The sequence below is a fragment of the Vreelandella sp. 162(4c) genome (assembly GCF_058152265.1).
Genome location: NZ_CM176981.1, coordinates 4,065,269 through 4,518,489 on the forward strand (window position 1 = coordinate 4,065,269; position 453,221 = coordinate 4,518,489).

Below are 453,221 nucleotides of genomic sequence, written 5' to 3' on the forward strand. Positions count from 1 at the left end.
GTCAAAGCCCGACGTGGGGAAGGGGTGCTGTTTCCGATGATTGATACCATGTCGCTGGAAGCGCGGATGCACCGCCAAACCCTATGGGCGCGGTTCCGCCGCTGGCTGGGTCGCCCACCGGTTTCCATCCGTATGCATGCGAGTCGTGAGCGCTATGGCTTGCCCCCTTATCAAGGACATCATGCCCTGGTGGATGCATTGGCCACCGCAGAGCTATTGCAGGCGCAAATAGCCACCCATTATCGACCTGAAACGCCATTGAAAGATATTTGGTGTTGATGCTTAGCTGTCGACATACCAACAAAAACGGGCAACCCATTGAACTGACCCCATAAACTTGGACAGTGAAAAACTAAGCAGCCAAGGCCTGATTTCGGTACTGCACCGGACTCAGGTCTTTTAATTTGGTCTTAATCCGCTCGTGATTGTAGTAATGGATATAGTGCCGAATGCCCGCCTGTAATTGCTCAATGGTGTCAAAGCGGTTCAGGTAAAAATATTCTGACTTCAGCGTACCAAAGAAGCTCTCCATTGCGGCATTATCCAGGCAATTGCCTTTACGTGACATGCTCTGAATCACGCCATGCTCGCTGAGCTTACGCCGGTAAGCTGACATCTGATATTGCCAGCCTTGATCAGAATGCAGTAAAGGCGCGTCTTGGTCGGCCAACTTAGCCAAGGCTTTCTTGAGCATCCCCCCTACCAGCGAGTACTGCGGCTGTTTCTGCATTGAGTAGGACACGATTTCCCCGTTGTAGAGATCCATCACAGGCGACAAGTACAGCTTTTCGCCTCGGATATTAAACTCCGTGACGTCGGTTACCCACTTTTGGTTGGGTCGTTCAGCATGAAACTGGCGGGCAAGAAGATTGGGAACACTGGCCTGTTGTCCACGATAGGAGCGGTATTTCTTCGGGCGTACCAGCGACTTCAAGCCTAGATGCTGCATTAGGCGCTGGACTGTCTTATGGTTGACCTGCTCGCCCGACTGACGCAACGCTGCTGTGATTCGGCGATAACCGTAGCGGCCTTTGTGATGCTCGTAGAGGACGTGAATGCGTCGCTTCAGACCAGCATGCCGATCTTCCAACTGCTGAGCCCTTGCCTGATAATAGAACGTACTACGCGACAATTCTGCTACTTTTAGCAGCACCGCCAAAGGGTGGCCTTGCTTCAGCTCAAGGACTATCTGCGCTTTTTCTGCGCGGCTTGTTCTTTTGCCTGACGCAAGGCCCTCAACTTTTTTAGGTAGGCCACCTCAGCACGCAAGTACTCATTCTCTTGGAGCAGCTGCTCCAGCGAGCTCTTATCCGTCAGTGGAAGTGGGGGCTTTGGGGGCTCTGTTGTAGGCATCTTCGTCGGACGTCCTCGGGCTTTAGGCTCCAACGCTTGGAAGCCTCCTTCATGATACTGGCTTTCCCACTGCCGTACGACGCTCGTACCACCTCGAATATCGAACAGAGTCGTCGCTTGTAAGGCTGATAGCTCCTCTTGCCTCATCTGTTGCAACACCGCTAATTTGAACTCAGCGCTGTAGTGGGTGAACTTTTTCTGCAAGCCACTTAGACCATGCTGTTCAAAGTGTTTAACCCAACGCCTGACGGTTGTAGGGCCAAGACCGTACTGTCTGGCCAGACTCTTGTAACCCTGCTGTCCTTCTGCGTAGCGTTGCACTACTAGTAACTTGAACGCTTCATTATGTTTCGTCATGAAAAACACCCCAATCGTTGGATGAGCGTCCAACTTTTGGGGTGCAGTTCACCATTGGGTTGCCCGTTTACTAGCTAAATTTGAACAGTACCAGCAAGCTTTAAACTTATGATTGGTTTAAAACCATGGTCGGTTCAAAGCATCGCTAGACGGCTTTAGGTTCGCTCATCAACCCCTTGATAATGGCATAGCAGGCCACTAGCAGAATGATGGTGAACGGGAAACCGGTAGAAACAGCCATGGTTTGCAGCGCTGTCAGGCCACCGCCTAGCAGTAGCGCAATGGCAATCGCGCCTTCGATGATCGCCCAGAAAACGCGCTGTGGCGTCGGTGCATCGACCTTACCGCCAGCGGTGATGGAGTCAATCACCAACGAGCCAGAGTCAGACGACGTCACGAAGAACACGATGACTAGCACAATGGCCACGAATGAGGTGATTTGTGATAACGGCAGCTGCTCGAGCATTATGAATAGCTGCAGATCAACGCCTGCATCGCGAACGGCCTCAATGCCTTGGCTGACGTACTGATCAATGGCTGTGCCACCAAACGTGGTCATCCATAGTACTGATACAGTGGACGGCACCAGCATCACCGAGACCAGAAATTCACGCACTGTACGACCGCGGGATACCCGCGCAATAAACATACCGACATACGGAGACCAGGAGATCCACCAGGCCCAGTAGAAGGCTGTCCAGCCCTGGCTGAAGTTGGCATCTTCACGACCAAAAGGATTCGATAACGCAGGTAGATGAACCGCATAGTTCCAAAGGTTTTCAAAGAAGCCCGTGGCAATCATCAGGGTAGGGCCAACAGCAATCACAAAGAAAAGTAGCATTGCCGCAAGAATAATATTGATTTTGGAGAGCAGCTGTACGCCCTTATCAACGCCTGCCACGATTGAGCCGATGGCGATCATCGTAATACCGATGATCAACAGGATCATGGTGATATCACTTTCCGGCGCACCAAACAGGTAAGTGAGGCCTGCTGCTGCTTGGGTTGCCCCTAAACCAAGGGACGTAGCCAAACCAAATAAAGTGGCAAACACTGCCAAAATATCAATCACGTGGCCTGGCCAGCCCCATACGCGCTCACCCAAAATGGGGTAGAACACAGAACGCATGGATAGCGGCAGGCCCTTATTGAACGAAAACAGTGCCAGTGAAAGCGCCACTACAGCGTAAATTGCCCAGGGGTGCAGGCCCCAGTGGAAGATGGTTGCGGCCATAGCTAACGCTTCAGCACCGGCAGCATTGCCTTCCGCACCCGCAAGCGGCGCCCAGCTGCCACCGTCAAATGAAGTGCCAAAGTGCGTCAGCGGTTCGTTAACGCCGAAAAACATCAAGCCAATGCCCATGCCTGCGGCAAATAGCATTGAAAACCAACCCATATAGGTAAAATCAGGCTTGGCATCGGCGCCACCAATGCGGATTTTACCTAAAGGAGAGAAGATCAGACCAATGCACAAAATGACGAATATATTCGCCGCTAGAATAAAGAACCAAGACAGATTTCCGGTCAAGAAATCGAAAATGTTTTGATAAATCGGTGCGACGGTCTCTTGCAGTGCCAGAGTTAACACCACAAATAGCAGCACGATAACGGCCGATATACTGAACACCTTACCGTGCAGGTCAAGATTGAGACCCATAGTATTCGTGGTGATGTTGTCTTGGCCGATAACGTAATCGGTATCGATCAGGTTAGCCGGGCCATCTGGGGCGGGTATACCCTCAGAGACCGGCTCATCAGGCTCATTTTTCGGTGTTTTGTCCATAAGTTTACTCCCTTAATTATTTTAAAAACGAAAGGCGGTTTTATTGAGCCAGACGAATTAAGAAGACAGAGGCGTTTGTGTGGGTTGCTACTTTGCCACCATGCGAAGGCATGACAATATCCAAATGCCGCGGCAGATGAGTTGCCATCATTACTAAGTCAGCCCCTACTTCGTCAATAGCTTTCTCAAGCAGTGTGTCGATATTCGCCATAGGGTCTGTTGAGCTATATACCTTGCTGCTTACCGGTTGGCCATGAACCTTATGTCGTTCTTGCGCAAAAGCCTCGAGCTTTTGCGCATACTCCTGGGGAGTGCGGGCGACGCTTGTGGGTGTATTGGCCGTGACGCTGACATAGGTGATATGGGCGTCATATTGTTTGGCAAGGTCGGCTACAACGCTTAATGCGGGTTCAAGTGCTTCAAGGTGGGCAAGGTCTACCGGCACCATAATGTTATTAAACATGCCAAGCTCCCGAAATGACCTGTCACACTATCAAACTGCTTATAGTAGTGTGCTCATAACAATAGGTTGTACAAACTTAAGCAGTTGGGCTGGGGCTTACGAAAGCCCCAGCCCAACCATTGCTAACAAATACAACTTACCTAATCAAAATGGCATTAGCTATCGAGCCATTCTGCTACTACATCTTGGTTATCTTCAACCCACTGCTTCGCGTTCTCATAGGGGTCACTGCCATCTTCCTGGTTCATCAGCATGACTTCGCCCATCTGCTCAGGCGTCCACTCGAAAGCGTCGAGAATGGCATAGGCTTCTGGCATGTCGTCTTCCAGGCCTTGGCGAACTGCGGTGTGAATCTGCTCTGCACCGCCATAGACGTTTTCAGGGTCTTCTAGATATTTGAGATCAAAGCGGGCAAACATCCAGTGGGGCGTCCAGCCAGTAACAACGACATCTTCCTCGTTATTAATTGCACTCGACAGTGCCGCCGTCATGGTGGCACCGCTGCCACTACGCAGATTCAGCTCAAGGTCATAGGTATCCACAACCTCTTCGGTGAGGCTCATTAAACCTGCACCGGGGTCAATACCGATGATCTCGCCGTTAAAGCTGTCGGCGTTATCGTTAAGGTCTGCAATCGAATCGACGTCAGTATACTCTGGAACCACAAGGCCCAGTTTGGTGCCGTCCAGGTTGGGGCCAAGGTCTTCAATACTATCGCCCAGGCGTTCCATGTAATCGGCGTGAGTGGTTGGCAACCAAGCAGCGACGATGGCATCCGCATCGCCAGTGGAGAGCGCCTGGAACATAGCCGCCGCTGAGAGTGAGGTTAGCTCGACGTCATAGCCCGCTTGCTCAAGTACTGCAGCGACCACGTTAGTTGAAGCGACTTCGGAAGACCACTCTACGTAGGCCAGGTTAACCATGCCTTTCTCTTCTTCAGCCTGCGCCGCGCTGCTGACGGTCACACCAGCACCTGCTAACAGTGCCAGCGAAGCAAGACGGATACGGAGGTTCAATGTGCGATGTTTCATTCACTTTCTCCCTTGTGTATTAAAATATAAATGTACTGGTTATTAACGTGCATGATGTTTAACGAGCACGGTTGCTGCAAAACACAGCATGGTAAGCAAAGAGCGACTTAGCAAGCTAATGGCTCAACGCAGCCGCTTCTGCTGTTTTACTCTATCGCGCGTTTTCGCTATTGCCGGGTTTTTCTAAGCGATTGCGTCAGGCGGTCAAGCAGCATGGCCAGGATGACCACCGCGATGCCTGCTTCAAAGCCGTCGCCAGGGCGCAAGCGTTGAATTGCACGCCATACTTCGCTGCCCAAACCATCTGCACCAATCATGGCGGCGATGACTACCATGGAGAGAGCGAGCATTATCGTTTGGTTGATACCTGCCATTACTGTGGGCAGTGACAGCGGTAGCTGTACTTTGAATAACTTCTGGCCACGGGTGGCACCGTAGGCATCGGCGGCCTCAATCAGCTCCACCGGTACTTGACGAATACCCAGAGTGGTAAAACGAATAGCCGGGGGCATCGAGAAGATCACCGTGGCAAAAATCGCCGACACCGACCCAATACCGAAAAATGGAATGGCTGGGATCAAATAGACGAACGCTGGCATGGTCTGCATAAAGTCGAGAATTGGCATAATGACCCGGTAAAGCCGGTTAGACAGCGCCGCGGCAATACCCACAGGTAACGCGATGACAACTGCCACCATGGTAGCGAACACTACCAGCGTGAGCGTTTCAATCATCGGGTTCCAGAGCCCCAGGTTCCAGATCAGTGCCAAGCCCGCAGCAGCGCCTATGGCTAGGCGAGTGCCCGCCAGCTTCCAGCAGAGCAGGGCGATCAAGCCAAGCAGCGCCCACTCGGGTAACCACATCAAGCCGTCATTTAAAACATCGATACCGGTTTGAGTGAAACGAGAGATGCCGCGGGTAACCAAAGAGTATTCGCTGGTCAACCAAGTCAGGCCGCCTTCAATCCAATCACCTAGCGGGATGCGTGGGATATCCATTATTGCTCTCCTGCTCGTGCCAGTTCGTCGAGTACTGCGCCTTTAACCACCACGCCTAGCAGTTGCTCTTGCTTATCAATAACGGCGATAGGGAAACTCTTTTCACTAAACATGGCAAACAGGTTATGCAGTGGCTCATCCATGGGGACTTTGCGGAAATCCTGGGTTAAGTAGGGAATAATCGAATCGGCACCCTCTTCAATGGCCCGGCTGGCGGCATCGGCCTCGAGTAGCCCGATAAGGCGGCGGTTGCGATCAACCACATAAATAGAGTCGATAGCATGGTCGCGCATGCGGTGTAGCGCCGTGCGTGGGCCATCGCTTTCCCGAGCTGTGGAGCGCAGTGGCCGCATGGCGCTCTCGGCGGTCAAGATACGTGCCCGGTCAACGCCTTCGATAAAGCGACGCACGTAGTCATCCGCAGGCTTGGTCAGAATCTCTTCCGGTGTGCCGATCTGCACCACTTCGCCATCTTTCAGCAACACGATACGGTCGCCAATGTTGAGCGCCTCATCCAGATCGTGGGTGATGAAGACCGTGGTTTTTTGCATTTTGGATTGCAGCTGCAAAAGCTCTTGCTGCATGTCTTTGCGAATTAGCGGGTCAAGTGCTGAGAAAGCTTCATCCATTAACAGTACGGTGGCATCGTTTGCCAGAGCACGGGCGAGGCCAACGCGCTGCTGCATACCGCCGGAAAGTTGATTCGGGTAGGCGTCTTCCCAGCCCTCCAGGCCCACTTGCTTAAGCGCATCATGGGCAATTTTATGGCGCTCTGTTTTCTCTACGCCACGAATTTCCAAACCGAACTCGGCATTTTGCTGCACAGTGCGGTGGGGAAATAGCGCGAAATTTTGAAATACCATAGAGAAGTGGCGGCGGCGGCACTCCAGCAACGCTTTCTCTTTTAGTGTCGGGATGTTTTCGCCGTCGATAATGATCTCACCTTCGGTGGTCTCAATTAGACGGTTAAGACAACGGATCAAGGTCGATTTGCCTGACCCCGAGAGTCCCATGATGACCAGCAGTTCGCCTTCATAGACATCAAACGAAATATTGGATAGCCCCAGCGTCTGGCCGGATTTCTCCAGAATTTCGGGACGCTTCATTCCTTGATCACGTAGCTCAATGGCTTTTTGTGGATGCTTACCAAAGACTTTGCTTAATCCGCGCACTTTAATTTTGACGGGTCGTGTCTCGTCCATCGGCGATGCCTTTTTGTTGAGCTGAATGGGCGTGTGTCGTTATTGCGCCATTCATAAAGAAATAAGAGCTTGAGTCGGATAATTTATTAAAAATTATTATACATAGGTGGGGCCTGTGTGTCACAACGGCTCGCTCAACGGGGAAATTAACGCTACATGTGTCATTTTTTACCCACTCACGCGGGCTGTCTATAAGTACATAATGGTATTGCTAATTTTTTTGTAAGTTGTTGATTTTTAATTATTTATATTATTTTTTATATGTTTGGCACGTAAAGTGAATGTAATTTAAGTAGAGTGTTATGAATAACTTGTATACGTGTACGGAAAGCTGACTGTCGATTTTCCAGTGAAATGTTTAGAAACAAGCAGCGTAAGTAATGGAGGTGGGTATTATGGATAAGCAATACGACCACATTGAGAGCAAACAAATTTCCAATCGCCCACGCTGGTTAACGCTGTGCATGATGGCGACAGCGGCAAGTGTAATTGTGTTAGCTGGTTGCGGCGATAACGAAGAAGCGCCACCTGCTGAAGAGCCTTCACCATTAGAGCAAGATGCCACCACTCAGCCGGAACCGGGTATGAGTGAAGAGCCAGCGATGGAGCAGGATCCGGGCTTAAGTGAAGAGCCTGCAGCAGAAAACAGCATGACGCAATCTGAAGAAACGATGTCAGAAGATCCTATGTCAGAAGAGTCCATGCCAGAAGACACCATGGACGAGCCCGCAGAGGGCACTATGAACTCTGACGACGAGCCTGGCTTTGGTGAAGGAACCGAACCTATGCCTGGCGCTGAGGAAGAGGATGAAAATTCGACCAGTAACTAGTCTTTAGCAAGTGTACCGTTCCCTACGATGGTAAATCGCCTCAGCTGTTTGTTCCCTGCGGCTGCTCCACACGATTTGCCATCCTTTCCGCCCCCGCGCCCGCGGGGGTTTTTTTGTTTGCTTTCTAGCTAGCGGCATCCCGCTTTATCGGTATCCTGGTAGTTACTCTTCACTATCTTCCAGGCGACGATAGAGCGTCCGACGAGCAATGCCCAGCACTTCTGCGGTGCGTCGCTTGTTGCCACCCGTTGCTTCTAATACCTTGTTAATATAGCGCTTTTCAACTTCTTCTAGGCTAGGCCAGCGGATTGGCGTTGCCGAGGGCACCTGGCTCCCTGCCAGCACTTCGCCACTGACGGTAGGCACCAGTGGGGTACCGCTTTCCACCGTTGATTGTTCGCGCAGCCGTTCGGGCAGATCTTTATGGCTGAGCGAGCCATCTTCGCTCAGGGTGACTGCTCGCATGATGGCGTTTTCCAGTTCGCGAACGTTACCGGGATAGGCATAGTTGAGCAGGTTGTTGAGCGCTTCCGGCTCGATTTGCTCGATCTGTTTGCCCTGGGCCTCGGAGTGCTTGTCGATAAGGGCAAAAACAAGGTGCTCGATATCGGTACCGCGCTCGCGCAGCGGGGGGATACGCAGCGAGAACGTTTCCAAACGGTAGAACAAGTCGCTGCGGAAATTCTCCTGCTCGATCTCCTTCTCCAGGTTGCGGTGAGTCGCAGCGATGATGCGGACATCTACTGGCTCTTCGCGCTCGCCGCCCACCGGGCGCACGGTTCTCTCCTGCAAGGCCCGCAGTAGTTTAGCCTGCAGATTGATGGGCATTTCACCAATCTCATCTAAAAACAGGCTGCCGCCCTGAGCGCTTTGAAAGAGCCCTTTGCGCGCCTCATTAGCCCCGGTAAAGGCGCCTTTTACATGACCAAAGAACTCACTCTCCATCAAATCTGCGGGAATGCTCGCACAGTTAACCGGCACAAAGGGCTGGTCATTGCGAGGGCTTTCCTGGTGAATGGCGCGGGCGAGTAACTCTTTGCCGGTACCGCTTTCCCCTAAGATCAAAATGGGGGCATCGCTTTTGGCAAGGCGGGAGGCGTCATGAAACAGTGTCTGCATGACCTGGCTTTTACCCACAATGCCGTGGAAATGGCTGATATCTGTGTCGTGGAAAACCGCCAGGCGTTGGCGTTCCAGCACACGAAATACGGCATCGCGGATGGCATCAAGGTCTAACGGCTTGGTTAAAAAGTCGTCAGCCCCTAGCTTAAGTGCCTCAACCGCCTGATCGATGGTACCGAAAGCGGTAATCACAATAATGCCCAGCTCACTGCCTGCTTGGCGGAGCTGCTGGAGTAGCTGAATGCCGGTCATACCCGGCAGTCGCACGTCGGTAATTACCAGTGAGACGGTGGTGTGGCTTAGTAAGGCGATCGCCTCTTCAGCGCTAGGTACGCCGAGCGTCGTGTAGCCTGCATCCTGCAGTTCTTCTTCTAATAACTCACGTATAGCGGCGTCATCTTCAACCACCAACAAAGGTAAAAGGGGATCCTGTTGGGTCACAAACGTTGTCCTCACGCGGATGCGGTTTCACTAATAGGTAGTGTGATTTCAAATCCAGCGCCGCCAAGGGCGCTGTCAAACACGCCGATCGTACCGCCGTGGTCGTTAATAATGCGATGTACCATAGAGAGTCCCAAACCGCTGCCTTGACCGACCGGTTTGGTGGTGAAAAATGGGTCGAACACTTTGTGATGATGGGCACTGGGTATCCCTGGGCCATCATCTTCCACCCACAGTATTAATTCGTGCTCTTGCTGCTGGGCGCGCACTCGAATTCTGTTCACTTCGGGGGCTTGCGCTGCATTGCGCAGCAAATTGGTCAGCACCTGCACAATTTGTTGGCCGTTGGCGAGTAAGTTGGGTGTCGGCGACGGTAATTCAATGTCTAAACGAATATTGCGTGGCTCCAGCTCGTCTTCAACCAAATCGCTGGCATTCATAATAAGCTGATCAAGCGCCAGTTCGCCTTTCTCTACGTTATGTTGGCGGCCTAATTCCATCAACTGGCGCACAATTTCAACGATGCGCTCGACTTCGCCACGAATACGCCCTAGTCGTGCGCGTTCGTCATCGCCAATCACATCGCGGCGAGCCAAACGCTGGGCCTGGCCATTGATCACCGTTAACGGCGCACCTATCTCATGGGCAACGCCGGCTGCCAATACGCCCAGTTCAGCCAGCTTTTTCGATTTGCGCAGGCGCTTTTCAAGCTCAATTTCGCGCCGTTGGCGATTTTCGATCTCTTGGTCTTTTTCGGCCATCGCATCCAGCATGCCATTCAAACCGGAGGCAAGGTGGCGATATTCGATAGGGCCGTCTTCGGTGGCGCGTTGGCTGCGGTCACCTTTTTCTACCAACTGCATTACGTGCAGCAGCCGGTTAAGCGGGCGCTCGATATGGCGGCGAAACCCCCACCAAATACTAAACACGATTCCGGCGGCGCCAATCACAAACACCAACACGGCCACAATACTGATAAAACCCGTGTAGTTCTCAATACCGGTATTTAGCCGATTAACCTGCAGTACCCCATATACAGTGCCATCTTGTGAGCGCAAGGGTGTCAATGCAGAGTAGTAATTCCACCCATCGTGTTGGCGATAGTTGCTATATAAGTCATCGCGCTCAATGATTTGTTGAATCTCTTCACGGCTGAAAATATCTTTGCCTAGGCCCAGCCCGTAAATATCGCGACCCTGGGTATCGAATACATAGGCACCGTAAATTCGATGGAAGGAGAACGCCGACTGTAACGCTTCTTCAAGCGGCGTATTGCTATCTGGCGTAACCGCGTAGCTGAGCGACGAGCTCAGCGTCCGGGTAATAATCTCAACTTCCGTTTGTAGCTTTGAGCGTACGTTATCTTCGAGCGACTTGATTGCCACTAAGCTAAAAACCACCAGGATGACAAACAGCGGCACAATCACAGTCAAAATAATCAAATTGCGTAGTCGCATGGGGCATCCATGGTGGTTTTAATACGTTTTAATATCAGCCAGTGAATGAAGCGCTACTGGTTCGTTGGCGCTAGGCGGTACAAGCCGCCCTGGGGGGCGTCAGTGAGTAAGTAAATGGCATCATCAGGGCCTTGGCGAACATCGCGAATGCGACCCACTTCGCCTTGTAAAATAAGCTCTTCCTCGGCGACACGGCCCTCTTCCAAGCGCAGGCGCAACAGCTTCTCGCTACCTAGCCCACCGGCTAATAAATTGCCTTGCCACTCACCAAAGGCGTCACTAGTCACTTCGGCAAGCCCGGCGGGGGCGAAGCGGCCTTCAAATACATACACTGGGTCAACCATGCCGGGGAGCGAATCTTTGCCAATCGGCTCGTTGGTTGCATAGTCATTGCCCTGGCTGACCTTTGGCCAGCCATAATTATTGCCCGCTTCGATATGATTCAGCTCGTCGCCGGTGCGGGGGCCATGCTCTGACGCCCAGGCTTCGCCGTTACTGAGCACGGCCATGCCTTGAATATTGCGATTACCCATGGAGTAAATTTCATCCAGGGTGGTGTCATCACCAACGAAAGGGTTGTCATCGGGAACGCCACCAGTAGCGGTAAGGCGCAGGGTAGAGCCCGCGTGGTCATCGCTTGCCTGGGCTCGGGGCGGTTCACTGCCGCGATCCCCAATACTCATTAGCAGGGTACCGTCGGGCAGCCACGCCAACCGCGAGCCGTAATGGCGGCCCGGCCCAGAGGCGCGATCTTGTTCAAACAAGTGTTCGACCTCTCCTAGCTGGCCATTGTGCCATTTTATTCGCGATAATGCTGAACGGCTGTTATTGCCCTCGGGCTTGCTCCAGGTGAAATAGATCCAATCGTTATCACCCTCGCTATTTCCGCCTTCAAAATCAGGATGTAACGCTATGTCTAGCAAACCGCCCTGGCCCTGAGTACTCACTTCGGGCATGCCTTCCAACGTACTGGCTTCACCGCTTTCGGGGTCGACAAGTTTCAGTTGCCCGCTGCGTTCGCTCACCAAGTAGCGGCCATCGGGTAAAAACGTCACCGCCCAAGGATGCTCAAAACCATCGGCGATACGCTCAATGGAAAGGTTTAAATGGTCGGTTTCCAGCGATTCCTGGACGATTTCCGCATTTGCCGTGTTAATAGCGCCCGCCAGCACTAGCCCACTGATCCTTGCCCAAGCCCCAGGGGGCAGTGGGCGTTGGGTATGGTTGTTCATGTGAAGCATAGCGTGCCCTCTGGTGACGTTAATCATTGGCATCCTTGCCAGTAGTCTAGCAGTGACCTTTTAGTCACGTGTGGGTTCCACTATTACATGAGCAGGGCGAGCAGCACGGGTAGGTAAAACAGCGCTAACAACGTTGAGCAGAAGACCAAACTGGCGACATAAACGGGTTCGCGCTGGGCACGCTGAGCAAAGAGATAATTGAATACCGCCACCGGCATACACATTTGCAGCACTAAAATGCTCTGTGCCAGTGGCGGAAGGCCCACCCAGCCAGCGATCAACCAGGCGACCATGGCAGCGAGGGGCACGCGCACCAGACTAAATCCGAGCCCTGAACGCAGGTTCTTCACCTGAATGCTGGCTAGCGATACGCCCAGAGTAATGAGCATGAGCGGTACCGTGAACCCCGACATTAAGTCCACCGTATTCGCCAACCAGGGCGGCAGGGAAGTGTCCGTCAGCAGCAGCGCCATGGAAATCGCAATAGCGTAAACCGTGGGCGTTTTGGCAAGCGTTTTGAGCGGGTTGCCCTGGCTATTAAGCACCGCGCCTAAGGTGAACTGAAACAGCGAGACAGTCACCATCACCGTGATGCCGTAGGCAAACCCGGCACTGCCAAAGGCGTAAAGCACTACCGGTAAGCCCATATTGCCGGTGTTGGGGTACATCATGGGGGCAAGCAGCACTCGCCAGCTGCGGCGCAACAGTTTTGCCACCACAAAAGTAGTGGCCCCCATGGTGATAATCACCAGCGCGGCGGCCAGCATCGTCTGGCCAAAGGTGGTGGCATCGATATCGGCACCCGCCAGGGATGCTAATACCAGTGAGGGTGTGCCAATGTTAAACACTAGCCGGGTAATGAAGTCGACCGGGTAGGGATGGCCTAGGCGTACCCACAGGTAGCCGAGCCCTGCACCAGCCAGCACGGGCGCCATGACGGCAAAAAGTTCGGCAAGCATTGGCTGTCCTTGGCAATCGTTAGCCGCCCATTGTCGTTAATAAGCGGGCTAACTGGCAAGGCAAACACTCGAATTAACTTAGACGGCGGCGGCTGACGTGCGCCACGGGGCGGGCACCTGACTGCGTAAAAACTCTAACAGCGCGTGGGTACGGCGTGATTGATGGCCGTAGGCGTAGAGCAACGTGATGGGGAGAGGCACCGGCTCCCAGCCTGGCAGGCAGTTAATCAGTTCGCCTGGATGATGCTGTTCGCGTTTTGCAGTTAACCAGTGTGAGAGCAACCCGATCCCCTGGCTGCGCGCGATGGCATCAATATGCAGGGCAGTAAGGTCTACTCGCAGCCGGGAACGGGGCGGGTTAAAAGCGTACTGGCCATGCTCTTGATGAGTGAGCAGCAGCCCATCAGAGGCAGAACCCAACAGATCTATCCAGGCGTGCTGGTTCAGTTCGTCGGGGTGTTGAGGCGTGCCAGCCGCCGCTAAATAGTGTGGGCTGGCATAAAGCCCGCGGGTTAAATGCCCCAAGCGCTCCTGGTTTAGCCCGCACTCGTGCGTTGGCCCAAGCCAGACATGCACGCTATTGCTGTGCATTTTAGTGGGCGGTGTTTCCCTGGTGTGTAGCGTTAACTCTACCTTGGGGTGGCGGTTTAAGAAGGCATCAATCGTGCCGGGTAACCAGCTGCGTGCCAGGGCACCGTGTACCTCAAGGGTTATTTCGCCGCTAATCTCCTCACGCAGCTCTGCCAGCGCCTCCTGGCTATGAGCCGCCATTGCCAAAAGCTCGGTGCAGTAGTTGTGAAACAGCAGCCCTGCTTCGGTAGGAATTAAGCGGTTGGCCTGGCGGCGCAGCAGAGGCTGGTTAAGCCGGGTTTCGAGCTGGCTGATACGGCGGCTAAGGGTCGATTTGGCTAATCCGAGCTTTTGAGCGCTGCGAGTCAAACTGCCCGTGGTCATCACATCGGCAAAGGCGGTAAGTTCGTCAAAGTCATACATGGTCAGGCCCACGGAAAAGGGTAAATGTTAATTGTGCCATTTTTCGGTGCGAATGAAAATAATAGGCATTTGTGTTCCGGTATGCTGAACGTACCGTCTCACCCCAGTGTGCAAAGAGTGTGTAAAAATATGAATGCTAATAATTCGCATTTAACAGAGCGAATGCTGACCCACATTCCTCACACACATTGAACACACTATGAAGGACGAAGTTATGTCTCCCTGTTTGCGCCGAACGCTGCTGGCCAGCGCCATCTCTTCCCTTGCCAGTAGCGCATTATGGGCACAAGAAGCGCCCCGTTTAGACGATATGGTGGTCACTGCGTCGGGGTTTGAACAGCAGATTGCCAATGCGCCTGCCTCTATCAGCGTGGTTTCCCGGGAAGAGTTAGAGCGGGGCCACTATCAAAGTGTCACCGATGCGCTGCGTGACGTGCCCGGTGTGATTATTACTGGCGGGGGCGCTGGGGATAATGGTCAAGATATCTCCATTCGTGGTATGCCTTCCCAGTACACGCTTATTTTGGTGGATGGACGCCCGCAGAATTCCCGCGAGTCCCGTCCCAATGGTAGCGCCGGGTTTGAGCAAGACTGGCTGCCGCCGCTACAGGCCATTGAGCGCATTGAAGTAGTGCGTGGGCCAATGTCGACACTCTACGGCTCCGATGCCATCGGCGGGGTCATTAACGTGATTACCCGCAAGGTGGCGCAGGAGTGGCACGGTAATGTTCAACTCGACACCATACTTCAGGAAGACAGTGACTCCGGCGATAGCCGCCAAGCTAATTTTTATCTGAGTGGCCCGCTGGTAGGGGAGCGTTTAGGGCTTCAGCTCTATGGCCGCGCTTCTCAGCGCGATGAAGACAATATCCTTAACGGCTACGAAGATAAAAGCCTGCAAAGCCTCACCGCACGATTCAGCCTTGCCGCGTCAAAAAACCATGACTTCACGTTTGAGGCCGGTATTACGGAGCAGGAACGCAAATCGCTGATGGGTAACTCGGCGCCATCAGAGGGCTGTCGCGGTGGTTGTGAGGATAGCTTCAACGACTATATCCATCAGCACGTTGCGTTAACCCATAGTGGCCGCTTCGATTGGGGTACCAGTGAAACCTACCTTCAGCGTGAGCGCAGCGAAAATAAATCGCGGGATATTGAAATCACCAACACCACCGCCAAAACCAGCGCGGTCATTCCGCTAGGCATGCATATGGTGACGGTAGGCGCTAACTACGAGGAAGAGTCGCTTGACGATAGTACGACGAATCAATTGCCTGGTTCTGATCGCAGTGAGATTGATAATAGCCAATGGGCACTCTTTGTTGAAGATGAGTGGATGCTTACCGATTCCTGGGCATTAACCGGCGGTTTACGGGTTGATGATGACGACAACTACGGTAGTCATTTAAGTCCGCGTCTTTATAGTGTGTGGAATATGACGCCTGATTGGACGTTGAAAGGCGGCGTTTCGACCGGTTATCGAGCACCTAACCTGCGCGAGATTACGCCCGACTGGGGGCAGGTCAGCCGTGGTGGCAATATTTACGGTAATCCTGACCTTGAGCCAGAGACCTCGCTCAATAAAGAGCTGGCCCTGCTTTATGCCAACGACTCTGGCTTGAATGGCAGCGTCACGGTATTCCATAACGACTTCAAAGATAAAATTACTCGCATTGCTTGCCCCATCGATATCTGTACGGATGGCGCTAACGATTATGGTAGCGACCCGACTTACCGCGTCAACGTGGATGAGGCCATTACCCAAGGCGCCGAGGTGAGTATCGCGGCGCCGCTGAACGATGCGCTAGCGCTAACGGCCAGTTACACCTTTACTGATAGCGAGCAAAAAAGCGGTGAGTATGCCGGCGAGCCGCTAACTCAACTGCCACGCCACCAAGTATCGGCCACACTGAATTGGCAAGCCTCGGCCAAGCTCAGCCAGTGGACAAAAGTGACCTACCGCGGCGAAGAGAGCCAACCGACTACCGGCCCTTCTCAGAGCTCTATTGTGGCCCCTTCCTACACCTTTGTAGATGCAGGCGTTGGCTACCAGCTAAATGAATCGACTCAACTGAACGCGGGTATCTACAACCTGTTCGACGAAGCGATTGACTACGATGAGTACGGCTATGTGGAAGATGGCCGCCGGGTTTGGTTAGGTCTCAACGTCGCCTTTTAAACGCTAGGTTCCCGTTATAAACGCAGTACAGCAGCGGCTATCCAGCGATAGCCGCTTTTTTGGTTGTTAGAAAAGGAGAGGTTAGTAAACAAAAAAAGCCCCAGCGCATGGCCGGGGCAGAAATCAGCATTGAAACAGTAGCGAGCTGAGGTCGATTAGAATTCGTAGCGGGCGGATAGCCACAGACGGCGGCCCTCTTCGCTGTTGGCGTACACATTGCCAAAGCTGGTGCCATCGCCGTAGGCGCGGTAGTCGACAAAATCTTTATCAAACAGGTTATAGATGGTCGCGCTCAGATTAAGCTGATTGGTGACCGCATAGTTACCGCCTAAGTGAAACAGTGAATAGGCTTTAAAGTCGCCCAAATCATCAAACGAGGGCGCGCCGCGCACGCTTTCGCGGTTACGGTAGCGTTCGCTGCGGTACTCAGCTGAGAGCCAGGTGTCCAGCTTTGCCGTTGCCTGCCAGCGCAGCGTGGCGTTGATGGCGTGTTCGGGGGTATCCGTCAGCGGCTCACCCTCGTTATTACCACTCTTCTGTTCGCTATCGGTATAGGTGTAGTTAGCGTTAACGCGCCAATCGGGAGCGAACTGGTAGCTGGTAGAGAGCTCAACCCCTTGGGTGATTGCCTCGTCGACATTGACCTGTTGGCTGTACATGCCGTCAGGGATCAGCGGGTCGTTTTCCACCAGGATATCGCTGCCGCTGGCAATCTTATCGTCAAACTGGTTGTGGAAAAGTGTGGCGCTGGCGGTAAAGCCTTGCTGGTTATCGTAATGGGCGCCGATCTCGCTGCTGGTGCTGGTTTCAGGCTCAAGATCCGGGTTACCAATGGTCAGCACGGTACCTTGGCCGGTGACGCCGTTGATCCCATCGTGCAAGTCATTAAGCGTGGGCGTTTTATAGCCGCGGCTCACGCCACCTTTTAATGTCCAGTTGGACGTCGTGTTCCACACCAAGTAGCCGCGCGGGCTGAACTGGCTGCCAAAGGCGTCGTGGTGATCGTAACGGCCGCCTAGGGTCAGGGCCAAGTCGTCCCGCAGCATCCATTCATCTTCAGCAAACAGCGACCAGGTGGTTTGGGCAAAGGTCTCACCGGCCAAGCCGTCGTCAAGCTCTGCATCCCACCACTGCAGACCCAGCGTGGTCATGTGGTTGCCCAGCGGCATGATGAATTTGCTGTCGAGCACAGTATTGGTGGTTTCCAGCTCCCGTGGTGCACCGCCGACAATGCTGGGAAAGCCTTCATAAGCGACGCCCACATCACCAGGAATCGTGCGTCCTTTGGTTTCGGTGGTATTGCGCATCAGGCTGGATTCCAGCGTACCCGAGGCAAAACGTCCGGTGTGGCCAATGGCGATTTGCTCGCGCTCAAAACGGAGTTCATCCGAATAGCCGGTGGCGCTGCCAGGGTCGGGCGCGCAGCTGCGGGTGCGTCCATCCAGGGTACCTAGCTGGCACTCATCGTTGTTATAGCGCTGACGATTGACTTCACCATCCAGCCACAGGTCGTGGCTATCAGAGGGCGTCCAGGTTAGCTTGCCGCCGATGTTGTAGGTATCGCCTTCCACCGGGCTGGGGCCGCGCTGGCTAACCTCGATAGGATTGCCGTCACCGTCGGTGTAGGTGAGTTCAGAAGCATCGCGCTCATAAACCCGGCCACGCAGTTGAAGGCCAAGGGTATCTTCCACCAAAGGGCCGCTGGTATACAGGTTGATCTCGCGGCGATCACCGAAGTCGCGATTCTCGTTAAAGGTATTCTCAACCCCGATAGAGCCAGTCCACTCGCGGCCAACCCGGCGGGTAATAATGTTGATTACCCCACCCATGGCATCAGAGCCATACAGTGTCGACATGGGGCCGCGGATAACTTCAATGCGTTCAATGCTGGAAACCGGCGGAAAGAAGCTGGTGGAAGTTTCGCCAAACCCATTGGGCGTCACGCTGCCAGCGGTATTCTGGCGGCGGCCGTCAATCAGAATCAGTGTGTAGTCGCTGGGCATACCACGGATACTAATATTGCTACCACCGGTTTTGCCCACTGAGCCGCCGACATCCACTCCCTCAACGTTGCGCAGGGCATCGGCAATACTGGTAACTCGTTGACGCGAGAGCTCTTCGCGGGAGATCACTGAAATGCTGGCGGGGGCATCGACCATCGCCTGTTCAAACCCGCTGGCCGAGACAACGATATTGTCCAGCTGTTGATCTTCTTGAGCGGTGGCTGTGCCTGAAGTAACAGCAAGCGTGACGGCGCTAGCCAGAACAGAGCGAGTAAAGCGTGGCATGTCATTCCCTCTTGGTTACGATAATTATTAGCTAATGATATTAATTATCAAATAAAGGCGGGAGTCTAAAAAGAAAAGTTCCCAAACGCGAGGGGATGATTGAGGAACATTACGTTGCGTGAACTGAAACAGCGGGGTGGTGGAGAGGTTGCAAGAAATGGAACACGCCATTCGATGGAATAGTAGTGCAAGCGCTTTTGAGAATCGTTATTATCCTTGTCAAAGTAGCGTATCGAGAGAAACTTATGCTGGTTCAAACGACACCAAGGGTAGCCACCCTCATTAAACGCGGGCGTTTAGGCATGATGGGCATATTGCTAAGTGCCTTAGTGGTAGGCACTGCACAAGCGCGCACGCTGGAAACCGCCTTTGGCGACGTAGACGTTGAGGGAACCCCAAAGCGGGTTGTAACACTTTACGAAGGCGCTTTGGACGCTGCCGTAGCGGCAGGTGTCAACCCGCTAGGCGCTGTGACGACGCGTGGTGGTGACAATGTGGCAAGCTACATTGAAGCGCATCTTGGTGAAAACACGCCGGCGATTATGGGCGTGGTGCGCGAGATCAATATCGAGGCAGTGCTGGCGCAGCAGCCGGATCTGATTTTGGCGCCCGCCCAGCTCTCTGATGAGCAGTATCAACTGCTGTCACGTATTGCGCCCACGGTGGTGCCACCGCCCCAGCCACTGGCGCCGGATAACTGGAAAGCTGAAGCCCGCCTTTACGGCGAAGCGCTCAATCGCCAAGCTGCCATCGCAGAAGCGATTGAGGCCGTTGAGCAACGCGCCGTCGAGGTCGCCGAGGCAGTGGAAGAGGCAAGTGTGGGGGGAAGCGCCTTCTTGGTACGCTGGATGCCCGGTGGCCCCATGGTGATGTCGGAAAACCTTTTTTCTGCAGGTTTGTTAGCCCAAGCGGGGCTGGATGTTCAGGACGCTGGCCTGGTCGGCGAGCGCGGTGTGCATAGCGATGTGCTCAGCCTGGAAAACCTTTCCCAAGTGGACGGCGACTGGCTGTTCCTGGCAACGCTCAACGAAGATGGTCAAGCGGCGGTGGACGCGGCCAAGCAGAGCAGCGCCTTTACGCGCCTAAACGTGGTGCAGCAAGACCACGTAGTGCCGGTGGATGGTCAGCTATGGACAAGCGCCAATGGCCCGCTGGCCGCTCAGGCGATTCTTGATGATATAGAGGCAGCGCTGTTGCCGTGACGGTTCCACGTTTTGCAACGCCTAACGTTAGGCGTGCTACGCCCCGAACGCTAATGCTGCTACTACTCACCGCCCTTGTGGCGGTGAGTCTCGTTAGTCTATTAATCGGTGCGGGTAGCGTTGGCCCGGGTAGGGCCCTGGCACTACTGAGCGGCGCTCAGGACAGTGAAGCACGCTTCATCGTCTGGGAACTGCGCGCACCGCGCACCTTGATTGGTATTGTGGTGGGCATGGCACTAGGCGTCGCGGGAGCCCTGTTGCAAGCGGTGGCACGCAACCCGCTGGCTGAACCGGGGCTTTTAGGGGTTAGCGCGGGGGCGGCATTTGCCGTGGCGCTGGCCTTAGTGCTGGGTGCCAGTGCCGCCACGTTACGCATTTCAGTCGCGCAGTTAGGTGCGCTGGTGGGCTGCGTGTGCGTATTGAGCGTGGCGCGCTTTCGCGGTGTGGGTAACGACCCTATCCGGCTCGTGCTTGCCGGAGCGGCATTTTCGGGTCTGCTGGCGTCGTTGACCTCATTGATACTGCTTTACGACCAGCGTGCCGCTGATGAAATTCGTTTCTGGGTGATTGGCAGCTTGGCAGGCCGCCGCTTGGACGACCTGCTGGCCGTTCTGCCCAGTATGCTGGCGGCATCCGTGATAGTTGCGCTGATCGCTCGGCCATTAGCCGCCCTGGCGCTAGGCGAACGAGTGGCCTCTGGTTTGGGCCACCACCCCAACCTCATTCGTTGGTTGGTCATCGCCTGCGTGGCGCTGTTGGTGGGTGCTGCCACCGCCATCGCCGGGCCCATTGCCTTTGTTGGGTTGGTGGTGCCGTTTGTCGCACGGGCTTTGGCCGGGCCTGATATTCGTCGCACGCTATGGCTTTGTCTGCCCATCGGGCCGCTGATCGTCCTTGCAGCCGATATCATCTCTCGGGTGGTGGTCGCTCCATCGGAACTACCGTTGGGCGTACTCACTGCGCTGTGCGGCGCCCCCGTACTGATAGCGGTTGTTCGTGCGCGCCGCCTACCAATGCTGTGAATTCGCTAATGAAAACCACGCAGATAAAAAGCTCGTCTATGCCTTTCTCCCCGGAACACCAGTTCCGCGCGGACGGCAATAACAACGTACCGCCACCGCAAGGTTATTGGCGATTCGCCTGGCGAAGCGGGCACGGTCAGAACAGCCTTTTGTTTGAGCAGCGAGCGGTGGCCGTTAACCTGGGACTGTTTGGCGCGTTACTGCTTGCCAGCGTTATTTACCTAAGCCTGGGCAGCGTTAAGGTCGCCCCTATGGCGGTGCTGCAGGCTCTGTTTGGCAATGCAGATATGATGGCGAGCTTTGTAGTGCAGGAGCTGCGCTTGCCGCGTTTAGCCGCTGCCGCTAGTACCGGGGCGGCCTTCGCGTTAGCAGGCATACTGATGCAAACCCTGGCCCGCAATCGCTTGGCGACGCCGGGTATTATCGGCATTGATAATGGCGCGACAGCGTTTGCAGTGGCCTCCATCGTAGGCCTTGGCGTTTCCATCGCGCCGCCTGCCATGGCGTTAGCAGGGGCAACCACCGCAGCGGTACTCACCTTCGGGCTCGCCGCGGGCAACGGCACCCAGGGGTATCGCTTTATCGTGGCGGGGATTGGCGTGGGCGCGGTGTTTGGCGCGATAACGCAATTGATGCTGGCGCGAGTCGCCATTGATACCGCCAATGCTGCTTATCCATGGACGGTGGGTTCGCTCAATGCCCGCCCCAGCGGCGCACTGCAATTACTGATGCTCGGGTTGGTGTTAGGGTTGGCCACTGCCATGGCGTTAGCCCGTTCGCTAACGCTACTGCGTTTCAAGGATGCCACCGCCAGCGGGTTAGGAGTGAACGTCAAACGTCGCCGGTTGGAAGTGCTGCTGCTATCTGTCGCCTTGACGGGGTTGGCGGTCGCTGTTGCCGGGCCGGTGGGCATGGTGGGGTTGATTGGCCCGGAGATTGCCCGGTCGCTGTCCAGTTCACGCAGCGTGCCTGTTTTGGCGGCCACCCTGGCGGGGGCGCTGGTAATGGTACTCGCCGACCTGGCCGGGCGTACGCTGCTGGCGCCTATCGAGATTCCGGTGGGTATCGTTACCGCCGTGGTCGGCGGGCCCTGGTTACTTTGGATATTAATGCGTCCGCAACGGAGCTTCACATGAGCCAATCTCCAACACCCACCATGCCGTCTCTTGCCACGCAGTCGCTCGGCATGAGTTATGGCACCCGGCAGGTGATCGATGGCTTGGATATCACCCTGCCCAGCGGCCAAGTTACCGCCATTGTGGGCCCTAACGGCTGCGGAAAATCAACGTTATTGGCCGGGCTTGCTCGGTTGCACAAACCCGATAGCGGTGCCGTATTGCTGGATGGCGCCGATATTCAGCACCTGCCCACCCGCCAACTCGCTACGCAACTGGCGCTACTGCCCCAGGAGGCCGTCGCACCGGAGGGGCTAACCGTGACCGAACTGATTCGTTTTGGTCGCCAGCCCCACCAAGGCTGGCTGCGCCAGTGGTCAGCAGAAGACCAGCGCGTGGTGCAGCATGCGCTAGCGGCGGCAGGGCTGGAACAACTCGCTGACAGGCCAATTGATGCGCTTTCCGGCGGCCAACGCCAACGCGCCTGGATCGCCATGACCATCGCCCAGCAAACCCCGCTGCTGCTGCTGGATGAACCCACCTCCGCGCTGGATCTTGGCCACCAGATTGAAGTGTTCGAGCTGGTGAAACATCTTGCCCACCACGGCCGTACCGTGGTGATGGTGCTGCACGATCTCGCCAGCGCCTGCCGCTACGCTGACCATCTCATCGCCATGCGTGAAGGTCAGATTATCGCGGCAGGGGCTCCGGCTACGGTGGTTACGCCTGACCTAGTGCGAACGCTCTATCAAGTGGAGTGCACGTTACTCACCGACCCTGATACCGGCAGCCCGTTGCTGGCCAATGTTCGCCGCTCCACGGCGCCTGCTTACTAGGCAGTCTCCAGCCTTTCGCCGCTTGCTAAAGTTGCATTAAGTTGATGCCCTGCTAGAGATAGCGGGGCGATTTCATTACTCTATCGTCTCTAAACCTATTTCAGCTATAACAACCTCAGTAAGGAACACTCGTGTCCTCTCCTGCACACAGTTTTCAAGCGTTGCTGCGGCTACTGCGCTACGCCAAAGGCTATCGTCGGCGCATCATTGCCGCCACCGCCTGTTCGATTATTAATAAGCTGTTTGATATTGCTCCAGAGATTCTGATTGGTGTCGCCATCGATGTGGTGGTCAATCAGGAGCAGAGTTTTGTGGCCAGCCTCGGGTTCGAGACGCCTCAACAGCAGATCACCATGCTGGCGGTACTGACGTTTGTTATTTGGGCGGGGGAATCGCTGTTTGAGTACTTGTTCCAAATTCTCTGGCGTAACTTAGCCCAACGCTTACAAGCGGATATGCGCCAAGATACCTACGAGCACGCTCAGCGGCTGGATATGGCGTTTTTCGAGTCGAAAAGCTCTGGCCAGTTGGTGGCCACCATGAACGATGACGTCAACCAGCTTGAGCGTTTTCTGGACGGCGGGGCTAATTCGATTATTCAGGTGGTGGTCACCGTGGTAGCCGTGGGCGCAGTCTTCTTTGTGCTTTCGCCATTGATTGCGCTGCTGGCGTTTACGCCTATCCCGCTGATCATTTGGGGCGCGTTCTTCTTCCAGCGTAAAGCCGGGCCGCTGTATAGCGATGTGCGTGAAAAGGTCGGGGATCTAGCCAGCCGCTTATCCAATAACCTCAGCGGCATTGCGACAATTAAAAGCTTTACCAGCGAAGACCGCGAAGCCGATCGCCTGCGTGATGCCAGCGAAGCCTATGTAGACGCCAACAGACGGGCGATCAAGGTTAGCTCCGCGTTTATTCCGGTCATCCGCATGGCGATTTTGGCCGGTTTTCTTGCCACCTTTACCGTGGGCGGCATGATGGCACTCAACGGCTCGCTAAACGTTGGGGCATACGGCGTGCTGGTGTTTTTGACCCAGCGCCTGCTCTGGCCGCTCACCGGTCTGGCTCAAGTGATTGATCTGTTCGAGCGTGCCATGGCCAGCACGCGACGTATTCTCGACCTGCTCGAAGTGCCGATTACCGTAAAAGATGACAGTACCACGCCGCTCACCCAGCCGGTGCGCGGCGAGGTGACGGTAGATAATGTGAGCTTTCACTACGCCACCAGCGGCGTCGGGGTGGATGGCATTCACCTGCAGGTGCCCGCAGGTAATACCTTGGCGCTGGTGGGAGCGACTGGGTCGGGGAAATCCACCCTGATCAAACTGCTGCTGCGCTTTTACGACCCCGAAAACGGTCGCGTGCTCATTGATGGGCAGCCCATCACCGAAGTGAGTATGAACTCACTTCGCCAATCGATTGGCCTGGTCAGTCAGGATGTTTACCTGTTTGAAGGCAGCATTCGTGACAATATCGCCTACGGTAAGCCGGACGCTGACGAAGCCGCAATTACCGATGCCGCCAAAACCGCCGAAGCGTGGAGCTTTATTGAAACGCTGCCCCAAGGCTTAGACACACCGGTAGGCGAACGGGGCGTGCGGCTTTCCGGCGGCCAGCGCCAACGGCTTTCACTAGCCAGGGCGCTGCTTAAAGACCCGCCTATTTTGGTGCTGGATGAAGCCACCAGCGCAGTGGACAACGAAACCGAAGCGGCCATTCAGCGCTCGCTCAAGCGTATTGCCCATGGCCGCACGGTGATTATGATTGCCCACCGGCTCTCTACCATTGTGCATGCCGATGAGATCGTAGTGATTGAGAAAGGCCAGGTGGCCGAGCGGGGCACCCATTCCAGCCTACTGGCAGCTAACGGCCACTACGCCGCCCAGTGGCGGGTACAAACCGGCGAAGCCCAGGCGGGGGATGTGGAAGCAGTTAGTAGCCTTTAACAACTACCGATTAACTATTACCTATTAACCAGGAGCGCATTGAGGGTGACGGGCACATGCTCGTCAATCTCCTGATAGCCTAGTAATGACATCACGGTGCGCACCGTGGTGTTGGCCATCAGCGCTCGGCCATCCATCGCCATGGGCTCCGCGTGGGTAACGCGTATCTCATTCAGGCCTTCGCGGGTAAACCGCAGTGGCACGGATTCCTGCTGGTTAACCATGTCTGATTGAACGCTAAAGGTCAGCGTCTCAACCAGGGATTCGCCAATATCCAAACCGTCTAACCGCTCTGGTGGCATTTGCGCCTCTAGCGTCACCAGGGTGGTGTTCGCCAGCAAACCTATCCACGGCGGCAACTCACCAAAGCGTTCCAGCACATCCGTTTGGCTGAGTTTTAATGGCAAGCGCAGGGTGCCATCGCTGGAGATATCACCCTGCAGATCGCGCACCTGATGGTGATGAGTTTGCGGTGCTTCGCCGTTCAACTGAGTAATCGATGCCTGCACCCGCGACTGGCCAGGGTCAAGTTGCCAGTCAGCGTGTACGGGCAGCGCCAACAGTAAGGGGAATAGAGCAATCAATGCTTTCACAGAGCGTCTCCGCATAAAGAACTACTCACCAGACTGCCCAATCCCCATAAAGTGCCGTAATGACATCAAGATAGCGCAAAGGGGCTAGCCTCACCCGGCCACATTCGCTATGATATGCACGCTTTTCGGGCCTATAGCTCAGTTGGTTAGAGCAGGGGACTCATAATCCCTTGGTCGTAGGTTCAAGTCCTACTGGGCCCACCATTAAATCAAAGACTTACCCGCCGTAATACCCTCCCTCGTTGTACCTTTTTCCGCCAGTGTCTACAAAGAGTCTACACCCTAGAATTTTGGCCCGTATGTGACGGCTTCCGTCAGGTGGTCAGGAGCTACATGTGCATAACGCATGGTCATTTGTATGGATTGATGACCGAGTATCCTTTGCAGTGTTAATAAGTTGCCGCCGTTCATTATGAAGTGGCTTGCAAAGGTGTGTCGTAGCACGTGAGTTCTCTGTCCTTTTGGCAAGGTAATGCCTGCGTTCTTGATAGCATTCGTAAATGCTTTATAGGCATCACTTGGGAATAACCGTCCGATCTGTGGCCCGTGAGCCTTGATGCGTTGGTAAAGCTCATCTGAAAGCGGTACCGAACGGCTACGGCCATTCTTGGTGTCAACGTATGTGACGCGGCCATCCCTGACCAATTCAGCGCGGAGATATTGGGCTTCACTCCAACGGGCTCCCGTTGCCAAGCATAAGGTTGCTATCAGCGTGACGTGTTTACTACGCGACTGGCCAAGCTGTTCAAATAGCATTTTGATTTGTTCGTGAGTGAGGTAGCTAAGTTCACGTTCGGGCAATCGTATAGCTTTGATAGCGGCAAAGGGGTTATCGCCTTTCCATTCGCCCAGCTGTATAAGGACGTTGAATACGGCCCTTAGATAGGCAACGTCATGGTTAACGGTATTCGGTGAGAGTCCTTGTTCTAGGCGAGATTGGCGGAATTTTGCAACAGTGACAGGACGGATCGTGAAGGCATAGGGGTTACCCATCAGGCCTACGAGCTGATGCAGCTTACCGAGGCGTTTTTGTCCGTCTTTGAGTGTGGCACCGTGCATGTCGTACCAGAGCTGCACTAGCTCCAGTAAGCGTCTGCGGTCTTTTTTCTTCGGTGCGTAGTCTTCACCCTGGGCAGCTTTCGTGAGCAATTGGGCTTCAAACCGCTTTGCTTCTCCCTGGGTGGGAAGCGTTTTCCTAATGCGCTTGCCATAGCGACCATCTGGCCATATATCGACCTTCCATCCACCTTTGACCTTTTTGATACTCATGCCGCTTTCCCTACCAATCGTCGTTCTATCAGCTTCTGCTCTACGATCTGCCTGAATTGTGCGGAGTCGACGCCTCGACGGCGGTAGTATTCGGCGAGATCTTCCCACATGCCGGAGCGCTGGAGATAACGAACGGCTTCATGGGTGCGGAAGCCCTGACGGGCGTAGATGCTGATCAGGTTGCCAAACGCCAGGGTGACGTTCTTCTCATTGCCTAAGCCAGGTGTTTTTCGAGCGCGTTTGTACATGAACGCAGGCTCATGGCAGTAGAAGCGGGCGTCTTCCTGCATAAGTTGCCAAGTAGGGTCGATAAGGTCGCGGCTGTGGTTGAGGCGGTATGACTGCATGGCAGTACGCCAGAGGCCGGAGAGGTGCGGTACTACGTCAATGAAGCGGTTGAAGCCGTGGGAGGCGTCCAGCACTTCGCCGGTATCGACGTTGCAGGGTATGCCCATCGCGAACTCACGAAGCACCGATTGATGGAAACGCAGCTCGATACGCCAGACGGTTTTTTCAGGATCGTAGGCGGCGCTGAGATCATCATTTACGGCGTGTTTCCAGATGCCTTCCCAGAAGTGCATTTTGTCGCGGTGTTTGGCTTCCAGCGTCTTGTTGTAAATCGAGCATTGGAGCGCTCCAGCGGTACCAAACATATAGGTTTCACCACGGCCATAGGTGGTGGCAATGGTGTTGTGGGCAAACTCCAGCTCTTCAATGCCATCGATGCGCATTATCTTTTTAGAACGGGTCACAAAGCGCTGCATGAAGTCTTTGGGAGGCTCCCAGCCTTGTACGTCTAGCGCGAGGTGGATGGCACAGCCGACCGGTTCCACGTAGGCGAGCATATGCGCTGCGATGTTGTACATGAAGTCTTGGCACTCTTGGGGGCTGCGCTCCTGGATGAAGTGGGGGGAGAGTTCTATTTTTAGGTGGGTACCGATGTTCTCTACCTTGGTATGCCGTGCCTGGAAGAACACTATGATGCCTAGCTCGTTATTTTGGAGACGATAGCGGAAGCCTGAACCGGCTGCGCCGGCCCCTACCGACCATGTGACGTCGAACAGTTCCATGGTGGCACCGTGGCCTTCGTTGTAGACCCTTATAATTTGATCAAACTGGTATAAGCAGGGTTTGCCTTGATAGAGCTGACGAACGGTGTCCACGCCAGCATTCAGCAGTTTGATATCCCCTAGCTCTTTTTGGCCCTTCTGGGAAATGAACAAGGAGCCCCGTGCATCCTGTTCACCCTTGATCAATGAGTCTTGTGAATAGCGTTCCCAACGTTTCATTTTTCAAATGTTCCTTACTGTCAGGTAATGGCAGGTTTTCGACTGTTTCACCGTTATTCTGCGAGACGTGTTACAGGGAGGGTCTCGACCTGCTGCCGCCAGCCCGTCACCCCGTGCTGCGCAGGTAGTAACGGGCTGGCGGCAGCAGGTGCTTGGGTATTCACGCGCTTGGCGTCATAACGGGGTAATACCGTCGCTTGGAGCAAGACATGCAGGTTGGTGCGCTGGTTGGAGGTGGATTCGTTTTGGAATAAGCGACCGGCAACGGGGATGCTGGAGAGGCCAGGAACGCCGGAGACCTGGGTACGGTCATCCTGGGACGATAGGCCGCCTAACAGAAGGGTTTGGCCGGAGCGGATCTGTACGGTGGTGTTGATTTGGCGCTGGTTGGTGATGATGTCGGAGGCGATCAGTGAACCCGTGAGCGAGTCGGCGGAGGTGGTGATATCCATGATGACTAAGCCGGACGCGGTGACCACCGGCAGCACGTTTAAACGGATGCCCACATCACGGCGTTCGATAGTCTGGAAGGGGCTGTTAACGTCTGCTGATTCGCCGGTGACGCGACCGGTGACAAAGGGCACATTCTGGCCAATGGAGATCGTGCCCCGTTTGCCGGAGAGGGTGAGAATTTGCGGTGTGGATAACACGTTGGAGCTTGAGTCGCGCTGTAAGGCGTTGATGGCAAACGCGAGTACATCCCCGTCGAAGATCCCGAAGGTGCCGCCGGAGGAGGCTAACGAGGTGCCGAGGTTGGCGGTGTTGAAGCCACCGGCGACACCGCTACCGGTTGACCTGCCCAGCGAGACGCCTAGATCGAAGGTATCCCCGTCGGTGGTTTCAAAGATCACCGCCTGGATAAGGAGTTGAGGGTGGGCGACGTCCACTTGGGGGAGTAGCTCCTGCAGCTGTGAAAGCTGCTTTTCTGGGCCCTTGGCCAAAATGGCATTGGAGGCATGGAGTACCTGCACACGGGACAGGGTAGTGCCGTCTTGGGCGTTCTGGGTCAGAAAGGTGGTGACCAGCGGGGCGATATCGTCCGCACGCACGTTGTTAAACGAGAACAGGTGTGTGGCCTGCGGTACAGGCGGCGGGGTGAGCGTGGGCGCGTTGGCGATCGCGGCGGCGGGATCGAGTGGTTCGGCTGGTTGAGCAAAAACGCCTGGTGTTTTTGGAGTGGTTGATTGGCTGGCCGGGGCAACAGTCGGCGGGTTGCCAGGCAGGATGGTGTAGCCGTGGGAACTCAACACGCCTTGAAAGAACTCATCCAACTGGTGATCAGGCACATCGGGGGCGTACACCGTGAGCGTGCCGGTGGCCGTGGGGTGAATCGCCAACGGGGTACCGGTTTGCTCAACGTACCAGCGCACGAAGTCGCGGATATCGGTGTCTTGCATCTGGATCGGGGTGGCGTGGGCGCTGGTGGCGATGACGGTAGCCAGGGCGAACGACGCGGCGGTTTTAACAGCGAATTTCAGCATGGGTGACTCCATTTTCTACGCGAACTAGACAGGCGCTCACAGGGACGATGCCAAAGCCTTGGCGGGCGAGATCGTCGGTAGTGAGGGACTGGCGGTCGCTATCAATGAGGCGGTAAGTGGTGCGGTCGCCAAACTGGCTAAAGCTGGCGATGCGGGTGGTGCTAAAGTCGGGCAGTTCTTGCGGTGCCGCGGGGGGCGTGTCGTCTTGTGATCGAGCATTCACGCGGTCGGCGACGAGTACCGACAGGGTGATAAAGCAGCCCAGCACAAAGGAGGCCAGAGAGAGCAACGGGCGGTTAAAGCGTTTCCAGTAGATACGGGTCATTTTCATGTAGAACCTCGCGTCATGAGGCACACGAAGCCTGCCGTGGGTGAACCAGGGCGGCAGCACGGAGTAAGTGCCATGGGGGTAGTGGTCAGAGAAGGCTTGCTTGGTGTCGTAAGCGGGGTAGAGGGCGCGGCCGGTGTACGTCCAGCGTTCAACCACCATGGAGGTGGGGGAATCACCGTATTTGACGATGCCTAGATGCACTTTTGGCAAGGGCATCTTGGAACCGACAAAGAGGGAGTAAATCGCGCCGACAAAGGGCACGGAGACACGATCCAGGCGACGGCAGTAAACGACGTGTTCAGCGAGGGCGACGCGGGCCTGCTTGTCCATGATCGACAAGTCTTGGATCAGGAAAATAATGTCCCAGCCCAGTTTTCTAGCGTGCAAAAACCAGTTGATCACGTCCTGACGGCTTTTATCGTTCCAGGAGCGGGCGTTAAACCAGGTGCCGCATTCATCCAGCACCAACAGGCCATTTTTGCTTTCGTCGTAATCGTCGGTACCGGTGCCGATGGACTCCAGGTCGGCAAGGACGGGTTTATCAGGGATGCGGTAGCAGCGGGTCTGTTTGGCTTTTTCGCCAATCAGCTTATCCAGGTTCAGATCCAGATTGGTGGCGACCTTGCACCCCTGGTTTAGCTTGTCCTTGATCTTCCCTACGGCGACGAGGGTTTTACCGGCGCCTAGCTTGCCGGTGACGACGTAAACGGCCATTACACATCGCTCCCCATGTGTAAGACGCGATCTTTAATGTGGAAGGTATAAACAATGAACTTGGCCAACAGAATGGTCGTGACACAGGCATAAAAGTTATCGGGCATGACACGGGTGATACCATCGGCCAGCATGGGGGGCATGGACACAATGAGGGAATTACCCAGCAATTTAATGCCGTTGATCATGGCGGTTAAAATGCCAAAAAAGATGCCGAGCTTTATAGTGAAAATGCCTAGCTTGGCAACTTTAAGCCACAAGTAAGCACGGACAAATAAGCCGCCGAAGTGGGTCAATAACTCGGTAAGCAAGATCCCGAAGCGACTTAAGAGAAGGCGAAGTAATGCGGCCATGGTGAGAACTCCTATTGACTCTTACGAGCATCCATCGGGATGGAAATAAGCTGATAGGCGGTAAAGAAGAACAGCACCCATGAAAGCGCTGCCTTCAACAAATTGAAGCCTTCACAATCAATAGTGAATGAGCGTTCACCCGCGCCGAAGGTGAGCGGGGTACAACCGCCGGTAGGTAGGCTGGGAAGAAAGGAGGTAACGAAGTCGCGTAGGGGTTCAAGCGCCCCATCAATAATGCCACCGCCCTCAAAAATGCCTTCAAATTCGTCGTAAATGGCGGTGTTTGATTGATCGGCCCCTTGCTCAAGGGATTCCATTACATCATCGGCAACGCCTTCACCGTCGATCATGCCAGCGGTTTCAGAATCACCTGGCATGCCGTTTGGGTTAAGTGCCCCGTCGATCTTGTTATCAAAGCGATCCGCGAGACTGTCAACCAAGCCTTCAAAGAAGCCTTCTTGGTCACCTTCACCATCACCTTCCCCCTCGTCAGCACCAAGGCTGTTAATCGCATCGACAATGGACGTGCCGAGGGCATCCAGGGAGCCGCTTAAAGAACCGGTCTGGTCATCAATGGCCGTGGTGAGGTCGTTGGTCTGATCGTCAAGTGAGCTTGTCAGGCTATGGGTTTGATTGTTTAACGTGCTGTTGAGCGCATTGGTCTGGGTAGTGGTAGCGTTATTTAAGCTGTTGGTCTGGTCACTAATTGCGCCGGTTACATCGTTGGAGAGCGCATTGATCGCGTTACGGTTGGAACGGCCAGCGGTTCCGATAGCCTCAATGATGCCGGATTCATCAAACTCGAAATCTGGCACGGTTGACCCGCCATCGGAGCCACCGCCACCGTTATCGCCGCCTGGGTCAGTGGGGTCGGTAGGATCGCCACCACCATTGTCACCGCCGGAGCCACCACCACTAGACGGCTTGGAGTAAGTGGTTCCATTGGAATCGACATAGGAGAAATAGTCGGGAGCAGAGTCCCAATCGACTAAATAAGAGGTATCGCCAATGGTGACGCAGCTAGACGGATCAGAGCAGTTGCCAGGGAGAGGCTCTAGATAGTCAGGGGTATTAAAATCGATGACAGAAAAGGTACCATCAGAAGATGAATCCAAGCCTCCAGTAATATGTTCACCATACATACCGTATTCATTAGTTGATGAAGACTCAATATCAATAATGCAACTTAGACTTTCACCAGATCCAGTACAGCCAGAAACACCGCCAGGGCTTGAAACAGTACAAGCACCGTTATGCGATTTTACAGAACCACCTGCTTGTAAATAATTATAAGTATCATGATTGCTGGTGGTGAAAGTATCACCATTTTCAGATTGGCACTCTTCATCAGTCATTTTAGGTATAGATCTTGGGTTTTGACTAATGTAATCAAACGCCTCCTGGGTAACACAAACTTTAGGATTATTAGATGGGCAAGTAACTGGAGTAGCTTGAACAGAATAAATGTGTCTAGAACCACCACCAGAGTTCTTAAAAGCTTCAACAGAGCATGCAAAACTATCAGATATATATTTTAAGGATGGAGAACGACCAGAAAAAACAGAAGTGCAAGCAGCAGAAGGGGAGTTGTGAAAAGTATTGTTCATGCTTCTAAAAGACATGTAATTGGCAATAGCATTAATAGAAAACACCATTAAAAAAGGCGTTAATAAGACGGGTAAAACGGCTTTTTTAATCATGTTCCCCTCGCTATATAAAAAGGGGCGTTTCCGCCCCTTGGTTGATCCCTGTTAAAGCGGTATTAAGTGGCCTTGTTGGCAAATTTCTTAAACAGGCCAATAGCGAGCAGTGAACCGACCACCCCTACCACGACCGGCCATGCGTAACCCGCCATGTCAGAGGCTTGTGATTGAAGTTCATTGAACGCCGCTTCTGCGCCGGTGGGTGCCGTTTGTGCGTGAGCAACTGCCGAGCCCATGAGTAGAGCAGCACCGCCAGCGACTTTGCCGCGTGTAGTGGTAGCGGCGTGTTTTACGTGGTGTACGATGTTGTTAAGGGTCATGAGACAGACTCCATAAAACGTTTGTAGATCAAGATTGAATGTCCAAACACCCAACCGAGGGCGTAGGACGCGAAAAGGGAGCCAACCACAAACGTGATGCTGATATCGTTCATCGTTGGCCCCCATTTATCGCGCCGATCCCGAACGCAAGTACGAGACCGACGCAATAAACCAGGAGCCACAGACCGCTAATTTCTGTTGTGTCCATGGCTCAGAATCCTATTTTTTGTCGCTGGCGGTAGCTTGCTGCTGGCTACCGGTGGCGTTGGGTTTGCGGGCGGCGATGACGTGAAGCACGGTTTTGCCACCGGCAGCCGCGGAGGAGGTGCGGAGTTCGATTTCCAGCTCCATGGCACAGGGCATGTGCGGGGCAGCGGCGTGGAGCTGGTCGAAAATGTCATAGGGCGCTGTCATGACGCTGACCTGATTGCCGATAGCGTTTTCGTTCTCAGCAGAGGCTGCTTGCATGATGGAAATTTTGGCGCCCTGGACGCCGTTATCCATTTTGTAGCGAGAGGCACCGATAACGTGGGCTTGAATAGTGTTGATCATGGTGGTGGTTCCTTTTCGTTAGCGTTAGGTTCTGGCGGCTTGGGTTAGGCAGTAGTCCGCGAGAATGGATAGCTCAGTGGTTTCAGGTGTAACGCCGTTTTGTACCAGCGCCAGGTATTCCGCCTGGGCGTAGTAGGTGGCGGCGCGTGCATAGTCCCGGCCGTGGAGGCACCGCTGGCCCCGCTCCCTCAGAGCTCGGGAATCGAGGCAGGGGGATCCCCCTTCCCGCCCTCCGTTTGCCCTTCGGTCTTTCTGCACGGCAGCCAACATCGGCCAGCCGGTCAACCCCTGTTTAAACCCCACAAACAGGGGTTGACAGTCTGTCCGCTGCTGGCTAAGGACGCCGTGCGACCGAAGGGCGACGGATGACGGGCAGGGGGACATAGATCAAGCCTCGTTGGCACTGGGAGCGGGGGAGGCGGCACGGGAAAGGGCTTCCAGCGGTGCTTTGTCGCCGCTCTCCAGTTGGGCAAGGCCGTACTCAATCAGCCGTTCTGATAAGGCCGAGGAGGTCAGGCCGTTGGTGCCCGCCTGGATCAAGTGGCGGCTGTGGGTTTCCGGATCGAGAAAGACGCGGATCGGCTGTTTTTTACTCATGTGGATAACTCCAAAAGGGCTAAAGGCCGTTGTGGATAACGGTAGGCGCGTTAGCCGTGGGGGTGTGGATAGATGCGCCGGTACAACAATCACCGATGAGCAAGGGGAGGCGTCGGTAGATGTAGAGGCGCGGTCGATGGCCTGGGCGAGGCCGTAGTGCTTGGCGAGGTAGTCGAGAGCGTGCTGGTAGTGCTTGAAAACGATGCTGTAACGAAGGCAATCGTCAATGGCGACCATACGTGTGATGGTGGCGTCGTCCAGGTCGAGGGCGAGCATGTGCGTCGCTGGGACGTTGATGAAGCTGAAACCGCCATCTTCAAAATCTTTGGCAATGTGCTGGTGAAGCAACACCATGCCAGGAGCGCGCTGGTCGTCCATCAAGAGCTCTTGAACGTTGATAGTGAAGGTATCGGTGTCTAGGAGTGCGTTAGGGGCATCTAAGGCCACAACGGGAGCTTGGGCGGCTATAGCGATCATGACCATTCCTCCGCGTTGAGACATTGGGCGTTGAGGAGGGCCACGTTAATCATGCGGTAACGACCAACCTTGATGGTGGGGAGGTAGCCGCGGCGGATGTGGCCTTGAAGGACACCTTCATCTAGGCCAGAGAGCTGCGAGAAGCGTTCGATGGTCATCGTTGGCACTGTGGCCGGAACCTGGGGCGCGTTACTCGTTTCCATGTGTCATTACCTGCACTGTAATGGGCTGTGATAGTCTTTGAATTAGAGTTCGACTTTTTGAAAATTTGGTGTATCTCATATGGAACACCATGTCTCAAATGGAATATAGCCCATATGGACAATACGTCAACCCCCATTGGGGAAAAAATTCGTGAAGTACGCGAAGTCCAGGGATTAGGAAGACAAGCGTTTTGCGATATGACAGGGGTTCCAAAGCAAACGCTGATAAATGTAGAAAACGGAAGGAATGAGCCTTCATTCAAAGTAATGAAGAAAATTGTTGATGCGTTTCCTCAGTACACGATGTGGTTAATGCATGAGCAGGTGATCGAAGAAGCAGGTCAAATCAGCCCACAAATAGAAAAAGCTCGTGCTGACCTCAAGAAAACGGGAACGGATACCAACTAGCAAAAAGGGTTGTTGATAAATGGTTCCAGGGGGGAAGGCATTGTGGATAAAGGGGCTGGGATCATGTCAAATGAAGCAAGAGAAGCTTTTCAAGAAATAATTAAGTTTGCATTGATTATGAGCATCTTTTCTGTTGTTTTTATTGTAATTCAAGCAAAAATAAGAAAATTGTTAAAAGGGAAGCGTAAATGAATATGAAAGATCTTTTTCCAGAATATTTTAAAGATAAAAAAGAAGTCGAGAAAATATGGAAAGATTGCATATTTGTTTTTGATGCCAACGTTATTATTGATTTATATAGGTACTCAGACCCTACAAAAGAAAGCTTGTTGAAATCTTTGAGGTATTTCAAAGACAGAGTGTGGATACCCCGCCAAGCAAGTGAGGAATACTTAAGGAATAGAGCTTCTGTAATAGCAAGTGAAGAAACCTACTATACTGAAACTAGTAATCAGATTAATGAATTTTTGTCGAATTTAAAAAGTGTATTTGAAAAAAGAAGACAGCATCCATTTATAAATGAAAAGTCCTCAAAAGATTTTTTTAATGCTGCCGATAAAATGAAAGAGGAGTTAAGTGCTAATGGTAAAAAATATTTGTCTAGAGTCAGTGATGATGAGATTAGAAAAGAGATAGTAGATATATTTGATGGGAGGGTTGGAGAAGGTTTAAGTGATGAAGAACTTGAAAGGGTTTTTAAGGATGGAGCCACAAGGTATAAAAATAAAATTCCTCCAGGATATGAAGACATTAAAAAATTCAAAGGAGATATAGAGCAAGATGATGTCACTGTTGAAGATAAAAAGCGTGTTTATGGTGATTTGATAATATGGAATGAAATTATTCAAAAAAGCATATCCGATAATAAAAATATTGTGCTAGTTACGGGAGATGATAAAGAAGACTGGTGGAATAAAAGTAAAGGTAAAAATTTAGGGCCAAGAGTAGAGTTGATAAAAGAGTTTGAAAGTGTAACCGGTCATAAGTTTTATATGTATACGGGGCCTAATTTTCTAAGTATTTCTTCTAAAGAAATAGGCGGTTCTAGCGACAAGGCAGCAGTGGAGGAAATGAACGAAGTTAACAAGATGCTCTCTAAAAATAGTAATAATTACAAAGTAAAAGTGAGTGCAAAAGGCAAAAACAGTAAGATTGAGAATTCTAGGCTTTTTTTCAGAGATGGAAGGCTAATAAATAAGGATGAGCTAAATGAAAATAAAAGCTTGTCAATTTTAAAAGAAAAGCTACACGGTTTACAAAATAAGCTAATGTGGACTCAGCATAGAGTCAGTGAAAGTCATAAAGAAATTGAAGAGTTGAAGCATAAATATAATATATATGGCTTTGAAGGAACAGATAGTCAGATGCTTGAAAATCTACAAGACTTTATAAAATTTGCAAAAAATGATGAAGTTGATATACATAACGAAATCCTTAAAACAATGATGGAGATATCTAGACTTGAAAATGAAGATTAAAATATTCCGAATTTATTGAATGAAATATGTTAATGCCCACAATGTGTCAACACTGATGAAGAGTAGAGGCAAGTAGAGGCAGAGGAAGATTTAGTAACTGGTTGAAAAAACGACCAAAGGCGATTATTGGCACGCTATTCACACGGCTCATAATCCCTTGGTCGTAGGTTCAAGTCCTACTGGGCCCACCAATAAAATCAATTGGTTACAGAGATTAGAGCTTCTTTTTGTCAGTGCTTGGTTGCCATTTGGTTGCCGATGCGCGGCAATCTGGCCACCACACTGTCAAATCTTGTTGGATCAGCGTGAGCATACCGGTTGGTCACTGTCACCGATGAATGCCCTAGCAAATCCCTGATACTCGTTAGTGATTCCCCCTTACTGGCTAGTAATGAAGCGTAGCAGTGGCGCATATCGTGAAAACGGATGTCTGGACGCCCAATGGCTTTTCGAGCTCTTTCAAATGCTCCCCTGACTCTATCGCCCGTTGTAGCAAATGGTAAGTTTTCAAGCAGCGGTATTGCTTCTTCTGACAGCGGAATGACCCTGGGTTTACCGTTTTTCGTCTGGTGTGGTTTGAGCACGATTCGGCCGTTGTAGACATTTCTAGGCTCCAGTGCCATCAGCTCACCGCGCCTCATCCCTGTTAGCATGGCTAACAAAATCACCTTCCGTTCGATCTGATACCGCTCGGGTACTGCGTCAAGTAGTTCAGCAAGCTCCAATTCGGAGAGATAAACATGGCGTTCATTTTTAGGCGAGGGCTTGCTTAATTTTCCGTCGAGCGGCAAGTCGATCCAATCCCATTCTCGATAGGATAGCGAGAGAACGCGCTTAACGACTTGAATGCGGTTGTTAATGGTTGACTGCGCCAACCCCTTCTCTTTAAGAGCCTTCTGCATTTTCCGGGCTGCGTTGAGAAGTTCCTGGCCAATGATGATGCCTGGGGCATGTTCATCCATCCATCTTGCCACCAGTAGTATGTGCTGCTTCTGGGAGGCGACGTCGTATTCGCTGACCATCTGCTCCAGTCCCTCTGAGAAGGTGTATTTGGGCTTACGGCCCATAACACCATTGAACTCATCTTCTTGGCGCTGGGCTTCTGCCTTTAGTGCGTACTGCCTTGCTTCTTCTTCTGTGCGAAAAGTTCTTTGAGTGCGCTGGCCGTTGACCCTTGCGCGGACAATCCACGTTTCACGGTCCTTTCTTTTTGAAGCGGTGTATCCCATTTTCGATCCCCTTTTAACTGAGGATCGCGCCTGCATCCTCTAGCGTACTCCTCAACGGCCTCATGCTCAAAGCGAACGGCTTTGCCAAACTGGATGAACCCGATATTGTGTTTTTTGCTGTAGACCCAGCTGAGGCTCATGCCTAGTTTTTCTGCAACGTCTTCTGGTTTTAGCAATTTGTTTGACATGGGAAACCTCTGTTGCCTCATGGAGCTGGTCATGAGGCTATAATACTAAAACGCATTAGATAGTCAATTCGTTTTCGCATTAAAGAAGGCGAGCCTAGCTTGTGGAGGACCTGAAGTATGCGTGAGGGAAGTTACAACTTGATCCTAGCTTCGATAGCTACCGCCAATATGTGGCAGTTATTGTCTAATGAAATCAGTGGGTAGGCTGGGTTAAGTGGTTTCAAGTAGCGCCGACCACTCTCTTCTATCAACATGCGGAGCGTTGGCGTCGGGCTGTCAGGGAGTTCGACAAGGACCAGCTTTCCAGGCACCGCCTGTAGACCTGTGTCTAATAGCACAAGCGTCCCCTCAGGTAGGCTAGGAGAGACCCCGATAGGCGCAGCCATGGCATCACCACACATCTTGAGCCAGAAAGCCACTCCGTTCTTTAAATATTCACTTGATTCAAATCGATTTTCTTCACTGGTTGCAAGCGCTTCCAGCCGACTAGCTTTCATAGCGTCGGACCAAGTGAGGATTGGGTACAACCAAAGACGCGGGGGAGGGGTCGCTCTATCGTTCCGTGCAGATACGGCTGAAGCAGATGCTGCTGCTGCTCCTATCACAATCCCTGGTATTCCACTGTTCGGCAACCCGACGGGACCTTGGCTTCCGTCGCCATGGGCAAGAAAGCTAGCAGTAGTCCCTAGCGAGGCTGCTAACTTCTCTAAATTATTGATTCTTGGAGAATTGCTCACACCCTTGAGTATGCGATGTATGGTTGGCTGTGGCACCTTGGAGCGCCGAGCCAACTCATTTTCACCAATTCCCTGCTCTTCCATGAGCTGGCGTAGCCTCTCTCCGATCGTTGTTGCTGTACTCATACAGAGCTGCCTATCTGTGTGGTGACTTTCTCAATACGCAAATGTATTGATTTTTCGCTCCTTCGTCCATGCCAATAGTCAGATTTACGGTCAAGCCCCTAGAGCTGATAACAGAAGGTCTGCTTCCGCTGGATGACTACAGAGCAGAAAGCCAAGGAATAAGGCAACCTGTAATCTACGAAAATTTTATTTCTCCCCGCCAGTTATTAGTCCCATATTCTTCCTGCGCAAGTGCGTGACATGATTTGATGTTGTTAACCTTACAGCATACGTTCGATCGCCTGGCCTCTATGACAACCAATAGAACCCTCGGTATTTTCTTGATGTTAGTAAGTAGCCAAGCTGGTAAGTAGTGGTGAGTTAGTGGCCGAAGCAGCCAGAAATAAAGGTGTTCAAGGAAACGGCGCTCAATAACCACTTTGTGCATAGCAATTGAGAGCTTTCGATGAGATTCAAGGGAAAGCACACCAGTTTAGGGAAGAACTGCTGAATGGAGGGTCTCTTGGTGCCAGCGGGTGTTGGTTTTCTATGGTTGCGACGCTTCGCCCATACGGTGGTGGTGTGATAAGGAAAACGATATTTCGCTTCTTACATGCTGAGATTGCTTTTGGGCGGCTCAGAATAGAGGCAAGACGTTGAGAGATTTGCGGCGGTTATGTTTTATAATTTATATAGTAAGCTTATGATTAACAAAAATAAAAATAAATTTTGTTTTTTAATGATGTCGTGTTTTTGAGTTTTTCAGTCTGAAGGTATAGAGTAACTATCGTCATTGTCCTGCTACTGGAGGCGTTACATGACCACTCAAACGCTTGAGTCACGCATTCGTGACAAAATTCGCAAAAGTCGGCGAATGGTATTTCTACGTGATGATTTCGCTGCACTGGGTGGTTATGACCAAGTTGGGCGTGTGCTTCGGCAATTAGAAGCGCAGGGAAGATTAGTACGTATTGGCAAGGGGCTATACGCTAAAGCGCGCCCAAACCGTATCACGGGTAAACCAATGATTGCGGCGCCCGGTGGCTTTGATCAAGCCGCCAAAGAGGCATTGAATCGCCTAGGGGTGCAGTGGGAGCCAGCCAGTGCAGAAAAGGCTTATCAGGCGGGCCGCACACAAATTCCGGCGCGAGTGATGGTCAAAGTGAAAGGCCCGTTTCATCGCCAGATTGCCTACGGCAAATATCGCTTGGGTATTGAGCGTGCTTCTGCATGAACATCGATCCGGGGTTGTTTCCCGATGTGGCGGATGCGCTGGGCATTGATAGCCCTGCTATCGTGGAAAAAGATGTTTATGCCGTCCAGTTATTGAGTCTGCTTTCAGCGCTGCATTCGGAAACGTTTGAGCTGGTATTCGCAGGGGGTACCAGCCTAGCAAAAGCCCACCACAAGCTTTTCCGTATGTCCGAGGATATCGATATCAAGCTTGTTCCACGCGATGGGATAGCAACGGGCATGTCTCGAACGGCGCTTAAGGCAGCACGAAAGGCGGCGCTGACCGAAATAGAAACAATCATCAGCCGTTCTCAGATTCTAGAGATTGATCCCGATGGTGGTACCGTCAAGCGTAACGAGTACCGGTATGCGGAGTTTACCGTTCGCTATCCCCGAACCCAAGGCGGCATTTCTGCGCTTCGACCTGACTTGAAGCTAGATGTCACAGCATCAGAACTTTATGAGCCCGCCGTGGTTTGCTCTGTCAGCTCCTTGTATGCCGAGGCTCTTAATTTACCCCCAGAGGTAGCTTCCTTTCCGGTGGTTAGCCTGCCTGCCACGATCAGCGAGAAGCTGGTGGCATTACTGCGTCGCACAGCTCACGTGAATCGTGATCCTTCCCGAAAAGACGACGAAACGTTGGTGAGGCACGTCTACGATCTTCACATGGCGACATCCGGTGGATATGACATGGCCGCATTACGCACGCTAGTACAGGCAGTAATACAGACGGACGTAGCTCAGTTTGGCAACCAACATGCGCAATTCGTCACTAGCCCAGCGGATGAACTGCTATATGGCCTGGGTTGCTTACAGACCCATCCTATCCATCAGGATCGATACGAGCGCTTTATCGGCCCGCTGGTTTATCACGATAAGCCCGCGACCTGGAATGAAGCTTTACAGACAGTAAACGAATTAGCTCAACAGCTGCTGCCGGTCGGTAGTGCTGAGCGCTAAAGCCTGCTTTTACAATACTGCGCGTAGTGTGCTTATCACATAACACCCTGAATCACTGTCTAAGCCGCTTTTTGCGGCTTTCTATGCCGTGACCTAGCTACCTACCTACCTACTAACTTTATGGAATAAAGCCGTAGGCGGAGGCCATCCATTTTGCGTTAAACTACTAATCTTTTAGGCATTTTAGCGGCTATGAAAATTTCTTCTGCCCCCGTCAGCTATCAGACCCACGTTCGTCCTGCGCAAGTGCGTGACATGATGCGCTGCTGTGATGCTAGTACGGCGTTGTCGATGGGCATTAGGCTCAGATCGGCGTGAAGGTCGGGCGAAAGCCGCATGAAACGTCCTTTGTGTTAGGGGGGTAATGAAATCGCCCAGTCAGGGCGCTATTGCCTGCTTACGTGCCACGCAAGCGCGTTACGGTGTCTTGGTCTCGTCGATGTTCTCCGCCCAGCTTTTCACTGTCTCTTCACCGTATTCTTCTTTCCATGCCTGTAGCTCGGGCTTTCTGAGGCTCCTGGCTTCCACGACTGTCCCGGTGTGCGGGTTGGTGTAGCGCTTCAACGGCAGTGACGTGCCCTTTCCCTTACCCGAGGATGCCTTGCCGGGGCTTTGTTTGGCTACCTTGCCGAAGATTCGTAGCAGTTCGTCGGTGGTCTTGCCGTGCATCTCGAGGACATCCTCGATGTCTTTCTTGAACGCCACTGCCTTCTGGTAGGCCTCATCCTTTTCGAGCTGTTCCAGCTGTTCCTGGATGCGTTGCTGTTGACGCTTGAGCTGTTCGTGTTGGGTGATCGGGTCGGTCATTGGGTGGCCTGACGATAGGGGAAACAATGCGCGACAGGATAAAACATCCTTGTAACCAGTGCCAGCGATCCCGTGGAGCCTCCGTCAGTTGCGATCTGTGTCTAGGGAGCCTTCTCCGTCAGGATGACATCTCGCGTGTCCTTTTCGCTAACAGTCCGCTTGCTGGCTTCTTTTTGGTGGTGCGCTTCTTGCCCGGACGTTGCGACATCACCAGAGTTCGTGTGTGCGGGGGCATGTCGTAGTGCAGGTAAGTATCGTAATGGCTTAGATAACGAATCAAATGTTTCAGGCGTTGATGGTCTTCCTCGGTCTCCAGGGACCACATACCGTTGATCCTGGGTGCCTCGGGATGAAGCAGTTCGCCTTCCGTCCAGGTTGTCCCATGGTAGTGCGTGGTATCCTGCCAACGTTGAGCAAATGCCTGCGGCAAGGAAGCTCCTTCCTGAACGTATCGGGCGTCATAAAGAAAGATCATGTCATGCACCAGTCCCTTCCCCGGAAAGTAATGGAGCTTTCCCACGTAGCCCACCAAATAATTAAACAGTGGATTACCCCGGCGATTCTTGAGGAACGTCTGGCGATCTTTCAAGGTTTGGGCCAGATCAGCGTAGCGAGGGTTTCGATAACCCAGCTGTATCGGTACCCAGAGCAAGTACGGCGCTTGGCGAAAGGCCAAGCGCATCCACGTTCGCAGCGATGAAGCGCGTGACTTGGCCAGGGTCTCCGACTCCTTGACGCGACGCTTGAAGGCCGGGGAAGTGAGTTCCTGGGTCAACGATTCGAGCGATGCTTGAAACTGTTGGCTGATCTGACGTGCCAGGTGCTCGGGTAGGGCCAGGTTGCGTCGTTCGTAAGGTTCCTGGCAGCACCAGGCAAGATGCTTGAGAAACGCCCGAGCAGGCAAGCTGAGATGATGTCGACCATCATTCAGCTGCATCAGGATTTCCAGGTGAAGGCGATATTGGTGGAACCGGCTGCGTTCCTTCACTCGCCAACGTCGGTGATGTTTCAGCTGTGCCGGTGTAAGTGGCATTGCCACAAAGTCATCTTCCAACAATCGGTTCTGCAAAGGCCGCTGCGGGATCGCCAGGATGGCCTTGTCGATGTCAGGCAACTGCTTTACGGGATCATGGGAGGAAAATATCCATTCTTTCTTCCCCGTGTCTTCACGTCGATTAAACCTGCAGGCAATCGCCATCGAACGGTTGGGCGTGGAAGCGCATTCGGCAGAGGCAGTGTCGTCGGGGGGCAAGGTCATGGAAGTGGCTCGGCAGCATCGTTATGGGGAAATCATCGGGAGCCAAAGAGTTTATCAAATTCGCAAAAAGTTTTTATCAGAATTGCTAAAAAGTTATTGTCACTTTTGTATCAGAGATAAATTCCCAAAAATTAATAATCAATCACTTAGCGCCGTTAATAGCGCGAATCCCCCGGCCATTCTGGCTGTTCGCGGGCCCAGCGATCCAGCAGGGCCTGGCCCACGCCCGAGGGTAGGCGACGGCCCTGTTCCCACTCTTGCCAGGTGCGCTTGCTGACCCCCAACTCCTTGGCCAGTGCCGCCTGGCTGAGTTTGCGCGCACGGCGAATGGCGATCACGTCACGCACCAGTCGCCGGGTCGGCTCCTTGCGTTCCAGCATGGCCAGGCGATGCTCGCTGAGCGGGTCGTGGAAGGGATGCACAGCAGGCATCGCAGTGTGGGGCTGAGACCTTAGCGATGATGCCCAAGGGTGTGGCGGGGATACCGGGAACGTTGTCGCGTTCGTCATGGTAGGTCTCCTGCAAGGTAGAAGGGAGAGGGATCAAAGTCATCACGTCAGCTAGACAGGGTCCGCCCGTGACGGACCCTTCACGCATAGTATTAGGCACGGCTGTAATCAAAGACGTGCATACCCTGGCCGATCGTCTTGCTGTGAGCCTTGCACAGGTAGCTGGCCATGAACATGGTCTCATCCATGCTGACCCAATCATGGCGATGCAGGATGCGCGACCAGGGAACCTCCGTCACCGGGTTCTCGCTGACGTGCACCAGCTGTTTAAACCAGGAATCGTCAGGATCAAACCCCATGGCCTTCAACCATGCTCGCATCATTCGGTGATAGAGGTTATCCAGCGTGTACATACCGTACTCGTCCGGGGCAAAGTACCCGAGGTTGTCGAAGGCCGCCTTGTTGACGAACATCATCACGTGGTAGTGCGGCTTGTCGCTGGTGTCCTGCTCCCGTGCCCAGAGGTAGCGCACCGGGGTCTGGTGCTTGGTGTTGGCCTTGCGAATCTCGTAGCGAAAGTAACGGAAGAAGGCCGCCAGGACGTCATTATTGTCGTGCATCGATGACCGCTGCATCGCATCAGGGAAACGAAGATCAATACGAAAAACAAAGACCTCTCGCTGAAGGTTGCAGATGGTGTTCAAGGTCAGAAAGGCACGCTCCAGGTAATTTTCAATCAATGGTCCATTCTTACGCTGGCTGACGTCGAACCCTTGGTAGATATTGTCGTAATACAGGCGGAGCTTATCGTTTAGGGGATGACGCAGTGGATGGTGGTCAAACATGGGTACACCTCGCGGATAGGTTGAGAGAACGATCCGCAGCGGTGGTCTTGTGGCGTAGGGGAAGTAAGCATGGCGATGTTAAGAATCGCCTTTTACGACACCACAGGCAGGGCAGCAGACGTCTTCAACACGTCTGCTTACCCGTAATCAGTGATGATCTTTCAAGCATGAGGAGGACTTCACCGTGGGCTGTGTGGGCCCACGTCTTGGCGGATACTGAATGCCTTGAATGGGCTATCACAAGTGAGCCCATAAGCGCTCATAAAGACCCTATTGAATGCCTATAATACTAAACCCTCGAATGAGACATACCGACAGGCAAGGCTCCGTCTATGCTTTGCTTCCCAATCCCCAGTGAAACCCTATCAATGTCACAAAAGACACGTTATCAGGAAATTCCGTTGAGTTGACCGACACAAGACACCGTGACGGGATGGCGTCACGGGTCGCTGCATCCTATTCGGGAAGGCAGTAAACAATTACATCGCCCCAGCCGTTTTCCTCGATAGTGGCCGTCGCAGGCCGTAAAACCCCACCTTTTGCCGTGGCTGACGTATGACCGGTGAATACGGGCCTTGATGGCCGTGTTGTCCTAGTGGGGCATTCGATTCAAAAAAATCTCAGCCACATACTACCTCCATGAAGCTATCAGGGATGGCTTAGCCAGCATCAACTTTACTGCTAATGGAGGAAGATCTTCATGACACCCCACTGTCCAAAGTGCGGTTCCCCAAATGTTATATCTCGCAATATAGGAAGAAAGGTCGGCGGTGCCACTGGGGTCGCCGCCGGTGCTGCGTCTGGGGCTGTCGGAGCCCTTAGTGGTGCCAAGGCGGGGGCGCTGGTAGGCGCAATGATAGGCCCAGCAGGCATTACCATTGGCAGCCTGTCCGGTGCCGTATTTGGCGGGTTGTTAGGCGGCACAACCTTTGGTGTTGCCGGTGCCAAACTGGGCCATGAGCTTGATCAGAAAATGCTCGATAACTACGTCTGCGGTGCCTGTGATTGCACCTTTCGTCCCCACGCTGAATAACCGCCTATCAGCGGCCCTCTCTACCGCTTAATACGACGACTACCTCTACACGCATTCGCTTGCCCGCCTTATTCAGGGCGGGCCGTTATGCCGTGCGCGCTCATTAATGTTGAAAAATCTGAAGGAGTTTGTAATGGCTCATCTCGTCGAACAAATGGCTTATGTTGGCAATACCCCTTGGCATGGCCTGGGGCAGCAACTTTCTCGTCACCAACCGCTGGAAGTCTGGCAGCAACAGGCCGGTATGAACTGGCATATTGAAGAAGCCCCGGTTCGCTTTATTGCCGAGGGTGCAAGCCACCTGGGCAGCATTCACTCATTCCCCGAACAAAAGGTGCTCTACCGCTCCGATACGAAGGTACCGCTATCAGTGGTGTCCCAGCGCTATAAGGTGGTTCAGCCTGAAGAAATTTTGGAATTCTACCGGGACCTCACCGAATACGCCGGATATGAGCTGGAGACCGCTGGGGTACTCAAAGGTGGTCGTAAGTTCTGGGCTTTGGCACGCAGTGGCTTGAGTACCTCGCTTAAAGGGCAGGATGAAGTAAACGACTATTTACTACTGGCGACCTCGTGTGACGGCACCTTGGCGACCATGGCCACGCCTACCACGGTAAGGGTGGTGTGTAATAACACGCTGCAAATTGCGGTGGATGGCACCTCACAAGCCGTGAAAGTACCCCATCGCTCGGAGTTTGATCCCCGAGCAGTGAAGAGCCAACTGGGTATCTCCGTCTCGCAGTGGAACGACTTTATGTACCGCATGAAGGCCTTGGCAGAACGCAAGATCGATCACCGTGAAGCGCAGCAGTATTTTCAGTCGGTTATTTGCGGGGCCGAGAAACCAATAGATGATCCCTCTAAGCTGCCCAACTACCGGGCCCTGAACAAGGTGCAGAAGCTCTACCACGGCGAAGGCCGGGGTTCTCACTTGGTTACCGCCAAAGACACCGCCTGGGGCCTGCTTAATGCCGTGACTGAGTACGTGGACCACGACAAACGGGCACGCAGCAACGACACCCGTATGGATTCGGCGTGGTTTGGTCAGGGCGCCCAACTCAAGCAGGAGGCATTGGATGCCGCGTTAGCGCTAGTGTCTTAACCAACCCACCTGTTGGGCTTCGTTTTACCCCTTTCTGTGATCTTCCCAGTCCAATGATATCCACCATCGCCCCGGCATAGACGCCCAGCCCCTCAAAGGCTGGGCGTTTTGCTGTGGGGCTTATGCCACGAGGTACTGCCATGACGTTTATTTCCCATGCCATTGAAGTTGCTTTGACACGCCTGACTGAGGAGCTAATAGCCAACCATGCTCATCGCGCTGACACCGTGGTCTGCGCTCAAGGCACGTTTTATCGAGCAGAGGTACGGCTAGTGCCAATTAAAGCCAATGAGCTAGCCCAGCATTTAGCGGAGTAATACCGCGATCACTTCATAACGATGCCTGGCGATACGGCATCACCATCATTCCTTGTTTCAATGGAGGTGCCCCATGGCACGATCCTCTAATGTGGTAAATTCTTCTTCCCGTCCGATAACGGCTCAAACCACTACCAAAGCCGCCGCCGTCACCGCTGTACCAGCATCCCCCGTTGAGTCGTCCTCTACCGCAGAAAGCACCGCGATCATCCAGGTAATTGAACGCGCGGCCCTCAATCCCGATGTCGATATCGACAAAATGGAGCGTCTCTTACAAATGCAGGAACGGGTGATGGATCGTCAGGCCATGATGGCCTATAGCGCTGCCATGGCGGCCATGCAGACCGAACTGCCTAGCATTGAAGAGCGCGGGCAAACCAACAACGGTTGCTACGCCACGTTGGAAGATATCGTCGATACCGTGCGACCGATCATGCAGAAGCACGGCTTTGCGGTGAGCTTTCGTATTCAGACACAGGAGCGCGGTATTCAGGTAACTGGGGTGTTGATGCACAAGGATGGCCACCGCGAAGAAACCAGCATGCTATTACCTGCGGATATGAGTGGTAACAAAAATGCCGTGCAGGCGTTTGGTTCCTCTACCAGCTACGGCAAGCGCTATGTACTTTCTGCACTACTCAACATCACCACACGCGGCCAGGATGATAACGGTAACGCCAGTACCAAGGCGGGCATCAAGACGATAACCCCGTTCCAGGCAGGCCAAATCCAACGCTTGATCAGCCAATGCCCCGCAACGACCCAGGAGTGGTTTAGCGGCAAGTACGGCTCAGCTGTGCAAGTACCGTATAGCGACTTCGACAAGCTCAGGGCGTCCCTCACCAAGCGAGCCGTTAAGTGAACGGCGTACCAACCCTACCTGAGTAAAGGAGGCATCCATGCAGATACTCACTATGCCGCAAGGCTCCCCTGAGTGGCTGGCGGCGCGCTTAGGGCGCGTCACCATGTCGGAGCTAAAGTCATTGCTGGTTAAAGGTAAAGGCCCTGGAGGACTGGGTGCCGGGGCCATTACCTACATGCACCAGTTGATCGGCGAGCGGATAACCGGCGAGCTGGCCGAGCCGTTTCAGGGTAACACGCATACCCGTCGTGGCCATGAGCTGGAAGGCGTGGCACGTGCGCTTTACTGCGATGCCACCGGCGAACCTCAGCCTCAGGAAGTGGGTATTATCCTCAATCACGAGGTGGGTTACTCCCCCGACAGCCTGGTAGGCGCTAACGGCCTGCTAGAAATCAAAACCAAGCTACCCAAGTTCCAAATAGAAGTGCTGTTGAATGGAGAGATACCTGATGAGCACCTACCTCAATGTCAGGGCGGTCTATGGGTCAGCGAGCGGGAATGGATCGATTTCGTGAGCTATTGGCCCGGTATGCCGATGTTTATCAAGCGCGCGTATCGTGACGACATCATGATCCGCACCATTGCTGAACGGGTCGAAGCATTCCATGAGGAGATGGAGCGACGCATCAGCCAAGTGATGGCTGCGTGACGGAGCCCATACCTCAAAATTCAACACGATATCTAATGACATAGATGCTGGGGCCGACATCCCTGGCATTTTTTTTTATTTTTTTGGGGCAATTATGGCACTCTCCAAGTTTAAAACCGTGTATACCCTCCGGCAGGCCGTAAACTATCAACGGCGCATCTTGAAGGGCTGCGACGGCGAGTTAGGTATAATGATGAAGAAACCCTCGAAGATAAAACTGTAGAACGCACGCCTACGAGGCTGCTGACCAAGGCTTCGCGCTTGAACTAGTAGCTCTCTGGGCAGCATTGCTGTTGCAGCGTCTATACTTATGTCGAGCTGATGTATATCTATACCCGTTAATTTGAGGGCTGGTTTGCTTGAGCTGAGTAAAGGTGTGGCGTTGTGCCTGCGTTAACATGCACCAGTACTCGTGGTTGTTCCATTGCATGAAGCTATGCACTCACTGCCGGGCCTCTGCGATGGTGGTTAAACTATCCGCGGGGTAGGAGGGCAGTTACTTGCAGGCGCAAGATAGCGACTGTGCTTGCAGATGGTAATTATTGAAAGTGCAATAGTTTTTTATGTTAAAATCATTAAGCTCGTGTTACTATGTTTAGTGATTAAGTTGTTGATAATAGGGAAAAAAGAGAGAGCAGACTGTGTCTAATGCAAGGCAAATACTGGCAATGCTGCAAAGTCGTGCGGACGGCGACGATGAGCAGTTCTACTCTATTGCCTTGCAAATCGCGGCATCTGAGGCGCGTCAAGGGCATAAAACGACAGCGCGTGAGCTGCGCGCCGCTGTCGACGCAGCTCGGACTGGATCAGGGGCCAGTGTTCCTATCCAGTTTGCCAAACCACGTGGCGAACTCGAAAGCATTATCGAGCATCGGGAGCCTCGCTACGTTCTCAAAGACGTTATGCTCGACACCCGTCTAAGCGGACGACTTGATGACTTTGTGCGTCAGCAGGTTCGTCGCGATTGGCTGCGTGAGCATGGGAAGGTTCCAAGCCGTCGTATGCTTTTCCTTGGTCCGCCAGGTTCAGGTAAGACCATGACTGCCGAAGCTCTCGCCGGGCAGCTCCGCCTTCCGCTATTTGTTATTCGACTTGAGACGCTGATTACCCGTTACATGGGTGAAACTGCCTCCAAGCTAAGACTTGTATTTGATGAGACTGCAAAAAAGCGCGGGGTTTACCTTTTTGACGAGTTTGATGCTGTAGGCGGAAAGAGAAATGCGACGAACGATGTTGCAGAGATGCGACGTGTCCTGAATTCTTTCCTGCAATATATGGAAGAAGAGAACGCAACGGATAGCATGGTCGTCGGCGCGACGAATCATCCAGAACTTCTTGATCGTGCACTTCTGCGGCGTTTCGATCTGGTCCTCAGCTTTGATTTGCCGACAGATGAAGATATAAAACGGATCGTAATGATGGGCCTCCGACCGTTTAAGACTGGAAGGATTGCCTGGAAAAAAGTAATCATGGCCGCCGCAGGCTTGAGTCAAGCTGAGATTGTAAAGGCGGCTGAAGATGCTGTTAAAGCCGCTATTCTTGATGAGCGAAACACCATTACAACCGACCATATTCTACAACGTTTGGAAGAACGGCAGGAGATGCATGACATCTTTTCCAACAAAAAAAATAACTAATAACAGGGACTTATGCCGTCATATTTCGACAAGCCTCATTTCGATATTTCCAACTCCGCCGTTCGTGGGCTCTACACTTCGCCTCCACAAAATATCGGCGACGGCAGAGCGCCGCGTCCCAGAGCAGAGCATGGGAGCATGCTCCGTCGACAGCTTCAGGAAACGTTTCGGGAAAGCGCGCTGGAACGTGAACAAGCCGCTCTTCCCGAGGGCCTTACGCCAAGCGCGGGTCAGTACTATGAGGTCGAACTCAAAAAAGGCGCGAAAGTTCAGAAGCTAGAACGGAAGCGCGAGAACATCGTTGTCGGTGCAACCAAGATTGACGATGAAAACCACAGCGTCTCTGTTGTTGTCTTCATTCCAGATGACTCCATACCGGTTCTTGATACTATCTTTGATGATTATGCGACCGGTGAGCTGACCAGTAGTGGGAAGCCAAAACAAAAAGATTTTGTCGAGCCCATTGAGACGATACGTCGTGCCCGGCTTTTTTCATTCTGGACAGACAATCCGGCGTGCCTTCCAGAACACGCTCAGGAGAGCATTTGGTGGGAGATATGGTGCAATCCAGATAAGGTCTTTGATGTTGCTGCCGTATTCCGGCGTATGGAATGCCGTCCAGCCGATGAAGATCGTTGGCTGCATTTTCCAGAGGCGAGCGTTTTACCCGTTCTGGCAAGGCGCGCAGATGTCGAACTTGCTTTGATCGTCGCCGATGGCATAGGGGAACTACGTCGCGGCTCTGATACGCCAAATTTTTATTTGGAAGATGAGCGTGAGAATCAGCACGACTGGGCGGAAGAGCTGGCTGAACGAACGGTCTGGCCCGGCACCGATGTACCTAGTGTTTGCTTGCTCGACACCGGTGTAAACAGGGCACATGTTCTTATTGAACCAGCGCTTGACGAAACGGATTTGATGAGTGTCAAACCCGAATGGCCCGCGACGGACAATATACTTGGTAGTCACGGTACGCCGATGGCTGGTCTTGCCTTGCACGGCGACCTTTTTCCACGTCTTCAGGGCAGAAGCGTGCATACGCTTACTCATCGTTTGGAATCTGTTCGCATATTGCCAGCTGATGGTTTTGATCCCAACGACCCAGTACGTTACGGATCGATCACAATGGATGCTGTCGCACTTGCTGAGGTTCAGAACCCGGAAAGACGACGAGTCTTTTGTATGGCTGTTACAAATGAAGACCGTAGCGGGGATCGTGCTAGTAGCTGGAGCGCATGTGTTGACCGTGCTGCCGGAGGGCATCTTCTTAGTGATGAGGAAAATAGGCTGCGGCGTCTGATTTGCATTTCAGGCGGCAATGTTCGCAACGCCATGCAGGCTTCTCGTCTTGGTGTCCTTGAGGACTACCCAATCGAAGATCCAGCCCAGGCTTGGAATGCCCTGACTGTCGGTGGCTATACCGATAAAAATGACATCGACCCCGCTGATCCGTATTTTGCAAATCATCGAGCCGTTGCGAGCGTCGGTGATGTTAGCCCGTTTTCACGAAACTCGACATCGTGGCATCCGGGTAAATCCCCGATAAAACCTGAGGTCGTTTTTGAGGCGGGTAATCGTGCTGTTTCTGGAAACGGGCAGGATCTAGTGGATTGTCCGTCCCTTGAGCTACTGACGACTGGCGCAGACACTGATCGTCTGCCAATCATGAACTTTGCGGCTACGAGCGCAGCGACCGCGCAAGCCGCACGAATGGCAGCGCGCTTGAAGGCGGATCATCATGCGTTTTGGCCGGAAACCATCCGGGGGTTGATCGTTCATAGTGCTGACTGGACCGAGCCAATGAAGCAGCGGCTCGCCGCTGAAAACAGCCTGCGCGCACGTAAGCAGCTGATACGAACCTTCGGCTATGGAGTGCCTTCCTATGAGCGTGCCACAGCCTCGGCATCCAGTGATCTTGCGCTCGTCGCCCAAAGAGCGATCCAGCCTTACAAGCGAAAGCGGAAAGGCAACGTAGTCTTCAACGAATGCCATTATTACTCGTTGCCTTGGCCGCGCGCCGTCCTTGAAGAATACGCGGAGCAGGAGTTTAAACTCAAAATCACCCTTTCATATTTTGTGGAGCCAAATCCTGGCAAATCGGCAGCCATTGATCCGGCGCGTTATCAATCCTTTGGTCTTCGATTTGATTTGAAGCGTGCACGGGAATCCGAACCCGCATTTCGTAAAGCAATTAATGCCCAGGAGCGTGAGAACCCAAATCAAGGTGGGCCCCGTCGGGAACCAGATAGGGGGTGGATGCTTGGGCCGGATAGCATTTCGGCAGGATCGATTCATAGTGATGTATGGTGCGGGACGGGGGCGCAGCTTGCAGCCCGCAACATGCTTTGTGTGAAGCCTGTCTCTGGTTGGTGGAAAGAGCGACGCGATCCGCATGTATGTGAACAGGATGCTCGCTACTCGCTTATCATCAGTTTGACTGCGCCAGATACCGAGATCGATCTGTATACGCCGATTAGTAATATCATCGAACCAGATATCGAGATTGAGACATAAAGGTCCGATGCTTACTGCATGGCAAAATTGGATTGTCGTGAACTAAGCCCTCTCCATCGCGGGGGCAGGCCGCTACCGGGGTTGCTAATCTGGTCCTCTTCAAAAAGGAGTCGTAAATCCGTGAATGCTGTCGAGATCGAAGAAGCTATCTCCTCCTTAGCTGAACAGCCGTTTGATGCAGAGGAGTTCCCGTTTGCTTTCCTAGAAGCGTTCGGCAACAAACCCACCACGATCAAGCGGCTCCGCAGCGGCGTGACGAACAAGTCTGATATCGGCGGCGTCCTGCAGACCAACCACATCCATATCAAGATCTGTGACGAGGGTCATGTCTCCGACACGATCCGCGAGCTGCGCGAGAGCCTGGCTACTAAGAACGCACGCAACCGAGTCAAATTCATCCTGGCGACGGATGGCGTCACGCTGGAAGCCGAAGACCTTGTGTCAGACGTCGCGCCGATCGTCTGCCCACTTAAAGACTTTCCCGAGCATTTTGGATTTTTCTTGCCGCTTGCGGGCATTAGCACCGTTAAGCAAATACGCGAGAGTGCCTTTGACATTAAGGCTACTGGTCGCCTGAACCGGCTTTATGTCGAGCTTTTAAAAGACAATCCAGACTGGGCAGCCGCCAAGCGCCGCCACGATATGAATCATTTCATGGCGCGGTTGATCTTTTGCTTCTTTGCCGAAGACACTGATATCTTCAATAGTACGGGACTTTTCACCACAACGATCGAGCAAATGAGTGAGCGGGACTCGTCCAACACTCACGAGGTCATTGGTGAGCTATTCCGCGCCATGAACACTTCGGTCGAAGAAAGGGACAAGGCGAAACTGCCTCGTTGGGCAGATGCATTTCAGTACGTCAATGGCGGTTTGTTTGCCGGTAACACGGACGTGCCGTATTTCAGCAAGATTGCACGCTCCTACCTTCTTCACATCGGTAATCTCGACTGGAAGAAGATCAACCCCGATATCTTTGGCTCGATGATTCAAGCAGTCGCCGATGACGAGGAACGCGGCGCTTTGGGGATGCATTATACATCCGTTCCGAACATCCTGAAGGTGCTGAACCCGCTCTTCCTCGATAATCTGCGCGAGAAACTTGAAGAGGCTGGCGATAACGTGCGTAAGCTACTGAACCTACGCAACCGGATGGCAAGGATCCGGGTTTTCGACCCCGCTTGCGGCTCCGGCAACTTTCTCGTGATTGCCTACAAGGAAATGCGGGCGATTGAGGCTGAGATAAACAAGAGGCGCGGCGAACCTGACCGGCGATCTGACATTCCGCTGACAAATTTTCGCGGTATTGAACTCAGGGGCTTTTCTGCGGAAGTGGCGAGGCTAGCGCTGGTTATTGCCGAGTATCAGTGTGACGTGCTCTATCGCGGGCAACGTGAAGCGCTGCAAGACTTCCTACCACTTGACGCCATGAACTGGATTACCTGCGGTAACGCTCTGCGGCTTGACTGGCTGAGCATCTGCCCGCCCACAGGTACAGGCGTTAAGATACATAGCGACGATCTGTTCAACACGCCGCTCGACCAAGCGGAGATCGAGTTCGAGAACGAAGGCGGGGAAACCTACATCTGCGGAAATCCCCAATTTAAAGGTGCCCGAAAGCAAACAAAAGCCCAAAAGGAGGACCTTGCTCTAATATTTGAAAATCACAAGGAATATAAAGACTGCGACTACGTTACTGGATGGTTTATAAAAGCTGCCGAGTTTCTTGAATACTGTGATGCGCGGTTTGCCTTTGTCTCGACAAGCTCAATCAGCCAAGGTGAGCAGGTTGCACATGTATGGTCGCGGATTTATGGAAAGGGTCTTAGGATTAGTTTCGCGCATCAAGGGTTTAGGTGGAAAAACAATGCAGCAAACAATGCAGTTGTGCATTGCGTCATAGTTGGCGTTCAGAAAGAAAAACCCAATTATTGCTCTTTGTACGAAGGGCAGACGGTGCGGCATGTACCAAGCATTTCTCCCTACCTGATTGCAGGTGATGAAACCTATGTAAAAGCCAGAGATAAGACATTGTTTTCAGACTTGAACTCAATGGTTTCCGGCAGCATGCCTCGCGATGGTGGAAATCTAATAATGAGCCTTGAAGAGGCACGATCACTTGTATCATCTCACGCAACGACAAAGGCAATAATTAAAACCCTAGTTGGTTCTCAAGAACTAGTAAACCATAGAAATCGAAAATGCCTGTGGATTGAGGACAGTCAACTTGATGAGATGAGCGCCATTCCCAAAATCAAGAGTCGTGTTGATGAGGTCCGTTCATTTAGAAATAGTTCTTCTGCGAAAACTACACAAGGATATGCGTCCATCCCGCACAAGTTTGCGCAACGGGCGCATTTGAACTCCCTTTGCTTGGCGGTGGCAAAGACATCTTCCGAAACACGCGAGTATTTGCCTGCTGACATATTTGATCAGACAACAGTCGTAACCGATGCCGCTTTTGCAGTATTTTCTCCCGACCTCTGGGAATTAAGCTTAGTCATCTCGAAACTACATCTAGTTTGGATTGCCACAGTTTGTGGGAAGCTTGAAACACGATACCGATATTCTAGTACTTTAGGGTGGAATACCTTCCCCGTTCCCAAGCTGACAGAAAAGAACAAGGTAGACCTGACACGCTGTGCTGAAGATATCCTTCTGGCCCGTGAAGCACATTTTCCTGCCACCATCGCCGAGCTCTACGACCCCGAGAAGATGCCGGATGACTTGCGCGCTGCGCATGACCGCAACGATGAGGTGCTAGAGCGAATCTATATAGGCCGTCGTTTCCGCAACGACACCGAACGCCTCGAAAAGCTCTTTGAGCTCTACACGAAGATGACCAAAACGAAGGGGGCGGCATGAGTAAGTTCAACCGTCTGACCACCGTTGCTGCAACCGAGACCATTGCGAAATTCAACTCGCACGACGATATGAGCGTCCTCGAAATTCAGTGGGATATCGACCAGTACGGCATAGAGACATCGAGCAAAGCAGCACGGGTTCGTAGCTGGGCGAAGATTGCTACCGAGCTTGACCCTGAAGTCCTGACGGAGGCCGGTACAGTAAGCTTGAGCCGTGCCTTATTAGAAATGGCAATCCAAGCTCCGCCTCATGTGCAGGAAGGTGCAATCTGGAGGAAGCTCTTAGCGGGCCTTCGTTTTGACGGATTTGAGATCGTCGAGGAAGAGGTATACGAACCGAGCGGGCGCCAATCGATTTTCGGTGGTTCCGCGAAGACAAAGATCAACAATCTCCGGCGCATGCTGCCTAGCGAGATTCCAAGTCTGGACTTCACAGAGGCCGAGACGGAACTGGAAGTATTACTGGATCGAAATAACCTTACAGTGGCTCATGGACATCTGAAACAAGCAATTTCAGCATACCAGCGGGGAGAGTGGTCATCAGCCAATGGTGAGCTTCGAAATTTCTTTGAGAGTTACCTCAATGAAATCGCTACTTTTCTTGGCTACGCTGGGAGTGGCGATAGCAAGGCAAAGCGCGACTTCCTTGGCGGGCTTGCTCCACCGTTCCTGCTCCCAGACTACAACGAGTGGCATAGCAACAATCAGAAGCCTCAATACGTTCAAGGTCTGATGAGCAGGATGCACCCTCACGGTGGTCATCCAGGATTGTCTGAAGAAGAGGATGCCACCTTCCGACTTCAGGTGACTTTGATCACAGCACGGCTATTCCTCCGCAGATTTGACAAACGAAAGAGAGTTTAGAGTGACCAATAATGTTCCATCAGTCTCTGTCACCTATGCCCGCAACGGCACCTCGACCAAATCTAACGAGCTTGGCATGCGCCCGATGCAGGAACGCGCCTTTGAGCGGCGTGGTGAGCAGTATCTCCTAATTAAGTCGCCGCCTGCCTCTGGCAAGAGCCGCGCGCTCATGTTCATCGCGCTAGACAAGCTGCACAATCAGGGGCTGCGACAGGCGATCATCACCGTGCCGGAAAAATCCATCGGGTCGAGCTTTGCAGACGAACCGCTGAGCGCGTTCGGGTTCTGGGCGGACTGGCATGTTGTGCCGAAGTGGAATCTTTGCAACGCGCCGGGGGCCGACGGCAGCAAGGCCGACTCTGTGGGCGCGTTCCTGAAAAGCGATGACAGCGTGCTCGTCTGTCCACATGCGACCTTTCGGAACGCCGTTCAAAAATTTGGCGTCGAAGCTTTCGATGACCGCCTTATCGCCGTGGATGAGTTCCATCATGTTTCGGCCAACCCCGACAACAAGCTAGGTGCGCAGCTCACCGAGCTGATGGCGCGAGACAAGGTGCATGTGGTCGCCATGACCGGATCATATTTCCGTGGTGACACCGAGCCCGTACTCATGCCCCATGACGAGGCGAAATTTGATACCGTTACCTACACCTACTATGAACAGCTCAACGGATATAAGTACTTGAAGACGTTGAATATTGGGTATTACTTTTATTCTGGCGCATATGCCGACGATATCCTGAAGGTGCTGGACCCTGCCGAAAAGACAATCATCCACATCCCCTCCGTCAATTCACGCGAGAGCACGAAGGATAAGATCAAGGAAACAGAAGATGTCATGCTTGGACTTGGTGGGGGCAGAAAAGATAGTTGGCTAGGGACGGACCCGGCGACCGGCTTTCAACTTGTTGAAACACCCGAAGGTCGCGTGCTCAGGATCGCCGATTTGGTCGATGACGACCCGACCAAGCGGGAGAAGGTTTCGGCAGCGCTCAAAGACCCCTCGCAAAAAAACAATCGCGACCATGTAGACATCATCATTGCTCTCGGGATGGCCAAGGAGGGCTTTGATTGGATTTGGTGCGAACACGCGCTCACGGTTGGCTACCGATCGAGCCTTACCGAAATCGTCCAGATTATCGGTCGTGCCACCCGTGATGCCGAGGGTAAGACCAGCGCTCGCTTCACTAACCTAATCGCCGAGCCTGATGCCGCGGAAAAAGCCGTCACCGAGGCCGTGAACGACACTCTGAAGGCGATAGCCGCCAGCCTGCTCATGGAGCAAGTCCTCGCGCCACGCTTCAACTTCACCCCGAAGAAACCGGAAAGCGGGCCAGCCTCCGGCTTTGACTATGGCGAGGGCGGATACAAGGAAGGCGAGTGCAATGTCGGGTTCAATGAAGAGTCTGGCCAGTTCCAGATCGAGATCAAAGGGCTTGTCGAGCCGAAGAGCAAGGAGGCTGCGCGCATCTGCCAGGAAGACTTGAACGAGGTGATCGCGGCTTTCGCACAGGACAAAACCACCGTTGAGCGCGGGCTGTTTGATGAGGAGCTCGTTCCCGAAGAGCTGACCCAGGTGCGCATGGGTAAGATCATCAAGGACAAGTATCCCAAGCTTGACGAAGGGGATCAGGAAGCCGTGCGTCAGCACGCGATCGCGGCGCTGAACCTTACTCAGAAGGCCAAGGAAGCGGCGGTCGAAGATGATGATGCCATGAAAAACGGTAACACTGCCTTGATCGATGGGGTCCGGAAATTTGCGATGGACGTACGCGACCTAGATATCGACCTGATTGACCGGATCAATCCGTTCAGCGAAGCCTATGCCATCCTCGCCAAAACGATGAGTGAGGAAAGCCTGAAGCAGGTTCAGGCCGTCATCTCGGCGAAGAAAGTAAAGCTTACGCCTGAAGGAGCGCGTGACTTGGCAAAGCGCGCGTTGAAATTCAAGCAGGAGCGTGGACGGCTACCTTCGATCACATCGCCTGATGCATGGGAAAAGAAAATGGCTGAAGGTGTGGCCTTCCTTGCCCGCATGAAAGCGGAGGCTGCCAATGGCTAAGGAATTTACAGACGATGACGATGCGCTTCTCGCTGAACTTGGCGTTGAGGTCGAGGGGAAGAAAGCGCAGAGCCACACCGCCCGTGAAGAGCGCATTATTGCGGGATTTGAAGAAATTCAGCGATTTTTCGAAGAACATGACCGAGCGCCGCAGCACGGCGAAGACCGTGATATCTTCGAGCGTCTATATGCCGTTCGCCTTGACCGCATCCGCGAGCAGCCGGATTGTTGGGGCCTGGTCGAGCCGATCGATCATCAGGGACTTCTGGCCGGATCAATGCCATTGTCGTCTTCGGCGTCTGACGAGTTGGATGACGATGCGCTACTTGCAGAGCTTGGCATTGAAACCGTAGCCTCGCCGATCACTGAGCTCAAACATGTTCGGACGAGTGCCGAGAAAAAAGCTGCCGAAGAGATTGCTAATCGCAATAAATGCGAGGATTTTGAAGAGTTCAAGCAGATCTTCGAGCAAGTGCAGAACGATTTGGATAACGGCCTACGTAAAACTCGTCCGTTCGAGATGAAGGCTGATATACAGCAGGGGCGACTCTTCATCGTCGGTGGGCAGAAAGCCTATGTCGCAGAGATGGGGGAAACGACCATCACCGCACAGGGGCGGACGGATGCACGACTTCGTGTGATCTTCGATAATGGTACGGAGAGCAACATGCTCATGCGTTCGCTTCAACGCGCCCTGAATAAGGACGAAGCGGGCAGGCGCATTACTGAACCCGACCCTGGCCCTTTATTTGCACAGGATACGATCGACGGCGACGAGGCGAGTGGCACGATTTATGTCCTGCGCAGCAAATCCGATCACCCGGTTGTCGCAAAAAACCGCGATCTTATACACAAGATCGGCGTCACCAATATGAGCGTTGCGAAGCGTATCGCTGGTGCCCGCCTCCAGCCGACCTTCATGATGGCTGATGTTGAGGTCGTAGCAACTTATGAGTTATTCAATATCAACCGCACCAAGCTCGAAAATTTAATCCACCGAATTTTTGAACCCGCACGGCTCGACATCGAGATAATGGACCGCTTCGGCAATCCCGTTGTGCCGCGTGAGTGGTTCCTCGTTCCACTATTCGTAGTGGACGAGGCTGTGGAGAGGATCAAAGACGGTACAATTTCCGGCTTCACGTATGATCCCAATGCTGCGGCGCTGAAGCCTCATGCAAGCCATTGAGAAAAGAACAGATAGTAGGGTAGTTCTGATCAGATTGATGTGGCTGCGGGATGAGAGTGCGGTGGATCGGCATTGGTGACGAAGGTGAATAGTAGATTCTAATGTGCGGCAAGTTCATTGAAAAAATCAGGATTATCCTGAATTGTCGCCAGTACCTTAGCCGCCAACCCCGTAGGGTTACGGCGCTTCGTTTCCCAGCTTTTGATTGTGTCCACACTGGTTCCCATCACATCAGCAAACTCCGCCTGCGAGACATGTAACTTATCGCGGATGGCTTTCACATCAGCCACTTCATGGCGTGTTATGCGGCTGGCTTGGGCTTTACCTTGTTTGATCTCAACGGCTTCCTGCAGCGATGTTTGCAGTTCGTCAAAAATGCTCATTCGGAAACCTCCCCTTTTAATTGGTGGGTCAGTGTTTTTAATGTGGTCTTTTCAGCGGGCGTTAAGCTGTCCTTCACGCTCTTGGGGTAGGCCAGTATTAGGTAGATTTTTTCTATCGTCGCTAAGAAATAAATAACCCGAGCGCCGCCACTTTTACCTTGGTTGCCCAATGCCATGCGGATTTTACGCAGACCCCCTGTTCCCTGAATGAGATCACCTTTATCAGGTTGAGCAATCAGAGTGCGTTGAAGTTCCTTTAATTCATCGTCAGTTGCGATGGCCTGGATCTGGCGTGTGAACGTTGTGGTTTCGATAAACTCAATTGCATAGCTCACGTTGGGCTGTCCTTTCGCCAAAGCGTTGCTTGGTGTACATAGTACATAATTTCTGTTGTCTGTCTATCTAGCTAGGGCACGCTGTGGTCACCGCTTGGTTGCCATATGGCTGCTGACAGGGTGAAAACTGTGTGATTAATGTAATCCATGGAAAACGGTAATACGTTGATAAAGCTTGGTTTACGCATTGCAGGCGCGATCCCAAAGTTTGTTTGGTTGCACTCATAATCCCTTGGTCGTAGGTTCAAGTCCTACTGGGCCCACCATTTATTAATGACTTACACGCCAAAATTCCCTCCCTCGCTGTACTGTGATCCCTCAAAGTGTCAACCGAATATCTTCGGGCCGAACGTGACCGTTTCTTTTAAGTGGCCAGGTGCCAGGTGTGCATATCTCATTGTCATTTGAATGCTTTGATGACCTAAAATTTTCTGCAATGTTAATAAGTTACCGCCATTTATCACAAAGTGACTCGCGAACGTGTGTCGTAAAACGCGCGTGCGTTGCCCTTTGGGAAGAAATTGTAGAGTTATATAAAATATTGTATATTTGAGGTATGATAAATCCCACAACACCTAAGCCTATCGAATTCTTGGGTAGTTCACTTGATGATTTGCGCATGTTTCCAGAATCGGCTCGGAGCGAAGCAGGTCACCAGCTAGACCAAGTCCAAAATGGTCGTGAGCCGGACGACTGGAAGCCCATGACGACTGGAAGCCCATGACGACTGGAAGCCCATGACGACTGTGGGGCAGGGCGTCAAGGAAATACGGGTCAGAGATGTTGCCGGTGCATTTCGGGTCATGTACGTCGCTAAATTTGCTGATGTAGTTTATGTGTTGCACTGTTTTCAAAAGAAGACACAGAAGACCAGTAAGGGCGATATAGATTTGGCTGAAAAACGTTACAGGGGATTGGCGCAGGAGTATAAACGATGAGCAATGAGCGTTTTGCAAGTGTATGGGATGCCATTGAAGACACGCCAGCGGAAGCTGAAAATATGAAGCTACGCTCAACGTTGATGATGGCTCTTAAAGACCACATCGACCGTGCTGGCTTGAATCAATCGCAAGCAGCCACACTGTTTGGTGTCACGCAACCACGGGTTTCCGACTTGATGCGTGGTAAGATCTCTTTGTTCGGCCTGGATGCTCTGGTGAACATGGCTGCTGCAGCTGGCTTGCATGTGGAAATGCGGGTCACCGTGGCAGCATAGAGGATAATTTGTAAATAAGCTGGATTGGCATACGCTGCTGTAAGTCTACGCTGAGGTGCTATTGAAATTCGTCACCGCTTTTCAATAGCATTGCGCTTGAAACTTGAGATAGTCGCCCCCTGCCTCCTTTTCACTCTTGATCAGTGATCCTTTTAAGTAACGTGTCCAACATTATTTTCAAATGGTCATCATCATCAGGTAATGGCTGGTTTCGACGCTTTAACCGATTTTCTTTGATATGTGCTCGGCGTAAATCTTGTGTAACGATCAACCTTGATGGTGGGGAGGTAGCCGCGGCGGATATGTCCTTGAAGGACACCTTCATCTAGGCCGGAGAGCTGCGAGAAGCGTTCGATGGTCATTGTTTGGCACGGTTGCCGGAACCTGGGGCGCGTTACTCGTTTCCATGTGTCATTACCTGCACTGTAATGGGCTGTGATAGTCTCTGAATTACGGGTTTATGGTTTTCCGAAGAGGTGTAATCATGAATGATCACAGTAATCATTGGTGAGTGTAGTCATCAATGATGATGCGTCAATGGTAATTGGCGAAAAAATTCGTGCCTTAAGAGAGGCCGAAGGTATGGGACGCCAGGAATTCAGTGACTTAACGGGGATTCCAAAGAACACACTCATACGCCTAGAACAGGGAAAAAATGCCCCTTCTGGGAAAGTTCTCATGCAAGTAACAAAAGCTTTCTACAAATACACACTTTGGCTGATGACAGATCAGACGGATGAAGTGTGTGGGCAAGTGAGCCCAGAAATAGAAAAGGCGCGAGGCACGTTGAAGAAAACGGGAACGGATACCAACTAGCAAAAAAGGTTGTTGATAAATGGTTCCAGGGGGGAAGGCATTGTGGGTAAAATTGTTTAATTATTAAGTTATGATGGAGAATAATAAAAAAAGCTGAAAGTGGATTGGTGGCTAAATGATTTTATTTGAATTATCAATCAAACAGAGTTATTGATAAGTAGGGTATGGGATGAGTAGAAAAGAAAATTTAATTTTATTTTTGAAAAATAATGAGAGTGGTAAGAGTGATAAAAGAAATAAGGGAAGTTTTAGTGATATTGTCAGTGCAAGTGCGCAGGTTGCAACTTTGTTGGTTATTGTTTTTGGTTATTTTTATACAGTAAAGCCTGTTTTTCAACATCAATTATTAGCAGAAAAAAATGCACAAGTTGAGTTAGATAAAGTTAGGCTGGAAGAAGAGTTGGCCAGGATTGAAGAAGATTTAGTTGATAGAAGATTAGAGTTAGATGAAATAGTCTTGCGTAATGAAGGGTTGGAGGAAAATATAGCATCATACGAAAATGAAATTAATAACCTTTTAGATATAAGGGGTGAGTTGGAAGAAGAAGCCAGAGAAGCATATTTGGGTTTGCAAGAAGAGCGAGGGAAAAGTGATGCTTTATTAAAAGAAATTGAAATATCAGAGCGTAGAGAAAGTGAGGCTGCAGAGAGAGTGGTAGCTATACAAGAACAAGTAAAAACTGAACTAGATGCTCTTGAAAATGCTCGATGGGAATTGATTTTAACAGATATGCAGCAGCTAGGTAGAGTGGACTTTATAGGGTCATCTTGGTTTTTCGGAAATGATAGCGAACTTACAATCACTGAATACTTAAATAGTGCATCAGAAAGCTGGCCTAACATGTATCTTTCAGTGTTAAGCGCTATAGATAGATTTGAAGAAATAAATACAAGTGAGAATAAATATCCACCAGACTATTTAGAAGAACTAAGAGATTTGGCTACGGCTAATGTTGATATGTTGAGATGTGAAAGGCCAGATTTTAATAAAATCGAATCAGATTACTACATGGCGCTGGAGGATTCTGAAAATCAAGCATTGGCCGAAGTTAATGAAAGGATGGATTCGATAAGAAATGAATATGCTGAAGATGGTAAGGTGTCAGTTTTTTCGGATGATTATATGGATAGGAATTATAGAATAGCTCTAATAGTACAACAGAATCGTTTAGAAGCAGATTTTAAGATAATGGTTAGTGATATGCGAATAGAGTGCTTTAGAAAAGTTTATGAATTTTATGGAAAAGTGGCTGACATTAAAGGGTTGGATATGGATATTTAATGAATTTGATATCAGGCCATACCTTTAATATGGTTAGTGATTTTATTTTAAGTAATAGGAGGGTGAGAAATGATAGTGACTACAAAGTGGCAACGCTGGTGGCAATTTCAGGCGCATTAAGACAGTTGAGAGCTAGGCAAATGGTTGAAAAAACGACCAAAGGCGATTATTGGCACGCTATTCACACGGCGCATAATCCCTTGGTCGTAGGTTCAAGTCCTACTGGGCCCACCATTTCTATATTTACCTATTTCAAAAGCAGGGAGTAATTAGTCCCTGGAGCTGCTGTATATCTGATTCTAGTTACGCCCTGCGCACGTCTAAAACTTTCAAGTCCCCCAATATTACCCAACCCACCAGCGCCAACCCGCAGCACAAAGCATGCCCATTGTAATCGATACCAACGGATTCCTCATCACTACCGCCACCGTACCCGCCGCAATGGCTGCGAGCCGAACGCCACCATCCCCATGCACGATGATAGGCGTAATAACGGCAATCAGGACTGAGCTAGACATGGCATCGACGAATCGCCGCACGCGTGGGCCCAGCGGCACACGTGACATGATTAGCAGTCCCAGCACTCTGGAGCCATAAGCAATCACCACCATTAGCATGATGGCTATCAACGACTGCCATACGGGGGATGAGCTCATAAGGCGCTTTCCCTGAACCAGCGTCCAGGCAATAGCACGGCTACCACGCCACCGGTGAAGGCACCCACCATCACATGTAGGTAAGGCGGCAACCACCAGTACGCCATTAATGCACTCGCCGCTGCTGCCAACCAGGGTTAGGGCCATTGCTGCTCGTGGGTTTCCACCGACAACGATCATCAGCAGAAAGCACAGCATGATCACATCAAGGCCGAAGCGTTCAGGTTCGGTAATGCCTCCACCAAAGGCTAGCCCTATCGCAGTGCCACCGACCCAGGCGCCCCATAGCGCGATTCCGCCACCTAGAAGAATGCCCAGGTTTCGCTCGCCGCGCTGATACTCTCCCAGCGCCATTGCCCAGTTGGAGTCGGTTAGCAGAATCACCATAGCGAATTGCTGGCGTTGAGGTAACGCCTTGAGCCAGGGATAGAGCGCCGCACTCATTAGCATATGCCGGGTATGAATCGCGAGTGTGACCGCTGCCAGAGCAAGCAGTGGCAGAGGCGAATGCCACATCTCTAGGGCAGCAAATTGCGATGGAGCCGCGAAGACAAACAGGCTCATTAGCATCGCTTCCCAGCCGGCCAACCCTTGGTGCACGGCGGCTACGCCAAACGCCAATCCAAACGCGATCGTAAAAACCGCTAAAGGCAGCATCATGCGAATCCCTCGCCAGGTACCCGCAATATCCAGCCGAGTGGGATTTTCTTTTATTTTCATTGCTTAACCTTTCTATGCGAAGCCGGCCGTATCAAAAACAAACAGACCTGCTTGTTTTTTTATTATTTGAAGTCTAGATTGAATTATGTACACGCGCCACATCGGGTGACGTGTCAACAATACAAAGCGATACAACAGAAAAAAACAGCCGATTAAATCGGCCCGGGAAACTATATGAACTTCACTCGTAATACGCTGACACTCGCCGTTGGAGCGCTGGTCTTGCCTGTCGTTGCTTCTTCGGCGCATGCCGCAACATCCTTTATTGCCAATTCGTTTTATGACCAACAACACCCCCACTCCCGTTACGGTTACATCGAGTGGGCAGAAATGGTCAAGGAACTCTCGAACGGCGAACTGCAACCCGAGGTTTATACCGGCACCGTACTGCTGGCACCACGGGCTAACCTGCAGGGTATCCAGGATAACGTGGTTCAGGTTGCTCACCATGCGGCTATCTACACGCCTTCTGAAATGCCGGTCGCGAATGCCGTGCAGGAGTTGGGGTTTAACTATGATGACCCACTGATAGGCATACTGGCGGTGACAGACTTCAGCCTTAATAATCCCACTCAACTAGCCGAGTGGGAAGAGCTGGATATTGTCTACCTGGGCGCCTATAACACGCCTTCCTATGTGCTGTTCTGCCGCGAACCAGTCCGCAATCTTGAAGAGCTACGCGGTAAGCGTATTCGTACGGCTGGCTCGACTGTTTCTGCCTGGGTCGAGCAAGCCGGGGGAACGCCCGTCAATGTGCCTTCCAGTGAGATGTATAGCGGCCTCGATCGTGGCTCGTTGGACTGCGCCTCTAATGCGGCTAACGACTTGATTGACCGGTCATTGTGGGAGGTTGCCGAGCACACCACGTTGCTGCCTACCGGCATGTATTGGTCTGGCCCTCAGTGGGGCTTCAATTCGGGCTTCTGGGCTAGCCTCAACGATGAGGAACGTGATGTCTTCAAAGAAGCGACTGCCAAGGCAATGACCCGCATGATTGTCCAGTATCTGGGCGCTTCTGAAGCCGCACTGGAAGAAGCCGCCTCCCACGGCAACAATATCTACGAGCCCGAAGATGATCTGATGGCTTCCGTGGAGGCTTTCCGCGATGAGGCCTTGGCCAATGTCTACGATAAGGCTCGTGATGAGTACGGCGTTGAAGACCCAGAGGCGCTGATTGATGATTTTATCGCGACCTACGAAAAGTGGGATGCCTTAATCAGCGAGGTTGATCGCGAGGACGAAGAGGCACTGGCCGAACTGGCCATGGAAGAGATCTACAATAAGCTTCCTGCTGACTACGGAATCTATTAACGCTGCAACATTGAGGCCGCCGCATTGAGGCGGCCTAGGCCAAATAAGGGTTCGCTATGACGAAGCGACAGAATCAAGAAGAACGCTCACGCCAAACCCAGGCTCGGGTTACGCAAGCGACTATCGAGTGCATTCTCCAGAAGGGCATTCGTGCCACCTCAACTGTGGATGTTGCACGTCTGGCGGGCGTTTCCCGTGGCGCTTTAGTTCACCACTATCCTTCTAAGACATTATTGATGCAGGCGGCGCTTGAGGACTTGCTTAGTCGCGAAGTGGAAAGCGTAAGGGAGATGGCCGTAAAGGTTAAAGCGGGTGAGCTTAACTTTGACAGCCTGCTTAAAGCGCTGCATGAGCACTTCAAGGGTGACCTTTATATGGTGACTCTCGAATACCTCACTAATGCGCGAACCGACCCCGATATCATGAAAGTGCTGATACCGCTGGCAGCAAAGTTCAATGACTCTTTGGAGCAGATTTGGGAGCAGTTAGTCGCCAGTTCCAAGCACACTTCACATCAGAATCGCGTCGCCCTGAACGCCACCTTGTGCATGATGCGAGGTATAGGGGCGCAAAGCATTTGGCGTGATGACCCTGAACTCTACCGCGATATGCTGCTGTTCTGGAAAGAGACGCTTCTGGAGCTGGGTTTTTCTGCCTCAGATGCGAAGAGGAGTGCGCCTGTATGATCGCCAGACACGTGGAGTCGTTGAGCCAGTGGATCGCCAAAAGTGCCATGGTGCTGGCGGCACTGTTTCTGGTGCTTATGGCGCTGCATGTCTCACTTGATGTTGGGCTGCGCTACTTATTCGGAAAGTCGTTTACCGGCACCTTGGAGTTTGTGTCTTTTTACTACATGGTCGCCGTCGTCTTTCTGCCGCTTGCCTATGTGGAGCTCCAGCGGGAACACATCAGTGTGGATGTGCTGGTGGGAAGGCTCCCGCCGGTAGCCCAACTGACGCTTTACCTATTTGCCAGCACCCTTGGGCTCCTCTATTTCGGCATGCTCTGCTACCAGAACTATCTAGATGCCGTACGCGCTACGGTTCGAATGGAAACGGCCATGGCTAATTTTACCTTCTATTTATGGCCCAGCCGCTGGGCGTTACCGGTTGGCTTTGCAGCTATGTGCCTGGCCATCCTCGCCAACATGATTAAGGCGCTGCAACAACGCCAAGCCCTGTAGGAGTTTCCTAATGAGTAATATAGAGATAGGCGTGGCAGGCATTGCCATCGCCTTGGCCCTGATCGCCCTGCGCGTGCCAATCGGCGTTGCGCTGGGGTTGGTGTCGATCATTGGCATTGGTGAAATGACCAGCATGCGTGTGGCCTGGGGAATGATTTCTGCCACTCCGTTTGACTTTGCCGGTACCTGGGAACTGACTGCGGCACCTATGTTCCTGTTTATGGGCTATTTGTGTACCAGCACCAATATGACCCAAGGTCTGTTTCATGCCATGCGCCTTTATCTGGCGCGCCTGCCTGGCGGTCTGGCTGTTTCCAGTGTTATGGCCTCTGCCTTCTTTGCCGCCGCCTCGGGTTCAAGCGTAGCAACATCGGCGGCCATGTCGCGGATTGCCGTGCCCGAAATGCTTAAGCATAACTACGACAAGGGGTTAGCCACCGGTACCGTCGCAGCATCTGGAACACTCGGCTCGCTGATTCCCCCAAGCGTGTTGCTGGTGCTCTATGGCGTTTATGCCCAGGTGTCGGTGGGCCAGCTGTTTATGGCGGGATTCATCCCCGGTGTGCTTTCAGCGCTGCTTTACATCGCCATGATTATGGTGCGAACCAAGCTTAATCCCAGCCTGGCGGGCAACACAGATGTACGCTCTAGCTGGGACGAAAAATGGGATGCCTTTAAGCATATCTGGCCGTTGCCGCTGCTGATCGGCTCAGTTCTTGGTGGGATTTTTCTGGGTATTTTCTCACCTACCGAAGCGGGGGCGGTGGGTACCTCCATTGCCGCTCTGATTGCTTTGGCACGGCGCACACTAACTTTTTCAGCCATTCGGGAAGCGCTGATTCGCACAGCAGTGAGCACGGCAAGCATCTTTATTATTCTCATCGGGTCGCTGTTTTTCACCCGCTTTCTAGCCATGAGTGGCGTGCCCGCTGCTTTCTCCGAAATAATCCTCGGCGTCAGCACCGAGACCTGGTGGATCATTCTCGCGGTGGCAGTGATCTATCTTGTGCTGGGGATGTTTATCGACTCCATTGGCTTACTGCTCCTCACTCTGCCGTTAATTCTGCCCTTAGTGGAAGGCGCAGACCTCAACTTGATCTGGTTCGGGATCATTGTCGTAAAGCTGCTTGAAGTGGGGTTGGTCACTCCGCCTATCGGGCTCAATGTGTATGTCATCAAAGGTGCCTTGGGCAATAGCGTCACCCTGTCTGAAGTGTTCAAGGGCGTCGCCTGGTTCATCGTCATGGATATTGTTGCCCTGTTATTGATCGTGCTGATTCCAGCGCTTTCGCTCTACCTTCCGCAAAAGATGTTTTAACGCCACTCTCACAAGAACTCTCACAAGAACACTCACAAGGAATACTCATGACAACGACACGCTTTATTAATGCTAACGTCATCGACACGCGCAACGGAAAAGTACTCGCCAACCAGCAGGTGCGTATTCAGGATGGCCGTATCGTCGATGTGAGCGATTCGCCGCTAGAGGGCAGTGATGATCACGTCATTGATATTCAGGGCCACTTCCTGATGCCCGGTTTAGTTGATTCACATGTGCACGTCACGGCAATTACACCCAATTTTGCTCTGCTTGAGACGCTTTCGCCTTTCTATGTGGGTGCCAAATCAAGCGAGCTGCTGGAAGCTATGTTGATGCGCGGATTCACGACCGTGCGCGATGCTGGCGGTGCAGATTACGGTCTAGCCAAGGCTGTCGATGAAGGTGCCCTGGTCGGCCCGCGCATCATGTACGCCGGGAATGCACTCTCCCAGACCGGCGGCCATGCTGATATGCGCGGCCCAGGCCAACAAACCTTTGAAGGCTGCTTCTGCTGCGCGGGTCTAGGTCGTGTTTGCGATGGTGTAAGCGAAGTACGCCGGGCCGCACGGGACGAGATCAGAAAGGGTGCCACCCAGATCAAGATTATGGCGTCTGGCGGCGTTTCTTCACCTACCGACCGTATCGACAGCACGCAATTTTCGCTTGAGGAAATTGATGCCATTGTGGAAGAAGCCATCGCCGCCAATATTCATACCATGGCACATGCCTATACGGCGCGCGCTATCAACCGGCTTATCCCCAGAGGCGTCAAGACCATTGAGCACGGCAACCTTATGGACGAGGAGAGCTGTCGGCTATTCCTTGAGTACGACGCTTACCTAACGCCGACTCTCTGCACTTACGATGCCTTAGCGAAGGAGGGCGTTGAAGCGGGCATGGCCGAGCACCTACAACGCAAGGTTTATGATGTGCTGGATGCTGGCGGTAAGGCACTGGAAATGGCTCAACAATACGGTGTCAAGATGCTATACGGCTCTGATCTTCTTGGCCGGATGCAACGCCATCAACTCAACGAATTTCATTTACGCAAAGATGTAGTGCCCACCGACGAGCTGATTCGTGCAGCCACTAGCCACGCCGCCGACGCTTATGGTCACACCGGCGATTTTGGCGAGATTATCCCAGGCGCAAGGGGAGACGTAATCGTGCTTAAAGACAATCCTTTGGACGATATTAATGTTCTTACTCAGCCCGATGAGCAGCTCATGCTAATTATGAAAGGGGGAGTAGCTTACAAAAATGTTCTGTAGTCAGGCTTAATGCTGCTTAATAAAACGCTGCGTAATGAAGAGGCCAGCCAATGGCCTCTTTTCCTAGCCCGTTGGCGTTACAGAGGAAGGGGGCTTATTAAATGCTTGATCAAGCGTTACGCTTCCTTTCTTTATACCATCGGCAACATTTTGGCGTATAACGCGCAATCATCGCTATAGCACTCGCAGGAGGCCTCGATTAGGCCTAGTCGATCAAGCACCGTGATGGTTCCACGCTGGTAACGGATTAGGCCACGCGCCTGTAGGGCTATCGCCGCCAGGGTAATGCCTGCACGTCTAACCCCGAGCATCATGGCCAGAAACTCATGAGTCAGATTCAACTGATCGGTACCCGCGCGATCCTGAGTTATCAGCAGCCAGCGGGCGAGGCGCTCTTCAATCCGGTGGAAGTGATTACACGCCGCGGATGTCGCCAGTTGCTTCATCACGACATAGATATATCGCTTTAGTCGCTGATGTAATACTGGGCTACCGGGTAGTAGCTGCTGAAAGCTTTCAGCAGTCATGCGTAGAGCCGAACCAGCCCCTTGAACCAGCGCGAGTAGCGGCGCCTCATCAATGCCTAGTGCTAATGAGCTACCCAGCATTCCTTCCCGGCCCGCCATCGCGACTTCCAGCCGTTTGTCAGTATCGATGACGACAATCAGTGAGATGAAGCTATCGATGGGAAAATAGACGTGGGTAAATGTCTCTGTGGGCTGTAGCAGTACTTCACCAAAGCTAAGCTCCACGGTGTCGCAGGCAGCCATAAAGGCATTTCGCTCGACTTCCGGCAGCTCAACAAGGAGTTGATTGGCAGCGGGAACGTTCAAAATAGACGTCATGTGCCTCTCCGGTTATAAGAACCTGGCAAACGGCACAATGAAGGTGTAAATCATTTTGATGTCGGCTGCAGATAGGCCATCATCAGCGTTATTGACGGACTATGCGCATATTAACATTGGGTAAATCACTCGTCGGCACGCTAGCGTACATAACGTCGGAATGGTGTTTACGGGTAGATTGATAGTAGGGATTGAATTATTACATTACGTCATGGTGGTTGAGTAGGCGGTCGTACTCGCGCTTAACCACCGCGTAACACTCGCAGACCCGCTTTTCTAGCCCAGGCCTGTCAATGATGGTGATATGCCCGCGGTTGTAGGAAATCAGCCCTGCTCGCTGGAGTTTCCCTGCGGACTCGGTCACGCCTTCGCGCCGCACGCCCAGCATATTGGCAATTAACTCTTGGGTCATAATCAATTTATCGCCCGGTAGCCGGTCGAGGCTGAGTAGCAGCCAGCGGCATAGCTGCTGATCGACGCTGTGATGGCGGTTGCATACCGCTGTCTGTGCCATCTGCGTCAGCAAGGCTTGGGTATAGCGCAGAAGTAGTCGCTGCATAGGGCCCGCGCGATAGAATTCGTTTTTGAGTAATTGCCCCTTAAGGCGGTAAGCCTTCCCTGCACTCTGCACAATCGCTCGGCTGGGGGTGGTCTCTCCGCCCATGAACAACGAAACGCCTACCACTCCTTCATAACCCACTACGGCAATTTCCGTCGAGGCACCATCTTCCATTACGCACAGCAGTGAGACGATAGAATCCAATGGGAAATAGACATGGCTCATTTGCCGGCCGGATTCGCTGAGTGACTGACCCAAGGACAATGTAACCTGCTCAAGATGAGGCAACAGATGCGCAAGGTCTTCTTCGGGTAATAAGCCAAGCAGAGCGTTCTGCTGGAGTTCTAGCATCGCACCTCTCCCCCTGTTGTTGGCTGTCGCGCGGCTTTTGATCAAAATTGTCTGAGTAAGATGTTCTTTTCTAATGCTTTTTACTGTTATCACAAATTTTTATACAGATATCGTTTTAGTATAGGCTATCGGCAGGCCAACTCAGTACGCTAACGTACATAAGCCTCTTGGAACAGGCTTAGAAACGATGTGTTGTATAAGAGAGAATCGTTGGAGAGGGATAGTTATTGCAGGAGTTTTTCACCCCCATGTTCGCCAGCGCACAGCCAACAGATAGCTAACTGTTTAATGTAGATATAAGTGTGGCAACGGAAATGCCTAAACAGGACGTTGCACTTTGCGCTGCAGGGAACGCAGCGCCTCTCTTCTCAAATCTCAACTGCTAAAGCATCTAAGCAGTTGAGATGCATTGGGTACAGTCTGTTGGTATCGCCTTCAGTCAGCGTGGAAAATCCCCGCATTAGGCCATTGAAAGCAACTATTCAAAAGCGCTATCATGAATGCTAATAACAACGATTATCATGATGCTTATTTCTCTGCTTCCTCTTTGCTCCTAATTCCAACTGAGACTCTATCATGCCTCGTCTGCCGTTTGCCCGTCGTCCTTTGGCGCGCTCAATTTCCGCACTGATCCCCGTCACTGCGGCGCTTTTTTGCGCATCTGCCTATGCTCAGGAAGAAACCACTTCCAACGATACCGTGGTGGTTACGGCCACGGCGCTTAAAGTCGATACCCCGCTAGTAGAGACGCCACGTCCGGTCTCAAGCGTTGACCGTGAAGAACTGGAAGCCCGTAACGTCCAACAGCTAGATGAAACGTTCCGCTATCGTGCGGGCGTGTTGTCGGGCCATTACGGTAGCGATAACAATACCGATTGGCTCAAGGTGCGCGGTTTTGATCAATCGACTTACCAAGATGGTCTGCGAATCTACCGCGAAGGGTTTTATCAGTGGCTACCCGAGCCTTATGGTTTGGAGCGTATCGAGGTATTTAAAGGGCCTTCATCGATTCTATACGGTGAGGCACCTCCTGGGGGCTTGATCAATGCGGTCAGTAAGCGTCCGACTGAGACGCCTCAAGGGGAGGTTAATTTACAGCTTGGCAACCGCAACCATCGCCAAGTCGGCATTGATACCAGCGGGCCGCTGGGAGAATCAGAGGATGTGCGCTATCGCTTGGTGGGATTATACAAAGAGCGCGACGGCGATTTAAACGCCACGGATAACGAGCGCTACTATTTTGCGCCGAGCCTGGCGGTTGATCTTAGTGAAGATACTACCGTTACCTTTTTAGCCAGCGTGCAAAAAGATGATGGCGTTCCCGTTAATGGCTTTAAGCTGCCCTATGGCACTGTGGAAAACACCCCCTTTGGCCGCATAGACCCACAGACCAACTTGAGCGAACCTGGATACGATCAGGATAAACGCACTCAGTGGGGGCTTGGTTATGAGCTTCGCCACGCTATTAACGATACTTGGTCGTTTGAGCAAGACCTGCGCTACAGCGAACTGGACTTAGAGCTGCGCAGCACCTACGCACTCTCCATGGTTGATGATCGACGCGCATCCCGTGGATTGGTTTATCGCGATGGTTCCATTGATAGCTGGACGATTGATAACCGCATGGTGGGTACTTGGTACGGTGATCGCACCGAGAATACGCTGCTGCTGGGTGTTGATTACCAAAACTTGAGCCTGCGTGGCCAGGAAGGGGATAACTATGCGTTCGGCGAGCCGATTGATATCTTTAACCCAACCTACGGTAACTTTACGCCGATTGCAGAAGAAGATCTGCTAACTCGGGAAATCGATAAAGAGCAGACCGGTCTGTATGCCCAAAACCAGCTGCGTATCGATGACCGCTGGGTGCTGCTGGGCGGCGTACGCTACGACCAAGCGGAAACTGATAACCGTAATCAAACCGCAGGAACCACTCAGCGCTCAGATGACGACCAAGTGTCTTGGTCAGGTGGCGCAATGTATCTGGGTGAAAACGGTGTTAATCCTTACGTTAGCTACACCGAGTCATTTGACCCAGTGGGTAGAGTCGATGATTCAGGCGACCTGTATGATCCCCGCGAAGGTCGTCAGTGGGAAATAGGCGCTAAATTGGCGCCGTTCGACTGGGATGGCTATGTAACGGCGGCAGTTTTTGATCTGGAAGAGACCAATACTCTAGTGACCTCTCCAGCAGGCTTCCAGGTACAAGAGGGCAAGCGTACCTCTCAAGGCTTTGAGCTGGAAGGGGTGGGTTATATTACCGATGCGTTAAAAGTCACCGCGGCCTACACCTACACCGATGCTCGTCTGGAAGGCGATGAGCGTGCGCCGTTAATCCCGCGCCACCAAGCATCAACTTGGTTGGATTACGCCTTCACCGGCGGCGCGTTAAACGGCGTGACCCTAGGTGGCGGTGTGCGTTATGTGGGCAGCACTGTTGATACCAGCGTCGCCGACAACACAGTAGTGGATAGCTACACTCTGGTCGATGCCATGGTGGGCTATGAGTTTGCTGACGGTTGGCAGGCCCAGGTCAACGTCAACAACCTCACCGATAAAGAGTACGTGGCCAGCTGTGAATACTGGTGCTATTACGGTGAATCCCGCAGTGTGATTGGCAGCGTGAAATATAGTTGGTAAGGCCCAGTGCAAACCACAACGCCCGGTCATATAGGTCGGGCGTTTGCGTATCTGGGGTATGCTTTAGGGTCTGAGGATCTTTTCAGCGTATGCCATGATTGCATTGAGGATAGGTGAATGGCGACTATTACAGTGCGTAATGTAGATGATGAACTCAAAGCGCAGCTCCGCATTTAAGCGGCTAGCCATGGTCACTCTATGGAGGAAGAGGTGCGGCTTATTCTTTCTCGATCCGCAGCGTTATTGCACAACTGTCTCCGTTTTCGCAATGGATTGGCTGCGTTTCCGTGGCACACAAATCGGGCTGCCGCTTTCGGGGTCGTGGATCACATGGGCATCCAGGTCGAACACGCGCTTAAGGTTGGTGGCGGTAAAGACCTTGCTGGGTGCGCCGCTGGTAACGATACGGCCATCGCACATCATTACTAAATGATCAGCGTAGGCGGCGGCCAGGTTTAGATCGTGGAGCACCAGTAGCAGGGTGCGGCCTTTCTCATGGGCCAGGCGCGAAAGCAGTTCCAGCAAATCCACCTGTACCTTCAGATCCAGAAAAGTAGTGGGCTCATCAAGCAGAATCAGATCGGTTTGTTGAGCCAGCACCATGGCAATCCAACAGCGCTGGCGCTGGCCGCCGGAGAGCGCATCGACATTGCGCTCGGCAAACTCCGTCACGTGGGTATAAGCCATGGCCTCACGAATAGCAGCGGCGTCTTGCTGAGCATTTTTCTGCCATAACCCCTGATGCGGAAAACGTCCCATCCCCACCAACTGCTTTACGCTCAGCCCCTCGGGGGCTACCGGGCCTTGGGGCAGAATTCCCAGGCGCTTGGCGACCTCTCGAGTCTTGCTGCGATGGATATCCTTGCCGTCCAAATACACATGCCCGCCACTAGGCGTAAGCGTGCGCGCGAGGGTTTTTAGCAGCGTCGACTTGCCACTTCCATTCGGCCCTAAAAGCACCGTGAGCTTGCCTTCCTCAATCGCAATATCGACACCATCCAGTACACGTCGAGTGTCATAGCCCGCGTGCAGGGCTTCGCCCGTCAAGCGAGGTAGCTGATGAGAAGGCTGGGTCATGAATGTGCTCATTGGGGTTGTTTAAGCAGGCAGAACCGTAAGCCAAAATATTCTCATTTTCAATACTTGCCATTGCTCAGCAAGTAATTGCTCACTGTCTCTAAGCGTCAGCCGCAGAAGAAATGTGGGGTAAGAGAGGTGAGGAGTCGTGTCGTTATCCTGAACAGTTCGTTCTGCTTGAGTAGACCTCTGTGATTTATATGCATAAAATAATCATTATTATTTAGATGTAGATTACGTTTTCAGAGTAGGGTTCACTCAAAAGCAGGGGGATAAAAACTAGATGTACACTAAGAAACGCCAGGTATTTTGGCCTACGTTGACGCTTGCCGGTTTGGTAGCTGCCAGCCATGCTTATGGGCAGGAGTCTGCTTCCACAGGATCGCAAAGCGGCGCCAATGATGCCGACTCGACCATGGTGGTGACGGCCACCCGCAGCCATAGCGAAGCGGGCCAAACACCGCAGCGGGTTACGATCATTACCCGTGAACAGATCGAACAGCAGCTAGCGATTACTGATGACCCGGGCCAGGTGCTCAGTAATCTTATTCCCTCTTACTCCCCCAGCCGCCAAAAGCTCTCCAACGCGGGCGAGACATTCCGCGGCCGCGATGCCCTGTTCCTGATTGACGGAGTGCCGCAGTCCAATCCCCTGCGCGACAGCTCGCGGGATAGCTATACCATTGACCTTTCCATGGTAGAGCGTATTGAAGTGATCCATGGCGCCAGCGCCGAGCACGGATTAGGTGCTACGGGTGGCTTGATCAACCTGGTGACCCGGCGTGCCGAAGGCGGAGGCATTAGCCAGCACGCAGGGATTAGCCTGACCACGGACGATGATTTTCAATCCGGTGGGCTAGGCCACAAGCTGGACTACCGCATTAGCGGTCAGCAAGGCGACTGGGATTTCGTTGCCGCGGCGACGCGTCAGGAGCGCGGGGTTTTTTACGATGGCAACGATGAGGTGGTCGGTATCGCCTACCCAGGCGAGCTGCAAAACTCGGAAAGCTACGACCTTTTCGGCAAGCTGGGCTACTGGATCGACGACAATCAGAATATTGAGTTCTCGCTGAACCACTTCGATTTGGAAGAGGGCAACGACTACGTACCGGTAACAGGAGACCGCTCTGCAGGTGTTCCCACCACGGCACGCAAAGGCCGTCGTGACGGCGAGCCTGGATTTAACGAAGTGACCTCCGCTCGGCTTTCCTACTCCCACGCGGATTGGTTTGGCAACGAGCTGGATGCTCAGGTCTATCACCAGCGCTTTCGTGCACGCTTTGCCACTACGCCATTTTTCCCTTATCTGGATAGTGCAGGGGATACCCAGTATGACCAGACACGCAATGAATCTGACAAAACGGGCGCCAAATTCACCTTGAACCGTGACGGCATGCTGGACGACCGTTTGGGTGTGACGGTTGGTTTGGACGTGCTGGAAGACGAAACAAGCCAGATGCTGGTGCATACCGGGCGTACCTACGTGCCGGAAAGCCGTTATCGTAATTTGGCTCCTTTTCTGCAGGGCCAGTTTAAGCTCGCGGATCCGCTCACGCTGCACGCCGGGGTGCGTCACGAGTATGCCGAACTTGATGTGGATACCTTCCAAACAATTGATCGCAGCAATGTCACTCAAGACAACGTTACCGTTGATGGCGGCAATCCCAGTTTCGATGAAACGCTGTATAACGTCGGCGTAACCTATCAAGCCACTGATTGGGCTCAGCTGTATGCCAACTATTCGGAAGGTTTCGGCATGCCCGACGTGGGCCGAGTGCTGCGCGGTATTGGCACGGCGGGCCAGGATGTGGATACCCTGCTGCAACTTCAGCCTATTGTTACCGATAACCGGGAAATCGGCGCGCGTTTTGACTGGGATGGCTACGGGCTAGAGATTAGCTACTATGAGTCCAATTCGGATTACGGCCAGCGGCTTACCGAGCAGAATGGCACCTGGGTAGGCAGCCGTGAGAAGACCGAAATCCAGGGCGTTGAGATTACCGGCGACATGCAGGTGGCGGACAAGCACGATCTATCGCTCTCCTATGCCCACACTGAGGGCAAGTCGGATCAGGATGGCGATGGCAGTGTGGATACCAAACTCACCGGTATCAATATCGCCCCGGATACGCTCAAACTGGGCTGGAGCGCTACCTGGAACGACCGCGTTTCCACGCGCTTGCAGGGTAGTTACTACTTCGATCGAAGCGTCGATAATCCTGAACTTGATTTTGACGGCTACGGCTTAGTGGATGCTTCTCTAGCTTATCGCCTGCCCACCGGCAGGGTGTCAGTAGGTATCGAAAACCTCACCGATGAGGATTACCTCACTTACTACTCTCAAGCCGCACGCATCAGCGATGAGTACTACTTCACTGGGCGGGGCCGCACTTTCACTCTGGGGTACCAGCTGGATTTCTAGTCAGCCGCTTTCTATTTTCTATGTTTTGTGCTCGATACTGTTTGGCGGCGCCTTTGGGGCGCCGCTTTTTTTTCGTCAATTCGCTCTAAAAGCGAGCTCGCGATCTATGCAGTAAATAAACGAAGAAGGGCGCGCCTATCCCGGCAACAAAGATGCCCGCAGGTAAATCTTTGGGCAAAAACGCTACCCGGCCCAGCAGGTCGGCGTAAAGCACTATCAAGGCGCCGACCAACGCTGATGTAGGCACCAGGCGTGCCATGTTCCGCCCCACCAGCCTAGCGGCCAGGTGGGGGGCAATTAATCCCACAAAGCTTAAGCCACCGGCAAAAGCCACAGCGGCACCTGCCAGCGCCACGCTGCAGGCCAGCAATACCAATCTGCTGCGCACAATCGCCACCCCAAGCCCTTCGGCAACGCTATCACCCAGGGCCATGGCATCCGCATGGCGGGCGAAGAGTAGGCTGATAGGCACCGCGACGACTAACCACGGCAATAGGCTCCACACATCGTCCCATTGCGCCGCGTAAAGGCTGCCGGTTAGCCATACATAGGCGGTCATGGCGGCAGAGTCATCGCTGATCACGATTAACAGGGTGGTGCCAGCGCCCATGGCCGCGGCCAGGCCAATGCCGACCAGTACCATGCGCGATGGGCTAACACCGTTTTTCCAGGCCAAGCTCACCACCAGCAGTGCAGAAACCAGTGCTCCCAGCATGGCTGCAACGGGCAGCCAGTGAATGCTAAGGGTCGAACTCAATAGGGATAGGAACACCACCGCCGCCAACGCCGCACCACTGGTAATGCCGATGACATCCGGGGAGGCCAGCGGGTTACGCACAATGCTTTGCAGAATCGCCCCCGCTATTGCCAGGGCGGCGCCAACCAGTATCGCTAGCGTAATGCGGGGCAGCCGAAGCTCCCAAATAATAAAGGCGATATCGCTACTCTGTGGGGCCGCCAGCGCGTTTAGCACCTGCAGAGGCGGTGTCGGAAAACTGCCTAAATAGAGCGATAGCCCGGCGCTGGCTAGCAATAAAAGGCTTAGTATCAGCAGGCGACGCAGTAAGCGATTACTGTCGCTTTTTGCTGCGCTATTGAGGGTTAACGTAGCGTCTGTTCTCATTGGCCAGCCATCTTGCGTCGTGCCAGATAGATAAAGAAGGGCGTGCCGATCAGCGCGGTCATCACACCGACCGGGATCTCCTGGGGTGGCATTAAAAAGCGCGAGCCAAGATCGGCCAGCAGCAGCAAACAGGCACCCAATAGCGCGCAGGCCGGCAGCAGCCAGCGATGGTCGATGCCAAATACTCCCCGCGCCATGTGGGGCACAATCAGGCCGACAAACCCGATCATGCCCGCCAGCGCTACGGCGCTGCCCGCCAACACAATCACAATCAGCCCGAGCAGCAGCTTGATGGTGGTGGCCTGCATGCCCAGCCCGGTGACCATGTCATCGCCCAGTAACAGTGCATTGGCGTGACGTACCAGCAGTGCGCTGAGCAGCAATGCTCCGCCGAAGAGCGGCAGTAAGGGCGCTACCAAAGAGAGGTCGCGCCCCGACACTGAGCCCGCCAGCCAGTAAAGCACGCTTTCAAAACTTTGCTGATCAATCACCAACAGCCCTTGGCTGAACGACACAAACATTGCCGTCACTGCTACACCTGCCAGCACGACCCGCAGAGGGGAGAGCTCACCGTGGCGGCCGCGGCTAAGCACCACCACCAGTATGGCCGCAACGAGTGCCCCTAATAGCGCGGCCCATACGTAGTGAGCGGGCGTGTGCAGCGGCAATAGCGAAACTGCCACCACCACAAAAAACATCGCTCCGGCGTTAATGCCCAGAATGCCCGGCGACGCCAGCGGGTTGCGCGTCATGGTCTGCATCAGCGCCCCGGCAATGGCTAAGCTGGCGCCCACTAGAGCGGCAATTACCGCACGGGGTAAGCGCTCAGTTAAAAGAATGATGTGGGCGATGTTGGTAGGATCGTAATGGACGAGCGAGCCATACAGAGAGGAAAGGGAGATCTCCGTTGTGCCTAACATCACGCTGGCGAAAAAGGCGCCTAGTGCCACCAGCACGCCGAGTAGCAGGCCAATACTTTTTGCGGCAGTACTGTTTAGCATGAAGCAGGCTCCCCACGGCCACTGGCGTGAGGCAGGCAAGCCTGATGCGGCGCCGCTTCGGGTTGCAACAGCCCGTAGTGACTATACAGATCATCCAGCATGGCGTTGGCCGCCAGTATGCCGCCACCCATCATCCAACTCACCGGCTCAACTTCAAATACGCGCCCGCTTTGTACCGCTGACAGCTGTTGCCAGAGTGGGTGGGAGGCCCAGTGTTGGTAATTATCTGCAATAGCGGGGTCATCGGGCTCAAGCAGAATAAAGAGGGCATCGGCATCCAGCACCGGAATGTTTTCAGTACTGGAAAGCTTCATTCCCCAACTCTGGCTTTGCAGTGTATCCGGCTGATTAAAGCCCAGCTCATCAAGAATCGAGCCTGCAAAGCCGCTGGTATAGATGCGCACGTGGTCGCTTTTAAACCGCACCACGGCCACTTTTTGCGGCCACTCGCTGCTCAACTTGGCGGCGATCTGCTGGCGAAAGTCGGCGACACGATCATCCCATTGCTCAAGCAGCTCATTTGCCTGCGCTTCGCGGCCAGTAGCATTGGCCACCATGTTCAGCGTGGTCTTGAAGTTAAACACTGTCGGGGCAGATACAGTGGGGGCGATGGCCTCCAATAGCGGCGCTATTCGCGCATGGCGAAAGTCGCTGGCAATGACCAAGTCAGGATTAAGCCAGGCAATCTTTTCCAGATTGGGTTGGGTTTCCAGCCCCACATGCTCGACGCTATCAAGCGCATCGCGCAGATAGCGGTACATGGGCTTTTCCAGCCAGGAATCGACTACGCCAATAGGCGTCAGTCCAAGGGCTACGGCGCTGTCGGTAGCCCCCTGGTAAAGCGTCACAATGCGTGGCGGTTCCGGGGGGCTGCTCGGTGTGTCAGCGGCTGCTATAAAGGGCATTAGCGCCGCCTGCGTTAACAGCAACACACTCATAAAAACCTTCTTGCGATGGGTGTGTGCTTTTAACATTAATGTCACTTTACGATTGGCTCGGACTTAAGAGCCGGGATGATGGCATGACGTAAAAGCTAATGCAAAGCATTACCAAATGAAGGCCGCGACCTCAACTATCCCAAATACCGCGACGCCGGCCGCGACCGGCCAGCCAAGTGAGCGTACCCGCGACCAGACCAGCAGCGTGACAGAAAGCCCGATGGCGGTGGCGATCCAGGAAACAGCGCTTGGGTTAACCGGTACAATGGATACCCCCAGCACGGCGGCAATCATCAGTGGGCCAAGAATACCCAGCCACTGGGGCATGTTATTAAGGCCACTTTCGCTGTTGAGGCGGCGCTGCATCCATAAAAAAGGCACTACCCGCATCAGCAACGTGCCAATGGCAGAAACCGCGACCGCTATCCAAAGTGCAGTGCTCATGATTCACGCCTCCTGTTGGTGGCGAATCTTTGCGTATAGAACTGCGTGGAGTAGAAGCACAGCGCGCCGCAGGCGGCGGCTAAGGGAATCGCCACGTTGCTCCAGCCGACCAGGGTCAAACACAGCGCCGCTAAAATGGTGCAGCCCATGGCGACTGCCCAACGCTTGTCGGTAAAGCGCGGCGCCACCATGGTCAAAAACAGCGCGGGCAGCGCGAAGGGCATAATCTCACCCAGCAGCGGCCAGCGGGCGGTGAAGGCCTCACCGGCGGTAGCGCCCACCGCGGTGCCAATTATCCAGGCGCCCCAGGCCAGCAGTGATGCGCCCAAAAACCAGCTAAAACGCTTTACCTCAGGCAGTTGGGGCAGCCGGGTTAGGGCCAGTGCAAACACCTGGTCGGTGAGGCCGTGCATTAACCAGGGCCAGTGGCGGCTGCGCGGCAGTAACGCCGCCAGGTTAGGGCCGTACACCACATGGCGCACGTTAATCAGCAGCGTCATCGCTACCACCAGCCACAGCGGGGCGCCGGTGGCGATCATACCGACAAATAGAAATTGCGAAGCACCGGCGTAAATCAGCGCTGAAATAGCCGTGGCCTCCAGCGTGCTAAAGCCGGCCTGGGTGGCGACTAAGCCAAATGACAGCGCCACGGGAATGTAGCCGCCCAATAGTGGGATGGCTTCTCGCACGCCCTGCAGCGCGCTACGAACAGGAGAGTGGCTGGCAGCTTGGCTCATGATGTTTGGCCTTCCAAACCATAGGTGATGGTCATCATCAACGTGGCCTCCGCTTCGTGGGTACGGTAAAGGTGCGGTTGATCGGCGGCGAAGGTGATGGCCTCTCCCGGTGTCAGTACCGTGGTTGCCCCTTCGGGCCCCGCTTCCAGCCAGCCGCTGATCAGCGTGAGTGATTCACGGGTGCCGGGTGTATGGGCTTCAGCATGACGCAATGTATGCGGTGCGCAGCGCATCCAGTAGGCGTCCACCTGAGGGGAATCCTTGCCTTGATCGATTAAACGCACCTGTACGCCATCTTCACCCAGCGGCACGCTGATTGGCGCTACCAGAGTGCCGAAAGGCACATTGAGCTGCACCGCCAGCCGCCAAATGGTATCTAGGGTCGGATTGCCGTTGCCTTGTTCAAGGCGACACAGGTTGGATTTGGCAATCCCCGCCTCATTGGCTAACTGCGACAGTGACCAGCCCCGCTCCAGGCGAAGTGCTTGAAGGTGCTGGCCCAACGTGTTGAGTGAGAGCTTATCCATAAGGCTGTCCGCTGTTCTTTATATAGAACGTTCTATATAAGGAACGTTCGTCTGTCAATGGCCTCGCTCGGCAACAATAGCCTTATTCGGAAGTGGCACCCTCTAGCGGCGGCGCGCTGGGAGTATGCCTAATGGGGCACTATGCCCCGGGCAGTGCTAGTTGTTCGCTTCCTTGGAGCGGCAGGCCGCTGCAGTAAACAGCACATCGGTAGAGGAGTTGAGCGCAGTTTCGGTGGAGTCCTGTACCACGCTGATCACAAAGCCAATCGCCACCGCCTGCATGGCCACTTCCGTGGGAATACCGAACAGGTTGGCGGCCATGGGAATCAGCATCAGTGAGCCGCCCGCCACGCCTGAAACGCCGCAGGCCGCCAGTGCTGAAACCACGCAAAGTAGCAATGCCGTGGGGAAGTCGACGCTAATGCCCAACGTATGAGTGGTCGCCAGAGTGATGACGGTAATGGTGATGGCTGCGCCACACATATTGATCGTTGCACCCAACGGAATGGAAATGGAGTAGGTGTCAGGGTCGAGCTTCAGGCGGCGGCAAAGTTCCAGGTTGACGGGGATATTCGCGGCCGAACTGCGGGTGAAAAAGGCGGTAATTGCACTGCCGCGCAGGCACGTAAACACCAGGGGATAAGGGTTTTGCCGGGTGGTGAAGTAAACCAGCAGCGGGTTGCTAACCAGCGCGACAAACAGCATGCAGCCCACAATGACACCCAGCAGTTGGGCATAGTTGAGCAGCGACTCAACGCCGGATTCTGCCAGCGTGCCTGCCACCAAACCAAAGATACCCAGCGGCGCTAAACGAATCACCAGTGTCACAATGCGGGTGATCGCAGCGGATAAATCGCTCAATGCTTGGCGGGTGGTGTCGCTAGCTTGGCGCAGGGTCAAACCAAGGCCGATAGCCCAGGCCAAAATAGCGATAAAGTTAGCCTCCATTAGTGCACTAACCGGGTTGGCTACCGCATTCAACAGCAGGTCGCGTAGAACGCTAAAAATATCCCCAGGCGGGTTGCCGTCAACTTGCCCCAAATCTAACGTAAGCTCCGTGGGAAACAGGAAGCTGGCTGCCACTGCAATGAGCGCGGCGATCAGCGTGCCCACCACATAGAGCACCAGCACGGGGCGAATATGGGTGGGTTGACCTTTTTGATGAGCAGAGATCGCAGCGGCTACCAGTACAAACACCAAAATGGGCGCCACTGCCTGCAATGCGGCGATAAAGAGCTGGCCAAGTAGGGCCACGTCGCTTGCAATGCCCGGTGAAAACAGGGCGAGCACTACCCCGGCAACGATACCGATTAAAATCTGCGGGATAAGGCCCAGCCGAATAAGTGGCCGGAAAACGGTGCGGGCGGTGGCGATCATTGCGCAACTCTCAGGTAGTAAAAGGTGGGTGGCGTATCGGCGTTTAGCCGCTAACGCGCCTGAAAGGGGCGGTATTCTATCAGCTACGACCTGCCTCCGTTACTTTTCAGCGACTGTGTTTGGCTTGATAAATACCTCTAACTGATGCTGTTTGCCATCCAGCGGAATGCGTACTTCACCTTGTTGACGGGTCAGTATTCGGCCATCAAGCTGCGCGCTGGGTGCCTCATCGGTGGTGGTAACCTTAACCGCGTAGTGGGTGGAGGCAATGGTTAGCGTTGCGCTAAAACCTGGCCAGTCGTGGGGAAGGCAGGGGGCAATCACCAGCCAGCCACCTTCTCGGCGAATGCCCATAATGCCCTCCACTCCGGCGCGGTACATCCAGCCCGCTGAGCCTGTGTACCATGTCCAGCCGCCGCGTCCGGTATGAGGCGCAACCGAATAGACATCCGCGGCCACCACATAGGGTTCTACGTGATAACGAGTGACCTCTTCGGTGGTGCGGGCATGATTGATCGGGTTGAGTAGCGCAAAAAGCCCATGCGCTTTGCTGCCCTCGCCGAGCTTGGCAAAAGCGAGAATCGCCCACATTGCGGCATGGCTATATTGCCCCCCATTTTCGCGCATACCCGGTGGGTAGCCGCCAATATAGCCAGGGTCACGCTGGGGGTGATCGAAGGGGGGCCAGAACAGTAGCGCAAGTTGCTCATCGTGCCTGATCAGCTCACGTTCCAGTGACGCCATGGCGAGGGCTGCGCGGTGGGGGGCTGCTGCCCCCGAGAGTACCGCCCACGTCTGGGCAATCGAATCAATTTGGCAGGCGTCGCTCTCTTTGCTACCCAGCCAACTGCCGTCATCGAAAGTTGCCCGTCGATACCACTGCCCGTCCCAGGCGTTGCTTTCAAGCGCAATACGCAACGCAGTGATATGGGCACGCCAACGCTCGGCGCGTGGAGTGTCCACTGTGGCTGAGTCCGTTGTGGTTAAGTCCGAGGTCGCTGAAGGCGCTTGCTTTTCGCGCTGCTGGGCAAAGGGTAGAAACAGCTCCAGGGTATGCACCAGCAGCCAGCCAAGCCACACGCTTTCGCCTTCGCCCGCTTCGCCAACGCGGTTCATGCCATCGTTCCAATCGCCGCCACCGATCAGCGGCAAGCCGTGCTCGCCGGAAAGCGATATGCTCTGATCCAAGCCTCTGGCGCAGTGCTCAAACAGCGAGGCGGTTTCCCCTGCGATCATCGGCTGAAAAAAACAGTCGTGCTCTTCAGGCGCTAATTCGGCACCTTCCAGAAAACTCACCGGCTCGTCGAGCACGGCGGCGTCGTGGGAGGTGGCGATATAGCGGGCGCAGGCATAGGCCAGCCATACCCGGTCATCGGAAATACGCGTACGTACCCCTTGGCCGGAATGGGGCAGCCACCAGTGCTGGACATCGCCTTCGACAAACTGGCGTGAGGCGGCGCGGAGCAGGTGTTGACGAGTGGTTTCGGGGCTGGTGAAGGTTAACGCCATGCCATCCTGTAACTGGTCGCGGAAACCATAGGCGCCGCTGGCTTGGTAAAACCCTGAGCGCGCGGTGATTCGGCAGGCAATGGTTTGGTACATTAGCCAGCCGTTAAGCATGATGTCCATGGCGCGGTCAGGGGTGGCCACTTGTACCGCGTTAAGCTGCGTTTGCCAGTGCGCAGTGACCAGTGCGAGCTCCGCGTCAATGTCCGCCTGGCGATACCGCGCGATCAGCGATTTGGCTTCAGCGGTTGAGCTGCTTTGCCCCATCAGTACAACGATATCGACGCTTTCACCTGCCCCTAGCGTTACGCTGCGGTTAAGCGCGGCACAGGGATCCAACCCCGCACCGTGGGTGCCGGAAAGCGGAGCCTGGCTGCGCAGCCCCGCGGGCGCCCCCAGGCTACCGCCGTGGCCGATAAATTCACAGCGGTCAGCCGTCCAGGAAGTTGGTTGGGTGCCGATATCCAGAAACGCTACCCGGCCAGGGAAATTTATATTCCAGGGATTCTCCACCAGCAGCGCGCCGCTATCGGCGTCTGGGTGCGAGATCAGAAAAGGCGCCGAGCCGCTACGTGAAGTCCCTAGCACCCACTCGGCATAAGCCGTCACCGAGAGCTTGCGTGGTCGCTCGGAGTGATTGCTAAGGCGTAGCCGTGAAATCCTTAGCGGGGCTTCTAGGGGCACGAAGTGCAGAAGCTCCAGGGCGATCCCATCCGCTTGGTGCTCGAACTGGCTATAGCCGAAGCCGTGTCGTGCCATGTAGCGGCCATGATCCCGCAAAGGTCGGGCAGTCGCGGTGAAGAGCGCCATCGTCTCTTCATCGCGAACATAGATCACATCGCCACTTGGATCCATCACGGGGTCGTTTGACCAGGCTGTGAGCTGGTTTTCGCGGCTGTTATCCGCCCATACATAGCCTGCGCCTTCTGCTGATACCTGAAAGCCGAAGCCTGCGTTGGCGATCACGTTGATCCACGGCGCGGGCGTGGAGCTCCCTGCCTCAAGTACCGTCACGTACTCACGACCATCCTGAGCAAAGCCGCCCAGGCCATTAAAAAACTCAAGCGTTGGGAGTGGCGTTTCGCTGGCATTGAGCGGGGTGTGCCTGGGTAGGGGACGTTTGACCAACGCTTGGGGCGGTGTTGTGGCAAGGCGTGTGGGCAGCGTCAAGGCTAATTGATTCGCTATGCTGCCGCGATGGGCCATTAATGCAACGCAGGCGATCGACTGAAGCTGCATACGTACTTCCAGACTTATTAGGTCGGCACGCAATGCAATCACGGCGCCCTGAGCGAAATCTTTTTTAAGACGAGGTTGTGTTTGGCTGCTAAGCACCGCTGTTTCAATGGCCTGCTGCAGATCCTGAATATAGGAGGAGGAGCGCTCATTGATAATCACCACATCCACGCCCAGCCGCTTCATGCGCCAATATTCGTGGGCACGGAGCAGTTGGCGTACCTGGCCAATGTCATCAATGCTATCAATGCGCATTAAAATTATCGGCAGGTCACCGGAAATGCCGTGTTGCCAGAGTCGCGACTGCGGCCCGGCACCACGCTCAATGGCTTCGGCAGGCGCTCTAAAGCGGGTATCAGGGTAAAGAATTGGCGCGGCAAGACGCTGAAAGTCGGCGGCTTCTTCAGGCTGAATGCCCAAATGGCGAAGCTGAACCTGTGCCTGAGTCCAGGCGAGGGTTTTGGCGCGCTCAAAGGCGCTGCGGTCGTGGTGTTTATCAATTAGATCCATCAGCGCCTCACGGGAGGAGGCGACCACAGTCCAGTAAGCGATTCGGGCCGCTTTGCCGGGGACCACGCGCAGGCAGTAGCGCAGTGCAAAAATAGGATCCAGTACGCTACCAACACTGATTGAAAGGTGCTGGCCCTCTGCCAGCGCTGAGGCATGCAGCGTACTTCGGCCGCGGCCTAAAAACCGGGCCCGGTCAGTCTCGAACTCCAGCTCGCCCACGGTGTCGCCCTCTACCACCGCAAAGTGAGCCGCCCACACCTGCTCTTCATCGGGTGAGCGCCGCCGCCTTGTGGCGATCAAGGCGTTGAAGGCTTCAAGGTACTCGGTCACCACAAACATTTTGGCGAAAGCGGGGTGCGCATTGTCGGTACTGGGAGCGGTCAAGACTAATTCTAGATAGGAGGTGATCGTGATGTCCCGGGCGTGACGACCGCTGTTGGTGAGCGAAAGGTGGCGAACTTCGCTGTCGTCCTCGCCTGAAACCAGCACCTCCATGTGGCTGGTGATGTCGTCATGACGATGGCTGTAGCGAGCATAATCCTCGGCAAATATCGCATGGCTATGTTCATCGTTAGCGCCGGCCGGGTGCGCCGCCGTTTGCCCTGTGGCTGTCCACACGCCGGGGTGCTTGGCATCGCGCAGAAAAATAAAGCTGCCTAAGTGGTCGCGGGTGGCATCCGGCTGCCAGCGGCTAATGGCTACGTTGCGCCATCTGCTGTAACCACCGCCGGTGGCCGTTAGCATCACCGAGTAGCAGCCATTGGAAAGTAAATGGGTAACGGGTGCGCCACTGGCTGTTGTTGAAGCACGGCGAATAGTTTGTGCTTCGTTAATCATTTGACTCGCGTTTGACTTCACCTCTTCAGCGCGGGGGTGGGCAATCGCCACGTTACGCGGAACCCGCTCTTGAAGCAGCAGTTCGCTGGCTTGAATCATCGGTTCGCGGTGAAAGCGAGCGCGCATCTGGCCGTGATGCAGGGTGTTAGCAATAGCCGCGATGGTCATGCCCTGATGGTGGGCCATAAAGCTGCGCACAATCACCACTTTCTCACCTGCGGGTAGCCGCGAGCGAGTGAAATCGAGTGCTTCATAGAAGCCATAGCGGCCTACTGCACCCATCTCCGCCAAGCGTTTGAAATTACGACAGGCGCCGTTGGGGTCAACCATGGCGGCTAATCCGGTGGCGTAGGGTGCGATCACCAGATCAGCAGAGAGCCCTCGCTTGAGCCCCAGCCCCGGCACCCCAAAATTAGAGTATTGATAGGTGAACTCCCGATCACGGGCATTATAAGCGGATTCGGAAATACCCCAAGGGGCGGAGAGCTGGGCAGCGTAGGTCTCTTGACGCTTTACCACTAGCCGGTTGGTTTGCTCCAGCAGGCTGCCCCCAGGGGCGCGCATCACCAGCGAGGGCATCAGGTATTCAAACATCGATCCCGACCAGGAGATCAATGCCGAGCCAAAGGTGACCGGGGTGGCAGCACGGCCGAGTTTGAACCAGTGGCGGGTGGGAATATCGCCTTTGGCAATTGCAAACAGGCTAGCCAGGCGCGCCTCAGAGGCCAGCAGGTCGTAGCAGCTGGTATCCAGGCAGTTGTCATCCAGCGAATAACCAATCGATAGCAGTTGACGCTCGCTATCGAGTAGAAAGGCGAAATCCATGCCCAGTGCCAGGCGTCGCGCCGAGTCCGCAAGCTGCTGCAGGCGTAGGGCGAGTGCACCCTCTTCAAGGTTTGGCTGGGATTCCCTGTCATGGCGGTGTTGCGCCACTGAGGCGTGCAGTGCTTGCAACCAAAACAGCAGGTCTTCACTGTATGGGTCGTTATGCTCGCTGAGAGGAGTGCGCGAAAGCGTTAACGTACTATCCGTCAATGCGGCGATAGTTGCCAAGCATCCCGTCGACATCACTTTGCCTTTCAACTGAGCGTCTATGGCCTCCAACTGCACGCTAAGCTGAGCCGTGAACTCTTTCGACAAAGTGGATGCTTGTTTAAGTGTCTGACGGGCCAGGTTTAGGGTGTCGGCAATGCCTTCGCGTGGGTCAGCTAGATAGCCTGCCGTCTGCCAGGTTTCGCAGGCATTGGCGATAGCGATAAGGTGCCCTGCAAGGTTGCCGCTATCCACCGTTGACACATACCGGGGGTTAAGCGGGCGCAGGTCGTGGGTGGCGTACCAGTTATAGAAGTGCCCCCGGTAGCGGGGTAGTCCCAGCATCACGCCCAGGGTGGCTTCGAGTCGCTCAAGCGTCTCATGGGTACCTGTCCAGCCGAAATCCCGTGCCGCCAGGGTGGAGAGTAGATAGAGCCCCATATTGGTCGGCGAGGTGCGCTGGGCGAGGGCGGGCTGAGGATCCTCCTGAAAGTTATCCGGCGGTAAGCGGTTATCGGTGGCGGTCACGAAGGTTTCGAAAAAGCGCCAGGTTCGCCGAGCAATAACCCGTAGCTCAAGGGCTTCTTCTTCTGAGATGGTGGGTTGGACAACGGCGCTTGTGCTGCTGCTTAACCAAGAAGCCACTGCTGGTGCCGCCAACCAAAGCAGTGCCATGGGAAGTGTGATTGGCCATGTGTGGCTGGCTGTCCAGAGTGCACTGATAACCACCGCTAGCCCCAGTGCGGTGCCTGGGGCCATGCGCTGATAGAATCCCAGTACGGTCAGCGGCGGGCTTTTCATCGACTGGGCGGCAGATGTCCACTCCAGTAGACGCCGGTGGGTGACCAGTACGCGGGCGAGCGTTCTGGCGATGGCATCCAGCATGCGCCATGCTTGGTCAGGTAAAAACAGGATCAGTAGCAGCATTTGTGCGCTACCCAGCTTTAGCTCGTCAAACCAAAGGTGGTAGTGGTGGCGTAGTCTAGACCACGCCCGGAAGGGAACGAATGAGGCCGTTAGGGAGAGCAACACCGGTGCCCCGACAACGGCCAGTAGTAGCAGTGTACTGGTAATAGCCATGCTCAGCGGCAACTGCCAGCTAACCGCAAGGCTTGCCAACACTAATAGTGGCGTTACCGAGCGGCGCAGGTTGCCGAGCATTTTCATCCGCCCAGTGAGCGGCAGCGCCGAGGCGATTAGCCAAGGGAGCAGTTGCCAATCACCGCGTGTCCAGCGGTGCTGGCGCTTGGCGGCTACATCATAGCGGGCCGGGAAGTCTTCAATCACTTCGATATCGGAGGCGAGTCCCGCACGGGCAAATACACCTTCGAACAAATCGTGGCTGAGCAGGCTATTGTCGGGCACCCGGCCAGCCAGCGAGGCTTCAAAGGCATCGATCGCGTAAATACCTTTACCGGCGAACGAGCCTTCACCGACCAGATCCTGATAGAGATCTGAAATAGCGGCGGCGTAAGGGTCGATGCCCCCAGGCGCGGAGAATAGCCGCTGGTAGATAGAACCTTCGCCCCCTGTGGGCAGCGACGGCGTCACTCGAGGCTGCAATATTGCATACCCCTCCACGACCCGGCGTAGCTGTTGATCCATTCGTGGCTGGTTTAACGGATGCGCCATTTTACCGATCAACCGGCTGGCTGCGCCCCGTGGCAGGCGAGTGTCGGCATCTAGAGTGATGACGTAGCGCACGTCACTGGGCAGTGGCGGCGGCTCGATAAAGGTGGTGTCCGTGGCGCCACGTAGTAGGCGGTTTAGCTCGTGTAGCTTGCCCCGCTTACGCTCCCACCCCATCCAGGTATTCTCGCTGGCGTTAAATACCCGCCGCCGATGAAGCAGAAAGAAGCGTTTATCGCTATCCAGGGCGAGAGGACAATAACGCTTATTTAACTGCTCCACCGCTGCTTGGGCAGCCGTTAACAGCGCGGCCTCATGGGGGAGTTCCGCTTGGGGGGCATCCACGCCGTCAAGCAGCAGCGCATAGCCAAGCGCCCCCTCACCGCTGGACAAGTGGTGCACTTCAAGACGCTCAATCTGTTCGCGCAGATCTTCTTCGCTGGTCAGCAGCGTAGGCACCGCCACAAGGGTTCTTAACTGTGGCGGAATGCCTTTGGCAAGGTCGAGCCCAGGCAGCGGTTGAGCGTCGATAGAGTAGATAATCAGGCGGTTCACGATCAGCGTCGCGACTTCCATAATGGGCAGGAAACCGAACGCCCCTAGCAGCATAAGCCAGGGTAACGGTACATCACCCATCGCCAGCGGCAACGAAAGCAGCAGCCCGCCGGCCAGCGTCATCAGGCTCACCGTCACTACGGCCATCAGTACGATATAGCTGCGAATGCCGTGGTGAATGAGTGTCCGGCGCAGCCATTGGCGTGAGGAGGGGGTAAATCGTATCTGCCGCTCAAGGGTTATCCGCCCTGAGCCCACCAAGAAGTAGCCAGGGTCTCCCCGGCGTGCAGCTTCGGCCGGGTCGCTGGTGGCGTCCCCTGCCTGCTGGGAGAGTGAGAGCGCCGCTTCGACTACCTCAAACTCGCTGAAACGAGAGCCACGGGCGAGTTGTTCTATGGCGCTGCGATACTGATTGCGGGTGGGGAAATCGAGCTGGCTGAAGTGGCTTTGCTGGCGTAACCGGCTATCCACTAAACTAACGTTCTCAAACAGCTCCGCCCAGTCGATGCTGGAAACGAAGCGCATGCTGGTGATGATATTGCGCACGGTTACGTTGGCGGCGCCTTGGCGCTGCTGAGCGTGCTGAACCATGTCGTCAATGCTTTCACCCTGCTGGCTAAGTTGCTCGTTTAGCCAACCTACCAGCGGGCTGCAGCGGGGGTCTAAGCCGCGTAGCCGCTTAGCGAGCTGAGCGGTGAAGGGCTCTGCTAATGGCCCTTTATGAATATTGAGCGTGCTGGTTTCCAAGTGAAAGGTATGACGTTCCTGGGAGGTTTGCCGATCCGTGGGCGTTAGCCATTTAGCGGCCAATGCATCGGCTTCGTCCCTTGCGGTTTGTTCGCTGATAATTTGGTCGGCAAGGCGTCGCAGGTTCTCGATCAGCACAATGCGTAGCGTGATCGCCACTGCCCAGAGCTCGCCAATGGTCAATGACTGAACGCGCTGATAAGCGGTGATAAAGTTCTGCAAATTATCCAGGTCGACATGGCTGTCGGTATGCGCCACAAAGGCCCAGGCGATACCGAATACACGCGGGTAGCCCGCAAAAGGCCCGTTGGCTAACTTCGGTAGCTGGCGGTAATACCCAGGGGGGAGGTCGCTGCGTATCTCACGAATTTGCGCTTCAATTAGGTGGTAATTATCGAGCAGCCAAGCGGCGGCAGGCACAATTTCTCTCCCACCTGCCAGCGCTGTGGCACTGGCGCGGTAAACGTCCAGCAAAGCGCGCGCGTTATCGTTGAGCCGTCTTGCTAACGACACTACCTTGGGTGGCGTGCTGGTCACTGCTTGGTTAAGCGCCAAGCTGCTAGCGTGCTGTTCAAGTCGCTCTGCGCTGAAGAGCTCTTCCCTGACGGGGCTAGTCGAGTTCCACGGCGCTGCAAACGTAGGGTGCGGACGCACAAAACGGAGAAGTTGTTTCACAGATTCCATCCTGGTGAGAATGCACCTCGGTGCACCAACGATGCTTCCTTACCAGAACAATGGTCGTGATGTGAGATTTCGTCCGTGCGCTAGCGCACATTGCGCTTATGTCACTGTTAGTATTTGCGCATAGTTAAACTAAAGTTGTTAGACTTTGGTTGTAATTAATGGCAAATCACTGGACTAATTGCCTATTGCAGTTAATAAAGGGCGCCAAAGGAGGTTCCGTGTCGCCCATCGTGCGGCATATATATCGGAATGTTGATCCTCGATTTGTTCTTTTCACTCTGACCGTAAGTGGCGCAAATTGTATGCATAAAACTGCCCTGATGACGGTATGGGATCAGCTATGGCACTCCCACTACCAAGCCAAAAAACTATTGATGTGCGCGCTACCTACGGGCGGGGCCGCCAACGCCGCGGCTTCGAATACCAAGCGTAATCCTTCCCCTCAACCTAAGCCGCCTGCCTACACCACGCCGCAGAAGATTGGCCTGTTGCTTGGTCCGCTGCTGTTCGCTTTTGTGGTGATGTTCTTTCACCCTGAAGACTTAAGCTTTGAAGGGCGTATGGTGCTCGCTACCACTCTGTGGGTGGCCGTATGGTGGATCACCGAAGCTATTCCGATTCCCGCGACCTCGTTGCTACCCATTGTGCTTTTACCGATTACCGGCGCTTTGGATGGCAATACCGTTACGGCCGCCTACGGTAATCCGATCATTTTCCTGTTTCTGGGCGGTTTTATGATCGCGCTGGCAATGGAGCGATGGGATCTTCACAAGCGTATCGCGCTGTCGATTATTGCCGTGTTGGGCACCAGTATTAATAGCATCGTGTTTGGTTTTATGGCCGCGACGGGCTTTTTGTCCATGTGGGTCTCCAACACCGCATCGGTCATGATGATGCTGCCGATAGGTACCGCTATCGTGTATCAGGTGAGTCAAGAGCTGGCGAAAAGTGACGGCGACCACAGTGTCGAAATCGATAAGTTCAGCAAAGCGCTGATTTTTGGTATCGGTTATGGCGGTACCATTGGGGGGCTGGGCACGCTCATTGGAACCCCACCGAATATCATACTCGCCGCAATTGTAAATCAGCTGTTTGGCATCGAGATCTCCTTTGCCGGTTGGCTCATGTTTGCATTTCCCATTGTGTGTGTACTGCTTTTTATCACCTGGCTGCTACTTACGCGGGTGTTTTTCCGCATTGACTTTAGTCACCTACCAGGTGGCCGAGAGCTGATTAACAAAGAAAAAGCGGCGCTGGGTAACACCAGCTTCGAAGAGAAAGCGGTGCTAGTGGTGTTTTTGTTCGCTGCCTTTATGTGGATCACCCGCTCGTTCTTGTGGCAGGGGCAGATCATCAATATCCCCGGCATCAATGACACCATGATCGCGATTGTCGCTGCGCTGCTGCTGTTTTTGATTCCCTCAAAAAACAAAGGTGGCTGCCTGCTGGGTTGGGACGTGGCGAAAGACGTACCCTGGGGCATTCTGCTGTTGTTCGGGGGCGGTTTGGCAATTGCCGCAGGCTTCGGCTCTTCCGGCCTGGCGGAGTGGATCGGTGGGCAAATGAGCGTGCTGGAAGGCGCCAACTTCTTGCTGGTCATCCTGCTGGCGACCGGCATGGTGCTGTTCTTGACCGAAATCACCTCGAATACCGCCACGGCCACCATGATTCTGCCGGTGTTGGCGTCGCTGGCGCTGGCGCTGGATATCCACCCCTTCGTGCTGATGGTGCCTGCCGCCATGGCTGCCAACTGTGCCTTTATGCTACCTGTTGGTACGCCGCCCAACGCCATCATCTTCGCCACTGGCAAACTGAAAATTATCGAGATGGTGCGCACCGGCTTCTGGATCAACATCATCGCCATGCTGCTGATTGTGGCGGCGGTTTACTTCCTACTGCCGGTCATGTGGGGAGTTGATCTCACCAGCTATCCAGACGCCTTCCGTCGCTAGCGCTGGTTGAGCCTAGAACCTTTAGAGAAACGATTAGCCCCGCCATTGAGCGGGGCTTTTTGTCGGTCGTTTATGTAGGTGAGGAGTTTTGTGGGTAGATTGAGTATCGGGTTGTTATCATGCCGCTACACTATTTTTTGCTGAGCCTGTTATGCGTCTACTTCACACCGCCGATTGGCACCTGGGGCGGCTGTTCCACAACCTGTCGTTACTGGATGATCAGCGCTATGTGCTCGACCAGCTTATCGAGATTGTCGACCGGGAAAACGTCGATGCGGTGCTGATTGCGGGCGATATCTACGACCGTTCGGTGCCGCCTGCGGCGGCGGTAACGCTGCTGGATGAGGTGCTCCACGCGCTCTGCGAGGAGCGCAAGCTGCCGGTGATCATGATTTCAGGTAACCACGATGGTGCTGAGCGGCTTCGTTTCGGCGCGCGCCACCTGCGTCAGGCCGGTCTGCATATTCTTTCCGACTTAGCTGATTTTGACACACCTGTAACGCTGACGATTAAGGGCGCTGAGATGGATGTGTTCGGCATTCCCTACGCCGACCCCGAACATGTTCGCAGCCAGTTTAACGTGGAGGTGCGCGATTTTGACGGCTCCCACCGCTATTTGGTTGAGCGCATCGAAGAGCAGCGTCACCCGACACGCCCGTGCATATTGATGAGCCACTGCTTTGTGGATGGCGGCAGCGCCTCTGATTCTGAACGCCCGCTGACCCTGGGCGGTGCCGAAAGCGTCGCCTGGGAGCCTATGCAAGGCTTTGACTATGTGGCGCTTGGCCACCTTCACGGCCCCCAGTACCGCGGCGGCGAGCATATTCGTTACAGCGGCTCGCTGCTCAAATATAGCTTTTCCGAAGCCAGCCAGCGTAAAGGCGTGACGCTGGTGGATTTTGATGCGAGCGGCGTCACCAAGATCGAGCAGATACCGCTCATTCCCAGTCGTGAAGTTCGCGTATTAGAGGGCGAGATCGATGCGTTGATTGCCCAGGGGCGAACGGACGCCAATGCCGACGACTACCTGCTGGTGCGGTTAACTGATCGCCACGCCATTCTCGACCCCATGGGCAAGTTGCGCGAGGTGTATCCCAACGTGCTGCATCTCGAGAAGCCCGGTATGCTGGATGCTCGGGGCAATCAGCAGCTTGACCGAGAGCGGCTGAAGTTCAGCGCACTGGATATGTTCAGTGACTTTTTCGCCCAAACCAGCGGTGAGCCCATGACTGACCAACAAACCGAGGCGATAAGCGAACTGATAGGCAAGCTTAGCCGTGACGAAGAGGCTCAGGGATGACACCGCTAACCCTCACCATGCAGGCGTTCGGGCCTTTTGCGGGCAGTGAGACTATCGACTTCACCGCCCTGGGCAGAAGCCCGCTGTTTCTGATTAATGGCCCTACCGGCGCCGGTAAAAGCTCGATTCTCGATGCCATCTGTTTTGCGCTTTACGGCCAAACCACGGGCAATGAACGCGACCCGGCGCAGATGCGCTGCGACCAGGCTGATGCTACGCTGCTAACGGAAGTGATGCTGGATTTTCGCCTGCGCGGCGTGGATTACCGGGTTCGCCGGGTGCCCCAGCAGGAGCGCCCCAAGGCCCGTGGCGAAGGCACGACTACCCATAATGCTGAAGCCCAGCTGTGGCGATTAAAGGCAGATGGTGATGTAGAGACTTGCCTGGTGGCGCGCAAAGTTAACGATGCCACCGCGGAGCTGCAAACCCTGATCGGCCTGGATGCCAACCAGTTTCGTCAGGTGATGGTGCTACCCCAGGGCAAGTTCCGCGAACTGCTGCTGGCAGGCTCCAAAGAGCGCGAAGTGATTTTTTCCCAGCTGTTTCAAACCCAGATTTTTCAGCGCATCGAAGAACGCCTGCGAACCCAGGCCAATCAAATCGAGCGGGCAGTGAGTGATCATCGCCAGCATATCAGTGGCATCCTCGCCGGGGGGGAGCTTGAGAGCGAAGCCGCGTTAGCGCAAGAGCTTGAAGCGCTGACACCCCAGGTAGACCAAGCGCGGCAACGCTTTGAAACCGCGCAGCAGCAGCGCCGTAGCGCCGAAAAACAGCGCGATGAGGCGCTGGCGCTGCAGCGTCAATTTGAGGCCAGGGATACACTCGCGGCGGATAAAACCCGCCATCTTGAGCAGCGCGCTCACATAGAAAGTACTCAGGAGCGTTTAGCGCAAAGCACCCACGCCCAGGCGCTGCGCCCCCATAGAGCAGCCCTAGACCAAGCACAGCAGGCGCTAACCACCGCCCAGGCCGATCAGCGACAGGCGGAAACCGCGTTAGCCACTCAACGTAGTAACGCCGATCAGGCGCAGCAGTCGTTAGAAGTGGCACGCCAGCGTCAGGCAGAGCTCCCCGCGCTCCGGGAGCGCCACCGTCAATTGGGCGAATTTATTCATAAAAGCCAACAGTTAAGCGAGTTGCAGGCGTGTTTTCAAACGGCGCAGGCCGCCTGGCAACAAGCTGATAGTGCGCTCAAGCGTGATGAGGCGCAGCTAGATAACATTCGCCAGCAGGGCGAAGCGATTAGCGTTAATCTGGAACGCTTACAGACAGAGTTTCAGCAGCTGGCCAGCGCCCCCGCTGAGCTAAGCCGCCATAACGACCTGCTGACCCTGCGTCAAGAGCTGGATGAACTCGCCCGGCAAGCGCGTGAGTTAACCAGCCAACAGCAGCAGGCAACGGAGACACTCAACCGTCTGCAAAGCGAAGCAGAGCGCGCGCAACGCCACGCCACTGAGCAGGAGATGCGCTGGCACCAGGGGCAGGCCGCGCTGTTAGCGCTTACTCTTGAACAGGATGCGCCTTGCCCGGTGTGTGGCAGCCTGGAGCATCCAGCCCCAGCGGTTGATAGTGCCAACGTGGTCAGTCAGGCGCAGGTTGAAGAAGCCAGGATGGCGCAAGAGCAGGCCCGCCAAGCACGTCAGGGTGCCGAACGTCATCACCATCAGCTCACTCAGCAGATTAACTACAATACAGAACAGGCCCAGCGGCTTGCTCAACAGTTGGGCGAGTGGGCTAGTCAACCGCTGACTGAGCTGCAAAATGCCTGCGAAGGCTTGCGCCGCCAAGTGCAGCGCCGGGAAAGCGTTGAACGTGAGATTAGCCAGCAGAACACCGCTCGCGAAGCGCTGCGCCGCGAGTGGGGCGCGCTGGATAAGCAGCTTAAAACCCAGCGTCCCGAGGTGGAGAAGGCGAAAGAGGAGGCGTTGCGCCTGGAGAGTCAGCGCGATCAGCTGAGCCAATCGCTGCCTGAAGATGCCCGCGACCCTGAGGCAATGCGCCGAACTCTTGCAGATCTGGAAAACCAAATCGCACAACTTGAAAAAGCCTGGGAGAGCGCCCAGCAGATGCTCTCGACCAGCCAAACCCAGCTGGCCCGGGCGGAAGAGCAGCTACGCGGCGCGAACGAGCGAATCGAACGTAGTGAGCAGACGCTAAAGCAGGTGCAAACAGAGTGGCAAACTGCCCTGCAGGCTAGCCCCTTTGGTGATGAGGCGGCGTTTCAGGCTGCGCAGTTGGATGATGCTCAGTGGCAAGAGTTGACTCGGCAAGTAGAGGCGTACCAACGCCGTCTGGCCGAGCTTGAAGGCGCGCTGGAGAACTACCAAGCCCAGCTTGCGGAAAAAACGCCGCCAAATATGGCCGCGCTGAACAGCCTAGCCGATGTGGCCCAGGTCGAAGAGAACGCCCAGCTAGAGGCGTGGCGGGGACTCGATGGAAGGCTGTCCACACTTCGAGGCATTCGTCAAAAGCTTGCGACTGCCCACACGGCGCAGGCAGAGCTCGAAGCCCAGTATCAGCTGTGGGGCACGCTCAGTGAGGTTGCTAACGGCCGTACGGGGCACCGTATTAGCCTGCAGCGTTTTGTGCTGGGAGTGTTGCTGGATGACGTATTGATTCAAGCTTCGGAGCGGTTGGTACGCATGAGCCGCGGGCGTTATCAGTTGGTGCGCCGGGAAGATCCCTCCAAAGGTAACAGAGCCTCTGGGCTGGAGCTTGATGTGGCCGACACCTACACCGGCAAGAATCGTTCGGTAGCGACACTCTCAGGCGGGGAGTCGTTTATGGCTGCGCTCTCGCTGGCACTGGGGCTCTCAGACGTAGTGCAGGCTTACGCTGGCGGCATTCAACTGGATACGCTATTTATCGATGAGGGCTTTGGTAGCCTGGATCAGGATGCGCTGGATCAAGCCATTGCCATGCTCAGCGAACTGCAAATGGGCGGGCGCATGATCGGCGTGATCTCCCATGTCAGCGAACTCAAAGAGCAAATGCCAGTCCGTATAGACGTGCGTGCCAGCCGGCAGGGGAGCTCAGTGGAAGTAAAGGGTGCACTTCTTTAACGCTTAACGCCGCATGGCCGATTGCAGGCAGTTTTCCTCCAAGGCCTGGTTCATGCTGGGTTCATATAGAATGTTTTATAAAGTGACTCAATCGTCAAACGAGCTCTGAAGATACTATCTACTTAGGAGTACAAGGATGAACGCAAGCAAAATTTTACAGCAGCTGATGCAGCAAGCTGGCGGAAGTCAGAAGGGCGGCAGTGGCAGTGGTGTTGATGTTAAAGGCATGCTGAGCGGGCTCTCTAAGCAGCTAGGCAGTGGCAGCAGCGGTCAAGGTGGCGGCTCCTCCAGTGGCTTCGATGTTAAGAGCCTGCTCGGTGGCGGCGCCATGGGCATGTTGGTCGGCTCCAAACGCGGCCGCAGCATGGGCGGTAAAGCGCTGAAATACGGCGCCATTGCTGGGGTGGGCGTGCTGGCGTGGAAAGCGTGGCAGAGCTCCCAGGCGGCAAAAAATGGCAATGCCCAGCAAAATACGGCCCAGAATGCGTCAGAGGGCGAGCGGGTAGAAGCGCTTAGCGGTGAGTACCAGGAGCGCCGCAGCCTGGAGTTACTGCAGGCGATGATTATGGCTGCCCGGGCCGATGGCCATATTGATCAGCAGGAGCAGGCACTGATTACCGAGCAGATTGATGCCCTGGGTGCCGACCAGGAGATGCATAACTGGGTGGAGCAGCAGCTAAAAGCACCGCTGGATGCCCAAGCGCTGGCCCGCGAAGCGGACTCCCCTCAAGCGGCCCGGGAAATGTACCTGATCAGCGTGGCCGTGACCGATGATCAAAACCCCATGGAGCGCGCCTGGCTCGACCAGTTGGGTAATGCCCTCAACTTACCCAAAGAGATGACTGACGAACTTGAGCGTCAAGCGCAGCAGGCGGGTTAATGCTGGATACGGTTAATTTTTGGCTAGCTACCGGCTTTGGGCTGGGGCTAGCGCCGATGGCGCCGGGTACCTTTGGCTCGCTGCTGGGCATCCCTCTGGCGTGGTGGTTGTTAAGCCGTCCGCTAGGTCAGCAAGGTGCTATCATGGCAACGCTGCTGCTACTTGCGATACCGGTTTGCCACGTCGCTGCCTGGCACTACGCCGGTTTGGATCATGGCAGTATCGTTGCCGATGAATATGTAGCGTTTCCGCTGGCGGTAATCGGGTTAGCCGGCGCGCGCCACCCAGCGGTGATAGCGCTGGCATTCGTTGTCTACCGCTTTTTCGATGCGCTGAAGCCGCCGCCGATTCATCTGGCAGAGTATGTTCATGGCGGTTTTGGCATTGTTTTGGATGATGTTATTGCGGCGTTGGTGACCTGGGTGGTGATTGCTATTGTGCTGAAACTTTGGCAGCGTCGAACCTCTGACCAACAGTTGAATTCGTAATAAACACGCAACGAAAAAAGCGCCGCTAGCCTTAATAAAAAGCTAGCGGCGCTCTATCTTATCGCTCAGGATTTTGAGCGCTTACAGCCTTACTCTTGAACGACAATAACCGACTTGGCATTGACGAACTCGTGCATGCCGAAGCCGCCGTGCTCGCGACCGTAACCGGAGTTTTTAACGCCGCCGAAAGGCATTTCCGGGGTTGCAACGCCAAAGCCGTTGATAAACACCATGCCGGTATCAAAGTACTTGCTGGCTAGCTCGGTGGCGCGTTTCACATCTTTAGAGATGATACCGCCGCCCAGGCCGTAACGGCTGTCGTTGGCAATGCGCATGGCATCTTCGTCATCTTTGGCACGAATCAGCGCAGCGACGGGGCCAAACAGCTCGTCGTCGTAAGCGGGCTGGCCGGGAGTCACGTTATCCAGCACGGTGACCGGGTAAAACGCGCCTTTACCGGATGGCTTTTCGCCACCGCAAAGAATCTTCGCACCTTTGCGCACGCTCTCTTCCACTTGGTCGTGGAGACCATCGCGCAGATCCACGCGAGCCATGGGCCCCAGGTCGCTGTCTTCTTGGGTCGGGTCACCCGCTTTAAGCGACTGCATACGTTCTACATAGCGCTTTTTAAACGTTTCATAGTTCTTTTCAGTGACCACAAAACGCTTGGCCGCGACGCAGGTTTGACCGCCGTTGTAGACGCGCCCCTGTACGCAGGTGTCGATGGCGACATCCATGTCGGCGTCATCGAGCACTAGGTAGGCATCGTTAGAGCCCAGCTCAAGCACGGTCTTTTTAAGGTGCTCGGCCGCTTTGCCAGCGACTTTGCGACCTGCGCCATCGCTACCCGTTAGGGTTACGCCACGTACCGCAGAATGAGCAATCACCTCATCAGAAACATCGTGAGAGATCACCAGTGTACGGAAGACGTTTTCCGGGAGGCCCGCTTCGCGGTAGATTTTTTCTAGCAGCAGGCCGCTGCCAGTCACGTTTTCAGCGTGTTTTAGCAGCACGCCGTTACCCGCCATAATATTGGCGATGGAGTAGCGTACTACCTGATATGCAGGGAAGTTCCAGGGCTGAATGCCGTAGATCACACCCATCGGTGAGTAGGTCACGAAACCGCGTTTACCATTGCCAGGCTGACGCTCTTCGTCGGCTAGCTTTTTGGGGCCATGTTCAGCGGTGTAATCACAGATGCCGGTGCAAAGATCGACTTCCTGGCGGGCCTGAGAAGGCAGTTTACCCATCTCATTGACCATCAGGTCGGCAAGCTCTTCTTTATGCTTTTGCAGCGCTTGGCCAATGGCTTTGACCGTTTTAGCGCGGCTTTCCAGCGATTCTAGGCGCCAATCGAGAAACGCCTCGTAGCAGGCGTCCACTATCTGCTTGGCTTCCGCGCTGCTCATTAGCGTATAGGATTCGAGGGTTTCACCATTGGTGGGATTGATCGTCTTGATGCTGTTGCTCATAAGATCTCCTATCTATTGATCAACGTGGGGTCACAGCGTCCAGCTCCAGGACGCCTAATAGACCAACCGGTCTATTTCTTGCGTAAGGTCACTGTAGTACAAAATGAACGACCATGCATAACATTGGCGTTCCCTTTCCGGCAGTGATTAAAGTAAACAGTTCAACCAATTAGTCTAATCAATGTTTAAGTCGTAACACCTGCTACTCAAACGAAGGCCCTCCGGCTTCTTCGCCCCACACTTCTTCCAGGCGTCCGTCGCGACCACAGCTGTAGCGGTAGAACTTATAACGCACAGGGTTCTTTTGATAATAGTTCTGGTGGTACTCCTCAGCAGGCCAGAACGTGGTGGCTGGTACTATTTGGGTGGCGATCTCCCGGTCGAAGCGCGCTTCCATTTCGGCTTTGGACGCTTCGGCCAGTTCACGCTGGGTTTCGTCATGATAGAAGATCGCCGAGCGGTATTGATCGCCTACATCGCAGAACTGACGGTCGACCGCAAAGGGGTCGATGTTGCGCCAGAAGATTTCTAATAGCTGCTCGTAGCTGATCTGTTCGGAGTCGTATTCGATTTGCACGACTTCAGCATGGCCAGTACCGCCCTGGGAGATTTCTTCGTAGGTGGGGTTCTCTAGCTCGCCGCCGATATAGCCGGAAATGGTGGAAGTGACGCCGGGTTGGTTATCGTACGGCGGTTCCATACACCAGAAGCAGCCACCGGCAAAAGTCGCTTCTGCACTGCTCTGAGCTTGAAGCGAAGGGCTGGCTAGGCCAGCGGCCGCCAATACGCCAAGCGTAAATGGACGAAGAGGGGACAGACGGATCATTGCAAGCACTCCAGTAGCAGGGCGAGTTACTGTTCATTATGAAGTTGATTAGTCGCTTGGTGTTCCCTTTCCTTACAGCCCCTTTGTCACAACCCTTTTTTTATGACTTAGCCTAGACGATGGGGCCATACCTCATCCAGCGTACTTAGCGCAGCGTTAACGGTCGATTCGTTGGTGCTTTCATGACGCCAGATAAAGCTTAACGCGCAGGGCAGGCGAATATTCTCTGCCACTGCCAAGCCGCTCTCCTGGCGTTCGGTCATCGCCAGGGCGTCCCGGGCTAGGCTTAAGCCAACGCCTGCGCGCACCAGGTCAAGCATGCAGGCCTCCTGATCCACCTGGGCCACCCGATTGGGAACTGCGCCGCTCGGTGCCAACGCCTGTTTTAACAGCCGGTGGTGGGCGGAATCCTGTGGCGTAACAATCCAGGGCAGCGTGGCTAAGTGCTCCCAACGAGTATCAATGAGTCGATTTTCCCAGCCTGCTGGGGCAATTACGTGATAATCAAAATGGGTTAGCTCACGCCAAGCAAGCGTCTCATGGCCTTTTCCAGGGCCTTGAGCGGGCGGCGCCAGGTAAAACCCAACATCTAAGTCGCCTTGTTCAATACGATTAAGCACGCTGCCGCTCATACCATGGTGAAGTTCGGTTTCTAACTGCGGCGTACGAGCCATCAAGCGGCTCAAAAAGGCGCCTAGACGGAGAAATTCGGGGTCGACAATGGTGCCAATTGAGAGCTTGCCGCGCAGCGTGCTGTGTAATGTCCCGGCGGTTTGCTCAAACGACAGGGCGCTGGCCAGGGCCTTTTCAGCGGCAGGTAGCAGTGCATGGCCGTCGGGCGTCAGAGCAAGGCCTTGAGGACGGCGACTAAACAGCGTGAGGCCTAAATTCGACTGCAGTTGCTTCAACTTTAGGCTAATGGCCGGCTGAGTCAGGTGCAGCTGTTCTGCGGCGCGTGACACGCTGCCTGTTCGTGCAACGGCCACGAAGGCGCGCAGGGTGGCGTACTCTTGCATGATTAGCCTCAAATACTCGTTGTGATATTAGAAAAGCTTATAACTGGCTTTTAAATAACTCAATTGACCCGTTCGTTAGGCCCAGTAGGCTAGGCTGAAAGTAAGCTTTTTGCACACGCTTTAAACATGCGTTCTTAACTAGGTACTCCCATGACAACAACAGCGATTCAGCACTTTATTAATGGTCAGGTCACCGCTGGTGAGTCTGCTCAATCCCAGGACGTTTTTAACCCCGCCACTGGCCGTGTTACCGGTCGTGTGTCGCTCGCTTCCCCGGCGGACGTCAATGCGGCGGTAGAGGCCGCACAAGCCGCTTTCCCTGCCTGGGCCGATACCCCGCCGATCCGCCGCGCCCGGGTGATGTTCAAGTTTTTAGAGCTGTTAAACGCTCATAAAGATGAGCTAGCCGAAGCAATTACCAAAGAGCATGGCAAGGTGTTCACCGACGCCCAGGGTGAAGTGGCCCGTGGTATCGATATTGTTGAATTTGCCTGTGGTATCCCGCAGTTGTTAAAGGGTGACTACACCGAGCAGGTGAGTACCGGGATCGATAACTGGACGATGCGCCAGCCGTTAGGTGTCGTCGCTGGTATAACGCCATTTAATTTCCCGGCCATGGTGCCGATGTGGATGTTCCCCCTGGCGATTGCCGCTGGTAATACGTTTATTTTGAAACCCAGCCCTCTTGATCCCAGTGCTTCGCTGCTAATGGCCGACCTGTTGAAGCAGGCGGGCCTGCCCGACGGCGTGTTTAACGTTGTGCAGGGTGATAAAGACTCTGTGGAAGCGCTGATCGACCATCCGCATGTTAAGGCGCTGTCGTTTGTAGGCTCAACGCCAATTGCCAACCTGATCTACGAGCGCGGCGCGCTCAACGGCAAGCGCATTCAAGCCTTGGGCGGGGCCAAAAACCATATGGTAGTGATGCCGGATGCACATTTGGATAAAGCCGTCGACGCACTGATTGGCGCCGCCTATGGCTCCGCCGGCGAGCGCTGCATGGCGATTAGCGTGGCGGTGTTGGTAGGTGATGTGGCGGATAAAGTCGTGCCAGCATTGGCTGAGCGGGCTAAAGCGCTGAAAGTAAAAGATGGTATGCAGCTGGATGCGGAAATGGGCCCCATTGTGACTCGTCAAGCCCACCAGCGGATTACTGGGTATATCGAAAAAGGCGTGGCTGAAGGTGCTGAACTGGTGGTTGATGGACGCAACTTTAATGCTTCATCGGCAGGCGAGGACTGCGCCGACGGGTTCTGGATGGGCGGCACGCTTTTTGACAATGTCACTCCCGAGATGACGATCTATAAAGAAGAAATTTTTGGCCCGGTGCTGGTTTGCGTGCGGGTGCCGGATATCGCCACTGCAATCCAGTTGATTAACGACCATGAGTTTGGCAACGGCGTTAGCTGCTTTACCGAAAGCGGTACGGTGGCGCGGGAGTTTGGCCGCCGTATTCAGGTCGGCATGGTGGGTATCAATGTGCCCATTCCGGTACCTATGGCATGGCACGGCTTTGGTGGCTGGAAGCGCTCGCTGTTTGGTGACACCCACGCCTATGGGGAAGAAGGCGTGCGTTTCTACACCAAGCAGAAATCGATTATGCAGCGTTGGTCGGATTCGATTGATGCCGGGGCTGAATTTGTAATGCCCACGGCGAAGTAGCGACTAAACGTTACCGGAGCCAACCAATGTCAGAATCTACCCATAACAATATCGACCATATCAGTTACTTCGACTATATCGTGATCGGCGCAGGCACCGCGGGGTGCCTGATGGCTAATCGTTTGAGTGCCAATCCCAATAATAAGGTACTGCTGATAGAGGCGGGCGGTCGCGATAACTACCACTGGATTCATATTCCGGTGGGCTACCTCTACTGCATTAATAATCCACGTACCGACTGGCTGTTTCGCACCGAGCCCGATAAAGGCCTCAATGGCCGTTCGCTGATCTACCCACGGGGGAAAACCCTGGGCGGCTGCTCTAGCATCAACGGCATGATCTATATGCGCGGCCAAGCGCGTGACTACGACCACTGGGCGGAAGTCACCGGCGACGATGCCTGGCGCTGGGAGAACTGCCTACCCGACTTTATCAAACATGAAGACCACTACCGTCTGGACGAGGGCGGAGATGCAGACGCCCAGCACCGGGATTTTCACGGCCACGGTGGGGAGTGGAGGATCGAAAAGCAGCGCCTCAAGTGGCAGGTGCTGGATGATTTCGCCGAAGCTGCCGTGCAGGCGGGCATCCCGCGTACCGACGATTTTAACCGTGGCTCTAACGAAGGCGTGGCCTACTTTGAGGTCAATCAGCGCTCGGGCTGGCGCTGGAATACCGCCAAAGCGTTTTTGCGCCCCGCGCTTAAGCGCAAAAACCTCACACTATGGCACTCCACTCAAGTCAATCGGCTGCTGTTCGAAAAAAGTGCCAACATGCTGCGATGCACAGGGGTGGAGGTGGAGCGTGAGGGCAGCCCGCTTCGCGTCATGGCGAACAGGGAAGTAGTGCTCTGCGCAGGCGCGATTGGTACGCCGCATCTGCTGCAGCTTTCCGGTGTGGGGCCCGCAGAGTCGTTGCGTAAGCATGGCGTTGAGGTAGTGCATGAGCTGCCGGGCGTCGGCGAGAACTTGCAGGATCACCTGCAGATTCGTTCGATATATCGGATTACTAATGGCAAAACCCTCAATGCCATAGCCAGCACGCTGTGGGGTAAAGCGGGAATTGGCCTTGAGTACCTGTTTAAGCGCTCTGGGCCGATGAGCATGGCACCTTCGCAGCTGGGGGCTTTTACCCGCAGCACGAAGGATCAGCCGCACCCCAATATTGAGTACCACGTGCAGCCGCTAAGCCTGGAAGCCTTTGGTCAGCCGCTGCATCCCTACCCAGCGATTACCGCCAGCGTATGCAATTTGAACCCTACCAGCCGGGGCACCGTGCGACTTAAAAGCAGCGACCCGCGCCAGGCACCGGCGATTTCTCCCAATTACTTGAGCACCCCTGAAGATCGCAAAGTGGCGGCGGATTCTCTGCGGGTGACGAGGCGTATCGCCGAGCAGCCTGCGTTTGCCAAATACGCGCCGGAAGAGGTGAAGCCCGGCCTTGAGTACCAAAGCGACGATGAACTAGCCCGGCTGGCTGGTGATATCGGCACGACTATTTTCCACCCGGTGGGCACCGCACGTATGGGCCAGGAAGATGATGCGATGGCAGTGGTCGATGCACGGCTGAGAGTGCGCGGTATTAGCGGGCTAAGAGTGGCTGACGCCAGCGTTATGCCGACCATCACCAGTGGCAACACCAATTCTCCGACGCTGATGATTGCCGAGAAGGCCGCCGGTTGGATACTGGCTGAGAGGCGTGAGGTTTACTAGCGACAAAATCTACTAAGCAGCGTTTTATGGGGGTGTTGACGCAGGAGGGTGGTTGAGCGCAGAATAGTTACAGTTGGTTAGCAAGTCGAACGTTGTCAGCAGTATAGAAGCGCCTCTAGCGTTAAATCTGGTGAAAGTCTCTTGTTATACCCACTGCAATTCGGGTATTTCCCGGTTTAATTAGCAACATCGAGGATTTCGATCATGGCAACTGGTACCGTTAAGTGGTTCAACGACACTAAAGGTTTCGGCTTCATTTCTCCTGACGACAATGGCGACGATCTGTTCGCGCATTTCTCAGAAATTCAGGCAGAAGGCTTCAAATCCCTGCAAGACGGCCAGAAGGTTTCCTTCGACGTCACCCAGGGTAAAAAAGGCCTTCAGGCTTCTAACATCAAAGTAGTTTAAGTTAATTCTTAAGCAATGAGATGTTAGCAATCACCGCCTAGCGTTGATTGACCAGAAAACCCCGCCAAGTGCGGGGTTTTTGCTTTCTAGGTTTGGTAATTTAAACTTGCCTCACACCTAATATTCCATTTTGATCTTTAAATGTTTCTAAAAATAACTTTTTAGAATATGCGATTGGCTTCACAATACCGCCATGCTTATTTGTTAAGGATGTCGTGGTTATGTCGCTGGATGCTTGGATAGCGGTCGGGGTGGTGCTCACCATCTTCCCGTTGATGGCCTTTTCACGCCTGGGGCCGGATATTATTTTGCTGGGCGCGGTGATTTTGCTAATGACGCTGGGGGTGATTGACCCACAGCAGGCGCTGGGGGGCTTCTCCAATAGCGGCCTGTTTACCGTGGCGTTTATGTATGTGCTGGTGGCCAGCATTCGCGAAACCGGCGGCATCGACCTGATCATTCGCTATGTGCTCAAACGGCCAAAAAGCGAGCGAGGCGCGTTGGTTCGCCTGCTGCTCCCCGTGGCCACGCTTAGCGGTTTTGTCAATAATACCCCCGTCGTTGCTACCTATATTCCCGCGGTCATGAGCTGGAGCCGTCGGCTGCGCTTGTCTCCCCAGCGGCTGCTGATGCCGCTCAGTTTCGCCTCTATCCTCGGCGGCACCATCACGCTCTTTGGTACCAGCACGAACTTGGTGGTGCACGGGCTATTGCTGGAGCGTTACCCAGAACTCGGTATGGGCCTGTTGGATTTGGCCTGGGTCGGTGTTCCCGTCGCCGTCGTAGGGCTTGGCTATCTTATTTTGCTCGGGCCGCGGTTGTTGCCTGCCAGGGAAGGGCTGGCCAATGCGTTTGCCAACCCACGCGAATTCACTATCGAAATGGAAGTCGACCCGTCAGGCGTGTTGGTGGATCGCACTGTCGAAGAGGCGGGACTACGCCACCTGCAGGAGTTGTTTCTGGTTGAGATTGAGCGCGCAGGCAACGTGGTTAGCGTTGTTGGTCCTGGCGAGCAGCTAAAAGGTGGCGATCGGCTGGTGTTTGCAGGTACCTCTGATGCGGCGGTGGAGTTGCAGCAAATTCGTGGCTTAATCCCTTCCCGGGATGGTACTTCCAGTTTGGAGAAAGAGTTTAAAGAGCGTCGCTTGGTCGAGGCGGTGGTCTCAAATCAGTGCCAGTTTATTGGCCAGCGTATTCGCGATGGTCACTTTAGAACCCTTTATGGGGCAGCAGTGCTGGCGATCTGCCGTGGCGGTGAACGGGTTAAGGGTAATCTTGGCCAAGTGCGGCTGCAGCCTGCCGATGTGCTGCTGCTGGAGGCGCGGCCGCCTTTTATTGAGCGGCACCGCCAGTCGCGGGATTTTTTGCTGATTAGTGAGTTGAATGGCGCGGCGCGGCCGATCCATGAGAAAGCGCCGCTAGCGTGGGGAGTGCTGTTAGGCGCCGTGCTGCTCGCCGCCTTCGGGGTGCTGAGTATGCTCAACGCTGCCATGTTGGGGGCGGCATTGGCGCTACTCACGGGCTGCTGTTCGGTGGGCGCCGCCAAGCGTGGCTTGGATACCCAGGTGTTGCTCACCATTGCCGCGTCGTTTGGGGTGGGGGCCGCGCTGCAAAGCTCTGGTGCTGCCGAGGTAATGGCCGGCGGAGTGCTCACCTTAGTGGCCGGGAACCCTTTGCTACTGTTAGTAGGCACTTACTGCGTGGTGGCGCTACTCACCGAGCTGGTGACCAACAATGCAGCGGCAGTGATTATTTTTCCGGTGGTGATGAGCGCAGCCGAAAGCTTGGGCGCGAGCCCGATGCCCTATGTGGTGGCGGTAATGTTTGCCGCCTCAGCGAGCTTTCTAACCCCCATCGGCTACCAAACCAACCTGATGGTATATGGCCCGGGTGGTTACCGGGTGAGTGATTTTCTACGGTTGGGCGGTGGATTAAATATACTGACGGGTGCCATAGCGCTCGTTTTGATTCCCCTCGTGTGGCCCTTTTGAGCGTGGCGTGACCTTTTTAAGCATGCCATGGCTCGCTGTTAACGCGGGTTTGCGCTAGGGTGGCCCTTTTTGAATAAGGAATACGATGTCATGACTGCTCCTGGCGAACTGATTATTGAGCCGAAAGATGGTCAACCCGCCGATGCCTGTGTGTTTATTATTCACGGCTTAGGCGCGGATGGGCACGATTTTGAACCCTTGGTGCCCGCGTTAGCGCTGCCTAAAGATTCCCACGTACGCTTTATCATGCCCCATGCGCCACGGCTGCCGGTGACGATTAATGGCGGTATGGTGATGCCCGCTTGGTACGATATTTTGGCCATGGATTTGGGGCGTCGGGTCGATGAGATCCAGCTCAAGAAATCTGCTGAGCGAATCCAAACACTGATTCAAGAGCAGATCGACCAGGGTATCGATAGCCAACGTATTATTGTGGCGGGCTTTTCGCAGGGTGGTGCTGTTGCCTACCACGCCGCGCTGACTTTCCCAGCGCCGCTAGGGGGCTTATTGGCCATGTCGACCTACTTCGCGACCGCGGACAATATCGACCTGGCGGAAGCCAATCGTCAAATCCCTATAGAAGTGCAGCACGGTAACTTTGACCCCATTGTGCCTGAAAGCCTGGGTCGTAGCGGAGCCGACCGCTTGAAAGAGATGGGTTACGCGGTCAACTACCGTCAATACCCCATGGCCCATGCGCTCTGCCCCCAGCAAGTGAATGATATCGGCAAGTGGCTGAGTTCTCGCCTACACTAAGCGCCTATTCGTGACCGATGCAAGGATGTAGCGAAAACGAATGACAGCCTCCTTAGATGCAATAGAATCTTTTGACGCAATAGAAGTGCTGCTGGCGCTGTTCCTCACGGCATCAGCGCTAGTATGCCTGTTTGACCGCCACCTGGTGCGCGCCTGCTACTTTTTTGTGGCTTTTACGGCCGCAATGACTGCGGCCTGGTGGCAGCTCGGTGCCCCCTGGCTGGCGGCTGTCGAGCTGGTGCTAGGGGTAGGGTTAACCGGGCCCTGCTTTTTTTATGCCCTGGGCCATGTCTTACCCGGCGCTTCCTCACCTTTAGAGCGCGATAAATTCAGCGAGCCTTGGTCGCGGGTGGCGATGCGGGTGTTGTTGGCACTGGCTTGGTTTGTCATGGTCGGCGCCGCGATTCGCTATGTCGTCGCCGATATGGCGTATGCACCGTCAGAGCATCCGCTGCTTGTTGCTGGAGTAGTGATTGCCGCTACCGCCTTAGGGGCGTTTGCGCTACACCGTCATCTGCTGCGTCGGCTGCTGGCGTTTAATCTGCTCGGCTCGGCGGTATTTATACTACTGGCTGGCGTGGCAGGCACCTCGGCGACTGCTCAGGCACTAATTAGTTTAGGGCTGCTAGTCGCTTGGCTGGGTTCAATGCTGGGTGCGCTGTTGATTCGGCAGCTTTTGCATATCGAAGGGGTCGAGGCTTTGGGGCGTGACGGTCGAACTGAAGAGGGCGCCACATGATTTGGCGCTTTGGCCTTTTCGATAGCACCTTTGAACCCCTTCTCCCTACCCACTGGGCGCTGTTAGTTGCGCTTGGCTTACCCCTGCTGCTGGGCATGCTGGCGGCACTATTCCCCCCTAAGCGGGCATGGCCCGTGGTGCTGGCGAGTGTTCCGGTGTTGGCTTCTGGGCTAATGCTGCTATCTGCTTACGATCAAGCGGGACTACTGCGCTGGCATTGGGACATAGCAGGCGTTCAGCTGTCGCTGCGCTTAAACGGGCTGAGCGCGCTGTTGCTATTAATGACTCAGATGATTGGCGTTGCGGCAGCGATCTATACGCCAGGGTATCTGCGCTTAAGCGAAACCGGGCCGTTGGCACGCTGGCTGTGGCCGCTGATGGGCGTAGTGCTGAGTGCGCTTTCGTTAATTTGGTTGGCCACTGACCTGTTGACCCTCTATGCCGGGCTGGAGCTGTTGGGCCTTGCGGCGGTCGGCATGCTGATGCTATCGGGCAAGGTAGCCGCGTTGGTGGCGGGAATGCGCTATTTGCTCTTGGCCCTGATGGGCTCGTTAACCTATTTACTCGGGGTCGCGCTGATTTTGGGCCACTGGGGGCGGTTGGATTTGCAGGGCTTGGCTGAGGTCGTCGAGCCTGGGCCGGTGGCGTGGTTTGCCGCCGCATTGATAGGCGCCGGGCTGGCCTTGAAAGCCGCGCTGTTTCCACTGCATGCCTGGCTGACTCCTGTCCACGAGAATGCCTGGACACCGGTGAGCGCGCTGCATGCGGCGCTGGTGATCAAGGCGTCGCTGTTTATATTGCTGCAGCTGTGGAGCATTCTGCTCCCCGATACTTTCTACGCCCCGCGTGTTATCGCTTGGTTAGGCCTGCTGGCGATTGTATGGGGCGGGTTACTGGCGTGGCGTACCGATTCACTTAAAACCCTGGTCGCTTCTTCTACCGTAGGTCAGCTGGGTTACCTGATGGTGGCTTTTCCGCTACTACTGGGGCCGGATATTGCCCCGCTAACCCGCGCTTTGGCTTGGGAAGGGTTCTGGCTGCAGCTAATGGGCCATGCCTTTGCTAAAGCCGCCATGTTCATGGCTGCAGGTAACCTGATATTGGCCACCGGGGAGAGCACGCTCAAAGGCCTGGCCGGTACCAGCCGCCGCTTGCCGCTTTCGCTATTAGTGTTTGGTATTGCCTCCATTACTTTGATGGGGCTGCCGCCCAGCTCGGGGTTTACCGCCAAGTGGATGCTGCTACAGGCGATGGTGATATCCCAGCAGTGGTGGGCGGTGGCCGCGCTTTTAACCGGTACGCTACTCACTGCTGCCTATATATTTCGCATGTTTCGCTACTGCTTTGATGAGACGGCCCCACGGCATCGTTATCAACCCTTGGCGCCGGGCATGGATCTGATCGCACTAACGCTTGCTCTGATTGCGTTCGCTCTAGGGTTATTGGCGCATTTTCCGCTGGAATTGATGCATGGAGGTAGCCCATGAACGCCGCCTGGTTACCGCTAACGGCTCTGGCCACTTCGCTATTGGTGGTGGTGATTATCTTTGCGCTGCCGGAAGACGCCCGGCGGCTGCGCACGACGATTAACCTAGCGGCGGCAGTGGTTAAGATTATTCTGGTTACTCTTATGGTCAGGCGGGTCGCCGCGGGGCATGAGGATATTTTTAGCTTTCAAGTGATCGGTGGCGTTGATTTCGTACTGCGCAGCGATGCGTTGGGGGTGATGTTCGCCGGACTATCGTCACTGCTTTGGCTATGCACCACAATCTACGCCATTGGCTACTTGGAAGGTTCAGCTAATCGGAAGCGCTTTTTTGGCTTTTTTAGCCTCTGCGTTGCGAGCACGATCGGCATTGCGCTGGCTGATAACCTGTTTACCTTCCTGATTTTCTACGAAATGTTGACGCTCTCCACCTACCCTTTGGTGGTTCATAACGGTACCCAGCAAGCACTCGATGCCGGGCGCGTCTATTTGCGCTACACCTTAAGCGCCGGTGTGGTACTGCTGCTTGGCACCGTGTTGCTATATAGCCTGACCGGGGATCAGTCATTCTCCTCAGAAGAGGGGTTGGGCGACTATTTAAACGATCATCGCGGTCTGCTAACGCTAATATTTGCCCTGCTAGTGGGTGGGTTGGCGGTAAAAACGGCCATGGTACCGCTGCATGGGTGGCTGCCCAGGGCAATGGTTGCCCCCGCGCCGGTGAGTGCGCTGCTACACGCGGTAGCGGTGGTGAAGGCGGGGGCTTTCGGGATTCTGCGGGTAGTTTACGACCTGTTTGGCATTGAGCTGAGCGTGGAGCTCGGCGTTATTACCGCGCTAGCGGTAGCTGCCTCATTTACGATTATTTATGGTTCATTAAGGGCCATTGCCCAAGAGGAGCTCAAGCCCCGCCTAGCGTTCTCCACCGTCAGTCAGGTCTCCTATGTCATTCTCGGTATAGGCCTGTTTGGCCCTTTCGGCACCGTCGGTGCTTTAGCGCACTTGCTGCATCAGGGCTTAATGAAGGTCACGCTATTCTTCTGTGCGGGCAACTATGCCGAAGAGCTGGGGATCCATCGTATTGATGAAATGGACGGTGCTGGTAAGCGTATGCCGTTGACCAGCATCGCGTTTACTATCGGCGCGTTTGGCATGATTGGCCTTCCGCCCGTTGCGGGGTTTATTACCAAGTGGTACCTCGGCGTTGGCGCGATTCAGGCCGAGATGTACTGGGTCGTCGCCGTGCTAGTGGCGAGCAGTACCCTCAATGCCATGTACTTTTTGCCCATTGTGCACCGCTTATGGTTCCGTTCAGGGCCTGCCCATGGCAAAGGCAGTTGGCCCAAAGAGCAGCGTCTAGGCCGTTTTGAAACCCATAGTTGGCTGCTGTTACCGATGGTGTTTACCGCCTTGGTGAGTTTGGGGGCCGGGCTGTTTGCCGGGCTTCCCTTTAGCCCCTTGGATTGGGCGGCTCGGGTAGCCAACGGGGAGTATCTGCCATGATGACCATGTTGCTTGCCCTGGCGCTACTTTGGCCGCTGGTCGTCATCGGCTGGACGCTATGGAGCGCCTACCGCGCTCCGGCTGCTTATCATAGCTATTTTTCAGCACTATGGCTAAGCGCCGCTTGGCCAGCGCTGCTGCTAGCCTATGGCGGTGAAGCGCAGTGGACGGTGGATGCCTGGATGCTGGGCGGCGAATGGGCGCTTAACTCGCTAAGCCGCCCCTGGCTTGCGTTTACCGCGCTGCTCTGGGGGTTGGCAGCCATCCACGCGAGGGGCTATTTTGCGACGGAACAGGCGAAGGCCCAGGAGGGGGATCAGGATACTCAGCGACGCCTGTTGCGCTTAGCGCTGCTTTGGCCGCTGACACTGCTGGGCAACGTACTACTGATTATTGCCCAGGATATCGCCAGTTTTTATCTAGGCTTTGCGCTGATGACCTTCGCCGCCTACGCACTGGTAGTGCATAGCGGTACCGCAGAGGCGCGGCTGGGGGCCAAGGCCTATTTGATGTTAGCCGTGGTGGGTGAAGGGCTTATTATAGGCGGCTTTCTATGGGCAGCCGGTGAAGCTGACACATTAACGTTGCAAGGCCTGCGTGAAGGCATTTTAGTCGCAGAGCAAGGCGCATGGATGGCCGCCTTGTTGTGCTTGGGCTTTGGCGTGAAAGCAGGGGCTATTGGCTTACACGTATGGCTACCGTTAGCTCACCCGGTGGCACCGGCCCCTGCCAGCGCGGTGCTTAGCGGAGCGATGATTAAAGCAGGGCTGCTGGGCTGGATTAGTGTGCTGCCGTTAGGTGATGAGCAGATTTCAGCTTCCTTAGCCCAGTTTGGCAACATCATGTTAATGGCAGGGCTGGCGGCAGCGTTTGGCGCCGCGCTGTATGGCGTTTTTCAGCGTCATCCTAAAGCTGTTTTAGCCTACTCCAGTATCAGCCAGATGGGCATGATGACTGCTTTGGTGGCCATGGGATTAGTCGCGCCAGAGGTGTGGCCGTTGCTGTGGCCAGGCTTGGTGCTGTTTGCTGCCCACCACGCGCTGGCCAAAGGCTCACTGTTTATGGGCACCAGTATCAGTGAGCATCTACCCCGGTGGCCGCTGCCGTTGGTCTGGGGTTTGCTGGCACTGCCGGGTATCTCGCTGGCGGGTGCCATTGGGGCGGGCATGATCAGCAAGTGGGGGGTGAAGAGTCCACTCTACGAAATGCATCATGAATCGTTAATCAAACTACTCAGTTGGGCGGCTGTTGGCACCGCGGCTCTGGTAAGCGTTGCTTTATGGCGTCAGTGGCAGCAGCGCCATAAAGGAGGCAGTAACCGAGAGCAGTGGGGCGCCTGGTTAGTTGCCATAGCGGCAGCGCTGTTAACGCCATTTTGGCTTCCCCTCCCTGCGGGGAGTATCGAGATGCCGCCGCTTAAAGAGTGGTTGGGGATTATGTGGCCATTCCCGGTGGGGGTACTGTTCGCCGCGGTGGGCTGGCTATTAACGCGTCCGCTTAAGGGTAAATCCCTCCCCGCGGGAGATCTATGGTGGCTCTATGCGGGGATGGTCGGCGCTGCATTGGTGCCAATACGGCGGCTTGGGCACTACTGCGCCAAGCTTAAAGCGGCGAGTGTGGCAAGCGCACAAAAAACTGAAGAGATATTAATGGGCCATTTAACTCGCCTGTTGTCGACGGAGTCCTGGTTGCGTCACCATGTCAGTGGGCTGATGATGTTGCTTGCCGTGCTGCTTGCGGCGCTAATGATGTGGGAAGGTCAGCGATGAGACGACTGTGTGGACTGTACTTGTCAGGAGCCTGCTATGGGTAAGCTCCCGCGCGGTCGCCGGGCGCAGGTACCCGGTGATATTCCCCAGCGGGGTTGGCACGATATTACTTGGCGGGTAGTGCGCGCCGCTCGTCGTAACCGCCTGACCATGCTGGCCGCCGGTGTGGCTTTTTACGCCTTGCTGGCGCTGTTTCCCACTATCGCCGCGGTCATTTCCCTCTGGGGGTTACTGTTTGACCCTTATGAAGCCGGTCAGCAGTTGTATGAAATAAGCCGGTTCATGCCGCCGGATGCTGCCAAACTGATTGATCAGCAGGCTCAAAAGGTCGTGGAGAGTGCGGAATCGGGTAATTTTCTGGGCGCATTAGCCGGGCTGCTGATTGCGATGTTTATCGCTTCCAAAGGGGTGGCGGTGTTGGTTATTGGCCTTAACGTGGTGTACGGCGAAACTGAAAAACGCAGCCTGTTACACCGTAGTACGGTATTGGTCGCGCTGACTTTTGGTTTGATTTTTATGACGCTGATCTCGCTAGCGTTTATTGCCATCGTACCGGTGCTGGTCAACTCCTTGGCGATTAATCCTCCGTTGGATCAAATCCTGCAATGGCTACGCTGGCCTGCACTGTTAGTGGTGATGAGCATGCTGATTGCGCTGCTCTACCGCTACGCCCCTTATCGGCGCTCGGCCCAGTGGAGTTGGTTAAGTTATGGGACGCTGCTGGCAACGGGGATGTGGCTGTTAGGTTCCGGTGGGCTTTCGCTCTACGTGCGCTATTTCTCTACCTTTAGCGAGCTTTATGGCTCACTGGGGGCAGTGGTGGCGCTAATGCTATGGTTTTGGCTCTCTGCCTTTGTGGTGCTGTTTGGTGCGGAAGTCAACTGTGAGATGGAGCGGCAAACCTTCACTGACACCACCATTGGCGAGGCGCGCCCGTTAGGTGAACGCGAGGCGTTTGCCGCGGATACCATTGGTGCCCCCCGGCCGTGGAAGGACATTGAGGAGAGTAACGATACCTGAGGGTGTGGAGAAGCACCTCCCACCAGCGGTGGGAGGCAGTTGGTTTTAAAAAAAGCAGGTTTAAAGAAGAAAGCTTAAAGCAGTTCTTCCGCCGCCAGGGCCAGGCGCGAGCGTTCAACACTTTTCAGCGTAATATGCCCGGCATGGGGCCAATCACGGAAGCGCTCCACCACTGCGGCCATGCCGCAGGTGTTGGCGGTAAGGTAGGGGGTGTCAATCTGCCCGACGTTGCCCAGGCAGACGATTTTGGTATTGCGCCCCGCCCGTGTTACTAGCGATTTAAGCTGTTTGGGGGTGAAGTTTTGCGCCTCATCAATGATTAAAAAGGTGTCGTTTAGGGTACGACCGCGCATAAAGCTCGGCGAGCGGATTTGTACCCGTGAACCAATCAACTGCCGCGTGGCGCCGTTATCCCAACTGGTTTCTCCCTCCTCGTTGCGCAGCAGGTTATCCATATTGTCGTGGAAGGCACCCATCCACGGTGACATCTTCTCCTCCTCGGTGCCGGGTAGAAAACCAATGTCTTCCCCCATGGGGATTGGCGCGCGGGTAAACACAATACGCTCAAACAGCTTGGCATCCAGGGTTTGCTGAAAGGCGGCGGCCAGGGTCATAAAAGTTTTACCCGTACCGGCATTACCCGCAATGGTAACCAGATCAATATCGGGATCCATGAGTAGATTTAATGTGAAGTTTTGCCGACTGTCGTGGGCGTGAACGCCCCAAACGCCCGCGTGGTGGCGATAGTTCGTCAGCAATTGCAGGCGCGCCGAAGAGGGCCCCAGTTCACGAACGATTGCTTCGAACTCCGCCCCGTTTTCGCTATCCGAGACCAGCATGCCCACGTGCCAGTGGCGGGGCATAGTGCCGGTGAGTTGGTAGAAAGTGTGGTGATCGAGTCGTTCCACTGTGACATCAACATTCAACGCTTCCCACAGTGAAGCGCCATGCTGGCCAGCGGAGGCGTAGACCTGGGCGCCCTCAATCATGGCGTCGCTGTCGGAGAAGGCGCGATCGTTGAGGTAATCCTCAACGGGCACTTTCAGCGCGGCGGCTTTAACGCGGAGGTTGATATCTTTGGTAATCAGGATGACCGAGGCGTCGGGGCGTTCTTCGCGAAGGCGGCAGGTCTCTGCCAGTATGCGGTTATCGGGGCTATCGTCGAGGGCGTCAAAGAGCTTTAAATCGTTGTAGCATAAAAAGTGCAGGCGTCCTGTGTCGCCGCTGATACGGGGAATCGGAATACCGCGTTGGATCTCATCAAAGGTGACTTGGCTGGTAAGGTCGGAGAGCGTACGGCTGATTTGGCGAGCCGTGCGGGCAATTTCACGTACACCATTTTTGTGCTTATCAAGTTCCTCCAGGACGGTCATGGGGATAACGACATCGTGCTCATCGAAGTGGTAGAGCGCGGTGGGGTCATGAATGAGGACATTGGTGTCCAACACATACAGCCGAGTGGCTTTCTTATCGAGTCGTACCATCGTTGGAATCACTCCTTGGTTGACGGCAACATCGACACTGGCAGGTGCGTATTACGCCCAGATGACACTCGCCAGTGTTCCTCACGTGGCGTGTCCTGGCGGCTCCTTATTTAGCTCTTTGTAATAGCGTGGAAGGCTTTGGTGTTTTTTTCCATAAAAAGATTTCAACGATATGTCAGCAAGTCCTGAGTGTTAGTCTGGTATTCGCCCGGGGCTCAGTTCTGGGAAGCTAAGAAGTGCGCCACTTTGTTTAACAAGGCGGTGGCCACCACGCCGCGGTTATCGCTCTCCACATAGCGGTAATAGTGGCTGTCTAGCACTAGATCGTGATTTAGCATGCAGAGCGTGCCTGCCTCTAGGGCGCCTTTAACCAGCGGGTAAGGCAGCAGCGCCCAGCCGGTCGCGTTGATGACGGCATCGCGGATCACCTCAAACATGGTTAAACCCAGATAATTACCTGAAAACAGCGCTTCGCTGATCAGCTTGTCATCCTGTACGTGGGTCAAACACACTTGGGTGTATTGGGCTAAGTCGTCGCGGTTAACGCTAGGGAGGCGACTCAAAGGATGATGGGGCGCTGCCACTAAACGCATGCTGACGGGAGCAAGGTTGGCCGCGTTGGTATCAATGCCTTCAGCGGTATACAGACCGAAGGCAATATCCACCGTTTGGCGCTGCACAAACTGGGTGTGTTCCTGGGGTGGCACTAGGTACACTGAAATCGCGGTTAGCGGAAACTGCTGTTTTAAATCATGCATTACCTGACGCCAAAACACCTCGGGCAGGGCGTCATCACGGGCGATGCCGAGTTGGCTTTCAACGCCCTGCAAATGCTGGTGGCAGTGTTTTTTGATTCGGCTTGCGCTGGTCAGCAGGCGGTAGCAGTCAGGAAGCACGCTATCGCCCACGGCGGTGAGCGTTAGGCTATTGCCCGAACGCTCAAATAGCGCCACGCCCAGGCTATCCTCAAGCGCATTGACGGCGGCACTCAGTGTGCTCCGTTTAAGGCCGGTATGTCTTGCTGCTGCGGCAAAGGAGCCATGCTCGGTGACATCAATAAAGGCCTGTACCTGTTCTGCACGCATAGTCGCCTCGTTTAACGCTTTGAGCGCCAGTTAACTTGGCGCTGAGCGATTCGTGATTGTCATAACTCTTCTCTATTATGGCGCATAATTCGCTTAAAGTGATGGAGTTATCCGCGTGACCCCCTTTGTTGCCGAGCGCCGTGCGCTAAGATTTTCAGCCATTTCAGCCAGCCTATTTGCGTTTACCGGGCTTACGCTAGGGCTAACCAGCGGTTCTATAACGATTCTTTTTGACAGCGGCTACTCGCTGCTGAGCCTTGTGCTGGCATCGTTGTCTCTGTTTGCACTTCAGCAGGCGCGTAAACCTGCGGATGAACACTACCCCTTTGGGCGGCTGACGGTAGAGCCGCTTGCAGTGCTGCTCAAAGGCGTAGTGATCGCGATGGTGTGTATCGTGTCATTGGTCTCCGCGCTATGGAGCCTGCTCGATGGTGGGCGGTTGGTCACGCTGGATTTGGCGCTGATGTTTGGCGTGGTCAACGTCACGGGTTGTTTATTAACTTGGTGGTGGCTGGCGCGCTACGCCGGTGTAGCGCGCTCTTCGCTGTTGACCGCCGAGCTACGTCAGTGGCAGATGGATACCTGGCTAAGTGCCGCTGTCATGTTGGGGTTTGGGCTTACCTGGCTGTTAACCCAGTCGCCATGGGCCAGCTACGCGCGCTTTGCCGACCCGGTGATGGTGCTGATCATTGCAGGCTACTTCTTGCCCATGCCGGTTCGCATGGTGAAGGGAGCACTGCGTGAGCTGATGTTTGGCGGTTCATGCAGCAGCGTGCGACGTGATGTGGTGGAGGATATAGCTGACTTTGATGTCACTGCCGACGATGTGCGTCTGGCCCAGGTGGGCAGCTTTTTAATGGTCGATATCCAGCTCGACAAGCAGCAGTTCGACGACGCTCAAGAGATAGTGGAGAGTGTAGAGAAGCGCTGTAAACGGCTAAACCTGCGCCCTATTACCAGTCTTACCTTAGTCGCTGGCTGAGAAGGGTGAAAAAAGATTGACGTTCTGTTACAGGCAGTGCTATTTAGCGCTACCGACAATAGGTGTCGGCTTAATAGTGCTACGTTGAGGGTTGTAAAAACATGCCACTGCGCCGCTGTTTACCCGTACTGCTACTGACCACACTGGTCGCTGGCTGTGCAAGCTCTACCATTGCGCCAAGTTATACTACCGACAATCCTGACGTTATGCGGATTGGCGGTGAGCGCCCGGCTAACCGCGATGCGAGCGTTGAAAGCGCTGGATCGTTCTGCCTGGAAACCGCCGAACGCTGGAATGAGCATGGCCGTACGCCGGATGGCCAAACGCTATGGGCAAAAGACACCCTGCGTAAAGTGGTGCCTTGCAAGCAGTAGTCGTTAGCAAAACCAAAACCGCCAGCTTCGATAAGCTGGCGGTTTTATATCAAAGAGGATAGTTAATCCTGTTTCTTTTCCGGTTTGCCTTTGCGCTGTGTACTCGCGAAATCTTCTAGCTCCTCCTCGCTCATGGAGTCATACATCTCTTTAGACGAACCATAAAGTTCACTGGGCTTGGTTTCTCCGCGCTTAGCGGATAGTGCCGCGCCCGCCGCTTTCTGTTGCGCCTTGGAGGTTGCTGGCATTGTTGAACTCCTTTCATTTAGCTTCCGTTTACCTACTGCACTATTGAGCATTGCATCTTTAAGCATAGTAGCTGGCGCTCAGCTTTCCATTTATAGCGTGCTAACATTCATGCTCAGCCACCGGTTGACTTCCATTTGCCTGTCGCGCTATTAACCTATCGGGCGAAGTGTGCCATTCAGTAAAGTCATCGTATCAACGCTATTAATGAAGAGAACGCCATGACACCGGCTATCAATAGTGCAAAACACGCAGGCATTGCCTTTCAAATCCATGAGTACGATCACGACGCCACCGCGCACTCCTATGGATTGGAGGCGGCGGAAAAACTGGGCGTCGCGGTGGAGCAGGTTTTTAAAACCTTAGTGGTAAAGCTGGATGGCAAACAGCTGGCGGTAGGCATTGTGCCGGTGAATGGCCAACTAGGGTTAAAGCAGATTGCTAAAGCCGCCGGCGCAAAGAAAGCGACCATGGCGGAACCGTCGGAAGTAGAGCGCACAACCGGTTATGTGCTGGGCGGTGTTAGCCCGCTGGGTCAGAAAAAGCGCTTGGCCACTTTTATTGATCACTCTGCCGAAAGCTTTGCCAGTATCTATGTAAGCGCCGGGCGTCGTGGACTTGAAATCGAGCTGGCCCCGGGGGATTTAGCCACGCTGAGTCAGGCTACCTTTGTGCCCCTGGCAACCTGATGTCACTGTGATGGCGGCGCAGCCCCGGGCACTTTCTGGTATGGTGCGGTAATATTTGCGCGTGTCGTTTGTCTTTTAGGCTGCGTGCGCTGTTTTCCGATGGCCATCTACCTGTGGCCCAAGCAAGGTAATATCGTGTCTGACTCCTCTTTCTCCTCGTTAGCGTTGCCAAAAGCTCTGCTGAGCAACCTTGCGTCCCTTGGCTACCACGAAATGTCGCCGGTGCAGGCAGAGAGCCTGCCGCCGATGCTGGCCGGGCGCGATGTGCTGGCGCAGGCGAAAACCGGTTCAGGCAAAACGGCGGCGTTTGGTTTGGCACTGCTGGCTAAATTGAGAGTCGAGAGCTTTGCGGTGCAAGGCCTAGTGCTGTGTCCTACCCGGGAGCTCGCTGACCAGGTGGCTGAAGAGCTGCGCCGTTTAGCCCGCGGCATGGCCAATGTAAAAATACTGACCCTCTGCGGCGGTGCACCCTTTGGCCCGCAGCTCGGCTCTTTGGAGCACGGGGCACACATTGTCGTAGGCACACCAGGGCGTATTGACGAGCACTTGCGCAAAGGCTCGCTCACTCTGGAATCTCTCGCCATGCTGGTGTTAGATGAAGCGGATCGCATGCTGGATATGGGCTTCCAGGCAACCATTGATGACATCATTGCCGAGACCCCAACTGACCGCCAAACGCTGCTGTTCAGCGCAACCTTCCCAGACGAGCAGTCATCGGGCGGTCTAACCGAGATGACCCGCGGCGTCATGCGTGAACCGGTGATGGTGAAAATCGCCGAGGTGCACGACGCCACGACGATTCAACAGCACTTTTACAGTGTCGCCAATGAAGAGGCGCGATTTGACGCCCTGCGCCAACTGCTGCTGGTCTATCGGCCCGCGACCAGCGTGGTATTCTGCAACACTAAACGCGAAACCCAGGTAGTGGCTGAGCAACTGACCGATGCTGGTTTTAGCGCAGTGGCGCTCAATGGCGATTTAGAGCAGAAGGATCGTGATCGCATTCTGATTCTGTTCTCTAACCAGAGCGCGTCTATTCTGGTGGCCACGGACGTTGCCGCCCGCGGCCTTGATATTGCCCAGCTGGACGCGGTGTTTAACTACCAAATTGCCCGCGAGCTTGATGTTCACGTGCACCGGGTAGGTCGCACCGGGCGTGCCGGGGCCAGTGGCATTGCCTGTACGCTGGTAACCCCTAAAGAGAGTTACCGGCTGGAGCGACTGGAAGGGTTGCTGGAGCAGGCGATTAAAACTGAGCCCTTGCCTAAACCGAAGCACTCGGTGCCGTTCGAGCCGCTAATGGCGACATTGCAGTTAGCCGGTGGCAAAAAAGACAAGCTGCGCCCCGGCGATATTCTTGGCGCACTGACCAGTGAAGGCGGCTTGCGCGGCGATCAAGTGGGTAAAATTAAAGTGCTCGCCCGCAGCGCCTATGTGGCCGTTGAGCGCGATGTGATTCAGCAGGCTCAGGCCAAACTCGAGCGTGATAAATTAAAAGGGCGGGCTTTCCGTGTTCGCCGTATCCGTTATTGAACGCGTACCAAAGAGGAGCCGACGCAGCTAACCATGAAAATCCCTAAGCGATTACAACCCCTGGTCGATGATGGAATGATCGACGAGGTGTTGGTGCAGTTAATGAGTGGCAAGGAAGCGCAGGTCTACGTGGTGCGCTGCGGTGAAGAAGTGCGCTGTGCCAAGGTATTTAAGGAGGCCAAACAGCGTAGCTTTAAACAGGCCGTTCAATATCAAGAGGGGCGTAAAGAGCGCAATAGTCGCCGTTCACGGGCGATGGCCAAAAAAACCCGTTACGGCCAGAAAGAGCAGGAGCAGGCGTGGCTGAATGCCGAAGTCGACGCGCTCTACCGTCTTGCCTCGGCGGGTGTGCGGGTACCTGAGCCTCATGGCTTTGTGGACGGCGTACTGTTGATGGAGATGATCAGCGATGCCGAAGGTAACGTCGCGCCTCGCTTGGACGAAGTCACGCTTACCCCAGAGCAGGCCGAGACCTACTACGCCAAGGTTATTCAAGACGTGGTTAAGATGCTGTGCGCGGGCCTGATTCACGGCGATTTGTCGGAATTTAACGTGCTGGTCGATGCCTCTGGCCCGGTGATTATCGATCTGCCCCAGGCCGTTGACGCTGCCGGTAATAACAGCGCGGCCGCGATGCTGTATCGCGATGTGGATAACATGCGCAACTACTTCGGCCAGTTCGCTCCCGCGCTTTTGAGCACCGAATATGGCAGAGAGATGTGGGCGCTGTATGAAACCGGTGAACTACATCCGGATAGCAAGCTCACCGGCCACTTCGATGCCGACACCCATATCGCTAACGTCGATGAGTTGATGGAAGTTATTGACGATGCCAAAGAGGAAGAGGCGGAACGCCAAGCGCGTATGCGCGATGATGACGACGACGGCGAGATTCCGCAGCCTTATTGAACAGCCTCAATAAATCAGGCTCCTCTCGTTTGATAGCAAAGTGAGGAGCCTGGTTCGAGCTTTTGCCTGCTTTTAAGATTTAACCCAGCAGTTCATTTGCTTGCTTGACCACATTGTCGACGGTAAAACCGAAGTGTTTGAACAGATCACCTGCCGGGGCGGATTCGCCGTAAGTGGTCATGCCGATCACACGGCCGTCCAGACCTACGTACTTGTACCAGTAGTCGGCGTGAGCCGCTTCGATAGCGATACGCTTGGTCACCGCTTTGGGCAGTACGCTTTCACGGTACTCGGCATCCTGACCGTTGAAGCGATAGGCCGATGGCATGGAGACCACACGCACCGCTTTGCCCTGCTGCTCGAGTTCAGCGGCGGCATCCATCGCCAGGCCGACTTCTGAACCGGTGGCAATCAGAATCAGCTCGGGTGTTTCTGGCGTGCCTTCGCTGTCTTTCAACACCGGGTCTTTAAGAACATAAGCCCCGTTTTGAATCGCTGCCAACTGCGCTTTAGTGCGCTGCTGGTGGGGCAGGTTCTGGCGTGACAGCACCAGCGCCGTGGGGCCAGAGTGACGCTTGATGGCCGCATCCCAGGCGGTGGCGGTTTCCACCGCATCACAGGGGCGCCAGGTGTTTAGATTCGGCGTGGTGCGCAGGCTGGTGAGCTGCTCAATGGGCTGGTGAGTCGGGCCATCTTCACCCAGGCCGATGGAGTCATGGGTAAACACGTAAATCACCTGCTGGCCCATCAGCGACGCCATGCGGATCGAGTTACGCATGTACTCCATAAAGATCAGGAAGGTCGCACCGTAAGGCACCAGGCCGCCGTGGAGAGCGATGCCGTTCATGACCGCCCCCATGCCGAACTCACGCACACCGTAGTGCAGGTAGTTGCCGCTGGCGTCTTCCGGGGTGATCGCTTTGGCGCCTTTCCAGAAGGTCAGGTTAGACGGCGCCAGGTCGGCACTGCCACCCAGCAGTTCCGGCATTTGTGGGCCAATCACATTGAGTGCTTCGAACGAGGCTTTGCGTGACGCAATGGTCTCGCCATGCTCTTGGGCCTGCTCGATCAAGGCTTCGGTGGGCAGTTCCGCGGGTAACTGGCGCTTCATCCGGCGGGTGAACTCCCGCGCTTCCGTGGGGAAGGCTTCCGCATAGCGGGCAAACCGCGCGTCCCACGCCTGCTGAGCCGCTTTGCCCGCTTCACGGGCATCCCAGGCGGAGTAGATCGGCTCGGGAATATGGAAGGGCGCATGGGGCCAGTCGAGCTGAGTGCGTGCCAGGGCCACTTCGTCGTCGCCTAAGGGGGCGCCGTGGGCGTCTTCCTTGCCCTGCTTGTTGGGGGCACCAAAGCCAATGATGGTCTTGCAGATAATCAGGCTCGGCTTATCGTCGTGGCTCTTGGCCAGCTCAATAGCGGCTTTCACTTCTTCAGGCTTGTGACCATCTACATTGGGCACCACGTGCCAGCCGTAAGCTTCAAAACGCTTGGCGGTATCGTCGGTAAACCAGCCTTCCACTTCACCATCGATAGAGATGCCGTTATCGTCGTATACAGTGATCAGCTTACCCAGCTGCTGAGTACCGGCCAGGGAGGCCGCTTCGTGGGAGATCCCTTCCATTAAGCAGCCGTCACCTACAAAGCACCATGTGTGGTGGTCAACGATGGTGTGGCCGGGGCGGTTAAACTGCGCCGCCAGAGTTTTTTCCGCGATGGCAAAGCCCACGGCATTGGCAAAACCCTGACCCAGTGGGCCAGTGGTGGTTTCAATGCCGGGCGCGTAGCCGAATTCCGGGTGGCCCGCGGTGGGCGAATGCAGCTGGCGGAAATTCTGCAGCTGTTCCAGGCTTAGCTCGTAGCCGCTGAGGTGGAGCAGCGAGTAAAGCAGCATGGAGCCGTGGCCATTGGAGAGCACAAAGCGGTCACGATCGGCCCACTTGGGGTCTTCGGGATTGTGCTTGAGGTAGTCATTCCATAGCACCTCGGCGATATCAGCCATACCCATGGGGGCGCCCGGGTGGCCGGATTTGGCCTTCTGAACGGCATCCATGGACAGGGCGCGAATGGCATTGGCCAGCTCAAAACGGTTATTCATAGCAGTGATACCTTAGTTGTTATATTGAGTAGCGTGTCGTTAGGCGCGAGCAGTCAAGCGTTGAGCAATCAGCGACTCTAATGTTTGTTGGTCGCTGGCGAAGCGTCGGATCCCGTCAGCCAGCATCTCGTTGGCCATTGCATCTTGGTTATGCTGCCAACGAAAGCCAGCTTCTGATAGCTGTGTGAATGCTTTACGAGTGACGGTTTTCTGCTGGATTTTTGAGGCCACCTCTCCTTCCATGCTATCAAGCTGTTCTAGCAGTGCGGGAGAGATGGTCAGGCGATGGCAGCCCGCCAACGCTAATACTTGATCGGTGGTACGAAAACTTGCCCCCATGACGACAGTGTCATAATGACCAGTGGCAGCTCTCTCGCAAATCCCCTTTACAAATAGCACGCCAGGGTCTTCTTCTGGTGTGAACTGTTCACCTGTTGTCTTTTGATACCAATCGCTAACGCGGCCAATGAAGGGCGATATCAGGTACACCCCAGCATCAAAGCAGGCCTGTGCCTGAGCATCGCTGAACAAGAGTGTTAAGTTGCAGTTGATGCCTTCACGCTCTAATTGCTGAGCCGCACGGATCCCTTCCCAGGTAGACGCGAGCTTGATCAGCACACGGCTGCGGTTAATGCCCATTTTTTCATAGCGCTCAATCAGTTCGTAGGCCTTGTGAATACTGGCTTGGGTATTAAAAGAGAGGTGTGCGGACACTTCTGTCGATATTCGTCCAGGTACCACATTGGCAATTTGCCCGCCAATCGCAACCGAAAGTTGGTCAACTATTCGGCTCAGGTCGCTCTCATCACTACATGATTCAGCAAGCACCTTGTCGATCAACTCTTGATAACGAGGCAGTTCGAAGGCCTTGAGAATCAATGAGGGGTTAGTGGTAGCGTCCTGCGGTTGATAGCGCTTTATGGCATCCAAGTCGCCCGTGTCGGCCACGACCAGTGAGTGTTCGCGTAATCCATCCAGAAGCGACATTGCCTACTCTCCTTAAAAATGAACATTCTGTGTTCAAATGATTGTCCATTTAGACCGATTTAGTCAAATCAGCGTGCCACTGAAATCGATTTTAAGGTCATTGAACAAAAGTATAGTGCTTGGTAGATAATGCTTTATATCCATATAATTCTTTTATTATCAATATATTATTGATTTTTTCTTGGTTTTTATCCTGAATCCTCCAAAAAAATACAACTAGATCTTATGATCGGTGTGTTTACAAATGCTCGGTTAGTGATAGATTGAATAGCGTCAGTAGACGGCTGGCAACTGCGTGGTGGTTTTCATCGTTGTTAGTCGTCCGCGTTTCTATTTCCTAGAAAGGGAGAGCATGAATGTCTAGTGCGACGTCTTCTCTCAGAGTCGCCATTGGCGGTGATGAGGCCGCTTACGACTTGAAAGAGATTCTCATTGGTTATATCCGAGAGTTAGGCTACGAGGTTGAAGATTTTGGCACTTTTAATGCCCAGCCGGTGCTGTACCCCGATGTTGCCTTTGAGGTGGCTACGGCGATTAAGGAGGGGCGCTTCGATCGTGCAGTACTGGTATGCGGCACGGGAATCGGAGTGGCTATTTCTGCCAATAAGGTGCCCGGTATCCGCGCTGCGCAGGCGCACGATACTTACTCAGCAGCAAAGGCGCGCACCAGTAATAATGCACAGATTGTCACGCTGGGATCCAGAGTGATTGGGCCAGAGTTGGCTAAATCAATAGTGGCAACCTTTTTGGGCAGCAACTTTTCGGGTGGAAATTCCGAATTAAAAATAGCAAAGATTGACGAATATGAGTCTCGATTGAATACTCCGTAACCGTGGTATCGCTCATATTCGTCGACGCTGATTAATAACAACAGCATGCAAGCTGTGCTCACGCAGTTTGGCCTCACTCCAGAGGATATAATAATGACACGCCTATTTAATGATCCAAATGATTTCCCTGAAGAAGCTCGTTTAGGTTTAGTAGCTGCTCATCGCGATAAGCTGATGGCTGTGCCGGGAGGTGTCGTACGCAGTACGCGCAGCCAGCCAGATAGTGTTGCGGTCGTGGTTGGTGGTGGTAGCGGCCATTACCCCACCTTTGCGGGGTTGGTAGGGCAAGGGTTGGCCCATGGGGCGGTCATGGGAAATCTGTTTTGCTCGCCTTCTGCACAGCAAGTTTATTCCGTCGCCAAAGCCGCCAACAACGGCGGTGGTGTGCTGCTCTCTTTTGGGAATTATGCGGGGGACGTGCTGCATTTTGGTGAGGCGCGCGAGCGTTTGATTGCGGACGGTATTCCCTGTGAAATCGTGCTGGTCACTGATGATGTCGCCAGTGCACCCTTGGCGGAGATTGATAAGCGCCGGGGCATCGCAGGTGATCTAACCGTTTTCAAGGCCGCCGCCGCTGCAGCAGAAAAGGGATTATCACTGGAAGAAGTAGTTCAAGTGGCGAAAGAGGCAAATCGCTGCACGCGCTCTTTTGGAGTGGCGTTTGAGGGATGCACGTTACCGGGTGCAGCCGATTCGCTCTTTCATGTGCCCGAAGGCAGGATGGCCATAGGGCTGGGGATTCACGGCGAGCCGGGTATTAGTGAGACGGATATTCCTTCCGCAGATGGCTTGGCAGAAATCCTCGTTGCCCGATTATTGGAAGAAGTTCCTGACGGTATCAGACTCCAAGGAGCTCGGGTGGCACCGATACTCAATGGCCTGGGTACTATTAAGTATGAAGAGCTGTTCGTTATTTATCGCAAGGTTGACGAGTTGCTGCAGGAAGCTGGATTAAGCATTGTGGAGCCCGATGTGGGCGAGCTGGTGACCAGTCTTGATATGGCCGGGGTTTCGCTGACTTTGTTCTGGCTTGATAAAGACATGGAGCCGCTGTGGACCGCCGCTGCGGATGCGCCGGGCTATCGAAAAGGCAGCGTGACGCCAGCGCAGGCGCTGGATCCTGCCGAGGTAGAGGTGGTTACGCAAGATGAGATTCCCGAGGCTAGCGATGCCTCGCGAAAATTAGCGTGCGGCGTCGTTGAATCGCTCGAAGTGCTCGCAAATACGGTCAATGAAAACTGCGAGATGCTGGGCCAGATTGATGCTGTGGCTGGGGATGGTGATCACGGTATTGGTATGCAGCGGGGCAGCAGGGCTGCGCTTGAAGCGGCCAAAGAGGCTCTTGATGGCGGCGCGGGCGCGGAGACAGTGCTGCAGTGGGCTGGGCAGCGCTGGTCAGACGAAGCGGGCGGTACCTCTGGTGCTATCTGGCGGGTTATCTTAAAAGCGATGGGGGAGTCGCTTGGTAATGAGAAGCCGTTATCAGGACAGCGTCTTGCTGCTGGCGTGGTCAATGCCCGTCAGCAAGTCATGGCATTTGGTAAAGCTGAATTGGGCGATAAAACGCTTGTCGACGTGCTGGTGCCTTTTGCCGATGCCCTGTCGTGGGAGGCTGAGAAAGGCCAGGGAGCTTTGGCTTGCTGGGAATCCGCTGCACGCATAGCGAGTGAGGCTGCTGAGGCTACCAGGCAATTAATTCCCCGTGTTGGCCGCGCACGCCCATTGGCTGAAAAAAGCGTGGGTACGCCTGATGCCGGCTCTGTTTCATTGGCGCTGATTATTCAGGCGCTGATTCCTGTGTTGAAAAAGTGTCAAGCAAGCTGACATGATACATGCCCTTCAATAACCCCTGGATGCCGAGGATGAATGGTCAAGACGCTGCAGATATAGACTTAATGACAGAGATTTCAACGCTCTACTATGTGCAGGGGGAAACGCAGGAAGCGATCGCAAATAGGCTCGGGCATTCGCGTGTGCGAATAGGGCGGCTGCTCAAGCGTGCCCAGGCAGAAGGAATTGTCGATGTCCGAGTGCGCCTGCATCCCGCCGTTAGTGTTGAGATTGAGCAGGAGCTCAAACGGCGCTTTGGCCTGAAGCGAGCGTTGATTGCTCTGGATAATGCCGACCCGGATGTGCAGCGCTCGTCAGTCGCTAGTCTAGTGGCAGACCATCTGTCGCGTAGTTTGACCGATGGCCAGATCGTAGCCGTTGGCATGGGTCGTAACGTGGCCGCCGTGGCGGATAACGTTTTCCTGGCGGAGTCGTTGAAGGTTTCATTTGTGTGCGCAATTGGTGGCTCGCTGCGCGCAGGCGAGCATATGAATCCCGATCATATTTGTCGACGTTTGGCGAGTAGGTTTGGCGGTGATAGTGAGACGCTTTATGCCCCTGCGCTGGTACAGAGCGGTGAACTTAGGGATGCATTGTATGAAAACTCTACCGTGCGCCAGACGCTAGACCGGGCTCGACGCGCGGATACCGCTTTGATTGGCGTGGGTGACGTAAGTGAAGACAGTAATATGGTGCGTATGGGGTGGTTTTCGGCCCAGGAAATTGCAGAAGCACGGCTCTCTGGAACCGTGGGCGATATGATGGGCTATGACTTTATCGATATCCATGGGAAGCCTTCCGCAACGCAGATGCAGGGGCGTGTGGTGGGACTTAATATACAGGATCTCACGCGTATTCCAGACGTTATTGCTATCGCCAGTGAAAATACTAAAGCGGTTGGGATACTGGGGGCGCTGCGTACCGGGGTTATCGATACCTTGGCGACTAGTGTCACTAACGCGCACACCATTCTGCGTCTCGATGAAGCGACTACCGGGTAAGTGCGCGCTTGATTTGTATTCAAAACCTAAGGTTTCTCGGCATCTTACGCTTAGGTCGGCCCAACTTTCTCTGTTGCATTTATTGGCTTTTCTTGGGCATGTGGGCACTCTTTGGCATGCTTGGTTTCCCCCTTGTCCCTCGCTCCGATGTCAGTGATATTTGGCGGGCGCTTGTACATTTGTACGATGTTGGAACATATAGCATGGCTTTAAGTGATGCTTTCGCATGGCCGTAATAATAAATAGTTTCCATTTTTAAAATTTAAATATAAAAAACAAACAATTATGTTATTGGTCTAAAGTATAAGATTAGAAAATTCCATTATGGATTGACTCAGCTATGCTTAAAGCAGTTAATTCATATGTACACAACAAGATCTTTTGTAAAGCGTGCGCCGCTAGCCAAGCAATACAAGATATATTAGGAGTGAGTAATGCATAACACCGATAACAACAATCACACCGAACTGCCTCTGACCATGCAAGCCGTCGTAGCCTACGCGCCTGGTGATTATCGTCTTGAAGAGGTGGGCGTGCCGAAGGTGGGAGAGGGTGAAGTCCTGATAAAGGTTGAAGCGTGCGGAATCTGCGCAGGCGATCTCAAAGCCTATGAAGGCGCCCCCAGTTTTTGGGGAGACGAAACCCAGCCCGCTTATATCAAAGCACCGATGATTCCAGGCCATGAGTTTATTGGTCATGTGATGGCTTTAGGAGAGGGTGTTAAAAACCTTGAGGTCGGTGATCGCGTTATTTCCGAGCAAATCGTGCCTTGCTGGGAGTGCCGTTTCTGTAACCGTGGGCAGTACTGGATGTGCGAAAAGCACGATGTGTATGGATTTCAGCACAACGTAAATGGCGGTATGGCTGAATATATGGTCTTTCCTAAAGAAGCCATTAATCACAAGTTGCCAGATGAGATTCCAATGGAGAAAGCGGTTCTTATTGAACCCTATGCTTGTTCGTTACATGCCGTTAAGCGTGCGCAGATTGAACTGGGAGATGTGGTTGTCCTCTCCGGGGCAGGCACCTTAGGGCTAGGAATGATCGGTGCGATCAAAAAGTCCGGGCCTTCCAAGCTGGTCGTACTGGATCTCAATAACAAGCGCTTAGAACTTGCTAAACAGTTTGGTGCTGACATTGTCCTGAATCCCGCTGAAGTCGATGTTATTGACTACGTTAAAGGCATAACGGAAGGCTATGGTTGCGATATCTATATTGAGGCGAGCGGTGCGGTACAGTCGGTAGAGCAAGGTCTTTACATGATCCGTAAATTGGGTCGCTTTGTCGAATTTAGTGTATTCAAAGAGCCAGTGACTGTTGACTGGAGCATTATTAGCGATCGTAAAGAGCTGGATGTACTGGGTGCGCATCTAGGCCCTTATTGTTACCCACCTGTCATTGAAGGCATTGGTAATGGTGATTTCCCAACGGACCATGTGGTGACCCATAAGCTGCCGTTAGCCGAATTTCATCAAGGGCTAGATCTAATGCGCAATGACCCTAACGCGTTAAAGGTTGTGCTTATACCTGGCGGGAAGTAGGTAGTGGAAGTTTCTTATTTATAACTTATTTATAACTTATTTATAACTACAATGATAACCGGAGTGATTATGTCGGCGACATTAAATTCGGTGCCCGGTGATAAGCGTATCAGGGCCTATGTGGCAGCTGCTTTTGCTTTAGCGCTGGTTGCACTCATGGCGCTTGATACTAAAGTCATTAGTCTTACTGAACTTGAGAGCGCGGTGGGGTTTTCACCACAGCAATTTGCTCAGGAAACATTTCCAGAGATCCAAGCGTATGTCGAGAATAACGCTGTAAATGCATCGGTATTGGCGCCAGAGGTTCTCCAGGATGCCGGAGCGGCAGGTGAGAAATACGGCGTCGCTGCCGGCATTGGCCATATTGTGCCGGTCTCTTTATCCGGAGTTGCTGTAGAAAGCCGGGGGGGCGTTTACACCCTAGAGGTTGCCGATGTGCCTTCAGATATCGTCATTCGTGTGCAAACAGGCCCAGCCATTAATGGCACTACGCTGAGAGATACAACCGGCAATATTCAATTTGGCGACTTTACCAATCAGATTGAGTACCAAGATGTCGGCGCAGCGCTCAATGATGAAATGAAGCGTCAAGTGCTTGCGGATATTTCCGGACAAGAGTTAACCGGAAAAACGTTAGAGGTAGTTGGCTCTTTTACCATGATAAATCCCAAAAACTGGCTAATTACGCCGGTGAGTATAGCGATCATTGAGTGAGGGGCGGCTATGAGTATCGATACATCAACAGTGGAAGTGGCTCCGGTGATTCTTTCTGCACGCAATATCGAAAAGCGTTTCGGTGCCGTGCAAGCCCTCAAAGAAGTGAACTTCGATATATATCGAGGACAGGTGACAACGCTCTTTGGCGAAAATGGAGCGGGTAAATCTACGCTGATGAAAATTTTGTCTGGTGTCATTGCTCAGACGGCTGGGGAGATTGTATTGGAAGGAGAGAGCGTCAGCTTTTCTTCACCGTCGGATGCTGAAGCGCTGGGGATTACCATTATTCATCAGGAGTTGAGCTTGGCCCCTAACCTGAATGTGCGTGACAACATTTTTATGGGGCGTGAGCTGACTAAAGGAAGAGGCAGCGTCGACTATAAAGAAGAGGCACGTCAGGCTGAATTGTTAATGGAGGAGCTGGATGAACCGATCCACCCTCTTACCCTGGTCGAAGATCTACGGGTGGGGCAGCAACAAATCGTTGAAATCGCGAGAGCGCTGTCCAAGAACTCTCGCATTTTGATTATGGATGAACCGACTTCCGCATTGAGTGCCACGGAAGTCGAGACGTTATTCAAAGTCGTCCAGGATCTCAAAAACAAGGGTGTGTCGATTGTTTATATTTCTCACCATTTGGAGGAGGCGCTGCAGATTACCGATCATGCCGTTGTTCTCCGTGATGGGGTCATGACTGCTTATGCCCCACGTAGTGATATCGACCTGCAGTGGATCGTCAGGCATATGGTAGGAGAGAGTTTCGACCTTGGCTCACCGCCCACAGGGTATGAGCAGGGCTCCACCGCGCTCTCTATTCAGAACCTTTACATAAGCGACGATAAAGTGGCAGGTCGCTATGTTGTTGAGGATCTTTCTCTTGATGTGCGCGCAGGCGAGATTGTCTGCATTTATGGGCTAATGGGCGCTGGAAGAACTGAGTTATTGGAGTGTGTGGCAGGGCGAACCCGGCAGTCCAAGGGAGATATCTTGCTCAACTCAACTGACGTATCCCATTACAACATTGCACAGCGAATCGAGAGAGGGTTGGTGTTAGTGCCTGAGGATCGCCAGCGTGATGGGTTAGTACCCACCCTGTCAGTCGGTAGAAATCTGTCGCTAGCCAGTATTCATGCGTTTACTCGCAAGGGGCTTACTTCTTCCAGCTTGGAGGCAGAAATGATTAATTCAGCTATCGATAAGGTGCACATTAAAACAGACGGCGGGGAGGCTTCCATTGGTTCATTGTCTGGCGGTAACCAGCAAAAAGTGGTGATCGGTAAGATGTTGGCTACCCATCCAGACGTCATCATACTTGATGAGCCAAGCCGTGGTATCGACGTGGGCGCCAAGGCCGAAGTGTTCAAGTTATTGAGCCAAGGGGCTCGGCGGGGGTTGGCGGTTGTCTTTACAACATCTGAAGTAAGCGAGTGCTTGAGTATTCCACACAGAGTGCTGGTGATGAGCAAAGGACGGATCTCCGCTGAATTCAAACCGGGTGTAACGAAAGATGAAATTATGGCTGCTTCGGGCGAATCAGTTGCTGCATGATTATTCAATCGGATAGGTAATGACTATGTCTCATCACAACAATAACGCGTTACAAGATGAAAAAGGCAGTATCGATATCGTCAAGATTTTGCTGGAAGGTAGGGCTTTTTTTGCATTAATCGTGATCATTATTGTCTTTTCCATGCTCTCGCCTGTTTATTTTTCAACGGGTAATTTTTTAACCATGTCTTCGCATGTGGCTGTTTTTGGCTTGCTAGGCATCGGCATGCTGTTTGTCATTCTGACTGGCGGTATCGATTTATCGGTTGGCTCTACGTTGGCACTTTGCGGAGTGTTCGCGGGTATGTTGTTAGAAGGGGTGGAGATTGAAGCGTTTAATTTGGCTTTCTATCCTTCAGTGTGGGTCGTCGTGGTACTTACTTGCTTACTGGGCGGCCTCGTGGGGGCTATCAATGGCGTATTAGTTGCCTACTTCAAAGTGCCTGCTTTCGTGGCCACACTGGGCATGTTGTATGTCGCGCGCGGAGCCGCACTGCTGCTAACCGATGGATTAACGTTCAATAGTTTAAGTGGTGACCCTACATTAGGTAATACTGGGTTTGAATGGCTTGGGTTTAATAAACTATTCGGTATTCCTGTAGGTGTTTTGATTCTCTTTTGTGCTGCGGTTATTTGCATGTTGGCGCTCAGTCGTACGCCGTTTGGCCGGTGGATTTACTCTACCGGTGGCAATGCGCGTGCTGCAGAGCTATCAGGGGTGCCCGTCAATCGCGTTAAGCTCTCCGTCTACATTATTTCCGGCGTGTGCGCAGCCCTGGCTGGGATTGTGCTTGCCTCACAGTTGACCTCTGCTGGGCCTACGGCAGGTACTACCTATGAGCTGACAGCGATTGCTGCTGTCGTTATCGGCGGCGCCTCACTGATGGGGGGACGTGGCACGGTTCGAAATACTTTATTGGGCGCATTTGTAATTGGCTTTCTCGCCGACGGTCTGGTCATCATCGGTGTGTCTGCTTATTGGCAAATGGTCTTCACGGGTAGCGTGATTGTCTTCGCTGTCATGTTAAATAATGTCCAATACAGTGCTAAACACAAGTCCTCGCAACAAGCCGAGAAAACGACAGAAAGTAAGCGTGAAGGTTCTAGAGCAAGTGCTACTTAACGTAGCATTGCTTAGAAGTGTGGCCTGCTCAGGTCTACCGATTCAAAGACCAACAATCATAACTATGAGGTAATAATCATGCTTCCAAAAAGTAAAAAAGTGCTTTTTACAGCTCTCGCCAGTGTCTCGATGCTCTTTAGTAGCTCTATAGTTGCTCAGGACAAGGGACTGATCTCAATTATTGTCAATGATATGTCAAACCCCTATTGGCAAACGGAAGGAACAATTGCTGAGCGTACAGCAGAAGAATTGGGCTATGATGCAAATGTAAGTTCCCATGTGGGTGACACCAACACTGAAAGCAATCAGGTCGATACGGCAATTACCAATGGGGCTAAAGCAATCATTCTCGACCCTGCTAATGCGGACGGTTCCATTGGCGCTGTGCGAAGAGCAATCGAGGCGGGAATTCCGGTATTTATTATTAACGCTGAGATTAACCAGCAGGGATTGGCCAAAGCGCAACTGGTTTCCAATAATGCGCAAGGAGCCGCGTTAGGAGCGCAACAGTGGGCAATGCAACTAGATGGCGAGGGATCCTATATAGAGTTAAAGGGACCCCCTTCTGATAATAATGCTGCGACAAGATCCAATGGCTATGAGACGGTGCTTAGCCAATACCCCGATCTTAGCCTTGCTGCGTCTGACATCGCTAACTGGGATCGGACGGAAGGGCGCAATAAAATGCAGAGTATGCTCCGTTCTCATCCTGATATTCGAGGCGTCATTAGTGGTAACGACGAAATGGCTTTAGGCGCCATTGTGGCTCTAAAGCAGGAGGGGCGGCTAGACGATGTAATAGTAGGTGGTTTTGACGGTTCACCAGATGCTGTTGATGCGGTTCGCTCGGGTGAACTGGCCTATACCGTTCTACAGCCGGTGGCCGTATTTGCAGAACATGCAGTAAAAATTGCTGATCATTACATTAATACCGGAGAAACAGGGTTGGATAGTGAAAAACAGCTTTATGACTGTTTCCTTATTACTCAAGATAATGTCGATAGCTATACCTCTCCCTTTGTGTTGGAATAATAGGTTTTAGAAGAGTAAGCGTTAGAAGAGTAGGTGTTAGAGGAACTTGCCTAGAGGCCAGTCAGCTTTAAAGCTGGCTGGCTTTTTGAATAAGAGGGGGTGTCAATGATCTTTAATTTTGGTTCCATCAATATCGATTATACTTACCGTGTACCCTATTTTGTCCGCCCTGGCGAAACCTTGGAAAGCGGTGATTATAATATTGGGTTAGGTGGAAAAGGCGTCAATCAGTCACTGGCAATAGCGCGTGCCAAAGGAAGGGTGAGTCACTGGGGGCGAGTTTCATCGATAGATGCCTGGGTGACCAGTGAGCTTGAGTCTGCGGGTGTTGGTGTGAAAGATGTCGAATTGACCTCAGAGCCAAGTGGGCATGCCATTATTCAAATTGACGCACTGGGTGAAAACGCTATTCTTTTGTTCTCTGGCGCCAATTATGGTTTTACGCAGGAGAAAATGACGGCTCTTATTGCGCAAACCGCTCCTGGCGACACAATACTTATTCAGAACGAATGTAACGGGCTTGATCAGCTTATTCCATTAGCAGTGAGCCACGGCTGCAAGGTGATATTTAACCCAGCACCAATGACCTCGAAGGTATCATCACTCCCTCTAGACCAATGTGAACTGCTTTTTTTTAACCGTACAGAGGCCGCCGCTTTATTAGAGATGCCGGTAGAGTCGAGCGCCGCAGATTTGCTAAGGCGTTGTAAAGAATCGCTTGGCGATGTCGAGGTGGTTCTTACCCTAGGTAGCGAGGGGGCTTGGTATCAGCGCAGCAGTGAGACTCTTTTTCAATCGGCTTTAAAGGTAAAGGCCATCGACACAACGGCCGCAGGCGATACCTTTGTGGGTTACTTCCTTGCCGCTAGGCAAGCTGGCCTAAAGCCTTCACAGTGTTTGCAAAGGGCAACAGCGGCGGCTGCCCTGGCGGTTCAAAAACGCGGCGCTGCCAGTAGTATTCCAATGGCGGAAGAGGTTGATAGATTGATGTGTCAACAAGAAGCGCTATAGAGTGCGGCAGTGGTTTGTTTTCAGCATTATCTTGGTCACTTTATCTTAACGTCTTCAGAAGGCCGGTGGCAGTGACGCCCCGGCCACTAAGGACCATATCCGAATCAGGATCCTCCGAAATCAGCGGATTGCTCACGCCATAGTGCCGCCTCGTGGCGTAGGGTGCTGGCGAGCAGTGCGATGTCGTTGGGGCCGGCCACGAAGCGGTAGCCACTATTGGTAAGAGTGGTAACATCGCGACCGGGCCCGGTGATGGTGCCCATCCAGCGCCCGCTACTGGCGATGCGGCGCTCAAGATCCTCAATCAGACGGCGTACCTCGGGTGCCTCGAGACGTTCGAGCAAGTCCATAGAGCCCGCCAGGTCGTTGGGGCCGATGAACAGCATGTCTATGCCATCGACCTCGGCGATCGCCTCGACGTTATCTGCCCCTTCAGTATGCTCGATCTGGGTGATCAACAGCAGGTCATCGTTGGCTTGACTGGCGTAATCACTGAAAGCGCCGTAGCCTGAGGCGCGTACGATAGGAGCCGCATAGCCACGCTGTCCATGAGGAGGGTAGCGGCAGGCATCGACGATAGCTTGAGCCTGTGCAGCGCTATTGACCATCGGCACCATGATTGAGCGTACCCCCATATCCAGGATTTTCTTCAGGTAGGTGGGGTCGTTGGCGGGAATGCGTAAAACCGCTTCACCACCTGCTGCTTCGATGGCGCGAACTAGATGCGCGGTATGCTCGAGGCTGGAGACACCGTGCTCGTTGTCGATCAGAATGGTTTTCCAACCTGCCCAAACGGCAATTTCGGCTAGTTCGGGGCTGGCGCTTTCCAACCACAGGGCGCTAATGGCTCGACCCTGCTTAAGGGCAAGTTTGGTACGGTTGCGATGGTTCATGGATAGGTTTCCGTTTCCGAAGAGGGGCTAGGGTGGCGACGACGCTGAACACTCTCATAGATACCGCGAGTCAGCAGCAACGCCCAGAGCAGCAGGGTGAGTGTGCCTAGCGCCGCCGCCCAGGGGCGATCGAAGAAGGCCAGCAAGTCGCCTTGGGCCTTCATCATCGATGTCATGAAGTTTTCCTCGACGATTGTGCCGAGAACGATACCCAGTATGGCGGGCGCCAGAGGAAAGCCATTGGCCTCCATGGCGTAACCCAGGACACCCAGCGCCAATACTGTCCAGATGGCAATGACCGAGTTGGTAATGGCGTAAGCTCCCACCAACGAGAACAGTAGTACACAGGGCATGAGGACCCGACGCGGGATACGTACCACCTGACTGGAAGCCATGATCACCAACAGGCCAGCAGGGATCATCGCGAGATTGCTTAGTGCGAAGGCGCCGTAAAGGGTATGTACCAGTTCTGGTGACTCGGTAAATATCTGCGGCCCAGGTGACATCCCGTTGAGTAGCAGGATGCCGATGGCAATAGCCGTGACGCTATCGCCGGGGATACCGAACACCAATGCTGGCGTCCAGGCGCCACCGATAGCGGCATTGTTGGCGGAGCCTCCATCGGTTACGCCCTCAATGTACCCCGTACCGTAGCGTTCGGGATGGCGCGAGAAGCGCCGTGAAATCGCATAACAGATCCAAGCGGCGATATCTGCCCCGGCGCCGGGCAGCGCGCCGATCAGGGTGCCAAGTACGCTGGAGCGGGCGATGTTGCGCTTGAAGCGGCGCAGTACGAGCGCTGCCTCATGCAGCGCTTTGGAAAATGACTCTTGTACTGCATTGGCAGGTTGGTCGCGATGTCCTATCTGTGCACTGCGCAGAATCTCGCTGAGCGCAAACAGGCCGATGATGGCGGGAATAAAGCTAATGCCATCGAACAGTTCGTAATTGCCGAAGGTGAAGCGTGGATGGCCGACGGCGACATCGATGCCGATAGTGGCGATAAATAGGCCGAGGAAGAGGCTGGAAAAGCTCTTGGCGACGCTACCGTTACTAGTTAGTACCGCGCAACTCAGTCCTAGGCAGGCCAGCCAGAAGGTTTCGAAGCTGGAAAACTGCACTGCGACACGGGCCAACTGAGGGGCAATGAGCGCTAGAAGGGCGACACCCACCAGGCCTCCAATGCAGGCGGCGAACAATGACACCATCAGCGTCGAGCGGGAGCGTCCTGCGCGTGACAGGCGGTAAGCGTCCTCGACGTAGGCCGCGGAGGCGGGCGTGCCGGGGATACGCATCAAGGTGCCGGGTACGTCGCCAGCGAAAATCGCTGTGGTAGTTGTGGCGACAATGGCGCTGATGGCGATCAACGGATCCATGAAGTAGGTAAAGGGCACCAGAAGGGCCACCGCCATGGTAGCGGTTAGGCCCGGCATGGCGCCGATGAAAGTGCCATAGAGCGTACAGGCGGCGATGACCGCTAGAGACGCTGGACTGAATAGGGCAGTAAGGGTCGAGGCGCTCATAGCGTCACCATGCCATTGGTGTCAGCAGGCCCCAGGGGAGCGGGACGCGCAGCAGTGAATAGAACAGCAGATGCACGCTGATCACCAGGGGTAGCGCTAGCAGCACTGCGCCCCCAGCACGCATCCCGAAGATCAGGGCTGTGGCGGAGACTGCCATTAAGGAAGCAATATGAAAGCCCAGGGGGGCGAGCAATAGGCCATAGCCGAGTATCACGATCAGCAGGGCCAGGGGGCGTGCCGCCATCCGCCAGCCTGTTTGCCGAGGCGGCATCGTCGAAGTGCTCGGCGCCTTCCGCCGCCCCCGCGACCCAAAGCCGATTAGCGCTCCGCAAACTATCAGGCCAATCGCCGCGATAGAGGGAAACAGGCCGGGGCCGTACTCCAGCCCGCCCAGGGACGGGAAGGTTGAGGCGCGCCAGAGCACCAGTGCGCCGAAGAGAACCAGTAGGCTCCCCGACAATCGATCATTGCACATGAACACCTCCTGCTTATCAATCGGCCTCGCTTATTTGGCGAGGCCGATCGCTTCGACCACTTCGCCCAATTGACGATCAGCCTCAGCGAGGAGTTGAGCGGTCTCGTGACGATTTTCGAACACTACCTGAGTGCCACTGCTGCGCTTGAACTCGGCCCAGGCTTCACTGTTGATAGCTGTCTCGATTGCTTGCTCGTAGGTGCAGGCGATCTCGTCCGGTAGACCGTCAGGGCCGCTGACCGTCACAAAGGCACTTAGTGTCCATCCACTCTCCAGTGTGTCAGCTGTCAAAGGGACTTCAGGCATCTGTTCCATCGGAGTATCGCTCATGTAGCCCAGCGCCTTTAGTTCCCCCTGTTCGATCAGGTTGCGGGCCTCAGCGAGTGAAGGTGTCGCAACATCAATGCCCCCTGCCATCAGTTCCTTGAGTGCAGGCCCAGCACCTTGGCTGGGGATCCAGCGAATGGCGTCGGGAGCCAGTCCTTCGGCCTTGAGCATACCGGCTAGGGCGAGATGCCAGATGCCGCCCTGGGCAGTTCCCGATGCGGTCAATTCTCCGGGGGTCTGGCGTGCCTCGTCGAGTAGATCCTCAAGCGTTTCGTAGGGCGAATTATTTTGTACCACTACCCCAGGCGAGCTGCGGTTAATCAATGCGATGGGCGTGATGTCCTGGTAAGTCAGCGGCGTTAGGCCGAGCCAGTGCATGGTGTCGATCTCGACAGTGGCGGCACCAATGGTATAGCCGTCAGGTCTGCCACGCGCGAGCGAGGTGTGGCCTACAACGCCGTTTCCACCGGTACGGTTGATGACGTTGAAGGGCACACCCATTTGTTCCTCAAGCAGGCTGGCCAACCGACGTGCATTGGCGTCGGTGCCGCCACCAGTACCCCAGGGAACGATGAAGGTAACGGCTCGTTCGGGCTGCCAGTGACAGGTTTCAGTGTTATCGGCTGAGGCGGAAGTGGCTGCCAACGAGGCCCATAGGGCCAGTGAGATAGTCATTATTGTTGTCGAGTTTGTGCGTGTCATGCTGTGTGCTCCTGGCAGTGGCGAGGGATATTGACGGCGTTTTTTGATAGTTGTTGGGATGCCTTCATTGTCATTTTTTACCTAGTTCAATCGATTGAATAAATACAACTTTGGTCGTTATAGAATTGGAATTCCGTGTTTACGAGGCTTGCGATATCACTAAAAAAGCCGCTATGAGAGTATGTTGCTCATAATTCCAAAAGGAGGCTGGCGTACTAGATCGCGTTCCGTCGCCTATAAATCATGGGAGTTGAGTTTTTTATATGGCAAGTCGTCCGACACTTAAAACTATCGCCGATCAGGTAGGCGTCACCGTTTCCGCAGTATCATTAGCCCTGCGTAATGATCTGCGAATTTCCCAAGCGACGCGGGAGCGTATCCAACAGGCTGCGAAGGAGCTGGGTTACGTCTATAACCGGCATGCGGCGGGGTTGCGGAGAGGCGATAGCGGCACTGTAGCGGTATGCCTTAATGATCTGAGCAACCCCTTTTTCACCGAATTCCTTGGGCATATGGAAGCGCGCTTCCGCGAGGCGGATCGCATGATGCTGTTCTGCCATGCCCATGAAACACCATCGATCCAGGCGCGCTTCATTCGTCAGATGGCCGAGCATGGTGCCGCGGGTCTGATTTTAGTGCCTGTCGCCGGTACCACCCGAGAAGATCTTGATGGGCCGCAGGTAAGGCATCTACAGGATTTTCCGCTGGTGCTGATTTCCCGGGATGTCGCTGATACAAGTTTCGATCGAGTCATCAACGACGATGTGCTAGGCATCCGTCTTTTATTTGAACACTTATATGAAGCAGGGCATAGGCGCTTTGCTTGGTTGGGTGGTGGCGGTGATACGTCCACTGCCCGTGATCGAGAATGCTCCTTCCGGCAGCAGATGGATGCTGCCGGTTTGCCTGTCACCAGTGATTCGGTTCACCACGGGCCAACGACACTGGAATTCGGTGACGCCATGCTAAAGCGGCTGCTTGCGATGCCGGAACCACCGACCGCAATTATGTGTTTTTCGGACATTATCGCCTTTGGTGTGCTGGCGGCGTGCTACCGGCATGGGGTGCGCCCAGGTGTGGATATTTCTGTCACCGGTTTCGATGATATGGCTGCGGCCGCCTACTCGGCACCAGCATTGACCAGTGTGCGGGTGCGCACTGACCTAATTGGCCAGTGTGCCAGTGAGTTGCTGCTTTCTCGTATGGCGGGGGAGCAATTTCCGCCGGTTCGGAAGGTGGTGCCGCCCGAGCTGGTGGTGCGGGCGAGTACCGGGCCGGTAGCATGAGTTTCGCACTCACCTGACCTCTGCTATGGCGAAGATAGCGGTGATGGTAACTGAACGTCCTGAAATGGACGCCTATCGATCCGATCCTGCGCTACCCATCCTACCTACACCTACACCTACACCTACACCTACACCTACACCTACACCTACACCTACACCTACACCTACACCTACACCTACACCTACACCTACACCTACACCTACACCTACACCTACACCTACACCTACACCTACACCTACACCTACACCTACACCTACACCCATGATGCCCGCGTTATCAGCGTTAGGGCGTCACTTTGGCCGTACAAGAATGTAGGTGTCACTGGCAGCAGGGCATCACTGTTTGGTCTACCCGGTATGGAATTCTTTTAGCAGCAGCATTCGATACGTCAGTGCTTGTGCTGTCGTGAGGATCTATCCAGCTATTTTTAAAATGTTTCAAAATGGTTGACCATTTTGAGTGTTGAGGTGTTTTTATTTTTCCTCTGGTACTCAAAGTCAGTGATTGTGGTTTATTTCACTGGGCAGCGATGGTTTTTTTAAACAATTTCATATTGCTGTTTTTAAACACTATTATTTATCAATGAGCATTGGTTTTGAGCGATTTTACTGATGTTTAATGCGCGATTCCGTTATTGTTTAGACTAAAGTTTCGTTTCAAGCCATCGCAATTATCTCTATCTTGAAATGGTCAACCATTTGGAGGTGACTGGAATGAGTCAAACAGCTACCGTGTCGAGGGCTGGTGTTATTGAGGTGCTTCGGCAGCGAGCTTACAAAATTCGCCGCCACGCTCTGCGGATGGGTGAGGTGCAAGGGCAGGGGTACGTTGGTCAAGCGCTCGGGATTGCCGATGTTTTGGCGGTGTCTTACTTCCATGCCCTGAAGCTGGATCCCAAGAACCCTGACTGGGAAGGACGAGATCGTTTCTTGCTCTCTATCGGGCATTACGCCATCGCCTTGTACGCCGCTTTGATCGAGGCTGGTGTTATCAGCGAGGAAGAGATCGAAGACTACGGCAGCGATGACAGTATTCTGCCCATGTCAGGTATGGCCGACTACACGCCGGGCATGGAAATCACCGGTGGCTCGCTAGGTCACGGTCTGGGTATCGGCGTAGGAATGGCGCTGGGCCTCAAGCGCAAAGAGAGCACTTCACGGATTTTTAACCTGCTTTCAGATGGTGAGCTAAATGAAGGCTCGACCTGGGAAGCTGTCGCATCCGCAGCCCACTGGAAGTTGGATAACCTGATTGCCATTGTCGATGTCAACGATCAGCAGGCCGACGACAGGTCCTCCACCGTACTCAACTACGAGCCGATCGCTGATAAGTGGGTTGCGTTTGGGTGGGAAACCTACCGTGTTGATGGCAATGATCTTGAAGCGCTAGTCGAAGCCTTCGACAGTGCGCTAGCAAGTGACTCAAATAAGCCCCGGGTGATTATCTGCGACACCCTGATGGGGCGCGGTGTGCCTTTCCTCGAAGAACGTGACAAGAACCACTTTATTCGTGTTGATGAGAATGAGTGGAGTGTGGCGCTCAAACAGCTCGATGAAGTTTACGGTGTCCAGTAAGGAGGAAATGAAATGAGCGCCAAGAAGAAGCTAAAGACCTCGGCAATGATTGCGTCCATCGCGGGCGAAGACCAGCCAACGACTGCTGCGCCCTTCGGCCATGCGTTGGTAGAGGCTGCTGGGAAAAATCCCAAGATTGTTGGTATGACGGCAGATCTGGGCAAATATACCGACCTGCACATCTTCGCCCAGGCCTACCCGGATCGCTACTACCAGATGGGCATGGCTGAGCAGCTACTCATGATGGCCGGTGCGGGTATGGCACGCGAAGGCTTTATCCCTTTCGTGACGACCTATAGCGTTTTCGCCTCACGCCGTGCTTACGACTTTATTTGCCTAGCGATTGCCGAAGAGAAACTCAACGTCAAAATTGTTAGCGCACTTCCTGGGCTTACCACGGGCTATGGCCCGAGCCACCAGGCTACCGAAGATATCGCTATCTTCCGCGGCATGCCGAACCTGACCATCATCGACCCTTGTGATGCGGTTGATATCGAGCAGTCAGTTCAAGCGATGGTCGATTTTGATGGCCCCGTCTACTTACGCCTACTGCGTGGCAAGGTGCCCCGTGTTTTAGATCGCTTTGAAGGTTACCAATTCGAGATCGGCAAGGCTAAAAGGCTGCTAGATGGAGAAGATGCCTTAATCATCTCTTCTGGGCTGATGACGATGCGTGCGATTGAGGCTGCCGATGAGCTGAGAGAGAAAGGCACCAACGTGGCGGTTTTACACTGCGCCACAATCAAGCCGCTAGATACCGATACCATTCTGGCGGAGGTTCGTCGCTATCCTGAACGTCCCGTCTTCGTGGCCGAAAACCACTCAATCATTGGTGGTCTGGGCGAAAGCATTGCATCGCTGCTGATGAAAGAGGGTGTATCCGTCAAATTTAATCAGATCGGCCTTCCCGATGAATTTCTGGATGCCGGTGCTTTACCCACTCTGCATGATCGTTACGGTATTTCCACCAAGGAGGTGATCAAAACGCTAAAGCAGCACGTTGCCTGAATATACTAACTAAATCAAAAAACTAAGACTCCAGCTACGTTTGATAACCGCTATTTCTAACAACAAATATTTTAATAGAGAGAAACGTCATGAAAAAAACAGTCCTTGCTTCTGTCATTGCCAGCGCTTTTTTCATTAGTGGTAATGCTGCCGCTCAGCAAACCCTGCAACTTGCCCATAACGCGGCGGAAGGTAACCCCAAGTGGGATGCTTCAGAACTCTTCGCAGAGCTCGTCGAAGAAGGAACCAATGGGGAATTAATCGTCGATGTTGGTGGTAATGCGCAGTACGGCGACGATATGGAAGCCATCACTCAGATGAGAATGGGTACCTTAGCGTTTAGTACCAATAGCCAGGGCTCGACATCCAGCGTTGTACCGCAGTTCTCCGTTCTGGGACTACCGTTTCTGTTCAACTCTCTTCCCAGCGCTTGGGAGGTTATGGACGGCGAAGTCGGCGATGAACTGAAAAGGCTTTCTGAAGAGAAGGGGCTTGTACTACTGGCGCTGTGGGATAACGGCATTCGTCATGTCAGCAATAATGTTCGCCCTATTGAGACCCCTGATGACTTGGAAGGCCTTAAGATTCGAACCCCTCCCGATGAGATGACGGTTGATATCTTTGAGGCGCTTGGCGCAAACCCCACCCCAATGAATTTCTCTGAACTCTATATTGCTCTTGAACAAGGGGTCGTTGATGGTCAGGAAAATCCATTAATGAATATTTACTCATCCAAGCTTCACGAGGTGCAGGACTATATTTCCTTAACCGGCCACAAGTATGAGTCAACCCCGCTACTTATGAGCAAGATGGTCTGGGATACGCTTTCACCCGAATACCAAGAAGTGATTCAGCAAGCGGCCGTCGAGGCGGGTGAGTTCAATCGTCAAGCGTCACTTGAGGCCGACGATGCGCTGAGAAGTAAGATGGAAGAGGCGGGTGTCGCTTTTAACGAAGTAAATCCTGAACCTTTCATCGAAGCCACTTCATCCGTTTATGACCAGTGGGCAGAAGAGTACCCAGAATTGGTCGAGATGGTCGTCAATGCGGCTCAGCGTGAAGCGCAATAACGGAAGGGGCTTTTCATGACGCTCTCAATAGAGAGCCGCGACAGTGAAGTGGGCGGGACCACTTCACTGTTAGCGAGCTCAAAGCGTGTGATTTATCACACCTTCAAATGGGTATCCATCGTCGCTGTTGTGGCTATCTTCGTGTCGCTATTACTGGGTGTGGTGGTTCGCTATGTGTTTTCTACCAACTTGGGCTGGGTAGCGGAAGTGCCCAACTTGGTTTTTCCCTGGTTAACCATGTGCGCCATCGTCGCTGCTGCAGCAAGAAACGAGCACATTGGTGTCGAGTTGGTCGTCGAAAAGTTGCCAAGGCTACCCAAGAAGCTAGTGGTATTGGCCATCAACCTAATAGCAATGATCGCTTTTAGCTTCATGGCCGTTAACGGGTTGGATGTCGTTGAAATTGCAGGCTCCCAGCGATTGCCGATAACCCGGATTGGTATGTCCTGGGCTTATTGGTCAGTCGTCGTTGGTTTTATGGGGTTAGCTGTTATTTCGTTCATCAACATCGCAATGGTGCTCACCGGGGGAGATCAATCCTCTGAACCTCAAGTTTCTCACGGGGAGGAAGGGATATGACGGCCCAGATGCTCATTGGCTTTGTCTTGTTGCTGTTAATGGCGATGCCTGTTGGTTACTCGTTGGTTATAAGTGGTTGGGCGGCGCTATCCGTTTTTGGCCCTATGCCATCCAGTATGGCGGTTATGAAGATATTTCAACCGACGCAAAGTTTCCCTCTGCTGGCGATCCCCTTTTTTATACTCTCTGGTGGGCTAATGATGTCCGGCAAACTAGGACAGAAGTTAGTGGGTTTAGCCTCCATGTTGGTGGGTAAATATCACGGAGGGCTCGGCCAGGTCACCGTGGTGGGCTCCACTGTATTTGGAGGGGTCTCGGGGTCTTCTGTAGCAGAAGCGTCCGCACTTGGTTCCATGCTTATCCCTTGGCAAAAGAGAGAGGGGTATCCTGGCGCTTTCGGTGCTGCTGTTACCTCAGCCTCTTCTGTGATTGCTGGCCTGATGCCGCCTTCTATCCCACTCATCCTGTTTGCTACTGTCTCGAACACCTCCATCGCATCACTGTTCATTGCCGCAGTGATTCCCGCACTGATGCTCGCGGGTGGCATGATGCTGGCTTGCAATATCATTGGCAGACGACGCGGGTTCCCACGTCTTACGCTCAAGTACACTGGCGCTGAAATAAGAAACACGCTGTTCACCGCTTTGCCAGCGTTGTTGATGCCGGTATTTATCGTTGTGCTACTGCGTGCGGGGATTGCCACACCCACTGAGGTAAGTGTCATTGCCGTTGCCTATGCGCTGGTGGTCAGTACGGTTATTTATCGGGATCTGACGGCTGAACGCGTCATGAGTGCGCTGGTAAACACAGTGATTACCACGGGCATTGTGATGCTCATTATCGCAGCAGCCAACATTATTGCTTATATTCTGACGTCAGGCGGTGTCCCGCAGGCCGTCGCTCAATGGGCTGTCGAGTATCTAAAACACCCTATCTTGATCATTTTGGCGATCAACTTGCTGATGCTATTTATCGGCATGTTTCTCGATTTGCCCGCTGCCATCTTGCTGTTAGGGCCAACGCTGGTCTCCATCGCCAACGCGATTGGGCTAGATCTGGTGCAGCTTGGCATCATCATGTGCGTGAACCTCAGCATTGGTCTGTTCACGCCCCCCATCGGTACCACTCTGTTTGTCTCTTCTGCTATTGCCCGTGAACGTATTGGCGCCGTGGTAAAGGAGCTGGGGCCTTTCTATTTGGTGGCTATTGTCGTGTTGCTGCTGGTGTCCTACGTGCCAGCTCTGATTATTTACTGAGGTGGTTATGCAAACTATCGCATTTGCAGGGCTTGGCGCCATGGGGTGGCCTATGGCAACCCGGTTGAAAAAAGATGGTTTCCAGGTGCTGGGTATGGATGCCGTTGAGTCAACGGAAACGGCTTTCAACGACCAGGTGATGTCTCCCGAGCAAAAACAGCGCGGACTGACCCGCTGCGAAGCACTTTTTATCATGGTGGTAAATGCAGATCAGGTGCGTTCTGTACTGTTGGGTACCAACAGTATTGAGTCGCTTAGGCAAGGTGCTTGTGTTGTCCAAATGTCGACCATTTCCCCGGACGATGCGGCGGCTATCTCACAAGAAGTCGCGGCGATTAGGCCTGACCTTCACTTCATCGATGCCCCGGTGTCAGGCGGAGTGGTAGGCGCCGAGGCGGGTGAACTCACGATTATGGCAGCGGGCACCCAAGACGCTTTGTCGAAATGCCGTCAAGCGTTTGAAGTGTTGAGCAAAGTTGTGTTTGAAGCCGGGGAGCAGCCAGGACAGGGCTCGGCGATGAAAGCAGTCAATCAACTGCTGTGCGGTGTGCACATTGCCGCTGCTGCAGAAGCGCTGGCACTGGCAGAGAAGAGCGGTATTGATGCCTCAACAATGCTAACGCTGTTACAGGGCTCATCAGCTTCCAGTTGGATGCTGAAGGATCGTGGCCCTCGGATGATCGCTGAGCCCAGTGATATTACCAGTGTGATCGATATTTTCTGCAAAGACATGGGCATTGTCTGCGACTCAGCCAAGACCTCCAAGGCATTTACGCCACTGGCAGAAACCGCGCGTCAGCTATTTGTTTCCAGTGCTGAGCGAGGAGAGGGCAAGTTAGATGACAGCCAGCTGATTCGCACTTACCGACTGCTGAATGGAACGGCCTAAGGGGACACAATGCCCAGTTTTATATCTGTCAGTACCGCGGCTTACGACGGCTATGATTTCGATGTGATTCTGCCATCGCTAGCGCGGTGTGGCATAAGGAATGTGGAGTTTGCCTTTATTGATGGCTATGTAGAGGTCTTCACCGACAGCGATTTTACTGCTGCTTTCGCAGCTGAGCTAAAAAGTGAAATGCAGCGCCATGGCCAGCAGTGCCGCTATTTTTCCGGCCATATTGATTTGGGCATTGAGAACGCAGCCGCCAGGCTTGAAGCGCGCTGTCGTTTTGCTGCGTCTTTAGGGGCATCCTTTGTAATTACCAACGCTGCTACGCGCGAGCGCGCAGGAACCTTCTTTGCACAGGCCGATACCCTGGCTGCGATTGCTGAAAATTATGGTCTGCGCATTCTGCTTGAGAATCCCGGTAATGGTGTTCCCAATTTACTCGACCACGCCAGTGACGCACCCCTCTTGCTTGAGCGGCTGGACTCCCAGGCCTTCGGTATTAATTACGATATCGGCAACCTGTTAGCCCACCGCCCAGCCCGAGAACCGCTTGAAGATGCACGTGCGGCAATGAATATTGCCGATCATTTTCATCTTAAACCCTGTGCGCGCCGTGAGGGCGGCATCGATTTCGTCCCATTGGGAGCAGGAGATGTGAATGACACTGCTCTGGCGTTGGAGCTTCTTCGCCAGAATAAGCCGTTTTCACTCGAGCTTCCATTCCGCCTACATCGCGATGCCAATGCTCAACCTTGGCGTGATGAGCAACCACTGCCACTCGACGTAATCGAGTCGCGCATTTCCTGCTCTCTTATGGAGCTGTCATCACTCCACAAACAACTTACTACAACCCAATAAAAGGAAAACGCTATGTTACTTAAAGACAAGGTATGTATCGTCACCGGCGCCGCAGGTGAAAAAGGCATTGGCTTGAGAACTGCCAAGCTCTTCTATGAGCACGGAGCCTCAGTCGTCATTTCCGATATCAATGAGCAAGCCTGCGAGCAAGTGCGCAGCGAATTTGACCCTGAGCGCTCACAAATAGTGGTTGGAAACGTGGTGAACCGTGATGATTGCTTCAATTTGGCGAAGGCTGTCATGGATAAATTCGGCCGCATTGATGCGCTCATCAATAACGCTGGTATTACTCAGCCGGTAAAGTTCGAAGAGATTTTGCCAGAAGACTATGATCGCATCCTGGATGTTAACCTCCGTGGCATGCTCTATATGTCGCAGGCTGTCGTACCACATATGAAAGCGGCAAAATCAGGCTCAATTATTAACACCTCTTCGGTTTCCGCGCAGAGGGGGGGCGGTATTTTTGGGGGCCCGCACTACAGTGCCGCCAAGGCTGGCATGTTGGGGCTGGGCAAGGCCATGGCACGAGAGCTTGGTGCTTTTGGCATTCGCATTAACTCCGTTACCCCGGGGTTAATTGCTACAGACATCACCGCTGGCAAGCTTGACGATCAGATGAAAGCCAAGATTTTAGAAGGTATTCCGCTGGCACGAATGGGCACCCCCGAGGATGTAGCCAAGGCCTTCCTGTTTTTGGCGAGTGACCTGTCCAGCTACATTACAGGGGCCACTCTGGATGTTAACGGCGGTATGCACATTCATTGATTATGCTAAGCTGCCCCTATACTTACGAAACGGTATAGGGGTGGCGTTTGGATGATGTTATGAGTCAGATCGATCCGAATCTTTTGGATAGACTTAAGGAGTTTGTGTCGGTCTCCGAACTGTCTAAGGATGGCCGGTTAAAGCTTCCTGCAGAAAGAGCGCTGTGTGAACATTTTGATATGCATCGTTCGTCGGTTAGGAACGTCCTTTCGTTATTGCAAAGTCTTGGCTTCATCGAACGCAAGCAGGGTAGTGGCACCTTTCTTAAAATGCCCGAACCTGTCTTTATCCAGCTCTATTTTGAGCTGGCGCTTAAGCTCAACTACATCTCAGTAGACCATCTTGAAACGGCTAGAGAGATGTTTGAAAAAGAGATCGTACAGGCGGCAGCAGTCAACCATCAGCCTCATGAGCTGAGAAGGCTTGAGTTGCTTTGCGAAAAAATCGTGACGTCATCCGATGTTCTTGAAGGGATTCAGGCGGATTATGAATTCCATGAACTGTTGGCCATTATGGCCAAAAATCCTGCCATATTGATTATTTTCCAAGGGTTATCATCGGTATTGAAAAAGGTGCTTCACCAGCGCAGGATTTTGGCCCGGCAGTCTAAAGAGGCACAAAAGAAAACTAACGAGACGCATATTGCTATTGTCGCAGCAGTTAAAACCCGCGACCGGGAGCTCGCGCGTCAAGCTATGCATGATCACTTTGAAACATGGAACCAGCAGACGATGCGCAGCTTTCCCAAAGCTGAGGATTCAAGTCTTTTTGCCGAGTAAGTGCTACTACTTTGCAGCAAAGAGCCTAAACGGCTAGTTAAGCGTCAACCGTCTATGAATTGACTCAGGTAGCGAGCTAACATTCAGATTGCCCGCTACCTAAGCATCTCCACAATTTTAGCAGTGACTTATTTTAGCCCTTGAATCCGTCGATGGTTTTCCAAAGTCATTACCAACGCTTCAGCCGCTTCCTTGCCTTTGGCACGGAAATGGTCATAGAAAAAATCATGATGTGTGCTGTGTTCATGGAAATGATGCGGCGTCAGCACGACAGAAAGTATGGGAATTTCTGTGTCCAGTTGCACCTGCATCATGCCTTCAACCACTGCCTGAGCAACGAAGTCGTGGCGATAGATGCCTCCATCAATAACAAAGCCCGCACCCACAATGGCGCTGTAACGACCTGTTTTGGCTAGCAACTTAGCTTGAAGAGGCACTTCATAAGCCCCCGCAACTTGGAATATTTCTATTTGATCAGCGGAAAAGCCATGCTCACTGGCAAGTTGAGCAATAAATGCTTCTCTGGCTTGGGCAACAATATCGTGATGCCAAGACGCTTCGATAAAGGCAACGCGAGGGAATGAAGAAAGTTGGGTCTGATTCATGGTCATCCTAAGGGGATTGGTTACCAGAACCAGGGCATGAGGCATCCAATAGCACAGCACCCGCATGCGTTGGAACGCTACGGGTAATATCACTAGGAAACCTTCTCTTTTATCCGGACTATTACCGTCGGCTTCGGGATCTCACCGAATCTGCTGTCCTCAACCGTTAGGTGACACCTCTGGTTGAGCGCTCGTGGGCTTATCCGCATCAATAAAGATATGGCATCACCACCGGTGGGGACTTACACCCCGCCCTGAGAAAGTTCGCCATTACTGGCGGAAGACATTATACGCTGGCTGGCCGACAGATACAGATAGCATGACCAAAAAATTAAGATGATGGATGACGTCTTGAAAGGTGAGCTTAGCAACCAAAAGCATACCTCTTCGCCATCATTGAAGCCCAAACCACTGGTTAAGTGCTAGACTACTGGATGTCATTAGCAGGTTAATTATTGCGTCAATAGGGACAGATTTTAAGATTTAGGGAGTCGATGTGAAGGGCGTCGTGTTGAATGCAGGGAGCGCAAAAGCGCTGGCAATATCACTAACCGTTGGCGCCGTTGGCGGTACGCTGTTTCAACTGTCCGGTTTGCCCCTTGCATGGATGCTTGGCCCTCTTATTGCCAACCTAGTGGTCTCTTCACAAGGCGTGAAGGTCGAAGTGCCTGAGCCACTGCGTAACGTATTTCTAGCCGTCATGGGGTTGGTGTTGGGTAGCCAGGTGACGCCGCAGCTGGCTCATCGCGTACTGGATTGGCCGGTTTCTGCTGCTCTCTTGCTGCTGGGAGTAGCCGCCTCCACTGCCGTAGCCGCTGCCTGGTACCGGCGCTGTGGTTTCGACCCCGTCAGTGCCTGGTTTGGTGCCTCGCCCGGCGCGATGACGGCGATGATTCTGTTGGGCGAAAAGTGCGGTGGCGACCCCCAGCGTATTGCAGTCGCGCAGTCGCTGCGCATCATTTTAGTGATTCTTTTTTTGCCGCCGCTATTTTGGGCCTATGAGGGCGGAGGCGAGGGCATCGGCCCTGTTCATAGCAGTTTTGAACACGGCTGGATGCTTCTGATGATCCCGCTGCTGTTGCCGCTAGGACGCTGGCTGCGAATTCCCAGCCCTGCACTGCTGGCACCACTGCTAGCCGCTGCTCTATTATCCGGTGTTGATATTGCCAGTTTCGCTCTCCCAGAGTGGGGGATGAACCTGATGCTGTGGGTGCTGGGCAGTGCCATTGGTTCGCGCTTTAAGGGCATGACGCGAAAGCTTTTTGGCCGCTATTTATGGCAGTCTGGTGTGGCGACGCTGTTAGCGTTGCTGGTACTTGCACTATTTGCCGAGCTGATTCATCAACTGCTAGGGGTAGGGCGCGATGTGGCGCTGCTGGCGCTGGCGCCGGGGGGCATTGGCGAAATGGCTATTTTGGCCGTCGCGCTCAATATCGACCCGGTGTTTGTTGCCTTTCATCACCTGCTGCGCATGGTCACGCTGATGATCATTGCGCCTTTTTGGGCGCGTTGGCTGCTGCGCCACGCTCCTTCTTAAATCTTAAACAATCAAACTGTTACATAAATAAGTTAACGTCTGTCACATCAACCTCAGACACACCAACGCCAGTCACGTAAGGAAGCCTCATGCTATCGCGTGTTTTACAGCCGCTATTTCGTTACTTCGAAACGCGGGTAAACCCTTATCCGGAAGGCGAGGTTAAAACGCCGCCTAAGGGCTTAATGCCGTTTATTGTGCACTTTTCCCGTCCGATGCTGCCGCTGTTGCTGCTAATGACGCTGTTCACGGCGCTGGTCTCGGCGGCTGAAGTGGTTTTCTTTAGCTACATGGGGCAACTGGTCGATTGGCTGGGCAACGTTGAACGTGCAGGCTTTTGGGCTGAAAACGGCCTGTGGCTTGCTGGCCTGGGGCTATTGCTGCTGATCGGTTTGCCGCTGTTGGTGCTGATGCAGTCATTGGTCACCCATCAGAGTATTTTCGGTAACTACCCGATGATCGGCCGCTGGCTATCCCACCGCCATATGCTTAGCCAGAGCCTGGCATTTTATCAGGACGAATTTGCCGGGCGGGTGTCGCAAAAGGTGATGCAAACGGCGCTGGCGATCCGCGAGACCGTCACCAAGGTGATGGATCTATTGGTCTACGCCATCGTCTATTTCACTGGTGCGGCCTACCTGCTGGGCCGGGCGGATCTTTTGCTGCTGATCCCACTGGGACTGTGGCTGGTGGGCTACCTGTCGATCATGCGCTACTTCGTACCGCGCCTGCGCGATGTCTCCATGGCGCAGGCAGACGCCCGTGCCCAAATGACCGGGCGCGTGGTGGACAGCTACAGCAATATCCAAACCATCAAGCTGTTTGCCGACACCGAGCGCGAGCAGCGCTATGCCAAAGATGCTATGGAAGGCTTTATGGTCACCGTTCACCGCCAGATGCGGCTGGTGACGATCATGAGCGTGGGTTTGACGCTGCTCAACACGGCGCTGTTGGTGGGTACTGCGGCCATGGCGATCAGCGCCTGGTACACGGAGGCGATTTCCCTGGGCGTTTTGGCGATTGCCATCGCGCTGGTTATGCGTATCCGCTTTATGTCTGACTGGATATTGTGGGAAGTCGCCGGGTTGTTTGAAAATATCGGCACGGTTCAAGATGGCATGAACACCATCGCTCAGAAGCCCACGATCAACGATGCGCCCAATGCTAAAGCGCTTCAGGTTCCCCATGGCGAAATTGTGTTTGATGCGCTGCGCTTTCAATACGCCCAGGCGAAAGGGGAGAGTAAAAACGTCTTTGATGGACTCAGCCTGACCATCAAGCCCGGCGAGAAAATCGGCCTGATCGGCCGTTCCGGGGCGGGCAAATCCACTCTGGCCAATCTGCTGCTGCGTTTTTATGACTTGCAAGGTGGGCAGATTTTGATTGATGGGCAAAACATTGCCGAGGTGACTCAAACCTCTTTGCGCCACCAGATTGGCATGGTCACCCAGGACACCTCACTGTTGCACCGCTCACTGCGTGACAACATCCGTTACGGCAGCCCCCACGCCAGTGACGAAGACGTTTGGAACGCGGTGTGCCGCGCCCATGCAGATACCTTTATCAATGATCTGGTCGACCCGAAAGGGCGTCGCGGCCTGGATGCCCATGTGGGCGAGCGCGGAGTGAAGCTTTCCGGTGGGCAGCGCCAGCGGATCGCGATCGCCCGGGTGCTGCTCAAAAATGCCCCGATTCTGGTTCTGGACGAGGCCACCTCGGCGCTGGACTCGGAAGTGGAGGCCGCCATTCAAGAGCAGCTGGATACGCTGATGGAAGGCAAAACGGTGATTGCCATCGCGCATCGGCTGTCGACCATTGCCATGCTCGATCGGTTAATTGTGGTGGATGAAGGGCGCATGGTGGAAAGTGGCACGCACCAGGAGCTGCTTGCACGCAACGGCATTTATGCCAGCCTTTGGCAGCGCCAGTCAGGTGGCTTCCTGGGCCTTGATATCGACGGCAACGGCCCCAACCAACAGTAGATACATAAATCAATGTACATATTCGAACTGTACATACTGAGGTAACGATGAAAGCGATCAAGCTGAATCAGCCCGGCGGTTTGGACAAGCTGGACGTTGTCGACATGGAAGCGCCTGGGGAGCCGGGCCCTGGTGAAATCCGAGTACGTCTACACGCCAGCTCTCTGAATTTTCACGACTACGCCGTGGTCGCTGGGATGATTCCCACCGACGATGGGCGTATTCCCATGTCAGACGGCGCAGGTGTTGTCGAAGCCGTGGGCGATGGTGTCAGTGAGTTCGCGGTGGGCGACCACGTGGTATCGACCTTCTTTCCCCACTGGTTGGAAGGCCCGGCGCGTGTCGGTGATTTTCGCACCACGCCAGGTGACGGCGTGGATGGCTACGCTCGTGAGCAGGTTGTACGCCCGGCTGAGTGGTTTACCCATCAGCCCAAGGGCTATAGCCATGCGGAATCCGCTACCTTAACCACCGCTGGCTTGACCGCTTGGCGGGCGCTGGTCGTCGATGGTGGCATTAAAGCGGGGGATAGCGTGCTGGTGATGGGCACGGGCGGGGTATCCATTTTTGCCCTGCAGTTTGCCCGATTAATGGGCGCGCGGGTAATTGCTACCTCATCATCTAACGAAAAGCTGGCGCGGCTGCGTGAGATGGGCGCCGAGCACACCATCAACTATAAAGAGACGCCTGATTGGGGTAAGCGCGTGAAAGAGCTGACCAACGGCGAAGGCGTTGATCATATCGTCGAAGTGGGCGGGCCAGGTACGCTGCCGCAATCCTTTGATGCGATCAAAATCGGTGGGCATATCGCTTTGATTGGTATCCTCACTGGGCGTGAGGGTGAAATACCGACGGCTAAATTAATGGCCAAGCAGGCGAGTTTGAAAGGCTTGATTGTGGGCAGTCGTCGCCACCAGATCGAGATGATTCGTGCGCTGGAAACATTCGATATGCACCCGATCATTGACCGCGAATTCCCGCTTGCCGAGATCGCCGACGCTTTCCGCCACCAGGAATCTGGCCAGCACTTCGGCAAGATCTGCCTGACGTTTTAAAACAGTTGGCTTACTTTCGAGGAAGTGAGTCATAGATAAATAGTTTGCACGCCTTGCGCACTTGCCGGGCGTGCAAGTGCAGACTAATCTGGCAAGCGGCTGTAGACCACGCCTTTTACTTCAAGCTCCAATATCTCATCGTAGGGCACCATCACGCCTTCAACGTCACCCGGTGTGCGATGGCTGTTCTTAATCTCGGTTTCAGGTATCACCTTTACGCCCATTAGCCCAACGTGCTGGATTCTGGCGCTAAAGCGATTGCCCTCATGCTCAATCAGTAGCCGCTCACCGGCAATACACTTCTCGAGCTTGGCGTGGAGTTCTGTTTCGCTAACGTGGACAACACTCATTGCTTTCTCCTTTAGCTTTTGCCATTGCTCTCGCAATAAAATAATAATCCGTTATGTGCGCTAACGACTGTCTATAAAGACTTTATTTTAGACCATAAGTTCGTCTATGAGGTTAGAAGCTGCGCGCACCGTGCTAAAGTGAACGCTTATTGCTAACCATAGGGACAAGGTCATGGGGGAGCATTCATCATCAGCCGACACGCCGCTGTGGGCGGTCGTCGAGCTCGATCAGTTTCGTACCCCTGAGCAGACCCAGGCAAGCCAATGGCGACGTTCGTTGCGTTCGGCTTCGACGTGGCTGGTAGGCAAAAACAGCGCTGAGCAGCAGGTAAAAGAAGAGCATGAACTGCGTGCGTTGCCCGAGGTTAAGCTAGCGCATTTAGTGCCGCCCATCGATTGGGCGCCCGCCGCAAGGGCTTTGGCGCAGCAGCTAAAAGGCCAGCAAGCGCCGGTTACGTTTTTTATTACCCCGCCGCACAGCGGCCATGTTTCTGTGGTGAGTCAGTGGGCGGAACAGCACCACTTTGCCTGTTTGCCGCCACCCACGCTCAGCGAGCTTGCCGAAGGCGACACTCAGTGGGTAGAGCGTTGTGCCAATCAACGCGAGTGGGCTGTTCCCGCATTAGAACGCTACTTTTTACGCCACACTCAGGGTATTCAGGGCGTACGTGAATTTCTTGAGCGCGCCTTAAGTGGCCGCTTGGGGCAGGGTGTGATTGGCTGTGACAGCTGGGCGTATGCCTACCTACAAGAAGTGGTCGGTATCGAGGGCGCGCCGGTATTTACCCTTCAAGCCATGGAGGGCGAACAGCTGTCGCAGTACTTTGCGAAGATTGCGACCCATGAGGGGCAGTCTCCGTTGGTCTACAGCACGCGAACCGGTAAGCCAGTATTGACTGAATCAGCAACCCAGCATGGCGACAAAGCCCCTAACAAAGAGCTACAGCGCTTAGCTGCTCACTGTCGTGGTCATATAGGTCTTGCTTGGCACTACTGGCGCGAGCGGCTGCGTGAGCCAACAGCAGACGATGAAGAGGCGCTGTGGCTGGTCGATGCCCTCGCCGAGGCAGAACTCTCCACAGATACCGGGGATATCGCCACGCTGGTGCTGCATGCGTTATTGGTTCATGGCGGTCTGGATGACCACTCCCTCGGGCAGGTGTTGCCGTTTTCACACCACGAGGCACTCAATGCCCGGTTAGCTTTGCAGCGCAAAGGGATTGTTTCAAGCAGCGAAGGGCGTTGGCAGATCACACCGTTAAGCTACGCAAGCGTTCGCCAGCTATTGGAATCGCGCAATTATCTGGTTGATCCCCTTTAAGTCGCCGCGCTAACAGCGACAGGCCTGCGGAGGGCACCCATGGACGAACAACAAAAGTACGCACGATTGTTTAACGATATTGATAGCCAAGCGATGATTACCCTTGGGGTGGTGCTGCTATCGACCATTGTGCTGATTATTGTCAGCCAGCGGGGGCTTAACTGGCTGGCCACTCGGTTACACGGGCAAGTGCGTTTCCGCATTTTTGCCTTGGTGCCTCTAACGCGCCTACTGATTTTGATTACTGCACTGGCCATCATCGTACCGATTATTATCGAGCCATCGCTACGTAATATGGTCACGTTGCTGGGAGCACTTGGCTTAGCCATTGGTTTTGCCATGAAGGATTACGTAAGCAGCTTGATTGCGGGTGTTGTTTCGGCGATTGAACTGCCTTATCGCCCAGGGGACTGGGTTAATATTGAAGGCACTTACGGCGAGGTTAAGCACGTCGGTTTGCGCACGGTAGATATTCAGACGCCCGACGATGATTTAGTCGCCGTGCCGCACTTAAAGTTGTGGGATCACGCCGTTTACAACGCTAATAATGGCGGTACCAGCCTGCAGTGCGTGGCGAGTTTTTACCTTCACCCCGAGCACGAAGCAGGCTGGGTACGTAAAGCGCTGCGCGATGTGGCGTTAACCAGCGCCTATCTGAAGTTCGATAAGCCAATTATTGTGGTGGCCGAAGAGAAACCCTGGGGCACCCACTACCGCATACGCGCTTACCCGGTGGATCCGCGCCAGCAGTTTTTGTTTATTACCGATCTAACTGTGCGCGGTAAAACAGTGCTGAGTGCCGCAGGCGTGCAGTCAGCGATGTTGCCACCGGATGCTGCCCTGGATGCACGCAACGCGGCAGAATCTTCTTACTAACAGGCCTTAGGCGTCTGTAGACTCGGGCAGCTCACCGCTGTGATAGACGTTTTGCACATCGTCCAGTTCGTTGAGCATGCCTAGGAATTTTTCGAACATCGCTACATCATCGCCTTCCACCGGGGTGGTGGTTTGCGGCAGGAACTGAATCTCGTCTGCCTCAAAGTCAATCTCACCGAAGGCATCTAATAATGCCTGTTTGGCTTTGGCGTAGTCGGTATGTGGGGCAAAAACGGTGATCCGCTCACCCTCTTGCTCAATATCGGTGACATCCACATCGGCTTCCATCAGCGCTTCAAGCACGGCTTCTTCATCGTTTCCGGCGAAGGAGAAGATAGCGCAGTGGTCAAACATATGGCTGACGCTACCGGGAGTGCCGATTTTACTCTTGGTTTTGGTGAAGCAGCCGCGCACATCGCCAAAGGTGCGGTTGGGGTTGTCGGTAAGGCAGTCGACAATCACCATCACATTGCCAGGGCCGAAGCCTTCATAGCGTGCAGGCGAGAAATCCTCGCCACCGGCACCGCTGGCTTTGTCGAGCGCTTTATCAATAACGTGAGAGGGCACCTGATCTTTTTTGGCCCGCTCCATTAAGCCGCGCAGCGCCAGATTGCCATTAGGGTCGGTGCCGCCCGCTTTAGCGCAAACGTAAATCTCGCGTCCATATTTGCTGTAGACCTTGGTCTTTGCATCGGCCGTTTTGGCCATGGATTCCTTACGGTTCTGAAAAGCCCTACCCATGTTGCCGTCCTATGTTTTCTAGACCTATGTTCTCTATATGCCCCGCGCAATGAGCGGCGGGGCGGATGTTTTCAAAAGAGCGAATAAATCGCATAGAGCAAAAGATTAAATTTTACCCAACAGCGTACCATGCTAACAGCGTTATTTAAGACGCTTACCGAAGTGTTGCTTGGCTTGGCGTATACTGGCCATCATTGCTCATATTTTGATTTTGACCCCTCAAGGAGGAAAAGACATGCCGTTAACACTCTGGCTATCGCTCGCCGCGATTTGTGCCATGGGCGCTATGTCGCCGGGGCCGAGCTTGGCACTGGTGCTGCGCCATACGTTAGGCGGCGGGCGTTTTACTGGAGTGACCGCGGCAGTTTTCCATGCCTTTGGTGTAGGCTTTTATGCGCTCCTTACCGTTTGGGGGCTAGGCGCGATAATCGCCGGTTTTCCGCTGCTGTTCCAGCTGATTACCTGGTTCGGCGCGGCTTATTTGGCGTGGCTAGGGGTTAAAGCGCTGCGTGCCGGGAAAGCCGGTGCCTTAGAGCCTAATGCGATTGTCACTAGCCGAGGGCAGGCGGCCAAAGAGGGCGTGCTGGTGGCATTAGGCAACCCGAAGCTGATTCTGTTTTTTGTTGCACTACTGAGCCAGTTTGTGACCCCGGAGATGAGTGGGGTAGCTAAAGCTATCATTGTGTTAACGGCGATGATTATTGATGGCGGCTGGTACGTGCTGGTGGCGGTGGTGCTTTCCCACTCGCAGATTCTGCCCTGGCTACAGCGGCGTGCCCATTGGATTAACCGCATCACGGGCGTACTGTTAATCGCGCTGGCGCTACGAGTGGTCGCCGGACCGCTGGTGTAAAAAGCATAGCCGTGGCATGGTGATACCCATGCCGTTTGGGGTTTTGTGGGGCTGATTGATGCAAATATACGACCAAGACTGCTATACCCACCAAGGGCTGCCGTTCAATTTACGTGCGCTACGCGGCCAAGTGCTGCTGGTGGTTAACGTTGCCAGCCAGTGTGGCTTTACCCCGCAGCTAAGCGAACTCGAAACCCTTTTTCAGCGCTACCGGGATCGTGGCTTCACTGTGCTCGGTTTCCCGTGTAATCAGTTTGGCCGCCAGTCGCCGGAAAGTGCTCAAGCGTTTTGCCAGTTTGGCGAGCAGCAGTTTGGAGTCAGTTTTCCGCTACTGGAAAAGGTCAATGTCAATGGGAGTGATGCCCATCCACTGTTTGTGCTGCTCAAGCGCGAGGCGCCTGGAGTCCTAGGCACACAGCTGATCAAATGGAATTTTACCAAGTTCCTGGTGGGCCGTGATGGCAAGGTGATAGCCCGATTTGGGCCGCGCTATCACGGGCGCCCGCTACGCCTGGCATTAGAAGAAGCCTTGGATCAAACATACCCATAGCCCCACAGGGCACTATCCCTCTATACCTGCTCGCCCCGCGCGACTGCTACACGATTCATGAGTGCGTTCCAGCGGTGACGCACCATCATGGTCGTTAAGCCTGAAAACAGCGCCCAGCTTTTGCGGCGCCAGCCCTTCAAGCGCATATTGTGATTGACCAACTGCTTCATCAGCTTATAGTCGTCAAATTGTCGCCACTCGCTGGCGATTGAAAGCTGATGGCGAGACATCACCGGTGCCATTTCCAGGCGAAACATCCATTCGAGCTCGTTAAGCGTCATATCATAACGCTCTATGACTTCGACCATACGCGCGTAATCGCGTTCGCTGGGTTCACGATCCAGCCACAGCGGGGCTAGCGCTAGCCATAGATCGCCGCGTTCATCTACTAGCTGCTGTGCATTCATGATCGCCTCGTGGGAAGTCGTTGCTGATATAAGTACTTTGGCAGCTATCGTGACGCGAATGCGCCCCGAGCTCAAGGGCGGGCAGGAGCTCAAGGATGGAGAGTCGCTCATGGGAGGACGATAGCTCAGGAGCGGACAGAGCGCACGGAGGCAGCTAGAATAGCCTCTATGAGTCATGACACTGCTATGCCACAAACTATGCCAAAAGCTATGGCAAAACGGTGTCGCTAGTTATGATGTTGCCAGTTACGATATTAAAAGCTAAATCAATCCGATAAAGAGGTTCTCTGTGATTATTAAACCCAAAGTACGCGGCTTTATTTGTACCACTACTCATCCCATCGGCTGCGAGCAGAACGTTCGCGAACAGATTGAAGCGACCCGTGCTCGCGGTTTGGATAAGCAGGCTGGCCCAAAAAAAGTACTCGTCATTGGGGCTTCAAGTGGCTATGGGTTGGCAGCCCGTATTACCGCAGCTTTTGGCTACGGCGCCGATACCCTGGGCGTTTTCTTTGAAAAGCCTGCCACCGATAAGAAACCCGGCACCGCAGGCTGGTACAACAGTGCCGCCTTCGATAAGTTTGCCAAGCAGGAAGGGCTGTACAGCAAATCGATTAACGGCGATGCGTTCTCCCATGAAGCGCGGGAAAAAGCCATTGAACTGATCAAGCAGGACATGGGCGAGATCGATCTGGTGGTGTACTCGCTGGCATCACCCGTTCGCAAGCTGCCTGATAGCGGCGAACTTAAGCGCTCGAGCCTAAAGCCAATTGGCGAAACCTACCGCGCCACTGCTATCGATACCAATAAAGACGCGATTATCGAAGCAGAAGTAGAGCCAGCCACCCAGCAGGAAATCGACGACACCATTACGGTAATGGGGGGCGAAGATTGGGAACTGTGGATGGAAGCGCTTGACCAAGCTGGTGTGCTGGCAAAAGGTGCGCGTAGCGTGGCGTTTAGCTATATCGGTACTGAAATCACTTGGCCGATCTACTGGCACGGTGCGCTGGGTAAAGCCAAGGAAGACCTTGACCGCGCTGCAGCGGCTATCGACGCCAAGCTGAAAGAGAGCGGTGGCGGTGCCAATGTGGCGGTACTCAAGTCGGTGGTCACCCAGGCGAGCGCGGCCATTCCGGTAATGCCGCTTTATATCGCCATGGTCTACCGCATCATGAAAGAGCAGGGTCTGCACGAAGGCACGATCGATCAATTGAACCGTCTATTCGGCGAGCAGCTCTACTCAGCCCAAGGCAAGCGCGGTGAAATGGTCACTGATGAGGTAGGGCGCCTGCGTTTGGATGACTGGGAACTGCGCGATGACGTTCAGCAAGCGTGTCAGGATCTTTGGCCTGAAGTGACGACTGAAAACTTATTCGAGATTACCGACTATGCTGGTTATAAGCACGAGTTCTTGAAGCTGTTTGGCTTTGAGCGTGACGATGTCGATTACGATGCCGACGTCAATCCAGAGGTTACGTTTGATGTCGTGAATCTGTAAGCCATTCACAGAGGCGGTAGCGCCGCCCAATTCGACCGGAACGCTGGAGGTGTTTATGGACACTAGGGAAAGCAAAACCCCGGAAGAAGAGAAGCAGCATATTATCAATGAGCGGATACCTGAGGATTATGAAACCTCAAAACCTCATCTACAGCCTGAAGCCAAGAAGCGGCCAGGCGGGCTGTATAAGCTACTCCCGATAGTGGTGATCATTGTCGGCGTGATTGTGGTTAGTATCGTCGTGTTAGGCATTATTAACCGCGGTAATTAGTACTTAACCATTCTCTCTTTTTTGCCGGGCCTTGCGCCCGGCAATTTGCATTCATGCGTCACGTTTTTGTTGCAGTGGTCATAACGCTGCCATCCTCTACGCAATTGGGTAAGATGATCGTTTATCTATGTCGATGGCGGTCTTTCATGCATCTTTTCATGCAACTCAATCAGTTATCATGCAGCCCAACCCGTTAGCCTCACAGGCAGCGCTACCGCGTCGGCGGGTGGCCTTTTTGCTGCTGCCAGGTTTTTCGTTATTGACCCACGCCAGCGCACTGGAACCGCTACAAATGGCTAACCAGCTGAGTGGGCAGATGCTTTACCACACCGTCACATTAAGTCTCAATGACGAGCCCGTGCGCAGTGGTGCTCAGCTTTCGCTCATTGCTCAGCACGCACTAAGTACCGCATTAGGCCCGCTTGACCTGCTGTTGATATGCGCACCAACACCGCTGCCCTATACGCTTCCTGCAAAGTTGAATGAGTGGCTCCGTGGGCACCAGGGGCGTGGTGTGGCACTGGGTGGGTTGGCAGGGGGCACTGAAGTGTTGGCACGCTGTGGGTTGCTTGAAGGCTATCGTGCGACGCTGCCCTGGCAGCGTTTTGAGGCCTTTGCTCAAGCCTATCCGCAAGTGACGCTTTCTCAACAGCTGTTTGAAATTGATCGCGACAGGCTGACCTGCGCGGGGGGAACCGCGGCCATGGATTTGATGCTCACGCTGATTGGCCAGCATCACGGTGCGCGCTTGGCGGAGCAGGTGTCTGAGCAGTTTGTCTGCGACCGCATCCGCTTGGCAGATGAGCGCCAGCACGTGCCGCTGCGTAGCCGCCTGGGGCATGCGCCGCAAAGTCTGGTGGAGGCTGTCACGCTTATGGAAGCCAATATTGAGGAGCCGCTCTCGACCCTGGAACTGGCCGAACATCTGGGTATCTCTCGGCGTCAGTTGGAGCGGCTATTTAAGAAGTATCTGCAGGCGGTCCCTAGTCGCTACTACCTGGATTTACGCTTACAAGAGGCGCGCAAACAGCTTCGCGATAGTGACCGGCCGGTAGGCGATATTGCGTTTGCCACGGGATTTTCCTCAGGCGCGCACTTTTCTACCGCCTACCGTCACCATTTCGGCATGACGCCGAGAGAAGAGCGCCTGGGTTAGAAAGATTCAGGTTAATGTATCCACAATGCCACCTTCCACACGCAGTGCCGCCCCGCTGGTTGCACTGGCTTGGGGAGAAGCGGCGTAGACGCTCATACTCGCGACTTCTTCGGGTGTTGCTAAGCGCTGGATAATTGAAGAGGGGCGGTTCTCTTTAACAAAGCGTTCTTCCATCTCTTGCTGAGAGATGCCCTCTTTTTCCGCCATTTCCCCCATCATCTTGATCACGCCTTCTGAACGGGTCGGCCCAGGTAGAATGGCATTCACGGTGACCTGGGTGCCGCTGAGCACTTTGGCCAGCCCGCGAGAGACGGAGAGCAGCGCCGATTTGGTCATGCCGTAATGCACCATCTCACTAGGGATGTTGATCCCCGACTCGCTGGAGATAAACTGTATGCGGCCCCAGTCGCGCTCGCGCATGCCCTGGGCGTAGTGACGGGAAAGCCTCACCGCGCTCATGATATTAATATCGAAAAATTGCTGCCACGTAGCGTCATCTACATCGAAAAAGTCCTGCGGGGCGAAAATGCCTACGTTATTGATCAGGATATCTGCGCTGGGCTGCTGTTTAATAAGCGTTTGGCAACCTTCAGCGGTACCGAGATCAGCCGCCACGCCTTCTACCTTGGCATTGGGAGTGTCTTTTTTAAGTGCGCTAATGGCGCCATCAACACGTGCTTGGGTACGCCCTGTTATGACCACGTCAGCGCCTGCCTTGGCGAGCCCTTGAGCAATTGCAAAACCGATGCCCGCTGTAGAACCCGTGATAATGGCGCGTTTGCCGCTTAGATCAATCTGCATACGCTGGTCTCCTCTCATCCTGAGTGTCGGTGCTCATCACTATGCAACGCAGCTCAGCGCATAACCGCATAGCTTGCTAATAAGTATGGGGCTCTTTTAGAGTTCTTCAAGGCGGTTCAGTGATACGCCGAGACGCCGCTATTCATAATTTGCCGTCCCATTGCTGAAAGCGCTTGGACTCTTTACCACCTTATACTGTTGTTACTACTTTCCTCCACTGGAGCTAGCGACCCATGAGCCATACCCCAAGCCGTCAAGATTACGACCACTACATGACGCCCAACTACTCACCACAGCAGGTCATTCCCGTGCGTGGTGAAGGTAGCCGCTTGTGGGATCAACAGGGCCGTGAATATATCGACTTTGCCGGGGGCATCGCGGTTAACTCCCTTGGTCATTGCCATCCAGTGCTGGTCAATGCGCTCAAAGAGCAGGGCGAGAAGCTGTGGCACCTTTCCAACGTATATACCAACGAGCCAGCGCTGAACTTGGCCAAGACGCTGGTCGAGCGCACCTTCGCCGATAAGGTGTTCTTATGCTCCTCCGGCGGTGAAGCCAACGAAGCTGCGCTTAAGCTGGCACGCCGCTGGGCGGTGGATAATCACGGTGAGCAGAAAGATAAAATCATCTCGTTTTACCAATCTTTTCATGGTCGCACCTTCTTTACCGTCAGCGTGGGTGGCCAGCCCAAATACTCCCAGGGCTTTGGGCCGGTACCGGGCGGAATTCTGCACGCTAATTACAATGACCTGGATAGTGTTCGCAAGCTGGTTGGCGACGACACCTGCGCAATTATGGTTGAGCCCATGCAGGGCGAGGGCGGTATCGTGCCCGGCACGCAAGAATTCCTCCAAGGGCTGCGGGATCTGTGCGACGAGCACAATGCGCTACTGATTTTTGACGAAGTGCAAACCGGCGTTGGTCGTAGCGGAGAACTCTACGCTTATAAGAACTACGGCATTACGCCGGATATTCTTACCAGTGCCAAATCCTTGGGCGGCGGTTTCCCCATTGGCGCCATGCTGGCTATCGACTCGGTGGCTAAATCGCTGGTTGTTGGCACCCACGGTTCTACTTACGGCGGCAATGCGCTGGCATCTGCCGTTGCCTTGGCGGCGGTGGAGCTTATCGATACACCAGAGGTGCTCGAAGGCGTTAAGCATCGCCACGATCTGTTCCGCGAGCATTTAGAAACCATCAACCGCAAGCATGGCGTGTTTAAAGAGATTCGCGGTATGGGCTTATTAATAGGTGCCCAGATGTCGGATGCCTATGAAGGGCGTGCCAAAGACATACTGCCGCTGGCGATTGAAGAGGGCTTGATGGCGCTGGTCGCCGGGCCGAACGTACTGCGTATGGCGCCTTCTCTGGTCATTCCTGAAGCGGATATCGCCGAGGGCATGGCCCGCTTAGAGCGCGCGATTGAGCGATTAGTTGCGGCAGCATGAGTGAACAACAAGCTGCGTCAATCGTGTTAACTGAAGGGGAGGCATCGAGGATGCTGGTAGTTCGACCCGTTAAAGCGTCTGATCTCACGGCGCTTGAGCAATTAGCCGAGCATGCAGTACCTAAGCTTACTAACTTGCCTGCTAACCGTGAGCGGCTTCAGGAGCGCATTGCGCGCTCTCAAGACGCCTTTAATGGTGACGTCGAGTTTCCAGAAAACGAGCACTATACGTTTGTTCTCGCCGATGACACACGTGAGGAAGTGCTCGGTACCGCCACCATTCGTGCCCAGGCGGGTGCCAATGAGGCCTACTACACCTACCGCCAGGAAACGCTGATTCACGCCTCCCAGCAGTTGAACGTACGTCGTGAAGTGCAGACGCTAGCGCTCTCCCATGAAGTTTCTGACGCTACCCTGCTGTGCGCCTTTTCGCTTAACCCGCGTTATAAAGGCACCAGCGCGGAGAGCCTGCTACGCCGGGCGCGGTTGATGTTTATCGCCCAATACCCAGAGCGCTTTTCGCGTATTCTGGCGGTGGCGTTCCCCGGCTACCTGGATACGCGCAGTGAATCGCCGTTCTGGGAAAGCGTGGGGCGGCACTTTTTCGCCCGCAGTTTCCAGGATATTAACCACATTGCCGGGGTGCGCTCGAAAAGTTTTATCGCCGAAGTAATGCCCCAGTTCCCGCTCTATTTGCCGCTGCTAACGCCCCAGGCGCGGGCGGCGATAGGTCGTGAGCACCCTGCTCACGAAGAGGCGTTGGAGGAGATGCTGGCGGAGGGCTTCGCGCGTTCGCGCCATGTGGATATTTTCGACGCCGGGCCGATTGTCAAAGCCGAGCGCGAGCGGTTGGAAACCTTCCGCAGTGCTGCCTGGCACCCGGTGCGCATTCGCCCTGAACACGCTTTGCCGGATGCTGAACCCGCGCTGGTTGCCAATCAAAAGCTGGGCGAGTTTCGCTGCATCGTCGCCCGCTACGCGCTGTCACCCACGGGCCAGTTGATGCTCTCAGCGGAGCATGCTGAGCGGCTGGGTGTCACGGAAGGGCGAGCGGTGCTTGCTGCGCCGCTGACGCTACCCACCGTGGTAGACGCGCTTGATGAAGGAGAAATGTAATGCGCATTCGACCCATTGCCCGTGATGATCTGGATGGGCTTCAGGCGCTTGCGCAGCAGGCGGGCGTTGGCTTTACCTCGCTGCCGGATAATCGCGAGTTTCTAGCCGGTAAGATTGAAGCGGCTGCCAGTGCCTTTGAAGAGCGCACTCCGGTGGATGATCGGCTTTATTTCTTTGTGCTAGAGGATGAAGTAAGCGGCGAGTTGGCGGGCTGCTGCGCCATTGAGGGGCAGGTGGGGCGCGAGGTGCCGTTCTATAACTATCGGCTGGGAACCCTTGCGCACTCATCCATTCAGCTGGATCTTCACCGCACTATCGACACGCTGTTTTTAAGCTCCGACCACACCGGCGATGCCGAAGTATGCTCGCTGTTTCTGCGTCCTGAGTATCGCGGCGAAGCCAACAAACATTTGCGCAATGGCGCGCTGCTCTCCAAAGCGCGCTGGCTGTTTATTGCCCAGTTTCGTGATCGCTTTCCCGATAAAGTGCTGGCGGAGATGCGTGGGGTGTTTGATGAGCACAATACCAGCCCCTTTTGGGAGAGCCTGGGCAAGCACTTCTTTCCCATGGATTTCAGCGAAGCTGACCGCTTAACCGGCCTGGGGCAGAAGAGCTTTATTGGCGAGCTGATGCCCAAGTTCCCCATTTACACCACCTTTATGGCCGAAGAGGCGCGGGCTTGTATTGGTCAGGTGCATCGCCACACCCGCCCGGCGCTGGAGATGCTTAAGAAAGAGGGGCTGCGCTGGGAAGGCTATATCGATATTTTTGACGGTGGCCCGACGGTGGAGGCGTACATTGATGACGTGCGTGCCATTCGCAACTCACGGCTCTGCCAAGTGGAAGTTTCTGCCGCTGCCAGCGAAGAGAGTGTCAGCCGCTGGCTGGCCGCCACCACCCAGATGCTGCACTTTACCGCCAGTTGGGTAGGCCGCGCGCCTGCTGATGACAACACCATCGTGCTTAGCGAACAAGAAGCGAAGCGCTTAGGCGTTGCCACCGGCGATACCCTACGGCTACTCGAGACCTAGGCGACGTTTACAGGAGAGTTTTATGCACGCCCAACAGCAGCAACTGATCAATGGCGCCTGGGTCGCAGGCGACGCCGAGCCGTTGAGCAAGCACGATCCCGTTTCCGGACAGCCGTTATGGCAAGCAGCGACGGCCAGTACTAAGCAGGTCGCAGCCGCTGTAGAGGCCGCCCGCGGTGCCTTCCCCGGCTGGGCGCGCACACCTTTTGCCGAGCGCCAGGCGCTTGTCGAGCGATTTGCCGAGGTGCTAAAAACACGTGGTGAAGACCTGGCCGTGGCGATTGCTTCAGAGACCGGTAAGCCGATCTGGGAGGCGCGTACCGAAGCGGGTGCCATGGTGGGTAAGGTGGCGCTGTCGGTTAAGGCGTATAACGAGCGCACCGGGGAGCGGGCAAAAGTGGTGGGCAGTGCAAATGCGGTGCTGCGCCATCGTCCTCATGGTGTGATGGCGGTGTTTGGCCCTTACAACTTCCCTGGCCACCTGCCCAACGGCCATATGGTGCCTGCGCTATTGGCGGGTAACTGTGTGGTCTTCAAGCCCAGCGACCAAACCCCGCTTACCGCGGATTTGACCCTGCAGTGCTGGCTAGAGGCCGGGCTTCCGGCAGGCGTCATTAACCTGGTGCAGGGCGGTGTGCCGGTAGGCCAGGCACTGGCAGGTAACCCGGATATTGATGGCCTGCTGTTTACCGGTAGCGCCAAAGTGGGCGGTATGCTGCACCAGCAGTTTGCCGGACAACTGGATAAAATTCTGGCGCTGGAACTAGGCGGCAATAACCCCCTGGTAGTGAAGGATGTCGACGACGAGCGTGCCGCGGTATTGACCATTCTGCAGTCGGCGTACCTCTCCGGCGGCCAGCGCTGCACCTGCGCGCGGCGTTTGATGGTGCCGGAGGGTGCTGTCGGTGATCGATTGATCGATGCGCTTTCTGAGGCGATCGCCAAGTTACACGTGGCGGGCCAGTTCGAAGAAAATCCTGCGCCGTTCTATGGCGGTTTGGTCAGCGTAGCGGCGGCGGACGGCCTGCTCAAGGCCCAAGAGGAGCTGGAGGCCATGGGCGGTACGGTGATCAATCGTATGAAGCGCCAGAAAGAGAGCACCAGCCTGTTAAGTCCCGCGCTAATTGATGTGACCGGTCTTGACGTGCCGGACGAGGAGCACTTCGGCCCGCTGCTGAAAATCCACCGCTATCGCGATTGGGATGAAGCGCTACAGCTTGCCAATAACACCCGCTACGGGCTCTCCGCCGGTTTAATTGGCGGCGATCGAGCCGATTGGGATGACTTCCTGCTGCGTATTCGTGCTGGAATCGTCAACTGGAACCGCCAAACCACCGGTGCATCCGGCGATGCACCTTTTGGTGGTGTGGGTGACAGCGGCAACCACCGTCCCAGCGCGTTTTACGCGGCGGATTACTGCGCCTACCCAGTCGCCTCCATGGAAGCTGACAGCCTGGAGATGCCCGAGACCCTGCCGCCGGGAGTGAGCCTGTGAGTGCCGCCGATCTCAGCAGCGTTAGGGAAGTCAATTTTGACGGCCTAGTCGGCCCAACCCATAACTACTCTGGGTTGGCCGTGGGCAATGTCGCGTCCATGAGTCACGGCGGCTTAGTCTCCAATCCCAAGGAGGGCGCGCTGCAGGGGCTGCTTAAGATGAAGTCGCTGATGGACGCGGGCTATGCCCAGGGCGTTCTGCCACCCCAACAGCGCCCCGATATTGGCGCACTGCGCGATTTAGGTTTTAGCGGTAGTAATGGTGAGGTGCTGGCTCGTGCTTCTAAAGAAGCGCCGCAACTGCTTCGGGCGGTGTGCTCGGCGTCCAGTATGTGGACGGCTAACGCGGGCACTATTACTCCCAGCATTGATGCACCCGATAGTCGGGTACACTTCACACCAGCGAACCTACAGTCCAGCTTTCACCGCTACCTGGAGCCGCAAACCACGGGACGTGTGCTGCAAGCGATCTTCCGCGACGAACAGCACTTCTGCCACCACCCGGTGCTGCCCGCTACGCCAGCCTTTTCGGATGAAGGTGCAGCCAATCACACCCGTTTGTGTGGTGAGTACGGCGAACCCGGCGTTCATCTGTTTGTATATGGCCGCCAGGCGTTTGGTGACGTGCGTAGCGGCGAGCGCGAACCCAAGCGTTACCCTGCCCGACAGACCTTGGAGGCCAGCCAAGCGGTGGCGCGCCAACACGGGCTAACGGACGCACAAACGGTGTTTGCCCAGCAACACCCGGACGCCATCGACGCGGGCGTATTCCACAACGACGTCATTGCAGTGGGCAATGGCCCCGTGCTGCTCTACCACGAAATGGCCTTTCTGGATGAAGAAGGCACGCTCGATGAGCTGCGCACCAAAATGGCCAGCCCGCTGATTCCCGTGCGCGTGCCCTTGGAAGCGGTAAGCATGGAGGATGCGGTAGCCTCGTATCTATTTAATTCGCAGCTGCTCTCCAACCCGGATGGCACCATGACGCTGGTAGTGCCCGGCGAATGCCAGGAGCGCGAGGCGGTATGGCGCACCATTCAGGATTATCTGCTGGCGGGCAATAATCCGATCAGTGAAGTGGTCGTTAAAGACGTCAAACAAAGCATGCGCAACGGTGGTGGCCCCGCTTGCCTGCGCCTGCGCGTGGTGCTAACGGAGGCCGAACGTGCAGCGCTCTCTGGCCGCGTGCTGCTCACCAATGCACTGTACACTGACCTGACCGCGTGGGTGGAGCGCCACTATCGCGTTCGCCTCGCCCCGGACGATTTGGCCGATCCACAGCTGGCGGAAGAGTCGCTTGTTGCACTGGATGAACTGACGCAGTTACTGCAGATTGGTTCGGTCTACCCGTTTCAGTTGGGGTAGGGGATTGATTAAACAGAGTAAAGAGAGAATCAAAAGAGCCATCAGACTTGGTGGCTTACCTCTATTGGTTTTATAAGGCGGAGGCTGTGACAACTGATGAAGGCGTCCTTCGGTAGGTACACGTCCTCATTAAGTCTGCAATAAGCAGTAAAAAGCGTTAGCTAGCAACACAAGTGCCCGCCCGTAGTTTAAGAATATCTAGTGCATCCTCTAGACGGCCGATACCACTGATGCCTCCGCTTTCAGCGAAATTGCACGCGGCGTCCATTTTTGGCCCCATAGAACCAGCCGGCAGGTCCAGCTTGCGAGCTTCATCCAGCGTTAATTTATGGATAGGTGCAGCGGTGTCCTTACCGAAGTCACGGTAGATGGCGTCCACGTCAGTGAGAAGGAGCAAGGCATCTGCGCCCAGCTGGCTGGCCAGAAGTGCGCTGGCGGCGTCTTTATCGATCACGGCTTCGATGCCGATCATGCTGCCGTTCTCTCGGCGAAGAATGGGGATGCCACCGCCTCCGGCGCAGATCACCACAACGCCCTGTTCCAGCAGCAGCTGGAGCACCCTCATGTCGGGTATCTCCAAGGGCTTGGGCGAAGGCACTACCCGCCGCCACTTGTCACCATCCTGAGCGATGTGCCAACCGGCGGCTTCGGCTTTGGTCTCGGCTTCTTCCCTTTCGTAAACTGGCCCGACAAACTTGGTGGGATTGCTGAAGGCGGGGTCATTCTTGTCGACCAGAACCTGGGTAAGTAGGGTGGCCACAGGTCTGTTATGGTCCAGGGCGTTTTCCAGTTCCTGCTCGATGATGTAGCCGATCATACCTTCTGTTTCAGCGCCCAGTACATCCAGCGGATAAGCTTCGTCCGGCTTATAGGCAGCGCCCTGAAGCGCCAGTAAGCCTACCTGGGGGCCATTGCCGTGAGTGACTACCAGCTGGTGGCCGGCGCGGATGATTTCGGCCAATGATTCGGCGGCAATTTTCACGTTGGCGCGCTGGGCCTCGGCGGTCAGGGGCTCCCCTCGCCGCAACAGGGCATTGCCTCCCAGAGCTGCTACTACAAGCATGTCATGCTCCTCGAATCAGTTTCCAAGAGTGGCGACGAGCACCGCCTTAATGGTGTGCATTCGGTTCTCCGCCTGATCAAATACGATAGAGGCGGGACTTTCAAAGACATCGTCGGTGACTTCCATGGCATCGATGCCGAACTCGGCCTGTATTTCCTTGCCTATGGTGGTCTCGGTGTTATGGAAGGCCGGCAGACAATGCATGAACCTTACGCGGGGGTTGCCGGTTTTCTCCATCAGGGCAGCATTGACCTGGTAGGGCTGCAACAGTTTGATTCGCTCTGCCCACTTTTCCTTCGGCTCACCCATGGACACCCACACATCGGTGTAGACAAAATCCACGCCTGCCACCGCAGCATCGATGTCTTCCGTGATCATGATTCGTGCGCCGGTCTCACTGGCAATGGTCTGTGCTTCATTCTGAATAGCCTCGCTGGGCCAACAGGCCTTGGGCGCACACAAGCGCACATCCATTCCCATCATGGCGCCGCCGATCAGCAGGCTGTCGCCCATGTTATTCGCAGCGTCCCCGATAAATACAAAGGCAACATCCCGCAGCGGCTTTTCCACATTTTCCTGCATGGTCAGGAAGTCTGCGAGGATCTGTGTAGGGTGGAATTCATTGGTCAGCCCATTGTAAACCGGCACGCCGGCATATTGTGCCAGCTCCTCAACCACCGTCTGGCCGAACCCCCGGTATTCGATGGCATCGTAAACGCGGCCGAGCACACGGGCGGTATCCTTGACGGATTCCTTGTGGCCGATATGGGTGCCCGTCGGGCCCAGATAGGTTACTCGGGCGCACTGATCAAACGCTGCAACCTCAAAGCCTACCCGGGTTCGGGTGGAGTTCTTTTCAAAGATTAGCGCTATGTCCTTGCCCTGCAACTGCGGTACTTCGGTGCCAGCGTACTTGGCTGTTTTCAGGTCGGTGGAAAGCTTGAGCAAAAAACTGATCTCTCGGGGCGTAAAGTCCCTCAGGGTCAGGAAGTGCCGGTTCTTGAGATTGAAAGCCATGGTTCTGCTCCTTCCTTGTCAGACTGTATCTCGTATTGTCGGGCAGCTCATGCAACGCCCGCCGCCCCGGCCCCGGCCCAACTCCGCTCCGGGTATGGCCAGTACCTCTATGCCGGCTGCCTCCAGCGCAGCATTGGTATCGTCGTTGCGGTCATAACCGATGACGACCCCCGGACTCAGTGCTAGCACGTTATTGCCATCGTTCCATTGTTCTCGCTCCCGTTCGGCAGGGGTATCGCCACCCGTGGCGACCACTTCCAGGGACGGGTAACCAAGTACATCGGCAACAACATCAAACAGCGGGCGGCTGTCCTGGAAGAACGACAGGTGCTTGCTGCCTTCCCCCGGACGCAGGTCGTAGCAAACCATTTCATCTGCGACTTCCTTGAAAGTGGTCACTACATTGCCGCCACAGAAGGTAAACACGGTATCCAGGTGCATGGCAGAACGGGTCTTGGGAATCTGGCAGGCAATTATCCGTTCTGCAGTGCCGTTAGCAAAAAGCGTCTTGGCCAGCTGGCCAATGGCTTGCGGGGAGGATCGTTCCCCCATCCCCACCAGCACGACACCATTACCCACCGGCATGATGTCCCCTCCTTCCAGGGTCGCCAGCGCATGATCTTCAAGCGGGTCGCCCCAATGCACGTTCACCTTGCCGGCAAACTTCGGATGGAAACGGTAGATCGCGCTCATTAGCAGCGTCTCTGGTTTGCGCGCAGCCCAGTACATAGGGTTCAGGGTGACACCGTCATAAATCCAGGCGCTGTTATCCCGGGTGAACAGTAAGTTGGGCAGTGGCGGCAGCACAAAGCCGTGAGGCCCCAGATGGTTACCGAACAGCCCTGAAGGGTCGAAAGGCAGGTCTCCTACTTCCAAACCACCAATGAGAAATTTCGCCAGCGTATTACCCGGCAGTTCGTTCATCCATGCGCGAAGGTCGGATACCATGCCTACCCCGATATGATTCCAGGTAATACGGTGGTCTAGAACCCAGGTACGTGCTTCGGGAATATCAAGCGTTGTCGCCAGCAGGTCGTTAACGTCCAGAACCTCCACACCCCGTTCACGCATTACCTCGGCGAATACGTCATGGTCTTTCTGTGCCTGCTTGACCCAGAAGACATCGTCGAACAATAACGCATCGCAGTTGGAGGGAGTCAGTCTTCTATGGGCTAGCCCAGGGCGGCAGACGATAACTTGCCGTAAAGTCCCAGTTTCCGAGTGAACGCCCAAAGTGTGTTCTGACATGTCGCATACTCCTTTGCCCTGGTTATAGAAATGCACCAATGCTAATAACTGCACTGATAAAAACAGTCAAAATAAGAAGGAGAGGCCAGATAAATACTAGCCAACGGTCATAAGAGATACGGCCTATCGCTAGGCCACCGACCACTACGGCAAAGGTCGGGTTTATCAGATTAACCAGGCCGTTGGCTGATTGGTAAGCAGTTACCACCAAGTCACGTCCCACGTCAGCAAAGTCGCCCAAGGGCGCTAAAATAGGCATGGATAGTACGGCAAGTCCGGATGAGGAGGGTACGAAGAAACTCATTCCTACCTCGATCCAGAACATCAAATTGATAAAGGTTAGTTCAGGCAATCCACCTAATGTACTTTCGGCGCTATGCAAGATGGTATCGGCAATCATGCCTTGTTCCATGATCACCACGATGCCGCGTGCCAGACCAACGACCAGGGCTACGCCGAGCAGATCGCGGGCGCCGTCGACAAAACTACTGGTCAGCTTTTTCTCGCCCAGCCGAGCGATGATGCCGATCACAATGGCGGAACCAAAGAAAAGTGCGCCCATCCTAGCCATCCACCAGCCTTGGGACGAGACGCCCCAAATCATCGCAATGAAGGTCAGAGCAAAAATAACAAGGGTAATTTTCTGAGTGCCTGAAAGATCAAAATTTTCCAGCTCGTCGTGTCCCTGTAGAAAGAGTTTGCGGTGTGCATTCTGTTGTCTGGCCACAACGGAGCGAGCAGGATCCAACTTAATGCGTTTGGCGTAGCGCATCACGTAGACTGAACAAATCACCAGCCCGCCAATCAGCAGCACCAGCCGAAGTACAATTCCATCTGTAAAAGGAATATCCGCTGCGTTAGAGGCAATGACAGTAGCGAAGGGGTTGATGGTGGAGCCCAGCACACCAATACCAGCGCCGATCAGAATCACGGCGACTCCTGTGATCGCATCATAGCCAGCAGCGATGATGATGGGGATTAGAATGGCATAGAAGGCCAGAGTCTCTTCTGCCATGCCGTAGGTGGTGCCTCCAAGGGCAAACAGCGTCATCAGGATGGGGATCATCCAGATCTCTCGGCCTTCCAGCCGATGCATCACGTTACGTATCCCCGTGTCGATTGCGCCGGTAGCATTGATAACGCCTAAGAAGCCACCCAAAAACAGCACAAATAAGGCAACGTCGATGGCATTGGCGGCATAGCTGTCGGGATCATAGAAACCCGCCGTGGGGGCCAGCATGATGTCCACAAAACCTTGAGGGTTTGAATCAACCGTTACATAGGTGCCAGGTACTGCAATTTCGCGTCCGACCTCTTCGTTCATCGTACGTTCGTATTGCCCGGCAGGAATGATCCAGGTCAGCGCCGCTACAAGAATAATTAGCAGGAAGAGAATTGAGTAGGCTGTAGGGAACCGTGTCGCTAGATCCTCTTCAGGCTTTGATGGAGTGAGCTTTTCATCTGACATGCGTTGTCTCCGACCTATGGTTAAGGAGCAATCAACTATATTCAGTGTAGTCCCATTACAATGGCTTGAATTGATTTAGATCAATCACGCAAAAGTGCATGCAGATGCAGCTAATAAATGGCGAAAAATTTAATTGGTCGAGCCGTGCTTGCTGCTGTAACTGGTAATGCAGATTTTGAGCTTTGGTATGTTCTGAAGACGAGCTGGTAAGTTTTTCGTAGCTTTAACTATTATTATCTTTTACGTTTTTACTTCCTGGCTAGGCGATTCACGGGATTGAACGATACGACAATCGCGCTTTCACGCAGCGGGAAAGTGCTGTACGCGACTGACCGAGCGCTAAGGGGTCTTCGTCATCGATGCCCCCGCTTGCTGGACAGTCAGAATGGTAGGTTGGATCTCGGCCAAGACGGCATCAGGATGACCTCAGTGAGTTTCACTGAATTCATCGAAAAAGTGATTCCCGGCGTGCGCTGTGAGCCAGTGATGGAGCAGAAGCTGATCGGCTAATTCTCATTCTGCCCAATGCCTCTCCAGCGGCGCCTGCCAAGAGGTTGATCCAGCCGCAACGGAGCATCGGTTTCGAAGATATCATCGGCGAAAGTCACATCATGCTGGAAACTTGTGTGACCGCACGAAAGATGGCGCAGAGTGGTGCCCCCCATCCTGATCGAGGGCGAGACGCGGGTAGGCAAGGAGCTGTTCGCGCGTGCTATCCACAACGAATTGCCACGCTCGGGTTCGTTCGTCCCGATTAACTGTGGCGCGATGTCCCGTGAATTGATGGCCAGTGAGCTGTTCGGTTATGAAAAGGGGGCTTTTACCGGTGCGGATCGCTCGTCTGCCGGCAAGATCGAGGTGGCAGATTGTGGCACTCTATGCCTTGACGAAATCGGCGAATTGCCGCCCGGTATGCAGCCGTATCTGTTACGGGTACTGGACGACGGTATCGTCTACCGTATCGGCAGCCATCAGGAAAAGCGGGTAGCCATCGGTCTGGTATCGATGACCAACCGCAACCTGGCCAATGAAGTGGAAAAGGGCACCTTTCGTCAGGATCTGTTTTATCGCATTGCTACGCTGCGCTTGAGGGTTCCGCCTCTGCGCGAGCGGGGAGACGACGTGCTGTTGATCGCCGAGCAGCTGTGCAGAACGCTCGACAGTGAAACGGGGAACACCCCCCGTTTCACTGTCGAGCGAGGCCCAGGACTGCTTGAGTCATTACCATTGGCCCGGAAACGTGCGCGAGCTGCGCAATGTTCTGGAAATGTCGATGCTAATGGCTTCGGGGAAATGCATTGAATGGCACGACTTACCCGAGGAGGTTCGTATGAACCAAGAGGCCCCTTCAGCGACGAATAGGCTAGAATATACGTCGACTTCTGATCTCAGGACAACGGAAGAGCTTCTCATCAAAGAAACAATAGCGCGCCAAGGAGGTAACTTGACCCAAGCGGCAAAGCAACTCGGCATTGCCCGATCCACGCTCTACAGCCGGTTGGCTAAAGAGGCGAAACGGTAGCGGTAGTAGCCCTGATTTGACGAAGCCACATTACCAGATTCGTTTGATAATAGACGCTCTTTATCTTCCCGGTGTGAACTCGTTCTAACCGCCAGCTTGCTTTGTTTTATGCGCCCAGAAGAGAGCAATGCAACAATATATGTTGACTTTTAGTGAATGAAGAAGGCATTGCAATGGTGCGTCATTGGCGGCAAACGCGATAAGTCCAAAGCATTAAACGCTACCGCTGCGATCTCTTGGATGTTCGACAATCACAATACCATCGAGATTATGCCGATATGCCCTTAATCGACATCCGCACTGCACTCGTAACCGATTTGACAGACATTCAGTCCTGCGCTCGTTTGGCCTATTCAAAGTACATCAGTCGCATTGGTCGTGAACCTGCGCCCATGCATGCAGACTACGCAAGCCTAGTCGGCTACGGCTACATAGATGTTGCTATCCTTGATTCACATTTTGTGGGCTATGTTGTGTTCTACCCCGAAGGCGATCATTTTCACCTCGAAAACGTTGCCATACTACCCGAGTATGGTGGCCTCGGCATTGGGAAGCGATTGATCGATCACGTGGAATGTTCAGCCGAGGAAAAGGGATACGAAGCCGTGGAACTTTATACGAATGAAGCCATGATAGAAAATCTCGCCATGTACCCCAAACTAGGATACGTCAGGGGCGAGTGTCGGCATGAAGCGGGGTTTAATCGAGTGTATTTCCGAAAGCAGCTAAAGTTAAATGGCTGACAAGAAGAGCTTTCCTAGTTGGGTCGATTCAGTTAAAACGTCACTCTTGAGTTCATCACCGTATTGGAGATTGGAGATTGGTGATTTGAGAAAAGTATTAATGAGCGCCTGTCTCTTGGGTAAACAGGTTCGCTATGATGGTGGCGCCCTTTCCGTGGATGATCAGATCGTTGAGCAGTGGCGTTCTGAAGGCCGAATCGTTTCTGTTTGCCCCGAAGTTGAGGCGGGGATGAGTATTCCCAGGCCGCCCGCGGAGATTTTCCAAGGCAGTGGTAAGGGTGTTTTAAACGGTGAGGTCGATGTTATCGAAAACGATGGAGGCAAGGTGACCAATGAATTTTTAGCAGGTGCCTCTATCGCTTTGAACCTGTGCCGTAAATTCGCTATCGATATCGCAGTGCTTGCTGAGTTCAGTCCTTCATGCGGAAGCACCGCTATTTATGACGGCAGTTTCTCTGGTAAAAAAGTACCGGGTATGGGAGTAACAGCCGCACTGCTTCGGGAACATGGTGTGCACGTGTTTAGTCAGTATGAAATAGCCCAAGCTAACACTGCACTTCTTGCTACAAGTTCGTGAAAGCAGCATTAGGATATCGAGATATGACGCCTATTATTCGGTCTACTAACGACAAGGCGTTCGCGGAAAAATTAATTCGCCAAAATATGTCTGCTTACTACGAACAGTTGGATATGCGCTGGAATACAGCCCTGTTTGATAAACAATGGGATGAGTTAGACAGTTACGAATTAGTTATTAACGCTAGCCCAGTAGGGTTGTTATGCATAAATCACGATGAAGCCGCTTACTATATTCGAGAGCTACAAATTGATCAGAAGTGGCAGCGCCAAGGCTTAGGTACAGCGGCAATCCGCCACACGAAGGAAATCGCCCAACAGTCGGGCATCCGCTTACTTCGGCTGCGTGTGTTTTGTATCAACCCAGCAATAGCGCTATACGAGCGTATGGGGTTTCGCGTGCGTAAAACAGAGGGTGGGACTCACTATATGGAGCGGAGCATACTCTAACCCGTTAAATTAATGGGGCTTTACTGTTAAGTACTACAAGAGATTGCGCCGGTGCTGCTGCTGGAACCTACCGACGCTCGCTTTACTTTTTTAGGTTGGATGACGGGGTAGTTTGCCGATTTTTGTATTAATAACCTACCGTAAAGGCTTTCTGAATATGCTGGGGCGTCTCTGCTTCATCAAGCATCGCTACCGCGAAATCCTCCATTGAAATGCGAGATTCTCCGTTATTGTCCACGACGAGGGTATCGGTGCCAAGACGATATCGTCCCGTACGCTCTCCAGGCATGAGCATGGCGGCAGGGGAGAAGTAAGTCCACGCTGTGCTGGTTTCACCCAAGCAGAGTTCATACTGAGCTTGGCATGCCTTGGCAATTTCTAGCGCAGAGGCAGGAAGGAAATCGGGGGCTGTTAAGACCGTATCACCGGCGCGCCCGGGGATTAGCAATCGTGCGGCTCCGCCTACCAAGAGCACTCGCTGACCCGGAAGGGCACTCGCCATTAGAGAACGGGTTAGCGCCACCAGCGTCGCTTCTTTTCCATCGGGTGGGCGAACGGCGCTGATCAGCACGTCTTGTCCTTGAATAACATGAGCTAGCTGGTGTGAGTCCGCTATATCCGCGACACAGCGGCTGGCTTCAGCGGGCAGTTTGTTAAGCTGACTCTCTGTTCTCACCACGCCGGTTACGTTATGACCACGTGCTAATGCTTCATTCATAATGCGTTTGCCAACGTCGCCAGCGGCACCAAATATTGCAATTTTCATGATATATCTCTCTTGGGTTCATTAGTTAAGTTGTTTGGCTTTGCCAATGTTGAGCAGGGTAATTCCGGCTCCAATTAATAGGGTGCCAAGCAGTAAGCCTTCGGGAGCGGTTTCTCCTTGTAGCAATATGGCGACCGGAACGCCCACCACGGCGCCGACGGAACCCAATAGGCTCAGAAACACCGGGCCGCCGCTTTTCTGTAGCAGGAAGAGCAGTAAGAACTGGCCTGCGAAGACCATCGCCTGGAGTGCCATCAGCAAGAACGGCAGGGGACGTTCTGTCGGAACGTTCAGTGAGAAGCCAGGCAGAAACCCCACGCTGAGGAGAATGATGGCCGCTGCGATAAGCATCCCCGGCGCCAACGCATCGCTGGATACGCCTTCTGGCCAGCGTAAGGTTCGGTAGATGTTGCCGATAGCCAGCAGAACGGGACCAATTAAAGCGAGGAGAATCCAGAGGTAATTGGCATCCGGCGCCGAAAGCTTATGGAAGGCCAGGGTGACGGCCCCCGCGAGGGCTGATATAACCCCCGCCGCACGCAACACCTGAAACCGCTCCATTTTTAACGCTAATGCGCCGATGTAGGTGAGTAGCGGTGGCAGAGTGATGATTAATGCCACGAACCCCGCACCCACATGGGGGATAGCTGAGAAAAAAAGCAGGTTGGCACCCGCTACGCCCAGCAGACCTGAAATAGCGTAATACTCAACGGTGCGAACGTTAACCGGCGGCAGATTGCCGCGGAAGGCCGCGAGAACCAATAGAATAAGCGCCGCTCCTGAAATTGACCAAAACAGAAAAGCGAGCGCCGGTAGCTGAATGTCACCGGCAAGTTTTGCCAAATTAGTCGATAGACCCAGCAAGGCGCCGCCGGATAACAGATACACCAGTGGGGCAAGCCAAGCTCTTTTGCGTGAGTGTGTGCGGGTAGTGCTTAATGATGTCATTCGCGTAGTTCTCATTGGTACCGTTTCGAAGTGTCTTGATATCAAGATATGTGTGATTAATCTTGACGTCAAGATAATTAAGCGCAAAATACGCTCATGGATCATGTAGACAACATTCTCAAACAGTGGCGGCAGGAGCGGCCTGACCTCGATGTAGCGCCGATGGCTACCATCGGGCGGGTCAAACGGCTTAACCACGCTTTAATACGCGTAATGGAGAAGACCTGGGCGAAATACGGTCTGACTGACGCGAGCTTTGACGTTCTGGCAACTCTTCGCCGTGAGGGAGCGCCCTACGCGCTATCGCCGGGGGATTTGATGGCATCCACCATGGTGACTTCAGGCACCATGACTCACCGCATCAATCAACTGGAAAAGGCGGGTTTGATCAAGCGGGTCAAAAACCCCGACGATGGTCGTGGTTTTCTCATCTCTCTTTCCCAGCGTGGATTCGAGTTAATCGATGAAGCCGTTGCTGCTCATGTGGAAACCCAGGCGCAGCTGGTGAGCGGCCTAACTGAAGAGCAACGAGCGCAACTCGATGAGCTGCTTAAGCAGTTCTTGGCGGGATTTGAGAGGTTAGAATGAGTGAGCAAATGTATCTCGAGAAATCACTCAACGCGGATGTGTACCCGCCACTAAAACGAGCGCTTGAGCTGGTGGGAAACTCTTTGCTTAAGAAGGTGGCTGTTGATGCAGGCTGCGGGGCTGGGCGCGACGCCCTGTTCTTGTTGGAGCACGGCTATACGGTGCATGCCTATGATCAAAGCGATACGGCGATATCTCGCGTACGTGAGGTTGGTGGTCAGTACCTTGATAAAACACTATTTCCAAAAGTGTCCAGCTTTGATCAGTTTGTGTACCCTAAAACGGCGCTCGTCAATGCCTGCTCAAGCCTGTTTTTTTGTGACCCAGCGCTATTTGCTTGCGCTTGGCAAAGTCTTACCAATTCACTGCTAAAGGGTGGTGTATTTTGTGGCCATTTTATGGGCCCTAATGACACCTGGGCCAAAATGGGGCGAGGGGATTTATCGATACACTCCTATGCTGATATCCAGGCGCTTTTTAATGATCGGTTTAAGGTAATAGATATTGCTGAGCATAATAAAGAAGGCAAAACACTGCTCGGAAAGTCCAAGCATTGGCATGTTTACTCTATTGTTGCTCAGAAGATTGTTTGACCCTTCAATACAGAGTTCAAATTACTACCTCTGAGCAACATGGTAGGCAATTAAATAATTTCTACGGCTGTGCCAGCCACCACGATTCCTCCTTGCTTGGGTACTTCAATCTGCAGCAAGCTTAATCGCCCCATTGCTTCACCCTGTCTTATCAGAAATTTCCCAGGCACATCGATCAACTTAGCATCTCGCAAATATCCACCTAGCGCTGCCGCCGCAGCTCCAGTGGCAGGATCCTCTACGACGCCGCCCACTGGGAAAGGGTTGCGTGAATGGAACAGGCCGTTGTGTTCTCGAAATACAAGCTGCAGCGTCGTCAGCTTCTCTCGAAGCATTAATGATTTCAGTTTTTCAAAATCGTAATCAAGTTGACTCAATCGAAACAGGGAGTTGACCGCTAGAATGAGGTGCCAGACTCCGCCATAAGCTAGGACTGGAGGAATGGTGAGATCCAGCGCATCAGATGGCCACTGGAGTAGAGCGAGTACTTCATCGACAAGTTGGTCAGCGACAGGTTTGTGAGAAGGTTCAACCGAGGTGAGTGCTGCCTGAATCTGACCATCAACCGCTTGAACATTCACAGGTACGCGGCCTACTAATGTATCCAACTGATAAGTGCCAATACCACTTAAGCGCCCCAGCATGACGGCACTTGCAACTGTGGCATGACCACAAAAGCTGACCTCTGCTAACGGGCTATAGTAACGAATGGTTCTAATTTCTCCGCTAGCTGGGGCGATAAAAGCAGTTTCTGAGTAACCCACTTCTGCGGCGATACTCTGCATCGTCTTAGTATCTGGCAGTTCATCGCCAATCCAGACGCCAGCAGGGTTGCCTTTAGATGGGTCTGTTGAAAACGCCGCTAGGCGATATAAATGCTCACTCATGATGTTCTGCTCCTAAAAGGATCATTTAAAAGAAAGCATCATTGTGGCCTTAAAAATAATAATGGAAACTGCTTTATCATCACCCATAGGGTTACTAGGTTTTAGCCATGAGCAGAATCACTTTTCCACCCTTAAACACCCTTCGCGCCTTTGAAGCAGCGGCACGATTAGGGAGCTTCGCTTCAGCTGCTCAGGAACTAAGTCTGACTCCAGCAGCCGTCAGCCATCGTTAGAGGGCAGGCTCGAAATTTCGTTGTTTATACGCCTACCACGTGGCGTAATCCTGACGGAGTCTGGTCGTCGCTACTACGGTCGGTTATCTAATATCTTTACCCAAATCGAACAAGCAACTAAAGAGCTTAGGCAACAGGGGGTAGACGGCCCTCTGACGCTATCTGCCCCTCACTCATTTATCCACTATTGGCTGATCCCACGGCTAGGTAATTTAAAAGCTCTTTACCCTGGCCTGCAGCTAAAGCTACGTGGTGAAAGTGAATTATTGAGCTTTCGCGATAACCAAGCTGATATCGGAATCCGTTTTGGCACAGGTCATTACCCAAACCTCCATACTGAGCAACTGATGGGGGATGTCGTGACAATACTCGCCCCGGCAACGCTGATAAACCGCCTCAGTGATACTCGTCCAGAAAGCTTGTTGCACTCGCAACTTTTATTGGAAGACAGTAGTGTTCACCCAACAGAGCCTTGGAATACATGGCAACCTTGGTTCCGTGAAGCAGGGGTTGAGCTGGATTCATCACTACAGAAATTACAGTTCTCTGATAGCAGTCTGACCTTAACGGCCTGCGCTAACGGTCTTGGACTTTGTATAGGTCGATACTCTATTGCTAGTCGACTTCTTCTGGAGAGAAAAATTCATGCAATTATGCCTTGGCGTAGCCACGAGTTTGCCTACTATCTAGTATCACATCCGGCTGAAGTTGAAAATCCACGTGCTATGGCATTTAAACGGTGGTTAATTGAAGAAATTAAAAATTTTCAAATACCTTTAATGCCTGGATCAACCGCAATCACCGTTCCGAGTTAGTGAAATAACAATGGTGAGAGATATTTCCCCTTTGCTGAGCTAGATCATTTGGCTACGAATCCTCTGTCATCGCCTCCATAAACGCGCGGACTCTGGCCACATGGCGCAGGTCTGGGTGAGCGAGCACCAGAGTTGGATGGTGAGCGCTTCAATGGGAAGCTTAGCCTGAATAGTGCTTCATCGGCATCACCGAGATAGCAGGCAGAACTGTGGTACCCGTCCCGTGGCGTACCGCTGACTGCATGCCCAGCATGCTGTCTAGCTTGTGAGCAGTGTTTTTATTCATCATCCACTTTTCAAACGTTGCGTCGCCCAGATGAACATCCGGGCCTATCCAGTTTTCTGTTTGCAGTGACGCTAGCTCCAGCGGTAGGGGGACAATCGCTAGATCGTCCCACCTTATTTGCTGTTCATTCATGCAAACTGAGTTGTCATTTTTCGCGAATGTTTGAGCGTATTTGAACAGGTTAGTCTGTCGTTGAACCAATCAATAGGGGAAGCGCAGAATGAATGTGTTGATCGTCTTGGCTCATCCTGAACGCAAGTCGTTTAATGGCGGCCTAGTGGATGAGGCGGTAGAACAGCTGGTGGGCGAGGGGCATACAGTGGAAGTGGATGATCTCTATGCTGAGCAGTTTGATCCGGTGGAGCGCCCTGAGCAATATCCGCATAGCACCGTGGCGTCGGACTACTTCTATCCCCTCAATGAGCAGCGGGCTCACTACGAGAAAAACACATTACCGCAGGATATCCAGCGGGAGTTGGCGCGGTTGGAGTGGGCTGACTTGGTGATCTTCCAGTTTCCCTTATGGTGGCACGCCCAGCCTGCCATTTTGAAAGGCTGGTTTGATCGGGTGTTGGTGTATGGCGGGCGCTATACAAGCCGCATGCGTTACGACAGAGGCTACTATCGCGGTAGGAAGGCGATGCTATCAGTCACCACGGGCTCACCGGAGAAAGCATTTCAGCCTTTTGGCCGAGCTGGCAATATGGTGCACTGGCTGTGGCCCATACACGCATCGTTGTACTACGTTGGCTTTGACGTGCTGGCGCCTCAGGTGAGCTACGGCATTCAGGGCGGCGGTATTCGTTACCAAGAGGAAGCTGACATCATTGGTCACCTAGAGGTCTGCAAAGCGGCTTGGGTAGATCGTCTGAGAAACTTGGACAGCGAACTGCCCATCCCCTTTACCGGATGGGATGACTGGGACGAAGATGGCGTTTTACGCCAAACAAACCCGCTGAGATGGCGGCTAGGCTGAGCTCGTGTAGACTCTTACTGTCTATAAAACAGATCAGCAAAAGGCCCAATCAGCGCCATGACCACCTCGAACCACCGTTTTTCCGATGCTGAGCGCCGTGGGCTCTACCGCGCCATACACGAGCGGCGCGATGTGCGCTCGCAATTTCTGCCCGACAGAATACCTCCTGATGTACTGGCCCGCCTTTTGGAGGCCGCGCATCATGCGCCTTCAGTGGGATTTATGCAGCCCTGGGATTTCATCGTGATTGAAAGTCGCAGCGTTAGAGAAGCAGTGCTGGCGATGTTCGAGCAGGAGAATCAGAAGGCCGCCGAACGCTTTGAAGGCGAGCGTCAAGCGCATTATCGCAGCCTTAAGCTGCAAGGTATTATGGAGAGCCCGCTTAATCTCTGTATTACCTGTGACCGAAGCCGGGGCGGGCCTCACGTGCTGGGGCGCAATAGTATGGTGGATACCGATCTTTTCAGCACTTGTCTCGCTGTACAGAATCTCTGGTTGGCTGCGCGGGTAGAAGGTATTGGCGTTGGTTGGGTGAGCATTCTCGACCAAGAGCAGCTGAGCAAGGCGCTGAATCTGCCTGACCACGTTTACCCCTTGGCGTATCTCTGCCTTGGCTATGTTAGCGAGTTTTTAGACCAACCAGAGCTTGAAGCCAAAGGCTGGCGCTCTCGCTTGCCATTAAGTGAACTAGTACATGGCGATCAGTGGGGGCAGCCGCTTGCCAGTGGTTTGTGAGGAAGTTTTTATAAGGGGGGCCAGCTCGCTGTGCCCAAGTCATCTACTCTTTGCTTGCGGCGCTGGTTCTTGTCTTCGTACATGCGCTGGTCTGCCAGAGCAAATACCTGTATGGCAGGCACTTCGCTGGAGCTGGCGAATCCCAAGCTCAAATGAAGCGTCAGTTCTTCACGTTCACCGCTAGCGGTGTCGATAATGCAACGCTGTTCAGGCAAATTGTCTCTGATCAAGTTGGCCATACGCTTGGCTGCCGTCAAGTCGGCAGAAGGAAATAGAATGACGAATTCATCGCCACCGCAGCGTGCAAGTATGTCGCTGTCCCTGCAGTGAAGTTGCAGGTACTTGGCAACGCTGGAAATCAGTTGATCGCCCGCAACATGACCATAATGGTCGTTCACTTCCTTAAGCTTGTCGACGTCCATCATCAATACAGCAAAATCCAGGCTCGGCGTCTGCGCCTTGCCTTGAATGCTCATTTGCAGCGCGGCTTCCAAGAAACCTCGGTTATAAAGGCCGGTGAGTCCGTCACGCTCAGCCGTTTTCTTCAATTCCAAATGTAGCAATTTATTTTCGGTAGCGGCCGCAAGTTGGTCGGCAAAGAGGGAAAGTATTTGCTCCAAGCCGTCTTCTCGGCTGGGAGCTTTCATGATCAGCCAGCCTTCGTACAAGCTTAGACGGCCTTCCATGGACATGACATATAGGTTCTCGCCTTCGTCTGTTTGTGGCCGTGTGTCCGGCTGTACTCTTTGCCTATGAACGCTGGCCAATAGATGCTTTAGACGCTGTTCATCCTTTGGGCTTAGTCCCGCAACAGCCGCGTAGCGTGTCACTTCACAACGTTGTCGTTCTTGTACAAAAACAGCAAAACCGTAGTCGGGGAAATGGGAGTGTAGGTGGTTTAATGAGTCATCTAGCAGGGTATGGATATTGGTCGCACGATTTGCCACCGTCCCGAGATCAAGCAGCGTGTGAAAGACTCGGTTCTGAAACTGAATCTCGCCAATGCTGCGGCCGATCTGACGATTCTGACTGTACGTTATGCGGCCTATGGTTAGAAAATAGATGACTGCCCCCGTCCATTGGTAGATGTCTAAATTGTTGCTCACATAGGGGCGAAACTTGAATCCCGTTAAGGCGCTTCCAATCAAGGCTGCGGTTGTGAAAAGTACGGCTGAAATAAGCATCTTCCGTACTCCGCCGACCACTAAATTGTTCATCAAACAGGCAAGCCCAATGGTGATGGTGGCTAAAACGTAAAAATCCAGCACGCTGCACCAAAAACCAAATAGCAGGCTGTCATAGAGGAGATTTCTGAACTCGGCACGCTTGGAGTTCTGGGCGCTTACAGCAAGCGCATAGGCAACACCGGGCCATAGCAGCAGCAAAATCCCGGGCAGAATAAGTGTCCAGCCGCTACCTTCTACCACGGCAATCCATACGGTGAGTCCGAAGGTATGGCAAAAGGCAAAAATTCGCGGGGCAATTGTCGCCAATGCAAGACGGTGTGTGCGCCTTGATGAATGTTGCATTTGTGAGTCTGTATTAAAAGTTATTTGATTAACAGACTAGCACTTAAGAGGCTAAGAAGCCTTATCCTTAAAATCAGGCGAATAGCGCCTTCATTATCTCCCAGGTTTTAGACTGTTTCAGGGCGTATCTGTTGAATATGGTGAAGCGCTCTCACAACTTGCTAGTAAATGGTTGGCGTGTTCGCGAAGCGCCTCTTTGAGGCCGTCTGGTTTGAGGATGGTAAATTGAAATGGGAGCTGTGCCAGCCAATAGGCAAACCACTCGAAACTATCCGTGCGGGTATGGAGCAGTAGTCCACCTTCAACCTGTTCGAACTGACCTGTACAGAAAAATTGGTTCTCAAAGTCAGCGGACGCGGCATGATCAATGTGTAGCACCAGTGATACTTCATGAGTGGGGCCCCAGGACATGAGGCTTTCGCTCAAAAAATCGGCTGCATCAAAGCGGGTGGGGCGTATGAAGGTACCTGAGAGTAGGTGCACGCCGCTGATACGATCTAATCGAAATGAGCGCATGGCTCCCCGTAGATGGCAAAAACCGATGGCATACCACCTACCTTGTTGGAAAACTAGCCCGTAGGGGTCGATCTGACGCTCAATCGGATCATGCTGCGGGGAGTGGTAGGTAAGCCCCACGGTTCGCATGACCTCTGTGGCTTTAGTCAGCGTCTCAAGGGCGCGGTCATCACGGCTGGGTTCGCGCCGGGGTAAGATCACCTGAGTGGTCTCACTGATGCCTCGAACACGGCTTTTTAAATTAGCTGGCATCACTCGCTCGAGCTTCGCTTGTACGCTGGCAATGGCGGGCGCTGCGTTTGTTAGTCCCAGCTGGCTAGCGGCCAATAAGCCTAACGAAACGGCGAATGTCTCTTCGTCGGTAAACATCATGGGTGGCAGCTTGAAGCCAGCCACCAATCGGTAGCCACCGTAGCGCCCTTGCTCGGTCACTATCGGCACGCCTATATCTTCCAGCGCCGTAATGTATCGCCGTATAGTGCGCCGATCCACGCCCAGGCGTTCGGCCAATTCAGCGCCGCCCATTTGGCCATTAGCTTGCAGCAACTCAAGCACCGCAAGTACGCGTGTTGTGGGGCCTGCCATTACTGCCTCCCTATTGAAGCCATCGTTAAAGTCTTGCAGAAAAATGCATTGTTGCTTTTATTTAGGGCGGATTCTCACCTATTAACAAACTAATCTGATCTGGCAGTACCTTGTGTCACCGGAAAATTGACTGAAAAAGGAGCCTAATATGTCAGAGCTAACGTTTTACACCCACCCTATGTCCCGCGGGCGCGTTGTGCGCTGGATGTTGGAAGAAGTAGGCATAGACTACTCGGTAAAGGCGATGGAGTTCGATTCAGAGATGAAATCTGAGGACTACTTGGCCATAAACCCCATGGGCAAGGTGCCTGCCATCAAACATGGCAACACTGTTGTGACGGAAGTGGCGGCTATCTGCGCGTACCTGGCGGATCAGGTTCCGGATAAAAAGCTTTCACCACCCCCGCAATCTCCCGAACGTGGAGTTTATTATCGCTGGCTTTTTTTTTATGGCGGGTCCGTTTGAAATGGCTACTAGTGCAAAGGCCTACAATTGGAAAATCGACAGCAGCAACGTACAGGCCGTTGGTTGTGGCCAAGTGGAAGACAGTATCAATACGCTTGAAAAAGTACTCAGTGAAAACGCTTATATTTGCGGCGATCAGTTTACTGCCGCAGATATATTGGTTAGCAGTTATCTCTGGTGGGAAACAATGCAGGAGAATATCCCACCAAAAGAGGTGTTTAAGCATTACATAGAGCGTATGGAAAGCAGGCCAGCAGCCAAGCGGGCCAATGAGTTGGACGATGAACTGGCTAAGAAAATGAAGCCTTTGTCCGTCTGATGGCTTAATTGCATTGCCGCTTTTGTATTAAGTTGGCAATTGCTTTCAAGGTAGATGAACCCTATCTGGTTGCAGTTTTTGCTACAGATAATAGCAGTAAAGCCTCTGGCCAACGGCGTGTGCGGAAGGTATCGGCGCTGGCCAGCCTACCCATATATCGCTACTGTATTCGCCTATGCTAAATAATAAGATAGGGCGCCATTCATGCAAAGCGATATCACCCTCCAGCGGCTCAGCGCTGACGATCCAAATGTTGTGTTAGTTTCGGGGTGGACATTTGAAGCCTGGGGTCATTTACACCCAGGTCTCACCCAAGAACAGGCTATTCAACATTTAAAGGCCGAATGTGGTCAGGGTGGTGTGCCCTCCATCTTTGTGGCTATGCAAGGCGAAACCCCTGTGGGAACCGCCAGCCTAATTGCCGATGATATGAGCATTCGTCGTGAATTTACCCCCTGGCTTGCCTCAGTATTTGTCGTACCCGAATGGCGGGGGCAGGGTATTGCCTCTGCGTTGGTACGCCGGATAGAAGTAGAAGCCGCTGAGAGCGGCATCGAGCGCTTCTATCTCTATACTCCCGACCAGCAGGCGCTCTATCGTCGGCTGGGTTGGCAAGATGAAGAAAGCCTTGAGTATCGGGGCGAAAACGTAACAGTGATGTCACGGCAGCTGGGGCTTTAAGGGGCGCTTATGATCAGTGGCCGCGCATTACGCTATTTCGATACTGTGGCCCGGTGTCGTTCGCTGCGCCAAGCTGCCGCCCAACTGCATATTGCCCCCACAGCGATTAGCCGCCAGATCGATTTACTGGAACACCAGCTTGGCGCACCACTCATCGAGCGTGGCCCCAACGGCATTAGCCTGACGGCGGCGGGGGAGTTGTTGGCTGCCCAGGCGCAGCGTACCCTCCGTGACCTAGAGCGGGTGCAGGAACATATTGCCGATTTGAAGGGCTTGCGAACTGGGCGGGTCAGTTTGCAGGTGGCGGAAGGCGTTGTGGCTGGCTTGCTAGCGCCTACGTTAGCCAAGATGGGGCAGCGCTATCCCCATTTGAGTTTTGATATCGGGATCGTCAGTGCTAGCCAAATGGTGGAGGCGCTACGCCGAGGTGATGCCGATATTGGCTTGTCCTTCTTTATGCCCCGCCATGATGACATTGTGCCCTTTGCTAGCGCCGAGTTGCACCACCATGCAGTGATGGCTCCAGGCCATCCATTGGCCGCGGCTTCTGAGGTGAGTCTTCACTCCCTGGCAGCGCACCGGCTGATCCTGCCTGATGAATCTTATGGCGTGCGCCAAGCGCTGGAGCGCGCCGCTCATCAGGTCGGGATAGTTCTGGCCCCCACCTTTAGAACCGCTTCACTGGAAACTCAAAAAGCACTCGCCCTTAACGGTGCAGGTGTTCTGGTATTGCCACCGATGGCGGTAGCTCGGGAGTGCCAATTGGGTCAACTAGTTAGCATTCCCTTGGCTTCTTCAGAGCTTGAAGCAGCGCGGGTAGATCTCTGCGTTTATCGCCATCGCCAGCGTAGCTTTGCCACCGAGGCGTGCCTTTCGCTGCTGGCAAGTGCCCTACAAACACTACAATCTCCTTCATCTTGAAAGATATTGAAAGAAGATCCTGAAAGAATAGAGTGCACACAAAAAGTGGACACGCTGCGGTCAAGATTGAAATACCAGAAGACACGGTGTGGGTTCATGCTGAGATTGTTGATAACGAAAGCCTGATAACGTCAGTCTGATAACAACAGCAAAAGGTAATGTGATGCCTGAACTACACCAACTCACCGCCATCCAATTAATTGATGGCTACCGAGCTTATAGGTTCTCGCCAACTGAAGTAGCCAGCGCCTTGGTTGAGCATATCGACGCCTGGGAGCCGCACATCAATGCGCTGTATGCCTATCAACCTGATGCGTTCATTAAAGCAGCCGAAGCCTCCACCCAGCGCTGGGCTAGGGGGCAACCTAGCGGCGCGCTGGATGGCGTGCCAATCACCCTTAAAGAGCTGATTGCAACGAAAGGGATGCCAGTGCCGGGGGGAACCGGGCTTGGTGAGCAGCCCGTTGCCAGCGAAGACGCTCCCCCCGCTGCTCGTTTAGCGGAAGATAACGCTCTGCTGCTGGCGAAAACTACCTGCCCCGACTTTGGCATGCTCTCATCCGGGCTCTCGTCGTTTCATGGTTTGACCCGCAATCCATGGGATTTAGCTTGTAATACCGGCGGTTCAAGCGCGGGCGCGGGCGCTGCCGCCGCTGCTGGGCTTGGGCCACTGCATGTGGGCACCGATATTGGTGGCTCGATACGCCTTCCTGCGGCGTGGTGTGGTGTCGTCGGCTTTAAGCCCACTTTGGGCCGGGTACCGATAGACCCTTATTATGTAGGCCGCTGTGCCGGGCCAATGACCCGAAGCGTAGCGGATGCCGCGCTGATGATGACGGCGCTTGCCCGCACAGATCGACGCGATGCGATGCGTCTGCCGCCGGAAACGATTGACTGGATGGATCTGGAGCTTGACGTTAAAGGTTTGCGAGTGGGTGTGATGATGAAGGCGGGCTGCGGGTTACCTTTGGATGATGAGATTCGCCACCACGTGGAACAGGCCGCAAAGCAGTTGGAAGCCGCTGGGGCAACGCTGGTGCCGATGGCGCCAGTGCTGACCCGCGAAATGTTAGAGGGACTGGATCACTTCTGGCAGGCCCGTCAGTGGGGCGAGCTGTTAAAGCTCTCGGCTAACGAGCGTGAGCAAGTGTTGCCTGCCATTTTAGCCTGGGCCGACGGTGGTGCACACTTAAGTGGCGTAGAAGCAGTGCATGGTTTTCAGCAAACCATGGCGATGCGACGCGCCACCGAAGCCGTATTTGATGAGGTCGATGCGGTGATTTCACCCACCACACCCAATATCGCCTTCCCAGCCGAGTGGCCATCGCCTACCAATGATCCGCGCCAGCCCTTTGAGCACATTGCTTACACCGTGCCGTGGAATATGGGCGAGCAGCCTGCGATCTCGCTTAATGCTGGGTTTAGCCGTTCCGCTAGTTCCGTCAATATGCCGATAGGCGTGCAGTTGGTTGGCCCGCGCTTTGGAGATCACTTTGTGCTGAAACTGGCGCGACAGCTAGAAATGCGTTTGGCGTTGCCCATGCGCTGGCCGATGTTGCCAGTGATTAACGCTGCAGTTAAATAAGAGGAACACTCATGGAACGTTTATTGGTACTGCCTACCTCCCGGGCGGGCTGGGGTCTGTTAATTGCGTTTGTGGTGCTGGTGCTGGCGGGAACGTGGCCGGTGATTGGTTGGGTAAACAGAGCCACCTTAGTGATGGGGTTGCCTCTGTTAGTGGTGTGGAGCTACCTGGTGATTTTTGCCTGTGTAGTGGTGATGCTGATCGGCAATCGCATTGTGGAGCGAGACGACCATGAATAGCCCTTGGCCACTGTTGATAACCTTGACCTATGTCGCCATTGCCATGGTGATTGGCCTACGCGCCAGAGCAGGGCGCTCCATGAATAGCTTGGAGGAGTGGGGCGTAGCGGGCCGCAGCATGGGGCCGGTGACGCTCTACCTACTGATAGCCGCCGGTAGTGTGAGTGCTTACACCTTTATGGGAGCGCCCGGATGGGCTTATTCCAAAGGGGTGGCGGTGTTTTATGTAGCGATTTACCTCTCGTACCTGGCCCTGGTCGCTTGGTATTTCGGCCCTAAAGTGTGGCAGTTTGGTGAGCAGTTTGGTCACGTGACCCAGGCAAGTGCCATATCTGACCGCTACCAGAGCCCCGCGCTAGGCGCACTGGCGGCGCTTGTTATGGCGATCGGCTCTATTGCTTATGCGGTGCTGCAGACCATAGGTTCGGCTTATATTCTGTTTGTGATGAGCGGCGGTTTGATTCCGATTTGGTTGGGGGTCGTGCTGGTACTGGCCTGTATTGCCGTTTACCTCTATGCCAGTGGTCAGCGGGCGATTGGTCGCACCAATGCCTTTCAAGGCGTGTTGATGCTGATTGTGGCTTGGGCCGTTGGCCTCTGGGCCGTTCATAGCGCCACCGGCGGGTTGAGCTTTGTGGGCGTGTTCGAGCGTATCCAAGCCGAGCATAGCGAGTTTCTCACTCTGCCCGGCGCAGGCGGCGATATGAGCTTTAGCTTCTGGACGACCTCGATCATCGTTTCGATGTTTTCGTTTATGCCGCCGGTGTGGACGCAGTGGATGAGCGCCTCCTCGGCACGTACTATTCGTCGCAGCGCAACGTGGCTACCCACGTATTACGTGGTTATTCTGCCTATGGTTGTTGTAGGCTTCATCGGCATTTTTTCGCTGCCTGAGCTGGCTCGGGCCGATACCGTGGTACTTGAGTACGCCATGCAGCACTTGCCGGTGGTATTAGTAGGATTGCTTGGCGCAGGAACCCTGGCAGCCTCAATGTCTTCCAGCGAGCCGTTTATTCATTCGGTATCGCTGTCACTCAGCAAAGATGTGCTTCAGCCGGTGTTAAAACTCTCGGATGGCGTTACTGGAAAACTTGCGCGGCTGCTGATCCTGCCCATTATGTTCTTCGTGGTCGCGCCGCTCGCAATTGCCGAGCCCGGCAGTTTGGTAATGATTCTGTTAGTGGGGCTCGGGTTTGCCTCCCAGGTGCTGCCTGCCTTTATCGGCATGTTCTTCTGGCCGCGGGCTTCTCGCTTGGGTGTAATGGCGGGTATCGTAGCGGGCTTTCTGATTACCGTGGCGTTTACGACTCTTTGGCCACACCCAATGGGTATTCACGCGGGCTTCTGGGGGCTGATGCTCAACCTGCCGGTATTTGTCGCCGTCTCTTTGATTACGCCTGCTACCCACGCTGAGGTGGTGGAGCGCTTCTTTCGTATTGCCGCTCCACGAGGTTTTACCCAACGGGGACGTCGAGCTGCGGTGTGAGTGCTGACTTAATCTATTCATGGTTATCGACTACCTTTGTACTAAAGTGTTTTTTGCATCAACAAAGGTAATTCGATGAGTCATGCATTGACTGGACATAACCGCCCTCAGCAGGTGATTGAGGCCACCCACCAGGCGAATAACGCCTTACCAACGGCCATCCGCCAAGCCAAGTACGCCAAAATGGCTGCGTCGCCCTACCGCTTTTATCGCGGCAGTAATCATTTGTACTGGAATGATGTATGGCACGATTGGCGTTTTGCCCTGTTTGGTGGCTGGCCGGAGACCCAAACCTGGTTGCAGGGCGACGCCCACGTCTATAACTTTGGCGCTTATGGTCACCACGATGACCAAGTGCGCTACGGCATGGATGACTTCGATGATGCGCTGATTGGCGACTACCAATATGACCTGTGGCGGCTGGCTATCAGCGTCGTATTAGATGCTCGTGAAAATGCTGAGCTGGATCCAAAAGCGATTGATAAAGCGCTTAAAAAGTTAATAGAGGGCTATTACCAAACGCTGGTCGATCACGTTGATAGTCAGCCCGTGCAGGCCGTGACCCTTGATAGTGCAAAGGGCCTGCTTAAGCCCTTTATGAGTAAAGTCGCCGATAAGCAGAGCCGTGCGCGGATGCTCGAAAAGTGGACGACCCTAGATGGGCAGAAAGGCCGCCAGTTCGCCGAACGGCCTGGCAAGCTCGCTAACCTGCCTGCGGATGTGGCCAGCCAACTACGCCGCTTAATTGAGCAGGAGTATCAGCAAACGCTACAACACGCTATTAAAGAGAGTGATCCCCACCATTTTCGCGTCAAAGATACGGCACGGCGTTTGGATGCAGGCACCGGTTCGTTGGGTGTCGAACGCTATTACGTCTTGATTGAAGGCGGTGTCGAGCACGAGCACGATGACATCATCCTGGATGTTAAAGAGCAGGTACCTCCAGAAGCATTTCGATTAATGGATAAAAAACAGCAGCAGGCGTGGCGTAAGCTGTTTCCTAACGAAGCCATCCGTCATGCAGCTGCCTTCCACGCCATTGCTGAGCACCCAGATGCCTATCTCGGCTGGCTAACCATGAACGGAAAGGTGTTTTCGGTGCGTGAGCGCTCGCCGTTCAAGAAAGACTTTCCGACCCATAAGCTTTCTGGCGGTAAGTCATATCGAAAACTGGCAAAGCAGTGGGGAGAAATTCTCGCCCGTGAACACCTGCGCGGTGCCCAGGCGCTTAACCAGGGTGACTCAACACGCTTTGCCAAGGCCGTTTGCCAACGATTAAAAGGGCGTGAAGACCTGTTTATTGAGGTGGTTACAACACTGGCGGTGGCTTACGCCGACTGCACAGAGCAGGATTACGCTGTGTTTATTGATCACTTCCTGGCGTCGGGGGCTGCTTAATTAACCAATACCATGAGTGGTTATTGCGGCTGTTGCCTACCGAGCATAAATCCCTGCTCTTCAAGTGTCTCTTCCCATACTACACAGCGGTTACGGCCGCTGTGCTTGGCTTGATAAAGCGCTTCATCGGCAAGGCGCAGCAATTTCTTAGGGTCTTGAGTGTGATCAGGATATGTCGCGACACCGCAGGAAAGCGTGATTTTCCGCAGCGAAGAGCCTTGATGAATAAATGCCTGATGAGCAATGGATGTTAACAGCGCCTTTGCGCGCGTCTCGGCAGCGATTCGGGAGGTAGCAGGTAGCAAGGCAACAAATTCTTCGCCCCCAAAGCGACAGATCACATCCAAATCTCTTAAGTGGTGCCGCAATAACAGGGCGATTTCGACCAGCACGGCATCTCCTGCGTCATGACCAAAATCATCGTTAATCTGTTTGAAGTGATCCACATCCAGCATTAGCACGGAGAGTTGACTGTCATGCTGCTTAGCTCGCTGGCAATGGTGCTCGAATGCCGTGTCGAAATGGCGACGGTTGTGCAAGCCTGTTAATGGGTCTTTGCGTGAGAGCCCTTCCAGTTCTTGAACTAACCGGTCGAGGTCGGCGGTTCGCGCCGCCACCTGCTGCTCTAGAGTCTCATTGGCCATGGCAAGTTGTTGCTGTGTATGCCGATAGTGCCACAGAAAAATAGCCGCGTTCGCTAAAGAAAAAGCCAGTGTGCCGTAGCTCAAGGGCACACTGCGCCAGCCCACAAAGCCGTGGGCGACCACCATATCGGCGAGTAGCAGCGGGGCAAAAAAAGTAAAACTCACTACCAGAAGCCGTTGTTCAAGGGTGAGCTTTTGAAAGCGCATGAGCGCAAGTGCCAGCATTATGGGGAGCGTTAAGGCCAGCATGACATCAAAGATGGGGAAGGTTAATGAAAGGCTCAGCACTCCCAATTGAACCAAACCAATCGCCAGCACCAGATACACCAAGTGAATAACCCAAAGGAGAGTTATCCAGCGCTTAGCGGTGCCCTCCAACCAATAGCTGAGTAACAACCCCAGTGCCACCGGCAGGGTGTAGTAACTGGCTGCTCGGAGTGTGTCCCAGGTCAATGGCTCATCGGCAATGAGTTGACGGGCTGGGGTCTCCGCAAGCAGCATTAGCCCTGAAGCATAAGCAAACAACGCAATAGACCCAAAACCACGGCGTTCGGGACCTATTAACGCGAAAATGGTGGCCAGGATAGCGAGCACCAATACCAAAGCACTCACACCGAGATCCTGAGCAGATTCATGGATAATTTGCTTTAAAACCTCAATGCGTTCCATTACCTGGACTTGGCCCCATAAGCCAATACTGGTGTAGTAAGAGTAAAAGCGAAAGGTAAGCGTCTGACCGGCGGCATTTTCTGGTAGGTCTATCATGTGCCATGGCCAGCCCGCAAAATCGCCTTTTCCCTGTTCGTCAAATTCACCATATTGATAGATCAGTTCATCGTCTAGATAAACTTGCCCAATCAAATTGATACTGGTGATAAAAAGTACTGGATCGTTCCAATCACCGGCGGGCACTGTCGTACGTAACCAGAGGTGTTCGTGCCCGTTGCGACCAGGTGGGTTCGAAGGGGAGTCAATCGACTGCCACTCTGTCGAGTCGCTTTGCAGCCATTGAGGATGGCTATCGGCATCGTAAGGAGAGTCGCCCCAGCGATACTCCCAATTATGGAGCGGTTTGGGAGAGGTATCAGCTAGTAGGTAGCCTGAATATGCCAACAGTAACGCAAGCGTTAAGAGCAGTAGAGTGCTTCGGCGAATGGCGAACCCACTAGGCGGCATGGTGAACGTCCTAATCTCTTGGTCGCGATCTTGCTATTAATAAGTGCTACATAGGGGCCATCATTAACGACGCTACGTGCACAATAAAAGTGAGGCTGAGCATTAAGCGTAGAGTTTAACGAATATGAGCCTTAATTAGGTGATGTTTTCTTCAACGCTTGCTAGCGGTTAGCTTCCTGCACTTAACCCAAAAGCCTGGCCACTCGGGCCAGGCTTTGCAAAGCATATAAATACTCAAGTACGCTTTTAGTTACCGCTAGCGGCTCCGCCTACCAGCCCACTGCGAAAATCACTGTCACCGTGATTACGGCTTTTAAGGTGGTTTGCGACAGTATCTTCTGGTGAGCCGGCCATTTCGCGGAACATGCCCATTGAGCCAAGCAGTGCAGAGGACTCGTAGGGTACGAATACTCGCTCACCATTTTTCGCCATATTGGGTAGTACCTTGATATAGCTCTGGCCCAGCAGGTAGCCCACTACGGTGCGCTTATTCTCTTCACTATCGCCAATGGCACTAAGCACCAGTTTAATCGACTCCTGCTCACCTTGGGCACGTAGAATGGCCGACTCTTTGTCACCTTGAGCGTTGAGGATCGAGGATTCACGTTGGCCCTGGGCCATGGCAATCGCCGCTGATTTTTCCCCCTCGGCCTCGGTGACGGTGGCACGGCGCTTACGCTCGGCGGCCATTTGCAGGCGCATAGCGGTTTCCACCTCTTCCGGCATGGCAATATCCTGTACTTCGACACGGGAGATTTTGACCCCCCACTTGGAAGCAGGCTCTTCCATCGCGGCCTGAATCTCATTATTCACTTCCGCACGGGATTCAAACAGTTTATCCAGTTCCATTTTACCAACCACTGAACGTAGCGTGGTTTTCGCCAGTACTTCGACGGCCTGGCTCATATTCTCTACCTCATAGACGGCCCGCTTGGGGTCGATGATTTGGTAGTAGAGCGCGCCATTGATACGAACGGTAACGTTATCAGTGGTGACGACCGGCTGACCGGGGAAATCCATCACCGTTTCGCGGCGGTCAATGCGGGTTTCGTCGGTGGTGATAGCGTTATAGTCCTCACCCATTTTGCGATAGCGCAGCATGGTGATCGCTCGGGGTTGTTCGATAAATGGAATGATGATGTTAATGCCGCTTTCTAAAACGCGGTGAAAAGAACCTAGGCGCTCAACCACCATTACTTCCGATTGGCGAATAATAATTAGGCCTTTAGAGATGATCAGTACTGCGATCACGACAATAATGAGGCTTATTAATAAGCCGGGGCTTATAGGTAGATCCATGGTTAAGGCTCCTTGCGTTGGGAATTGTCATCTTGAAAGGCTGTGTCTTCAGGCTGATGTAATGCGACTAGCGCAGTGGTGCCTTCAAATCGTTTAAATATGACCAGCGTACCGCTGGGTAGCTCGGTTTCACCGCTTTCAAGTACGCGCAGGCGGTAGAAATCGCCGTTGACTTTAATGCCCGTGGCATCATCAAAATCCCGGCGTAGAGTAGTGTAGCGATTACCTTTTTCCACACCTGTGCCTGTTGTGCCATAAGCAACGCCGCGGGGGGAGAAGCGCGGGCGAATGACCATAATGCATATTGGCAGCAGTACCCCGGTAAAAATAGCCATGCCAAGCAGTTGCCAAGGAAGCGTTAATCCTAGCGCTGTAACGGCCGCTGTTAGCGCAGCGGCAATACCCAGCGCTAGCAGCACCATCGCGCCAGAAGTCAGCTCTGCCAAACTTAATAGTAAGGCGAGTACCAACCAGCTATAAGCCGGGCTCCAGTCCATAGCAGTGTTACTCCGTCGTGAATGCAAGTGTTAATGACAATTCGGTCAGCGTAACCTAATTATGTGAACTTATCTTGCTTAGGTCGCAAGCGTGTTTTTGGGTGCGAGCATATCCTCTGAAGGGTGCTATCCTGCCTGCCTTTAAAGATAGCGAGCATAAAAAAGGAGAAGGGCGTGTTGTCGGGCGTGGTCTATTGGCTGGATATGGCGGGTGTCATCGTGTTCGCGCTTTCGGGCGTGATTTTGGCGTGCCGGTCGCGCATGGATCCTATAGGTATGCTGGTGCTGGCAGCGGTGACCGGCATTGGTGGAGGCACGCTGCGTGATTTAGTGCTCGGTGTAAGGCCGGTGTTCTGGGTGACGGATCCAACCTACCTGTGGGTGATTTTAGCCACCGTAGGTGTGTCGTTGATGGGCTTCCACTATATCCACCGCCTGTCGCGGGGCTTTTTACCGATCGCTGATGCGTTTGGCTTGGCACTGTTTACTGTGATTGGGACTCATAAAGCACTGTTGCTGGGCACGTCTGGAACGGTAGCTGTCTTGATGGGCATGATGACCGGCGTAGCAGGCGGCATGATACGTGATGTATTGGCCCAGCGAGTGCCCATGGTGCTTCGCGAAGAAATTTATGCGACGGCAGCGATGGCTGGGGGAATCGTTTACGTGGCGCTGCATGCCCTGGAGGCGCCGCTAACCATGGCGATTGGCGCCTCACTAAGCGTCACCCTCGGGCTGCGTTTGGCGGCGATCCATTGGCACTTGGCGTTGCCGGTGTTTGCCTGGGTCACGGTGCCGCCGAAAACCCATGATGAGGCGGCAGCACCGCTCTCGACACCGCAAAAGGCTAAAGAGCGGGTGAGGATGATTCGCCGTGAGCGCAAAAAACGCTAATCATTAGAGACTAAGGATTAAGGGAGCGGTTCGTCTCCCGCCAGCGGTCAAACCAGCGGCGGGGTTGAATAACATGCAAGGTTGGTTCGCTGTCCTCAAGTTCAACCCCTAATCCAATCACGCCAAGGTGGGCATAGAGCGCGCCGTTTGCGCTGCGGTCTGCCAGAGCGACATCGGAAAGCAGCAGCAGCGGGCCACCAGCGAGCGTCAAGTCGCTAAGGCTGATCTGCTTGCCGCTGATCTCTAGCTGCGCCGTGCCCTCGATATCGTGCACATTTAGCAGTCGCCCTAACCAGTCGCTATCCCTTGCGCGTGCGAGAAATAGCCGGGCGAGTAAACCGGTATCGCGCATCTCAAGGCGGAGCTGGCTGACGAGACGAATAGGGTCTTCCCACGCCAATTGCGCATCCAACATGGAAAGCGTTACCCACCAACCGGCATCGGCAGAGCCATTTTCACTTTGTCGGCTAACGTTCTCCAAGCGTAAGAATGAGTCATCTGCGTTAAAACGACGCGTTTCCAGGTCGCCGTCGGTTAGGTGTAAGTCGAGATGAACGTCGCCGCGAAGCTGCTGATCCAACAGCACTAACTCTGCGCCGAAGGCGCGCAGAGTTAGTTCGCCCTGTGCATTTAATCCTTCCAACAGCCACTCGCTTTCCAGGCTGGCTTGCCCATCCAGCAACCTAACACCCGCGCCTTCGGGCAGGTAGCGGTTGTAACGGGTGAAGTCGGGCACCTCGGTAATCGGCAGCGCGATGCGCGTGGTGAAGTGCTCGGGCTGTGGAGATTCAAGCACATCGCTAAAGCGCTCGGTTTGCGTGGTGAGAGCAAAGTGGCGTCCTTCCAGGTGCGGGCTATCATCGCCTTGGCGACTCAAGGCAAAGCGGGGGATGCCAAGCGAGAGCTGGGCCCGCTCGGTGCTATCCAACTGGGCGGTGAGCTCGCCCCGTCCGGTGGCGAGATAATCTAAAAACGTGACTTCTAACTGGTCGGCGTTGACCCGCAGCCGAGTGGGTGCCAGCAAGCGGTTATCGCGAAAGGCGCCCTGAGAAAAGAGTTGTCCTTCACCCGCGATGGCTAAACCGTGGGCGTCAGGCAAAAACGCATTTAAAAAGCCTAGCCGTTGCACGCTTCCCTCGAGTGAAAATTGCCCGCTTGGTACGTCACCTCTGCGTTGAAAGCGACCATCATTTAGCACCAATATGCTCTCTAAGCGTTCGCTCGGTTGGTCGATATCGGCCACTTGCCAGCTCAACCGGGTGCCGCTGATGTTCAGCGTTGAGCCATCCATTGCTGCCTGCTGAATAGGCAGGAAAAGCTGCATATCACTGGTTAACGTGCCGACTTGTTCGCCATGTTGCCAGCGTGTGGTAAGCCCGTTTCCGGCTAAATGTACCTCTCCGCTGAGCTGTTTTGACGCCATGGTGAGCTGGCCGTGGCTGGCGGCTTTCCCGCTAAGCAACTGCAGTGGCGCGGGGTCAGGTAAAATGGCGCCTAAGTAGGTTTGTAAAACGCTGATATTAGGCAGTTGCGCGGATTGCCAGCTCAATGTCGCGGATGCTTCTTCGCGGGCCTTTTCTGGATCAGCTGGGCTCGATGCCGAGACGTTGATAGCGGCATCGTCAAGCAGCAGACGCTCCTGGTGGTGCAGCGTGGCGTTGGCAAAGTAAAGCGTTGCTTCGATAATTTCTTGTGGCGTTAGCTGGGCATCTAATGAGCCGCCACCTCGGGCAATGAAGCCACGCGTATCTGCCATCAACTCAGTTGCTTGAATACTTAGTTGGGCATCAAAAAGGCGCAATTGGCGAATGCTGGCAGAGGCCTCAATTTGCCCATGGCCAGAAAGACTGATGCCTTCCAGTTCAGAGTTCTCACGTTCAGAATCCTGTCCTTCAGAACTCTCTCCTTCAGAACCCCGTTCTCCTATACCGGGCGAAAGATATCGATCCAGCATATCCAGGCGGGTGATATCGCCTTGCAAGGCGAGTGTCGCTGAGGTGGGAAGGTCGAGTTGATCCAGTCGCTGATTAGGAATTTGGGTCGCAAGGCGTAGCTCGGTATGCTCTGCGTAAGGGTGCGTGTCGGCTAGCTCAACATCGGCCAGCTGCGTTGAAAAATGCAGTTGATCGTTCTCAACCGACAAGCGCACTTGGCCCTCGCCCGTAGCCGTGTGACGAGGCGGAGGGGTATCCGCCAGTATCCAGCGCGGCGAGTCAGTCGGCGCATGTAAACGTTGCTCATCAATCGCTAAGCGTAGCAGGGGCGCGTTCAGTATAAGCTTGCTGCCGGGGCTGTAATTCTCCTGCGGTGAGCTCCAGTGCTCCAGTTAGCGCCCCGCGCCCTTCAATGGTTAGCCAGGGCAGGGTGCCTAGGTAGGGCATAAAGACATTCCAGGCATCCGCCTGGGCATCCAACTGAAGCTGCGCTGAGAGCGCTGCTAGTAGGTTGGGGTTCAGCTCGCCGCTGGTAGCGTCGACAGGAGTTATCGAATTGAGCGTTGCATCAGCGTTAAGGTTAATATCACGCACTAAGGTCTCTTGATCACTCAAGCGAACTAAACGACCATTGGTAATGGCGAGGGAAACGTTAGGAATCGCTAGGGTGTCGCGACTTAGCGTGGTCTCCGTTACCTGCAGCTGGCCGTCAGCTTCAAGCGCGATGTCACCAACGGTCAGGCGGCGAATACCCTCGGCATCGAGTGTGTCGATATGCAGTTCGCCGCGTAATAGAGCCATTAGCGAGAGCGAAAGGGTGGCGCGTTCGGCTTCAATTGAGATGGGCAGTGCTTCATCTTCACGAGCGAGATAGAGTCCCTCTACTTCCCAGCGGCCTGGGTGGCGGCTAACGCCTTGCTCCCAGCGGATGTCGATGCCCTCGAATTGTGAAATGCGCTCGGGCAGCCACTGGCTGTTAAGCAGCCAATAGCTGCCCGCCACCCAGGTAAAGAGGATAAACAGTAGGCCAACCAACGCCCTTCGCAGCAGGCGAGGTAGGCGATTTTTACGAGTGTTCGCGTCTGACATAGTGGCTTCCCTAGCAGATAACTCCTGTTGGGGCGTGTTTTATGGCATTATGCGCGGCGTTGGGCAGTGACGGGTTTTCGATTTCAACGCTAGGCAGGCAACAAACGCCATGTTCAAGGATTTTTACGCGCAGCGCGGAGAGTATGTAGTGATCTCCGCAGAGCAGGCCAGTCGCTTCGCCAAAGGCGTGGCGGGTGACTACAACCCCATTCATAACCCGGATGCACGCCGTTTTTGTGTGCCCGGTGATCTACTGTTTGTACTGATACTCACAAAGTTTGGGTTGTCGCGGCAAATGGAATTTCGCTTCACCAACATGGTGGGCGCTGATACGCCGCTTAAGTTTAGCGAAGCAGACAACGGTGCACTTCACGTCTGTGATGAGAGCGGCAAATGTTACTTACAGGTGGTGCGTAGTGGTGACATTACCCACGATCCTGCGGTGGTGGAAGCCTTTGCGCGTTGCTATGTCGCGTTTTCAGGCAAAAACTTTCCGCACTATCTCAAACCGCTGATGGAAGAGCACGGGGTCATGTTTAACCCCAAACGTCCACTGGTGATCTACGATAGCATGGGGTTTTCACTCGAGCGCTTGGATGGTTTTGCACCGGGCTTGACGCTGAACCACTCTTCGCTGGAGGTGCACGGTAAACGCGCCGATGCACTGCTGGAGTTCTCTATTGAGTCCGCCGGGGAGGCCGTAGGGGTGGGTTCCAAAAAGCTCGTAGTGAGCGGCCTTTGTGACTATGACGCCGATGAAATGGCCGCTATTGTAGAAGAGTTCTATCGTCTCAAGGCCGCTTACGAGACGGCCTCGACTTGAACACTGGTACTTAGCCTCTTGCGAGGCTAAGTATGGATAAGACGCTTATTGGTCAGGCTTGTCCTGCACCGTCAAGCCAACCGTGGTAATACGGCCACCGAGTGTCGCCAGTACCGCCAGCATGATGCCATCGAGCTGAAGTGAGTCGCCTATCTCCGGTTGGCTGGAGAGTGTATTGCGCAGCAGTGCGTCGAGAGTCGTCTGGCCATCCTCTCCTTCGATCAACACGCCATACGAGTGGCGTAAATCGTCTATCCTTGTACTGCCCTTGAGCTTTAGCTCCTGATCGGGCAGCTCTTCACTGACCACGCCCACCGCATCTGAAAAGACACAGTCGATAAACGGCCTCGTCTCGGGACGCAGCACCACGAACAGGTGATCGCCAGCCATTAGCTCTGTCGAGCCTCGCGGGGGAATTACGTCCTTACCCCGGGTAATCATCGCGACGACCGTCGTATCGGGTAGTGCCATTTGTGAAAGCCGCCGACCCGCTGCGCGTGGATGGTCGCTCAGGGTGTACTCCACAATATCGGCATCTACCTCTTCCAGCGCGGTAATCTCAAGGCTGGCCGCCGGTACCGCTGGCGGTTTTTCAGTCAATCCCAGCTTGCGGGCCACCACTGGCAGAGTGGTGCCCTGGATGGTTGCCGAGATCAGCACCACGAAAAACACCACATTGAAGATTAATTCTGCACCCTCCAGCCCAAACATCAGCGGAAAAATAGCCAGGATAATAGGGACGGAACCACGTAGGCCTACCCAGGCCACTAAACTGGCTTCACGGGCATTGAAGCCGAACAGTTTCATGACCGGCAACACGGCGATTGGCCGGGCAACCAAAATCAGTACCGCAGCAATCACCAGCCCTTCCAGCCATACATCCAGCAGAGACACCGGGTTTATCAGCAGCCCCAATACCACGAACATCACGATCTGGCTTAGCCAGGCGAGCCCATCATGAAACAGGAATGTGCTGCGCTGAAAGGCGATACGGTGGTTGCCAATGAACACCCCGGTCAGGAAAATGGCCAGGAATCCGCTCCCCCCTGCGTTGGCTGAGATACCAAAGGAAAGGAAGCCACACGCGGCCACCATTACCGGGTAAAGGCCCGAGGCCACCAGATGGATGCGGTTAATGATCTTGACTGATGCCCATCCTACGCCAAGCCCTACCAGGCCCCCTACGCCCATCTGCATGACGAAAAGCTCAAGCAGCCCCATGCCTGGTTTCATGCCATTGACCAGCACTTCCAGCAACCCGACGGTAAGGAAAATAGCCATCGGGTCGTTTGAGGCGCTTTCGATCTCTAGCGTGGATTTCAGTTTTTTATTGATATGTATGCCGGCGTTTCTTAACAGCGAAAATACCGCTGCGGCATCTGTGGAGCCCACGATAGCCCCTAGCAGCAGGCCTTCCAGCAGCGGTAAGTCGAGAATGTAGGCGGCTGCCACGCCGGTGATTAGAGCCGTGATCAACACCCCGAAAGTGGCGAGCAGGGAGGCGGGTTTCCAGACTTTTCGAATCGATGAGGTAGGCGTTTGAAGCCCGCCGTCAAAGAGGATCATTGCCAGCGCCAGCGTGCCTAGGGCATGTGCCCCCGCTGGGTTGTCGAAGGCGATCCCTCCAATACCACTCTCACCGGCCAGCATGCCAATGACCAAGAACAGAACCAGGACAGGTAAGCCAAGGCGGGCAGATAATTTGCTCGATACAATGCCCACCAATATCAAAATCGCAGCAAGTAAAATGAGCTTGTCAACGGGAAACATAAACGGAGAACCCTTCTAAAAAGGTACTGATAGTTTGAATGGCAGCGTGTCTCTAAAGCGGTGCCACTAATGAATAACTGAACAACTACGTAGTTAGCTCTTTGCGAGGATAGGCGGTGCCCGACCGGGGGGAAGAAGGAGGGCACAGCCGCTGGTGTCGTTTGAAACGACACGGCCAAGAATTGCCTGGTGGGAGATAGCTGAATGCAGCGAGGCGAAAAAGCTAACGGGAGGGGGATCGTCGGCTGACCATTCGATGGCCTTCAAAAGCTCTTTATCTACCTGCCGCTTGGTGGCATCGTTTCTTATTCGTAGCTTGGTGGGGAGTGGCGCGAAAGCGTAGTGACTCGAAAGACTTTTCAGGCTTTCATCGGTCTGTTGCAGCTCGGTGAAATGTGGCTTGTAAAACTGTTCGACGGCACCCGATAGCAAGACCAGAAAACAGCCCAGAAGCAGGATCTGGGATGCCCAGAGAGGCGCATGCCCGACGTTTTTTCCATCCCCACCCCCTTGCTGCATCGAGTCTTCCTTGAACAAGCCAACTATGTAGCTGTTATACCTTAGGTGGAGTTGGTTTGCATCAGCCCACCAGTGGCATGACATCCACTTCGACTTCCAGGCGGTGTTCGCCGCCCCCGTTCATGACGCCTTTTAGCGGGGCTACGTCGGCGTAATCTCGCCCCCAGGCCAGTACAGGGTGCTGTTCACTGGCCACGGTGCCATTGGTGGGGTCTAGGGCCAGCCACCCCCATTCGGGAATCCAGGTCGCCAACCATGCATGGGAAGCATCTGCGCCGATCAGGCGTGGCTGCCCGGGCGGGGGCTGGGTTTCCAAATAGCCACTGACATAGCGCGCAGCAAGACCTACCGAACGCAATGCACCAATCGCGAGATGAGCAAAATCCTGGCAGACACCCCGCCGGTTGGCGAGTACTTCGCTTAGCGGCGTTGCAAGTGTGGTAAAGCTGGGGTCGTACTCGAAGGTTTGATGAATCAGTTCATTGAGCGCGAGAGTCGCCTCGACTATTGGCCTGCCTGGGGTAAAGCAGCTGTGGGCAAAGGTGGCCAGCTCATCATTACGGCGAATAAACGGTGAGTCGAGGCGGTAAAGTTGAATGTCAAAACTGTTGTTCTGGCTAAGCTGCTGAGCGACTTGTTCCCACGTCGTTGAGGTGGTGGGTAGCGCTGCTAAGGGGTGTGTACTCAACTGCGTTACCACCGTGACATCCAAGGTTTGATGAACTTCCTCCATGGCGAAATAGAGCACTCGATTGCCGAATACATCGCGGCGCTCCATCTGTACCTGCGGCGTGGGGCTGATCTGCAGTTCCGAGGCACCACAGTGCTGATGCGGCGTTTTACGTGGTAGCACCCGAGCTTCACTATGGCACAGCGTCACGGGGGCGCTGTAGTGGTAGCGGGTGGTATGGCGCAGCGTGTAGTTCATGCATCAGGCTCCATGCTGACTAACTGGCGTGGCCGCTCCACGTGGCTGAAATGACTCTGACTGATGGCTTCAGAAAGCGCGCTTAAGGGGTCAATTAAAGCATCCAGCAGTTGCTCTAAGGCATCCTGTGCCTCCGGTGTATCGGCTAGATGACTTAAGCGATCAATGTCGGCCAGGTGCAGTGCCGCATTGGCCTGAATTAATAGCCGCCGTTCGGCGTTACGGTAGGGCGATGAGCTGCCCGGCAGGCGATCCATCTGTCGTTCAATGCGCTTGAGCATATAGCCCACCGAGCGAGGATTGGTTTCATCGAACAGCAGTAGATCGAGAATCGCCGCAGGGTGAAGCTCACTGCGGTAGCGGCGGCGATAGGCGGTAAAGTTATCGGTGGTGGCGAGCACGACTTCCCACAACGCCAGCCCCGGAGAGTGCGGCGCATTGAGGGTGAGCTTGAGCAGCGAGAGCAGTCCCAGCACGCGATCCAGGAAGCGGCCGATATCCATAAACCGCCAGCCGTAGTGATGGGGCATGGTTTCGTTACACAGCCCGAAGAAGGCGGCTAGCTGAGCAGACAGCCCTTCGCAAGCGCGCCGCGCCGCGCTTGCCCCCAAGCTGGGGTTGAAGGTAGCCATGCGCTGACGCAGTTGATGCACCACCCGCCAGGAGTCATCGCCTAAGTGGTCACGCACGCTGCGTGCGTTGCGCATTAGTTGGGCAAACAGTGGCTGTAAGGCCTGGGGATCCACGTCATCAAACTGCGCCAGTAACGCGGCGCGCTTTAGATCAAAACCAATCAAAGGTGCCTGTAGTCGCTGTTGGTCCTCTTCGTTTAGCGTGGTGATATCCAGTGCCAGCAGAAGTTCATCGAGCAGCTGATCGGCGATCTCATCCTGGTCGTACTCCATTAGCCTCATTAGCGCTTCACGCAGAAGTCGCGCGCGGGTGTCTAAGCGCTCGCCGTAGCGGCCTAACCAAAACAGGCTTTCGGCTACTCGGCTGGGTAGGTCGGTGCCGTCACGGGTGGCCACCACCGGGCCGCGGGCCTGGCGGAGCTGGCTGACATGGGGCTGAGGAGAGGCTGCCGTAACCCAGACATCTTTAACGATGGTGCTGCTTAGTGATGGCAAGCCAGGTTCGCCAACCCAAGCTAAACCACCGGGCATTACTTGGTACTCGCCAGCCGCACTATTTTTAGCAGCAGTGCTGCTTTTGGCAGTGGCATTGGGGGTGCGTGTTACAAAGCAGCGTAGGTTGAGCGTGGTGGGCTCCAGGCGCTGTAGGTGGCTATCAAAAACCGGCGCGGTGGCTGGCTGCGTCGTGGCATTGACGTTGGGCAGCAGCAGGGTCTCACCCAGAAGATGCTCGCACAGCATCGGTAAGTAGTCCGCTAACACCGGGGCTTCCAAAATGCCTACCCCCAAGGCGTTAGATAGCGCCACGCCGCCTGAGCGCATGGCCTGGAGTAGCCCGGGTACGCCCAGCTGCGAATCGCCGCGCAGTTCCAGCGGGTCGCAGTAAGCGTCGTCGCAGTGGCGCAGTATCACATCGACTGGCTGTAGACCGCCCAGGGTGCGCAGCCATACTTGGGTATCGCGTACGACTAAATCCTGGCCTTCTACCAGTGCAATATTGAGGTAATTGGCTAAATAGGCGTGCTCAAAATAGCGTGGGCTCCCCGGCCCCGGCGTTAATAAGATAAGCGTGGGGTTATCGCGATGCTGATAGGCCATGGCGATCAGCGTGCGGTGGTGTAGGTCAAGAAACCCCGCTAGCCGCTTTAAGGGCGCATTGCGATACATATCCGGCAGGGCGCGGGCCATCAGTATACGGTTTTCGAGCGCAAGCCCAGTACCGGATGGCGCCTGTAGGCGGTCTGCCAACACCCGCCACTGGCCCTGAGTATCCTGAATCACATCCACACCGTGGAAAATAATCGGCGCGCGGTCATTGGGCAGCGACTGGTGGCAGGGCAGTAATAAATGCGCTGAGGCAAGCAGCTCTTGGGTGGGGAGTAGTCCAGCCTCAAAGAGCGTTTTGGGCCCATAGATATCGTCGTAGAGGGCGCTCAGCAGACGACTGCGCTGGATTAGCCCCGCTTCTAATGCTTGCCACTGTGGTTCATCAATCACCCAGGGTAGCGGGTCGAGCCGCCACGAACGCCCCTGGGTTTCATCATGCATATTGAAAATTACGCCGTTTTCAGCCAGTAGGCGCTGAATCTCGTCATGCTGCTGGTGACGACCCGTCGGGCCCAGGCCCTCCAATGAGCCGAGTAAGCTCTGCCAGCCAGGGCGTAACTGCCCCTGGCCATCGAGCATGGCGTCGAACGTGCCGGGCTGTCCCTTGCCTAGCTGGTGTAAGTAATCCTCAACGAGCCCGTTAGCCACGGGCGCGAGAAGTGAGGGAGAGACAGGGGCCGTCATTATCCTTGTAATCCTAAGCAGTAGGAGGCGGATTATCCTGCACTAGTCGCTAAGAGAAAAGCATTAGCTAGGCGTCCAGCGCAGGTCGAGGGTCTGCGGCAGTTCCAGGCTGGGGGTTTCCAGCTTGGGAACCTGATGGCCATGACTATGGCCGCTGTCACTAAAACGCCCCAGTCTTCGCGCTTCGGCTTCAAACGCATTGACCGGGAAGGTATCGAAATTACGCCCTGTGGGGTGCACTACGTAGTAAGTACAGCCCGCGACTGAGCGCTGGTTCCAGGTGTCGATCACATCAAACACCAGCGGCGCGTGAATGGGGATCTGCGGATGCAGCGCCGAGGGCGGCTGCCAAGCGCGGTAACGCACCCCGGCCACCGCTTCGCCGTTTCTGCCGGTAGCTGAAAGGGGCACCCGGCGGCCGTTGCAGGTCACCACATAGCGGTCACCGCTCATGCCACTCACCTTGACTTCCAGGCGCTCCACTGAGGAATCCACGTAGCGGGCAGTGCCGCCAGCTGAGGCCTCTTCGCCCAATACATGCCAGGGTTCGATGGCTTGGCGCAGCTCAATATCCAGCATGGGGGTGTGCAAGCGTCCGTGCAGCGGGAAGCGAAACTCCAGGAAGGGGGCGAACCACTCTAGATCAAAATCGAAGCCGTGGTGGCGCAAGTCACCCAGCACGTCGTCAAGGTCGCTCCAGAGGTAGTGGGGAAGCATCCAGCGATCCTGCAAGGCGCTGCCCCAGCGCACCGGTTTGGCTCGGTAGGGCGTTTTCCAGCAGCGGGCTACCAGTGCGCGGATCAGCAGCATCTGCATCAGCCCCATGCGGGCATGGGGTGGCATCTCAAAGCCGCGTAGTTCCAGTAAGCCGAGGCGACCGCTGTCGCTATCCGGCGAGTAGAGTTTGTCGATACAGAATTCGGCGCGGTGAGTATTGCCGGTTAAGTCGGTGAGCAGGTGGCGCAATAAGCGATCGACCAGCCAGGGCTGCACCACTTCGCCTTCGGGCATTTGCTGTAGGGCGATCTCCAGCTCATAGAGGGCTTCATGGCGAGCTTCATCCACCCGCGGCGCCTGGCTGGTGGGGCCAATAAACAGACCCGCAAACAGGTAAGAGAGACTCGGGTGGTGCTGCCAGTAGGTGACTAAACTGGCGAGCAGGTCCGGACGACGCAAAAACGGTGAATCGTCAGGCGTCAACCCGCCCAGGGTGACATGGTTGCCACCGCCGGTACCGGTGTGGCGGCCATCGAGCATAAATTTTTCAGTGCCCAGGCGGGTTTCCCGTGCTTCAGCGTAAAGCCGTTCGGTTTGTGCCACCAGGGTTTGCCAACTGGCCGCAGGCATAATATTCACTTCGATCACGCCTGGGTCGGGGGTGATCATAAAATTTTCCAGACGCGGATCCCGAGGGGGCGAGTAGCCCTCTATCATGACCGGGCAAGCGAGTTCCTTGGCGCACTCCTCAACGGTGCTAAGTAGGTCAAGGTAGTGCTCTAAGCCGGTCAGCGGGGGCAGGAAAATATTTAGGCGACCATCCCGTGGCTCCACACATAGGCTGGTGTGAATAACATTACTTTCCCTATCGCTGTTTGCCTGGGGCTGCTGTTGAACGGATTCGCCCTCGGGGTGTGATGGGCTCGGGTGGCTTGAGCGCCCCAAGCGTTCGGCATCACTGATATGCAGCTGTTCGGCGTTGCGGCGGGCAACTTCACCGTGAATATCACCCAGCTCAGGCCGAGGAGCGAACAGCGATTCAGGCTGCGGCTGCTCCTCTGGGGCAGTCCAGGGCAGCGCTGAAAGCGGTAAACGTAGGCCCATGGGCGAATCGCCGGGTACCAGAAATAAGTGGTCGCGCTTGAGTGGCCAGCGGCCACTCTCCCAGCGGTAAGCTTGACTGATCGAGTGGCGCAGCGGCAGGGCGTAGCCAACGACTTCGTCTAACCCCTGCTCCAATAAACGAGCTAAACGGTGGCGTTCGGCGTCATCTTTGAGATTGGCTTCGCGTGGGTCGACATTGACCGGCAGCGATTGCTCTTTCCAGAGGTAGTAGTAGGCATCTTCATACGCCGGAATCCAGTAGCGCTCAGCCACGCCCAGGCGTTCGCTAAGTGCTTTGGTAAAGCGTTGGGCAGTGGTGTCATCCACGGCTACCTTGGGGGCGCCTTCCATACAAGCTAGCCATTTTGGATCTCGCCATAGCGGCACGCCATCTTTCCGCCAATAGCAGGCCAGCGCCCAGCGCGGTAACGGTTCACCGGGGTACCATTTGCCCTGCTGTTGCTGAATAGCGCTGCCGGGCGCATAGGCGGCTTGCAGCCGGGTTAGCAGTGCCTCGGCGCGTTCGCGCTTATGCTCACCTAACGCTTCGGTATTCCACTGAGGGCTCTCCATATCATCGACGGATACAAACGTTGGTTCGCCCCCCATAGTAAGGCGTACGTCCTGCTGCAAGAGTTCAGCGTCCACTTGGTCGCCCAACGCGCAGATACGCCGCCACTGTTCATCGCTATAGGGCTTGGTGACCCTTGGGTCTTCATGGATGCGCTCGACCTCCATGGTCACATCAAAGGTGACTTCGCACTTATCCGAGAACCCGGTGATGGCCGCAGCGCTACCCGTCGTCGGAGTGGCGGCGAGCGGAATGTGTCCTTCGCCAGCGAACAGGCCTGAGGTGGGGTCAAGGCCTACCCAGCCAGCGCCTGGCAGGAAGACTTCGGTCCAGGCGTGCAGGTCGGTGAAGTCCACCTCGCTGCCGCTAGGGCCGTCCAGCGCTTTAACATCTGACTTGAGCTGAATGAGATAGCCGGACACAAAACGAGCGGCGAGGCCCAGATGGCGGAAAATTTGCACCAGCAGCCAGGCACTGTCGCGGCAGGAGCCGCTGGCGAGTGTCAGCGTCTCTTCGCAGCTCTGGACACCGGGCTCCAGGCGCACTAGGTAACCGATGTCATTCTGCAGGCGTTGATTAAGCGCGACCAGAAAATCGACGGTGGTAGTCGGTTCACGGGGAACGGCTTTGAGCCACTCCATCAGCCGTGGCCCTGATTCGGTTATTTCAAGATAGGGGCTTAGTTCTTGGCGCAGCGCTTCTGGGTAAGCAAAGGGAATCGTTTGCGCAATGTCGTCCAAGAAGAAATCGAACGGGTTAATCACCGTCATCGGGACGATTAGCTCGACGACAATGGTTAACTCTTGGCGCGGTTCAGGGAACACCACGCGAGCATTGAAGTTGCCGAACGGATCCTGTTGCCAGTTTAAAAAGTGGTCATCGCCGGAGAGTTTGAGCGAGTACGCTTCGATATGAGTACGGCAGTGGGGCGCTGGGCGCAGTCGAATAACATGGGGCGAAAGACGCACCGGGCGGTCAAAGTGGTAAGTCGTACGATGATACAAGGCAACGCGAATGGTCATGAGCCACCCTCAAAAGAACCGTTATTAACCGGCTGGTCGGTTGGGTTAAGGAATAACCGAACGTTTCGCAAGTATCGTTCCACTTTTACTTTTTTGCAGCCGCTATCTTAACTAAGACGTTTAACTAAAGTGGAAAGCGCTTTGTGCACCAATTTGACGCCACTTTTATGCACCAATGCGGCGCATAAAAGCGCTTTAATTTTCTCGTGCTCTCTGTCAAGCGGCGTTTAAGTAAGTGAACGTTGAAATATCGCAAAAGATGGTACGCATTTTGCTCTCATTTGTTTGATTGTTTTGCACGCGGCAGGCCTACACTGAGCATTGAGGAAGTTGCCGCTTCCACCCCCGCGCCAGGAGAGCGCCCATGAGCCAAGTGAATTGGAATAACTATGCGTGTCGTGATTACTACGATGAGCTGATGGCCGCTCCCGGTCAGCCACGCGAGTCAGCGGGTGAATTGTGCAACATGTTGGCAAGGTTTAGCGCCGAGGAGTTAGCGGAGCGAAAAACCGCGGCGGAGATCGCTATTCGTACCATGGGGATTACCTTCACCGTCTACTCTGAAGGCGCGATGATTGACCGTGCCTGGCCCTTTGATATTGTGCCGCGAATCATTCCCGCCAGTGAGTGGCGTAAAACCGAGGCAGGCCTTAAGCAGCGCGTGCAGGCGCTGAATCTATTTATCGATGACCTTTACCATGATCAAAAAGTCATTAAGGACAAAGTATTGCCCGCCGAGGTGCTGGCACAATCGGTTAATTTCCGCCCCCAGTGTGTTGGCATTAACCCCCCTCACGGCGTATGGGCTCATGTATGTGGCTCTGACCTGGTGCGCGATGGCGACGGGACGCTCTACGTGCTGGAGGATAACTTACGCATTCCTTCCGGTGTCTCCTACATGCTGGAAAACCGCAATGTCACCAAGCGGGTACTGCCGGAGCTGTTCGCCTCAGGCAAGATTTTGCCCGTTGATGACTATGTGGCTCAGCTTTACGACATGCTGGCGGCGATGTCGCCAAGGCCAGGTGATGACCCCCAGGTAGTGGTACTGACCCCCGGGATCTACAACTCTGCCTATTTTGAGCACGCCTATCTTGCCCAGCAAATGGGCGTCGAGCTGGTGCAGGGAAGTGATCTACTCGTTGATGACGATGATGTGGTGTACATGCGCACCGTGGAAGGGCTACGCCGGGTCGATGTTATTTACCGCCGTGTAGACGATGAGTTTCTCGACCCGGAAGCATTTAACCCGGAATCCATGCTGGGGGTGGCGGGCCTAATGCGCGCCTGGCGGGCGGGGAAAGTAGCACTTGCCAATGCGCCGGGGGCTGGCGTGGCGGACGATAAGGTCGTTTACGCCTTTGTTCCCGCGTTGATTCGCTACTACCTCGATCAAGAGCCGCTGATCCCCAACGTGCCCAGCTACCTGTGTATGTTCGAGGACGATCGCCGCTATGTACTCGACCACCTGGATGAATTGGTAGTGAAACCGGCCAATGAGTCGGGGGGCTACGGTATGCTCATTGGCCCACGCTCAACCAAAGAGACCCGCGAAGAGTTTGCCCGTTTGATTAAGGCGAACCCGCGCAACTATATGGCTCAGCCTACCCTGGCACTGTCGACCACGCCTACGCTAGCGAATGGATTACCGCAGCCGCGCCATGTGGATTTACGCCCTTTCATACTCTCTGGACCTGAAATCCACGTTACCACCGGTGGCCTCACCCGCGTGGCATTGATAGAGGGGTCGCTGGTGGTGAACTCCTCTCAAGGTGGTGGCAGTAAAGACACCTGGATTGTAGAAACCGACGACAAGGCGGCAGCGGCCGCGGTGAAAGGAGCCTAACGCCATGCTGTCACGCGTTGCAGAGAACCTCTACTGGATGGCGCGCTATATTGAACGTGCGGAAGACACTGCCCGTTTGCTGAGTGTCAATAGCCACCTTATGCTCGATTTGCCGGGGCGCCTGCCGTTAGGTTGGGCACCGCTTATCGAAATGACCGGCAGTCTGGAAGCCTTTACCGCACGCCATAAAGACTTTGATGAACGCAATGTGGTGCACTTTTTATGCGCTGATACTGACAATGATATTTCGATTATCTCTGCGCTTGCCAGTGCCCGTGAGAACCTCAGAACCACTCGGGATGTGGTGCCTCGGGAGATTTGGGAAGAGGTTAACCAGCTCTATCTGAGCGTGGCCGATCATGCCGAAAACGGCGTTAGTCCACGCCGTCGCGATAGCTTTCTCAAAAGCGTCATCCGTAGCTGCCAGGCGTTGACAGGCCTGATTGAAGGCACGTTAAGCCATGGCCCTGCGCGTACCTTTATTGAGCTGGGGCGTCAGTTAGAGCGGGCCGATATGACTACCCGTATTGTGGATGTGCGCTCTGCCAGCCTGCTGCCGCAAAACCCTGAAGAGCTGCTGCCGTTTGAAAACCTGCAGTGGATGAGCGTACTCAAATCGCTCACCGCCTACCAAATGTACCGTCAGCAGGTACGCTTACGCGTTCGGGGCCCGGATGTGCTGCGCTTTTTGCTGCAAGATCCTAATCTGCCACGCTCCATTGCCTGCAGCTTGGAGACGCTGGGCCATGAGCTGACGCTACTGCCAAGACAGGATCGACCGGCAGCGACCGTTTCACTGGTGCGCGCCGATGTGGTGGATGCCGATATTCAAGCGCTGGCCCACTCACCCAGCAAGCTGCACCTGTTTATCGACGAACTTCAGATCGGCTTTGCCGCTATCCACGATACGCTTAGCGCAACCTACTTTGTGAATGACGACAGCGTGCCCCGCGTTACCCAAAACCAGAGTCAGAGCCAGAGTCAAAGCCACGCAGGGGATAACGATAACGACTAACCAGTGGGGGAGTCGCGCTCTAGCGGGCTGGCGGCCTGCACGATTCGATGCAGGTACGTCAGCTTCTCGCGCACCGCTGGGGCAAGCACTCCTGGGGCCAAATCGAGCAGGCCCATATCCCGGTTGAGCTCATTCACTGCCATCCCTACCTGATGAAAGGCAATCAGCATGCTCTCCAGACTGCCGTCGTACTCAACGGGGGTAATGCCCATGTGCAGTGCGGTATCCAGCACGGCGACCATATCCAAGTAGTAGGCAAATGTTTCAGCAAAATCTTCCCAGGGGTGCATGGTGGCGTAAGCAGAGATGAAGCGATTAGGCCAGTCGCTGGGCGCCCCCTGCTGGTAGTAGCGCTCTAACGCTTCGGCATAGGTTGGCCGGTGGTGATTGCCAAATACCGCACGGCAATTCTCTTCATCGCGATCCTTAACCAATACATCCCAATAGTAGTGGCCGATTTCATGGCGGAAATGACCAATTAATGTGCGATGGGATTCGTTCATGTCGACCCGCAAGCGCTCGCGTTCAACGTCGTCGGCTTCTTTGATGTTGATGGTGATATGCCCTGCTGCATGGCCGGTATACACCTTCTCTGGCTTGGCGGTGGAACGCCATAAGCCCTGGTCGGGGAGGGCATCAGCCATAAATGAGAAGCTTAACGGCACAGCAATGTCGTCGTCTTTGGTACCGTGGGGAAGTTTAAGTAGATCCAGAGTATGAAAAAGGCGCCGTTTAGCAGCCTCTAGTGCCGCCCAACGCTCACGGTGGCCTGCAATATTGAGGTCGGGTATTACTTCGTTGTAACGACAGCAGTCGCAGAGCGTGTCCGCTTGGCCGTGTTCCATCACCACCAGCCGATTACATACGTTTTCAACAGCGTAGTTGTGGCACTTCATTAGCGCTGTATCGCAACCCGGGTGGGTACAGCGATAGCCGCCGTTATCCAAGGGCTCAATGGCCACGATATTGCTACAAGCAGGGCACCAGCCTACTTCTGACTGACAGGCAAGGCAGTGGGTGTTTTCGTAGAACAGCGGATTGCCACAGCGGCAGTGAAAGGTCTGCATAGATAATTCCCTGTGTTTAAACACGAGCTTTCGCCGTGGGCGATCCGCAAGCCTGCGGCACACTGATTAGCCGAAGCATAGCCAGCGCGGTGCCACAATGAAAAGGCTAATTGACGTTCTGGCGTAGATTTTGTTTACTCATGAGATACTTGGTTGACGTTAACGTCAACTTGCTGCTATACCCTGTGTACTTGTCTTACCGCGATGCGTTTTAAAAACAGCTTTTTTTAATACTCGCAACCATAACAACCACAACCATAAATAGGAGCAACGCTATGTCCGTTCGCGAAATTCCCATGTATATCGATGGCCAGCCCGTCCAGTCACAGAGCCAGGAGTGGCGCGACGTGGTCAACCCTGCGACGCAAGAAGTAGTGGCTCGAGTGCCGTTCTGTACCGCTGACGAAGTAGAACGCGCTATCAGTAGTGCCAAAGAAGCGTTCAAGGAGTGGCGTAAAGTGCCGCTGGGGAAGCGCATGCGCATTATGCTCAAGCTGCAAGCGCTGATTCGCGACAATACCGCTGAACTCGCGGCACTGATTACTGAAGAGCACGGTAAAACCCTGCCCGATGCGGAAGGCGAAGTGGGTCGTGGTCTGGAAGTGGTAGAGCACGCTTGTTCGATTACTTCGTTGCAGTTGGGTGAATTAGCTGAAAACGCTGCCAACGAGGTAGACGTTTACACCATGCACCAACCGCTGGGGGTGGGGGCTGGGATTACCGCCTTTAACTTCCCGATTATGTTGCCCTGCTTTATGTTCCCGCTGGCGATTGCCACCGGAAATACCTTTGTGCTTAAGCCCTCCGAACAGGATCCCAGCTCCACCATGCGCTTAGTGGAGCTAGCCCATGAAGCGGGTATCCCAGCGGGCGTGCTCAACGTAGTGCACGGTGGCCCGGACGTGGCCAATCAAATTGCCGATCATCAGGATATCAAAGCGCTCTCGTTCATCGGCTCTACCCATGTGGGGTCGCTGCTGTATAACCGTGCAGCAGCGGCGGGCAAGCGCATGCAGGCGATGATGGGCGCCAAGAATCACTGTGTGGTTATGCCTGATGCTAACCGTAGTCAAGCGATCAACAACCTGCTGGGCTCAGCTTTTGGCGCTGCGGGCCAACGCTGCATGGCGAACTCGGTAGTGGTGCTTGTCGGCGAGGCACGCGAGTGGCTAAGCGATATAGTAGATGCGGCGCGAGCAATGAAAGTAGGCCCAGGCACTCAGCTTGATGCGGACTTGGGCCCGCTGGTGTCACCTGCTGCCCGTGATCGTGTACTACGTTTAATCGATGCAGGGGAGAAAGAGGGCGCCAAACTGATGGTTGATGGTCGCAAGGTTCAGGTAGAGGGTTACCCCAACGGTAACTTCGTGGGGCCGACCTTGTTTGCCGATGTAACCGCCGATATGACCATTTATCGCGAAGAGATTTTTGGCCCCGTGCTGTGTGTGGTCAGTGTTGAAACCCTGGATGAGGCGATTGCCTTTATCAATGCCAATCCCAACGGCAACGGTACCTCCATCTTTACTAACTCAGGCTGGGTAGCGCGCCGGTTTGAAACCGATATCGATGTTGGACAAATTGGTATTAACGTGCCAATCCCCGTACCGGTCGCTTACTTTAGTTTCACCGGGTCAAGGGCTTCAAAGCTGGGCGATTTAGGGCCCAATGGTAAGCAGGCGATTGCATTCTGGACACAAACAAAAACCGTAACGGCACGTTGGTTTGAACCCGAGAATGTTTCCAGCGGTATTAATAGCACGATTTCGCTGGGTTAAAAAAGTGGCGCTAACTGGCTCCGCTTAAGCGGGGCCAGTTGCTAACGAGGTCGGTTAACCGCTTGGCAGATCAAGCCAGGTGGCTGGCTTAAAAGTTGTCAAACAGCGGAAGGCTCTCTTCAAGCAGCTGTTCAATGGGGCCGAGCTGGCTTTCATGCAATACTAACAGCGACTCCTTACCCATAAAGTGTTCAGCGGGGGGGACGAGCAGAGCAAACTCACCCTCTTCAAGGTGAAACTCATGTATTTCGCGCATTCCCAGCGGAGTTACACACTGCGTGCAGCGGTAGGTGTCATCTTCGCCATAAATCAGCCGATGGTACATTTTAAACAGCGTATATAGTGCCAAACCACCCTCAAAGGCTGGCCAGCGCGCAGGGGTCTCGCGAATATCGTTGGTAAGGTCTTGCCCTTCGGCTTCGGCGTCTGCAATTGCATTGGCAAGCGGGGCGGCAAGAATGGCGCTGTTGTCGGCAGGTAACGGCGTGTTGTGCTTAGAAGCGTGTTCAAAATCTTGTACAGCGCGCTTAAAGTCAGGAACGCCATCAAGAGTATAGTCGACATGCTGGAGGTCTTCGGGCTCACAGCCGCCATTTTCCCAGCCATGAATGACGCGAAGTGTCATTTGACCCCGTGTCATTGGGCGGGCAAGCAGCATATGCAGCATTATACGAATGTGCAGCTGACGCTCATCGGTATCATTTTCAAATGCTCGGTAAGGGTCAGTAAACAGCTCGTTTAGACGACCGGGGGTATGTTCCTTGGCTTCGTTATGGCTCATGACAGTGTCCCTTTGAACGAACTGTTTATTAAGAGTAGCGCATGTTTTTTTGTCACAGAACGAATCTTCAGTATGGCGAGTAGGGCGGCTGAATAAAAGCCTCTTAATTCAGCTTTTTGTTACACAACCGCTAAGCCGTTTTTATGAGATGGCTAAACTTAACAAGAAAGAGGTGAGCATGTCTTCATCATTAAGTCGTTTTAACGTGCCTGAAACATTGGATGACCTGCCTGACGATATTCGCAATACCATTTTGACCGTTCAGGGTAAAGCGGGTTTTGTGCCCAATGTCTTTCTGATGTTGGCCCATCGCCCTGCTGAATTTCGTGCTTTTTTTGCCTATCACGATGCGTTGATGGAGCGCGAATCAGATACCCTCACCAAAGCCGAAAAAGAGATGATTGTAGTGGCTACCAGCGCACGTAATCGCTGCCTATATTGTGTGGTTGCTCACGGGGCACTGGTGCGCATTTACAGTAAAGACCCGCTACTCGCTGACCAAGTGGCGATCAACCATCGGGTGGCGCCGATTAGCGAGCGCCACCGGGTGATGCTCGATTTCGCCATGCACTGTGCCATCGATGTGGGTGAAATGACTGATGAATGGCTTGCCCGCCTGCTGGAAGTAGGCTTTAGCCAAGAGGATTGCTGGGATATAGGCGCGATCGCGGCGTTTTTTGGCTTGTCGAATCGGTTGGTTACCCTGGCAGGTACGCCACCCAATGAGGAGTTCTACCTGATGGGGCGAGTGCCTCGCTAAGAGGCGACCAGCGCACCTTAACTTTACTAAGCTATGATTTTGATTGAGAATAGTTCTTGAGACAGCGCTTCGAAAAGTACCCAAAAACGTACTTAGAAAAAGCGCTTAGCAAAACACCTACATTCACTGTCGCCAGGGGAGCCCTGCATAAAAGGGCTGAGATGCGGCTACGCAGACCCTGGAACCTGATCCGGTTCGTACCGGCGGAGGAAGTGCGACATGCTTTACCTAACGTTAGCCGTGCTTGGTGCGGCGCTGTGCTGCTTTGCTTACTTAGGCCTCCGGGCTCGCTGGGTGAATGGCCCACTTGATGACTATGTCACCGCCCGTAACTCGCAAACGGCATCTACCCTGGGGCTCTCCTTCCTTGCCTCCGGCATGGGCGCATGGATTCTCTTTGCTCCTCCTGAAATCGGCGCCTTTGTTGGCCCGCTGGCCCTGGCAGGCTATGCATTAGGCTCTGCGCTGCCGTTTATCGTCTTGGGGCTGTATGGGCCGAAGATTCGCCGGGCGCTGCCCGAGGGGCGCAGCATCGCCGAGTTTGCCGAAGCGTGCTATGGCCCTGGTGTAAGGCGCTGGGTAACGCTGGTATCAATCGCCTATATGGCGTGCTTTTTAGCTGCCGAGCTAACCGCTATTGGCGCCATTACCGCGCTGCTTTCCGATGTGCCCCCCGCACTGGTGATTATTGGCGTGGCGCTTACCACGCTCATCTATACTGCGGCAGGTGGTCTACGGGCCAGCCTTGCCACTGACCGTTGGCAGGCGTGGTTGTTACTGGTACTGCTGTGTGTGGTCGGTGGCATGGCCCTATGGCGGCTTCCCACTATTCCCAACGAGGCTGCGCTTCCTGCCATTCCCATCACCAGTGCGCTCAGCGTAGCGTTAACGCTAGTGATCGCGGTTACCGCGGCCAATCTCTTCCATCAAGGCTATTGGCAGCGCGTGTGGGCCGCTCAAGACGATCAAAGCCTGGGGCGCGGGGCATGGTTAGGTGGCGCAATGACGGTAGTCGTCATCATGGTGATTGGTGGTCTAGGTGTATTGGCCGCGATGAGTGGTGTGCCATTAGGCGAGCCGCCGATGCCATTTTTTGCCCTGTTAAGTGATGCTCCTGTTTGGCTGACGCTACCCGCCTTGGTATTAGCGGTGACCTTGGTGGCCTCCAGCGTTGATACGCTGCAAAATGGTATTGCCTCGTTGGTGGTCGCGCGCAGCGAGCAGCAGGGCGTATCACTGGTGGCTGCCCGCTGGGTGACAGTGGTAGTAATGGTACCGGTGGTATTAATTGCCTTGCAGGGGTTGTCAGTACTGCGTCTGTTTTTGATTGCCGACCTGCTGTGTGCTGCCATTGTGGTACCTGTGCTGTTGGGCCTGTGGCAACGAATGACGCCACTGGCCGCCATTGTAGGTGGCATCGCGGGGCTGCTGGGTGCCATTCTCCCAGGGTGGTTAAGCCAAGGAAGCTTGGTCGCCGGGATGGTGGCCGCCAGTTTTCCGGGCAGTGTCCCTACCTTGGGGCCATTCGTCGGGGCGTTAATCGCCTCAACGCTGGTGAGTGTGTTGTTAGCCTACTTAACGCTAGCTATTCGCAAGGACATCCATGATTCGAACTCTTCTGACTACCCCTGAAGGTGAGACCCACGAGGGGGATGAAAGCCTGTTGGCTGTCTGGCAGACGACGCCTGGCAGCCATATCTGGATCGATATGCAGGGCGAGTCCCAACAAAGCGAGCGGGCGATTTTAGAGGCGTTTGAGTTTCACCCCATGGCGATTCAAGATGCCCACAAAGAGCGCCATCCGCCAAAAATTGAAGAGTTTGATAATCACACCTTGATTATTTATCGTGGCATCTCCTCCTTTGATGCCGAACTAAACTATCTGCCTCAACAGGTCTGTTTCTTTGTGGGGGAGCGATTTCTGGTCACCCTCCATCCCGGCCAAGCGCTCTCCATAGAACGGCTATTCAACGAGCACGGTAAAGCCCTGCTGGCCCATTCGCCGGAACATGTCGCGCTGCGGGTGATGTATATTTCTGCGGGCTTTTATATCGATAGCCTGCTTGAGTTCGAAACGGCGTTAAGCGATCTGGAAGACGAACTGCTGGAAAATGGTAATGATGTGCTAATGCGCAAGATCATCACTTACCGTTCCCGGCTGGTTAAAATGCGCCGCATCTTTAGCTACCACCAGGGGATTACCCAAGAACTCACCGCTTATGACTATGAGCATTTACCGCGGGAAGAGAGCGAAACCCTGCACGCCATCAACGATGTAGCGGATCGCTTCGAACGCCTCTACACATTGACCCAAATGTACTACGACATTTGCGGTGACCTAATCGATGGCTATATCTCTATTTCCTCCCACCAGCTAAATATCACCATGCGGGTGCTCACGGTGATTACCGCGATTTTTGTGCCGCTCACGTTTATTGCCGGGATTTACGGTATGAACTTCGAAAATATGCCCGAGCTGCGTTATCAGTATGGCTACTTTTTTGTCTGGGGAGCCATGTTGGGTATTGCGGGTGTCATGATTTGGCTATTTAAGCGCAAGCATTGGTTTTAAGGACAGGTTTTAAGGACGGGGTTTAGTCTCCCCATAGAACGACTCCAGGAAACAAAAAGTTGACCCATGCATAGGTGGTCGGTGGCTGAGTGTGGCATCCTCTCCAGCGACCAAGACTATAAGGCATAAAGCCGTCGACTAGCGTTTTCACTGGGAGTTGTTCCATGACGATTATGATTATCGGGCTGCTGATTTTTTTAGGCAGCCACTCTGTACGTATCTTTGCTGAAAACTGGCGTCAGCAGCAGATTGCGAAACATGGCGAAACCACTTGGAAAGTCGCCTATTCGGCGGTATCCATCGTTGGCTTGGCCATTGCTATATACGGTTTTGGCCAGATGCGCCTTGATCCCATCTATATCTGGTACCCGCCAATGGGAATGCGCCATGCGGTGGCGCTGCTGATGGTGCCGGCCTTTATTATGCTGGTGGCGGCATACATTCCGCATAACGCGATTAAGGCCAAACTTGGCCATCCGATGATGCTGGCGGTGAAAGTCTGGGCTTTTGCTCACCTGCTGGCCAACGGTCGCTTGGGTGATATTATCTTTTTTGCTGCCTTTCTTATCTGGGCTATCCTGGCGTTCAAAACCGCCAAAAAGCGTGGTCGTCTTACGCCACCAGCGCCCGTTAGCACTAATAAAATGGCCACCATTGCTACCATACTCGTCGGCTTGGTAGCGTATGTGGTGTTTGCCTTTTACTTGCACACAGTGCTGATTGGCGTTCCTGTTTTTAGCTAATCTGTTTTTAGCAGTTTGACGTTAGCCCAACCTAGGAGTCACTCCATGGCCGAGACGACACACACGGTGCCCACCACAATGGCTGCTATGCTCTTGGTTGGACATGGCGGTATAGAAAAGCTGGAATACCATCAGGGTGTCGCCACGCCGCAGCCCAAGGCGGGCGAAGTGCTGGTGCAGGTGACCGCCACGGCGAAGAACAACACGGATCGCAAGGCGCGTGAAGGGCTGTACCCTACCAAGGACAAAGGCGATGTTACCTCCTTTGCCATGGGTGGTACGCCAACCTTAACTTTCCCGCGTATTCAAGGCGCTGACGTCGCAGGCCGCATAGTGGCGGTGGGAGAGGGCGTTGACGCCGGGCGCATTGGTCAGCGAGGTTTGCTGGATTTTAATATTTACGCCGATGAACGCCGTGATATTAATCTAACCCCGGATTACTACGGCCATGGAGCCGACGGCGGCTTTGCTGAGTATATCGCCGTGCCTGCTGATCAGTTTTATCACGTGCCCAACTCTGAGCTTCACGACGCTGAACTGGCCTCAATGGGTATGTGCTCTTATCAAACGGCTTACCATATGATGACTGCCGCCAAGGTGAGTGCTGGCGAGCGTGTGCTGGTCAGTGGCGCTAGTGGTGGTGTGGGCACCGCGCTCATTCAGCTCTGCCGTATTGTGGGAGCGGTTCCGTATGCCGTTAGCCAGTTAGATAAAGCCGAGGCGCTCAAAGCACTAGGCGCAGAAGCGGTCATTGATCGTGGCGACCTGCCGACGTTTGTTGACCGAGTGCTGGAAACCACAGGCGGTAAGCCAATCGATGCGGTGATGGACTTGGTCGGCGGTGAGATGACCAACCTGTTTATCGACACCATGATTGTCGATATGCAGGGGCGTAAGAGCTACCCCCGTCTCTCTATTGCCGGTGCCAGCGGTGGGAACCTTAGCGAAATGATGTGGACCCGCGTGTATCTTTATCAAGTACAGATATTTGGCGTTTCCCATGGCACCCGAGAAGAGGCCGAACAGCTGGTGGCGTGGATTCGCAGCGGGGAATTAAAACCGGTACTTCACGCCGCTTTTAAGCTTTCTGACCTGCATGCCGCCGAGCGCTATTTTGTTAACCGGGGCAGCAATTATCTGGGCAAAATTGTGCTTGTTCCCGATGCTCAGTGGGCATCTCACGGTGCGCCGTTCGCCCTTGAGAATCCTTCTTCTTCCGTTCAGGAGCGCCGCTAGTGCATAACCTTCATACCATCCAGCTAATGGACACTCATGCCGGTGGTGACGTTAGCCGTATCGTCACAGGGGGTATTGATGTTCTGCCTGGCGCCACCGTTCGCGAGCAGATGGAGTACCTGCGTGATGACGCCGACGGTTTGCGCCGCCTGCTGCTCGAAGAGCCCTACGGCATTCCGGAAATGTCGGTCGACTTGTTGGTGCCGGCCACTCACCCTGAGGCGGTGGCGGGTTACATCATTATGGAAGTGATGGGGTACCCTATTTACTCCGGCTCCAACACGCTGTGTACCGCTACAGCGGTGCTGGAGAGCGGCATTGTGCCCAAGCAGGAAGGCATACAGCGCTTTAAGCTGGAAGCGCCGGCGGGGCTAGTGCAAATCGAAGCGAAGGTGCATAACGGTGTGGTGGAGTCGGTTACTTGTGGTGGCCTGCCCAGCTATATCGATACCTATCGCGATACGATTCAAGTGCCGGGGATTGGCGAAGTCACCTATTCGATCGCCTATAGCGGTGGCTTTTACGCCTTGGTCGATGCAACCGAGCTGGGCTTTAAGTTGGTGCGTGATGAGGAACGCGCACTCTCAGAGTGTGCCTACAAAATTGTTGAGGCAATAAAGGCGCAGCGGGGCTTTTCTCACTACACTCTGGGCGATGTGGGGCCTCTGCCATTTTTGCACTTTATGGGGCCTGAAGAGCAGATAGGGGAGGGGTATACACGTTCACGGTCAACGACCTACGTTCATCCAGGCGTTATTTGCCGCAGCACAACGGGCACCGGCACCTCGGCACGTCTAGCGCTAATGAACTACGAAGGGCGTTTGAATGTAGGTGATAAGCTAGAGACGGTGTCACTGCGTGAGACGGGGTTTATCGGCACCTTCATTGGCACCCATCAGGAAGGGGCTTACCAGGTAGTGGAAAATACCATTACTGGCCGCAGCTATGTATTGGCCCACTCGGATATTGTGATTAACTGTGATGACCCGATGGTCGCGTGTGGCGAGCTACACCATATCTTGCGCGACCGTCACTCGCCGGAAGCCCTGCCTTTAGAAACATAGCCCCTAGAAACATAGCCCCTAGAAACATAGCCTTCGGCTATTAAGCGTTCCCATACCGGGGTCTTTTCGGCCTCGGTCATGCTGCCCCAAACCGCAATTTCATCCAGCGTGCGACCACACCCTTCGCACACCGATGTTGTTGGTTCAATCTGACAGATTTGTATGCAGGGCGAAAGGGGGCGCTGAGCAGGAGGTGCGGTGTCTTTAGTCATTAAGAGGCCGACACCTTACCGCGCAGCGATTTAATTTTGCCCTTACGGGTTTTGTGATCGACGCGGCGGCGCTGTGAACCTTTGGTGGGCTTAGTGGCGCGGCGTGCTTTTTGCTGCTTGGTGGCACTCTGTATCAGCTCTTTTAAGCGTGCCAACGCATCCTCTTTATTCAGCTCAAGCTTACGATGGCTCTGGGCTTTAATAATCACCACGCCCTCTTTACTGATGCGCTGATCGGACAGCGCCATTAAGCGCTCTTTGTACAGCGGTGGCAGTGTTGAGCTAAGAATATCGAAGCGCAGGTGTACCGCTGAAGCGACTTTATTGACGTTCTGTCCGCCCGCGCCTTGGGCGCGAATCTGGCTAATATCAATCTCCCAATCAGCCAGGGTAACGTTGCTAGAAATGGTGAGCATTAATGGCCCCTGTGTTACTCGTGAACCCATAAGGCTAGCACAATTGGCACAGAGGCGATGGTCGTTAGGTGCTTAGCCCACGTTTTAGCGCGCCCGGTTAGCCAGCTAGGTTGTTAACGGGCTGACCATTAATGTAGGCCAGCAGGTTACTGAACGCATCGCCAAAGTAGAGCTCGTAGCTATCCTTTTCCACATAGCCAAGGTGTGGTGTGGCGACCAGATTGGGCAGTCCCAGCAGTGAGTTTTCGAATACAGGTTCTGCATCGAATACGTCTACCGCAGCTTGACCGGGTCGCCCGGCTTTTAATGCTTGTTCCAGCGCCCCAGGCACCACTAGCTGAGAACGGCTGGTATTCACCAACAGAGATGTGGGCTTCATCTGGTCTAGGGTTTCAGCGTTGACGATACCGCGAGTATCGTCGTTTAAACGAAGGTGTAGGCTGAGCACATCCGCACGCTGGAACAAATCAGCCTGATTTTTGGCTACCTCTAGTCCAGCATCTGAAGCGCGCTGGCGGGTGCCTTCTCTTCCCCACACCAAAACGTTCATTTCAAATGCCTGGCCATAGCGCGCTACTAAGCTGCCGATTTTGCCATAGCCAAAAATGCCTAGGGTGCGGCCTTTAAGGCCCGTGCCTAAGGTACGCTGCCAACGGCCCGCTTTCAGGTTCTCGACCTCTGCGGGTATATGGCGCATCGCGGCAAGCACCAAGCCCCAGGTTAATTCTGCCGCCGCATAAGGCGAGCCGGTTCCCGTCATGACAGTGATGCCATGGCGGCGGCAAGCCTCCATATCCACGTGCGCTGCACCGCCACCCGTTTGGCTAATGACTTTCAGGTTGGGCAAGCGTTCAAGCAGGGCGGCCGTGATCGGCGTGCGTTCACGGATGAGTATCAACACCTCGGCATCCTGAAAGCGCGCGCTCAATGCGTCCAGGTCGGTAAGCGTATCGTGATAAACCGTTACCTCTTGGCCTTCTAGCTGCTTGAAAGCGTCTAAACTGCGCACACAGTCCTGATAATCATCGGCAATGACAATCTTCATCGAATCGGTTCCTTGCTGAGCAGCATATGTTTGTAAAACGCGTCTATGCTGGCAATGCTGTTGTAAAGTGATAGCTGTTATAGGTTGATAATACGCCTAAACCCATTACTCAGGAGTCAAAAATGAGCGATTACCTATTAGATGAATCCCCCTTAAGTCCCGGTGTGATTTATCGTTTGTTATCCGGCACTGTTTGCCCCCGGCCTATTGCCTGGGTGTCTACCCAGAATAAGCAAGGAAATGCCAATTTGGCGCCATTTTCCTTTTTTAACGTGGCCAGCGTGAATCCACCGGTGCTGGTGTTTTCTCCACTGCTGAATGGTAGCGGCGAACTTAAAGACACCGTGCGCAATTTAAAAGAAGTACCTGAATGTGTCGTACATGTGGGCAGTGAAGGATTGATAGAAGCGCTCAATACCACTAGCGCCAGCTTGCCGCCAGGCGAGGATGAGTTTGCGCTGGCCGACCTTGAAAAAGCTGAGATGCCTGGGGTCAACGTGCCACGCATTGCCAACGCTCCCGTGGCCTTTGGTTGCAAACTATTCGATATGATTCGCTTTGGTGACCAGCCTCTAGCAGGTACTTTGGTGCTGGCTCAGGTTGTCTCCATCCATATTGACGATTCGCTGTGGGACGGTCGCCATGTCGATATGGATCGACTCAAACCTGTTGGCCGACTTGCAGGCAGTGATTACATCCGTATCAGTGACCGTTTCGCCATCGAAAGACCTGCTTAAAAGCAGAGTTTTGCGCTAATTGCGGGCGTGACATCAATTGTTACAATCTAAGTAATATTTGTTACTTAGCAACCGACGATAATTAATCTTTAGTCGTATATCCTCCCGCCGATAGAGATAAGAACTGGTTGGTGATTTCGAACGCGTGCGGTGTTAAGCATTGCACGTATTCGATATCGCCATTTATGTAGTGGGAAAGTGATCTAGCCAGCAAGGAGCAGATCAATGCAACGATTGGGAATCGGGTTGTTAATAAAAGTCTTGTCAAAAAAGGCCTTATTAAGAAAATACTTATTGAATATAGTATTAGCAGTGGGGATGTTTGTTCCACTTGTTGCACAGGCAGAACTGAGTTTCGGTATTGTTGCTCCTTCCAGCGGTGGGGCCGCACCGCTAGGATTGGGTATGCAAAAAGGTATCGAGACCTACTTTGCCGAAGTCAACGAGGCAGGCGGGGTTAATGGTGAAACCCTGGCGTTAATTGCCCGGGATGATCAGTACAAACCGCTGCAGGCCGCCAGTAATACCCGACAGTTGATTCAAGAGGATGAAGTGCTAGCGGCGATCGGAAATGTCGGCACTCCGACGGCCACCGTTACTATTCCCATCTTTAACGAATATGAAACGCTGCTGTATGGCGCTTTTACTGGCGCGGGTGTGCTGCGCAAGACGCCACCTGACCGCTACGTGATTAACTACCGGGCAAGCTATGTACAAGAAACCGCCGCCATGGTGGACGGGCTGTTGGAGGCAGGTGTTTTGCCCGAGGAGATCGCCTTCTTTACCCAGAACGATAGCTTTGGCGATGCAGGATACAACGGCGCCACCCAGGCATTAACTGCCCATGGCGTCGACAATATCGGGGCACTGGCTCATGGCCGCTTTACTCGCGGTACACGTAATATTCACCAGGGTTTAGCGACCATTCTGGAAGCGCCAGTAACACCACGCGCCATTATCATCGTCGGTACTTACGGCCCCGCAGCTGACTTCATCCGTGAAGCGAAAAAGGACCTACCTGATACGCTATTTCTGAACGTTTCTTTTGTGGGCAGCCAAGCACTTATGGATGAACTTGGCGATCTGGCGGAAGGCGTCATTATTACCCAAGTCGTGCCCCCGCTAAATGCTGACCTGCCCGCCGTTGAGGCCTACCGCAAAGCGCTGGAAACCCATGCCCGAGGTAGCGAGCCTGACTTTATTTCCCTGGAAGGTTATTTGGCGGCAAAACTCTTTGTTGAGGGCGTAAGAGCGGCCGGTGCTAACCCTGACCGTGAGGCGATTGTGGATGGCCTGCTTGGCTTGGGCACGATTGATATTGGTTTGGAAGAGCCGTTGAGCTTGGGGCCAAATGACCATCAAGCCAGTGATGCGGTATGGCCAACCATTATTAAAAACGGCCGTTTCGAGTCGGTGGAATGGGCAAGCCTGTTGCCCTAAAGCTTACGTTACCTGTCTGTCCCCTGACACAAGTGAAAACAGATAATGAAAAAAACCTTAAGTATTCGAGCGATGTTGATCAGCCTGTTCTTAGCCGCAGTGCTAGGCGCTGTGGTGCTGGCGGCAACCGGTTGGACGACCAACCAACGGCTAATCGACTCACAGCGTTATATTACCAATGAAGTATTGCCGCTTCAGGATGCCAGCATGGGCATGGTGCTTACCATGGGGGCATTTGGTCAACGCCATGCGGATTTGCTTGCCGCAGAAAGCGTGACTGATCTAGATGAGACCACCTCTCAAGCGGCACTGGATGAGCGTTTTAATGATGCACGGCAAGGCCTCCATGGGGTTGATCAAGCGCAAGGGTTGAGTGAGCTGGATAGCCACTATCAAGCATTGCTGGAAGGAGATACGGCGCTGGAAGCCGTTCGCCGCGAAGAGCTGAGCCTACAAACCCAGATGGCTGAGCGCATCAGTGCAATGCAAGCGCTTATTTCTCAAGTAATACTAAGTGCCGAAGATATTGCCGGGCGGACGGCGCTAGCACAGGTTCGCAGTGACCGTGAACAGCGCGAGTTAGTGGAAGCCTGGCGCGAAGATGGCATGACCACGTTACCGACCCAATTGCTCGACAATATGTTTACCGCGCAAGCGGACATCGGACGCCTGAGCGGCAATGCGCGCATGGCATTAGCGCAGCTGTCAGATCTTGGCCGCCAGATGATGCAAACGACTAGCGTCGATGCGCTGGTCAATTTGCGTCACAATGAAATTGCCCAGCAGGTGGGTCTAGCTCGCCAATCACTGGCGGCGATCGCCGACGCGCCTAGCACCGAAGTAGACCAGCGCGCGCAAATCAGTGATCTAGACGATGTCATCGTAGAGCTGGATGGGTTGATGGTATCCGATGACAACGCTGTCTATGAGCTGCGTTTACAGCAGTTAGAGTTAAACGCCCAGGTGCAAGCGGCGCTCACTAATGTTGCCCAAGCCATGGCGCAGATGCGCACGGCGCTGAGCGACGTGGAGGCATTTACCGTGGCTCAGGCGGACAGCGCCGCGACCCAGGCCGAAGCATTAGCCAACGCCGGGCGTTCACTGCTGATTATGGTTACTCTGGCGGTCATCGCGCTGCTTGCCATCTTTGGCTGGCGTACCATGGTGCGTGTATTGGGCCCGCTAGTGGCGATGCGCCAGCAAATGGAGAGCATCAGCGGAACCGCAGGAGAAAACGCCGACCTTTCCAAGCGTCTTGAGCTTAAGCGCAATGATGAAGTGGGCCAAACAGCCCAAGCGTTTAACAATATGATGAATACTTTTGAAGGCATGGTGGCACAAATCCGCGAAAGTGCCGAAGCCATCGCGGCCAGCAGCCGACAAATTGCCGCCGGTAATGAAAACCTCTCCCAGCGTACTGACCAGCAGGCAGCATCGTTGGCGGAAACGGCTTCAAGCCTTGAGCAGATCACGGCCACGGTGAAACAGACCGCTGATTACGCTGACCAAGCCAAAGACGCTAGCGGTAATGTTGACCAGCGCGCCCGTGCCGCTGGTGAGGTATCAACGCGCACCACGGCGGCAATGGGTGATATCCGCGAGGCGAGCGAAAAGATTACCTCGATCATCAAAGCCATTGACGATATCGCTTTTCAAACCAACTTGCTGGCGCTCAATGCTTCTGTTGAGGCAGCGCGAGCGGGTGAGCAGGGCCGTGGGTTTGCCGTAGTGGCCCAAGAAGTGCGCAAATTAGCGGGACGTAGCGCCGATGAAGCAGCCCAAATTCGTCATTTGGTAGACGACAGTGTCGCCAAGGTAAGCGAGGGTGAGCAACTGGTAAACGCCTCAAGCAAACACCTGCAGGAAATCATTGATAGCCTGGGAGAGGTGACGCGCTATGTTACCGAGATTGCTGGGGCGACCCATGAGCAATCTGCTGGTATTGATCAGATCAATCAGGCAATTTCGCAGCTGGATCAGGTGACACACCAGAACGCCCGATTGGTGCAAGAAGCGACGACTGCCAGCCATACGCTGGATGATCGTGCCGGTGATATGCATTCACTGGTAGGGCGCTTTCGGGTCGGCGACGCGGCAGGGCAACGGCATCTAGCGCTTCCGCAGCAGGAGAAAGTGACTCAGTAGTAAGCAATTACTACCTATTGTCGGAAAGCGCTTGCTAGTCTCATCTAACACGCCCTGCGTGTGCTCAAACACTCGATCAATAACCATAAGATAACCAAGAGGAGCACTGAGATGAGCAGCAAGCGCATTTTAATGATCACCGGCGATTTCACTGAAGATTATGAAACCATGGTGCCATTTCAGGCACTTATGGCAGTCGGCCATCGTGTCGATGCAGTTTGCCCTGGGAAAGCCTCGGGCGATACTGTGGCGACAGCGATTCATGACTTCGAAGGCGATCAAACCTATTCCGAAAAGCCCGGCCACCGTTTTGCCCTGAATGCCGATTTTGCCAGTATTAACCCCGCCGATTACGATGCCCTGGTAGTGCCTGGTGGACGTGCGCCTGAATATCTTCGTTTGAACAAAGAGGTGCTAACCATGGTTCAGCACTTTTTTGAGACCAACAAACCCGTGGCGGCGATTTGCCACGGCGCTCAGTTATTAGCCGCTGCAAAAGTACTGGAAGGGAAGCAGTGCTCCGCTTACCCGGCCTGCCAGCCGGAAGTAGAGCTTGCGGGTGGCCACTTTGCCAACCTGGAAGTGACCGATGCGGTAACCGATGGCAACCTGGTCACCGCCCCCGCATGGCCTGCCCACCCAGCTTGGCTGGCGCAGTTTATGGCGCTACTGAATAAGTGAGCTTGGCCCACTAACCTAACGAAATTTGCGCCCAGCACCCGCTGGGCGCTCTTGTTTGCTGTGCCAATAATTGCCGCTATGCTCTAATCAGAGGATTCCTGATAATACGTGTGGTTACGAACACTCCGAGAGACAGCGCCTATGTGTAAACTGTTTATTCAAGCCGACCCAGAGCTGTGGCGCAGCGCGACACACTCGCTACGTATCGATGGCATGGTTACCAGCGTGCGAATGGAAAATTACTTCTGGCACATTCTCGAAGAGATTGCCCAGCGTGATGGAATGAACACGGCCCAAATGATTACCCGGCTTTATCATGAATCTATCGACGCCGGGCACGACTTGGGTAACTTTACCTCGTTTTTACGCGTTTGCGCTCTGCGTTATCAAGCGCTTCAATTGACGGGTGATATTCCTACCCAGCATCAAGTGCCTATCGCCACCCTGGATGCTGAGCAAATTTTAGCGCGTGAGGGCGGCAAAACGCGCGACCCATTGCATTAATAAGAGAGAGTAGGGCGATTATGAAACGGTCACTCAAGTCGCGCTTCCAGCGCCGTTAAAAATTTTTCAATACGCGCTGCGTTGGTGCCCACGTCGCTGGCACCCAGACGTGATGCCGAGCGCATATCCACCTGTACTCCGTTCTCAAGCTCGGTTAGGCGAATGACCACATCATCCTCAAAGCCAAACCAGCGCGTGGTCGCGGTGGCTTCTATGTGATTGTCAGTAATTCGTGCGATCCGCCAGCCAGCCTCTTCGGCCTCAGCTTGTGCGGCAGCGAGTACCATTTGTGGGGCCTCGTCCAAGACCAGCGGCTTGATATAAGGGTAGGCTGCTTGCTGCTGCTGAGCGGTGGCATCGCCCGGGTAGTCAACCGCGTTAGGCGCCGCTTCTCGTGCGTCAGCTAACGCTTCAAAGACAGGAGGGTTCTGCGTATCGGTGGTGATGTCGTGAATTGCGGGCACTTGTTGAGCGCGTTGCCAATGCTGCCAGGGTACGTAAAGCAGTGCAGCAGTGGCGACGATAACCAGCGTGGCTATTAAGGCGGGCCTAGAGCGATGAACCAGCAGGCTAAACAGTAGCGTGACAATACTGACCGCGACTGCTCCTCCAGCGGCATAAACGCCGTTACGGAGTAAGTTGAACGCCTCGTCTAGGCTGATAAATTCGCCCCGATAAGCAGGCCCGGAGCCCGCCATCATTAGGGTCGCCACCGCTAGCAGCAAAATGGCTAAGCCAGCTAGCACGCCTGGCCAACGGCCTCCACTAGGGCGTACCGTTGTTAGTCGCGTTACCATGTTCTCTCCTTATCACAGCGTATTTCGCTATTCTTAGCACAACTATTTCTTAGCACAAACACTGGGTCAATGGGCAATGTGAACGTGTTAAAACCTGACGATAGGATGTATATGACCGATAACGTTGCCGCGCTTCGCCAGTTACTGCTCAGCGCACCGCGTGACGCCCTGCCAATGACATATCAGCAGGTGGCTAGCGCGCTAGCGCTAACACCGCCGCGGACTATCGCTCAAGTCACTCAGGCGTTAGAGCAGTTAATGCGCGAAGACGCCGCACAGCAGAAGCCTTTCATCGCAGCACTGGTGGTCAGCCGGCGAGGCGGCGGTTTACCTGCGGCTGGCTTTTTTGAACTAGCGGTCACCTTAGGCCGCTTTCCTGCGGATACCGCACAGCACGAGGCCGCTTACCGTGTTGAGTTTCAGGGTGCCCTTGACGAGCGTGAGAACGCAGATAAAAACGTTCAGCCTTAAGTTTCGCCACGCTGGCTAGGTGTTTTTCGCAGTGGGTCAAGCAACGGGCCAAGTCCATTATGATCAATTTCGTGCATCAGATGCAGCAGTTGGCCAATTTCCCCGGAGGGAAACCCCTCCCGAGCGAACCAGTTTAAATAAGGGCCGGGAAGGTCAGCGATAAGCCGACCCTCGTACTTGCCAAAGGGCATGGTACGCGTCACTAGCTTTTCCAGATCCTCTGGTTTCATGCAGTTACTCCTTTGATATTGAACGAAACATGTTAGGCGCCATTATCAGGCCGCTGAGCGATTTCGCCAATCAATTGGGCCAGCGCCCGGGCGGGTTCGCTCAAATGGCCGCTACTGGGATGTATCAGCCCTATGTCGCGGTGAAAGGTGTGTTCGCCTAAATCAATCGCACGCACTTTCGCTGGCCAGGGTTGCTGTGCAATCGCTTGGGGCACCAGAGCAACGCCTACCCCTTTGGCGACCAGTTTAACGATGGCCTCCAGTTCATCCACTTCGCATACTTCACGTACATTGCAGTGATTGTCGCGTAGAAAGCGTTCGACCTGCCGTCCTCCAAAGGAAGCACGGTCGTAGCGGACAAATGGCTGGCGGGCGATCAGCTCCTGCCAGTGATCGCCCTCAATATGGCGCGGCACGATTAAACGAAATGGCTCGTGGGCAAGGGGCGTCCAGCGTAAATCGCTGTGCAGTGAAAAGGGCGGGCGAATAATCACCGCCATATCCAGCTCCCCAGCGTCGACTTGATTCACCAGCTCCATGGAGAGCCCTGGCACCACGCGGGTGCGGCATTCGCTATAGGTGTGATGAAAGCGCGCCAGCGCATCGGGCAGTAGCGAGCGCTGTATGGACGCGATGGCCCCAATGTTGACCCGTTGAGTGGTGGCTTGGCCTGCAGTCGTCGCACCCAGTGTGCTGTAGAGGGTGAGCAGTGCATGAGCTTGCTTTAACGTTTCCTGCCCACGCTGCGTCAATATGGCGGTACGCCCTTTACGCTCAAACAGTGGGATACCCAACTCTGCCTCAAGGCGTTTCATTTGTGCGCTTACCGCCGCTTGAGTCAGGCCAATTTTGTTGCCCGCTGCGGCAAAGGTGCCTTCCTGTGCTACCGCAATCAGCGTTTTTAGCTCGCGGATCATTGATCAATCCTTTTTGTGAATCAGCTAAATAGTTATTGATTTTATTTTCCCATGAGCGGCCCTAGGATTAATACAGCGGGGCTGCATAAAGTGCCTGCTAACCCTCATAAAACCCAATAATGTGGAGAATGACCATGAGCCTTTCACCCTTTCATCTGGCGATACCTGTTTACGATGTAGCGCTGGCGCGGGCGTTTTACAACGATGTATTTGGCCTGGAAGAGGGGCGTTCCAGCGAGCAATGGGTCGACTTTAATTTCTTTGGCCACCAACTGGTCATTCATGAGCAGCCCAAAACACCGGGGCAAGAGAGCGCCCACACTAATCCGGTAGATGGGCACAACGTACCGGTGCCGCACTTTGGCGTCATATTAGCGTGGGACGAGTGGGAAGCCTTGGCCGAGCGCTTGAAAGCGCGCGATACACAGTTTGTGATTGAGCCCTACATTCGCTTCAAAGGCGAGGTAGGTGAGCAGGCCACCATGTTTCTGCTCGACCCCTGCGGCAACGCGCTTGAGTTCAAGGCGTTTAAAGATATGAGCCAGGTTTTTGCCAAATAAATTTTGCAAAATAGACTGTGCCAAATAAGCCCTGCATTAAATTTCGTTTTAAGCTCGTAACGCTTGCTCCTGACGGCGATGTTGAAGCGGGGGCTCACCAAAGTAGCGTTTATAGTCGCGGCTAAACTGAGGCACGCTGCGGTAACCCACCGCCGCAGCGGCCTGATTGACGTTGTGATTGTCCTGTAACAGCAACTGCTGCGCTTTGATTAAGCGCAACCGTTTTAAGTATTGGGCCGGCGACGAGCGGGTAATTTGCTTGAAGTGCTGGTGAAAGGTCGACGGGCTCATATGGGCCTGTGCTGCCAACTGCTCCACGCTAAAGTCGTCGGCAAAATGGGTGTGGAGCTTAGACAGCACCTGCACGATACGTGAGTAATTACCGTGCCCTAATACCAACGCCCGTAAAGCGGGCCCCTGTTCTCCCTTCAGCGCTTCAAACACCACATCGCGAATACGAGCGTTGCCCATTGTGTTGCGCTCAATGTCAGCATGTAGCGCGTTGGCCAAGCGCAATACGGCCTCCTGCATGCCCTCTGTCATGGCCACCGAGGCCATCGGCAGCGGAGCCAATGCGTTATGACCGGCATCGCCCATGGCCGTCACCATCTCGCTTAATAGCGCCGGATCCAGGCGTACCGATATACCCAGTAACGGGGCTTCCGGTGAGCCGTGGGTTTCGCACTCAAAGGGCAGTGGTAGCGTTTGCACTAAGTAGTGGCCGGGGTCGTAGTGGATTTCGCGATCACCCAGATAACCCATTTTGCGCCCCTGGGCAATGATGGTCAGGCTCGGCTCATAGAGCAGTGGCGTACGTACCTGATGGCGGCTTAAACAGAGTAACGACACGCCGGGTAGCTGCGTGTTATTGATTCCGTCGCCTTTAACCAGTGGCGCGATAACGGCAGCTAGCGCATTGCCAGCCTGAGCGGTGGAGGTCATGAGGGTTTCTCTCGGGTTTCTGGTGGTTTTTGTATAATCATAACGATTTATGCCCATTTTTTGTTATTTTATTACGTGGTATCGGAGTATTTGGCAAAAATGACGTAGCTTCGTTCATCGCTATCACCACTGAATAGGCCAATACTATTGGCATGCCTCGCACGCGAGGGAAATGTCTGCTGATTTATACGGCAGTCTTTTGCTGATAAGGAGTTTCACCGATGAGCCAAGCATTATCCTACGCCGCATTTGCCAACGATAAGCCCTTAGCACCGTTTACTTTTGATCGTCGTCAGCCGCGCCCCGATGACGTAGCCATCGAAATTCTCTATTGCGGCGTCTGCCACAGCGACCTGCACTTTGCTCGCAATGACTGGGGCATGAGTCAGTACCCCGTCGTGCCCGGCCATGAGATTGTCGGTCGCGTGACCTCTGTGGGCGATAAAGTGTCGCGTTTTAAAGCCGGTGACCTGGTGGGTGTGGGCTGCATGGTGGATTCATGCCGTACCTGTGCCGCCTGTAAAGACGGCGTAGAGCAGTACTGCCTGGAAGGCTTCACCATGACTTACGGCAGCGAAGACCGCCAGGATGGCACCATGACCCAGGGTGGCTACTCCGACTCCATCGTGGTGAGCGAGCACTTTGTGCTACAGATGCCCGATGGTATTGATCTGGCCTCAGCGGCGCCGATTCTCTGCGCCGGTGTAACGACTTATTCGCCGCTCAAGCATCACGGTGTGGGCAAAGGCCATAAAGTCGGTGTCATTGGTATGGGGGGCTTAGGCCATATGGGCGTTAAATTGGCCAAAGCGTTGGGCGCTGAAGTCACGGTGTTCACCCGTTCCGATGCCAAGGTTGAAGAAGCCAAGCGTAACGGTGCTGATCACGTGGTGGTCTCCAGCGACCAGGCGCAGATGGATGCCGTGGCTGAAACCTTTGATTTCATGCTCGACACCGTACCTGTCCAACACGATCTAAACCCCTACCTAACGTCGCTGAAATATGACGGTACTCACATCATTGTCGGCTTGCTAGAGCCCATTGAGCCTGCCATTGAAGCGTTCAATTTGGTCTTTAAGCGTCGCGTGGTGGCCGGTTCGCTAATTGGTGGCATTGCAGAGACCGAAGAGTTGCTCAAGCTGTGCGCCGATCAGGGTATTACCTGTGATATTGAGATGCTCGATATCAATAATATTAACGAAGGCTTTGAGCGCATGGAAAAAGGTGATGTGCGCTATCGTTTTGTGATTGATATGGCAACGCTGAAAAACAGTGCAGCCTAAATGACGGATTGACGAGCTGCCTATCTAGCCACTCAGGTAGGCAGCTAGCTTGAGTAAAACAAAACGGCCCGAGTCCTGCAGAGGACTCGGGCCGTTTTGCTAGCTAGCCGCTTTAGCGGCTATGGCGTTTCAACTTCGTGGTTGGCGTGTGGCTCTTGCTGCCATTACGCCTGGCAAGAGCATCAAGCCTGCTAACAACCAAGCTGGCCAGCTACCCAAACGGGTGAAAGGCGTTAGACCCTCCATGGCGTAAAACTCACCGGTGAGCATAGTTGTCTCAAACTGCGGAGCGCGTTCAACAATGCGCCCATTGGGATCAATAATAGCGGTAATGCCGTTGCTAGTGGCGCGAACCACATAGCGTCCATTCTCTAGCGCGCGTAGTCGTGCCATCTGCAGGTGCTGGTGGGGGCCAATTGAGGCACCAAACCAAGTGTCGTTAGATACCGTCATGATCACACCGCTGTCTTGGGCGCGGCGGGCGACCAACTGTGGGTAGATGATCTCGTAGCAAATAGCGTTACCAATATGAATCCCGGCGGCCTGCATCGGTGTTTGTTCATGCTCACCTTTGGTAAAGGTCGACATGGGCAGGTCAAAAAAATCAATTGCCCCGCGGAGTACACTCTCCAGCGGCAGGTACTCACCAAAAGGCACCAGGTGTTCTTTCTGGTAGCTGCCCTCTACGTCGCCTACGCCAATCACGCTATTGAAGTAGCGCCCCTGTTCGTCGCGCTGAACGATGCCGGTGAGTAGGGCGACGTCGGGCGGCAGGTTCGCTTGCACCCGCTCCAGCACCGGGCGAGCCTGGGTCTCCATCATTGGCAGGGCGGTTTCTGGCCAGATGATCAGGTCAACCTCATCAGCGACTTCGCGGGTGAGGTTGCTATAGGTATTCGCCGCCGTGCGCTGCCCTTCGGGCGTCCACTTCAGCAACTGCGGCAGGTTGCCCTGTAGCAGTGCCACGCGCGTGGGGTCGTCCACAGGCGTGGTCCACTGATGGGGGAGTGCCAAGGGAATTAGCCAAATAGCCGCCAGTGGCGCAAGTGTCCACCACTGACGGCGCAGCAGTAGTTCAGCGCCAAGCGCACCGCTAAGTGCGACTAGCAGCGAGAGCAGGTAGACGCCGCCAACGGGTGCCCAGGCAGCCAGCGGCGAGTCGACGTAGCCAGAGCCCAGCAACAGCCAGGGAAAGCCGGTAAACAGGTAGGTGCGTAGTACCTCGCCCAGTACCCAGGCGCCAGCAAAGCTGATAAACGCAAGCCGGGCGGAGGTGAAGCGCCGGTACAGCCAGAAAGTGCCGGCAAAAAACAGCGCCAGAATCGTCACAAACAGCGCGGTTAGGAAAACGGCTAACGGTACGCCGGTATAGCCATAGTCGTGGATAGAGACGTACACCCAGGAGGTGCCGCTGGCGAACAGCGCCACACCGTATAACCAGCCCTTCAGGGCCGCCTGGGCGGGGGTTAAAGTGTGCAGGCCCACATAGAGTAAGCCAATGGCCACCGGGCCAAGCCACCAAAGCTCAAAAGGAGAAGCCGTTAGGGTGGTGAAACCGCCCGCCACCAGGGCGGCAAGCAGCTGTAACAAAAACGCGGGGGGTAAACCCATAGCGATAACCTATCTACGGTAAAGTGCGAGGGAGTGGAGAGAAAACAGCGCGACAACAAGCGCCTAGGCTGGCTTGTTCTCCTGGTCATCATCCTCTTCGTCATCGCGGCGGGTGTCGCGATAGGCTTCGAGTAGACGGATGCGTCGGGTGTCGGCATTGAGAATCACAAACCGCCAGCCGCCCAGAATGGTGTGTTCACCGCGCCGCGGTAGATGGCCAAACTGCTGCATCACCAAACCGCCAACGGTATCGAACTCATCGTCAGAGAACTCGGTGTCAAAGCGTTCGTTGAAATCTTCGATGGGGGTCAGTGCGCGAATGGCGTAGCGGCCATTCTCTATTTCGCGGATATCGTCCTCTTCATCGGTATCGTGCTCATCTTCGATGTCGCCAACGATCTGCTCAAGAATATCTTCGATGGTGATAATGCCCGCGGTGCCGCCGTATTCATCCACCACCACTGCCATGTGGTTGTGGGTATCCCGAAACTCTTTGAGTAGGCTGTTTAGCCGTTTTGATTCAGGGATAAACATCGCGGGGCGCAAAATGTCATCTAACTTGAACGCATCACGCTGGGCCTGTGTCTGGGAGAGCAGGGGAAGTAAATCTTTTACCAGCAGAATGCCTTTTACATCGTCCAGATTTTCGCCAATCACCGGGTAGCGGGAGTGGCCGGTTTCCTGAATCAGTGGTAGGTAGCCGTCGCTGGTTTGATCCAGAGCGATGGCTGAGACCTGGGAGCGAGGTATTAGCACTTCACGAACCTGCTGATCGCTGATATCAAGCGCCCCTTCGATGATCATAATGGCGTCTTGATCCAGCTTTAATTTCCCTGCGGTATGGCGTAAAAACGTCATCAGCTCATCGCGTGAGCTGGGTTCGTCATTGTCTCCGGAAAGGGCGCCAAAGAGTTTCTCGAGCCAGGATTTTTGATTGGGGTTGCTCGATCGGTCTTCGCTCATGCGTCAATTCTCTCGTTTGCGGGCAGACAGTTGCTATCTCGTTGACGAAATCGTTGTATAAACCATGTCGTCAGGTAGCTGTTTTATCACTGAAACGGGGGATAGTACCAGATTAGTTGTTACGTGATTTAACGCACTCACCGTTAAATAATAAAGAGGTAAGGGGATAAGCGTTTTCCCTATTGAGCGGGAGGGCTGTCAGCATACGGATCAGGAATGCTTAGCTCGGCTAACAGCTCGCGCTCAAACTGCTCCATTTCCTCGGCCTCGTGATCATCAATATGATCGTAGCCCATTAAATGCAGGATGCCATGCACGACCATATGAGCGTAGTGGTGCTCGATCAGCTTGTTTTGCTCGTTGGCTTCTTTGGCCACCACGGCATGGCAAATCACCAGGTCGCCGAGTAACGGTAAATCCACGCCCGGCGGGCTCTCAAAAGGGAATGACAGCACGTTGGTGGTTTTGTCTTTGCCGCGGTAATCACGGTTGAGCGTTTGGCTTTCAAGCTCATCCACAAAGCGAATAGTCACTTCAAGACGCTGATCGTCAGGGTGGTGGGCAAACACACAGCCCACCCATTGGGTGAGCTGTGCCAGACTGGGTAGCAGTGGTTCGTCAATCGCCGCCTGACGATCAACGATGACTTCAATGGCCTCGCTCATCGCGAACTATCCCATGCGTCTTCGCGTGCCTGCATACGTGCGTCACGCTCTTGCTGGCGTGCCTCGCGGCGGGCACGCTCTTCCACTTCCTGCTGGGATTCGAACATATCGTAGGCTTCGATAATGCGCTGTACCAGCGGGTGGCGTACCACATCCTTGGCGGCAAAGTGGGTGACGCCGATGCCTTGAGTGTCTTTCAACACGTCGAGCACCTGAATCAGCCCTGAACGCTGGCCTTTGGGTAGATCGACCTGGGTCACGTCGCCGGTAATCACTGCGGTGGAGCCAAAGCCAATCCGGGTCAGGAACATTTTCATCTGCTCCGGGGTGGTGTTCTGGCTCTCATCCAGAATGATGTAGGAGTTATTGAGTGTACGGCCACGCATATAGGCCAGCGGGGCAATCTCAATCACCTGACGCTCAATCAGTTTTGCCACCTGCTCGAAGCCAATCATTTCATACAGGGCATCGTAAAGGGGCCGCAGGTAGGGATCGATTTTCTGGGCCAGGTCTCCGGGCAAGAAGCCAAGTTTTTCACCCGCTTCCACCGCCGGGCGCACGAGCAGGATGCGGCGTACTTCCTGTTGGTTGAGTGCCTCAACCGCGGCGGCAACAGCGAGGTAGGTTTTACCGGTACCCGCAGGGCCAATGCCGAAATTGATATCATGTTCACGGATACTTGATACGTAGCGCTGCTGGTTGAGCCCGCGCGGTTTGATCATGGTGCGTGGGGTGCGCATGATCACTTCATCGCTGCTGCCGACGCCGTCAGCTTCCTCTTCCAGCGCTTCAAGCCCAGACTCTTGCAGGAACAGGTGCACAGTGTCGGCCTCAAGCTCGCTCGCCGCTGTTTCGCGATAGAGGTGTTCCAACACGTTCGCCGCTGCTTTAATGCGGTTGGCTGGGCCCGCCAGTTGGAACACATTGCCCCGGTTGCGCAGCGTCACATCTAGGCGGCTTTCAATCAGCTTCAAATGCTCGTCCTGCTGGCCGCAAAGGCTAGCAAGGCGCTGCGGATCATTGGGTTCAAGGCTTAAGGTGATGATGCGATTGGCCTGAGGTGTTGGCTGGCTCAAGAGTGGGGAACCCCTCGTTAGTGTGTGTATCGTTCAGCTTACTGCCCCACCAGAAGCGGGGCAATGATCTATGCTAACTGAAAGGTACTTTATACAGTACGGTGCCGAGAGCAGGTTTCCGCGAGGGCGCTGTGAACCCTTCCTTGGGCGCTACTTTTGCCATCTGACCGCCATGGATGGCGGAAATGCCGGAATTGTTGGGAACCCTTTCCGGCCCTGGCAAAAGACCCTCGCTACAACCTGTTCTCGCACTCGTTATCGGGCATTTATAAATGCGTTAAACAATCAATAGCGCTCAGGTGAGGCAAGCTCACCGCGTAGCGAATTGGGAAATGCCTCGGTGATCTCTACATCGACAAAGTAGCCGATTAGTTCGGTGGGGTTGGCAGCGCGGAAGTTAACCACTCGGTTATTCTCGGTACGCCCTGAGAGCTGGCCGGGGTCGCGGGGCGAAAAGCCGTTAACCAGTACACGCTGTGTGCTGCCGACCATGCGGCGGCTAATTTGCGCGGTTTGCTGAATGATCCGCTCCTGCAGAATCGCCAGACGCTGCTTTTTGACACTCTCCGGTGTTTCATCCGGCAGGCCAGAAGCAGGTGTGCCGGGGCGTGCGGAGTAAACGAAGCTGAACGAATGATCGAAGCCGATTTGATGAATTAAATTCATCGTCGCTTCAAAATCTTCTTCTGTTTCGCCGGGGAAGCCGATGATGAAGTCAGAAGAGAAGCTGATGTCCGGGCGGTTGGCGCGGATGCGCTCCATCTTTTCAATGTATTCGGCCGCCGTATGCCCGCGCTTCATGGCAGTAAGAATACGGTCTGAACCCGACTGTACCGGCAGGTGAAGGTGGCTCACCAGCTCAGGGATATCGGCAAAGGCGTCAACTAGGCTGTCGGTAAACTCCACCGGGTGTGAGGTGGTAAAGCGGATGCGGTCAATGCCCTCAACCGCCGCAACGCAGGCAATCAGTTCGGCCAGGTCGATTTCATCGCCAAGCTGGTTTTCACCGCGGTAGGCATTGACGTTCTGGCCCAACAGGTTGATCTCGCGCACGCCCTGGTCGGAAAGGTGAATGACTTCATCCATTACCGCCTCAAAGGGGCGCGAGACTTCTTCACCGCGGGTGTAGGGCACCACGCAGAAGGTGCAGTACTTTGAGCAACCTTCCATGATCGACACAAACGCCGTTGCGCCATCAGAAGAGGGCTTGGGCAGGTGGTCGAATTTTTCGATCTCTGGAAAGGTGACATCTACCGCCGCAATCTGATTATTGCCACGGGCATCCAGCATTGAGGGTACGCGGTGCAGGGTTTGCGGCCCGAACACCATGTCCACGTGAGGCGCGCGCTTGCGAATGGCTTCGCCTTCCTGGCTTGCCACGCAGCCGCCCACGCCAATCACCAGGTTGGGATTGGCGTCTTTAAGTTTTTTCCAGCGTCCCAGCTGATGAAAAACTTTTTCCTGCGCTTTTTCGCGAATCGAGCAGGTGTTTAACAGAATGACATCGGCTTCACGCTCATTATCAGTGAGTTCGAGCTGGTGAGATTCGCCGAGTAGATCCGCCATGCGGGAGGAGTCGTACTCGTTCATTTGGCAGCCGTGCGTTTTGATGAAGAGCTTCTTCGCCATCGGTACCTGTCATCTATGAGTCGTCGGGGGACGAGGATGAATGGAGTGTCGTCGTGCGGTCGGCAGTGATAGTGCCCGAACCGCTATCGTTAGTTGGCGCATTATACGGATACAAGAAACCAGCGGCTAGCGTTCATCCATAATCGATACTTGACCCTCACGATTCTATGGGTATACTACGCACCGTGTTTGAGCAGTTCCTCGATAGCTCAGTTGGTAGAGCAAATGACTGTTAATCATTGGGTCGCAGGTTCGAGTCCTGCTCGAGGAGCCAATCAATTGCTGGAAGTTATTAGCAATTTTGGTTTCGCTTTAAACACGATAGCGTTTGAAAAGACAGCGCTTATGAAAAAATAGCTTAAGATGTTCCTCGATAGCTCAGTTGGTAGAGCAAATGACTGTTAATCATTGGGTCGCAGGTTCGAGTCCTGCTCGAGGAGCCAAGTTGTTCCGCTGTCAATATCTGTATTAACTGCCTTTTTTACGGTATACCGTCTTAGTCGGTAAGCTGTTTCAGGTAGTGCGCTGTTCCTCGATAGCTCAGTTGGTAGAGCAAATGACTGTTAATCATTGGGTCGCAGGTTCGAGTCCTGCTCGAGGAGCCATTTAATCCCCCCTGTTAGTCTAAGTCTCACTGTTTCTTTAATACCCGCTGCTTAATGGCATCTGGGTGTTTTTCTGTGCCTGAATGCCGCGCATTCGCGCGGTGCTTACTGCTAACGGTTCTTGTGGCGTAAACTACACATAGTCAATCAGTCTGGGAAGTTTATGGTGGGCAAAGTGAATACACCGCAAGCCTTGCAGGTGTTTAAATGTTTAAGCGATGAGACGCGCTTGATGTTGGTACTGCTGGTGGCTCAAGAGCAGGAGCTTTGCGTGTGTGAAATGACCTATGCGCTGCAGGAGTCGCAACCTAAAGTGTCGCGTCATTTGGCTCAGTTGCGTCAGTGTGGGTTGCTGAGTGATCAGCGCGAAGGGCAGTGGGTTTATTATCGGCTTGCTCCTCAATTACCTGCCTGGGCGCTGGATATTATTCGTGCGGGTAGCCAGGGCAGTGCTGTCCGGTTAGCGGCGCTGACTCGGCGCTTAACTAAAATGGGTGACCGGCCAGCGCGTCTGGCGGCGCTATGTTGAAACCAGGGTTAAGGCCAGAGTGTTAAAACCAAAACGCCGCCCCTTGCGAAGGGGCGGCGTTTTTTTAACTAGCTTATTTTAACTCGGCGTACTTAGCGCTTTGCGGCTAACCGCTGAGTGTCTTGCAGGCGGGCGTAGTCGAGCAGGATTTCAGCCGATTCGAGCACATAGGCGCGATCAACAGCCAGTGCGTCATCTTCGTCGCTTTCCCCTTCACTGTCTTGGGTTGCCTCTGCCTCCTCAATTCCTTCTGTGACGCTTTCGGTGGCATCCGTACGAGCATCCATCCACTCATCCAGCTCTTCCAGGCCCAGTGCACGACGGCGTTGGTTTTCCAGCGAAAGCTGTTCGGCTTCCTGGGCTTCCATTTCACGCTGACGCTGCTCACGATTTAAGCTCACGCTGGTGTGCTGCTCGCGTAACTGGCGGGCCAGCGTGGACTGGCGCTCTAAATAGCGGAAGTTGGCGTTGTCCTCAGCGCGTGCGTCGTGCTGGGCTATCAGCTTGTCCAGCATGGTTTCAGGTTCGCCATAGCGGCGATACTGGACATTCTGAACGGTGTCCCAGGCCAAGGCATTATCCAGGCTGCTTTCACCAATACGCTCGGGATCAATCAAACTGGGGAAGTCGATATCCGGCTCAACGCCGCGATTCTGGGTGCTGTCGCCGGAAATGCGGTAGAACTTGGCGCGAGTCAGTTTGATCTGACCATGGCTCAGCTCGTTGAGCGTCTGCACGGTGCCTTTGCCAAACGTCGGCGTGCCCAGTACTAAGCCGCGACCATAATCCTGAATCGCACCGGCAAAGATTTCCGAGGCAGAGGCGGAGAGGCGATTCACCAGCACCCCTAGCGGGCCGTCATAAAGTGTCCCTGCTTCGCTGTCGCCATACAGTTGAATGCGCCCCTGGGCATCGCGCACTTGTACGGTGGGGCCGCGGTCGATAAACAGGCCAATAAGCGAGTTGGCTTCCTGGAGCGCACCGCCGCCGTTGTTGCGTAGGTCAAGCACGATACCTTCCACGCCTTCTTCTTTAAGGCGTTCGACTTCTTTGGCAACATCACGAGTAGTGCTGCGATACTCCTCTTCACCCGCTTGCCAGGCGTCAAAATCGACGTAGAACGTCGGGATGTTAATCACCCCTAAGCGGTGAGGTTCTCCATCACGCTCGACTTCAATCACTTCGCCATGGGCGGCTTGGTCTTCAAGGCTAACGGTGTCACGGGTAATCTCAACGGTTTGCGAGCGGGTCATATCCACCGCTTGGGCAGGCACCACGTCCAAACGAACAACGGAGCCTTTGGGGCCGCGAATCAGATCCACCACGTTGTCCAGGCGCATGCCGACCACATTGACCATCTCACCCTCTTCCTGGCCTACGGCGATGATGCGATCCGCTGGCTCAAGTACGCCGGCGCGCTCCGCTGGGCCGCCGGGCACAAGGCTGGAAACTTTGACATATTCACCATCGGACTGAAGTAGGGCGCCAATGCCCTCAAGGGAGAGGCTCATCTGAATATCGAAGGATTCGCCCTGGCGAGGGGAGAGGTAGCCAGTATGTGGGTCGATACTGCTAGTAACGGCTGCCATCAGTACGCCAAATACATCTTCAGACTCGGTTTGCTCCAGCCGCGTTAGTTGGCCTTCATAGCGCTGGCGCAGGTTGTCTTCAATCTGTTCGCTATCCTGATCGGTCAGGGCGAGCGTTAAGGCGTCGTTTTTAAGCCGCTTGCGCCATAGCTCGTCAAGCTCGCTTTGCCGGGATGCCCAGGGCGCCTCTTCACGATCAATTTCTAAACGCTCGTTGCTTTCAAAATCGAAATCAAGGCCTTCGTCCAGCTTTGCCAACAAAGACTCAAGGCGCGACCGTTGTCGATCACTAAAGGTGTTATAGAGATCAAACGCATCATCCAACTCACCATTGAAAAGAGCGTCTGCCATGCCCGTCTCTAAGTGACGATAGGGCTCGATATCACTGCGCAGCAGGTAGGCGCGCTGGCCGTCCAGAATATCCAAATAGCGTTGGAAAGCATCCTGCGACCACGCTTCATCAAATGTAATATCAGCATAATGGCCGTAGCGGAGCGAGTCCGCAATTTCCACTGCCGCCTGGCGTTGTTCGTCGGTCGGCTCAAGTTGCGCCAAGGCGGCTGGGCTGGTAACAACCAGCATGACAGCCAGGGCGACCGAACGCGAAAGCGTTGCAAACAAGCTCATCAGTCAAGCTCTCCCGGATTTGTGTACACTCATTCTTCCCTAGACTCGTATATGACCCATGAGTTGCGTAGGTCGAAGGGGTATTGTAGCAGGTCGCCTGCGCGATGAGACTCAATCATTACTGTTATGAGGATTTCCATGTCCGAGACTTTCAACGCTGATCGTTTAACGCGGTTATGCGATTTTCTGCGCCAATCACCGACCCCGTGGCACGCTGCAGGCAATATGGCTGAGCGATTGGAGCAAGCTGGTTTTCAGCGGCTGGAAGAGAAGGCCAATTGGCAGCTAACCCCGGGCAAGCGCTACTATGTCACCCGTAATGATTCGGCGATTATTGCTTTTCAGTTGCCTGAGTCTGAAGTGACGGCGCTGCGTATGATCGGTGCCCACACCGATAGCCCGGGGTTGCATCTAAAGCCTAACGCTACGCAGTGCTCTGCAGGCTGGCTACAGTTGGGAGTGCAGGTGTATGGCGGTGTTTTGTTGGCGCCGTGGTTTGACCGTGACCTGGGGTTGGCAGGGCGTGTGCATGTGCGCCATGCCGATGGTCGCTTGGAAAGCGTATTGCTTAATGTCGATCAGGCAATTGCCATGGTGCCGAGCCTGGCGATTCACCTGGATCGTGATGTCAACGCAGGACGGCCGATTAACCCGCAGACGCAAATGGCGCCAGTATTGATGCAGAGCGATACGGCTACGCTAGGCGAGCTAGTGGCGCAGTGGTTAGAAGAGCAGCACGGCCTGCGTGCAGTGGAAGTAGTGGACTTTGAATTAGGCTTTTACGATGTTCAGCCACCGTCCCTGGTCGGTGTTAAGCAAGAACTGGTGGCCAGCGCCCGGTTGGATAACTTGCTCTCCTGCTTCATCGGTTTAGAGGCACTCTTGGCTTGCGATGGCAGTCAAGGCGCTTTGTTGGTGGCCAACGATCACGAGGAAGTCGGCAGTGCCAGTGCCTGTGGTGCCCAAGGCCCATTCTTGGCGGATGTGCTAAAGCGCATTAATGGCCAGGTGGGCAAGGGAGACGACGAGTCGCTGATTCAACTGATTCAGTCGTCGCTGATGATTTCTTGCGATAATGCCCACGCACTGCATCCTAACTTTCGCGACAAGCACGATGAGCGCCATGGTCCAGCGATTAATGGTGGCCCGGTCATCAAGGTGAACTCCAGCCAGCGTTACGCCACCAATAGTGTCACTGGTGCGCTGTTTCGCGATGTCTGTCGTGAGGCTGACGTACCCGTTCAGTCGTTTGTTACCCGGGCGGATATGGGCTGTGGCAGTACGATTGGCCCGATTACCGCCACCGAGCTGGGTGTGCCCACTATTGATGTGGGGGTGCCTCAATGGGCGATGCATTCGATTCGGGAAACCGCGGGTACTAAAGATGTCGAGTATCTAACCCGCGCCCTAACGCTATTTCTAAACCGTCCTGCGTTAAGCTAGTCCAAGTAAATAGCTGAATTTTACTTAGCAATAAAAGCTTGGCTACACAAATTGGCAACACAAAAAAGCCCGCTAAATAAAATTAGCGGGCTTTTAATATGCCTGGTGGCTACGCCCTGATTTGAACAGGGGACCCCATCATTATGAGTGATGTGCTCTAACCAGCTGAGCTACGTAGCCTTTCAGCGGGGGCGAATGATACTGATAACCCCGCCTTCAGTCAATGTTTTATTGCTGGTCGTATGGGTGTTGCCGCTTACACATTAAAGCGGAAGTGCACCACATCGCCATCTTTGACAATGTACTCTTTTCCTTCCAGGCGCCATTTCCCGGCGTCTTTGGCTGCCTGCTCACCGCCTAGCGATACGAAGTCCTCATAGGCAACCACTTCAGCACGGATAAAGCCTTTTTGGAAGTCGGTGTGAATCACGCCAGCGGCTTCGGGGGCTGTTGCGCCTTCTTTCACGGTCCAGGCGCGCACTTCTTTAACGCCGGCAGTGAAGTAGGTTTGCAGACCCAGCAGTGAGTAGCCCGCGCGAATGACACGATCAAGGCCTGGTTCATCCATGCCCATCTCGCTTAAGAACATCGAGCGCTCTTCATCATCCAGCTCGGCAATTTCGGCTTCCAGTTGATTGCAAACAGGCACCACAAGCGCGCCTTCTTCAGCGGCGATTTCGTTAACAATATCCAGGTAAGGATTGTTCTCAAAACCATCTTCATTGACGTTAGCGATGTACATAGTTGGCTTCAGAGTCAAAAAGCCGAAGCTCTTCACCTGGCGCTGCTCTTCCTCGCTTAAGCCAAAGCTGCGTAGCGGTAAGCCTTCCGCAACGTGGGGCTGAATACGATCAAGAATCGCCTTAGTGGCAATGGCCTCTTTATCACCGCCTTTCACCGAACGAACCAGACGCTGGCTGGCTTTTTCGACAGTATCCAGGTCGGCCAGCGCCAGCTCTAAATTGATCGTTTCGATATCGGCGCGCGGGTCGACCTGGTTGGCTACGTGGATAACGTTGTCGTTGTCGAAGCAGCGCACCACATGGGCAATTGCCTGGGTTTCACGAATGTTAGCCAGAAACTTGTTGCCTAAGCCCTCACCTTTGGAGGCCCCGGCGACCAAGCCAGCAATGTCGACGAACTCCATGGTGGTCGGCAGTGTTTTTTGTGGCTTGACGATCTCGGCAAGCTTATCGAGGCGCGGATCCGGCATCGGCACGATACCCACGTTCGGCTCAATGGTACAGAAGGGGAAGTTTTCTGCATCGATGCCTGACTTGGTCAGTGCATTGAATAGTGTGGACTTGCCGACATTAGGCAGGCCGACGATGCCGCAATTGAAACCCATAAAATGTTCCTGAGAATAAGGTGGTAGGGCGTAAAAGTAATCGCCATTCTACGAGATGCGCTAGCCGTCAGCTACCGGCGTAACTGAACAGCTTTTGGCGGCGTCTATGCTGGCTTGAGGCTGTGCAGCTGGTTCATGGCTTTGGCCCAGTCTCCCGCGAGCGCTAGCGGCAGGGTGGTGACACACTCGTCCATGGCGCGAACAATGGCCTCGTGTTCGGCCTTGCCGGGACGCCCCAGTACATAATTAGTGACTTGGCGTGCCTCGCCGGGGTGGCCAATGCCAATTCGTACCCGGTGAAACTGCTTCTGGCCGCCTAGTGCGCTAATAATATCGCGCAGGCCATTGTGGCCTCCATGCCCGCCACCGGTTTTGTAGCGTGCTTGGCCGGGGGGGAGGTCGAGCTCGTCGTGGGCGACCAGTAGGTTTTCAGGGGTAAGTTTGAAAAACTGGCACAAGGCTGCCACCGCGGCGCCACTGCGATTCATAAAGGTGGCAGGGTTGAGTAGGTGCAGTTCATGGTCGCCTAGGCGTACCTTGGCGTAGTGGCCGAAAAATTTCTTTTCCGGTCGTAGCTCTGCATGGGCGCTCTGCGCAATAGCCTCTACCAGCCAGAAACCGGCGTTATGGCGCGTGGCTTCATATTCCGCTCCGGGGTTGCCTAATCCAATAATGGCTGTTACCTGGCTCATCTTCCCACCTCGCACAAAATATTCAGAAGACCAAAACTATCCAGAAGACTAAAACAATCCAGAAAACATGGTTGACGCCGCGCCAGCGACGGCCCTAAAAAAAATCAAGCGCCGAGGCGCTTGATTCTAACATCGTGTCAGCATCACAAGGGCCATGCAGGCATGGCCCCCATAAGATGCTTAACGGGATACTTACTCGGCGCTGCTGTCTTCTTCGCCTTCGCTTTCACCATCTTCATCTTCTGCATCAGCACGCACTTTTACTTTCGTGATGCTGAGTACTGCATTGTCGTGCTCTTCACCGTGGGACAGGTCAACTGAGGTGACGCCGGCCGGTAGGGTAAGGTCAGACAAGTGCAGTGTCGTGCCAAGCTCAACGGCAGCGATGTCGACTTCGATAAAGTCAGGCAGGTCTTTCGGCAAGCAGCTGATCGCCACTTCGTTGGCCAGTACGTGCAGTTCGCCGCCTTGGTCTTTGATACCGACACACTTCTCTTCGCCCGTCACGTGCAGTGGCACGTTGATGGTGATTTCGTGAGTCGCATCAACGCGCAGGAAGTCGGCGTGGGTCAGCAACGGCTTGAAAGGGTGACGCTGCAGGTCACGAACAACGACTTGCTCTTCTTTACCTTCGATCATCAGTTTGATGACGGAAGAGAAGAAAGACTCATCTTCAATCGCTTTGTAGAAAGCGGTTTTTTCAACAGCGATGGACTGCGCGCCTTTTTCGCCACCGTATACAACGGCCGGCACTTGCTGGTTCGCACGACGCAGGCGGCGGCTCGCACCTTTCCCCAGGTCGTTACGAACGCTGGCTTTCAGGATAAAATCAGACATGGAATTGCCTCTTAGTTTAAGTAAGGAAGACGCCGCCGACCGCGACCAGACGACGACGTTTCCGTGGCCCCAAAAGGGGGCTGTATCGTCAGCGGATTAGTGGAACATCGCGCTGACAGATTCTTCGTTGCTGACCCGGCGAATCGCTTCAGCGATCAGTCCAGCAACGCTCAACTGGCGAATTTTTCCGCTACGACGGGCAACGTCAGATAGCGGGATGGTGTCGGTCACCACCACTTCATCCAGTACGGAGTTGGTAATATTATCGACCGCAGGGCCGGACAGGATCGGGTGTGTCGCATAGGCCACCACGCGCTTGGCGCCGTGATCTTTTAACGCTTCACCGGCTTTGCACAGCGTGCCTGCGGTGTCGATCATGTCGTCGACTACGACACAGGTGCGGCCCTCAATCTCGCCGATGATATGCATCACCTGGGCCTGGTTGGCCTGGGGGCGACGCTTATCGATAATGGCGAGATCGGCATTCAGCTGTTTGGCGATGGCACGGGCGCGAACAACGCCGCCCACGTCAGGGGAAACAACGACGAGGTCGCTGTAATTCTGACGCTCGATATCATCCAGCAGAATGGGCGAGCCGTAGACGTTGTCGACCGGAACATCAAAGAAGCCCTGGATCTGATCAGCATGTAGATCCATGGTCATCACGCGGTCAACGCCTGCTTTAACCATCATGTCCGCCACTACTTTGGCGGAAATCGGTACCCGTGCGGAGCGCACGCGGCGATCCTGGCGAGCATAACCAAAGTAGGGAAGTACCGCCGTGATGCGAGTTGCCGAGGCGCGACGCAGTGCGTCGACCATCAGGATCAACTCCATCAGATTGTCGTTTGTCGGTGCACAGGTGGATTGTAGAATGAAGACATCCTTACCGCGCACGTTCTCATTGATCTCGACTGCGATTTCGCCGTCGCTGAATTGACCCACCGTAGCGTTACCCATACGGCTGTCTAAGCTCTCGGCAATTTTTTGAGCGAGTGCGGGATTGGCGTTCCCGGCGAAAACCATCAATTTTGACACGCGCAGCCACCTTTGCAGTGTTGGGGATCAGGGGTAAAAACGCAGGCCATTGTTGGGTTGGCTGGGGTACCAGGATTCGAACCTGGGAATGCCGCTACCAAAAAGCGGTGCCTTACCACTTGGCGATACCCCAGCAATAACCTAACGCGCTGACCGGGCGCTTTTAACTGCCCAGAGCGGGACTGTAAATAGCCCAGAGCGGGATTATAAACAGCCCAGAGCATCATGTAGGGGAGAGGTGTTGAGTCCGCGTGCTACCCATGCCGGCCAATGTTGTCCCGCTAATTGCGCGATTGCTTGTGCCGATTGCTGTGTATCGAAAGCAGCAAACAGACAAGCCCCCGTGCCGGTCAACCGACTAGGTGCGTGCTGTGCAAGCCAGTTCAGGGCTTCCGCAATTGGCGGATAGCGTTCCTTTACCACGGCCTCACAGTCATTGCGCCACTCCGGCGCTCCCCCCTGCAGTGCGCGCGCCATAGTAATGGGGCGGCTGTCACGTGTCAATTGCGGGTCTTGGAAGACGCCTGACGTAGACACACTAATACCCGGGTGAATAATCACAAACCAAGGGGTATCAAGCGTCACCGGGGTAAGCCGTTCGCCAACGCCTTCGCCCCAGGCGCTATGGCCATGGACGAATACCGGCACATCGGCCCCCAGCTGAAGCCCCAGACGAGCTAGTTCGACTAACGGTAGATTGAGTTGCCAGAGGTGGTTGAGCCCCACTAATGCGGTGGCTGCGTTGGAACTGCCACCCCCTAAACCGCCTCCCATCGGCAACTGCTTATCGATCGTAAGCGTAGCGCCTAGTGCCGTGCCGCTATGCTGTTGCAATAACCGTGCGGCGCGTACGATCAAATTGTCATCGTGGCTAACGCCGCTAACTTCACTGGTTAACTGAATTTTCCTGTCATCGCGGGGGGCCAGCGTAAGGTGGTCGCACAGGTCGATAAACTGAAATAGCGTTTGCAGTGCGTGGTAGCCGTCTTCACGACGGCCCACTATATGCAGCATGCGGTTAAGCTTGGCCGGCGCGGGAAGCGTTAATGGCGCGTTCATTGAAACGGTTACCTTTACTCTTCGCTAGCTTGCCACTGGTTGACGACCAGCGTAATACGCACATCATCGTAGTGCATGACCATGCGCCGTGGCAGCCATAAATCGTCGACTTTCTCCCAGTCGCGGTAGTCGATTTCCCAGCCGTCTTGGGCAAGATGGCTAGGAAAGCCCAGTTCGTCGGTTTCTAGCTGATAACTGCCGGTATTGTCATTATCAGGATCACCGGGCAGGCCGCGCACCCAGTTGGGCATAGCGGTGACGGGGAGTGACCAGCCCAACTGCTCTTCCATAAGCGCTTCTGGGGTTTCTGCCTCAAAGCGGCCGTCGCTATTGGAGAGGGAGAAACGTCCCTCGCGCCCCTCAAGCACGTTGCGTCCGCCGCCAAAGGGCCCGCTGATCAGCATACGGAAATAGTAGGGGGTTTGATTCCAGTCCAGGTTGGCGCTGACGTTCTCTTCTGGGGTGCGCAATCCTGCCTTGCCGACCAGCGTCCAGGTATCGAATGCTTCTACATCGGCCTGCTGGCGTTCCCACTGACCTGCCTGGCGGCCACTTTCATCCATGGGAGCCTGGGAGGCACAGCCGGCGAGCAAGAGAAGCGCGAAGCCGGCAAGCCAGAGGCGCGAAGTGTGACGTGTCAATGGCCAGCGGGGCGAGGGGGACGTCAGTGTCAACATAAACAGGCTCCATGTCAGGTGGTTATAGCGCAAGGGTAACATGATGGGGGCGCTTAAAATGGGGTTCGCAGGGTTAGGGTGCCTCTGGCGGCGTTAGTTCAGGACTTATTTAAGGACTGAGCTCAGGGCTTAGCTCAGGATAACGCTCGAGTAGCCCGTCGATCAGTGGGTGTTGGTTCGTCCGCTGCATGATTTGCTGGATCAACTGGCGCGCTTCTTCATCACGCCCCAGTGCATTTAGCACTTCGGCCAGGTGCGCAGCGACCTCCTGGTCAGGTAGCTGCATATAGGCGCTTTCAAGCCAGGGCAGCGCTTCTTCAGGTTCGCCAAGGCGGAAGTAGACCCAGCCCATGCTATCGAGCACGGCAGGGTTGTCCGGATCAGCCTCGTAGGCACGCTCAATCAGCTCAAACGCCTCTTGCAAGCGCCCTGGCAAGTTAAGGTCGGCCAGTGTGTAGCCCAGCGCATTGAGCGCTTCGGCATTGTCTGGGTCGGTGCGCAGTATCTGACGCAAATCCTGCTCCATGCCCGCGATGTCGCCTGCTTCCCAACGCCGCATGGCACGCATATAAAGCAGCGATGCGTCATCAGGTGTACGGCTAATTTCGCGGTCTAATAGCGCATCAGCGTCCGCAGGTTGATTTATTTCGTCCAGCAACTGGACTTCGAGCATCACCAATTCAGTAAAGTAATTATCAAAGCGCATCCGTTCAATGCGTAGGAAGGCGCGAGCATCCAGCAGACGATCTTCCTCAATCAGCATTTGCGCGGCCGCCGCGCGAGCGGGCAAAAATTCACTGCCCTCGCTGACTTGGCGATAATAGAGCAGCGCATTATCGATATCGCCTTGCTCTTGGGTGATGGCGCCAAGTAGGTAATAGGCTAAATCTGGCACGTTAGGTTGGCCAATCAGCGGCTGCAGCAAGCGTTGCGCGGGTTCGGGGTGCCCCTCTTCCAGATAAAGCTGGGCTAGCGATAAGCGCAGATCTTCATTGCCTGCATGGCTCTCTAGCAGAGCGTTGGTTTGCACTTCAGCCGCGCTAATATTGTTAAGGCGGATTTCTGCTTGAGCCAGTAGCAGGATAAACCGTACATCGTCAGGGGCGAGTTCAAGGCCCTGTTGGGCAGCGCGCTGAGCGGCCGGGTAATCCTCAACCTCCAGTGCCAAGCGAGCTTTCACCAACCATAACGCAGCAGATTCGGGGTCGAGCAACTCGACTTGATCAAGCCGCCGCTGGGCAAGCGTTGTATCACCCAGGGCAGCCTCAATCAGTGCCGTGCCCAACAGTACATCGCTGTGATGGGGCAGTTGGTCAGCGTTTGGGCGGGCTAAATGCTCACGCAGCTGCTGGGCGATCAACGTTAATGGTGCCTCTTCAGCCACCGCGATCTCTGCAAAGGCGGTGATATCGCCATGGCCGCCAGCTTCAGCAATCGCAATGCGCTGTTCAAGGCTGTCGAGCCAATCACCACGCTGCAGTGAAAAGGCCGCCAGCAGACGATTGGGTGCTTCTGCCTGGGGGGCAAGCTCTCGCCAGCGAAGTGCCGAGGCTTCGACTAATGAAGCTTCATCGCCAAAGCGGGCCGCGAAGGTGGCGCGTTCAGCAAGCGCTGGCTCGCGATAGCGCTTAGCCGCTTCCAGGTAGCCCTGGCTCGCGTAGCGATAGTCACCACGCTGGCCAGCAAGCTCCGCGCCCAGCAGCGTACTGAGCCCTGCGGCATCCAGCCCGCGGGTTATTGGCGGCGCATTGCGCATTGGGTCATCGGCCCAGGTGCCGAGGTGGCTATCCTGAGGGCTGGGCGTAGATTGGCAGGCGCTCAGCAGCAGAGCAGCAGAAGCGGCCAAAGGTAATCGCATCGAATGCCGGAACATAGCGCTCACTAGTGAGAAGCCCGAACAGGTAGAGCCCTTTAAACCAGAGCCCGATAAAGAAAAGCGAGGTCGCATGCGTCTCTCGATTAAGTGGCCAGATGCCCAGCATAGCGGCTTGCCTGCCTGCGGCAAAGTGGTGTGGGCCAGATGATAGCCTGCTGTGATAGAATGTTCCTCCTTGAAAAAGTGGTCAGCAAACTTTATGCCTACTTATTAAAGACCATTGTAGGCAGCTTACAGATATTTGTAGGCAGCGCCGAACCACGCTAAAGACTTGTTTTAGCAAGCCCTAATTGACGGTGCAGCCGCTTATCATCACGACGGCTGCCAAAAAGTCCGACACACTAGCGAAGACGCATAACGCATGACGCTTCTTGCCCTGGGAATAAATCATCGTACCGCCAGCGTGGCCGTGCGTGAGCAGGTGGCTTTTACGCCAACGCAGCTTGAAACCGCATTGGCTGAATTGCGTAACCTGCCACAAATCAGTGAAGCGGCGGTGCTCTCTACCTGCAACCGCACGGAGCTTTACTGTGTCACGGATGCGGCTGGCGAGCAGGCAGTACTCAATTGGCTCGGACGCTTTCATAACTTACGCGTCGATGAGCTGATGCGCTGTGCCTACCACTATCTAGACAACGATGCAGCGCGCCATTTAATGCGCGTAGCGGTTGGCCTGGATTCCATGGTGCTGGGCGAGCCGCAGATTCTGGGGCAGTTGAAGGATGCCTATCAGCAGGCGCGCCAATCCAAGGGCTTGGGTGGCGAGCTTGAACGCCTGTTCCAGCATACCTTCGCGGTGGCCAAACAGGTGCGCACCGAAACCGGCATCGGTAAAAACCCCGTTTCAGTGGCTTACGCTGCCGTCAGCATGGCCAGCCGCATTTTCGATGACTTTAGCCGTTCTCGGGCGTTGCTAATAGGCGCCGGTGAAACTATTGAATTAGTTGCGCGCCATCTAAATGAGGCGGGGGTCCGAGAGCTTACGGTTGCTAACCGCACCCGGGAACGCGCTGAGTTGGTCGCCGGCCCTCTGGGAGGAACGGCGATCACCCTGCAAGAGATTCCTGACGCTCTCGAGAACGCCGATATTGTGATCTCTTCCACCGCGTCCCCGCTGCCTATACTTGGTAAAGGCATGGTTGAGCGCGCGCTCAAAAAACGTCGCCATCGGCCGGTATTTATGGTCGATATCGCGGTGCCTCGGGATATTGAGCCCGAAGTGGGCGAATTAGCGGATGTGTTTCTTTACACCGTGGATGACCTGGAAGAGGTTATCCAGGAAAATCGCCGCCATCGCCAGGTTGCCGCTGACCAAGCCGAGTCGCTGATCGAACACGGGGTGGGTAGTTGGCAGCATGAGCGGCGTATTCGTAATGGTGGTGAACTGATCCGCGACTACCGCCAGCATGGTGAAGCGCTGCGCGACCTTTCCCGCGACCAAGCGTTGGAGCGGCTGGCACGAGGTGAAGATCCGGCTAAAGTCATTGAGCGCTTGGCGCATCAATTGACCAACCGTTTGCTCCACCAGCCCACCCAGGCCATACGCGATGCAGCGTCTGAAGAGCACCACGATTTACTCAACGCTGCTCCGCGCCTGCTGTTGCCCACTAAGCCTGCCTTTGAGACTACACCAGCGCCCCCGGTTAACCGCCAGAAGGATGATACGCCCGCATGAAAGAGACTCTGCGCCAACGCTTAGACAGCTTTACCGAACGCTTTGAAGAGCTGGCGATGCTGCTGTCGGATCCCGACGTGATCAATAACCAGCAACGCTTTCGCGATTATTCGCGTGAGTATGCTGAGTTAGAGGAGCTGGTGGCGGCCTGGCAGCGCTATCGTGATATTGAAACCAATATGCACGAAGCCGAGCAGCTTAGCCGCGATAGCGACGCGGACATGCGCGAGTTGGCGGAGATGGAGCTAAGCGAAGGGCGGGAGCGGTTAGCCGAGCTGGATATCGAGCTGAAGCGCCTGCTGGTGCCTAAAGACCCTGATGATGGCCGTGGGGTGTTTCTGGAAGTGCGTGCTGGTACCGGCGGCGACGAAGCGGCAATTTTTGCCGGTGACCTGTTTCGCATGTACTCCCGCTACGCTGAAAAACGTGGTTGGCGGGTCGAGGTGGTGAGCGCCAGTCATGGTGAGCAGGGCGGCTACAAAGAGATCATTTCCCGCGTCAAAGGCGATGGTGTTTACGCCCAGCTGAAATTTGAATCCGGCGCTCACCGGGTACAGCGCGTCCCTGCGACCGAGTCCCAGGGCCGCATTCACACCTCTGCTTGCACCGTCGCAGTGATGCCTGAAGTCGATGACGTGGGCGATATCGATATCAATCCTTCGGATCTGCGCGTGGATACCTACCGCTCCAGCGGCGCCGGTGGTCAGCACGTTAACACCACGGACTCTGCGATCCGCATTACTCACCTGCCTACCGGCGTGGTGGTGGAGTGTCAGGAAGAGCGCAGTCAGCATAAAAACCGTGCCAAAGCGATGTCGCTGCTGGCCGCGAAGTTGAAGCGTAACGCCGTCGATAGCCAGCGTCAGACGCAAGCGGATGCACGCCGTTCGCTAGTGGGTTCGGGGGATCGCAGTGAGCGTATCCGCACCTATAATTTCCCCCAGGGGCGGATTACCGACCATCGCATTAATTTGACGCTTTATAAACTCAATGAAGTGGTCAGCGGCGAGCAGTTGGATGACGTGATTAGCCCGCTGATTCACGAGTATCAAGCGGAACAGCTCTCAGCCCTTCAGGATGTCTAATGACCCTTGATGCGCTGTTGAAACAGGCTGCCCAACGTTTGCAGGCGGCGGGTTCCAGCTCGCCGCGTATCGACGCTGAAGTGCTGTTATGCCACGTGCTCGGGCGTGATCGCACTTGGCTCTACACCTGGGGCGATAAAATATGCTCCTTATGGGAGCAGGCCCGTTTCGATGCGCTCATCGCTGCACGTTCCCAGGGCACTCCGGTTGCCTACCTTACCGGGGAACGCGAATTTTGGGGGCTGCGCTTAGCCACCTCACCTGATACGTTGATACCCAGGCCTGATACTGAAACCCTGGTTGAGCTTGCCCTAAAGCGGGCGACGCTCCCCTCAGGCCGGCTGCTCGATCTTGGCACGGGAACGGGTGCCATTGCCCTGGCATTTGCCAGCGAACAACCTCACTGGCAGGTAGTGGGGGTGGATCTGCGCTTTGAGGCGGTCGCGTTGGCAAACCGTAACGCGCGCTCGTTAGGCATATCCAATGCTAGGTTTTTACAGAGTGATTGGTTTGCTGCTTTGGAAACGTGTGCGGATGCAGATAAGCAGTTCAATATTATCGTCAGTAATCCCCCGTATATTGCCGCCGATGATCCTCATCTAGCCGAAGGCGATGTGCGTTTTGAGCCACGCTCAGCGCTGGTTGCTAACGCCTGCGGCATGGCGGATTTGCTGCATTTGGTAAACTCCGCGCAGCGCTATCTAGCGGCTTCTGGTTGGTTGCTGCTAGAGCACGGCTATAAACAGGCCGAAATGGTGCGCGAGGCGCTTGAGCGCGCTGGCTATAAAAACGTTGAAAGTGCTCGTGACCTGGGGGGGCATGAACGGGTTACCCTGGGGCACCTTTAATAACTGCCTGATTCATCAGTATTGGATCCTGCCATGAAACCAAAAAATAGAACGCTGGACCGTATCGACCTTAAAATCCTGCGCTGCTTGCAGGAAAATGCGCGTATTTCTTACGTCGATTTAGCTTCGGAAGTGGGTTTATCCACAACCCCTTGCCTTGAACGCGTTAAGCGTTTGGAGAAAGCGGGTATTATTCGTGGTTACCAAGCCATTCTTGACCCGCGGGCTTTGAAGGCCAATTTATTAGTTTTTGTCGAGATCAGCTTAGAAACGCAATCGCCAGCGGTCTTTGATGAGTTTCGCCGTGCCGTCGAGAAGCTACCGCAGATTCAGGAGTGCCACCTTGTCTCGGGTCAGTTCGACTACATCTTGAAGTGCCGCATTCCCGAAATGGCCGCTTACCGCCAGCTATTGGGCGATGTGGTGTTAACGCTACCGGGCGTGAAAGAGTCGAAAAGCTACGTGGTGATGGAAGAGGTCAAAGAGAGCTTCAATTTACACATTCCTGCCTTTGAGGAATTTGAGGATAAGTAAGCCGATGATGGATGACCAGGCGCTGCTGCGCTATAGCCGTCAGATCATGCTGCCCGAGGTGGATTTCGAGGGCCAAGAGCGCCTGCAATCTGCCCATGCAGTGATTATTGGGGCCGGCGGTTTGGGCTCTCCGGCAGCGCTCTATTTAGCTGCTGCTGGGGTCGGGCGCATCACCATTGCCGATGCCGATCATGTAGAGCTTTCCAATCTTCAACGGCAAATTGCCCATCAGCAGTCCAGTATTGGTTTAAATAAAGCGCACTCTGCCCAGGCCAGCATGTGCGCACTCAATCCCCACTGCCAAGTGGTTGCGTTAGACCAACATGTTGAAGGCGAATCGCTTGAGCGGTTAGTCGCTTCGGCGGATGTGGTGCTCGACTGTACCGACCGTTTCTCAAGCCGCTATGCGGTGAATGCGGCGTCCCAAAAAGCAGGTGTGCCGCTGGTATCGGGTGCGGCAATTCGCTTTTCAGGTCAGTTGGCAGTCTTTGACCCACGCAATGCCGAGTGTCCCTGCTACGCCTGCCTCTATCCGCCCGACGAAAGTGGCGATGAAGCGCTAAGCTGCTCAGAAAGTGGCGTCATGGCGCCACTGGTGGGCTTGATCGGCTGCTTTCAGGCGGTTGAAGCCTTTAAGCTGCTTAGTGGCGCAGGTTCTGCCCACCAAGGCCTCTCTACCTTTGATGGTTTAAGCGGCCAATGGCGGCACTTCCTAGTGCCTCGCGATCCCGCTTGCCCAGTGTGCGCTCAGCGCCTCTGATGTGCTGAAAGCGACTTAATCGTTAGCTTTTGCTTCTGTTGTGTCATGCTCTGCGGCGTTCGCACTCGTGGTTGAATGCTTTTCAACGGTTGCTTTTGGCGAGGTTTTAGTCATGCTGCCGATAGCGTCGCTAAAGGCACTTTTCAGCACATCGTTGTCGGGGTTCATATCGATACTGCCGTGGAAAACGCTGCCATCTTCAAGTACCAGGCAGGGGGCAACAATAGTGCCTGAAACCTGGGCTCCCTTATGAATGGTTGCGCGGTGGTGTGCCACCAGGTTTCCGGTTACCTCGCCTGATATATGCAGTGTGTGAGCAAATACATCGCCGTTGATATAGCCATTGGCACCTAGCGTCACGGTGTGTTGTTTACAGGTGATAATGCCGCTTACGCGTCCCTCTACCGTCAAATCCTCATCGCTATTAATGTCTCCCTCCACTTGCGTATGACCCCCAATAACGGAGAGGCTTGGTCGTGCACTGCTGGTTGGCGTGCCTAGTGTTGCTGATGAGCGTGTATCAGGTGGCGTTAGCGCCGCAGCCTTATTCTCAGGTGGGGCATTCTTGGCTTTGTTAAACATAGGGTGGCTCCTAGTGAATGACGCCAGAGCGCCTTTGGGGTGCGTGGTATTGAGCATTGAATACCTTAATCGGCTTGTTACTGTCTCAAAGCCTGGAGTTAAGCCAAGTGAGTGGGCTTATTCACGCCGCCGCAATATAAAAGAGCGAGTATAACGTTAGCTGGGGCAACCACATCTAAAGCGGCAGGAAGCGGTATGGGCATTCAAGTATGGTTTATTGTGCTGGGCGTTGGCGTAATGACGCTGATCGTATGGGATGGCAAGCGCCGTAAGCTAAAACAGCGCGCTTTAAGCGCCGCAGGGAGACCACACAAAGCGCCTGCAGTGGATTCCGCTTCCATCTCAGAACACCCCTTTGAAGCAATGTCGCCACCTGAAGAAGCCTCCGCTGTGACGTCTCCCGCCATCCAGTGCATGCCAGGTGGCAGCCGAATTGGGTCAGCCACTCATATTTTAGGCAAAGTGATCGCCGATGAGCCTGTGCTCATTAAGGGCCGTTTGGAGGGGACTCTTATTGCGCCTAATCATCCTGTCTCTGTGACTGCCTCTGGCCACGTCGCATCGTATCTTGAAGGCAACAGTGTCGATATTGACGGAAAAATGGTCGGTACGCTTAAAGCCAACACTAAAGCCACACTGCTGTCTCGGGCGCGTATTCAGGGGATAGTCGAGGCGCCTAGCCTAGAGTGCATGGCGGGAGCTTGGCTCCAGGTGGATGTGGCTAAGAAGGTCAACCTACACAAAATTGCCATGGTGTCTTAACCGCTAGCTGCTACATCTGTCACGCTATTTATTATACCAACGTCTAGATTCGCTCTGCAGTGCTTCAGTTGGTTTTAACCTGGCCGATACCTAATTAAATGACTTATAAACGAAAAAGGGATCAACGGGATGAAGCACCTCTCTATTAAATGGAGCCTGACTGCTGCGTTAGCCTTGCTGGTGCTTATGATTGGGTTGATCAGTGGTCTTGGTTTTTTTGCTAATCACAATAGCTCTCAGGCGCTTGAAGAACTGACGGCTACCAACGTGCGGCTGACGAATTTAGCCAACCGCACGCAAGTCAATGCACTCAGAGCACAAACGTTTTTAGACCGCTCGGCAAGTTTTAGCACTCAGGGTAATCCAGAAAAGGGGCAGGAGAGCCTTGCCATGGCTGCAGAGGCGGTAGCTGAGGCAGAGGCACGTTTTAATGAGTTTCGTGCTGTGCCAATCAATCCTGAAGGCACACTTGCACCCCACCGTGATGCGATTATCAGCGCTTACAATGCCTTTGTGACAGAGGGCATTTCGCCACTGCTCGAGGCCGCCCCTTTCCAAATCCAGCGCAGGCAAGAGGAACTGGGAGTATTAAGCGCCGAGCTGGATCTGGCCATGAGCGGTTTTATTGCTTATACCGAAGAGCGTGGCGCTAGCGTTCTTCAGCAGGTCAATCGCTTGGCGACGACTATTGGCGTCATTGCGATTACCCTTTTAGTGATTTCACTGGTGGCCGTGGTGGTCATTCGGTGGGCAATGATGCGTAGCGTTGTAAGGCCCCTTCGGCGTGCCAGTGAGCATTTTGCACGGATTGCTGATGGTGATCTGACAGGTCAAATTGAAGATCGGGGCCGTAATGAAATTGGTCAGTTGTTCGGTGGCCTGGCGGCCATGCAGGAGAAGTTAAAACAGCTGGTGATAGCATTGAGAGGCAGTAGCGAACAGGTCTTCAGCGGGGCGGGTGATATCTCTGCGGGAAGCCAGGATCTCTCTTCACGAACCGAGCAGCAGGCCTCCGCGCTTCAGCAAACCGCTTCCAGCATGGAGGAGATGTCGACGACGGTAAGTAAAAATGCTGAAACGGCCGAAGAAGCGGATCAGCTCTCGGTGGCGGCGTCACAGTCGGCGGAGACAGGTGGTGAAGAGGTGGAGCGCACGGTGCAACTCATGCGTGAGATTGCAGCCAGTGCGAGCCAGGTAAACGATATTATCGGTGTGATTGACTCTATTGCCTTCCAAACCAATATTTTAGCGCTCAATGCATCGGTTGAAGCCGCACGTGCAGGCGAACAAGGTCGTGGCTTTGCCGTGGTGGCCAGTGAAGTTCGCTCACTAGCGACGCGAAGTGCTGACTCGGCCAAAGAGATTCGTAGCCTGATCGAGCAGACCACCACGAAGATTAACGGCGGCGCTGAACAAGCGGAGCGCAGTGGACAGACGATTTATCAAACAGTGGATGCGATTCGTCAAGTCACCACTCTGATGGGCGAAATTTCGACCGCGACGCGGGAGCAGAATAGTGGCATTGAGCAGATTAACGCTGCTCTTACTGAAATGGATTCGGTCACTCAGCAAAACGCAGCGCTGGTGCAACAAACCAGCTCGGCTGCTAGCGCTCTAGAGGGGCAGGCCCGTGAGCTGGCCGACTTGATGGCTACCTTCCGCATTGATGAGAGTGCTACCAGCGCTGTTGCGCTGACGCATAAGGACACTACTCAGCAGCAACAAGTTGACGGTCGTATTGAGCCAGCGCCACGCCAGCAGGCGACGCAAAGTAAAAAAGAGGCCGTCGATGAATGGGATGAGTTCTAGGTCTGAATTAACTACAAGCTGCCGGTGACAAGCGCACTTATCATCGGCAGCTTTTTTACATCTCAGCACACCTCAGAGGCAGCTATCGCTTACGCGCGGGCGGAAACGCGCAGACGCACATAATCTGCCGTCCAGTTTCCTTGCTCATCGCGTAGGCTGTGGCCCAGCAGCGTCAAGGTATTCTCAAGCACGGCATCGCGCACATCCTCGTCGAGCCCATGTAAGAACGGGCTAGCAAACGTCTCAAGCCATCCAATCATGCCGGTGGGCAGCGGAGTCGGGCGTGGAATCAGCTCAATGCTTTCTACTTTGAAACCGACGGTTTCCAGCAGATGGCCATATTCATGGGTGGTCGGGAAATACCACGGATGACGGCCGCGGGCGCTAATGCCCCGAAACTGGAGAGCGGCAATCAGCGCGGTGCAAATAGCGGCGACATTGCCATGACCACCGAACTCAGCCACAAACCGGCCTCCCGGCTTCAAGGCACGCTTAACGCCTGCGAGTACCGACTGAGGGTCAAGCATCCAGTGCAGCGCCGCATTGCTAAATACCGCATCAAACTCATGGTCGAAGGGCAATTGGTGGCCATCAACAACGCGAGCGGTAATGCCCCGTTGGCGGGCGGCATTTACCATCTCTTCTGAAGCGTCAACACCGAGAACGTCAGCGCCCAGTTGTACAAGGCGCTCTGTCAAAGAGCCGTCGCCGCAGCCAAGATCCAAAATACGTTCGCCGGGTTGAGGCGCTAACAGCTTGACCACTTCGCTGCCTAGCTTAGGTACAAAATTAGCATTCTGGGCGTAGTCGCTGGCATTCCACTCTTGCCCGGGTGCATTTTGAGGGGTATGGGTCATATCGGCTTCCTGGCGTCGTTATTATTCCGTCAAAATTCAGTTATCAACGTATAGCCATATCAGTATAGCTTGCTGGTGCCTAACTTATTAGATAGCCAATGAAAATCATAATAAATGACTCGCCAGCACTATCTATTTGATAACTTAGATATCGGCCTTGATAAGCAACTTTTAATAGTGGTCTAGTAAAAAAAGCTAGAATGACACCATTTAGCCGCTGGAAGAGGTTGTTAATGAGCCCATCTATGCCTTGCTATAGGGTTAATTCTCCCGTTGGAGTGATTGCCGATACCCACGGTTTGCTGCGTGATGAGGCACTTTGTCTGCTGCAGGGGTGCGAGCTCATTCTTCACTTGGGGGATGTAGGTAGCAAAGAGGCAGATAAAACGATTTTGCAGCGTTTGGAGACACTGGCGCCGGTGCATTGCGTTAAGGGCAATATCGATACGGCGGCGTGGGCGACGAGTTTACCGATACATCAGGACATCATTGTGAACGAGAAGCACCTGCGCCTTGTGCACCGCTTAGAGGATTACGACCCGAGGTTGGCTTGCGATGCACTTCTGCATGGCCACTCCCATAAGCCCCGCAATGAATACCAGGAGGGAATGCTGCTTTTCAACCCAGGTGCGGCGGGAAAGCGGCGATTCAAACTGCCGATTACCCTAGGCAAATTATGGATAGATCAATATGGCGTACGGGGCGCGATCATGCATTTGCTATAGCCATGTTTAACGCCATCCGCAATCCTGTCATGTTGTACAAATCTGTTACCCTGTTAGTTAGCTGTTTTAAATAAGCGTTATCAAGATAAGCGAGGTTCCATGAACGACGTTATTAAGCTGCTGAAATCCCACCGTTCGATCCGTAAATTTAGCGACCGGCCGATCCCGAAAGAATTGCTGCTGGAGCTTATCCAAGCCGGGCAGGGGGCAGCGACCTCCAGCCACGTTCAGGCGTATACGGTTATCCATGTAAAAGACCAGGCGAACCGTGAGCAGATAGCAGAACTGGCCGGTGGGCAAGGTTATATTGCCACCTGTGCAGACTTTCTAGTTTTCTGTGCCGATATGAAGCGTCCCACGGAGGCTTCAGAGCGCACCGGTGCAAACGTTGTGCGGGGCATGACCGAGCAACTGTTGGTAGCAACAGTGGATACGGCGTTGATGGCGCAAAATGTGGCAGTGGCGGCTGAGTCCGAAGGGTTGGGGATCTGTTATATTGGTGGTATCCGCAATAATCCCCAGGAGGTTAGCGACCTGCTACGCCTCCCCAAGCACGTGTACCCAGTGTTTGGTATGTGCCTCGGCTATCCGGATCAAGAGCCTGAAGTGAAGCCGCGCTTACCCGTGGAGGCGGTTCTGAAAGAAGACTACTACACTGAAGACGGCGAACAGGTAGAGTCCTTCGATACGACCATGCAGGCTTACTACCGGGCTCGCAGTAGCAGTAATAAAGACACCGACTGGTCTCGCAATCTCAAGCCTTTGTTCGATAACAAGCTGCGCCCCCATATGCGCGATTTTTTAATCAAGCAGGGTTTTGAAATGAAATAGTTTTGAAATGAAATAAAGTGCGCTGCACACTATTTTTAATAGGATTTTTGGAAAAGAGAACGCTCAGTCAATCGGTTGAGGTTCTATTTTCCTCGCTTTCAGGAGCTTTACCGTATGCGCGTATTTTCAAATCCCGTCGGTTCCGGCTCTCTATGGTTCGATAATCTCGCAACCGCAGATGGTACCCCCGTTGCCTACGACCCTCAGGCCCGGGCCTTTGTGCCAATGCCTCCTTTCTGTATTAACCGCGACATTATCGGTTGCAACTGGATTGCACCTGAAGAGGGAGCTTTTTGTCGTGCTTGTGCCATGACAGCGCTGGCTCCAGATCCTAGCCTTCCTAATGCGATTCCTAATTGGGCCAAGACTGAAGCAGCCAAACGCTGGGTGCTTGATAACCTCGGGCGTTGGCACTGGTTCCGCCCGGAAGATCCAGGCGCGCCGCCGGTTTTCCATTTGCTCGCCGAAGGCCGTACGCCTGTGCCGATGGGGCACATTGAAGGGGTGGTGACCATTAGTGTAGCCGAAGTAGACCCCGTACTAGTCACGACCCGTCGTGAAGCGCTTGAAGAACCCTACCGAACGATGATTGGCCATATGCGCCACGAAATATCGCATATGCTGTGGTGGCGGTTAAGCCTGCGGGAAGACTTTCTTGATGCTTTTCGTGAGATGTTTGGAGACGAACGTCAGGATTACACCGCAGCACTTCAGCGCCACTATACCGATGGCCCGCCGCCCGATTGGAAAGAGCGCTATTTAACCACTTATGCCTCTGCGCACCCTCATGAAGATTGGGCCGAGACTGCTGCTCACCTGCTGCATTTAACCGATATTGCCGATAGCTTTGCGGCATCAGATCTCTCTTCACCAGAGCTGCCTAGCCATCAATGGGAGCCGTATGCAGAGCCTGATGCAGAGCGCTTGATCTACGTGGCAGCTTCACTCACCGTGGGCGTTAATCATGTTAATCGCTCAATGGGCTTGCCGGATCTTTATCCCTTTGTCCTCTCAGAGACTGCCCGACATAAGCTCGCTTTCGTGCATGATTGGCTACGCCGAGGGGCGCAGGGGTTATGACCTGTATTGGCTACGTCGGCAATAGTGAAGAATTTTCGTCATAACCTATACTGCAGTTTAAGGATTTTTCCGTATACCAATAACAATAAAACCGATGGCGATTAGGTTATCGGCTAACCCGCATGGAGACTGCATATGACTCTTGATCGTGCTTACTACCTGCTAGCTGCTTTCTACAGTTTAATAGTGATTATTGGGGTAATTGCTATATTGGCTGGAGGAGGAACGCTGCTTGCCCCCATTCATTTGTTGTTAGGGGCATTGTCGGTGATTGGGCTTTGGGGGTATATCCTCAAGCGCGGGTTTATGAACCCGCGTATGTGGAGGCCTCTGGCCGGTGTGCTGGCGGTGGGTATCGTGATTCAAATGTTCATCATGCTGACAACGGCGCTTTCGAGCGTTTTATTAACCTGGATGCTGACCAGCAGTATTTTTTCGGTCATGCTGGTGATTATGCTCTACCGTTATGGTGACCGAGATCAACCTCTCTGGGCATCTGATGAAGAGCGCACTGCCGCTCGACAGCTAGACGTTTTATTAAGCGATAGCTCTCCATTAACGGCCATTAAGCGTGATGGAAGCCGCGAAAATAGCGTAAAAGTGACTAAATCTAATGGCGGCTATAGAGCAAGCGTGACTCGGCGTTCGCAAGAGGGCCAAGAGCGCTTCGAGGAGCGTTTCCAATATCCTGAAACGCTCGTGTTTTTCTTAGAGAAATTCACCAGCGTAACGGTTGATGATTTTAGATGTTCTGCTTCGTTGGATGATCGAGAAAGCGCCGCGGCCACGGTATAGATAAAATATTCAAGTTATTAGTGAGGTACTAACATCTTGAGCTAGCATTTCTTCTAGCTGGAGGGCCAGCGTTTGCTGTATGTGCAAGTAGAGGGGGAGCAATGATTTCTTTAATCCACTCTCTGCTTGTTGCTTATTGATGTAGTAAGCACTTCTTCTTCCATGGAAGTTGATTGTTTCGCCGACTTTGGTGAAGTGAAAGCCTGTCAGAGCAAGAAGTCGGGGCAAGCTAGGTTCCATCATTGCAAAAACTTGAATTTTACCTAGCTGCCTCCCTAAAGCATAGCCGGTGACAAATAGGCCTGTGGCTAGTAGTGGGAAGAGCTGCCTCTCTTCAGTAGAAAAAAAAAGTAGCATTGTGATTGGTAGTCGAGCTTTCTAAAGAAGTAGAGCTATCTTTAAGTTTTATTCTGAAAAGGCGATTCACAGCCAGTCGTGAAATTTCATAGTAACTGCCTTGGGCAAGTTTGTCGGGATGCAGCTCTGCGTGTGTAAGGCTTTGGCTGCCATAAGATTGTAATGGGAGCTGGTTAAGTGGATGAGGTCTGGAGGCCTGAGGCATAACCACCCGCACGCAGCCTGCCACTAGTCCTGTTCTGCGGTGTTCTATCAAACAATGAATAGAGTTTTGGTCATGGATATCAAATTCGAGTTTTTTTATGGGGTCGCTGGCTTCTTCGTACTCAAGTTCTTCGCAGTAAACATCATGTCTTAAACGATAAGCCAGTTGTTTCTCATGCTCAGTTATGCAGAGTTTGAATTTGAACTCTTGTATGAATCTTGTAATAAATACCGCTGACGCATCCTTGTTCTTCACTTGCAGTGGTAAAGCGCTCATGTACTATCCCTATTTAAATCCAGAGTTAAGTATAAACGGTATCCATTATTGAGCACTAATTCCACTAAATGCTTCGATGATTTTTATAGGCCTGCCTAAATGAAACCCCTGACCATAAGTTATCCCATAGGCCTTTAGTATTGGCAATAGCGCTTCTTGATCAACGAATTCAGCAATGGTTTGCTTGCCAAAACCTTTAGCGATGTCGGCAATAGCACGAACAATGACGCGGCTGTCAGGGCTAATCAGCAGGCTGCGAATAAAGGAACCATCTATTTTAATATAGTCGACGGGTAACTGCCCAAGGTAGTGAAAACTACTGAAGCCTACTCCAAAGTCGTCCAGTGCGGTACGGCAACCCAGGTCACGTACTGCTTGTAGTACGCCACGGGCGGTAGAAAAATCGGTTACCGCGGCAGTTTCCGTTACTTCCAATATAAGGTGGTGAGGATCAGCGCCGCTAGCCGTCAGCTCGTCTGCCAAGTATTGCTTCAACCCTCCGTCGTGAAGAGACTGACCCGAAAGGTTAACTGCCAGAGTGATACCTCGATCCTGCAATTGGCTAAGTGCTTTTAAACTGTGTCGCAATACCCAACGGTCGATTAAAATAATCTGCCCGCTTTGTTCGGCAATAGGAATAAAGTGCGCGGGAGAAATTAGGCTCCCGTCTGCGTCGCGCATTCTTAGCAACACCTCGTGGTGTTTTACGTCCTGATCTTCCAAACGCATGATGGGCTGCACCATCAACTCGAAGCTATCCTCCTCAAGCGCATTGTGTATGCGTTCAACCCAGTAGACTCGTGCTTGCAGTTCGTCTTTGGCATTCTCCGACTTGGAAAGTAAATGCCAGTGCTGAAGGCCACTCTCCTTCGCTTTGTACATTGCCACATCAGCGCTAGCCATTAGGTCAGCAGGCGTATTGCCATGGGTTGGAAACAGGGCAATACCAATACTGGCCGTTACTCGATGCCGCCGCTCACCCACAACGAAGCCGATACCGTCTAATAGTTGGACAATATATTGCGCGACACTGATGGCTTGATCGGCGTTGGTATCTTCTAATAGGAGAGAGAATTCGTCGCCACCTAGGCGTGCAATAACGCCGCGGGGGCCAAGGTTGCGGAAGAGGGTGTCAGCCACTTCACGAAGCAATTTATCGCCTACATGGTGGCCACTTAGCTCGTTAACCTCCTTGAACTGATTCAAATCCAGTAGCAATACTGCCCCTTTTGTCTTCGATGGGCGTTCAAGGGCGGTTTGCAGTGCATGTTGGAAGAAGCGCCGGTTGTAAAGTTCCGTTAGCGGGTCACGTTCGGCCAGCCACGTTAGCCGAGCTTCGGCAGCCTTACGTTCGGTAATATCCAGACCAACCGATATACGTGACACCTTGCCGTCATTACCCGTTTGTAACGGTGCATGGTACCAAGCGATAGTATGAGTCCTGTGATCGGGCGTACGGAGTGTTTTCTCCTCTTGCTGGGGATGGGAGAACGTATTCACCTTGGTAGAGGCACCTGCCTCGAATACATCAACAAAATGACGCCCGAGTAGCGAAGCTTCATTAAGTCCTAGCATCAACTGGGTATACTCATTGACCAAGCTAATTCGTCCAGTGTCATCCTGGGCAATGATAAATACCTGGGCCGTATCCAGCAGGCCATTAACGAAATCTCGCTCTTTGGCTAGCTCCCCAATGCGCACGGCTAGTTGGTCACCGCGCTCTTGTACTTCACTCTCTAACAATTCAAGTTGGCGTGAAAGCTCAAGGGTAATGCTCTCAAGTACATCGATCTCGTCGGGAATGCGGCGGCGGTGGTTGGGAATGGCGGCGTGTATATCGCTAAATTTTCCGTCAGCTAGGGCAGGAAGCAATCCAGCGACTCTACGCAGTCGAGCCATTGGGCCCAGCAGTATGACCAATAGCAGTAGTTCAGCGGCAATCCAGCCGAGTACGCCTACGAACAAGAGTGTGCGAGTATCCTGGTTAATTGCCTTAATTTGCTCGGTAATGTCTGATATCAGCAGCAAGTATCCGATATTGCTACGTTCATTATCCTCTTCCATGCGTACTGCGCTGAGTTCTAAATGTCTGCCATCATGTTCAAGATTTAATGGTGTTTCCATTAAACGGCGAACAGGAGCTGTATCTGACGCTCGCTGCAAAGGTGCTAGGGTTTGCTCTTCGCTTGTGAGGGCTAGCAGTTGACCATTCCATGATTTTAGCTCTCGAGTTGCTGTCATCCCGCTATCTTCAGTGGGCCCGGTGACAAGTAGTGCGACTTCACTGCCAGATACCTCCTTGGCCTGCCGAGTGACATCGGCTAGCGAGCGGGTCAGTACGACCATACCAACGCTTTCTCCCGCCACTAGCACCGGCACGGCAGCGAACTGTTGGCAGCTAGCTGAACAACGCAATGTAGTGAGTGGCTGCTCGGTGTGCATCACCCGCCTGATCCAACTCAGAATGGGAAGCTGCGTTTGTGTATTGCCGGTGCCCCAATTACCCAAGATTTGCCCCTGGGTATTAATAATTAATATTTCATCGATACCCGCCTCAAGCTGTAGAGCGGGCCACTGGGAGTCTAGTGCTTGCTCAACTGCGGCGGTATTACCTGCTTGCAAGGGCGAGCCTAAGCTTGCCGAGGCCGCGGTTAACCCTGCCAACTGACGTAAATTTTCCGATGAGCGAACTAGCGCTAAACGAATTTCTCGCTGTTGGCGTTCATAGTGCTGGCTTCGGCTTTCTTGAAACTGACGGGTAAGATTGTCGTGGCCTAGCCAGGTAAAGAGCGTTACCAGCGCCAGCAGCAGCAGGCTACTTAACGCGATGACCCGCCATGTCAGGCTAAGGCGTTGGGGCGTTCGGAAAAGGGTAAATGGTTTCATCGCGGTAGCGTCCTAGCCAGGATCGAGGTAAACGTCAGAAGCGCAGCGATAATTGAAACAACCACATGCTCCATCTTCTGCTGGTCGCTGATGAATCTGGATTATCCTGAATAGGCAGCCAACCCGTGCCATCGACATGGTGGTATTCACCTGCCAGCATGACTTGAGGGTGCGGCGTCCACTGCAGGCCAACGGTTAGGTCATCTGCGAATTGGGTATGGGCTGGAACGCTTCCCCCTGTACTCGCCTCGAAAGATTTACCGTTGCGGTCTGCGCGGTTGCTGGTAAGGCTGTCATAACGCATTAACCACTGCCAGTCATTTGCAAAACGCCGAGCGTATTGGATATACCAACTTTCCCCTGTCGTGTCGAAGTTTACAGAAGACTGATTGAAGTTTTTTAACCCTGAACGGCGCAGTGCGTATTCAGTCGTTACACTCCAGAGTTCTTGATTGTATTGGAGTGAAAATACCCAGGGTGTAAAATAAAAATCTCCGTCGCTGACACCTGATTGATGTGACTCTATTTGGGATCTCACGTTGGCATTGCTAATCGCTGCAACGACACGACCTCCATCATGTTCATAACGAACTTGGGCAATCGTAGACTGCTGAGGATCGAAGGTGCCTGATATACGCTGAAGTTGAAGCGTATCGCTTAAATCGTCACCAGCCTGAGGCTTTCCTAAGCCAAACTGTCCTCGTAGTACTCCGTTGCTTAATCTCTGTTCCAAATAGAACGTTAGGCCGTCACCTGTGAGAGCCATTGAGCGTGTTCGGTCAAAATAGATAGACTGAGGCAGTAAGATGCTGGGACGGGTAAATGCCACATCGCGGGTTTGATTATAAAATCCAAAAGGATTTTTAATCCGACCAAGCTGAACACCAAACGTACGCCCTTGGTCAGAAATCATTTGGTAATCAATGAGACCGTAATCCAGTTTAGGTTCTGCGTCGCTGCTATTGCCTCCAGCTCGACGACTTAGCACCTGAGCAGCAACGAGTACATCCTGATGGGGGCGTAAGGAGACGTTGAGGCCAATTTCGGTAAATTCTATGCTGCCTTCATCCTGGCTGCTCTGACCAAAAAAGTTGTTATTGTCAGTCACGACCAGCGCCTGACTAAGAAAGCCATGTACCTGTAAAGTATCCAGAGCGTGTTCGTCGCTTTGGGCGGGAGCAGATAAACCCATTACAACGGTGCCTAGCAAAGCGGCAAGGGCTCTGCATTCATTCCATCGAAATGACTTGGACTCTATCATCCAGATACTCCCTTTCAAGATACCCAATGGCACCCGGCGTTGAGGCGACGCGCTCGCGCATCTCTTCCTGGTCATTTACTCGGTCGGGGGCTTGACCGGTACCTGAAAAAACCATGCGATCCCAGGCTAATTGAAGTTGGTGCGGGTAAACCGCCAACTGCTCTTTGGTAAAGCGAGCATGTACTGGGTTGTTGTTACTTAAAACGAAAACCCTAACCGCTTGACCATCCGGCCAGGTGCGTTGGCGCATGGCGAAAATCGCGCGGGTAGTATCACGGTTCAGCCAGTGGGTAGTGACGTCAGGGTGAGCCACTAAAAAAAGCGGCGCTTCTCGAGCGATGGCATTCGTTGTTGCGAAAGCGAGCCCCACCAACACAATAAAAGTAGTCGCTGCCAGTAAGGCCAATCGCATTAGAGAGCCGCTTATAATGGGTAATGGCATTGGTAGTGGCTTACTGGTTGATTGATGAACGCCAGGTTCACCCGCGGTGCCGTTCTGCTCTGCGCTGAAAATGTGTATGTATTGATGACGTGTTCTCCCTCGCAGCACTAACGAGACTGTTTTTATATTCAGTCATGATGGTATGACTGAAAGATACACATCTAAAGCAACTGTGCCGTATCGATACGGCGTATACGCAAACACTACATCAATTCAAGAAAAATAACAGAAAGTTATGTCAACGAATAACGAGGATAAGCTGTGGCTATTCCATTACCGTATGCTTGTACATAATAGCTAATCGTCTGTGCGACACTGCGAATGCCATCCATCTTAAAAGGATCATCCACCATGTTCACCGGCCTAAGTGCATTCCCGCTAACCCCCATGAACGAGCAGGGCATTAATGAGTATGAGTTTGTCCGTTTAGTTGCTTATTTAGCTGAGGCAGCGGTGGATTCCATTGGCGTGCTGGGCTCGACCGGTAGCTACGCCTATTTAAACCGTGATGAGCGCGCCCGTGTTATTCAGCTTAGCGTTGAAAATGCAGTTGGCGCGCCTGTCATTGCAGGCATTGGGGCGCTACGTACTCGTGATGTGCTGGCTAATGCAGAACGCGCTCAGCAGGCAGGTGCCAGCGGCGTGCTGCTAGCGCCGGTCTCCTACCAAAAGCTCACCGACGACGAGGTCTTCGATCTATACGCCACGGTTTGCCAATCGCTGAGTGTGCCGCTCTGCGTGTACGATAACCCTGGCACAACCCATTTTGAATTTAGCGATGAGCTGCATGGACGAATCTCCCAACTGCCCCAGGTTCGCTCTATCAAAATTCCGCCGGTGAGCAATGATATTGACTCCGCAAAGGGGCGAGTGGCTGGGTTGCGCAAGCTGATTCCCGCTGATGTCACTATCGGCATCAGCGGCGACGCGGCAGCAGCCACTGGCCTAAATGCGGGATGTGATGCCTGGTACTCCGTTATCGGCGGGTTATACCCTAAAGCAGCGCTGGCGCTAACCCGAGCTGCTCAAGCAGGGGATGTTCAACAGGCCAAGGCGCTTTCAGACGGCCTTGAGCCGCTGTGGGCACTCTACCGTGAATACGGCGGTAGCCTGCGAGTGGCGGCTACCATTGCAGAAGTCACCGGCAAGGTGAGTCAGCCTTGCTTGCCCCAGCCGCTTAAAACGCTGCAAGCGGGCGATCGTAAAAGAGTAGAGCAGGTACTGGAGCAGCTTGGGCTTGAGTAAAACCTTGTAACAAAAACGCCCAGCCAAGGCCGGGCGTAATAAGCACTTCAATGATGATTACTCAACGAGCTTAAGCAAGCGGTCTGGATAATTGGTGAACAGGCCGTTTGCGCCCATTTCCATCAAACGCTCCATCTCATCGGTTTCATTAATAGTGTAAACGTGTACCGGCAGCCCATTTTCATTTGCTTGACGGATAAAGTCGGCATCAATGACTTCTTGGTCTTCGTAGATATAGTTAGTACCGATTCCCGACGCGTATTCCGCTACCGCCTGGAAGTCTTCATCATTAATCTCTGCTGGGCCCGGTGTCACGCCAGTCCACTCCACTAAACGCGATTCGTCCTCTTCACTGGGGTAGTACCAAACGAGCTGAATGAGCGGAATGTCGTCGTTTAGTTCCTGCACTTTTAATAGGCTCTCCTGCTCGAAAGACTGCACTAATACTCGGCCACTCTCGACCATGTCATGTTTTTCCAGCGTTTTTACCAGGGCTTCTTCCAAGCCTGGGTTTAGCTGCGGTGACTTGGTTTCAATGTAGTAGCGAGCATTGTGACCGAAACGCTCGAAAAGCTCATCCAGCGTGAGGATCTGTGCCCCTGCAAAGTCCGCGTCTGCTTTATCAGCATTGGCTTCATTGAACCAAGAGCCGGTATCCAGCGCTTTCAGCTCTTCCATGGTGTAGTCATTAATCTTGCCTTCACCGTCGCTGGTGCGGTCAATGGCGTCATCATGAAATACCACGACTTCACCATCGGCAGTGATTTGGGCGTCCAGCTCTAAGTAGTCGACATTCCACTCATGGGCCAATTCATAGGCCGCCATGGTGCTTTCCGGCGCGTGGCCGCTGGCCCCGCGGTGGGCGATCACTTGGAATGACTCAAGCTCTTTGAGCTGCTCCTCCAACGGTGTGGACTCCGCCAGCGCGGTGGTTGTGGCAGCACCAGCAAAAAGCCCCAGTGACATTGCGGCGAATAGCGAATGACGTTGCATTAAAGCACCTTAATTGAATGTTCGTTCAATAAGCGTACATGGCCTGGAGCGTTAAAGCCAAGTGACGAGAACTGTTCGGTGATTCATCGAGAGCCGAAGAGAGCAGCCATCAAGCGAATACGCAGTGGGGCTATATAGTCACCTAAGGGCTAGGTACCCACGTTGAGACTCTTCACCAACGCTTGCGCTTCTTTTATAGAGGTCAAACGTACAAATTGAATAGGCGCATAGCGTGGATTCACCATATCGGCAAAGTAGCGTTTACGATTTTGCCGCCACGTTTTTAGTGACCATAGTAGAACCGAATCACGGCTTAGAAATGTTTTGCGGAAGCTCTCGTGATTACCTGTACCAGGCCAAAGCTCCTCTTGGCTGATGATGCGTTTAACAGCACGGGTGAGGGCTTGGCTAAATACTCGCCAAAAGGGGTAGTCGATCCACACTACCATATCCACTTCGCGCCACTTTATATGCCGAGTGCGGTCAAAATTACCGTCCAGTATCCACTCTTGAGGTGAGGCTGCTAAAGCCTCTTCCAGCTCGGCGAAGAACTCATCGTCCGGTGCTCCTTGCCAGTTAGCGCGCCAGAATAATTGATCAAGCTGAACGCATGGGGCATTCAAGGCGTCTGCGAGCTGCTTTGCAAGGGTACTTTTGCCACTGCCACTCGTACCAACCACATTAATTTTCATGGGAGTTCTCTTTAGGTGGCGCGACATTTTAATGAGTGCTCCAAGAGGCAGCAAGGGCACCATACGGCGTCAAAGAGTACCCTGGTACCGTGCCGCCAATTTAGAATGGACGCGCCCTCTATTGCCCCCTCGGGGATAGCGCTTTACAGCGGCGAGCTGTTCCCTCAGTGGCAGGGCGATATACTGATAGGAGCGCTGGTAAATAAGAGGTGTGCCGGGTACGTTTATCTAACAATGGCCGCGAAGCCAGCGATGTAGAAGGCCTGTTTGGTGAGCTAGACGAGCGTATAAGAGATGTGCGGGTAAGGCCCAGAAGGTGAAGTGTACCTACTTACCGACAGCTCCGAGGGCAGGCTACTTCGAGTAGTGCCAGCAAAATAGTTCATGACCGTAGATGCTATTGTTGGCTTGGATGCGCCTCACAGAAAGGAAAGCCCATGATCCATTCAGAGCACCATCGATCTCACCGTTCCGGCTGGCTGCGTGCCGCTGTGATGGGCGCCAACGATGGCATCGTTTCTACTAGCAGTTTAATACTGGGGGTAGCCGCAGCCAATACCACTCAAAGCGGTATTATGCTGGCGGGTATTGCAGGCCTGGTGGCTGGCGCAATGTCGATGGCAGCGGGGGAGTATGTTTCGGTAAGCTCTCAATCGGACACTGAAAATGCTGATCTCGATATCGAACGCAAAGCATTGGCGGAGCACTATGAACTAGAGCAGGAAGAGCTTGCCGCTATCTATGAAACGCGCGGCTTGGCACCCGAATTGGCACGACAAGTCGCCGAACAATTAATGACCAAAGACGCCTTAGGCGCCCATGCGCGAGACGAGATCGGCATCACCGACCTCAGTCAAGCGCACCCCCTCCAAGCCGCACTCTCTTCAGCCGCCACTTTCACTATCGGCGCACTGCTACCGCTACTGGTCGCTTGGTGGGCGCCACCTTCACTGTTGATCCCACTGGTAGCGGTGTTCTCCCTGCTTTTTTTAGCCTTGTTGGGCGGCATAGCCGCCCGAGTGGGTGGAGCACCAATCCTAAAAGCTGCAGCAAGAGTGATGTTTTGGGGCGCTCTTGCGATGGCATTAACCTCCGCCATCGGACATGTGTTTGGAGTGATGGCTTAACGGAGATGAACCATGGCAAATATCGTGGTATGCGCCGATGGCACCTGGAACCGTCCTGAAGAAGACCTGGAAAATGACTTTCCCACTAATGTGCTGCAGCTGGCCCGGGCGATCAGCCCTGAGACACAGGAGGCAAAGCAGCATGTGTTTTACGACTGGGGGCTAGGTTCTTATCACAATAGCCTTAGCGCGGGGGCTACCGGCGCCGGAATTCATAAAAACATCCTTGATGGCTACCGCTATATCGTTCAAAACTACGCCCCCGGTGACAACATTTACCTATTCGGCTTCAGCCGTGGTGCCTATACCGTGCGAGCGCTTAGTGGGTTGATTAATAACTGCGGCATTCTCAAACGAGCAGAAGCCCGATTGATCGTTGAAGCCTGGAAAATCTATAAAAGCCCAACCAGAACCAACCATCCCGCGGGTAAAGCCGCTTGTAAATTCCGCGCCGATTACAGTCACCCTGCTCGGGACGTACACTTTATAGGTGTGTGGGACACCGTCGGCGCACTGGGCATCCCGTTTAGCATTATGGGCCTGTTCGAGAGCCACGATGAGTTCTACGACACCAAAATGGGCGCCAACGTGGCCATTGCTCGCCACGCCCTAGCCATTGACGAGAAGCGGGAAGATTTTATTCCCACTATCTGGACGCCCAGGCAAGGCGTAGACCTCAAGCAAGTCTGGTTTGCAGGTGTACATGCAGATGTCGGCGGATCCTACAAACCAGACAAAAGTGGCATTCAAGCTTCTGACACACCTCTTGCCTGGATGCTGGATGAGGCAAATACTGCCGGTTTAATCACCGAGTCACATATTCGCGACAACCTAACCGACGGTGCGAAAGGCCAGATTCACAACTCCCGCAAGCATGTCTATCGCTTTAAAAAACCGTTAGATAGACCACTCGTGCTTGATGACACCCTGATGCTAATTCATCCCAGCGTAAAAGCCCGCTATGAGCGCGACGCTAACTACCGGCCTCCCTACTTAAAAGCGTTGGTGGAAGAGTACGGGTGGCAGGGGCTCACTGTGGGTAAGTGAATAAATGGGTAAGAGATCAGTACGGGTTGAATTTCGCCTAAGTGCCTGCATTGATAGAAGGGTAAGCAATTCACAAGGAGTCGTTATGACAACGTTAGTGATTGGCGCGAATGGACAGATTGGCAAGCAGTTTTGCGAACTGGCCCAAAAAGCGGGCACGCCTATCAAGGCGATGATCCGCAGTGAAGAGCAGGCAGCCTGGTTCAAAGAGCGCGGCATTGACAGCGTGCTAGCCGATCTAGAAGGTGAGTTTGAGCACGCCTTTGACGGCTGCGACCAAGTGGTCTTCACCGCGGGGTCAGGGCCCCACACCGGGCCGGATAAAACCCTGATGATTGACCTTTTTGGCGCCATTCGTACTGCCAATATCGCCAAGCAAAAAGGTCTCTCCCGCTACATCATGATCAGCGCTATGCGGGCAGAAAACCCTATGGAAGCGCCCGAAAAGCTGCGCCCCTATATGGCTGCTAAATTTGCCGCCGATGCCCACCTTCGCAACAGCGGTATGCCCTACGTTATTCTCAAGCCAGGGCGTTTGACCGACGAAACCGCCAGCCAGCAGTTTGCCAGTTCATTGGATGAAGCAGGCGACAACCAAATCTCACGAGCCAATGTCGCCCATGCACTGCTGCATGTGGTGCAAACTTCAGGTGTGACCAACCAAGAGTACCTACTATTGGACGGTAAGCGTTCGATTGGCGAGATTATTCAATAATTGGTGTGGTGGTCACTACTCAATGCACATTTGCGTACTTATTTGCCCACGCTTCAATTAAGTAGAAATACTCTTATGCATCAAGAGGTGGCTGCTGCCACCTCTTGATGTTGACTGCATTTTATTTCACAGATCAAGTGTTAGTGCCGAGAGCTTGAGCTGGCGAACACGATGATGCGCTTCGCATTGCTAAACTCACGCTAATGAATACGGCTGTATTGACTACTAAGCCGCAGAAGCCAGCATGCCAGCCGAATGGGGTGCTAACACCAAATTGAAATAATAGGGTCAGTGCAGCACCTATTGCCAAGCCAGCGAAAGCGCCAGCACGGGAAGCGCGGCGCCAGAACAATGCGCCCAGTAGCATGGGTAGTAACTGCACCACGATGCCATAGGCGCCGAGCAGTAGGTCAACCAATGAGCCGGGATTGACAAGGGCAAGTAGGTAAGCCGCAAGTGAGATTAGCACCACGCCGTAGCGAGTCAATTTGAGCGCCTTATTGTCTGGCATGTTGCGAAGTGCTGGTAAGTGCTGGCCCACGTCGCGTACCAGAATAGTAGCGGAGGTATGAGCTAGGTTTGCAGCAGTAGACATGGCAGCGGCCAGGGCGCCGGAGAGAGCTACGCCTATCAGCCAAGCCGGGAAGTCAGCTAGCTCAACTACCAGCGTTAGCAATACTCGATCGGCGGAGTCAAGCGGGCTATCCTCCAACAGTAGAACCCCAGCAAAACCAATAATTAGTAATGGTATCAACAGATAGCTGTAAAGAGGGTAGAGCACGAATACCCGCTTGAGGGTTCGCTCACTGCGAGCACTATAGAATTTCATGAAAATGTGCGGCCACATTACGCAGCCTAGAGCACTTACCAGAATAGCCGTAGAGAAAGCGCCCCAGCCCATGCCGCCTGCGCCGGGCATGGTTAGGTATTCAGGGGCTTCTCGCTGTAGTTCGCGGAACATCTCGCCGACCCCACCAAAGAATTGGTCAGCCGTCGCCAAGCCCAGAAACCACGCCACGCCCACCATCATCACGCCCTGAAGTAGGTTGGTCCAACCGATACCTTGCAAGCCGCTTGCATAGACATAGGCAGCTACCACGCCACAGGCGAGTAAACTGCCGAGCCAGAAGGGAATGGTGCCAGAGGTAGCAGCCTCGAAGAGAAGTCCTGCACCGGCGATCTGAATGGTCAAATAGGGAATCATTGCTAGCACGCTAACCACGCCGATAAATAGGCCTAGCAAGTTGCCGCGGGTTGGGTAACAGGCAGAGAGGAACTCCGCTTGAGTCAGGAAACCATGGAGGCGGCCGAGTCGCGAAATGTAGGGGGCGATCAACCACCACACGATTACGGCCAGTGCCAGGTAGGCGATAATATAGAGTGCTGGAGCTCCTTTGCTGTAGGCCCAGCCAGGTGCACCCAAGAAGGCGAAAGCAGAGAATATCTCCGCTCCGAGAATAAAGAACAGCACCAGTAAACCCATGTGTCGTCCACCGGCCACATACCCTTCCAGAGAGGAGTTTTGATTGTGGCGTGCGCTTAGCCCCACTGTTAGCACAATCAGTAGGTAGGCCAGGGTAATGGTGGTGATCAGCAGTGAATCACTCATCGTCCACCTCCTGCGCGGCATCACTACGATAGGCAATGACCAGTCCCACGAACAGGGCAAACACCCAGGCTACATACCAGAACAGGAAAAAGGGCAAACCGATTATCATCGGTTCAATACGATTCGCTACCAGTGCACCGGGCCAGATCATGGCCAGGGCACAGACAGTAAAGTAAATCAGCATTCCCCTAGAAGGGAGCGAGGGCTGAGTTTTCATGTGCATACCTCGTTTTTATGAAGTTGTATGGTTGTTTCGTTATGCTTTTGTAGAGTTATAAGTAGTTGCGTTAGCCTTAGTCAGTTCGCAACGAGCGCGTTAAGGCCTATCGCTAAAAGCAACCGGCAGCCGGTGGGAATAATGTCGTCATTAAAGTCATAACGAGCGTTATGAAGTGGCGGTGTAGTGTCGCTCTTCGCTGTGCCGAGAAAGAAGTAAGCCCCAGGGCAGCGTTGCAACATGAAGGAAAAATCCTCACCGCCGAGGCTGGGAGCAACGTCGCGTATTAGGGCCGACTCGCTGAGTGTTTGCACAATGCAGGCTTCCACATGACGGGTTTCTGCCTCGGTATTGATCGTCGCCGGAAATATGCGCTGGTAATCGACGTCAATGTCACCGCCATGGGCGATTGCTACCCCTTCACAAACACGGCGAACCATATGCTCCATGCGATCCTGAGTATCAACATCAAGGCTTCTCGCTGTACCGCTGATGTGCACCTCATCAGGAATGATGGCGAAGCCGTCCAGGTCGCCACCCTGCAAACCGCATAGACTCAAGGCGGCGGGCGAGAGTGGATTAATATCACGTGCGACCACGGAGTGCAGGCTTTGAATAAGGGCGCCCGCCATACGAACAGGATCCGTCGATAGATGAGGGTTGACGCCGCCATGGCCTCCTTTGCCGCGTACACGGATATCTAGACGGTCGGTGGCCGCCATGATCGCGCCGGGTCGAATAGCCACTTGGCCTGCAGGTAGCGAAGGCCAGTTATGTAGGGCATAAATCGCCTGCATAGGAAAGCGCTCAAATAGGCCCTCTTCAACCATTGCTCGGCCGCCACCCAGGCCCTCTTCGGCTGGCTGGAAGACGAGATGAAGAGTACCCGCGAAGTCACGATGTTCAGCTAGGTAGCGAGCTACACCGAGCAGTAGAGTGGTGTGGCCGTCATGACCACAAGCATGCATCCGGCCGGGCACTGCTGAGGTATAGCTGTGTTCGTTTAGCTCCTGGATAGGCAGTGCGTCCATATCAGCACGAAGACCAATATGTCGTCCGTTGTCAGGTCGTTTTCCCGTCACGGTCGCAACGATGCCGGTCTTACCGATGCCGGCTTCAAAGGGCAAGCCGAGACGTTCTAGTTCTGTCGCGATGAGCTTGGCCGTTTCGTGTTCCTGAAACCCCAGCTCCGGGTTGCGATGTAACTCGTGTCTTATCTGGATCAGTTCAGCGTGATGGCGCTCGAAGAAGTTTGGATCAATGAGTTCTGTCATAGTCAATTCGCATGGTTGAAGATGGCCTTTTTCATCTTGGTTGTTTCGGTGATATAGAGAAAATAGTTTTTTTATTAGCTTTCCATACTAATATTGGATGGATTGCGGTAGATGTTATGGCTAGGGGCACCAGATGGATTTCAAGCGTTTAAAATATTTCCAAGTGGTTGTGGAGGAAGGCGCCATATCATCGGCGGCCCGTCGGGTACCTCTTGCTCAGCCGGCACTGTCGCGTCAATTGCAGTTGCTTGAAGACGAGGTTGGTACGACGTTGCTGATCCGTTCGCGGCACGGCATTCGGCTGACTGCCGCTGGTGAAGCGTTCTATCGTGATACCCGGCGCTTGCTGGGCGAGTTTGAGCAGGCTAAGCGTAATGCACGACGCATAGCAGATGGTCAGTTCGGTCAACTGCGACTGGGAGTAACCGTCATGCATTTATGGGTGCCGCAGATCATCGGTTTGCTCAATCGCTTTCGTGAGCGTTATCCAGAGGTCACACTGAAGGTAGAATCATTGCTTTCCGGGCCTCAGGTTGAAGCCATTCGGCGTGGCCGGCTCGATGCAGGCATGTTGTTCTTTCCGCCAGAGGACGATAGTAGCCTGTGTTGTCATTGCCTTTATGAAGATCATCTTGTACTGGTCACCAGTGCGACCTCACACCTAGCGCATCACCCTCCAAAGTTTCTTGCTGATCTTAACGACGAGAATTTTATTTGGTTTGACCGCAGTGCTACCCCGGTCTATCACGACAAGCTAATTCATGCCTTTCAGCGAGAGGGCTTCACGCCACATGTGGTGCAAGAGGGAACCGACAATGCGACGATGCTATGCTTGGTGGCTGCCGGTATGGGCTGCAGTATCCTACCGGCAATGACCATGGCTGGAGCGCCAGAAGGCGTAGTGAGCCATCGCTTAGAAGACCTCAATCTGACTTTGCCTCTGATGCTGGTTTGGCGGCGAGATTCGGGGCTGTCAGCAGTACGCCGCCTAATCGAAATTGCAGAAACTGAATCCTTAGCGACGCATGAAATGAAGGAATGAGGTTTTATCCTTCAAAGGCGGCTTTGGCAGCAGCCGGGCGAAAGTCGTCCAGGTTTTTCGCCCCACGTTTGGCGTACTGAGTTAAAGCTGCATTAGCCGCGCCATTGGCTGGGTGCAACGATAGACGATAGTTCACTCACGCATTCACCCCCTTCATGCCCTCCGGTGTATAGCGCTCGCCGATAACCGGAAGGCGAGCAGTGGCCGCCTCAAGCTGTTGCTGCTCATCGGTGGTCAGGGAGATGGACGCCGCTGCCGCATTCTCTTCAAGGTAGCGTAACCGCTTGGTGCCCGGGATCGGTACGATGTTGTCGCCTTTGGATAGCAGCCAGGCCAGAGAGAGCTGCGCAGGGGTACAGCCTTTGAGTGCTGCCATGTCGCCAATCACCTCCGCGATTCGGCGGTTAGTATCCATGGCCTGTTCAGAGAAGCGCGGCAGGTTAGAACGAAAATCGCCTTCGCCGAAATCAGCGTTCTCTTGAAACCTGCCCGTTAAAAACCCTCGGCCGAGAGGAGAGTAGGGCACGAAGCCGATGCCAAGTTCCTTGCAGGTGGGCAGCACCGCTTGCTCCACGTCCCGTGTCCAGAGCGAGTATTCGGTTTGAACCGCCGTCACCGGGTGCACGGCGTGTGCGCGGCGCAGGGTCTCGTCGCTAACCTCGCAGAGGCCAATGTGGGCAATTTTTCCCTCTTTAACCAGTTGTGCCAAGCCCTCCATGGTCTCTTCGATAGGGGTTTCCGGGTTAACGCGGTGAACGTAGTAGAGATCGATCTGTTCGATGCCCAGCCGCTTTAGCGACGCCTCGCAAGCTTGGCGGGCATAATGGGCGCTGCTATCCAGGCTACGCTGATACTCACCAGGGTTGCGAACAATGCCGAATTTGGTGGCGATACGTACGTTTGGCTTATGGCTGGCAAGAAAACGGCCAATCAGCTCCTCGTTATGGTGTGGCCCGTACATATCCGCCGTGTCAAAAAAGTCGATTCCCAGCTCCACCGCCTGAGCCAACACCCGAAGCGACTCGCTATCGTCTCGGGGGCCGTAGAACTCGCTCATTCCCATGCAGCCTAAGCCAATGGCAGAGAGGGTCAGGTCGGTGCCGAGTGTACGTTTTTGCATGCTATATCTCCTGTAATGACTTACGAAACTATTGCCCATCAAGAGAGCGTGAGCCGTTATCGAGCTCTTGTTGAAACGCGCAATAACAGCGTGGCACTATCCAATAATGAAAAAAATGAACGAGTTCGGTAAGCCGTTTTCCAGTTTTGAAAACCAGATGCCCCGCGGGTGGGTCTGGGATGACACGCGCTCTTTTCTGGCGGTGGCCCGCCATGGCACTTTGAGCGGTGCGGCAGCGGAACTCCAACTGGGTATCGCGACGCTCTCCCGGCGTATCGAGCGGTTGGAAAAAGCCTTAAAGCTGCCGTTGTTTGTTCGTCAGCAGTCGGGCTATCAGCTTACCGAGGAAGGGGCCGGGCTAATCGAAAAAGCCGAAGCGCTGGAAGCTGCCGCAGCGGCCTTTTCCAGCGGGGGCGCACTCGCTACGCAGCTGAGCGGCAGGGTGCGCTTGGCCACCGCTGAAAACCTGGCTACGTCGTTGATTCTGCCCGCATTGCCAAAATTTTATGCTCAGTACCCAGGCATCCGGCTTGAGCTGGTGACCGATATCTCTGCCGTTAATCTGCACCGCCGCGACGCCGATTTGGCGCTTAGAATGGTCAAGCCCGAGCGGGGTAATGTCACCCTTCGCCGACTCGGCTCGCTGGGGTTTGGGCTTTATGCTAGCCCCAGTTATGTGGCCCAGCGTGAGGTTCACCATGACGCGGGCGATTACGACAGCGATGCCTTTATTACCTGGGGCGAAACGCATGCGCACTTGCCTGCCGCTCAGTGGGTTGAGCGCGTTCTGCAGGGGCAGGAACCTGCGCTAACTACCACCTCGCTGGCGACCCAGCTAGCGGCGGCGAAAGCGGGGCTGGGGATAGCGGTGTTGCCGCATTTTCTGGCGTTGGAGGCTGGACTGGTGTGTGTCGCTGCGGATATTGGCGTGGATCAGCCCATCTATCTCGTTATTCAGACGGATCTCACCCAATCAGGCCGTACCCGGGCCGTGGCGGACTTTCTGACTGAGCTGGTGGCCAGTAACCGCAAGCGTTTGAGTGGGTGATATAGTCACTAAGTCTTCACTTTTTATCCGACAGGCCATCCATGACACCCACTGATATTGGCAGCGCCTACGATCAGATCACCCACCTCTGGGAAAGCGAAAAATTCAATCTCGCTAACGGGATAGAGGCGCACAAAAGGGCGCTTTCGTTTGTGAAGGGCCGAGGAAAGGCACTCGATATCGGTTGTGGGTGTACCGGCCGCTTTATCGACTTCTTGCAACAAGAAGGCTTTACGCCTGAAGGCGTGGAGATTTCCGATGAAATGCTGCACCTCGCTAAGCAGAAGCACCCTGACGTGACCTTTCACCACCAGGATATTTGCCAGTGGCAGCCGCTGGAAAAATACGACTTTATCACCGCCTGGGACAGCATTTGGCATATTCCGCTAGTGCAGCAGGAAAGTGTGATGACCAAACTTATCGGAAGCCTGAATAAGGGTGGGGTACTGATCTTCTCTTTCGGCGGTACCGACGAACCTGGTGAGCATACCGATAGTTTTATGGGGCCCGAGGTCTACTACTCTACGCTTGGCACAAACGGCTTCGTATCCTTATTGATGAAGTTAGGCGCGGTGTGCAGACATCTGGAGTACGATCAGCACCCGGAGTTGCATACTTATTTGATAGTGCAGAAAAGGTAGCGTCGTGCTTTTCATCAATTAACTATTATCAGGACTGATCGTAATGTCCGCCGATGGCAAAAATATAAATAGCTTTGTCATCGAACCGGTAGATCAGCCGATCTCTTTGTGAAATGCGCCTTGACCACAAGCCAGAAAGATTGTGTCTGAGTGGCTCGGGTTTTCCGATACCAGCCGTTGGATCGTCAGAGCGGAGCATTTCTTTTAAGAGTTTGCAGAGCGCTTTATGCAGCTTCTTATCTGTTTCACGCATTTTTTCATAGGCTTCCCACGTACGGCCCTCAAATACCAGTGATCTCATTCATCTGCTCATTATCAGGTTGGTATCCTTGACCACGACTATGGGTATCTAGAGAAGCCGCAATTTGTTGCATGAGGTCTCGGTTCTGAAGCACATGCAGCGTTTCTTGCTCTCTTTCCCAGTCCTCAGCGCTAATCACCACAAACGCCTCTCCGGCACGACGGGTTACTTTTAAGGGTTCGTGCCGGCTAATCACTTGTTCTACTACGCTTTTCAGGTTGTCTCTGAATTTGTTAACACTGATAATATCCATAACGCCACCATAATGTACGGAAATTCCGTACAACTATATCTCACTAGCTCCGACAAGGCCAAGCGCAGCGATAGCTTTATCGCTGCGCTTGGCCTAGATTTCCTGAATTCACAGTTGCACGTGCTGGTAATATTGTGCAGCTAATAATACTTTGTTTGCATGATGTTGCTGTCTAAAAATCTGCTAATGGTCGATGTGAATGGTCAGTCCCTCTTTCCCCATAGCAATATGGTCAGCGAGTATATTTTGCTGATACTCCCCACCATTTTGCCGCCGGAATGGAATAGGGGATTCATTAAAAAGATTTTCGAGGCGTAGACGCCAAGCGGCTAGCTCCTTCGCTACGCTGACTTTCGAAAGTTTGCCGGTGCCATACACGGCATGGGTTGGCAGTACATCCATACCTGGGAAAAACAGGGCGCCGTGGGTGATGGGGAATAGCAATTCCTCCAAGGGGCCATTAATACCTCGGGGTGAATAGTCCTCCGCTGGGCCACCCACCATTACCGACAGTAATGCCCGTTTGCCTTTGAGAATACCGTCTCCATAGCGATAACGATTGCCTTCATCTTTGTATCCGTAAGCAAATCCATAGGCGTACACCCGGTCTATCCAGCCTTTGAGAATGGCGGGCATACCAAACCACCACAAGGGAAAGTGGAATATGACGGCGTCGGCGGCAAGCAGCTTGTCCTGCTCTGCGGCGACATCCTGCGTCTGCTGGTGAGTGGCATAGGCGTGCTGCGACTCTTGAATAAAGCCTAGCCGATCATTGTTTATACGGTTGGGGAAATCGTGCTCATCAAACGTCGCTTTCCAACCCATGCCATATAGGTCTGACTGCAGCACGGTGTGGCCTTGTTGCTCCAGTATTTGTACCGTTTCAGTTACGAACCGGCGGGTCAATGATGTGGGCTCTGGGTGCGCATACACAATCAATATGGTCTTGGACACTCTAATGCTCCTACAGGCGAATTTACTTGGTGGATACGCTAGAGATTGTGGGCAAGAATAAGCTATCAATGAAATCAATAGTTTTATGATCTACTATATAAAATATGGATACTAAAAGGCTGGATCTTAATTTGTTGGCGACCTTAGAGGCTTTGCTTGAAGAGCAAAATGTCACGAGAGCCGCCGCACGCCTGCATCTTAGTCAGCCTGCCGTCAGCGCTCAGCTGAGCCGCCTTAGGGATATGTTCAACGACCCGCTGCTCATTCCGGCTCACCGCGGGATGATGCCTACCACCAAAGCGTTGGAGTTACTTACCCCACTACGTATTGCACTGGATCAGGTGCGAGAGACGCTGATAACGCACCAGCACTTTGAACCTGCCCAAGCGTCGCTGACCATTACGATTGCATGCACCGATTACCTTCAAGCGGTCATTGGTTTGGCGGTCATGAACGAATTAAGGCGTCAAGCACCTGGCATTAGAATCGCCATACGTAGTCTGGAGCCACCCAGGCTGGAAGCTCAAATGGCACGGGGTGAAGTGGATCTTGCACTCATGACACCCGAAGAGGCGCCCAAGGTTTTACGAATCAGGCCGCTGTATGATGAGAACTATGTGCTGGTTGGGTGCTGGAATCACTCACAGCTAAGTGAAGAAATGACGATTGAAGAGTATGTCCAGCTCGAGCATGTAATCGTTTCGCTCAGCGGAGGCGATTTTTCCACTCAGGTGGATCAGGTCTTACAAACATTGGGCTATAGACGCAATGTTGTTCTGTCGACATCTTCATTCCTGTTCGTCCTTGAGATTGTTGCTCACTCACGTTTTGTAGCACTGGTGCCGCGGCGTTTAGTTGCCCAGCGTTCCGACCTTAAAGTTGTTGAATCCCCCATTAAATCACTGGGATTCAAAGTCGGTATGGTGTGGCATGAGCGCAATCATGGTCACAGCGCACATCGTTGGGTGCGTGAGCAAATATCACGTATCCTTTGCGCGAAATAAACGTTGATCAAGCCGTCATATTAGCAGCGTCCAGCCCCAACTCCCGCTTAAGCCACTCTGCCAGTGGCTCGCTTCGGCGGCTATCGGCTTGGCTGGGCAACCACAGGCAGAGACGGGCGGGGGTTTCGATACTTCCCCAGGGCGCAATCAGCCGCCCGCTCTTAAGGTCGTCCTCCACCAATAGCCTCGGCGCGATGGCGATACCCAGGCCCGCCACTGCCGCTTCCATCAAGTAGTAAAGGTGATCGAACCTCTGACCTCTGCTTAGCGCCGCCTCAAGCTCTGTCAGTTCCAGCCCTTTGGCAGTGGCCCACTGCGGCCACGCCTGGGGGCGGGAAGATGTATACAAGAGCTTATTGGCAAGTAGAGATCCAGGCTTTGTTGCATCGCACTGGGCCGCCAGCTGCGGGCTTGCCACCGCACATATCTGCTCTTCCATCAGCTCGAATACCTCAACACCTGTGGGCCAGGGCGGCTCGGCAAATGCCAGGGTGGCGCTGGCATCCGTTTGTGTACCCGGCTGCTCGCTTTCACTCACCACCACCTGCAATTTCAGCTGGGGCAGCTCGTGGTGCAGACGATCCAGGCGGGGAATCAGCCAGCGGGCCAAAAGGCTGCCAGGGCAGGCCAGGGTGAAAGGAGCCTCTTCAACATCACGCTTGAGCGCTGCGCAACTATCCTTCAAGCGTGAAAACGCTTCACCAACACCACTCTGCAGTCGCTCCCCGTGCGAGGTCAGTACAATACCTCGGCCCGCTTTGGCAAAAAGTGCTACTCCAAAATGGTCATCCAGGCTCTTTAGCTGGCGGCTGACAGCACCGTGAGTCACGCTTAGCTCATCGGCAGCGGCGGTCACGCTACCCAAACGGGCAGTGGCTTCAAAGGCGCGCAGAGCGCTAAGCGGCGGCATGCTGTGTTGCATGAGACATCCTGCTGATAGTTGACTTAAGCTCACATGTTGCTGACATCTTATCGATTTTTATCCCCACCTGCTTGCGCTATTTTCACTGCATTGTTTTCACTGCAATGTTCGATAACGCACTCAGAGGTCGCGATGAATCAACCTGTAGACGTATCCCAGAGCCTGCCCGATGCCAACGGTTTGTTTGGCAACTTTGGCGGCCGCTTTGTCGCCGAAACCCTGATGCCGCTGATTCTTGAGCTGCAAGACGAATACACCACCGCCAAAAACGATCCCGAGTTCCAACGCCAGCTGGCCTATTTCCAGGGCGACTATGTCGGGCGGCCAAGCCCGCTCTACTTCGCTGAACGGCTGACCGAGCACTTTGGCGGGGCGAGCATTTATCTCAAACGCGAAGAGCTGAATCACACCGGCGCGCACAAGATTAACAACTGCATCGGTCAGGTGTTGTTGGCTAAGCAGATGGGCAAAAATCGCATCATCGCGGAAACCGGTGCAGGCATGCACGGCGTTGCCACCGCTACCGTTGCGGCGCGCTTTGGTTTGCCCTGTGTCATCTATATGGGCGCAACCGACATCGAACGCCAGCAGCCCAATGTATTCCGCATGAAGCTGCTGGGCGCGGAAGTGATCCCCGTTACCTCGGGCACCGGTACGCTAAAAGACGCCATGAACGAAGCGCTGCGTGACTGGGTAACGAACGTCGATGACACTTTCTACATCATTGGCACCGTAGCTGGGCCACACCCGTACCCCGCGATGGTGCGTGATTTTCAGGCGGTAATCGGACACGAAGCCCGCACGCAAATGCTGGAAAAGAAAGGCCGCCTGCCGGATTCGCTAGTGGCCTGCATTGGCGGCGGTTCAAACGCCATGGGGCTGTTTCACCCGTTCCTCGACGACCCAGACGTGAAGATGATTGGCGTGGAAGCGGGTGGCAAGGGCGTTAAAAGCGGCCTACATGCGGCCAGCCTGAACGGCGGCACCCCCGGCGTGCTGCACGGCAACCGCACTTACTTGCTGCAAAACGAAGATGGCCAGATTATCGACGCTCACTCGATTTCCGCCGGGCTGGATTACCCCGGTATCGGGCCGGAGCACGCATGGTTGCACGAGCAGGGGCGGGTCGAGTACGTCTCTGCCACGGACGACGAAGCGTTGGAAGCCTTCCAGGTCTGCTGCCGCCAGGAGGGCATTATTCCCGCCTTGGAGACCGCCCATGCCCTGGCCGAAGTGGCCAAGCGAGCGCCCACGCTTCCCCGCGAGCACCTGATGGTGGTCAACCTCAGTGGCCGCGGCGACAAGGACATGATGAGCGTCGCCCATCATTTGGGTGAACAACTCGACGAGGCCTTCTAATGAGCACAATCCAGGACAACGCCATGAACGATACCGTGACTCAATCCATGACCCACACGTCTCGTCTTGACCAGTGCTTTGCCACACTCAAGCAGCAAAACCGCCCGGCGCTGGTCAGCTACCTAACCGCTGGCGACCCGGATGCCGACACCTCCCGCCGCCTGTTGCACGGGCTGCCAAAAGCGGGGGTGGATATCATCGAACTCGGCATGCCGTTCAGCGACCCCATGGCCGATGGCCCCGCCATCCAGAAAGCCGCGCTGCGTGCCTTGAATAATGGGCAGACCCAAGCCAAAACGCTGGAAATGGTGCGTCGCTTCCGTGAAGAAGACAGCACCACGCCCATTGTGCTGATGGGCTACTACAACCCCATTTACTGCTACGGCGTCGAGCGCTTCTTGACCGATGCCGCCAAGGCCGGAGTAGACGGCCTAATCGTGGTAGACCTGCCGCCCGAGCACGACGAAGAGCTCTGCCAGCCAGCGGCGCAACACGGCATTGATTTTATTCGCCTGGCCACGCCGACCACCGATGCCAAACGCCTGCCCAAGGTGCTGGCGAACGCCTCCGGGTTTATCTACTACGTTTCCGTTGCCGGTGTCACTGGTGGAGGTGCACCCACGCCAGAACGGTTGGAAGGCGCAGTAGCCGGGCTTCGTGAACATACGGAGCTGCCCATCGCCGTTGGTTTTGGCATCCGTACCGCCGAACAAGCCGCCACCATTGGCCGCTTCAGCGATGCAGTCGTCGTGGGCTCAGCACTGGTTGACTGTATCGAAAATGCCACCACACCTGATGAGGCTGTTGAGCGTGTGCATGGTCTGGTAAGTGAACTGGCGGAAAGCGTCAGGGCGTGCCGGGAGGTAAGTGAGCCGCAAGTTTGCTGATAAAGGCACATTCAAAAAGGACAAGACGTTAAGAGAGCAGGCCAGTCGAGCCTGCTCTTTATTACCCAATCAACAAACTACCAACCCAACTCATACCCTTTAATGGGCGTTCCCGCGACGAGCGCCTGAATGTGCACTGATCCCAGAATATGGTTCATGCCCGAGATTGCCCGGCATTACTAAACAGTGATTGGGGCAGGCCCTGGCATGGCAACTTACAGATAAGCTCATTTTTGGGTGCGTCCCAACATCCTAAGTAGTTCTCCGAACAATTCAAACAAAGTCCGCGAGACCAAAGTCGCATAGCTATTATTTACACGTGTATATATTTTTCTATTCACGAGAAGCATTTTCAGTGCTTTATTTACCAAACTATGCCTCGTCTCCCTTGTGTCTCGACAGTCATACCCAGGAGAAACCTCCATGAACATTATCCGTAATACACTTTCAACCGTCGGCGTCACTGCTTTGGCGCTAATGACTTCAAGCAGTTGGGCCGGGGGAATCGGTGCATCACTGCTGACACAACAGCATCCGTTCTATATTCAGTTGGCGGAGGCAATGCAGGAAGAAGCAACAGATAATGATGTGCTCCTAGAAGTCTCCATCGCTAACCAGGATTTGAGCAAGCAACTCGCTGATGTCGAGGACTTCATAGTCAAGGATATTGAAGTCCTGATCATCTCTCCAGTGGACAGCCAAGGTGTCCTTCCGGCGATCATGAAGGCTCAAGAGGCCGGAATTGATGTTGTCACGGTGGATATTCCCGCTAGTGGCGTAGACGTCACTTCCTATATTGGCACCGACAACTTTGCCGGTGGTCAGCGAGCTGCCGAATTAATGGGTGAGGAACTCGGTGGAAGCGGGCAGGTAGCGATTATCGACTACCCCACAGTACAGTCCGTTGTCGCTCGCATCGACGGCTTTAAGGACGGATTGGAAGCTTATCCCAACATTGAGATCGTCGCGCAGCAGACTGGTATCACACGTGCTGAGGCACTCGCCGCTACCCAAAACATGCTTCAAGCCAATCCTGAAATCAATGGAATCTTCGGCTTTGGCGATGATGCCGCCTTGGCCGCCAGCGTTGCTGTGCAAGCTGCAGGGCTGCAAGAACAAGTCAAGGTGATCGGTTTCGATGGCATGCAAGAGGCGCGCGATGCGGTCGACAGCAATCCAGTAATGGTCGGGGTAATTCAACAGTACCCAGAGGAAATCGGCCGTCTTGCGGTACAGACAGCGATCAAGGTTATCGACGGTCAAGAGGTGCCAGCAGAGCAGCCCATCGTGCCTGGTGTATACACCGCCAAGTGATATCGGCTTGTGCCGCGACACTGGTAGCGCTAGCCGCCGCTTTTCCTACCGATCTCGAAGGTGTGCCATGACTGAATCCCAACAACCTCCGGTACTCAGCTTGAGCAACGTCGCCAAGCATTTCGGCCCCGTTACCGCGTTGAAACGTATGGATCTCAACGTCAAGCGCGGGCGGGTTCACACTTTGCTGGGCGAGAATGGTGCGGGGAAATCTACACTAATGAAGGTTCTCGCTGGTGTTCACGCTCCGAGCGCTGGTGATATCCGGTTGCGTGGCGAACCTTATGCACCGGCCTCGCCACAGGAAGCAGCGCGCAGCGGGCTCGCCATCGTCTTTCAGGAGCTAAGCCTGTGCAATAACCTGAGTGTAGCGGAGAACATCCTTGCCACCCGAGAGCCTTCTAGATTGGGCTGGATATCGGATTCCAAGCTGATAGCCAGGGCTAAAGCTTTGGTCGACGACTTGGGCCTGCCTATCAATGTCCACGCCCGTGTGGGCGATCTCTCCATGGCTCAACGCCAACTTGTGGAAATCGCAAAAGGTCTAAGCCACGACGCAGACGTGGTGATCTTGGATGAGCCGACTTCGTCCTTGAGCGACTCCGAAGCAGAAATTCTGTTCCGTATAATTGGCCACCTCACCAAACGCAACAAGGCGGTGATTTATATATCCCACCGCATGGAAGAAATCATGCGCCTCTCAGATGACATCACCGTCATACGAGACGGTGAGTACGTCGCGACCCTGGAAAAGGATAAGACAACAATCTCCGAACTGATTTCGCTGATGGTCGGCCGCCGCATGAAGGATATGTTTCCCCCCCGCTTGGCCGACCCAGAAGCTGAAGGTCCGGCAATGCTTTCTGCTAAAGGGCTAACGCGTCCCGGTGAATTCTCCGATATATCCTTTGACGTTAGGGCTGGTGAAATCCTTGGTTTCTTCGGGCTGATCGGCTCTGGACGCTCCGAGCTCATGAACGTCCTGTTCGGTATTCGTAGAGCAGCCGGGCAGCTTTTCCTTGCCGGAGAGAGCATTCAGTTGAGTGGCGCCGCCGAGGCAATCGCACGTGGCATAGGGTTTGTCACCGAAAATCGCAAGGAAGAAGGGCTCGTACTCAATCAGACAGTGCGCGCCAACATCACTATGGCGGCTCTATCAAACATCTCTACAGGTGGCGTGCTACAGGCCGGTGTGGAACAGCGTTTGGCCACACAAGAAGTCCAGCGCTTGGGCATACGCACCCACTCTATCGATACGGTGGTCGGTACTCTCTCTGGTGGTAACCAGCAAAAGGTCGTTTTGGCCAAATGGCTGGTGACGCGTCCTCGGGTGTTGATCCTTGATGAACCGACGCGCGGGGTGGATGTCGGTGCCAAGTTCGAAATCTATCGTCTGATTCGCCAGCTCACTGCTGAGGGGACGGCCATCGTGATGGTGTCTTCGGAATTGCCGGAAGTACTGGGCATGGCTGATCGTGTCGCGATCATATCCGAAGGGCGCATGGCCGCCATCATACCTGCTTCCGAAGCTTCTCCCGAACGAGTCATGGCCCACGCCACAGGACAATACCAATGATTCAACTAATCAAGTTATCTCTGGCCAACCATGAGCGCATGAAGTCTAAAATGCGGCAATACGGCGGCATATTCCTATCGCTCGTTGCGATGTGCATATTTTTTTCGCTAGCCAATGAGCGTTTTCTGTCGCTTGCCAACCTCATGAACATTCTCCAGCAGGTCGCCGTCATTGCGGTTCTCGCATTCGGTATGACTTGGGTCATTCTATTGGGCGATATCGACCTATCGGTGGGCTCCATGTTAGCAGTCGCTGGCATGGTAGGTGCCCAGATTATTGCGCTCGACTGGGGCTTCATACCTGCCGTGACCATCACACTGCTGGCCGGTGCAATGATGGGCCTGATCAATGGTGTGCTGACGGCGAAACTACTGTTGCCCGCATTCATCGCGACCGTTGCGACCATGAGTATTTACCGTGGCTTAGTGAGCCTGCCAACCAACGGTGCTCCAGCTATGCTGACTGATCCAACCTGGACGGCCATTGGCACCGGCAGTTTCGTTGGTGTACCGATCATCATCTGGATCGTGCTGGTGCTATTTCTCGTCAACCACTTATTATTGGCCCATACGACTTTCGGTCGGCGAACCTACCTCACCGGTGGCAACCGGGAAGCGGCCATTTACTCAGGTATCAAGGTCGACCGGCTCAAGATCACTATCTTTACAATCTCGGGGTTTATGGCCGCTGTGGCGGGCATCATGATGTCCTCCCGCCTGTACTCCGCTCAGACCAATGCCGGCATAAGCTACGAACTGGACGCCATCGCCGCCGTCGTGCTGGGGGGCACGAGTCTGGCTGGTGGCGTCGGCACCATGGTCGGCACCTTGTTAGGTGCTTTAATTATGGGCGCACTCAACAATGGCATGAACATGCTCTCGGTACCTTATTTCTACCAGCTCATCGTCAAGGGACTAGTGATCATAGTGGCCGTCTGGCTTGACGTCCGTACCAAGCGTCAGAAGGGATAAGTTATGACTAAGAAGATCCTCGCCATCGGCGAGATTCTGGTGGAGTTCGTGGCAACTACCACGGGCGAAGGGTTTTATGAAGCGCAGTCGTTGACGGGTCCTTATCCTTCTGGCGCACCGGCCATTTTTATCGATCAGGTCGGGCGGATGGGGCAGCCCTGTGCCATCCTTGGGCGTGTTGGTGACGACGACTTCGGTCATCTGAATATCGACCGCCTTCGCACGGACGGCGTCGATATTACTGGCATTGAGGTCGCTGTCGGCGAAGTCACCGGATGTGCCTTTGTACGCTATCGCCCCGACGGCACTCGGCGCTTTGTCTATACCCTGCCGCAAAGCGCCGCTGCTCGTATCTCCACCACGGCTGCTGGCGAAGCGCTGATCAACAGTTGTGATCATCTGCACATTATGGGCACCGCGCTCGCCATTCCCGAAATAGCCAGCATGGCAAGATCAGCAGTACGGCGTATTAAGGAACGAGGAGGCACCTTGAGTTTCGATCCCAATCTTCGTGCGGAGATGCTCGAAACGCCCGGCCTGCGTGACGAACTGTCCTATATGATGACCCAGACCGACCTTTTTCTTCCCTCTGGAGAGGAAATTTTTATGTTTTCACAGGCCAAGACTGAGCAAGGTGCCGTGGATGATCTACTCAATCAAGGGGTCGGTGAAATTGTGATCAAGCGAGGCAACCAAGGGGCCAGCTACTACACAAAAGGCAAGCGCACGGATGTGGCATCACTGCAGGTAGAAGAGGTTGACCCAACCGGTGCTGGCGACTGCTTCGGTGGCACGTTCGTTGCTTTGTGGCTCAATGGTGCGTCTCCCAATATTGCCCTGCGCTACGCTAATGCCGCCGGCGCCTATGCCGTAACTCGCCTTGGCCCGATGGAGGGTGCAGCTACAAAAAAACAGCTCGATACATTGCTACATTCACAGGAGAGCAAGGCATGAATGTCCCTTCGATTCGTTATATCGCTGACTGGCAAAAGCAAGCGGGTCCTGCCGGGATTCCTTCGGTATGCTCAGCCCACCCCTTGGTGCTTGAAGCAGCCATGAAAGCCATACTGCCAACTGATTTGCCGCTACTGATAGAGGCCACATGTAATCAGGTGAACCAGGACGGCGGCTATACTGGCATGACACCTAACGATTTCCGTACCATGGTGGAAAACATTGCTAGTAAAGCGAGCTTCCCCCTCAATAGACTTATCCTCGGTGGTGACCATTTGGGGCCAAATCCCTGGAAAACGCTCGACGCTGAAGTCGCGATGGACAAAGCCGAAACGATGATTCGAGCCTACGCCGCTGCTGGTTTCACTAAGCTTCACCTAGACTGCTCTATGGGTTGTGCTGGAGAGCCTATTGCCTTAAATGATGCCAAGACTGCCGAACGTGCGGCACGCCTGGCCGGAGCGGCAGAGCAGGCAGCCATAGGGCAGAGCCAGGCTCCGGTTTATGTCATTGGTACCGAGGTCCCCGTCCCGGGCGGTGCCCTGGATGCCATCGAAGGTTTGGAAGTCACCAGCTCCTATGCCATCCGTGAAACTGTTAAGATACATCAATATGCCTTCCAGCAGGCAGGCCTGACGGAAGCCTTCAGCAGGGTCATCGCAGCCGTGGTACAGCCGGGCGTCGAATTCGGCAACCACAATGTGGTTATCTATGATCCGGTTAAGGCCAGTGAACTGAGCAGGACCCTCAGTGAGTTGCCTGGAATCGTATTTGAGGCCCACTCCACAGATTACCAACCACCTTCGGCACTCAGTAACCTGGTGGCGGATGGCTTCGCTATTCTGAAGGTTGGCCCTGGCTTGACCTTCGCCCTGCGCGAGGCGCTGTATGGCCTCGACATGATCGCCAGCGAACTTTACCCCGATTCATCGCGCCAGAGTCTGCGCGACACTATGGAAGCGGTAATGCAAGCAGACCCCGATAATTGGCAAAAATACTACGAAGGTTCTAACGATGAACAAGCGAGATTGCGCCATTTCTCCTATAGCGATCGCATTCGCTATTATTGGCCTAAGGAGGATGCCAAGGCATCCGTGCATGCCTTGCTCGAACTTCTTAATGAAGTCGATATTCCAGAACCATTGATCAGCCAATACCTTGGAGGACTGCTCAAGAAGGTTCGTAGCACGGAAGTGGCACCGCGCGCCAACGAACTGATATTTGCGGCTATCAAAGACGTCATGCAAGACTACATCTCAGCATGCAAAGGATGACAGAACGTGGATGATCGACACAGTCGACAGGAAAGGCAAGTGACGCAGGATACCTGCATTGCCGGGAATATTCGTACCATGGAAGAATTTTCGATATTTGTCGGTTTGTCTCGCCCTACGGTATCGAAGTATTTCAATGCACCTGATAGCGTACGTAAGTCCACGCGGGATCGTATTGAAGCGGCTATCGAAGCCTCTGGTTTCACGCCCAATCTGTTTGCAACCAATCTCAAGCGCAGCCGTACCCGGGTGCTGGGAGTCATTATCCCTACTGCTACCGACCCTTTTTATATGGAACTGGTACGCCAAGTGGAGGATATCGCCTCTCGAGCAGGTTACGTCGTCTTCATGCTCTCCTCCAACGGTCAGGCTGCTCGTGAAGCCGATGCTATCGCGCGACTGGAATCCATGAACATTGCCGGGGCCATCGTTGTGCCGATAGGCGCCGAAGGGCCAAGTTCCAGGCTCACATCACTGGAGCGGCGCAGTGCAATCGTCTATGTCGATAGCGCGCCCGATACTGATGCACCCTTTGTCGGTACAGACAATGCCCAGAGTATAGGGCTGATCGTAGACTATCTTTGTCGTTCGGGAGAGCCACCTTGGTTTCTAAGGATGCCGGAGATTAACCGCAATGCCGCTTCCCGTCTCGCCGCCTATGAAAACGCCATGGCCAAGGCAAGAGAACAGCCGCGCATCTTGCCGATACCAAATATCTTGACCTGGGATTTCGAGCGCCACGGCCATGAGGTCGCAATTCCCTTTCTGAGTAAAGGTCGCTCCTCGACAACAGTTCTTTGCGCTAACGACCGTATTGCCCTCGGCGTACAGCTGGCTGCGTGGGAAGCGGGTATAACCGTAGGGCGCCGGCCCGGAGCAACGCTGCGTGTCGCTGGTCACGATGATCACCCCTTCGCACGCTACGGTTGTCCCCCATTGACGACAGTCTCCCAAGATGTGACGAGCATTGCTCAGCGTGCTATGCAGCAACTGATGGAGCGCATTGGCGAGTCTCTGTACGAAACGAGCAATGCCAAGTGCTCAAATCTTATGCCAGGGCAATTGGTTCTCCGAGAATCGGCGTGATGCCTCTACTCTATGTAACGAAGCAGAAAGGAAATTCCGAATGTTTAGAATCGGTGAACCGATCTCGCATTGAAATACCCACGCAGCAATTCATGATGCCCCTGCGTATCTTCAATAAAACCTATAAGATTCTGGTGCTTGAGTGAGCAGACCAAAAAACGGCCCACTATTTGAGTGGGCACAGTAGCCAATCATAAAGCGACCTTACCCTGTTAGAGGCCATACTTTTGAAGCTCATGACGATGCCATCAGCTAAACCATGCCGTCATGCTAGGCGCCATGTATTGCCAGCGCGCTAATATCTGAAGCAGGCCATGTGGCCCACGCAACACGACTTGTTGTTTCCAATCACTCGGTTTAAAGAGCTATTAAGAGTGGGAAAAGCTTGGTGCGCCAGTAAAAACTCAGTTTAAAAAGAAGCGTGCAGAAAGGCTCAATAACCCAAAAGTTGCCGCTGATAAATTGAGCGGCTTTGATGCGTGTTACAAAATTAAGCTGCGCAGCGCTGGCTATCGCTTAGTCTATGAAATCGTTGACGAAGAGCTGTTCGTTTATGTCATCGCTATCGGAAAACGCGATAAAGGTAAGGTTTATGCTGTGCTCAAACGTCGTATGTGACCAAGTTTACATTTGACCAAACCTTGCTAGTTAGGCATAGAATCTAAATCTACACTCTTGGCTCCATTACTAGCCCATAGAGGCGATTTTTATGAACCTAACCACTCTGCTGTTGTTTATCCCTGCCTGCTTCGCCCTCAATATGGCGCCGGGGCCTAACAATTTGCTGTCACTGACCAATGCTAAGCGCTATGGCGTTAGGGCAGCTTGTCTTGCAGGTATTGGGCGGCTGGCAGCCTTTGTTGGCATGATTACGCTTGCTGCAACCGGCTTGGCTACGCTGCTTTACACCTCTGAAAAGATTTTCCTAGTCATCAAGGTAGTGGGTGGCCTCTATCTGTTATGGCTGGCGTATCAATTATGGGGTGCCGACAGCACTGAAAGTGTTGACGGAGACACCCAGCCCAAGAGCCTGTTTGAGCTGGCGCGACAAGAGTTTCTGCTTGCCGCCGGTAACCCAAAAGCCATCCTGATTTTTACCGCATTCCTACCGCAGTTTGTGGAGCCCAGCGGCAATGTAGGGCAGCAGTTTATAGTGCTAGGTGCGCTGTTTTTGCTGCTGGAATGGGTAGCGATTGCCGGTTACTCCTATGCAGGCAGCTTTTTAAGCCACTGGTTTTCACGTCCCGCCATGCGTCGTTTATTCAACCGCGCCTGCGCAGGCTTATTGGCCAGCGCAGGAGTAGGGCTGCTATTGGCTAAGAAAGAGTGAAACGTTGTTGCGATTGCTGGATGCTCGTTAAGAACTTTCTTCCTAGCGAGTGATAATTTCTGCGCGAAGTACCTTATCCCCCTGAAGCTCTTACCCATCACTACTTGATGTGCTTTTCCGAGCGCTAGTCGGGTGAATGAATAACCTTTTTTCGCAAACGGCTTGCTTGTCACCGTTTGGTGATATAAAAAGTCACCAGTCGGTGACAACATGATATGTTGGCGACTCATGATGACAGCCTGTCCGTTGGTTAACCCTAAGGGATAGTCCTGTTAAATAGCCCGGAAGATAGTATCTGGGTATCTAGCGAGTTATTGGCGCAAATAGTCTGGAGTAATTCGGAATGGGTGACCGTAAACAGTCCGAACAGCGGTTAATTCGCGCGGTAGGTGACATTGTTGCTAAACAGGGATTTAAAAGGCTGGGGGTCAACGCCGTGGCACGTGCGGCAGGCGTGGACAAAGTGCTCATCTATCGATACTTCGATGGGCTGCCAAATCTACTTAAAGCTTACGGCGAGAGCGGAGATTTTTGGCCGGGGATTGCTGAGGTGCTGGATGATGATCCTGCCGCTATAAGCTCGCTACCCATTCAAGCGCGCTTGGAACGCGTGATCCTGGGATTGCTAAATACACTTCGCGCCAGGCCGCAAACTATCGTGATATTGGCTTGGGAAATGGTGGAAGACAATGCCTTAACCCAGGCGCTGGCCAACACTCGCGAACGCTGGGGGCTAAAGGTGATTGAAGCCATCTTTCCCGATGCAGAAGAGTATTCACAAGATGTATTGGCGCTGGCGAATGTGCTGGTCGCGGGCATTCAGTATCTTATGATCCGTGCCCGTCGCGATGCAGCTTATGGGGGACTATCACTACATACAGAAGAGGGCTGGATGAGAGTTCAACAAAGTGTGTCACTAGCCTGCCGAATCGAAGTTGAACACTCGCTCTCTGCAAGACAGCCAAGCCGATGAAAGCGACGATGGTTGCGGGGTTTGCCCTGATCGGTTTCGTAAGCGTACTGCTCCTATGTATTGGCTTCATCATGGATTTTCGATCCTTCGATCAGACCCAGGGCGGTTACGAATCTCCTTACACTGACTTCACCGGCCAGCCGATACGCTGGCAAGAGCTTGATACCACGACAGTGGGCATGGTTCATCGCGGTTATGTGGTAGACGTTCTGATCAATTGCCGCTCGGGTATGATGACGTTTGATGTGTTTGGCATAGAGACCCCGTGGCGTAGCTTTTCTGAACGTGCCTTAGTGGTGCATAAACCACGGGATGCCTGCGAAGAGCGGGGATTCTCACCCAGGTTTTAAGAGAAAACTCTCAGCAGATGACGAAACTGATTAACTAGGCTTTGTACGAAAAGTCGGCGAGCGAAGGTCAGGCAAGGCAAAAAACGGCGAAAAAGCGGAGTTTACGGGGTGTAAATGAGCATTTTGAGCCGTTTTTTAACGCCGCATGGCCGAGCGCAGTCAGTTTTCGTACAAAGCCTAAGTAGTGAGCTAGAAACAAGTGGCCTATTCAGATGCAGAAAGAGACGCCCTGTTGAGCGTGAAGGGCGTTGGCCCCACCGTCATCAAGCTGGAAAAATAGCCCGCGATCGAAGTCAGCGATTGCTGCCGCCATTGCGAGAGCCCAGCAAGGGCTATAAAAACAGCAACAGTGGGAGGCAGCTTTAGCTCGCGACCTTTCCAGGCCGTTTATGCTACTGCTTGCTAACTACATTTCCAACACAGGTGGCTGGCAAACCTGCGGCAAAAGCGGCGCCTGGAAGGTAGATGGTGAACTCGCGATCACTGCTGACGGCACTGAAGCCTGCATTGTGATTTGCGCTATAAACGGAGGCGCACTCGACGCCTCGCTAGTGACCAATTTACCTATCGAGAACAGCTGCCCAGTGGGCTAGCCCGCCCGCTTTATGATGGGTGTGCGTCAAGCGAATCCTTCGGTGCCTCGCGGCGGTCATTCATTCCGTAGTCCCGGATGACGGAAGCGACGCGGAGCCGGTAGTCGGCAAAGATATCCTGCCGGCCCGCTTTCTGGACGGAACGGTGAGGTTCGAACGTGCGCCACTGCTTCACGGCTTCTTCGTCCCGCCAGAAGGAGAGCGACAGGATCTTTCCAGGATGTGTGAGGCTCTCGAAGCGCTCAATCGAGATAAAACCGTCGACGCCTTCCAGGTGTTGGCTCAGTCCGCTGGCAGCGTCCAGGTAGTCCTGTTTCCGTTCCGAATGCGGTAGCACTTCAAATATCACGGCGATCATAAAACACTCCACGGATAGACAGATTCAACGCCCAGTGTGCCGTCCACCACCTCAACGAAGCTGCGCTCCTCCTTGAGAATAAACTTCTTCTCTTGAGCCATGGTGAAGTTCGCGTGCCCGCCTTCGTCAGACTTCAGCCGGGCACGGTAGGCCTCATAGGCAGCCAGGCTATCGAATGCGATTAGCCCCCAGGCAACATTGTTAGTGCCCTCGTAGGGAAGAAAATAACCGATAAGGTGGCCACCGCACCGGGGTATGATTTGCCCCCAGTTCTCGGCGTACGCCTTGAAAGCGTCGCGTTGGAAAGGATCGATCTCGTAGCGGATAAAGCAGGTAATGCTCATAGGGGTATCTCCTTTGAACGGTAGCTAGGACGATACCGCGTTGTCGGCCCCTTGTGGTTCGACTAGAATCGAACCATGAGTGAAGGCCCTAACATTGTGCGCGTTGCAGCGCTTATCGGCGATAACGCTCGGGCGGAGGTTCTCTCCGCCCTGATGTCTGGTCGTGCGCTGACGGCGACCGAACTGGCGGACACGGCCGGTGTTACCAAGCAGACCATCAGTTTTCACCTTGGCAAGCTGCTAGACGCAGGGCTGATCACGGTGGAGCAGCAGGGCCGTCACCGCTATTTCCGGCTGATGGGGCCGGAGGTGGCCAGTCTCCTGGAGTCGCTGATGGGCCTCGCTTGCCGCAGTGAGGGGAACCGTCTTGTTACAGGGCCACGCGATCCCGCCCTGCGCAAGGCCCGTATCTGTTACGACCACCTTGCCGGGGAGTTGGGTGTTTCAGTGTATGAACAGATGCTGCGAACGAACATCCTTTATCACCACCCGGGCGGGCTACAGCTCACTGAGCAGGGAAGGGTGTGGTTTAATCAATTTGGTATCGATACAGACGCGCTTGCTTCTTCAAAACGCTCATTTTGTAGGGAGTGTCTCGATTGGAGCGAGCGCAGGCATCACCTAGCGGGCGCGCTTGGCAGTGCGCTGCTTACCCGAATTCAGGCGCTTGGCTGGGCGAAGCGAGAAAAAAATTCTCGCGTTATCGTATTCAGCGCCCAAGGGGAGAAGTTGCTGTCGGCAATGCTCGCACCGCAGAGTGCGCCAACGGTTTCAGCCCAACAAGCCGCTGTCACCTTTTAAGATTCTATAAAACTGAGAGAAATAATGGGAAAGCTCTTTTCACTGATTATATTGTTAGCGCTTGGCTATGCCGGTATTTACTTCTATTACGGCGTTGTCGTTGAACGGGAAGTTCAGCAGCAGTTGGATGACCGCGGCCTCACCGCAGTTAGCGTGGATAACATTGAGTATGGTGTGCTGGCGCCCATTAACACGACTGCGAATATTGAAGTAACCGTCACCTATCGCGGCTCTCAGGCGACGCTAGATTTGATAGTGCAGGGCCATCCCTTATTCTCTGATGAAGTAAGTGTCGAATTCGACGGCTTACAAGCCCTGCGACTGGGGATCAATTTCGGGCAGTAAGTGGTACCCACACATGCTCAACACCAATCGAAAGCGCCACGGCCACCAGCAAAGCTGCCATCAGCCAATTAAAGCCCTTAACGATAGCAGGGCTTTTAATACGGCTGCCTACGGCGCTGCCAATCACGATATAGCTACCGGGTGCGCCCGCGGCTAACAGCGACAGCCCGAATGCCCAAAACACCAAGCTAAGCCCATGAATGTCAGCGGCAGGAAACTGCAATGTGGTAATAGGCAGGGTGGCCACAATGGCTTTGGGATTAAGCAGCTGCATGACCAGCCCATCACGATAACTGACTAGCCGCGGGGCGTTGTCTGGCTCGCTTATATCAACACTTGAACGGGCAATTTTGCTCGCGAGATAAACAATATAGGCGCAGCCCAAGGCGCTCACCACGATGAGTGCTTCATCATCGATCCATGCAGCACCCGCCCAACCTAATACTAATAAGTACGCCAGCATCGCAGTACCCACGCCAAGGCAAAACCCAATCGACTGCCTGGCTTGCCCATTGATGCCAATATTCAAGCCAAGCAGATTCACAGGCCCAGGCGAATACATAGCGCCTAGGGCATAGGCGACAATTCCTAACATGGTTAAACCTCTATGCTGGTATTTAGGTGTAAGAGCCTGTACGAAAAGTCGGCGAGCGCAGGCAGTTTTCGTGCAGAGCCTAGCGTGCGATATCACGCTGGTACTGATGGGGCGTCATGCCATAAATTCGCTTAAAGCGGCGATTGAAATGGCTGAGATCGGCAAACCCATAGCGCAAAGCGACCTCCGTTAGGGAAGCACCTAGGTCTAGCGCCGAACGGGCCGCATTGATTCGGCAATTAATCACATACTGATGCGGCGTAATGCCGTAATGCTGACGAAACAGGCGTAAGAAGTGGTACTTGGAGATATGCGCCGCTTGGCTGATGTCATCCAGGGAGATATCCGTATCCAAGTGGGCGTGAATATAATCTTTCGCCAGGCCCAGCAGCGCATCGGGGCGGGTGAGCACCTGGTTGGGCTGAGAAATCCCGCCGAGTTGCACAGTACGCTCGATTACCTGATAAAGCGCATTCTCCTGATCGATACAGCTACCAGAGTGAGAAGTGACTAAGCGCGCCAGTTCCAAAATGGCATTGCGTAGCCGAATGTCCTGAACAAGAGTGTTATTTGAGCGAAAGTCCGCCGTGCGCTCGTGGCCTAGAGCATCAGCAAACAGGGCATTAACCTGCTCGGGATGCGCATATACCATCAGGTAATCCAGTGAGCGATCTCCGCCCGGTTGGCCGTCGTGAACTTCCTCAGGGTTGAACAAAATTACGTTGCCCGGTGGGCTACGATGAAACTGCCCGCCGCTGAAGAAATCCTGACGTCCCGCCAGCGTAACGCCGAATGCATACTCCTCGTGGGCATGGCGGTCGTAGCTGAAATCCTCAATAGCAGCGTGAAGTACCGTCAGCGTTGGCACGTGCTGGCTCTTGATGAATTGAAACCGGCTTGCGTTACTCATGCCGCCCCCTCCTGATTAGTCACACCACCTAGCTTATGCCAACCCCGCACCCGGATGCTTGTACATAATTGCTAATCGGCTGCGGGGCAGAGATTGGTGAGCTGTGCTCAGAAGATGGGGGGATGGCTGCGTGCTGCTATACCCGGAGGTACAGCCAGGTCTCCTGGCTCATGGCTCATGGCTACAAAATAGCCCCTCCAAAGAGGGACTATTTGCCGGTCAACGAATGCCACCCACACACAGGTATTTGATTTCCACGTAGTCATCGATACCGTACTTGGAGCCTTCGCGGCCGATTCCCGACTCCTTGACGCCGCCGAAGGGGGCTACCTCGCTGGAGATGATGCCCTCATTGAGACCGACGATACCGAAGTCCAGAGCCTCCGCCACTCGCCAGGAGCGGGCGAGATTCTCGGTGTAGAAGTAACTGGCCAGGCCGAAGGGGGTATCGTTGGCAAGGGTGATGGCATCTTCCTCGCTATCGAAACGGATCAGGGGGGCCACTGGGCCAAAGGTTTCCTCGTGCATCAGCAGAGCATCTCGAGAAACGTCAGTGAGAATTGCTGGGTTTAGGAAGTTGCCGCCGCGTGTGTGAGCAATGCCGCCTGTCAACAAGCGGGCGCCTCCCTTCAGGGCATCGTCGATATGCTCCTGCACCTTGGCGACGGCACGCTCGTCGATCAGCGGCCCGAGCGTTACTCCCTCCTCAAAACCGTCACCCACCGAAAGTGCTTCTACGGCGGCCTTAAGCTTGTCGGCAAACGCATCGTAGACACCGTTCTGCACCAATATCCGGTTGGCGCAAACGCACGTCTGGCCGGTATTGCGGAATTTGGATGCCATGACACCATCTACTGCCTCGTCCAGATTGGCGTTGTCAAAGATAATGAAGGGCGCATTTCCCCCCAGCTCCATGGAGACCTTCTTGACAGTGTTCGAGCAGCGCTGCATCAACTGTTTGCCGACTTCGGTGGAACCGGTGAAGGTCAGCTTGCGCACTGCTGGGTTGTCGGTCAGCTCGTTACCGACTACCGATGCCTGCCCGGTGACGATATTCAGTACCCCCTTGGGGACGCCCGCCTGCTCGGCCAGCTCAGCCAGTGCCAGGGCGGAAAAGGGCGTCGCGCTGGCTGGCTTGATCACGATGCTGCAACCCGCTGCCAACGCGGCACCTGCCTTGCGGGTGATCATGGCGTTGGGAAAGTTCCAAGGGGAAATGGCGGCGACCACACCAATCGGCTGCTTGAGCACCAGTGTTCGTCGGCCTTCGCCTGTGCTGGGAATGATGTCGCCATAGACACGCTTGGCCTCTTCGGCGAACCACTCAATGAAAGCCGAACCATAAGCGATCTCGCCGCGCGCCTCGGCCAATGGCTTGCCCTGTTCGAGGGTCAGCAACTGTGCCAGGGCCTCTTGCTGTTCCATGCACAGGTCAAACCAGCGCCGCAAAATGATGGCACGGGCCTTGGCGGTCAGCGCCGCCCATCCGGCGCCCGCTTCCTCGGCAGCTTGAATGGCTGTGCGAACTTCCTCTGCGGAGAGGCTAGGTACATGGCCGATGAGTTCACCATTGGACGGGTTATGCACCGCCACGGTACGGCCGTCGCTAGCCGAGACCCAGGCCCCATTGATATAACACTGCTGGCGTAGAAGGGTAGTCGATTGGTTCATGTCGATTCCTGTCTTTGCTGTTATGGAATAGTCAGGCTGGTGGATCAGCTCGCGTTCAATAGCCGCGCTTGCGGTCGACGACGCCAATCATTTCGTGACCTGCCTGATGCCGGGCAATATTGTCCAGCAGCATCATCACGGCACTTTCCGGTTGGGTCATGCTGGCCACATGAGGCGTCAAAAGAACCCGGGGATGGTGCCACAGGGGGTGATCCGCGGGTGGTGGTTCCGGCGCGAATACATCCAGCACGGCGGCAGAGAGCTGACCGCTGTCCAGGGCGGAGAGCAGGTCGCGATCCACTAGGTGAGCACCGCGCCCCACGTTGATCAGTGACGCACCGCGCGGCAATTGAGCAAAAAGCCTGGCATCGAGAATGCCTCGGGTGTGGTCGGTCAGCGGCAACAGGCAGACAAGGATATCGCTGCCAGCGAGGAAGTCCCCCAGCGCTGCCTCCCCCGCATAACACTTCACGCCAGGGAGTTCGCGAGCAGTGCGGCTCCAGCCACGACAGTTGAAGCCTAACTCCACTAGATGCTGCGCCACCGCTGCACCCAACTGGCCAAGGCCCAATATCCCCACACAGCATTGCGCGGCCGGGCGCACCCGCCATGTTTTCCAAACGCGCTCACGCTGCTGGGTGATGTAACTCAATAAATCCCGATGCAGCCCAAGCACGGCCATCGCCACGTACTCCTGCATGGTGGCAACGATTCCGGGCTCCTGCATGCGCACGAGTGGCACATGGCTGGGCAGAGTATCCAGGTCAAACTGGTCGACACCCGCGCCGAGCGAGAAGATCACCTCCAGATTGCTGAAGCGTTCCAGATCCTCGATTGGGGCCCAGGTACCCAGATAGCGAACATCAAGGGGATCTCCATAGTCTGGCCAGTGGTGAAATGCCATGTCCGGTGCGTGCAGGGCGAACAGCCGCTCCCACTCTCGCCCTCGTTCGGGATCCGCGTTATAAACGAAACTCATGCTGGTTCTCCCATCATCCCAAGGCTTGGCTGGCCAGTGCATAACGTTTGGTAGGGCCGCTCCTTGGAAGATCGCTTCCCGCGACCATCTGAGGAATGCGATCGACCTCGCTAATACCGATCCCGTCAAGCCAGGCGGCTAGGTCGGCATCCAGGGTGTCGAGCCTCACGAAGCTGTTAGAGTGTCGGACCAGACAGGCTTCGGTCAGACACTTGGCGGCGTCATGCCCATCCGCCATGACTGGGCCGATGACGTATCCACGGCCAAAGTCGCGACAAATTGCGGCGCCACTTAATTGGCCATCATCCTGTTCCAGCACCAACGCCTCACCCTGTGCCAGCAGGCTGGAAAGCAGTGCTTGGCGTGGGCTGCCGATAGCCTGTTCATCCAGGGCAATTACTGCCTCGTAGTCGCTCGTACGAAAGGCCCGCAGCAAAGTGTGGGGCGGCAAAGGGGAAAGCACGTGCCCCGCCATCGAGTCGGCAACCCACCCTTGGCACTGATGCACCCAGGCGGTCTCTTTGAAACCCAGTGAGCGGTACAGATCGGCCCCTGCCTGAGTTGCGTGCAGCTCAATGCGTGTGGCGGTGATGGCCTCCAGTAACGTCTCCATCACCTTTCGGCCCAGCCCCTGGCGCTTGTAGTCCGGTGATACGATGACCAGCCCCAGTGTTGCCAGCCTGGCCTCGAATGACCAATGCATCCCGGTGGCAACGAGCTCACCGTTGTGAACACCAGCGACACCACTGCCCAGCGTCAGCAACCGCTTCCAATCGCATCGCCGATGGGGCCACCCCACGGCGTTGGAGAGCTGGACGGCCTGGTCGAGGTGGCGCTCCTCCAGGGGAAGGAAGTCGATATTCATGCCGTTGGCTGCCTGCGTGCCAGCACAAGCAGCAACACCAGTGCGAAGGAAGCGGCTGTCAGCAAGGTGCTGATGGCGGCGATGGTCGGGTCGATTTCGTCGCGCAGCGCAGTGAACATGCGCACGGTCAGCGGCTGGTTCTGTCCACCCGAAATGAAGAGCGCCACCATGGTTTCGTCCAGCGCCTGGATGAACGCAAAGATCGCACCGGTCATTACGCTAGGCATGATCTGCGGCAGGGTGACGCTCATGAACGCGCGGAAGCGGTTCATGCCAAGGCTTCTAGCCACCATCTCCTGGGTCTGGTCGAAACCGTGCAGCCCTGCCGTGACGGCGGTGATCACATAGGGCAGCGCCAGCATCACATCCGCCATGATCAAACCGGGAATGGTATAGAGCATCCCCGACAAGGCGTAGATGAAGAACACACCAGTGGCGACGATGATGATTGGCACGATCAACGGCAGTAGAAGTACGATCTTCAAATAACGCATAAGCCAGTGGGACGAGTTATTGATGGCATAGGCAGCTGCCACGCCAATCGGTGTGGCGATCAATGCCGTGGAAAACGCCACGATCAGACTTGTCTTCGCAGCAGACATCCACCCTGGATTATTGAAAAAGGTTTCATACCAGCGAAATGAGAAACTGCTGGGTGGAAAGGACAGAAAACGGCTGTCCGAGAACGACATGGGGACGACAATCAGCAGTGGCAGGATCAGAAAAATCAGCACCAGCGCCACATAGCCAATAAAGCTTATTCGGCTCAAGGATAGTTTGTTCATTTTGCACCCAGTATCTTCTCGAGAGGGACGAGTCGGCTCACTACGTAGAAAATGGCCAGCACGCAGATGAGCAGCACGACACTGACTGCACTGGCGGCACCCCAGTCGCTATAGAGCTGGATGTTGCGGCTGACCAGCATCGAGGCCATGACTGTGCGCCCTCCACCCACCAGCTCGGGGGTGATATAGAAGCCGAGGCACAGCACGAACACGAGGGTCATGCCCGCCAAAACCCCGCTGAGAGAGAGCGGGAAGAACACCCTCATGAACACATGCAGGGGAGTGCCGCCGAGACTGGCACCGGCTTGTATCAGATCGCTGGGAATTTTCTGCATGGTGGCATAAAGCGGCAACACCATGAACGGCAGCAGGATATGCACCGTGGCAATGATGGTGCCCAGCTCGTTATGCACCAGCGCCAGCGGTGCATCGATAAGGCCTACGCCCAACAGGGATTCATTCACCACGCCTGAGCGTTGCAGCAGGATTAGCCAGGCATAGGCCCTCACCAGAACGCTGGTCCAGAATGGCAGAATCACCAGCGCCAATACCAGCATCGACCAGCGCCGTGGCAATATCGACGCGGCATAGGCAATGGGGTAACCCATCAGCAGCGCCAGCAGCGTCACGATAAAGCTGATGCGAAACGTGACCCAGAACGTATTCCAGTAAATACCTTCCGTGAAGATTCGCTGATAGTGCTCCAGAGAAAAACCGTCGGCATAGAACGATTGACCGATCAACCAGCCAAGGGGGATGAGGAGCAGCACGAAAACCACCAGCACGGCGGGCGACATCAGGAGCAGCATGAGCGCATGCTCGCGCCGCCGATAGCCCAGTGACGCATCCCGGTGACTAACGTGAGGGTAATTATTGTTGATGGCGGTCGCTTTCAAAGGATGTCTCCTATCGGGAAATCGACAAGCGTTGCCGTAACTCGTAGGCGGGCCACGGCAACGGCGCTCTTATCGCTGCATGAACTCCAGCCAGCGACGTTCCGCTTGTTCACCTGCCGAGGAAGCCCACCACTCGTATGACATCAACACCTGACGCTCGGCATTTTCGGGGAAACTCGGCAACTCCCTGGCACGCTCATCAGGAATCTTGCCCGTATCGAAGGCGGCCGGATTTCCGGGGCCGTAGTCGATATGCAGAGGTAGGTTGGCCTGATACTCAGGGGCGATGGCTGCGTTGATGAACTCGACGGCGGTATCCTGATTGGGCGCGCCTTCGATAATGCACAGATGCGTGTTCTGCAAAACCCCATCGTTATAGGTGAAGTCAGCGTCAGCGCCTTCATTGATGATGGCGCTAACTCGGCCATTCCACATCATCAACATATCCACTTCGCCATCATAGAGCAGCTGCGCCGACTGCCCGCCGGAGGTCCACCAGGTGGTGATATGCGGTTTGATCTCCTCGAGCTTGGCGAAGGCCCGGTCAACATCCAGCGGATAAAGGTCTTCTCGTGCAACACCATCAGCCATCAAGGCGGCTTCGAGCGTTCCTAGCGGGTGGTTGCGCAGTGAACGGTTACCGGGATACTCCTCCACATTCCAGAAGTCCTTCCAGCTTTGTGGCGGATTACCATCGAAGGCCTCTGGATTGTAGGCCAGTACGCTGGAATAGAACTCGTAGGCAACCGAGTAGGGCGTCTTGTACTCCTCGGGCATCGACTCGGCGTTAGGAATCTGGCTGAAGTCGAGTTCCTCTATCAGTCCTTGATTGCCGCCCCGCACACAGTTCAACGGCGGGGTGTCGACCACATCCCACACCGCCTGGCCGGTGGTGCCCTGGGTTCTGATCATCGGCCAGGCGTCGGGGGCGCTCTCCTGGATAATGGTGATGCCCAGCGCCTCGGCCACCGGGTCGAGGATGGCAACCGTTTGTGCTTCCTGGTACGCGCCACCCTGGGAGACGAAAGTGATTTCGCCGTCTGCCAGCGTTTGCCCGGCGCCAAGCGCACCGATGACCATTACTGAAGAACCAAACAGGTATTTCAAGCAGTTAGTATCTTTCATCATGCGATCTCCAACTGAGTAAATGCTTCCGACGCCCAATCAGCGCCCGATTGCATCAAGGAACTGGTAGTAACCCGCTACCAGTCGAATACCGACTTCACGCAAGGGGTAAAACGGAACGGCCTGGAGCCGCTCCGCCGCAAGCAGCGCCATGTCAGGGCTTTCGCCCATGGCATAGTCCGCCGCCAAACGCCCGAGTAAAGTCGACATAGCCACTCCAGCGCCGTTGTAACCGGCGGCGTAGCAAACTCTGTCGTCAAATCTGCCGACATGGGGTAGGGCATCCAGCGTCATGCCCACATGCCCCGACCAGCGGTAGGCGATGCTGATATCGGCAAGCTCTGGAAAGAGCGACACCATGGCTTTACGCAGAGAGTCGAATGCCGCCTGGGAATCATTTTTACCGAATGCTCCCCGGCCGCCGAATACGACCCGGCCATCGACCTTGCGAAACCAACGCATCATCCTGCGCGTTTCACCGTAGCTTCTCTCCTTGGTCATCAGGCGGCTCTGCAGCGCCACCGGAAGCGGCTCAGTCGCAATGATCGAGCTTCTGAACTGAACCAGGCGCGACTTGATAGCAGCACTGACCGGGGTGATATCCGAATAGGCATTCGTTGCCAGGATCACCTGACGCGCCTTGATCTCACCACCTGGTGTCGTGATGCGGACACCATCCTCCGTGCGGCGCATATGGCTAGCGGGACTTCGCTCGAAGACGATCTCGCCATGGCGTCGATTAATTCCCTCTGCTAGGCCCCGCACATAGTCAAGCGGATGCAAGGTGCCGACGCCAAGCCCTAGCACTCCCCCCGTAAACGCGTGGGAGCCTGTCTCTTCTGCCACCTCGCCAGCGGAAAGGCATCGCAGCGAATCATCACCCAATTCCCGCCGCATCCATTCGGCTTCTTCGGTAATCGCTTCCAATGCCCTGGCCGTATGGGCGCAGCGCAGATTGCCGCAGCGCGTAAAACGGGCACTTTTCAGGTCATACTCCTGAATCAGGGCGTCCACCTCATCCACCGCCTCATGGCAGAGCCGGTGCATGGCAGTGGCGACTGGCATGCCGTGGGCCTGGGCGATGCTGGGGAACGATAGCCGGAACTTGGCGGATACCACGCCGCCATTGCGACCGCTTGCCCCCCAGCCGATAGGATTGGCATCCACCACGATGGCTTGGACACCTCTTTCGGCCAGCCGGTGGGCCGCTGTCAATCCCGTGTAGCCGCCCCCGATGATGGCAACATCGACCGCCTTGTCACTGGAAAGGCTCCCGACGCCAGGCGCGACACGCGCCGTGTCACGCCAAAGTGAAGCAATCTGGGATGCTGGCTGCGGCCCACTCATATCACACCTTCTCTACGGCGTCGGCCAACGCCTTGAGCGTGGGGAAATGAAAGTCAGGCTTTGTCACCTGTGCGGGTTCCGGTGTACCGCCGAATCCCGACTGGCCCTGGCGACGCTCTATCCAGCAAGTGGTGTAACCCAGCTCCTTGGCAATTCCGATGTCGTGGTATTGGCTCTGGGCAACATGCAGTATTTCCGAGAACTTATAGCCATGAGCCTCCTGACGACCACGGTTGTAAGCGAAGAATTGAGGGTTGGGCTTAGCCACGCCGGTCTCGTCGCAGGTCACGCTATCGTCGAACGGATCGTCAAGGGTATGCGAATAGCAGGAGAATGCCGTGCGGTCGGCATTGGTCATTGCTACCAGACGATAGTGCTTGCGCAGGCGCTTCAGTGCCGCCACTGAATCCGCGAAGGCGGGCCAACGAAACACCGCCAACTGGAAGGTATCGGCTGAAACCGAATCCGCAGGCAGCTTCAACTCCTCTGCCAGCGAGCGGTAGACATCTGCCATGGCACTGCTCGAACGGCCAGGGTAGCGATCCCGCCCACGTTTGTAGGCCTCGAAAATGGTGTCGTCGCTCAACTCCTGAGCAGCACTTCCACCCAGCCGACGGATAGCATCCAGTACACCGGTTTCGAAATCGATCAGCGTGCCCACGACATCGAAGGTAAGAACTTTAAAATTGGAAAGTTCCATAATCGTGAATGACTCCTTTCTGAGGTGCTTTGAAGTTATGTCAGGCGACGTTTGCCGCCGGAGGGGCGCATCCCGCACGAGGCACGATAATGGTGTCCTCTGGATGCAGTACCACGCTCAGACGCTCGCCGAGCGGTGGAATCTTTTGCAGTGCCGTATGGTGACTGGGCTGCCGCATGCTGATTGAGGTTCCATCTTCCAGTTCAAGAAACAGTCTCAGGCTATCGCCCTGGTATACGGCCTCCATGACCCGACATGGCAGGCGATTGATGTCCGGTTCATGTTGGCCGTCATCTATCAGCAGTTTTTGGGTCTGGATCGCCAGCAGTAGCTCAGCATGGGGAGCGATGGGCTTGGCAGAACGCAGCGTATGAGTGCCTAGCTGGACAGTGTGCTCATCAATGCGGGTTACCGGGAGTAGGGTGGAATCACCGATGAAGCTGGCCACGAAGGAGTCTTTGGGGTTGTTGTTCAGCGTTTCGGGGGCGCCGATCTGTACCAGCTCACCATCCTTGAGGATCGCGACCCTATCGCTCATGGTCAGCGCCTCACGCTGGTCGTGGGTCACATACACCACGGTGGCCCCAAGCTTGCGATGCAAGCGGCGCAGTTCAATCTGCATCGTCTCGCGCAACTGCTTATCCAGCGCCGATAGCGGTTCGTCCATCAGGATCAGTCGAGGCTCGAACACGATTGCTCTGGCAAGGGCGACGCGCTGCCGTTGGCCGCCTGACAACTGAGACACTCCACGATCCTGATAGCCATCAAGCTCGACCATGGCCAGCGCCTGTTTAACTCGCTCCGGCCACGTTGACTTGGGCAGTCGACGAGCCCGCAAGGGAAAAGCGACGTTTTCGCCGACACTCATGTGAGGAAAGAGCGCGTAACTCTGAAAAACGATGCCGATATTGCGCTTGTGGGGCGGCATGTAGGTCATGTCCTGATCACCGACCCATACCGACCCTGATGACGGCATGACAAACCCGCCCAAGGCGCCAAGCAAGGTCGTTTTTCCCGAGCCTGAAGGGCCCAGCAGCGACACGAATTCACCTGGCTCAATATTTAAGGTTATGTCCTTCAGGGCTTCCGTGCTGCCATACTGCTTACTGATTGAACGTATGGAGACACCCACGCTATCTCGCTCATCCATAGGATTTATCACCTTTCATTGTTGTGATGCCTATCGGTTGACATTGAGTACAGCAGATAAGATGTCCGGGGACAATTGCGAAAATCTTGGTGTTATCATAAGCTCAAGTTATGCCAACATTGCGCCGACAACTACCCAGCGCCAACGCCCTGTTTGTTTTTGAATCAGCGGCTCGCTGCGGTAACTTCACAAAAGCCGCCGCCGAACTGGGGGTTACCCAACCGGCGGTCAGCCGAATGCTTGCGCTTTTGGAGGAGTATCTGGAGGTAAAACTGTTCTTGCGGACGCCTGGCAAGACCGTGCTGACGGAGAGTGGTGAGATACTTTATCAAGGGGTGATCGACGGCTTTCACAATATCGAAGCGGCGATTCAGGAAATCCGGGCGCGCAGCACCGGGCTTGAAACCGTCACGTTATCGGTGTCAACCGCCTTCACCACCCATTGGCTCATGCCGCGCATGCACAGGCTGCAGGCGCAGCTACCCCATATCGATCTGCGCTTTCAACTGATATCGGGGTCGGTCAGCGGCTCGGTCGAGGATGTTGACCTGGGGATTCGCTTCGTCACGGGGGAGGACATCCTGCATGACGCCTCGTTGATACTGCCGGAGATACTGGTGCCGGTCTGCAGCCCGGCTTATCGAAAGCAGCAACTCGAATCGCCCGGCATCGATGTCTCCACCACCCTGATTAGCCTCAGCGACAGCCGCATAGACTGGTTTGAGCTTTTGCCCAATTTCCATCTGCAAGCTTATGGAACCACTCACTCGCTGGTATTTTCGGACTATGCCGTCGTAATCCAGGCGGCCCTGCTGGGCCAAGGTATCGCCATCGGCTGGCTGAATATCGCATCCCATTGGCTGGAAACGGGCTCGCTGGTGCCCGCCACGCCAACCGCGATTGCCACCGAGCGGCTATGCCACCTGGTTCACTCACGCAAAAAGCCGCTAAGCGAGGCCGCCAAGCAGGTGCGGGAGTGGATCATCGCAGAAACCCACAATGATGTTGTGAATGTGTCGAAAAAGTATCCAGAGTTGAATCTGGAGCCTCTGCTAAAGAGTCGCTAACACTTCATTACGACGAAACGACTCCACCCGACGATTCAGACCCATGGGAAGGGATTTAGCAGTTGAACCTTCAGCCATCAGTCGAGCGCGTGAGTGTCTCCCATTCACTGATTTCGTCGGCAAGCGCCGACAACTTGCTGCGCACCAGCGCTAGTGCATCGCTTCCCAGCAGCAGATGCTCCGGCGGCGTGTCGCTGGCTATTGCGTCCAGCATTGCGCGAGCTGCCTTTGCCGGATCGCCAAGTTGCTGACCGCTTTTCTCGACCCGGGCATTACGAATCGGATCAAATAGCGCGTCGTAGTCGGAGATCGAGCGCGGCGAGCGGGACATCGAGCGACCAGCCCAGTCGGTACGAAACGAGCCGGGTGCCACGGCAGTGACATGAACATTGAACGATTTCACTTCCTTGCCAAGCACCTCCGAAATACCTTCCAGTGCAAATTTACTACCACAGTAATAAGCGATGCCTGGCATCGTGATGAAACCACCCATAGACGTGATGTTGAGGATATGTCCGCGCCGACGTGAGCGCATGTATGGCAACACAGCCTTTGTGACGGCAACAGCTCCGAATACGTTCACGTCAAACTGCCGACGCATTTCGGCCAATGAGGATTCCTCCAGGATACCTTCATGGCCATAACCGGCGTTGTTGACGAGAACATCGATTTCTCCGACGTTTGCCTCTATCTCGGCCACTACCCCGTCGATGGCATCGAAGTCGGTCACATCGAGCACACGGCCCACTGCTTTCTCCGGATTGAGTGCCTCAAATGCCTGCTTGGCCCGTTCGCTGCGTACCGTGCCGACCACCTGATGGCCGGTAGCAAGTGCTTCTTGAGCCAGCGCCCGGCCAAAGCCGCTACTGACGCCTGTGATGAGTAAAAGTTTGCTGGTAGACATGCAAATAGCTCCTGTGTATCAGTGGAAGATGCACATTACCCCTTTGTATTGCCTTCTTTCAGGCATAAAATTCTTATATTATTGCCTATTCTGATAATTCCAGTCGGTATCGCGTGAAAAAGACACTTTCCACTCCGCAGACGGCTGAACAGCGGCACATGGTGACGCTGCTTCAAGCGCTGGCGCCGGAAGAAGGATACAACCTCACGGCCCTGCCCGACGTGCGCATCCTGCGTTCGGATCGTTCCTTGTCTCGTACTCCCGTGCTGTACGACCCCGGTATCGTGATTGTTTGCCAGGGGAGAAAGCGGGGTTATTTCGGCCATCAGGTTTATCTTTACGACGAGCAGCACTATCTGGCGGTCGCGGTGCCGGTGCCCTTCACGATGGAAACCGAGGCGACGCCAGAACACCCACTGCTAGCCATATATATGCATCTGGACTTTCAGCTCGCCGCGGAGCTGATGATCCAGATCGACCGCCATCAGTCTCCTACCCAGAAAAACGTGGCCCAAAGCCTAATGTCCAGTCCCATGGATGCTGCGTTGCGGGTGTCCGTGACACGTTTTCTCGAAACGATGAGCCAGCCGCTTGAGGCGGAGATTCTCGGCCCCGCGCTGGTGAGAGAACTGTATTTTCGCGTGCTCACCGGTGCGCAGGGCAATGCCATGCGTGCGGCGCTGGCAATGCAGGGGCAGTTCGGGAAAATCGGCAAGGCGTTACGCCACATCCACGCGACCTACGCTCAGCCGCTTAACCTGTCGCAACTGGCTAGCGAGGCCGGTATGAGCGTTCCGACGTTTCTTAATCACTTCAAAGCCATTACGCACACTTCACCCATGCAGTACGTTAAATCCACGCGACTGCATCAAGCACGACTGCTGATGGTTCGTCAGAGCATGACGGCAGAGGCCGCTTGCCACGCCGTCGGCTACCTGAGTGCTTCGCAATTCAATCGGGAGTTCAAACGGCTTTTCGGCTTGACGCCAACTGCCGAAACGAAACGGATGCGGGAGAACTTTGCCCTACCGCCCGCTTTCGCCAAGTCGGATTACGTCTCTTCGCATTGAGGCTGACCTGAGTTTAGTCACAACACCGCCATGCGCAGGCTAATGAGTTGCGCTACCAAGGCGGATAACACCGTCTTGATAAATTGAAACTGGCCTGGGTTAGTCATGCCGCCCCTCCTGATTGGTCACAACCCGAATGCTTGTACATAATTGATAATCGGCTGTGGGACAATAAGCGTTCAAGGTCTGGGTAGTGGTCAGGTTGATTGTGTCGGGTGATAGCTAGCTTTAGCACTTTAGGAGAGAGTCATGGAGCACATTGCCTATAACCAAGAAGTCACTGCGCTCTTGGCTGCTTGTGATTTACCCGTTGTTGACCTGCGGGTGAATGGCGATGTCTGCTTCTTTGGATTGCGCCAAGAAGGCGATCTTTTAGGCGTGATAGGGATTGAGGTGCACGGTGACATCGGGCTTCTGCGTTCGCTTGCGATTCCCGTAGCCCATCGAGGGAAGGGGCTCGGCCAACAGCTTGTCGCCTACGCTGAAGAGTGGGCCATTCGCAGTGGCCTAAAAGCGCTATATCTTCTCACCACCACTGCCGGTGAATTGTTTAAACGGCTAGGGTATGCGGAGTTATCTCGCTCGCAGGCACCGAAAGCTATCACTGAAACACCACAGTTCGCGGGACTATGCCCGGCCTCATCGAGCTTTATGTTTAAAGAGTTAAGCGCAAGCAATAGCTAGCCTCGGCGAGCTATTGAGTGGCGATTCCAGGCCTGCGCAATAATCTTGGCGCTATATGAGAAAAGAAGGAGAAGACGTGCATCAGTTAGCGGCTCAATGGATAGTGGGGGTACTGAGAGATAGAAATGTCCCTTTTCAAATCTGCGGAGGGCTCGCAGCAAAGGGGTATGGCTCTGAACGAGCGTTGAACGATATTGACCTGTTCGTACCCAGCGAGCACTTTTTGACGGTGGTGCAGGCTGGCCAAGCGAACATATCCAAGCCCGCTACGCACTACTGCGAGGAGGGCTGGGATTTAACCTATGTCCAGTTCAAGTATGAAGGCATCAAGGTGGAGGTTGGCAACGCCGACGGCGCGCAAATTTTTGATGCAGCCAGCCAGGCCTGGGTGCCGCTCAATATTGATTTTGCCCGCTATGAAACAGTGAATTTACTAGGCCTGGAGCTTCCTTTGATGTTCAAGGATGACTTGATCCGCTATAAGTCGGTGCTCTCAAGACCGGTCGATATCGACGATATTCGCGCCATAAGATAGGCAATCTCCATTTCACCATCGCCCTCAAGCGACGGGCACAGTGCCGCCATCGATCACGTACTCCGTTCCCGTAATAGTGGCCGCCAGCGGTGATGCCAGAAACCCAATCAAGTTGGCCACTTCTGCAGGCTTCGAAGGGCGGCCAATCGGGATGCCACCCAGCGAATTCATGATGATCTGCTTGCCGCCTGCGTAATCGGTGCCTGCCTCTTGGGCAATCCGCTCGGCTAGCGCAACGGCGGCTTCCGTCTCGATCCAGCCCGGCGACACCCGTACCACGCGCACCCCTTTGGGTGACACCTCTTTTGACAAGCTCTTACTATAAGTGGATAGCGCCGCCTTGGCAGCCGCATAAGCCGTGGTTGATTCGGGCAGGGGGAGTTCACGCTGAATGGAGGTCACGTGGATAATCACCCCATCGCCTTGGGCCAGCATGCCGGGCAGCAGGGCGCGATCCAGCCGCACGGCGGGAAACAGGTTGATGTCGAGCTCTTGCTGCCACTCCTCCTCCCCAAGGGCAGCGAACCCGCCGCCGGGGGCGGATGAACCACCCAGTACGTGAACGATAATATCGACGCCACCCAAGCGTTCGTTGACCGCATCGGCTACCGTGGCACAGCCTTCGGCCGTCGTCAGGTCAGCGGTTACAAACAGCTCATCGGGCAGGTCGGCGGGGCGAGTACGGGCGGTTGTTAGCACTTGCGCGCCTTCCTCGCGAAAGAGTGCCACCGCGGCCGCGCCAACCCCTTGGCTGCCCCCGGTGATCAATACGCGTCGCCCGTTCAAGTTCAGGTTCATTAGTGGATCTCCAATGACTGGATTTGCGACTCGGCAAGCTGGAAAGCGTGGTCAAGTTGAACCGGGCTGCCGGGGAAGTTGCCGGTCACGGTGGCGGTAACCACCATCGTGTTGCCTTGTTGGGAAACACTGACCGGCTCGACGCGATACTCAATCTTGTCGCGGGTGGCGCGCATCCAGGCTTGAATAGCGGGTCGCCCGCGGTGCGTCTCGCCTTCGTCGAACACACAGGCATCTTGAGTGAAGCAATCCGCAATGTGGGTGGCATCCGCACCGTTGCTGATGCTGAAGTAAGTAGTGATCGCGTCTGGCAGTGACAAACTCATGATGGTCATCTCTCGCAGGGGGTAATATGCGAGAATCTTCTGCCTAGACTGACGCGTTATCAAGAACGCACAAAAAGGTAAGTGGCTCACCCATGAGAAAGCTTTATACGCCCGCTACCGCCGCAAGCGATGTGGAAAATGTATTAAAAATGCTGGAAGGGCGCTGGAAGCTCATTATTCTCTTTCATCTCTTCGATGGAAAAGTGCAGCGCTACTCCGATTTAGGAAAACTCATCCCCGATATCTCCCAGAAAATGCTCGCCCAACAGCTGCGCCAGCTGGAAGCGGATGGCATCGTGGCGCGCAAAGTCTATCCCCAGGTGCCGCCGAAAGTGGAGTACCGCCTGACCGAATGGGGGCAAACGCTCTGCCCGGCGCTGGATGCCTTATTGAAATGGGCAGAGCAGAGGGATCACTTCAACAACCCTGACGAGCAGAACGAACAAAACGATGCCGCCACCCAATGAGAACCGCCTGATGCACTACCGCATCATGACCATCAACGACGATGACGCCGCCATTGCTCTGTAGAGCGAAAGTGAAGGCGTGCGGCTGCACGATGCCGAGTAACGCTCCAGTGAAGCTTGCGGGGGCGGGTCTCAATAGCACCTATTCTTAGCTGCCCATACGCCTTCCCTGGCTCTAAAGATGTCACTCGTTTTTCACTGACATATATGGCTGACGAAAGTGGAAACTGGCGGTTGCCGTGCAAGCGTCTCCGGGCAGATGACGCTCAGGTTCTTGGCCAGCCCGGCATCACTGACCGGGATAGCACACAAAGTGCCCGCTCGGATCTCCGCTTCGACGCAAGCCGCCAGCACCAGTGATACGCCCAGGCCTGCTTTGACAGCCTGTTTAACCGCTTCGGTACTGCCCAGTTGCATTGAAACCTTCGGGAACGGCCCTCTTTCGCCGAAGAAACTCGCCAGCAACCGGCCCGTACCTGTTCCGGGTTCACCGCCCAGCAGGCTCATTCCTGCGAGGGTTTTCCGGTCTATTTCATGCCATTCCGCACAGGGGTGATCGGGTGAAGTAATTAACACCACGGGCTCCTGTCGCCAATCCATTGCCTGGAAGCCAGATTTCGGGTGCCACCACTCCATCACCGCTATATCCAGCTCGCCGCTAGTCAGTTGTCTAGCAATGTTAGGATTGTTATCAATCACAAGATCCAGCTCAGGTACCGCCGGAATGTTCTTGAACGTGCTCACGTAGGGCTGGAGCATGTAAATACCGATGTTGGAACTTGCCCCTACGCGTAAACGCGTACCGCTAACGACTTCTCGAGCACGCTCGTCCAGTTGCAACATACTAAGCGCAAGCGGCATAAGCGCCAGGGCTGCTTTGGTGGGCTCGCAACCCGTTTTACTGCGGCGTATCAACAGGGCACCTAGCTGTTCTTCGAGCTTTTGAATGTGCTGTGAAAGCGTGGGTTGTGCGATACCGAGAGCTTGGGCGGCGGCCTGAAAACGTCGGTGCTGAACCAGTGTGGTAAAACTTTTCAGCCAGACCAAGTTCAGCATGGAGTTGTCTCAGTGATAGTGGGCGAATTAGCCGCATCCTGAGGGCATTCTCCTTGTAACGCTTGAAGAATGTTGTCGGCAGCACGCTGTTCAATCATCAGCCGCACATCCTGGACGGCAGAGCCAATGTGTGCCGTAAATAGCGTGTTGGGATGTGCTCGCAAGGTGGGGCAAATCTCTTGCGGGCGATCCTCTCGAGCCCAATCTTCCATTTCAAAAACATCCGCTGCGTAGCCGCCTAACTGCCCTGACTCCAATGCTTCCAAAACGGCAGCTTCCTGCACTACAGAACCCCGGCATGGGTTGATCAAAAAAGCGCCTGGTTGCATCAGGGCCAAGCGCGCAGTGTTCATGGTATGCAGGGTTTGTTTATTGAGCGGCAGGGCCAAAATGACAATGTCGGCTTGCCCGAGCAGCTCTTCAAGCGACTTGCGCGCCACGCCTAGCGCGGCCTCCTCAGCAGCGGGCAAGGCGTCTGGCTGAGAATACAGCAAGCTCGCGCCCCACCCCTGGAGCCGTGTTGCCACTGCCTGGCCGATGGGACCCATGCCGACGATACCCACGGTCGCGCCGGCAACCCCCAGCCCATAAAACGTGGGCTGCCATCCCTTGAACTGGCCGGAACGAACGTACTCATCGGCCGCTCGGACATGGCGGATTAGGCTAATGGTTAGCCCGATGGTTAGCTCAGCCGTTGGCACCGTCAGCAGATCCGGCACGAAGGTCAGCCAAACGCCATGACGCGTACAGGCCTCCACATCAAAATTATCGTATCCCTTCAGGGCGGCACCAATAACTTTCAGCTTGGGACAGCCCGCTAGAAATTCCTCGCTGACCTGGTCCGGCATAAACACCATCATGGCGTCTGCGGTTGCCGCGCGGGCCTTTACCTCGGCGGCGGTCAAGGTAGTGGCTGACTGGTTGGTGATCACTTCACAGTGTTGTTCCAGCCTTTCCAACACACTGTTGTGTACCCGGTGGGTAATGAAAACCCTTGGTTTCATTTGATTTCCTTACTTGAATTTCTTACGAAGATGGCCGCTAAGGCTATCCACCATCGTCACCATAACGAGTATGACAATCAGGATGGCGCTGACTTCCTGGTACTGCATGACGCGTAAAGAGCCCATTAGCTCGAAGCCGATCCCGCCAGCCCCCACCATGCCCATCACCGTAGAGGCGCGGAAATTGTATTCCCAGCGGTAGATAGAGACATCAGCAAACTGCGGAAGCACCTGCGGGAGCACCGCGTGCCAATGAACCTGTAATCGCGTCGCGCCAGCGGCATTGGCGGCCTCTACCGGGGCTGGGTCGACATGCTCGATCGCTTCGGCAAAGAATTTACCCACCATGCCGATAGAATGAAGGCCGAGCGCGAGCACGCCCGGTAAGGCGCCAAACCCCACGGCAGCAACGAAAATAATGCCCATAATCAGCTCGGGCACCGAGCGAAGAGCGTTCAGCAGCGTGCGGGTTACGTGGAATACCACGGGGTGGGGCGAGGTATTGCGAGCGGCCAGGAACGCCAGGGGTACGGAAGCAGTGACCGCTATCGCCGTGCCGGCAATGCTCATGGCAAGGGTATCGACCAGCGGCGCTATCCAATCCATGGCGTTGGTAAAGTCGGGCGGTAGGGATTCTCCCATTAGGGTAGCGATGGCAGGCACCCCGTTGGCCAGGGTGCGAAAATCCAGCAGATCTACATACCAACTCGCCAGAAGAACCACTGCCAGCACCAAGCCCGCTTGGAAGAGCTTGCTCCGCCAGCCGCGGGCGTGTTCGTCCAACACGGCGTCAGGAGAAAGCGATGAAAGGGGTGGCGGCACTGTTTTGGACGGATTCATCATGCCCCCTTACATCTTGCCGAAGTCGAGGTTGAGCAGACTACCCATTTCCCGAATCACATCGTAATCGGCGTCCGTGATAACGGCGAAACCTTCGGCTTTTAGGTTGTCCAGAATCTCTTCATCATCGATGCTGATGAAGGCATCCTGGATCTGCTGCTTGAGTTCAGGGTCCAGGTTGGAACGCATCGCCCAAGGGTACTGAGGGTACTCCCCGCTGTGACCCAACACCCTAACCTGGTTGCGGTCTATCAGGCCGCGGTCCATTACGTGCTCAAAGATCACTTCCGATAGCCCGCCTGCATCCGCATTACCATTGGCCACGTTCACCGCCACGGCATCATGGGAGCCAACGAAATGGGCTTCATAGTCCTCGCCTGCTTCCAGCCCCGCCGATTCAAGCAGCACGGTTTTGGGAATCAGGTGGCTTGACGTAGAGGCACGGTCGCCATAGGCCATTTTCATGCCTTCGATATCCGCATAGGACTCAACGCCGGAATCGACATTGGCAATAATGATGGAGCGATAGGTGGGCTTGCCATCCACAATCATGGCGGCAAAGGGTTCGATCTCACTTTTGCTTCTTGCCATCACATAGGAGAGCGGGCCGAAGTAGGCGAGGTCGATGCGACCAAAGCGCATGGCTTCGATCATGGAGGAGTAATCCGTGGTGACGATTAACTCAATTTCTTTCCCAAGGGTACTTTCAAGATACTCTTTCAATGGCTGGTTGCGTTTGATCAGTTCAGAAGCGTTTTCATCGGGGAGTAGCGCGACTTTTAATAGATCCGGATTTGGATCAGGGTCCGCCGCCAAGGCCGGCATGGCGATTCCAAACATAAGACAGATGGCAAAGAAAAAGCTGAATAGCGGTTTCATTGGGCAATCTCCAGTTTTATCGGGGAGGGAGTGGTGGTTTGAGGGTTGGGTTCGGTGGTCTCAGCGGCGTCGGTCACAGCTCCGCGCGTGCCGTGGTAGATCTCGTTCAGGTGGCGTTGCTGTAACTGTGAGGGGGCCGCATCGAAAACGATTTGGGCATTCGCTAACCCGATAATGCGGTCAGCAAACCGCTGGGCATACTCCAGCTGGTGCAGTGAAATAATGGCGGTAATACCATCCTCACGGCATATATCTCGCAGTAGCGTTAGCACTCGCTCAGAGGTTGCCGGGTCAAGGCTGGCCACTGGCTCGTCCGCCAATATCATGGCGGGCTGCTGCGCCAAGGCACGCGCAATGCCCACCCGCTGTTGCTGCCCGCCGGAGAGTTGATCGACCCGGGTAAGCGCTTTCTCGGCCATGCCTACGCGGTCCAGGCAGTGCAGAGCAAGCGCCTGTTCCTGCCTGGGTAGCGGAAACAAACTGCGCCAGGTGCTGTGGTAAGCAAGCCGACCGGTCAGCACATTCTGGAGCGCCGTATGGCGTTCAATGAGCTGATGGTGCTGGAAAACCATGGCGGTTTTGCACCGATGGCGGCGTACCGTAGACCGGGTTTCGAGCGCACCTAGCTCGGCCGAGATCACTTTGCCAGTGCTGGGCCGCACCAAGTGGTTGAGAGAACGCAGTAACGTCGATTTACCCGCACCGGAAAGGCCGAGTAGTACCGTAAACTCCCCTTTGTGGAAATCGACGGTGGTGGGGCGGAGTGCGAGGACATTCCCAGGATATGTCACCCCCATTTTCTCGATGCGGAGCATTAAGTCAGAGGATTGAATAGGCTCCATTGGATCACCTTCTGCAATGTATAAGCTCACTTTATTGTGACTTACAATGCAACGGTAGCCCGCCTAAGTGACAAAGCTGTGTCGTTCAGGTGATAAGTTAATGACTATCCAAGGAGCGCAGGTAGCCAGTCAAACGGCTCAGATAACGCTTCTCTAGACCAATATCGTCACAAAACGAGGCCCACCAAGGCTGGGCGTACCGATCCGATATTCTGCTCTATTCGTTTGTTAATGGAGATAACCACAACGTTTAACCAAGCTGAGCCTCAATCGCGGCTTTATCAATGACCGACCAGACCTCCCTAATCTTGCCATCGCTAAACAGGTAGAACGCGTTTTCGCAAAACGTCACGTTTTTGCCATCCACCGCAAGGCCAAGGAAGCTACCTTTGGGTGTGACATCGAATCGCAACCTGCACGCGACATGGGGTGAATCAACGGCCAAAAGCTCAATGTTAAAGTGAAGATCCGGTATCTGCTCGTAATCGGCTTCCAGCATGGCGCGATAACCATCAAGCCCTAGGCGCCTGCCGTTGTGGTGGACATCGTCATGCACGAACTGGTCAAGGTTCGTCCAGTCTTGATTATTGAGGCAGGTGATGTAATCACGGTAGGTTGCTTCCAGGTCACGTTTGTTCATCCTGGTTCTCCTTTCTTGGGCAGGCGTGAAGGCATTCGCCAAGGGTATACAGGCTCAGTATCATAAGCAGCCTAAACCAAACCACAGAAGTCATCATTCATGTCGTGCCCACCTTGCCCCCATTGCCAATCCGAATTCGTCTATCAGGATCAAAGCCTGTTCATCTGCCCCGAATGCGCTCACGAATGGAACCCTTCTGAGGCTGAGGCAGAAGAGACCGTGACGGTAAAAGATGCCCACGGCACCCTGTTAGCGGAAGGCGACAAGGTAACGATGATCAAAGACCTCAAGGTCAAAGGCAGCTCATTGGTACTCAAGGTGGGCACCAAAGCGGTTATCAAGCGGCTCTTGGATAGCAAGAATCACCAACTGGACTGCAAGGTCGACGGCGTCGGCGACATGATGGTGACCGCCCACTTTGTGAAAAAAGCTTGAATAAGACCCCGGAATTCTTCGATTCACCACACGACGCAGTAAGCTGAGGCTCACCCACCATCACCACTTCACTCAGCGTTTAAGCGAAGCGTGTTTTCGGGTATCTGGTTCTAGGGCAACAAAATCAGCTCTAAGGCCTTTGACAGCGGGTTGGAAAGTATTCAAAAGCGCTATTTCCTTTCGATTTATTTAGCTAAAGTAAGACTAAAGCTTATCTGCCGGAAGGCCTTCAATGACTGATTTGATAATCCTGAGAGATTTCCTGGCCCTTTGTGAAACCAAGAGTTTTAGCCGCACGGCTGAGCATCGGCATGTTTCGGTTTCAGGCTTGAGTCGTCGTATTCAAGGCCTTGAAGAGTGGGCAGGCACCACGCTGTTTGAGCGGCGTAAAGGGGAGCTAGTGCTGACGGAGGCAGGGCAAAGCCTGCAAATGGTAGCTTCACAAGCGCTTAGCGCTTTTGATCAATTTCGCCGCTCCGTTGCTGATGATATTAACGATCAGAAAAGGCGGATACGATTTTGCTCACCACACATTATGGCTGCGATATTTTTTCCTCACTGGATGCCGCGCTTACAAGAGCAGTTCACACAGGCAAAATTTAGCATTGATGCTAATACATTGCCGGAGTGCCTAGCCACTCTAGATCAGGGAGAGGCCGACTATGTAACGGCACTATTCGATGGTGAACACCTTATTGCAAGGCGTTTGGGAGTAGAGAGTGATAGTTACACTTCAATTGAGCTAGATACCGAGTCTCTCATCCCTGTTAGCGCACCAAATGCCGCAGGTCAGCCACTGTTTAATTTACATGCTGCAGATGGCTCCCCACTCTCATTTTTGAATTATTCCCAAGAGTGCCATTTGGGTTGGTCGCTGAGTGCCATGCTGGTGAATCAAGGTTTGAATTTACAGCAACACCATGATGCTGGTCTTGCTGATAGTTTGCGTCATATGACGTTATCAAGATTGGGTGTTGCGTGGCTTCCCTATTCGCTAGTGCGGGAAGACCTTGGGGCTAAGCGGCTTGTTCGAGCGGGAGGTGCCGCTTTCGATGTGCCATTAAAAATCACCTTGCTGAGACGCACAGCGCCCCTCGCAGCAGAAGCCCAGCGGTTATGGGATGGGCTGCTGGAAATGAAAAATGTAAGAACCTTCTCTGAGGTTGTTTGAACGGCATTCCACGCTTCATTGCAATGTTGGCAATTTTTTCGCCTCTTTTATTCGGTAACGCAACCTAGCCAGAAAAGTAGCGGTGCTTGCTGATGTGGCAACAGGCGTTGCGATATCGTCGCGGCTTAGCGCCCAAAAAGGGTTAATTCTTAGGAAAGGCTCAATGCGCTGAGAACCCCTATGACGACAATGCTGCCTATGGCTTCTGCTCACAACTACCGCTGGTTCATTCTACTGATAGCCACCCTGGCTCAAGCAGCGGCATGCTTTTTCGTTCAAGGCATCGGGGCCATCAGCGTTTATATACAGGCAGATATGGCGCTCTCTGCATTTCAGATTGGGGCGCTGGTCTCTGCTGCTCAACTGGTGCCTTTAGTCGGGCTGTTAGTTGCCGGCGAGTTGCTGGACAGGTTCAGTGAACGCTTAGTGGTAGGGGTGGGAACCCTCGTAGTGGGCATCGCGCTAAGCGCTGCCGTGCTGGCTGAGAGTTACTGGGCAATGCTGCTGTTTTTGGTCATCGTAGGGGCGGGCTACAGTACCGCCCAGCCTGGCGGTAGCAAATCGGTAGCTGCTTGGTTCGATAAATCCCAGCGCGGTTTTGCCATGGGGATTCGTCAGGCAGGTTTGCCGCTCGGTGGGGCGCTGGCGGCGATCGTACTGCCAACCGTCGCTATCACCTGGGGGTGGCGCGCCTCTTTTCTGGTGGGTGGGCTGATTGCAATCTTCGGGGCGTTGGTCTTTATACTTTTTTACCGTACCCCTGGTGGCGTGGTGCCGGTAGCAAGAGCCTCTGAAGGTAGCGTAAAACAAGTCGTCTTATCGCGATTGGCAATGATTCGTGAACCGGCCATGAAACAGATCATGGCGTCCGGTATTAGTTTGATCTCGGTTCAGTACGGCATTTTGATTTTTACCGTGCTCTATCTGCATAGCCGCTTGCAAATGGAGGTACTGCAGGCGGCGGCGCTGCTATTCGTAGCCCAAGGGGCCGGGGTTGCCGGACGTATTTTGCTGGCGGCCTGGAGCGACCGCTGTCGCTCACGCTATTTTCCGGTAATGGGGTGCATGGTGGCGGTGATAGTAGGGCTGCTGGTATTGGTTTGGCTACCGCTTCACTCAACGCTCATGCTGAGCGGTTTGATGGCCTGGCTAGGCTTTTTTGGTTTTGGTTGGTACGGCCCTTGGGTAGCTTATGTGGCTGAGTCTGCACCTGCTGATAAAACCGGCTTTGTGCTGGGATTGGCTATGGCGATTAACCAACTGGCGATTGTATCGATACCACCACTCCTTGGGTGGCTGTTAGATATAAGTGGCAGTTTTATGCTCGGCTGGAGTCTGCTGATCGCCATGACGTTATTGGGGCTATTAATGACCATCCAGCGGCAAGGAGAAATTAATGAAAGCGATCGTGTTTGACGTATTTGGCACTATTGTTGATTGGCGCTCCAGTTTGATTCATCAGTTCAATGAGCTAGAGAAAGAGTTGGGGATTGAACTGCCCAGTGAAGTGTTGACTGATCAATGGCGTCAGCAGTATGCCCCTTCGATGAATAGGGTACGGCAAGGCGAAATCCCATGGATGGGATTGGATGACCTGCACCGAGAAAGCCTAGTCAAACTACTCAATCAACATGGGATTGCGCTAGACGAGGCGACCATTGATCGCGTCAATCACTTTTGGCACCAATTAGAGCCCTGGCCGGATGTTCAGAATGGCCTGCAGCGCTTAAAAGAGCACTACATTATCGGCACGTTGACCAACGGTAACCTCTCACTAATGGTGGACGTTGCCCGTTATGCCAAACTGCCGTGGGATATGATTTTTTGCGCCGAGTTATTCCAACACTACAAACCTGACACTGAAGTCTATTTAGGGGGTTGCCGTCTGCTACGCCTACCGCCTGAAGAGGTAATGCTGTGTGCGGCGCATAATGCTGACCTGCGTGCTGCCCGTGCCTTGGGAATGAAAACGGCGTTTATACCCCGTCGTACAGAATATGGCCCCCAACAGAGCAAAGATTTAGAAGCAGAAGAAGCATGGGATTTTGTGGCTGAAGACCTCGTCGCGTTGAGCGAGAGTCTAATAGAGTGAGCCAACAATGCATGCCGTTAGGGCTGGATAGCATTTGTTGAGATAGTGGCAGCTATAGGTATTGAGTGTTTGAGCAGTGAGCTTATCCCCAGGCTTTATTTAATGGTAGAACGAGCAGACGCGCAAACACTGCGCGTCTAGTAACATCTTTTTATCGCAAGGAATGCAAAATGCAGTTAGCTCGATTTTTTGTCGCCATCATGTTGTTTTTTTCATATCGGCTCAAGCGGTAGCAACTGATTGGACTCCACCTGATAATCCTGATTTGCTTCAGATCTTACATGAGGCGCGACTGGATATGCAGGCCAAGCGGTACGAGTCTGCGCTGGAAAAGCATTTTTGGTTTCACGAGAATGCAGAGCAAATAGATGAAAGTATCTCTGCAGTCAGAACATCATTTGCATTTTATGACTGGGTGAGGCTCGGACAAGAATATCCACCGGCCATGGATGAACTTCTTCAGGTGAGAGGAGGCCTGATCACTAAGTTGATCAATGAAGAGTATGATCGAAATGCATTTCGCGATCTTGTATCAATAAATGCAGTTCTCAATGAGGATTCAAAGACAACGGAAATCTTTAAACTCCTCGACTCGGAGCAACCAGAGGCTGCCAATAGAGCTTTCAATCTCGCGCAACCGGCGTTGATCAAGGATAAAGAATATGAACTGTATGTGAAATACGTCAATCCACAGCATGACTTTCTACGTATGAAGCATAGCTTTGAAAGCGGCATGCTAAGCGCTAACAACTCAGATTCTAATACTTCTAGATCCGATTTCTATATTAATTCATTCCGCAATAAAGCAGCGACATTAGTTGCAGTTCTTGTGGTTAATGACCGCGAATTAGAAGCAGCCGAAATTTCTACATTAGCGAAGGAAGTGCTTGATGACCCACAATTTCATGAGGAGTTGGAGGATGCGTTAGCTGGGACTGTACCTGTTCCTTGGCCTTAAGTTAATAAATATGGCAGCAGGCCGCAAACAACCCCGGGAGGTCTTTGATCAACTTCACTGATCAGCCAGCTACCCCATGCACGACGCAGTGAGCTGTAGTTCATCCAACAGCCTTAGGCAACTCCAGGTGTTTGTATGATCGAATGAGCTATAGGAGTTAATCCTCTGCTGTCAGCATGAAGGCTTCTACAGCAATTATTAGACGTGCTACTTACCTGATTTTTTTACCAAAACGATGATAAGAGTATTTGAAGACCAGGATTTTGAAGCCATAGAGGAACTTTACACCCTCGCCAAGCTAGATGAGTTCCGGTTTGAGCGAGGCCCGTTTGAGCTGATACCGCTTCGGCAAGACGAGGAGCGCCTACGAGGGCTGATGGAATCAGTGATATTTGTTTATGCTGATAAGGGCATTCGTGGGTACGGGGCAGTTTACGAAAATGAGATTGGCACGCTGCTTGTTCACCCGCTTTTTCGCCGCCAAGGCGTCGGTAATCAACTGTTTGGTCATATGATTGCCTGGATCGGAAGACCCGTTACGCTCTGCGTCGCAAGAAGCAACGTGGCGGCAAAAGCGCTCTATCAGCAATATGGTTTTAAAGTGACCGAGGAGTTTGAGGCCTGCTACAACGGTAAGCCGGTGTTAGCCAATAAGATGGAGCAGTCCAGCACTATTTTTGGAAAATCTAGTGCTGACACAGCGTTTTCTAGAAGCCGTACAAGGTAGATATCTGGAGCCGATCCAGTCTTGTTTTTTATACGGCAAAGCCGTATATTTAAGCAATGCTATTCATCGAAACGTCTACGTTCACCAAGCTATTACCGAGTTATCTTACGGATGAGGAGTACCGTGGGCTGCAAACGTATTTGTTGCAGAAACCAGATGCGGGCGACCTTATTAAAGGGTCGGGTGGTGTTCGTAAAGTTCGTTGGTCATCAACAGGTTCGGGAAAGAGTGGCGGTATCCGAGCTATCTATTATTGGAAGAAATCTGACCACGAGATATGGATGCTCACGCTGTATAGTAAAACGGAGCGCGCCAGTATCCCTGGGCGCATGCTCAAGCAGATAGCGGAGGCAATCAAAAATGGTTAAAAGAAATCTTGGAGCAGAGATACTCGACGGCATTAATGAGATAAAACATTTCAAGAAAGGTAGGGGAGCGCTGCGCACTAACGAGTTAGCAGAGCCCTCGCCACCCAAAATGATTCGGTTGAAACTGAACCTATCTCAATCGGCCTTCGCAGGGCTTCTGGGAGTAAGCATACGTACCCTTCAGGACTGGGAACAAGGCCGTAGAGAGCCACAGGGCCCGGCCATTGCTCTTTTGCGTATTGCTGAACAACGCCCGGAAGTCTTTGATCAACTTCATTGATCAGGCAGCCACCCACCTCACGACGCTGTAAGCTGAGGCTCATCCACCACCACCGCGTCACGCAACGTTTCAGCGAAGCTTGCCAGGGCGGGTGTCCAGGACTCTGGTTCGGGGGCGACAAAATAGGTATCGACATTGGCGATGGACGTGGGCAGTTCCAGCGTATGAATCCCGAACCGGTGCTGGTGGGCTTCAACCGTCCCACGGGGTAGCACCGTGTAACCCATCCCGGCAGCAACGCAGCCAAGCATCGCGTCCAGGGAGCCGAACTCAAAAATCCGGCCTGCATTGACGCCGTAGGAAGCCAGCAACAGCTCAATACGCTGGCGGTAGCTGCACCCCTGGCGAAACGCCAAGAAAGCAGACGTCAGCAGTTCTTGTGAAGAGGGCATTCTCGTCATAGGTGTTGAGCCGACTAAGACAAGCTGCTCGCTAAATGCTTTGAGCAAGTGGTAGCGGCCATGCTCGAGTCGCCCGGCCACGAAGACACATTCCACCTGCCCGTTAAGCAACAACTCGACCAGCTCAGCCGTGGGCCCGGTCTTTATCTGGATATCAACGTCAGGCTGCGCTGCGTGGTACGCCGCCAGTATCGGCGGAAGGCGCAACGCCGTCGTGGTCTCCATGGCGCCTATACGCAGCCGCCCACACGCCTTCTCTTGGCCTTTGAACAGCGATACCGCTTCGTCGTGGGCTGTCAGCATGCGCTCGGCGTACTCCACCAGCGCCGATCCGGCACTGGTAGGGCGAACGCGTCCTGCACGGTGAATCAGCTGTACGCCTAACTCTTCCTCAAGTTTCTTGATGTGGGCCGTCACATTGGATTGCACCGTGTGCAGCTGCTTAGCCGCCGTCACGAAGCTGCCGGTTTCGGCTACGGCCATGAATAGTCGAAGTGATTTCAATTGCACACGCCGTCTCCCTGTCAGGCTATCTTTAAACAAGATAATAGCGATCAAAACTAATCGTTTCTAGAAATAGCTCCTCACGCGTAGTCTGGTTGTGTACTAACGCGCTGCCCACCTTGCCCGAAAGGCGGCACGAAAAGGACACCACATGATGACTCGAACACTCACTAGCCACGACCTGCCTGCCCTGATGACAGGGATAATGGCGACCCTGGCGGGGATTGGCATTGCGCGCTTCGCCTATACGCCGCTATTGCCTGCGATTATTCAAGAGGGTTGGTTTACCGCGAGCCAAGGCGCCTACCTGGGGGCCGCCAACCTGCTGGGGTATTTTATCGGTGCACTCGCAGCTCACTCGCTGAGTGAGCGTTTTTCTCCTCGCTTGGTGATGGCCGCAAGCTTTGCGGGTATCGCGCTAAGCTTTGTGCTCTGCGCCGGGGCAGGTGGTTTCCTCTGGTTCTTCTTCTGGCGGTTGGTGTCGGGCGTTGCCGGGGCCATCTTAATGGTCGTTGGTCCCTCGCTGGCGTTGGCGGCTACACCACCTGAAAGGCGAACTCGTGTCGGTGCCATGGTGTTTACCGGTATTGGCTTTGGGGCACTGCTTTCGGCCTTCATCGTACCGTTACTCCTTGGGTTAAGCCTGACAGTCACCTGGGGCACGCTGGGGCTGCTCTGTATTGCCGCTGGCCTCTTGTGCGACTGGGGAGTGGCGTACTTAACCTCACCCATAACGGCTAGCTCGGTGGGTAATAGCTCCACCGGGTATGCGGGTGTAAAGGTCGTTGTGCTGCTTGTCATTGGTGCTTATGCCCTGGATGCGATTGGCTTTGTGCCCCATACCGTGTTCTGGGTGGACTATCTCGCCAGGGAAAACGCCCTGGGCAATCAAGCGGCTTCCCTGCAGTGGGGAATCTTCGGATTGGGCGCCTTGTGTGGGCCGTTCATGGTAGGCGCACTGGCGCATCGAGTGGGTTGGCAGGGTGGCTTGATGATCGCCTTTGCGGCGAAGGCCGCTGCCGTCTTGCTACCGGTGTTCTCGCTCGCCCTACTCAGCCAGTCGGTTTCCTCGTTCATGGTGGGGGCGATGATCCCCGGCATTGTCGCCCTCACCTCAGGCCGCCTTGCTGAGTTGGTAGGGCCAACCGCCCACAAGAAGCTCTGGGGGCAAGCCACCGCCGCCTTTGCTGCCGCCCAGGCAGTGGCGGGATATGCCATGTCCGCGCTTTATGGCGCTTGGGGCAGCTACACGCCACTGTTTGCCATCAGCGGCCTCATCCTCGTCGCTGGCTTTTTGCTGGTGCTGCTTAGCCGTGGCGTACAGCAGCGTCACTCGCATCTTTCTGCCCAGCAACCTACACAGCAATCTTCAAACCAAGGGAGGCAATAATGGAACTCTACCTAAACGCAACCTCGCCCTATGCGCGCCTAGTGCGCATCGTATTACTGGAAAAAGGCCTGATGGACGCCGTGACGCTAAAGTGGTGCGACCCCTGGGCAGACGATGCCGAACTCTTAAAGGCCAACCCCGCCGGGCGTATTCCGGCGTTGATAACGGAGAAGGGGATCACGTTAAGCGAGTCACTGCTGATAGCCGTTTACCTGGATAGCGTTAGCCCCAACAAGCCGATGATTCCCAAGGCTGGTTTAGGTGAGGTGCTGCACCTGGCGGGGTTGGGTCAAAACCTGATGGATGCCGCGTTCAATACCGTGATTGCCAGAAAGCATTACGGCAATGGGATTGATGATAGCGAGCTGGGGCAGAGGCGTTCGCGGGCCATTCAGCGGCTATTAAAGCAGCTGGACGGTGAGCTTGGCGAAATACAACAGACCTCAACTATCAATCTGGGTCACATCGCCACCGCAGTGGCGCTGGATTATCTCGCCTTTAGGCTGCCAGAGGTGAACTGGAAAAAAGACTACCCGCAGCTTCTGGCATGGCACGCTAGCGTTACTGCGCGAGAGAGCTTTCAGCAGACGGCTTTCTGTTAGGACTTTCTATTAGGAGAAGTGGGGGAGAAAGCGAGCTCAGTGCTGGATCTCAGCCCGCAACTTTTCCACTTCTTCAACCGGCAGTTCTTCAATATCCGCGATCATTTGATCATCCATTTCGGTGCGAGCGATCAGCTTTCGGGCCGCGTTGCGTTTGCCTTCCAAGGCACGTTGCTCGGCTTCCTGACGCCCTTCCAGACGCCCTTCCTGACGCTCTTTTTGCACCAGATTTTCTAAGTTTTCTGCCAACATGTCTTTATCCTCCACCAAACTGTTGAGCCGCTCTAGATTAACTTCTGCACCAAGCCGCTGCAGATGACGTTTAATCCAGCGCGTGATGACCTTATCAATGCGTTCTTTGTTCGGATCCGCTTTGATAATGGCCACAATACGATCAACGGCTAGTTGCAGGGCTTCCCAACTCTCACCGGCGTTTTCGACGCTGAACACACCGCTTAATGGTGTCTGAACTAAGCCTAGCTGTTCATCAGTATAGCGCCCTTCATCGACTAGGTAATAGCGTAGGTGGGGCTGATAAATCTGAAGAAAGTCGGGCGGTTCTGGGGTGATCATCTCGAAGATATCTAGCGGTGCCGTCCATCGCTCTGAGCCGTTATACAACACGACAGGGAGCACGGGCGGCAACCCTTGGCTGGGCGTGATGATCTTCTGTTTGAATAGTTCGCTATAGAAACAGGCGACGTAGTGCAGTAGTCGAATGGGCATAGTGCGATCCACCGAGGACTGAAACTCCAGCAGAATATACAGAAATACTCGTTGGGTGAGGCCTTTCCATTTCACTTCAACCGACCACACCACATCTTCAATCTTCTCTTCAAAAAGCGGCGTAATGTAGTTGCCGCTGTGGCTCTTCAGGGTGGAGAAATCCATCAGCTTAGCAATCTCAGCAGGCGTAAAGCCTTCGATCAACTGTTGCACGAATTCGGGGTAGCTAAACAGCTCCTTATAGCCTGTATCATGATGTTTGTGAATGGTGCCCACCATGAGTGCTCCTTATTCAATGTGCCTAAGCGAGTGCATCGCAAAAAACAATATGCCTAAGAATAAATAGCGAGGGCTTGGCAAGCAACTGTTGTCGGGTTGGCGTTAGACACTGCCTGCATTTGATATATCCAGCCCTTAGCACCCATGCCAGACTGCATATTCAAAATTAGAATATTAAAAATCTTTTTTATTCTTTTTGGTAAATTAAGAATGCACTAAAATGGTGCCCTTTCTGAGCCAGGCCGCTGGGCGCTTGCCGCCGTGTTAGGCCAAAGATAGGGATGTCACCATGAGTGAGCCAGCAAGTGATCAAGAGGGGGCGCACTTTAAGCGCAGTATGCAGACGCGCCATTTGGTGATGCTCTCACTGGGAGGCGTGATTGGCACCGGGTTGTTTTTGAGTTCCGGTTATACCGTGCAGCAGGCCGGGCCTATTGGAGCGGTGTTGGCCTATCTGGTGGGTGGCATCGTTGCCTGGCTGGTGATGATGTGCCTGGGCGAGCTGGCGGTGCATATGCCGGACTCAGGCGCCTTCAGCGCGCATGCCAGTCGTTATATCGGCCCAGGAACTGGCTACATGGTGGCTTGGATGTACTGGCTCACCTGGACGGTGGCGCTAGGTTCCGAATTTACCGCGGCGGCAGTCTTTATGGGGCGCTGGTTTCCCGATATCCCCGGCTGGTACTGGAGTGGCTTGTTTGCGGCGATTGTCTTTGGCGTGAATGCGTTTACCTCGCGCTTCTTTGCCGAGTCTGAGTTCTGGCTTTCACTGATCAAAGTGATTGCGGTGGTGGTGTTTGTGCTGGTGGGCGCCGTGGCGATAATTGGCTGGGTACCGCTGCATGATGCCACTGGCGCTGAGGTCGCCTCGCCGGGGCTATCGGCACTGTGGGGAGAGGGCGCCATGCCGCCCAACCTGATGGCCATTGGTACCGCCTTACTGGCAGTGATGTTTGCCTTTTCCGGCACCGAGTTGATTGGCATTGCCGCCGGGGAAACGGTAGACCCAGCCCGCAATGTGCCCAAGGCCATTCGCGCGACCCTGTGGCGATTGATCCTGTTTTTCGTCGGCACCATCGTCGTGATTGCGGCGCTGTTACCCCAGGATCAAGCCGGGCTCAGTCAAAGCCCCTTTGTGGCAGTATTCCAACGCCTTGGCGTGCCGGGTGCAGCCGATATCATGAATTTTGTGATCATCACCGCGCTGCTTTCGGCGGCCAATTCCGGTCTTTATGCCTCGTCGCGCATGCTATGGACGCTGGCAGATCAAGGCACCTTGCCCAAGTCGCTTGGCCGCCTCAACAAGCGTGGCATTCCGATGAATGCCCTGCTACTCAGCATGGTCGGCGGCCTGGGCGCGCTGTTCTCCAGCGTGTATGCCCCTGAAACCGTCTATTTGGTGCTCGTCTCGATTTCCGGATTGGCCGTGGTGGTGGTCTGGATGGCGATTGCGCTTAGCCAGTTTAACTTCCGGCGCCACTACCTGCGTGAAGGCGGGCAACTGAAGGATCTGGTTTATCGCACGCCGTTCTACCCCTGGGTGCCGATTATTGCCTTTGCAGCCTGTCTGGCCGCGTGCATTGGCATTGCCTTCGACCCGCATCAACGCGTGGCGCTCTATTTCGGTGTGCCTTTCATTGGCCTGTGCTACCTGGTGCACTATGTGCGCCACCGCTCGGCCTCCCAACGTTCTGAACCTTCGCCCGACGCCGTTGAGGAAAACACCGTATGAATGAGTTGAATCCGATCAAAGCCCTGTTGGACGACGTACCCTTTATGGTCATCGACGGTGCCATGGCCACCGAGCTGGAAGCGCTAGGCTGTGACCTTAATGACGCCCTCTGGTCGGCGCGCTTGTTGGCGCAAGCCCCGGAGAAGATTCGTCAGGTGCATCAAGCCTACTTTGAAGCCGGTGCCGACTGTGCGATTACCGCCAGTTACCAGGCCACGGTGCCTGGTTTTATGCAGGCGGGGATGACGGCAGAAGAGGCGCGGGCGCTGATTCAGCTATCGGTCACCCTGGCACAGCAGGCGCGGGATGCGGTCTGGCAGCCCGGCCAGACTGACCGCCCCAAACCGCTGGTGGCCGCCTCCGTCGGCCCTTATGGCGCGTATCTGGCGGATGGCAGTGAATACCGAGGCGGCTATGACCTGGATCGCGCCGGGCTGGTTGAATTTCACCGTGAGCGTTTTGAACTCTTGCTGGCGGCGGGGGCGGATCTACTGGCTGCTGAAACTTTGCCCTCACTGGAGGAAGCGCTGGCGATCACCGATTTGCTGGCTGAGCATCCGGGCGCCCAGGTCTGGATCACTTTCTCGGCGAAGGATGGCCAACATATCAGCGATGGCACGCCGATCGCAGAATGTGCGAGGGCCCTGGCCAACTGCCCAGGCGTAGCGGCGATTGGTGTGAACTGCACGGCGTTGGCCCATATCAAATCGCTGATTGAGGAAATCCGCCGTGAGTGCGATCTGCCGGTGTTGGTGTATCCCAACTCGGGGGAAGTGTACGACGCGGTAACCAAAACCTGGCACCCGTCCCAATGCGATCATACCGGTGCCGATCTTTCCGGATTGGTACAAGGAGTTGAGCATTGGCTTGAAGCAGGTGCGTCAGGCATTGGCGGCTGCTGCCGAACGACACCGGAGGATATTCAAGCGCTGGCCCAGTGGCGCCGGTCGCGCCAGATTGTTTAGGCCTTAATGCTGAGTCTCTGCCCGTAACTTTTCTACCTCTTCGACGGGCAGTTCTTCGATATCCGCGATCATCTGCTTCGGTACGAACTATAGTGTCGGCTGATAAAGTTGAGCCTCGCTTAGTGAGCCGCTTTCCAAAGCGCGCTGCTCAGCTTCTCGACGCTCTTCTTGACGTCCCTCCTGACGCTCTTTTTGCACCAGATTTTCCAGGTTTTCTGACAACATATCTTTATCCTCCACCAAACTATTGAGCTGCTCCAGATCCACCTCATGTGCATGGTGCGATCCACCAAGGATTGAAACTCCAGGAGAATGTATAGAAATACTTGCTGGGTGACGCCTACCTGGGCACACCGCTCATTCGAAGCCGCCTTTCGTTCCCAAGCATTAAAAAAACAAGTCACATGGACAAATCATTCTTCGGTGCTAGGCTGAATACTAAAATATTAATAACACCATAATGACACGGCTCATACGCAGAGTGCCCACACGGCACGCACTCTGCCGAATTCCATCTCACCATACTCCCGCATGACCGTCGAGAGTGAGTGAGTAGCCATCTCCCTAGAGTTGACCAGATTCGAATGAATGGCGTACGGCTACGTTTCTTACCTTAGGAAACAGCGACAAAAATAGCAGATCAAGAATAACAAGGGGGAGTTGAAATCATGCCTACCCAACAACCGAGATATACCCCTGCTGTACTCCTGGATTCATAGAATAACCGCAGCACTTTGGATCACACAGTAGAGGAAGGAGGGCCAGCGCCGGTACCCTCTCGACTTTACCGACCAAAGTGAAGCAGAGAATGGGATACCGACAACTGACCCAGGCCCAACGATACCAAATTTTCGCTTACCTCGAGACTGGCATCAGCCAGCGACAGATAGCCAAGGCTATTGGGGTTCACAGCAGCACCATTAGCCGGGAGATAAAGCGCAATGGGCTTACTGCTGGCTATGCGCCTGAGCAGGCTCAATTGAGAAGTGATCAGCGTCGACGCAGCGCCTGGAAAGTGACGAAGCGACTGCCCAGCCTAATTCGATGGGTCACTGATCAACTGATGGACGAATGGAGCCCCCAGCAAATTAGTGGCTTCATGGCGAATGCCAACGGCGTTTGCGTAAGCCATCAGTGGATCTATGCGTTAATCTGGGACGACAAGAAACACGGCGGCGACTTATGGAAGCGACTCCGCTTACCACACCAGCGGCGCTATCAGCGCCGATTGGCCAAGCATGCGGGATTGGGCAAAATTCCACACCGGGTAGGTATTGAACAACGTCCCGCCGAAGTGGAAGAAAGGCGCCATATCGGCCATTGGGAAGGCGATACGGTGCTCAAGGGCCACAAAGAATCCGGCCTGGTGACCCTGGTCGAGAGACGCAGCGGATACCTCTTGGCAGCGCGCCTGCCGACAATCACGGCCACAGGAACGGCCAAAGCGATGACCCGGTTATTAAAACCACGCCGAGGTGCAGTGCAGACCATCACCTTGGATAACGGTTCGGAATTCGCCGAGCACCGACAGGTTGCCAAGGCCGTCTCGGCCAAGACCTATTTTTGCGACCCGTACCGCTCATGCCAGCGTGGCACCAATGAAAACACCAACGGACTGATTCGCCAATATTTCCCGAAAGGGACGGACTTCCGAAAGGTGAGCGACTCAGCACTGAGGCGAGTCGTTGCCAAGCTGAATAATCGCCCCAGAAAACGCTTGGGGTATCGGACACCGGCACAAGTGTTCCTGGGAGAGTATTCAGGAGCGCTGGAAACCGCGGGTGCTGCGCTTAATGTTTGAATTCAGGCTCAAAGAGCCTGCAAATTACGGCGTTCTTGAACAGCTGGCGGGAACCTGGGTTAACTACAACCCAGACAACAAAACGACCGGGTGGGGATTACATACCACTTGCCTGCCTTCCCCAGGAACCAACTCCGAAACCATTCCCGGCAAGTTTCATTTTCTCTGCCAAGACTATAAGGAGGAGCTTACCTTTACGTTAGTACCCGGCGGAGTACGCAACCGCGGTGGCGCCAACGAACAGTTCAGCGGAGCGGTAAAGTACGAACAGAGTATTCATGATCTCGATGGCAACCTGCTTCATGACGAAAACGGTATGTACCTCTGGTTGAGTACTCTTTACAACCATCCCGCCGACGACGAATCCATCATGACCGATATCGGTTATCCCGAATTATCAGCGGGTGCTGGCTCCGACGGTCCGGTGTATGTGCCTCCTTATACGGTCTCCCGCAGCGGCACGATTCCCCATGGCAGCACTGTGTTGCTGTTGGGTACAGACTCCGAAAAGAAGGGGAAACCGGAATTTCCCCATGGCACAGCCGCCTGGGATCCCAATCACCTGGCCATCTCACCAAGTATGGGGCTGGCAGGCACCACCGCTGACACCCCCATCAATCTCGATGAACCGGCACCGCCCTGGGTTCACGACCCCAGTCTTGCGGAGAGAGATCCAAGCGGCAACAGAACCTACACGCAGCGCATTTTGGCCGACGATCACTACCCCTATTCGGTGCGTCCCGATCTTCGCTTGCGCGATGCCATTCAGGATCAGGAGATCAAAAGATTCGTACTGATTGAGATGCGCACCCGGGAGGCCGGTGGATCCGAGGGTGGACTATTGAACACTCCATTCGTAGAGCGATTCGCTCGCGTAACCGAGATGAACTTGCGGATGTGGATTGAGACTGTCTTTGAAAACGGCAAGGAAGTTCTGCAGTTGCAGTACGAGCAGATTCAGTATTTTGAATTTCAATTCGGCACTGATGGCGGCACGACCCGCTGGCCACACATTCAGATCAACACTTTACGCAAAAAAGCGTAAGAGTACGCCTGGCCGCACGGGGCCTCGACACTGTTAATGACGGCAGGCGTCGGATTCCCACCACCTGCCGCGGAAACAGGCTAATCGGGGTAACGAAACATAAGGAGATGAAAACCATGGCGCCATCAGAAACAGCGAGAGAGAACGTTTCTCCAGGCCTGTTCGACAGGCTTACAAGCACCAGTGTACCCGTATTACAGGATCTCCAGGAGGCAGCGCAGCTCGCTTTACAGGTGGAATTTACCACTATACCTGTCTACCTCTCGGCACTCTATTCCATTTCAGACACTGGGAGCCATGTCTACCAGACCCTGCGCAGCGTTGCGATGGAGGAGATGTTTCATGTCAACCAGGCGGCCAACATCATCGTTGCCTTGGGCGCGCTGCCCAAATTTACTGGCGATGCGGTTCCTACTTTCCCCGGCTATATGCCACAGGCCAACCCGAAGACGACCCCTATGGTCGGCCTGTTTCGTGCATCCCCCGATGTATTCGCTAATGTCTTTGCCGCCATCGAAAGCCCGTCGCAGTACGGCGCGCCTCCTCAGGGCGACAACTACGACAGCATCGCGCAGCTGTACGGCGCATTGGTTGCGGCGGTGGATGCCTATCCCGGAAACCCCTTCAGTACAACCGGTGTTCCTGGTCGGCAAAGAACCAATATCTATCTCGGCAAATTTGGCGGTAATGTCAACGAAGTGATGGACAAGGAGAGCTTCCACGCGGCGGTTAACGAAATCGTCGAGCAAGGAGAGGGAACCGTTCCCCCTGAAAAGCCTCTGGTTCCGGTTGAGAGCTTCGGTACTTACAACCACTATGGCAAGCGTACCGATGGCACCTACGGGCCCATCCTCGGCACCCCGTACGAGCTGAGCCATTTCCTCAAGTTCCGCGAAGTTGCGCTCGACAGCGCCAATTTCCCGGCGACGCTCCCCATCATCTCCAATCCCGATAGCAGCGACTACACCAACCCGCAGGCCAAGCGGCTGTCTGACAGCTTCGATGATCACTACAGCCTGATGCTGCACGCCTTCGAAGCCACATTCAAGGCTGGCGACTCCGACCCTTATTTCAGTGTCGTCCTTTCAATCATGCACCGGGTGCTGCCGCATCTTGCCCGAGCGTTGATGTCTACCCCGGCCTTTGCCGACGGCGACAGCTCCGTTGGCCCCAATGCCGCACCGGCATGGCGCTACAGAAGCGATACCAATCGCACCTTTGGGGAACTGACGCAGGAGCTTGAAGACGAGCTCGATCAGCTGTCGACATCACCCAGGGAAAACGCATTGCGCACGCACCTTAAGACAGCCTTGGCAGGCGACAAAGAGATAGTGACGTCAGCCAAAGCGCTGGGCTTGTAATGGGCTAACGTTGAAAGGAAATCATCATGACTGACTACAAAATTTACCCGCCTATTGGCATTGCCCGTGTGGGGAACGCGCCGGAAAAATGCTATATCGGCCCCGAGACATATCGCGGTCTGCCCATTAACCTCGACGGAAGAGACTTCACCCAGGATGACTTCCGGGATGAACAGGGACGCATGTGCCGCCAGGCTGCGCGCTTTCATATTTTTCACGGCGACGAAGAGATCACCCTGGATACGCCCGGAGTAAAGGCGATCACCTGGACCGTGCACATGGCGAACAAGAAAGCCAGTTGGTATGAGTTCGCCACCAACGAGGGAGAGCAGGGCTACGCCAGCAATCACCCCTTGCGCAACGCCGATGTGGAAGACCGACACCGCTTGATTATCGACCCAGGGCCACGCCAGATCAGCGGCGCCGATGCCGGTCCCGTCCCCATGGACCGCGATACAATTCCCGAGGGCTATAAGGGCGCAAACTTCCCTAAGGGCATTCTGTATCCCAATCGGGAGTGTATCGACACCTTAGGAGAGCTGCGTACCGACACAGCCGGTCGCCTGCTGGTGTTGGGCGGTTTGGGTGTTTCCGGAACCGAAGATGAAAGCGCCGTGATCAAACAGTACGCTAATAATGATGGCTGGTGGGACGACACCGGTGACGGCCCAGTCAGCGCGGTAATCGAATGGGACAATGGCAGTAGCAATCCGGCTGATCCGGCCTGGGTGTCTGTGGCGCCGCCTTCCTATGCGCCAGAGATCGCCAACCTGGTAACGCTCTGGGACACCATCTTCGACAGCGCTGTGCGTGCTGGACACAACCCACAGATAAATAATCAGGGCATGTGGCAAAGCGGATCCTATGGCTACAAGCCCAACTTCCAGAGCGAGATAAAACCACTACTGGAACGGGCCACCACCTACGCCTGGGTTGCGGCAATCCCTCCCAAGCCCCACAGCTTTGACATGGAGATGCTGGGGGCGGTACCTGATCATGAGGATCACTACCGTGGCCTGCGCAATTGGATTCTGGATGTTCTACGACCACCGGCAGCTGAGAACTCCATTATCTCCGGGCGGGGAGCCACCATGATGCCCTACCTAGCGGGGGACAATTGTCTTATCGGTGGGACGTTTACATCCACTTATCTACGTTTGACAGATACCCAGTTCTTCTTTGTTCAACAGTGGGCGGCGGGGCACTTTGTCAACGAGCCTGTTGCCGATAGTGGCCCTCAATCACTGACACGCAATGTTCTGGAAAACTGTGTAGGAGGTGCGTTTTCTCCCGGTATCGAGCTCACCTGGATCACCCGCAATCGAGCCATCTACAATCGTGACGACCCTTTCCGTATCAATACCGCACCGCCCACCGAAGGGCCACTCAACCTGGGCTTTACGCCTACTGCGATGGAGCCCGGGGATCTCACTCGTTACATGGCCATACCCTGGCAGGCAGACTTCAATGAGTGCTCCTCACAACCCATCGGTGAACGAGTTTTGTGGTGGTGGCCCGCACAGCGGCCTGAATTCGTCTACCTGGAACCGAAACCCCAGGGAGTACGCCAGGCGACTATGCCGATACCGGATGAGCAGACGGGAGGGCAGGTTGCCTGGATCGGCACCGATTTCGATCAGATGCGGGGAGATTTCATCTCCTTTGCCGACGACGTACAGATGGTGCAGTACTGGTCGCGGCTGGGCTTCGTGATGGAAAAAGAGGTTCAAGGCGAGCGCCGCTTTGTGGAGGTTGCACGCACCTTACCCCGACCTTTCACACCGAATGGCAACTGACTTCGATCTCGTTATCCTCGGCGCTGGCCCTGCCGGTTGCGCCACGGCTCTCGCCGCGATAGCGGCGGGGGTCGAGCGCGTGGCGATACTGGACAGGCCTGCCCGCCAGGCCTTCAAAGTGGGGGAATCCGCGGCGCCTGACGTAGTCGCTAAATTGAGGCTGCTGGGTATATCGAATGACCTTGGGGCGAGAGGGCATCGACCCTACTACACCAATCTCTCCCTATGGGCAGGAGAGCGCAGGTTCGACGATTTTCTCCATCGCTCGACAGGGGATGGCTGGCATCTAGATCGGGAGCGCTTTGACGAGGATCTGCGTCAAGCCAGTGGTGAAAAAGGCGCGCAGCTACTAACGCCTGCGGTGTTGGAATCTCTACGCTGGGATAGTAGCGAGTGGCAACTGCAAATAACGTATCAAGACAAACAGCACCTACTGAGTTGTCGTTACCTCGTCGATGCTTCCGGGCGCGGAGCTACCCTCTGCAGGCGACTGGGGGTAGAGCGAAAGCGTCTCGACGATTTGGTGGCGGTGGCGTGTAAATGGCCCAATGTCGGCAGGCTGGAGGGCATAACTCTGGTGGAATCGGTTGCTGACGGCTGGTGGTACGCTACCGGTTTGCCAGATGGTTCAGCACTGTTGGCGTTGATGTCGGATGCATCCGTTGTGCGCCAGAAGGGGCTGCGAAATAGCGAAGCATTCTATGCGCTCTGGGGCCAGACAGAAGAGCTACAACAGTGGCTGCAGCCTTCTCGCCAGCACGCACTCTCGCTTACCTGCTTTGCTGCATACAGCGGTTTTGTGACCCAAGCAGCTGGGCCGGGCTGGATCGCAGTGGGCGATGCCCTGGCTACCTTTGATCCTTTGACCTCTTCGGGAATTTCCAACGCACTGGGTGACGGTTTGGCAGCGGCACCGGTAATCACCGATTGGCTGAACAGGCATGACCTGCAAGCGGCAGAACAGTATGCGCTTCGCGCAAACAGGGGAGTTAACCGCTTTATCAAGGAGTGGCAAGGCCAATATAGCTTGGAGCGACGGTGGTCGGATCATCCATTTTGGGCTCATCGTCGTGAGGTTGGTTAGAGAGGTCGATGCACTGGCCAAGCAGGCGCAAATAAGTCGTGAAATGCACTTCACCGGAAGGATCACGGATGCCAAAGCCCCTGCCGCCCCACTGATGGTCTTCAAGCGGGATCATTGTGGACAGGCCGGCTTCGGTCAGGGCAGCATGGATCTGGTCGGCATCTATCGTCTAGGAGCGCTAGCGTGTTCTCAGTGGGAAATCCCTGCATCGGCAGCGGCTCATCAAATGCTTCCAGTGCCGAGATGGCTGCTTTCGAAGGGAAGACTCGTTGAGTAGCATTCTTTGAGAGATAGCGTCGCCCGCGTGTATCCGCATCAGCTTGCAAGTCTAGTTCATTCATCTTGGCCTCCTGGTTATTATCTCTGTTTCATGAAGCCTCATGCGGCATATAACGCCGGGTCGTGGCCCAGAATGCTAGCGCCAATAGGCTTAGCGAAGCGCCTAAAATGCACACACCCTGCCAACCTGCATGAGCATAGGCGGTGGTCGTGCTGATGGCGCCTAGGCCACTACCGATCGAATAGAACAGCATGTACAAGCCTAATAAGCGGCTATGTGCCTCAGGACGTGTGTGAAAAATCATGCTTTGATTAGTGACGTGAAGAGCCTGCCCACCCATATCAAGCAGCACAATCCCGATGATCAGCGCCCATAGCGACCACTCCATCAATGATAGTGGCCCCCACGCTAGCAGCAGCAACACCAGCGCAGCTGCACTTGTGCGCTGCCCGAGACCTCGATCTGCCCATTTTCCGGCGCGAGCGGCTGCGAGGGCTCCCACTACGCCAGCCAAGCCAAATGCGCCAATGGCCGTATGAGAAAACTCATAGGGTGGTGCGCTAAGTGGCAATACCAAGACACTCCAGAAAACGTTGAAGGCAGCAAACATTAGCATCGCCAGCACGCCGCGAATTTGCAGCACTCGCTCTTCCCGCAATAACACCAACATAGAGACAATCAGGTGTGGATAGCTCATGGAACCTGATGCAGCTTTTAGCGTCGGCAGCCGACGCCACAGAGGTAGTGCCACTGCCAGCATTATGACCGCAGAACACAAATAGACGCCTCGCCAGCCGGCCAGATCGCTTACACCACCAGCGAATACGCGGGCAAGCAACAAGCCAATAAAAACACCTCCTTGCGCTACACCGACGACACGACCCCGTTCATGAGGGGCGGCAGCGCTAGCCGCGTAGGCGATTAACCCTTGCGTCATCGCTGTACCGAGCAAGCCAACACCGAGCATTCCTGCCAGCAGCATTGCGGTGGATTGCGACAATGCTACAACCACTAAAGAGGCCACCAACGCCAACAATTGCAGCGCCATTAGGCGACGACGATTCACCCGATCCCCTAGTGGAACGAGCAGTAGCAAGGCCAAGGCGCAGCCGACCTGAGTGGCCGTGATCACACCGCCAACGGCTGCATGACTGATACCGAAATCCAGGGCCAGTGAATCTAACAGTGGCTGTGCGTAATAGACGTTGGCGACACTTAAGCCGCTGGCCGCAGCGAAAAGTAGCACTAAGCCACGCGGCATGTCCGTTTGGACGACCGGTTTGCTGTTATCACGAAGCGATACAGGCAGTACCGAAGACGCCTTCATAGCCACCTCTCATTCAGCTGGTTTCAAATAAAAACTAGTTGGATGGTAGGTAACCTGGTTTTAAAATGCAACTACATAGATTGCCATAAACACATGGAAGGCAAATATCATGCCCCGCCGCAAATCCACACATACTGAAACCTGCCCGGTGGCACGCTCTGTCGACGTTATCGGGGATCGATGGTCGCTGCTTATTGTACGAGACGCTTTTGACGGCATGAGACGATTCGGTGACTTTCAGCGCAGCCTGGGCATGGCTCGCAATATTCTGGCCGAACGTCTGCGTCGGTTAGTTGAAGCGGATATCCTGGAAACTCGGCCTGCATCTGATGGCACGGCCTATCAGGAATACGTACTGACAGCCAAGGGCGAGAGTCTATTTCCTGTGGTGGTGGCTCTGCGTCAGTGGGGAGAACGCAACTTGTTTTCACACAGCGAGCAGCACTCCCAGCTTATCGACAAGTCAACAGGGCAGCCGGTGCCCTATATGGCCCCTCAGGCCGGTGATGGCGATGTACTGGCCCCGGATGACACGATAGTAAGAAAGCTTCAGTAGCACCGTTAGTTTAGCCCGACGGCCATTGCCCAAAACGGTGGAGGAAATACGCCATGTGGGCTAACCACTGGCTGATTGGCATCAACTGATACCGGTACTAGGGCTGGGTGACATCGGCCTGAGTGGCGCTAATATGTTGCGATTTCATTGCCGAAGAAAGCTTGAGGAAGTCCGCCAGTTGCTGGGTGGCACGCTTCTGTGACGCCTGAACCATCACGAGTTCAACCATCGGCAGCTCCGGAAATCCCTCCCGCTTGCCTAGAATAATGTGGTCTTCAGCAAGCGCACTGGCGGGCAGCACACCGATGCCGAGACCAGCCGACACAGCGGCACGGATATTGTCATAAGAGGCACTGACATAGGCGCTGTAGCCGTGCTTTCCGGGCTGATCCAATGCGGCGAGCGCTGCGCTTCGGTAGCAACAGCCGTCAGGAAAGATAACAAGCGGTATATCAGACATGCGGTCAAAATCATGCCTTTGAGCGGCCACCCAGTGGAGGGGCTCTCGCCGCAGCAGACGACACTGCCAACGTGGGTCGCTTGGCGTGAAGCCTCCCACACACTTAAAGATGGCGAGATCAAGTCCGCTGTTATCGAGCTGGTGGAGCAGTTGCGAGGAGAGCGCAGAGACAACTTCCAGACGCAGATTGCGGTTTAGCTCGGCGCACCGGGAAATAGCACCATGCAGATCCACCACCTTGAAATCATCGGGAACACCAATCAGCAGGCGCCCGGCGATTTCGGGTTGTTGCATGGCACTCACCGCTTCAGACGTACGGGCAAGTATCTCATTGACGGCGGGAAGAAAACGCTCTCCGTCTGCCGTCAAGCCAAGGATGTGGCCTTGGCGACGCTCCAGTAACTTGCAGCCGAGTATTTCCTCCAGCCGCTTCAGACTTTGTGTGACCGCTGACTGGCTGCGGTACAACTGAAGACCTGCCTGCTGAAAACCATTGCCTTCGGCCAACAGTACGAAAGCGCGCAGGTGTTCCAGCGTGACTCGCCTATCGCCCAAGGGGGAAGGTTGGCAATCAAACACACTATCTCTCCATACTTAATATTAATTTAACTGATTATGAATGGTTAATAATTAATTTCCACTACATGTAACTCCCATGCACCATCAGTTTCATGGTGATGGTGCAAAAGCAGGATGGCGCTTTTAAGGGGGCTGCATGAATAATTTCGTATTAACTGGTTTGGTGGTCATTTTCAGTATCGTTTGGAGTTCGGCATTTATAGCCGGTGCCATTGCACTGACTGATTTCGACCCCTTTACGCTGCTCACCATCCGGTTTTTATTGAGTGCGTTACTGATGCTGCCTATTTGCCTTAGCTGCGGCGGTTTCCGGGTATCAACTCATGGCGATCGCATCGCTATCAGGCGCGGATTGCTGCTCGGCGTGCTTAACAACGCCCTTTACCTGGGGCTGAGCTTTGCCGCATTGCAGACGGTTCGCCCCCAGGTCGTTATTGTTATTGTCAGTTGTGCACCGCTGGCAACCAGTTTGCTATCAGCATGGTGGGGCGTAGAACCTCTTTCCCCAATGAAATTACTCGGCGCGGCGCTGGGGTTAGTGGGAGTGGTGATCATCTCTGGCGTTGCTAGCGGAATGCAGGTTGATGTCTGGGGAGTGCTTATGGCAACTGGGGGTATGCTTGCCTTTGCCAGTGGCACCGTGTTCTTCCGCGGTCAAGGCGCAGGCCTGCCCATCTTGCAGGCTAATTTCTGGCAATCCATTGCTGGCGCTGTCGCTCTTCTTCCCATGGCAATGGTATTCGGGCAACCGCTTGCCGTGCCTTCTACCGCTACGATGATAGCGATTGCACATCTGGTACTTGTCGTCACCATCGGCGGAATGAGCCTATGGCTTGTACTGATTCGCATCAGCGGCGCCTCGACGGCATCGAGTTATCACCTTCTTAATCCGTTCTTTGGCGTACTACTCGCTTATCTAATACTAGGGGAGCCGTTGCGCATGGCGGATTTCATTGGGGCTGGGCTGATTGTCATCGGCCTGTTTCTGAGCACTCAGGTAAGGGCGAGAGCACCGCAGTGTTAGGACAGTCGTAGTGAATTAGAGAGCAGTGGCAAAAACATGATGCAGGTCATGGCCGTAGCCTAAAGTGTGATGAGGAGAGCATGGGATTCAACGAACTTTGCTGCTAGGCTCATTTTACTAGAGCTAAAAAAGCCGCAGGGAACAATCTAATGCCACAGGCACCTCGCATCGAGCTTCACCCCGTTAGCCAACGCGTGCAGGTGCATGTTGATGGCAAGCTGCTTGCCGACTCGACCAACGCTCTCGAACTCCGCGAGCGCGGCTACCCGCCACGCCACTACTTCCCACGCGAAGACGTGCGGATGGATTTGCTTAACACCTCAGAAACGACGACCCACTGCCCGTTTAAAGGCAACACAGTGTATTTCTCGCTAGGCGAAAATAAAGATATTGCCTGGAGCTATGAACAGCCGATTGAAGGGATGGAAGCTATAACGGGTAAGGTGGCGTTTTATGAGCAAATTAGCAAATGACGCCTTTCGACCCTGAGCGGACATTTCGGCGAAAGCGGCATGCTGATTCAGCTGTGTTATGCAGCGGGCACGATAATCTATATCATGCTGCCTATTTATAATTAATTTATTGTAATTTCAATAGGATAGATCGCGAATGAAGGGCTGTATAACCTGAATGAACGCGCCTCCGGGTTCATTCAGGTTATGTAGAGGGGTGTATGATCACCGTTATAAATCTTGATAAGTAGAGAATTTGGATGGACGTTTTAGAAGAAAAGGTTGCTGAAATTAAGTCTGTTTTGACCAGAGCTGCAAAAAGCAGAAGTATCGTTCGTTATCCCAAAATTTATAGCCTGTTTGAAGATGATGAGAATAAAACCATAATCTGGGCAACATTTGAGCAAGCATGCCGCGAGATCGCAGACCCTAGCGAAGCGATTTATGGGGTTCTTATGAGAATCAAGTCAACAGAGTTGCCTCAGGACGGCTTTTTCGACCTTTTCAAAAACATGCGCCCAGAGAAATATAAAGAACTCACCGGTTCGTACAGTGCATCTAGCAATATGATCGACCCAGAGAAAATGGCAGAAATTGTGAAACTTGAGTCGGAAACGGTCTACAATCACGCTGCAAAAAATTTATAACAAAGCGCGTAAGGCGGACGGCTTTCAGCCGCCGCTTTGCTCCGCGTTAGGGCGCTTATGAAGATCAAGCGAGTCATCCAAGAGGATTCTACAGGCTGCGGCATTGCATGCGCTGCAATGGTAGCCGGTGTTTCGTATATTGAGGCAAAGCGCACTGCGATAAAGCATGGAATTGTTAAAGAAAAGCCTCCTTACTACACCATCGCAGGAGAGCTCAGTGCTTTACTGAGTAAATTTGGTAACGATTTTGCCAGGGGCCGAAAACTGCGCAAGTGGGAATCTTTAGACAAACTGAGCATCGTCGGTATCAATTACAAGCCAACATATGGCACTTGGCATTGGGTTGTGTATGTACCCGACTCAGAAGCTGGTTTCGTTCTTGATCCAAGAAAGGGCGTAAAAACTTACAAGCGGACGGATTTTTCTCGCATGCGGCCAAGATCTTATATTCCGGTTTCGCACCCTAACAATTAATTGCACGCGACCAGCAAAGCTGGCTCGTGAGTAAGGCGTTATTAGACACTCTGGATCTGAAACTAAATTCCCCTTTAAGAGGAACATGCCATCGAGATTTATGCACTAGAAACGGTATCTCTGGTTCTGAACTCTCAGTTCTTTTCTTCACTCGCCGGAGCACTTTTTGGCGCACTCGCGGGTGCGACCGCAGCTCATCGAATAGCTGACAGGTCTAAGACAAAAGAAAGCCTCTTGCAGGAAATTAGAAATACAAATTCGGCACTAATGGCATCGTATATTATTTGCAACTCCTATCTTCTATTAAAGGATCAGCAAGTTAGGGAGCTATATAGTAGGTTCTGTGAAAAGCATGAAGAATATCAAAGAATAATAACCGGCCAGCTCAATGTCCAGTATTTCGATTTCCAGGCCGATATGCGGAGAGTGATACTGCCCAAGATTCCTTTGGACCTTTTGAATGAGCAGGTCTATCAAAAGATGAATCTAAATGGACGGCCCGTAACGGCGACTGCTCAAATAGATAACACCATAGCGTCACTAGAATCAGCCATCGAAACTCGCGACTCGGTCATTCAAATGATCCGAAGGTCGCCAGGAATGAGCGAGGTCGAAAAAGCGAATTTGTATTTTGGGTTCCCGCTTCCTGATGGGGCACTGAGCACTGAATATGCGGACGCTTTGAAGGGAATTTCGACTTATGTAGACGACGTTATATTCTTCAGTAAGCTGCTGTGTGACGACCTCCTTGAACATGGCCAAAAGAATCGCGGACGTTTCAAAGAACTGTATCGCGAAGAGCCTCCGGAAGTGAATAAAGTTGATTTGTCTCCTGCAGAAGCGAAGGGCTTGATGCCAGATGAGGAGCAATATGCTCATTGGCTCCAGGGACACAGGACTATTTCCCCGAACGAAATCGTGGATAACTGGATAGTTCGCCTTAAAAAGAGAATGTCTAACAAATCGCGTAAGACGGACGCGTGAGATCCGCCGCTTCGCTATAGCGTTACATCAGAGATGACTAAAAGGCAGCTTCTGGCCGAAACAAGAATGCTCGTGCATAGATGCAATCGACCCAAAGCGGCCATGCAGGCAAAGGCAGCATGTGCTTTCATCGGTGCTGAACAGTTAGGTATGAGATCCTGAATGATCGAACCATTAATAACCCATGTTGAAAACCTGAGGAACGCTCTTCTGACTCTGAAGCCAACTGGAGAAGATGGCTTTGAAGGGCTTATTGGCGAAGTGCTTGAGGGGATCACGGGCGTCCCCTTTCGTCTTGCGAGTAGCGGCTACCAACGTGGAATCGATGGCAAGGCTGCTTTTGAAGGCGCTGTTGCTTTTGAAGGCAAACTCTACACGAACAAACTGCCGCGCGCAGACGTGCTGTCAAAGATCCCAGACCTTGTCCGCCACAACGATTACGCAGACTTAGTCTGGGTACTAGGCGCAACCTGTGAGGTACCTAGCCAGTTGGCAGATGACTTGCGTGCTGATGGCGCACAGCAAGGTATCAGCATCCTGATCCTAGATTGGACTCCTTCCGATTTTCCACGTTTGGCTGTGGCACTCGCAATAGCTGACATCAAGGCCAAGGCCTTTCTGAAAGCTAATCTTAACAATCAGATGTTAAGTGTGGCGCTTGCTGCACTTGATGCTATTCGTTTAGATACTCGGTTTCCGCACCACGAAGAGTCAATTCGCAGAAGTCTCGACGCGTCGGGAATGGCCACAGTGATGGCAGAGAAGGCCAACGCAATATGGTTCGAAGAAACTGTATCGCAAAAGGCCATTGCGCGCATCGAACTCGGTCAGCCCCTCGCACCCAGAGATCGGGCTGTCACCGTTTTGGCCCGCAACAATTTAGTCATTAAACTGCGGACATATTTATCGAATATGGATGATGACAATATTGTCTGCGTCCATGGCGAGGAAGGCTGTGGCAAATCATGGATCGTGTTGCAGTCCTGGCTTGCACAATCTGACAAGCCTCTTCTGGTGTTTTTAACGCCTGATGATTTTTCAGAGGTCGCTACACAAGACGACATAGAGACACTTCTGATCAAAAAACTCGTCGCGCAGACCGGCGACGTAAAAAGCGATAAGAGCAAAATACGCTGGCGGCGACGACTGAAGGCATGGAAAGCTGAAGGCAAACCGGCACGTCCGCGCTTTGTTTTCGTTTTAGACGGGATCAATCAGCGTCCCGACCGAAAATGGGGAAAGATCGTCGATAATGTCGCCACCTATGTTAACTGGCGTGGCGGTCGCATCGTACTCACTGTACGCACACACTACTTCAACACGCGAGTTAAGAAGGCGCTGACATACCCTGTTAAAGAAGTAGTAGTTCCCAAGTGGGACGCTGACGAGCGTAACAGCATTCTAAGGAAGCATCGGGTTCCCCTGAACAAGCTCAATCCATCTGTTGCAGAATTCCTACGGAATCCGCGCATTTTGTCGATTGCGCTTGAGGTTTTCGGCGATGACGTTGCAATATTTGAGGAACTAAGCATCGACCGCCTGCTGTTCGAGCATATCCTGGCAGGAATCAAGGAAGACTTTGGCGACGATCCTATCGAATTCGTAGCACATCTACGCGGGCAAGCGCAGGAACTACTAATACGCGCTACGAGCCAAGTAAAGGACGATCTGCGCATCTTTGACAACGAAGTTCCAGCGGTTGCCGAAGGCCGCTTCTATTCCGCCGTCCCCGGGGAGCCGCAAAAATACGAACTCAGGGATGAGGGGCTAACATTGGCCCTTGGGTTCTCCATTATCGAAAATCTGCGCAAAGCCAAGCGCAACAACCGTAGTCTTGATGATGCTCTCAAGGAGGTTCTTGAGCCGATCGAAGCGCTGGATAAAACGGCTGAGGCAGTGAAAGCGGCAATTACAGTATGCGCAGCTGACGATGATGAGTATTCACCTGAGATTGCCCAGGCACTTATCAAGGGATTCGCCGAGCTTCAGAACCCACCGCCGGATTCGCTTGACGCCTTGGTCAGTTTAGCAAGGGAAAGACCGCTGGATATCGCAAAGGCGGCTCGGAATCTCTGTTTGGATTCTAGTCACCAGCCAAACTTCGACTGGATACAAGCGGCGCTTGTTCAAGCTGCAAAATCAAGTGCCGTCTGGGATCCGGTGGCACAGGAAGTTCGGGATTGGCTACGCGCATACTCTCTGGCGGTGGAGCGCCGTATGCATTGTCACGTCCGTCGTGATCCCCAGGACAAAGTTAAGCAGGAGCGTGAAAAGCTGCAAGCGGAAATGGATGACAAGCTTGCTGCCCTCTCACCCGCCGAAAAGACTCGTCAGAGACGTCTAATAAAAATGGAGGGTGATCTGGATGCGCTATCAGGGCTTGCTTTGATTTTGTTGGCTGGCAAGAGACTCGCACCGTTCGCAAACGAGCTTACTGACTGGAGTTTTGCCAACGCGCTTAACGGCTCCTATCAGGTGCCAAGCAAGAGTTTCCTAGCCCTCATTAGCCTGAACCTTCGTGATTGGTCAGAGACGCGAAGTGCACTGTTTCGAAGTTGCAAGGATCTGACCTCTGATACCATCTCAAAAACAGGCAAGTGGGCTCTTCTTAGAATCTTGCAAGCAACAGGCGATTCAGGTGACGATCGGGAAGCTAGCATCCTTTATGAGGAACTAACCCAAGATCGTCAGATGCCACCTGGCCTATTCCCTACAAAGGAAAAAATAGAACCCTGTGATCCGTCGGCACCGGTACCTGCTAACATGGATCAAACTGTCCAGCGTTACCAGAACCTTGATTTTACCGCGCTCCGACAGGGCAGAGGGCAATCGTCTCAGGATCACGTTTTTGTTGATTCCCTGCCGGTCGTTGCCCGTTTTGCACTGAAAGCCGCCGCAGCTAAGCTTCGCGAGTTTGCAGAGGACGTTGTAAAACGCACCGACATATCGCTTCGACAAGGGTTATTGGAGCTGCGCGAACATGGCGCGCTCGTCACGGCGGATCAGGCACGGTCGCTGGTCGAAAAATGGAGAAATGCACAAGGAGCAGGCGATAATCAAGGACTGCCAAAAGGTGAGAGCATCTTGCTGCAGTATGAATTGCTCATCGCTTTTCCATTCCTTGATTGCTCCGAGCAGATTGAAATTCTGCTGGCAACGACCGAGGATCAGCCACTCCTGCTGGAACTCATCGATGAAACCAAAATTCCCGATCCACAGATCCTCGACCGTTTCTTAAAAGAAACCCTGGCCGAGGGCACGAAATGTTATAGGCAGCACCTACTTCTTGAGATAGCTGCTGCGACGGGCGCAGAACTCTCAACCGAGATATGCGATTTCACCCGGTCTTCCATTACTTCGAAAGAGGGACGGCTTCGCAGAAGTGCACTCGGTTTGGCAGTCCACTCGGGGCATCCCGCCCTTATAAGGGCGGTAGCGGAGAGTGACTGGAAATACGTTCTGTCCGAGGGCAAAGATAATTTTGAGAACTGGTATGGCTCTCTTGCATTGCTAGAGGCTGCAGAAGCCGGACTCACCGATGAGAGTATGGTTATAGACCGGATTTCACCATCACTCTATGGGCGAGCAGCAACGGTGCTCAAAAGAACAGCGGTTCAGCAAATAGCTCAACGCATTGATGCCTCTATTCACTGTGCAATCGGCCTACCGATTGAACTGGTTACTCCTGAAATTGAGTTGGAGGCAGAGTATATTTTTTCCAAGAATCCAATACTTTTCTCTGTCTCAGAGCGAGAGACGCCCTCAGAGAATATAGAAGATTTTTTCAGACGTTTATCCGAGAGCGATAATGAATTCCGCGATAGGCAAAAACATAATAAAGACTCGTTCGTTGCTTTCAGGGAAGAGCTGACAGCAGCAAAAGCGCATATCATTCTTGATCACCTTACGCATGAGGATTTTGCGGCGTTGGCCGTTATCGATCCCGAAATTATAAATAAGTGGGGTGACCTCTTCATGGAGATCAACGACACTAGGCTCCCAGTCGTCCACAATCTCATTCTGCTGGTGGCTAGTGCGATTGCAGACACCAATCCTGAGAAGAGTGTGCTGCTATTTGAGCGAACGGCACATAGCCGCCCGTTGGTTAGGTTTACATTCGGCAAGAGCGGCGTCGATCTTGGATCAATTAGCGTCTGGAAGGGCGGCACATCTTCATTTATTGATGCGTTGCGTAGAAAGCGGCTGAATCGTGCGGCAACTGACCAAGCAATTGCAGTTGAAGTATTATCTGCTCTGCAATGCAATCAAGGTTCATTTCTTGATGCCTATGTCGATGAAAAGATTGCACAGCCCGAGCCAGCAGAAATTGCTCGCGGGCTCATGGTTGCCGGCTTTTGCGATAAAAGCCCACACAGTGAAAGGATATTAGCGGAATTCAAAGATACCGAGGGCCTTCCCGGCAAAGCATACGCGGCGGCGATCACTGCCTATCGTTATAATAGCTGGGCTCGACACTGGTTCAAGATCATGTGCGAAACCAATAATCCTGTCACGTTTTGGCAGGCTGGGGTTCTTTTCACACAATGTGTTGATGGCCGGTTTGATATGTGGAGAGATAGCTTTACTCAAGATGGCGGATCGATTGCAGCCTTTGGCACGAGCCTGAAAAACCCACTGAATAGACGCTACGGAAAACTCGAAAAGGAGCGCCAGAAACGACTTTTCGGGCAGGACGCTCCGCCAGCAATTTTCATCCACTCAGCCGATTAAGTGTTGTGATGGTAGACCTTATCTTCTTAAGGCATTGCATTATTTAATTTATTTTCCAGCATATAACAAGTTGCTGCATTCGGAAAAATTATTTGCTGCGCTCCTGATTTTCCGGTGGACACGGGGGTGGGCCAAATAGGAGATATCGTTATCTTTAAGAGATTTGAACGCCAAGCCTTTATTGTATTGCTGGTTGCGACTTTGATTAGCCTAGTTGTAAGCATCTATTCAGTTATTGCGGGTGCTGCTAACCCTGCAAAATGGCTAGCTTCTTCTGGCTTGCTTGCTACAGCCTCTGGTGTTTTTCAACTTGAGGTGAGTGGACTGTTTAAAAGGTAATGGATGAATATGGTAGCGAGAATGAGTTTCCTTATGGTAGTCCGTCGTATATTACACGGCAGATTATTGATAACCCAGATAGGCCATTCTCAACATGGGTGCGGAATATATTGCATTTACAATGCAGCAACTGGGTTTTGGTTAATCATTGCTGGAACTTATATACAACTTATAGCTGTCTGGGTTTAAGTGACAATATGACACAACAAGGCGCTCCAGCCGCCCCGGAAACTGCTGGACGTCTGAGTTACCACATTAAATTAGTGGAATCTAAAAGACTGCTCTTGGCCGAAAACCGACACCACCAGCGATAATGTCGACTTTGATCCTGGATTCATAGAATAACCGCAGCACTTTGGATCACACAGTAGAGGAAGGAGGGCCAGCGCCGGTACCCTCTCGACTTTACCGACCAAAGTGAAGCAGAGAATGGGATACCGACAACTGACCCAGGCCCAACGATACCAAATTTTCGCTTACCTCGAGACTGGCATCAGCCAGCGACAGATAGCCAAGGCTATTGGGGTTCACAGCAGCACCATTAGCCGGGAGATAAAGCGCAATGGGCTTACTGCTGGCTATGCGCCTGAGCAGGCTCAATTGAGAAGTGATCAGCGTCGACGCAGCGCCTGGAAAGTGACGAAGCGACTGCCCAGCCTAATTCGATGGGTCACTGATCAACTGATGGACGAATGGAGCCCCCAGCAAATTAGTGGCTTCATGGCGAATGCCAACGGCGTTTGCGTAAGCCATCAGTGGATCTATGCGTTAATCTGGGACGACAAGAAACACGGCGGCGACTTATGGAAGCGACTCCGCTTACCACACCAGCGGCGCTATCAGCGCCGATTGGCCAAGCATGCGGGATTGGGCAAAATTCCACACCGGGTAGGTATTGAACAACGTCCCGCCGAAGTGGAAGAAAGGCGCCATATCGGCCATTGGGAAGGCGATACGGTGCTCAAGGGCCACAAAGAATCCGGCCTGGTGACCCTGGTCGAGAGACGCAGCGGATACCTCTTGGCAGCGCGCCTGCCGACAATCACGGCCACAGGAACGGCCAAAGCGATGACCCGGTTATTAAAACCACGCCGAGGTGCAGTGCAGACCATCACCTTGGATAACGGTTCGGAATTCGCCGAGCACCGACAGGTTGCCAAGGCCGTCTCGGCCAAGACCTATTTTTGCGACCCGTACCGCTCATGCCAGCGTGGCACCAATGAAAACACCAACGGACTGATTCGCCAATATTTCCCGAAAGGGACGGACTTCCGAAAGGTGAGCGACTCAGCACTGAGGCGAGTCGTTGCCAAGCTGAATAATCGCCCCAGAAAACGCTTGGGGTATCGGACACCGGCACAAGTGTTCCTGGGAGAGTATTCAGGAGCGCTGGAAACCGCGGGTGCTGCGCTTAATGTTTGAATTCAGGATTACAACCTGCCCATCCCACTAACCTTCATCACCTCCCTTGTCATCGCATCATTTAGCTTTCCGCGTTTAGCTTCGATCTGCGTGAGCCAATCGCGGGCGCGGGTGATGCTGGTGTAGGCCAGCTCGCGGGTGAGAATTGGGTTGGGCGTTTGCGGTAGCAGCAGGGCGGTGTGATGAAACTCCGAACCTTGTGATTTCTGTACCGTCATCGCGAACACGGGTTCAAATGCTTGCAGCTAGCAGGGTTTACGGCGTGATGGCTATCATTTGCGATCAGACAGGTTTATAAAATGGGCGTGCGGTAGCGACCATTCTGTCACCATCGATTCGATAGGAAAAAGCTCATGCCATTAGCGCAACTGCTGGTGCCCACCTATAAACAAATGCTTGGCGCGCTTTCGAGCTGGCTGAAAAAGGCGCAGGCACAGATGCCTGAAGCTGATGCACAAGCACTGCTTTCTGCACGTCTCGCACCGGATATGTATCCGCTGTCGACTCAGGTTCGGTTTGCTTGTGTACAGGTTCAAGAAGCGATTTGCCGGCTTCAAGACAAGGCGCTGACACCCACTATCAGGGCACTGCTCGAAGAAGGGCGAAACGCCGGAGAGCAACCCGGTTCATTCGCGGATGCGCAAGCGCGTATTGATGAAACCATTGCTTTGCTCGACGGCCTTTCCCGCGATGCGCTGGATGTAGACGCGGACAAGCCCCTGGTGCATGAGCTTCCCAACGGCATGGTTCTCGATTTAACCGCTGAACAATATGCGCGGGATTGGACACTGGCTCAGTTTTATTTTCACCTCATGACCGCCTATTCCATATTGCGCAGTGAGAAGGTTGAACTTGGAAAAGCCGATTATGTAGCGCACCTGTTTCCGTATATTCGCCCTGAAACGATCCCTCAAGCTTGAATGCTTGGTTATGGCGAGCAATGTGACAGCGTATCCGTTGAACGAGCTCAGCATACAGCCAGCGAAAGTTCACTGGCTGGTTTTTCTCTGCGCTGAACACCAGCCCCGCTTTAAAGTAGTGAGCCTTACTCCGCGTACCCACTCACTCTCATAACCTCCCGTGTCACCGCATCATTCAATATCCCGCGTTTGGCTTCGATCAGTGTGAGCCAGTCGCGGGCGCGGGTGATGCCGGTGTAGACCAGCTCGCGGGTGAGAATCGAGTTGGGTGTTTGCGGTAGCAGTAGGGCGGTGTGCTGAAACTCCGAGTTGTGTACCGTCATTGCGAATGCGGTTTCTACCGAGTACAGGAAGGAAGGCATCAGCCATTGTAAGGGCAATGCTAATATCGATTTTATTAGCTAAAGGCTGTAGCCATGGGAGATAATTAAATCTTTGCAATTTATACGATCCTTGGCCGCAGAAATTGAGTGCAACACCTGAGCATTTCGCTAAGGTGTTGTCCCATGTCTTACCTCGAACTCAGCATTGAAGAACGTGCCAGCATCCAAGTGGGTCAAGCCCAAGGGATGAGCCTTCGGCATATTGCCCAGCTCTTAGGGCGAGCTCCTTCAACCATCTCTCGTGAAATACGCCGTAACCAAATAGCCCAGAACGGTTACTGTGCCCGGCACGCTCAACGTCAGCGAGAAAAGCGTCGAGCTGCCTGTCGCCCGACACAGAAGCTTGTGCCGGGCACGGAGCGTTTTGACCTCATCGTTTATATGTTGCGACAACGCTTGTCTCCTGAACAAATTAGCGGCAAGCTCAAAATGATGAAACTACCTGATTTGCGCGATGCCTACGTCTGCCGAGAAACCATCTACACGGCCATTTATGCCTTGCCTGTTGGCCACCTTCGCAAGGAACTGATTCACTGCTTGCGACAAGGTAAAACCACACGCAAGCCTCGCCGTGGCGAAGTGGATCGACGTGGACAGATCCCTGACATGGTCAGCATTCACTTACGTCCGCCCGAGGTCAGTAAGCGTGAAATGCCCGGCCACTGGGAGGGCGATCTGATTAAAGGTAAGAATAACGCGTCTGCGGTAGGCACCTTGGTAGAACTTAGTAGTGGCTATCTGATACTCGCAAAAATGGATGACGCCACCGCCACATCCGCCGTCGCAGGCTTTAGTGCTGCCCTGAACCGAATGCCGACCACCGCTCGAAAAAGCATGACTTATGATCAGGGGCGTGAAATGGCACACCATGCAAAAATTACTCAAGAAACCGGTGTTGCGATTTACTTTTGCGATCCCCATAGCCCCTGGCAGCGGGGGGCCAATGAGAATATCAATGGCCTAATCCGTCAATATTTACCGAAAGGAACGGATCTTTCAGTGCATAGCCAGGAAGAGCTAGACGCCATTGCCTTTGAGCTAAATATGCGACCTCGAAAACGCTTTGGGTTTAAATGTCCGATAGAAGTGATGAGCGAGCTGATGACCAAGTACCATGAAAGCCCATCAACCATCCAGTGAGTGTGTTGCACTCAGAGTCTGCATCCGCCATCCAATACTCTCATACCATTGTAATAAATGGTTTGTTTAAAATGCCCTCTAAAGCCTAGGCACTTTTTTGCCTTAGGTTGTGATTTTGGTGAAAACTAGCGAGGCACCTAGTGCTATGAGTGCAATGCCAATACCTTTGTCGACAATGCCTTGCCGTTTAAGTATTCGCTTACGCATAGCAGGCGCGGCGAAGAATAGTGCAACAATGCTAAACCAGACCCAGTGAGCGGCTGACATGAATATACCATAGGCAAAATTTTGACCCAGAGCACTATCAGGTTGAACAACTTGGGTATAAGTAGCAATTACAAATAGCATTGTTTTAGGGTTGAGAGCGTTAGTGAGAAACCCCATTCTAAAAGCAGCGGCTGGTGATGGCGCGATATTTGTAGCCTCTCCAAACGTTAGCTTTGTTTTATTTGTTAGTGATTTATATCCCAAGAAAATAAGATATGACGCTCCAATGATTTTCATAGCCATAAAAAGCGTGGGAGATTCTACGATAAGTACTGCAATACCGAACATGGTGTAAAACACATGCACTTGGACGCCGCAGGCAATTCCTAGAGCTGAAAATAGTCCAATCCGTGAACCGAATGCATAACTATTGCGTGTTACCATCGCAAAATCTGGGCCTGGGCTAATAACTGCTAAAACAGTTATAGTAGCTACTGCTATCAGCTCATTCATCAATGAAACTCCAATAGTGAAGGCGGGGCATCTGCCCCGCCTAATTTTCAACGCTTATTGAAAGTAATAACAAGTACATCACGGTAGCCGTGCTCATTTGAGTCTTCTGCTATTATAGGGGTTACCCCATGAAGGGTTCTTTCATCATTTACAATTGCAGCATCGAAGGGGGTGGTGAGAGTGTGTCGAGCAAGTTCTTTTCTTTCTCGATTGTAGATGCTGGTTTCGCCGCTTAGCACGTTTTTACGATTGACGAGCATCATAAATACAAAGCTAACTCCATCACGATGAATTCCTTCAGGGGTAGGAAGTGCCTGATTGTCAGTAGCAATGATCCGAAATTGGTGCACCTCAATATGCCAGCCATAAAATGGGGCGATACTACTAAACGTTCGTCTGCACAATTCAAGTGCTGCCATCAATATTTTACAGTCAGCGATTGCAGGCTCTATAGGCGCAAAATCTCTAGCTATCCCGCCATTAAGGGTGTTGTAGTCAAGGCTCTGGTAATGCGGTTGGCGTGGTTCAGGTTTAACGCTTGAGCTGGGCTCTGCACTGTAAACCCCATGGCGACGAAAGCGGTACTTACCTCCATCTTTCATATGTTGGTCTTGTTCCAGGCGGTTCCAGCTGTTCTGGAAGTCTTCCCAATCTTCTAACAAACTTTCGTCATCTAACGTAATTAGGCTACGTACATGTTTAGCAGGCAGTAGTGCGAAGTCATTTCTTGCGATGTTTTTGCACAGATCAATCACTTCGCTATGAACACGATCATACATGTGAGGTTGTGGTTGTGGCGGCGTTGGGGATGATATATTTTGCATAACTTCACTCCCTGTATAGTTTTATGTTGCACCTCTTATTGAGGTGATTTAATTATTGAATGCTTGCAAAGCTTATAAAAGCGATTTATCGTGAAGCAAATCTGATAGATTTCATCGAGTATATGAAACTTCCATCTCTTGCATCATTTCGCTTTTTTGAAGCGGCCGCGCAGACAGGTAGCTTTGTAAAAGCCGCCGAGTCCTTGCATGTCACACACGGTGCAGTGAGTCGCCAGGTACGGCTTTTAGAAGATGCTTTGGGGATTGAGTTATTTGAACGGCGCAATAGAGCCATTTTCCTCAATGCCGCAGGCCGCTCATTGCATGAGGTTACTCATTCCGTTTTCGAGCAACTCGAGGGTGCTGTTTATCGATTACAGCATACTGCCCAGAATGAAGTGCTGACGTTATCTTGCGAACCAACCATTGCCATGAAATGGCTAATCCCACGATTACCCGCATTTCATGAAGCTAATCCTGATATCAATCTTCACCTAGTTGCTGCAGGTGGCCCAATCGACTTTGCACGAAGCGGTGTTGACTTAGCGCTTAGGCGCGATGACTTTCACTGGGAGCCTGACATTTATGCAGAGAAAGTATGTGAGGAGTGGGTGGGGCCAGTAAGTCGAGTTAAAAATAGCATCAATGACAATTTTGAAGGTGAGCGTTTGCTACATGCTGGCACTCGTCCTAATGCCTGGCCAACCTGGGAAAAGCTTTCCAATATATCGACCAAAGGAAGCGGTCGAGTTGAGTATGAACACTTCTATTTATGTATACAGGCTGCTGTTTCTGGTTTAGGTATCGCTATGGCATCTTTCTTAATGGTTCAGGACGAATTGGAAAGCGGGCAACTCCACGCACCTTATGGTTTTCTGTTGGATGGCTCAGCCTACTATCTCTTATCACCTGAGTCGCTAGGCATGAATAATAAATGCGCGCGTTTTCAAAGTTGGTTAAAGCAAGAAATGGCCGCTTGTCTGCAGTCGTAACAAGACTAAATGGTTAGTCAGCGATCCAATATCCATGTCAATAAAAGCTAAACATTACTGATAACACAGATGATATCTTTAATAAGTAAAGCGCCTTTGATCATATGGTGGCCATCGTCGCCAAGGCACCTCTATAATGCTTGAATCGGGTATCCCGTCTAGGTGACCAGGATGGAAAGCTAGTTTGTATGCATCCGTGTGCGGGACAATATGTACATTTCTAGGTCATTCATTGGCAAACCGCCAATTTCCTGGCATTCAGAGCGCCCGCCGGAAAAAATATATCCTTGGCGACCATGTATGTTCAGTACGGCGATTTCATCGATTCCCGAGAGGTACGAATCAGGAGCCCCCGTGAATACAGGCATACAAACCCCTGTCGAAATGAGAGGGCGCAATACTTGATCCGTCATGCGACGTTCTCTGGTGATAACCGTTAGCTGGTTACCCGTCAATCGGATCTCATGGGGATTCCAAGGATCCAAAGCCACCTGAAGCCTCTCCTGTGTATCGGAATCAGCAACTGCTGCTATCTGCCACCCTACTAGCAGTAGTCCTATAATAATGCTTCCCGTAACCAGATTACGCATATCTTCTCCTATGACGATTGAATAACTCTCCTAAATACCTACCTCATTAGCCAGCGCTTCAACATCGAACGGCTCAATAGCCTTGAACACTCCTGTCTTGGTCATTTTTCTCCGCAGTTCGAAGCGCTCAAGGGTAGCTGGTGGCTCGATGTTGGCCAGGGCCTTGAAATTGATTTCTCGCCACTGAGGCTTGGTAACCAGGACACTGTAGAGATAGCTTTCGGTGGGCTGACCAGTTCCGGTGTCGAGGGTCGGCACGTAGGCCGATATAAGCGCTACCTGAACGGTTGGAAGACGGTGGTATATCTCACCGAGCACTCGCATCGCCACGCCATGGGCGTAGTCGCGATACAGCATGCGCCGCCTAGTGGCGGCAATTTTTTTGACAGAAACTTTCGGTTGCTTAGCGGCTAGGGTGTACTCCACATCCGGAAAGGCATCCTCCTCAGGTAGCTCGATGTCGATAGCGATGGTGCTGGCATCATCTCCGAGATCAAAACTCACGCTCGTCTCCCTGGGCCACGGGATTTCCCCCAGTTGTTCCTCAAGAATATTGGCCATGGCATCGAGGTTCGTAAGCACTAACTCGGTTTCCTGCTCACGTCGTTGCCGCTCCTGCTCGTTAAAGGCCCGCGCTGCCTCCTCCCATTCGCTAAAGGCGCGAGTATATTGTTCAGCCCGCCGCTCATTTTGCTCTTCTAGCCGACGCCTCGCAGGGGGCCAGATACGGCTCCAGAGTGTTGGCTGAAGAAGAGGATTGCGCTGGGGCTCGGGTTCGGGAAACGCTCGACTCTGAAATGCTGGCTTGTCTCGTGGGGACAGCGTATCGCAATGCACTGTTGCCAATGCAGAGAGGTCGGCGTTCAGCCGATCACATGCTTGTTGGAGCATATCGCGCATGCCTTCTCCAGCGTACTTACGAAGTACACGCAGCTCTGTCTCGTCATATGGCTGGCCATCATCGTCAGTGATCACGAACTCCCCGTCCTCTTGCACACGAACACGCACCACCGCAGAGCCCCCTGCCTTGAGCTGCTGCTCAAGAGCTTTGCCGGGAGAGGGCGCTCCTGCCTGGGTGCTTCGTCTTCCGCGCTTGTTGAGCTTTTCACGGTAGGCGAGGCCGGTGCCCGGCAACCCCACATTGCCATATACACCGCGACTACTAACGTTTATTTTGGCGCCACGAGGGCCTATAGAGGCCCCGATTCCGCTTTTGCTGAGGTTCAGGCTAATGCCTGGGGCAATACGGATACGCCGATTAAATCGAAGTGCCATTCTCCGCTCCCTGTCTTATTACTCGTTATTATCGTCTTCAGCCTGATTCCTATGTCTCCACATGGTATCGCTTAAATCTGCCGCCAAGATGCTGGTGTTATATTCACTTGCCCCACGATAGTGAGTGTGGCTTCGTTCCCCTCGAGCGATGGCCACCATCAAACTCACCGTGCTTGGAATCCGAGGCAGTGTCGACAGCCTTTAGGTCGTAATTCGCAGTAACCGTTGATAGCTAGAATGGGACAAGTCAGCTTAGGGTGCTAGGCTTAATCTAAACATAGTATAACGACAATTCTCATACGTAAGGGATGGCTCTATGCTTGCAGCTTTCACCCAGCCCCGTATCACTCTTTATCCGCACACCCGAGATCTGCGAGTCAGCATCGGTGGCTCCGCACTTACCGACACTACACGCGACATCGAGCTCCGCGAGCTCGACTACCCGTTACAGCAGTATATTCCTCGTGACGCCTTACGGATGGGACTGATGACAGCCTCCGGTAGCAAGACACTGCCCCTTGAAGGGCGATGCTGCCAATTTTTCGTTTGACCAACATACTGATGTGGCATGAGTTACGAGCGGCCAGCAGAAGGAATGGCGGTGATTGAGATAGGGGATACTGTGAATAAACAAATAGCTGGGTGCTATGACTTTAAGGGAGCGTGCCGACGGTGGCGAATACTGGTAGGGCAGCTACTACCTGGACGTTCAATTACCGGCGCGGTAGGGAGCGCATGTGCTGGCACACGGTTTCCCACTGCCCAAACCGGAAACGGTCATACTGGCGAACCAGAACAACTTTTCCATATTTCATGGCATTTTCTCCATCTGATCTCAGCGGGCCGCTGACAGCCTTTACACGACATATGCAAAGCGAGCTTATGCGTAGTAGGGCAGGAAGGAGAGTCCAAGGTGGTAGCTGCGGACATAATGCTACCAGCGTCCCTGGTGGTATGGAAAGTACCTCTTATGGAAATAACTGCATGTGCCTCAGTTAAGCCGAGTTGATCTATATGGCGTTAAACACTTCGGTGTGATATGGCACTTTACAATTGACTAATTTATACATTGATTTGAACTCATTGCCGCGTGCTAAGGACTGTTTATGATCGATAGAATACTGTTGCGTAATGTCTCCAGCTATTCCCCAAACTCAGTCGTTACTATAGCGCCCTTAAAACGTGTGAGCATTTTCTACGGTCAAAACGGCACCGGCAAAACGACCATTAGCAACTACCTTCAAGCGCCTACTGACCCTCGGTTTAATGAGTGCCAGCTTGATCCAGTCAATGCTGACCGCGATATTTTGGTTTATAACCACGTCTTTATGGAGAGGAATTTTCATGAGACTGCTGCTCAGCCCGGCGTATTTACCCTCAATGAGGGCAATGTTGAAGCAGATAAGGCGATAGCGGTGGCCGAGGCTGCCATCAGCTCGCTCACTGCTACTCACGATGCGCATATGGCAGAAGGCAAGCAAGCCAAAGCTGCCCAGGAAGCGGCCAGAGACAAGCTCAAAAACCTTGTCTGGAAGCTCAAGGTGGGCTTTGATAACAGTGCACTTACATACTGTTTCAACCGACTGAATACTAAAGACCGATTGCTAGATGCAGTCTCTGCGGTTGCATTGGTTAGCACGTCCGACACTGAGGATGGGCTCCTTGCCGAGGCTGCTCAGTTGCAAGGTGCGAGCGATGTTGAGTTGCCGCATATTCCACATTTGAGGTTTGAAGGTGCGGGGATAGAAGCCGACCCGATTTTAAAAGAAGTCATCGTCGGCAAGGGTGATTCGTATTTGTCGGAACTAATCCAAGAGTTGGGTAACTCGGATTGGGTCAAGCATGCATTGAGATTTGAATCGCACTCGAAAGACCAGTGCCCTTTGTGTCAGCAACCATTACCGGTAAATTTCTATGCTGAGCTATATAAGGTATTTGATCAGACCTACGAAAAGCGATTAACGGCTCTTACAACGCTGCAGCAGCGATATACAGGCGCTGTCGAGCGGATTCTTCGCCAAAGTGAGGCCCCTATTTACAGCATAGAGTCGATTCAGATTCACGTGGCGAATCTGCGGGCTATGCTTCAGAAAAACATTCAGGCCTTATCGGCCAAGGTGGCCAGCCCTTCAACGGTTGTCACCTTGAATGCCACAGATGTGATGATTACATCCCTCAACAATGCGATTAGCTTAGAACAGGAGAAAATCGACGATATCAACGCCAAGATCAAACACAAGCAGGCCCACCTAGATAGCATCAAAGATCGGTTTTGGAGCTGGTTTAGAAATGCGTGCGAGCCCCACCTTGCAGCTTTTTCGGCGGAAGATAAGCTACTGACGAAGAAGAGACAGGCAGCTAAAGATGAGGTTGTGCAGGTACGTGCCAAAATAACCGCCCAGCGCGACATAATCAAAGCGTCTCGCGCTGAGACAACAAACGTTGATCAGTCTGTGGAGAGCATCAACCAATGGCTTCGGCTCCTGGGCTTGAAGGGGTTTGAGCTTATCAAGGAAGAGGGCTCTGTTCCCCAGTATCGCCTACATCGTCCTACGCAGAATGATGGGGTATTCAAGTCGCTAAGTGAGGGGGAGAAAACTTTAATCTCGTTTCTTTATTTTCTAGAGGTTTGTAACGGGGAGTTGAACGCTGCAGGTGGTAGCATCAAGAGTGAACGCATCATCGTTATTGATGACCCCATTTCGAGTTTGTCCCACAATTATGTCTACGATATCGCCTCGTTGATTCGTCGCTTAGTACTTCATCCTAATACACGCTTCAAGCAGGTAATCATCCTGACTCACAACCTGTTTTTCTTCCATGAGATGCATAAGCTGCTGCAGGATGATAAGGAAAATTCGCTCGCGCTATTTCGTGTCACCAAAGCCGATTACAGCAACGTGGTACCTATGCGAAAAGGCGAGATCCAAAATGACTACCAAGCACTCTGGCAAACGCTCAAAGATGCACTCAGCGGTTCGGCGTCACCTAGTGTGATTCCCAATATTATGCGAAACATCCTGGAGCATTACTTCACCTTTGTGCATCAGAAAGAAAGCTTGCGCAAAGCTTTGCTAGAGCTAAATGACGAAAACCCTCAATTTAGGGCGCTCTATAGGTACATGAACCGAGAATCTCATGCTGATTCGGTCAACCTAACTGACTTTGGTGAGATAGATCCGCACATATTCGTAGATCGATTTAGAGAAGTTTTTATCAAAACCGAGTTTGAAGCGCATTTTGATAAGATGATGTCCTGATTTGTTAGAGCATGCGCTGGATCGTATGTAATGGGAGTAGATGATTATGAGTGTCTGTTCGTGGTCGGATTGTGATCCTGAGCAGATGTTCTGTAAAATGCAGCAGGCGCGCGAGTTTTGAATATAAAACTTAATGGGAATAAAGAATGATGACTATCATATTCTTAGACTTTATTTTCCAGGTTGCATTTATCGAATAAAGGCTCTGGTACGTTTGTTAGGTTATAAAGTTGGAAGTCTAATACGCTGTTATATTTTTATGAGGGTTTATGAATAAAATTGAAGATTTGTATGGAAGTGACCTGGAAAATGAATATTTTTATATTTTTCCTATGGAGAGGCTTTGTTTAAAAAAGGAAGAGTCATTAGGTAATATAAGGATTTTCCCTAAAGGCAGTATCGATATTGATGATATGTTTAGTAATACAGTTATCATGTCTAAAGAAGGTAAAGATAAATTTGAGCTAAACGTTGAGAGGTTTAAATCTAACCCACTAGCTGTAATCAATGACCTAAGTTATGCTGATTACTCGGGCAGTGTATCAAGTGATTTGAAAATTATGAATGCTGCAATATCTAAAGCCTCCATAATTATTGATTATATAAAATTTAAGTTTTGCTCCTTAGTGCTTCCAAAAACCATGCCGGCAAGGTTAGGGCAGATTGCAACAGGAGAGACTTTACTGTTGATGTACAATGGGAAAGGAAGCCCTTTTACTCGCATCATAGATACTACTATCTACAGTAATACCTTAACAGCAGGGGTTGGTTTAGACCTTAATTCCGAAATTTTTGCTAATTTTAATTTGCTAAATACTGATATTGGAGAGGTCGGAAACACAGCGAAACAAGCATTGAGAATGTTTTCTAATGCACTAGAAGAAAATGATAATACAGGCAAATTCATCGAAATAATGAGGTTGTTTGAATTTATCGCTGACCCAAATAGTTTTACTAAATTCCAGAAGGTTAGAAATAAAATTGCGGCTCATATAGCCGAGAACAGTTCGGACATTAATAGGTTGCAGGAAGAGTTCAGGTATTATTCTAGTGGGGACAGTGAAGATGGGTTGCGCACAGAGATCATCCACAATGGTAAGAACCTAGAAATGTTGATACCAGAACCTAGTGAACAGATAGATCTATTCAATAAATTACAGCTATATATAACAAAATGTATTAGGGACCTAATTTTATTTTACGATAAAAGCTGGGTTGAACTCGAAGAAATAAGAAATTTAAAATTAGATAAAGCAAAAAATAATAAAATAAAAACTAGAGTAGTGAATTATTCCAGTACTGCAGTTTTAATTGATGCTAATTTCCTTAGAGAGTCTATTGAAAAATTTTCACCAATGTATCAAGAGTTGCACCCAAGAATCGATTTTAGCAATTTGAGATTAGAAGAGATAATTTATGAGGCTATAAGAAACTGTAAAGTGCTAGAGAAAAATAAAACTTATAAAGTATATTTTTTCTCTAATGGGATTGGTGAAATTCCTTTGGTTAAGATACCAGTTGCTTCTTTAGATGGTGCTAAAATTAAATGTAAGGATTGCAATTTTGAACTGGTCGCATTTAACTTCGAGGAAAAAGTAAAAAAAGTAGAGGCTGTATACACTGTCACTAATGATATTTTTCAAGACAAGTCATCTTTTGATTCTTCAACTCTTTCTTTCCATAATGTTGTCTTTATTGGAGACGACCCTGAATATATTGAGCTTCTGACAAGCATGAATGCGAAAGATAACCGAAAGCTAACGATTGTAAAATGCGCACATTATTCTCACATGGAACATCGAATTCCATTTTTTGATGTCGGGCATTTAGTAGGAATGTCGTTTGGTTTGTCTCCTAGTCAGCTATAAAAATATAAAAAGGCATTTAATATTAATTAAAACAGTGGCTTAGGTTATACTGCGCTGCACATTATAATACGCCATTTAAGCCCGCATAATGCGGCATTATATCAGTGCATTCCTAAAAGAATGCTTCTGACCGAGAGCCGACACCACCAACGGCAATGTCGGTTTTGATCACAACATCTCCAACCCACTCACCCTCATAACCTCCCTAGTCACCGCATCATTCAATATCCCGCGTTTAGCTTCGATCACCGTCAGCCAGTCGCGGGCGCGGGTGATGCCAGTGTAGACCAGCTCGCGGGTGAGGATCGGGTTGGGCGTTTGCGGTAGCAGTAGGGCGGTGTGCTGAAACTCCGAGCCTTGTGATTTGTGTACTGTCATCGCGAACACGGTTTCTACCGCGTGTAGGCGGGAAGGCAGCACCCAGTGAATGGGGTTTTCCGGGTCACTGGTCGGAAAGGCTACGCGAAGAAGCGATCTTCCAGGCGCTCCTGATGAAGAGCGGGGATCAGGCACCGCCATTGTGATGCCGATATCGCCGTTCATCAGTTTTAGGCCGTAGTCGTTTTGGGTGACCAGCACCGGGCGGCCTTCGAACCAGCTTTTTTCTAACGTGTGGTCGTTGCCATACAGCAGCTTTTCGCGACGCAATGTTTTGGCGATGCGCAGGTTTAAGCCTTCTACTCCCCATGGGCCTTTGCGTAGCGCGCACAGCAGCTGAAAGCGGCTGTAGGCGGTTAGCACTTGTTTTGCCCAGGCATCGTAAATATCGCCGTTCTCTTCAAATGTTAGTGCCGTATCAGGCCGTTCACTCGCCAGGGTATTCAGGTAGTACTGGTAGCCGGTGGGCGGTGCAATTGGCTCGCCTTTAAAATTGGTGCGGCCTTCGCCTGCGTTGGGAAAACGTTCCGGGCTGCCGGTGATCACCAGGCGCTCTAGGGCGCTGTCTTCGTTTTGTGCGTCGGGCTTCAACACCAGGTGGTGCAGGTCGGCGTAGCCGTTATTCAGTACGCCATGCACGGCTTGGTGTTTATCCCGTTCCCGCAATGCCTCATTTAGCGGTTGGTTAATCGCCTGGGCGAGCTGGCCGATGCCGCTTGTTTCAGTAAAGCGGTGGCTTACCCGCAGCATGGTAATGGCTTGGTCCAGCGGCTGGCCGTCCGGGTCGATTAATGCATCTGGCAGCGGGTGGTCGGTGAGTACGGCCAGCCACTGCGCCGTGGCGGGTGTGTAGTGGGCGGCGTCGGCGCGGCGGCACAGGTCGCCCAGCACGGCGCCTGCTTCTACGGATGCCAGCTGATCTTTATCCCCCAGCAGCACCAGCTTGGCGCTGGCGGGTAGGGCGCTGAGCAGCGCCGTCATCATTTCGATATCCACCATTGAGGCTTCGTCCACCACCAGCACATCCAGCGCCAGCGGGTTGGCGGCGTTGTGGCGGAAGTGGCGGGTGTCGGCTCTTGCGCCTAGTAGGCGGTGAAGGGTGGTGACTTCTGTGGGGATGGCTGCTTGTAGTTGGGCGGTGCTTGAATCATCGCCCGATAAATCGGCCTCCCACAAAGTGGCTAAATCATTTATGGGGAGCTTTGCAACTTGTCCGGCGATGGATTCATTTAGCCGTGCGGCGGCCTTGCCGGTGGGGGCGGCCAAGCGAATGCGTAGCGGGTGGGCGTGGGGTCGGCTCAGTTGCAAGGTTTGTAGCAGGGCCAGCAGGCGCACAACCGTGGTGGTTTTACCGGTGCCGGGGCCTCCGGTGATGATCGCGAAGGGGCTGCGGGCGGCTAGGGCGCAGGCGGTTTTTTGCCAATCCAGAGTGGTGGTGGCGGGGAATAACGCATCCAGCGCGCTTTTGAGTATTTGGGGGTGACTATCGTCACCCTTCGCGAGCTGAAGCTCCCTCCCACCAGTTTTATCCAGTTCTGCGGTGGCTAATCGGGCGGCGATTTCCTGGTGCAGGGTTTGCTCGAACTGCCAGTAGCGGCGCAGGTAGAGTTTGCTGGTGTTGACGCTGTGGCTCACCACCAGCGGCGTATTGCCCGGGCCGTCGCTGATCAATGTGGGGTGGTGGAGCGCGGCCTGCCACTCGGGCAGCGTTAGCGTGGTCAGTACATGGCTGGGCAGCGGCGGCGGGTCGTTCAGGTCGTCGCCTTCCGGCGGCAGCGAAAGTGCAAAATCCGGGGCTTCCAGGGTAGCAACTATATCCAGGCACACATGGCCACGGCCAAGCTGGTGGCTGGCAAGCGCCGCGCCTAGCAACAGCAGCGGCGGGGCGTTGTGGGTTTCACGGTCGAGAAAGCGCACCAGGGCCAGATCCAGATCCCGCAGCCAGCCACGGGAAACCCAGCGCTCACACAGCAGGAGTAGCGCGGCGGTATCGCTTAGCGCGGGGTGCGGCTGGGTAGCACTGGCGGCTGATTCTGTCGGTGGTGTTACCGATGCGGTTGAATCAAGTGCAGCGGGCGGCGCGTCATCGGCGAACAGATCAAGGTTCATGGAGCCCCCGTTCTTGGAGGCTAAATCACGCTTACTCATACTACCGCTTCCTGGTTTGTTACTGCGGTGTCTGCCGCTGTGCCTGTAAAGAGTGCATCCAGCGCTTCGATCAGCGCAACCGGCGCTGGCACGGCGTGTACGCCGCGGGCGGTGGTGCGGCTGCCACGCAGAAACACCGTCATCGAGCCGCCCAGGTGTTGGTGCGGGTCGTAGTCGGGCAGGCGGGCTTTCAGCAGCCGATGGAGGGCGAGCATATACAGCGCCGCTTGCAGGTCGTAGCGTTTTTCGAGCATGGCATCGCGTAGGGCGTCAGTGGTATAGGCGTTGTCGTCGCTGCCCAGGTAGTTGGATTTCCAGTCGAGCACATAGAAGCGGCCTTCATGCTCAAAGGCGAGGTCGATAAAGCCCTTGAGCATGCCGTTGAGGGTGTCGGCATCCAATACGGGGCGTGATACCCCTGGCAGTAAGTGGTCACTGACCAGCTCATCCAGCTTGCGCGTTTGTACCTGATGGGCGGCAAACCAGAACTCCAGCTCTACCTGATAGCTTTCGAGTTCGCATAGCGCCACTTGGCTGCCTTCGCTGGGCTCTGTCAGGGACGGGGACGGGGCTAGTGACAGAGAGTGAGGCAGGGGAAGCGGTGTGGCGAGCAGTTCTTCCAGCCAGCCCGCTAGGGTGTCGTGCCATGCCTGCCAGCCGCGCAGCTGTACGCGCCGCCGCAGCATATCTTCCCGTGCGGCGGGGTCTTCCAAAGCGCTGTTAAAACCTAGCTGGCCCGCCCACTCTAAAAGCCCGTGCAGAAAGGTGCCGGGGCCGGGGCCACGGGGAAATCTATGCAAATGAAACGCCTCGGTGTTGATGGCGTTGTCGTGGGGCTCATCCAGTACTTCCAGGGTGGTGGCTTCCTGGGGCGTGGTGGGTTCCGGCGCGGGCGTTGGCAGCGCCGCGCCTGGCATCGTTTCTGAGACGGCCCCTGAGGTACGCAGCGCCGAGTAGCTGGCGATCCACCACTGTTCTCGAGCGGGGCGTAGCGGGGTGCGGGCGTGGCCCAGTGCCTGCTGTTCCGGCGCTGGGGTGAAGCGCAGCGCGGTGGGTTCCGGGGCAGCACTTAAATCGATATCGCTGCCTTCCACCAGTTCGCCAAGCGCGTGGGTAAACGCGCTGGGGGCGATGGCTTTGCCGCCGTTGATCAGGTGGCCGATGGCGCTATTCTCGCTGCCTTTTAGCGCTGCTAGCCCTAGCCAGGTGGCGTGGCGGGCGCGGGTGAGCGCCACGTAGAGTTTGCGCAGGTCTTCGCCGAGGCGTTCGCGGTCGGCGGTGGCCAGCGTGGCTTCATCGGCGTTCAGGCTGAGTTGCAGCGTGCCGTCGCTAGCGTGCCAGCGCAGTGGCAGGTCGGTGTCGCTGACTGGGCGGTGGTTGGCGATAAACGGCAGGAACACCAGCGGGTACTCCAGCCCCTTGGATTTGTGAATGGTCACTACTTTGACCAGATCGGCGTCGCTCTCCAGGCGCAGCTTGTGGCTGTCGCCGTGGCTATCCGGGTCGGCAATGGCCTCGGCCAGAAAGCGAATCAGCGCGTGTTCACCATCCAGTTCCTGGCTGGCGTGCTGCAGCATTTCACCCAGGTGGAGCAGGTCGGTTAGCAAACGCTCACCCTCAGCGAACTCGCCCAGCAGCCGTGCGGCGATATCAAAATCGACCATTAAACGGCGCACCAGCGGCAGCACGCCCTGGCGCTGCCATAGGCGGTGGTAGTCGCTGAACTGCTCGACCCGAGCTTCCCAGGCCAGCTCGCTCTGGTTGAGGTGGTCGAGTTCTTCAAGGCTTAGCCCTAGTACTGATGTTGCCAGGGCGGCGCGCAGCTTGGCTTCCGCCTGACGTGAGTTGGCCTGGGGCTCGGCGCAGGCGCGCAGCCAAATGGCCAGCTGCGGGGCAATGGGAGAGCTGAACACCTTGTCGTGATCGGAAAGGTAGACGCTCTTGATGCCTCGGCTGGCCAGCGCTAGGCGAATCGCTCGTGCTTCCTGCAGGCCGTTGACCAGCACGGCCATGTCCGAGGGGGCCAGCGGAGTGAGTCCGTTATCGTCACTGTCATCAGCGGCTTTCGCAAAGCCCGCTTGCTGTTGTCGGCCTGCTTCCAGAAGTGCGGCCATGTGCGAGGCGCAGCGCTCGGCCATCTCGGTTTGGTAGGCGGTTTTGGAGAGCGGCTCTTCGCTTTCCAGTGGCCATAGGGTCATCGCGGGTAGCGGTTTGCCGTTGAGTACCAGCGTTTCCTTGGTGCCTTTGGCGTTAACGGGGTTGAACGGCAGCGGGTTTTCGCCGCCCTCTGCTCGAAACAGAAAGGCGCCGGCATCGTGCTGGTCGGCGTAGCTGAAGCAGTGGTTGACCGCTGCCACCATGGTGCGGCTGGAACGGAAGTTGGTGCCCAGTGTGACGTGGCGGCCATCGGTGTCATGACGGGCCTGCAGGTAGGTGAAGATATCTGCACCGCGAAAAGCGTAGATTGCCTGCTTGGGGTCGCCAATCAGCAGGATGGCGCTGTCGCGGCGGGGCGTTGCGACGTCATACACGGCGTTGAAGATGCGGTACTGGATCGGGTCGGTATCCTGGAACTCGTCGATCAGTGCCACGGGGAACTGGCGCTGGATCTGCGCGGCCAGGGCCTCTTTGTTGGGGCCTTTCAGGGCGCGGTCCAGATGGGTGAGCAGGTCGTTGGGGCCCATCTCGGCGCGGCGTTCCTGTTCGCGCTCCAGCCGGGCGCGGCACCACTGTACGGCGTGAATCAACAGGTCGTTGCGTGGCTCGGGCAGGGCATCCAGCGCTTTCGGTAGCTGTGCCAGCGCTTCCCAGGCTTGTGGGCAGGGCGGTGCGCCCTCTTTCCAGATATCGGCCATGCCGTCGGGGGTCATGCGTTTCCAGGCGGCGTCGGTGAGCGCGGGGCGGTCGGCCTCCGTTTCGCACCACTCGCGTAGTGCGCCTAGCCAATTGGCGCGGCTTTTGGCGTTGAAGCTCTGGCCCTTGAAGGCTTTGCGCGTGGCGGCGTCTTCCAGGGCGGGCACCAGTTCATCCAGCCAGGCGGGCCAGGGGGCTTTGAGCTCGCTGAGTTGGGCGCTGCGTTCGGCTTGGGTGGCGGCCAGGGTCTCGCTGGGTGCGGGTTTTGCGCTGCCCAGGGCTTCGCTTTCGGGCAGTAGCCGTTGCAGCGGGGCGTGCAGGTCGTCCGGTGATTTCCAGTAGCGGGTGACAATGTCGAGGGCGTCGCTGTCCAGCGGGTAGTAGAAGCTGCGCCAGTAGTCGCGCACCACTTCTTGTTCCAGTTCGCGCTGGTCGTTTTCCAGGTTGAGGGAGAACAGGCTGCCGCTGTCGAAGGCGTGTTCGCGCAGCATGCGGTAGCACCAGCTGTGGATGGTGGAAACTGCGGCTTCGTCCATCCACTCGGCGGCCAGCGCTAGGCGCCGTGAGCAGGCGGGCCAGGTGGCAGGGGCGTATTGGTCGCGGAGTTCTAGGAGCAACGGATCTAGTGCAACCGGGGCTTCCCCGGCGGCAAGCCTACGTGGAGGCGCTGTGAACCCATCCGTGGGCGCTACATTCAACATCCCTGTTGAATGACCTCCACTACGGCTTGCCCCCGGCGCCCCTCCTTCTACGTCCTCAGCTCGAAATACTTCTGCTGCTTCTACCAGCCGGTTGCGGATGCGTTCGCGTAGCTCTTGGGTGGCGGCGTTGGTGAAGGTGACGACCAGGATTTCCGGCGGCGTGAGCGGGCGCACGAAGGCCGTGTCGTCGTCAACGCTGTGCCCGCCGAGTACTAGCCGCACGTAGAGCAGCGCAATGGTGAAGGTTTTGCCGGTGCCCGCGCTTGCCTCTATCAGTCGGCTGCCGTGGAGCGGGAGGCTCAGGGGGTCAAGAGATGTGATAGAAGGCATGGCGGTATCCCGAGCAGTATTCACTGGTCAGCACGGCAGGGCGCTGTAGGACGAGGCTTGTCCAATGCTTATTTGAACACGAGAAGGTAGCTGGGTAGAAGTCGGGTTGTTCTGGAAGTCGTTACTATGGCTGTTTCAGGTTGCCTGTGTTCACTCAATAAATACGCCTCATTGTTTACAGTTGTTGAATAGGTTTTGGTCCTTAATTTAAAAGTACATTTTAACCAGTGCGTTTGAGTAGAGAGATAAAACGGGCGTGGCTTAGTCATAGAGACCGCTGTCTTTTATATATTTTATTTGTTGTTATAAAGGCGGCGTAATGGGGCGTTTCCGTAGGCTATTGATGATCGCCTCGGCTGCTTTAGTCAATATACGTCCCCTGCGAACACAGAGGATCGTTGTCGCAGAGGGGAGCTCGTTTTCTGCGATATCGACAATGGCCATGGTTTGGTGCTTCTCTTCATGGCTCACCGCGTAGTCGGGTAATATGGTGAGGTTACCGGTCTGCATAACGTGCGCCTTGATCAACTCGATGTGGTCGAGTTCGAAGCCAATCCTGGCGGTAAGACCCAGCCTTAATAGAGAGGTATCAAGCGCTCGCCGAGTATGAAACGTTGGATCGAGCATTGTAAGTTCGTAAGAGGTTAAGTCTTTCAGGTTCAACGTACTATGCTTGGCCAATGGGTGTTGGTGAGGCATGGCCGCCTTGAATTGGGTCGTGAATTTTTCAACGATACCGATATCAGGATAGAAGTCATCTTGCATGGTAATTCCGAAATCCACCTGATCATTTTCAAGGGCTTGGTAGACGGCCTCTGCCCCTGAAATACGCCCTTTGAATTCGACGAGTGGATGGGCTTTTTGAAACTCTGCGATGGCAGGGAACAGCCAGGCCCTGGCAACGCCTTCGATAGTGGCATATCTCACCGTGCCTGCCGTCAATCCGTGTATATCGGCTATCTTGGCTCTTGCCAGCTCCATTTCACGCATGGTGCGCTGCATGTGGAGCGCCAGAACCCTGCCTTCTTCCGTAAGCAGCATCCCATCCGCACAGCGATCGAACAGCGTTGTCTGGAAGCTGTGCTCAAGGTTCTGGATTTGGCGACTAATGGCCGAAGCGCTGACATGAAGGGAGAGTGACGCCTGGCGTATCGACCCCGTTTCCGCGACAGCCAAAAAGTACTTGAACATTGAAATTTGCATGTTGGTTCCCTGTTTTTTTAATTAAAACAATAATGTAGATAGGTGTTCACTTTTCGGCAACGAGTCGTGCTAACAATAGCGTTTTTCTCATACCCTGACCCTTCCTATCCTCTACCTTACTGCAATGCAGTACTTGGGTATCTCTTGATAGCGGCAATCGTGAGCTCAGTAAGCTATGTGAAGGCTTGTATAAAAACAGGTCTGTAAACAGGTCTGTAAATATAGCTTAAGGAAATTCGAGACGCTTGCTCAACACGGTTTGTTATAAAACTAACAAGTAAAGCTAAAAAGAGATGTTGGCTTTGGCTCTACGCTTAAAGGTGACTTAAATGTTGACAGGAATGAATCGGAAGTTGTTCTGGTTAGTGCTTATACTGGCACTTATCGGAAGCTGGCTTCCCTACTTTAATATTCTCAATGAACTGGTGTGGGTAGGCCCACTATCTCTTCCTCTGGCCTGGGTATTGACCTGTAATATAGTGCTGACACTTTGTGCCATTGCACTTTATCCCTGGATTCATAGAATAACCGCAGCACTTTGGATCACACAGTAGAGGAAGGAGGGCCAGCGCCGGTACCCTCTCGACTTTACCGACCAAAGTGAAGCAGAGAATGGGATACCGACAACTGACCCAGGCCCAACGATACCAAATTTTCGCTTACCTCGAGACTGGCATCAGCCAGCGACAGATAGCCAAGGCTATTGGGGTTCACAGCAGCACCATTAGCCGGGAGATAAAGCGCAATGGGCTTACTGCTGGCTATGCGCCTGAGCAGGCTCAATTGAGAAGTGATCAGCGTCGACGCAGCGCCTGGAAAGTGACGAAGCGACTGCCCAGCCTAATTCGATGGGTCACTGATCAACTGATGGACGAATGGAGCCCCCAGCAAATTAGTGGCTTCATGGCGAATGCCAACGGCGTTTGCGTAAGCCATCAGTGGATCTATGCGTTAATCTGGGACGACAAGAAACACGGCGGCGACTTATGGAAGCGACTCCGCTTACCACACCAGCGGCGCTATCAGCGCCGATTGGCCAAGCATGCGGGATTGGGCAAAATTCCACACCGGGTAGGTATTGAACAACGTCCCGCCGAAGTGGAAGAAAGGCGCCATATCGGCCATTGGGAAGGCGATACGGTGCTCAAGGGCCACAAAGAATCCGGCCTGGTGACCCTGGTCGAGAGACGCAGCGGATACCTCTTGGCAGCGCGCCTGCCGACAATCACGGCCACAGGAACGGCCAAAGCGATGACCCGGTTATTAAAACCACGCCGAGGTGCAGTGCAGACCATCACCTTGGATAACGGTTCGGAATTCGCCGAGCACCGACAGGTTGCCAAGGCCGTCTCGGCCAAGACCTATTTTTGCGACCCGTACCGCTCATGCCAGCGTGGCACCAATGAAAACACCAACGGACTGATTCGCCAATATTTCCCGAAAGGGACGGACTTCCGAAAGGTGAGCGACTCAGCACTGAGGCGAGTCGTTGCCAAGCTGAATAATCGCCCCAGAAAACGCTTGGGGTATCGGACACCGGCACAAGTGTTCCTGGGAGAGTATTCAGGAGCGCTGGAAACCGCGGGTGCTGCGCTTAATGTTTGAATTCAGGTCCACTCTACTTCAAGCCACTCTCTGAACGTATTGATGCATTTGAGCATCAGGAGGGCGGGCATGAATAGCACCGCTGTCACTATCATCATACTGATCGCGTTCATCGCTATCTTTGTCGTGATATCGCTGCGTGCCCGGCAGCATAATGCGTCGACCATTGACGATTACGTCGTGGGTGGGCGCTCCATGAATACCGCCCTGCTGCTGATGTCCATGGGGGCGACTTACTTTTCTACCTGGACGTTGCTGGGTTCATTCGGTGTCTATTATCGGGAAGGGATCTGGTTCGCGGGTTTTACCACCTGGGCGATTATTCAGGGCAGTGTGTTTATTTGGCTGTTTGGCACGCGCATTTGGTATATCGGTAAACGCTTTAACTTCATTACTCCTGGGCAAATGGTAGAGCACTACTACTCGAGCCCCACGCTTCGTTTGCTGTTTTCCATCGTCGGTATCATCGCCTTGGTGCCGGTGATGCTGATTCAGGTAACGGGCAGTGCCCGTGCACTGGAAAGCCTGACCGGCGGTGCTATCCCCTATGCCGTTGGGGTTATCGTGACCTCGGTGGTGGTCGGCTTTATCGTGCTCTGGGCGGGTTTCAGGGGCACCGCATGGGCGGATGCCTTTATGGGGACATTCTTTGCCACGGTACTGGTGTTTACGGCGGTCTTCATCATCGGTAAAGCGGGCGGCTGGTCGTTCCTGCAGAACGTGGCCGAAGTCGAGCCACAGCTATTGACGAATAAAGGCAATCCGGTGGCCATGCTGGAGTTATGGGTCGGGCTGAGTTTTGGCGCCTGGGCGTTGCCCCACATGTGGCAGAAGTTCTACTCGGCGCATTCAGCGAAAGTGTTGGGCAAGGTGGCCATGTTCACCCCTTTCTGGAACTCCTGGATGATGGCCTGCATTCCGCTGGTGATAGGCCTTTCTGCCAACATTCCTGGGCTGGTGCCAGGGGCGGCAGACAATAGCGATGCGATTCTGCCCCTGATCTTTGCTGAATATGCCCCTATTCTCGGCTCCTTTGTGGTTGCCGGTATCCTTGCCGCTGCCATTTCTACCATCAACAGCCAGTTGCTCTCTTCGGCAAGCCTGGTGGCTGAGGATGTATGGCGCAGGTTCTTCGATAAAGAGATGAGTGAAAAGCGTTTGCGGCTGGTCAATAAGGTGGTCATTGGGCTGATCACCAGCATTGTTCTGGTGCTTGCCCTTAGCCCTTCCGGGGCTGGCTACTTGGTGCCCGTCGCCTCCCTGGGCTTCAGCCTTGGCTTGCAGCTGGTACCCACCGCGCTGGGAATGCTCTATTTCCGCTGGATTACTCCCGCTGGGGCGTTAACCGGGATGGTGGTGGGTGTCATCACACTGTTCGTAAGCGCTGCTACCGATTTCACGCTGTTCTTTGGCCCGGGTATCAGCGCAATCATCGTCAATGGCCTGTTGGTCGCTGTTGTTAGCCGCTTTACCCAGGCTGCGCCAGTGAACGGTGACAATGACTACCATGCGCTGTTCGCTCAGCTCTATGGCAAGCAACCTACGCAAAAGGTAACTGCTCATGCAATCAGCTAAAAAAGTCGCCGTCGTTCAGGCGGGATCCCATCCCTTTGACCCTATGTTGACCGCTGAAAAGGGGGCAAGGTTAATCAGTGAAGCTGCCGCCAAAAAGGCAACGGTGGTGGTTTTTCCAGAAGCCTTTTTGGGGGGCTACCCTAAGGGTGCAAGCTTCGGTAGTCCGGTAGGCAAACGGACTGAGGAGGGACGTGATGAGTTTCTTCGCTACTACCGAAGCGCCATTGACCTTGATGGGCCGGAGCTGACCCTGATTACCGATGCAGCTCAGGCACATAACGTCTTCGTGGTCATGGGGGGGATTGAGCGTACGGCCTATACCCTCTATTGCACGGTACTTTATATAGATCCTGAGCAGGGCTTGGTGGGCAAACACCGCAAACTAATGCCTACTGGCGGTGAGCGTATCATCTGGGGGTTCGGCGATGGCTCGACGCTGCCGGTTTTCCAGACCGGTGCAGGTACGGTGGGTGCGGTGATTTGCTGGGAGAATTATATGCCCATGATGCGCTCGGCCATGTATGGCAAGGGGGTCGATGTTTACTGCGCGCCCACCGCTGATGACCGTGATACGTGGCTGGCCAGCATGCAGCATATCGCTCTTGAAGGACGTTGCTATGTGTTAAGCGCCTGCCAGTATCTGACTAGGGGCGATTTTCCCGACGATTATGACTGCCTGCTGGCACCGGCGAGTGAGCCGGAAACGATACTGATGCGAGGCGCGAGCATGATCGTAAGTCCCATGGGAGAAGTTCTTGCCGGCCCGCTGTTTAACGAGGAGGGCATCCTCTATGCCGAGGTCTCCCAGGACGTCATCGTACGCAGCAAGCTCGATTTCGACCCGGTCGGGCACTATGCCCGCCCGGATGTATTCAGCCTGCATGTGGATACAGAAGCGAAGTCGCCGGTAAGAAGTGACTGATCACGTTTAAGCTTGCTGTGAAATCAACTCATCCGATGGCTGTTTCATGCTCCACTGGATCAGCCATCGTTGAGATGGAGTATTGCCATGACTTTTCATATCGACTACCCCCGAGTGGTACCCGAGCGGCGGCCACCCGGTCATGAACCGGCGGCCCCCCGCTATACATTGCGCTGGACACGGCCGGTCAATCGACTCTGCTGTGTCTATTTTGGTATTCAGGGGCGCGAGCTTGCCTGGGATGACCAGGCGGCGTTTTTCAGCCGTATCAGGGACTCCTTTGTTATCGACTCCGCGCCGGAAGCTCACGAAACGCTGCGCTTTACCGATGAAGCGGGCTACACCAATGCGGTGCTGGTCGCTTACTGGACCGATCCTTCGGTCTATATGGAGTGGTTGCAGGATGCTGCGTATATCCAGTGGCTTGCACAGCCACAGCGCACTGACGATACGTTCGGCTATTGGCGGGAGACCATCCATGTCCATTATGACCGTCATGAAACGATCTACTCAGAAGGTAACTATCGAATAGGGTTTGGGCGTTGTCCTGACACCAAGGTGGTTCCCATGACTACCAACGGCTATTTTGGCGCTGCCCGTGACCGCTTTCCGGTCTCTGCGGTGGATCCACTGTCGAGCACCTTTAAAGTTAAGATGCCTGCACCGGGTAGTAAAACGACACTCGGGCGACGTTTGTTTGCTCAAGTGCCTCATAACCTGACCTCGATTCGATCCGGTCAGTATTGGGGGGAGGCGAAGCAGGAGCAGTTTGACGACTACGAGGAGTCATTACGCCCCAAATTGATGGAAGGTATGCAGTACTTGCTCGACAATAAGGAGGAAACGGGCACGCTCTGCTTGAGGGTCATGTCAAACCTTGATGATAACGGTGACGAGCGCTACGAAACCTCGGTACATGCTTACTTTTCCTCTTTGGAGGAGATGGAAAGCTGGGCCAGTTCACATCCTACCCATAAAACCATTTATGACCATGCCATCGCGAAGAACAGACAATATGGCAAAAAGCGTGAAGTGGTCACCTGGCACGAAGTCTTCCTGTTAACCGAAGGCGTGCCATTTGAGTATATTAATTGCCACCCTGAAACCGGTGTATTGCCGTTTTGCACGCTGTATGAGCGTTGTTAATATATGGTTAGTCGCTAAGAACGTCCTGACTCATGCCGCTTCCCCACTTTAACCAAGCGGGCGCGCTTCGGCTAAGACTCTCGCTTGGGTGGGGCTTGGCTCATCAGTCGATACATAGGTGACAATTTCCACCGGCAGTTTGAGGTATTCTTCGAGTATTTGTTTGAGTTCAGCACAAGGCTGTGGCGGTATCGCTGTCTGGGAGATCAACAGTAGATCAACGCCGCCGCCTCGCTTTGAATCATCTAGCCTTGAACCAAACACATGAGTTTCCACCGAATCACCAATAAACTCGCTCACACCAGAAAGAATGATTGCGCGATGTGTTTGGGTAATACGCATGAAGTCAGCTCCTTAACTGTATGACAGCCCCGCCACCTGATAATCTTATCGCCGAGCCACTTTAGGTGCATTTTAGTTTACGCTACCGGCGGCTTCGGTTCACTCTAACGATGGGATCTCATGCTGACATCGCTGCTGGATAATGACTTCTATAAGATCACGATGCAGAACGCCGTGATCAAACGCTTTCCTTATGCCCATGCGCGCTACGCCTTTATCAATCGTGGCGAGCATGCTTTTCCTGATGGCTTTGGCGCTGAACTTCGCTACGAAGTCGATAAGATGGCATCGCTGCGTTTGAGCGATGAGGAGAAGCGCTATCTCGAAATAACGTGCCCTTATCTCGACCCTACGTATCTCGATTTCCTTGCCGGGTTTCATTACAACCCCAGCGAGGTGATTGTAGAGCAGCAGGGGAGCGACCTTTCGGTGATCATCGAAGGGCCCTGGTACCGCACCATTCTCTGGGAAGTGCCACTGATGGCGTTGATCAGCGAGCTGTGGTATCGGTTGCGTGGTGTGACGATCACGCCTGACGCTGATGCGATGATTGAACAGCGCGCGCAGGAGAAGATCGAACTCTACCGCCGTTTAGGTCTGAAAATCGCTGAGTTTGGCACCCGGCGGCGCTTCTCTTCTGACGTTCACGACCGGGTGGTGGGCGCGCTTAGCCACCACGGTGGTGAGGCCTTCAGCGGCACAAGCAATGTGCTGATGGCCATGCGCCACGGTGTTAAGCCGATCGGCACCCACGCTCACGAGTGGTTTATGTTCCACGGTGCCCGCTTCGGTTTCAAAATGGCCAATAGCCTGGCGCTTGAGCATTGGGTAGATGTGTATCGCGGTGATCTGGGGATCGCCTTAACGGATACCTTTACCTCTAAGGCGTTTTACGACAGCTTCGATAAGAAGTTCGCCAAGCTGTTCGATGGCGTTCGCCACGACAGCGGCGACCCTATCGAGTTTGCCTCCCAGACCATCGACCACTACGAGCGCTTGGGCATCAACCCGCTAAGTAAGACGATTATCTTCTCCGACGCGCTAACACCGGAGAAGGTCGAGCGGATACATACCTTCTGCAAAGGTCGCATCGGCATGGCGTTTGGTATTGGCACCAACTTCACTAATGATGTCGGTGTTGAGCCGATGAACATGGTGATCAAGATGGTCGAGGCGCGCCCGGAAGGGCAGGGCTGGCTGCCGGTGATCAAGCTTTCCGACGTGGCGGAAAAGAACACCGGCGACCCGGAGATGATCTCGCTGGCGAAGCGCATCTTGTCGCTGAATGGGAAGAATGCTTAGCCTCTAATCTGTTCGAAACATGGAAACCGCTTGTGGCTGATACCTCCAAACCACCCCATAATCCTCATGATCGGTTCTTTCGTAGCGCGATGGAAAACCACGCCGTCGCGCAGGGGTTCATGCAACATTATTTACCCAAAAAAATCAGTGCTGCCTTGGATTTGGACAGTCTCAAGCTGGAGCATGATTGCTAAACTATGTGGTAGGAACAGGCAACGTGATTGACCTTGATCAGTTGATTGAAGAGAGCCATCGCTTGCCCCAGCCTATAGGAGATACCTTTATGACCATTGCCACCCAGTTGGAAGCCCGAGGTGAAGCGCGAGGTGAAGCCAAAGGCAAAATCGAGGGTAAAATCGAAACCGCTCGGAACCTCCTGCAAGAGGGGGCTGACCCCCAGTTTGTAGCCAAGGTGACGGGGTTGCCTATTGATGATGTTAAGCGCCTTCAGAACCACGCTGAATAAGGTAGGCTCTAATTTTTCACTGATCGGTGCAGTGGCGCATAGAGCGCATCGGTCAGCGTGGCGAAGCTGTGGCCAAGGGCACGCTCGTTGAATAGCTTTTCGAAGCTCGGCCATTGGTGGGCAAGGTAGGCGCTTTGGGCGACTTCGCCGGTTTGAAAGCGGCCGCCTTCGTAGGCGGTTTCGGCGGCGGCGTAGGCGTCGCTCTCCCTTGCGCTATCGGCTTCCAATTCCGGCGTGCCTTGTTTGGCCAGCCAGGCGAAAGCGGCTTGCGGGGCCAGCGGTAGCGGGGCCTGCATGCCATCGCACCAGGCTTTGAGCATGTTTTGTAGCTGGTAGCGGGCATTCTCGGCGTCTAACGGTTCCAGCCGCACATGGCCTGCTTTTGAGAGTAGCTGGGTGGTCATGGGGCGCTCAATGTTGCCCGCCAAGTGAGCGACCCAGGGGCGGAGCAGGTGCTGCCAGCGGTACTGACCACGGCCACGCCCTTGGCTGACCAGGCTACTGCTGAGCAGTAGCAAGCGGCAGCGGTTGCCCGCGTCATCCTGGCGAAGTTCTCCCAGCCAGTCTTCCAGCGTTACCTTTCCTTCAACTCTTTCAACATGCACTGCCTGGGGCACCGCCACTACTTGCGGCCACTCTTGCAACGCTTCTTCGTAGGCGCCAAACAGGGCGTCCATTGGTTCTGCCAGCGCTTCGCGCATCCTCTCTCCAAAGGCACCCACGGCTAGCACGCCCTGGCCTTTAAAGCGTTCCAGTGCTGCGTGCAGTGCTTCCACTCGCGGCAGGCCGTTATCCACGGCGTGGCGCTGGGCGGCGATTAACTGATCCTGTAACTGCCAGTTCTGTAGCCCGTCCAGAGTGAAGGGCTCGACATCCAGTTGGGTAAGCTCCTCCTGCTCGAAATAGACGCCCAGGCGGTTATTGAAAAACGCTTTGGCCGGTTCGCGCAGAAAGCCGCCTAGCTGGGCCAATGTTAAGGTGCTTTGTTGCTCGGTGTCCGGTTGAAGCGACGGTGGCTCGGAGCCTTGGGCGTTTTCGCTACGTGGTGCGTGCAGGGCGTGCCACTCATGAGCATAGGTAAACAGCCGTGCCTGAGCGGGGGAGTCGTTGGCTTGCTCGGTAAAGTAGCGGTGGCTAAACGGCTGCAGCGGGTGTTCAGTGGTCAGGGACTCCAAAAGCGGCTCGCCGTTTTGTGTGTGCCAGCCCGCTTCAAGATGGTCGCGCAGTTGGCCAACCAGCACCGAGGGTGGCATGGGGTTGTTGTCGACCTGGCTGCGCCCCACCCAGCTAATATAGAGCTGTTGGCGGGCAGAGAGCAGTGCTTCCAGAAACAGGTAGCGGTCGTCTTCACGCCTTGAGCGGTCGCCGGGGCGGTAGTCGCTGCCCATTAAGTCAAAATCCAGCGGCGGCTGCGAGCGCGGGTACTCGCCGTCGTTCATGCCCAGCAGGCACACATGCTTGAAGGGGATCGCACGCATCGGCATCAGGGTAGCGAAGTTGACTGCCCCCGCCAGGAAGCGCTGGGAAAGGCTGTGCTCATCGATTTGCCCTAGCCAGTGTTCACGCACCATGGAGAGCGGCAGCGGGTCAAAAAGTTCGGCCTCTTCGGTGCTGTCCAACAACTGCTGTAGCGCGGTCTCCAGCTTGGTGAGCATCACGCTTTCCTGGGCGTCGTCGGTCAAAAAGTAGGTTTCCAGCAGTTCGCGTAGCCGGGCCACCCAGCTGGCGGCATCGGTGGGCTGGCAGAAGGTCTCCCAGGTGCTTTCCAACTTTTCCAGCAGATTTGCCAGCGGGCCTGCCAGGGAGGCTTCCAGCCCGCCGATATCATCGAATGGCTCGATGCCTTGCCACGCCTCGGCACTTCCCACCGTATACCCCAGTAGCAACCGGCGCAGGCCAAAGGCCCAGGTGTTCTGGGTTAGCCCTTCGGGTAGATCCAGCCGGGTGCGCTGTTCGGCATTGAGCCCCCAGCGGATGCCTGCACCCTCGATCCAGCGGCTCAGGGTCGGCAGGTCGTGTTCATCGATGCCAAAGCGTGCGCGCAGCGCGGGCACTTCCAGCAAATCGAGCAGATCGCTTACCGAGAGGCGCAGCTCCGGTAAGCGCAGCAGTTTTTCCAGCGCAATCATCATCGGCAGGCGGTGGCGGCTGGCCTGATCCGAAAGGGTATACGGAATGTAGCGCGGGTCGTCGGGTCTAGCGTTCGCGTTATAGCTACCGAAAGCGGAGCGGTACTGGCCGAACACGGCTTCAATATGCGGCGCGTAGCGGTCAATATCCGGCACCATGACGATGATATCCCGCGGGCGCAAATCCGGGTCGGCGCTGAAGGCCGCCAGTAGTTGATCGTGAAGGATCTCCACTTCCCGCTGAGGGCCGTGGGCGATATGGAACACGATGGAGTCGTCGCTGGTCGGGTCTAGCGCGGGCCAGTGGGTTTGGGTTTCCGCTACCGGGCGCAGCTCGCGGATATCGTCCTGTAGCTGGCTGAGCAAGCAGTTGCGCTCTTCGCCGCTGAATGGCTCGAACATATCAATACGCAGTGCCTGCTGCTCGAATAGGGTTTGGTAGTTGCCCGCGTCGTCGTGTTCGTCGAGTAGGCGCAGGTAGTCGCGCCCCTGTTTACCCCAGGCGGCCAGCAGCGGTTGGGCGTGCAGGTGCAGGGCGTCGTCGGCATCGCCGGTGCCCAGCACATCCAGGGCGTCGGGCATGCCTGCCTTGCGTCGCTGGCGGTAGCGGCTGGCGCGGAGCAGGTCTTTGTGCTCGATGATATCCGCCCAGTAGTACTGGCAGGGGTTGTGGACGCAGAGCACGATCTGGCAGCAGCGCGACAGCGCCGCCAGGGCTTCTAACGTCTGTTGCGGCAGCGATGAGATGCCGAAAATAATCAATCGCCGGGGCAGGCCGGGTGGGCACGCTTGGCCTTCAAGCTGAACGGCGGCTTCCAGAAAGCGGCTGTGCACCTGGGCACGGCTGCTGTTGAGGCCCGCTTGGCCTAGATTATTAGCCACATCGTCGCGCAGTGCGCGCCACAGCTCTGGCTGCCATAGTTGGTGCGCTTCCAGCGGGCGGGCCTCGCCACGGGCGGTGATCAGCACATCGTTGCCCTTGGCCCAGGCGTCCAGCCAGTCGGCACGGTAGACCTGATACTGGTCGAACAGATCCGCCAGCCGCTCGGCCAGCTGGTAGTGCTTGCGCTGGTCGCGATCCACTTCTAAAAAGCGTGCCAGCGGCGCAAAAGCTTCCTGCTCGGCAAGGCTGGGCAGCAGGCGCAATAAGCGCCATATCAACCGCGATTTATCAAACGGCGAGGTTTCAGGAACGGACTGATCATCATGGGTCAGGTGCGTCAGCACCGTGCGGTAGGCCTGCCATAGAAAGCGCGCGGGCAGGGTGACGTTCAATGCTGCTGCTATGCCTGCACCGCCTTGGGCCGGGTCTTCTGCTAGCGCCAGCTTTAGCCACTGCCCAATGCCGTTGCTCTGCACCAGAATGGTCTCGTTCTCCAGCGGCGAGAGCGGGTGTCGGCGCATCCACTCCACTGCCAAACCGCGCAAATCTTCCAGGCGATTGGCATGTACCACCATAAAGCCCGGCGTTAACGGCGTTTGCGAGAGCAGAGAGTTTGCAGACATGCACGATGTTCCTTAGTTAATCATTCCTTTACGGCAGGGGCGGGATGACTAGGATATGTTGACGTTTGGGAATGAGGCACCGGCAAGATCAGCCGAACTCGCTGGTCAGAGGTGTTGCTACAAGCAAGGAATGGGCGATAAGCGCTCTAGCTGCCCGCTTCTGGCCGCGATAGCGGTTTAATAGATAGGCGCAACCCCAAGGAGTTGGCTACTTTGCTAATGGTCGCAAAAGCCGGGTTTCCTTCCCCCGATAGGGCTTTGTAAAGCCCTTCACGGCTCATGCCTACGTCTTTGGCGAGTTGGCTCATGTTGCGGGCACGGGCGATATCACCAAGTGCGGCGGCAAGAAGAGCAGGATCATTTTCTTCCATTACTGCATCAAGATAGGCCGCAATATCCTCCTCAGTTTGAAGGTAATCAGCAGTATCGTAGTGACTGAAAGTGACATTAGGAACGGTCATGGTGTTACTCCTTCCATTGCGCGGCAATGGCTTTGGCTAGTTCGATATCGTGGGATTGGGTGGCTTTATCACCACCGCACAGCAGAACCACGATTACTGGCCCTTTGGTAATATAATAGACGCGGTAGCCTGGCCCATAAGGAATTCGCAGTTCAGAAACGCCTTTACCGACCGGCTTCACATCTCCAGGGTTGCCCAGACTCAAACGTCGGATGCGGGCTTCAACCTTGGCGCGGGCACGGATATCGCGAAGCTCGCGTAGCCATCTATCGAAGACATCGGTTTTAATCAACTCGATCATGGTGATAACTATAGTTGGCAGTTCTGAGGGTGTCAACTTTGGTTGACGTCTAATCAAAAGCAAAGAAACGATGGGGGGAACGCTATGGTGTCAGGAGTTAATCATCTTGCGGGATGCGATATATATCGCCAAGCTATGCGGATACCGTGAACAACGCTAAGAGAGATTTCTAATGTCTGATTCATCGCAAAACTCCCGCCGCCACTCTTCCCAAGTAGTCGATGGCCCAGGCAAAGCCGCTAGCCGTGCCATGCTGCGCGCCGTGGGCTTTACGGATGCCGATTTCAAGAAGCCTCAGGTGGGTATTGCCTCTACCTGGAGCATGGTCACGCCCTGCAATAGTCATATTAACGAGCTGGCTGAGTTTGCCCGTGATGGTGCCGATGCAGGCGGTGGTAAAGGTGTTATTTTCAATACCATCACCATTTCCGATGGTATTGCCAACGGCACCGAAGGGATGAAGTATTCACTGGTGTCGCGGGAGGTGATCGCCGACTCCATCGAAACCGTCGCCGGTTGTGAAGGCTTTGATGGCATAGTCGCCATTGGCGGCTGTGATAAGAACATGCCGGGCTGTCTGATGGGCCTGGCGCGTTTGAATCGCCCCAGCGTGTTCGTCTATGGCGGCACCATTATGCCCGGCAAGGGGCATACCGATATCGTTTCGGTCTTCGAGGCCATGGGTGCGCACTCCCGTGGTGATATCGACCTGATCGAGCTTAAGAACATCGAAGAAACGGCGATCCCTGGCCCTGGCTCCTGTGGCGGCATGTACACCGCCAACACCATGGCGTCGGCGATTGAAGCCTTGGGCATGAGCCTGCCGGGTAGCTCGGCGCAAAATGCCATCTCCCAAGAGAAGCGTGACGACTGCAAAGCGGCGGGCGAGGCGGTGCTGGCGCTGCTGGCGGACGATATCAAACCCTCCGATATTATGACCCGCGAGGCGTTCGAGAACGCGATAACTGTCGTCATTGCTTTGGGTGGCTCTACCAATGCGGTGCTGCACCTTATCGCCATGGCGCGCACCATCGGCGTTGAACTGTCACTGTCCGATTTCACTGAAATAGGTAAGCGCGTACCGGTGCTTGCCGACCTGCGCCCCAGCGGCCACTACATGATGAGTGAGCTGGTGGCGATTGGCGGTATTCAGCCGCTGATGAGAATGCTGTTGGATGCTGGCTTGCTCAACGGCAACTGCTTGACCGTCACCGGCAAAACGTTGGAAGAGAACCTTGCTGAGGTTGAGCCTTACCCTGCTGAACCGCCGATTATTGCATCGCTGGGAAATCCGATTAAAACGGAAAGCCATCTGCGCATGCTCTACGGCAACTTGGCACCGGAAGGCGCGGTAGCGAAGATTACCGGCAAGGAGGGCACTCGCTTCTCTGGTTCAGCGCGGGTATTTGGCTCGGAAGAAGAGGCCCAGGCGCGTATTAACGATGGCACCGTCGTTGCCGGCGATGTGGTGGTGATTCGCTATGAAGGGCCGAAAGGTGGCCCCGGCATGCGTGAAATGCTCACACCGACCTCGGCGATTATGGGCCGTGGTTTGGGTAACGACGTGGCGCTAATTACCGATGGGCGCTTCTCCGGTGGCAGCCACGGTTTTGTGGTCGGCCATGTGTCACCGGAAGCTTTTGACGGCGGCCCGTTGGCGCTGGTGAAAGATGGCGATACCATCACCATCGATGCTGAAGCGGATACCATCGACGTTGACCTCTCCGATGAAGAGCTGATGCGCCGCCGCGCCGCCTGGCAGCAGCCAGAACCCCGCTATACACGCGGTGTGCTGGCTAAGTATGCGCGTTTGGTTAGCTCGGCCAGCACCGGCGCGGTGACCGACCAGGAGTAATCCGTGTTGTCGTTATGAGCGTATCCTCATGAGCACGCTGTCATAAAGAATTAAAGCGTAAGGCTTAGTATAAAAGCCTTGCGCTTTTTTATTGGAATAACAGGTGGCCGAAATGGTGGAGCAAACGCAGGCACGTGGGCGCATAGGTGAGGTGTTTTGGGTATTTTTAGCACTCGGCTTAACGTCCTTTGGCGGCCCGGTAGCGCACCTGGGGTATTTTCGCACGGCCTTTGTGGAACGGCGCCAGTGGCTCTCTGAGCAGGCCTACGCTGATCTAGTGGCGCTGTGTCAGTTCTTACCGGGGCCCGCTAGCAGCCAGGTGGGCTTTGCTCTTGGCCTATTGCGCGCGGGGCCTTGGGGGGCTGCCATGGCGTGGCTGGCGTTTACACTGCCCTCGGCGATTATCCTGGTGCTGTTTGCGTTTGGCGCGGCGGTGCTGGATGGCCCTATTGGCAGTGGCATTATCCATGGCTTAAAAGTGGTGGCGGTGGCGATTGTTGCCCACGCGGTGTGGGGCATGGCGCGTAATCTCTGCCCGGATAAAACCCGCACGGGAATCGCGCTTGCGGCGGTATTGACGGTGGTGCTGGTCAGTGGCCCACTGGGTCAGGTGTCGGCGATTGTGTTGGGGGGCTTAGCCGGGCTAGCACTGTGTCGCGATAGCGCTGCCGCTACGGCAAGTGAGTCGCTGCATTTTCCGGTGACGCGTAAGGCAGGCATGGTGGCGCTGGGGGTATTCGCAGGGCTGTTGATTCTGCTGCCGTTATTGGCGGGGATGGCGGTTTGGCTGGATATCGCCGATGCGTTTTACCGTTCAGGCGCATTAGTGTTTGGTGGCGGGCACGTAGTGCTTCCGCTGTTGGAAGCGGAAGTGGTGCAGTCGGGTTGGCTTACGTCGGATGAGTTTTTGGCTGGTTACGGTGCCGCCCAGGCGGTACCGGGGCCGCTGTTTACGTTTGCGGCTTACTTAGGCGCGCTGCTGCCCGGTATCAATGGTTTAGTCGGTGCTTTGCTGGCGCTGCTGGCAATCTTTATCCCCGGCTTTTTGCTGTTAGTGGGCGTGCTGCCGTTTTGGAATCAATTTCGTCAGTGGGGCAGTGCCCAGGCGCTAATGCGCGGTGCCAATGCGGCGGTGGTAGGCATTTTAGGCGCAGCGCTTTATCAGCCGGTGTGGACGAGTGCGATCATTGGTGCAGAGGAGTTTGCCCTGGCGTTAACCGGTTTCTTGCTATTAACCGTATGGAAGCTGCCCGCTTGGGTAGTGGTGGTTGTTGTAGCGTTTGGGGGTATTGCGATTGCGCCATGAGCCGTCATTACGAACGAAGTGAAGTAATCTCGGGATTGGGGTAGGCGTGAAAAAAAGCTTTCTTGGCAGACCGCCGGGAGGCGGCCTGCGTGGAGTGGAGAAGTGGGAACAGCAGAAAAAGTGTCTGCTATGGCGCCTCCAGCTCTAAGGTGCGACGCAGGGCGTGAAGTTCATCTACCCCCAGGTGCTCTAGCCTTCCGGCGAGCAAGTCGCTAATTTTCTGAACGGGAAGCCCTGCCCGGCGGGCAATTTCTCGGCTTCCTAGGTCTGATACGGCGATCAGACGCGTGATAATACGCATTAATCGCGTACGTTTTTCAAGTTCCCTGACGTCGAGGTCAGGGCTGCTTCGCGGAGGATCAAGCTGTTCCGCAGTGGCAGTTGCGCGTGCCGTGCTCATGTGGCTCCATCAGTCTGAAATGACAATCACACAATGCCGCCAACCGGTGAGTATTTCAATGCCTATTTTGATGAAAATTTCACGACCTCAGCAAAGCCCGCAAACGCTGTGGCTCTGGTAGACTATTCGCCTTCCTATTTTGATGTGCGCCTAACCCGGCGCACGCTGTTTTTTAATTTAGTTTCGCTTTTATAGGCCTTTGGCCGAGGAGTTTTGCATGTCGTCGAACAGCGCACCCAAGGTGGGCGTGATCATGGGATCCAAGTCTGATTGGCCAGTCATGGAACACGCTGTTTCCATGTTGGAGCGTTTGGGCGTGGCTTATGAAACCCGTGTAGTGTCGGCGCACCGCACGCCTGACCTGCTGTTCGATTATGCCAAGAGTGCTGCTGAGCGTGGCTTACAGGTAATTGTGGCGGGCGCGGGCGGCGCTGCGCACTTGCCAGGCATGGTGGCCTCGCAAACGCCGCTACCGGTGCTGGGTGTGCCGGTGGAGTCGAAAGCGCTCAAAGGTTTGGATTCGCTGCTCTCCATTGCCCAGATGCCCGGCGGCATTGCGGTAGGCACCCTGGCGATTGGCAAAGCGGGCGCGACTAACGCTGGTTTGTTAGCGGCGCAGATTGTTGGCCTGCAAGATGCGACCGTACGCAGTGCGGTCGAGGCGTTCCGCGCGGAGCAGACACAGAAAGTCCTCGACAACCCTGATCCGCGCCCCGAGCCGGAAGCGGAATAAGGAGTCTGGCTATGAACTCTGGTATTGCAAAAAACATTGGCGTACTGGGTGCAGGTCAATTAGGCCGCATGTTGGCGCTAGCGGGTTATCCGCTGGGTAATCGTTTCACTTTTTTAGATACTACGGGTAATCCCAGTGCTGGGATTGGAGATGTAATTGTCGATCCTAATAACCAGCACCTGGCTGAGTTTTTGGCCAAGGTTGATGTGGTGACCTACGAGTTCGAACACCTGCCCGTTCAACTGGTGCGCGAGATTGAGCAGCACAAGCCGGTCTACCCCAGCAGCCGCGCCATTGAAGTGTGTCAGAACCGGGTCGAAGAGAAGACGCTGTTTGATCGCTTAGGCATTCCGACCCCCGCTTACCGAGTGGTCGAGAGTGCCGAGCAGCTTGAAGCTGCCGCCCGTGAGCTGGGTTGCCCGGTAGTGGCTAAATCGGTCACTGAAGGCTACGACGGCAAGGGGCAGGCGGTATTGAAGCAGCCTGAGCAGGCTGGCGAGGCGTGGAGCGCTATTGGCCATTCGCAGTTGGTCGTTGAAGCATTTGTCGATTTCGTGCGTGAAGTCTCGATGATTGCCGTTCGGGGGCGCGATGGCGAGGTGGTGTTCTACCCCATGGCCGAGAACCAGCACGTAGACGGCATCCTTCGCTACTCCGTGGCGCCGCTGCCGGATCTGGATGCCAGCGTTCAGCAAACCGCTGATGGCTATATTCGTGCGCTGCTCGATGAGCTGGATTACGTGGGCGTGCTGGCGCTAGAGCTGTTTCAAACCCGCGATGGCAGCCTGCTCGCCAACGAAATGGCGCCCCGGGTGCATAACTCCGGCCACTGGACGATGGATGGCGCGGTGACCAGCCAGTTCGAAAACCACCTGCGCGCGATACAGGGCTTGCCCTTAGGCGATACCCAGGCGATTGCCCCCACCTGCATGATTAACGTGATTGGCCGTGAAGGCGATAACGCAGCGATTCTAGCGCTTGCCAATACGCACCTGCATCGCTACGACAAAGCCGAGCGCGCCGGGCGTAAGCTTGCCCACGTCAATATCCTCGCGCCTAATCATGCCGAACTGCTGGAAAAAGTGAACGCCTGCAGTGCGTTACTGCCGGAAGCACCGCCTCCCGCTTTGAGTTTTGCAATCAAACAGTAGTGATCGAAAGCCGCTTGCCAGCAAGCGGCTTTTCATTTCACCTTGCCCATTGGGAGGTGGGGGCTAGTTGACCGACTACGCAACTGCTATCGCTAAAATTGCCTAAATGCGCTAAGAAGGAGCCACAAAAAACCAGCGTTTTAAGTTGGACTTAATAGCACTTCTTTTTAGGCGGGTAGTCGGTATGGCTCATTCCTCAATCACGGGGCTGCGTCGGGGTGGCGGACGCTGACCCTGCCACGTCAAGTCGATCACCAGCGGTAGGCCAGACTTCCCCATACTTGCGGGTCGCGCTGATCGCTATCCGACTGCGCGTCGCCGCCTTGGGTCTGCCAGGCGCTGGAGAGTGACAGGCTGAGCCCCGCCTGCACGTAGCGAATCCCCAACCCGGCGCCGGCGACACGACGGCTATCGCCTGCATCGACCCCGCCGTTCGGTGTATGGCCGGTGTCGTAGAAGACGAAGGGTGACACCCCCTGGGCCGCCCGATAACGCAACTCGAACTGGGTCAACCAGCCGCGGGCATCGGAGCCCTCACCCACCGGGTAGGCACGCACGCCGTCTGGGCCACCCAGGTAGAAGCTCTCAGAGCCGTCGAGGTCTTCACGGTCAGCCCATTGGCCAGTGAAGCGGCCATAGAGTTCGATGCTGGCGCCTAACGCCTGCAACCGCGAGACATCGAGATCGACGGTGGTGAAGCTATAGTCTTGATCGCCGCCGGCCAGGCTCTGGTCGATCTCCATGCGTCCTGGGGTCAGCGTCAGCTCGCCCCAGGTGATACCGCCGCGGCCAAGGTTGTCGCGGGCGTCGAAAGTGAGCCCCAACGGCAGCGCACGGCTGTCGGTCGCCTTACGATAGTCGAAGGTCTCAATGTCATCTTCGAGCGTCTTGTAGCGCGCGCCACCGAAGAGGGCGACATTGGTTTGCTGGCGACGCATCAACGGATAGCGCAGTTGGGCGCTGTAGACATCGGCCTGGCCGGTGTAGCCTTGGAACCCGTGGCCGAGAGTGTAATCATTGCGGGCATAGCCGAGCTCGCCACGCAGGCCGCTGGTGCCCAGGGGCAGGGCATAACTCAGGCTGCCCAGCCAGGTGTCTTCGCTGGTGTAGAGGGCGCTCAGGTCGAGTTCATCGCCCACGGTCAGAAGCCGGTTGACCGCTACCCCGGTACGGCCGCGGTACTCGCCCGAGTAGCGGTTGCCATGATTGTCGGCCCCGACCAGCCCTGTGACACGCGAGGAGGGCTGCACCTTCACGTCCAGATCTCCAGTGCCGGGGCGGCTGCCCGGGCGCATCACCGGGTCGACCTTAACCCCGGGCAGATCGCCCAGCAGCAGCAACTGGCGCGATAGTGGCGCCGACGCGATGGGGGTGTCTGGGGTGAGTGGGTCAAGCCAGGGCTGGAGTTCGCTCGCCAGCGGCTCGGGACCGCTGGTGTGGGCACGGTCGTAGCGTCCTTCGACGATGCGAACCGTGAGATGGCCGTCGCTCAGCTCCTGTGCCGGCAGCAGGGCACGGGCAAACGGATACCCGTGATTGCGGTAGAAGCGGCTCAGCCGGTTGGTCAGCTCGCGCAACCCGGCAAGGTCGTGGCGCTGGCCGAGTACATCGCCCAGCACCCGGTAGAGTCGGGCGTCGTCGAAAGCGGTATTGCCTTCCAGCGTGATCGAGCGCAGCGTCACCTCCGCGCCCCCGGCCTGCTCCTCTTTGAGCGGCTCACCGTGGAGTTCGAGCCGAACGGAGGGCGTCAGCGGCGCGATCTGCTGCCCACGATTCTGCTGCAGGATCTGGCCGGCGCCCGGTGCGGTCTGCGCCAGTGCGGGGGTGGCCGCCAGCAGCACCGCCGTCAGGCCGAGGGGGGGTGTTTTCAGGGTCATCATCATCATCTTGGCCGGTTACAGGTTGTTGTCGATGGGCATGTCAGTCTCATCCGCAGCAGTCTCACCCACGGCATCGGTGTTGATCCCTCCTCGGATCACGATCAGGCCGCTGAAGCCGCTCTCACGAGTGCGCTGTGCCGCTGCCTCGTCGCTGACCTCCACGAGAGCGAGACCATCGCGGGCTCCGTCCTCTTCGCCTGTATTGGAGCTGGTCGTGTCGGGCAATGCCGCTCCCGTTGGGGGGGAAGAGGCCGTGGTGCCGCCAGCGCCGCCCTGGCGACCAAGGTCGGTGATCGTGCGCTGCAGCACGGCGCTGGCGATCTGCGGCGCGCGGCTGGACGTGAAGGGCGTCGGCTCGGGATCAACGGGCGGCGTCGGCTCGGGATCAACGGGCGGCGTCGGCTCGGGATCAACGGGCGGTGTCGGCTCGGGATCAACGGGCGGCGTCGGCTCGGGATCAACGGGCGGTGTCGGCTCGGGATCAACGGGCGGCGTCGGCTCGGGATCAACGGGCGGTGTCGGCTCGGGATCAACGGGCGGTGTCGGCTCGGGATCAACGGGCGGTGTCGGCTCGGGATCAACGGGCGGCGTCGGCTCGGGATCAACGGGCGGCGTCGGCTCGGGATCAACGGGCGGCGTCGGCTCGGGATCAATGGGCGCCGCCGCGATGGTCAGGCTGCTTGGCACGAAGTCGATGGTGTAGTTGCGGTTGTTGGTTTGCGTTACCGAGCCCTGCTCGATGGCGTAGCCGCCCACCGCCTCACCGCTCTCGCGGCTCAGGGCACCGGCCAGACTTTCCCCGGCCACCAGGCCGCAGTCCACGGTCTGGCCGCTGGCGCAGCCGGTGCGATAGGTGAGCGCCGGATCGGCGACGCCGGCGATTTTGCGCTGGTCGTCCGCGGTGACCGTGACCGAGCGCGGCGTGATGCTGGCCGTAGCGGTGCCGGTGGTCGCGTCAGTGAAGATGTAGTTGCCGGCGTCGTCACCGCTCAGAGCCGCACCGCTGTAGCTCACCGCTTTGTCCGCACCAGCGTTCTTGTCGGTGAACTCGCCGCTGACGGCAAGGCTCAGATCGTCGCCGCCGATCAACCCGGTGTCGCCACTGCGCTCGTTCAGGGCACCGCTGACCGTGGCATTGCGGGTGCCGTCGTAGACCCGGTCGGCGGCGCTGATGGCGGCGCCGATTTCGCGGTGAGTGATGTTGGCCGTGGTGGTGCCGCTGGCTTCGCCGGTGAAGGTGTAGTTGCCGGCGTCATCGCCGCTCAGTGCCGCATCGTTGTAACTCACCGTCTTGTCGTCGCCGGCGTTTTTGTCGGCGAACTCGCCGCTGACGGCAAGGCTCAGATCGTCGCCGTCGATCAGCCCGGTGTCGCCAATGCGCTCGTTCAGGGCGCCGCTGAGGGAAGCTTCGCGAGTACCGTCGTAGACCCGGTCGGCGGCGCTGACCGTGGCGCCAATCTCGCGGCGGCTGATGCTGGCCGTGGTGGTGCCACTGGCGTCATCGGTGAAGGTGTAGTTGCCAGCGTCATCGCCGCTCAGTGCCGCATCGTTGTAACTCACCATCTTGTCGTCGCCGGCGTTTTTGTCGGCGAACTCGCCGCTGACGGCAAGGCTCAGGTCGTCGCCGTCGATCAGCCCGGTATCGCCAATGCGCTCGTTCAGCGCGCCGCTGACCGTCGCATCGCGTGTGCCGTCGTAGACCCGGTCGGCGGCGCTGATGGCGGCGCCGATTTCGCGGCGACTGATGTTGGCCGTGGTGGTGCCGCTGGCTTCGCCGGTGAAGGTGTAGTTGCTGGCGTCGTCGCCGATCAGAGCCGCACCGTTGTAGCTCACCGTTTTGTCCGCACCAGCGTTCTTGTCGGTGAACTCGCCGCTGACGGCAAGGCTCAGATCGTCGCCGCTGATCAAGCCGGTGTCGCCACTGCGCTCGTTCAGCGCACCGCTAAGGGAAGCCTCGCGAGTACCGTCGTAGACCCGGTCGGCGGCGCTAACGGTGGCACCGATCTCGCGGCGGCTGATGCTGGCCGTGGTGGTTCCACTGGTCTCTCCAGTGAAGGTGTAGTTGCCGGCGTCGTCACCGCTCAGAGCCGCACCGCTGTAGCTCACCGCTTTGTCCGCACCAGCGTTCTTGTCGGTGAACTCGCCGCTGACGGCAAGGCTCAGATCATCGCCGCCGATCAACCCGGTGTCGCCACTGCGCTGGTTCAGCACGCCGCTGAGGGAAGCGTCTCGAGTACCGTCGTAGACCCGGTTGTCGGCGCTAACGGTGGCGCCAATCTCTCGGCGGCGGATGCTGGCCTGATGTCCAGAGGTATCCGCCAGTACATAGTTACTGGCCAGGCCGCTGTCATCGCTCAGGGTGTAGTGAGCCGTGGCCGTACGGTCGCCCGCGTTGGCACTATCGAAGGTACCGCTGGCAGTGACACCCAGGCTCTCGCCTTCGACCAGATTACCCAGTGTGCCCGCCATGATGTTGGCGCTTGTGGTGCCGTCGTAGGTCTTGCCGGCAGTCGTGGTCCCGCTGATCGTCAGCGTACGACGGTCGATGATGGCTTCATGGTCGGTGGTGTCGGCGAGGACATAGTTGCTCGCCAGGCCGCTGTCATCGCTCAGGGTGTAGTGAGCCGTAGCCGTATGGTCGCCCGCGTTGGCACTTTCGAAGGTACCGCTGGCAGTGACACCCAGGCTCTCGCCTTCGACCAGATTATCCAGTGTACCCACCGTGATGTTCGCGCTGGTGGTGCCATCATAGGTCTTGTCGGCGGCACTTGTACCGCCGATGGTCAGCACACGACGGTCGATGGTGGCTTCATGGCCGGTCGTATCGGCAAGAACGTAGTTGCTGGCCAGGCCATCGTCGCCATCCGCCAAGGTGTAGTGCGCCGTGGCACTGCGATCGCCAGCGTTGGCACTGTCGAAGGTGCCGCTGGCGCTGACGTTGAGGTTTTCGCCGTCCACCAGGTTGCCGAGGGTGCCCACCGTGATATCGGCGCTGGTATCACCGTCGTAGGTCTTATTGGTGGCGGTGGTGCCACTGATGCTCAGTTCGCGCTGGCTGATGGTGGCCTCATGGCCGGTCGTATCGGCAAGAACGTAGTTGCTGGCCAGGCCATCGTCGCCATCCGCCAAGGTGTAGTGCGCCGTGGCACTGCGATCGCCAGCGTTGGCACTGTCGAAGGTGCCGCTGGCGCTGACGCTCAGCGTCTGGTCGCCCACCAGGCCCGAGAGCGTTCCTGCAGTGACCTGGGCCGTGGCGGTGCCGTCGTAGGTCTTGTCAGCGGCGGTGGTGCCGCTGATGGTCAGCGCTTTGGGCTTAATGGTCAGCTTGCCGCTGCTGTAGCTGATGTCATAGCCCTGTTGGCCCGAAAAGAGCCCATCCGGGTCGATGTCGTAACTTCCAGCGTTGGTTGCACGGTCGGTTGCCGTCCCGCCGAAGTCCAGTTCGCCGCCCAGACTGCTGGCATCGTCCCCGTTCACGAAACCGCTGTAGGTAACGCTATAGCCTGCGGTATAGGCCATGCCATCGTAGGTCTTCGAGGTATCGTCAGCCGTTACCGTCAGCGGTGTCAGAAAGCTCCGCAGCAGCGGCGCCGTGTGCCCGTCGTAGATTCGCCAGGTCTTTTTGGTCCCACCGGTGGTAGCGATGTCCCAGGCGCTGAAGTTGTCCGGGTTTTTCATCTCCACGGAAGTCAGACCGGTGACGTCCCCGGTCCCGTCGCCCACACCATTGGGTTGGCCGGTGGTGTTCTTATCAAAGAACGACGCGGTGATCGTGCCAAAGTTATCCCCGGCCAGACCGCCGACGTAGCTGCCGCCCGACACGCTGCCCGTGGCATAGGCGCTCGTGATCTTGCCAGAGTTAATCCCGACCAGACCGCCGACGTAGTTGCCGCTGCTCGTCACGCTGCCCGTGGCATAGGCGCTCGTGATCGTGCTGTTGTTATACCCGACCAGACCGCCGACGCGGTTGCTGCCCGACACGCTGCCCGTGGCATAGGCGCTCGTGATCGTGCTGTTGTTATACCCGACCAGACCGCCGACATAGCTGCCGCCCGACACGCTGCCCGTGGCATAGGCATTGCTGATTGTGCCGGCGTTAAACCCAACCAGCCCGCCGGCATAGGCATAATCGCCGTCACCCGTCGTCACCTCGCTGCCGCCGGTGAGCCCGATGTTCTGGATCGTGCCGCCTGAGCCGACATAGCCAAACAGGCCGACGAAGTCCGTCTGCGGGCGATTAATGGTCAGATCGCTGATGGTATGGCCCAGGCCATCGAAGGTGCCGGTGAAGTCGGTAAAGTAACCGCCCACCGGCGCAAAGCCGGCGCCACCGTTCCAGCTTGCCGTGTCGCTGGCGTCGATGTTCGCGCCGAGCGCATAGTGCCCACCCAAGTCACCCGCCATCCCTTGCAGGTCCTCGCCGGTGGTGCTGCCGGCGGCGCCCAGGTCGGTGATCACGGTGTAGTCGATGGTGTCGCCGTTGGCGCCGAGCTTGGTGGAGAAGTTCTGCCCGGCCTGCAGGTTGACCGGGGCGTTGACGCGGTATTCGGCGGCGCGACCGCCGATCTGGCCGTCGCTACTGCCCTGGCCGTATTCCAGGGCCAGCTTGCCGCCGCTGCCCTGGGCGGCGTCGAGGGTGGCGTTGATTTCGATATCGCGGTAGGCGTCGAGTGTTAGCGTATTGCCGCTGCTCCAGCTTACGGCGTCGTTGACGAAAATATCGCCGTTGCCGTTGCCGGATGGCGCGGTTTGCACGGTGGCATCAGTCTGGGCGAGGCTGGCCGAGAGGGTCTCGGCACCGATGCCGCTGTCGGTCTGTCCGCCATCGCCGGCGCTGACGGTGAAGTCGGACGGGTCGATCAGCCATTCACCGGTCTGGCCGCTGTTGCCAGGGACATCGGCGGCGCGGGTGGTGACGTGGATCTCATCGGCAATACTGACTTTGGCCGCCGAGGTCTCGATAAAGCCGCCGTCGCCGCCCTGGGGTGCCGAGGCATCCAGGGTGCCGGCCACCTGCAGCGTGCCGCTCTCCATATCGCCCATCAGCATGATTTGGCCGTTCTCGCCGCTGGCCAGCGTGCGTGCTTCGGTGATACCGCTGTGGTTGATCACACTCGCGGTCAGCTCGCCGGCGGCCTTGGCGGTGAGGTAGACCCGACCGCCGTCGGCGCGGATGGCCCCGCCCTGCTCGATCAGGGTCGCCAGCGTGGCTTCTTTCACCTCGATATTGACCGGGCCTCCCAGGTCGAGCGTCACCCGGCTACCCGCGCCCATCAGGGTTCTGCCCCGGGGCGTGTCGATGGTGCCAGTGTTGACGATCCTGGCGGCGATCATGGCCACCAGCCCACCGTTCGCCGTGCGGATATTGCCCTGGTTAATGACGGCATTGGCACTGTCGCCGCTGAAGCGGTAATCGCCGTTCATGAAGTCGTCGGTGGAAATATCCAGCGTCGAGGCGACCAGCGCGCCGACATCGACCCGGGCGCTGGGGGAGAAGGTGATGCCGTTGGGGTTGATCAGAAAGACCCGGCCGTTGGCGTCGATGGCGCCGCGAATCGACGAGACTTGGTCGCCGGTGACCCGGTTGAGGGTGGCAGCCTCGGCACTGGGCTGGCGAAAGCGAACGGTATTGCCCTCGCCCACCGAGAAGCGGCGCCAGTCGACGGCGGCTTTGTGGCTGCTCTGGTCGATGGTCAGCGTATCGCCCTGGCGTGCGATACTCGCCTGGCCCGCCACCACGGTGCCGCCGCTGGGCAGTTCGCCGGCCTGGACGGCCAGCGGCATGACGCTCAGCAGGGCGGCTGCCAGCGGCCGTAGGTCGTGTGCGAATAGTATGGCGCGCGGGGTACCGGCCGTCGTGCCACCACCGCCGTGATGCGACCCGCAGTTTTCCGCCGCCGCCTGCCAGACCCGCCGCCGACGGTTCCAGACCACCCGATAGACCCGATTCATGCCACCATGCCGCCCCATAAACGCTCCCCTTTGTGTTCTCACGAGGCGGCAGGGCGCCCCTGGATGATTGACTGTTGTGTGATGAACCTTGCGCCAGTGACGTTGCAACGCCCGTGGGAGAAAGGCCGTCCCGGGGCCGCCGTCGCGCAGACGCGATGCCACGGGTTAATGCCTTTTAGTTACGATACTTTTTAGTTACGATACTTTTTACTTACGTTAGTATGAGCATAAGGTGCGGATGGTGGCGTGCAAACAGTCAAAATTGACCGTTTTCACAAGCACGACCAACACGCACCATTCTGCCTTCTTGGGCAAGACGAACTTGGAACAACGGGGCTAGGGGAAAGGCGTTGCACGCATCCACGCTGCTATTGATCGACGATCATCCGCTGTTCCTGAGCGGCATCAGCCTGGTGTTGGGAGAGGGGCTCGGGCAGGTGAAGATCCTTGAGACCGGCTCGCTGACCGAGGCGTTGCAACTGCGCCATGCCAATCCCGCCCTGATCCTGCTCGACCAGCAGCTGCAGGGCGTGAGCGGCGTCACCGGTATCGCGGCATTGCGACGCAAGTGGCCGACGACGAAGGTGGCGCTGCTTTCCGGTTTCGATCTTTCGGCGCTGCGCGATGAGGCCCTCGCCGCTGGCGCGGTGGCTTTTATTTCCAAGACCGACAAACCCCACACGCTGCTTCACCAGGTGCGGCGGCTGCTGGACGACCACGGCCCCAATCAACCGGCGGATTCGCCGCCGTCGGCCTCCGAGTCGCTGACCGCGCGACAGGTGGAGGTGCTCGAATTGCTGTGCCGTGGACTCTCCAACAAAGCAATTGCCCAGCACCTGCATCTCTCCGAGTACACGGTTCGCGGTCATGTGCAGACGCTGCTGGGTCTACTGGGCGCGTCCAGCCGCGGCGAAGCGGCCTTCAATGCCCGCCATCGGGGATGGATCGTTTGAGTATCGAGGACCGCTTCCAGATCGAGCGACTGACGCTGGTGTTGCGGCACTTGCGCCACGCCTTCGGGATGAGCGTGATGGTCGCCAGCCTGATGGTGGCGGTGTTTTATTTCTCCAGCGACAGCGTGGTCAGCGCGGTCTCGGCGATCAGCGGTGAGCGCATCGGCATACGGACCGCGTCGGTGTCCACGACGGCGCTGCTGGTCTGGTATTTCGCTCTGCTGGCGGTCTCCGGCGCGCAGTCCTGGGGCGCCCGCCGCGCGCTGAAAAAGGGCTTTGGCGCCGCTGATGTCGCCCCGATCCGACGGCAACTGGTACTCAGCCGGTGCCTCGAGGGCACCCTGTGGGGCGCGTTGATATGGATCGGCATCGACCAGCACACCTCCCCCGGGGCCACCGCCCTGTTGATGGGGCTGCTGGCTTCGAGCAACGCGGACAGCGTGGCCAAATACTCGAACATCCTGGGCCTTTATACCGGCATTATGTTGCCGATGACGGTGCTGGCCGTGAGCCGCTTTATTACCATCGACGACCTCTACTACCAGATGATGGCCGGCTTCAGCGTGCTGTTCGTGATTGCCCAGTACCTGCAGGCGCGCACCCTGGGCGGCAGTATCAATGAGGCGATCCGCCTGCGCTTCGAGAATCTCGATCTGGTGGAACGGCTCAAGACCGAGACCCGCGAGGCCAGTGCCGCGCGGAAGGCCGCCGAGCAGGCCGATGAAGACAAATCCCGCTTTCTGGCCGCCGCCAGCCACGACCTGCGCCAACCGGTGCAGGCGCTGCAACTGCTGCTCGAGACCCTATCCTGGAGCCGGCTGGACGAGCACCAGCGGCGGACACTGGACAGCGCCCAGGCCGCCAGCACATCGTCATCGGAGATGCTCAATACGCTGCTCGATTTCTCGCGCCTGGATGCCGGTGTCATCGAGCCACGGCCGCGCCCGCTGGGCCTGCAGCAGCTGTTCCGCAAACTGGAAATGGAACTGGCGCCGATGGCGGACGAAAAGGGCCTCGTCTACCGGACACGGGATACCGACGCCACGGTGGTCTCGGACCCGGCGTTGCTGGAACTGATACTGCGCAACCTGGTCGCCAACGCGATACGCTACACCGACCAGGGCGGCGTTCTGGTGGCCTGCCGCCGGCGGGGAGACGGGTACGCCATCGAGGTGCACGATACCGGCATCGGCATCGCCCCGAATCAACACCGGGCGATCTTTCGTGAGTTCCATCAATTGGGCAATCCGGAGCGCGACCGCCGCAAGGGATTGGGCCTGGGCCTGGCCACCGCCGAGCGGCTGGCGGGAACGCTGGAGCATACGCTCACGCTTCGCTCCACACCCGGCCAGGGAAGCGTCTTCCGCCTGCACGTCGTACGCGCCGAGGATATCGCTCGAGAGGAGCCGCCGACGAAGACGTTACCGCCTGCGTTCGACCCATCCGCGTTAAACGGGAAGCATGTCTTGGTCATCGATGATGATGAAATAATTCGCTACGCCATGGCGGCATTGCTGGAGGGCTGGGGCGCTATCTGCGAGACTGCGGCGTCACTCAGCGAGGCCATCGCCCATCACCGTAACGTGCCGGATATCTTACTCTGCGACTACCGGCTGCGCGACGAGCACAATGGCGCTGAGGCGATCCACCAGTTGCGCAGGCATTTCGGACGGGATATCCCCGCGCTACTCATCACCGGTGACACGGCCCCCCACCGGCTGCGCGAGGCCATGACCAGCGGCATCCCGCTGCTGCACAAGCCGGTGCAACCACAGAAGCTGCACCTTGCCCTGCGTGAACTCGTGGCGCCACACGTCAGACCACCCTAAGGCCAACTTAAAGCGCAGGAAGTCGGCGTGCCAAGCAAAGAAGCGCTGACGGAACAGGTCGCCGAGCATGGTATTGAGGCGTGGATGCGAGATGCCATGCATTGATGCGGCGTTGAAAGAGCTTTTACGTAATCTGGCCGCTCAGCAATAGCCATAGCGCGATTAATGCAAAGTGGCCTGGATACCATGCTAGCCATAGACGCCGCGGCATCGCCAAGTTAATGGCAGGGACGCGCCGGGCAGCGCCAGCGGCAAGGATCAACACTACCACACAGGTGCCGACGGTAAACGATTTGGCCAGGTCAGAGGCGTTCATTTGACCGGCAATCCAGAGTGCTGGAAATGCCGCTAGGCCTGACCATAGGCGCGCTTGGAAATGGCTCTCAGTTTGGCTCAAGGCATGCATCGCGAACATTAATAGCGGAATCAGCAGCAGCCCGTTGTGCCCGTACTCCACCCAAAAACCGAGCAGGTACCACACGGTCACACCTACCGCGGCACCGGCTAACAACCAGGGCAAACCTAACGTTTGCTGCTGGTAGTGCTGCCAGCCTTGGCGCACTAGCGCACCTAAGGTTAAACCACTGGCCAGGGTAAAGCAGACGTTGAGGATAAATGCGTCTGATGCGCGCGGCATCATCATGTAGGGGAGTTGGGCAACCAAGCCGATAATTAGAATTCGGCGCGAGTAGCGCAGTGGGTTGCGGGTATTAAACAGCCCGTGCCAGGCCACCATGGCGGCAAACAGCGGGAAGGCGATACGGCCAATGGAAGACCCGGCCCAGCTTAGATCCCAATCGCCGGGCAGCACATAGCGAGTGAGGTGATCCACGGTCATGGTGATCAGGGCCAGCCACTGCCCCCAGCCGGTCCAGTGAGAAGAGAGGCGAGGTAGCGTGCCTGCATGTGGGCTAGTCGGGTGAGCCATAAAACCTCCGTGTTGAACATGCTCGATGATACACAGACAGAGGCAGCTTTACCTAGTTCACTGAATTTTCAGCGTTAGATAGAAACGCATCACCCCGGCGGTTGCCGGGGTGATGGACACTAGGGCCTGTTGACGTTTCATCGCGAACCGCGTTGCCCCACAAAGCGCGTCAGACAAGGCGCAAAACGCTGGGAAGGGTGGTTCCCTTTTCAAGTTTTGCAACGCCGTATGGCGCGCTTTGCGGGGCAACCCGAAGGGCTGGGCCCGTTTTTATCCGCGGCGGCGTTAGTCGTCGTTCATTTGGAACCACCAAACTTCTCTCCTCCTGCCTTGCCGCGAATAAAAACGGGCTCCAGCGCGGCCGCGAGTGAAACGTCAACAGGCCCTAGGGCTTGCTGTGATGCTTACTCTTGCCCACCGAAATAACGGTTGTAGATCTCGTCGTAAGTGCCGTCTTCTTTCACTTCAGCCAGGGCTTCGTTGAACTGCTCAGCGAGTGCTTCGTCGCGTTGACGGAACGCGATACCAAAGCCATCACCAAAATACTCTTTAGGTTCGGTGAGCATCTCGCCGACAACAACGTAGTTGCCTTCTTCGCTATCCAGTAACGTGGACTTACCGACTGGGTAGTCGAGGAACAAGATGTCCAAACGCTCGGATTCCATGTCCAGCACCATGTCATCGGCGGTAGAATAGCGGTTGATGTCGGCGACATCGCCATACATGTCGGTGACGTAATTGTCCTGCAGAGTGCCGCGCTGAACGCCGATGGTCATGCCGGCGAGCGACTCTTCATTGGTTGCATCAAGGTCGGTGCCTTCAGGAGCAAACCAGGCGGACGGTGGGGTGATGTAGGGGTCAGAGAACAGCACTTGCTCGCGACGGTCATCATTGATCGTCATGGAGGACATAATAGCGTCGTATTTACGTGCCATGAGACCCGGGATAATGCCGTCCCAGCCCTGTACAACCCATTCACATTCAACGCCGATACGCTCGCAGAGGGCGTTGCCCAGGTCGATATCAAAGCCGGTCAGCTCGCCATCCGGCGTGCGATATTCCATCGGCTCGTAAGGCACATCAACCCCGATACGTAGTTGGTCTTCTTGCGCCTGGGCGGCGCTTACTGCAACGGCTAAGCCTAGCAGTGAGACAGACAGCAGTTTTTTCATTATGTATCTCCTTGGAAGCAGAGTTCATTTAAGCAACCACTGCCTAATGATGGCGTTGCCTATAGGGCGTTGACCACGTTAGTCACAGGTTGCGTTGTGATGATCATTGATAACTTATCCTAACTCGGCGTTGACGAAAAGCGCTTGATGATTCGTAAACCAACGTTTGTTTCACACTAGGAGTTCTGTGGCTGTAGATGTGCGAGCAGCTTTTTCTCTAGATAACGAAAGAGATACAGGATGGTGAAGGTTAAACACAGGTATATCGCTGCCACAAACAAGAATGCGTCAAAAGGTGCATAAAAACGCGCATAGACAAAGCGCGCCGCGCCGGTCAGATCCATAATCGTCACTACGCTGGCAATAGCGCTGGCATGTAGCATGAAAATGACTTCGTTGCCGTAGGCCGGCAGTGCGCGACGAAAAGCGCTGGGGATAATAATGCGCCGCATGGTCTGCTGAGGTGACATGCCATAGGCACGAGCCGCTTCAATTTCACCTTTCGAGGTAGACTTAATCGCGCCGCGAAAAATCTCGGTCGTATAGGCGGCGGTGTTGAGGGTAAATGCAATGAGTGCGGGAACGAACGGTTCTTCAAGTATCACCCATAGCCAACTTTCTTGGATTCCGTCCACGAACACCACGCCGTAATAAATCAGGTAGAGTTGGATGAGTAGCGGTGTGCCACGAAAAACATAGGTGTAAGCAAAAATAGGCCACTTAATCCAGGCGTGTTTTGAACCACGCCCAATGGCAAGGGGTACCGCAGCGATTAAGCCAATGACCAGTGATAAAAAGACCAGTTGCACCGTGGTGGTCAACCCATCGCCATAGTAGGAAAGCGTTTGCAGCGTGAAAATACTGTTCTCGGCAAGCTGATTTTCGAGCCATGTCATGAAAGCGGTCATTAGTCTGCCTCCCCATAGCCAATGTTGTAGCGTTTTTGCAGACGAGCAAAGATCCATTCCGAAACGCTGGCGATGAGCAGATAGATAAGCGCGACAATAATCATGAAAGTGAAAGGTTCGCGCGTCGCTTTAGAGGCTTCTGAGGCGACACGCACCATATCAGAAAGCCCGATTACCGAGACCAGTGCTGTGGTTTTGAGCAATACCATCCAGTTGTTGGAAAGGCCAGGCAGCGCATGGCGCATCATCTGCGGAAAACGGACGCGACGAAAAACCAGCCCATCGCTCATGCCATAGGCTTTACCTGCTTCGATTTGCCCATTATCGACCGCCATAAAAGCGCCGCGAAAGGTTTCCCCCATATAGGCCCCGAAGATTAGCCCAATGGTGACAACGCCCGCGACGAAGGCATTAATATTGATAAAAATATCGATATCGAACGAGTAGTAAATCCAGTCGGTGATCATGTTGACGCCAATTTGGCCGCCGAAAAAAAACAGCATCATCAACACGAGGTCGGGCACACCGCGAATAAGTGTGGTGTAAAGCGTGGCAAGACGATGAGCTAACCAGTTGCGCGACATCTTCGCGCTGGCGGTCAGGAGCCCTAAAATAATCGCTAAAATCAGCGACAACACCGCTAATTGGATGGTGACGCCAGCCCCTTCGATCAGCCGGGGGCCATACCCTTGTAAATCAATCATGGTCAGCCTCGCGGATCAGTAATTAGGTGCCAGGAATTGCTGCAGGCGCGGTGATTGCGGGTTGCCTAACACTTGATCGGGCGGGCCAGCTTCTTCCACCAGGCCCTGGTGAAGGTAAATCACTTGGCTGGAGACATCACGGGCAAACCCCATCTCGTGAGTCACCACGACCATGGTGCGCCCCTCTTCAGCGAGGTCGTGCATGACTTTCAATACGTCACCGACCAATTCCGGGTCAAGAGCGGAGGTGGGTTCGTCAAACAGCATCACTTCTGGATCCATCGCCAGTGCGCGGGCAATAGCGCCGCGCTGCTGTTGGCCGCCGGACATCTGTGCTGGGTAGGCGTTGGCGCGGGCCGTTAAGCCAACCCGATCGAGCAGTGCATGGGCGTGCTCCAAGGCTTCTTTTTTGGGTTTTTTCAGCACATGAATCGGCGCTTCGATGATGTTTTCGAGCAGCGTCATGTGGGCCCACAGGTTAAAGCTCTGGAACACCATGGAGAGCTTGGCGCGCATTTGTACCACCTGCTTCCAATCTTCAGGTTCGCGGCCGTGCTTCGTGGTCTTAAAGCGAATGGGTTCGCCATGGACAATGAGGTCGCCATCGTCGGGCTGTTCAAGCAAGTTCATGCAGCGCAAAAAAGTACTTTTACCCGATCCAGAGGCACCAATCAGGGTAATCACATCGCCCTTTTGGGCTTGTAATGAAAGACCTTTCAGAACTTCCGTATCGCCAAAGCGTTTTTTAATATTACGCACTTCAAGGGGAGTAGGCGTAGCGGCCATATCATTGGCTCCAGTACAGAGTTGCCGCAGCAACAAGTGGGTTTGTTTGATGCGGCTGGCGCGAAAAAGGGGCGATTCTATCAGGCTGGGCGCATTATGCGCGCTTTCCTTCTAACATTATGCACTCGACGATAGTCGTATCGACGTCGAGGGTTCTGTTGTCGCCTCACCATTGTTATTGTCTTGGCTAAAGTAGATCCTGCTTGGGGGGTTAAACGATAGGCGCCACCAACAGCGCGGCACGGGCGCCCACCTCTACTTGTGCGTTAGGAAACACCACATGAAGGGGCGTATCGCCTACCCGAAACTCACCCGACTTACCGTCTTGGGCCAGCAGAGTGCCGGGCTCAAAGCGGCTGAAGTTGGCTGTGTCCTCGGCAAAACAGAGTGTAAAGTCCTCCGAGTGACGCATTAATTCGTGTTGAACCTGGAAAAACTGCATTTGCGTGGCGGGCTGATTGGGTGGCGTATGTCCTTCACTAAGCGCGGTGAGTAGTGTACGCATCGGTTGTAATGATGCCATATCGTTGTGGCCAAAAGGCGCTACCCGCCCTAGCTCAAAGGTAAATGCCTGAGCGGCGTGATAGTGCTTGCTGTAGTGGGAGAATGTCCAGCTGTGCTGATGTTGGTGCAGCACCGCCTGCATACCCGCCGCCGCCAGCCAGCCCCACTGCTCAGCATCGGTGGAGGATTCGGCAAAAGGCTCCACTACAAAACAGGGGTAGCGGCTATCCCGAATTGCGGTATGTAGGTCGTAGTGCAGTTTGGGGCGCCCGGCATGGCGGGCATAAAAACTATCCACCGCGGCCATTAATTGCCTGGCGCGATCTGGCTCCTCGCCCTTGGCGGCTAGTTCGCGGCTAAACAGCCGGTTTAAATTGGTGGTAAGGAAACGCTGCTGCGCCTTAAGCGCGGGCAGGTTGCCTAAAATCACCAGCACAGGAGCGCCGAGCGATATGCTGCCCGCTTCTACGCCGCTTAACCATTCACCCACCAGTTCAACCGGTGCGGTTTCATTGCCATGGATCGCCGCTGAAAAAATGCACGTGTGGGCGCTTTGGCTTACCGTGTTAGGGGTGAGCTCCAAAATACCAGGCGCATGCAAATGATAAGTGCCGCTGGCGAAGGCGCCTTGGCTGGCGGTGGGGAGTTGCCCATCAAGCGACCAGTCGAGCCATTGGCCTAGCATTGTCGCTCCTCAGTTAACTGTTTTGAGTATCGTTGTCAGTATAAAAGCGAGCCTAGGTTTACCACGCTGGGCGTATGCCACAAGCCCGCAGGTCGTTCGCGTGTAAAACCCTAGCGTATTCGTGAAAAAGCGTCTTCATGAAACACGCGGAAGCTGAAAAGTGGCTTTATTTAATCGCTAACAGCAAAAAACGCCCATGGGGTGCATGAGCGTTTTTCAATTTGTTCATCACGTTACGCTGAACGCTGGCGCTGCATTTCTTCCTGGTACTCGCTAGCAAGCGATGTCTTTTGTTTATCTTGCAGGCCACGGCCCGCCAGCTGGAAAACCTCTTGCTCTTCTTCATCCAGGTGGTGAGTGACTAAATCCTGGAGCTGTTTGGCGTGGGTCAACCAGTGGGTTGCACTGTAGTCAGTTTCATCAAGCAGTTCTAAAAGCTCATCAATTTCATGATGTTCGGCAACGCTATGGCGGGCTTTTTCCTGAGTCAGGTCGATTGACATCATTGGGATATAGAGCGCCCGCTCTTCGGCAGCGGCGTGATAATGCAGCTCTGCCCGTACCTGCTGATACAGTTTATCTCGCTCATCGCTGTCTCCATGTGTTTCAACTAAGCGGGCGAGCAGGTCGCGCTGAATATCGTGATCCTTGCGCAGGGCTTCAAAAATCGTCATTCCAGACTCCTTGGATACGTTTGATGTAGGCAAGTCAAAAGCTAGTGGTGGTTGGCGTAAAGTGCAAGATGGCGTTCGTCGATGAAATCGACGCCCACGGACGAAAACATTCGCTTTTTTCTATGCTTGAGTGCGCTATGTTGTGTTTACTACTTATTAGGCGACGCCCACTTTAGGCGACGCTCACTGCACTACTCATAACTGCACTATTCATAAGTGAAGGAGATAGTAATGACAAAGGTACTGGTACTTTATTATTCCATGTATGGCCATATTGATACGCTGGCTCAGGCCGTGGCAGAAGGCGCAAAGGGTGTGAGCGGTGTTGAGGTGGCGGTGAAACGCGTTCCTGAAACCATGCCTGAAGAGGCGTTCAAGAATGCAGGCGGTAAGCAGGATTACGACACGCCGGAAGCGACGCCTCAAGAGCTTGCCGATTACGATGCGATCATTTTCGGTACGCCCACCCGCTTTGGGAATATGGCCGGTCAAATGCGTACCTTCCTGGATCAGACCGGTGGCCTGTGGGCGAACGGTGCTCTGCGTGGCAAAGTCGCTAGCGTGTTCACTTCTACCGGTACTGGCGGCGGTGATGAGATGACCATCACCTCTACTTGGACCACACTTGCCCACCACGGTATGGTGATTGTGCCGATTGGTTACGGTCTCGAAGAGCAGTTTGATATTTCTAAAGTGAGCGGCGGTACGCCTTACGGCGCCGCAACCATTGCTGGTGGTGACGGCTCACGCCAACCTGACGAGCGTGAGCTGAAAATCGCCCGTTTCCAAGGCGAGTTGGTCGCAAAAACGGCGGCTAAACTGGCCAGTTAATTAGTTTACTAGCCAAGACATATACGAGTCAGCCAAGTAAAAGCCTCGCCGGATATATCCGGCGAGGCTTTTTTTGGGGTTGGGATATTGTGGCTGGGATTATAGTTTTACTATGCTCCGCGTGCCGCCGTGTAAATTGTGTAGACGGATTGACTGGCCGTCATAAATAGTCGATTGCGGCTCTTGCCCGCAAAACACACGTTCGAGCAGACTTCGGGTAGCAATACTCGGCCCAGCAAGGTGCCTTCCGGTGAGAAAACCACTACTCCGTCGATACCTTCACCACCATTGGCGCTTGACCAGATATTGCCATCCACGTCACAGGCCATGCCGTCGAAAATAGTGTCTTCGCTGGTCACGATAACTTGCCGGTCGCTGACACTGCGACCATCTTCACCCAGCGACCAGCGAATAATTCGCGCGGGTTCGTCGAAATGGGTGGGGGCACTGTCACTGGCGTAGAACCCTTCGCCATCCGGCGTTAATACAATACCGTTTGGCTTATAAATATCGTCGGTCAGCATGATGGGCTCATCCAGGCTGTCATCGACGTAATAGATGGCCGTTTCTAGCTCCAGGTCTCGTTTTTTGCCCTCGTAGTCGAAGTGAGCACCATAGCCTGGATCAGTGAAGATCACTCCACCCGAGGGCAGTGCCACCACGTCATTAGGGGCATTGAGCGGTTTGCCCTGATAGCGCTCGGCGAGCACCGTTGTGCTGCCGTCCCACTCGTAGCGTAAAACGCGTGAGGGATAGTGCTCGCAAGCAATTAGCCGCCCCTGATGATCGAAGGTATTACCGTTAGAGTGGCCGACATTGTCTCTCAATACGCTGACTTGACCAGTGGATTCGTCCCAGCGCATCTGCTTGGCACGAGGTATGTCGCTGAAAACAACATAACGACCTACGGCGTTCCATGCTGGCCCCTCTGTCCACAGACCTCCACTCCAGTGGCGTTCTAGAGGACTGTTAAAAATCATGTAATCACTAAAGCGGGAATCTTCGACTTTCCAGGCATCGATTGGGTATCGTTCCGGGGTGGAACCTTGTGAGCTCTGCAAAGCAAAAAGCTGGGGCGATGTGCCAACAGCGGCCAGGGCGGCCGATGCCGAAAGGAACTGACGGCGTCCAAGTTTCATAGCATTGTCCTGATGGTTGTTTGTTGATGTTGTTATGAGCGAAGTGAAACTGACGTTTCTTCCACCCTCAGGACAAATGTAGAACATAAGCGATTAAAAAACATACATTGGCTGCCCGGTTGGATTCAACCAGACAGCCAATCGTTATGCCATATGTGTGTCAGTGCGAAATAGCGTTGGCAATCGCCTTGCCTAGGGTTGCAGTGGTGCCTTCTCCACCCACATCGCGGGTGAGTACGGTGGCATCCCCTTCGCTCAATACTTCCTCAATGGCCGTGACTATTGCGTCACCGGCTTCTTTGTAACCGAGGTGCTCCAGCATCATGGCGCCTGACCAAATCTGACCGATAGGGTTGGCAATGCCTTTACCGGCGATATCCGGCGCGCTGCCGTGTACTGGCTCGAACAAGCTCGGAAAGTTGCCTTCGGGGTTGATGTTGGCTGAAGGGGCAATGCCTATCGTGCCGGTGCAGGCGGGACCGAGATCAGAAAGAATATCGCCGAACAGATTGCTGCCCACGACAACATCAAACCAATCCGGGTGGAGAACGAAGTTGGCGGTAAGAATATCGATATGAAATTTATCCACCGCGATTTCAGGGTAGCCCTTCGCCATTTCGACCACACGTTCATCCCAATACGGCATAGTGATTGAGATGCCGTTGGACTTGGTCGCAGAGGTGAGCTTTTTACGCGGGCGAGTTTGGGCCAGTTCAAAAGCGTATTTCAATACGCGGTCTACGCCGGTGCGGGTCATGACCGTGTCTTGAATGACCACTTCACGGTCGGTGCCTTCAAACATTTTGCCACCAACGCTGGAGTACTCGCCTTCAGTGTTCTCACGCACCACGTAAAAGTCGATATCGCCGGGTTTACGGCCTGCTAGCGGGCTTTTAATGCCGGGCATGAGCTTGCAGGGGCGCAGGTTGATGTACTGATCAAAGCGGCGCCGGAATTGCAGCAGTGAGCCCCACAGGGAAATATGGTCGGGTACTTTGTCGGGCCAGCCCACCGCGCCATAAAACAGCGCATCAAAACCTTTTAACTGCTCAAACCAATCATCCGGCAGCATTTTGCCGTGTTCCAGGTAGTAGTCGCAGCTGCCAAACTCAAAGGTGGTGAACTCAAGATCAAGATTAAAGCGCTTGGCGGTCGCTTCAAGGGCGCGGATGCCTTCAGGCATGACTTCGGTGCCGATGCCGTCACCGGCGATAATGGCAATACGGTGGGTCATAGTGGTTCCTTACCTTGTTAGTTACTTTTTATGCTTGTGAGTCGTGAGTCGTGAGTCGTGAGTCGTGAATAGTAAATAGAGTGTAGCGGCTATTTTGGTGGAGATAATCAGGCTACTATTCAAGTTATTGTTGCGTGAAAGTGCAGAATGACTGAGGAGCGATATGGTGCACCTGGATGATTTGGCGTTTTTTCAGCACTTGGCGCGGGCGGGAAGCCTGACGGGGACTGCTCGCGAGCTGGGGCTATCGCTCTCGGCAGTAAGCAAGCGGCTAAAACAATTGGAGGCGCGCCTGGGGGTAGAGCTAGCTGCTCGCACTACGCGGCGGTTGACGCTGACCGCAGAGGGTGAGCGCTACTTGGCCCGTGGCGCGCTGATTTTAGATGAGTTGGATGAGTTGGAAAATTCACTGGGTGAGGGGGTCGATCAGGCGCTTAGCGGACGTTTGCGGGTAAACGCCACTTTTGGCTTTGGGCGCCGCCATATTGCGCCACTGCTGTCACGCTTTTGTGCCGATCACCCCGAGGTGGAAGGGTGGTTGGAGTTAACCAATTTTCCGCTTAATTTGAGCGATCACGGCTTTGATATTGGTATTCGCGTGGGCGAGCCACCGGAGTCGCGCTTGGTCGCCCGGCGTATTCTGGCCAATCGGCGGGTGCTCTGCGCGTCGCCTGCTTACATTGCCCAGGCACCGTCTTTGCAAGTACCGGCAGATTTACAGCAGCACGCTTGTTTGGTGATTCGCGAGAATGACAGTGATTTCCCCCTCTGGCGCTTTGAACAAGTCGCTCAGTCTACAAAAGGACTGCCTGGGCAGACACAGTCGATAAAGGTCAGCGGTCGATTAGCCAGCAACGATGGCGAGGTCATTACCCGCCTGGCCTTGGACGGCCACGGTGTCATGCTGCGCTCCTGGTGGGACGTTAACGAGCACCTTGCCAGTGGCGCATTGGTAGCGCTGTTGCCAGGCTGGCAGGGGGTGCGGGCAGATTTTTATGCGGTGTTTGAGCAACGCCGCCATGTGCCCGCCCGGCTGCGCGCTTTTATTGACTATGTTCAGCGAGAGATAGCGGGGCGGGTACCAATATTGCCTGATGGGAGCTAATCAGAAGCTGCTTATCGGCTAGGGCAAGCCTCGCCTTGGTTAACATCAATCAGCTCTTCAGTAGGGAACTCCAGCTCGGCTGCTCGCTGACGCAGGCGTCCTTCTGTCGCGCTATCTATTTCCGCTGTACGTGAAAGTATCCACAGGTAGTCGCGGTTAGGGCCTGCCACCAACGCCCATTGGTACTCCTCATCCAGCTCAAGGACGTTATAGCCGCCGTAAAAGGGGCCAAAGAAGCTTACCTTTAAGCGCCCAACGCTTTCATCGTCAATAAAGTAGGCGCGGCCTTCAGCCTCATCCCACTCTTGCTCTTCAAGGTTGTAACCACGGTTGATTACTCGAACACCGCCATCATCGCGCAGGCTGTAAGTAGCGGTCACGCAATCAAGACCGCGTTCAAAGGAGTGATCCAGGCGGGCAATTTCGAACCACTGACCCAGGTAGCGGTCTAGCTCAAAGTCTGCTACTGGCTGCGTGCCATCCGGAATGCCAGTGCAGCCGGTGAGTAGGGTCATACTAACGATGCTGCTTCCTAGCAGGGTTTTCATTAACGCGCTCCTTGGCGATGATTCGCGGGTGATCGACTATGGTTAGTGCTATCTGTTGCTATTTTGCCATACAGCAGGAGAAGGCGGTGATGGAGTGTTTTCGTTTACATAACAAATAAAGGAGTGTGTATGTGGTGCCAACAAGAGATTCATTTGCCCGAAATGGCGCGCGGCTTTCATTTGATTACGGATGATGTGGCCCGCGCACTGCCTTGTTTAAGTGACTGCCAGGCTGGCATGCTGCATTTACAGCTGATGCACACTTCTGCCTCGTTAACGCTCAATGAGAACACTGATCCGGATGTGCGCCACGATTTAGATGCTTTTCTGCGTCGACTGGTGCCCGAAGATTTACCCTATTTCCGCCACACCCTGGAAGGGCCTGATGATATGCCCGCCCATGTAGCCGCCAGCCTGCTGGGTACACAGCTAACGCTGGCGGTGCGCGATGGACGCCTGGCTTTAGGTACCTGGCAGGGCATATGGCTGGGAGAACACCGCAATCAGGCTGGGCCACGTCGATTACTGGCCACCCTAAACGGGTGTGAAGCGCGCTAGCTTGGCGCGCCACCTCGACTCAGCGTTGCTGTATAGTGGTTAATAACCTCATATTATCTTTGAAAAAGCGCTTTTAAATGCCACGACGCTCCTTTCTTCGCCTTTCCCGACAGCGCAGGTTGCGGCTGTTCTTTTTTCTTAATCTTGCTCTGGTGACTGGGCTAATTGCTCACCAAATTTGGTTGTATGTAGCAGAACCCAAATTTGAGTCGGTGCATACCCTTGAGGTGGCGAATATTCGCGAGGTGTTGAAGGAGCGAACCGACTATCGCTTTGCGGTGGTGGGCAATATCAATAACTCGGTGAGCGTGTTTCAAAAGGAGATTGTGCCGCTCATCAATCAGAGCGGCATCGACTTCCTGATTTCCGCTGGGAATGCCGTCAATAGTGGGCAGCAGGAGAGCTACCAGGCGATTTATCAGAGTCTGGAGCAGCTCAATGTCCCTTACTTACTCACCTACGGTGAAAATGAAGATAGCGATTTCGGTAGCTATCTGTTTTACGAATATTTTGGGCCGCACTTTTACTCGTTTGTAGCGGGCAATAGCCACTTTATCTTTCTTGACGGTACCGGCAAGTCCTCTACCTCCTGGCAGCTTGATTGGTTGGAGCGTGAGCTTACGGCCTCAGAAACACAGCATCGGTTTCTATTTGTTGGTTTGCCGCTGCACAACGTAGTGCGCGACGCGCCGCTGTTTGAAGCGGACAATTATCTCAATGATTCTCGCTTAGCCGATGGCATTATGGCGCTGGCAGAGGAGCATGACGTTGATACCGTATTTTCCGCCAACTTAACGCTCTTTTCCCAGCAGACGATTAATGGCGTGGATTACGTGACAACCGGAGGCGCGGGAGGCATCCTCATTGATGCCGATAGTAGCTTTCACCACTACGTCATCGTCAATGTAGAGGGTGAGAATGTCGCTATTGCGCCGGTGCGATTAAATGTGGATAGCCCTGGCTGGTGGCGGATGGTGAGTAGTGTGGCTTCCACGGTGTATGCGTTTTTCTACGTTAGCTATACGCGGTTTTTGCTGATTGTGGGTATGTTGACGCTGCTCGCACTGCGCTTATATCGGCTAATTTTCGAAGATCGCGACTACTATCCTGATTTTGATATCGACCCAACGCCTTTCCTGGGTAAATCTCTGCGCGTAGCGATGATCTCTAATAACTACTTTCCTTTTGTATCGGGGGTATCGGTCTCGGTGGATCGCCTGCGCAATGGCCTATGTGATCTAGGCCACACCATCCAACTGTTAGTGCCGCGCTACCGAGAAACGTGGCAGGACGACAGCTCAATAAAACGCATCCCCACGCTAATGGCATTTGGGCAGAAGGGCGAGTTCCGGTTAACCAATCCGTTCAGTGCGCGTTTTCGTCGTTGCCTGCGTGGGTTTAAGCCGGATGTTATTCATGTTCATCATCCCTTTTGGCTCGGTTCCATGGGCCTGTTTATGGGGCGTCGGCTCAAGGTGCCAGTGATCTACACCTATCACACCCGCCTGGAGCACTATGCCCACTTCGTGCCGTTGCCCGGTGCGCTGTTCCGTAATTTGATTTCCCATACCCTGATCAAGCGCTTCTCTAATCGCTGCCAAGGAGTGATTGTGCCGACTTACTCCGCCGAGGAGTATCTGCGCATGATTGGCGTGAAAACACCCTCGCTGGTGCAGCCCACAGGCATAGATGTGGCACGCTTTTCACACGTTGAGGAGAGTGAGTTGGAAGCGCTGCGCGAGCAATTAACTATCGACCCTGCAAGTAAAATATTGATCAGCGTCTCGCGGATTAGTAAGGAGAAAAACATTGGCTTTATGCTGGAAGCCCTCGCCGAGCTTCAGTCACATGGGCATGATGATCTTCATCTGCTACTGATTGGTGATGGGCCAGACCGGGAGGCGATTCAAAACCAAATCGATACTTTGAAACTGACCTCGCAGGTCACCCTGGTCGGAGCGGTGCCGCCGGAGCGCATGGCGCTTTATTACCATCTAGGCGATATATTTGTGTTTGCTTCGACCTCAGAAACCCAGGGTATGGTGATTCTTGAAGCAATGTCGGCGGGGTTGCCCGTCGTGGCGGTGCGCTCCAGCGGTATCGATGATGTGGTGCGCCAAGGGGTCAATGGGTTCAAAACACCGCAAAATCGTCAGGCCTGGGGGCAAAGGGTGGTTGAGTTAAAAGATAACGCTGAGCGACGCCGGGAGTTGGGTAAGCAGGCCAGCCACTTTGCTGAGGAGTTTGATATTGCCAACTTTGCCTCAGCGGTGGCGGGCTTTTACGCCGAAGTGCTGGCCAAATATCACTCGCCTTCGCGGTGAGGCTGTTTTTTTGCCGCTTGGCGGCGGTTAGCATAGCGCTTAAGGCCTATTAACAAGCTAACGCCAGCCACTAGCCCGACAGCCGCTAAGATGATTTCTTTGGTCGAGGCAGCGGTGAACAGTGCGCCTAGCTGGCTGCCCAATAAGATCACCGCTGCCAGCCCCGGTACGATGCCCAGGGTGGAGCCGATCATATAGTCGCGAAACTTAAGGTGAAAAGCGCCCGCCAGCATATTGGTGAGCGTGAACGGGGCGAGTGGCAGCAGGTTAATCACCGTCATGGTGCGAATGCCGCGCTTGGATAAGTAACCCGATAGGCCGCGCAGATGGCGCCCGCCATAACGCATAAGCGCCTCACGGCCTAACCAGTGGCCTACCCAGTAAGACACAATCGAGGAGGTCAATGTGCCTAGCGTGGCGTACACCAGCCCCCATATCGGGCCAAACAGTAAGCCAGTCACCACCACCAGCAGGCTAAGTGGAAACATCACCAGCAAGGCGCTGGCATAAGTGGCCATTACCGCAGCAAACATCCAGGGCGCGGTACGCCACTGGCGAATGTAAGCGATAAACTCGCTAAGGCGCGCCTGGGTGAGTAGGTCGTAGCGCTGCAGTACCTGCCACATGACGCCCAGCAGCACGACGATTACCAGCAGGCCTACGCCCTTACCCAATGTCCGCGACATGCCCACTCCCATCGGCTAAAAAAGCGCTAGCATACGCTAGCCGTCCAATGGGATGAAGGCGCTTTTCCATTAAGTGCAGTTGTTAATCAGCGGTTTATTAGTTGTTGAGCTGGGCTTCAATGACCGGCCAAGCGGGGTCGCCGTCAGTGGTGGTGACGTCTGCCAACATTGCTTCAATGCGTTCTGGGTGGTCGTTGATCCACTGTTCGGCGACGTCGGCAAGGTCTTGCTCTTCCTGGCCAAACGCCTGGATCATCCAGCTCTGCTCTTCAGCCGAAAAGGTAAACTGCTCAAAGAACGTCACTACGTTGGGGGTGGCTTCAGCGTAGTCACTGCGCAGCAGCGTCAACACATCGCTTTCACCGTTGTTCTCACCGAACAGGTCTTCAGGATCTTCCAGGTAGCGCATGGGCAGCTCAAGGTTCATCCAGTGGGGCGTCCAGCCTACCCAGACAATCGGTTCCTCACGGGAGATGGCGTCACGTGCAGCGGAAAGCATGCCCACTTCACTGGTATCGACTACCTGCCAGTCACCTAGACCCCAGGTGTCGTTGTCAATGGCGTTGTGAAGAATCTCACTGGCAGCAGAGCCTGCGCCGAAGCCATAGATTTCACCCTCGAACTGCTCGCGATTTTCGTCTAGATCAGCAAAGCTCTGAATGCCACTCTCATACAGATATTCCGGCACCGCCAGGGTCATTTGCGCACCATCGACGTTATTCGCCACGTCAATCAGTACACCCGACTCCTTGCGGGGATTGAACATCTCACGCTGGGCGGGCAGCCAAGCCCCTAGAAAGGCGTCGATATCGCCGCTTTCGATACCCTGGTAAATCACCTGTAGGCCGATTTCCTGGGTGCTGGTTTCGTAGCCGAGTGGGTTTAATAGCTGTTCGGCGATAGCCGTTTTTACTGTAATGCCGGGCCAGGCGGGCACACCGAAATCGAGGGTTTGGTCGTCGGTGTGAGCCGCCGAGGCAAATAGCGCGGTAGTGGCGAGGGCAATGCCTGAGGCGAGAGGCTTGAGGTGTGTCATAGGATCTCCTTGCTAGGTTTTTGTCTAATAGGTGTTGTTGTTAAACAGTGATATTGAATACCGCTAAACGTTACGGGCCAGCACGCGGAGGCGTGAAGCCAGCATATCGCGGTCTAAATAGGTGCCCTGTAAATGGCGTGCGCCGCTGTTAGGGTCGAACTCGCGCCGTCCGTGGAGTACGCGACGATTATCAAAAGCGACCATTTGACCAGGGCGAAGGGTGAACTCTAGCTGGTGCGCTTCGCTGTGGAACAGCTTCCACAATAGAGCGTAGGCGCTGTACCAGGCGTCCATCTGCTCTACTGGTAGGTGAAGGGCATCGCGAATCCAGTTATTCAGGCGCATCTCAACCAGATTGCCTGCGCTATCCAGAGTGATCACCGGTGCCCGCATTGAAATATCGTGGGTTTCATCCTGAAAGCGAAAATCAATCGGTGTTTCGCTAAGAATCGTCAGCGCTTCTGGAGACTCCTGGCGCAGAGCTTCTACGACCCGAGCGCCATCAGCAAATAACGATTCGCCGCCGCTGGCACCGTTTTGCAGGCAGTAGAGCAACTGAATGTCTGGCGGTTGGCGCCAGTTGGGTAAATCGATATGCAATGGCAACCCTACCGCGGTATAAGCCGCGTTGTTGGGATTGGGTTTGGAGCGCACATCAAAGCGGGCGCCAAAGTTGGTGGCGCGCAGGGGGCCAATACGTTCAGCTAAGCGGCTTACTTCCTCTTCTACCAATGGGCCGTCGGTAATCAGTGCCAGCCCGTCGCGTAGCATGGCGGTTAGCCAGGCTTTCTCGCCTAGAGGGGTTAAAAAATCACTATGGCTGATGTGCTCGGGAGTGAAGTTATCGACCCAAGGCTTAGCGTTGGGTACCGCAGAAGTCAGCTCGGCTTCCGGGCGGCGCTGGTAAAGCCAGCCGCTATGAAAGGCACTGACATGACCATCTTGCCATTGCAGGTGTAAGTGCCCATCTAGCAGAGCAACGCTGGGTGGCTCAGTGATGGGTTCAAGCGGCAGGTAGAGCCTTTCCCGGGTCTGCGGATGCCGGCAGGCCGGGCAGGCGCAGTGGTCGCGCAGCCAGAGCAGGGGCAGAGTGGTTTTTTGACCATCTAGCCACTCAAGGGCAATGCCATTGTGGGCAAGCGTCGCTTGAGTGAGTACCGGGCCCGCTTGATAAGGACTTAATTCGCCCATCTCAGGGGTGTTTGCATGGGGGGGCGTTAAGGTGGTCTCTGCTGTGCTGTTCATTAAAACTCCGATTCGCTCCCTCTGTGGCATTACGTAGGGGTGTGCGTTTGTGCCAACCAGGATGCGGAGTAGCCGCAGCAGTGACAAACGATTAATCTGACCCCTAAGACATCATTTAATTTATAGGTCTCTTTTTCATGAGCCAATTACCGCCATTGTTATGGCTACAAGCCTTTGAATCTGCGGCGCGTACCTTAAGCTTTACCGCTGCAGGCAATGAGCTTGGGGTTACCCAAGCGGCCATCAGCCAGCGCGTCAGGCTGCTGGAAGACCGGGTGGGGCAAAAGCTCTTTGTTCGTCATGCACGCAGCTTAACGCTTACCCCCGCTGGGCAGGCGTGGCTGCCCAGCATTCACGATGCGTTTGTGCGTATTAGTGAGGGCACCCTGGAGGTCTTTGGCAGCACCTCTGAGCAGCCAGTGACGCTGCGTGCCACGCCGGTTATTCAGCAGTCGTGGCTGGCGCCGCGTTTAATTGCCTTCCACCGGGCTCATCCCCAGGTGTCGATTCGTGTAGTAAGTGCTATCTGGCCCGATGACTTTGGCCCCGAAGGGGCGGATATCGAGATTCGCTATGGCAAAGGGGAGTGGACGGGCGTTGAAATGCAGCCGCTAGGCGAAGAGCAACTGCTGCCCGTTTGCTCGCAGGCGTTAGCGGACACGCTTACTGCGCCGAGCGATCTGGCTGGGCATACGCTGCTGCACGCTGTCGGTTTTGGCGTGGGGTGGCCGGGGTGGCTGCAGGAAGCGGGGGTTGCTCACCTGGAAGCGCAGTGCTGGTCGCTCACTTGCGATAACCAGGTGATGACACTGGCGCTTGCTAGCCAGGGCGGTGGCGTTGCGTTAACTCATCGACGCTTAATGGAGCAGCGTAGCGATTTGGTGGCGCCTTTTGAGCTCAGTGTGCCCAGCGATGAGCGCTTCTGGTTGGTTCGCCCTAGCCGGCGCCACGTTAGCGACGAATCCGAGCTGGTATGGCGGGGGCTTTGCGATTCAATGTGATAAGTGGTTATTGCTGTTTTAAAGTCTTTTCGCCAATTTCCTTGCCATTTTGGTGCAGCCGTGAAAAATGATGCGCTTTCATTGTTTAAAAAGGCGTGATCTTCATGGACTTTACTCTCCCTCCGTTGCTGACATCGCTGGTGGATCGCGGCAACGGCTTGCTCTGGGGCAGCGTGCTGATTTATCTGCTGATTGGCGCGGGTCTCTATTTTACTGTGATGACACGCGGTATTCAGCTGCGCTATTTCGGCCATATGTTTAAGCTGCTGGGCAGCTCCCGACAATCAAACGGCGGTATCTCTTCGTTTCAAGCGCTCTCAACCAGTCTGGCGGCCCGAGTCGGTACCGGTAACCTGGCGGGTGTCGCGGTGGCTATTTATTTTGGTGGCCCTGGGGCCATTTTCTGGATGTGGATGACCGCAATGGTTGGGATGGCGACCAGTTTTGTGGAGTCCACCCTGGCTCAGGCGTACAAAACAGACCACGGCGACAACACCTTCCGCGGCGGCCCTGCGCGTTATATTGAGCGTGGTTTGGGCTTGCGCTGGCTGGCTGTGCTGTTCTCTATCTGTTTGATCATTGCCTTTGGGTTAGCGTTCAACAGCGTTCAGGCCAACTCTATCGCCCAGGCCATGGAACAGGCGTTCGCCATTCCCACCTGGGCCATGGGGTTAGTTTTGATGGCTGTTGTGGCGCCGATCATCTTCGGCGGTTTGAAGTCGATTGCCAAGGTGGCTGAACTGGTGGTTCCGCTCATGGCGCTGCTCTACTTAATTCTGGCGCTGGTGGTAGTCGGGTTGAATATCAGTGACTTGCCCGCAGCGATCATGACCATTGTGCGCAGTGCATTTGGCTTTGAGCAGGCGGCCGGTGGGGCAGTAGGCTACGCGGTATCCCAGGCGATTATGAACGGCATTCAGCGCGGGCTGTTTTCCAATGAAGCGGGTATGGGCTCGGCGCCCAATGCTGCGGCTACGGCCTCTACGCGGCCAGATCATCCTGCTGCCCAGGGCTTTATTCAGATGCTCGGGGTGTTTCTGGATACCCTAGTGATCTGCACAGCCACGGCGGCGATCATCATTATGGCGGGGCCGGAGCTGATGGCGGGCGATGAGAACAACGGCATTCAGTTGACCCAAATGGCGCTTTCCAGCCATGTGGGCGATTGGGGCGGTATGTTTATCGCGGTGGCGATTCTGCTGTTTGCGTTTACCTCGGTGATTGCCAACTACTCCTACGGCGAGTCCAACATTGAGTATCTGGCCGGGCGCCGCGCCCCGGTTGCCGTGTTTATTTACCGCTTAGCGGTGCTGGCGATGATTATGATTGGCTCGGTGGCAAGCCTGGGGGCGATTTGGAACTTCGCCGACCTCTCTATGGGTATGATGGCTATTATTAACCTGGTCGCTATTCTGCTTCTCTCGCCAGTAGCTTTCGCACTCTTCCGCGACTACGAAGCGCAGTTGAAAGCGGGCAAAGAGCCTGTGTTTGATCCCAGCCTTTTTCCCAAGCTGGTTAATAAAGTCGATCCCAAGGCCTGGCCCAAGAAGTAATCAAGCTTAAGTAAACGAGCTATAGCCATTTAAACCACTAGCTGCGCCCCGCCTCGCATTTTGCGTCGCGGGGCTTTTTATTGGCCGTCACATGATTCGATTTAATCGAATACAAGTCGTAAAACGTTGCGCTTTTGCTTCTTGGAAAGCGCCGTAGAATAGCTTCCAATCCTTCCCTGTACATTTTGGAGCTTTCAATGACGACTCGTGCCCTGGTAATTACCTCTTCGATTCTGGCTGAAAACGGCCAATCCATTGTGTTGGCTAATCGCTTTATTGAGCAGGCGAGCACCCGCAACGATGTAAACGTTACTCAGCGCGACGTGGTGAAAACCTCGCTCCCTCACCTGGATATTAGCGAACTGGGGGCTTGGCAGGTGGCGGCCGCAGAGCGTACCGCTGAGCAGCAGGCGTTAGCCGCGCGCTCGGACGAACTGCTGGCTGAGCTACGCGCCAATGATGTGCTGGTCATTGCGGTACCGATGTATAACCTGGGTATTCCTTCACAGCTGAAGGCGTGGTTTGACCGTGTTTTGCGTGCCGGTGAAACGTTCCGCTATACCGAAAACGGCCCGCAAGGGTTGGTAGAAGGCAAGCGAGCGATTATTCTGGCCGCGCGGGGTGGTCAGTACGCGGGTACGGAATTTGACAGCCAAACACCCCACCTGAAAGCCATGCTGGGGCTGATGGGAATTAAAGAGGTTGACGTGGTCTATGCTGAAGGGCTGAATTTGGGTGAGCAGCAGCGCGAAGCTGCAATAAAAGAAGCTTTCCAAGCGATCGATCAACTGGTTGAGGGGCTTTAAGCACATTCAGAAGCGCCCTCAAGAAATAAAAGGATAGTCACATGGCTCGGCCGGAATTACTCGAACAGATTTACACTATTGTCGATCAAATTCCGCCGGGCCGGGTGACGACCTATGGCCGCATTGCCGCCATGACCGAAGGTGCTACCCCACGCATGGTAGGTTCGGCAATGCGCCACCTGCCGGATGGCCACCAGTTGCCTTGGCATCGCGTGATCGCATCGTCTTTGAAGCTTGCCGATCACGGCGGCGCCGAACGCCAGCATCGTAAGCTACGCGATGAAGGGGTGTTGTTCGATGCCAAAGGCCGAGTGCCCGCGCACCTCGTCTGGCCTGATTAAGCTGCTGTCATTGCGAGGAGCTTGCGACGAAGCAATCTAGGCAGATGTGGCCATAACCCCGAGATTGCTTCGCTTCGCTCGCAATGACATGTGAGGGTGCGTTCGCAATGACATGTGAGGGTGCGTTCGCAATGACATTAGCGGAATCTGACGCGAACACAACCACGCTGCCCAATTTGGGCGGCGTGGTTGTATTTATGAATTGCGTTGGTGAGCCTTCTCGCGATTCACCTGGAGTGGCCCTGAAAAAGTAGACACCTTTATAGAGAGAAGGTGTTATGAAATTTAAATCTAGCCCTCGCTACAGTGACGAGTTCAGACGTCAGGTTATTCAGGTCTCACTCACTTCGCCGCAGACACAGGCTCAACTTGCTGCCAAGCTAAACATTCACCCGAACACGTTAAGCCGCTGGCGTAGGGAGTGGATGATGGGCAAGAATTCGTCGGATAAATTAATCAGGGATACGCAACCAGAGAAGAGTGTTCAAGAACTAGAACGCGAAGTGAAGCGCTTGAAAAAGCAGCTGAAGCGCGCTGAGCTGGAGAATGACATTCTAAAAAAGGCGGACGAGTACTTCGTCAAACACGGCAAATAAGGTTTGCTTTTATTGATGCTCGCCGTTGTCAGCAATGGCCAGTATCGGTCGTTTGTGAAGTACTCGGCGTCTCGCGTGCAGGTTACTATCGTTGGCGGGAGCGACAGTGTCGTCCTGGCCCGCGTCAAGCGCGACACCTAGCTATCAAGGAATTTCTGCTTAATCGTGCTCGCCAAATGGAGCATGTGCCGGGGTATCGGAAATTATGGCTAGAGGCTCAGGATGCTGGTTTCTGCTGTGGCAAAAATCAGGTACAACGTCTGTTACAAGAGGCAGGATACCGCTCACGAACAGCCTCAAAGCCAGGCTATAGGCGTAGCAAGTCATCCTTGCCTGTCCTGCCAAATCTGTTGAATCGCCAGTTTTCGGTAGGGGCTGGCAATCGAGTTTGGGTATCAGACATTACTCAGGTTCGCTGTCGGGAGGGATGGCTTTATATCGCCGCGGTGCTTGATTTAGGTACTCGCCAAATCGTGGGTCGGGCGATGGGGCCAGTTAATAGCTCACAGCTTGTTTTGAAGGCGTTAGAACATGCATGGCAGCATCAACGGCCGACGGGAAAGAATCTCTTGTTCCACTCCGACCAGGGGACTCAGTACCGAAGCGAAGAGGTGATGACTTGGCTAAACAATCGGCAAGTAACGATTAGCATGTCTCGTCGAGGTAATTGTTGGGACAATGCCTGTGCGGAAAGCTTCTTTGCTCTACTGAAGAAAGAATGGATTCAGCCGCTAGGTATGATCCATCGAGACGAGATGGTAGATGAAGTTCGCTATTATATTGATCATTATTATTCGAAAGTGAGGCGTCATATGACGCTGGGTGGGTTGACCCCCAGCGCCTACGTAGCCGCCTCTTAACATCAAGTGTCTACTAAACTAGGGGCACTCCAACCATTCACCATTCACCATTCACCATTCACCATTCACCATTCACCATTCAATCCTCCAAATTAGCACCCGATTTCCACGACCAGTCGCGCCAGCGTAGGTCAAACAGATCCTTGCGGCGGTCTTTAAGGTTGGTCACCGAACCCTCGGCACGTACCACCGTTAGGCGAGTGAGATCCAGATCCGAGAAGAAGATCATCTCGGTATTGGGTGTGGTTTCCGCCAGCACTGCATCGTGGGGAAACGCGAAGTCAGACGGCGAGAACACCGCTGATTGGGCGTACTGGATATCCAGGTTTTCAATCGAAGGCAGGTTGCCAACGCTGCCGCAGAGCACCACGTAGCACTCATTTTCGATCGCCCGCGCTTGACTGCAATGGCGCACGCGCAGGTAACCGTTTTTGGTGTCGGTCCAGAAGGGCACAAACAGAATGTCCATATCCTGGTCGGCCAGCAGTCGGCCCAGTTCCGGAAACTCCACGTCGTAGCAGATCAGGATGCCCACGCGGCCAGCGTCGGTATCGAACACCTGTAGCTCATCGCCGCCCTCGATCACCCAGTCGCGACGCTCTTGAGGCGTAATATGCAGCTTGGCCTGGCGCTCAACGGTGCCGTCACGATGGAAGAGGTAGGCGATGTTGTAGAGTCGGTCATCGTCACCCACTTCAATCATCGAGCCGCCGACAATATTGATATTGTAAGAGACCGCCATACGCGACAGTTCAGACTTAAAGCGCTCGGTGAAACCGGCCAAAAAGCGAATCGCGCCCATTTGATCCTGCTGGGCGGCGCGGTCTTGGAGGCCCATCAACGGCGCGTTGAATAGCTCAGGGAAAACGGCAAAGTCACTTTGATAGTCGGAGAGCGCGTCTACGAAGTACTCGATCTGCTGAAGCGCGGCTTCCACCGATGAAAACTCACGCATCTGCCACTGCACCGCACCCACCCGTACTTGGGTCGGTTTGTTGTCGAGCACACTGGCAGCGGGCTCAAACAAAATGTTGTTCCACTCCAACAGGGTGGCGTAACCGCGAGACTGCTCATCTTCAGGCAGGTATTTGCGCAGTAGGCGCTTTACCTGAAAATCGTTGGCCTGCTGGAAAGAGAGAATCGGGTCGTAGATCTCTTTGCGCGAGACTTTATCGATGTATTGGGCAGGCGTGAGTTCATCGGCGTGCTGGTGATACTCAGGAATACGCCCACCGGCTAAAATCGCCCGTAGGTTCATTGAGCGACATAGCTCTTTACGCGCTTCGTAAAGGCGGCGGCCCAGGCGATAACCGCGGTAATCTGGGTGAATCAGCACATCCAGCCCGTACATGGCGTCGCCATCCTCGTCATTGAGGATGATCTCGCGATGGCCAATCAGGTCATCGTACTTATGCGGGTTGGAAAATTCGTCGTAATCCACCTGAACGGTGAGTGCTACGCCCACCAGAAGGCCATCGTCTTCAATGGCGATTTGGCCGTCGGGGAATTCCTGAATTAATTTGTCGATGGTGTGCTTCGGCCATGACCCGCCGATATCGTGATAGACGGCGTCCATCAATGCCTTGAGCTGATCGTAGTCATCGCTCATTAGGTTGCGCAGATTAAGATGCAGTTCTTCCAGGGACATATCAGGGCTTCCCAGCGTTAGAAATCGACGGCCATTCTAGCATTATCGGGCGCTGCTCGGCTTATCCGAGGTTAAACCACGTGCTAACGGGCGTGTCAGCGTTTGCGCCATGATGACACCCGCCAGAATCAGCAGCCCACCGGTAAAGTGGAACCCTGCCACTTGTTCACCCAAGAAGGCCATCGCAATCAGTGCGCTAAACAGTGGCATTAGGTTGATGAAAATACTTGATTGATTGGCACCGATCTGGCGAACTGCGCGCATCCACAAAAAGGTGGTGATGATCGAGGCAGGAATGCCCGCGTAGACAATCAGGCCGATATTCTGACTATCAATAGGTGTCATTGGCCCCATCAAATAAGGCGGTAACAAGAACAGCACCGCAAAACAGACTTGGGCGTAAAGCATCACCCAGGGCGGTAAATTCATCGACCAGCGTTTGAGCATCACCCCATATAGCGCGTAGCAAGTGGCTGCTACCACCATCAGCGCATCACCAAGGGCAACCTCTAGCTGTAGCAGCGAGAGCGGATTACCACGCCCTAGCAGAACGGTAACCCCCACGAAGGCCAGCACGCCGCCCACGATGCCACCCAGGGTCGGCGGCTCGCGAAGAATCAGCGCGCTCAGCAGTACCGTTAACAACGGCACCATGGCGGCGAGAATCCCCATGTTGGTAGCGGTCGTCGTTTCTGCCGCCACATAGGCCAGCCCTTGCCATAGGCCCATGCCGAGTAGTCCAAGCAGCGCTAGCTTGGGCCACTGGCGGCGAATTTCGTCGCGGTGGCGTAACGCTGCGGGGAGTACAAACGGGGTCATCACCGCAAGGGCAAGCAGCCAGCGTAAAAAAGCGATACTGCTTGGCGCGATGGCGCCTACGCTAAGCTGATTAATGGTCATATTGCCCGACCAGATAAGCACGGTGGCGAGTGGCGGCAAAAAATACATCAAGGGCATAGCAACGGTTCCTTATCGTTAGCCGGGTAATGTGACGCGAATTTGCACACTGGGCAAGGGGGAGAACGGCAAACCTGGCAATATTCAGATAGGTAAAGGTCTGTACGTTGCGGCGAGTATGTCATACGCTTGTTTGAATGCGTTTTAACACTGTTACTAATAATACCAAGGAGTACCGTGATGACCCGTGCGCCCGCCTATCCGCACCTTTTCCGCCCGCTGACCATTGGCTATTTAACGTTGCCCAATCGCGTTTTGATGGGCTCTATGCATACCAATTTGGAAGAGGCGCCCAATGGCTTTGAACGCTTAGCGGCATTTTATGCCGAGCGTGCGCGGGAGGGGGTTAGCCTGATCGTCACCGGCGGTATTGCCCCTAATGCGGAAGGCGCCGTATTCCAGGGCGCCCACGCGCTCGTTGATGAGGCGCAGTTGCCAGAACACCGCCAGGTGGCAGACGCGGTGCATGCTGAGGGCGGTCATCTGTGCATGCAGATTCTTCATGCCGGGCGCTACGCCTACTCGCCGGATTTGGTAGCACCTTCGGCTATCCAGGCGCCGATCAATCCCTTTATGCCTAGAGCACTTTCTAGCGATGAGGTTGAGCAACAAATTGCTGACTACGTTCGCTGCGCAAGCTTAGCCAAACAGGCGGGCTACGATGGCGTTGAGATCATGGGGTCAGAAGGTTATCTGATCAATCAGTTTATCTGCCAGCGTACCAACCAGCGTGACGATGAGTGGGGCGGGGCGTTTGAAAACCGGATGCGTTTTGCCGTTGAGATCGTGCGCCGTGTTCGCGAAGCGGTGGGTGAACGATTTGTGATTATCTTCCGCCTCTCGATGATTGATTTGGTCGAAGAGGGCAGCACCTGGGAAGAGGTCGTCACGCTGGGCCAGGCGATCGAAGCCGCCGGGGCGAACGTGATCAACACCGGTATCGGTTGGCACGAAGCGCGGGTGCCCACCATTGTAACCAGCGTGCCCCGCGCTGCCTTTACCGAGGTGACCCGGCGGATCAAATCAGCACTATCGATTCCGTTGATTACCACCAACCGTATCAATATGCCTGAGGTAGCCGAGCGCGTACTGGCGGCGGGCCACGCGGATATGGTCTCCATGGCGCGGCCTTTCCTGGCGGATCCTGCCTGGATACGCAAAGCCGAAGAGGGCTTGGCTGAAGAGATCAATACCTGTATCGCCTGTAACCAGGCCTGCCTGGATCACACCTTTGCCGGAAAGCTGACCTCCTGTTTGGTCAACCCCCGTGCCTGTCATGAAACCGAACTGGTGATAGAGCCCGCGCAAACCCCTAAACGCGTCGCCGTGGTGGGTGGCGGCCCGGCGGGGCTGGCAACGGCTGTGACAGCCGCTAGCCGCGGACATAGCGTGGTGCTGTTCGAACAGCGCAGTGAGCTGGGCGGGCAGTTTAACTACGCGCGTAAGATTCCTGGCAAAGAGGAGTTTAATGAAACCCTGCGCTACTACCGGGTGATGCTGGAGAAATATGCGGTAGAAGTACGTCTAAACACTACGGCAAGCGCAGAAACCCTCGCCGATTTCGATGAGGTGGTCATGGCCACCGGCGTTAAGCCCCGGGAACTCAATCTTCCAGGTCACGACCACGGCAAGGTGTTGAGCTACGCCGAAGCGATTGAATCTCCCGAGCGTGTTGGGCGTAAAGTAGCGGTGATTGGCGCGGGAGGTATTGGTTTTGATGTGTCCGAACTGCTGGCCCACCAAGGCCACCCAGCCTTGGACATTGCCGACTGGTGCGACGAGTGGGGCGTTGATTTGGCAGTCGGCAAGCGGGGCGGTTTAAAAGCGCCGACAGCGCCCATGGTTCCCCGCGAAATTGTCATGCTCCAGCGTAAAACTTCCAAGCCTGGCAAGTATCTGGGGAAAACCACCGGTTGGGTTCACCGCGCATCGCTTAAGCAGCGGGGAGTGAAAACTCTCACCGGCTGCGAATACCTTAAAATGGACGACGAGGGGCTGCATATTCGCCGCGATGGCGTTGACCAAGTACTTGCCGTGGATAGTGTGGTGGTGTGCGCCGGACAGGAGTCAGTGCGTGATCTGCTGGTGCCGTTGGAGCGCGCACGGGCGGTGGTACATATAATCGGCGGCGCGGATGAAGCCAGCGAGCTGGATGCCAAGCGGGCAATTGAGCAGGGCACTCGATTGGCCGCTAGCCTATAGGCTGGATAGAGTAAATTTCATAAATCCCCATTCACCATGTTCGAGGGCAGGTTGAAGCGAGGGTCTTTCGCCATGGCCGGAATAATGTTCCCGACAATGCCGGCATTTCCGCCATCCATGGCGGTCAGATGGCGAAAGTAGCGTCCATGGATGGATTCACAGCGCCCTCGCGGAAACCTGCCCTCGGCCACCGACGTGTCCCGAGATAGTTCTGTGTAGGTGAGTTGAGCGGGTGACGTTAGCCCATAAATGGCGATAGACTAAATGACTAATCTAGTTATTAAGAATAGCTAGATATTAAAGGCGCGAGTGGCACCCAGCTCGCGCCGTTCGATCGCCAGATAAAAGGACTGTCGTCATGACCTCGGAGTGTAGCCCGCGTTTTTTAGCCAGTGATAACACCTCCGGTATCTGCCCGGAGGCGATGGAATATCTACTAGAAGCCAATCGTTGCGATGACTTGGCCTACGGTAATGATCTCTGGACAGCCCGTGCCGCGGATCGCTTTCGCGAGATGTTTGACTACGACTGCGATGTCTTCTTCGTTTTCAACGGCACCGCCGCCAACTCGCTGGCACTCTCTGCAATGGGACGCAGCTACCACAGCGTTATTTGCCACGAGCTGGCGCATATCGAAACCGACGAGTGCGGCGGTCCGGAGTTCTTCTCTAACGGAGCGAAGCTGCTGACCTCTCCGGGTGCCAATGGCAAGCTAACGCCGGAAGGCATTGAGGCGCTGGTCACCAAGCGCAGCGATATTCACTACCCAAAACCTAAAGTGGTATCGCTCACGCAAGCCACCGAAGTGGGCACGCTCTACTCCCGGGAAGAGCTCATGGCGATTCGTGCCATTGCCGATAAACATGACTTGCGCTTGCACATGGACGGCGCCCGCTTTGCCAACGCTTGCGCCAGTCTAAATGCCACTCCCGCAGAAATTACCTGGCAGGTGGGAGTGGATGCGCTGTGTTTTTCGGGTACCAAAAACGGCTTAGCGTTTGGCGAAGCGATTCTGTTTTTTAACCGTGAATTAGCCGAAGATTTCTCCTACCGCTGCAAGCAGGCAGGGCAGTTGGCTTCCAAGATGCGCTTTGTATCTGCGCCGTGGTTAGGGCTACTAGAAAGTGGTGCCTGGTTAACCAACGCACAGCACGCCAACGAGATGGCGCGCTACCTATCGGAAGGGCTGCAAGCGCTACCCGGCGTATCGCTAATGTTCCCTACCCAAGCCAATAGCGTGTTCGTTGAATTGCCGCCCCACGCTATTGAAGCGTTGAAAACTAAAGGCTGGACCTTCTATACTTTTATTGGCGCAGGTGGCGCGCGTTTTGTATGTGCGTGGAACACCACCGTTGAATTGCTGGATGGTCTATTGGCCGATATTCGCGCGGTACTTGAGCGTTAAAGCCGTCAGTTACTCTCTTTTTTGCCGCTGTTGGGCGCTTTTGACCTAGTGATGTCGCTGCCTAAAGCAGCGACATCACTGCTTTAGCGCTTTGCGTTTATTTGAGATGCTTGGACTAACGCAACTATTCGTCTGAATAATTCTCTTATCTATATCGCTGCTGCGTTGAAGGTTTTAGTCATCACTTTTTGCTAATGCTGACTACGCTAAAAAAGCGACACCTCGTTTGGCACGCCGTTGCGTAACATTTGGCTTGACGGTGACTGCCTGGGGATGGGCCACAGGAGAGTTTCATGAGCATCTTTGATCACGTTCAAGACCGTTTTTCCCGCGTTCAGCAAGAGGACATGAGTCTGGAGGAGTACCTGGCGCTTTGTCGCCGTGATCCGAAGGTTTATGCCAGCGCCGCAGAGCGCATGCTGGAAGCCGTAGGCGAGCCTGAAGTGATCGACACGGCGAAAGACCCGCGTCTATCACGTATTTTTTCCAATAAAGTGATTCGTCGCTATCCAGCCTTTGCCGAGTTTCACGGTATGGAGGAGGCCATTGAGCAAATCGTCTCCTACTTCCGCCATGCGGCTCAAGGGCTTGAAGAGCGCAAACAGATTCTCTATCTGCTTGGCCCTGTGGGCGGCGGTAAGTCGTCGCTGGCAGAGCGTCTTAAGCTGCTGATGGAGCGGATTCCGTTCTATGCCATTAAAGGCTCGCCGGTCTACGAGTCGCCGCTTGGCTTGTTCTCACCCGAAGAGGACGGCGAACTGCTCGAGAAAGAGTACGGTATCCCACAGCGCTATTTGCGCAGCGTAATGTCGCCCTGGGCGGCAAAACGGCTGAATGAGTACGGCGGCGATATCTCCCAGTTCCGGGTAGTGCGTTTGTACCCATCACGGCTTAACCAGATCGCTATTTCCAAAACCGAGCCAGGGGATGAGAACAACCAGGATATCTCGTCGCTGGTGGGTAAAGTCGATATTCGCCAATTGGAGCTTTACTCCCAGGATGATCCGGATGCCTACAGCTTCTCCGGCGGTTTATGCCGTGCTAACCAGGGGCTGATGGAGTTTGTGGAGATGTTCAAAGCGCCGATCAAGGTGCTGCATCCACTGCTTACCGCGACGCAAGAGGGTAATTACAACCCCACCGAAGGCATGGGGGCGATTCCCTTTGATGGCGTGATCCTGGCCCACTCCAACGAGTCGGAATGGCAGGCGTTTCGCAATAACCGCAATAACGAAGCGTTCCTTGACCGGGTTTATATCGTCAAGGTGCCTTATTGTTTGCGGGTTACCGAAGAGATCAAGATCTATCAAAAACTGCTCGAAGACTCCTCGCTTAACGCCGCGCCCTGCGCACCGGACACGCTGCGCATGTTGGCCCAGTTCTCGGTACTGTCACGGCTAAAAGCGCCGGAAAACTCCAATATTTACTCGAAAATGCGCGTTTACGACGGTGAAAATCTGAAAGACACCGACCCTCGCGCCAAGTCGATTCAGGAGTACCGCGACGCCGCAGGCGTTGACGAGGGTATGCAGGGGCTTTCCACCCGCTTTGCGTTCAAGATTCTTTCTAAGGTATTTAACTTCGACAGCACCGAGGTGGCCGCTAACCCAGTCCATTTACTTTATGTGCTTGAGCAGGCGTTGGAGCGTGAGCAGCTGCCATCGGAAGTGTTTGAGCGCTACTTGGGCTTTATCAAAGAATATATGGCGCCTCGTTACGTGGACTTTATTGGTAAGGAGATCCAGACCGCTTACCTCGAATCCTACAGCGAGTATGGCCAGAATATCTTTGACCGCTATGTGACCTACGCAGATTTCTGGATTCAGGATCAAGAGTATCGTGATCATGAGACCGGTGAGTTGCTAGACCGCCAGGCGCTCAACGAAGAGCTGGAGAAAATCGAAAAACCCGCGGGTATCTCGAATCCCAAAGACTTCCGCCACGAGGTGGTCAATTTTGTGCTGCGGGCGCGGGCGCAAAACAACGGTATGAACCCGAGCTGGCAGTCCTATGAAAAGCTCAAGGGCGTTATCGAGCACAAAATGTTCGCCAATACCGAAGAGCTGTTGCCGGTGATTTCGTTCAATGCCAAGGCTTCTCGCTCGGATCAGAAAAAGCACGAAGACTTTGTGGCGCGGATGGTCGATCGTGGCTACACCGAAAAACAGGTGCGGTTGCTATCCGAGTGGTATCTGCGCGTGCGCAAGTCCCAGTAATGGATGGTGTGCTTAAGATGAGCGTTTAAGGAGGTCGTATGACCTACTTTATTGATCGAAGGCCGAACGCGAAACATAAAAGCGCGGTGAACCGGCAGCGCTTTTTGGAGCGCTACCGTAAGCATATCAAGCGCTCGGTTGAAGAGGCCGTTAACCGCCGCTCGATTACGGATATGGAGCGTGGTGAGAACGTTTCGATTCCGGCAAAGGATATCTCCGAACCGGTCTTCCAGCATGGCCCGGGTGGGGCGCGTAATATCGTTTCACCCGGTAATAAAGAGTTTGTCGCCGGTGATAAAATCCGCCGCCCCAGTGGGCAGGGGGGCGGTGGTGGCGCAGGCGAGGGCGGCCCCTCTAATCAGGGTGAAGGCGTCGATGAGTTCGCTTTTACGCTGAGCCGCGAAGAGTTTTTGGAGTTTGTTTTTGACGGTTTAGAGCTGCCCCATTTGCAGCGCAAACCGTTGAAATCGCTTGAAGAGGTCAAAATGGTGCGGGCGGGGCTCTCCCGGGACGGTGTGCCGTCGCGGATTAGCATTACCCGCTCTATGCGCGAAGCCTATGCTCGGCGCATTGCTATGCGCGCACCGATTAAACGGGCGTTAAGAGAGGCGATTGATGCCCTGGAGGCCGAAGAACGCAAGGACACGGTGCTGCGTAATCCCACCCGCATTGCCGAGCTGAAAGCCGAAATTGAGCGCCTGGAGAAGCGCATCGCGGGCGTACCGTTTATTGACACCTACGACCTGCGCTACCACCAACTAAGCGCACAGCCTCAGCCTTCCAATCAAGCGGTGATGTTTTGCGTCATGGATGTCTCCGGCTCGATGACCCAAAACCACAAAGACATCGCCAAGCGGTTTTTCCTGCTGCTCTATCTGTTCTTGGAGAAGCACTACGAGAAGGTCGAGTTGGTTTTTGTGCGCCACCATACGGCTGCTCGGGAAGTCAGTGAAGAGGAGTTTTTCTACTCGCGGGAAACCGGCGGTACGATTGTTTCCAGTGCGCTGAACCTGGTGAATAAAATCATCGAAAAGCGCTATCCCGTTGGCCAATGGAATCTGTATGTGGCCCAGGCGTCCGATGGTGATAACTGGGATGATGACTCGAATATTTGCCGCGACTTACTGGTCAAACAGTTGATGCCGCAGCTGCAATACTACGCCTACGTTGAGATCACGCCCCATGACCATCAGTCACTGTGGCATGAGTACGAAAGTGTGGTGAAAGAGTTCCCCGAGCGCTTTGCCATGCGCCAAATTGTGGAGGCGGGCGATATTTATCCGGTCTTTCGTGAACTGTTTAAGCGCCGCTTAAGCCAGTCCTAGTGACCTTGTATACAGGTTAGTGACCGCGTGTAGAGGAGGGGGCTATGAGTGCGACCCGCAAGCGTAAGCCGATTGCCACCGGCTCCGATTGGAACTTCAGTGTACTGGAGCGTTTTGATGCGGAGCTGGCCAGGCTCGCTGATGAGTATCGGCTAGATACCTATCCTAATCAGATAGAAGTCATCACTACCGAGCAGATGATGGATGCCTATGCGAGTGTAGGCATGCCGGTGGGCTATCACCACTGGTCGTTCGGCAAGCAGTTTCTAGCCGTCGAGCAGGCGTACAAGCGTGGCCAGATGGGCTTAGCCTATGAACTGGTGATCAATTCCGACCCCTGCATCGCTTATTTAATGGAGGAGAATACGCTGATGATGCAGGTGTTGGTGATGGCTCACGCCTGCTACGGCCACAACTCCTTTTTTAAGGGGAACTACCTGTTTCGCACCTGGACCGATGCCTCTTCAATTGTTGATTACCTGGTGTTTGCGCGTAAATATATCGCCAAGTGTGAAGAACGCCACGGCGTGCAGGCCGTTGAGCAGTTACTGGATGCTTGCCATGCGCTACAAAACTATGGGGTCGACCGTTACAAGCGGCCCTCGCCGATCTCTGCCGAGGAAGAAGCGAAGCGCCAGGAGGAGCGTGAAAGCTACCTGCAAACCCAGGTGAATATGCTCTGGCGTACCATTCCTGAGGCACCTATCAGCGATTCACCGCTGTCAACGGGGGGCCTGCATGCTGACGATGACCCATTGGGCTTGCACAGCGGCGGCCACTATCCTCCGGAACCTCAAGAGAACCTGCTCTACTTTATTGAAAAAAATGCGCCGCTGCTGGCGCCCTGGCAGCGTGAAATTGTGCGGATTGTGCGCAAATTGGCGCAGTATTTTTATCCTCAACGGCAGACCCAGGTAATGAATGAAGGCTGGGCGTGCTTTTGGCACTACACGCTGATGAACCGGCTCTACGATGATGGCAATGTCGATGAGGGATTAATGCTGGAGTTTCTCCAGTCTCATGCGGCGGTCATTAACCAGCCAGCATTTGATCATCCTCATTTCAGTGGGATTAACCCCTATGCCCTTGGCTTTGCAATCTTTATGGATATTAAACGGATCTGCGAAGCACCCACCGATGAGGATCGCGAGTGGTTCCCTGATATTGCAGGCACGCCATGGCGGGAAACGCTGGAGTTTGCGATGCGCAACTTCAAGGATGAGTCGTTTATTCAGCAGTTTTTATCACCGAAGGTGATGCGTGACCATAAACTGTTTTTGGTGGTGGATGACGATCAGGTGGAGACCCTTGAAGTCGCAGCGATTCATAACGAACAGGGCTACCGCCAGGTTCGGGAAGCGCTTGCCACTCAGTACGCGCTCTCTGTCCGCGAACCCAATATTCAAGTGGTTGAAGCGGCCATTCGTGGGGATCGCTCGCTAACACTCCATCACGTGCAGGATAGTCGCCGCCCATTAGGCCGCAGTGTTTATCCGGTGATTCGCCATCTACAGCAGCTATGGGGCTTCCCTGTTCATCTTGTCTCTTTGGAAGAAGGACGGGTAACGCGGCGTTTTCATTGGCCGGTAGAGGATGAAAGCCCGGCTTCTTAGCTGCTAGCGTGTCTTAAACAAAACTACCCCGCCCAAATGGCGGGGTAGAGGTGCTTATACGGCTATCAAGTTTTAAATGCTTAAGCTTGGGCAGTCCAGGATTGGCACCAGCCAGCGGGTGCTACGCTATTCTCTGGAAATAGCTGGCAACCCTCAGTGTCTGCATTAAAGAACATGCAGTTATCGCAGCGTTCGCCCTCTTCATAAGCGGGATGATCGCTGGCTTCACTGGCGTCTTCTACATAGTTAAGCGCTTGGGCGTTGCTTGCGGAAGGATCAAGGCGCGGCAGCTCTTGGGCGAAAGCAGTTTTAGAAAGAATGCCAGCTCCCAGTGGAAGGGCTGCAAGACCCAACATGCTGTTGCGCATAAAGTCACGACGGCTCTTATTAGCCATGATTTCTCCTTATCGTCACGGTCTGACGTTTGGTCACGTTGTTGGGTGGTTATCCACCTCTTTGTGCTCCGCGTAGTCTTATAAGCCGGAGCTCTCTGCTACATCTTTCAATCAGTTGTATTTTCGACCTACTATTTTTTTCAACCTACTACAATTTAGGCCAGCCGTTTTCAACCCTATTCTTAAACTACATGCTAGCGGATGTATAAGGGTTGTGCGAATAGTGCTGCTGGAATAGCGACAATTGGTCACGCTGTCGCCGGGTGCTGCGCTCGCTTCCTCGTCGCTGCTATACTCTGCCCAGCTTTGACACTACTTTTATGACCATTTTCTCTTAAGGGGCGCGCCATGCAAAACGCAGTCATTTTAATCAATACCGATAAAGGCCAGGTCAAGGCCGTGGCCGAGCGCCTGGCCGATGTAGAGGGCATTAGCGAGGTGTACTCCACCTGCGGCCGCTACGACTTAGTGGCAATTGCTCGCACCCGTGATTTTGAAAGCTTGGCTGAATTGGTGACTGAGCGCCTGAACGCCGTAGAAGGTATTAGCGATACAGAAACCCTGAATGCCATGCAGGTTCACTCCCGCCACGATCTCGAAACGATGTTTTCATTAGGCTGGTAAGCTGAAGAGCTTTTATCGCCTTTGCTGTAGTTATTTTCATTATAAGAGTGGCATAAAACGATAGGCGCTCGTAAGCGCTAGCCAGGGAGTAAGAGTGTTGGGAATATCGCTTTCGAGCTGGCGTCGGCAAGGGCGACGCCTGGGCATTGCTTTGCTGTTTGTTGTGGTCGGCACAGGGCTGTGGGAGTTTCAGGAGCGCCAGCATAAAGATGCCTACACCTGGATGGGGGTGCCCACTTGGGAGGAGTTTCGCCCCACCACAATGCACCGAGTGCTGCGCAATGATGGCTACTTGGTAGGCTGGTCCGATGTGCGGGTCAATCCGCTATGGGTAAGCTATCAGGTTGAAGCAGTAGACGATTCGAGAATTGGTCCGCGGCCAAATTTTCAAGCCGATTGGCGCACGCTATGGCCGGTTGGCACTGACAGCTACGCAGGTAGTGGCTACGACCGGGGCCATTTAGCGCCAAACTACGCCATTGCAGCGGTGCATGGGCGCAGCGCTCAGGTCGATACCTTCCTAATGAGCAATATGTCTCCGCAACGGCCCAATCTGAACCGACAGCTCTGGCAGCGGTTAGAAGAAGCGGTGATGGATCACTTTGCGCCACGCTTTGAAAGGTTGCAGGTGATTACCGGCCCCATTTACCCAGAACACTTTATGGATAACGTGTTCAACCGGGTGGGGCTGGTCGAAGTGCCTTCGGCTTTTTACAAGATCATAGTAGCGCCGCACAACGAGGCACCATTAGCGTTGGCGTTCATCATGCCACAAGACGTTCGGGGCAATGAGCCGCTGGATGACTATTTGGTGACTATTGATGAGATTGAGGCACGCACAGGGCTTAACTTCTTCCCAGAGTTAGCGACGGAAGTAGAGTCTGTATTGGAAGGAGAGTTACGTATACAGGGGTGGGCACTTGAAGAAGTGGCAATGCGCCCGGGGCGGTATCAATAGCCGTTTACGTACTTATTAGCTGGCATGCCTGGGTTTAGTTTGTATCCAGCACCCAATGGCGGAAGGCACGCATGGGCTCTGTCAGGTGTCGATGCTGTGGCGTAAAAAGCGATAGTTTTCCTCGGCTAGGTATGGTGAGTGGCAGTGCTTGAACAAGGTTGCCTTGTCGAAGCTCGGCATCTAAAAGCCGCATCCAGCCTAGGGTCACTCCCTGGCCGGCCAACGTAGCATTCATCAGCAGTTGGAAGCTGTTGGCGCGCAGCGTATGCAGGGGAGGCTGCCATTTCAGGCCTAGTTCACGGAACCATATTTCCCAGCTTAGCCAGTCGTGGTAATGATCTTCCACCACCATAAGTGTGTGATTCACCAGCAGATGCGCAGGCTCAATGCTATTGCCATGGCGTTCCAGGTAAATGGGGCTACAAACGGCTGCTACCCTTTCATGTTCAAAAATGGCGTCAGCTACAAGGCCCGGTGGATCAACTTCATTGGGCACATGGTAATAAATACCCAGGTCGAACTCCGCCAGGTCAAGGCGATGCGGGTCTTCTACCGTCAATATGCGAATTTCGATGTTAGGGTAAGCGCGCTGAAAGTCGGGTAACTGGCGTGCCAGCCAGATCGATGCAATGGTCGGGCTTGAGGCGAGGGTCAGTTGTCTATCGTCTCCACGACGTCTGAGGCGTGCAGTTTCATCGCCTAAATCGCGAAGAAGGCGTTGCACGACTCGAAAGTAGTGCTCTCCGGTTGGGGTGAGTCTCAGTCCTTCATGATGACGCTCAAAAAGAAGACGCCCTAGGTCATGCTCAAGGCGCTTGATTTGCCGACTAATCGCGCTTTGTGAGAGGTTTAGCTCGCTTCCGGCTTGCGTGAAGCTACAGTATCTTGCGGCAACCTCAAAGGCGCGCAGGCAAGATAGTGGCGGTAAAGCATCACGCATGGATCAAGCCTTAAAATAGGGAGTCAGTGATTTCAAGCATACCATTGCCGAGCGGCGACTGCCGCCCGGCCGGGTTGCAGAGACTAGACGGCCGTGCGAGGAATCTCTCGCTGCCATGATTTATCGCTCACCAGCTTATCGTCTTCATAAGCGTGCTGCTCGGCATTCAGGTAAAACATGTGTTCATCACAGTGCAGGTGGTAGCGGCTAAATACGGTGACGGCAAAGCTGTTCTTCTCTCCTTCACGGCGAGCACGGTACACCCACTCGATATCTGCGCGTGTCCGGCTGGCGTCGTCAGGATGACTGGTGTAAGTCTCCTTGGCGTACTGTTCAACCTGCAAGCCGTGTTCAAGAAACTGAATATCTCCCATGTCATCTTCAATGATGACGCTGACTTCGCCGCTGCCCACATCTTCGCTGATCGTGCGCTTGGGATGGCCGGTACGCAGTGTCTTTACAGGGCAGGGAGGGGCGCTTTCTGGCGGCTCGAAAGGCATGGAAATATAGGGCGCTTTGGATAGCGGTAGCTCCAGGCTAGGCGTACCTGCCTTGAGGGTCAGATCTGCGCGCTTTCTAGGCGACCACACTAACGGGAAGCTGGCGCTGGAGAGAGCAACCCTCAAACGGTGGCCTTTGGGCAACCGATAGCCAATAAGGTCCATGGCAAGCCTTACCTGCATGGGTTCACCAGGGATGGGAGGGGTAACTGTGCCCGCGTCGTCGCGCAAGTTTAGGTTAAGTGTGCCGTAGGTGATCAAAGCACTTTCACCGCTAGGCGATACGTCGCATAGGCGTGCGTGCAGTTGGCCGCACGCCTCGCTACTTGCCAGCGTCAGTGAAACGCAAGGCTGCCCCAGGATATCGAGCCCATGTGCATAAGGTTCGGAGTCAAATGTCAGTGACAGCGCATCGTCTCGGCGCTGGTCGGGTGGGAAGTCGGCTCCAAACCAGAGCGGAATGTACTCTCCCTGCAGTGCGCCAGTAGTAAGCGGAGATGCAATCAGTTGATCCTGGCTGAGGCGGGTGCTGGGTAAAAGGCCATGGTCACCCATGGTTAGGGTAATGGATTCACTCTCGTCGTCCGGGGCTGGCCAGCCATGAGTGCGAACCCACTGTCCCGGCCGCTCCTTATACTTCGGAGCAGGCGGAACGCCATCCTGAAGGTAAAAGGTGCAGGTAGGTTCGTCCATTACGCCGGTCTCAATACCTTTGAGCCAGTAATCCCACCAGCGCAGCGCTTCTTGTAGAAAGCCAATCGCCGGATCAGGCAGCGCAAAGTGTGGATACTTGTGCATCCAAGGGCCCAGCAGCGCTTTTTTCGGGCATTGAAGATGCTCCATCATTCTAGGGATCGTATTGATATAGGAGTCGCCCCAGCCGCTTATCATGTAAACGGCCGCTTCAATGTCGGCATACTCCTCGCAGATAGAGCCATGCTTCCAATACTCATCGCGATGCTGGTGAGAGAGCCAGGTTTCAGCTAGCAGCGGCATATTATCGAGGCGAGACATCCACATATCGCGCCATTTGTCGCCAACCAGTGCGGGGTCTGGCACCGCCGCAGAAAAACTTAGCATAGTGGCCGCCCAGCCTAGGTTCTCCAGCAACATATTGCCGCCCTTGTAATGAATATCATCAGCGTAGCGGTCATCGGTTGAGCAGAGCGTGATGATGGCTTTGAGCGGGTCAGGGCGCAGGGCGGCTACTTGCAGGCTGTTAAAACCACCCCAGGATATTCCCATCATGCCGAGCTGGCCGTTACACCAAGGCTGGCTGGCAATCCACTCGATCACTTCAAGGGCATCTGCCTGCTCTTGAGGGGCGTACTCATCTTCCATCAGGCCATCTGATTCGCCGTTTCCACGCATGTCTACTCGAACGCAGGCATAGCCGTGACCAGCGAAGTAGGGATGGGTTAGTTCATCGCGAATGGCGGTGCCATCGCGTTTTCGGTAAGGGAGATATTCCAGGATGGCTGGAACGGGGTGTGCTTCAGCGTCAATCGGTAACCAGATGCGTGCAGCTAAGCGGGTACCGTCAGCCAGTGGGATCCAAATGTTGTCTATTTCGCGGGTGCGATGCGGAAAATCCTGCTTGATAATCATGAGTCACGCTTGTTGCTGGTGAGTGTTGGAACACGACTAAGTTGATCCGGATTTTTTAGCCAGACCCAAAGCGAACCGGTTGCCATCAGCACGATGAAAAGTGCAGGAAGTCCGCCCAGGTTAGACAGCATTTTGACGCCATCAATGCCGACAAAACTCACCATCACCCAGGCGACGATACCGACAATCACCCCCCAGGTTACTTTCATGGTAATACCTGCATTGAGGTCTGAATCAGCTGTCAGCCCACGGGTGCAGAGATTGCCAATGGCATCGGTTTGAGAGTCGGCAGCCGTCACATAAGAGATATACGCAATGAACAGCAGCACTGGTATCCATAGCCCTGAAAGGGGTAGCTGCTGGAACAGCTCATAAAGAACGTTTTCCACCCCGCGGTCGTTGAGGATTGTGTAAAGATCGACCCCGGTGTGGGCCTGATAGTAAAGCGCAGTTCCAGAAAAGATTAGAATCCAGACGCTGGCGAATAGCGCGGGGTACAGTAGGTTGACGCGAAGAAACTCCCGCACGGTGTAGCCGCAGGATATCTTACCGAGAAACAGGGCGGCGACGGGGGCCCAGGAGAACCAAACGGCCCAATAAAATATCGACCACCATTGTGGCCACTGATCTTCCCCCGCCGTGCCGGTAAACAGACTCTTAGTGAAAAAGTTATCGATGAACACACCAAACGACTCTACCCCGAGAGCCAGGCTAAAAATGGTGGGGCCTGCGATGAAAGCGAACACACCCAGAATAAGCAGCAGGACAGCATTAAGTGATGAAAATCGAGCAATGCCTTTTTGCAGCCCGCTGGCGGCGGACAGAACGAACGTGGTCACGATAATGGCAACGATAACGCCAAGCCGTAGAGGGCTGGTTTCGCCACCCATGTATTGGCCTACGCCACCCGCAAGTGTCAGGGCGCCTGTGCCCAGCGAAGAGGCCATGCCGGCTACCAGGGCGTAGAGAGAAACCGCATCAATAAGTCCTGCAAAGCGTCTGATTCCTGGGCCGAAAAGTGGCTCCAACATGCTGGAAATAGAGAAGCGAAGACGCAGGTTGTAAAACGCTAGGGCAAAGATCAATGCAGGTACGGCATAAATAGCGTAAGGCGTGAACGTCCAATGTAAAAACATGGTCGACATCGCAAACACCATGGCATCGCTTGAACCAGCTTCCAGCCCACTTGAGCTGGGAGGGCTCATGAAATGATAAAGCGGTTCAGCGGTGGTCCAAAATAGAACGCCGACGGCCAAGGTGGTGCAAAGGGTGATCGAGAACCAGCGTAAAGGTGATAAAAGAGGCTTTGCGGAAGAACCCCCAATGCGAACATGGCCGATTGGAGAGAAATAAACGATAACCGCAATAATGAGAAGGTAAAGGCTACCTAGACTGAATAGCCATGAAAAATTATTCAGGATTGCTTCATTTAGCCCACTCGCAACGGCTAGAAAGGCCTCTAAATTGATATAGCTGGCAATGACTGCAGCAAATAGAACAAGAAATGTTGGCCAGAAGACCAACGGTCGCAGCGATTTCATCGGCATACCGTTTTCCCTTTATCGTTATTGCTATGCATGAATTTCATGGCATAACAACCTAACGCCATTCCAATCCTGACATAAAGCGAAGACTCGGAATGGGGGTATGCGCTGAATGCATGGGCCGCCGATAGATTAGCCGGTCGTTAAAGACAGCAAACGCTTGGAGTTAAAATCTAAGATATGCGCGATCAGGAAACCAGGATTTGAGGCGACTTAAATCCGGTGGAGGTAAAGGGATGTATAGGAGATAAGAGGGGGGGAGTGAGAGTAGCGAAGATCTAAAGATACTATGATGATGCGGACTGGCCCATGTAAGTCATGGTGCCCAGGAGAGGACTTGAACCTCCACGTCCATACGGACACTAGCACCTGAAGCTAGCGCGTCTACCAATTCCGCCACCTGGGCGCATCATCTAACGCTTGGATTAACTACTTACCGTTTGTGTTCGTATGGTGCCCAGGAGAGGACTTGAACCTCCACGTCCATACAGACACTAGCACCTGAAGCTAGCGCGTCTACCAATTCCGCCACCTGGGCGAACACAAACCTTGCCTAACACCGTACTGCTTACTACCAATAGATAGCATAAAAGCAGTTTGGTGCCCAGAAGAGGACTTGAACCTCCACGTCCATACGGACACTAGCACCTGAAGCTAGCGCGTCTACCAATTCCGCCATCTGGGCAAGTGGCGCGTATAATACCGGGGTGATGGTTAAATGCAAGACCCCTAACGTGCTTTTTATAACGCAAATTGTATAAACAACGTCTAAGACGGTTGGGTGATTGAACGTGCAGCGCTATACTGCGCCTATGACTAAACAAAACCCTATTCATTTCAGCCTATCAAGCGTTGAAATATCTAGCCCGCAACGCAACGCGTTTGCGCCTTTTTTATGCCTCTCGCAAATGACGCCATCAAGGATGTTGATCGCATGAAGTATTGGACGTTAAGTGATGATCCGCACGCCGAGCGCGAGGCGCATAAATATGGCAACCCAGCGCCAAGCCGGGAGTATTTGCTTGCAGCCTTAGAAAGCTATGGCAAGCCGATCACTCACGAAAATATGAGCCGCATGCTGGGGCTGGAAGACGAAGAACTTATAGAAGCCGTCAGGCGCCGCTTGGCGGCGATGGAACGCGACGGTCAGGTGCTGCGTGACCGGCGAGGCGCCTATGCGCTGATCGACAAGCTCGATCTGGTCAAAGGCAAGGTGCTGGGGCACCGAGACGGCTTTGGTTTTCTGCTGCGCGATGATGGCAAAAAGCCAGACCTGGTATTGCCCCCGCGCCAAATGCGCCGTGTTTTTCACGGTGACCACGTGCTGGCGCGCATTAGCGGACGCGATCGCCGTGGTCGTGATGAGGCGACCATTGCCGATGTGATTGCACGCAACACGCAAACTATCGTCGGCGTTTACCGTAGTAATACGCCTGAGTTTGGCATTCTAATACCGGAAAATCCGCGTATCACTCAGGAAGTGATTATTCCTCATAGCGCCTGCGGTGGCGCGAAAGATGGCCAGGTGATCTCGGCCAAAATCGTTCAGCAGCCGGCCACCCGTGTACAGCCGGTAGGTGAGGTAATCGAAGTGCTGGGTGAGCGTATGGATCCCGGTATGGAAATTGATATTGCGATTCGCAGTTACGATATTCCTGCAGAATTCCCGCCTGAAGTGCTCGACCAGATCGCCGGCATTTCAGCTGAAGTGTTGGAAGAGGATAAGCAGCACCGAGTTGACCTGCGTGACGTGCCGCTGGTTACCATTGACGATGAGTCTGCCAAAGACTTCGATGATGCTGTGTGTGCTTGGAAAACCAAATCCGGTAGTTGGAAACTGCTCGTCGCCATCGCGGACGTTTCCCACTATGTACGCCCAGGCACGCCGTTGGACGACGAAGGCCGCACACGGGGCAACTCGGTCTACTTCCCTGGTCAAGTGGTTCCCATGCTACCGGAACTGCTGTCCAACGGACTCTGTTCGCTGAACCCACACGTGGATCGGCTGGTGCTGGTGTGCGAGATGAATATTTCGCAAACCGGTGCGATTAGCCGCTACCGCTTCTACGAAGCCGTCATGAACTCCCACGCTCGCCTGACCTATAACAAGGTGGCCGCGATTCTCGACGATAAGAGCGAAGACGGTGAGGCGCTAAGGGCAGAGCACAGCGAGCTAGTTAAGCCGCTGAAAAATCTGGAAGAGCTTTACTACTTGTTGCGCGAAGCGCGTGCCGAGCGTGGTGCGATCGATTTTGACACCACTGAAACAGCAATCATCTTTAACGATGAGCGCAAAATCGAAAAAATCGTTCCACGTAGCCGTAACAATGCTCACAAGTTAATTGAAGAGTGCATGCTGGCGGCCAACGTGGCGACTGCGCGCTTCCTGGATAAGCATGATTTGCCAGCGCTTTACCGTATCCATGAGCGCCCGACGCCGGAGCGGCTTGATAAGCTGCGTCTGTTCTTGAATGAGTTAGGTCTTGCTGTCGGCGGCGGTGATATGCCCACTCCGCAGGACTACCAGGCACTGCGTGAAACGATTGCCGACCGCCCTGACTTCGATATCATTCAGACGGTCATGCTGCGCTCAATGAATCAGGCGGTCTACTCACCGCAAAACGAAGGCCACTTTGGCTTGGCCTACCAAGCCTACGCCCACTTTACCTCGCCGATTCGCCGCTATCCCGACCTGCTGGTACACCGCGCTATTCGTTCGGTGATCCGCGGTCCGCGCCAGACCAACACGGTGTTGCGCGTAGAAGGTGCGCCGGTTGAGCCGCCCAGCAAGTGGTGTCCGTATACCTTCGAGCAGATGCTTGAACTGGGTGAACACTGCTCAATGACTGAGCGCCGTGCCGACGAGGCCACTCGTGATGTAGAGAGCTGGCTGAAGTGCGAGTTTATGTCCGACAAGCTCGGCGAGATGTTCGAAGGTACCATCGCCTCCGTCACTCAGTTTGGTCTGTTTGTGCGTCTTGATGAGTTCTACGTGGAAGGCTTGGTTCACGTAACGTCGCTGCCATCGGACTATTACCACTACGAAGCTGAGAAGCACCGCTTGAAAGGTGAGCGTACCGGCACGACCTACCGCTTGGGCGATGGTCTTACCGTCCAAGTGGCGCGTGTCGATATGGACGATCGTAAGATTGACTTTGGGCTGGGTGATGAAAAGCCGCGCCCACGCCGCCAGCCGCGTAAGAGCCGCGGCGGGGAAGAGGGTGCTAAAGGCGCTGGTGTTAAAGGTGATAGTGGCAAAGCCGCTGGGGATAAGAAGTCCAATGGCGAGAAGCCCGCTACGCGTCGCGGCCCACGCCGTACGCGAAATGGCCCACGCAAACCATCACCGAATAAGGGCTGAGTATGAAGTCGGCGTCTTCACGGCGGGGCCCCAAGACCCCTGATGGTTTGGATCAGGTATATGGCGTTCATGCATTGCAAAGCTTGTTAGACAGAGGCGAAGCGCCCCGAGAGCTTTGGGTGCAGCAGGGGGCAGGGAGCCGCTTAAAAGAGCTGATTACCCAGGCCCAGGCGCATGGTGCTCGAGTAAAAGAGCAGCCCCGGGATTTGCTTGATCAGCTAACCCAGGGGGCGGCTCATCAGGGAGTGGTGGCGTTTTGTCCGCCGTTAACTCCTGAAGGTGAAGAGTCGCTCTGGCTTAAGCTACGCGCCTGGCCCTCGAATACACCACCGCTGTTGCTGATTTTGGATGGCGTGACGGATGTGCATAACTTTGGTGCCTGCCTGCGTAGCGCGGATGCCGCCGGTGCCCACGGCGTGATTGTGGCGAAAGATAAAGCCGCACCGCTCAATGCAACGGTGCGTAAAGTCGCTTGTGGCGCCGCCGAAGTGGTGCCGGTTTATCAAGTGACTAACTTGGCTCGCACCCTGGCCAAGCTAAAAGATGCCGGTGTCTGGATAACCGGTACGGCTGGTGAAGCTGAGGCCAGCGTTTTTGACATTGATATGACCGGCCCCACCGCGCTGGTGATGGGGGCGGAAGGCAAGGGCATGCGGCGCTTGACTCGCGAAGCCTGCGATAATCTTGCCAAGCTTCCCATGGCGGGGGAGGTCTCTAGCCTTAATGTCTCGGTGGCTACTGGTATTTGCCTGTTCGAGGCTGTCCGTCAGCGCCAGCTTGCAAGTTAACCGCCGTGCTACTAAGATACACGCGCCCGTTTGTCTGCAAGCGGGTGTTAGCTGTCGTTGAAGTATTAGCTTTTGCTGAAAT

General features: G+C 54.4%; 413 protein-coding genes, 9 tRNA genes, 5 pseudogenes and 2 riboswitches (1 of these 429 cut by a window edge). Of the genes and pseudogenes, 238 read left to right on the forward strand and 189 right to left on the reverse strand.

Annotated elements, in window-relative coordinates:
- A protein-coding gene (locus AC4EYZ_RS18680) for a 3'-5' exonuclease (protein ID WP_022522392.1) crosses the window boundary here: on the forward strand, window positions 1–279 show its 3' portion. 447 nt of this gene lie to the left of the window's left edge; 279 of the gene's 726 nt are visible here — the last part of the coding sequence; the start codon falls outside the window, past its left edge; its stop codon occupies window positions 277–279.
- A 73-nt stretch (window positions 280–352) separates the two neighbouring features.
- Here the strand turns inward: AC4EYZ_RS18680 and AC4EYZ_RS18685 are convergent.
- The 6 genes from AC4EYZ_RS18685 to AC4EYZ_RS18710 form a co-directional block, all read right to left on the reverse strand.
- Window positions 353–1,710 (reverse strand): IS3 family transposase gene (locus AC4EYZ_RS18685; RefSeq protein WP_490203944.1). Its coding sequence is split into 2 segments (ribosomal slippage): window positions 353–1,228 and window positions 1,231–1,710, totalling 1,356 coding nucleotides; the frame shifts between segments, so codons are not numbered across the junction.
- Between the two features lie 145 nt (window positions 1,711–1,855).
- Window positions 1,856–3,493, reverse strand: a complete 1,638-nt coding sequence (locus tag AC4EYZ_RS18690; RefSeq protein WP_009288362.1) for a BCCT family transporter — start codon at window positions 3,491–3,493, stop codon at window positions 1,856–1,858.
- A 40-nt stretch (window positions 3,494–3,533) separates the two neighbouring features.
- Window positions 3,534–3,956, reverse strand: a complete 423-nt coding sequence (locus AC4EYZ_RS18695) for a universal stress protein (protein ID WP_027958618.1) — start codon at window positions 3,954–3,956, stop codon at window positions 3,534–3,536.
- Between the two features lie 155 nt (window positions 3,957–4,111).
- Window positions 4,112–4,987, reverse strand: a complete 876-nt coding sequence (locus AC4EYZ_RS18700; protein WP_141440753.1) for a glycine betaine ABC transporter substrate-binding protein — start codon at window positions 4,985–4,987, stop codon at window positions 4,112–4,114.
- A gap of 167 nt (window positions 4,988–5,154) precedes the next feature.
- Window positions 5,155–5,985, reverse strand: a complete 831-nt coding sequence (locus tag AC4EYZ_RS18705) for an ABC transporter permease (protein WP_009288360.1) — start codon at window positions 5,983–5,985, stop codon at window positions 5,155–5,157.
- Entirely contained in the window at window positions 5,985–7,187 is a 1,203-nt protein-coding gene (locus AC4EYZ_RS18710) for a quaternary amine ABC transporter ATP-binding protein (protein ID WP_009288359.1), read from the reverse strand. Before AC4EYZ_RS18710 ends, AC4EYZ_RS18705 begins: the two co-directional genes overlap by 1 nt.
- A gap of 395 nt (window positions 7,188–7,582) precedes the next feature.
- On the opposite strand from AC4EYZ_RS18710, the gene AC4EYZ_RS18715 reads away from it, so the two are divergent.
- Complete coding sequence (locus tag AC4EYZ_RS18715; protein WP_474191936.1) at window positions 7,583–8,017, forward strand: hypothetical protein; 435 nt, start codon at window positions 7,583–7,585, stop codon at window positions 8,015–8,017.
- 162 nt (window positions 8,018–8,179) lie between these two features.
- Here AC4EYZ_RS18715 and AC4EYZ_RS18720 read toward each other — a convergent pair whose 3' ends face one another.
- The 5 genes from AC4EYZ_RS18720 to AC4EYZ_RS18740 form a co-directional block, all read right to left on the reverse strand.
- Complete coding sequence (locus AC4EYZ_RS18720) at window positions 8,180–9,580, reverse strand: sigma-54-dependent transcriptional regulator (RefSeq protein ID WP_161463077.1); 1,401 nt, start codon at window positions 9,578–9,580, stop codon at window positions 8,180–8,182.
- Between the two features lie 11 nt (window positions 9,581–9,591).
- On the reverse strand, window positions 9,592–11,037 hold the full coding sequence (locus AC4EYZ_RS18725; RefSeq protein ID WP_022522398.1) for an ATP-binding protein: 1,446 nt from the start codon (window positions 11,035–11,037) through the stop codon (window positions 9,592–9,594).
- A gap of 53 nt (window positions 11,038–11,090) precedes the next feature.
- On the reverse strand, window positions 11,091–12,269 hold the full coding sequence (locus AC4EYZ_RS18730; protein ID WP_474191941.1) for a PQQ-dependent sugar dehydrogenase: 1,179 nt from the start codon (window positions 12,267–12,269) through the stop codon (window positions 11,091–11,093).
- Between the two features lie 92 nt (window positions 12,270–12,361).
- A complete protein-coding gene (locus AC4EYZ_RS18735; protein WP_474191937.1) occupies window positions 12,362–13,237 on the reverse strand; it encodes an AEC family transporter in 876 nt (291 codons plus the stop codon).
- A gap of 78 nt (window positions 13,238–13,315) precedes the next feature.
- Window positions 13,316–14,230, reverse strand: a complete 915-nt coding sequence (locus tag AC4EYZ_RS18740; protein ID WP_400672342.1) for a LysR family transcriptional regulator — start codon at window positions 14,228–14,230, stop codon at window positions 13,316–13,318.
- Between the two features lie 214 nt (window positions 14,231–14,444).
- Between AC4EYZ_RS18740 and AC4EYZ_RS18745 the strand changes: the two genes are divergently transcribed.
- On the forward strand, window positions 14,445–16,409 hold the full coding sequence (locus tag AC4EYZ_RS18745) for a ligand-gated channel protein (RefSeq protein ID WP_474191938.1): 1,965 nt from the start codon (window positions 14,445–14,447) through the stop codon (window positions 16,407–16,409).
- 155 nt (window positions 16,410–16,564) lie between these two features.
- Here the strand turns inward: AC4EYZ_RS18745 and AC4EYZ_RS18750 are convergent, their stop codons facing one another.
- Window positions 16,565–18,697: a TonB-dependent receptor domain-containing protein gene (locus AC4EYZ_RS18750; protein WP_474191939.1), complete on the reverse strand. Its 2,133-nt coding sequence runs from the start codon at window positions 18,695–18,697 to the stop codon at window positions 16,565–16,567.
- A gap of 245 nt (window positions 18,698–18,942) precedes the next feature.
- Between AC4EYZ_RS18750 and AC4EYZ_RS18755 the strand changes: the two genes are divergently transcribed.
- The 5 genes from AC4EYZ_RS18755 to AC4EYZ_RS18775 all read left to right on the forward strand — a co-directional run bounded on the left by AC4EYZ_RS18755 (window position 18,943) and on the right by AC4EYZ_RS18775 (window position 24,815).
- Entirely contained in the window at window positions 18,943–19,899 is a 957-nt protein-coding gene (locus AC4EYZ_RS18755; protein WP_474191940.1) for an ABC transporter substrate-binding protein, read from the forward strand.
- A gap of 53 nt (window positions 19,900–19,952) precedes the next feature.
- On the forward strand, window positions 19,953–20,921 hold the full coding sequence (locus tag AC4EYZ_RS18760; RefSeq protein WP_490204293.1) for a FecCD family ABC transporter permease: 969 nt from the start codon (window positions 19,953–19,955) through the stop codon (window positions 20,919–20,921).
- A 38-nt stretch (window positions 20,922–20,959) separates the two neighbouring features.
- Window positions 20,960–22,057, forward strand: a complete 1,098-nt coding sequence (locus AC4EYZ_RS18765; RefSeq protein ID WP_474193044.1) for a FecCD family ABC transporter permease — start codon at window positions 20,960–20,962, stop codon at window positions 22,055–22,057.
- On the forward strand, window positions 22,054–22,872 hold the full coding sequence (locus AC4EYZ_RS18770; protein ID WP_474193042.1) for an ABC transporter ATP-binding protein: 819 nt from the start codon (window positions 22,054–22,056) through the stop codon (window positions 22,870–22,872). Before AC4EYZ_RS18765 ends, AC4EYZ_RS18770 begins: the two co-directional genes overlap by 4 nt.
- A gap of 131 nt (window positions 22,873–23,003) precedes the next feature.
- Window positions 23,004–24,815: an ABC transporter ATP-binding protein gene (locus AC4EYZ_RS18775; protein ID WP_490203945.1), complete on the forward strand. Its 1,812-nt coding sequence runs from the start codon at window positions 23,004–23,006 to the stop codon at window positions 24,813–24,815.
- A 17-nt stretch (window positions 24,816–24,832) separates the two neighbouring features.
- On the opposite strand, the gene AC4EYZ_RS18780 is transcribed toward AC4EYZ_RS18775, so the two are convergent.
- Window positions 24,833–25,423 carry a hypothetical protein gene (locus tag AC4EYZ_RS18780; RefSeq protein ID WP_474192118.1) on the reverse strand — a complete coding sequence of 197 codons (591 nt, stop codon included), beginning with the start codon at window positions 25,421–25,423 and terminating at the stop codon, window positions 24,833–24,835.
- A gap of 112 nt (window positions 25,424–25,535) precedes the next feature.
- On the opposite strand from AC4EYZ_RS18780, the gene AC4EYZ_RS18785 reads away from it, so the two are divergent.
- Window positions 25,536–25,612: transfer RNA gene (locus AC4EYZ_RS18785), tRNA-Ile, on the forward strand.
- A gap of 78 nt (window positions 25,613–25,690) precedes the next feature.
- Here AC4EYZ_RS18785 and AC4EYZ_RS18790 read toward each other — a convergent pair.
- From AC4EYZ_RS18790 to AC4EYZ_RS18845, 12 genes are all read right to left on the reverse strand, one after another.
- Window positions 25,691–26,677 (reverse strand): phage integrase, encoded by a 987-nt coding sequence (locus AC4EYZ_RS18790; RefSeq protein ID WP_474192119.1) that lies wholly within the window; start codon window positions 26,675–26,677, stop codon window positions 25,691–25,693.
- The gene (locus tag AC4EYZ_RS18795) at window positions 26,674–27,966 is read right to left on the reverse strand and encodes a hypothetical protein (RefSeq protein ID WP_474192120.1); all 1,293 of its coding nucleotides are present in this window, start codon (window positions 27,964–27,966) and stop codon (window positions 26,674–26,676) included. The genes AC4EYZ_RS18790 and AC4EYZ_RS18795 overlap by 4 nt, the downstream gene beginning before the upstream one ends.
- Before the next feature lie 53 nt (window positions 27,967–28,019).
- Entirely contained in the window at window positions 28,020–29,447 is a 1,428-nt protein-coding gene (locus tag AC4EYZ_RS18800) for a secretin N-terminal domain-containing protein (RefSeq protein ID WP_474192121.1), read from the reverse strand.
- A complete protein-coding gene (locus tag AC4EYZ_RS18805) occupies window positions 29,428–30,492 on the reverse strand; it encodes a zonular occludens toxin domain-containing protein (RefSeq protein WP_474192122.1) in 1,065 nt (354 codons plus the stop codon). The genes AC4EYZ_RS18800 and AC4EYZ_RS18805 overlap by 20 nt, the downstream gene beginning before the upstream one ends.
- A complete protein-coding gene (locus AC4EYZ_RS18810) occupies window positions 30,492–30,845 on the reverse strand; it encodes a hypothetical protein (RefSeq protein WP_273194850.1) in 354 nt (117 codons plus the stop codon). Before AC4EYZ_RS18810 ends, AC4EYZ_RS18805 begins: the two co-directional genes overlap by 1 nt.
- A gap of 11 nt (window positions 30,846–30,856) precedes the next feature.
- A complete protein-coding gene (locus tag AC4EYZ_RS18815; protein ID WP_474192123.1) occupies window positions 30,857–32,545 on the reverse strand; it encodes a hypothetical protein in 1,689 nt (562 codons plus the stop codon).
- Between the two features lie 62 nt (window positions 32,546–32,607).
- A complete protein-coding gene (locus AC4EYZ_RS18820) occupies window positions 32,608–32,868 on the reverse strand; it encodes a major coat protein (RefSeq protein WP_443603665.1) in 261 nt (86 codons plus the stop codon).
- A gap of 109 nt (window positions 32,869–32,977) precedes the next feature.
- On the reverse strand, window positions 32,978–33,076 hold the full coding sequence (locus AC4EYZ_RS18825) for a tail virion protein G7P-2 (protein WP_425270291.1): 99 nt from the start codon (window positions 33,074–33,076) through the stop codon (window positions 32,978–32,980).
- Window positions 33,077–33,087: 11 nt separating this feature from the next.
- Window positions 33,088–33,420: a hypothetical protein gene (locus AC4EYZ_RS18830; RefSeq protein ID WP_474192124.1), complete on the reverse strand. Its 333-nt coding sequence runs from the start codon at window positions 33,418–33,420 to the stop codon at window positions 33,088–33,090.
- Window positions 33,421–33,444: 24 nt separating this feature from the next.
- Window positions 33,445–33,804, reverse strand: a complete 360-nt coding sequence (locus AC4EYZ_RS18835; protein ID WP_490203946.1) for a hypothetical protein — start codon at window positions 33,802–33,804, stop codon at window positions 33,445–33,447.
- A gap of 3 nt (window positions 33,805–33,807) precedes the next feature.
- A complete protein-coding gene (locus AC4EYZ_RS18840) occupies window positions 33,808–34,494 on the reverse strand; it encodes a hypothetical protein (protein WP_474192126.1) in 687 nt (228 codons plus the stop codon).
- The gene (locus AC4EYZ_RS18845; protein WP_027958595.1) at window positions 34,491–34,697 is read right to left on the reverse strand and encodes a hypothetical protein; all 207 of its coding nucleotides are present in this window, start codon (window positions 34,695–34,697) and stop codon (window positions 34,491–34,493) included. Before AC4EYZ_RS18845 ends, AC4EYZ_RS18840 begins: the two co-directional genes overlap by 4 nt.
- Window positions 34,698–34,811: 114 nt before the next feature.
- Between AC4EYZ_RS18845 and AC4EYZ_RS18850 the strand changes: the two genes are divergently transcribed.
- From AC4EYZ_RS18850 to AC4EYZ_RS18860, 3 genes are read left to right on the forward strand one after another with little or no spacing between them, the layout of a single operon-like run.
- Window positions 34,812–35,105, forward strand: a complete 294-nt coding sequence (locus tag AC4EYZ_RS18850) for a helix-turn-helix domain-containing protein (protein ID WP_051430520.1) — start codon at window positions 34,812–34,814, stop codon at window positions 35,103–35,105.
- 42 nt (window positions 35,106–35,147) lie between these two features.
- Complete coding sequence (locus AC4EYZ_RS18855) at window positions 35,148–35,297, forward strand: hypothetical protein (RefSeq protein ID WP_155706250.1); 150 nt, start codon at window positions 35,148–35,150, stop codon at window positions 35,295–35,297.
- On the forward strand, window positions 35,294–36,583 hold the full coding sequence (locus tag AC4EYZ_RS18860; RefSeq protein ID WP_027958594.1) for a PIN-like domain-containing protein: 1,290 nt from the start codon (window positions 35,294–35,296) through the stop codon (window positions 36,581–36,583). The genes AC4EYZ_RS18855 and AC4EYZ_RS18860 overlap by 4 nt, the downstream gene beginning before the upstream one ends.
- 230 nt (window positions 36,584–36,813) lie before the next feature.
- Here AC4EYZ_RS18860 and AC4EYZ_RS18865 read toward each other — a convergent pair whose 3' ends face one another.
- Window positions 36,814–37,812 carry a tyrosine-type recombinase/integrase gene (locus tag AC4EYZ_RS18865; protein WP_474191835.1) on the reverse strand — a complete coding sequence of 333 codons (999 nt, stop codon included), beginning with the start codon at window positions 37,810–37,812 and terminating at the stop codon, window positions 36,814–36,816.
- Window positions 37,813–38,131: 319 nt separating this feature from the next.
- On the reverse strand, window positions 38,132–38,863 hold the full coding sequence (locus tag AC4EYZ_RS18870; protein ID WP_474191834.1) for an XRE family transcriptional regulator: 732 nt from the start codon (window positions 38,861–38,863) through the stop codon (window positions 38,132–38,134).
- A 796-nt stretch (window positions 38,864–39,659) separates the two neighbouring features.
- Between AC4EYZ_RS18870 and AC4EYZ_RS18875 the strand changes: the two genes are divergently transcribed.
- Together AC4EYZ_RS18875 and AC4EYZ_RS18880 are read left to right on the forward strand one after the other, a co-directional pair.
- Window positions 39,660–40,076 carry a DUF6088 family protein gene (locus AC4EYZ_RS18875; protein WP_474191833.1) on the forward strand — a complete coding sequence of 139 codons (417 nt, stop codon included), beginning with the start codon at window positions 39,660–39,662 and terminating at the stop codon, window positions 40,074–40,076.
- Entirely contained in the window at window positions 40,073–41,035 is a 963-nt protein-coding gene (locus AC4EYZ_RS18880; RefSeq protein WP_474191832.1) for a nucleotidyl transferase AbiEii/AbiGii toxin family protein, read from the forward strand. Before AC4EYZ_RS18875 ends, AC4EYZ_RS18880 begins: the two co-directional genes overlap by 4 nt.
- A gap of 417 nt (window positions 41,036–41,452) precedes the next feature.
- Here the strand turns inward: AC4EYZ_RS18880 and AC4EYZ_RS18885 are convergent, their stop codons facing one another.
- The 4 genes from AC4EYZ_RS18885 to AC4EYZ_RS18900 all read right to left on the reverse strand — a co-directional run bounded on the left by AC4EYZ_RS18885 (window position 41,453) and on the right by AC4EYZ_RS18900 (window position 44,394).
- Complete coding sequence (locus AC4EYZ_RS18885; RefSeq protein ID WP_474191831.1) at window positions 41,453–41,842, reverse strand: histone-like nucleoid-structuring protein, MvaT/MvaU family; 390 nt, start codon at window positions 41,840–41,842, stop codon at window positions 41,453–41,455.
- A gap of 118 nt (window positions 41,843–41,960) precedes the next feature.
- The gene (locus AC4EYZ_RS18890; RefSeq protein ID WP_474191830.1) at window positions 41,961–43,100 is read right to left on the reverse strand and encodes a hypothetical protein; all 1,140 of its coding nucleotides are present in this window, start codon (window positions 43,098–43,100) and stop codon (window positions 41,961–41,963) included.
- A 155-nt stretch (window positions 43,101–43,255) separates the two neighbouring features.
- Window positions 43,256–43,609, reverse strand: coding sequence for a helix-turn-helix domain-containing protein (locus AC4EYZ_RS18895; RefSeq protein WP_474191829.1), 354 nt, complete (start codon window positions 43,607–43,609; stop codon window positions 43,256–43,258).
- A 92-nt stretch (window positions 43,610–43,701) separates the two neighbouring features.
- Window positions 43,702–44,394: a YagK/YfjJ domain-containing protein gene (locus AC4EYZ_RS18900; RefSeq protein ID WP_290698548.1), complete on the reverse strand. Its 693-nt coding sequence runs from the start codon at window positions 44,392–44,394 to the stop codon at window positions 43,702–43,704.
- A 700-nt stretch (window positions 44,395–45,094) separates the two neighbouring features.
- Between AC4EYZ_RS18900 and AC4EYZ_RS18905 the strand changes: the two genes are divergently transcribed.
- From AC4EYZ_RS18905 to AC4EYZ_RS18955, 11 genes are all read left to right on the forward strand, one after another.
- Window positions 45,095–45,427 (forward strand): hypothetical protein, encoded by a 333-nt coding sequence (locus AC4EYZ_RS18905; RefSeq protein WP_474191828.1) that lies wholly within the window; start codon window positions 45,095–45,097, stop codon window positions 45,425–45,427.
- Window positions 45,428–45,560: 133 nt separating this feature from the next.
- Window positions 45,561–46,529 (forward strand): DUF932 domain-containing protein, encoded by a 969-nt coding sequence (locus AC4EYZ_RS18910; RefSeq protein WP_474191827.1) that lies wholly within the window; start codon window positions 45,561–45,563, stop codon window positions 46,527–46,529.
- Between the two features lie 140 nt (window positions 46,530–46,669).
- Window positions 46,670–46,846 (forward strand): hypothetical protein, encoded by a 177-nt coding sequence (locus AC4EYZ_RS18915; RefSeq protein WP_161491498.1) that lies wholly within the window; start codon window positions 46,670–46,672, stop codon window positions 46,844–46,846.
- 73 nt (window positions 46,847–46,919) lie between these two features.
- A complete protein-coding gene (locus AC4EYZ_RS18920) occupies window positions 46,920–47,708 on the forward strand; it encodes an ERF family protein (RefSeq protein WP_474191826.1) in 789 nt (262 codons plus the stop codon).
- Between the two features lie 37 nt (window positions 47,709–47,745).
- Complete coding sequence (locus AC4EYZ_RS18925) at window positions 47,746–48,357, forward strand: lambda exonuclease family protein (RefSeq protein WP_474191825.1); 612 nt, start codon at window positions 47,746–47,748, stop codon at window positions 48,355–48,357.
- A gap of 641 nt (window positions 48,358–48,998) precedes the next feature.
- Window positions 48,999–49,994 (forward strand): AAA family ATPase, encoded by a 996-nt coding sequence (locus AC4EYZ_RS18930; protein WP_474191824.1) that lies wholly within the window; start codon window positions 48,999–49,001, stop codon window positions 49,992–49,994.
- Between the two features lie 12 nt (window positions 49,995–50,006).
- Window positions 50,007–52,508 (forward strand): S8 family peptidase, encoded by a 2,502-nt coding sequence (locus tag AC4EYZ_RS18935; RefSeq protein ID WP_490203947.1) that lies wholly within the window; start codon window positions 50,007–50,009, stop codon window positions 52,506–52,508.
- Window positions 52,509–52,628: 120 nt separating this feature from the next.
- Window positions 52,629–55,373 carry a class I SAM-dependent DNA methyltransferase gene (locus AC4EYZ_RS18940; RefSeq protein ID WP_490203948.1) on the forward strand — a complete coding sequence of 915 codons (2,745 nt, stop codon included), beginning with the start codon at window positions 52,629–52,631 and terminating at the stop codon, window positions 55,371–55,373.
- The gene (locus AC4EYZ_RS18945; RefSeq protein WP_490203949.1) at window positions 55,370–56,236 is read left to right on the forward strand and encodes a hypothetical protein; all 867 of its coding nucleotides are present in this window, start codon (window positions 55,370–55,372) and stop codon (window positions 56,234–56,236) included. Before AC4EYZ_RS18940 ends, AC4EYZ_RS18945 begins: the two co-directional genes overlap by 4 nt.
- Window position 56,237: 1 nt before the next feature.
- Window positions 56,238–58,298, forward strand: a complete 2,061-nt coding sequence (locus AC4EYZ_RS18950; RefSeq protein WP_490203950.1) for a DEAD/DEAH box helicase — start codon at window positions 56,238–56,240, stop codon at window positions 58,296–58,298.
- Window positions 58,291–59,487 (forward strand): GIY-YIG nuclease family protein, encoded by a 1,197-nt coding sequence (locus tag AC4EYZ_RS18955; RefSeq protein ID WP_490203951.1) that lies wholly within the window; start codon window positions 58,291–58,293, stop codon window positions 59,485–59,487. The genes AC4EYZ_RS18950 and AC4EYZ_RS18955 overlap by 8 nt, the downstream gene beginning before the upstream one ends.
- Window positions 59,488–59,585: 98 nt before the next feature.
- On the opposite strand, the gene nadS is transcribed toward AC4EYZ_RS18955, so the two are convergent.
- From nadS to AC4EYZ_RS18970, 3 genes and pseudogenes are all read right to left on the reverse strand, one after another.
- Entirely contained in the window at window positions 59,586–59,870 is a 285-nt protein-coding gene (gene nadS / locus AC4EYZ_RS18960; protein ID WP_490203952.1) for a NadS family protein, read from the reverse strand.
- On the reverse strand, window positions 59,867–60,205 hold the full coding sequence (locus tag AC4EYZ_RS18965) for a type II toxin-antitoxin system RelE/ParE family toxin (protein ID WP_490203953.1): 339 nt from the start codon (window positions 60,203–60,205) through the stop codon (window positions 59,867–59,869). The genes nadS and AC4EYZ_RS18965 overlap by 4 nt, the downstream gene beginning before the upstream one ends.
- 326 nt (window positions 60,206–60,531) lie before the next feature.
- A pseudogene (locus AC4EYZ_RS18970) lies at window positions 60,532–60,723 on the reverse strand (tyrosine-type recombinase/integrase); the annotation flags it as partial.
- A gap of 219 nt (window positions 60,724–60,942) precedes the next feature.
- Between AC4EYZ_RS18970 and AC4EYZ_RS18975 the strand changes: the two are divergent.
- Window positions 60,943–61,143 carry a type II toxin-antitoxin system RelE/ParE family toxin gene (locus tag AC4EYZ_RS18975; RefSeq protein WP_490203954.1) on the forward strand — a complete coding sequence of 67 codons (201 nt, stop codon included), beginning with the start codon at window positions 60,943–60,945 and terminating at the stop codon, window positions 61,141–61,143.
- Window positions 61,140–61,421: a helix-turn-helix domain-containing protein gene (locus tag AC4EYZ_RS18980; protein ID WP_174788253.1), complete on the forward strand. Its 282-nt coding sequence runs from the start codon at window positions 61,140–61,142 to the stop codon at window positions 61,419–61,421. The genes AC4EYZ_RS18975 and AC4EYZ_RS18980 overlap by 4 nt, the downstream gene beginning before the upstream one ends.
- 194 nt (window positions 61,422–61,615) lie before the next feature.
- Here AC4EYZ_RS18980 and AC4EYZ_RS18985 read toward each other — a convergent pair whose 3' ends face one another.
- Window positions 61,616–61,783 carry a hypothetical protein gene (locus tag AC4EYZ_RS18985; protein ID WP_490203955.1) on the reverse strand — a complete coding sequence of 56 codons (168 nt, stop codon included), beginning with the start codon at window positions 61,781–61,783 and terminating at the stop codon, window positions 61,616–61,618.
- A 175-nt stretch (window positions 61,784–61,958) separates the two neighbouring features.
- On the opposite strand from AC4EYZ_RS18985, the gene AC4EYZ_RS18990 reads away from it, so the two are divergent.
- The 3 genes from AC4EYZ_RS18990 (at window position 61,959) to AC4EYZ_RS19000 (ending at window position 63,788) form a co-directional block, all read left to right on the forward strand.
- Window positions 61,959–62,237 carry a helix-turn-helix domain-containing protein gene (locus AC4EYZ_RS18990; RefSeq protein WP_490203956.1) on the forward strand — a complete coding sequence of 93 codons (279 nt, stop codon included), beginning with the start codon at window positions 61,959–61,961 and terminating at the stop codon, window positions 62,235–62,237.
- Window positions 62,238–62,406: 169 nt separating this feature from the next.
- Window positions 62,407–63,519 (forward strand): hypothetical protein, encoded by a 1,113-nt coding sequence (locus tag AC4EYZ_RS18995; RefSeq protein WP_490203957.1) that lies wholly within the window; start codon window positions 62,407–62,409, stop codon window positions 63,517–63,519.
- Window positions 63,519–63,788 (forward strand): hypothetical protein, encoded by a 270-nt coding sequence (locus AC4EYZ_RS19000; RefSeq protein WP_490203958.1) that lies wholly within the window; start codon window positions 63,519–63,521, stop codon window positions 63,786–63,788. The genes AC4EYZ_RS18995 and AC4EYZ_RS19000 overlap by 1 nt, the downstream gene beginning before the upstream one ends.
- A 75-nt stretch (window positions 63,789–63,863) precedes the next feature.
- Here AC4EYZ_RS19000 and AC4EYZ_RS19005 read toward each other — a convergent pair whose 3' ends face one another.
- Window positions 63,864–64,895: an AzlC family ABC transporter permease gene (locus AC4EYZ_RS19005; protein WP_474193126.1), complete on the reverse strand. Its 1,032-nt coding sequence runs from the start codon at window positions 64,893–64,895 to the stop codon at window positions 63,864–63,866.
- A 174-nt stretch (window positions 64,896–65,069) separates the two neighbouring features.
- Between AC4EYZ_RS19005 and AC4EYZ_RS19010 the strand changes: the two genes are divergently transcribed.
- The 5 genes from AC4EYZ_RS19010 to AC4EYZ_RS19030 are packed head-to-tail and all read left to right on the forward strand — an operon-like array spanning window position 65,070 to window position 69,981.
- The gene (locus AC4EYZ_RS19010) at window positions 65,070–66,206 is read left to right on the forward strand and encodes a C4-dicarboxylate TRAP transporter substrate-binding protein (RefSeq protein WP_474193127.1); all 1,137 of its coding nucleotides are present in this window, start codon (window positions 65,070–65,072) and stop codon (window positions 66,204–66,206) included.
- Between the two features lie 56 nt (window positions 66,207–66,262).
- On the forward strand, window positions 66,263–66,892 hold the full coding sequence (locus AC4EYZ_RS19015) for a TetR/AcrR family transcriptional regulator (RefSeq protein ID WP_490203959.1): 630 nt from the start codon (window positions 66,263–66,265) through the stop codon (window positions 66,890–66,892).
- Window positions 66,889–67,389: a TRAP transporter small permease subunit gene (locus tag AC4EYZ_RS19020; RefSeq protein ID WP_490203960.1), complete on the forward strand. Its 501-nt coding sequence runs from the start codon at window positions 66,889–66,891 to the stop codon at window positions 67,387–67,389. Before AC4EYZ_RS19015 ends, AC4EYZ_RS19020 begins: the two co-directional genes overlap by 4 nt.
- A gap of 10 nt (window positions 67,390–67,399) precedes the next feature.
- On the forward strand, window positions 67,400–68,707 hold the full coding sequence (locus tag AC4EYZ_RS19025) for a TRAP transporter large permease (RefSeq protein ID WP_400672369.1): 1,308 nt from the start codon (window positions 67,400–67,402) through the stop codon (window positions 68,705–68,707).
- A gap of 47 nt (window positions 68,708–68,754) precedes the next feature.
- Window positions 68,755–69,981 carry a metal-dependent hydrolase family protein gene (locus AC4EYZ_RS19030; protein WP_474191378.1) on the forward strand — a complete coding sequence of 409 codons (1,227 nt, stop codon included), beginning with the start codon at window positions 68,755–68,757 and terminating at the stop codon, window positions 69,979–69,981.
- Between the two features lie 131 nt (window positions 69,982–70,112).
- Here AC4EYZ_RS19030 and AC4EYZ_RS19035 read toward each other — a convergent pair whose 3' ends face one another.
- Window positions 70,113–70,826: a Crp/Fnr family transcriptional regulator gene (locus tag AC4EYZ_RS19035; RefSeq protein ID WP_474191377.1), complete on the reverse strand. Its 714-nt coding sequence runs from the start codon at window positions 70,824–70,826 to the stop codon at window positions 70,113–70,115.
- Window positions 70,827–71,025: 199 nt separating this feature from the next.
- Entirely contained in the window at window positions 71,026–71,736 is a 711-nt protein-coding gene (locus tag AC4EYZ_RS19040) for a Crp/Fnr family transcriptional regulator (RefSeq protein WP_027958580.1), read from the reverse strand.
- A gap of 576 nt (window positions 71,737–72,312) precedes the next feature.
- Here AC4EYZ_RS19040 and AC4EYZ_RS19045 point away from each other — a divergent pair.
- Together AC4EYZ_RS19045 and AC4EYZ_RS19050 are read left to right on the forward strand one after the other, a co-directional pair.
- Window positions 72,313–74,376, forward strand: coding sequence for a TonB-dependent siderophore receptor (locus tag AC4EYZ_RS19045; RefSeq protein WP_490203961.1), 2,064 nt, complete (start codon window positions 72,313–72,315; stop codon window positions 74,374–74,376).
- A 117-nt stretch (window positions 74,377–74,493) separates the two neighbouring features.
- A complete protein-coding gene (locus AC4EYZ_RS19050) occupies window positions 74,494–74,553 on the forward strand; it encodes a FitA-like ribbon-helix-helix domain-containing protein (RefSeq protein ID WP_412768185.1) in 60 nt (19 codons plus the stop codon).
- 63 nt (window positions 74,554–74,616) lie between these two features.
- On the opposite strand, the gene AC4EYZ_RS19055 is transcribed toward AC4EYZ_RS19050, so the two are convergent.
- A complete protein-coding gene (locus AC4EYZ_RS19055) occupies window positions 74,617–75,453 on the reverse strand; it encodes an ABC transporter ATP-binding protein (RefSeq protein ID WP_174788242.1) in 837 nt (278 codons plus the stop codon).
- A gap of 283 nt (window positions 75,454–75,736) precedes the next feature.
- Here AC4EYZ_RS19055 and AC4EYZ_RS19060 point away from each other — a divergent pair, with 283 nt between their 5' ends.
- Window positions 75,737–77,875, forward strand: a complete 2,139-nt coding sequence (locus AC4EYZ_RS19060) for a TonB-dependent receptor (RefSeq protein ID WP_474191375.1) — start codon at window positions 75,737–75,739, stop codon at window positions 77,873–77,875.
- A gap of 85 nt (window positions 77,876–77,960) precedes the next feature.
- Here AC4EYZ_RS19060 and AC4EYZ_RS19065 read toward each other — a convergent pair whose 3' ends face one another.
- From AC4EYZ_RS19065 to AC4EYZ_RS19100, 8 genes are all read right to left on the reverse strand, one after another.
- Window positions 77,961–78,998 carry a FecCD family ABC transporter permease gene (locus AC4EYZ_RS19065; RefSeq protein WP_474191374.1) on the reverse strand — a complete coding sequence of 346 codons (1,038 nt, stop codon included), beginning with the start codon at window positions 78,996–78,998 and terminating at the stop codon, window positions 77,961–77,963.
- On the reverse strand, window positions 78,995–79,999 hold the full coding sequence (locus AC4EYZ_RS19070; RefSeq protein WP_474191373.1) for a FecCD family ABC transporter permease: 1,005 nt from the start codon (window positions 79,997–79,999) through the stop codon (window positions 78,995–78,997). Before AC4EYZ_RS19070 ends, AC4EYZ_RS19065 begins: the two co-directional genes overlap by 4 nt.
- Complete coding sequence (locus tag AC4EYZ_RS19075) at window positions 79,993–80,937, reverse strand: ABC transporter substrate-binding protein (protein WP_427768988.1); 945 nt, start codon at window positions 80,935–80,937, stop codon at window positions 79,993–79,995. The genes AC4EYZ_RS19070 and AC4EYZ_RS19075 overlap by 7 nt, the downstream gene beginning before the upstream one ends.
- A gap of 108 nt (window positions 80,938–81,045) precedes the next feature.
- Complete coding sequence (locus AC4EYZ_RS19080) at window positions 81,046–81,381, reverse strand: AzlD domain-containing protein (RefSeq protein WP_027958561.1); 336 nt, start codon at window positions 81,379–81,381, stop codon at window positions 81,046–81,048.
- On the reverse strand, window positions 81,378–82,118 hold the full coding sequence (locus AC4EYZ_RS19085) for an AzlC family ABC transporter permease (RefSeq protein WP_138801462.1): 741 nt from the start codon (window positions 82,116–82,118) through the stop codon (window positions 81,378–81,380). Before AC4EYZ_RS19085 ends, AC4EYZ_RS19080 begins: the two co-directional genes overlap by 4 nt.
- A complete protein-coding gene (locus AC4EYZ_RS19090) occupies window positions 82,115–82,645 on the reverse strand; it encodes a helix-turn-helix domain-containing protein (RefSeq protein ID WP_022522427.1) in 531 nt (176 codons plus the stop codon). The genes AC4EYZ_RS19085 and AC4EYZ_RS19090 overlap by 4 nt, the downstream gene beginning before the upstream one ends.
- Before the next feature lie 156 nt (window positions 82,646–82,801).
- A complete protein-coding gene (gene sstT / locus AC4EYZ_RS19095) occupies window positions 82,802–84,022 on the reverse strand; it encodes a serine/threonine transporter SstT (protein WP_474191372.1) in 1,221 nt (406 codons plus the stop codon).
- 99 nt (window positions 84,023–84,121) lie between these two features.
- Window positions 84,122–92,758 (reverse strand): glycoside hydrolase family 94 protein, encoded by an 8,637-nt coding sequence (locus AC4EYZ_RS19100; RefSeq protein ID WP_490203962.1) that lies wholly within the window; start codon window positions 92,756–92,758, stop codon window positions 84,122–84,124.
- Window positions 92,759–93,060: 302 nt separating this feature from the next.
- Here AC4EYZ_RS19100 and AC4EYZ_RS19105 point away from each other — a divergent pair, with 302 nt between their 5' ends.
- From AC4EYZ_RS19105 to AC4EYZ_RS19125, 5 genes are all read left to right on the forward strand, one after another.
- Window positions 93,061–94,710: a DASS family sodium-coupled anion symporter gene (locus tag AC4EYZ_RS19105; protein WP_474193081.1), complete on the forward strand. Its 1,650-nt coding sequence runs from the start codon at window positions 93,061–93,063 to the stop codon at window positions 94,708–94,710.
- A gap of 151 nt (window positions 94,711–94,861) precedes the next feature.
- Complete coding sequence (locus AC4EYZ_RS19110) at window positions 94,862–96,010, forward strand: exonuclease SbcCD subunit D (RefSeq protein ID WP_490203963.1); 1,149 nt, start codon at window positions 94,862–94,864, stop codon at window positions 96,008–96,010.
- Window positions 96,007–99,072 (forward strand): AAA family ATPase, encoded by a 3,066-nt coding sequence (locus AC4EYZ_RS19115; protein WP_474192995.1) that lies wholly within the window; start codon window positions 96,007–96,009, stop codon window positions 99,070–99,072. The genes AC4EYZ_RS19110 and AC4EYZ_RS19115 overlap by 4 nt, the downstream gene beginning before the upstream one ends.
- Before the next feature lie 136 nt (window positions 99,073–99,208).
- Window positions 99,209–99,952 carry a tellurite resistance TerB family protein gene (locus tag AC4EYZ_RS19120; protein ID WP_490203964.1) on the forward strand — a complete coding sequence of 248 codons (744 nt, stop codon included), beginning with the start codon at window positions 99,209–99,211 and terminating at the stop codon, window positions 99,950–99,952.
- Window positions 99,952–100,440: a phosphatidylglycerophosphatase A family protein gene (locus AC4EYZ_RS19125; protein ID WP_287018941.1), complete on the forward strand. Its 489-nt coding sequence runs from the start codon at window positions 99,952–99,954 to the stop codon at window positions 100,438–100,440. Before AC4EYZ_RS19120 ends, AC4EYZ_RS19125 begins: the two co-directional genes overlap by 1 nt.
- Before the next feature lie 89 nt (window positions 100,441–100,529).
- Here AC4EYZ_RS19125 and AC4EYZ_RS19130 read toward each other — a convergent pair whose 3' ends face one another.
- The 3 genes from AC4EYZ_RS19130 to AC4EYZ_RS19140 all read right to left on the reverse strand — a co-directional run bounded on the left by AC4EYZ_RS19130 (window position 100,530) and on the right by AC4EYZ_RS19140 (window position 103,754).
- The gene (locus AC4EYZ_RS19130) at window positions 100,530–101,912 is read right to left on the reverse strand and encodes an NAD-dependent succinate-semialdehyde dehydrogenase (protein WP_490203965.1); all 1,383 of its coding nucleotides are present in this window, start codon (window positions 101,910–101,912) and stop codon (window positions 100,530–100,532) included.
- 202 nt (window positions 101,913–102,114) lie between these two features.
- Complete coding sequence (msrA, locus tag AC4EYZ_RS19135; protein ID WP_474193123.1) at window positions 102,115–102,738, reverse strand: peptide-methionine (S)-S-oxide reductase MsrA; 624 nt, start codon at window positions 102,736–102,738, stop codon at window positions 102,115–102,117.
- Window positions 102,739–102,845: 107 nt separating this feature from the next.
- A complete protein-coding gene (locus tag AC4EYZ_RS19140) occupies window positions 102,846–103,754 on the reverse strand; it encodes a LysR family transcriptional regulator (protein ID WP_141440787.1) in 909 nt (302 codons plus the stop codon).
- A gap of 150 nt (window positions 103,755–103,904) precedes the next feature.
- On the opposite strand from AC4EYZ_RS19140, the gene AC4EYZ_RS19145 reads away from it, so the two are divergent.
- From AC4EYZ_RS19145 to AC4EYZ_RS19190, 10 genes are all read left to right on the forward strand, one after another.
- Entirely contained in the window at window positions 103,905–105,416 is a 1,512-nt protein-coding gene (locus AC4EYZ_RS19145) for a CoA-acylating methylmalonate-semialdehyde dehydrogenase (RefSeq protein ID WP_190374801.1), read from the forward strand.
- A 26-nt stretch (window positions 105,417–105,442) separates the two neighbouring features.
- Complete coding sequence (locus tag AC4EYZ_RS19150; RefSeq protein ID WP_052475598.1) at window positions 105,443–107,128, forward strand: GMC family oxidoreductase; 1,686 nt, start codon at window positions 105,443–105,445, stop codon at window positions 107,126–107,128.
- Window positions 107,129–107,332: 204 nt separating this feature from the next.
- Window positions 107,333–107,536 carry a cold-shock protein gene (locus tag AC4EYZ_RS19155; RefSeq protein ID WP_035559868.1) on the forward strand — a complete coding sequence of 68 codons (204 nt, stop codon included), beginning with the start codon at window positions 107,333–107,335 and terminating at the stop codon, window positions 107,534–107,536.
- Window positions 107,537–107,757: 221 nt separating this feature from the next.
- Window positions 107,758–109,527 (forward strand): SLC13 family permease, encoded by a 1,770-nt coding sequence (locus AC4EYZ_RS19160; RefSeq protein ID WP_190374802.1) that lies wholly within the window; start codon window positions 107,758–107,760, stop codon window positions 109,525–109,527.
- 90 nt (window positions 109,528–109,617) lie between these two features.
- A complete protein-coding gene (locus AC4EYZ_RS19165) occupies window positions 109,618–110,283 on the forward strand; it encodes an alpha/beta hydrolase (protein ID WP_022522451.1) in 666 nt (221 codons plus the stop codon).
- Window positions 110,284–110,323: 40 nt separating this feature from the next.
- Window positions 110,324–111,022 (forward strand): hypothetical protein, encoded by a 699-nt coding sequence (locus tag AC4EYZ_RS19170; protein WP_190374803.1) that lies wholly within the window; start codon window positions 110,324–110,326, stop codon window positions 111,020–111,022.
- Window positions 111,019–112,509, forward strand: a complete 1,491-nt coding sequence (locus AC4EYZ_RS19175) for a complex I subunit 5 family protein (protein ID WP_490203966.1) — start codon at window positions 111,019–111,021, stop codon at window positions 112,507–112,509. The genes AC4EYZ_RS19170 and AC4EYZ_RS19175 overlap by 4 nt, the downstream gene beginning before the upstream one ends.
- On the forward strand, window positions 112,506–114,011 hold the full coding sequence (locus AC4EYZ_RS19180) for a complex I subunit 5 family protein (RefSeq protein ID WP_400672433.1): 1,506 nt from the start codon (window positions 112,506–112,508) through the stop codon (window positions 114,009–114,011). The genes AC4EYZ_RS19175 and AC4EYZ_RS19180 overlap by 4 nt, the downstream gene beginning before the upstream one ends.
- Window positions 114,008–115,780: a complex I subunit 5 family protein gene (locus AC4EYZ_RS19185; RefSeq protein WP_027958545.1), complete on the forward strand. Its 1,773-nt coding sequence runs from the start codon at window positions 114,008–114,010 to the stop codon at window positions 115,778–115,780. Before AC4EYZ_RS19180 ends, AC4EYZ_RS19185 begins: the two co-directional genes overlap by 4 nt.
- Before the next feature lie 36 nt (window positions 115,781–115,816).
- On the forward strand, window positions 115,817–116,800 hold the full coding sequence (locus tag AC4EYZ_RS19190; protein WP_035538190.1) for a YihY/virulence factor BrkB family protein: 984 nt from the start codon (window positions 115,817–115,819) through the stop codon (window positions 116,798–116,800).
- 74 nt (window positions 116,801–116,874) lie between these two features.
- Here AC4EYZ_RS19190 and AC4EYZ_RS19195 read toward each other — a convergent pair whose 3' ends face one another.
- Together AC4EYZ_RS19195 and AC4EYZ_RS19200 are read right to left on the reverse strand one after the other, a co-directional pair.
- The gene (locus tag AC4EYZ_RS19195) at window positions 116,875–118,284 is read right to left on the reverse strand and encodes a PhoH family protein (protein ID WP_022522457.1); all 1,410 of its coding nucleotides are present in this window, start codon (window positions 118,282–118,284) and stop codon (window positions 116,875–116,877) included.
- Window positions 118,285–118,499: 215 nt separating this feature from the next.
- Window positions 118,500–119,369: a LysR family transcriptional regulator gene (locus tag AC4EYZ_RS19200; protein WP_474191849.1), complete on the reverse strand. Its 870-nt coding sequence runs from the start codon at window positions 119,367–119,369 to the stop codon at window positions 118,500–118,502.
- A gap of 115 nt (window positions 119,370–119,484) precedes the next feature.
- Here AC4EYZ_RS19200 and AC4EYZ_RS19205 point away from each other — a divergent pair, with 115 nt between their 5' ends.
- The gene (locus AC4EYZ_RS19205) at window positions 119,485–120,351 is read left to right on the forward strand and encodes a cation diffusion facilitator family transporter (RefSeq protein WP_427769030.1); all 867 of its coding nucleotides are present in this window, start codon (window positions 119,485–119,487) and stop codon (window positions 120,349–120,351) included.
- A gap of 101 nt (window positions 120,352–120,452) precedes the next feature.
- The gene (locus AC4EYZ_RS19210) at window positions 120,453–120,725 is read left to right on the forward strand and encodes a hypothetical protein (protein WP_039860484.1); all 273 of its coding nucleotides are present in this window, start codon (window positions 120,453–120,455) and stop codon (window positions 120,723–120,725) included.
- A gap of 62 nt (window positions 120,726–120,787) precedes the next feature.
- Here the strand turns inward: AC4EYZ_RS19210 and AC4EYZ_RS19215 are convergent, their stop codons facing one another.
- Entirely contained in the window at window positions 120,788–120,973 is a 186-nt protein-coding gene (locus AC4EYZ_RS19215) for a DUF3008 family protein (RefSeq protein ID WP_022522460.1), read from the reverse strand.
- Window positions 120,974–121,192: 219 nt separating this feature from the next.
- On the opposite strand from AC4EYZ_RS19215, the gene ybaK reads away from it, so the two are divergent.
- The 3 genes from ybaK to AC4EYZ_RS19230 all read left to right on the forward strand — a co-directional run bounded on the left by ybaK (window position 121,193) and on the right by AC4EYZ_RS19230 (window position 124,102).
- The gene (ybaK, locus tag AC4EYZ_RS19220) at window positions 121,193–121,660 is read left to right on the forward strand and encodes a Cys-tRNA(Pro) deacylase (RefSeq protein ID WP_022522462.1); all 468 of its coding nucleotides are present in this window, start codon (window positions 121,193–121,195) and stop codon (window positions 121,658–121,660) included.
- A gap of 99 nt (window positions 121,661–121,759) precedes the next feature.
- Window positions 121,760–123,193, forward strand: coding sequence for an ATP-dependent RNA helicase DbpA (gene dbpA / locus AC4EYZ_RS19225; protein ID WP_474191848.1), 1,434 nt, complete (start codon window positions 121,760–121,762; stop codon window positions 123,191–123,193).
- 33 nt (window positions 123,194–123,226) lie between these two features.
- Window positions 123,227–124,102, forward strand: coding sequence for a PA4780 family RIO1-like protein kinase (locus AC4EYZ_RS19230; protein ID WP_159177155.1), 876 nt, complete (start codon window positions 123,227–123,229; stop codon window positions 124,100–124,102).
- A 79-nt stretch (window positions 124,103–124,181) separates the two neighbouring features.
- On the opposite strand, the gene tkt is transcribed toward AC4EYZ_RS19230, so the two are convergent.
- Together tkt and tal are read right to left on the reverse strand one after the other, a co-directional pair.
- Window positions 124,182–126,197 carry a transketolase gene (gene tkt / locus AC4EYZ_RS19235; protein ID WP_490203967.1) on the reverse strand — a complete coding sequence of 672 codons (2,016 nt, stop codon included), beginning with the start codon at window positions 126,195–126,197 and terminating at the stop codon, window positions 124,182–124,184.
- Window positions 126,198–126,236: 39 nt separating this feature from the next.
- A complete protein-coding gene (gene tal / locus AC4EYZ_RS19240) occupies window positions 126,237–127,184 on the reverse strand; it encodes a transaldolase (protein ID WP_474192569.1) in 948 nt (315 codons plus the stop codon).
- 356 nt (window positions 127,185–127,540) lie between these two features.
- Here tal and AC4EYZ_RS19245 point away from each other — a divergent pair, with 356 nt between their 5' ends.
- The 9 genes from AC4EYZ_RS19245 to AC4EYZ_RS19285 all read left to right on the forward strand — a co-directional run bounded on the left by AC4EYZ_RS19245 (window position 127,541) and on the right by AC4EYZ_RS19285 (window position 137,817).
- Entirely contained in the window at window positions 127,541–128,014 is a 474-nt protein-coding gene (locus AC4EYZ_RS19245; protein ID WP_022522467.1) for an RpiB/LacA/LacB family sugar-phosphate isomerase, read from the forward strand.
- A 93-nt stretch (window positions 128,015–128,107) separates the two neighbouring features.
- Entirely contained in the window at window positions 128,108–129,838 is a 1,731-nt protein-coding gene (locus AC4EYZ_RS19250; protein WP_159177151.1) for a dihydroxyacetone kinase family protein, read from the forward strand.
- Between the two features lie 71 nt (window positions 129,839–129,909).
- Window positions 129,910–130,845 carry a sugar-binding transcriptional regulator gene (locus tag AC4EYZ_RS19255; RefSeq protein ID WP_233974185.1) on the forward strand — a complete coding sequence of 312 codons (936 nt, stop codon included), beginning with the start codon at window positions 129,910–129,912 and terminating at the stop codon, window positions 130,843–130,845.
- Between the two features lie 434 nt (window positions 130,846–131,279).
- The gene (locus tag AC4EYZ_RS19260; protein WP_474192567.1) at window positions 131,280–132,386 is read left to right on the forward strand and encodes an MDR/zinc-dependent alcohol dehydrogenase-like family protein; all 1,107 of its coding nucleotides are present in this window, start codon (window positions 131,280–131,282) and stop codon (window positions 132,384–132,386) included.
- A gap of 69 nt (window positions 132,387–132,455) precedes the next feature.
- Complete coding sequence (locus AC4EYZ_RS19265) at window positions 132,456–133,100, forward strand: DUF2291 family protein (protein WP_223828119.1); 645 nt, start codon at window positions 132,456–132,458, stop codon at window positions 133,098–133,100.
- A gap of 9 nt (window positions 133,101–133,109) precedes the next feature.
- A complete protein-coding gene (locus tag AC4EYZ_RS19270) occupies window positions 133,110–134,651 on the forward strand; it encodes a sugar ABC transporter ATP-binding protein (RefSeq protein WP_052475594.1) in 1,542 nt (513 codons plus the stop codon).
- Between the two features lie 19 nt (window positions 134,652–134,670).
- Window positions 134,671–135,774: an ABC transporter permease gene (locus AC4EYZ_RS19275; RefSeq protein ID WP_041158282.1), complete on the forward strand. Its 1,104-nt coding sequence runs from the start codon at window positions 134,671–134,673 to the stop codon at window positions 135,772–135,774.
- A gap of 78 nt (window positions 135,775–135,852) precedes the next feature.
- Window positions 135,853–136,806 (forward strand): D-ribose ABC transporter substrate-binding protein, encoded by a 954-nt coding sequence (locus AC4EYZ_RS19280; protein WP_009288677.1) that lies wholly within the window; start codon window positions 135,853–135,855, stop codon window positions 136,804–136,806.
- A gap of 105 nt (window positions 136,807–136,911) precedes the next feature.
- On the forward strand, window positions 136,912–137,817 hold the full coding sequence (locus tag AC4EYZ_RS19285) for a ribokinase (RefSeq protein WP_342584876.1): 906 nt from the start codon (window positions 136,912–136,914) through the stop codon (window positions 137,815–137,817).
- Window positions 137,818–137,921: 104 nt separating this feature from the next.
- On the opposite strand, the gene AC4EYZ_RS19290 is transcribed toward AC4EYZ_RS19285, so the two are convergent.
- Genes AC4EYZ_RS19290 through AC4EYZ_RS19305 form a run of 4 tightly spaced genes read right to left on the reverse strand, consistent with a single transcriptional unit; the run spans window position 137,922 to window position 141,737 of the window.
- Window positions 137,922–138,710: an HpcH/HpaI aldolase family protein gene (locus tag AC4EYZ_RS19290; RefSeq protein WP_342584875.1), complete on the reverse strand. Its 789-nt coding sequence runs from the start codon at window positions 138,708–138,710 to the stop codon at window positions 137,922–137,924.
- Window positions 138,707–140,233, reverse strand: coding sequence for a tripartite tricarboxylate transporter permease (locus AC4EYZ_RS19295; RefSeq protein ID WP_490203968.1), 1,527 nt, complete (start codon window positions 140,231–140,233; stop codon window positions 138,707–138,709). The genes AC4EYZ_RS19290 and AC4EYZ_RS19295 overlap by 4 nt, the downstream gene beginning before the upstream one ends.
- 4 nt (window positions 140,234–140,237) lie before the next feature.
- Complete coding sequence (locus tag AC4EYZ_RS19300; RefSeq protein ID WP_474192379.1) at window positions 140,238–140,708, reverse strand: tripartite tricarboxylate transporter TctB family protein; 471 nt, start codon at window positions 140,706–140,708, stop codon at window positions 140,238–140,240.
- A 30-nt stretch (window positions 140,709–140,738) separates the two neighbouring features.
- Window positions 140,739–141,737 (reverse strand): tripartite tricarboxylate transporter substrate binding protein, encoded by a 999-nt coding sequence (locus AC4EYZ_RS19305; protein ID WP_474192378.1) that lies wholly within the window; start codon window positions 141,735–141,737, stop codon window positions 140,739–140,741.
- A gap of 263 nt (window positions 141,738–142,000) precedes the next feature.
- On the opposite strand from AC4EYZ_RS19305, the gene AC4EYZ_RS19310 reads away from it, so the two are divergent.
- The 10 genes from AC4EYZ_RS19310 to AC4EYZ_RS19355 all read left to right on the forward strand — a co-directional run bounded on the left by AC4EYZ_RS19310 (window position 142,001) and on the right by AC4EYZ_RS19355 (window position 151,805).
- The gene (locus AC4EYZ_RS19310; protein WP_490203969.1) at window positions 142,001–143,023 is read left to right on the forward strand and encodes a LacI family DNA-binding transcriptional regulator; all 1,023 of its coding nucleotides are present in this window, start codon (window positions 142,001–142,003) and stop codon (window positions 143,021–143,023) included.
- Between the two features lie 714 nt (window positions 143,024–143,737).
- On the forward strand, window positions 143,738–144,598 hold the full coding sequence (locus AC4EYZ_RS19315) for a transketolase (protein WP_039860238.1): 861 nt from the start codon (window positions 143,738–143,740) through the stop codon (window positions 144,596–144,598).
- A 12-nt stretch (window positions 144,599–144,610) separates the two neighbouring features.
- Window positions 144,611–145,606 carry a transketolase family protein gene (locus tag AC4EYZ_RS19320; RefSeq protein WP_009288166.1) on the forward strand — a complete coding sequence of 332 codons (996 nt, stop codon included), beginning with the start codon at window positions 144,611–144,613 and terminating at the stop codon, window positions 145,604–145,606.
- An 89-nt stretch (window positions 145,607–145,695) separates the two neighbouring features.
- On the forward strand, window positions 145,696–146,676 hold the full coding sequence (locus AC4EYZ_RS19325; protein ID WP_009288167.1) for a TRAP transporter substrate-binding protein: 981 nt from the start codon (window positions 145,696–145,698) through the stop codon (window positions 146,674–146,676).
- 15 nt (window positions 146,677–146,691) lie between these two features.
- Window positions 146,692–147,255: a TRAP transporter small permease gene (locus tag AC4EYZ_RS19330; protein WP_009288168.1), complete on the forward strand. Its 564-nt coding sequence runs from the start codon at window positions 146,692–146,694 to the stop codon at window positions 147,253–147,255.
- Window positions 147,252–148,511 (forward strand): TRAP transporter large permease, encoded by a 1,260-nt coding sequence (locus AC4EYZ_RS19335; protein WP_009288169.1) that lies wholly within the window; start codon window positions 147,252–147,254, stop codon window positions 148,509–148,511. Before AC4EYZ_RS19330 ends, AC4EYZ_RS19335 begins: the two co-directional genes overlap by 4 nt.
- A gap of 7 nt (window positions 148,512–148,518) precedes the next feature.
- A complete protein-coding gene (locus AC4EYZ_RS19340) occupies window positions 148,519–149,400 on the forward strand; it encodes an NAD(P)-dependent oxidoreductase (RefSeq protein ID WP_051052158.1) in 882 nt (293 codons plus the stop codon).
- A gap of 9 nt (window positions 149,401–149,409) precedes the next feature.
- On the forward strand, window positions 149,410–150,261 hold the full coding sequence (locus AC4EYZ_RS19345) for a sugar phosphate isomerase/epimerase family protein (protein WP_009288171.1): 852 nt from the start codon (window positions 149,410–149,412) through the stop codon (window positions 150,259–150,261).
- A 12-nt stretch (window positions 150,262–150,273) separates the two neighbouring features.
- Window positions 150,274–151,026 (forward strand): SDR family NAD(P)-dependent oxidoreductase, encoded by a 753-nt coding sequence (locus AC4EYZ_RS19350; protein WP_039860240.1) that lies wholly within the window; start codon window positions 150,274–150,276, stop codon window positions 151,024–151,026.
- A 59-nt stretch (window positions 151,027–151,085) separates the two neighbouring features.
- Window positions 151,086–151,805: a FadR/GntR family transcriptional regulator gene (locus AC4EYZ_RS19355; RefSeq protein WP_039860242.1), complete on the forward strand. Its 720-nt coding sequence runs from the start codon at window positions 151,086–151,088 to the stop codon at window positions 151,803–151,805.
- A 128-nt stretch (window positions 151,806–151,933) separates the two neighbouring features.
- Here the strand turns inward: AC4EYZ_RS19355 and AC4EYZ_RS19360 are convergent, their stop codons facing one another.
- The gene (locus tag AC4EYZ_RS19360; RefSeq protein ID WP_039860244.1) at window positions 151,934–152,410 is read right to left on the reverse strand and encodes a 6,7-dimethyl-8-ribityllumazine synthase; all 477 of its coding nucleotides are present in this window, start codon (window positions 152,408–152,410) and stop codon (window positions 151,934–151,936) included.
- A gap of 97 nt (window positions 152,411–152,507) precedes the next feature.
- Window positions 152,508–152,676: riboswitch (FMN riboswitch) on the reverse strand.
- A gap of 230 nt (window positions 152,677–152,906) precedes the next feature.
- Here AC4EYZ_RS19360 and AC4EYZ_RS19365 point away from each other — a divergent pair.
- The 3 genes from AC4EYZ_RS19365 to AC4EYZ_RS19375 all read left to right on the forward strand — a co-directional run bounded on the left by AC4EYZ_RS19365 (window position 152,907) and on the right by AC4EYZ_RS19375 (window position 156,984).
- Window positions 152,907–153,947 (forward strand): AbrB family transcriptional regulator, encoded by a 1,041-nt coding sequence (locus AC4EYZ_RS19365; protein WP_009288173.1) that lies wholly within the window; start codon window positions 152,907–152,909, stop codon window positions 153,945–153,947.
- A gap of 89 nt (window positions 153,948–154,036) precedes the next feature.
- A complete protein-coding gene (locus tag AC4EYZ_RS19370) occupies window positions 154,037–155,929 on the forward strand; it encodes an ABC transporter ATP-binding protein (RefSeq protein WP_009288174.1) in 1,893 nt (630 codons plus the stop codon).
- Between the two features lie 47 nt (window positions 155,930–155,976).
- The gene (locus AC4EYZ_RS19375; protein ID WP_009288175.1) at window positions 155,977–156,984 is read left to right on the forward strand and encodes a zinc-dependent alcohol dehydrogenase family protein; all 1,008 of its coding nucleotides are present in this window, start codon (window positions 155,977–155,979) and stop codon (window positions 156,982–156,984) included.
- An 83-nt stretch (window positions 156,985–157,067) separates the two neighbouring features.
- Here AC4EYZ_RS19375 and AC4EYZ_RS19380 read toward each other — a convergent pair whose 3' ends face one another.
- On the reverse strand, window positions 157,068–157,334 hold the full coding sequence (locus tag AC4EYZ_RS19380) for a hypothetical protein (RefSeq protein WP_027959997.1): 267 nt from the start codon (window positions 157,332–157,334) through the stop codon (window positions 157,068–157,070).
- Between the two features lie 172 nt (window positions 157,335–157,506).
- On the opposite strand from AC4EYZ_RS19380, the gene AC4EYZ_RS19385 reads away from it, so the two are divergent.
- Together AC4EYZ_RS19385 and AC4EYZ_RS19390 are read left to right on the forward strand one after the other, a co-directional pair.
- Window positions 157,507–158,655 carry a hypothetical protein gene (locus AC4EYZ_RS19385; RefSeq protein ID WP_009288176.1) on the forward strand — a complete coding sequence of 383 codons (1,149 nt, stop codon included), beginning with the start codon at window positions 157,507–157,509 and terminating at the stop codon, window positions 158,653–158,655.
- Window positions 158,656–158,694: 39 nt separating this feature from the next.
- A complete protein-coding gene (locus AC4EYZ_RS19390) occupies window positions 158,695–159,531 on the forward strand; it encodes a mechanosensitive ion channel family protein (protein ID WP_009288177.1) in 837 nt (278 codons plus the stop codon).
- A 6-nt stretch (window positions 159,532–159,537) separates the two neighbouring features.
- Here AC4EYZ_RS19390 and AC4EYZ_RS19395 read toward each other — a convergent pair whose 3' ends face one another.
- Window positions 159,538–160,272, reverse strand: coding sequence for a YebC/PmpR family DNA-binding transcriptional regulator (locus AC4EYZ_RS19395; protein WP_009288178.1), 735 nt, complete (start codon window positions 160,270–160,272; stop codon window positions 159,538–159,540).
- Between the two features lie 235 nt (window positions 160,273–160,507).
- Between AC4EYZ_RS19395 and AC4EYZ_RS19400 the strand changes: the two genes are divergently transcribed.
- Together AC4EYZ_RS19400 and AC4EYZ_RS19405 are read left to right on the forward strand one after the other, a co-directional pair.
- The gene (locus AC4EYZ_RS19400) at window positions 160,508–161,125 is read left to right on the forward strand and encodes a LysE family translocator (RefSeq protein ID WP_022522487.1); all 618 of its coding nucleotides are present in this window, start codon (window positions 160,508–160,510) and stop codon (window positions 161,123–161,125) included.
- A 58-nt stretch (window positions 161,126–161,183) separates the two neighbouring features.
- Complete coding sequence (locus AC4EYZ_RS19405; RefSeq protein WP_039860245.1) at window positions 161,184–161,675, forward strand: glutathione peroxidase; 492 nt, start codon at window positions 161,184–161,186, stop codon at window positions 161,673–161,675.
- Between the two features lie 20 nt (window positions 161,676–161,695).
- Here AC4EYZ_RS19405 and AC4EYZ_RS19410 read toward each other — a convergent pair whose 3' ends face one another.
- Window positions 161,696–162,082, reverse strand: a complete 387-nt coding sequence (locus AC4EYZ_RS19410) for a DUF7079 family protein (protein ID WP_027960003.1) — start codon at window positions 162,080–162,082, stop codon at window positions 161,696–161,698.
- A gap of 289 nt (window positions 162,083–162,371) precedes the next feature.
- Here AC4EYZ_RS19410 and fabV point away from each other — a divergent pair, with 289 nt between their 5' ends.
- From fabV to AC4EYZ_RS19425, 3 genes are all read left to right on the forward strand, one after another.
- Window positions 162,372–163,583, forward strand: a complete 1,212-nt coding sequence (fabV, locus tag AC4EYZ_RS19415) for an enoyl-ACP reductase FabV (RefSeq protein ID WP_027960004.1) — start codon at window positions 162,372–162,374, stop codon at window positions 163,581–163,583.
- A 55-nt stretch (window positions 163,584–163,638) separates the two neighbouring features.
- Complete coding sequence (locus AC4EYZ_RS19420; protein ID WP_022522490.1) at window positions 163,639–163,854, forward strand: hypothetical protein; 216 nt, start codon at window positions 163,639–163,641, stop codon at window positions 163,852–163,854.
- A 178-nt stretch (window positions 163,855–164,032) separates the two neighbouring features.
- Entirely contained in the window at window positions 164,033–165,010 is a 978-nt protein-coding gene (locus AC4EYZ_RS19425; RefSeq protein WP_171051191.1) for a GlxA family transcriptional regulator, read from the forward strand.
- A 6-nt stretch (window positions 165,011–165,016) separates the two neighbouring features.
- Here AC4EYZ_RS19425 and AC4EYZ_RS19430 read toward each other — a convergent pair whose 3' ends face one another.
- Complete coding sequence (locus tag AC4EYZ_RS19430; protein ID WP_490203970.1) at window positions 165,017–165,811, reverse strand: SDR family NAD(P)-dependent oxidoreductase; 795 nt, start codon at window positions 165,809–165,811, stop codon at window positions 165,017–165,019.
- A 233-nt stretch (window positions 165,812–166,044) separates the two neighbouring features.
- Here AC4EYZ_RS19430 and AC4EYZ_RS19435 point away from each other — a divergent pair, with 233 nt between their 5' ends.
- From AC4EYZ_RS19435 to astB, 5 genes are read left to right on the forward strand one after another with little or no spacing between them, the layout of a single operon-like run.
- Window positions 166,045–167,259: an aspartate aminotransferase family protein gene (locus tag AC4EYZ_RS19435; RefSeq protein ID WP_474193071.1), complete on the forward strand. Its 1,215-nt coding sequence runs from the start codon at window positions 166,045–166,047 to the stop codon at window positions 167,257–167,259.
- Between the two features lie 50 nt (window positions 167,260–167,309).
- Window positions 167,310–168,374, forward strand: coding sequence for an arginine N-succinyltransferase (locus AC4EYZ_RS19440; RefSeq protein ID WP_490203971.1), 1,065 nt, complete (start codon window positions 167,310–167,312; stop codon window positions 168,372–168,374).
- Window positions 168,374–169,405 carry an arginine N-succinyltransferase gene (gene astA, locus AC4EYZ_RS19445; protein ID WP_474192898.1) on the forward strand — a complete coding sequence of 344 codons (1,032 nt, stop codon included), beginning with the start codon at window positions 168,374–168,376 and terminating at the stop codon, window positions 169,403–169,405. Before AC4EYZ_RS19440 ends, astA begins: the two co-directional genes overlap by 1 nt.
- Window positions 169,406–169,427: 22 nt before the next feature.
- A complete protein-coding gene (gene astD, locus AC4EYZ_RS19450; RefSeq protein ID WP_474192897.1) occupies window positions 169,428–170,900 on the forward strand; it encodes a succinylglutamate-semialdehyde dehydrogenase in 1,473 nt (490 codons plus the stop codon).
- Window positions 170,897–172,264: an N-succinylarginine dihydrolase gene (astB, locus tag AC4EYZ_RS19455; RefSeq protein ID WP_474192896.1), complete on the forward strand. Its 1,368-nt coding sequence runs from the start codon at window positions 170,897–170,899 to the stop codon at window positions 172,262–172,264. Before astD ends, astB begins: the two co-directional genes overlap by 4 nt.
- 157 nt (window positions 172,265–172,421) lie before the next feature.
- Here astB and arcC read toward each other — a convergent pair whose 3' ends face one another.
- The 4 genes from arcC to AC4EYZ_RS19475 are packed head-to-tail and all read right to left on the reverse strand — an operon-like array spanning window position 172,422 to window position 177,060.
- Complete coding sequence (gene arcC, locus AC4EYZ_RS19460; protein WP_009288186.1) at window positions 172,422–173,327, reverse strand: carbamate kinase; 906 nt, start codon at window positions 173,325–173,327, stop codon at window positions 172,422–172,424.
- A gap of 15 nt (window positions 173,328–173,342) precedes the next feature.
- Window positions 173,343–174,344, reverse strand: a complete 1,002-nt coding sequence (argF, locus tag AC4EYZ_RS19465) for an ornithine carbamoyltransferase (RefSeq protein WP_009288187.1) — start codon at window positions 174,342–174,344, stop codon at window positions 173,343–173,345.
- Window positions 174,345–174,362: 18 nt separating this feature from the next.
- Window positions 174,363–175,592 (reverse strand): arginine deiminase, encoded by a 1,230-nt coding sequence (locus AC4EYZ_RS19470; protein ID WP_027960012.1) that lies wholly within the window; start codon window positions 175,590–175,592, stop codon window positions 174,363–174,365.
- A 22-nt stretch (window positions 175,593–175,614) separates the two neighbouring features.
- Window positions 175,615–177,060, reverse strand: coding sequence for a YfcC family protein (locus AC4EYZ_RS19475; RefSeq protein ID WP_009288189.1), 1,446 nt, complete (start codon window positions 177,058–177,060; stop codon window positions 175,615–175,617).
- A gap of 651 nt (window positions 177,061–177,711) precedes the next feature.
- Here AC4EYZ_RS19475 and AC4EYZ_RS19480 point away from each other — a divergent pair.
- The 5 genes from AC4EYZ_RS19480 to AC4EYZ_RS19500 all read left to right on the forward strand — a co-directional run bounded on the left by AC4EYZ_RS19480 (window position 177,712) and on the right by AC4EYZ_RS19500 (window position 180,351).
- Window positions 177,712–178,362 (forward strand): sigma 54-interacting transcriptional regulator, encoded by a 651-nt coding sequence (locus AC4EYZ_RS19480; RefSeq protein ID WP_474191126.1) that lies wholly within the window; start codon window positions 177,712–177,714, stop codon window positions 178,360–178,362.
- Entirely contained in the window at window positions 178,274–178,582 is a 309-nt protein-coding gene (locus AC4EYZ_RS19485; protein ID WP_474191125.1) for an AAA-type ATPase lid domain-containing protein, read from the forward strand. The genes AC4EYZ_RS19480 and AC4EYZ_RS19485 overlap by 89 nt, the downstream gene beginning before the upstream one ends.
- Before the next feature lie 278 nt (window positions 178,583–178,860).
- On the forward strand, window positions 178,861–179,325 hold the full coding sequence (locus AC4EYZ_RS19490; protein ID WP_027960013.1) for a GNAT family N-acetyltransferase: 465 nt from the start codon (window positions 178,861–178,863) through the stop codon (window positions 179,323–179,325).
- Window positions 179,326–179,395: 70 nt separating this feature from the next.
- A complete protein-coding gene (locus tag AC4EYZ_RS19495) occupies window positions 179,396–179,902 on the forward strand; it encodes a 2-thiouracil desulfurase family protein (protein ID WP_009288192.1) in 507 nt (168 codons plus the stop codon).
- Between the two features lie 23 nt (window positions 179,903–179,925).
- Entirely contained in the window at window positions 179,926–180,351 is a 426-nt protein-coding gene (locus AC4EYZ_RS19500; protein WP_027960015.1) for a GNAT family N-acetyltransferase, read from the forward strand.
- Window positions 180,352–180,478: 127 nt separating this feature from the next.
- Here the strand turns inward: AC4EYZ_RS19500 and AC4EYZ_RS19505 are convergent, their stop codons facing one another.
- Together AC4EYZ_RS19505 and AC4EYZ_RS19510 are read right to left on the reverse strand one after the other, a co-directional pair.
- Window positions 180,479–181,117 (reverse strand): NAD(P)-dependent oxidoreductase, encoded by a 639-nt coding sequence (locus tag AC4EYZ_RS19505; protein WP_027960016.1) that lies wholly within the window; start codon window positions 181,115–181,117, stop codon window positions 180,479–180,481.
- A 21-nt stretch (window positions 181,118–181,138) separates the two neighbouring features.
- The gene (locus tag AC4EYZ_RS19510; RefSeq protein ID WP_027960017.1) at window positions 181,139–182,065 is read right to left on the reverse strand and encodes a DMT family transporter; all 927 of its coding nucleotides are present in this window, start codon (window positions 182,063–182,065) and stop codon (window positions 181,139–181,141) included.
- A 96-nt stretch (window positions 182,066–182,161) separates the two neighbouring features.
- Between AC4EYZ_RS19510 and AC4EYZ_RS19515 the strand changes: the two genes are divergently transcribed.
- Together AC4EYZ_RS19515 and AC4EYZ_RS19520 are read left to right on the forward strand one after the other, a co-directional pair.
- A complete protein-coding gene (locus AC4EYZ_RS19515; RefSeq protein WP_474191124.1) occupies window positions 182,162–182,653 on the forward strand; it encodes a MarR family winged helix-turn-helix transcriptional regulator in 492 nt (163 codons plus the stop codon).
- Window positions 182,650–183,246, forward strand: a complete 597-nt coding sequence (locus AC4EYZ_RS19520) for a class I SAM-dependent methyltransferase (protein WP_474191123.1) — start codon at window positions 182,650–182,652, stop codon at window positions 183,244–183,246. The genes AC4EYZ_RS19515 and AC4EYZ_RS19520 overlap by 4 nt, the downstream gene beginning before the upstream one ends.
- A 50-nt stretch (window positions 183,247–183,296) precedes the next feature.
- On the opposite strand, the gene AC4EYZ_RS19525 is transcribed toward AC4EYZ_RS19520, so the two are convergent.
- A complete protein-coding gene (locus AC4EYZ_RS19525; protein WP_474191122.1) occupies window positions 183,297–184,133 on the reverse strand; it encodes a PhzF family phenazine biosynthesis protein in 837 nt (278 codons plus the stop codon).
- Between the two features lie 107 nt (window positions 184,134–184,240).
- On the opposite strand from AC4EYZ_RS19525, the gene AC4EYZ_RS19530 reads away from it, so the two are divergent.
- On the forward strand, window positions 184,241–184,366 hold the full coding sequence (locus tag AC4EYZ_RS19530; protein ID WP_474191121.1) for a LysR family transcriptional regulator: 126 nt from the start codon (window positions 184,241–184,243) through the stop codon (window positions 184,364–184,366).
- A 20-nt stretch (window positions 184,367–184,386) separates the two neighbouring features.
- Window positions 184,387–185,181, forward strand: coding sequence for a LysR substrate-binding domain-containing protein (locus AC4EYZ_RS19535; protein ID WP_474191120.1), 795 nt, complete (start codon window positions 184,387–184,389; stop codon window positions 185,179–185,181).
- Between the two features lie 160 nt (window positions 185,182–185,341).
- Here the strand turns inward: AC4EYZ_RS19535 and AC4EYZ_RS19540 are convergent, their stop codons facing one another.
- Window positions 185,342–185,599, reverse strand: a complete 258-nt coding sequence (locus tag AC4EYZ_RS19540) for a hypothetical protein (RefSeq protein ID WP_474191119.1) — start codon at window positions 185,597–185,599, stop codon at window positions 185,342–185,344.
- 88 nt (window positions 185,600–185,687) lie between these two features.
- Here AC4EYZ_RS19540 and AC4EYZ_RS19545 point away from each other — a divergent pair, with 88 nt between their 5' ends.
- Together AC4EYZ_RS19545 and bluB are read left to right on the forward strand one after the other, a co-directional pair.
- Complete coding sequence (locus AC4EYZ_RS19545) at window positions 185,688–186,443, forward strand: NAD(P)H-dependent oxidoreductase (protein WP_027960019.1); 756 nt, start codon at window positions 185,688–185,690, stop codon at window positions 186,441–186,443.
- A 57-nt stretch (window positions 186,444–186,500) separates the two neighbouring features.
- Complete coding sequence (gene bluB, locus AC4EYZ_RS19550; RefSeq protein ID WP_009288193.1) at window positions 186,501–187,178, forward strand: 5,6-dimethylbenzimidazole synthase; 678 nt, start codon at window positions 186,501–186,503, stop codon at window positions 187,176–187,178.
- Window positions 187,179–187,186: 8 nt separating this feature from the next.
- Here the strand turns inward: bluB and AC4EYZ_RS19555 are convergent, their stop codons facing one another.
- A complete protein-coding gene (locus AC4EYZ_RS19555) occupies window positions 187,187–188,707 on the reverse strand; it encodes a sensor domain-containing diguanylate cyclase (RefSeq protein WP_474191117.1) in 1,521 nt (506 codons plus the stop codon).
- A gap of 117 nt (window positions 188,708–188,824) precedes the next feature.
- Window positions 188,825–189,808: a helix-turn-helix transcriptional regulator gene (locus tag AC4EYZ_RS19560; RefSeq protein WP_233974204.1), complete on the reverse strand. Its 984-nt coding sequence runs from the start codon at window positions 189,806–189,808 to the stop codon at window positions 188,825–188,827.
- A 148-nt stretch (window positions 189,809–189,956) separates the two neighbouring features.
- Between AC4EYZ_RS19560 and AC4EYZ_RS19565 the strand changes: the two genes are divergently transcribed.
- The 8 genes from AC4EYZ_RS19565 (at window position 189,957) to AC4EYZ_RS19600 (ending at window position 196,903) form a co-directional block, all read left to right on the forward strand.
- On the forward strand, window positions 189,957–190,274 hold the full coding sequence (locus tag AC4EYZ_RS19565) for a glutathione S-transferase family protein (RefSeq protein WP_474191115.1): 318 nt from the start codon (window positions 189,957–189,959) through the stop codon (window positions 190,272–190,274).
- A gap of 1 nt (window position 190,275) precedes the next feature.
- On the forward strand, window positions 190,276–190,593 hold the full coding sequence (locus tag AC4EYZ_RS19570; protein WP_474191114.1) for a glutathione binding-like protein: 318 nt from the start codon (window positions 190,276–190,278) through the stop codon (window positions 190,591–190,593).
- 204 nt (window positions 190,594–190,797) lie between these two features.
- Window positions 190,798–191,274: a GNAT family N-acetyltransferase gene (locus AC4EYZ_RS19575; protein WP_022522515.1), complete on the forward strand. Its 477-nt coding sequence runs from the start codon at window positions 190,798–190,800 to the stop codon at window positions 191,272–191,274.
- Between the two features lie 9 nt (window positions 191,275–191,283).
- Entirely contained in the window at window positions 191,284–192,195 is a 912-nt protein-coding gene (locus tag AC4EYZ_RS19580) for a LysR family transcriptional regulator (protein ID WP_233974205.1), read from the forward strand.
- A gap of 163 nt (window positions 192,196–192,358) precedes the next feature.
- Window positions 192,359–193,780: an amidase gene (locus AC4EYZ_RS19585; RefSeq protein ID WP_041158263.1), complete on the forward strand. Its 1,422-nt coding sequence runs from the start codon at window positions 192,359–192,361 to the stop codon at window positions 193,778–193,780.
- Window positions 193,781–193,791: 11 nt separating this feature from the next.
- Window positions 193,792–194,019, forward strand: a complete 228-nt coding sequence (locus AC4EYZ_RS19590) for a hypothetical protein (protein ID WP_027960159.1) — start codon at window positions 193,792–193,794, stop codon at window positions 194,017–194,019.
- Window positions 194,012–195,505 carry a sodium:solute symporter family protein gene (locus AC4EYZ_RS19595; RefSeq protein WP_041158262.1) on the forward strand — a complete coding sequence of 498 codons (1,494 nt, stop codon included), beginning with the start codon at window positions 194,012–194,014 and terminating at the stop codon, window positions 195,503–195,505. Before AC4EYZ_RS19590 ends, AC4EYZ_RS19595 begins: the two co-directional genes overlap by 8 nt.
- Before the next feature lie 75 nt (window positions 195,506–195,580).
- Complete coding sequence (locus AC4EYZ_RS19600; protein WP_041158261.1) at window positions 195,581–196,903, forward strand: DUF2252 domain-containing protein; 1,323 nt, start codon at window positions 195,581–195,583, stop codon at window positions 196,901–196,903.
- A 20-nt stretch (window positions 196,904–196,923) separates the two neighbouring features.
- On the opposite strand, the gene AC4EYZ_RS19605 is transcribed toward AC4EYZ_RS19600, so the two are convergent.
- The 3 genes from AC4EYZ_RS19605 to AC4EYZ_RS19615 form a co-directional block, all read right to left on the reverse strand.
- Window positions 196,924–198,723, reverse strand: coding sequence for a GGDEF domain-containing protein (locus tag AC4EYZ_RS19605; protein WP_009288201.1), 1,800 nt, complete (start codon window positions 198,721–198,723; stop codon window positions 196,924–196,926).
- Window positions 198,724–198,969: 246 nt separating this feature from the next.
- Window positions 198,970–200,022 carry an SPFH domain-containing protein gene (locus AC4EYZ_RS19610; protein WP_141440821.1) on the reverse strand — a complete coding sequence of 351 codons (1,053 nt, stop codon included), beginning with the start codon at window positions 200,020–200,022 and terminating at the stop codon, window positions 198,970–198,972.
- A gap of 2 nt (window positions 200,023–200,024) precedes the next feature.
- A complete protein-coding gene (locus tag AC4EYZ_RS19615; RefSeq protein WP_027960029.1) occupies window positions 200,025–200,519 on the reverse strand; it encodes an NfeD family protein in 495 nt (164 codons plus the stop codon).
- A 177-nt stretch (window positions 200,520–200,696) separates the two neighbouring features.
- Here AC4EYZ_RS19615 and AC4EYZ_RS19620 point away from each other — a divergent pair, with 177 nt between their 5' ends.
- Window positions 200,697–201,413, forward strand: coding sequence for a trimeric intracellular cation channel family protein (locus AC4EYZ_RS19620; protein WP_082116921.1), 717 nt, complete (start codon window positions 200,697–200,699; stop codon window positions 201,411–201,413).
- A 10-nt stretch (window positions 201,414–201,423) separates the two neighbouring features.
- On the opposite strand, the pseudogene AC4EYZ_RS19625 reads toward AC4EYZ_RS19620, so the two are convergent.
- Window positions 201,424–204,436 (reverse strand): annotated as a pseudogene (locus AC4EYZ_RS19625) (AsmA family protein).
- A gap of 109 nt (window positions 204,437–204,545) precedes the next feature.
- Here AC4EYZ_RS19625 and AC4EYZ_RS19630 point away from each other — a divergent pair.
- Window positions 204,546–205,259, forward strand: a complete 714-nt coding sequence (locus AC4EYZ_RS19630) for a DUF3581 family protein (protein ID WP_009288206.1) — start codon at window positions 204,546–204,548, stop codon at window positions 205,257–205,259.
- Between the two features lie 45 nt (window positions 205,260–205,304).
- Here AC4EYZ_RS19630 and AC4EYZ_RS19635 read toward each other — a convergent pair whose 3' ends face one another.
- From AC4EYZ_RS19635 to AC4EYZ_RS19655, 5 genes are all read right to left on the reverse strand, one after another.
- Window positions 205,305–207,029 carry a potassium/proton antiporter gene (locus AC4EYZ_RS19635; protein WP_009288207.1) on the reverse strand — a complete coding sequence of 575 codons (1,725 nt, stop codon included), beginning with the start codon at window positions 207,027–207,029 and terminating at the stop codon, window positions 205,305–205,307.
- A gap of 93 nt (window positions 207,030–207,122) precedes the next feature.
- A complete protein-coding gene (locus tag AC4EYZ_RS19640) occupies window positions 207,123–207,548 on the reverse strand; it encodes a hypothetical protein (RefSeq protein WP_027960031.1) in 426 nt (141 codons plus the stop codon).
- 61 nt (window positions 207,549–207,609) lie between these two features.
- On the reverse strand, window positions 207,610–208,476 hold the full coding sequence (locus tag AC4EYZ_RS19645) for a transglutaminase family protein (protein WP_022522531.1): 867 nt from the start codon (window positions 208,474–208,476) through the stop codon (window positions 207,610–207,612).
- On the reverse strand, window positions 208,473–210,899 hold the full coding sequence (locus AC4EYZ_RS19650; RefSeq protein ID WP_174788183.1) for a circularly permuted type 2 ATP-grasp protein: 2,427 nt from the start codon (window positions 210,897–210,899) through the stop codon (window positions 208,473–208,475). The genes AC4EYZ_RS19645 and AC4EYZ_RS19650 overlap by 4 nt, the downstream gene beginning before the upstream one ends.
- A gap of 63 nt (window positions 210,900–210,962) precedes the next feature.
- The gene (locus tag AC4EYZ_RS19655; RefSeq protein ID WP_490203972.1) at window positions 210,963–214,313 is read right to left on the reverse strand and encodes a transglutaminase family protein; all 3,351 of its coding nucleotides are present in this window, start codon (window positions 214,311–214,313) and stop codon (window positions 210,963–210,965) included.
- A gap of 364 nt (window positions 214,314–214,677) precedes the next feature.
- Between AC4EYZ_RS19655 and AC4EYZ_RS19660 the strand changes: the two genes are divergently transcribed.
- Complete coding sequence (locus AC4EYZ_RS19660) at window positions 214,678–216,159, forward strand: circularly permuted type 2 ATP-grasp protein (RefSeq protein WP_009288211.1); 1,482 nt, start codon at window positions 214,678–214,680, stop codon at window positions 216,157–216,159.
- Window positions 216,160–216,163: 4 nt separating this feature from the next.
- Window positions 216,164–217,174 carry an alpha-E domain-containing protein gene (locus AC4EYZ_RS19665; RefSeq protein WP_009288212.1) on the forward strand — a complete coding sequence of 337 codons (1,011 nt, stop codon included), beginning with the start codon at window positions 216,164–216,166 and terminating at the stop codon, window positions 217,172–217,174.
- Here AC4EYZ_RS19665 and AC4EYZ_RS19670 read toward each other — a convergent pair.
- Window positions 217,171–218,241, reverse strand: coding sequence for a zinc-binding metallopeptidase family protein (locus tag AC4EYZ_RS19670; protein ID WP_457547213.1), 1,071 nt, complete (start codon window positions 218,239–218,241; stop codon window positions 217,171–217,173). The two genes, AC4EYZ_RS19665 and AC4EYZ_RS19670, sit on opposite strands and share 4 nt — an antisense overlap.
- Before the next feature lie 275 nt (window positions 218,242–218,516).
- On the opposite strand from AC4EYZ_RS19670, the gene AC4EYZ_RS19675 reads away from it, so the two are divergent.
- Complete coding sequence (locus AC4EYZ_RS19675; RefSeq protein WP_009288214.1) at window positions 218,517–220,016, forward strand: CoA-acylating methylmalonate-semialdehyde dehydrogenase; 1,500 nt, start codon at window positions 218,517–218,519, stop codon at window positions 220,014–220,016.
- Window positions 220,017–220,104: 88 nt separating this feature from the next.
- Here AC4EYZ_RS19675 and AC4EYZ_RS19680 read toward each other — a convergent pair whose 3' ends face one another.
- Entirely contained in the window at window positions 220,105–220,797 is a 693-nt protein-coding gene (locus tag AC4EYZ_RS19680) for a hypothetical protein (RefSeq protein WP_009288215.1), read from the reverse strand.
- Between the two features lie 178 nt (window positions 220,798–220,975).
- Here AC4EYZ_RS19680 and AC4EYZ_RS19685 point away from each other — a divergent pair, with 178 nt between their 5' ends.
- The 6 genes from AC4EYZ_RS19685 (at window position 220,976) to AC4EYZ_RS19710 (ending at window position 227,172) form a co-directional block, all read left to right on the forward strand.
- The gene (locus AC4EYZ_RS19685; RefSeq protein ID WP_027960035.1) at window positions 220,976–221,557 is read left to right on the forward strand and encodes a peroxidase-related enzyme; all 582 of its coding nucleotides are present in this window, start codon (window positions 220,976–220,978) and stop codon (window positions 221,555–221,557) included.
- 124 nt (window positions 221,558–221,681) lie between these two features.
- Window positions 221,682–221,787, forward strand: a riboswitch (TPP riboswitch).
- Window positions 221,777–223,189 (forward strand): sodium:solute symporter family transporter, encoded by a 1,413-nt coding sequence (locus AC4EYZ_RS19690; RefSeq protein ID WP_474191944.1) that lies wholly within the window; start codon window positions 221,777–221,779, stop codon window positions 223,187–223,189. It overlaps the preceding riboswitch by 11 nt.
- Window positions 223,161–224,129, forward strand: coding sequence for a magnesium/cobalt transporter CorA (corA, locus tag AC4EYZ_RS19695; protein WP_141440832.1), 969 nt, complete (start codon window positions 223,161–223,163; stop codon window positions 224,127–224,129). The genes AC4EYZ_RS19690 and corA overlap by 29 nt, the downstream gene beginning before the upstream one ends.
- Window positions 224,130–224,293: 164 nt before the next feature.
- Complete coding sequence (locus AC4EYZ_RS19700) at window positions 224,294–224,872, forward strand: NnrU family protein (RefSeq protein WP_474191945.1); 579 nt, start codon at window positions 224,294–224,296, stop codon at window positions 224,870–224,872.
- Window positions 224,873–224,917: 45 nt separating this feature from the next.
- The gene (locus AC4EYZ_RS19705; RefSeq protein WP_474191946.1) at window positions 224,918–226,108 is read left to right on the forward strand and encodes an alcohol dehydrogenase catalytic domain-containing protein; all 1,191 of its coding nucleotides are present in this window, start codon (window positions 224,918–224,920) and stop codon (window positions 226,106–226,108) included.
- Window positions 226,108–227,172: a proline racemase family protein gene (locus AC4EYZ_RS19710; RefSeq protein ID WP_009288221.1), complete on the forward strand. Its 1,065-nt coding sequence runs from the start codon at window positions 226,108–226,110 to the stop codon at window positions 227,170–227,172. The genes AC4EYZ_RS19705 and AC4EYZ_RS19710 overlap by 1 nt, the downstream gene beginning before the upstream one ends.
- On the opposite strand, the gene AC4EYZ_RS19715 is transcribed toward AC4EYZ_RS19710, so the two are convergent.
- From AC4EYZ_RS19715 to AC4EYZ_RS19725, 3 genes are all read right to left on the reverse strand, one after another.
- A complete protein-coding gene (locus AC4EYZ_RS19715; RefSeq protein WP_474191947.1) occupies window positions 227,139–227,384 on the reverse strand; it encodes a DUF1289 domain-containing protein in 246 nt (81 codons plus the stop codon). The genes AC4EYZ_RS19710 and AC4EYZ_RS19715 overlap by 34 nt on opposite strands.
- A complete protein-coding gene (gene arfB, locus AC4EYZ_RS19720) occupies window positions 227,384–227,800 on the reverse strand; it encodes an alternative ribosome rescue aminoacyl-tRNA hydrolase ArfB (RefSeq protein WP_027960041.1) in 417 nt (138 codons plus the stop codon). Before arfB ends, AC4EYZ_RS19715 begins: the two co-directional genes overlap by 1 nt.
- Before the next feature lie 97 nt (window positions 227,801–227,897).
- A complete protein-coding gene (locus tag AC4EYZ_RS19725) occupies window positions 227,898–228,845 on the reverse strand; it encodes a D-2-hydroxyacid dehydrogenase family protein (RefSeq protein ID WP_474191948.1) in 948 nt (315 codons plus the stop codon).
- 122 nt (window positions 228,846–228,967) lie between these two features.
- Here AC4EYZ_RS19725 and AC4EYZ_RS19730 point away from each other — a divergent pair, with 122 nt between their 5' ends.
- From AC4EYZ_RS19730 to AC4EYZ_RS19750, 5 genes are all read left to right on the forward strand, one after another.
- Window positions 228,968–229,582, forward strand: a complete 615-nt coding sequence (locus tag AC4EYZ_RS19730; RefSeq protein ID WP_490203973.1) for a flavin reductase family protein — start codon at window positions 228,968–228,970, stop codon at window positions 229,580–229,582.
- A 318-nt stretch (window positions 229,583–229,900) separates the two neighbouring features.
- On the forward strand, window positions 229,901–231,022 hold the full coding sequence (locus tag AC4EYZ_RS19735; protein ID WP_474191846.1) for an ABC transporter substrate-binding protein: 1,122 nt from the start codon (window positions 229,901–229,903) through the stop codon (window positions 231,020–231,022).
- Between the two features lie 45 nt (window positions 231,023–231,067).
- Entirely contained in the window at window positions 231,068–233,167 is a 2,100-nt protein-coding gene (locus AC4EYZ_RS19740; protein ID WP_474191845.1) for a methyl-accepting chemotaxis protein, read from the forward strand.
- A 111-nt stretch (window positions 233,168–233,278) separates the two neighbouring features.
- On the forward strand, window positions 233,279–233,848 hold the full coding sequence (locus tag AC4EYZ_RS19745) for a DJ-1/PfpI family protein (RefSeq protein WP_022522546.1): 570 nt from the start codon (window positions 233,279–233,281) through the stop codon (window positions 233,846–233,848).
- Window positions 233,849–233,989: 141 nt separating this feature from the next.
- Window positions 233,990–234,352 (forward strand): ribbon-helix-helix domain-containing protein, encoded by a 363-nt coding sequence (locus AC4EYZ_RS19750; protein ID WP_022522547.1) that lies wholly within the window; start codon window positions 233,990–233,992, stop codon window positions 234,350–234,352.
- Between the two features lie 29 nt (window positions 234,353–234,381).
- Here AC4EYZ_RS19750 and AC4EYZ_RS19755 read toward each other — a convergent pair whose 3' ends face one another.
- Window positions 234,382–235,149 (reverse strand): DUF1499 domain-containing protein, encoded by a 768-nt coding sequence (locus tag AC4EYZ_RS19755; protein WP_474191844.1) that lies wholly within the window; start codon window positions 235,147–235,149, stop codon window positions 234,382–234,384.
- A gap of 111 nt (window positions 235,150–235,260) precedes the next feature.
- On the opposite strand from AC4EYZ_RS19755, the gene AC4EYZ_RS19760 reads away from it, so the two are divergent.
- Window positions 235,261–235,620 carry a hypothetical protein gene (locus AC4EYZ_RS19760; protein WP_474191843.1) on the forward strand — a complete coding sequence of 120 codons (360 nt, stop codon included), beginning with the start codon at window positions 235,261–235,263 and terminating at the stop codon, window positions 235,618–235,620.
- Here the strand turns inward: AC4EYZ_RS19760 and AC4EYZ_RS19765 are convergent.
- Window positions 235,617–235,850 carry a DUF3820 family protein gene (locus tag AC4EYZ_RS19765; RefSeq protein WP_022522550.1) on the reverse strand — a complete coding sequence of 78 codons (234 nt, stop codon included), beginning with the start codon at window positions 235,848–235,850 and terminating at the stop codon, window positions 235,617–235,619. The genes AC4EYZ_RS19760 and AC4EYZ_RS19765 overlap by 4 nt on opposite strands.
- A 32-nt stretch (window positions 235,851–235,882) precedes the next feature.
- Complete coding sequence (locus tag AC4EYZ_RS19770) at window positions 235,883–236,767, reverse strand: LysR family transcriptional regulator (protein ID WP_474191842.1); 885 nt, start codon at window positions 236,765–236,767, stop codon at window positions 235,883–235,885.
- Window positions 236,768–236,901: 134 nt separating this feature from the next.
- On the opposite strand from AC4EYZ_RS19770, the gene AC4EYZ_RS19775 reads away from it, so the two are divergent.
- Entirely contained in the window at window positions 236,902–237,327 is a 426-nt protein-coding gene (locus AC4EYZ_RS19775; protein WP_273191500.1) for a VOC family protein, read from the forward strand.
- Between the two features lie 48 nt (window positions 237,328–237,375).
- Here AC4EYZ_RS19775 and AC4EYZ_RS19780 read toward each other — a convergent pair whose 3' ends face one another.
- The gene (locus AC4EYZ_RS19780) at window positions 237,376–238,269 is read right to left on the reverse strand and encodes an AraC family transcriptional regulator (protein ID WP_474191841.1); all 894 of its coding nucleotides are present in this window, start codon (window positions 238,267–238,269) and stop codon (window positions 237,376–237,378) included.
- A 221-nt stretch (window positions 238,270–238,490) separates the two neighbouring features.
- On the opposite strand from AC4EYZ_RS19780, the gene AC4EYZ_RS19785 reads away from it, so the two are divergent.
- Entirely contained in the window at window positions 238,491–239,552 is a 1,062-nt protein-coding gene (locus AC4EYZ_RS19785) for an NAD(P)-dependent alcohol dehydrogenase (protein ID WP_474191840.1), read from the forward strand.
- Window positions 239,553–239,681: 129 nt separating this feature from the next.
- Here AC4EYZ_RS19785 and lnt read toward each other — a convergent pair whose 3' ends face one another.
- The 5 genes from lnt to miaB form a co-directional block, all read right to left on the reverse strand.
- On the reverse strand, window positions 239,682–241,163 hold the full coding sequence (gene lnt / locus AC4EYZ_RS19790; RefSeq protein ID WP_474191839.1) for an apolipoprotein N-acyltransferase: 1,482 nt from the start codon (window positions 241,161–241,163) through the stop codon (window positions 239,682–239,684).
- Window positions 241,164–241,226: 63 nt separating this feature from the next.
- Window positions 241,227–242,126 (reverse strand): CorC family transporter, encoded by a 900-nt coding sequence (locus AC4EYZ_RS19795; RefSeq protein ID WP_009288231.1) that lies wholly within the window; start codon window positions 242,124–242,126, stop codon window positions 241,227–241,229.
- A gap of 179 nt (window positions 242,127–242,305) precedes the next feature.
- Window positions 242,306–242,791 (reverse strand): rRNA maturation RNase YbeY, encoded by a 486-nt coding sequence (ybeY, locus tag AC4EYZ_RS19800; protein WP_474191838.1) that lies wholly within the window; start codon window positions 242,789–242,791, stop codon window positions 242,306–242,308.
- Window positions 242,788–243,867, reverse strand: a complete 1,080-nt coding sequence (locus AC4EYZ_RS19805; protein WP_009288233.1) for a PhoH family protein — start codon at window positions 243,865–243,867, stop codon at window positions 242,788–242,790. Before AC4EYZ_RS19805 ends, ybeY begins: the two co-directional genes overlap by 4 nt.
- A 285-nt stretch (window positions 243,868–244,152) precedes the next feature.
- Window positions 244,153–245,496: a tRNA (N6-isopentenyl adenosine(37)-C2)-methylthiotransferase MiaB gene (gene miaB, locus AC4EYZ_RS19810; RefSeq protein WP_009288234.1), complete on the reverse strand. Its 1,344-nt coding sequence runs from the start codon at window positions 245,494–245,496 to the stop codon at window positions 244,153–244,155.
- Between the two features lie 198 nt (window positions 245,497–245,694).
- Between miaB and AC4EYZ_RS19815 the strand changes: the two genes are divergently transcribed.
- The 4 genes from AC4EYZ_RS19815 to AC4EYZ_RS19830 all read left to right on the forward strand — a co-directional run bounded on the left by AC4EYZ_RS19815 (window position 245,695) and on the right by AC4EYZ_RS19830 (window position 246,630).
- Window positions 245,695–245,770, forward strand: a tRNA-Asn gene (locus AC4EYZ_RS19815).
- Window positions 245,771–245,863: 93 nt separating this feature from the next.
- Window positions 245,864–245,939, forward strand: a tRNA-Asn gene (locus AC4EYZ_RS19820).
- 86 nt (window positions 245,940–246,025) lie between these two features.
- Window positions 246,026–246,101 (forward strand) — tRNA-Asn (locus tag AC4EYZ_RS19825).
- Window positions 246,102–246,264: 163 nt separating this feature from the next.
- On the forward strand, window positions 246,265–246,630 hold the full coding sequence (locus tag AC4EYZ_RS19830) for a metalloregulator ArsR/SmtB family transcription factor (RefSeq protein WP_474191092.1): 366 nt from the start codon (window positions 246,265–246,267) through the stop codon (window positions 246,628–246,630).
- A gap of 92 nt (window positions 246,631–246,722) precedes the next feature.
- Here AC4EYZ_RS19830 and AC4EYZ_RS19835 read toward each other — a convergent pair whose 3' ends face one another.
- On the reverse strand, window positions 246,723–248,846 hold the full coding sequence (locus AC4EYZ_RS19835) for a carboxy terminal-processing peptidase (protein ID WP_490203974.1): 2,124 nt from the start codon (window positions 248,844–248,846) through the stop codon (window positions 246,723–246,725).
- A 138-nt stretch (window positions 248,847–248,984) separates the two neighbouring features.
- Here AC4EYZ_RS19835 and AC4EYZ_RS19840 point away from each other — a divergent pair, with 138 nt between their 5' ends.
- Entirely contained in the window at window positions 248,985–250,289 is a 1,305-nt protein-coding gene (locus AC4EYZ_RS19840) for a M18 family aminopeptidase (protein ID WP_027960051.1), read from the forward strand.
- A gap of 103 nt (window positions 250,290–250,392) precedes the next feature.
- On the opposite strand, the gene AC4EYZ_RS19845 is transcribed toward AC4EYZ_RS19840, so the two are convergent.
- From AC4EYZ_RS19845 to AC4EYZ_RS19885, 9 genes are all read right to left on the reverse strand, one after another.
- Window positions 250,393–250,469 (reverse strand) — tRNA-Met (locus AC4EYZ_RS19845).
- Window positions 250,470–250,545: 76 nt separating this feature from the next.
- The gene (ychF, locus tag AC4EYZ_RS19850; protein WP_009287566.1) at window positions 250,546–251,637 is read right to left on the reverse strand and encodes a redox-regulated ATPase YchF; all 1,092 of its coding nucleotides are present in this window, start codon (window positions 251,635–251,637) and stop codon (window positions 250,546–250,548) included.
- A gap of 104 nt (window positions 251,638–251,741) precedes the next feature.
- Complete coding sequence (pth, locus tag AC4EYZ_RS19855; protein ID WP_400673852.1) at window positions 251,742–252,329, reverse strand: aminoacyl-tRNA hydrolase; 588 nt, start codon at window positions 252,327–252,329, stop codon at window positions 251,742–251,744.
- A gap of 192 nt (window positions 252,330–252,521) precedes the next feature.
- Window positions 252,522–253,166, reverse strand: a complete 645-nt coding sequence (locus tag AC4EYZ_RS19860) for a 50S ribosomal protein L25/general stress protein Ctc (protein ID WP_009287568.1) — start codon at window positions 253,164–253,166, stop codon at window positions 252,522–252,524.
- A 96-nt stretch (window positions 253,167–253,262) separates the two neighbouring features.
- A complete protein-coding gene (locus AC4EYZ_RS19865; RefSeq protein ID WP_009287569.1) occupies window positions 253,263–254,204 on the reverse strand; it encodes a ribose-phosphate pyrophosphokinase in 942 nt (313 codons plus the stop codon).
- Between the two features lie 58 nt (window positions 254,205–254,262).
- Window positions 254,263–254,337, reverse strand: a tRNA-Gln gene (locus AC4EYZ_RS19870).
- 71 nt (window positions 254,338–254,408) lie between these two features.
- Window positions 254,409–255,263, reverse strand: a complete 855-nt coding sequence (ispE, locus tag AC4EYZ_RS19875) for a 4-(cytidine 5'-diphospho)-2-C-methyl-D-erythritol kinase (protein WP_190372851.1) — start codon at window positions 255,261–255,263, stop codon at window positions 254,409–254,411.
- A 14-nt stretch (window positions 255,264–255,277) separates the two neighbouring features.
- On the reverse strand, window positions 255,278–255,940 hold the full coding sequence (lolB, locus tag AC4EYZ_RS19880; protein WP_474191090.1) for a lipoprotein insertase outer membrane protein LolB: 663 nt from the start codon (window positions 255,938–255,940) through the stop codon (window positions 255,278–255,280).
- A gap of 109 nt (window positions 255,941–256,049) precedes the next feature.
- Complete coding sequence (locus tag AC4EYZ_RS19885; RefSeq protein ID WP_490203975.1) at window positions 256,050–257,798, reverse strand: tetratricopeptide repeat protein; 1,749 nt, start codon at window positions 257,796–257,798, stop codon at window positions 256,050–256,052.
- A 379-nt stretch (window positions 257,799–258,177) separates the two neighbouring features.
- Between AC4EYZ_RS19885 and hemA the strand changes: the two genes are divergently transcribed.
- Genes hemA through AC4EYZ_RS19910 form a run of 5 tightly spaced genes read left to right on the forward strand, consistent with a single transcriptional unit; the run spans window position 258,178 to window position 262,718 of the window.
- Window positions 258,178–259,491 (forward strand): glutamyl-tRNA reductase, encoded by a 1,314-nt coding sequence (gene hemA / locus AC4EYZ_RS19890; protein WP_009287573.1) that lies wholly within the window; start codon window positions 258,178–258,180, stop codon window positions 259,489–259,491.
- Entirely contained in the window at window positions 259,488–260,576 is a 1,089-nt protein-coding gene (prfA, locus tag AC4EYZ_RS19895) for a peptide chain release factor 1 (protein WP_009287574.1), read from the forward strand. The genes hemA and prfA overlap by 4 nt, the downstream gene beginning before the upstream one ends.
- Window positions 260,576–261,424 carry a peptide chain release factor N(5)-glutamine methyltransferase gene (prmC, locus tag AC4EYZ_RS19900; RefSeq protein WP_138801121.1) on the forward strand — a complete coding sequence of 283 codons (849 nt, stop codon included), beginning with the start codon at window positions 260,576–260,578 and terminating at the stop codon, window positions 261,422–261,424. The genes prfA and prmC overlap by 1 nt, the downstream gene beginning before the upstream one ends.
- 33 nt (window positions 261,425–261,457) lie before the next feature.
- Complete coding sequence (locus AC4EYZ_RS19905) at window positions 261,458–261,958, forward strand: Lrp/AsnC ligand binding domain-containing protein (RefSeq protein WP_007113443.1); 501 nt, start codon at window positions 261,458–261,460, stop codon at window positions 261,956–261,958.
- A 4-nt stretch (window positions 261,959–261,962) separates the two neighbouring features.
- A complete protein-coding gene (locus AC4EYZ_RS19910) occupies window positions 261,963–262,718 on the forward strand; it encodes a HesA/MoeB/ThiF family protein (protein ID WP_039859611.1) in 756 nt (251 codons plus the stop codon).
- Window positions 262,719–262,733: 15 nt separating this feature from the next.
- Here AC4EYZ_RS19910 and AC4EYZ_RS19915 read toward each other — a convergent pair whose 3' ends face one another.
- A complete protein-coding gene (locus AC4EYZ_RS19915; RefSeq protein WP_035538778.1) occupies window positions 262,734–263,300 on the reverse strand; it encodes a bactofilin family protein in 567 nt (188 codons plus the stop codon).
- A 195-nt stretch (window positions 263,301–263,495) separates the two neighbouring features.
- Here AC4EYZ_RS19915 and AC4EYZ_RS19920 point away from each other — a divergent pair, with 195 nt between their 5' ends.
- Window positions 263,496–264,062, forward strand: a complete 567-nt coding sequence (locus AC4EYZ_RS19920; protein ID WP_152419273.1) for a bactofilin family protein — start codon at window positions 263,496–263,498, stop codon at window positions 264,060–264,062.
- Window positions 264,063–264,191: 129 nt separating this feature from the next.
- Window positions 264,192–265,871 carry a methyl-accepting chemotaxis protein gene (locus AC4EYZ_RS19925; protein ID WP_009287580.1) on the forward strand — a complete coding sequence of 560 codons (1,680 nt, stop codon included), beginning with the start codon at window positions 264,192–264,194 and terminating at the stop codon, window positions 265,869–265,871.
- An 89-nt stretch (window positions 265,872–265,960) separates the two neighbouring features.
- Here the strand turns inward: AC4EYZ_RS19925 and AC4EYZ_RS19930 are convergent, their stop codons facing one another.
- On the reverse strand, window positions 265,961–266,728 hold the full coding sequence (locus AC4EYZ_RS19930; RefSeq protein WP_009287581.1) for a class I SAM-dependent methyltransferase: 768 nt from the start codon (window positions 266,726–266,728) through the stop codon (window positions 265,961–265,963).
- Window positions 266,729–266,961: 233 nt separating this feature from the next.
- Between AC4EYZ_RS19930 and AC4EYZ_RS19935 the strand changes: the two genes are divergently transcribed.
- The 4 genes from AC4EYZ_RS19935 (at window position 266,962) to AC4EYZ_RS19950 (ending at window position 270,159) form a co-directional block, all read left to right on the forward strand.
- Window positions 266,962–267,453 (forward strand): metallophosphoesterase family protein, encoded by a 492-nt coding sequence (locus AC4EYZ_RS19935; protein WP_167522519.1) that lies wholly within the window; start codon window positions 266,962–266,964, stop codon window positions 267,451–267,453.
- A gap of 99 nt (window positions 267,454–267,552) precedes the next feature.
- Window positions 267,553–268,284, forward strand: a complete 732-nt coding sequence (gene nfsA, locus AC4EYZ_RS19940; RefSeq protein ID WP_159177089.1) for an oxygen-insensitive NADPH nitroreductase — start codon at window positions 267,553–267,555, stop codon at window positions 268,282–268,284.
- A 114-nt stretch (window positions 268,285–268,398) separates the two neighbouring features.
- A complete protein-coding gene (locus AC4EYZ_RS19945; protein ID WP_022522575.1) occupies window positions 268,399–269,364 on the forward strand; it encodes a zinc-binding metallopeptidase family protein in 966 nt (321 codons plus the stop codon).
- Between the two features lie 135 nt (window positions 269,365–269,499).
- Window positions 269,500–270,159 carry a hypothetical protein gene (locus tag AC4EYZ_RS19950; protein WP_022522576.1) on the forward strand — a complete coding sequence of 220 codons (660 nt, stop codon included), beginning with the start codon at window positions 269,500–269,502 and terminating at the stop codon, window positions 270,157–270,159.
- 334 nt (window positions 270,160–270,493) lie between these two features.
- Here the strand turns inward: AC4EYZ_RS19950 and AC4EYZ_RS19955 are convergent, their stop codons facing one another.
- The 4 genes from AC4EYZ_RS19955 to AC4EYZ_RS19970 are packed head-to-tail and all read right to left on the reverse strand — an operon-like array spanning window position 270,494 to window position 275,556.
- On the reverse strand, window positions 270,494–270,997 hold the full coding sequence (locus tag AC4EYZ_RS19955) for a PEP-CTERM/exosortase system-associated acyltransferase (RefSeq protein ID WP_474191086.1): 504 nt from the start codon (window positions 270,995–270,997) through the stop codon (window positions 270,494–270,496).
- 45 nt (window positions 270,998–271,042) lie between these two features.
- The gene (locus AC4EYZ_RS19960) at window positions 271,043–273,883 is read right to left on the reverse strand and encodes a bifunctional diguanylate cyclase/phosphodiesterase (RefSeq protein WP_278370045.1); all 2,841 of its coding nucleotides are present in this window, start codon (window positions 273,881–273,883) and stop codon (window positions 271,043–271,045) included.
- Between the two features lie 34 nt (window positions 273,884–273,917).
- A complete protein-coding gene (locus AC4EYZ_RS19965) occupies window positions 273,918–275,144 on the reverse strand; it encodes a hypothetical protein (RefSeq protein ID WP_022522579.1) in 1,227 nt (408 codons plus the stop codon).
- On the reverse strand, window positions 275,113–275,556 hold the full coding sequence (locus AC4EYZ_RS19970; protein WP_022522580.1) for a hypothetical protein: 444 nt from the start codon (window positions 275,554–275,556) through the stop codon (window positions 275,113–275,115). Before AC4EYZ_RS19970 ends, AC4EYZ_RS19965 begins: the two co-directional genes overlap by 32 nt.
- Window positions 275,557–275,937: 381 nt before the next feature.
- Here AC4EYZ_RS19970 and AC4EYZ_RS19975 point away from each other — a divergent pair, with 381 nt between their 5' ends.
- The gene (locus AC4EYZ_RS19975) at window positions 275,938–276,831 is read left to right on the forward strand and encodes a dihydrodipicolinate synthase family protein (RefSeq protein WP_474191085.1); all 894 of its coding nucleotides are present in this window, start codon (window positions 275,938–275,940) and stop codon (window positions 276,829–276,831) included.
- A gap of 57 nt (window positions 276,832–276,888) precedes the next feature.
- Here AC4EYZ_RS19975 and AC4EYZ_RS19980 read toward each other — a convergent pair whose 3' ends face one another.
- Window positions 276,889–277,824 (reverse strand): glycerophosphodiester phosphodiesterase family protein, encoded by a 936-nt coding sequence (locus AC4EYZ_RS19980; RefSeq protein WP_141440848.1) that lies wholly within the window; start codon window positions 277,822–277,824, stop codon window positions 276,889–276,891.
- Window positions 277,825–277,973: 149 nt separating this feature from the next.
- Window positions 277,974–278,516 (reverse strand): P-loop NTPase family protein, encoded by a 543-nt coding sequence (locus AC4EYZ_RS19985; protein WP_041158240.1) that lies wholly within the window; start codon window positions 278,514–278,516, stop codon window positions 277,974–277,976.
- 105 nt (window positions 278,517–278,621) lie between these two features.
- On the opposite strand from AC4EYZ_RS19985, the gene AC4EYZ_RS19990 reads away from it, so the two are divergent.
- The 4 genes from AC4EYZ_RS19990 to AC4EYZ_RS20005 all read left to right on the forward strand — a co-directional run bounded on the left by AC4EYZ_RS19990 (window position 278,622) and on the right by AC4EYZ_RS20005 (window position 281,405).
- A complete protein-coding gene (locus AC4EYZ_RS19990) occupies window positions 278,622–278,774 on the forward strand; it encodes a PQQ-dependent sugar dehydrogenase (protein ID WP_230803133.1) in 153 nt (50 codons plus the stop codon).
- A gap of 179 nt (window positions 278,775–278,953) precedes the next feature.
- Window positions 278,954–279,643 carry a VIT1/CCC1 transporter family protein gene (locus tag AC4EYZ_RS19995; RefSeq protein WP_141440849.1) on the forward strand — a complete coding sequence of 230 codons (690 nt, stop codon included), beginning with the start codon at window positions 278,954–278,956 and terminating at the stop codon, window positions 279,641–279,643.
- 12 nt (window positions 279,644–279,655) lie between these two features.
- The gene (locus AC4EYZ_RS20000) at window positions 279,656–280,690 is read left to right on the forward strand and encodes a T6SS phospholipase effector Tle1-like catalytic domain-containing protein (RefSeq protein WP_490203976.1); all 1,035 of its coding nucleotides are present in this window, start codon (window positions 279,656–279,658) and stop codon (window positions 280,688–280,690) included.
- 85 nt (window positions 280,691–280,775) lie between these two features.
- Window positions 280,776–281,405 (forward strand): SDR family oxidoreductase, encoded by a 630-nt coding sequence (locus tag AC4EYZ_RS20005; RefSeq protein ID WP_141440851.1) that lies wholly within the window; start codon window positions 280,776–280,778, stop codon window positions 281,403–281,405.
- A gap of 133 nt (window positions 281,406–281,538) precedes the next feature.
- Here the strand turns inward: AC4EYZ_RS20005 and AC4EYZ_RS20010 are convergent, their stop codons facing one another.
- From AC4EYZ_RS20010 to AC4EYZ_RS20020, 3 genes are all read right to left on the reverse strand, one after another.
- Window positions 281,539–283,014: a sodium:solute symporter family protein gene (locus tag AC4EYZ_RS20010; protein ID WP_141440852.1), complete on the reverse strand. Its 1,476-nt coding sequence runs from the start codon at window positions 283,012–283,014 to the stop codon at window positions 281,539–281,541.
- The gene (locus AC4EYZ_RS20015; protein ID WP_052475592.1) at window positions 283,007–283,231 is read right to left on the reverse strand and encodes a DUF3311 domain-containing protein; all 225 of its coding nucleotides are present in this window, start codon (window positions 283,229–283,231) and stop codon (window positions 283,007–283,009) included. Before AC4EYZ_RS20015 ends, AC4EYZ_RS20010 begins: the two co-directional genes overlap by 8 nt.
- Before the next feature lie 80 nt (window positions 283,232–283,311).
- Entirely contained in the window at window positions 283,312–284,505 is a 1,194-nt protein-coding gene (locus AC4EYZ_RS20020) for a M20 aminoacylase family protein (protein WP_052475591.1), read from the reverse strand.
- 133 nt (window positions 284,506–284,638) lie between these two features.
- Here AC4EYZ_RS20020 and AC4EYZ_RS20025 point away from each other — a divergent pair, with 133 nt between their 5' ends.
- Window positions 284,639–285,547: a LysR family transcriptional regulator gene (locus AC4EYZ_RS20025; RefSeq protein ID WP_052475590.1), complete on the forward strand. Its 909-nt coding sequence runs from the start codon at window positions 284,639–284,641 to the stop codon at window positions 285,545–285,547.
- 136 nt (window positions 285,548–285,683) lie between these two features.
- On the opposite strand, the gene AC4EYZ_RS20030 is transcribed toward AC4EYZ_RS20025, so the two are convergent.
- Window positions 285,684–286,667 (reverse strand): aldo/keto reductase, encoded by a 984-nt coding sequence (locus tag AC4EYZ_RS20030; RefSeq protein WP_041158235.1) that lies wholly within the window; start codon window positions 286,665–286,667, stop codon window positions 285,684–285,686.
- A gap of 106 nt (window positions 286,668–286,773) precedes the next feature.
- On the opposite strand from AC4EYZ_RS20030, the gene AC4EYZ_RS20035 reads away from it, so the two are divergent.
- Window positions 286,774–287,715: a LysR family transcriptional regulator gene (locus AC4EYZ_RS20035; RefSeq protein ID WP_474191082.1), complete on the forward strand. Its 942-nt coding sequence runs from the start codon at window positions 286,774–286,776 to the stop codon at window positions 287,713–287,715.
- A 41-nt stretch (window positions 287,716–287,756) separates the two neighbouring features.
- Window positions 287,757–288,356 (forward strand): class I SAM-dependent methyltransferase, encoded by a 600-nt coding sequence (locus tag AC4EYZ_RS20040; RefSeq protein WP_474191081.1) that lies wholly within the window; start codon window positions 287,757–287,759, stop codon window positions 288,354–288,356.
- 28 nt (window positions 288,357–288,384) lie between these two features.
- Here the strand turns inward: AC4EYZ_RS20040 and AC4EYZ_RS20045 are convergent, their stop codons facing one another.
- The 3 genes from AC4EYZ_RS20045 to AC4EYZ_RS20055 all read right to left on the reverse strand — a co-directional run bounded on the left by AC4EYZ_RS20045 (window position 288,385) and on the right by AC4EYZ_RS20055 (window position 289,864).
- Window positions 288,385–288,657 (reverse strand): Txe/YoeB family addiction module toxin, encoded by a 273-nt coding sequence (locus tag AC4EYZ_RS20045; RefSeq protein ID WP_022522593.1) that lies wholly within the window; start codon window positions 288,655–288,657, stop codon window positions 288,385–288,387.
- A complete protein-coding gene (locus tag AC4EYZ_RS20050; RefSeq protein ID WP_027960080.1) occupies window positions 288,638–288,910 on the reverse strand; it encodes a type II toxin-antitoxin system Phd/YefM family antitoxin in 273 nt (90 codons plus the stop codon). Before AC4EYZ_RS20050 ends, AC4EYZ_RS20045 begins: the two co-directional genes overlap by 20 nt.
- Window positions 288,911–289,093: 183 nt before the next feature.
- Entirely contained in the window at window positions 289,094–289,864 is a 771-nt protein-coding gene (locus tag AC4EYZ_RS20055; protein ID WP_027960081.1) for an NAD(P)H-dependent oxidoreductase, read from the reverse strand.
- A gap of 131 nt (window positions 289,865–289,995) precedes the next feature.
- Between AC4EYZ_RS20055 and AC4EYZ_RS20060 the strand changes: the two genes are divergently transcribed.
- The gene (locus AC4EYZ_RS20060; RefSeq protein WP_490203977.1) at window positions 289,996–290,868 is read left to right on the forward strand and encodes a LysR family transcriptional regulator; all 873 of its coding nucleotides are present in this window, start codon (window positions 289,996–289,998) and stop codon (window positions 290,866–290,868) included.
- A gap of 7 nt (window positions 290,869–290,875) precedes the next feature.
- Here AC4EYZ_RS20060 and AC4EYZ_RS20065 read toward each other — a convergent pair whose 3' ends face one another.
- Window positions 290,876–291,790, reverse strand: coding sequence for a LysR family transcriptional regulator (locus AC4EYZ_RS20065; protein ID WP_041158233.1), 915 nt, complete (start codon window positions 291,788–291,790; stop codon window positions 290,876–290,878).
- A gap of 132 nt (window positions 291,791–291,922) precedes the next feature.
- Between AC4EYZ_RS20065 and trpB the strand changes: the two genes are divergently transcribed.
- From trpB to AC4EYZ_RS20130, 13 genes and pseudogenes are all read left to right on the forward strand, one after another.
- The gene (trpB, locus tag AC4EYZ_RS20070) at window positions 291,923–293,149 is read left to right on the forward strand and encodes a tryptophan synthase subunit beta (RefSeq protein WP_490203978.1); all 1,227 of its coding nucleotides are present in this window, start codon (window positions 291,923–291,925) and stop codon (window positions 293,147–293,149) included.
- Window positions 293,150–293,196: 47 nt separating this feature from the next.
- The gene (gene trpA / locus AC4EYZ_RS20075) at window positions 293,197–294,036 is read left to right on the forward strand and encodes a tryptophan synthase subunit alpha (protein ID WP_474191152.1); all 840 of its coding nucleotides are present in this window, start codon (window positions 293,197–293,199) and stop codon (window positions 294,034–294,036) included.
- Window positions 294,037–294,459: 423 nt separating this feature from the next.
- Window positions 294,460–295,350, forward strand: a complete 891-nt coding sequence (locus AC4EYZ_RS20080; RefSeq protein WP_202606196.1) for a substrate-binding domain-containing protein — start codon at window positions 294,460–294,462, stop codon at window positions 295,348–295,350.
- The gene (locus AC4EYZ_RS20085) at window positions 295,331–296,926 is read left to right on the forward strand and encodes a sugar ABC transporter ATP-binding protein (protein WP_490203979.1); all 1,596 of its coding nucleotides are present in this window, start codon (window positions 295,331–295,333) and stop codon (window positions 296,924–296,926) included. Before AC4EYZ_RS20080 ends, AC4EYZ_RS20085 begins: the two co-directional genes overlap by 20 nt.
- Entirely contained in the window at window positions 296,923–297,897 is a 975-nt protein-coding gene (locus AC4EYZ_RS20090; protein ID WP_161463033.1) for an ABC transporter permease, read from the forward strand. The genes AC4EYZ_RS20085 and AC4EYZ_RS20090 overlap by 4 nt, the downstream gene beginning before the upstream one ends.
- Before the next feature lie 3 nt (window positions 297,898–297,900).
- Window positions 297,901–298,851, forward strand: coding sequence for a tagatose kinase (locus AC4EYZ_RS20095; protein WP_161463032.1), 951 nt, complete (start codon window positions 297,901–297,903; stop codon window positions 298,849–298,851).
- Complete coding sequence (locus tag AC4EYZ_RS20100; RefSeq protein ID WP_161463031.1) at window positions 298,848–300,125, forward strand: D-tagatose-bisphosphate aldolase, class II, non-catalytic subunit; 1,278 nt, start codon at window positions 298,848–298,850, stop codon at window positions 300,123–300,125. The genes AC4EYZ_RS20095 and AC4EYZ_RS20100 overlap by 4 nt, the downstream gene beginning before the upstream one ends.
- A gap of 39 nt (window positions 300,126–300,164) precedes the next feature.
- Window positions 300,165–301,211 (forward strand): LacI family DNA-binding transcriptional regulator, encoded by a 1,047-nt coding sequence (locus AC4EYZ_RS20105; protein ID WP_427769120.1) that lies wholly within the window; start codon window positions 300,165–300,167, stop codon window positions 301,209–301,211.
- Window positions 301,212–301,598: 387 nt separating this feature from the next.
- Window positions 301,599–301,829 (forward strand): annotated as a pseudogene (locus AC4EYZ_RS20110) (type II toxin-antitoxin system RelE family toxin); the annotation flags it as partial.
- Window positions 301,830–301,920: 91 nt separating this feature from the next.
- On the forward strand, window positions 301,921–302,541 hold the full coding sequence (locus AC4EYZ_RS20115; RefSeq protein ID WP_474191150.1) for a LysE family translocator: 621 nt from the start codon (window positions 301,921–301,923) through the stop codon (window positions 302,539–302,541).
- Between the two features lie 343 nt (window positions 302,542–302,884).
- Window positions 302,885–303,514, forward strand: coding sequence for a TetR/AcrR family transcriptional regulator (locus AC4EYZ_RS20120; protein ID WP_474191149.1), 630 nt, complete (start codon window positions 302,885–302,887; stop codon window positions 303,512–303,514).
- Entirely contained in the window at window positions 303,511–303,864 is a 354-nt protein-coding gene (locus AC4EYZ_RS20125; protein ID WP_474191148.1) for a hypothetical protein, read from the forward strand. The genes AC4EYZ_RS20120 and AC4EYZ_RS20125 overlap by 4 nt, the downstream gene beginning before the upstream one ends.
- A 389-nt stretch (window positions 303,865–304,253) precedes the next feature.
- Window positions 304,254–304,457 carry a hypothetical protein gene (locus AC4EYZ_RS20130; protein ID WP_202606193.1) on the forward strand — a complete coding sequence of 68 codons (204 nt, stop codon included), beginning with the start codon at window positions 304,254–304,256 and terminating at the stop codon, window positions 304,455–304,457.
- A 10-nt stretch (window positions 304,458–304,467) separates the two neighbouring features.
- Here AC4EYZ_RS20130 and AC4EYZ_RS20135 read toward each other — a convergent pair whose 3' ends face one another.
- A complete protein-coding gene (locus AC4EYZ_RS20135) occupies window positions 304,468–304,815 on the reverse strand; it encodes an antibiotic biosynthesis monooxygenase family protein (RefSeq protein WP_022522610.1) in 348 nt (115 codons plus the stop codon).
- Window positions 304,812–305,159, reverse strand: a complete 348-nt coding sequence (locus AC4EYZ_RS20140) for an NIPSNAP family protein (RefSeq protein WP_041158224.1) — start codon at window positions 305,157–305,159, stop codon at window positions 304,812–304,814. The genes AC4EYZ_RS20135 and AC4EYZ_RS20140 overlap by 4 nt, the downstream gene beginning before the upstream one ends.
- Window positions 305,160–305,234: 75 nt before the next feature.
- On the opposite strand from AC4EYZ_RS20140, the gene AC4EYZ_RS20145 reads away from it, so the two are divergent.
- Both AC4EYZ_RS20145 and AC4EYZ_RS20150 read left to right on the forward strand, forming a co-directional pair.
- Window positions 305,235–305,960 (forward strand): ArsR/SmtB family transcription factor, encoded by a 726-nt coding sequence (locus AC4EYZ_RS20145; protein ID WP_041158223.1) that lies wholly within the window; start codon window positions 305,235–305,237, stop codon window positions 305,958–305,960.
- A 24-nt stretch (window positions 305,961–305,984) separates the two neighbouring features.
- A complete protein-coding gene (locus tag AC4EYZ_RS20150; RefSeq protein WP_041158222.1) occupies window positions 305,985–306,305 on the forward strand; it encodes a hypothetical protein in 321 nt (106 codons plus the stop codon).
- On the opposite strand, the gene AC4EYZ_RS20155 is transcribed toward AC4EYZ_RS20150, so the two are convergent.
- From AC4EYZ_RS20155 to AC4EYZ_RS20205, 11 genes are all read right to left on the reverse strand, one after another.
- On the reverse strand, window positions 306,289–306,900 hold the full coding sequence (locus AC4EYZ_RS20155) for a LysE family translocator (protein ID WP_041158221.1): 612 nt from the start codon (window positions 306,898–306,900) through the stop codon (window positions 306,289–306,291). The two genes, AC4EYZ_RS20150 and AC4EYZ_RS20155, sit on opposite strands and share 17 nt — an antisense overlap.
- Before the next feature lie 79 nt (window positions 306,901–306,979).
- Complete coding sequence (locus tag AC4EYZ_RS20160; RefSeq protein ID WP_022522615.1) at window positions 306,980–307,810, reverse strand: helix-turn-helix transcriptional regulator; 831 nt, start codon at window positions 307,808–307,810, stop codon at window positions 306,980–306,982.
- 219 nt (window positions 307,811–308,029) lie between these two features.
- Window positions 308,030–309,481 carry an NAD-dependent succinate-semialdehyde dehydrogenase gene (locus AC4EYZ_RS20165; RefSeq protein WP_474191147.1) on the reverse strand — a complete coding sequence of 484 codons (1,452 nt, stop codon included), beginning with the start codon at window positions 309,479–309,481 and terminating at the stop codon, window positions 308,030–308,032.
- A 55-nt stretch (window positions 309,482–309,536) separates the two neighbouring features.
- The gene (locus tag AC4EYZ_RS20170; RefSeq protein WP_161463023.1) at window positions 309,537–310,460 is read right to left on the reverse strand and encodes a 2-hydroxyacid dehydrogenase; all 924 of its coding nucleotides are present in this window, start codon (window positions 310,458–310,460) and stop codon (window positions 309,537–309,539) included.
- Between the two features lie 13 nt (window positions 310,461–310,473).
- Window positions 310,474–311,325, reverse strand: a complete 852-nt coding sequence (locus tag AC4EYZ_RS20175; RefSeq protein ID WP_474191146.1) for a GNAT family N-acetyltransferase — start codon at window positions 311,323–311,325, stop codon at window positions 310,474–310,476.
- Window positions 311,322–312,110, reverse strand: a complete 789-nt coding sequence (locus AC4EYZ_RS20180) for an ABC transporter permease (protein WP_041158217.1) — start codon at window positions 312,108–312,110, stop codon at window positions 311,322–311,324. The genes AC4EYZ_RS20175 and AC4EYZ_RS20180 overlap by 4 nt, the downstream gene beginning before the upstream one ends.
- Window positions 312,107–313,006 carry an ABC transporter permease gene (locus tag AC4EYZ_RS20185; protein ID WP_052475587.1) on the reverse strand — a complete coding sequence of 300 codons (900 nt, stop codon included), beginning with the start codon at window positions 313,004–313,006 and terminating at the stop codon, window positions 312,107–312,109. The genes AC4EYZ_RS20180 and AC4EYZ_RS20185 overlap by 4 nt, the downstream gene beginning before the upstream one ends.
- 69 nt (window positions 313,007–313,075) lie before the next feature.
- On the reverse strand, window positions 313,076–314,134 hold the full coding sequence (locus tag AC4EYZ_RS20190) for an ABC transporter substrate-binding protein (protein ID WP_474191145.1): 1,059 nt from the start codon (window positions 314,132–314,134) through the stop codon (window positions 313,076–313,078).
- Window positions 314,135–314,170: 36 nt separating this feature from the next.
- Window positions 314,171–315,478: an NAD(P)/FAD-dependent oxidoreductase gene (locus AC4EYZ_RS20195; protein WP_474191144.1), complete on the reverse strand. Its 1,308-nt coding sequence runs from the start codon at window positions 315,476–315,478 to the stop codon at window positions 314,171–314,173.
- A gap of 1 nt (window position 315,479) precedes the next feature.
- Window positions 315,480–316,178 (reverse strand): HAD-IA family hydrolase, encoded by a 699-nt coding sequence (locus AC4EYZ_RS20200; RefSeq protein ID WP_474191143.1) that lies wholly within the window; start codon window positions 316,176–316,178, stop codon window positions 315,480–315,482.
- 40 nt (window positions 316,179–316,218) lie between these two features.
- On the reverse strand, window positions 316,219–317,328 hold the full coding sequence (locus AC4EYZ_RS20205) for an ABC transporter ATP-binding protein (protein ID WP_474191142.1): 1,110 nt from the start codon (window positions 317,326–317,328) through the stop codon (window positions 316,219–316,221).
- Window positions 317,329–317,438: 110 nt separating this feature from the next.
- Here AC4EYZ_RS20205 and AC4EYZ_RS20210 point away from each other — a divergent pair, with 110 nt between their 5' ends.
- On the forward strand, window positions 317,439–318,395 hold the full coding sequence (locus tag AC4EYZ_RS20210) for a LysR family transcriptional regulator (protein WP_342584899.1): 957 nt from the start codon (window positions 317,439–317,441) through the stop codon (window positions 318,393–318,395).
- Window positions 318,396–318,465: 70 nt separating this feature from the next.
- On the opposite strand, the gene AC4EYZ_RS20215 is transcribed toward AC4EYZ_RS20210, so the two are convergent.
- Window positions 318,466–319,299, reverse strand: a complete 834-nt coding sequence (locus AC4EYZ_RS20215; RefSeq protein WP_041158212.1) for an oxidoreductase — start codon at window positions 319,297–319,299, stop codon at window positions 318,466–318,468.
- 158 nt (window positions 319,300–319,457) lie between these two features.
- On the opposite strand from AC4EYZ_RS20215, the gene AC4EYZ_RS20220 reads away from it, so the two are divergent.
- From AC4EYZ_RS20220 to AC4EYZ_RS20230, 3 genes are all read left to right on the forward strand, one after another.
- Window positions 319,458–320,369 (forward strand): AraC family transcriptional regulator, encoded by a 912-nt coding sequence (locus AC4EYZ_RS20220; RefSeq protein ID WP_161463210.1) that lies wholly within the window; start codon window positions 319,458–319,460, stop codon window positions 320,367–320,369.
- Between the two features lie 249 nt (window positions 320,370–320,618).
- Window positions 320,619–321,053, forward strand: coding sequence for an arsenic resistance N-acetyltransferase ArsN2 (gene arsN2 / locus AC4EYZ_RS20225; RefSeq protein WP_278370027.1), 435 nt, complete (start codon window positions 320,619–320,621; stop codon window positions 321,051–321,053).
- Between the two features lie 76 nt (window positions 321,054–321,129).
- Window positions 321,130–321,588: a hypothetical protein gene (locus AC4EYZ_RS20230; protein ID WP_278370026.1), complete on the forward strand. Its 459-nt coding sequence runs from the start codon at window positions 321,130–321,132 to the stop codon at window positions 321,586–321,588.
- A 24-nt stretch (window positions 321,589–321,612) separates the two neighbouring features.
- On the opposite strand, the gene AC4EYZ_RS20235 is transcribed toward AC4EYZ_RS20230, so the two are convergent.
- The gene (locus tag AC4EYZ_RS20235) at window positions 321,613–322,386 is read right to left on the reverse strand and encodes an SDR family oxidoreductase (RefSeq protein WP_022522619.1); all 774 of its coding nucleotides are present in this window, start codon (window positions 322,384–322,386) and stop codon (window positions 321,613–321,615) included.
- Window positions 322,386–322,712, reverse strand: a complete 327-nt coding sequence (locus AC4EYZ_RS20240) for a nuclear transport factor 2 family protein (RefSeq protein ID WP_022522620.1) — start codon at window positions 322,710–322,712, stop codon at window positions 322,386–322,388. The genes AC4EYZ_RS20235 and AC4EYZ_RS20240 overlap by 1 nt, the downstream gene beginning before the upstream one ends.
- Before the next feature lie 92 nt (window positions 322,713–322,804).
- Between AC4EYZ_RS20240 and AC4EYZ_RS20245 the strand changes: the two genes are divergently transcribed.
- Window positions 322,805–323,179 carry a winged helix-turn-helix transcriptional regulator gene (locus tag AC4EYZ_RS20245; RefSeq protein ID WP_022522621.1) on the forward strand — a complete coding sequence of 125 codons (375 nt, stop codon included), beginning with the start codon at window positions 322,805–322,807 and terminating at the stop codon, window positions 323,177–323,179.
- A gap of 195 nt (window positions 323,180–323,374) precedes the next feature.
- Here AC4EYZ_RS20245 and AC4EYZ_RS20250 read toward each other — a convergent pair whose 3' ends face one another.
- The 6 genes from AC4EYZ_RS20250 to AC4EYZ_RS20275 all read right to left on the reverse strand — a co-directional run bounded on the left by AC4EYZ_RS20250 (window position 323,375) and on the right by AC4EYZ_RS20275 (window position 328,440).
- Window positions 323,375–324,235 (reverse strand): LysR family transcriptional regulator, encoded by an 861-nt coding sequence (locus AC4EYZ_RS20250; RefSeq protein WP_009287603.1) that lies wholly within the window; start codon window positions 324,233–324,235, stop codon window positions 323,375–323,377.
- Window positions 324,229–325,239 (reverse strand): phosphonate dehydrogenase, encoded by a 1,011-nt coding sequence (locus AC4EYZ_RS20255; protein WP_022522623.1) that lies wholly within the window; start codon window positions 325,237–325,239, stop codon window positions 324,229–324,231. The genes AC4EYZ_RS20250 and AC4EYZ_RS20255 overlap by 7 nt, the downstream gene beginning before the upstream one ends.
- Before the next feature lie 9 nt (window positions 325,240–325,248).
- Window positions 325,249–326,079 (reverse strand): phosphonate ABC transporter, permease protein PhnE, encoded by an 831-nt coding sequence (gene phnE, locus AC4EYZ_RS20260; protein WP_027960098.1) that lies wholly within the window; start codon window positions 326,077–326,079, stop codon window positions 325,249–325,251.
- A 9-nt stretch (window positions 326,080–326,088) separates the two neighbouring features.
- Window positions 326,089–326,958: a phosphate/phosphite/phosphonate ABC transporter substrate-binding protein gene (gene phnD / locus AC4EYZ_RS20265; protein WP_022522625.1), complete on the reverse strand. Its 870-nt coding sequence runs from the start codon at window positions 326,956–326,958 to the stop codon at window positions 326,089–326,091.
- Window positions 326,955–327,800, reverse strand: coding sequence for a phosphonate ABC transporter ATP-binding protein (gene phnC / locus AC4EYZ_RS20270; RefSeq protein WP_022522626.1), 846 nt, complete (start codon window positions 327,798–327,800; stop codon window positions 326,955–326,957). Before phnC ends, phnD begins: the two co-directional genes overlap by 4 nt.
- Window positions 327,801–328,050: 250 nt before the next feature.
- Window positions 328,051–328,440 (reverse strand): ester cyclase, encoded by a 390-nt coding sequence (locus AC4EYZ_RS20275; protein ID WP_022522627.1) that lies wholly within the window; start codon window positions 328,438–328,440, stop codon window positions 328,051–328,053.
- Window positions 328,441–328,539: 99 nt separating this feature from the next.
- Between AC4EYZ_RS20275 and AC4EYZ_RS20280 the strand changes: the two genes are divergently transcribed.
- From AC4EYZ_RS20280 to AC4EYZ_RS20310, 7 genes are all read left to right on the forward strand, one after another.
- Complete coding sequence (locus tag AC4EYZ_RS20280; protein WP_022522628.1) at window positions 328,540–328,875, forward strand: zinc ribbon domain-containing protein YjdM; 336 nt, start codon at window positions 328,540–328,542, stop codon at window positions 328,873–328,875.
- Window positions 328,876–329,107: 232 nt separating this feature from the next.
- Window positions 329,108–330,046 (forward strand): LysR family transcriptional regulator, encoded by a 939-nt coding sequence (locus AC4EYZ_RS20285; protein WP_022522629.1) that lies wholly within the window; start codon window positions 329,108–329,110, stop codon window positions 330,044–330,046.
- A gap of 180 nt (window positions 330,047–330,226) precedes the next feature.
- Window positions 330,227–331,462, forward strand: coding sequence for an MFS transporter (locus tag AC4EYZ_RS20290; protein ID WP_022522630.1), 1,236 nt, complete (start codon window positions 330,227–330,229; stop codon window positions 331,460–331,462).
- Window positions 331,443–332,138 (forward strand): haloacid dehalogenase type II, encoded by a 696-nt coding sequence (locus AC4EYZ_RS20295; RefSeq protein WP_230803171.1) that lies wholly within the window; start codon window positions 331,443–331,445, stop codon window positions 332,136–332,138. The genes AC4EYZ_RS20290 and AC4EYZ_RS20295 overlap by 20 nt, the downstream gene beginning before the upstream one ends.
- Before the next feature lie 163 nt (window positions 332,139–332,301).
- Window positions 332,302–333,096 carry a hypothetical protein gene (locus AC4EYZ_RS20300; RefSeq protein ID WP_278369342.1) on the forward strand — a complete coding sequence of 265 codons (795 nt, stop codon included), beginning with the start codon at window positions 332,302–332,304 and terminating at the stop codon, window positions 333,094–333,096.
- Window positions 333,097–333,331: 235 nt separating this feature from the next.
- Entirely contained in the window at window positions 333,332–333,823 is a 492-nt protein-coding gene (locus AC4EYZ_RS20305) for a GNAT family N-acetyltransferase (protein WP_230803178.1), read from the forward strand.
- A 360-nt stretch (window positions 333,824–334,183) separates the two neighbouring features.
- A complete protein-coding gene (locus AC4EYZ_RS20310) occupies window positions 334,184–334,471 on the forward strand; it encodes a helix-turn-helix domain-containing protein (protein WP_022522635.1) in 288 nt (95 codons plus the stop codon).
- A gap of 17 nt (window positions 334,472–334,488) precedes the next feature.
- On the opposite strand, the gene AC4EYZ_RS20315 is transcribed toward AC4EYZ_RS20310, so the two are convergent.
- Window positions 334,489–335,382 carry a LysR family transcriptional regulator gene (locus AC4EYZ_RS20315; protein WP_278369339.1) on the reverse strand — a complete coding sequence of 298 codons (894 nt, stop codon included), beginning with the start codon at window positions 335,380–335,382 and terminating at the stop codon, window positions 334,489–334,491.
- Between the two features lie 145 nt (window positions 335,383–335,527).
- Here AC4EYZ_RS20315 and AC4EYZ_RS20320 point away from each other — a divergent pair, with 145 nt between their 5' ends.
- Both AC4EYZ_RS20320 and AC4EYZ_RS20325 read left to right on the forward strand, forming a co-directional pair.
- Window positions 335,528–336,766, forward strand: coding sequence for a YbfB/YjiJ family MFS transporter (locus AC4EYZ_RS20320; RefSeq protein WP_278369337.1), 1,239 nt, complete (start codon window positions 335,528–335,530; stop codon window positions 336,764–336,766).
- Complete coding sequence (locus tag AC4EYZ_RS20325; protein WP_278369336.1) at window positions 336,766–337,368, forward strand: glutathione S-transferase N-terminal domain-containing protein; 603 nt, start codon at window positions 336,766–336,768, stop codon at window positions 337,366–337,368. The genes AC4EYZ_RS20320 and AC4EYZ_RS20325 overlap by 1 nt, the downstream gene beginning before the upstream one ends.
- 36 nt (window positions 337,369–337,404) lie before the next feature.
- Here the strand turns inward: AC4EYZ_RS20325 and AC4EYZ_RS20330 are convergent, their stop codons facing one another.
- On the reverse strand, window positions 337,405–338,373 hold the full coding sequence (locus AC4EYZ_RS20330) for an Rpn family recombination-promoting nuclease/putative transposase (RefSeq protein WP_022522639.1): 969 nt from the start codon (window positions 338,371–338,373) through the stop codon (window positions 337,405–337,407).
- Between the two features lie 289 nt (window positions 338,374–338,662).
- Between AC4EYZ_RS20330 and AC4EYZ_RS20335 the strand changes: the two genes are divergently transcribed.
- Complete coding sequence (locus AC4EYZ_RS20335) at window positions 338,663–340,105, forward strand: amino acid permease (RefSeq protein ID WP_278369334.1); 1,443 nt, start codon at window positions 338,663–338,665, stop codon at window positions 340,103–340,105.
- Window positions 340,102–341,070: a homocysteine S-methyltransferase gene (gene mmuM / locus AC4EYZ_RS20340; RefSeq protein WP_084625307.1), complete on the forward strand. Its 969-nt coding sequence runs from the start codon at window positions 340,102–340,104 to the stop codon at window positions 341,068–341,070. Before AC4EYZ_RS20335 ends, mmuM begins: the two co-directional genes overlap by 4 nt.
- 87 nt (window positions 341,071–341,157) lie before the next feature.
- Here mmuM and AC4EYZ_RS20345 read toward each other — a convergent pair whose 3' ends face one another.
- Window positions 341,158–341,295: a hypothetical protein gene (locus AC4EYZ_RS20345; protein WP_162484071.1), complete on the reverse strand. Its 138-nt coding sequence runs from the start codon at window positions 341,293–341,295 to the stop codon at window positions 341,158–341,160.
- Between the two features lie 583 nt (window positions 341,296–341,878).
- Between AC4EYZ_RS20345 and AC4EYZ_RS20350 the strand changes: the two genes are divergently transcribed.
- The 6 genes from AC4EYZ_RS20350 to AC4EYZ_RS20375 all read left to right on the forward strand — a co-directional run bounded on the left by AC4EYZ_RS20350 (window position 341,879) and on the right by AC4EYZ_RS20375 (window position 348,434).
- Window positions 341,879–342,871, forward strand: a complete 993-nt coding sequence (locus tag AC4EYZ_RS20350) for an IS30 family transposase (protein WP_490203942.1) — start codon at window positions 341,879–341,881, stop codon at window positions 342,869–342,871.
- Window positions 342,864–343,916, forward strand: coding sequence for a peroxidase, FMP-type (locus AC4EYZ_RS20355; protein ID WP_490203980.1), 1,053 nt, complete (start codon window positions 342,864–342,866; stop codon window positions 343,914–343,916). Before AC4EYZ_RS20350 ends, AC4EYZ_RS20355 begins: the two co-directional genes overlap by 8 nt.
- 116 nt (window positions 343,917–344,032) lie before the next feature.
- Window positions 344,033–345,277, forward strand: a complete 1,245-nt coding sequence (locus tag AC4EYZ_RS20360) for a ferritin-like domain-containing protein (protein ID WP_041158202.1) — start codon at window positions 344,033–344,035, stop codon at window positions 345,275–345,277.
- A gap of 26 nt (window positions 345,278–345,303) precedes the next feature.
- Window positions 345,304–347,073, forward strand: coding sequence for a LodA/GoxA family CTQ-dependent oxidase (locus AC4EYZ_RS20365; protein ID WP_041158201.1), 1,770 nt, complete (start codon window positions 345,304–345,306; stop codon window positions 347,071–347,073).
- Window positions 347,063–348,157 carry a tryptophan 7-halogenase gene (locus AC4EYZ_RS20370; protein WP_041158200.1) on the forward strand — a complete coding sequence of 365 codons (1,095 nt, stop codon included), beginning with the start codon at window positions 347,063–347,065 and terminating at the stop codon, window positions 348,155–348,157. The genes AC4EYZ_RS20365 and AC4EYZ_RS20370 overlap by 11 nt, the downstream gene beginning before the upstream one ends.
- Window positions 348,144–348,434, forward strand: coding sequence for a hypothetical protein (locus AC4EYZ_RS20375; RefSeq protein WP_041158199.1), 291 nt, complete (start codon window positions 348,144–348,146; stop codon window positions 348,432–348,434). Before AC4EYZ_RS20370 ends, AC4EYZ_RS20375 begins: the two co-directional genes overlap by 14 nt.
- 91 nt (window positions 348,435–348,525) lie before the next feature.
- On the opposite strand, the gene AC4EYZ_RS20380 is transcribed toward AC4EYZ_RS20375, so the two are convergent.
- A complete protein-coding gene (locus AC4EYZ_RS20380; protein WP_230803191.1) occupies window positions 348,526–349,764 on the reverse strand; it encodes an MFS transporter in 1,239 nt (412 codons plus the stop codon).
- Window positions 349,765–349,873: 109 nt separating this feature from the next.
- On the opposite strand from AC4EYZ_RS20380, the gene AC4EYZ_RS20385 reads away from it, so the two are divergent.
- The gene (locus AC4EYZ_RS20385; protein WP_230803193.1) at window positions 349,874–350,320 is read left to right on the forward strand and encodes a winged helix-turn-helix transcriptional regulator; all 447 of its coding nucleotides are present in this window, start codon (window positions 349,874–349,876) and stop codon (window positions 350,318–350,320) included.
- Window positions 350,321–350,417: 97 nt separating this feature from the next.
- Here AC4EYZ_RS20385 and AC4EYZ_RS20390 read toward each other — a convergent pair whose 3' ends face one another.
- Window positions 350,418–351,359 (reverse strand): LysR substrate-binding domain-containing protein, encoded by a 942-nt coding sequence (locus tag AC4EYZ_RS20390; protein WP_230803195.1) that lies wholly within the window; start codon window positions 351,357–351,359, stop codon window positions 350,418–350,420.
- A gap of 136 nt (window positions 351,360–351,495) precedes the next feature.
- Here AC4EYZ_RS20390 and AC4EYZ_RS20395 point away from each other — a divergent pair, with 136 nt between their 5' ends.
- The 8 genes from AC4EYZ_RS20395 to AC4EYZ_RS20430 all read left to right on the forward strand — a co-directional run bounded on the left by AC4EYZ_RS20395 (window position 351,496) and on the right by AC4EYZ_RS20430 (window position 361,432).
- The gene (locus AC4EYZ_RS20395; RefSeq protein ID WP_474192148.1) at window positions 351,496–352,383 is read left to right on the forward strand and encodes a DMT family transporter; all 888 of its coding nucleotides are present in this window, start codon (window positions 351,496–351,498) and stop codon (window positions 352,381–352,383) included.
- A 149-nt stretch (window positions 352,384–352,532) separates the two neighbouring features.
- Entirely contained in the window at window positions 352,533–352,856 is a 324-nt protein-coding gene (locus AC4EYZ_RS20400) for a DUF427 domain-containing protein (RefSeq protein ID WP_474192149.1), read from the forward strand.
- A 239-nt stretch (window positions 352,857–353,095) separates the two neighbouring features.
- Window positions 353,096–353,482 (forward strand): hypothetical protein, encoded by a 387-nt coding sequence (locus AC4EYZ_RS20405; protein ID WP_474192150.1) that lies wholly within the window; start codon window positions 353,096–353,098, stop codon window positions 353,480–353,482.
- Between the two features lie 57 nt (window positions 353,483–353,539).
- Complete coding sequence (locus AC4EYZ_RS20410) at window positions 353,540–353,956, forward strand: cysteine peptidase family C39 domain-containing protein (RefSeq protein ID WP_490203981.1); 417 nt, start codon at window positions 353,540–353,542, stop codon at window positions 353,954–353,956.
- A 234-nt stretch (window positions 353,957–354,190) separates the two neighbouring features.
- Window positions 354,191–354,940, forward strand: coding sequence for a hypothetical protein (locus AC4EYZ_RS20415; protein ID WP_490203982.1), 750 nt, complete (start codon window positions 354,191–354,193; stop codon window positions 354,938–354,940).
- A 162-nt stretch (window positions 354,941–355,102) separates the two neighbouring features.
- Entirely contained in the window at window positions 355,103–359,671 is a 4,569-nt protein-coding gene (locus AC4EYZ_RS20420; protein WP_490203983.1) for an NACHT domain-containing protein, read from the forward strand.
- A 126-nt stretch (window positions 359,672–359,797) separates the two neighbouring features.
- Entirely contained in the window at window positions 359,798–360,010 is a 213-nt protein-coding gene (locus tag AC4EYZ_RS20425) for a hypothetical protein (protein WP_490203984.1), read from the forward strand.
- Window positions 360,011–360,439: 429 nt separating this feature from the next.
- Window positions 360,440–361,432: an IS30 family transposase gene (locus AC4EYZ_RS20430; protein WP_490203942.1), complete on the forward strand. Its 993-nt coding sequence runs from the start codon at window positions 360,440–360,442 to the stop codon at window positions 361,430–361,432.
- 8 nt (window positions 361,433–361,440) lie between these two features.
- Here AC4EYZ_RS20430 and AC4EYZ_RS20435 read toward each other — a convergent pair.
- Window positions 361,441–361,677: pseudogene (locus tag AC4EYZ_RS20435) on the reverse strand (ATP-binding domain-containing protein); the annotation flags it as partial.
- Between the two features lie 108 nt (window positions 361,678–361,785).
- Between AC4EYZ_RS20435 and AC4EYZ_RS20440 the strand changes: the two are divergent.
- Complete coding sequence (locus tag AC4EYZ_RS20440; protein ID WP_490203985.1) at window positions 361,786–362,352, forward strand: DUF1993 domain-containing protein; 567 nt, start codon at window positions 361,786–361,788, stop codon at window positions 362,350–362,352.
- 125 nt (window positions 362,353–362,477) lie between these two features.
- On the opposite strand, the pseudogene AC4EYZ_RS20445 reads toward AC4EYZ_RS20440, so the two are convergent.
- Window positions 362,478–362,729: pseudogene (locus AC4EYZ_RS20445) on the reverse strand (ATP-binding domain-containing protein); the annotation flags it as partial.
- Between the two features lie 129 nt (window positions 362,730–362,858).
- On the opposite strand from AC4EYZ_RS20445, the gene AC4EYZ_RS20450 reads away from it, so the two are divergent.
- Window positions 362,859–363,875, forward strand: a complete 1,017-nt coding sequence (locus AC4EYZ_RS20450; RefSeq protein ID WP_317998401.1) for an IS30 family transposase — start codon at window positions 362,859–362,861, stop codon at window positions 363,873–363,875.
- A gap of 102 nt (window positions 363,876–363,977) precedes the next feature.
- On the opposite strand, the gene AC4EYZ_RS20455 is transcribed toward AC4EYZ_RS20450, so the two are convergent.
- Both AC4EYZ_RS20455 and AC4EYZ_RS20460 read right to left on the reverse strand, forming a co-directional pair.
- Window positions 363,978–364,595: a LysE family translocator gene (locus AC4EYZ_RS20455; RefSeq protein ID WP_474192417.1), complete on the reverse strand. Its 618-nt coding sequence runs from the start codon at window positions 364,593–364,595 to the stop codon at window positions 363,978–363,980.
- A gap of 47 nt (window positions 364,596–364,642) precedes the next feature.
- Window positions 364,643–365,419: a 2OG-Fe dioxygenase family protein gene (locus tag AC4EYZ_RS20460; protein WP_474192418.1), complete on the reverse strand. Its 777-nt coding sequence runs from the start codon at window positions 365,417–365,419 to the stop codon at window positions 364,643–364,645.
- Between the two features lie 59 nt (window positions 365,420–365,478).
- Between AC4EYZ_RS20460 and AC4EYZ_RS20465 the strand changes: the two genes are divergently transcribed.
- A complete protein-coding gene (locus tag AC4EYZ_RS20465; protein ID WP_474192419.1) occupies window positions 365,479–366,411 on the forward strand; it encodes a LysR substrate-binding domain-containing protein in 933 nt (310 codons plus the stop codon).
- 179 nt (window positions 366,412–366,590) lie between these two features.
- On the opposite strand, the gene AC4EYZ_RS20470 is transcribed toward AC4EYZ_RS20465, so the two are convergent.
- Both AC4EYZ_RS20470 and AC4EYZ_RS20475 read right to left on the reverse strand, forming a co-directional pair.
- Window positions 366,591–367,001 carry a hypothetical protein gene (locus AC4EYZ_RS20470; RefSeq protein WP_474192420.1) on the reverse strand — a complete coding sequence of 137 codons (411 nt, stop codon included), beginning with the start codon at window positions 366,999–367,001 and terminating at the stop codon, window positions 366,591–366,593.
- A gap of 30 nt (window positions 367,002–367,031) precedes the next feature.
- Window positions 367,032–368,276 carry a DUF4236 domain-containing protein gene (locus tag AC4EYZ_RS20475; RefSeq protein WP_474192421.1) on the reverse strand — a complete coding sequence of 415 codons (1,245 nt, stop codon included), beginning with the start codon at window positions 368,274–368,276 and terminating at the stop codon, window positions 367,032–367,034.
- 316 nt (window positions 368,277–368,592) lie between these two features.
- Here AC4EYZ_RS20475 and AC4EYZ_RS20480 point away from each other — a divergent pair, with 316 nt between their 5' ends.
- The 3 genes from AC4EYZ_RS20480 to AC4EYZ_RS20490 all read left to right on the forward strand — a co-directional run bounded on the left by AC4EYZ_RS20480 (window position 368,593) and on the right by AC4EYZ_RS20490 (window position 373,404).
- Window positions 368,593–368,826, forward strand: a complete 234-nt coding sequence (locus AC4EYZ_RS20480; protein WP_474192422.1) for a DUF427 domain-containing protein — start codon at window positions 368,593–368,595, stop codon at window positions 368,824–368,826.
- Window positions 368,827–369,382: 556 nt separating this feature from the next.
- The gene (locus tag AC4EYZ_RS20485) at window positions 369,383–371,536 is read left to right on the forward strand and encodes an AAA family ATPase (RefSeq protein ID WP_474192423.1); all 2,154 of its coding nucleotides are present in this window, start codon (window positions 369,383–369,385) and stop codon (window positions 371,534–371,536) included.
- A 269-nt stretch (window positions 371,537–371,805) separates the two neighbouring features.
- Entirely contained in the window at window positions 371,806–373,404 is a 1,599-nt protein-coding gene (locus AC4EYZ_RS20490) for a hypothetical protein (protein WP_490203986.1), read from the forward strand.
- A gap of 168 nt (window positions 373,405–373,572) precedes the next feature.
- On the opposite strand, the gene recD is transcribed toward AC4EYZ_RS20490, so the two are convergent.
- From recD to AC4EYZ_RS20505, 3 genes are all read right to left on the reverse strand, one after another.
- Window positions 373,573–375,891 (reverse strand): exodeoxyribonuclease V subunit alpha, encoded by a 2,319-nt coding sequence (recD, locus tag AC4EYZ_RS20495; protein WP_490204294.1) that lies wholly within the window; start codon window positions 375,889–375,891, stop codon window positions 373,573–373,575.
- A 35-nt stretch (window positions 375,892–375,926) separates the two neighbouring features.
- The gene (gene recB / locus AC4EYZ_RS20500) at window positions 375,927–379,814 is read right to left on the reverse strand and encodes an exodeoxyribonuclease V subunit beta (RefSeq protein WP_490203987.1); all 3,888 of its coding nucleotides are present in this window, start codon (window positions 379,812–379,814) and stop codon (window positions 375,927–375,929) included.
- 303 nt (window positions 379,815–380,117) lie between these two features.
- Entirely contained in the window at window positions 380,118–381,017 is a 900-nt protein-coding gene (locus AC4EYZ_RS20505) for a LysR family transcriptional regulator (protein ID WP_474192949.1), read from the reverse strand.
- 612 nt (window positions 381,018–381,629) lie between these two features.
- Between AC4EYZ_RS20505 and AC4EYZ_RS20510 the strand changes: the two genes are divergently transcribed.
- From AC4EYZ_RS20510 to AC4EYZ_RS20525, 4 genes are all read left to right on the forward strand, one after another.
- Window positions 381,630–382,622, forward strand: coding sequence for an IS30 family transposase (locus AC4EYZ_RS20510; RefSeq protein ID WP_490203942.1), 993 nt, complete (start codon window positions 381,630–381,632; stop codon window positions 382,620–382,622).
- A gap of 69 nt (window positions 382,623–382,691) precedes the next feature.
- Window positions 382,692–384,197 (forward strand): sodium:solute symporter family protein, encoded by a 1,506-nt coding sequence (locus AC4EYZ_RS20515; protein ID WP_474192554.1) that lies wholly within the window; start codon window positions 382,692–382,694, stop codon window positions 384,195–384,197.
- Window positions 384,184–385,119 carry a carbon-nitrogen hydrolase family protein gene (locus AC4EYZ_RS20520; RefSeq protein WP_474192553.1) on the forward strand — a complete coding sequence of 312 codons (936 nt, stop codon included), beginning with the start codon at window positions 384,184–384,186 and terminating at the stop codon, window positions 385,117–385,119. The genes AC4EYZ_RS20515 and AC4EYZ_RS20520 overlap by 14 nt, the downstream gene beginning before the upstream one ends.
- An 87-nt stretch (window positions 385,120–385,206) precedes the next feature.
- Window positions 385,207–386,265, forward strand: a complete 1,059-nt coding sequence (locus tag AC4EYZ_RS20525; RefSeq protein ID WP_035538796.1) for a phenylacetaldoxime dehydratase family protein — start codon at window positions 385,207–385,209, stop codon at window positions 386,263–386,265.
- A gap of 48 nt (window positions 386,266–386,313) precedes the next feature.
- On the opposite strand, the gene AC4EYZ_RS20530 is transcribed toward AC4EYZ_RS20525, so the two are convergent.
- Window positions 386,314–386,607 (reverse strand): nucleotidyltransferase domain-containing protein, encoded by a 294-nt coding sequence (locus tag AC4EYZ_RS20530; protein ID WP_027960116.1) that lies wholly within the window; start codon window positions 386,605–386,607, stop codon window positions 386,314–386,316.
- Window positions 386,608–386,727: 120 nt separating this feature from the next.
- Here AC4EYZ_RS20530 and pncB point away from each other — a divergent pair, with 120 nt between their 5' ends.
- From pncB to AC4EYZ_RS20545, 3 genes are read left to right on the forward strand one after another with little or no spacing between them, the layout of a single operon-like run.
- Window positions 386,728–387,909: a nicotinate phosphoribosyltransferase gene (gene pncB / locus AC4EYZ_RS20535; protein ID WP_474192552.1), complete on the forward strand. Its 1,182-nt coding sequence runs from the start codon at window positions 386,728–386,730 to the stop codon at window positions 387,907–387,909.
- A gap of 32 nt (window positions 387,910–387,941) precedes the next feature.
- The gene (locus AC4EYZ_RS20540) at window positions 387,942–388,103 is read left to right on the forward strand and encodes an Rpn family recombination-promoting nuclease/putative transposase (protein WP_081742650.1); all 162 of its coding nucleotides are present in this window, start codon (window positions 387,942–387,944) and stop codon (window positions 388,101–388,103) included.
- Window positions 388,104–388,126: 23 nt separating this feature from the next.
- The gene (locus tag AC4EYZ_RS20545; protein ID WP_155706220.1) at window positions 388,127–388,375 is read left to right on the forward strand and encodes an RpnC/YadD family protein; all 249 of its coding nucleotides are present in this window, start codon (window positions 388,127–388,129) and stop codon (window positions 388,373–388,375) included.
- Between the two features lie 8 nt (window positions 388,376–388,383).
- Here AC4EYZ_RS20545 and recC read toward each other — a convergent pair whose 3' ends face one another.
- The 3 genes from recC to AC4EYZ_RS20560 form a co-directional block, all read right to left on the reverse strand.
- A complete protein-coding gene (gene recC, locus AC4EYZ_RS20550) occupies window positions 388,384–392,010 on the reverse strand; it encodes an exodeoxyribonuclease V subunit gamma (protein WP_490203988.1) in 3,627 nt (1,208 codons plus the stop codon).
- A gap of 146 nt (window positions 392,011–392,156) precedes the next feature.
- Window positions 392,157–392,471 (reverse strand): addiction module antidote protein, encoded by a 315-nt coding sequence (locus tag AC4EYZ_RS20555; protein WP_022522689.1) that lies wholly within the window; start codon window positions 392,469–392,471, stop codon window positions 392,157–392,159.
- Window positions 392,472–392,475: 4 nt separating this feature from the next.
- A complete protein-coding gene (locus AC4EYZ_RS20560) occupies window positions 392,476–392,772 on the reverse strand; it encodes a type II toxin-antitoxin system RelE/ParE family toxin (protein ID WP_022522690.1) in 297 nt (98 codons plus the stop codon).
- A 172-nt stretch (window positions 392,773–392,944) separates the two neighbouring features.
- On the opposite strand from AC4EYZ_RS20560, the gene ilvD reads away from it, so the two are divergent.
- Window positions 392,945–394,627: a dihydroxy-acid dehydratase gene (gene ilvD, locus AC4EYZ_RS20565; RefSeq protein ID WP_490203989.1), complete on the forward strand. Its 1,683-nt coding sequence runs from the start codon at window positions 392,945–392,947 to the stop codon at window positions 394,625–394,627.
- A 112-nt stretch (window positions 394,628–394,739) separates the two neighbouring features.
- Window positions 394,740–395,933, forward strand: a complete 1,194-nt coding sequence (chrA, locus tag AC4EYZ_RS20570) for a chromate efflux transporter (protein WP_490203990.1) — start codon at window positions 394,740–394,742, stop codon at window positions 395,931–395,933.
- 127 nt (window positions 395,934–396,060) lie between these two features.
- Here the strand turns inward: chrA and AC4EYZ_RS20575 are convergent, their stop codons facing one another.
- On the reverse strand, window positions 396,061–396,333 hold the full coding sequence (locus AC4EYZ_RS20575) for an XRE family transcriptional regulator (RefSeq protein WP_008958942.1): 273 nt from the start codon (window positions 396,331–396,333) through the stop codon (window positions 396,061–396,063).
- Window positions 396,334–396,550: 217 nt separating this feature from the next.
- Here AC4EYZ_RS20575 and purE point away from each other — a divergent pair, with 217 nt between their 5' ends.
- Window positions 396,551–397,066 (forward strand): 5-(carboxyamino)imidazole ribonucleotide mutase, encoded by a 516-nt coding sequence (purE, locus tag AC4EYZ_RS20580; protein ID WP_022522693.1) that lies wholly within the window; start codon window positions 396,551–396,553, stop codon window positions 397,064–397,066.
- Between the two features lie 11 nt (window positions 397,067–397,077).
- On the forward strand, window positions 397,078–398,217 hold the full coding sequence (locus tag AC4EYZ_RS20585; protein ID WP_490203991.1) for a 5-(carboxyamino)imidazole ribonucleotide synthase: 1,140 nt from the start codon (window positions 397,078–397,080) through the stop codon (window positions 398,215–398,217).
- A gap of 251 nt (window positions 398,218–398,468) precedes the next feature.
- Here the strand turns inward: AC4EYZ_RS20585 and AC4EYZ_RS20590 are convergent, their stop codons facing one another.
- The gene (locus AC4EYZ_RS20590; RefSeq protein ID WP_474192223.1) at window positions 398,469–400,103 is read right to left on the reverse strand and encodes a ShlB/FhaC/HecB family hemolysin secretion/activation protein; all 1,635 of its coding nucleotides are present in this window, start codon (window positions 400,101–400,103) and stop codon (window positions 398,469–398,471) included.
- Between the two features lie 9 nt (window positions 400,104–400,112).
- Complete coding sequence (locus AC4EYZ_RS20595; RefSeq protein WP_490203992.1) at window positions 400,113–406,067, reverse strand: YDG domain-containing protein; 5,955 nt, start codon at window positions 406,065–406,067, stop codon at window positions 400,113–400,115.
- Between the two features lie 332 nt (window positions 406,068–406,399).
- Between AC4EYZ_RS20595 and AC4EYZ_RS20600 the strand changes: the two genes are divergently transcribed.
- Window positions 406,400–407,002, forward strand: coding sequence for a response regulator (locus AC4EYZ_RS20600; RefSeq protein WP_474191993.1), 603 nt, complete (start codon window positions 406,400–406,402; stop codon window positions 407,000–407,002).
- Window positions 406,999–408,831 carry an ATP-binding response regulator gene (locus tag AC4EYZ_RS20605; RefSeq protein ID WP_474191992.1) on the forward strand — a complete coding sequence of 611 codons (1,833 nt, stop codon included), beginning with the start codon at window positions 406,999–407,001 and terminating at the stop codon, window positions 408,829–408,831. The genes AC4EYZ_RS20600 and AC4EYZ_RS20605 overlap by 4 nt, the downstream gene beginning before the upstream one ends.
- Before the next feature lie 124 nt (window positions 408,832–408,955).
- Here AC4EYZ_RS20605 and AC4EYZ_RS20610 read toward each other — a convergent pair whose 3' ends face one another.
- From AC4EYZ_RS20610 to AC4EYZ_RS20640, 7 genes are all read right to left on the reverse strand, one after another.
- Entirely contained in the window at window positions 408,956–409,759 is an 804-nt protein-coding gene (locus AC4EYZ_RS20610) for a TraX family protein (protein WP_474191991.1), read from the reverse strand.
- A 404-nt stretch (window positions 409,760–410,163) separates the two neighbouring features.
- On the reverse strand, window positions 410,164–410,931 hold the full coding sequence (locus AC4EYZ_RS20615; RefSeq protein WP_190372922.1) for a transporter substrate-binding domain-containing protein: 768 nt from the start codon (window positions 410,929–410,931) through the stop codon (window positions 410,164–410,166).
- 176 nt (window positions 410,932–411,107) lie between these two features.
- Window positions 411,108–411,839, reverse strand: coding sequence for an ABC transporter permease (locus AC4EYZ_RS20620; protein WP_022522697.1), 732 nt, complete (start codon window positions 411,837–411,839; stop codon window positions 411,108–411,110).
- On the reverse strand, window positions 411,839–412,543 hold the full coding sequence (locus AC4EYZ_RS20625; RefSeq protein ID WP_027960125.1) for an ABC transporter permease: 705 nt from the start codon (window positions 412,541–412,543) through the stop codon (window positions 411,839–411,841). Before AC4EYZ_RS20625 ends, AC4EYZ_RS20620 begins: the two co-directional genes overlap by 1 nt.
- A 15-nt stretch (window positions 412,544–412,558) precedes the next feature.
- Window positions 412,559–413,329 (reverse strand): ABC transporter ATP-binding protein, encoded by a 771-nt coding sequence (locus AC4EYZ_RS20630; protein WP_022522698.1) that lies wholly within the window; start codon window positions 413,327–413,329, stop codon window positions 412,559–412,561.
- A gap of 211 nt (window positions 413,330–413,540) precedes the next feature.
- Window positions 413,541–414,518 carry a succinylglutamate desuccinylase gene (locus AC4EYZ_RS20635; RefSeq protein WP_474191990.1) on the reverse strand — a complete coding sequence of 326 codons (978 nt, stop codon included), beginning with the start codon at window positions 414,516–414,518 and terminating at the stop codon, window positions 413,541–413,543.
- Window positions 414,519–414,751: 233 nt separating this feature from the next.
- A complete protein-coding gene (locus AC4EYZ_RS20640) occupies window positions 414,752–415,192 on the reverse strand; it encodes a hemerythrin domain-containing protein (RefSeq protein WP_022522700.1) in 441 nt (146 codons plus the stop codon).
- Window positions 415,193–415,423: 231 nt separating this feature from the next.
- On the opposite strand from AC4EYZ_RS20640, the gene wrbA reads away from it, so the two are divergent.
- On the forward strand, window positions 415,424–416,023 hold the full coding sequence (wrbA, locus tag AC4EYZ_RS20645; protein WP_022522701.1) for an NAD(P)H:quinone oxidoreductase: 600 nt from the start codon (window positions 415,424–415,426) through the stop codon (window positions 416,021–416,023).
- 110 nt (window positions 416,024–416,133) lie between these two features.
- On the opposite strand, the gene AC4EYZ_RS20650 is transcribed toward wrbA, so the two are convergent.
- Window positions 416,134–417,162 carry an SMP-30/gluconolactonase/LRE family protein gene (locus AC4EYZ_RS20650; protein ID WP_027960127.1) on the reverse strand — a complete coding sequence of 343 codons (1,029 nt, stop codon included), beginning with the start codon at window positions 417,160–417,162 and terminating at the stop codon, window positions 416,134–416,136.
- A 160-nt stretch (window positions 417,163–417,322) separates the two neighbouring features.
- Entirely contained in the window at window positions 417,323–418,396 is a 1,074-nt protein-coding gene (locus tag AC4EYZ_RS20655; RefSeq protein WP_474191989.1) for a tartrate dehydrogenase, read from the reverse strand.
- A 163-nt stretch (window positions 418,397–418,559) separates the two neighbouring features.
- On the opposite strand from AC4EYZ_RS20655, the gene AC4EYZ_RS20660 reads away from it, so the two are divergent.
- Window positions 418,560–419,501 carry a LysR family transcriptional regulator gene (locus AC4EYZ_RS20660; protein WP_490203993.1) on the forward strand — a complete coding sequence of 314 codons (942 nt, stop codon included), beginning with the start codon at window positions 418,560–418,562 and terminating at the stop codon, window positions 419,499–419,501.
- Window positions 419,502–419,512: 11 nt separating this feature from the next.
- Here the strand turns inward: AC4EYZ_RS20660 and AC4EYZ_RS20665 are convergent, their stop codons facing one another.
- Entirely contained in the window at window positions 419,513–420,049 is a 537-nt protein-coding gene (locus AC4EYZ_RS20665; protein ID WP_474193113.1) for a lipocalin family protein, read from the reverse strand.
- 129 nt (window positions 420,050–420,178) lie between these two features.
- Between AC4EYZ_RS20665 and AC4EYZ_RS20670 the strand changes: the two genes are divergently transcribed.
- Together AC4EYZ_RS20670 and AC4EYZ_RS20675 are read left to right on the forward strand one after the other, a co-directional pair.
- A complete protein-coding gene (locus AC4EYZ_RS20670) occupies window positions 420,179–420,607 on the forward strand; it encodes a secondary thiamine-phosphate synthase enzyme YjbQ (protein ID WP_022522705.1) in 429 nt (142 codons plus the stop codon).
- Between the two features lie 77 nt (window positions 420,608–420,684).
- Window positions 420,685–422,931 (forward strand): glycosyltransferase, encoded by a 2,247-nt coding sequence (locus tag AC4EYZ_RS20675; RefSeq protein ID WP_490203994.1) that lies wholly within the window; start codon window positions 420,685–420,687, stop codon window positions 422,929–422,931.
- On the opposite strand, the gene AC4EYZ_RS20680 is transcribed toward AC4EYZ_RS20675, so the two are convergent.
- The 3 genes from AC4EYZ_RS20680 to AC4EYZ_RS20690 form a co-directional block, all read right to left on the reverse strand.
- Entirely contained in the window at window positions 422,913–423,617 is a 705-nt protein-coding gene (locus AC4EYZ_RS20680) for a TVP38/TMEM64 family protein (protein WP_171051150.1), read from the reverse strand. The two genes, AC4EYZ_RS20675 and AC4EYZ_RS20680, sit on opposite strands and share 19 nt — an antisense overlap.
- 97 nt (window positions 423,618–423,714) lie before the next feature.
- Window positions 423,715–424,653, reverse strand: coding sequence for an ABC transporter substrate-binding protein (locus tag AC4EYZ_RS20685; protein WP_474192085.1), 939 nt, complete (start codon window positions 424,651–424,653; stop codon window positions 423,715–423,717).
- 63 nt (window positions 424,654–424,716) lie between these two features.
- The gene (locus AC4EYZ_RS20690) at window positions 424,717–425,898 is read right to left on the reverse strand and encodes a TauD/TfdA family dioxygenase (RefSeq protein ID WP_022522708.1); all 1,182 of its coding nucleotides are present in this window, start codon (window positions 425,896–425,898) and stop codon (window positions 424,717–424,719) included.
- Window positions 425,899–426,035: 137 nt separating this feature from the next.
- On the opposite strand from AC4EYZ_RS20690, the gene AC4EYZ_RS20695 reads away from it, so the two are divergent.
- The 5 genes from AC4EYZ_RS20695 (at window position 426,036) to AC4EYZ_RS20715 (ending at window position 431,055) form a co-directional block, all read left to right on the forward strand.
- A complete protein-coding gene (locus AC4EYZ_RS20695) occupies window positions 426,036–426,899 on the forward strand; it encodes a LysR substrate-binding domain-containing protein (protein WP_022522709.1) in 864 nt (287 codons plus the stop codon).
- A gap of 104 nt (window positions 426,900–427,003) precedes the next feature.
- The gene (locus AC4EYZ_RS20700) at window positions 427,004–428,452 is read left to right on the forward strand and encodes an alanine/glycine:cation symporter family protein (RefSeq protein ID WP_022522710.1); all 1,449 of its coding nucleotides are present in this window, start codon (window positions 427,004–427,006) and stop codon (window positions 428,450–428,452) included.
- Between the two features lie 197 nt (window positions 428,453–428,649).
- A complete protein-coding gene (locus AC4EYZ_RS20705; protein ID WP_159177037.1) occupies window positions 428,650–429,258 on the forward strand; it encodes an FMN-dependent NADH-azoreductase in 609 nt (202 codons plus the stop codon).
- Window positions 429,259–429,299: 41 nt separating this feature from the next.
- Window positions 429,300–429,599: an MGMT family protein gene (locus tag AC4EYZ_RS20710; protein WP_022522712.1), complete on the forward strand. Its 300-nt coding sequence runs from the start codon at window positions 429,300–429,302 to the stop codon at window positions 429,597–429,599.
- A 278-nt stretch (window positions 429,600–429,877) separates the two neighbouring features.
- Window positions 429,878–431,055 (forward strand): IS3 family transposase gene (locus tag AC4EYZ_RS20715; RefSeq protein ID WP_490203995.1). Its coding sequence is split into 2 segments (ribosomal slippage): window positions 429,878–430,169 and window positions 430,169–431,055, totalling 1,179 coding nucleotides; the frame shifts between segments, so codons are not numbered across the junction.
- Window positions 431,056–431,134: 79 nt separating this feature from the next.
- Here AC4EYZ_RS20715 and AC4EYZ_RS20720 read toward each other — a convergent pair.
- Both AC4EYZ_RS20720 and AC4EYZ_RS20725 read right to left on the reverse strand, forming a co-directional pair.
- Window positions 431,135–432,703 carry a bifunctional GNAT family N-acetyltransferase/carbon-nitrogen hydrolase family protein gene (locus AC4EYZ_RS20720; protein WP_022522713.1) on the reverse strand — a complete coding sequence of 523 codons (1,569 nt, stop codon included), beginning with the start codon at window positions 432,701–432,703 and terminating at the stop codon, window positions 431,135–431,137.
- A gap of 42 nt (window positions 432,704–432,745) precedes the next feature.
- Window positions 432,746–433,660: a DMT family transporter gene (locus AC4EYZ_RS20725; protein WP_009287651.1), complete on the reverse strand. Its 915-nt coding sequence runs from the start codon at window positions 433,658–433,660 to the stop codon at window positions 432,746–432,748.
- Between the two features lie 180 nt (window positions 433,661–433,840).
- Between AC4EYZ_RS20725 and AC4EYZ_RS20730 the strand changes: the two genes are divergently transcribed.
- Window positions 433,841–435,862 carry a 2,4-dienoyl-CoA reductase FMN-binding domain-containing protein gene (locus AC4EYZ_RS20730; RefSeq protein WP_490203996.1) on the forward strand — a complete coding sequence of 674 codons (2,022 nt, stop codon included), beginning with the start codon at window positions 433,841–433,843 and terminating at the stop codon, window positions 435,860–435,862.
- Between the two features lie 17 nt (window positions 435,863–435,879).
- Here the strand turns inward: AC4EYZ_RS20730 and AC4EYZ_RS20735 are convergent, their stop codons facing one another.
- The gene (locus AC4EYZ_RS20735) at window positions 435,880–436,053 is read right to left on the reverse strand and encodes a hypothetical protein (RefSeq protein ID WP_474192413.1); all 174 of its coding nucleotides are present in this window, start codon (window positions 436,051–436,053) and stop codon (window positions 435,880–435,882) included.
- Between the two features lie 167 nt (window positions 436,054–436,220).
- Here AC4EYZ_RS20735 and AC4EYZ_RS20740 point away from each other — a divergent pair, with 167 nt between their 5' ends.
- The 4 genes from AC4EYZ_RS20740 to AC4EYZ_RS20755 all read left to right on the forward strand — a co-directional run bounded on the left by AC4EYZ_RS20740 (window position 436,221) and on the right by AC4EYZ_RS20755 (window position 442,421).
- Window positions 436,221–437,267 (forward strand): threonine aldolase family protein, encoded by a 1,047-nt coding sequence (locus AC4EYZ_RS20740; protein ID WP_474192412.1) that lies wholly within the window; start codon window positions 436,221–436,223, stop codon window positions 437,265–437,267.
- A 293-nt stretch (window positions 437,268–437,560) separates the two neighbouring features.
- Entirely contained in the window at window positions 437,561–439,483 is a 1,923-nt protein-coding gene (locus AC4EYZ_RS20745) for a PrkA family serine protein kinase (RefSeq protein ID WP_009287654.1), read from the forward strand.
- A gap of 38 nt (window positions 439,484–439,521) precedes the next feature.
- A complete protein-coding gene (locus AC4EYZ_RS20750; protein ID WP_009287655.1) occupies window positions 439,522–440,808 on the forward strand; it encodes a YeaH/YhbH family protein in 1,287 nt (428 codons plus the stop codon).
- 44 nt (window positions 440,809–440,852) lie between these two features.
- Window positions 440,853–442,421, forward strand: coding sequence for a SpoVR family protein (locus AC4EYZ_RS20755; RefSeq protein WP_190372930.1), 1,569 nt, complete (start codon window positions 440,853–440,855; stop codon window positions 442,419–442,421).
- Window positions 442,422–442,501: 80 nt separating this feature from the next.
- Here AC4EYZ_RS20755 and AC4EYZ_RS20760 read toward each other — a convergent pair whose 3' ends face one another.
- Entirely contained in the window at window positions 442,502–442,816 is a 315-nt protein-coding gene (locus AC4EYZ_RS20760; protein ID WP_022522716.1) for a high-potential iron-sulfur protein, read from the reverse strand.
- A gap of 348 nt (window positions 442,817–443,164) precedes the next feature.
- On the opposite strand from AC4EYZ_RS20760, the gene AC4EYZ_RS20765 reads away from it, so the two are divergent.
- Both AC4EYZ_RS20765 and AC4EYZ_RS20770 read left to right on the forward strand, forming a co-directional pair.
- Window positions 443,165–443,440 (forward strand): Lrp/AsnC family transcriptional regulator, encoded by a 276-nt coding sequence (locus AC4EYZ_RS20765; protein WP_008958975.1) that lies wholly within the window; start codon window positions 443,165–443,167, stop codon window positions 443,438–443,440.
- 97 nt (window positions 443,441–443,537) lie between these two features.
- Window positions 443,538–444,398: a DNA/RNA non-specific endonuclease gene (locus AC4EYZ_RS20770; protein ID WP_490204295.1), complete on the forward strand. Its 861-nt coding sequence runs from the start codon at window positions 443,538–443,540 to the stop codon at window positions 444,396–444,398.
- A 34-nt stretch (window positions 444,399–444,432) separates the two neighbouring features.
- Here the strand turns inward: AC4EYZ_RS20770 and AC4EYZ_RS20775 are convergent, their stop codons facing one another.
- From AC4EYZ_RS20775 to AC4EYZ_RS20800, 6 genes are all read right to left on the reverse strand, one after another.
- Window positions 444,433–445,338, reverse strand: a complete 906-nt coding sequence (locus AC4EYZ_RS20775; protein WP_474192955.1) for a LysR substrate-binding domain-containing protein — start codon at window positions 445,336–445,338, stop codon at window positions 444,433–444,435.
- 83 nt (window positions 445,339–445,421) lie between these two features.
- Entirely contained in the window at window positions 445,422–447,446 is a 2,025-nt protein-coding gene (locus AC4EYZ_RS20780; protein ID WP_474192954.1) for a CocE/NonD family hydrolase, read from the reverse strand.
- Window positions 447,443–448,993: a BCCT family transporter gene (locus AC4EYZ_RS20785; RefSeq protein ID WP_490203997.1), complete on the reverse strand. Its 1,551-nt coding sequence runs from the start codon at window positions 448,991–448,993 to the stop codon at window positions 447,443–447,445. The genes AC4EYZ_RS20780 and AC4EYZ_RS20785 overlap by 4 nt, the downstream gene beginning before the upstream one ends.
- Before the next feature lie 316 nt (window positions 448,994–449,309).
- Window positions 449,310–449,396, reverse strand: a tRNA-Leu gene (locus tag AC4EYZ_RS20790).
- 45 nt (window positions 449,397–449,441) lie between these two features.
- Window positions 449,442–449,528, reverse strand: a tRNA-Leu gene (locus AC4EYZ_RS20795).
- A 60-nt stretch (window positions 449,529–449,588) separates the two neighbouring features.
- Window positions 449,589–449,675 (reverse strand) — tRNA-Leu (locus AC4EYZ_RS20800).
- Between the two features lie 249 nt (window positions 449,676–449,924).
- On the opposite strand from AC4EYZ_RS20800, the gene rnr reads away from it, so the two are divergent.
- Both rnr and rlmB read left to right on the forward strand, forming a co-directional pair.
- Window positions 449,925–452,351 (forward strand): ribonuclease R, encoded by a 2,427-nt coding sequence (gene rnr / locus AC4EYZ_RS20805; RefSeq protein ID WP_490203998.1) that lies wholly within the window; start codon window positions 449,925–449,927, stop codon window positions 452,349–452,351.
- A 2-nt stretch (window positions 452,352–452,353) separates the two neighbouring features.
- Window positions 452,354–453,139, forward strand: a complete 786-nt coding sequence (gene rlmB, locus AC4EYZ_RS20810; RefSeq protein ID WP_009287665.1) for a 23S rRNA (guanosine(2251)-2'-O)-methyltransferase RlmB — start codon at window positions 452,354–452,356, stop codon at window positions 453,137–453,139.
- Window positions 453,140–453,221 lie beyond the last annotated feature (82 nt).

What these genes read in the sequence shown, in the direction of transcription:
- AC4EYZ_RS18690 (WP_009288362.1), bottom strand. Translation starts at nt 3,493, where the DNA reads ATGGACAAAACACCGAAAAATGAGCCTGATGAGCCGGTCTCTGAGGGT.
- AC4EYZ_RS18695 (WP_027958618.1), bottom strand. Translation starts at nt 3,956, where the DNA reads ATGTTTAATAACATTATGGTGCCGGTAGACCTTGCCCACCTTGAAGCA.
- AC4EYZ_RS18700 (WP_141440753.1), bottom strand. Translation starts at nt 4,987, where the DNA reads ATGAAACATCGCACATTGAACCTCCGTATCCGTCTTGCTTCGCTGGCA.
- AC4EYZ_RS18705 (WP_009288360.1), bottom strand. Translation starts at nt 5,985, where the DNA reads ATGGATATCCCACGCATCCCGCTAGGTGATTGGATTGAAGGCGGCCTG.
- AC4EYZ_RS18710 (WP_009288359.1), bottom strand. Translation starts at nt 7,187, where the DNA reads ATGGACGAGACACGACCCGTCAAAATTAAAGTGCGCGGATTAAGCAAA.
- AC4EYZ_RS18715 (WP_474191936.1), top strand. Translation starts at nt 7,583, where the DNA reads ATGGATAAGCAATACGACCACATTGAGAGCAAACAAATTTCCAATCGC.
- AC4EYZ_RS18725 (WP_022522398.1), bottom strand. Translation starts at nt 11,037, where the DNA reads ATGCGACTACGCAATTTGATTATTTTGACTGTGATTGTGCCGCTGTTT.
- AC4EYZ_RS18730 (WP_474191941.1), bottom strand. Translation starts at nt 12,269, where the DNA reads ATGAACAACCATACCCAACGCCCACTGCCCCCTGGGGCTTGGGCAAGG.
- AC4EYZ_RS18735 (WP_474191937.1), bottom strand. Translation starts at nt 13,237, where the DNA reads ATGCTTGCCGAACTTTTTGCCGTCATGGCGCCCGTGCTGGCTGGTGCA.
- AC4EYZ_RS18740 (WP_400672342.1), bottom strand. Translation starts at nt 14,230, where the DNA reads ATGTATGACTTTGACGAACTTACCGCCTTTGCCGATGTGATGACCACG.
- AC4EYZ_RS18745 (WP_474191938.1), top strand. Translation starts at nt 14,445, where the DNA reads ATGTCTCCCTGTTTGCGCCGAACGCTGCTGGCCAGCGCCATCTCTTCC.
- AC4EYZ_RS18750 (WP_474191939.1), bottom strand. Translation starts at nt 18,697, where the DNA reads ATGCCACGCTTTACTCGCTCTGTTCTGGCTAGCGCCGTCACGCTTGCT.
- AC4EYZ_RS18755 (WP_474191940.1), top strand. Translation starts at nt 18,943, where the DNA reads ATGCTGGTTCAAACGACACCAAGGGTAGCCACCCTCATTAAACGCGGG.
- AC4EYZ_RS18760 (WP_490204293.1), top strand. Translation starts at nt 19,953, where the DNA reads ATGCTGCTACTACTCACCGCCCTTGTGGCGGTGAGTCTCGTTAGTCTA.
- AC4EYZ_RS18765 (WP_474193044.1), top strand. Translation starts at nt 20,960, where the DNA reads ATGCCTTTCTCCCCGGAACACCAGTTCCGCGCGGACGGCAATAACAAC.
- AC4EYZ_RS18770 (WP_474193042.1), top strand. Translation starts at nt 22,054, where the DNA reads ATGAGCCAATCTCCAACACCCACCATGCCGTCTCTTGCCACGCAGTCG.
- AC4EYZ_RS18780 (WP_474192118.1), bottom strand. Translation starts at nt 25,423, where the DNA reads ATGCGGAGACGCTCTGTGAAAGCATTGATTGCTCTATTCCCCTTACTG.
- AC4EYZ_RS18790 (WP_474192119.1), bottom strand. Translation starts at nt 26,677, where the DNA reads ATGAGTATCAAAAAGGTCAAAGGTGGATGGAAGGTCGATATATGGCCA.
- AC4EYZ_RS18795 (WP_474192120.1), bottom strand. Translation starts at nt 27,966, where the DNA reads ATGAAACGTTGGGAACGCTATTCACAAGACTCATTGATCAAGGGTGAA.
- AC4EYZ_RS18800 (WP_474192121.1), bottom strand. Translation starts at nt 29,447, where the DNA reads ATGCTGAAATTCGCTGTTAAAACCGCCGCGTCGTTCGCCCTGGCTACC.
- AC4EYZ_RS18805 (WP_474192122.1), bottom strand. Translation starts at nt 30,492, where the DNA reads ATGGCCGTTTACGTCGTCACCGGCAAGCTAGGCGCCGGTAAAACCCTC.
- AC4EYZ_RS18810 (WP_273194850.1), bottom strand. Translation starts at nt 30,845, where the DNA reads ATGGCCGCATTACTTCGCCTTCTCTTAAGTCGCTTCGGGATCTTGCTT.
- AC4EYZ_RS18815 (WP_474192123.1), bottom strand. Translation starts at nt 32,545, where the DNA reads ATGATTAAAAAAGCCGTTTTACCCGTCTTATTAACGCCTTTTTTAATG.
- AC4EYZ_RS18820 (WP_443603665.1), bottom strand. Translation starts at nt 32,868, where the DNA reads ATGACCCTTAACAACATCGTACACCACGTAAAACACGCCGCTACCACT.
- AC4EYZ_RS18825 (WP_425270291.1), bottom strand. Translation starts at nt 33,076, where the DNA reads ATGGACACAACAGAAATTAGCGGTCTGTGGCTCCTGGTTTATTGCGTC.
- AC4EYZ_RS18830 (WP_474192124.1), bottom strand. Translation starts at nt 33,420, where the DNA reads ATGATCAACACTATTCAAGCCCACGTTATCGGTGCCTCTCGCTACAAA.
- AC4EYZ_RS18835 (WP_490203946.1), bottom strand. Translation starts at nt 33,804, where the DNA reads ATGTCCCCCTGCCCGTCATCCGTCGCCCTTCGGTCGCACGGCGTCCTT.
- AC4EYZ_RS18840 (WP_474192126.1), bottom strand. Translation starts at nt 34,494, where the DNA reads ATGATCGCTATAGCCGCCCAAGCTCCCGTTGTGGCCTTAGATGCCCCT.
- AC4EYZ_RS18845 (WP_027958595.1), bottom strand. Translation starts at nt 34,697, where the DNA reads ATGGAAACGAGTAACGCGCCCCAGGTTCCGGCCACAGTGCCAACGATG.
- AC4EYZ_RS18850 (WP_051430520.1), top strand. Translation starts at nt 34,812, where the DNA reads ATGGACAATACGTCAACCCCCATTGGGGAAAAAATTCGTGAAGTACGC.
- AC4EYZ_RS18860 (WP_027958594.1), top strand. Translation starts at nt 35,294, where the DNA reads ATGAATATGAAAGATCTTTTTCCAGAATATTTTAAAGATAAAAAAGAA.
- AC4EYZ_RS18865 (WP_474191835.1), bottom strand. Translation starts at nt 37,812, where the DNA reads ATGGGATACACCGCTTCAAAAAGAAAGGACCGTGAAACGTGGATTGTC.
- AC4EYZ_RS18870 (WP_474191834.1), bottom strand. Translation starts at nt 38,863, where the DNA reads ATGAGTACAGCAACAACGATCGGAGAGAGGCTACGCCAGCTCATGGAA.
- AC4EYZ_RS18875 (WP_474191833.1), top strand. Translation starts at nt 39,660, where the DNA reads ATGACCACTCAAACGCTTGAGTCACGCATTCGTGACAAAATTCGCAAA.
- AC4EYZ_RS18880 (WP_474191832.1), top strand. Translation starts at nt 40,073, where the DNA reads ATGAACATCGATCCGGGGTTGTTTCCCGATGTGGCGGATGCGCTGGGC.
- AC4EYZ_RS18885 (WP_474191831.1), bottom strand. Translation starts at nt 41,842, where the DNA reads ATGACCGACCCGATCACCCAACACGAACAGCTCAAGCGTCAACAGCAA.
- AC4EYZ_RS18890 (WP_474191830.1), bottom strand. Translation starts at nt 43,100, where the DNA reads ATGACCTTGCCCCCCGACGACACTGCCTCTGCCGAATGCGCTTCCACG.
- AC4EYZ_RS18895 (WP_474191829.1), bottom strand. Translation starts at nt 43,609, where the DNA reads ATGACGAACGCGACAACGTTCCCGGTATCCCCGCCACACCCTTGGGCA.
- AC4EYZ_RS18900 (WP_290698548.1), bottom strand. Translation starts at nt 44,394, where the DNA reads ATGTTTGACCACCATCCACTGCGTCATCCCCTAAACGATAAGCTCCGC.
- AC4EYZ_RS18905 (WP_474191828.1), top strand. Translation starts at nt 45,095, where the DNA reads ATGACACCCCACTGTCCAAAGTGCGGTTCCCCAAATGTTATATCTCGC.
- AC4EYZ_RS18910 (WP_474191827.1), top strand. Translation starts at nt 45,561, where the DNA reads ATGGCTCATCTCGTCGAACAAATGGCTTATGTTGGCAATACCCCTTGG.
- AC4EYZ_RS18915 (WP_161491498.1), top strand. Translation starts at nt 46,670, where the DNA reads ATGACGTTTATTTCCCATGCCATTGAAGTTGCTTTGACACGCCTGACT.
- AC4EYZ_RS18920 (WP_474191826.1), top strand. Translation starts at nt 46,920, where the DNA reads ATGGCACGATCCTCTAATGTGGTAAATTCTTCTTCCCGTCCGATAACG.
- AC4EYZ_RS18925 (WP_474191825.1), top strand. Translation starts at nt 47,746, where the DNA reads ATGCAGATACTCACTATGCCGCAAGGCTCCCCTGAGTGGCTGGCGGCG.
- AC4EYZ_RS18935 (WP_490203947.1), top strand. Translation starts at nt 50,007, where the DNA reads ATGCCGTCATATTTCGACAAGCCTCATTTCGATATTTCCAACTCCGCC.
- AC4EYZ_RS18945 (WP_490203949.1), top strand. Translation starts at nt 55,370, where the DNA reads ATGAGTAAGTTCAACCGTCTGACCACCGTTGCTGCAACCGAGACCATT.
- AC4EYZ_RS18955 (WP_490203951.1), top strand. Translation starts at nt 58,291, where the DNA reads ATGGCTAAGGAATTTACAGACGATGACGATGCGCTTCTCGCTGAACTT.
- nadS (WP_490203952.1), bottom strand. Translation starts at nt 59,870, where the DNA reads ATGAGCATTTTTGACGAACTGCAAACATCGCTGCAGGAAGCCGTTGAG.
- AC4EYZ_RS18975 (WP_490203954.1), top strand. Translation starts at nt 60,943, where the DNA reads ATGACGACTGTGGGGCAGGGCGTCAAGGAAATACGGGTCAGAGATGTT.
- AC4EYZ_RS18980 (WP_174788253.1), top strand. Translation starts at nt 61,140, where the DNA reads ATGAGCAATGAGCGTTTTGCAAGTGTATGGGATGCCATTGAAGACACG.
- AC4EYZ_RS18985 (WP_490203955.1), bottom strand. Translation starts at nt 61,783, where the DNA reads ATGACCATCGAACGCTTCTCGCAGCTCTCCGGCCTAGATGAAGGTGTC.
- AC4EYZ_RS18990 (WP_490203956.1), top strand. Translation starts at nt 61,959, where the DNA reads ATGGTAATTGGCGAAAAAATTCGTGCCTTAAGAGAGGCCGAAGGTATG.
- AC4EYZ_RS18995 (WP_490203957.1), top strand. Translation starts at nt 62,407, where the DNA reads ATGAGTAGAAAAGAAAATTTAATTTTATTTTTGAAAAATAATGAGAGT.
- AC4EYZ_RS19000 (WP_490203958.1), top strand. Translation starts at nt 63,519, where the DNA reads ATGAATTTGATATCAGGCCATACCTTTAATATGGTTAGTGATTTTATT.
- AC4EYZ_RS19005 (WP_474193126.1), bottom strand. Translation starts at nt 64,895, where the DNA reads ATGAAAATAAAAGAAAATCCCACTCGGCTGGATATTGCGGGTACCTGG.
- AC4EYZ_RS19010 (WP_474193127.1), top strand. Translation starts at nt 65,070, where the DNA reads ATGAACTTCACTCGTAATACGCTGACACTCGCCGTTGGAGCGCTGGTC.
- AC4EYZ_RS19015 (WP_490203959.1), top strand. Translation starts at nt 66,263, where the DNA reads ATGACGAAGCGACAGAATCAAGAAGAACGCTCACGCCAAACCCAGGCT.
- AC4EYZ_RS19020 (WP_490203960.1), top strand. Translation starts at nt 66,889, where the DNA reads ATGATCGCCAGACACGTGGAGTCGTTGAGCCAGTGGATCGCCAAAAGT.
- AC4EYZ_RS19025 (WP_400672369.1), top strand. Translation starts at nt 67,400, where the DNA reads ATGAGTAATATAGAGATAGGCGTGGCAGGCATTGCCATCGCCTTGGCC.
- AC4EYZ_RS19030 (WP_474191378.1), top strand. Translation starts at nt 68,755, where the DNA reads ATGACAACGACACGCTTTATTAATGCTAACGTCATCGACACGCGCAAC.
- AC4EYZ_RS19035 (WP_474191377.1), bottom strand. Translation starts at nt 70,826, where the DNA reads ATGACGTCTATTTTGAACGTTCCCGCTGCCAATCAACTCCTTGTTGAG.
- AC4EYZ_RS19040 (WP_027958580.1), bottom strand. Translation starts at nt 71,736, where the DNA reads ATGCTAGAACTCCAGCAGAACGCTCTGCTTGGCTTATTACCCGAAGAA.
- AC4EYZ_RS19045 (WP_490203961.1), top strand. Translation starts at nt 72,313, where the DNA reads ATGCCTCGTCTGCCGTTTGCCCGTCGTCCTTTGGCGCGCTCAATTTCC.
- AC4EYZ_RS19055 (WP_174788242.1), bottom strand. Translation starts at nt 75,453, where the DNA reads ATGACCCAGCCTTCTCATCAGCTACCTCGCTTGACGGGCGAAGCCCTG.
- AC4EYZ_RS19060 (WP_474191375.1), top strand. Translation starts at nt 75,737, where the DNA reads ATGTACACTAAGAAACGCCAGGTATTTTGGCCTACGTTGACGCTTGCC.
- AC4EYZ_RS19065 (WP_474191374.1), bottom strand. Translation starts at nt 78,998, where the DNA reads ATGAGAACAGACGCTACGTTAACCCTCAATAGCGCAGCAAAAAGCGAC.
- AC4EYZ_RS19070 (WP_474191373.1), bottom strand. Translation starts at nt 79,999, where the DNA reads ATGCTAAACAGTACTGCCGCAAAAAGTATTGGCCTGCTACTCGGCGTG.
- AC4EYZ_RS19075 (WP_427768988.1), bottom strand. Translation starts at nt 80,937, where the DNA reads ATGAGTGTGTTGCTGTTAACGCAGGCGGCGCTAATGCCCTTTATAGCA.
- AC4EYZ_RS19080 (WP_027958561.1), bottom strand. Translation starts at nt 81,381, where the DNA reads ATGAGCACTGCACTTTGGATAGCGGTCGCGGTTTCTGCCATTGGCACG.
- AC4EYZ_RS19085 (WP_138801462.1), bottom strand. Translation starts at nt 82,118, where the DNA reads ATGAGCCAAGCTGCCAGCCACTCTCCTGTTCGTAGCGCGCTGCAGGGC.
- AC4EYZ_RS19090 (WP_022522427.1), bottom strand. Translation starts at nt 82,645, where the DNA reads ATGGATAAGCTCTCACTCAACACGTTGGGCCAGCACCTTCAAGCACTT.
- sstT (WP_474191372.1), bottom strand. Translation starts at nt 84,022, where the DNA reads ATGATCGCCACCGCCCGCACCGTTTTCCGGCCACTTATTCGGCTGGGC.
- AC4EYZ_RS19100 (WP_490203962.1), bottom strand. Translation starts at nt 92,758, where the DNA reads ATGGAATCTGTGAAACAACTTCTCCGTTTTGTGCGTCCGCACCCTACG.
- AC4EYZ_RS19105 (WP_474193081.1), top strand. Translation starts at nt 93,061, where the DNA reads ATGCATAAAACTGCCCTGATGACGGTATGGGATCAGCTATGGCACTCC.
- AC4EYZ_RS19110 (WP_490203963.1), top strand. Translation starts at nt 94,862, where the DNA reads ATGCGTCTACTTCACACCGCCGATTGGCACCTGGGGCGGCTGTTCCAC.
- AC4EYZ_RS19115 (WP_474192995.1), top strand. Translation starts at nt 96,007, where the DNA reads ATGACACCGCTAACCCTCACCATGCAGGCGTTCGGGCCTTTTGCGGGC.
- AC4EYZ_RS19120 (WP_490203964.1), top strand. Translation starts at nt 99,209, where the DNA reads ATGAACGCAAGCAAAATTTTACAGCAGCTGATGCAGCAAGCTGGCGGA.
- AC4EYZ_RS19125 (WP_287018941.1), top strand. Translation starts at nt 99,952, where the DNA reads ATGCTGGATACGGTTAATTTTTGGCTAGCTACCGGCTTTGGGCTGGGG.
- AC4EYZ_RS19130 (WP_490203965.1), bottom strand. Translation starts at nt 101,912, where the DNA reads ATGAGCAACAGCATCAAGACGATCAATCCCACCAATGGTGAAACCCTC.
- msrA (WP_474193123.1), bottom strand. Translation starts at nt 102,738, where the DNA reads ATGATCCGTCTGTCCCCTCTTCGTCCATTTACGCTTGGCGTATTGGCG.
- AC4EYZ_RS19140 (WP_141440787.1), bottom strand. Translation starts at nt 103,754, where the DNA reads ATGCAAGAGTACGCCACCCTGCGCGCCTTCGTGGCCGTTGCACGAACA.
- AC4EYZ_RS19145 (WP_190374801.1), top strand. Translation starts at nt 103,905, where the DNA reads ATGACAACAACAGCGATTCAGCACTTTATTAATGGTCAGGTCACCGCT.
- AC4EYZ_RS19150 (WP_052475598.1), top strand. Translation starts at nt 105,443, where the DNA reads ATGTCAGAATCTACCCATAACAATATCGACCATATCAGTTACTTCGAC.
- AC4EYZ_RS19155 (WP_035559868.1), top strand. Translation starts at nt 107,333, where the DNA reads ATGGCAACTGGTACCGTTAAGTGGTTCAACGACACTAAAGGTTTCGGC.
- AC4EYZ_RS19160 (WP_190374802.1), top strand. Translation starts at nt 107,758, where the DNA reads ATGTCGCTGGATGCTTGGATAGCGGTCGGGGTGGTGCTCACCATCTTC.
- AC4EYZ_RS19165 (WP_022522451.1), top strand. Translation starts at nt 109,618, where the DNA reads ATGACTGCTCCTGGCGAACTGATTATTGAGCCGAAAGATGGTCAACCC.
- AC4EYZ_RS19170 (WP_190374803.1), top strand. Translation starts at nt 110,324, where the DNA reads ATGACAGCCTCCTTAGATGCAATAGAATCTTTTGACGCAATAGAAGTG.
- AC4EYZ_RS19175 (WP_490203966.1), top strand. Translation starts at nt 111,019, where the DNA reads ATGATTTGGCGCTTTGGCCTTTTCGATAGCACCTTTGAACCCCTTCTC.
- AC4EYZ_RS19180 (WP_400672433.1), top strand. Translation starts at nt 112,506, where the DNA reads ATGAACGCCGCCTGGTTACCGCTAACGGCTCTGGCCACTTCGCTATTG.
- AC4EYZ_RS19185 (WP_027958545.1), top strand. Translation starts at nt 114,008, where the DNA reads ATGATGACCATGTTGCTTGCCCTGGCGCTACTTTGGCCGCTGGTCGTC.
- AC4EYZ_RS19190 (WP_035538190.1), top strand. Translation starts at nt 115,817, where the DNA reads ATGGGTAAGCTCCCGCGCGGTCGCCGGGCGCAGGTACCCGGTGATATT.
- AC4EYZ_RS19195 (WP_022522457.1), bottom strand. Translation starts at nt 118,284, where the DNA reads ATGGTACGACTCGATAAGAAAGCCACTCGGCTGTATGTGTTGGACACC.
- AC4EYZ_RS19200 (WP_474191849.1), bottom strand. Translation starts at nt 119,369, where the DNA reads ATGCGTGCAGAACAGGTACAGGCCTTTATTGATGTCACCGAGCATGGC.
- AC4EYZ_RS19210 (WP_039860484.1), top strand. Translation starts at nt 120,453, where the DNA reads ATGCCACTGCGCCGCTGTTTACCCGTACTGCTACTGACCACACTGGTC.
- AC4EYZ_RS19215 (WP_022522460.1), bottom strand. Translation starts at nt 120,973, where the DNA reads ATGCCAGCAACCTCCAAGGCGCAACAGAAAGCGGCGGGCGCGGCACTA.
- ybaK (WP_022522462.1), top strand. Translation starts at nt 121,193, where the DNA reads ATGACACCGGCTATCAATAGTGCAAAACACGCAGGCATTGCCTTTCAA.
- dbpA (WP_474191848.1), top strand. Translation starts at nt 121,760, where the DNA reads ATGGCCATCTACCTGTGGCCCAAGCAAGGTAATATCGTGTCTGACTCC.
- AC4EYZ_RS19230 (WP_159177155.1), top strand. Translation starts at nt 123,227, where the DNA reads ATGAAAATCCCTAAGCGATTACAACCCCTGGTCGATGATGGAATGATC.
- tkt (WP_490203967.1), bottom strand. Translation starts at nt 126,197, where the DNA reads ATGAATAACCGTTTTGAGCTGGCCAATGCCATTCGCGCCCTGTCCATG.
- tal (WP_474192569.1), bottom strand. Translation starts at nt 127,184, where the DNA reads ATGTCGCTTCTGGATGGATTACGCGAACACTCACTGGTCGTGGCCGAC.
- AC4EYZ_RS19245 (WP_022522467.1), top strand. Translation starts at nt 127,541, where the DNA reads ATGTCTAGTGCGACGTCTTCTCTCAGAGTCGCCATTGGCGGTGATGAG.
- AC4EYZ_RS19250 (WP_159177151.1), top strand. Translation starts at nt 128,108, where the DNA reads ATGACACGCCTATTTAATGATCCAAATGATTTCCCTGAAGAAGCTCGT.
- AC4EYZ_RS19255 (WP_233974185.1), top strand. Translation starts at nt 129,910, where the DNA reads ATGACAGAGATTTCAACGCTCTACTATGTGCAGGGGGAAACGCAGGAA.
- AC4EYZ_RS19260 (WP_474192567.1), top strand. Translation starts at nt 131,280, where the DNA reads ATGCATAACACCGATAACAACAATCACACCGAACTGCCTCTGACCATG.
- AC4EYZ_RS19265 (WP_223828119.1), top strand. Translation starts at nt 132,456, where the DNA reads ATGTCGGCGACATTAAATTCGGTGCCCGGTGATAAGCGTATCAGGGCC.
- AC4EYZ_RS19270 (WP_052475594.1), top strand. Translation starts at nt 133,110, where the DNA reads ATGAGTATCGATACATCAACAGTGGAAGTGGCTCCGGTGATTCTTTCT.
- AC4EYZ_RS19275 (WP_041158282.1), top strand. Translation starts at nt 134,671, where the DNA reads ATGACTATGTCTCATCACAACAATAACGCGTTACAAGATGAAAAAGGC.
- AC4EYZ_RS19280 (WP_009288677.1), top strand. Translation starts at nt 135,853, where the DNA reads ATGCTTCCAAAAAGTAAAAAAGTGCTTTTTACAGCTCTCGCCAGTGTC.
- AC4EYZ_RS19285 (WP_342584876.1), top strand. Translation starts at nt 136,912, where the DNA reads ATGATCTTTAATTTTGGTTCCATCAATATCGATTATACTTACCGTGTA.
- AC4EYZ_RS19290 (WP_342584875.1), bottom strand. Translation starts at nt 138,710, where the DNA reads ATGAACCATCGCAACCGTACCAAACTTGCCCTTAAGCAGGGTCGAGCC.
- AC4EYZ_RS19295 (WP_490203968.1), bottom strand. Translation starts at nt 140,233, where the DNA reads ATGAGCGCCTCGACCCTTACTGCCCTATTCAGTCCAGCGTCTCTAGCG.
- AC4EYZ_RS19300 (WP_474192379.1), bottom strand. Translation starts at nt 140,708, where the DNA reads ATGTGCAATGATCGATTGTCGGGGAGCCTACTGGTTCTCTTCGGCGCA.
- AC4EYZ_RS19305 (WP_474192378.1), bottom strand. Translation starts at nt 141,737, where the DNA reads ATGACACGCACAAACTCGACAACAATAATGACTATCTCACTGGCCCTA.
- AC4EYZ_RS19310 (WP_490203969.1), top strand. Translation starts at nt 142,001, where the DNA reads ATGGCAAGTCGTCCGACACTTAAAACTATCGCCGATCAGGTAGGCGTC.
- AC4EYZ_RS19315 (WP_039860238.1), top strand. Translation starts at nt 143,738, where the DNA reads ATGAGTCAAACAGCTACCGTGTCGAGGGCTGGTGTTATTGAGGTGCTT.
- AC4EYZ_RS19320 (WP_009288166.1), top strand. Translation starts at nt 144,611, where the DNA reads ATGAGCGCCAAGAAGAAGCTAAAGACCTCGGCAATGATTGCGTCCATC.
- AC4EYZ_RS19325 (WP_009288167.1), top strand. Translation starts at nt 145,696, where the DNA reads ATGAAAAAAACAGTCCTTGCTTCTGTCATTGCCAGCGCTTTTTTCATT.
- AC4EYZ_RS19330 (WP_009288168.1), top strand. Translation starts at nt 146,692, where the DNA reads ATGACGCTCTCAATAGAGAGCCGCGACAGTGAAGTGGGCGGGACCACT.
- AC4EYZ_RS19335 (WP_009288169.1), top strand. Translation starts at nt 147,252, where the DNA reads ATGACGGCCCAGATGCTCATTGGCTTTGTCTTGTTGCTGTTAATGGCG.
- AC4EYZ_RS19340 (WP_051052158.1), top strand. Translation starts at nt 148,519, where the DNA reads ATGCAAACTATCGCATTTGCAGGGCTTGGCGCCATGGGGTGGCCTATG.
- AC4EYZ_RS19345 (WP_009288171.1), top strand. Translation starts at nt 149,410, where the DNA reads ATGCCCAGTTTTATATCTGTCAGTACCGCGGCTTACGACGGCTATGAT.
- AC4EYZ_RS19350 (WP_039860240.1), top strand. Translation starts at nt 150,274, where the DNA reads ATGTTACTTAAAGACAAGGTATGTATCGTCACCGGCGCCGCAGGTGAA.
- AC4EYZ_RS19355 (WP_039860242.1), top strand. Translation starts at nt 151,086, where the DNA reads ATGAGTCAGATCGATCCGAATCTTTTGGATAGACTTAAGGAGTTTGTG.
- AC4EYZ_RS19360 (WP_039860244.1), bottom strand. Translation starts at nt 152,410, where the DNA reads ATGAATCAGACCCAACTTTCTTCATTCCCTCGCGTTGCCTTTATCGAA.
- AC4EYZ_RS19370 (WP_009288174.1), top strand. Translation starts at nt 154,037, where the DNA reads ATGCTATCGCGTGTTTTACAGCCGCTATTTCGTTACTTCGAAACGCGG.
- AC4EYZ_RS19375 (WP_009288175.1), top strand. Translation starts at nt 155,977, where the DNA reads ATGAAAGCGATCAAGCTGAATCAGCCCGGCGGTTTGGACAAGCTGGAC.
- AC4EYZ_RS19380 (WP_027959997.1), bottom strand. Translation starts at nt 157,334, where the DNA reads ATGAGTGTTGTCCACGTTAGCGAAACAGAACTCCACGCCAAGCTCGAG.
- AC4EYZ_RS19385 (WP_009288176.1), top strand. Translation starts at nt 157,507, where the DNA reads ATGGGGGAGCATTCATCATCAGCCGACACGCCGCTGTGGGCGGTCGTC.
- AC4EYZ_RS19390 (WP_009288177.1), top strand. Translation starts at nt 158,695, where the DNA reads ATGGACGAACAACAAAAGTACGCACGATTGTTTAACGATATTGATAGC.
- AC4EYZ_RS19395 (WP_009288178.1), bottom strand. Translation starts at nt 160,272, where the DNA reads ATGGGTAGGGCTTTTCAGAACCGTAAGGAATCCATGGCCAAAACGGCC.
- AC4EYZ_RS19400 (WP_022522487.1), top strand. Translation starts at nt 160,508, where the DNA reads ATGCCGTTAACACTCTGGCTATCGCTCGCCGCGATTTGTGCCATGGGC.
- AC4EYZ_RS19405 (WP_039860245.1), top strand. Translation starts at nt 161,184, where the DNA reads ATGCAAATATACGACCAAGACTGCTATACCCACCAAGGGCTGCCGTTC.
- AC4EYZ_RS19410 (WP_027960003.1), bottom strand. Translation starts at nt 162,082, where the DNA reads ATGAATGCACAGCAGCTAGTAGATGAACGCGGCGATCTATGGCTAGCG.
- AC4EYZ_RS19420 (WP_022522490.1), top strand. Translation starts at nt 163,639, where the DNA reads ATGGACACTAGGGAAAGCAAAACCCCGGAAGAAGAGAAGCAGCATATT.
- AC4EYZ_RS19425 (WP_171051191.1), top strand. Translation starts at nt 164,033, where the DNA reads ATGCAGCCCAACCCGTTAGCCTCACAGGCAGCGCTACCGCGTCGGCGG.
- AC4EYZ_RS19430 (WP_490203970.1), bottom strand. Translation starts at nt 165,811, where the DNA reads ATGCAGATTGATCTAAGCGGCAAACGCGCCATTATCACGGGTTCTACA.
- AC4EYZ_RS19435 (WP_474193071.1), top strand. Translation starts at nt 166,045, where the DNA reads ATGAGCCATACCCCAAGCCGTCAAGATTACGACCACTACATGACGCCC.
- AC4EYZ_RS19440 (WP_490203971.1), top strand. Translation starts at nt 167,310, where the DNA reads ATGCTGGTAGTTCGACCCGTTAAAGCGTCTGATCTCACGGCGCTTGAG.
- astA (WP_474192898.1), top strand. Translation starts at nt 168,374, where the DNA reads ATGCGCATTCGACCCATTGCCCGTGATGATCTGGATGGGCTTCAGGCG.
- astD (WP_474192897.1), top strand. Translation starts at nt 169,428, where the DNA reads ATGCACGCCCAACAGCAGCAACTGATCAATGGCGCCTGGGTCGCAGGC.
- arcC (WP_009288186.1), bottom strand. Translation starts at nt 173,327, where the DNA reads ATGCTTGTAGTAGCAGCTCTGGGAGGCAATGCCCTGTTGCGGCGAGGG.
- argF (WP_009288187.1), bottom strand. Translation starts at nt 174,344, where the DNA reads ATGGCTTTCAATCTCAAGAACCGGCACTTCCTGACCCTGAGGGACTTT.
- AC4EYZ_RS19470 (WP_027960012.1), bottom strand. Translation starts at nt 175,592, where the DNA reads ATGTCAGAACACACTTTGGGCGTTCACTCGGAAACTGGGACTTTACGG.
- AC4EYZ_RS19475 (WP_009288189.1), bottom strand. Translation starts at nt 177,060, where the DNA reads ATGTCAGATGAAAAGCTCACTCCATCAAAGCCTGAAGAGGATCTAGCG.
- AC4EYZ_RS19490 (WP_027960013.1), top strand. Translation starts at nt 178,861, where the DNA reads ATGCCCTTAATCGACATCCGCACTGCACTCGTAACCGATTTGACAGAC.
- AC4EYZ_RS19500 (WP_027960015.1), top strand. Translation starts at nt 179,926, where the DNA reads ATGACGCCTATTATTCGGTCTACTAACGACAAGGCGTTCGCGGAAAAA.
- AC4EYZ_RS19505 (WP_027960016.1), bottom strand. Translation starts at nt 181,117, where the DNA reads ATGAAAATTGCAATATTTGGTGCCGCTGGCGACGTTGGCAAACGCATT.
- AC4EYZ_RS19510 (WP_027960017.1), bottom strand. Translation starts at nt 182,065, where the DNA reads ATGACATCATTAAGCACTACCCGCACACACTCACGCAAAAGAGCTTGG.
- AC4EYZ_RS19515 (WP_474191124.1), top strand. Translation starts at nt 182,162, where the DNA reads ATGGATCATGTAGACAACATTCTCAAACAGTGGCGGCAGGAGCGGCCT.
- AC4EYZ_RS19520 (WP_474191123.1), top strand. Translation starts at nt 182,650, where the DNA reads ATGAGTGAGCAAATGTATCTCGAGAAATCACTCAACGCGGATGTGTAC.
- AC4EYZ_RS19525 (WP_474191122.1), bottom strand. Translation starts at nt 184,133, where the DNA reads ATGAGTGAGCATTTATATCGCCTAGCGGCGTTTTCAACAGACCCATCT.
- AC4EYZ_RS19530 (WP_474191121.1), top strand. Translation starts at nt 184,241, where the DNA reads ATGAGCAGAATCACTTTTCCACCCTTAAACACCCTTCGCGCCTTTGAA.
- AC4EYZ_RS19540 (WP_474191119.1), bottom strand. Translation starts at nt 185,599, where the DNA reads ATGAATGAACAGCAAATAAGGTGGGACGATCTAGCGATTGTCCCCCTA.
- AC4EYZ_RS19545 (WP_027960019.1), top strand. Translation starts at nt 185,688, where the DNA reads ATGAATGTGTTGATCGTCTTGGCTCATCCTGAACGCAAGTCGTTTAAT.
- bluB (WP_009288193.1), top strand. Translation starts at nt 186,501, where the DNA reads ATGACCACCTCGAACCACCGTTTTTCCGATGCTGAGCGCCGTGGGCTC.
- AC4EYZ_RS19555 (WP_474191117.1), bottom strand. Translation starts at nt 188,707, where the DNA reads ATGCAACATTCATCAAGGCGCACACACCGTCTTGCATTGGCGACAATT.
- AC4EYZ_RS19560 (WP_233974204.1), bottom strand. Translation starts at nt 189,808, where the DNA reads ATGGCAGGCCCCACAACACGCGTACTTGCGGTGCTTGAGTTGCTGCAA.
- AC4EYZ_RS19565 (WP_474191115.1), top strand. Translation starts at nt 189,957, where the DNA reads ATGTCAGAGCTAACGTTTTACACCCACCCTATGTCCCGCGGGCGCGTT.
- AC4EYZ_RS19570 (WP_474191114.1), top strand. Translation starts at nt 190,276, where the DNA reads ATGGCTACTAGTGCAAAGGCCTACAATTGGAAAATCGACAGCAGCAAC.
- AC4EYZ_RS19575 (WP_022522515.1), top strand. Translation starts at nt 190,798, where the DNA reads ATGCAAAGCGATATCACCCTCCAGCGGCTCAGCGCTGACGATCCAAAT.
- AC4EYZ_RS19580 (WP_233974205.1), top strand. Translation starts at nt 191,284, where the DNA reads ATGATCAGTGGCCGCGCATTACGCTATTTCGATACTGTGGCCCGGTGT.
- AC4EYZ_RS19585 (WP_041158263.1), top strand. Translation starts at nt 192,359, where the DNA reads ATGCCTGAACTACACCAACTCACCGCCATCCAATTAATTGATGGCTAC.
- AC4EYZ_RS19590 (WP_027960159.1), top strand. Translation starts at nt 193,792, where the DNA reads ATGGAACGTTTATTGGTACTGCCTACCTCCCGGGCGGGCTGGGGTCTG.
- AC4EYZ_RS19595 (WP_041158262.1), top strand. Translation starts at nt 194,012, where the DNA reads ATGAATAGCCCTTGGCCACTGTTGATAACCTTGACCTATGTCGCCATT.
- AC4EYZ_RS19600 (WP_041158261.1), top strand. Translation starts at nt 195,581, where the DNA reads ATGAGTCATGCATTGACTGGACATAACCGCCCTCAGCAGGTGATTGAG.
- AC4EYZ_RS19605 (WP_009288201.1), bottom strand. Translation starts at nt 198,723, where the DNA reads ATGCCGCCTAGTGGGTTCGCCATTCGCCGAAGCACTCTACTGCTCTTA.
- AC4EYZ_RS19610 (WP_141440821.1), bottom strand. Translation starts at nt 200,022, where the DNA reads ATGGATCTACCTATAAGCCCCGGCTTATTAATAAGCCTCATTATTGTC.
- AC4EYZ_RS19615 (WP_027960029.1), bottom strand. Translation starts at nt 200,519, where the DNA reads ATGGACTGGAGCCCGGCTTATAGCTGGTTGGTACTCGCCTTACTATTA.
- AC4EYZ_RS19630 (WP_009288206.1), top strand. Translation starts at nt 204,546, where the DNA reads ATGTTCAAGGATTTTTACGCGCAGCGCGGAGAGTATGTAGTGATCTCC.
- AC4EYZ_RS19635 (WP_009288207.1), bottom strand. Translation starts at nt 207,029, where the DNA reads ATGTTTCCCGTTGACAAGCTCATTTTACTTGCTGCGATTTTGATATTG.
- AC4EYZ_RS19640 (WP_027960031.1), bottom strand. Translation starts at nt 207,548, where the DNA reads ATGCAGCAAGGGGGTGGGGATGGAAAAAACGTCGGGCATGCGCCTCTC.
- AC4EYZ_RS19645 (WP_022522531.1), bottom strand. Translation starts at nt 208,476, where the DNA reads ATGAACTACACGCTGCGCCATACCACCCGCTACCACTACAGCGCCCCC.
- AC4EYZ_RS19650 (WP_174788183.1), bottom strand. Translation starts at nt 210,899, where the DNA reads ATGACGGCCCCTGTCTCTCCCTCACTTCTCGCGCCCGTGGCTAACGGG.
- AC4EYZ_RS19655 (WP_490203972.1), bottom strand. Translation starts at nt 214,313, where the DNA reads ATGACCATTCGCGTTGCCTTGTATCATCGTACGACTTACCACTTTGAC.
- AC4EYZ_RS19660 (WP_009288211.1), top strand. Translation starts at nt 214,678, where the DNA reads ATGAGCCAAGTGAATTGGAATAACTATGCGTGTCGTGATTACTACGAT.
- AC4EYZ_RS19665 (WP_009288212.1), top strand. Translation starts at nt 216,164, where the DNA reads ATGCTGTCACGCGTTGCAGAGAACCTCTACTGGATGGCGCGCTATATT.
- AC4EYZ_RS19670 (WP_457547213.1), bottom strand. Translation starts at nt 218,241, where the DNA reads ATGCAGACCTTTCACTGCCGCTGTGGCAATCCGCTGTTCTACGAAAAC.
- AC4EYZ_RS19675 (WP_009288214.1), top strand. Translation starts at nt 218,517, where the DNA reads ATGTCCGTTCGCGAAATTCCCATGTATATCGATGGCCAGCCCGTCCAG.
- AC4EYZ_RS19680 (WP_009288215.1), bottom strand. Translation starts at nt 220,797, where the DNA reads ATGAGCCATAACGAAGCCAAGGAACATACCCCCGGTCGTCTAAACGAG.
- AC4EYZ_RS19685 (WP_027960035.1), top strand. Translation starts at nt 220,976, where the DNA reads ATGTCTTCATCATTAAGTCGTTTTAACGTGCCTGAAACATTGGATGAC.
- AC4EYZ_RS19690 (WP_474191944.1), top strand. Translation starts at nt 221,777, where the DNA reads ATGCTTTACCTAACGTTAGCCGTGCTTGGTGCGGCGCTGTGCTGCTTT.
- corA (WP_141440832.1), top strand. Translation starts at nt 223,161, where the DNA reads ATGATTCGAACTCTTCTGACTACCCCTGAAGGTGAGACCCACGAGGGG.
- AC4EYZ_RS19700 (WP_474191945.1), top strand. Translation starts at nt 224,294, where the DNA reads ATGACGATTATGATTATCGGGCTGCTGATTTTTTTAGGCAGCCACTCT.
- AC4EYZ_RS19705 (WP_474191946.1), top strand. Translation starts at nt 224,918, where the DNA reads ATGGCCGAGACGACACACACGGTGCCCACCACAATGGCTGCTATGCTC.
- AC4EYZ_RS19715 (WP_474191947.1), bottom strand. Translation starts at nt 227,384, where the DNA reads ATGACTAAAGACACCGCACCTCCTGCTCAGCGCCCCCTTTCGCCCTGC.
- arfB (WP_027960041.1), bottom strand. Translation starts at nt 227,800, where the DNA reads ATGCTCACCATTTCTAGCAACGTTACCCTGGCTGATTGGGAGATTGAT.
- AC4EYZ_RS19725 (WP_474191948.1), bottom strand. Translation starts at nt 228,845, where the DNA reads ATGAAGATTGTCATTGCCGATGATTATCAGGACTGTGTGCGCAGTTTA.
- AC4EYZ_RS19730 (WP_490203973.1), top strand. Translation starts at nt 228,968, where the DNA reads ATGAGCGATTACCTATTAGATGAATCCCCCTTAAGTCCCGGTGTGATT.
- AC4EYZ_RS19735 (WP_474191846.1), top strand. Translation starts at nt 229,901, where the DNA reads ATGTTTGTTCCACTTGTTGCACAGGCAGAACTGAGTTTCGGTATTGTT.
- AC4EYZ_RS19740 (WP_474191845.1), top strand. Translation starts at nt 231,068, where the DNA reads ATGAAAAAAACCTTAAGTATTCGAGCGATGTTGATCAGCCTGTTCTTA.
- AC4EYZ_RS19745 (WP_022522546.1), top strand. Translation starts at nt 233,279, where the DNA reads ATGAGCAGCAAGCGCATTTTAATGATCACCGGCGATTTCACTGAAGAT.
- AC4EYZ_RS19750 (WP_022522547.1), top strand. Translation starts at nt 233,990, where the DNA reads ATGTGTAAACTGTTTATTCAAGCCGACCCAGAGCTGTGGCGCAGCGCG.
- AC4EYZ_RS19755 (WP_474191844.1), bottom strand. Translation starts at nt 235,149, where the DNA reads ATGGTAACGCGACTAACAACGGTACGCCCTAGTGGAGGCCGTTGGCCA.
- AC4EYZ_RS19760 (WP_474191843.1), top strand. Translation starts at nt 235,261, where the DNA reads ATGACCGATAACGTTGCCGCGCTTCGCCAGTTACTGCTCAGCGCACCG.
- AC4EYZ_RS19765 (WP_022522550.1), bottom strand. Translation starts at nt 235,850, where the DNA reads ATGAAACCAGAGGATCTGGAAAAGCTAGTGACGCGTACCATGCCCTTT.
- AC4EYZ_RS19770 (WP_474191842.1), bottom strand. Translation starts at nt 236,767, where the DNA reads ATGATCCGCGAGCTAAAAACGCTGATTGCGGTAGCACAGGAAGGCACC.
- AC4EYZ_RS19775 (WP_273191500.1), top strand. Translation starts at nt 236,902, where the DNA reads ATGAGCCTTTCACCCTTTCATCTGGCGATACCTGTTTACGATGTAGCG.
- AC4EYZ_RS19780 (WP_474191841.1), bottom strand. Translation starts at nt 238,269, where the DNA reads ATGACCTCCACCGCTCAGGCTGGCAATGCGCTAGCTGCCGTTATCGCG.
- AC4EYZ_RS19785 (WP_474191840.1), top strand. Translation starts at nt 238,491, where the DNA reads ATGAGCCAAGCATTATCCTACGCCGCATTTGCCAACGATAAGCCCTTA.
- lnt (WP_474191839.1), bottom strand. Translation starts at nt 241,163, where the DNA reads ATGGGTTTACCCCCCGCGTTTTTGTTACAGCTGCTTGCCGCCCTGGTG.
- AC4EYZ_RS19795 (WP_009288231.1), bottom strand. Translation starts at nt 242,126, where the DNA reads ATGAGCGAAGACCGATCGAGCAACCCCAATCAAAAATCCTGGCTCGAG.
- ybeY (WP_474191838.1), bottom strand. Translation starts at nt 242,791, where the DNA reads ATGAGCGAGGCCATTGAAGTCATCGTTGATCGTCAGGCGGCGATTGAC.
- miaB (WP_009288234.1), bottom strand. Translation starts at nt 245,496, where the DNA reads ATGGCGAAGAAGCTCTTCATCAAAACGCACGGCTGCCAAATGAACGAG.
- AC4EYZ_RS19830 (WP_474191092.1), top strand. Translation starts at nt 246,265, where the DNA reads ATGGTGGGCAAAGTGAATACACCGCAAGCCTTGCAGGTGTTTAAATGT.
- AC4EYZ_RS19835 (WP_490203974.1), bottom strand. Translation starts at nt 248,846, where the DNA reads ATGAGCTTGTTTGCAACGCTTTCGCGTTCGGTCGCCCTGGCTGTCATG.
- AC4EYZ_RS19840 (WP_027960051.1), top strand. Translation starts at nt 248,985, where the DNA reads ATGTCCGAGACTTTCAACGCTGATCGTTTAACGCGGTTATGCGATTTT.
- ychF (WP_009287566.1), bottom strand. Translation starts at nt 251,637, where the DNA reads ATGGGTTTCAATTGCGGCATCGTCGGCCTGCCTAATGTCGGCAAGTCC.
- pth (WP_400673852.1), bottom strand. Translation starts at nt 252,329, where the DNA reads ATGAGCCAGGTAACAGCCATTATTGGATTAGGCAACCCCGGAGCGGAA.
- AC4EYZ_RS19860 (WP_009287568.1), bottom strand. Translation starts at nt 253,166, where the DNA reads ATGTCTGATTTTATCCTGAAAGCCAGCGTTCGTAACGACCTGGGGAAA.
- ispE (WP_190372851.1), bottom strand. Translation starts at nt 255,263, where the DNA reads ATGAACGCGCCATTAACGCTTCCCGCGCCGGCCAAGCTTAACCGCATG.
- lolB (WP_474191090.1), bottom strand. Translation starts at nt 255,940, where the DNA reads ATGTTGACACTGACGTCCCCCTCGCCCCGCTGGCCATTGACACGTCAC.
- AC4EYZ_RS19885 (WP_490203975.1), bottom strand. Translation starts at nt 257,798, where the DNA reads ATGCGATTACCTTTGGCCGCTTCTGCTGCTCTGCTGCTGAGCGCCTGC.
- hemA (WP_009287573.1), top strand. Translation starts at nt 258,178, where the DNA reads ATGACGCTTCTTGCCCTGGGAATAAATCATCGTACCGCCAGCGTGGCC.
- prfA (WP_009287574.1), top strand. Translation starts at nt 259,488, where the DNA reads ATGAAAGAGACTCTGCGCCAACGCTTAGACAGCTTTACCGAACGCTTT.
- prmC (WP_138801121.1), top strand. Translation starts at nt 260,576, where the DNA reads ATGACCCTTGATGCGCTGTTGAAACAGGCTGCCCAACGTTTGCAGGCG.
- AC4EYZ_RS19905 (WP_007113443.1), top strand. Translation starts at nt 261,458, where the DNA reads ATGAAACCAAAAAATAGAACGCTGGACCGTATCGACCTTAAAATCCTG.
- AC4EYZ_RS19910 (WP_039859611.1), top strand. Translation starts at nt 261,963, where the DNA reads ATGATGGATGACCAGGCGCTGCTGCGCTATAGCCGTCAGATCATGCTG.
- AC4EYZ_RS19915 (WP_035538778.1), bottom strand. Translation starts at nt 263,300, where the DNA reads ATGTTTAACAAAGCCAAGAATGCCCCACCTGAGAATAAGGCTGCGGCG.
- AC4EYZ_RS19920 (WP_152419273.1), top strand. Translation starts at nt 263,496, where the DNA reads ATGGGCATTCAAGTATGGTTTATTGTGCTGGGCGTTGGCGTAATGACG.
- AC4EYZ_RS19925 (WP_009287580.1), top strand. Translation starts at nt 264,192, where the DNA reads ATGAAGCACCTCTCTATTAAATGGAGCCTGACTGCTGCGTTAGCCTTG.
- AC4EYZ_RS19930 (WP_009287581.1), bottom strand. Translation starts at nt 266,728, where the DNA reads ATGACCCATACCCCTCAAAATGCACCCGGGCAAGAGTGGAATGCCAGC.
- AC4EYZ_RS19935 (WP_167522519.1), top strand. Translation starts at nt 266,962, where the DNA reads ATGAGCCCATCTATGCCTTGCTATAGGGTTAATTCTCCCGTTGGAGTG.
- nfsA (WP_159177089.1), top strand. Translation starts at nt 267,553, where the DNA reads ATGAACGACGTTATTAAGCTGCTGAAATCCCACCGTTCGATCCGTAAA.
- AC4EYZ_RS19945 (WP_022522575.1), top strand. Translation starts at nt 268,399, where the DNA reads ATGCGCGTATTTTCAAATCCCGTCGGTTCCGGCTCTCTATGGTTCGAT.
- AC4EYZ_RS19950 (WP_022522576.1), top strand. Translation starts at nt 269,500, where the DNA reads ATGACTCTTGATCGTGCTTACTACCTGCTAGCTGCTTTCTACAGTTTA.
- AC4EYZ_RS19955 (WP_474191086.1), bottom strand. Translation starts at nt 270,997, where the DNA reads ATGAGCGCTTTACCACTGCAAGTGAAGAACAAGGATGCGTCAGCGGTA.
- AC4EYZ_RS19960 (WP_278370045.1), bottom strand. Translation starts at nt 273,883, where the DNA reads ATGAAACCATTTACCCTTTTCCGAACGCCCCAACGCCTTAGCCTGACA.
- AC4EYZ_RS19965 (WP_022522579.1), bottom strand. Translation starts at nt 275,144, where the DNA reads ATGATAGAGTCCAAGTCATTTCGATGGAATGAATGCAGAGCCCTTGCC.
- AC4EYZ_RS19970 (WP_022522580.1), bottom strand. Translation starts at nt 275,556, where the DNA reads ATGCGATTGGCCTTACTGGCAGCGACTACTTTTATTGTGTTGGTGGGG.
- AC4EYZ_RS19975 (WP_474191085.1), top strand. Translation starts at nt 275,938, where the DNA reads ATGTTCACCGGCCTAAGTGCATTCCCGCTAACCCCCATGAACGAGCAG.
- AC4EYZ_RS19980 (WP_141440848.1), bottom strand. Translation starts at nt 277,824, where the DNA reads ATGCAACGTCATTCGCTATTCGCCGCAATGTCACTGGGGCTTTTTGCT.
- AC4EYZ_RS19985 (WP_041158240.1), bottom strand. Translation starts at nt 278,516, where the DNA reads ATGAAAATTAATGTGGTTGGTACGAGTGGCAGTGGCAAAAGTACCCTT.
- AC4EYZ_RS19990 (WP_230803133.1), top strand. Translation starts at nt 278,622, where the DNA reads ATGGACGCGCCCTCTATTGCCCCCTCGGGGATAGCGCTTTACAGCGGC.
- AC4EYZ_RS19995 (WP_141440849.1), top strand. Translation starts at nt 278,954, where the DNA reads ATGATCCATTCAGAGCACCATCGATCTCACCGTTCCGGCTGGCTGCGT.
- AC4EYZ_RS20000 (WP_490203976.1), top strand. Translation starts at nt 279,656, where the DNA reads ATGGCAAATATCGTGGTATGCGCCGATGGCACCTGGAACCGTCCTGAA.
- AC4EYZ_RS20005 (WP_141440851.1), top strand. Translation starts at nt 280,776, where the DNA reads ATGACAACGTTAGTGATTGGCGCGAATGGACAGATTGGCAAGCAGTTT.
- AC4EYZ_RS20010 (WP_141440852.1), bottom strand. Translation starts at nt 283,014, where the DNA reads ATGAGTGATTCACTGCTGATCACCACCATTACCCTGGCCTACCTACTG.
- AC4EYZ_RS20015 (WP_052475592.1), bottom strand. Translation starts at nt 283,231, where the DNA reads ATGAAAACTCAGCCCTCGCTCCCTTCTAGGGGAATGCTGATTTACTTT.
- AC4EYZ_RS20020 (WP_052475591.1), bottom strand. Translation starts at nt 284,505, where the DNA reads ATGACAGAACTCATTGATCCAAACTTCTTCGAGCGCCATCACGCTGAA.
- AC4EYZ_RS20025 (WP_052475590.1), top strand. Translation starts at nt 284,639, where the DNA reads ATGGATTTCAAGCGTTTAAAATATTTCCAAGTGGTTGTGGAGGAAGGC.
- AC4EYZ_RS20030 (WP_041158235.1), bottom strand. Translation starts at nt 286,667, where the DNA reads ATGCAAAAACGTACACTCGGCACCGACCTGACCCTCTCTGCCATTGGC.
- AC4EYZ_RS20035 (WP_474191082.1), top strand. Translation starts at nt 286,774, where the DNA reads ATGAAAAAAATGAACGAGTTCGGTAAGCCGTTTTCCAGTTTTGAAAAC.
- AC4EYZ_RS20040 (WP_474191081.1), top strand. Translation starts at nt 287,757, where the DNA reads ATGACACCCACTGATATTGGCAGCGCCTACGATCAGATCACCCACCTC.
- AC4EYZ_RS20045 (WP_022522593.1), bottom strand. Translation starts at nt 288,657, where the DNA reads ATGAGATCACTGGTATTTGAGGGCCGTACGTGGGAAGCCTATGAAAAA.
- AC4EYZ_RS20050 (WP_027960080.1), bottom strand. Translation starts at nt 288,910, where the DNA reads ATGGATATTATCAGTGTTAACAAATTCAGAGACAACCTGAAAAGCGTA.
- AC4EYZ_RS20065 (WP_041158233.1), bottom strand. Translation starts at nt 291,790, where the DNA reads ATGCAACACAGCATGCCGCCGCTTAGCGCTCTGCGCGCCTTTGAAGCC.
- trpB (WP_490203978.1), top strand. Translation starts at nt 291,923, where the DNA reads ATGAATCAACCTGTAGACGTATCCCAGAGCCTGCCCGATGCCAACGGT.
- trpA (WP_474191152.1), top strand. Translation starts at nt 293,197, where the DNA reads ATGACCCACACGTCTCGTCTTGACCAGTGCTTTGCCACACTCAAGCAG.
- AC4EYZ_RS20080 (WP_202606196.1), top strand. Translation starts at nt 294,460, where the DNA reads ATGAACATTATCCGTAATACACTTTCAACCGTCGGCGTCACTGCTTTG.
- AC4EYZ_RS20090 (WP_161463033.1), top strand. Translation starts at nt 296,923, where the DNA reads ATGATTCAACTAATCAAGTTATCTCTGGCCAACCATGAGCGCATGAAG.
- AC4EYZ_RS20095 (WP_161463032.1), top strand. Translation starts at nt 297,901, where the DNA reads ATGACTAAGAAGATCCTCGCCATCGGCGAGATTCTGGTGGAGTTCGTG.
- AC4EYZ_RS20100 (WP_161463031.1), top strand. Translation starts at nt 298,848, where the DNA reads ATGAATGTCCCTTCGATTCGTTATATCGCTGACTGGCAAAAGCAAGCG.
- AC4EYZ_RS20115 (WP_474191150.1), top strand. Translation starts at nt 301,921, where the DNA reads ATGAACCTAACCACTCTGCTGTTGTTTATCCCTGCCTGCTTCGCCCTC.
- AC4EYZ_RS20120 (WP_474191149.1), top strand. Translation starts at nt 302,885, where the DNA reads ATGGGTGACCGTAAACAGTCCGAACAGCGGTTAATTCGCGCGGTAGGT.
- AC4EYZ_RS20125 (WP_474191148.1), top strand. Translation starts at nt 303,511, where the DNA reads ATGAAAGCGACGATGGTTGCGGGGTTTGCCCTGATCGGTTTCGTAAGC.
- AC4EYZ_RS20130 (WP_202606193.1), top strand. Translation starts at nt 304,254, where the DNA reads ATGCTACTGCTTGCTAACTACATTTCCAACACAGGTGGCTGGCAAACC.
- AC4EYZ_RS20135 (WP_022522610.1), bottom strand. Translation starts at nt 304,815, where the DNA reads ATGATCGCCGTGATATTTGAAGTGCTACCGCATTCGGAACGGAAACAG.
- AC4EYZ_RS20140 (WP_041158224.1), bottom strand. Translation starts at nt 305,159, where the DNA reads ATGAGCATTACCTGCTTTATCCGCTACGAGATCGATCCTTTCCAACGC.
- AC4EYZ_RS20145 (WP_041158223.1), top strand. Translation starts at nt 305,235, where the DNA reads ATGAGTGAAGGCCCTAACATTGTGCGCGTTGCAGCGCTTATCGGCGAT.
- AC4EYZ_RS20150 (WP_041158222.1), top strand. Translation starts at nt 305,985, where the DNA reads ATGGGAAAGCTCTTTTCACTGATTATATTGTTAGCGCTTGGCTATGCC.
- AC4EYZ_RS20155 (WP_041158221.1), bottom strand. Translation starts at nt 306,900, where the DNA reads ATGTTAGGAATTGTCGCCTATGCCCTAGGCGCTATGTATTCGCCTGGG.
- AC4EYZ_RS20160 (WP_022522615.1), bottom strand. Translation starts at nt 307,810, where the DNA reads ATGAGTAACGCAAGCCGGTTTCAATTCATCAAGAGCCAGCACGTGCCA.
- AC4EYZ_RS20165 (WP_474191147.1), bottom strand. Translation starts at nt 309,481, where the DNA reads ATGAACCAATCGACTACCCTTCTACGCCAGCAGTGTTATATCAATGGG.
- AC4EYZ_RS20170 (WP_161463023.1), bottom strand. Translation starts at nt 310,460, where the DNA reads ATGAGTTTCGTTTATAACGCGGATCCCGAACGAGGGCGAGAGTGGGAG.
- AC4EYZ_RS20175 (WP_474191146.1), bottom strand. Translation starts at nt 311,325, where the DNA reads ATGAATATCGACTTCCTTCCCCTGGAGGAGCGCCACCTCGACCAGGCC.
- AC4EYZ_RS20180 (WP_041158217.1), bottom strand. Translation starts at nt 312,110, where the DNA reads ATGAACAAACTATCCTTGAGCCGAATAAGCTTTATTGGCTATGTGGCG.
- AC4EYZ_RS20190 (WP_474191145.1), bottom strand. Translation starts at nt 314,134, where the DNA reads ATGATGAAAGATACTAACTGCTTGAAATACCTGTTTGGTTCTTCAGTA.
- AC4EYZ_RS20195 (WP_474191144.1), bottom strand. Translation starts at nt 315,478, where the DNA reads ATGAGTGGGCCGCAGCCAGCATCCCAGATTGCTTCACTTTGGCGTGAC.
- AC4EYZ_RS20200 (WP_474191143.1), bottom strand. Translation starts at nt 316,178, where the DNA reads ATGGAACTTTCCAATTTTAAAGTTCTTACCTTCGATGTCGTGGGCACG.
- AC4EYZ_RS20205 (WP_474191142.1), bottom strand. Translation starts at nt 317,328, where the DNA reads ATGGATGAGCGAGATAGCGTGGGTGTCTCCATACGTTCAATCAGTAAG.
- AC4EYZ_RS20210 (WP_342584899.1), top strand. Translation starts at nt 317,439, where the DNA reads ATGCCAACATTGCGCCGACAACTACCCAGCGCCAACGCCCTGTTTGTT.
- AC4EYZ_RS20215 (WP_041158212.1), bottom strand. Translation starts at nt 319,299, where the DNA reads ATGTCTACCAGCAAACTTTTACTCATCACAGGCGTCAGTAGCGGCTTT.
- AC4EYZ_RS20220 (WP_161463210.1), top strand. Translation starts at nt 319,458, where the DNA reads ATGGTGACGCTGCTTCAAGCGCTGGCGCCGGAAGAAGGATACAACCTC.
- arsN2 (WP_278370027.1), top strand. Translation starts at nt 320,619, where the DNA reads ATGGAGCACATTGCCTATAACCAAGAAGTCACTGCGCTCTTGGCTGCT.
- AC4EYZ_RS20235 (WP_022522619.1), bottom strand. Translation starts at nt 322,386, where the DNA reads ATGAACCTGAACTTGAACGGGCGACGCGTATTGATCACCGGGGGCAGC.
- AC4EYZ_RS20240 (WP_022522620.1), bottom strand. Translation starts at nt 322,712, where the DNA reads ATGAGTTTGTCACTGCCAGACGCGATCACTACTTACTTCAGCATCAGC.
- AC4EYZ_RS20245 (WP_022522621.1), top strand. Translation starts at nt 322,805, where the DNA reads ATGAGAAAGCTTTATACGCCCGCTACCGCCGCAAGCGATGTGGAAAAT.
- AC4EYZ_RS20250 (WP_009287603.1), bottom strand. Translation starts at nt 324,235, where the DNA reads ATGCTGAACTTGGTCTGGCTGAAAAGTTTTACCACACTGGTTCAGCAC.
- AC4EYZ_RS20255 (WP_022522623.1), bottom strand. Translation starts at nt 325,239, where the DNA reads ATGAAACCAAGGGTTTTCATTACCCACCGGGTACACAACAGTGTGTTG.
- phnE (WP_027960098.1), bottom strand. Translation starts at nt 326,079, where the DNA reads ATGAATCCGTCCAAAACAGTGCCGCCACCCCTTTCATCGCTTTCTCCT.
- phnD (WP_022522625.1), bottom strand. Translation starts at nt 326,958, where the DNA reads ATGAAACCGCTATTCAGCTTTTTCTTTGCCATCTGTCTTATGTTTGGA.
- phnC (WP_022522626.1), bottom strand. Translation starts at nt 327,800, where the DNA reads ATGGAGCCTATTCAATCCTCTGACTTAATGCTCCGCATCGAGAAAATG.
- AC4EYZ_RS20275 (WP_022522627.1), bottom strand. Translation starts at nt 328,440, where the DNA reads ATGAACAAACGTGACCTGGAAGCAACCTACCGTGATTACATCACCTGC.
- AC4EYZ_RS20280 (WP_022522628.1), top strand. Translation starts at nt 328,540, where the DNA reads ATGTCGTGCCCACCTTGCCCCCATTGCCAATCCGAATTCGTCTATCAG.
- AC4EYZ_RS20285 (WP_022522629.1), top strand. Translation starts at nt 329,108, where the DNA reads ATGACTGATTTGATAATCCTGAGAGATTTCCTGGCCCTTTGTGAAACC.
- AC4EYZ_RS20290 (WP_022522630.1), top strand. Translation starts at nt 330,227, where the DNA reads ATGACGACAATGCTGCCTATGGCTTCTGCTCACAACTACCGCTGGTTC.
- AC4EYZ_RS20295 (WP_230803171.1), top strand. Translation starts at nt 331,443, where the DNA reads ATGAAAGCGATCGTGTTTGACGTATTTGGCACTATTGTTGATTGGCGC.
- AC4EYZ_RS20300 (WP_278369342.1), top strand. Translation starts at nt 332,302, where the DNA reads ATGCAAAATGCAGTTAGCTCGATTTTTTGTCGCCATCATGTTGTTTTT.
- AC4EYZ_RS20305 (WP_230803178.1), top strand. Translation starts at nt 333,332, where the DNA reads ATGATAAGAGTATTTGAAGACCAGGATTTTGAAGCCATAGAGGAACTT.
- AC4EYZ_RS20310 (WP_022522635.1), top strand. Translation starts at nt 334,184, where the DNA reads ATGGTTAAAAGAAATCTTGGAGCAGAGATACTCGACGGCATTAATGAG.
- AC4EYZ_RS20320 (WP_278369337.1), top strand. Translation starts at nt 335,528, where the DNA reads ATGATGACTCGAACACTCACTAGCCACGACCTGCCTGCCCTGATGACA.
- AC4EYZ_RS20325 (WP_278369336.1), top strand. Translation starts at nt 336,766, where the DNA reads ATGGAACTCTACCTAAACGCAACCTCGCCCTATGCGCGCCTAGTGCGC.
- AC4EYZ_RS20330 (WP_022522639.1), bottom strand. Translation starts at nt 338,373, where the DNA reads ATGGTGGGCACCATTCACAAACATCATGATACAGGCTATAAGGAGCTG.
- AC4EYZ_RS20335 (WP_278369334.1), top strand. Translation starts at nt 338,663, where the DNA reads ATGAGTGAGCCAGCAAGTGATCAAGAGGGGGCGCACTTTAAGCGCAGT.
- mmuM (WP_084625307.1), top strand. Translation starts at nt 340,102, where the DNA reads ATGAATGAGTTGAATCCGATCAAAGCCCTGTTGGACGACGTACCCTTT.
- AC4EYZ_RS20345 (WP_162484071.1), bottom strand. Translation starts at nt 341,295, where the DNA reads ATGTTGTCAGAAAACCTGGAAAATCTGGTGCAAAAAGAGCGTCAGGAG.
- AC4EYZ_RS20350 (WP_490203942.1), top strand. Translation starts at nt 341,879, where the DNA reads ATGGGATACCGACAACTGACCCAGGCCCAACGATACCAAATTTTCGCT.
- AC4EYZ_RS20355 (WP_490203980.1), top strand. Translation starts at nt 342,864, where the DNA reads ATGTTTGAATTCAGGCTCAAAGAGCCTGCAAATTACGGCGTTCTTGAA.
- AC4EYZ_RS20360 (WP_041158202.1), top strand. Translation starts at nt 344,033, where the DNA reads ATGGCGCCATCAGAAACAGCGAGAGAGAACGTTTCTCCAGGCCTGTTC.
- AC4EYZ_RS20365 (WP_041158201.1), top strand. Translation starts at nt 345,304, where the DNA reads ATGACTGACTACAAAATTTACCCGCCTATTGGCATTGCCCGTGTGGGG.
- AC4EYZ_RS20370 (WP_041158200.1), top strand. Translation starts at nt 347,063, where the DNA reads ATGGCAACTGACTTCGATCTCGTTATCCTCGGCGCTGGCCCTGCCGGT.
- AC4EYZ_RS20380 (WP_230803191.1), bottom strand. Translation starts at nt 349,764, where the DNA reads ATGAAGGCGTCTTCGGTACTGCCTGTATCGCTTCGTGATAACAGCAAA.
- AC4EYZ_RS20385 (WP_230803193.1), top strand. Translation starts at nt 349,874, where the DNA reads ATGCCCCGCCGCAAATCCACACATACTGAAACCTGCCCGGTGGCACGC.
- AC4EYZ_RS20395 (WP_474192148.1), top strand. Translation starts at nt 351,496, where the DNA reads ATGAATAATTTCGTATTAACTGGTTTGGTGGTCATTTTCAGTATCGTT.
- AC4EYZ_RS20400 (WP_474192149.1), top strand. Translation starts at nt 352,533, where the DNA reads ATGCCACAGGCACCTCGCATCGAGCTTCACCCCGTTAGCCAACGCGTG.
- AC4EYZ_RS20405 (WP_474192150.1), top strand. Translation starts at nt 353,096, where the DNA reads ATGGACGTTTTAGAAGAAAAGGTTGCTGAAATTAAGTCTGTTTTGACC.
- AC4EYZ_RS20410 (WP_490203981.1), top strand. Translation starts at nt 353,540, where the DNA reads ATGAAGATCAAGCGAGTCATCCAAGAGGATTCTACAGGCTGCGGCATT.
- AC4EYZ_RS20420 (WP_490203983.1), top strand. Translation starts at nt 355,103, where the DNA reads ATGATCGAACCATTAATAACCCATGTTGAAAACCTGAGGAACGCTCTT.
- AC4EYZ_RS20430 (WP_490203942.1), top strand. Translation starts at nt 360,440, where the DNA reads ATGGGATACCGACAACTGACCCAGGCCCAACGATACCAAATTTTCGCT.
- AC4EYZ_RS20440 (WP_490203985.1), top strand. Translation starts at nt 361,786, where the DNA reads ATGCCATTAGCGCAACTGCTGGTGCCCACCTATAAACAAATGCTTGGC.
- AC4EYZ_RS20450 (WP_317998401.1), top strand. Translation starts at nt 362,859, where the DNA reads ATGTCTTACCTCGAACTCAGCATTGAAGAACGTGCCAGCATCCAAGTG.
- AC4EYZ_RS20455 (WP_474192417.1), bottom strand. Translation starts at nt 364,595, where the DNA reads ATGAATGAGCTGATAGCAGTAGCTACTATAACTGTTTTAGCAGTTATT.
- AC4EYZ_RS20460 (WP_474192418.1), bottom strand. Translation starts at nt 365,419, where the DNA reads ATGCAAAATATATCATCCCCAACGCCGCCACAACCACAACCTCACATG.
- AC4EYZ_RS20465 (WP_474192419.1), top strand. Translation starts at nt 365,479, where the DNA reads ATGCTTGCAAAGCTTATAAAAGCGATTTATCGTGAAGCAAATCTGATA.
- AC4EYZ_RS20470 (WP_474192420.1), bottom strand. Translation starts at nt 367,001, where the DNA reads ATGCGTAATCTGGTTACGGGAAGCATTATTATAGGACTACTGCTAGTA.
- AC4EYZ_RS20475 (WP_474192421.1), bottom strand. Translation starts at nt 368,276, where the DNA reads ATGGCACTTCGATTTAATCGGCGTATCCGTATTGCCCCAGGCATTAGC.
- AC4EYZ_RS20480 (WP_474192422.1), top strand. Translation starts at nt 368,593, where the DNA reads ATGCTTGCAGCTTTCACCCAGCCCCGTATCACTCTTTATCCGCACACC.
- AC4EYZ_RS20485 (WP_474192423.1), top strand. Translation starts at nt 369,383, where the DNA reads ATGATCGATAGAATACTGTTGCGTAATGTCTCCAGCTATTCCCCAAAC.
- AC4EYZ_RS20490 (WP_490203986.1), top strand. Translation starts at nt 371,806, where the DNA reads ATGAATAAAATTGAAGATTTGTATGGAAGTGACCTGGAAAATGAATAT.
- recD (WP_490204294.1), bottom strand. Translation starts at nt 375,891, where the DNA reads ATGAACCTTGATCTGTTCGCCGATGACGCGCCGCCCGCTGCACTTGAT.
- recB (WP_490203987.1), bottom strand. Translation starts at nt 379,814, where the DNA reads ATGCCTTCTATCACATCTCTTGACCCCCTGAGCCTCCCGCTCCACGGC.
- AC4EYZ_RS20505 (WP_474192949.1), bottom strand. Translation starts at nt 381,017, where the DNA reads ATGCAAATTTCAATGTTCAAGTACTTTTTGGCTGTCGCGGAAACGGGG.
- AC4EYZ_RS20510 (WP_490203942.1), top strand. Translation starts at nt 381,630, where the DNA reads ATGGGATACCGACAACTGACCCAGGCCCAACGATACCAAATTTTCGCT.
- AC4EYZ_RS20515 (WP_474192554.1), top strand. Translation starts at nt 382,692, where the DNA reads ATGAATAGCACCGCTGTCACTATCATCATACTGATCGCGTTCATCGCT.
- AC4EYZ_RS20520 (WP_474192553.1), top strand. Translation starts at nt 384,184, where the DNA reads ATGCAATCAGCTAAAAAAGTCGCCGTCGTTCAGGCGGGATCCCATCCC.
- AC4EYZ_RS20525 (WP_035538796.1), top strand. Translation starts at nt 385,207, where the DNA reads ATGACTTTTCATATCGACTACCCCCGAGTGGTACCCGAGCGGCGGCCA.
- AC4EYZ_RS20530 (WP_027960116.1), bottom strand. Translation starts at nt 386,607, where the DNA reads ATGCGTATTACCCAAACACATCGCGCAATCATTCTTTCTGGTGTGAGC.
- pncB (WP_474192552.1), top strand. Translation starts at nt 386,728, where the DNA reads ATGCTGACATCGCTGCTGGATAATGACTTCTATAAGATCACGATGCAG.
- recC (WP_490203988.1), bottom strand. Translation starts at nt 392,010, where the DNA reads ATGTCTGCAAACTCTCTGCTCTCGCAAACGCCGTTAACGCCGGGCTTT.
- AC4EYZ_RS20555 (WP_022522689.1), bottom strand. Translation starts at nt 392,471, where the DNA reads ATGACCGTTCCTAATGTCACTTTCAGTCACTACGATACTGCTGATTAC.
- AC4EYZ_RS20560 (WP_022522690.1), bottom strand. Translation starts at nt 392,772, where the DNA reads ATGATCGAGTTGATTAAAACCGATGTCTTCGATAGATGGCTACGCGAG.
- ilvD (WP_490203989.1), top strand. Translation starts at nt 392,945, where the DNA reads ATGTCTGATTCATCGCAAAACTCCCGCCGCCACTCTTCCCAAGTAGTC.
- chrA (WP_490203990.1), top strand. Translation starts at nt 394,740, where the DNA reads ATGGTGGAGCAAACGCAGGCACGTGGGCGCATAGGTGAGGTGTTTTGG.
- AC4EYZ_RS20575 (WP_008958942.1), bottom strand. Translation starts at nt 396,333, where the DNA reads ATGAGCACGGCACGCGCAACTGCCACTGCGGAACAGCTTGATCCTCCG.
- purE (WP_022522693.1), top strand. Translation starts at nt 396,551, where the DNA reads ATGTCGTCGAACAGCGCACCCAAGGTGGGCGTGATCATGGGATCCAAG.
- AC4EYZ_RS20585 (WP_490203991.1), top strand. Translation starts at nt 397,078, where the DNA reads ATGAACTCTGGTATTGCAAAAAACATTGGCGTACTGGGTGCAGGTCAA.
- AC4EYZ_RS20590 (WP_474192223.1), bottom strand. Translation starts at nt 400,103, where the DNA reads ATGATGATGATGACCCTGAAAACACCCCCCCTCGGCCTGACGGCGGTG.
- AC4EYZ_RS20595 (WP_490203992.1), bottom strand. Translation starts at nt 406,067, where the DNA reads ATGGGGCGGCATGGTGGCATGAATCGGGTCTATCGGGTGGTCTGGAAC.
- AC4EYZ_RS20610 (WP_474191991.1), bottom strand. Translation starts at nt 409,759, where the DNA reads ATGGCTCACCCGACTAGCCCACATGCAGGCACGCTACCTCGCCTCTCT.
- AC4EYZ_RS20615 (WP_190372922.1), bottom strand. Translation starts at nt 410,931, where the DNA reads ATGAAAAAACTGCTGTCTGTCTCACTGCTAGGCTTAGCCGTTGCAGTA.
- AC4EYZ_RS20620 (WP_022522697.1), bottom strand. Translation starts at nt 411,839, where the DNA reads ATGACCGCTTTCATGACATGGCTCGAAAATCAGCTTGCCGAGAACAGT.
- AC4EYZ_RS20625 (WP_027960125.1), bottom strand. Translation starts at nt 412,543, where the DNA reads ATGATTGATTTACAAGGGTATGGCCCCCGGCTGATCGAAGGGGCTGGC.
- AC4EYZ_RS20630 (WP_022522698.1), bottom strand. Translation starts at nt 413,329, where the DNA reads ATGGCCGCTACGCCTACTCCCCTTGAAGTGCGTAATATTAAAAAACGC.
- AC4EYZ_RS20635 (WP_474191990.1), bottom strand. Translation starts at nt 414,518, where the DNA reads ATGCTAGGCCAATGGCTCGACTGGTCGCTTGATGGGCAACTCCCCACC.
- AC4EYZ_RS20640 (WP_022522700.1), bottom strand. Translation starts at nt 415,192, where the DNA reads ATGACGATTTTTGAAGCCCTGCGCAAGGATCACGATATTCAGCGCGAC.
- wrbA (WP_022522701.1), top strand. Translation starts at nt 415,424, where the DNA reads ATGACAAAGGTACTGGTACTTTATTATTCCATGTATGGCCATATTGAT.
- AC4EYZ_RS20650 (WP_027960127.1), bottom strand. Translation starts at nt 417,162, where the DNA reads ATGAAACTTGGACGCCGTCAGTTCCTTTCGGCATCGGCCGCCCTGGCC.
- AC4EYZ_RS20655 (WP_474191989.1), bottom strand. Translation starts at nt 418,396, where the DNA reads ATGACCCACCGTATTGCCATTATCGCCGGTGACGGCATCGGCACCGAA.
- AC4EYZ_RS20660 (WP_490203993.1), top strand. Translation starts at nt 418,560, where the DNA reads ATGGTGCACCTGGATGATTTGGCGTTTTTTCAGCACTTGGCGCGGGCG.
- AC4EYZ_RS20665 (WP_474193113.1), bottom strand. Translation starts at nt 420,049, where the DNA reads ATGAAAACCCTGCTAGGAAGCAGCATCGTTAGTATGACCCTACTCACC.
- AC4EYZ_RS20670 (WP_022522705.1), top strand. Translation starts at nt 420,179, where the DNA reads ATGTGGTGCCAACAAGAGATTCATTTGCCCGAAATGGCGCGCGGCTTT.
- AC4EYZ_RS20675 (WP_490203994.1), top strand. Translation starts at nt 420,685, where the DNA reads ATGCCACGACGCTCCTTTCTTCGCCTTTCCCGACAGCGCAGGTTGCGG.
- AC4EYZ_RS20680 (WP_171051150.1), bottom strand. Translation starts at nt 423,617, where the DNA reads ATGTCGCGGACATTGGGTAAGGGCGTAGGCCTGCTGGTAATCGTCGTG.
- AC4EYZ_RS20685 (WP_474192085.1), bottom strand. Translation starts at nt 424,653, where the DNA reads ATGACACACCTCAAGCCTCTCGCCTCAGGCATTGCCCTCGCCACTACC.
- AC4EYZ_RS20690 (WP_022522708.1), bottom strand. Translation starts at nt 425,898, where the DNA reads ATGAACAGCACAGCAGAGACCACCTTAACGCCCCCCCATGCAAACACC.
- AC4EYZ_RS20695 (WP_022522709.1), top strand. Translation starts at nt 426,036, where the DNA reads ATGAGCCAATTACCGCCATTGTTATGGCTACAAGCCTTTGAATCTGCG.
- AC4EYZ_RS20700 (WP_022522710.1), top strand. Translation starts at nt 427,004, where the DNA reads ATGGACTTTACTCTCCCTCCGTTGCTGACATCGCTGGTGGATCGCGGC.
- AC4EYZ_RS20705 (WP_159177037.1), top strand. Translation starts at nt 428,650, where the DNA reads ATGACGACTCGTGCCCTGGTAATTACCTCTTCGATTCTGGCTGAAAAC.
- AC4EYZ_RS20710 (WP_022522712.1), top strand. Translation starts at nt 429,300, where the DNA reads ATGGCTCGGCCGGAATTACTCGAACAGATTTACACTATTGTCGATCAA.
- AC4EYZ_RS20720 (WP_022522713.1), bottom strand. Translation starts at nt 432,703, where the DNA reads ATGTCCCTGGAAGAACTGCATCTTAATCTGCGCAACCTAATGAGCGAT.
- AC4EYZ_RS20725 (WP_009287651.1), bottom strand. Translation starts at nt 433,660, where the DNA reads ATGCCCTTGATGTATTTTTTGCCGCCACTCGCCACCGTGCTTATCTGG.
- AC4EYZ_RS20730 (WP_490203996.1), top strand. Translation starts at nt 433,841, where the DNA reads ATGACCCGTGCGCCCGCCTATCCGCACCTTTTCCGCCCGCTGACCATT.
- AC4EYZ_RS20740 (WP_474192412.1), top strand. Translation starts at nt 436,221, where the DNA reads ATGACCTCGGAGTGTAGCCCGCGTTTTTTAGCCAGTGATAACACCTCC.
- AC4EYZ_RS20745 (WP_009287654.1), top strand. Translation starts at nt 437,561, where the DNA reads ATGAGCATCTTTGATCACGTTCAAGACCGTTTTTCCCGCGTTCAGCAA.
- AC4EYZ_RS20750 (WP_009287655.1), top strand. Translation starts at nt 439,522, where the DNA reads ATGACCTACTTTATTGATCGAAGGCCGAACGCGAAACATAAAAGCGCG.
- AC4EYZ_RS20755 (WP_190372930.1), top strand. Translation starts at nt 440,853, where the DNA reads ATGAGTGCGACCCGCAAGCGTAAGCCGATTGCCACCGGCTCCGATTGG.
- AC4EYZ_RS20760 (WP_022522716.1), bottom strand. Translation starts at nt 442,816, where the DNA reads ATGGCTAATAAGAGCCGTCGTGACTTTATGCGCAACAGCATGTTGGGT.
- AC4EYZ_RS20765 (WP_008958975.1), top strand. Translation starts at nt 443,165, where the DNA reads ATGCAAAACGCAGTCATTTTAATCAATACCGATAAAGGCCAGGTCAAG.
- AC4EYZ_RS20775 (WP_474192955.1), bottom strand. Translation starts at nt 445,338, where the DNA reads ATGCGTGATGCTTTACCGCCACTATCTTGCCTGCGCGCCTTTGAGGTT.
- AC4EYZ_RS20780 (WP_474192954.1), bottom strand. Translation starts at nt 447,446, where the DNA reads ATGATTATCAAGCAGGATTTTCCGCATCGCACCCGCGAAATAGACAAC.
- AC4EYZ_RS20785 (WP_490203997.1), bottom strand. Translation starts at nt 448,993, where the DNA reads ATGCCGATGAAATCGCTGCGACCGTTGGTCTTCTGGCCAACATTTCTT.
- rnr (WP_490203998.1), top strand. Translation starts at nt 449,925, where the DNA reads ATGAAGTATTGGACGTTAAGTGATGATCCGCACGCCGAGCGCGAGGCG.
- rlmB (WP_009287665.1), top strand. Translation starts at nt 452,354, where the DNA reads ATGAAGTCGGCGTCTTCACGGCGGGGCCCCAAGACCCCTGATGGTTTG.